This window comes from Arthrobacter sp. B3I9, assembly GCF_030816935.1.
GTDB lineage: Bacteria > Actinomycetota > Actinomycetes > Actinomycetales > Micrococcaceae > Arthrobacter.
In genome coordinates, this window is sequence record NZ_JAUSYO010000001.1 from 2,615,680 (window position 1) to 3,077,052 (window position 461,373).

376 protein-coding genes, 8 tRNA genes, 3 rRNA genes, 18 pseudogenes and 2 riboswitches (1 of these 407 only partly in view) are annotated in these 461,373 nt (G+C 65.9%); of the genes and pseudogenes, 140 read left to right on the forward strand and 265 right to left on the reverse strand.

Annotated elements, in window-relative coordinates; all coding sequences use genetic code 11:
- Positions 1–906: 906 nt before the first annotated feature.
- Complete coding sequence (locus tag QFZ65_RS12310; RefSeq protein WP_306910793.1) at positions 907–1,371, reverse strand: hypothetical protein; 465 nt, start codon at positions 1,369–1,371, stop codon at positions 907–909.
- A 506-nt stretch (positions 1,372–1,877) separates the two neighbouring features.
- Positions 1,878–2,027: a hypothetical protein gene (locus QFZ65_RS12315; protein ID WP_306912644.1), complete on the reverse strand. Its 150-nt coding sequence runs from the start codon at positions 2,025–2,027 to the stop codon at positions 1,878–1,880.
- Between the two features lie 407 nt (positions 2,028–2,434).
- Between QFZ65_RS12315 and QFZ65_RS12320 the strand changes: the two genes are divergently transcribed.
- Both QFZ65_RS12320 and QFZ65_RS12325 read left to right on the forward strand, forming a co-directional pair.
- The gene (locus tag QFZ65_RS12320) at positions 2,435–4,030 is read left to right on the forward strand and encodes a heme peroxidase family protein (protein ID WP_306910795.1); all 1,596 of its coding nucleotides are present in this window, start codon (positions 2,435–2,437) and stop codon (positions 4,028–4,030) included.
- 65 nt (positions 4,031–4,095) lie between these two features.
- Positions 4,096–6,528 (forward strand): galactose oxidase-like domain-containing protein, encoded by a 2,433-nt coding sequence (locus QFZ65_RS12325; RefSeq protein ID WP_306910797.1) that lies wholly within the window; start codon positions 4,096–4,098, stop codon positions 6,526–6,528.
- 250 nt (positions 6,529–6,778) lie between these two features.
- Here the strand turns inward: QFZ65_RS12325 and QFZ65_RS12330 are convergent, their stop codons facing one another.
- From QFZ65_RS12330 to legP, 3 genes are read right to left on the reverse strand one after another with little or no spacing between them, the layout of a single operon-like run.
- Positions 6,779–7,159 carry a YbaY family lipoprotein gene (locus tag QFZ65_RS12330; protein WP_306910799.1) on the reverse strand — a complete coding sequence of 127 codons (381 nt, stop codon included), beginning with the start codon at positions 7,157–7,159 and terminating at the stop codon, positions 6,779–6,781.
- Positions 7,160–7,161: 2 nt separating this feature from the next.
- The gene (locus QFZ65_RS12335; protein WP_306910801.1) at positions 7,162–8,112 is read right to left on the reverse strand and encodes an MvdC/MvdD family ATP grasp protein; all 951 of its coding nucleotides are present in this window, start codon (positions 8,110–8,112) and stop codon (positions 7,162–7,164) included.
- Entirely contained in the window at positions 8,113–9,429 is a 1,317-nt protein-coding gene (gene legP / locus QFZ65_RS12340; RefSeq protein WP_306910803.1) for a Dot/Icm T4SS effector Zinc-dependent metalloprotease LegP, read from the reverse strand.
- 1,444 nt (positions 9,430–10,873) lie between these two features.
- Here legP and QFZ65_RS12345 point away from each other — a divergent pair.
- A pseudogene (locus QFZ65_RS12345) lies at positions 10,874–11,091 on the forward strand (adenylate kinase); the annotation flags it as partial.
- A gap of 1,390 nt (positions 11,092–12,481) precedes the next feature.
- Positions 12,482–15,403 carry a P-loop NTPase fold protein gene (locus QFZ65_RS12350; RefSeq protein ID WP_306910805.1) on the forward strand — a complete coding sequence of 974 codons (2,922 nt, stop codon included), beginning with the start codon at positions 12,482–12,484 and terminating at the stop codon, positions 15,401–15,403.
- A 560-nt stretch (positions 15,404–15,963) separates the two neighbouring features.
- On the opposite strand, the gene QFZ65_RS12355 is transcribed toward QFZ65_RS12350, so the two are convergent.
- Together QFZ65_RS12355 and QFZ65_RS12360 are read right to left on the reverse strand one after the other, a co-directional pair.
- Complete coding sequence (locus QFZ65_RS12355; protein ID WP_306910807.1) at positions 15,964–16,089, reverse strand: hypothetical protein; 126 nt, start codon at positions 16,087–16,089, stop codon at positions 15,964–15,966.
- A 1,247-nt stretch (positions 16,090–17,336) separates the two neighbouring features.
- A complete protein-coding gene (locus QFZ65_RS12360; RefSeq protein ID WP_306910809.1) occupies positions 17,337–17,711 on the reverse strand; it encodes a hypothetical protein in 375 nt (124 codons plus the stop codon).
- 163 nt (positions 17,712–17,874) lie between these two features.
- Between QFZ65_RS12360 and QFZ65_RS12365 the strand changes: the two genes are divergently transcribed.
- The 6 genes from QFZ65_RS12365 (at position 17,875) to QFZ65_RS12390 (ending at position 25,397) form a co-directional block, all read left to right on the forward strand.
- Complete coding sequence (locus QFZ65_RS12365; protein WP_306910811.1) at positions 17,875–18,720, forward strand: VOC family protein; 846 nt, start codon at positions 17,875–17,877, stop codon at positions 18,718–18,720.
- 218 nt (positions 18,721–18,938) lie between these two features.
- On the forward strand, positions 18,939–20,627 hold the full coding sequence (locus tag QFZ65_RS12370) for an FAD-dependent oxidoreductase (protein ID WP_306910813.1): 1,689 nt from the start codon (positions 18,939–18,941) through the stop codon (positions 20,625–20,627).
- A complete protein-coding gene (locus QFZ65_RS12375) occupies positions 20,624–21,862 on the forward strand; it encodes a cytochrome P450 (RefSeq protein WP_306910815.1) in 1,239 nt (412 codons plus the stop codon). The genes QFZ65_RS12370 and QFZ65_RS12375 overlap by 4 nt, the downstream gene beginning before the upstream one ends.
- Before the next feature lie 73 nt (positions 21,863–21,935).
- Positions 21,936–22,478, forward strand: coding sequence for a PadR family transcriptional regulator (locus tag QFZ65_RS12380; RefSeq protein WP_306910818.1), 543 nt, complete (start codon positions 21,936–21,938; stop codon positions 22,476–22,478).
- Between the two features lie 6 nt (positions 22,479–22,484).
- Entirely contained in the window at positions 22,485–24,197 is a 1,713-nt protein-coding gene (locus QFZ65_RS12385; RefSeq protein ID WP_306910821.1) for an AarF/ABC1/UbiB kinase family protein, read from the forward strand.
- Positions 24,198–24,272: 75 nt separating this feature from the next.
- Positions 24,273–25,397, forward strand: a complete 1,125-nt coding sequence (locus QFZ65_RS12390) for an epoxide hydrolase family protein (protein ID WP_306910823.1) — start codon at positions 24,273–24,275, stop codon at positions 25,395–25,397.
- 185 nt (positions 25,398–25,582) lie between these two features.
- Here the strand turns inward: QFZ65_RS12390 and QFZ65_RS12395 are convergent, their stop codons facing one another.
- Positions 25,583–26,815 (reverse strand): MFS transporter, encoded by a 1,233-nt coding sequence (locus QFZ65_RS12395; RefSeq protein ID WP_306910825.1) that lies wholly within the window; start codon positions 26,813–26,815, stop codon positions 25,583–25,585.
- A 199-nt stretch (positions 26,816–27,014) separates the two neighbouring features.
- Here QFZ65_RS12395 and QFZ65_RS12400 point away from each other — a divergent pair, with 199 nt between their 5' ends.
- Positions 27,015–27,572, forward strand: a complete 558-nt coding sequence (locus QFZ65_RS12400; RefSeq protein ID WP_306910827.1) for a putative immunity protein — start codon at positions 27,015–27,017, stop codon at positions 27,570–27,572.
- Positions 27,573–27,628: 56 nt separating this feature from the next.
- On the opposite strand, the gene QFZ65_RS12405 is transcribed toward QFZ65_RS12400, so the two are convergent.
- Complete coding sequence (locus QFZ65_RS12405; protein WP_306910829.1) at positions 27,629–28,081, reverse strand: thioesterase family protein; 453 nt, start codon at positions 28,079–28,081, stop codon at positions 27,629–27,631.
- Between the two features lie 156 nt (positions 28,082–28,237).
- Between QFZ65_RS12405 and QFZ65_RS12410 the strand changes: the two genes are divergently transcribed.
- On the forward strand, positions 28,238–28,513 hold the full coding sequence (locus tag QFZ65_RS12410) for a hypothetical protein (RefSeq protein ID WP_306910831.1): 276 nt from the start codon (positions 28,238–28,240) through the stop codon (positions 28,511–28,513).
- Positions 28,514–28,553: 40 nt separating this feature from the next.
- On the opposite strand, the gene QFZ65_RS12415 is transcribed toward QFZ65_RS12410, so the two are convergent.
- The 3 genes from QFZ65_RS12415 to QFZ65_RS12425 form a co-directional block, all read right to left on the reverse strand.
- Positions 28,554–29,417, reverse strand: coding sequence for a hypothetical protein (locus QFZ65_RS12415; RefSeq protein WP_306910833.1), 864 nt, complete (start codon positions 29,415–29,417; stop codon positions 28,554–28,556).
- Positions 29,418–29,732: 315 nt separating this feature from the next.
- Positions 29,733–30,488: a hypothetical protein gene (locus QFZ65_RS12420; RefSeq protein WP_306910835.1), complete on the reverse strand. Its 756-nt coding sequence runs from the start codon at positions 30,486–30,488 to the stop codon at positions 29,733–29,735.
- Positions 30,489–31,001: 513 nt separating this feature from the next.
- A complete protein-coding gene (locus tag QFZ65_RS12425) occupies positions 31,002–32,498 on the reverse strand; it encodes a triacylglycerol lipase (RefSeq protein WP_306910837.1) in 1,497 nt (498 codons plus the stop codon).
- Positions 32,499–32,839: 341 nt separating this feature from the next.
- Here QFZ65_RS12425 and QFZ65_RS12430 point away from each other — a divergent pair.
- Positions 32,840–33,179 (forward strand): annotated as a pseudogene (locus QFZ65_RS12430) (integrase core domain-containing protein); the annotation flags it as partial.
- Positions 33,180–33,725: 546 nt separating this feature from the next.
- Here QFZ65_RS12430 and QFZ65_RS12435 read toward each other — a convergent pair.
- From QFZ65_RS12435 to QFZ65_RS12445, 3 genes are all read right to left on the reverse strand, one after another.
- Positions 33,726–33,980: a hypothetical protein gene (locus QFZ65_RS12435; RefSeq protein ID WP_306910839.1), complete on the reverse strand. Its 255-nt coding sequence runs from the start codon at positions 33,978–33,980 to the stop codon at positions 33,726–33,728.
- 34 nt (positions 33,981–34,014) lie between these two features.
- Entirely contained in the window at positions 34,015–35,763 is a 1,749-nt protein-coding gene (locus tag QFZ65_RS12440) for a S8 family peptidase (protein WP_306910841.1), read from the reverse strand.
- Positions 35,764–37,426: 1,663 nt separating this feature from the next.
- Positions 37,427–39,058, reverse strand: coding sequence for an OmpA family protein (locus QFZ65_RS12445; protein ID WP_306910842.1), 1,632 nt, complete (start codon positions 39,056–39,058; stop codon positions 37,427–37,429).
- A 675-nt stretch (positions 39,059–39,733) separates the two neighbouring features.
- Between QFZ65_RS12445 and QFZ65_RS12450 the strand changes: the two genes are divergently transcribed.
- On the forward strand, positions 39,734–39,916 hold the full coding sequence (locus QFZ65_RS12450) for a hypothetical protein (protein ID WP_306910843.1): 183 nt from the start codon (positions 39,734–39,736) through the stop codon (positions 39,914–39,916).
- Positions 39,917–40,608: 692 nt separating this feature from the next.
- Here the strand turns inward: QFZ65_RS12450 and QFZ65_RS12455 are convergent.
- Positions 40,609–41,880: an FAD-dependent oxidoreductase gene (locus tag QFZ65_RS12455; RefSeq protein WP_306912569.1), complete on the reverse strand. Its 1,272-nt coding sequence runs from the start codon at positions 41,878–41,880 to the stop codon at positions 40,609–40,611.
- A 9-nt stretch (positions 41,881–41,889) separates the two neighbouring features.
- Positions 41,890–43,194, reverse strand: a pseudogene (locus tag QFZ65_RS12460) (MFS transporter); the annotation flags it as partial.
- Positions 43,195–43,242: 48 nt separating this feature from the next.
- Here QFZ65_RS12460 and QFZ65_RS12465 point away from each other — a divergent pair.
- The 4 genes from QFZ65_RS12465 (at position 43,243) to QFZ65_RS12480 (ending at position 46,963) form a co-directional block, all read left to right on the forward strand.
- On the forward strand, positions 43,243–44,064 hold the full coding sequence (locus QFZ65_RS12465) for an IclR family transcriptional regulator (protein WP_306910844.1): 822 nt from the start codon (positions 43,243–43,245) through the stop codon (positions 44,062–44,064).
- Positions 44,065–44,241: 177 nt separating this feature from the next.
- Entirely contained in the window at positions 44,242–45,387 is a 1,146-nt protein-coding gene (locus QFZ65_RS12470) for a cupin domain-containing protein (protein WP_306910846.1), read from the forward strand.
- Positions 45,384–46,211, forward strand: a complete 828-nt coding sequence (locus QFZ65_RS12475; protein ID WP_306910848.1) for a fumarylacetoacetate hydrolase family protein — start codon at positions 45,384–45,386, stop codon at positions 46,209–46,211. The genes QFZ65_RS12470 and QFZ65_RS12475 overlap by 4 nt, the downstream gene beginning before the upstream one ends.
- Complete coding sequence (locus tag QFZ65_RS12480) at positions 46,211–46,963, forward strand: maleylpyruvate isomerase family mycothiol-dependent enzyme (RefSeq protein ID WP_306910850.1); 753 nt, start codon at positions 46,211–46,213, stop codon at positions 46,961–46,963. Before QFZ65_RS12475 ends, QFZ65_RS12480 begins: the two co-directional genes overlap by 1 nt.
- Before the next feature lie 89 nt (positions 46,964–47,052).
- On the opposite strand, the gene QFZ65_RS12485 is transcribed toward QFZ65_RS12480, so the two are convergent.
- From QFZ65_RS12485 to QFZ65_RS12505, 5 genes are read right to left on the reverse strand one after another with little or no spacing between them, the layout of a single operon-like run.
- On the reverse strand, positions 47,053–47,667 hold the full coding sequence (locus tag QFZ65_RS12485) for a TetR/AcrR family transcriptional regulator (protein WP_306910852.1): 615 nt from the start codon (positions 47,665–47,667) through the stop codon (positions 47,053–47,055).
- A 25-nt stretch (positions 47,668–47,692) separates the two neighbouring features.
- The gene (locus QFZ65_RS12490) at positions 47,693–48,907 is read right to left on the reverse strand and encodes an NAD(P)/FAD-dependent oxidoreductase (protein ID WP_306910854.1); all 1,215 of its coding nucleotides are present in this window, start codon (positions 48,905–48,907) and stop codon (positions 47,693–47,695) included.
- Positions 48,907–49,101 (reverse strand): ferredoxin, encoded by a 195-nt coding sequence (locus tag QFZ65_RS12495; RefSeq protein WP_306910856.1) that lies wholly within the window; start codon positions 49,099–49,101, stop codon positions 48,907–48,909. Before QFZ65_RS12495 ends, QFZ65_RS12490 begins: the two co-directional genes overlap by 1 nt.
- Positions 49,098–50,270, reverse strand: coding sequence for a cytochrome P450 (locus tag QFZ65_RS12500; protein WP_306910859.1), 1,173 nt, complete (start codon positions 50,268–50,270; stop codon positions 49,098–49,100). The genes QFZ65_RS12495 and QFZ65_RS12500 overlap by 4 nt, the downstream gene beginning before the upstream one ends.
- 42 nt (positions 50,271–50,312) lie before the next feature.
- Positions 50,313–52,034, reverse strand: coding sequence for an MFS transporter (locus tag QFZ65_RS12505; protein ID WP_306910861.1), 1,722 nt, complete (start codon positions 52,032–52,034; stop codon positions 50,313–50,315).
- Between the two features lie 258 nt (positions 52,035–52,292).
- Here QFZ65_RS12505 and QFZ65_RS12510 point away from each other — a divergent pair, with 258 nt between their 5' ends.
- The 7 genes from QFZ65_RS12510 (at position 52,293) to QFZ65_RS12540 (ending at position 59,152) form a co-directional block, all read left to right on the forward strand.
- Positions 52,293–53,357 carry a phosphotriesterase gene (locus QFZ65_RS12510; protein ID WP_306910863.1) on the forward strand — a complete coding sequence of 355 codons (1,065 nt, stop codon included), beginning with the start codon at positions 52,293–52,295 and terminating at the stop codon, positions 53,355–53,357.
- Complete coding sequence (locus QFZ65_RS12515) at positions 53,354–54,307, forward strand: phosphotriesterase (protein WP_306910865.1); 954 nt, start codon at positions 53,354–53,356, stop codon at positions 54,305–54,307. Before QFZ65_RS12510 ends, QFZ65_RS12515 begins: the two co-directional genes overlap by 4 nt.
- Before the next feature lie 80 nt (positions 54,308–54,387).
- A complete protein-coding gene (locus QFZ65_RS12520) occupies positions 54,388–55,521 on the forward strand; it encodes an FAD-dependent monooxygenase (RefSeq protein ID WP_306910866.1) in 1,134 nt (377 codons plus the stop codon).
- Positions 55,518–56,468 (forward strand): alpha/beta hydrolase, encoded by a 951-nt coding sequence (locus QFZ65_RS12525; RefSeq protein WP_306910868.1) that lies wholly within the window; start codon positions 55,518–55,520, stop codon positions 56,466–56,468. The genes QFZ65_RS12520 and QFZ65_RS12525 overlap by 4 nt, the downstream gene beginning before the upstream one ends.
- Positions 56,465–57,433: an MBL fold metallo-hydrolase gene (locus QFZ65_RS12530; RefSeq protein WP_306910870.1), complete on the forward strand. Its 969-nt coding sequence runs from the start codon at positions 56,465–56,467 to the stop codon at positions 57,431–57,433. The genes QFZ65_RS12525 and QFZ65_RS12530 overlap by 4 nt, the downstream gene beginning before the upstream one ends.
- Complete coding sequence (locus QFZ65_RS12535) at positions 57,426–58,457, forward strand: CocE/NonD family hydrolase (protein ID WP_306910873.1); 1,032 nt, start codon at positions 57,426–57,428, stop codon at positions 58,455–58,457. The genes QFZ65_RS12530 and QFZ65_RS12535 overlap by 8 nt, the downstream gene beginning before the upstream one ends.
- The gene (locus QFZ65_RS12540; protein WP_306910875.1) at positions 58,409–59,152 is read left to right on the forward strand and encodes a CocE/NonD family hydrolase C-terminal non-catalytic domain-containing protein; all 744 of its coding nucleotides are present in this window, start codon (positions 58,409–58,411) and stop codon (positions 59,150–59,152) included. The genes QFZ65_RS12535 and QFZ65_RS12540 overlap by 49 nt, the downstream gene beginning before the upstream one ends.
- 120 nt (positions 59,153–59,272) lie before the next feature.
- Here QFZ65_RS12540 and QFZ65_RS12545 read toward each other — a convergent pair whose 3' ends face one another.
- On the reverse strand, positions 59,273–60,814 hold the full coding sequence (locus QFZ65_RS12545) for a DHA2 family efflux MFS transporter permease subunit (protein ID WP_306910877.1): 1,542 nt from the start codon (positions 60,812–60,814) through the stop codon (positions 59,273–59,275).
- A gap of 187 nt (positions 60,815–61,001) precedes the next feature.
- Complete coding sequence (locus tag QFZ65_RS12550) at positions 61,002–61,475, reverse strand: MarR family winged helix-turn-helix transcriptional regulator (RefSeq protein ID WP_306910878.1); 474 nt, start codon at positions 61,473–61,475, stop codon at positions 61,002–61,004.
- 229 nt (positions 61,476–61,704) lie between these two features.
- Between QFZ65_RS12550 and QFZ65_RS19120 the strand changes: the two are divergent.
- Positions 61,705–62,793, forward strand: a pseudogene (locus QFZ65_RS19120) (MFS transporter); the annotation flags it as partial.
- A 177-nt stretch (positions 62,794–62,970) separates the two neighbouring features.
- Here QFZ65_RS19120 and QFZ65_RS12555 read toward each other — a convergent pair.
- From QFZ65_RS12555 to QFZ65_RS12625, 15 genes and pseudogenes are all read right to left on the reverse strand, one after another.
- Positions 62,971–65,235 carry a gluconokinase, GntK/IdnK-type gene (locus QFZ65_RS12555; RefSeq protein ID WP_306912570.1) on the reverse strand — a complete coding sequence of 755 codons (2,265 nt, stop codon included), beginning with the start codon at positions 65,233–65,235 and terminating at the stop codon, positions 62,971–62,973.
- Positions 65,236–65,303: 68 nt separating this feature from the next.
- On the reverse strand, positions 65,304–66,533 hold the full coding sequence (gene manD, locus QFZ65_RS12560; protein WP_306908445.1) for a D-mannonate dehydratase ManD: 1,230 nt from the start codon (positions 66,531–66,533) through the stop codon (positions 65,304–65,306).
- 53 nt (positions 66,534–66,586) lie between these two features.
- A complete protein-coding gene (gene uidB / locus QFZ65_RS12565) occupies positions 66,587–68,005 on the reverse strand; it encodes a glucuronide transporter (protein ID WP_306910879.1) in 1,419 nt (472 codons plus the stop codon).
- Positions 68,006–68,063: 58 nt separating this feature from the next.
- Positions 68,064–69,887 carry a beta-glucuronidase gene (gene uidA, locus QFZ65_RS12570; RefSeq protein ID WP_306910881.1) on the reverse strand — a complete coding sequence of 608 codons (1,824 nt, stop codon included), beginning with the start codon at positions 69,885–69,887 and terminating at the stop codon, positions 68,064–68,066.
- Positions 69,888–70,094: 207 nt separating this feature from the next.
- Positions 70,095–71,493 (reverse strand): annotated as a pseudogene (locus QFZ65_RS12575) (mannitol dehydrogenase family protein).
- A gap of 32 nt (positions 71,494–71,525) precedes the next feature.
- A complete protein-coding gene (uxaC, locus tag QFZ65_RS12580; RefSeq protein ID WP_306910882.1) occupies positions 71,526–72,932 on the reverse strand; it encodes a glucuronate isomerase in 1,407 nt (468 codons plus the stop codon).
- An 85-nt stretch (positions 72,933–73,017) separates the two neighbouring features.
- Positions 73,018–74,079 carry a LacI family DNA-binding transcriptional regulator gene (locus tag QFZ65_RS12585; protein ID WP_306910884.1) on the reverse strand — a complete coding sequence of 354 codons (1,062 nt, stop codon included), beginning with the start codon at positions 74,077–74,079 and terminating at the stop codon, positions 73,018–73,020.
- A 141-nt stretch (positions 74,080–74,220) separates the two neighbouring features.
- Positions 74,221–75,387, reverse strand: coding sequence for a Gfo/Idh/MocA family protein (locus QFZ65_RS12590; RefSeq protein ID WP_306910888.1), 1,167 nt, complete (start codon positions 75,385–75,387; stop codon positions 74,221–74,223).
- Positions 75,388–75,446: 59 nt separating this feature from the next.
- Entirely contained in the window at positions 75,447–76,307 is an 861-nt protein-coding gene (locus tag QFZ65_RS12595; RefSeq protein ID WP_306910890.1) for a sugar phosphate isomerase/epimerase, read from the reverse strand.
- A gap of 66 nt (positions 76,308–76,373) precedes the next feature.
- Positions 76,374–77,249 (reverse strand): ATP-binding cassette domain-containing protein, encoded by an 876-nt coding sequence (locus tag QFZ65_RS12600; protein ID WP_306910892.1) that lies wholly within the window; start codon positions 77,247–77,249, stop codon positions 76,374–76,376.
- On the reverse strand, positions 77,246–79,111 hold the full coding sequence (locus tag QFZ65_RS12605; protein ID WP_306910894.1) for a dipeptide/oligopeptide/nickel ABC transporter permease/ATP-binding protein: 1,866 nt from the start codon (positions 79,109–79,111) through the stop codon (positions 77,246–77,248). The genes QFZ65_RS12600 and QFZ65_RS12605 overlap by 4 nt, the downstream gene beginning before the upstream one ends.
- Positions 79,108–80,049 (reverse strand): ABC transporter permease, encoded by a 942-nt coding sequence (locus QFZ65_RS12610; RefSeq protein WP_306910897.1) that lies wholly within the window; start codon positions 80,047–80,049, stop codon positions 79,108–79,110. Before QFZ65_RS12610 ends, QFZ65_RS12605 begins: the two co-directional genes overlap by 4 nt.
- Before the next feature lie 6 nt (positions 80,050–80,055).
- Positions 80,056–81,579, reverse strand: a complete 1,524-nt coding sequence (locus tag QFZ65_RS12615) for an ABC transporter substrate-binding protein (protein WP_306910899.1) — start codon at positions 81,577–81,579, stop codon at positions 80,056–80,058.
- Positions 81,580–81,786: 207 nt separating this feature from the next.
- Positions 81,787–82,797 (reverse strand): Gfo/Idh/MocA family protein, encoded by a 1,011-nt coding sequence (locus QFZ65_RS12620; protein WP_306910901.1) that lies wholly within the window; start codon positions 82,795–82,797, stop codon positions 81,787–81,789.
- Entirely contained in the window at positions 82,794–83,642 is an 849-nt protein-coding gene (locus QFZ65_RS12625; protein ID WP_306910903.1) for a sugar phosphate isomerase/epimerase, read from the reverse strand. The genes QFZ65_RS12620 and QFZ65_RS12625 overlap by 4 nt, the downstream gene beginning before the upstream one ends.
- A 240-nt stretch (positions 83,643–83,882) precedes the next feature.
- Between QFZ65_RS12625 and QFZ65_RS12630 the strand changes: the two genes are divergently transcribed.
- The 11 genes from QFZ65_RS12630 to QFZ65_RS12680 all read left to right on the forward strand — a co-directional run bounded on the left by QFZ65_RS12630 (position 83,883) and on the right by QFZ65_RS12680 (position 95,615).
- Entirely contained in the window at positions 83,883–84,935 is a 1,053-nt protein-coding gene (locus QFZ65_RS12630; RefSeq protein WP_306910905.1) for a LacI family DNA-binding transcriptional regulator, read from the forward strand.
- 195 nt (positions 84,936–85,130) lie between these two features.
- Positions 85,131–85,244: riboswitch (SAM riboswitch) on the forward strand.
- A 39-nt stretch (positions 85,245–85,283) separates the two neighbouring features.
- A complete protein-coding gene (locus QFZ65_RS12635) occupies positions 85,284–85,922 on the forward strand; it encodes an AmiS/UreI family transporter (RefSeq protein ID WP_306910907.1) in 639 nt (212 codons plus the stop codon).
- Between the two features lie 58 nt (positions 85,923–85,980).
- Positions 85,981–87,228 carry an acyl-CoA dehydrogenase family protein gene (locus QFZ65_RS12640; RefSeq protein ID WP_306910909.1) on the forward strand — a complete coding sequence of 416 codons (1,248 nt, stop codon included), beginning with the start codon at positions 85,981–85,983 and terminating at the stop codon, positions 87,226–87,228.
- A gap of 378 nt (positions 87,229–87,606) precedes the next feature.
- Positions 87,607–88,236, forward strand: a complete 630-nt coding sequence (locus QFZ65_RS12645) for a DUF1345 domain-containing protein (RefSeq protein ID WP_306910911.1) — start codon at positions 87,607–87,609, stop codon at positions 88,234–88,236.
- 74 nt (positions 88,237–88,310) lie between these two features.
- Entirely contained in the window at positions 88,311–90,893 is a 2,583-nt protein-coding gene (locus QFZ65_RS12650) for an ATP-dependent Clp protease ATP-binding subunit (protein WP_306910913.1), read from the forward strand.
- Between the two features lie 251 nt (positions 90,894–91,144).
- Entirely contained in the window at positions 91,145–92,167 is a 1,023-nt protein-coding gene (locus tag QFZ65_RS12655) for an LLM class flavin-dependent oxidoreductase (protein WP_306912571.1), read from the forward strand.
- 194 nt (positions 92,168–92,361) lie between these two features.
- On the forward strand, positions 92,362–93,051 hold the full coding sequence (locus tag QFZ65_RS12660; RefSeq protein WP_306910915.1) for a type 1 glutamine amidotransferase domain-containing protein: 690 nt from the start codon (positions 92,362–92,364) through the stop codon (positions 93,049–93,051).
- Positions 93,048–93,338 (forward strand): DUF1330 domain-containing protein, encoded by a 291-nt coding sequence (locus tag QFZ65_RS12665; protein ID WP_306910917.1) that lies wholly within the window; start codon positions 93,048–93,050, stop codon positions 93,336–93,338. The genes QFZ65_RS12660 and QFZ65_RS12665 overlap by 4 nt, the downstream gene beginning before the upstream one ends.
- A gap of 153 nt (positions 93,339–93,491) precedes the next feature.
- Complete coding sequence (locus tag QFZ65_RS12670) at positions 93,492–93,704, forward strand: SpoIIE family protein phosphatase (RefSeq protein WP_373427586.1); 213 nt, start codon at positions 93,492–93,494, stop codon at positions 93,702–93,704.
- A gap of 28 nt (positions 93,705–93,732) precedes the next feature.
- The gene (locus QFZ65_RS12675) at positions 93,733–93,897 is read left to right on the forward strand and encodes a hypothetical protein (protein WP_306910919.1); all 165 of its coding nucleotides are present in this window, start codon (positions 93,733–93,735) and stop codon (positions 93,895–93,897) included.
- 1,115 nt (positions 93,898–95,012) lie between these two features.
- Entirely contained in the window at positions 95,013–95,615 is a 603-nt protein-coding gene (locus tag QFZ65_RS12680; protein ID WP_306910921.1) for a GNAT family N-acetyltransferase, read from the forward strand.
- Between the two features lie 166 nt (positions 95,616–95,781).
- Here QFZ65_RS12680 and QFZ65_RS12685 read toward each other — a convergent pair whose 3' ends face one another.
- The gene (locus tag QFZ65_RS12685) at positions 95,782–96,204 is read right to left on the reverse strand and encodes a GNAT family N-acetyltransferase (protein WP_306910923.1); all 423 of its coding nucleotides are present in this window, start codon (positions 96,202–96,204) and stop codon (positions 95,782–95,784) included.
- 181 nt (positions 96,205–96,385) lie between these two features.
- Here QFZ65_RS12685 and QFZ65_RS12690 point away from each other — a divergent pair, with 181 nt between their 5' ends.
- Complete coding sequence (locus QFZ65_RS12690; RefSeq protein ID WP_306910925.1) at positions 96,386–96,919, forward strand: hypothetical protein; 534 nt, start codon at positions 96,386–96,388, stop codon at positions 96,917–96,919.
- A gap of 798 nt (positions 96,920–97,717) precedes the next feature.
- Here QFZ65_RS12690 and QFZ65_RS12695 read toward each other — a convergent pair.
- The 9 genes and pseudogenes from QFZ65_RS12695 to QFZ65_RS12735 form a co-directional block, all read right to left on the reverse strand.
- Positions 97,718–98,119: a cupin domain-containing protein gene (locus QFZ65_RS12695; protein ID WP_306910928.1), complete on the reverse strand. Its 402-nt coding sequence runs from the start codon at positions 98,117–98,119 to the stop codon at positions 97,718–97,720.
- Positions 98,109–98,345: pseudogene (locus tag QFZ65_RS12700) on the reverse strand (carboxymuconolactone decarboxylase family protein); the annotation flags it as partial. The pseudogene QFZ65_RS12700 and the gene QFZ65_RS12695, both read right to left, overlap by 11 nt.
- A 168-nt stretch (positions 98,346–98,513) precedes the next feature.
- The gene (locus tag QFZ65_RS12705; protein ID WP_306910930.1) at positions 98,514–100,094 is read right to left on the reverse strand and encodes a Na+/H+ antiporter; all 1,581 of its coding nucleotides are present in this window, start codon (positions 100,092–100,094) and stop codon (positions 98,514–98,516) included.
- A 68-nt stretch (positions 100,095–100,162) separates the two neighbouring features.
- On the reverse strand, positions 100,163–100,525 hold the full coding sequence (locus QFZ65_RS12710; RefSeq protein ID WP_306910932.1) for a nuclear transport factor 2 family protein: 363 nt from the start codon (positions 100,523–100,525) through the stop codon (positions 100,163–100,165).
- The gene (locus QFZ65_RS12715; protein WP_306910935.1) at positions 100,522–101,550 is read right to left on the reverse strand and encodes an aldo/keto reductase; all 1,029 of its coding nucleotides are present in this window, start codon (positions 101,548–101,550) and stop codon (positions 100,522–100,524) included. Before QFZ65_RS12715 ends, QFZ65_RS12710 begins: the two co-directional genes overlap by 4 nt.
- 34 nt (positions 101,551–101,584) lie before the next feature.
- Positions 101,585–102,466 carry an aldo/keto reductase gene (locus QFZ65_RS12720; protein ID WP_306910937.1) on the reverse strand — a complete coding sequence of 294 codons (882 nt, stop codon included), beginning with the start codon at positions 102,464–102,466 and terminating at the stop codon, positions 101,585–101,587.
- An 18-nt stretch (positions 102,467–102,484) separates the two neighbouring features.
- Positions 102,485–103,516 (reverse strand): zinc-dependent alcohol dehydrogenase family protein, encoded by a 1,032-nt coding sequence (locus QFZ65_RS12725; RefSeq protein ID WP_306910939.1) that lies wholly within the window; start codon positions 103,514–103,516, stop codon positions 102,485–102,487.
- Between the two features lie 148 nt (positions 103,517–103,664).
- A complete protein-coding gene (locus tag QFZ65_RS12730; protein ID WP_306910940.1) occupies positions 103,665–104,660 on the reverse strand; it encodes an aldo/keto reductase in 996 nt (331 codons plus the stop codon).
- An 88-nt stretch (positions 104,661–104,748) separates the two neighbouring features.
- Entirely contained in the window at positions 104,749–106,200 is a 1,452-nt protein-coding gene (locus QFZ65_RS12735) for an MFS transporter (RefSeq protein ID WP_306910943.1), read from the reverse strand.
- A gap of 102 nt (positions 106,201–106,302) precedes the next feature.
- Here QFZ65_RS12735 and QFZ65_RS12740 point away from each other — a divergent pair, with 102 nt between their 5' ends.
- Complete coding sequence (locus QFZ65_RS12740) at positions 106,303–107,184, forward strand: helix-turn-helix transcriptional regulator (protein ID WP_306910944.1); 882 nt, start codon at positions 106,303–106,305, stop codon at positions 107,182–107,184.
- On the forward strand, positions 107,181–107,969 hold the full coding sequence (locus QFZ65_RS12745) for an SDR family oxidoreductase (protein ID WP_306910945.1): 789 nt from the start codon (positions 107,181–107,183) through the stop codon (positions 107,967–107,969). Before QFZ65_RS12740 ends, QFZ65_RS12745 begins: the two co-directional genes overlap by 4 nt.
- A 307-nt stretch (positions 107,970–108,276) precedes the next feature.
- Here the strand turns inward: QFZ65_RS12745 and QFZ65_RS12750 are convergent, their stop codons facing one another.
- The 4 genes from QFZ65_RS12750 to QFZ65_RS12765 all read right to left on the reverse strand — a co-directional run bounded on the left by QFZ65_RS12750 (position 108,277) and on the right by QFZ65_RS12765 (position 110,871).
- The gene (locus QFZ65_RS12750; protein WP_306910948.1) at positions 108,277–108,510 is read right to left on the reverse strand and encodes a DUF6480 family protein; all 234 of its coding nucleotides are present in this window, start codon (positions 108,508–108,510) and stop codon (positions 108,277–108,279) included.
- A gap of 46 nt (positions 108,511–108,556) precedes the next feature.
- Complete coding sequence (locus tag QFZ65_RS12755; protein WP_306910950.1) at positions 108,557–109,378, reverse strand: MBL fold metallo-hydrolase; 822 nt, start codon at positions 109,376–109,378, stop codon at positions 108,557–108,559.
- Between the two features lie 107 nt (positions 109,379–109,485).
- Positions 109,486–109,833 (reverse strand): UBP-type zinc finger domain-containing protein, encoded by a 348-nt coding sequence (locus tag QFZ65_RS12760; RefSeq protein WP_306910952.1) that lies wholly within the window; start codon positions 109,831–109,833, stop codon positions 109,486–109,488.
- Between the two features lie 78 nt (positions 109,834–109,911).
- On the reverse strand, positions 109,912–110,871 hold the full coding sequence (locus QFZ65_RS12765; protein ID WP_306910954.1) for a DUF5996 family protein: 960 nt from the start codon (positions 110,869–110,871) through the stop codon (positions 109,912–109,914).
- Between the two features lie 412 nt (positions 110,872–111,283).
- Here QFZ65_RS12765 and QFZ65_RS12770 point away from each other — a divergent pair, with 412 nt between their 5' ends.
- From QFZ65_RS12770 to QFZ65_RS12790, 5 genes and pseudogenes are all read left to right on the forward strand, one after another.
- On the forward strand, positions 111,284–111,784 hold the full coding sequence (locus QFZ65_RS12770; protein ID WP_306910956.1) for a VOC family protein: 501 nt from the start codon (positions 111,284–111,286) through the stop codon (positions 111,782–111,784).
- Between the two features lie 28 nt (positions 111,785–111,812).
- A complete protein-coding gene (locus QFZ65_RS12775) occupies positions 111,813–111,980 on the forward strand; it encodes a hypothetical protein (RefSeq protein WP_306910958.1) in 168 nt (55 codons plus the stop codon).
- Positions 111,977–113,347, forward strand: a complete 1,371-nt coding sequence (locus tag QFZ65_RS12780) for an NAD(P)/FAD-dependent oxidoreductase (RefSeq protein WP_306910960.1) — start codon at positions 111,977–111,979, stop codon at positions 113,345–113,347. The genes QFZ65_RS12775 and QFZ65_RS12780 overlap by 4 nt, the downstream gene beginning before the upstream one ends.
- Before the next feature lie 14 nt (positions 113,348–113,361).
- On the forward strand, positions 113,362–114,480 hold the full coding sequence (locus QFZ65_RS12785) for an SDR family NAD(P)-dependent oxidoreductase (protein ID WP_306910961.1): 1,119 nt from the start codon (positions 113,362–113,364) through the stop codon (positions 114,478–114,480).
- 541 nt (positions 114,481–115,021) lie between these two features.
- A pseudogene (locus QFZ65_RS12790) lies at positions 115,022–119,594 on the forward strand (ExeM/NucH family extracellular endonuclease).
- Between the two features lie 243 nt (positions 119,595–119,837).
- On the opposite strand, the pseudogene QFZ65_RS12795 reads toward QFZ65_RS12790, so the two are convergent.
- The 3 genes and pseudogenes from QFZ65_RS12795 to gdhA form a co-directional block, all read right to left on the reverse strand.
- Positions 119,838–120,113, reverse strand: a pseudogene (locus QFZ65_RS12795) (winged helix-turn-helix transcriptional regulator); the annotation flags it as partial.
- A complete protein-coding gene (locus tag QFZ65_RS12800; RefSeq protein ID WP_306910964.1) occupies positions 120,110–120,514 on the reverse strand; it encodes a VOC family protein in 405 nt (134 codons plus the stop codon). The gene QFZ65_RS12800 and the pseudogene QFZ65_RS12795, both read right to left, overlap by 4 nt.
- Positions 120,515–121,496: 982 nt before the next feature.
- Complete coding sequence (gene gdhA / locus QFZ65_RS12805; protein ID WP_306910966.1) at positions 121,497–122,834, reverse strand: NADP-specific glutamate dehydrogenase; 1,338 nt, start codon at positions 122,832–122,834, stop codon at positions 121,497–121,499.
- A gap of 204 nt (positions 122,835–123,038) precedes the next feature.
- Here gdhA and QFZ65_RS12810 point away from each other — a divergent pair, with 204 nt between their 5' ends.
- The gene (locus tag QFZ65_RS12810; RefSeq protein WP_306910968.1) at positions 123,039–123,695 is read left to right on the forward strand and encodes an ImmA/IrrE family metallo-endopeptidase; all 657 of its coding nucleotides are present in this window, start codon (positions 123,039–123,041) and stop codon (positions 123,693–123,695) included.
- A 194-nt stretch (positions 123,696–123,889) separates the two neighbouring features.
- On the opposite strand, the gene QFZ65_RS12815 is transcribed toward QFZ65_RS12810, so the two are convergent.
- The 3 genes from QFZ65_RS12815 to QFZ65_RS12825 all read right to left on the reverse strand — a co-directional run bounded on the left by QFZ65_RS12815 (position 123,890) and on the right by QFZ65_RS12825 (position 126,511).
- A complete protein-coding gene (locus QFZ65_RS12815; RefSeq protein WP_306910970.1) occupies positions 123,890–124,933 on the reverse strand; it encodes a DUF4041 domain-containing protein in 1,044 nt (347 codons plus the stop codon).
- Between the two features lie 363 nt (positions 124,934–125,296).
- Positions 125,297–125,617: a hypothetical protein gene (locus QFZ65_RS12820; protein ID WP_306910972.1), complete on the reverse strand. Its 321-nt coding sequence runs from the start codon at positions 125,615–125,617 to the stop codon at positions 125,297–125,299.
- 27 nt (positions 125,618–125,644) lie between these two features.
- The gene (locus QFZ65_RS12825; protein ID WP_306910974.1) at positions 125,645–126,511 is read right to left on the reverse strand and encodes a hypothetical protein; all 867 of its coding nucleotides are present in this window, start codon (positions 126,509–126,511) and stop codon (positions 125,645–125,647) included.
- A gap of 1,451 nt (positions 126,512–127,962) precedes the next feature.
- Between QFZ65_RS12825 and QFZ65_RS12830 the strand changes: the two genes are divergently transcribed.
- On the forward strand, positions 127,963–130,635 hold the full coding sequence (locus QFZ65_RS12830; protein WP_306910976.1) for a hypothetical protein: 2,673 nt from the start codon (positions 127,963–127,965) through the stop codon (positions 130,633–130,635).
- Positions 130,636–130,813: 178 nt separating this feature from the next.
- Here QFZ65_RS12830 and QFZ65_RS12835 read toward each other — a convergent pair whose 3' ends face one another.
- The gene (locus QFZ65_RS12835; protein ID WP_306910978.1) at positions 130,814–130,948 is read right to left on the reverse strand and encodes a hypothetical protein; all 135 of its coding nucleotides are present in this window, start codon (positions 130,946–130,948) and stop codon (positions 130,814–130,816) included.
- Positions 130,949–131,081: 133 nt separating this feature from the next.
- Between QFZ65_RS12835 and QFZ65_RS12840 the strand changes: the two genes are divergently transcribed.
- Both QFZ65_RS12840 and QFZ65_RS12845 read left to right on the forward strand, forming a co-directional pair.
- Complete coding sequence (locus tag QFZ65_RS12840) at positions 131,082–136,334, forward strand: RHS repeat-associated core domain-containing protein (protein WP_306910979.1); 5,253 nt, start codon at positions 131,082–131,084, stop codon at positions 136,332–136,334.
- Positions 136,315–136,683 (forward strand): hypothetical protein, encoded by a 369-nt coding sequence (locus QFZ65_RS12845; RefSeq protein WP_306910982.1) that lies wholly within the window; start codon positions 136,315–136,317, stop codon positions 136,681–136,683. Before QFZ65_RS12840 ends, QFZ65_RS12845 begins: the two co-directional genes overlap by 20 nt.
- Before the next feature lie 502 nt (positions 136,684–137,185).
- Here QFZ65_RS12845 and istB read toward each other — a convergent pair.
- The 13 genes and pseudogenes from istB to QFZ65_RS12905 all read right to left on the reverse strand — a co-directional run bounded on the left by istB (position 137,186) and on the right by QFZ65_RS12905 (position 148,578).
- Positions 137,186–137,973: pseudogene (istB, locus tag QFZ65_RS12850) on the reverse strand (IS21-like element helper ATPase IstB).
- Positions 137,973–138,332, reverse strand: coding sequence for a hypothetical protein (locus tag QFZ65_RS12855; RefSeq protein WP_306910984.1), 360 nt, complete (start codon positions 138,330–138,332; stop codon positions 137,973–137,975). The pseudogene istB and the gene QFZ65_RS12855 overlap by 1 nt, the downstream one beginning before the upstream one ends.
- 1,116 nt (positions 138,333–139,448) lie before the next feature.
- Positions 139,449–139,979 carry a hypothetical protein gene (locus tag QFZ65_RS12860; RefSeq protein ID WP_306910985.1) on the reverse strand — a complete coding sequence of 177 codons (531 nt, stop codon included), beginning with the start codon at positions 139,977–139,979 and terminating at the stop codon, positions 139,449–139,451.
- Positions 139,980–140,146: 167 nt separating this feature from the next.
- On the reverse strand, positions 140,147–140,860 hold the full coding sequence (locus QFZ65_RS12865; protein ID WP_306910986.1) for a hypothetical protein: 714 nt from the start codon (positions 140,858–140,860) through the stop codon (positions 140,147–140,149).
- A gap of 504 nt (positions 140,861–141,364) precedes the next feature.
- Positions 141,365–141,550, reverse strand: a complete 186-nt coding sequence (locus tag QFZ65_RS12870) for an FCD domain-containing protein (protein WP_306910988.1) — start codon at positions 141,548–141,550, stop codon at positions 141,365–141,367.
- A gap of 105 nt (positions 141,551–141,655) precedes the next feature.
- Complete coding sequence (locus tag QFZ65_RS12875; RefSeq protein WP_306910990.1) at positions 141,656–141,967, reverse strand: alpha/beta hydrolase; 312 nt, start codon at positions 141,965–141,967, stop codon at positions 141,656–141,658.
- Between the two features lie 251 nt (positions 141,968–142,218).
- A pseudogene (locus QFZ65_RS19125) lies at positions 142,219–142,354 on the reverse strand (aspartate aminotransferase); the annotation flags it as partial.
- A gap of 168 nt (positions 142,355–142,522) precedes the next feature.
- Positions 142,523–142,754: pseudogene (locus QFZ65_RS12880) on the reverse strand (hypothetical protein); the annotation flags it as partial.
- A 133-nt stretch (positions 142,755–142,887) separates the two neighbouring features.
- On the reverse strand, positions 142,888–143,139 hold the full coding sequence (locus tag QFZ65_RS12885; protein ID WP_306910992.1) for a hypothetical protein: 252 nt from the start codon (positions 143,137–143,139) through the stop codon (positions 142,888–142,890).
- A 74-nt stretch (positions 143,140–143,213) separates the two neighbouring features.
- On the reverse strand, positions 143,214–144,707 hold the full coding sequence (locus tag QFZ65_RS12890; RefSeq protein WP_306910994.1) for an aldehyde dehydrogenase family protein: 1,494 nt from the start codon (positions 144,705–144,707) through the stop codon (positions 143,214–143,216).
- On the reverse strand, positions 144,704–146,233 hold the full coding sequence (locus tag QFZ65_RS12895; RefSeq protein WP_306910996.1) for a sodium:alanine symporter family protein: 1,530 nt from the start codon (positions 146,231–146,233) through the stop codon (positions 144,704–144,706). The genes QFZ65_RS12890 and QFZ65_RS12895 overlap by 4 nt, the downstream gene beginning before the upstream one ends.
- A gap of 3 nt (positions 146,234–146,236) precedes the next feature.
- Positions 146,237–147,130 (reverse strand): 4-hydroxy-tetrahydrodipicolinate synthase, encoded by an 894-nt coding sequence (gene dapA / locus QFZ65_RS12900; RefSeq protein ID WP_306910998.1) that lies wholly within the window; start codon positions 147,128–147,130, stop codon positions 146,237–146,239.
- A gap of 62 nt (positions 147,131–147,192) precedes the next feature.
- A complete protein-coding gene (locus tag QFZ65_RS12905) occupies positions 147,193–148,578 on the reverse strand; it encodes an NAD(P)/FAD-dependent oxidoreductase (RefSeq protein ID WP_306911000.1) in 1,386 nt (461 codons plus the stop codon).
- Between the two features lie 288 nt (positions 148,579–148,866).
- On the opposite strand from QFZ65_RS12905, the gene QFZ65_RS12910 reads away from it, so the two are divergent.
- Complete coding sequence (locus QFZ65_RS12910; protein ID WP_306911002.1) at positions 148,867–149,559, forward strand: GntR family transcriptional regulator; 693 nt, start codon at positions 148,867–148,869, stop codon at positions 149,557–149,559.
- A gap of 635 nt (positions 149,560–150,194) precedes the next feature.
- Here the strand turns inward: QFZ65_RS12910 and QFZ65_RS12915 are convergent.
- Positions 150,195–150,323 carry a hypothetical protein gene (locus QFZ65_RS12915; protein WP_306911004.1) on the reverse strand — a complete coding sequence of 43 codons (129 nt, stop codon included), beginning with the start codon at positions 150,321–150,323 and terminating at the stop codon, positions 150,195–150,197.
- A 300-nt stretch (positions 150,324–150,623) separates the two neighbouring features.
- On the opposite strand from QFZ65_RS12915, the gene QFZ65_RS12920 reads away from it, so the two are divergent.
- Positions 150,624–150,857 carry a hypothetical protein gene (locus QFZ65_RS12920; RefSeq protein WP_306911006.1) on the forward strand — a complete coding sequence of 78 codons (234 nt, stop codon included), beginning with the start codon at positions 150,624–150,626 and terminating at the stop codon, positions 150,855–150,857.
- Between the two features lie 345 nt (positions 150,858–151,202).
- Here the strand turns inward: QFZ65_RS12920 and QFZ65_RS12925 are convergent, their stop codons facing one another.
- Complete coding sequence (locus tag QFZ65_RS12925; protein ID WP_306911008.1) at positions 151,203–151,697, reverse strand: SRPBCC family protein; 495 nt, start codon at positions 151,695–151,697, stop codon at positions 151,203–151,205.
- A 636-nt stretch (positions 151,698–152,333) separates the two neighbouring features.
- On the opposite strand from QFZ65_RS12925, the gene QFZ65_RS12930 reads away from it, so the two are divergent.
- The 6 genes from QFZ65_RS12930 to QFZ65_RS12955 all read left to right on the forward strand — a co-directional run bounded on the left by QFZ65_RS12930 (position 152,334) and on the right by QFZ65_RS12955 (position 156,105).
- Positions 152,334–152,831: an HAD domain-containing protein gene (locus QFZ65_RS12930; RefSeq protein WP_306911009.1), complete on the forward strand. Its 498-nt coding sequence runs from the start codon at positions 152,334–152,336 to the stop codon at positions 152,829–152,831.
- A gap of 74 nt (positions 152,832–152,905) precedes the next feature.
- On the forward strand, positions 152,906–153,493 hold the full coding sequence (locus tag QFZ65_RS12935) for an alpha/beta hydrolase (RefSeq protein WP_306911010.1): 588 nt from the start codon (positions 152,906–152,908) through the stop codon (positions 153,491–153,493).
- A 637-nt stretch (positions 153,494–154,130) separates the two neighbouring features.
- Entirely contained in the window at positions 154,131–154,592 is a 462-nt protein-coding gene (locus QFZ65_RS12940) for an SRPBCC domain-containing protein (protein WP_306911011.1), read from the forward strand.
- A 338-nt stretch (positions 154,593–154,930) separates the two neighbouring features.
- Positions 154,931–155,434 (forward strand): hypothetical protein, encoded by a 504-nt coding sequence (locus QFZ65_RS12945; protein ID WP_306911012.1) that lies wholly within the window; start codon positions 154,931–154,933, stop codon positions 155,432–155,434.
- A gap of 49 nt (positions 155,435–155,483) precedes the next feature.
- Positions 155,484–155,633, forward strand: a complete 150-nt coding sequence (locus QFZ65_RS12950) for a hypothetical protein (RefSeq protein WP_306911014.1) — start codon at positions 155,484–155,486, stop codon at positions 155,631–155,633.
- An 85-nt stretch (positions 155,634–155,718) separates the two neighbouring features.
- The gene (locus QFZ65_RS12955) at positions 155,719–156,105 is read left to right on the forward strand and encodes a hypothetical protein (protein ID WP_306911017.1); all 387 of its coding nucleotides are present in this window, start codon (positions 155,719–155,721) and stop codon (positions 156,103–156,105) included.
- A gap of 21 nt (positions 156,106–156,126) precedes the next feature.
- On the opposite strand, the gene QFZ65_RS12960 is transcribed toward QFZ65_RS12955, so the two are convergent.
- The 3 genes from QFZ65_RS12960 to QFZ65_RS12970 all read right to left on the reverse strand — a co-directional run bounded on the left by QFZ65_RS12960 (position 156,127) and on the right by QFZ65_RS12970 (position 157,647).
- The gene (locus QFZ65_RS12960) at positions 156,127–156,681 is read right to left on the reverse strand and encodes a hypothetical protein (protein WP_306911019.1); all 555 of its coding nucleotides are present in this window, start codon (positions 156,679–156,681) and stop codon (positions 156,127–156,129) included.
- Between the two features lie 56 nt (positions 156,682–156,737).
- Positions 156,738–157,031, reverse strand: coding sequence for a hypothetical protein (locus QFZ65_RS12965; RefSeq protein WP_306911021.1), 294 nt, complete (start codon positions 157,029–157,031; stop codon positions 156,738–156,740).
- Positions 157,032–157,485: 454 nt separating this feature from the next.
- Positions 157,486–157,647, reverse strand: coding sequence for a hypothetical protein (locus QFZ65_RS12970; RefSeq protein WP_306911023.1), 162 nt, complete (start codon positions 157,645–157,647; stop codon positions 157,486–157,488).
- Between the two features lie 217 nt (positions 157,648–157,864).
- Between QFZ65_RS12970 and QFZ65_RS12975 the strand changes: the two genes are divergently transcribed.
- The 4 genes and pseudogenes from QFZ65_RS12975 to QFZ65_RS12990 all read left to right on the forward strand — a co-directional run bounded on the left by QFZ65_RS12975 (position 157,865) and on the right by QFZ65_RS12990 (position 162,683).
- Complete coding sequence (locus tag QFZ65_RS12975; RefSeq protein WP_306911025.1) at positions 157,865–159,064, forward strand: hypothetical protein; 1,200 nt, start codon at positions 157,865–157,867, stop codon at positions 159,062–159,064.
- Between the two features lie 556 nt (positions 159,065–159,620).
- Positions 159,621–160,310 carry a hypothetical protein gene (locus QFZ65_RS12980; RefSeq protein WP_306911026.1) on the forward strand — a complete coding sequence of 230 codons (690 nt, stop codon included), beginning with the start codon at positions 159,621–159,623 and terminating at the stop codon, positions 160,308–160,310.
- 161 nt (positions 160,311–160,471) lie between these two features.
- Positions 160,472–160,953 (forward strand): annotated as a pseudogene (locus QFZ65_RS12985) (TetR/AcrR family transcriptional regulator).
- Positions 160,954–161,588: 635 nt separating this feature from the next.
- Positions 161,589–162,683, forward strand: coding sequence for an EAL domain-containing protein (locus QFZ65_RS12990; RefSeq protein ID WP_306911028.1), 1,095 nt, complete (start codon positions 161,589–161,591; stop codon positions 162,681–162,683).
- Positions 162,684–164,019: 1,336 nt separating this feature from the next.
- On the opposite strand, the gene QFZ65_RS12995 is transcribed toward QFZ65_RS12990, so the two are convergent.
- From QFZ65_RS12995 to QFZ65_RS13010, 4 genes are all read right to left on the reverse strand, one after another.
- The gene (locus QFZ65_RS12995) at positions 164,020–164,751 is read right to left on the reverse strand and encodes a hypothetical protein (RefSeq protein WP_306911030.1); all 732 of its coding nucleotides are present in this window, start codon (positions 164,749–164,751) and stop codon (positions 164,020–164,022) included.
- Entirely contained in the window at positions 164,751–167,420 is a 2,670-nt protein-coding gene (locus QFZ65_RS13000) for a CHAT domain-containing protein (RefSeq protein WP_306911031.1), read from the reverse strand. Before QFZ65_RS13000 ends, QFZ65_RS12995 begins: the two co-directional genes overlap by 1 nt.
- A gap of 27 nt (positions 167,421–167,447) precedes the next feature.
- Positions 167,448–167,816: a hypothetical protein gene (locus QFZ65_RS13005; protein WP_306911033.1), complete on the reverse strand. Its 369-nt coding sequence runs from the start codon at positions 167,814–167,816 to the stop codon at positions 167,448–167,450.
- Positions 167,817–168,322: 506 nt separating this feature from the next.
- A tRNA-Leu gene (locus tag QFZ65_RS13010) sits at positions 168,323–168,404 on the reverse strand.
- A gap of 205 nt (positions 168,405–168,609) precedes the next feature.
- Here QFZ65_RS13010 and QFZ65_RS13015 point away from each other — a divergent pair.
- A complete protein-coding gene (locus QFZ65_RS13015) occupies positions 168,610–169,215 on the forward strand; it encodes an ANTAR domain-containing response regulator (RefSeq protein ID WP_306911036.1) in 606 nt (201 codons plus the stop codon).
- Positions 169,216–169,333: 118 nt separating this feature from the next.
- On the opposite strand, the gene pyk is transcribed toward QFZ65_RS13015, so the two are convergent.
- The 11 genes from pyk to hisI form a co-directional block, all read right to left on the reverse strand.
- Positions 169,334–170,833, reverse strand: a complete 1,500-nt coding sequence (pyk, locus tag QFZ65_RS13020) for a pyruvate kinase (protein WP_306911037.1) — start codon at positions 170,831–170,833, stop codon at positions 169,334–169,336.
- A 53-nt stretch (positions 170,834–170,886) separates the two neighbouring features.
- Positions 170,887–172,344: a glutamate synthase subunit beta gene (locus QFZ65_RS13025; protein ID WP_306911039.1), complete on the reverse strand. Its 1,458-nt coding sequence runs from the start codon at positions 172,342–172,344 to the stop codon at positions 170,887–170,889.
- A complete protein-coding gene (gene gltB, locus QFZ65_RS13030) occupies positions 172,337–176,953 on the reverse strand; it encodes a glutamate synthase large subunit (RefSeq protein WP_306911040.1) in 4,617 nt (1,538 codons plus the stop codon). Before gltB ends, QFZ65_RS13025 begins: the two co-directional genes overlap by 8 nt.
- Positions 176,954–177,217: 264 nt before the next feature.
- On the reverse strand, positions 177,218–178,462 hold the full coding sequence (gene lgt, locus QFZ65_RS13035; protein ID WP_306911042.1) for a prolipoprotein diacylglyceryl transferase: 1,245 nt from the start codon (positions 178,460–178,462) through the stop codon (positions 177,218–177,220).
- Between the two features lie 3 nt (positions 178,463–178,465).
- A complete protein-coding gene (trpA, locus tag QFZ65_RS13040) occupies positions 178,466–179,299 on the reverse strand; it encodes a tryptophan synthase subunit alpha (protein WP_306911044.1) in 834 nt (277 codons plus the stop codon).
- Entirely contained in the window at positions 179,296–180,618 is a 1,323-nt protein-coding gene (gene trpB, locus QFZ65_RS13045; protein ID WP_306911045.1) for a tryptophan synthase subunit beta, read from the reverse strand. Before trpB ends, trpA begins: the two co-directional genes overlap by 4 nt.
- 81 nt (positions 180,619–180,699) lie before the next feature.
- Positions 180,700–181,518 (reverse strand): indole-3-glycerol phosphate synthase TrpC, encoded by an 819-nt coding sequence (gene trpC, locus QFZ65_RS13050; RefSeq protein ID WP_306911047.1) that lies wholly within the window; start codon positions 181,516–181,518, stop codon positions 180,700–180,702.
- Positions 181,519–181,520: 2 nt separating this feature from the next.
- Complete coding sequence (locus tag QFZ65_RS13055) at positions 181,521–181,814, reverse strand: HGxxPAAW family protein (protein WP_306911049.1); 294 nt, start codon at positions 181,812–181,814, stop codon at positions 181,521–181,523.
- Between the two features lie 90 nt (positions 181,815–181,904).
- Positions 181,905–182,528: a Trp biosynthesis-associated membrane protein gene (locus tag QFZ65_RS13060; RefSeq protein WP_306911051.1), complete on the reverse strand. Its 624-nt coding sequence runs from the start codon at positions 182,526–182,528 to the stop codon at positions 181,905–181,907.
- Positions 182,529–182,536: 8 nt separating this feature from the next.
- Positions 182,537–184,180, reverse strand: a complete 1,644-nt coding sequence (locus tag QFZ65_RS13065; RefSeq protein WP_306911052.1) for an anthranilate synthase component I — start codon at positions 184,178–184,180, stop codon at positions 182,537–182,539.
- A 129-nt stretch (positions 184,181–184,309) separates the two neighbouring features.
- Positions 184,310–184,819 carry a phosphoribosyl-AMP cyclohydrolase gene (gene hisI, locus QFZ65_RS13070; protein WP_373427587.1) on the reverse strand — a complete coding sequence of 170 codons (510 nt, stop codon included), beginning with the start codon at positions 184,817–184,819 and terminating at the stop codon, positions 184,310–184,312.
- 167 nt (positions 184,820–184,986) lie between these two features.
- On the opposite strand from hisI, the gene QFZ65_RS13075 reads away from it, so the two are divergent.
- On the forward strand, positions 184,987–185,631 hold the full coding sequence (locus QFZ65_RS13075) for a TIGR03085 family metal-binding protein (RefSeq protein WP_306912573.1): 645 nt from the start codon (positions 184,987–184,989) through the stop codon (positions 185,629–185,631).
- Between the two features lie 183 nt (positions 185,632–185,814).
- Here QFZ65_RS13075 and hisF read toward each other — a convergent pair whose 3' ends face one another.
- The 12 genes from hisF to def form a co-directional block, all read right to left on the reverse strand.
- A complete protein-coding gene (hisF, locus tag QFZ65_RS13080; RefSeq protein ID WP_306911054.1) occupies positions 185,815–186,591 on the reverse strand; it encodes an imidazole glycerol phosphate synthase subunit HisF in 777 nt (258 codons plus the stop codon).
- Between the two features lie 26 nt (positions 186,592–186,617).
- Positions 186,618–187,460 (reverse strand): ATP phosphoribosyltransferase, encoded by an 843-nt coding sequence (gene hisG / locus QFZ65_RS13085; RefSeq protein ID WP_306911056.1) that lies wholly within the window; start codon positions 187,458–187,460, stop codon positions 186,618–186,620.
- A gap of 157 nt (positions 187,461–187,617) precedes the next feature.
- A complete protein-coding gene (locus QFZ65_RS13090) occupies positions 187,618–187,881 on the reverse strand; it encodes a phosphoribosyl-ATP diphosphatase (protein WP_024367461.1) in 264 nt (87 codons plus the stop codon).
- Between the two features lie 123 nt (positions 187,882–188,004).
- Complete coding sequence (gene ribH / locus QFZ65_RS13095; protein WP_306911059.1) at positions 188,005–188,490, reverse strand: 6,7-dimethyl-8-ribityllumazine synthase; 486 nt, start codon at positions 188,488–188,490, stop codon at positions 188,005–188,007.
- 74 nt (positions 188,491–188,564) lie between these two features.
- Positions 188,565–189,254 (reverse strand): GTP cyclohydrolase II, encoded by a 690-nt coding sequence (gene ribA, locus QFZ65_RS13100; RefSeq protein ID WP_306911061.1) that lies wholly within the window; start codon positions 189,252–189,254, stop codon positions 188,565–188,567.
- Positions 189,255–189,278: 24 nt separating this feature from the next.
- A complete protein-coding gene (ribB, locus tag QFZ65_RS13105; protein WP_306911063.1) occupies positions 189,279–189,965 on the reverse strand; it encodes a 3,4-dihydroxy-2-butanone-4-phosphate synthase in 687 nt (228 codons plus the stop codon).
- Entirely contained in the window at positions 189,962–190,615 is a 654-nt protein-coding gene (locus QFZ65_RS13110) for a riboflavin synthase (RefSeq protein WP_306911064.1), read from the reverse strand. Before QFZ65_RS13110 ends, ribB begins: the two co-directional genes overlap by 4 nt.
- Positions 190,615–191,760 carry a bifunctional diaminohydroxyphosphoribosylaminopyrimidine deaminase/5-amino-6-(5-phosphoribosylamino)uracil reductase RibD gene (ribD, locus tag QFZ65_RS13115; protein ID WP_306911065.1) on the reverse strand — a complete coding sequence of 382 codons (1,146 nt, stop codon included), beginning with the start codon at positions 191,758–191,760 and terminating at the stop codon, positions 190,615–190,617. Before ribD ends, QFZ65_RS13110 begins: the two co-directional genes overlap by 1 nt.
- Positions 191,761–191,912: 152 nt before the next feature.
- Positions 191,913–192,061, reverse strand: a riboswitch (FMN riboswitch).
- Between the two features lie 210 nt (positions 192,062–192,271).
- Complete coding sequence (gene rpe, locus QFZ65_RS13120; RefSeq protein WP_306911067.1) at positions 192,272–192,928, reverse strand: ribulose-phosphate 3-epimerase; 657 nt, start codon at positions 192,926–192,928, stop codon at positions 192,272–192,274.
- A gap of 73 nt (positions 192,929–193,001) precedes the next feature.
- Complete coding sequence (locus QFZ65_RS13125) at positions 193,002–194,597, reverse strand: RsmB/NOP family class I SAM-dependent RNA methyltransferase (RefSeq protein ID WP_306911069.1); 1,596 nt, start codon at positions 194,595–194,597, stop codon at positions 193,002–193,004.
- On the reverse strand, positions 194,594–195,514 hold the full coding sequence (gene fmt / locus QFZ65_RS13130; RefSeq protein WP_306911070.1) for a methionyl-tRNA formyltransferase: 921 nt from the start codon (positions 195,512–195,514) through the stop codon (positions 194,594–194,596). The genes QFZ65_RS13125 and fmt overlap by 4 nt, the downstream gene beginning before the upstream one ends.
- Positions 195,511–196,143, reverse strand: coding sequence for a peptide deformylase (def, locus tag QFZ65_RS13135; RefSeq protein WP_306911072.1), 633 nt, complete (start codon positions 196,141–196,143; stop codon positions 195,511–195,513). The genes fmt and def overlap by 4 nt, the downstream gene beginning before the upstream one ends.
- A gap of 167 nt (positions 196,144–196,310) precedes the next feature.
- On the opposite strand from def, the gene QFZ65_RS13140 reads away from it, so the two are divergent.
- Positions 196,311–197,213 (forward strand): DUF222 domain-containing protein, encoded by a 903-nt coding sequence (locus QFZ65_RS13140; protein ID WP_306911074.1) that lies wholly within the window; start codon positions 196,311–196,313, stop codon positions 197,211–197,213.
- Positions 197,198–198,232, forward strand: a complete 1,035-nt coding sequence (locus tag QFZ65_RS13145) for a DUF222 domain-containing protein (protein ID WP_306911077.1) — start codon at positions 197,198–197,200, stop codon at positions 198,230–198,232. The genes QFZ65_RS13140 and QFZ65_RS13145 overlap by 16 nt, the downstream gene beginning before the upstream one ends.
- Positions 198,233–198,279: 47 nt before the next feature.
- Here QFZ65_RS13145 and QFZ65_RS13150 read toward each other — a convergent pair whose 3' ends face one another.
- Positions 198,280–198,651, reverse strand: a complete 372-nt coding sequence (locus QFZ65_RS13150) for a hypothetical protein (RefSeq protein WP_306911079.1) — start codon at positions 198,649–198,651, stop codon at positions 198,280–198,282.
- Between the two features lie 411 nt (positions 198,652–199,062).
- A complete protein-coding gene (locus tag QFZ65_RS13155; RefSeq protein ID WP_306911081.1) occupies positions 199,063–199,365 on the reverse strand; it encodes a putative quinol monooxygenase in 303 nt (100 codons plus the stop codon).
- A gap of 432 nt (positions 199,366–199,797) precedes the next feature.
- On the opposite strand from QFZ65_RS13155, the gene QFZ65_RS13160 reads away from it, so the two are divergent.
- Positions 199,798–199,938, forward strand: coding sequence for a hypothetical protein (locus QFZ65_RS13160; RefSeq protein WP_306911083.1), 141 nt, complete (start codon positions 199,798–199,800; stop codon positions 199,936–199,938).
- Between the two features lie 333 nt (positions 199,939–200,271).
- Here the strand turns inward: QFZ65_RS13160 and QFZ65_RS13165 are convergent, their stop codons facing one another.
- Positions 200,272–201,117, reverse strand: a complete 846-nt coding sequence (locus QFZ65_RS13165) for a cytochrome (RefSeq protein ID WP_306911084.1) — start codon at positions 201,115–201,117, stop codon at positions 200,272–200,274.
- A 224-nt stretch (positions 201,118–201,341) separates the two neighbouring features.
- Positions 201,342–201,413 (reverse strand) — tRNA-Val (locus QFZ65_RS13170).
- A gap of 343 nt (positions 201,414–201,756) precedes the next feature.
- Here QFZ65_RS13170 and QFZ65_RS13175 point away from each other — a divergent pair.
- The 5 genes from QFZ65_RS13175 to QFZ65_RS13195 all read left to right on the forward strand — a co-directional run bounded on the left by QFZ65_RS13175 (position 201,757) and on the right by QFZ65_RS13195 (position 202,310).
- Positions 201,757–201,829 (forward strand) — tRNA-Gly (locus QFZ65_RS13175).
- A gap of 46 nt (positions 201,830–201,875) precedes the next feature.
- A tRNA-Cys gene (locus tag QFZ65_RS13180) sits at positions 201,876–201,946 on the forward strand.
- Positions 201,947–201,984: 38 nt separating this feature from the next.
- Positions 201,985–202,059 (forward strand) — tRNA-Val (locus tag QFZ65_RS13185).
- 55 nt (positions 202,060–202,114) lie between these two features.
- Positions 202,115–202,187, forward strand: a tRNA-Gly gene (locus tag QFZ65_RS13190).
- A gap of 48 nt (positions 202,188–202,235) precedes the next feature.
- A tRNA-Val gene (locus tag QFZ65_RS13195) sits at positions 202,236–202,310 on the forward strand.
- A gap of 122 nt (positions 202,311–202,432) precedes the next feature.
- Here the strand turns inward: QFZ65_RS13195 and QFZ65_RS13200 are convergent.
- Positions 202,433–202,729 (reverse strand): hypothetical protein, encoded by a 297-nt coding sequence (locus tag QFZ65_RS13200; protein WP_306911086.1) that lies wholly within the window; start codon positions 202,727–202,729, stop codon positions 202,433–202,435.
- A 317-nt stretch (positions 202,730–203,046) separates the two neighbouring features.
- On the opposite strand from QFZ65_RS13200, the gene QFZ65_RS13205 reads away from it, so the two are divergent.
- The gene (locus tag QFZ65_RS13205; protein ID WP_373427588.1) at positions 203,047–203,274 is read left to right on the forward strand and encodes an antitoxin; all 228 of its coding nucleotides are present in this window, start codon (positions 203,047–203,049) and stop codon (positions 203,272–203,274) included.
- 241 nt (positions 203,275–203,515) lie between these two features.
- Here the strand turns inward: QFZ65_RS13205 and zapE are convergent, their stop codons facing one another.
- On the reverse strand, positions 203,516–204,553 hold the full coding sequence (gene zapE, locus QFZ65_RS13210) for a cell division protein ZapE (protein ID WP_306911092.1): 1,038 nt from the start codon (positions 204,551–204,553) through the stop codon (positions 203,516–203,518).
- Between the two features lie 240 nt (positions 204,554–204,793).
- Between zapE and QFZ65_RS13215 the strand changes: the two genes are divergently transcribed.
- The 3 genes from QFZ65_RS13215 to ybaK are packed head-to-tail and all read left to right on the forward strand — an operon-like array spanning position 204,794 to position 206,739.
- Positions 204,794–205,711: a sulfurtransferase gene (locus QFZ65_RS13215; protein ID WP_306911093.1), complete on the forward strand. Its 918-nt coding sequence runs from the start codon at positions 204,794–204,796 to the stop codon at positions 205,709–205,711.
- Between the two features lie 54 nt (positions 205,712–205,765).
- A complete protein-coding gene (locus QFZ65_RS13220) occupies positions 205,766–206,224 on the forward strand; it encodes a SufE family protein (RefSeq protein ID WP_306911094.1) in 459 nt (152 codons plus the stop codon).
- 17 nt (positions 206,225–206,241) lie between these two features.
- Complete coding sequence (ybaK, locus tag QFZ65_RS13225) at positions 206,242–206,739, forward strand: Cys-tRNA(Pro) deacylase (RefSeq protein ID WP_306911096.1); 498 nt, start codon at positions 206,242–206,244, stop codon at positions 206,737–206,739.
- 66 nt (positions 206,740–206,805) lie between these two features.
- Here the strand turns inward: ybaK and QFZ65_RS13230 are convergent, their stop codons facing one another.
- Complete coding sequence (locus QFZ65_RS13230) at positions 206,806–208,287, reverse strand: S9 family peptidase (RefSeq protein WP_306911098.1); 1,482 nt, start codon at positions 208,285–208,287, stop codon at positions 206,806–206,808.
- A gap of 173 nt (positions 208,288–208,460) precedes the next feature.
- On the opposite strand from QFZ65_RS13230, the gene QFZ65_RS13235 reads away from it, so the two are divergent.
- From QFZ65_RS13235 to QFZ65_RS13275, 9 genes are all read left to right on the forward strand, one after another.
- Positions 208,461–208,949: a hypothetical protein gene (locus QFZ65_RS13235; protein WP_306911100.1), complete on the forward strand. Its 489-nt coding sequence runs from the start codon at positions 208,461–208,463 to the stop codon at positions 208,947–208,949.
- 14 nt (positions 208,950–208,963) lie between these two features.
- Positions 208,964–209,452 carry a peptide-methionine (R)-S-oxide reductase MsrB gene (gene msrB, locus QFZ65_RS13240; protein WP_306911102.1) on the forward strand — a complete coding sequence of 163 codons (489 nt, stop codon included), beginning with the start codon at positions 208,964–208,966 and terminating at the stop codon, positions 209,450–209,452.
- A gap of 244 nt (positions 209,453–209,696) precedes the next feature.
- Positions 209,697–211,100, forward strand: a complete 1,404-nt coding sequence (locus QFZ65_RS13245) for a DUF6421 family protein (protein ID WP_306911104.1) — start codon at positions 209,697–209,699, stop codon at positions 211,098–211,100.
- Positions 211,097–211,885, forward strand: a complete 789-nt coding sequence (locus tag QFZ65_RS13250) for an SDR family oxidoreductase (RefSeq protein ID WP_306911106.1) — start codon at positions 211,097–211,099, stop codon at positions 211,883–211,885. The genes QFZ65_RS13245 and QFZ65_RS13250 overlap by 4 nt, the downstream gene beginning before the upstream one ends.
- A gap of 49 nt (positions 211,886–211,934) precedes the next feature.
- Complete coding sequence (locus tag QFZ65_RS13255; RefSeq protein WP_306912574.1) at positions 211,935–213,023, forward strand: low specificity L-threonine aldolase; 1,089 nt, start codon at positions 211,935–211,937, stop codon at positions 213,021–213,023.
- Between the two features lie 96 nt (positions 213,024–213,119).
- Positions 213,120–213,770 (forward strand): DUF3000 domain-containing protein, encoded by a 651-nt coding sequence (locus tag QFZ65_RS13260; RefSeq protein WP_306912575.1) that lies wholly within the window; start codon positions 213,120–213,122, stop codon positions 213,768–213,770.
- A 74-nt stretch (positions 213,771–213,844) separates the two neighbouring features.
- A complete protein-coding gene (locus QFZ65_RS13265) occupies positions 213,845–215,260 on the forward strand; it encodes an HRDC domain-containing protein (protein ID WP_306911108.1) in 1,416 nt (471 codons plus the stop codon).
- A 246-nt stretch (positions 215,261–215,506) separates the two neighbouring features.
- Positions 215,507–216,766, forward strand: a complete 1,260-nt coding sequence (locus QFZ65_RS13270; RefSeq protein WP_306912576.1) for an acetyl-CoA C-acyltransferase — start codon at positions 215,507–215,509, stop codon at positions 216,764–216,766.
- Positions 216,763–218,925: a 3-hydroxyacyl-CoA dehydrogenase NAD-binding domain-containing protein gene (locus QFZ65_RS13275; RefSeq protein WP_306911110.1), complete on the forward strand. Its 2,163-nt coding sequence runs from the start codon at positions 216,763–216,765 to the stop codon at positions 218,923–218,925. The genes QFZ65_RS13270 and QFZ65_RS13275 overlap by 4 nt, the downstream gene beginning before the upstream one ends.
- A gap of 18 nt (positions 218,926–218,943) precedes the next feature.
- Here QFZ65_RS13275 and QFZ65_RS13280 read toward each other — a convergent pair whose 3' ends face one another.
- The 11 genes and pseudogenes from QFZ65_RS13280 to QFZ65_RS13330 all read right to left on the reverse strand — a co-directional run bounded on the left by QFZ65_RS13280 (position 218,944) and on the right by QFZ65_RS13330 (position 233,588).
- Positions 218,944–220,440 (reverse strand): ABC transporter ATP-binding protein, encoded by a 1,497-nt coding sequence (locus tag QFZ65_RS13280; RefSeq protein ID WP_306911111.1) that lies wholly within the window; start codon positions 220,438–220,440, stop codon positions 218,944–218,946.
- The gene (locus QFZ65_RS13285) at positions 220,437–221,225 is read right to left on the reverse strand and encodes an energy-coupling factor transporter transmembrane component T (protein ID WP_306911113.1); all 789 of its coding nucleotides are present in this window, start codon (positions 221,223–221,225) and stop codon (positions 220,437–220,439) included. Before QFZ65_RS13285 ends, QFZ65_RS13280 begins: the two co-directional genes overlap by 4 nt.
- A gap of 3 nt (positions 221,226–221,228) precedes the next feature.
- Positions 221,229–222,062 (reverse strand): ECF transporter S component, encoded by an 834-nt coding sequence (locus QFZ65_RS13290; RefSeq protein ID WP_306911115.1) that lies wholly within the window; start codon positions 222,060–222,062, stop codon positions 221,229–221,231.
- A gap of 118 nt (positions 222,063–222,180) precedes the next feature.
- Positions 222,181–223,209: a nucleoside hydrolase gene (locus tag QFZ65_RS13295; protein WP_306911117.1), complete on the reverse strand. Its 1,029-nt coding sequence runs from the start codon at positions 223,207–223,209 to the stop codon at positions 222,181–222,183.
- 44 nt (positions 223,210–223,253) lie between these two features.
- Positions 223,254–224,231: an aldo/keto reductase gene (locus QFZ65_RS13300; protein WP_306911119.1), complete on the reverse strand. Its 978-nt coding sequence runs from the start codon at positions 224,229–224,231 to the stop codon at positions 223,254–223,256.
- A 36-nt stretch (positions 224,232–224,267) separates the two neighbouring features.
- Positions 224,268–224,486 (reverse strand): hypothetical protein, encoded by a 219-nt coding sequence (locus QFZ65_RS13305; RefSeq protein ID WP_306911121.1) that lies wholly within the window; start codon positions 224,484–224,486, stop codon positions 224,268–224,270.
- Positions 224,487–224,553: 67 nt separating this feature from the next.
- A pseudogene (locus tag QFZ65_RS13310) lies at positions 224,554–225,113 on the reverse strand (hypothetical protein).
- 75 nt (positions 225,114–225,188) lie between these two features.
- Positions 225,189–227,163: pseudogene (dxs, locus tag QFZ65_RS13315) on the reverse strand (1-deoxy-D-xylulose-5-phosphate synthase).
- 147 nt (positions 227,164–227,310) lie between these two features.
- Positions 227,311–230,136 (reverse strand): aconitate hydratase, encoded by a 2,826-nt coding sequence (locus QFZ65_RS13320; protein ID WP_306911123.1) that lies wholly within the window; start codon positions 230,134–230,136, stop codon positions 227,311–227,313.
- A 171-nt stretch (positions 230,137–230,307) separates the two neighbouring features.
- Positions 230,308–231,648 (reverse strand): class I SAM-dependent RNA methyltransferase, encoded by a 1,341-nt coding sequence (locus tag QFZ65_RS13325; protein ID WP_306911125.1) that lies wholly within the window; start codon positions 231,646–231,648, stop codon positions 230,308–230,310.
- Entirely contained in the window at positions 231,645–233,588 is a 1,944-nt protein-coding gene (locus QFZ65_RS13330; protein WP_306912577.1) for an APC family permease, read from the reverse strand. The genes QFZ65_RS13325 and QFZ65_RS13330 overlap by 4 nt, the downstream gene beginning before the upstream one ends.
- Before the next feature lie 178 nt (positions 233,589–233,766).
- On the opposite strand from QFZ65_RS13330, the gene QFZ65_RS13335 reads away from it, so the two are divergent.
- Both QFZ65_RS13335 and QFZ65_RS13340 read left to right on the forward strand, forming a co-directional pair.
- On the forward strand, positions 233,767–234,438 hold the full coding sequence (locus QFZ65_RS13335; RefSeq protein WP_306911127.1) for a TrkA family potassium uptake protein: 672 nt from the start codon (positions 233,767–233,769) through the stop codon (positions 234,436–234,438).
- The gene (locus QFZ65_RS13340) at positions 234,439–235,182 is read left to right on the forward strand and encodes a TrkA family potassium uptake protein (RefSeq protein ID WP_306911128.1); all 744 of its coding nucleotides are present in this window, start codon (positions 234,439–234,441) and stop codon (positions 235,180–235,182) included.
- Between the two features lie 57 nt (positions 235,183–235,239).
- On the opposite strand, the gene QFZ65_RS13345 is transcribed toward QFZ65_RS13340, so the two are convergent.
- From QFZ65_RS13345 to dut, 4 genes are all read right to left on the reverse strand, one after another.
- Positions 235,240–235,992: a DUF3159 domain-containing protein gene (locus tag QFZ65_RS13345; RefSeq protein ID WP_306911130.1), complete on the reverse strand. Its 753-nt coding sequence runs from the start codon at positions 235,990–235,992 to the stop codon at positions 235,240–235,242.
- On the reverse strand, positions 235,989–236,342 hold the full coding sequence (locus QFZ65_RS13350) for a hypothetical protein (RefSeq protein WP_306911132.1): 354 nt from the start codon (positions 236,340–236,342) through the stop codon (positions 235,989–235,991). The genes QFZ65_RS13345 and QFZ65_RS13350 overlap by 4 nt, the downstream gene beginning before the upstream one ends.
- Positions 236,335–237,054, reverse strand: coding sequence for a DUF3710 domain-containing protein (locus tag QFZ65_RS13355; protein WP_306911135.1), 720 nt, complete (start codon positions 237,052–237,054; stop codon positions 236,335–236,337). The genes QFZ65_RS13350 and QFZ65_RS13355 overlap by 8 nt, the downstream gene beginning before the upstream one ends.
- A 117-nt stretch (positions 237,055–237,171) precedes the next feature.
- Complete coding sequence (gene dut, locus QFZ65_RS13360) at positions 237,172–237,681, reverse strand: dUTP diphosphatase (RefSeq protein WP_373427642.1); 510 nt, start codon at positions 237,679–237,681, stop codon at positions 237,172–237,174.
- 149 nt (positions 237,682–237,830) lie between these two features.
- Here dut and QFZ65_RS13365 point away from each other — a divergent pair, with 149 nt between their 5' ends.
- Positions 237,831–238,319 carry a DUF3093 domain-containing protein gene (locus tag QFZ65_RS13365; RefSeq protein WP_306911139.1) on the forward strand — a complete coding sequence of 163 codons (489 nt, stop codon included), beginning with the start codon at positions 237,831–237,833 and terminating at the stop codon, positions 238,317–238,319.
- A gap of 32 nt (positions 238,320–238,351) precedes the next feature.
- On the opposite strand, the gene QFZ65_RS13370 is transcribed toward QFZ65_RS13365, so the two are convergent.
- A complete protein-coding gene (locus tag QFZ65_RS13370; protein WP_306911140.1) occupies positions 238,352–238,651 on the reverse strand; it encodes a DUF4193 domain-containing protein in 300 nt (99 codons plus the stop codon).
- Positions 238,652–239,003: 352 nt separating this feature from the next.
- On the opposite strand from QFZ65_RS13370, the pseudogene sepH reads away from it, so the two are divergent.
- Both sepH and QFZ65_RS13380 read left to right on the forward strand, forming a co-directional pair.
- A pseudogene (gene sepH / locus QFZ65_RS13375) lies at positions 239,004–240,408 on the forward strand (septation protein SepH).
- 336 nt (positions 240,409–240,744) lie between these two features.
- On the forward strand, positions 240,745–242,205 hold the full coding sequence (locus QFZ65_RS13380; RefSeq protein WP_306911142.1) for a hypothetical protein: 1,461 nt from the start codon (positions 240,745–240,747) through the stop codon (positions 242,203–242,205).
- Between the two features lie 72 nt (positions 242,206–242,277).
- Here the strand turns inward: QFZ65_RS13380 and QFZ65_RS13385 are convergent, their stop codons facing one another.
- The 3 genes from QFZ65_RS13385 to QFZ65_RS13395 form a co-directional block, all read right to left on the reverse strand.
- The gene (locus QFZ65_RS13385) at positions 242,278–243,447 is read right to left on the reverse strand and encodes an alkaline phosphatase family protein (protein WP_306911144.1); all 1,170 of its coding nucleotides are present in this window, start codon (positions 243,445–243,447) and stop codon (positions 242,278–242,280) included.
- A 76-nt stretch (positions 243,448–243,523) separates the two neighbouring features.
- Entirely contained in the window at positions 243,524–244,267 is a 744-nt protein-coding gene (locus QFZ65_RS13390; protein ID WP_306911146.1) for a DUF5998 family protein, read from the reverse strand.
- Positions 244,268–244,401: 134 nt separating this feature from the next.
- Complete coding sequence (locus QFZ65_RS13395) at positions 244,402–247,134, reverse strand: bifunctional GNAT family N-acetyltransferase/acetate--CoA ligase family protein (protein WP_306911148.1); 2,733 nt, start codon at positions 247,132–247,134, stop codon at positions 244,402–244,404.
- A 67-nt stretch (positions 247,135–247,201) separates the two neighbouring features.
- Here QFZ65_RS13395 and QFZ65_RS13400 point away from each other — a divergent pair, with 67 nt between their 5' ends.
- Complete coding sequence (locus QFZ65_RS13400; RefSeq protein WP_306911151.1) at positions 247,202–249,742, forward strand: DNA topoisomerase (ATP-hydrolyzing) subunit A; 2,541 nt, start codon at positions 247,202–247,204, stop codon at positions 249,740–249,742.
- 30 nt (positions 249,743–249,772) lie between these two features.
- Here the strand turns inward: QFZ65_RS13400 and QFZ65_RS13405 are convergent, their stop codons facing one another.
- Entirely contained in the window at positions 249,773–250,156 is a 384-nt protein-coding gene (locus QFZ65_RS13405; protein ID WP_306911152.1) for a VOC family protein, read from the reverse strand.
- Between the two features lie 150 nt (positions 250,157–250,306).
- Between QFZ65_RS13405 and QFZ65_RS13410 the strand changes: the two genes are divergently transcribed.
- Positions 250,307–250,825 carry a DinB family protein gene (locus tag QFZ65_RS13410; protein WP_306911154.1) on the forward strand — a complete coding sequence of 173 codons (519 nt, stop codon included), beginning with the start codon at positions 250,307–250,309 and terminating at the stop codon, positions 250,823–250,825.
- A gap of 49 nt (positions 250,826–250,874) precedes the next feature.
- Here QFZ65_RS13410 and cydD read toward each other — a convergent pair whose 3' ends face one another.
- Genes cydD through QFZ65_RS13425 form a run of 3 tightly spaced genes read right to left on the reverse strand, consistent with a single transcriptional unit; the run spans position 250,875 to position 257,173 of the window.
- On the reverse strand, positions 250,875–254,483 hold the full coding sequence (cydD, locus tag QFZ65_RS13415; protein WP_306911155.1) for a thiol reductant ABC exporter subunit CydD: 3,609 nt from the start codon (positions 254,481–254,483) through the stop codon (positions 250,875–250,877).
- A gap of 5 nt (positions 254,484–254,488) precedes the next feature.
- Positions 254,489–255,538 (reverse strand): cytochrome d ubiquinol oxidase subunit II, encoded by a 1,050-nt coding sequence (gene cydB, locus QFZ65_RS13420; RefSeq protein WP_306911156.1) that lies wholly within the window; start codon positions 255,536–255,538, stop codon positions 254,489–254,491.
- Between the two features lie 36 nt (positions 255,539–255,574).
- Complete coding sequence (locus QFZ65_RS13425; RefSeq protein WP_306911157.1) at positions 255,575–257,173, reverse strand: cytochrome ubiquinol oxidase subunit I; 1,599 nt, start codon at positions 257,171–257,173, stop codon at positions 255,575–255,577.
- 320 nt (positions 257,174–257,493) lie between these two features.
- Between QFZ65_RS13425 and QFZ65_RS13430 the strand changes: the two genes are divergently transcribed.
- Both QFZ65_RS13430 and QFZ65_RS13435 read left to right on the forward strand, forming a co-directional pair.
- Complete coding sequence (locus QFZ65_RS13430) at positions 257,494–257,880, forward strand: BlaI/MecI/CopY family transcriptional regulator (protein ID WP_306911158.1); 387 nt, start codon at positions 257,494–257,496, stop codon at positions 257,878–257,880.
- 6 nt (positions 257,881–257,886) lie between these two features.
- Complete coding sequence (locus QFZ65_RS13435) at positions 257,887–258,876, forward strand: M56 family metallopeptidase (protein WP_306911159.1); 990 nt, start codon at positions 257,887–257,889, stop codon at positions 258,874–258,876.
- A gap of 13 nt (positions 258,877–258,889) precedes the next feature.
- On the opposite strand, the gene QFZ65_RS13440 is transcribed toward QFZ65_RS13435, so the two are convergent.
- Both QFZ65_RS13440 and QFZ65_RS13445 read right to left on the reverse strand, forming a co-directional pair.
- Positions 258,890–260,407, reverse strand: a complete 1,518-nt coding sequence (locus tag QFZ65_RS13440; protein ID WP_306911160.1) for a M20/M25/M40 family metallo-hydrolase — start codon at positions 260,405–260,407, stop codon at positions 258,890–258,892.
- 112 nt (positions 260,408–260,519) lie between these two features.
- Positions 260,520–262,628 carry a type IIA DNA topoisomerase subunit B gene (locus QFZ65_RS13445; RefSeq protein ID WP_306911161.1) on the reverse strand — a complete coding sequence of 703 codons (2,109 nt, stop codon included), beginning with the start codon at positions 262,626–262,628 and terminating at the stop codon, positions 260,520–260,522.
- Positions 262,629–262,854: 226 nt separating this feature from the next.
- Here QFZ65_RS13445 and QFZ65_RS13450 point away from each other — a divergent pair, with 226 nt between their 5' ends.
- Entirely contained in the window at positions 262,855–263,076 is a 222-nt protein-coding gene (locus tag QFZ65_RS13450) for a hypothetical protein (protein WP_306911162.1), read from the forward strand.
- 236 nt (positions 263,077–263,312) lie between these two features.
- Here QFZ65_RS13450 and QFZ65_RS13455 read toward each other — a convergent pair whose 3' ends face one another.
- The 4 genes from QFZ65_RS13455 to QFZ65_RS13470 form a co-directional block, all read right to left on the reverse strand.
- Positions 263,313–264,644, reverse strand: a complete 1,332-nt coding sequence (locus QFZ65_RS13455; protein WP_306911165.1) for an RNA polymerase sigma factor — start codon at positions 264,642–264,644, stop codon at positions 263,313–263,315.
- 279 nt (positions 264,645–264,923) lie between these two features.
- Positions 264,924–266,408 carry a DUF4192 family protein gene (locus QFZ65_RS13460; RefSeq protein ID WP_306911167.1) on the reverse strand — a complete coding sequence of 495 codons (1,485 nt, stop codon included), beginning with the start codon at positions 266,406–266,408 and terminating at the stop codon, positions 264,924–264,926.
- 84 nt (positions 266,409–266,492) lie between these two features.
- A complete protein-coding gene (locus QFZ65_RS13465; protein WP_306911168.1) occupies positions 266,493–267,824 on the reverse strand; it encodes a nitrate/nitrite transporter in 1,332 nt (443 codons plus the stop codon).
- Positions 267,825–267,858: 34 nt separating this feature from the next.
- Positions 267,859–268,797: a proteasome assembly chaperone family protein gene (locus tag QFZ65_RS13470; RefSeq protein ID WP_306911171.1), complete on the reverse strand. Its 939-nt coding sequence runs from the start codon at positions 268,795–268,797 to the stop codon at positions 267,859–267,861.
- A 344-nt stretch (positions 268,798–269,141) separates the two neighbouring features.
- Between QFZ65_RS13470 and QFZ65_RS13475 the strand changes: the two genes are divergently transcribed.
- The 5 genes from QFZ65_RS13475 to QFZ65_RS13495 all read left to right on the forward strand — a co-directional run bounded on the left by QFZ65_RS13475 (position 269,142) and on the right by QFZ65_RS13495 (position 275,345).
- Positions 269,142–270,668, forward strand: coding sequence for a leucyl aminopeptidase (locus QFZ65_RS13475; RefSeq protein WP_306911173.1), 1,527 nt, complete (start codon positions 269,142–269,144; stop codon positions 270,666–270,668).
- 236 nt (positions 270,669–270,904) lie between these two features.
- On the forward strand, positions 270,905–272,290 hold the full coding sequence (gene lpdA / locus QFZ65_RS13480) for a dihydrolipoyl dehydrogenase (RefSeq protein ID WP_306911175.1): 1,386 nt from the start codon (positions 270,905–270,907) through the stop codon (positions 272,288–272,290).
- 127 nt (positions 272,291–272,417) lie between these two features.
- Complete coding sequence (gene sucB / locus QFZ65_RS13485; protein WP_306911176.1) at positions 272,418–274,208, forward strand: 2-oxoglutarate dehydrogenase, E2 component, dihydrolipoamide succinyltransferase; 1,791 nt, start codon at positions 272,418–272,420, stop codon at positions 274,206–274,208.
- 141 nt (positions 274,209–274,349) lie between these two features.
- Positions 274,350–274,700 carry a hypothetical protein gene (locus tag QFZ65_RS13490; protein ID WP_306911178.1) on the forward strand — a complete coding sequence of 117 codons (351 nt, stop codon included), beginning with the start codon at positions 274,350–274,352 and terminating at the stop codon, positions 274,698–274,700.
- 216 nt (positions 274,701–274,916) lie between these two features.
- Positions 274,917–275,345: an OsmC family protein gene (locus QFZ65_RS13495; RefSeq protein WP_306911180.1), complete on the forward strand. Its 429-nt coding sequence runs from the start codon at positions 274,917–274,919 to the stop codon at positions 275,343–275,345.
- Between the two features lie 92 nt (positions 275,346–275,437).
- On the opposite strand, the gene QFZ65_RS13500 is transcribed toward QFZ65_RS13495, so the two are convergent.
- Positions 275,438–279,040 carry a S41 family peptidase gene (locus QFZ65_RS13500; RefSeq protein WP_306911182.1) on the reverse strand — a complete coding sequence of 1,201 codons (3,603 nt, stop codon included), beginning with the start codon at positions 279,038–279,040 and terminating at the stop codon, positions 275,438–275,440.
- 74 nt (positions 279,041–279,114) lie between these two features.
- Between QFZ65_RS13500 and QFZ65_RS13505 the strand changes: the two genes are divergently transcribed.
- Positions 279,115–280,017, forward strand: coding sequence for a TIGR01777 family oxidoreductase (locus QFZ65_RS13505; protein WP_306911184.1), 903 nt, complete (start codon positions 279,115–279,117; stop codon positions 280,015–280,017).
- A gap of 52 nt (positions 280,018–280,069) precedes the next feature.
- Here QFZ65_RS13505 and QFZ65_RS13510 read toward each other — a convergent pair whose 3' ends face one another.
- Positions 280,070–281,980: a serine/threonine-protein kinase gene (locus QFZ65_RS13510; RefSeq protein ID WP_306911185.1), complete on the reverse strand. Its 1,911-nt coding sequence runs from the start codon at positions 281,978–281,980 to the stop codon at positions 280,070–280,072.
- Between the two features lie 99 nt (positions 281,981–282,079).
- Here QFZ65_RS13510 and lipB point away from each other — a divergent pair, with 99 nt between their 5' ends.
- From lipB to QFZ65_RS13525, 3 genes are all read left to right on the forward strand, one after another.
- The gene (lipB, locus tag QFZ65_RS13515) at positions 282,080–282,757 is read left to right on the forward strand and encodes a lipoyl(octanoyl) transferase LipB (protein ID WP_306912578.1); all 678 of its coding nucleotides are present in this window, start codon (positions 282,080–282,082) and stop codon (positions 282,755–282,757) included.
- A complete protein-coding gene (gene lipA / locus QFZ65_RS13520; protein ID WP_306911186.1) occupies positions 282,754–283,761 on the forward strand; it encodes a lipoyl synthase in 1,008 nt (335 codons plus the stop codon). Before lipB ends, lipA begins: the two co-directional genes overlap by 4 nt.
- 91 nt (positions 283,762–283,852) lie before the next feature.
- Positions 283,853–284,629, forward strand: coding sequence for a DUF4191 domain-containing protein (locus QFZ65_RS13525; protein WP_306911187.1), 777 nt, complete (start codon positions 283,853–283,855; stop codon positions 284,627–284,629).
- Between the two features lie 552 nt (positions 284,630–285,181).
- Here the strand turns inward: QFZ65_RS13525 and QFZ65_RS13530 are convergent.
- Positions 285,182–285,619, reverse strand: a complete 438-nt coding sequence (locus QFZ65_RS13530) for an RDD family protein (protein WP_306911188.1) — start codon at positions 285,617–285,619, stop codon at positions 285,182–285,184.
- Between the two features lie 295 nt (positions 285,620–285,914).
- Here QFZ65_RS13530 and glnA (QFZ65_RS13535) point away from each other — a divergent pair, with 295 nt between their 5' ends.
- Both glnA (QFZ65_RS13535) and QFZ65_RS13540 read left to right on the forward strand, forming a co-directional pair.
- On the forward strand, positions 285,915–287,339 hold the full coding sequence (gene glnA, locus QFZ65_RS13535) for a type I glutamate--ammonia ligase (RefSeq protein WP_306911189.1): 1,425 nt from the start codon (positions 285,915–285,917) through the stop codon (positions 287,337–287,339).
- 561 nt (positions 287,340–287,900) lie between these two features.
- On the forward strand, positions 287,901–288,242 hold the full coding sequence (locus tag QFZ65_RS13540) for a hypothetical protein (protein WP_306911190.1): 342 nt from the start codon (positions 287,901–287,903) through the stop codon (positions 288,240–288,242).
- Positions 288,243–288,380: 138 nt separating this feature from the next.
- On the opposite strand, the gene QFZ65_RS13545 is transcribed toward QFZ65_RS13540, so the two are convergent.
- From QFZ65_RS13545 to glnA (QFZ65_RS13565), 5 genes are all read right to left on the reverse strand, one after another.
- Positions 288,381–288,581, reverse strand: coding sequence for an AsnC family protein (locus QFZ65_RS13545; RefSeq protein WP_306911193.1), 201 nt, complete (start codon positions 288,579–288,581; stop codon positions 288,381–288,383).
- Positions 288,582–288,653: 72 nt separating this feature from the next.
- Positions 288,654–289,301: an MBL fold metallo-hydrolase gene (locus QFZ65_RS13550; protein WP_306911194.1), complete on the reverse strand. Its 648-nt coding sequence runs from the start codon at positions 289,299–289,301 to the stop codon at positions 288,654–288,656.
- 72 nt (positions 289,302–289,373) lie between these two features.
- Positions 289,374–289,886, reverse strand: coding sequence for a GNAT family N-acetyltransferase (locus tag QFZ65_RS13555; RefSeq protein WP_306911196.1), 513 nt, complete (start codon positions 289,884–289,886; stop codon positions 289,374–289,376).
- Positions 289,887–289,960: 74 nt separating this feature from the next.
- Complete coding sequence (locus QFZ65_RS13560; protein ID WP_306911199.1) at positions 289,961–292,972, reverse strand: bifunctional [glutamine synthetase] adenylyltransferase/[glutamine synthetase]-adenylyl-L-tyrosine phosphorylase; 3,012 nt, start codon at positions 292,970–292,972, stop codon at positions 289,961–289,963.
- Positions 292,973–292,981: 9 nt separating this feature from the next.
- Entirely contained in the window at positions 292,982–294,322 is a 1,341-nt protein-coding gene (gene glnA / locus QFZ65_RS13565; RefSeq protein ID WP_306911200.1) for a type I glutamate--ammonia ligase, read from the reverse strand.
- A 261-nt stretch (positions 294,323–294,583) separates the two neighbouring features.
- Here glnA (QFZ65_RS13565) and panB point away from each other — a divergent pair, with 261 nt between their 5' ends.
- Positions 294,584–295,507, forward strand: a complete 924-nt coding sequence (panB, locus tag QFZ65_RS13570; RefSeq protein ID WP_306911202.1) for a 3-methyl-2-oxobutanoate hydroxymethyltransferase — start codon at positions 294,584–294,586, stop codon at positions 295,505–295,507.
- Between the two features lie 26 nt (positions 295,508–295,533).
- On the opposite strand, the gene QFZ65_RS13575 is transcribed toward panB, so the two are convergent.
- Positions 295,534–295,698, reverse strand: a complete 165-nt coding sequence (locus QFZ65_RS13575) for an SPOR domain-containing protein (protein WP_306911204.1) — start codon at positions 295,696–295,698, stop codon at positions 295,534–295,536.
- 147 nt (positions 295,699–295,845) lie between these two features.
- On the opposite strand from QFZ65_RS13575, the gene map reads away from it, so the two are divergent.
- Together map and ppgK are read left to right on the forward strand one after the other, a co-directional pair.
- On the forward strand, positions 295,846–296,724 hold the full coding sequence (map, locus tag QFZ65_RS13580; RefSeq protein WP_306911206.1) for a type I methionyl aminopeptidase: 879 nt from the start codon (positions 295,846–295,848) through the stop codon (positions 296,722–296,724).
- A gap of 103 nt (positions 296,725–296,827) precedes the next feature.
- Positions 296,828–297,631 carry a polyphosphate--glucose phosphotransferase gene (ppgK, locus tag QFZ65_RS13585; RefSeq protein WP_306911208.1) on the forward strand — a complete coding sequence of 268 codons (804 nt, stop codon included), beginning with the start codon at positions 296,828–296,830 and terminating at the stop codon, positions 297,629–297,631.
- A 78-nt stretch (positions 297,632–297,709) separates the two neighbouring features.
- Here ppgK and nrdR read toward each other — a convergent pair whose 3' ends face one another.
- The 3 genes from nrdR to QFZ65_RS13600 form a co-directional block, all read right to left on the reverse strand.
- Positions 297,710–298,231 carry a transcriptional regulator NrdR gene (gene nrdR, locus QFZ65_RS13590; RefSeq protein ID WP_306911210.1) on the reverse strand — a complete coding sequence of 174 codons (522 nt, stop codon included), beginning with the start codon at positions 298,229–298,231 and terminating at the stop codon, positions 297,710–297,712.
- A 151-nt stretch (positions 298,232–298,382) separates the two neighbouring features.
- Positions 298,383–299,786: a histidinol dehydrogenase gene (gene hisD / locus QFZ65_RS13595; protein WP_306911211.1), complete on the reverse strand. Its 1,404-nt coding sequence runs from the start codon at positions 299,784–299,786 to the stop codon at positions 298,383–298,385.
- Positions 299,787–299,827: 41 nt separating this feature from the next.
- Entirely contained in the window at positions 299,828–300,442 is a 615-nt protein-coding gene (locus QFZ65_RS13600) for a hypothetical protein (protein ID WP_306911213.1), read from the reverse strand.
- A gap of 218 nt (positions 300,443–300,660) precedes the next feature.
- Between QFZ65_RS13600 and QFZ65_RS13605 the strand changes: the two genes are divergently transcribed.
- The gene (locus QFZ65_RS13605) at positions 300,661–301,119 is read left to right on the forward strand and encodes a flavin reductase family protein (RefSeq protein ID WP_306912579.1); all 459 of its coding nucleotides are present in this window, start codon (positions 300,661–300,663) and stop codon (positions 301,117–301,119) included.
- Positions 301,120–301,146: 27 nt separating this feature from the next.
- Here QFZ65_RS13605 and dnaE read toward each other — a convergent pair whose 3' ends face one another.
- From dnaE to dinB, 23 genes are all read right to left on the reverse strand, one after another.
- Positions 301,147–304,704 (reverse strand): DNA polymerase III subunit alpha, encoded by a 3,558-nt coding sequence (gene dnaE, locus QFZ65_RS13610; RefSeq protein ID WP_306911214.1) that lies wholly within the window; start codon positions 304,702–304,704, stop codon positions 301,147–301,149.
- Between the two features lie 49 nt (positions 304,705–304,753).
- Positions 304,754–305,698, reverse strand: a complete 945-nt coding sequence (locus tag QFZ65_RS13615; protein ID WP_306912580.1) for an RluA family pseudouridine synthase — start codon at positions 305,696–305,698, stop codon at positions 304,754–304,756.
- Between the two features lie 8 nt (positions 305,699–305,706).
- Entirely contained in the window at positions 305,707–306,288 is a 582-nt protein-coding gene (gene lspA / locus QFZ65_RS13620) for a signal peptidase II (protein ID WP_306911215.1), read from the reverse strand.
- Between the two features lie 138 nt (positions 306,289–306,426).
- On the reverse strand, positions 306,427–307,113 hold the full coding sequence (locus tag QFZ65_RS13625; protein ID WP_306911216.1) for a DivIVA domain-containing protein: 687 nt from the start codon (positions 307,111–307,113) through the stop codon (positions 306,427–306,429).
- A 144-nt stretch (positions 307,114–307,257) separates the two neighbouring features.
- A complete protein-coding gene (locus QFZ65_RS13630; protein ID WP_306911217.1) occupies positions 307,258–307,566 on the reverse strand; it encodes a YggT family protein in 309 nt (102 codons plus the stop codon).
- Between the two features lie 135 nt (positions 307,567–307,701).
- Complete coding sequence (locus QFZ65_RS13635) at positions 307,702–308,232, reverse strand: cell division protein SepF (protein ID WP_306911218.1); 531 nt, start codon at positions 308,230–308,232, stop codon at positions 307,702–307,704.
- 88 nt (positions 308,233–308,320) lie between these two features.
- Positions 308,321–309,064: a YggS family pyridoxal phosphate-dependent enzyme gene (locus QFZ65_RS13640; RefSeq protein WP_373427589.1), complete on the reverse strand. Its 744-nt coding sequence runs from the start codon at positions 309,062–309,064 to the stop codon at positions 308,321–308,323.
- Complete coding sequence (locus QFZ65_RS13645; RefSeq protein ID WP_306911223.1) at positions 309,042–309,821, reverse strand: polyphenol oxidase family protein; 780 nt, start codon at positions 309,819–309,821, stop codon at positions 309,042–309,044. Before QFZ65_RS13645 ends, QFZ65_RS13640 begins: the two co-directional genes overlap by 23 nt.
- Before the next feature lie 87 nt (positions 309,822–309,908).
- Positions 309,909–311,129 (reverse strand): cell division protein FtsZ, encoded by a 1,221-nt coding sequence (ftsZ, locus tag QFZ65_RS13650; protein WP_306911225.1) that lies wholly within the window; start codon positions 311,127–311,129, stop codon positions 309,909–309,911.
- A gap of 219 nt (positions 311,130–311,348) precedes the next feature.
- Positions 311,349–312,245, reverse strand: coding sequence for a cell division protein FtsQ/DivIB (locus tag QFZ65_RS13655; protein ID WP_306911227.1), 897 nt, complete (start codon positions 312,243–312,245; stop codon positions 311,349–311,351).
- A complete protein-coding gene (murC, locus tag QFZ65_RS13660; protein ID WP_306911228.1) occupies positions 312,238–313,692 on the reverse strand; it encodes a UDP-N-acetylmuramate--L-alanine ligase in 1,455 nt (484 codons plus the stop codon). The genes QFZ65_RS13655 and murC overlap by 8 nt, the downstream gene beginning before the upstream one ends.
- A 4-nt stretch (positions 313,693–313,696) precedes the next feature.
- On the reverse strand, positions 313,697–314,851 hold the full coding sequence (gene murG, locus QFZ65_RS13665) for an undecaprenyldiphospho-muramoylpentapeptide beta-N-acetylglucosaminyltransferase (RefSeq protein ID WP_306911229.1): 1,155 nt from the start codon (positions 314,849–314,851) through the stop codon (positions 313,697–313,699).
- A 6-nt stretch (positions 314,852–314,857) separates the two neighbouring features.
- Complete coding sequence (ftsW, locus tag QFZ65_RS13670) at positions 314,858–316,318, reverse strand: putative lipid II flippase FtsW (RefSeq protein WP_306911231.1); 1,461 nt, start codon at positions 316,316–316,318, stop codon at positions 314,858–314,860.
- 2 nt (positions 316,319–316,320) lie between these two features.
- Positions 316,321–317,922, reverse strand: a complete 1,602-nt coding sequence (gene murD, locus QFZ65_RS13675) for a UDP-N-acetylmuramoyl-L-alanine--D-glutamate ligase (RefSeq protein ID WP_373427590.1) — start codon at positions 317,920–317,922, stop codon at positions 316,321–316,323.
- Entirely contained in the window at positions 317,904–319,013 is a 1,110-nt protein-coding gene (gene mraY / locus QFZ65_RS13680; RefSeq protein WP_306911234.1) for a phospho-N-acetylmuramoyl-pentapeptide-transferase, read from the reverse strand. Before mraY ends, murD begins: the two co-directional genes overlap by 19 nt.
- Positions 319,010–320,482, reverse strand: coding sequence for a UDP-N-acetylmuramoyl-tripeptide--D-alanyl-D-alanine ligase (murF, locus tag QFZ65_RS13685; protein WP_306911237.1), 1,473 nt, complete (start codon positions 320,480–320,482; stop codon positions 319,010–319,012). Before murF ends, mraY begins: the two co-directional genes overlap by 4 nt.
- Positions 320,483–320,488: 6 nt before the next feature.
- Complete coding sequence (locus QFZ65_RS13690; protein ID WP_306911238.1) at positions 320,489–322,156, reverse strand: UDP-N-acetylmuramoyl-L-alanyl-D-glutamate--2,6-diaminopimelate ligase; 1,668 nt, start codon at positions 322,154–322,156, stop codon at positions 320,489–320,491.
- 102 nt (positions 322,157–322,258) lie between these two features.
- Positions 322,259–324,061, reverse strand: coding sequence for a penicillin-binding protein 2 (locus QFZ65_RS13695; protein ID WP_306911240.1), 1,803 nt, complete (start codon positions 324,059–324,061; stop codon positions 322,259–322,261).
- A gap of 42 nt (positions 324,062–324,103) precedes the next feature.
- The gene (locus QFZ65_RS13700; protein ID WP_306911242.1) at positions 324,104–324,763 is read right to left on the reverse strand and encodes a hypothetical protein; all 660 of its coding nucleotides are present in this window, start codon (positions 324,761–324,763) and stop codon (positions 324,104–324,106) included.
- Positions 324,760–325,755 carry a 16S rRNA (cytosine(1402)-N(4))-methyltransferase RsmH gene (gene rsmH, locus QFZ65_RS13705; protein WP_306911244.1) on the reverse strand — a complete coding sequence of 332 codons (996 nt, stop codon included), beginning with the start codon at positions 325,753–325,755 and terminating at the stop codon, positions 324,760–324,762. The genes QFZ65_RS13700 and rsmH overlap by 4 nt, the downstream gene beginning before the upstream one ends.
- Before the next feature lie 189 nt (positions 325,756–325,944).
- The gene (mraZ, locus tag QFZ65_RS13710) at positions 325,945–326,373 is read right to left on the reverse strand and encodes a division/cell wall cluster transcriptional repressor MraZ (RefSeq protein WP_264356855.1); all 429 of its coding nucleotides are present in this window, start codon (positions 326,371–326,373) and stop codon (positions 325,945–325,947) included.
- Between the two features lie 401 nt (positions 326,374–326,774).
- On the reverse strand, positions 326,775–327,149 hold the full coding sequence (locus tag QFZ65_RS13715; protein WP_306911248.1) for a DUF3040 domain-containing protein: 375 nt from the start codon (positions 327,147–327,149) through the stop codon (positions 326,775–326,777).
- Positions 327,150–327,437: 288 nt separating this feature from the next.
- Entirely contained in the window at positions 327,438–328,601 is a 1,164-nt protein-coding gene (dinB, locus tag QFZ65_RS13720) for a DNA polymerase IV (protein ID WP_306912581.1), read from the reverse strand.
- Between the two features lie 186 nt (positions 328,602–328,787).
- Here dinB and QFZ65_RS13725 point away from each other — a divergent pair, with 186 nt between their 5' ends.
- Complete coding sequence (locus QFZ65_RS13725) at positions 328,788–329,342, forward strand: hypothetical protein (protein WP_306911249.1); 555 nt, start codon at positions 328,788–328,790, stop codon at positions 329,340–329,342.
- Positions 329,339–330,433, forward strand: coding sequence for a polyprenyl synthetase family protein (locus tag QFZ65_RS13730; RefSeq protein WP_306911251.1), 1,095 nt, complete (start codon positions 329,339–329,341; stop codon positions 330,431–330,433). The genes QFZ65_RS13725 and QFZ65_RS13730 overlap by 4 nt, the downstream gene beginning before the upstream one ends.
- Positions 330,434–330,511: 78 nt before the next feature.
- Here QFZ65_RS13730 and QFZ65_RS13735 read toward each other — a convergent pair whose 3' ends face one another.
- On the reverse strand, positions 330,512–330,865 hold the full coding sequence (locus QFZ65_RS13735; RefSeq protein WP_306911253.1) for an Rv2175c family DNA-binding protein: 354 nt from the start codon (positions 330,863–330,865) through the stop codon (positions 330,512–330,514).
- A 365-nt stretch (positions 330,866–331,230) separates the two neighbouring features.
- On the opposite strand from QFZ65_RS13735, the gene QFZ65_RS13740 reads away from it, so the two are divergent.
- Entirely contained in the window at positions 331,231–332,796 is a 1,566-nt protein-coding gene (locus tag QFZ65_RS13740) for a lytic transglycosylase domain-containing protein (RefSeq protein ID WP_306911254.1), read from the forward strand.
- A gap of 86 nt (positions 332,797–332,882) precedes the next feature.
- A complete protein-coding gene (locus QFZ65_RS13745; RefSeq protein ID WP_306911255.1) occupies positions 332,883–335,117 on the forward strand; it encodes a Stk1 family PASTA domain-containing Ser/Thr kinase in 2,235 nt (744 codons plus the stop codon).
- A 101-nt stretch (positions 335,118–335,218) separates the two neighbouring features.
- Here QFZ65_RS13745 and QFZ65_RS13750 read toward each other — a convergent pair whose 3' ends face one another.
- Positions 335,219–336,610 carry a class II 3-deoxy-7-phosphoheptulonate synthase gene (locus tag QFZ65_RS13750; RefSeq protein WP_306911257.1) on the reverse strand — a complete coding sequence of 464 codons (1,392 nt, stop codon included), beginning with the start codon at positions 336,608–336,610 and terminating at the stop codon, positions 335,219–335,221.
- Between the two features lie 109 nt (positions 336,611–336,719).
- Positions 336,720–337,460, reverse strand: coding sequence for a 1-acyl-sn-glycerol-3-phosphate acyltransferase (locus QFZ65_RS13755; protein WP_306911259.1), 741 nt, complete (start codon positions 337,458–337,460; stop codon positions 336,720–336,722).
- 128 nt (positions 337,461–337,588) lie between these two features.
- Between QFZ65_RS13755 and QFZ65_RS13760 the strand changes: the two genes are divergently transcribed.
- Genes QFZ65_RS13760 through QFZ65_RS13770 form a run of 3 tightly spaced genes read left to right on the forward strand, consistent with a single transcriptional unit; the run spans position 337,589 to position 339,787 of the window.
- Positions 337,589–338,404, forward strand: a complete 816-nt coding sequence (locus QFZ65_RS13760) for a carboxylesterase (RefSeq protein ID WP_306911261.1) — start codon at positions 337,589–337,591, stop codon at positions 338,402–338,404.
- On the forward strand, positions 338,401–339,204 hold the full coding sequence (locus QFZ65_RS13765) for a carboxylesterase (protein WP_306911263.1): 804 nt from the start codon (positions 338,401–338,403) through the stop codon (positions 339,202–339,204). The genes QFZ65_RS13760 and QFZ65_RS13765 overlap by 4 nt, the downstream gene beginning before the upstream one ends.
- Positions 339,197–339,787, forward strand: a complete 591-nt coding sequence (locus QFZ65_RS13770) for a hypothetical protein (protein WP_306911265.1) — start codon at positions 339,197–339,199, stop codon at positions 339,785–339,787. Before QFZ65_RS13765 ends, QFZ65_RS13770 begins: the two co-directional genes overlap by 8 nt.
- Before the next feature lie 60 nt (positions 339,788–339,847).
- Here QFZ65_RS13770 and QFZ65_RS13775 read toward each other — a convergent pair whose 3' ends face one another.
- Positions 339,848–340,951 carry an ROK family glucokinase gene (locus tag QFZ65_RS13775; protein WP_306911266.1) on the reverse strand — a complete coding sequence of 368 codons (1,104 nt, stop codon included), beginning with the start codon at positions 340,949–340,951 and terminating at the stop codon, positions 339,848–339,850.
- A 169-nt stretch (positions 340,952–341,120) separates the two neighbouring features.
- Here QFZ65_RS13775 and QFZ65_RS13780 point away from each other — a divergent pair, with 169 nt between their 5' ends.
- Positions 341,121–342,941, forward strand: coding sequence for a long-chain fatty acid--CoA ligase (locus QFZ65_RS13780; RefSeq protein WP_306911268.1), 1,821 nt, complete (start codon positions 341,121–341,123; stop codon positions 342,939–342,941).
- Positions 342,942–343,004: 63 nt separating this feature from the next.
- Here QFZ65_RS13780 and QFZ65_RS13785 read toward each other — a convergent pair whose 3' ends face one another.
- The gene (locus QFZ65_RS13785) at positions 343,005–346,400 is read right to left on the reverse strand and encodes a pyruvate carboxylase (protein WP_306911270.1); all 3,396 of its coding nucleotides are present in this window, start codon (positions 346,398–346,400) and stop codon (positions 343,005–343,007) included.
- A 349-nt stretch (positions 346,401–346,749) separates the two neighbouring features.
- On the opposite strand from QFZ65_RS13785, the gene QFZ65_RS13790 reads away from it, so the two are divergent.
- Positions 346,750–347,601: a ParA family protein gene (locus QFZ65_RS13790; RefSeq protein WP_306911272.1), complete on the forward strand. Its 852-nt coding sequence runs from the start codon at positions 346,750–346,752 to the stop codon at positions 347,599–347,601.
- A 110-nt stretch (positions 347,602–347,711) separates the two neighbouring features.
- On the opposite strand, the gene QFZ65_RS13795 is transcribed toward QFZ65_RS13790, so the two are convergent.
- From QFZ65_RS13795 to gcvH, 5 genes are all read right to left on the reverse strand, one after another.
- The gene (locus QFZ65_RS13795; RefSeq protein WP_306911273.1) at positions 347,712–348,308 is read right to left on the reverse strand and encodes a MerR family transcriptional regulator; all 597 of its coding nucleotides are present in this window, start codon (positions 348,306–348,308) and stop codon (positions 347,712–347,714) included.
- Between the two features lie 318 nt (positions 348,309–348,626).
- A complete protein-coding gene (locus QFZ65_RS13800) occupies positions 348,627–349,130 on the reverse strand; it encodes a bifunctional nuclease family protein (RefSeq protein WP_306911275.1) in 504 nt (167 codons plus the stop codon).
- Complete coding sequence (locus QFZ65_RS13805) at positions 349,130–349,846, reverse strand: MerR family transcriptional regulator (protein WP_306911277.1); 717 nt, start codon at positions 349,844–349,846, stop codon at positions 349,130–349,132. The genes QFZ65_RS13800 and QFZ65_RS13805 overlap by 1 nt, the downstream gene beginning before the upstream one ends.
- Positions 349,847–349,869: 23 nt before the next feature.
- On the reverse strand, positions 349,870–350,346 hold the full coding sequence (locus QFZ65_RS13810) for an FHA domain-containing protein (protein WP_306911279.1): 477 nt from the start codon (positions 350,344–350,346) through the stop codon (positions 349,870–349,872).
- A 166-nt stretch (positions 350,347–350,512) separates the two neighbouring features.
- Positions 350,513–350,899 carry a glycine cleavage system protein GcvH gene (gcvH, locus tag QFZ65_RS13815; protein ID WP_306911280.1) on the reverse strand — a complete coding sequence of 129 codons (387 nt, stop codon included), beginning with the start codon at positions 350,897–350,899 and terminating at the stop codon, positions 350,513–350,515.
- Between the two features lie 194 nt (positions 350,900–351,093).
- On the opposite strand from gcvH, the gene QFZ65_RS13820 reads away from it, so the two are divergent.
- Positions 351,094–351,963: an Fpg/Nei family DNA glycosylase gene (locus tag QFZ65_RS13820; RefSeq protein ID WP_306911282.1), complete on the forward strand. Its 870-nt coding sequence runs from the start codon at positions 351,094–351,096 to the stop codon at positions 351,961–351,963.
- A gap of 1,788 nt (positions 351,964–353,751) precedes the next feature.
- Here the strand turns inward: QFZ65_RS13820 and QFZ65_RS19130 are convergent.
- On the reverse strand, positions 353,752–354,255 hold the full coding sequence (locus QFZ65_RS19130; RefSeq protein WP_373427591.1) for a LuxR C-terminal-related transcriptional regulator: 504 nt from the start codon (positions 354,253–354,255) through the stop codon (positions 353,752–353,754).
- 161 nt (positions 354,256–354,416) lie between these two features.
- Between QFZ65_RS19130 and QFZ65_RS13825 the strand changes: the two genes are divergently transcribed.
- Positions 354,417–354,995, forward strand: a complete 579-nt coding sequence (locus QFZ65_RS13825; protein ID WP_306911283.1) for a carboxymuconolactone decarboxylase family protein — start codon at positions 354,417–354,419, stop codon at positions 354,993–354,995.
- 106 nt (positions 354,996–355,101) lie between these two features.
- On the opposite strand, the gene QFZ65_RS13830 is transcribed toward QFZ65_RS13825, so the two are convergent.
- The 10 genes from QFZ65_RS13830 to QFZ65_RS13875 all read right to left on the reverse strand — a co-directional run bounded on the left by QFZ65_RS13830 (position 355,102) and on the right by QFZ65_RS13875 (position 364,867).
- A tRNA-Pro gene (locus QFZ65_RS13830) sits at positions 355,102–355,178 on the reverse strand.
- Between the two features lie 149 nt (positions 355,179–355,327).
- Positions 355,328–356,878, reverse strand: coding sequence for a ribosome biogenesis GTPase Der (der, locus tag QFZ65_RS13835; protein WP_306911284.1), 1,551 nt, complete (start codon positions 356,876–356,878; stop codon positions 355,328–355,330).
- The gene (locus QFZ65_RS13840) at positions 356,875–357,612 is read right to left on the reverse strand and encodes a 1-acyl-sn-glycerol-3-phosphate acyltransferase (RefSeq protein WP_306911286.1); all 738 of its coding nucleotides are present in this window, start codon (positions 357,610–357,612) and stop codon (positions 356,875–356,877) included. Before QFZ65_RS13840 ends, der begins: the two co-directional genes overlap by 4 nt.
- Positions 357,605–358,330: a (d)CMP kinase gene (gene cmk, locus QFZ65_RS13845; protein ID WP_306911288.1), complete on the reverse strand. Its 726-nt coding sequence runs from the start codon at positions 358,328–358,330 to the stop codon at positions 357,605–357,607. The genes QFZ65_RS13840 and cmk overlap by 8 nt, the downstream gene beginning before the upstream one ends.
- Positions 358,330–359,439, reverse strand: coding sequence for a prephenate dehydrogenase (locus tag QFZ65_RS13850; RefSeq protein ID WP_306911290.1), 1,110 nt, complete (start codon positions 359,437–359,439; stop codon positions 358,330–358,332). Before QFZ65_RS13850 ends, cmk begins: the two co-directional genes overlap by 1 nt.
- A gap of 3 nt (positions 359,440–359,442) precedes the next feature.
- A complete protein-coding gene (locus tag QFZ65_RS13855) occupies positions 359,443–360,693 on the reverse strand; it encodes a pseudouridine synthase (RefSeq protein ID WP_306911292.1) in 1,251 nt (416 codons plus the stop codon).
- Between the two features lie 110 nt (positions 360,694–360,803).
- Positions 360,804–361,382, reverse strand: a complete 579-nt coding sequence (locus QFZ65_RS13860; RefSeq protein WP_373427643.1) for an SMC-Scp complex subunit ScpB — start codon at positions 361,380–361,382, stop codon at positions 360,804–360,806.
- Between the two features lie 116 nt (positions 361,383–361,498).
- Positions 361,499–362,407, reverse strand: coding sequence for a ScpA family protein (locus tag QFZ65_RS13865; protein WP_373427592.1), 909 nt, complete (start codon positions 362,405–362,407; stop codon positions 361,499–361,501).
- Positions 362,355–363,254 carry a ParA family protein gene (locus QFZ65_RS13870; protein WP_306911293.1) on the reverse strand — a complete coding sequence of 300 codons (900 nt, stop codon included), beginning with the start codon at positions 363,252–363,254 and terminating at the stop codon, positions 362,355–362,357. Before QFZ65_RS13870 ends, QFZ65_RS13865 begins: the two co-directional genes overlap by 53 nt.
- Positions 363,255–363,520: 266 nt before the next feature.
- Positions 363,521–364,867 carry a cation:dicarboxylate symporter family transporter gene (locus tag QFZ65_RS13875; protein ID WP_306911295.1) on the reverse strand — a complete coding sequence of 449 codons (1,347 nt, stop codon included), beginning with the start codon at positions 364,865–364,867 and terminating at the stop codon, positions 363,521–363,523.
- A gap of 137 nt (positions 364,868–365,004) precedes the next feature.
- Between QFZ65_RS13875 and QFZ65_RS13880 the strand changes: the two genes are divergently transcribed.
- Complete coding sequence (locus QFZ65_RS13880; RefSeq protein ID WP_306911296.1) at positions 365,005–366,675, forward strand: sensor histidine kinase; 1,671 nt, start codon at positions 365,005–365,007, stop codon at positions 366,673–366,675.
- Entirely contained in the window at positions 366,672–367,391 is a 720-nt protein-coding gene (locus QFZ65_RS13885) for a response regulator (RefSeq protein WP_306911297.1), read from the forward strand. Before QFZ65_RS13880 ends, QFZ65_RS13885 begins: the two co-directional genes overlap by 4 nt.
- A gap of 106 nt (positions 367,392–367,497) precedes the next feature.
- Here the strand turns inward: QFZ65_RS13885 and QFZ65_RS13890 are convergent, their stop codons facing one another.
- Positions 367,498–369,417: a propionyl-CoA synthetase gene (locus QFZ65_RS13890; RefSeq protein WP_306911299.1), complete on the reverse strand. Its 1,920-nt coding sequence runs from the start codon at positions 369,415–369,417 to the stop codon at positions 367,498–367,500.
- Between the two features lie 198 nt (positions 369,418–369,615).
- Between QFZ65_RS13890 and QFZ65_RS13895 the strand changes: the two genes are divergently transcribed.
- The 4 genes from QFZ65_RS13895 to QFZ65_RS13910 all read left to right on the forward strand — a co-directional run bounded on the left by QFZ65_RS13895 (position 369,616) and on the right by QFZ65_RS13910 (position 373,894).
- Positions 369,616–370,275, forward strand: a complete 660-nt coding sequence (locus QFZ65_RS13895) for a GntR family transcriptional regulator (protein ID WP_306911301.1) — start codon at positions 369,616–369,618, stop codon at positions 370,273–370,275.
- Positions 370,268–371,788, forward strand: a complete 1,521-nt coding sequence (locus QFZ65_RS13900; RefSeq protein WP_306911303.1) for an MmgE/PrpD family protein — start codon at positions 370,268–370,270, stop codon at positions 371,786–371,788. The genes QFZ65_RS13895 and QFZ65_RS13900 overlap by 8 nt, the downstream gene beginning before the upstream one ends.
- Positions 371,788–372,690 carry a methylisocitrate lyase gene (gene prpB, locus QFZ65_RS13905; protein ID WP_306911305.1) on the forward strand — a complete coding sequence of 301 codons (903 nt, stop codon included), beginning with the start codon at positions 371,788–371,790 and terminating at the stop codon, positions 372,688–372,690. The genes QFZ65_RS13900 and prpB overlap by 1 nt, the downstream gene beginning before the upstream one ends.
- 64 nt (positions 372,691–372,754) lie before the next feature.
- Complete coding sequence (locus tag QFZ65_RS13910; RefSeq protein WP_306911307.1) at positions 372,755–373,894, forward strand: bifunctional 2-methylcitrate synthase/citrate synthase; 1,140 nt, start codon at positions 372,755–372,757, stop codon at positions 373,892–373,894.
- 126 nt (positions 373,895–374,020) lie between these two features.
- Here QFZ65_RS13910 and QFZ65_RS13915 read toward each other — a convergent pair whose 3' ends face one another.
- From QFZ65_RS13915 to QFZ65_RS14030, 24 genes are all read right to left on the reverse strand, one after another.
- Entirely contained in the window at positions 374,021–374,203 is a 183-nt protein-coding gene (locus QFZ65_RS13915; protein WP_306911309.1) for a hypothetical protein, read from the reverse strand.
- Between the two features lie 69 nt (positions 374,204–374,272).
- Positions 374,273–374,764, reverse strand: coding sequence for an 8-oxo-dGTP diphosphatase (locus tag QFZ65_RS13920; protein WP_306911311.1), 492 nt, complete (start codon positions 374,762–374,764; stop codon positions 374,273–374,275).
- A 68-nt stretch (positions 374,765–374,832) separates the two neighbouring features.
- Positions 374,833–375,219, reverse strand: coding sequence for a hypothetical protein (locus tag QFZ65_RS13925; RefSeq protein WP_306911313.1), 387 nt, complete (start codon positions 375,217–375,219; stop codon positions 374,833–374,835).
- Between the two features lie 455 nt (positions 375,220–375,674).
- Positions 375,675–376,181: an RNA polymerase sigma factor gene (locus QFZ65_RS13930; RefSeq protein WP_306911314.1), complete on the reverse strand. Its 507-nt coding sequence runs from the start codon at positions 376,179–376,181 to the stop codon at positions 375,675–375,677.
- Positions 376,182–376,425: 244 nt separating this feature from the next.
- On the reverse strand, positions 376,426–378,111 hold the full coding sequence (locus QFZ65_RS13935) for an HNH endonuclease signature motif containing protein (RefSeq protein WP_306911315.1): 1,686 nt from the start codon (positions 378,109–378,111) through the stop codon (positions 376,426–376,428).
- A gap of 162 nt (positions 378,112–378,273) precedes the next feature.
- Positions 378,274–379,200 carry a site-specific tyrosine recombinase XerD gene (gene xerD / locus QFZ65_RS13940; RefSeq protein ID WP_306912583.1) on the reverse strand — a complete coding sequence of 309 codons (927 nt, stop codon included), beginning with the start codon at positions 379,198–379,200 and terminating at the stop codon, positions 378,274–378,276.
- Between the two features lie 104 nt (positions 379,201–379,304).
- Positions 379,305–379,967 (reverse strand): NUDIX hydrolase, encoded by a 663-nt coding sequence (locus QFZ65_RS13945; RefSeq protein ID WP_306911316.1) that lies wholly within the window; start codon positions 379,965–379,967, stop codon positions 379,305–379,307.
- Between the two features lie 30 nt (positions 379,968–379,997).
- Entirely contained in the window at positions 379,998–381,812 is a 1,815-nt protein-coding gene (locus tag QFZ65_RS13950) for a CTP synthase (RefSeq protein WP_306912584.1), read from the reverse strand.
- Between the two features lie 77 nt (positions 381,813–381,889).
- On the reverse strand, positions 381,890–383,629 hold the full coding sequence (recN, locus tag QFZ65_RS13955; RefSeq protein WP_306911317.1) for a DNA repair protein RecN: 1,740 nt from the start codon (positions 383,627–383,629) through the stop codon (positions 381,890–381,892).
- 3 nt (positions 383,630–383,632) lie between these two features.
- Positions 383,633–384,673 (reverse strand): NAD kinase, encoded by a 1,041-nt coding sequence (locus tag QFZ65_RS13960; RefSeq protein WP_306911319.1) that lies wholly within the window; start codon positions 384,671–384,673, stop codon positions 383,633–383,635.
- Between the two features lie 14 nt (positions 384,674–384,687).
- The gene (locus tag QFZ65_RS13965; protein WP_306911320.1) at positions 384,688–385,509 is read right to left on the reverse strand and encodes a TlyA family RNA methyltransferase; all 822 of its coding nucleotides are present in this window, start codon (positions 385,507–385,509) and stop codon (positions 384,688–384,690) included.
- A complete protein-coding gene (locus tag QFZ65_RS13970) occupies positions 385,506–385,715 on the reverse strand; it encodes a hypothetical protein (RefSeq protein WP_306911321.1) in 210 nt (69 codons plus the stop codon). The genes QFZ65_RS13965 and QFZ65_RS13970 overlap by 4 nt, the downstream gene beginning before the upstream one ends.
- Before the next feature lie 9 nt (positions 385,716–385,724).
- Entirely contained in the window at positions 385,725–386,714 is a 990-nt protein-coding gene (locus QFZ65_RS13975; protein WP_306911322.1) for an HAD-IIA family hydrolase, read from the reverse strand.
- A gap of 6 nt (positions 386,715–386,720) precedes the next feature.
- Positions 386,721–388,910, reverse strand: a complete 2,190-nt coding sequence (locus QFZ65_RS13980) for a hypothetical protein (protein WP_306911323.1) — start codon at positions 388,908–388,910, stop codon at positions 386,721–386,723.
- Between the two features lie 237 nt (positions 388,911–389,147).
- Positions 389,148–390,062, reverse strand: a complete 915-nt coding sequence (locus QFZ65_RS13985; RefSeq protein WP_306911324.1) for an anti-sigma factor domain-containing protein — start codon at positions 390,060–390,062, stop codon at positions 389,148–389,150.
- Positions 390,049–390,618 carry an RNA polymerase sigma factor gene (locus tag QFZ65_RS13990; RefSeq protein WP_306911325.1) on the reverse strand — a complete coding sequence of 190 codons (570 nt, stop codon included), beginning with the start codon at positions 390,616–390,618 and terminating at the stop codon, positions 390,049–390,051. Before QFZ65_RS13990 ends, QFZ65_RS13985 begins: the two co-directional genes overlap by 14 nt.
- A 107-nt stretch (positions 390,619–390,725) precedes the next feature.
- Entirely contained in the window at positions 390,726–391,484 is a 759-nt protein-coding gene (locus QFZ65_RS13995; protein WP_306911326.1) for a DUF4397 domain-containing protein, read from the reverse strand.
- Positions 391,485–391,711: 227 nt separating this feature from the next.
- Positions 391,712–391,828: ribosomal RNA gene (gene rrf, locus QFZ65_RS14000) — 5S ribosomal RNA — on the reverse strand.
- Between the two features lie 233 nt (positions 391,829–392,061).
- Positions 392,062–395,188, reverse strand: a 23S ribosomal RNA gene (locus tag QFZ65_RS14005).
- Between the two features lie 550 nt (positions 395,189–395,738).
- A 16S ribosomal RNA gene (locus QFZ65_RS14010) occupies positions 395,739–397,261 on the reverse strand.
- The 16S, 23S and 5S rRNA genes sit together here, the layout of an rRNA operon.
- Before the next feature lie 514 nt (positions 397,262–397,775).
- Positions 397,776–399,089, reverse strand: a complete 1,314-nt coding sequence (gene tyrS / locus QFZ65_RS14015) for a tyrosine--tRNA ligase (RefSeq protein WP_306911327.1) — start codon at positions 399,087–399,089, stop codon at positions 397,776–397,778.
- Positions 399,090–399,221: 132 nt separating this feature from the next.
- Entirely contained in the window at positions 399,222–401,450 is a 2,229-nt protein-coding gene (locus QFZ65_RS14020) for an AAA family ATPase (protein ID WP_306911328.1), read from the reverse strand.
- A 116-nt stretch (positions 401,451–401,566) separates the two neighbouring features.
- Positions 401,567–402,130 (reverse strand): adenine phosphoribosyltransferase, encoded by a 564-nt coding sequence (locus QFZ65_RS14025; protein WP_306911329.1) that lies wholly within the window; start codon positions 402,128–402,130, stop codon positions 401,567–401,569.
- 9 nt (positions 402,131–402,139) lie between these two features.
- Positions 402,140–402,859: a DNA-3-methyladenine glycosylase gene (locus tag QFZ65_RS14030; RefSeq protein ID WP_306911330.1), complete on the reverse strand. Its 720-nt coding sequence runs from the start codon at positions 402,857–402,859 to the stop codon at positions 402,140–402,142.
- Between the two features lie 90 nt (positions 402,860–402,949).
- Between QFZ65_RS14030 and QFZ65_RS14035 the strand changes: the two genes are divergently transcribed.
- Together QFZ65_RS14035 and QFZ65_RS14040 are read left to right on the forward strand one after the other, a co-directional pair.
- Positions 402,950–404,476 carry a DNA-3-methyladenine glycosylase 2 family protein gene (locus QFZ65_RS14035; RefSeq protein ID WP_306911331.1) on the forward strand — a complete coding sequence of 509 codons (1,527 nt, stop codon included), beginning with the start codon at positions 402,950–402,952 and terminating at the stop codon, positions 404,474–404,476.
- On the forward strand, positions 404,473–404,985 hold the full coding sequence (locus QFZ65_RS14040) for a methylated-DNA--[protein]-cysteine S-methyltransferase (protein WP_306911332.1): 513 nt from the start codon (positions 404,473–404,475) through the stop codon (positions 404,983–404,985). Before QFZ65_RS14035 ends, QFZ65_RS14040 begins: the two co-directional genes overlap by 4 nt.
- A 30-nt stretch (positions 404,986–405,015) precedes the next feature.
- Here QFZ65_RS14040 and QFZ65_RS14045 read toward each other — a convergent pair whose 3' ends face one another.
- Both QFZ65_RS14045 and QFZ65_RS14050 read right to left on the reverse strand, forming a co-directional pair.
- Positions 405,016–405,753, reverse strand: a complete 738-nt coding sequence (locus QFZ65_RS14045; RefSeq protein WP_306911333.1) for a maleylpyruvate isomerase family mycothiol-dependent enzyme — start codon at positions 405,751–405,753, stop codon at positions 405,016–405,018.
- Positions 405,754–405,787: 34 nt separating this feature from the next.
- Positions 405,788–406,132, reverse strand: a pseudogene (locus QFZ65_RS14050) (pyridoxamine 5'-phosphate oxidase family protein); the annotation flags it as partial.
- A gap of 217 nt (positions 406,133–406,349) precedes the next feature.
- Here QFZ65_RS14050 and QFZ65_RS14055 point away from each other — a divergent pair.
- Both QFZ65_RS14055 and QFZ65_RS14060 read left to right on the forward strand, forming a co-directional pair.
- Positions 406,350–406,823 carry a hypothetical protein gene (locus QFZ65_RS14055; RefSeq protein ID WP_306911334.1) on the forward strand — a complete coding sequence of 158 codons (474 nt, stop codon included), beginning with the start codon at positions 406,350–406,352 and terminating at the stop codon, positions 406,821–406,823.
- Between the two features lie 426 nt (positions 406,824–407,249).
- A complete protein-coding gene (locus tag QFZ65_RS14060; protein WP_306911335.1) occupies positions 407,250–407,789 on the forward strand; it encodes a cupin domain-containing protein in 540 nt (179 codons plus the stop codon).
- A gap of 254 nt (positions 407,790–408,043) precedes the next feature.
- On the opposite strand, the gene argH is transcribed toward QFZ65_RS14060, so the two are convergent.
- The 8 genes from argH to argC form a co-directional block, all read right to left on the reverse strand.
- Positions 408,044–409,471, reverse strand: coding sequence for an argininosuccinate lyase (gene argH, locus QFZ65_RS14065; RefSeq protein WP_306911336.1), 1,428 nt, complete (start codon positions 409,469–409,471; stop codon positions 408,044–408,046).
- Between the two features lie 5 nt (positions 409,472–409,476).
- Complete coding sequence (locus QFZ65_RS14070) at positions 409,477–410,682, reverse strand: argininosuccinate synthase (RefSeq protein ID WP_306911337.1); 1,206 nt, start codon at positions 410,680–410,682, stop codon at positions 409,477–409,479.
- A gap of 60 nt (positions 410,683–410,742) precedes the next feature.
- A complete protein-coding gene (locus tag QFZ65_RS14075) occupies positions 410,743–411,324 on the reverse strand; it encodes an arginine repressor (protein ID WP_306911338.1) in 582 nt (193 codons plus the stop codon).
- Positions 411,324–412,328, reverse strand: coding sequence for an ornithine carbamoyltransferase (argF, locus tag QFZ65_RS14080; protein WP_306912585.1), 1,005 nt, complete (start codon positions 412,326–412,328; stop codon positions 411,324–411,326). The genes QFZ65_RS14075 and argF overlap by 1 nt, the downstream gene beginning before the upstream one ends.
- Positions 412,329–412,339: 11 nt before the next feature.
- Positions 412,340–413,578, reverse strand: coding sequence for an acetylornithine transaminase (locus tag QFZ65_RS14085; protein ID WP_306912586.1), 1,239 nt, complete (start codon positions 413,576–413,578; stop codon positions 412,340–412,342).
- A gap of 107 nt (positions 413,579–413,685) precedes the next feature.
- Positions 413,686–414,645: an acetylglutamate kinase gene (argB, locus tag QFZ65_RS14090; RefSeq protein ID WP_306911339.1), complete on the reverse strand. Its 960-nt coding sequence runs from the start codon at positions 414,643–414,645 to the stop codon at positions 413,686–413,688.
- 41 nt (positions 414,646–414,686) lie between these two features.
- Positions 414,687–415,853 carry a bifunctional glutamate N-acetyltransferase/amino-acid acetyltransferase ArgJ gene (gene argJ, locus QFZ65_RS14095; RefSeq protein ID WP_306911340.1) on the reverse strand — a complete coding sequence of 389 codons (1,167 nt, stop codon included), beginning with the start codon at positions 415,851–415,853 and terminating at the stop codon, positions 414,687–414,689.
- The gene (argC, locus tag QFZ65_RS14100) at positions 415,850–416,881 is read right to left on the reverse strand and encodes an N-acetyl-gamma-glutamyl-phosphate reductase (protein ID WP_306911341.1); all 1,032 of its coding nucleotides are present in this window, start codon (positions 416,879–416,881) and stop codon (positions 415,850–415,852) included. Before argC ends, argJ begins: the two co-directional genes overlap by 4 nt.
- Before the next feature lie 218 nt (positions 416,882–417,099).
- Here argC and QFZ65_RS14105 point away from each other — a divergent pair, with 218 nt between their 5' ends.
- Positions 417,100–418,065 (forward strand): quinone oxidoreductase, encoded by a 966-nt coding sequence (locus QFZ65_RS14105; RefSeq protein ID WP_306911342.1) that lies wholly within the window; start codon positions 417,100–417,102, stop codon positions 418,063–418,065.
- A gap of 105 nt (positions 418,066–418,170) precedes the next feature.
- On the opposite strand, the gene pheT is transcribed toward QFZ65_RS14105, so the two are convergent.
- Complete coding sequence (pheT, locus tag QFZ65_RS14110; RefSeq protein ID WP_306911343.1) at positions 418,171–420,714, reverse strand: phenylalanine--tRNA ligase subunit beta; 2,544 nt, start codon at positions 420,712–420,714, stop codon at positions 418,171–418,173.
- Between the two features lie 2 nt (positions 420,715–420,716).
- The gene (pheS, locus tag QFZ65_RS14115; protein ID WP_306911344.1) at positions 420,717–421,778 is read right to left on the reverse strand and encodes a phenylalanine--tRNA ligase subunit alpha; all 1,062 of its coding nucleotides are present in this window, start codon (positions 421,776–421,778) and stop codon (positions 420,717–420,719) included.
- A 325-nt stretch (positions 421,779–422,103) separates the two neighbouring features.
- Between pheS and QFZ65_RS14120 the strand changes: the two genes are divergently transcribed.
- Genes QFZ65_RS14120 through QFZ65_RS14130 form a run of 3 tightly spaced genes read left to right on the forward strand, consistent with a single transcriptional unit; the run spans position 422,104 to position 424,504 of the window.
- A complete protein-coding gene (locus QFZ65_RS14120; RefSeq protein WP_306911345.1) occupies positions 422,104–422,604 on the forward strand; it encodes a hypothetical protein in 501 nt (166 codons plus the stop codon).
- Entirely contained in the window at positions 422,597–423,250 is a 654-nt protein-coding gene (locus tag QFZ65_RS14125; protein WP_306911346.1) for an SIMPL domain-containing protein, read from the forward strand. The genes QFZ65_RS14120 and QFZ65_RS14125 overlap by 8 nt, the downstream gene beginning before the upstream one ends.
- Positions 423,251–423,301: 51 nt before the next feature.
- Positions 423,302–424,504, forward strand: coding sequence for an Rv2578c family radical SAM protein (locus tag QFZ65_RS14130; protein WP_306911347.1), 1,203 nt, complete (start codon positions 423,302–423,304; stop codon positions 424,502–424,504).
- A gap of 55 nt (positions 424,505–424,559) precedes the next feature.
- Here QFZ65_RS14130 and QFZ65_RS14135 read toward each other — a convergent pair whose 3' ends face one another.
- From QFZ65_RS14135 to QFZ65_RS14150, 4 genes are all read right to left on the reverse strand, one after another.
- Positions 424,560–425,933, reverse strand: a complete 1,374-nt coding sequence (locus tag QFZ65_RS14135) for an NAD(P)(+) transhydrogenase (Re/Si-specific) subunit beta (RefSeq protein ID WP_306911348.1) — start codon at positions 425,931–425,933, stop codon at positions 424,560–424,562.
- Entirely contained in the window at positions 425,930–426,265 is a 336-nt protein-coding gene (locus QFZ65_RS14140; protein WP_306912587.1) for an NAD(P) transhydrogenase subunit alpha, read from the reverse strand. The genes QFZ65_RS14135 and QFZ65_RS14140 overlap by 4 nt, the downstream gene beginning before the upstream one ends.
- Positions 426,265–427,467, reverse strand: coding sequence for an NAD(P) transhydrogenase subunit alpha (locus QFZ65_RS14145; protein ID WP_306911349.1), 1,203 nt, complete (start codon positions 427,465–427,467; stop codon positions 426,265–426,267). Before QFZ65_RS14145 ends, QFZ65_RS14140 begins: the two co-directional genes overlap by 1 nt.
- A gap of 66 nt (positions 427,468–427,533) precedes the next feature.
- Positions 427,534–427,989, reverse strand: coding sequence for a (deoxy)nucleoside triphosphate pyrophosphohydrolase (locus QFZ65_RS14150; protein ID WP_306911350.1), 456 nt, complete (start codon positions 427,987–427,989; stop codon positions 427,534–427,536).
- 160 nt (positions 427,990–428,149) lie between these two features.
- On the opposite strand from QFZ65_RS14150, the gene QFZ65_RS14155 reads away from it, so the two are divergent.
- Entirely contained in the window at positions 428,150–429,376 is a 1,227-nt protein-coding gene (locus QFZ65_RS14155) for an MFS transporter (protein ID WP_306911351.1), read from the forward strand.
- Between the two features lie 79 nt (positions 429,377–429,455).
- Here QFZ65_RS14155 and QFZ65_RS14160 read toward each other — a convergent pair whose 3' ends face one another.
- Positions 429,456–430,376: a cation diffusion facilitator family transporter gene (locus tag QFZ65_RS14160; protein WP_306911352.1), complete on the reverse strand. Its 921-nt coding sequence runs from the start codon at positions 430,374–430,376 to the stop codon at positions 429,456–429,458.
- A gap of 249 nt (positions 430,377–430,625) precedes the next feature.
- Between QFZ65_RS14160 and QFZ65_RS14165 the strand changes: the two genes are divergently transcribed.
- Entirely contained in the window at positions 430,626–430,892 is a 267-nt protein-coding gene (locus QFZ65_RS14165; RefSeq protein ID WP_306911353.1) for a GlsB/YeaQ/YmgE family stress response membrane protein, read from the forward strand.
- 147 nt (positions 430,893–431,039) lie between these two features.
- Here the strand turns inward: QFZ65_RS14165 and QFZ65_RS14170 are convergent.
- The 4 genes and pseudogenes from QFZ65_RS14170 to infC form a co-directional block, all read right to left on the reverse strand.
- Positions 431,040–431,973 (reverse strand): annotated as a pseudogene (locus QFZ65_RS14170) (TrmH family RNA methyltransferase).
- 67 nt (positions 431,974–432,040) lie between these two features.
- Positions 432,041–432,505 (reverse strand): 50S ribosomal protein L20, encoded by a 465-nt coding sequence (rplT, locus tag QFZ65_RS14175; protein ID WP_306911354.1) that lies wholly within the window; start codon positions 432,503–432,505, stop codon positions 432,041–432,043.
- A gap of 119 nt (positions 432,506–432,624) precedes the next feature.
- Positions 432,625–432,819 carry a 50S ribosomal protein L35 gene (rpmI, locus tag QFZ65_RS14180; protein ID WP_009358635.1) on the reverse strand — a complete coding sequence of 65 codons (195 nt, stop codon included), beginning with the start codon at positions 432,817–432,819 and terminating at the stop codon, positions 432,625–432,627.
- A 116-nt stretch (positions 432,820–432,935) separates the two neighbouring features.
- Positions 432,936–434,003 carry a translation initiation factor IF-3 gene (infC, locus tag QFZ65_RS14185; RefSeq protein WP_373427593.1) on the reverse strand — a complete coding sequence of 356 codons (1,068 nt, stop codon included), beginning with the start codon at positions 434,001–434,003 and terminating at the stop codon, positions 432,936–432,938.
- Positions 434,004–434,351: 348 nt separating this feature from the next.
- Between infC and QFZ65_RS14190 the strand changes: the two genes are divergently transcribed.
- Complete coding sequence (locus QFZ65_RS14190) at positions 434,352–434,738, forward strand: DUF1844 domain-containing protein (RefSeq protein ID WP_306911355.1); 387 nt, start codon at positions 434,352–434,354, stop codon at positions 434,736–434,738.
- Between the two features lie 100 nt (positions 434,739–434,838).
- Here the strand turns inward: QFZ65_RS14190 and QFZ65_RS14195 are convergent, their stop codons facing one another.
- The 8 genes and pseudogenes from QFZ65_RS14195 to QFZ65_RS14230 all read right to left on the reverse strand — a co-directional run bounded on the left by QFZ65_RS14195 (position 434,839) and on the right by QFZ65_RS14230 (position 441,375).
- Complete coding sequence (locus QFZ65_RS14195; protein WP_306911356.1) at positions 434,839–436,218, reverse strand: MFS transporter; 1,380 nt, start codon at positions 436,216–436,218, stop codon at positions 434,839–434,841.
- A gap of 60 nt (positions 436,219–436,278) precedes the next feature.
- Entirely contained in the window at positions 436,279–437,211 is a 933-nt protein-coding gene (locus tag QFZ65_RS14200) for an SseB family protein (protein WP_306911357.1), read from the reverse strand.
- Positions 437,212–437,224: 13 nt separating this feature from the next.
- Positions 437,225–437,971, reverse strand: coding sequence for a bifunctional 1-(5-phosphoribosyl)-5-((5-phosphoribosylamino)methylideneamino)imidazole-4-carboxamide isomerase/phosphoribosylanthranilate isomerase PriA (priA, locus tag QFZ65_RS14205; RefSeq protein ID WP_306911358.1), 747 nt, complete (start codon positions 437,969–437,971; stop codon positions 437,225–437,227).
- Between the two features lie 66 nt (positions 437,972–438,037).
- On the reverse strand, positions 438,038–438,196 hold the full coding sequence (locus QFZ65_RS14210) for a hypothetical protein (protein WP_306911359.1): 159 nt from the start codon (positions 438,194–438,196) through the stop codon (positions 438,038–438,040).
- Entirely contained in the window at positions 438,197–438,961 is a 765-nt protein-coding gene (hisH, locus tag QFZ65_RS14215; RefSeq protein ID WP_306911360.1) for an imidazole glycerol phosphate synthase subunit HisH, read from the reverse strand.
- The gene (hisB, locus tag QFZ65_RS14220; protein WP_306911361.1) at positions 438,958–439,584 is read right to left on the reverse strand and encodes an imidazoleglycerol-phosphate dehydratase HisB; all 627 of its coding nucleotides are present in this window, start codon (positions 439,582–439,584) and stop codon (positions 438,958–438,960) included. The genes hisH and hisB overlap by 4 nt, the downstream gene beginning before the upstream one ends.
- A gap of 83 nt (positions 439,585–439,667) precedes the next feature.
- A pseudogene (locus tag QFZ65_RS14225) lies at positions 439,668–440,787 on the reverse strand (histidinol-phosphate transaminase).
- A 90-nt stretch (positions 440,788–440,877) separates the two neighbouring features.
- Positions 440,878–441,375, reverse strand: a complete 498-nt coding sequence (locus QFZ65_RS14230) for a LysM peptidoglycan-binding domain-containing protein (RefSeq protein ID WP_306911362.1) — start codon at positions 441,373–441,375, stop codon at positions 440,878–440,880.
- Positions 441,376–441,821: 446 nt separating this feature from the next.
- Here QFZ65_RS14230 and lexA point away from each other — a divergent pair, with 446 nt between their 5' ends.
- A complete protein-coding gene (lexA, locus tag QFZ65_RS14235) occupies positions 441,822–442,571 on the forward strand; it encodes a transcriptional repressor LexA (RefSeq protein WP_306911363.1) in 750 nt (249 codons plus the stop codon).
- A gap of 79 nt (positions 442,572–442,650) precedes the next feature.
- Here lexA and QFZ65_RS14240 read toward each other — a convergent pair whose 3' ends face one another.
- Positions 442,651–444,726 (reverse strand): ATP-dependent DNA helicase, encoded by a 2,076-nt coding sequence (locus tag QFZ65_RS14240; RefSeq protein WP_306911364.1) that lies wholly within the window; start codon positions 444,724–444,726, stop codon positions 442,651–442,653.
- Positions 444,719–446,287, reverse strand: coding sequence for a GTPase HflX (hflX, locus tag QFZ65_RS14245; protein WP_306911365.1), 1,569 nt, complete (start codon positions 446,285–446,287; stop codon positions 444,719–444,721). Before hflX ends, QFZ65_RS14240 begins: the two co-directional genes overlap by 8 nt.
- A 547-nt stretch (positions 446,288–446,834) precedes the next feature.
- Here hflX and QFZ65_RS14250 point away from each other — a divergent pair.
- A complete protein-coding gene (locus QFZ65_RS14250; RefSeq protein ID WP_306911366.1) occupies positions 446,835–447,449 on the forward strand; it encodes a class I SAM-dependent methyltransferase in 615 nt (204 codons plus the stop codon).
- Here QFZ65_RS14250 and dapF read toward each other — a convergent pair.
- The 6 genes from dapF to QFZ65_RS14280 form a co-directional block, all read right to left on the reverse strand.
- Complete coding sequence (gene dapF, locus QFZ65_RS14255) at positions 447,430–448,398, reverse strand: diaminopimelate epimerase (RefSeq protein ID WP_306911367.1); 969 nt, start codon at positions 448,396–448,398, stop codon at positions 447,430–447,432. The two genes, QFZ65_RS14250 and dapF, sit on opposite strands and share 20 nt — an antisense overlap.
- 9 nt (positions 448,399–448,407) lie before the next feature.
- Positions 448,408–449,331, reverse strand: a complete 924-nt coding sequence (gene miaA, locus QFZ65_RS14260; protein WP_306912589.1) for a tRNA (adenosine(37)-N6)-dimethylallyltransferase MiaA — start codon at positions 449,329–449,331, stop codon at positions 448,408–448,410.
- A gap of 121 nt (positions 449,332–449,452) precedes the next feature.
- Complete coding sequence (gene miaB / locus QFZ65_RS14265; protein ID WP_373427594.1) at positions 449,453–451,060, reverse strand: tRNA (N6-isopentenyl adenosine(37)-C2)-methylthiotransferase MiaB; 1,608 nt, start codon at positions 451,058–451,060, stop codon at positions 449,453–449,455.
- A gap of 94 nt (positions 451,061–451,154) precedes the next feature.
- Entirely contained in the window at positions 451,155–451,634 is a 480-nt protein-coding gene (locus QFZ65_RS14270; protein WP_306912591.1) for a regulatory protein RecX, read from the reverse strand.
- Positions 451,635–451,794: 160 nt separating this feature from the next.
- A complete protein-coding gene (gene recA / locus QFZ65_RS14275; protein WP_306911368.1) occupies positions 451,795–452,844 on the reverse strand; it encodes a recombinase RecA in 1,050 nt (349 codons plus the stop codon).
- A 237-nt stretch (positions 452,845–453,081) separates the two neighbouring features.
- Positions 453,082–453,300, reverse strand: a complete 219-nt coding sequence (locus QFZ65_RS14280) for a DUF3046 domain-containing protein (protein ID WP_306911369.1) — start codon at positions 453,298–453,300, stop codon at positions 453,082–453,084.
- A 41-nt stretch (positions 453,301–453,341) separates the two neighbouring features.
- On the opposite strand from QFZ65_RS14280, the gene QFZ65_RS14285 reads away from it, so the two are divergent.
- A complete protein-coding gene (locus QFZ65_RS14285) occupies positions 453,342–453,863 on the forward strand; it encodes a MarR family winged helix-turn-helix transcriptional regulator (protein ID WP_306911370.1) in 522 nt (173 codons plus the stop codon).
- A 99-nt stretch (positions 453,864–453,962) separates the two neighbouring features.
- Here the strand turns inward: QFZ65_RS14285 and QFZ65_RS14290 are convergent, their stop codons facing one another.
- The 6 genes from QFZ65_RS14290 to dapA (QFZ65_RS14315) form a co-directional block, all read right to left on the reverse strand.
- A complete protein-coding gene (locus QFZ65_RS14290) occupies positions 453,963–454,415 on the reverse strand; it encodes a helix-turn-helix domain-containing protein (RefSeq protein WP_069951197.1) in 453 nt (150 codons plus the stop codon).
- Between the two features lie 136 nt (positions 454,416–454,551).
- On the reverse strand, positions 454,552–455,058 hold the full coding sequence (locus tag QFZ65_RS14295; RefSeq protein WP_306911371.1) for a CinA family protein: 507 nt from the start codon (positions 455,056–455,058) through the stop codon (positions 454,552–454,554).
- Complete coding sequence (gene pgsA, locus QFZ65_RS14300; RefSeq protein ID WP_373427595.1) at positions 455,055–455,693, reverse strand: CDP-diacylglycerol--glycerol-3-phosphate 3-phosphatidyltransferase; 639 nt, start codon at positions 455,691–455,693, stop codon at positions 455,055–455,057. The genes QFZ65_RS14295 and pgsA overlap by 4 nt, the downstream gene beginning before the upstream one ends.
- A gap of 9 nt (positions 455,694–455,702) precedes the next feature.
- Entirely contained in the window at positions 455,703–458,666 is a 2,964-nt protein-coding gene (locus tag QFZ65_RS14305) for a DNA translocase FtsK (RefSeq protein ID WP_306911372.1), read from the reverse strand.
- Between the two features lie 199 nt (positions 458,667–458,865).
- Entirely contained in the window at positions 458,866–460,557 is a 1,692-nt protein-coding gene (locus QFZ65_RS14310) for a ribonuclease J (RefSeq protein WP_306911373.1), read from the reverse strand.
- Positions 460,558–460,617: 60 nt separating this feature from the next.
- Positions 460,618–461,373: the 3' portion of a 4-hydroxy-tetrahydrodipicolinate synthase gene (gene dapA / locus QFZ65_RS14315; RefSeq protein ID WP_306911374.1), read on the reverse strand. It continues 153 nt past the right edge of the window; 756 of the gene's 909 nt are visible here — the last part of the coding sequence; the start codon falls outside the window, past its right edge; its stop codon occupies positions 460,618–460,620.

Below are 461,373 nucleotides of genomic sequence, written 5' to 3' on the forward strand. Positions count from 1 at the left end.
CTGGGGCTCCGTCCGTCGGTCGGCCCAGAGAAGCTTCCCGTCCACAGCGGCCGAATTGCCGAACAAGGACAGTAAGCCGCACCCGACCCCGGTTGGACAATCGAGTTACCCCACGCCTCCGCCCCAATCGGCCCGAACACACGAGCTTTCGTATGAGCCCTCCAATTGGGGGCAGCGGGGAAACCCAATGAGCTCGAGCAGTGCCCCGTTATGCGGCCTATTTATAATCATGGAATAGGAGTAATTATGGCCGTTCCGGTGGAGCCATTGGCGCCCGCCGCCCCGTTCTGACCAGAAGCGCCGCTCGAACCGGGCGCACCGGCGGTCCCGTTGGCGTTGAATGACAGAGGTCCGCCAGTGCCGCCGGCCCCACCGCTACCGCCGACGCCAGCGACTGCTCCCGTTCCCCCGGCGCCGCCTGCGCCTGCATTCGCAGCGATTTTGGCGGTTCCCGCGGAGGCGTCCACTTTGTAGGCGATGGATACCTTTCCGCCGTTGCCGCCGTTGCCGCCGGCGCCGCCGTTACCGCCAGTGCCGCCTGTTCCTCCCGCCCCTCCGTTCGAGCCTCCGGAAAACCAGACGCCATTGCCTCCCTTTCCACCACCGCCGCCGGGCCCGCCAGGCCCGCCCCGGCCCCCACGGCCTCCATTTCCTCCCGTAACGATGAAGGTGACATCCAGGCCGAGAATGTTGGTTACTACACTCACGGTGCCGCCCGACTGGCCAGCCCCGCCATCCTGTCCGGTTATTCCACTCGGGCCAGCAGATCCGGCCGTACCTGCAGTGGACCCACCGAAGGCCCCTCCATCGAGCCCGTCCGGGCCGTTGGCCCCCGGACCAGGTGAGGCCTGGGGCGCATCCTGCCCATCCACGCCGTCTCGGGGAATGTTTACGATGTCCCCCATGTCAGGCTCCTCGAATTTCGTTGCACTGGATGGCAAGATCATCCGTAAACTTTAGCTGTCCCGCGATAACCACGGTATTGGCCTTAATTTCTGCGAGAGGGCTAGACAATATAACCGTTGCTCCAACGGGTACTACGAAGTCTGCAAGCTGCAGATTCATCACGACGCCGCCGGAAATTTCTCTAACGAAGCGGAGCATCTCTCTGCTAGTGAATCGTTGGCCTGCAGAGATGATCCTCTCTGCCGGGCCGCCGGCGACTAGACGACCCGATCCGGGCAGTGATCTGTCATCGGGGGATGAGAATCCACGCATCCATTCTTGGATAAAGCCAAAGTTGCGAACATCAGCAAGCGTGCTGATAGCGCGCATCGTTTGGCACTCTATAAATGGACTATCAGCGGGGGCGGGAAATTCCAGGATGTCCCCGTCCTCCAAAATGAGATTCTGGTCGCTCAGGCGTGCCACGGTAGTCCCTTTCTGCTTGGTCAGTGCTCAGTGGCGAGCGTCTTTCTATGAAATGCCTTCCGGAGATGCACAGACTCCTGTGAGGCTTGCCCCTTGGGAACAGGGGGGTGTCAAATGGTCGGGCGCTTACAAACTACTGAGCTATCGTTACGGTGGCGTTACACCAGTGAAGTGTCTTCGGCTAGCGTGGGTTTCGCTTCTGCGAGCAAGCACCGACCACTCAAGCTGTCCGGCACAGCGCAGGGCTGTGCCAATCGAAAGGGTCACTGGGTATGCCGAGGCGGCCGGATGCCCGAGAACCAGGTTACAGACGAGTCGTTCGCCTTACTCGGCTGGCGCAAGGAATGTGCCATCTCCGGGGCTTGTAAATACTATGAGCCGAGCCCGATGCGCTGCGAAACTGCTGGGTTGGCTGGCGAACACTGGCCGGCAAACGGCCGGCCCGTTCCTGCCGACACCCGTGCCGCTCCGGCGGCCCGAGGCAACCCTGGGGCTGACCGACGTCGTTACGAGCCGAGATGAGCGCTGCCGCCACCACCGAAATCGGCGAGCACATCCTGGATACCGCGGTTGGCCAGTTCAGCGTAGACGCCGGCCCAGAACTTCGCGCTTTTGGTGGCCTCGACCCAGATGCCAGGACGCTTGATGCCCTCCATGGACCATCACCCCAGCAGCTGGCATAACGACATTTGCTCTAGAGTCACCAGCGGAATCTAACCACTGCTGGTCCTTTGTCATGGCGAACGCACCAGCTGGAGCAAACAAGGGATTTCACCTAGGCGACCGTGACGTCCACCTTCATCTCGGGGGCACCGGGCGTGCCGGAAATATCGATGCTGACGCCCGACCAGGTACCGGCCGGCAGGTTGAGGGCGGGCGTCGTCGTCCTCGTAGGCGCCCAGCCCGGTCATTCTCAGTTGGCATGGGAATCTTCAATCAGAGGCGGCGACGCCGAACCACTAGGTGAGTTTTGTCTCTGCCCGGCTGTAACGCTGTCGTAACGCTGTCGCCTGTCCAATCGTCTCCGTAAGCAAGAACGCCGCAACCACGATTGGGCCCTGTCATGACCACCAACAATCAGACCAGAGTCGACGTCCAAACTGATCGGCCGAACGAAGTCGCACCATCGAACACGACACCTGTCGATCCGAAGATTCATTCCAGGCTTCCACGCGGATTTGACGTTCTTCCGACCTCGTCCTTTAAGTCGGGACGCTTCGGGCGCATGTTCCGCAACCTCCCCGTTTTTGAGCATCAGCCCGACGACTTGGCTGCCCTCGCAGCAAAGGTGACGGACCAGGGCGGGGCACCCCTTGCGGAGAACCCCGATATACCCGCTGGCTACACCTATCTTGGACAATTCATTGACCACGACATTACCTTCGACCCCGTTTCGAGCCTGCAGCGACAAAACGACCCGGACTCGCTGCACGATTTCCGAACCCCACGCTTTGACCTCGATTCGGTCTACGGCAGCGGGCCATCTGACCAGCCGTACCTGTACGTTCAGTCGAATGGGGTCACTAAATTCAGGCTGGGAGAAGAGGTCGGCGTCGTACCGGACGTGGCGAGCGGAAGAGGCCCCGACCTCCCTCGCAACGAGCCACGCCAGAATCCCGACGGGACCGACAACTTTTTCGGGCGTGCGCTTATCGGGGACCCGCGTAACGATGAAAACATCCTCATCTCCCAGCTGCACCTGACTATGCTGCAATTTCACAACAACGTCACGGATGTGGTCGCACAAACCACACCATTCACTGGAGACAACCTGTTCAAGGAAGCCCAACGGCTGGTGCGGTGGCATTACCAATGGATTGTCATCAACGACTTCCTTCCCAAAGTTGTCGGGAAGGACGTGATTGATGACATCCTCCGACATGAAAGCTATGCGGTCGGAGGTGGGCAGGCCGTCGAAATCATCAGGCCACGGTTCCTCTTCTATCATCCGGGCCGCGAGCCGTACATTCCTGTGGAGTTTTCCGTAGCGGCGTACCGGTTCGGACACTCCATGATCCGCCCGTCGTACCACATCAACGCCTTCGTGAAAGGAGCACGCAGCGACCAGCCGATACCGATATTCGGTCCCGAGCTGCCTCCCGACGACGAGCTGGAGAACCTCAATGGGTTCCGCAGGCTTCCCCCGCAGTGGGCGGTCGAGTGGGAATTTCTTTTCGACTTTCCTGGGTCCGAGGTGCAGCCGCTTTCCACCATGGCGATCGATGCCCATTTGTCAGACCCGCTGGCGAGCCTGCCCTCCGCCGTTGCCTCAGATCCGCCGCCGTCGCTCGCGGAGCGCAATTTGCTTCGCGGACTACGCCTAAGCCTGCCTTCAGGGACATCCGTGTCCAACGCTATGGGCATAGGACCAATGACTCCGGAGGAATTAGGAATATCGGACCTCAGCGGTGACCTGCAGCTTCATCCGCCGCTCTGGTACTACATACTGAAGGAATCGGAGGTCCGCGCCCAGGGCAAACGACTCGGACCCGTTGGCGGCAGGATCGTGGCCGAGGTTCTGCTGGGTCTCGCGGCGGGCGATCCGCTCTCCTACCTCAGGGTCGAACCAAACTTCCAACCGATGAAACCGATGGCGCGGGACGACGGTTCGTTCGATATGGCACAACTCATCCGGTTCGCCAAACAGCCCGCTGTGTAACTCGACGGTGACCCCTTCAGCGATGAACTGCCATCCGATCCGTTCATAACGAACCGAGACAAACCATGCCTTTGGAATACACAAAAGTCCCCGACTGGTTCAGCTGGGAGAACCAGGGCGGTGGAGTCGCCGTCGTGGCTTTGGACGGAGCCCAGCACCTGTTGGTCATGATGGTCGACTCGGGACCGGCCCAAAATCGGGGCCTCTTCCGACTCGGCAAAGACCTAAACGATCGGGGCGTGGTCACTGGAGGGTGGACCGCATGGACTGACGTGCCGGACTGGTTCTCCTGGGAAAACCAAGGGGCCGATGTGGCGGTGACAGATCTGGGCGCAGGTGTTCAGGACCTCATCGTCCTATTGATCGACAACGGCCCAGCGAAAAACCGTGCGTTCTACCGGGTAGGGCACGATCTTAGGATCGATGGCTCGATCCGGAATGGTTGGTCAGGGTGGCAAGAGATACCCGACTGGTTTTCGTGGGAGAACCAGGGAGGCGGCATCACCGTCCTTGGACCCGATTCCCAGGGGCGGCGGGACCTGGTTGTCTTCATGGTGGACAACGGGCCCGGACTGAACCAAGGTCTCTACCGGATAGGGCGCCAGCTCGACAAGGACGGAATGGTAACGGGAGGCTGGTCACCGTGGCGTGAGGTCCCGGGTTGGTTTTCATGGGCCAACCAGGGAGCGGCGGTCACCTCAGACGGTGCCTCACGCGACCTGCTTTTTTTCCAGATCGACGACGCCCCCGTGATACCTGGTGTGAGCGGTCAAAACCAGGCTTTCTTCCGTTTTGCCACGGGCCTGGACGCTGACGGCACTAGTCAAAACTGGGGTCAGGAGTGGCTTGGCGTCCCCCACTGGTTCTCTTGGAACAACCAAGGCGGCGGGGCCGCTATCGCAACTCTCAACGGAACCAAAAAGCTCTTCGCCCTGCTTATTGATGCCCCGGAAGGACAGAACGGCGGCTATTACCAAAGCATGGACTTGGATATGACCCCATCGCTGTATGGTTCGTGGGAGGTGAAGACGTTTCATTCCTCCGTCCTCGCCGTGCATACCGCGCTCCTCAAAACAGGCGATGTGCTTTTCTTCGCGGGCTCAGGCAGCAGCAAGACCCGTTTTGAGTCGCACGATTTCGGTGACATAGCTAAGGGGGTCCCCCTCAGTGCCGTCTGGTCTCCACCTGATGACAAGTTCTCGCATCCACCGACACTCGTGATCGGCGGCCGTCCGTATGACCTGTTCTGCGGCGGAGACACCGCTCTCGCCGACGGACGCCTGCTTTCGGCCGGCGGCACCCAGACCTATCCCTTCACAGGCAGTAAAGACGCCGCCGTCTTCGACCCGAGCACGGGGACCTGGTCGCTGCTCAGTGCAATGGCCCATGCTCGCTGGTATCCGACCGTGATCACCCTTGGCGATGGTTCGGTTCTGGCAGCGTCAGGCCTCGATGAGAAGTTCGAGGGCAGCTCCCGGGCAGTACTGGAGATGTACGAACCTGTTGCGGACGCGTGGCACGACCTGCCTTTCCCCCACGGCTCCCTGGGTCTACCGCTCTATGCCCACCTGTTCCTCCTCGAAGACGGGCGCGTTTTCTTCTCCGGTGGCCGGATGGACGACGTCCTGGATGTCCAGCCGTGCGTCATCACCCTCGCCGCCCACGGCGTTCCTTCGGTTCAGGAAGTTCCGGATCTTCTCGACCCTGCGCTCCGCAACCAGTCGGCAAGTGTCCTCCTCCCGCCTGCTCAGGACCAACGCGTTCTGATTTGCGGCGGAGGGCCCGAGGGCAAAGAAAACAAGACACACGCCACCGACGGTGTGAGCATCGTTGACTTCAAGGCGGCCGCTCCGAGCTACAAACCTGCACAACCGATGGCGTTGGGCCGCATCCACCTTAACGCGGTGATTCTTCCTGACCGCACCGTATTCGTCAGCGGAGGATCCCTAAAGCAGGAGAGCGAGCCGCTCGCCCGCCTCCAATCGGAACTTTACGATCCGGCAACCGATACCTGGCGGTTAATGGCCACAGCTCAGGTTCCCCGGCTCTACCATTCAACGGCCGTGCTGCTTCCCACGGGTCAGGTCGTTGCCGCGGGTGGCAACCCTGAAGGCGGATCCCAGGCAGTCTTCGAACCACCCGACCCGAACGAAGAAATGCGGATCGAGGTTTTCAGCCCCCCTTACCTGTTCCGCGGGGATCGTCCCCTGATCAAAGGAGCTCCCTCTTCATCCACTTACGGCGTAGACATCGAGATCACCACCGCCGAAGCCGGCGACATCAAATGGGCGTCTCTTGTCAGGCCGGGGGTGACCACCCACTCGTTCGACACGAGTCAACGACTTGTCGACCTGGAAATAACGTCCCGAGACGCGGAAACAGTGACGGCGAAGGTACCCGGCAACCCCAACCTGGCCCCTCCCGGCTGGTACATGCTATTCATCGTCAACCAGCAAGGCGTCCCGTCTGAGGCCACTTGGCTGTCCCTTCACCAATAAATACCGCGGCACAGGAACCTCTTCTAGCCCCTCCCCTAAGCCGAGGAGTTTGAATCAGCGCGTTGCCTGGTCTCCTCGATGGATCCTCCCGCCTGACCTGCAGCCTCGGCAATCAGGGCGGAAGCCCAGCGCAGTGGCCGTTGTCCAAAAGGCGTCTCCTCCTATCCCGCGACGAGCGCACGGAGGTCGCTGGGGTGTGTGCGCCAGCGTCTGGGCGCAAGCCCTCGTCGGCTTGATTCACCCATGCCCCTCAGATCCTCGTTAGTTTTACGTGGAGATCTTCGTCCGGGCCGCCCGCGAGGACCGGGTAGGCCTGCGTGGTGAGGTAGTCGCCGGGGGAAAGTGTGCCGGTGCCCGCCAGGTCCACATGCACCTGAAGGATGTATGAGGGCCCCACGGTGTTGCTCGGCACAGAGACCTCAAACGGAGTGTTCGGAGTGAGACGAGCGTCTGTAATGACGTTCTCCGCGATCACTTCGGATGTCGCGTCGGCACGGCCGACTTCGAGCACCCGGACAACCAGCCGAGCGGCGCGGTCTGGTATCACGCCCGGTACATGCAAGACGCCATGGACCGTCTGGTTAGGGCGAATCGGTTCCTTCTCTTCCCCATGTTCTTCGCGTCCGGACACAGTCACTCCTTCTTGTCGAAGCGACTCAACAGGCTTGCCATTGCCTCAGTGATCGGCTGCTCAGAGCGGTCACTGACGAACAGCCACTCGCCGGAGGGATTGACCTCCAAGAACACCAGTCTGCCATCGGGCAGGCGCATTAGGTCGACCGCCCCATACACAAGTCCAAGCACAGCCATCAGGCGCCGGAGGTGGACGATCCACACCTCGGGCAGTTGCACCGGACGGAACTCTGCAGTGTGCATACTCATTCTGTAGTCGTGCGGGTACAGACTGTACTGCTTGTCGATTTCGACGGCGAATACCTCATCCCCAACAACGGTGACCCGCAGGTCTGACACAGCGTCCACGCGCTGCTGGAAGATCGTCGGGGCGAGCCGCAGTTCATCGAGCCGCGCGAGCTCGCCTTTTCCGACCAAGCGGGTCTCACGCCACTGCGCCTCGGTTGCCCGGAAGCTCTTGAAGATCGTTCCTGCGTGCTTGTTCGCCTCGATGAACGCCCTGGCTTTCTCGGGGCTAGTCGTTATCAGAGTCTGAGGGAAGGGGATGCCGAGCCGCGCGGCGATAGTCAGCTGGTAGGGCTTGTGGGAGGCACGTTCGTCGGCATAGGGCTCGTTGATCCAAGATGCCGGAGCTGAGGCCAGAACACCCGCGAAGGCCTCGTGACACTCCTGGTACGTCCACTGGGCAGCGGTTGGGTCGAGCTCAGGATGAAGCTCGTACGGCCGCGGACGCCGCCACCAACCTGCGCGACAGTCATCTAGGCAAACGGCCGCACCATCGCTCGCCGCTATGGCTATCCTGACATCGTCTGTGCCCATCGAGGCGTCAAGGGTCATCTCAGTCGGGAACTTCGCCGTATCGAGCAGTACCGCCGGGTGCTCGTCGCGCCCGAGCGCACCGAGAACCGCAGCGGCGTGATCGTCGCCCGCGTGCGAGATGACAAGGATCACTTACAGTCCCATTGCCAGTATTAGAGCATCCCGCTCGTCGCGGAGCTGCTGCAGCTGGCTGGCGAGTACGATCAGCGATGCCGTCGCCTCCTCGATCCGGGTGTCGTAGACAGTAAATGGGTCCCCGGTGTCCGCATCGCCGGCGGCATAGGCGGCAGCAATCGGGTCTTGATGGCCGGTGGCAAGGCCGAACGGCAGGACTGCGCCGAGCACCGGGCTTACCACCTCGCCGGGTCCCGGCCCGATCGGGATGTCGGCAGGGGGCTTGACGACCCCATCGTCCCGCAACTTCTTAACCCCACCGGTGTCATCCCGCAACTTCTTAACCCCACCGGTGTCATCCCGCAACTTCTTAACCCCACCGGTGTCATCCCGCAACTTCTTAACCCCACCGGTGTCATCCCGCAACTTCTTAACCCCACCGGTGTCATCCCGCAACTTCTTAACCCCACCGGTGTCATCCCGCAACTTCTTAACCCCACCGGAGTCGTCCAGTAGCTTCTTAATCGGGTTCGGATTAAGGTCCGGATGCATGACTCGAATGGCCGCGATGTCACCGGCGGAGAGACCGTTGCGCTGACCGATCACAGCACCGGCTTGGACGGGCACAATAGTGGGCATCCCATTCTTGCTGAAAGCATTGGCCGGGTAGTGCATCACTGAACCGTAATCGTACGCGCCAATGTCGTCGCCATCGGCGATGTGCTGGTTGAAGTTGTGCTCCATCCCAGATTGGATATTCGCCCATTGAATCGTGACAAAGTTGTCGCGGTCCTCTCGGCTCTGCTCATGCCACAGCCCCACAGTGTGGCCCATCTCGTGGATCGCGTTGCCGGTGCCGCAGCCCGAGCCCAAGCTGATCTGTTGTTTGCCCCCCTGATGTCCCACTTGAGACCAGCAGCCGTCCCCCTCGAAAAACTCGACGTAGTCAGTCTCGGTGGTCCGGGCCACGAAGCGGATCGCCGTATTGGCATGCCAGTGGTTGATCGCGTCGGTGATTCGCTGCTGGTTAGGCATGCTGCTGGCGATCTCATATGGAATGTGGCCGCCCGGCCAGCGGTGCCCCGTGATGGCGACGGCTGCCTCAACCGTCGGGTCGAGTGCGGCACGTACCGCGTCGTTGCGCGACTCAACCTCGTCGATCGACCCGAGCGAAATATCGCCCTCGAACATGGCCTGTCCGTCGACAGATGCGTAGTTCAGGGCCTTGACGCCGAAAGTATCGCCAGTGATCAATGCGGTACCGGCGATACCTGAGGTGGGATGTTCACCCCTGGGTTCGTCAGAAGTATTCTTGCCAGATTCATTTTTTGCCATTACAACCTTCTAGAGTTATTACGGGTCGGCGGAAAATAACGCGCTTGCTAGGATTGGACCCAGTTTCGCCGCGTGCGGGCGCTGCCGTTTATTCATGTCTATCTCTGCACGACGGGGACGGTAAATCCTGGGAGTCCGGAATTCCTGTTCTGGAATGTGCACAGCAATCACTTCGGACTGTGGGGTTTTTTTGGAATCGGCCCAGCAGGATACCAGGATCCGGCAACACATCCGGAGCTGGGAAGCCCTTTGAGTGCCAGGCAGAAACGGCGGGATCACGCACAGGAGCCCTTCACTCAAGACGCTCGGCACAAGGGTTATGGCGGAACGCGGTTCTGTACTTCAGCAATCGCATCCCAACGGCAGGAAGTCTCACGAGGTCCGTTACAGAGAACGTGTTCATGTCAACCGAAGCGTCCATGGAGCGACGCTACGGCAAGGCCCGTTACTCCACCGTTACTGGGTCCTACATCGGGCCCCACGACGCCGTGACGTAAACCAGACAGGCGCGGCTCAGGGGGAGCAAGCGTAGGCACATGCGCAGGGCCTTACGGAACGCTGCACCGAGCGCCAGCAGGCGGAGTTGGCCCCCTGGCGGCTGCCCGAGCGGCGCGTTTCTTTCGGGTTCACGAAAGCGAGGAGGAATTAATGGGAACCATCGTCGATTCCCGGACCGCCCCGCGGCGACGCCGAACAGGACCGGAACCGTGAGCATCTATGCTCTGGCATCGGCAGGATTAGGCGCTGCGCCCCCACTGAAGCAGGAACTAGAACATGTGCCCTTATTCGCCTCGCCAGATGACGACCGCGTAGAGGACGACGCCGGCACGGTAGGTCAGTGCGAGCCTGCGACTTGGAGGGGCGCGGGCGGCGTGAGGAGTGTCAGGATGTTTGGCCTAGCAAGTCGTAGGGCGAGGCGGCCGGGTCCTGCGGATCCAAGGAAGAGGCTGAGGTTGGGTGATCCTGCCGCGCCCGAGGGCCAGCGGTCGCCGTGCATGGCATACCGCTCGTCACCTTCGATGATGGAGCCTTCCGCCAAGCTGTAGGCGCTGAAGGGTGTGTCGGGCTCGGGCGGCCCCATGGCGATCTCGGCGACGAGCAGGGCCTCTGCAACGCCTCGGTCCAGCGCGAGCTCCCGGTGAGGTGACCGAGCCTGGCGAGGGCGAGTGCAACGCCGGTCGTGCGGTGGGACAGCCCGACAAGGTTGCCGCGGAGGGAACGGCAGGGTTGGCCCCCGAAAGTACCATGAGAGGACGGCTTTCCGACGGCAAATATCCTGTAGCACACCACACCGATATCTTGGCGTTGGCACGATCTCGGTGACGCAGGCGGAATGCATTTCGGAGCTCTCGGCGACGTTGGGATCTCCACGGGAGACATTCCCTCTAACGTCAGGGGGCGATACGGCTGCGCGTCGGGGCCAAGAAGTACATGGACAGCGGGGGAGGAACTGGTCAAACGCCTCCCCGGCGTGCCAAGGAGACGGGCCGCAGCGACGACAACGAGGGCGCTATCCTTTACCGGCTGGACTTCTACCACTGGCAGACCGATCCGGTGGCGGAGTATGCCCAACGCGGCAACCTGACCCGTGTCGACGGCATAGGCGGCATCGACGAAGTCACCGAACGCGTCACGGAAGTGATCACGTCGCAACGGACGTGATGGTCCCGACAACAGATATTAACGCTCCTTCCGGCGTCAGGAGGAGCCGCCTTGCTGCCGGCGCACTCCCCCGTCTAGCCCTGGGAGCGCTCAGCCACGACGTCCGAAGCCAGGGACCCGAGCCAGGGGCTGCGACTCAGGTCCGCGTCAGAGTTCCAACCGTCCTGCACCTCAGGTGCCTCGGCACCCCCGGTGGGCGGCTATATCCGTAGTACGGCAAGGACCGCTATTTTTCAAAACCCGCTGTTCTGCTCCTTCCTGGACGGGACCTGTCACGATAAGCGAGCATCGCTCTTGGCGAACGGGCGCAGCACCATGTCGCCGGGACAATGCCCGCCCGCAGCCCAGAAATTCCAGTAACGGCGCAGTAACAGCTACTGGGCAGACTTAGCCAAGAACTCCGGCGCTAGGTGAAATATGATCTGGATTCCTTCATACGAGCGACTCATGTCGTCGTGCGTCTGGTTCCTCCTTAAGGAACTCATCCTCCAATATGTCAGCCATCGAACGGACTTTGGGGCCGCTCAGGCTGGGCTCTACGGGGCATCCGCTGCACGAGGAGAGGCTTACGGGCCCGGCATGCGCGTGCGTCAACACCACATAAAAAACCGATCCACCGACGACGGGGGCGGGCGTGGAGCACGTGGTGGAAGTGGAGGGCGCGGACGAGTTGAGCGAGCAGGCCATCGACGACCTGTCCAAGGGTTTACTCCGCTCGACCCGGCGACGAGCTCCATGCCCGAATCTTACTATGGAGCAGAAAATGTCTGACTCGCCCCTTTTACCGCTTCTAAACGAACTTATCGTTGAATCAGGTCACCGGACTTCAGCCCAAGTCGATGATGCCTTCCGACTTGCAGCTGCTATTCAATCTCAGCGTCGGCGTGACAGGGTGAGCCACCGAGAGGGTATCACCCGGTCGACCCTGCTTTTGGCACTCATCACCGTCGACCCCAGAGTCGGCAAAGCCCTTGCCAACGTTGGTGTTACTCGCTCTCAACTCGCGGGCCTGCTTAGCCTGACCGGTAGTCCGGCACAGGACGAACTCGATGATGGGTACGCCGAACAGGAGCTCGCCGAAGCAGTAAGTGAGTACCTTGAGTCTGTTCCAGCGGGTGCCGAACTTGGAACGGCTGATCTGGCGATGGCAATTTTGGCGTCGGCGGAGAAAGGCGTCGCAGGTCGGCTCCCGGACCGTCTTAAAAGATTAGGGGTCAACTATCCGGCCGCCTTCGCCTCACTGAGACAGATACGCGCCCGCGACCCCGCCGAACCAGAGCTAGGACGACTGCGTAGGAAAGCATCAGATGCCCCTCCCCCTCACACGTCGGAGTCTAAAGCCGTCGTCGAGCAGGCGCTTGGTGCTGTCGGTGCAGTGGAATGCTCCGCCGTGATCACGTCCCGCCCCTGGCAGCTTGACGTCGACGCCGTGGTTGTCTCGGCCGCACCGAGCGGTGGTCTCGGGAACCTAGGCAAGGCATTACGCGACAACGTCCGAGGCGTTCTGTGGCCAGACGACGATGTCTACTCCCTCTCCCCGGATCTCCCGCAGGTGGTACCAGTCTCGACATCGGCAGACGCGCCCGGCCTGAAGTGGGTCATCCTCGCCTCCGCGCGCGAAACTGACAGTTCTCGAAAAGACCCAAGCTATGTAGGCCCGGGAACTCCCGACGCCGCAGGACGCGGAATGGCGTCTGCCATGCGCAAAGCCATTGAACGGGGCGTCAATTCGCTCGCCGTCCCCCTGCTCGGAGCCGGTGCAATTGGCCTGCCTCTTGAAATCATGGCGGCCGTGAACGTCCGTGCCGTCCGCAAGTCCTTGGCTCATGAGGCGCCGTCCTCTCTGCAGCGGGTCATGTTCGTCGGTTTAGACCAGCGAACGATAGATGCCATTCGGACGGCCTGGAAAGAGAGCGAATTGGAGGAGCCCGTTGCCCCAACGGGCTCGCCAGCGACTACAGATCCGGGCGAATTCAAATACCGCAGCGACGGAGACTTCGGTCAGGTCGCCGAGGCAACCCGGCTGGCCGGGGGCATCTCCCGCGACCTCGTGGACGCCGGGGAGCGGATACCGTTGCGGGACGACCATCTTGGGGTCGGCACGTACGTCACCATGTTGGCTACCGTCATCGCGAACCGCCAGACCCCCCTGCCGCTGTCGGTTGGGCTTTTCGGCGAGTGGGGCTCGGGCAAGAGCTACTTTATGGGGCTGCTGCGCGGTCAGGTCGACAATTTGGCTGGCAGTGGCGACGAGGCTTACGTGGACAATGTCGTCCCGATCACCTTCAACGCCTGGCACTACGCCGATACCAACCTGTGGGCCAGCCTCGGCAATGAGATCTTCGAGCAGCTCGCCGGCCCGCAGGCTACGGCGGCCGAGCGACGTGAAGCCCTGCGCGAGGAGCTCGCGGACAAGCTGCAGCGCGCCCAAGAGCTTAGGCTCGCGAACGAGCAGGCCGAGCGGGAGACCGCCCGACTCCGCCAGGAGCTGGAGCAGGCGCGCAGCGACGCCGCAGGGTCCGCCGCGGCGCTGGCGCGCTCGGTCGCCGCCTCGCCCACGCTGCGGAAAGAGTGGGCAAAGATCTGGCGTCGGCTGGGCGTGCGCGAAGAGGCGGAGAAGGGCCAACTACTGGCCGGCGAGATCCGCCAGGCAGGCGCAGAGGTGAGCGCGCTGAAACTGGTCGCCTCCGGACGGCGAGGCCTAGTCGCCGCGCTAGCGGCAGCGGTCGCCCTCGGGCTGCTCGCCGCGTCGCTGTTCTTCCGCGACGAGGTGGCCCGCTGGCTGGCCGGCAGTGGCCTGACCGGGCTGGCCGTTGCACTCACCTGGATGACTGTGGCAGTCGGACAGGTACGCGCGGGCCTTGGCTTGCTGCGCACGGTGGCGGGCGAGATCCGCAAGGAGATAAAAACCGAGGTCGACGAGAAGGTCACGGAGGACATGCAGGAGCTCAGGCGTGCGGACGCCCGCGAGGCCGTGCTGCAGTCGCAGCTCGTCGAGGTCCTGCAGCGGGCGGGCGAGCTCGGCGGGGAGTTGGCCCAGCTCAGTCCTGGGCAAAGGTGGTACGGCTTCGTCTCCGCGCGGGCGAGCAGCGACGAGTACCGCCGTGAGCTCAGCCTGATCTCCACCATCCGCCGCGACTTCGAGCACCTCATCGAACTGATGCAGGACTGGCGATCACTCAAGGATCCCGATGAACAGCACCGGCCGATCGACCGGATCGTCCTGTACATCGATGACCTCGACCGCTGCTCGCCCCGCCAAGTCGTCGACGTCCTCCAGGCCGTGCATTTGCTCCTCGCATTGGACCTGTTCGTCGTCGTGGTCGGGGTGGACCCGCGGTGGCTGTTGCACTCGCTGCGCGAGCAGTACGCGTCCGTGTTCCGAGGTCGGGAAGATGGCCGCCTCCCAGAGCACCCGGATCTGCCGGACGATGAGGCCGTCTGGCGTACGACCCCGCACGACTACTTGGAGAAGATATTCAACATCCCGTTCGTGCTGCCCGGCATGACCGGTACCAGCTTCGAACGTTTGATCCGTAAGCTGTCGCTGGCAGAGGACGCTCGGGTTCCGGAGGACGATCGACTTCCGTACGACAGCTTCCCTGCCGAGGCCGGATCCGAGGTCGCCGCGGCCAACGCAGGACCCGAGGTTACCACCGCCAACACCGGACCCGAGGGAACCACCGCCAACACGGGACCCGATGGAACCACCGCCAACACCGGACCCTTGGGAACCACCGCCAGCACCGGCGCGAAGCCGGCGCCGCGTCAGCTGAGTGAGGACGAGCTCAAGTTGTTGGCTGCCCTCGGCCCGCTGGTGCGCAGCCCCCGGCAGGCGAAACGGCTGCTGAACCTATACCGATTGGTCCGCAGTACGCGGGATCTCAGCCCGGCCTCGGCATTCCTCGGTAGCGATTCCACGCCCGGTCAGTTTCAAGCGGTCGGTTTACTGCTCGGCTTGCTGACCGCGTACCCCCGGCTGCTCGGCCAGCTGATCGCCGCCGTGCCGGGCGAGCACACCCTTGGAGGACTATGTTCCCGTCAACCCACGGAGTCGTGGCGCCACGTCGTGGAAGGACTCCGACCGCGCAGCTCCGACGGGCGATGGTCCAACGACGTCAGTGACGACCTTTCCGACGAGGACCGCCGCGAGTGGGAAGAGCTGGTCCAGCGGGTAGGCTCGGCGACAGCCTTGGTCACCCTGTCCGACCTCAGGGCATTCCAGCTTTGGGCCCCCAGGGTGACACGATTCTCCTTCATTCTCTCCCCGCTCGTAGTGCAGGAAGCGCAGTCGGGGCCAGGCACCGACTGATCGCAGTGCGCCTCTGTCCACAGTGCGCGGCTGGCCGCGCGCCTTCACGGCTCCGTCGGTCCTCGCCCAACCTGCATGGTGGGGACGTGGCCGGGCTCTGGTCTGCCCCGGCGCCGACACCGGCCGACGGGGCGCTAGCCCGGTGCCGGCGTAGGGCGCGACGCAGATTAGGTGTCCTACATCGCGGCACAGATGCATCATGTCCTCTCGACTGTGCCGGCAGACGGCATTTGGCCCACCCGAGATCTCGGAACCCCAAGCAGCTCTACAACGGCCAGTTGTACGGACCACGTTCCTACGAGTGGCAGCGTCGAGTTGCTGGCTCAAATGCGGGTGTGAGGACCTTCCTTTCGGATGAGAGCGATCTCGCTTTCGATCACACGATGCGAGGTCGGTATCGATTTTCGAGATCAGGTGACCGTACTTGGATTGAATAGAGGGAGGTGCGGAGGATTAGGGAGCTGACCGGGCGCCGGAACCGATGCCTCCACCTAATCCGCATTTCCGAGTAGCCTTCTTCCTTCCTGCTCGTTGCAAGTGTCCCGAACACGCTTGAATGACTAGCTGATTTGGCCGTCGACGTTCATGGCGGTGTAGAGCCACGCGCCTGTGCACTGCACCCCGAAACTGAAGTGGTGGTAGTTCAGCGGCGTTGGGTCGGGCCCGTCAGCTGCCCGGCGGGTCATGTGCACTCCAGCCCAAGGCCGCATGGACTTCCATCCGAACCACCGAATGGGAGTTCCAATGGATCTTGAGTTCTACAAGCCGGCTGAGGCGGCGGCCCTAATGCGGTGCACTTGGGGCCTGGCTGCGGGAGGGCGCAGACAGCGGCAGTTTCCCGCACGTCTGCTGGTGCAAGGGAAGGATCATCTTCACCTCACGGCACATCGCGTAGATCGCGCGTCTAGGCGAGATACCGGTGCGTGCCGGTTCAACCCCGCAGGAACGGCTGGTCGGCACAAGGGCACGCCGCCTCGGGCCGGTCAGCAACCCGCACCCTGACCGGGACTGAGGCACCGTCCTGGATCTGCGAAGATGCATGGGTGTGCCGGAAGTCATGGATGCTGGGCGACTTCTTCAGTCCATGCGCCTGAGCCGCATGAACCCAGTAGTGGTGCAATAGAGCTCATGGATAATCCGCTCCCCCTAGGGGTCGTAAACAGGGTTTCCGCCTCCGCCTAAGCTGCGACAGTCAAACGCTCATTCGCACGTGTTCCAAGGTCACGCCACCGCACCAAGAACGACTCGAACCGTCCTTTTCACCCGCGTGCTGATGCTGGCAACAGCGAAATGCTACGCCGCTGTACACCCAATTTGTAGCATTTCTACTCAGTCAACAACCCGAAGGCCCCCTGACCTGCGGAAGCACAGTGCCCGAGGTGGGGCTCGGACCGGGCTCCACGCCCCCCAAACCCGCCACTCCCCCCGCAAACGCCCCATTCCGGCCCGGTCCGGCACCGGTACGGATCGAATCCGAAGCCGAGGGTGCGTTCGTCCCCGGAACCGGAGAAATCGCCTCCCGCGCGCGCCTGCATGGCCGCCCAGTGGCACTGAGCTTGCGGTCTTTGCCGGGCTTGGTGCGCTGCCGCGACCGAGCGCCTCAGGGCAAGTCGCAGTCTGTGAACCAATGAGAATCAGCTGCTGCACCTCCTTCAGACATCTCATGGCCGAAAGATGGAAATGTGCCTGACCAGTGTGTTCAGACTCGTGCCACCTATGGAAGAAGCCGGACGATACGTGAAGCGCGGTTGGCGGAAGAGTTGCGAAGCGAGGCCATGGCGACCAACTCACCTTTAGTCACCCAATCAGCACCAACGGACGACGAGTAGTTTCATTCCATTGGTCACAAAACCGTGGAAAACCGGGCCCGAAGAGCCCACTTGCGAGGGACCCTAGACACCTTCGTCCGGCAAAGGCCGCCGGCAGGTGTCGTTCAAGGAAGAGCCGGAGGGTCCGGCTCTTCCTCTTCGTCGAACCAGCGCACTACACTGCTTCCTCCGTACGCCCTGCTCAGCGTCTCCTGCAGCCCTTCGGCCTGTTGGATGGCAAGGTCCAACTGCTCGACGACGGTCGTGACGCCAGCCACGCTTTCGTCGTGGTGTTCGGCGAAGTGGACGCCCGGCATGGTTCGACGATGCCACTCAACGAGCTCACGCAACACCTGCTCCATGGAACGCTGCGCGTCAAGAAGGTCGCCCAAGAGGGAGTAACTGCCCGACGGGCTCTCCAGACGCGTGACTACATCGGCGAGCCGGTGCGCGTCCTGCCGAAGGCGTTTGGATGCCTCCACTGTGTCTCCTGCGCTCATAGCTGTACCCTCTTCCCGTTCGCCGTTCGTGACAACAGTCTACGAAGGACGCGTGGATAAGCGATCCGGATGCCCGGCTCTAGGAAAAGGCAACCGAGATACACTCCGGCAAGGTCAGCGGCAAGCACTCCCGGCCACGAGCCGGTCCGGCTAGGCTCCTGCCATGGAGCGAGATCGAGAAGTCACCACGCGGATCTATCCGCAGGGTGTCCCCTCGTGGGTGGACACCCAGCAGCCCGACGTCGAAGCGGCCATGCAGTTCTACGGTGGCCTGTTCGGCTGGGCGTTTGAGGATGCCATGCCGCCAGGGCCTCCGGCCCGGTACGTCATTGCCAAGCTCGGTGGCAGAGACGTCGGGGCGATCACCGGTCCCAGGGAGGGTACTGCGAGGTGGAGTACCAACATCTCCGTCGATGACGCGGATAACGCAGCTCGGCGGCTGGCGTCGATCGGCGCCACGGTGCGATCGGCACCGGCGGACGCGGGAGACGGCGGCCGCGGCGCGGTGCTGACCGATCCCGAGGGCGCCGAGTTCCGCATCTGGCAGGCGAGGCGGCGCCTCGGGGCACAGACGGTCAACCTGCCGGGCGCCTGGAACTTCAGCGACCTCCACACGGTTGATCCCAAGGCTGCTATCGAGTTCTACAAGGAGGCGTTCGGCTGGAAGGCTGACGATCTTGGTTTCGCGACGTTGATCCGCCAACCCGGCTACGGTGACCACCTCGAGGCGACCGTCGACCCGGGCATCAGGGCACGGCAGTCAGGGATTGCTGGTCCCTCCGGCTTCGAGGACGCGATCGCCTGGGTCGTGAGCATCGGCCCGGGCGAGCTACCGCACTGGCACGTCTCGTTCACCGTGGCCGACCGGGACCAGACGGCCGCTGACGCGCAGCGGCTTGGTGGCCACATACTTGGGCAGGATGACACCGAGTGGACCCGCACCGTCCTGATCCGCGACCCTGGTGGGGCGATGTTCACCGCCAGCCAGTTCACGCCGCCATCCAACTGAGCGGTTGACCGTGTCGCAGGCCTCTTTCGCCGCCTACCCACGGGGCCTACACTCGATTCACTGATCTTGACATGGAATCGAGTGTGCGCCGTGTTCCGCTGCCCGGCAGGGAGAGAGCGGAAATTCTGACGGGTCAGGGGGCGGCCGAACCGATCGGAAGAGGCCGCCGGCCGATTGGCGCGCGGCCGACGCAATTCCGTTAGAGGGAGAAGTTCGGCATGAGGATCCTCGTCGATCTCACCAAATGCCAGGGCTACGCCCAATGCGCCTTTCTCGCCCCGGAAGTCTTCACGATCCAGGGGGATGAGGCACTCACCTACAACCCGCACCCTGACAGCACGCAGCTCACGAGGATTCGGCGGGCCGCCGCTGCGTGTCCGGTGCAGGCCATCCGGCTCGATCAGCTGGACGGGCGCGACCGATCTCTGCACCGGGACGCAGCACCCTCGACGGCTGCTCCCGTCGAGGACAGCGGGGGCACGTTCAAGAAAACCGGACGGATCGTCATCGTAGGGGCGTCGATGGCGGGACTGCGCGCCGCGGAACGGCTGCGCGAGGAAGGGTTCACCGGCTCGCTGACTCTGGTGGGCGAGGAACCGCACGAGCCCTACGACCGGCCTCCCCTGTCCAAACAGGTCCTGGCCGGGTCTGCGCCCAGAGAAGACACCTCACTGCCCCGCCACCGGGACATCAGCGCCACCTGGCGGCTGGGAGTCGCGGCGACCGGGCTGGACCTGGCTGCCAAGCAGCTCCACCTCGCCGACGGCAGCCGGATCGGATTCGACAAGGTGTTGATCGCCACCGGTCTGCGGGCCCGCCCCTGGCCAAACGCTGCAGAGGCGGCCCTGACAGGCGTCCTGACGCTCCGAACCCGCGAGGACGCTGCAACCCTGCGACAGCACCTTGCGCGGCACCCCCGTCGGGTCTTGGTCATCGGCGCCGGGTTCATCGGTTGTGAGGTCGCTTCCGTGTGTCGGGAACTCGGCCTGAACGTCACTGTGGCAGAAGCTGGTCCGGCTCCGCTCGTCGCTGCCCTTGGCGAGGTGATCGGCGCAGCCGCCGGGGCGCTGCAGGTTGAAAAGGGCGTGGATCTGCGATGCGGCGTCCGCGTCCTGTCGCTTGAGGGTAATGCCACTGGGCAGCTGCGCCGGGCTGTCCTGTCCGACGGCACCACGCTCGACGTGGACGTGGCCGTCGCCGCGCTGGGCGCCGTCCGCAACGTCGAATGGCTCGCAGATTCCGGTTTGGCATGCGGCGTATGGGGCGTTGCGTGCGACGCCGGCTGCCGCGCCTTCGACGCGAACGGCCTGGTCACCGATGACGTCTTCGTCGCCGGCGACATTGCGCGCGCCCCACAGCCGATGTACGGCTACCAATACCTCGCCGTCGAGCACTGGGGAAACGCCGTCTCCCAGGCCGAGGTCGCGGCACACAACATGGTCAGCCCCGAGACCGAACGATGGCCGCATCTCGAGGTGCCGAAATTCTGGTCAGTCCAGTTCGGCACCGAAATTAAGAGCGTCGGCGTGCCCTCCGTCGCCGATGAGGTCGCCGTCGTCCAAGGATCAGTGGACACGGGGCGATTCCTGGCCGTCTACGGCTACAAGGGCCGCCTCGTTGCGGCCGTCGCCTTCAACCACAATAAGTGGCTCGACTTCTACGAACCGTTGATCGAGCAAGCCGCGCCCTTTCCGCCGTCGTTTCACCACATCGACGAGCCGGCCCATGCCCGGCCCGTGCCGGCCGGGTTCAAGCCCGCGGCCAGCCCCACCCAGGACGCGACCGTCGTCGTAACCGGACACGATCCAAATGAACGCCGCGCCAGACTGACCAACGGCGCAGCCGATCGGACCCCGTCCCGGAGCCCCACAGAAACCTCCCCACTATCAAAGGAGCCTTCACCATGAGCCAGGCCAGCTCCTGGGAGCAGATCCTCGACTACTCCAACAGGGCCAACCCCTACCCGTTCTACACCGAGCTCCGCGAGACGCCGGTGACACGGCTTCAGGACGGAAGCTATCTGGTGAGCGGCTACGCGGAAATCGCGGCCCTGCTGCACGACCCTCGGGTAAGTTCCGACATCACCCGCAACCCGGCTGCAGCAGCGGCCGGCGCCGTCGGCGGCAACGGCGACGAGACCGGCATATCTCCGACGTTCTTGAGCATGGACCCGCCCGATCACGACAAGTACCGACGGATCGCCATGCGCCATTTCGGACCGCCCACGACCCCCGGCCGGGTCGCCGGCCTGGAACCACGGATCACCGAAATTGCCACCGAACTGATCGACAACATGGCGGGCCGCACCAGCATCGACATCGTTGATGACCTGGCGTATCCACTGCCCGTCACCGTGATCTGCGAACTTCTCGGCGTCCCTCCCGGAGATGAACAGCGCTTCCGGGTCTGGATAGACATCGCACTGCAGTCCACGGATCCCGGCGTCGATCCCGAAACGCAGCAGAAGAAGAGAGTAGAAGCCGGGAAAGAACTGCGCTCCTTCATGGAAGAACTGGTGGAGACCCACCGTCAGGCACCGGGCAATGACTTGCTCTCAGCGATGGCAACAGATGACGGCCCGGAAGGCCGAATGTCCGCCGAACAGTTGGTGGGCACCGGGCTTCTCCTGCTCATAGCGGGACACGAAACCACCGTAAACCTCATCGCCAACGGCGCGCTGACCCTGCTACGCCACCCGCACGAGCTCCAAAGACTGCGCGACGACCCCGAGTTGGCCATCCCGATGGTCGAGGAACTGCTGCGCTACGAGCCGCCAGTGCATTTCATTCCCTTTCGCACAGCCCTGGACGACATCAACATCGCTGGCACGACCATCCCCGCTGGCTCCTCACTAACCCTGCTCCTAGCCGCAGGCAACCGCGATCCCGCACACGTTCCGGACCCAGACCTATTCATCCCGGACCGACCCAACAATCAGCACCTCGGCTTTGGCGGCGGCATCCACCTCTGCTTCGGAGCACCCATGGCCCGGCTCGAAGCCCAGATCGCCCTCACCGAGTTCGCCACCAGACTGGAGAACCCGCGGCTCGCCGACGACCCTCCCCCATACCGGCCAAGCCCGTTCCTGCGCGGCCCCTCGCACCTGCCGATCCACATCGACGGCGTCACCGCTCACCACTAGAAAACTGCTGGTTTTCGCGTGTATCGGGACTTATCGTTGACTATCGTTCGCGATTCACTCAAAGGAGACCAGCATGCGTAGTTCATTTCCGGGGGGCGGCTTCGGCGGCCCAAACATCGACGGTATGTGGCAGGCCGTTGAGGAGTTGCGTTCAAGGTTTGAGAAGCGTTCAGGAACCCGCGCCGGCCGAGGCGAGGTACGGTCGGCAGTGCTGGGACTGCTCGCGGAGCGGCCGATGCACGGCTACCAGATCATCCGTGAAATCGAGGAGCGGAGCCGTGGCAGCTGGAAGCCCAGCGCCGGCTCCGTCTATCCAACGCTGCAGCTGCTGGCCGACGAGGGGTTCATCAGCGCCGAGGAATCGAACGGCCGCAAGATTTATTCGCTGACTGAAGCAGGCCGGGAGGAAGTAGCTGGAGCCGGTGGGCCAGCACCTTGGGAGTCGACCGGTCCGACGTCGGGCCATGGCTTCGCGGCGTTGCCCAAGGCGGGCATCGAGCTAGCGCAGGCCGCGGCCCAAGTGGGCCGCACCGGCTCGCCAGAACAAGTGCAGGAGGCTGTCAGGGTGCTCGACGACGCACGCCGCCGGCTGTACTCGATCCTCGCACAGGGCTGACGGGGGGTGGCGTCGGTTCGTCGGGAAGAGGCAGATCCGTTACCCGGCGCCGCGAACATCCGTGCCCGTTACCGCCGCATCCTGCGCTTCGCCGCGTGGCATCTCGCGGCGACCTGGTGGTTTGAGCTGTTCCTCCCTCGAATCGGGCTACTCATCATTGCCGAGCGCACCAGGGCGAAGAGGATGCGGCGTTTCGCGCAGCGCTTCCGCGTCCTCGCGGTGGACCTCGGCGGTCTGATGATCAAGGTCGGTCAGTTCCTGTCGTCCAGGCTCGACATACTTCCGCCCGAAGTCACCAAGGAGCTTGAGGGACTGCAAGACGAGGTGCCTCCCGTCCCGTTCCCCGCAATCCGGGCCCTTGCCGAGGCGGAGCTGGGTGCGCCGCTGGACCAGGTGTTTGCCAGCGTCGAGCAGACGCCTATTGCCGCCGCATCCCTCGGGCAGGCCCACCGGGCGCAACTTCTCTCCACCACTGCTGCCGACACCGGACTCGAAAGCGTGGTGCTGAAGGTGCAGCGGCCGGGCATCGACGCGATCGTCGACGTCGACCTGGCGGCACTGCGCAAGGTGGGCGGCTGGCTTAGCCACGTGCGCCCGGTGGCCAATCGTGCCGACATGCCCGCCCTGGTCGAGGAGTTTGCGCAGACCAGCCTTGAGGAAATCGACTACATGCATGAGGCGGCGAACGCGGAGCGGTTCGCGGTTGATTTCGCCGACGACGACCGGGTGGACGTGCCCGACGTCGTGTGGGAGCGGAGCACCCGCCGCGTACTGACCCTCGAAGACGTCACAGCGATCAAGATCACCGACTCGCCGGCGCTCCTGGCGGCGGGTATCGATCCGGCCCTGGTCGCCCCGGTTTTCGCCTCAGTCATGTTCGACCAGCTGTTCACGAACGGTTTTTTCCACGCAGATCCGCACCCCGGCAATATCTTCGTCACTCCGGTCAAGGATTCCTCCGCAGAGCACCCCTGGAAGCTGACGTTCATCGACTTCGGCATGATGGGCGAGATTACGCCGAGTACGCGCAGCGGCTTGCGGAAACTGCTCATTGCGGCCGCTTTGCGTGACGGCAAGGGGCTGGTCTCGGCGATCAGCGACGTCGGCGTGTTGGTACCCTCGGCCGACACGGTGGAGCTTGAGCGGGCGATGACGCACCTCTTCGCTCGTTTCGGCGGGATGGGCTTCGCCGAGCTTCGCGAGGTGGACCCTCGGGAGTTCCGTGATTTTGCAGTGGAGTTCGGCGACGTTGTTCGCGCGTTGCCCTTCCAGGTGCCGGAAAACTTCCTGCTCATCATCCGTGCGATGTCCCTGACCTCGGGGGTGTGCAGTTCGCTGGAACCCCGGTTCAATCTATGGGACTCGGTTGAACCCTATGCGGCACAGCTACTGCGCGACGAGCGCGGCAACTTCGTGCAGGACGTCGCCCGGCAGGTGCTCGATACCGCGGGGGTGGCCCTGAGTCTGCCGAACCGTCTGGATGGACTCCTGACTCAAATCGAGGATGGTTCACTGCCGGTGGCCATTCCTCGCCTCGAGCGGCAGGTGGGACGGCTGGAACGCACGGTCCAGCGGTCTGGATCGGCACTGGTATTCGGCGCCCTGCTTATCGCAGGTTCCGTGGTCCGGGCGGACGACACGGTGCTCGGCAATGTGCTGATGATCGCGTCCGTGGTTCCGCTGCTGCAGGGGCTGTGGGCGGGACGCCGCAGCCCCTGAGTGGGCCGGTGGACCAAAACCCGGCTCCAGGCCAGTGAGTCTCCAACGGCTTATCTATCTTTTGAAATGAGCGCTATGTCCGGTTCCCCTCTCACCCTCGATCCCACCAACGAAGAGGTCGACGATCTGCGACGCCGGCTCCGTAGCACCCGGTGGCCTGCCTCGTGGCCTGTGACGGGCTGGGAAGCCGGAACTGACCAAGAGGAGCTGCGTCGTCTGGTCTCGTACTGGGCGGAGGACTTCGACTGGGAAGCACAATGGCGTCGCATCAAAGCGTTGCCCTGGAATACGGCCGACATCGACGGCACAGGCGTCGCATATCTTCGATTCGACTCGGAAAAGCAGGGCGGCCTACCCGTGATACTCACCAACGGATGGCCAAGCACTGCGCTCGAGCTCGTGGCTCTCGCCGAGCGATTAGCGACACCATCACGGTTCGGTGGCAGTTCCGAGTCTGCCGTTACGGTGATTGTTCCGGCCCTGCCCGGTCTGCCATTTTCCCCGCAGCGCCCGTCTCTGCACGAGCAGACACACGAGCTCTGGCACCGGTTGATGACGGATCACCTTGGCTTTGACCGGTACGCCGCGCACGGCGGCGACCTCGGGGCAGGAATTACTTCACGTCTGGCCCAGGCCCATCCCGACGCAGTTGTGGGCATCCATCTCCTCGCGGTTGCTGCACCGCTTCATCTTGACCCCGCTACTATCAGCCCCGAAGAACAAGAACACGTGGAACGCGTAAACGCTTGGGTTGCCGTAGAAGGCGCATACCAGCATCAGCAGCAAACCCGTCCCCTCACCCTCGCTCCCGCGCTGTCGGACTCGCCGGCCGGCCTGTTGTCGTGGATCCTCGAAAAGCACCGGGCGTGGAGCGACTGCGGTGGGGACGTCTCGACCAGGTTCAGCGATGACTACCTCGTCACGCTCGCCTCTGTCTACTGGTTCACGAACTCCATCGGAACGTCGTTCCGCCCGTATTACGAATTCGCAGCAGGCTTCACCACGCGGGTGGAACAGGTGCGGGTCCCTACGGCGGTCGCCCTGTTCCCGTTCGACCTCGCGCAGCCACCCCGAAGCTGGGCCGACCGGTCATATCAGGTGACCCGATACACAACAATGCCCCGAGGCGGACATTTCGCTCCGCACGAGGAACCCGAGCTCCTCGCCAATGACATCATCGGGTTCTTGCAGACCCTCTGACAAAATCTGGCGGTGAGGTCAGTCTGGCTGTGATGGCCGGAGGAGGGTGAGGACGGTTTGAACGTGGGACCGTTCCAGGGCCTCCCGATGGGCGTATCCCCCGCGACGTCGCCTCACAATCCGGCCAGAGCCGCGACCGTGCCGTCTGCCGTTCCTCCATTTGATATGGGATCTCACGAGTCAGGTCACACGGCCGCCTGCCGGGTAACCCGGGCGGTTACGAGTGCCAGGAGTGCGGCCAGCAAGAGCACCGCTCCACTGGCCAGGAAGGTGCTCTGGTAGCCGAGGGAGTCGAACAAAAGACCTCCCACCGTGGAACCGAGGGCGATGCACGTCTGGACGACGGCCACCATTAGGCCGCCGCCCTGCTCGGCATTGCGGGGCATGACCTCGGCGACCCAACTCCACCAGCCCACGGGCGCCGAGGTGCCCAGCAGGCCCCACAGACCCAGAAGAACGACGACGGCGGCGAACGAGCCGCCGAACGGAATCAGAGCCGCCGCGACGAGAGCCATCAGGGCGGGAATGATGATCAGGGTCCGATGCAGCCCCGGTCCGAGGAAGCGGCCGATCAGCACGGTGCCGGCAAAACCGGACATGCCGAGCACGAGCAAAACGAGGGAAATCGCAGTCACGTCGATCCGCGTCACTGTCTCCAGGAAGGGGCGCAGGTACGTGAACAGGATGAACTGGCCCATGAAAAAGGCTCCGCAAGCTGCCATGCCCCAAGCGACCGGACGGCTATTGAGGGCTGCGAAAATCGTGAAGATACCGCCGGCCCTTGTCGTACGGTGGGGAACCTTCAGGGACGGCAGGCTGACCCACAGCCAGACCAAGCAGATGACAGCCACCGGCACCAGGCAGAAGAACGCTCCTCGCCATCCCACGATGGAGCCCAGATAGCTGCCCAGGGGCGCTGCGAGCACCGTGGCGAGGGCGTTGCCGCCGTTGACGATCGCCAGGGCGCGGGGCACATGGGTGGTTGGTACCAACCGGATGGCGGTGGCGGCAGACATGGACCAGAAGCCCCCGATCACCACACCGATGAAAGCCCGTCCGATCATGAAGGGCAGGTATCCCGGGGCCAGCGCGATCAGGGCGCCGGAGACGCCCATCAGCGCCGCCAGCCCGATAAGCAAGGTCTTGCGGTTCATGCTGCCCGAAAGGCTGGAGATCGACAGGCTGGTCAGCACGGCGAACAGTCCGGAGATCGCAATTCCTTGCCCGACTGCCCCCTCGGAAACCTGCAGGTCGGCCGCCATTGGAGTAAGCAGGCTGACGGGCATGAATTCGGAGGCGACCAGCGCGAAGGCGCCGAATGATAAGGCGAGGACCCCGCCCCAGTGCGCAGGGCGGTGGTCGCTGCCGGCCCGTCCCTGCCTTTGTTTGTCAGGGGCGATGGAAGTGTCGGGTGCCATGAATTTTCGCTCTCGTTGGTGTCTTTGTCCGGTCCTCCATCGGACCATGGTCCGGCCGCACGAGGGAGTCCCGCTTGATAGGGGTACTGCGAGGGTCCCCATAAGCCCGATGATGGGCAAAGCCGCGGGGAAGGCTTTGGTTGCCGCATTGGGCGCCGCGATAAAGGGGAACGGTCCGAGCCGTGTGTACGGTACTGATATGGCTTCTCCGCAGACGCTAAGCGAGACCGAGCGCCGCCTCGTCGCGACGTGGGCAGCGGACTGCGCTGAGCGGGTCGTGGCGCTATTTGAGGCAGAGGCTCCGGCAGATGCTCGCCCCCGCGACGCCATCGCCCGGGCCCGGGCCTTCGCTCGCGGTGAACTCACTGCCGCCGAAGAGATCCGCCGACGGTTTGGTGCCGGCCGTGCCGCACGCGAGGTGAATAGCCCTGCTGCCGTGGCAGCCGCCCGGTCTGCCGCCCAAGCCGCAGCCGTCGCTCACATGGGCGCGCACGCATTGGGGGCAGCCGCGTATGCCGCGAAAGCGGCCGGACTGGCGGCGCCCGATCGGCCCCAGATGGTCGACGACGAGATCCACTGGCAGCTCGAGCACATGAGCGCCGAAGCCCGGGCCGCGCTTCGGCGCTTGCCACCACTGGGTGGGAACTCCGCCGGTCCGCTGGCGCCAGGACTTTTTACGTCCGGAATCCTCGCCTCGAGCATCCGCGCGATCCAGGCCCACTTGGCTCGCCCTGACCAGCCTGGCTCCTGCAGCTGAACCAACCGCCAGCCGGCCTCGTATGCGGCCGGCGGTGGAGTTCATGTCGCGGTCCGCTACACGCCACCGTTGCACCAAATGGGCTCATGAGGCTTCGTCTTCGAAGAACAGCGCCATGGCGTCGGCCGGCCAGTCGGTCGCACGACTCGTTTCCTTGTCGACGTGGGCAACGTCATGACGCAACGCGACACGTTATTTCCGCGGGAATCGACCATGGCGCACTCGATAAGCGCATCGGGTCCGCGGAACTCGCGCACGAAAGACGTGATGGTGATCTCCTGGTCGCCCCGGGCAGGCCGCAGAAAGTCGATCTCCATCCGCCGGACCCAGACCATGAACGGCAATGTGCCCAGCGTCTCCAGATCCCACCCGATATAGTCCCGCAGGCCCTCCATCCGGTGATCTGCGTAATAGGTCGCGTACCTCCCCGTGCTCACGTGGTTGTAGGGGTCGAGCTCGGAGAACTTAACCCGGTGCGTGCTCTTGAAAACGATCGGTACCTTCGCCATTGAGCGCCCCTTTCCGTTGTGACGCACCAGCCGGCCGACTACCGGGTCCGGCCCGTGATGTTGAACTCTTGCTCAGCTCAACAGGAATACCCAAACCCAGCACAGCCTTGTTCCAGTAGGACCCCGACCATCGGATGGCCCGTGAAAGGACCTCTCTTGCCCACTACCTTCATTCCGTTCACCATGTGCGCCACCGTCCGTGGCAACCACATGCGCTCCTTCCACACCGACCTGGAACGCCTCACCTCCAGCCACCGCGGGTGGGCACCGCTGGACGTGGTCAAGTCCACCAACACAAAGGCTCTCCTCCGGGGAGCGATTCCACAAAGCGTTCACACCACCACGGACGCGAGTCTCTCCCGCTACCTCCAAGATCGCCTTATCACCGATAAAGACATCCACCTCGATCTCGTCGTCAGCATCCAGCGGTAACAGAAGGCTTGGGGGCCCGGACCCTAAAACTCAACGACCACTAGCCGCACGGAACTTCTGCGGCTCGTACCGACTCGGTGAGTTGCTTGCGTGCTGCGCCGGGGTTCAGGTGTTCCGCAGCAGCTCGCGCCCGCATCAAATGTGATGCTGCCTCCTGGCAATTCCCGGCCTGTCGCTCCAGCGCGGACCACAGAAGTTCCGTATAAGTGTGGCCTGTTGCTTGGTCCTTGGCCGATTCGTCGTGCCACACTTCCAGCGCTTGCTGCAACGGGGCGCGTCCGCCCACGACATCGCCCGCTTCAAACAACAACTGGCTTTTCAGACGAAGCAATCCCTCGCGGCTGAGCGGATCAGTATCGACGCGCAGCCCGCGGTCAATCAACTTCGCACTACGGGAGTAGGAGTTGGAGACTTTGAGGGCAGAGGCGACCGTGAAGTATTCAGCGCCTGAGACTTGGTCGGGGATCCGATCGATCACGTCAGCCGCCTGTTGTGCCAAGACCAGATTCTCGGCATTTATAGTTCCCGAGAGGGTACCCAGGGCAGTGCGATCGTCCGCGTATTTCGCCGTGAGGTCAGCGTTCTCCTTGGGAAGGGCGGACAGCCTCTGGATAAGCTGTCCCAGCTCTGTTCTCGCCGCTCGATCGTTCTGTCGAGCGGTTTGTTCGTTGGCGTAGTACGTCGCCGCAATTGAGAAGAGCAGGGCAACAAGGGAGACTATGACGGAAACCTGGCGGTACCACGGCCGGCCAGGTTGCGCAGCCGCGGCCCGCAACTTATCCAGGTCGTTTCGAAGGGCCGAGATCTCCGACTCGACCTGAGACGGAATGTCGTCTGACCCCGTTGTGATGTGCCCGGAAGCCGGGGCAGCAGGATGGTACGGGGGGTGGGGTTGTCCGGCCAACTCTCCTCCTCATCTCAAGGTGCCTCTGGCCCCCGTGCAGACGACGGGGCGACCGGTGTCAGTGTCTCTCGGGTGAGTGTGGGCGCAACCGCTCTTGTGAAGTCGCAGCTGACGCCGAAGATGTCGACGATCCATTGGACGAGGAGCGTCATTGTTGCTTGCTCCTCTGGTCGCCGCCGGCATGGAGGCTCCATCGGCACCGTCGAGGATGCGGATTACAACGCGCTGATGGACATTGGAAAGACCGCGCTAATCGATTTCGACCGCCTCACTGCCTGAAAATCGCGCAAGCGAGTCGAGTCCGAAACGGCGGAGTCAAGACTGCTTTGAATTCTGGCCGACCCTTGGCAGGTCCAATGGAACCATTAGCGCCTTCTGCAGTGTAAGGACAATCCTGTGAAAGGGTTCTGAGACGCCGGCCCTAAACCCCCGGGTGTCTGTGAGAAACGAATTGAGTTCACCCAACGACCAAAGCTCTACTGTCCCTTGTTCTTCAACATGGCGTAGGTTCTGCTCGAACTCTTTGAAAATCAGATTGAGATAGGTTTCGATGTCCTTAAACTCGGACTGCAAGTCGCGCGGGTGCGCGTTATTGGCAGCCTCGGACGGATCCATCAGCAGACGTTCGTCGCCCATCGTTGATGTGTCTATTTTTAGATATTCAAATGTTAGCTGGAGGTCGTTCAACCCAAGCAGCTGCTGCTTGTAGACCTCCGCTGAGATTGTCTTCAGCCCCTCCGCTCTTAAGATCCGCCTGATGCGTTTGACACCGTTGTATGCTTCCAACGTTTGGGTGAGTAGGGAGCGTAACGCCAAATCCTGCCGCTCCCTTTCGTCATGTAGCCTGTCTGATTCCCGCCTTTGGTTTTCACGTCTTTGCGTCCACTCCTGCTGAAACAGGAATGTCGAAATGGCAACGAAAGCACCGAACAAGATGACGCCAGCCACCTGCAAGAAAGTCTTCGCGACTTCATATTCAAGGGTATTAACGTCGATCGCCGGCTCTCTGAAGTAGAAACTGACAAGGAACAGGGAGACAACGGCAATGAATACAATCGCCAGACCAACCACGATCCAGGTTAGGGCGGATCTTCGTCTAACACGAGGCATCGAGCTCTCCTCCGCAACTTGAGGGCGCGAATACTAGCAAATATGAATGATCACCTTTGGATCGTTACTGGTGCGTTATTCGGTCCAGTCCCTCCCCCAACCCTGACGAAAGGTCCACTACCAGCGTCAGCCAAAGGTCAGTTCTGAAAAAATCCACCTGCCAGGTCTGTACAGAAAGACTTCAGCATGCCACCCGTTACTGCGGCGTTATCAATATGACAGACGTCGTCGCCCAAAACAGTCCCGCAGAATACGAATCCTGTCTTCCTTAGCGTCCGATGAACCGGATCTGCCGGACATCGGTTCGGACACCACGCCCTCGACGTCCTCGAGGGGGTCGAGTGCGGCAAGTGGATCCAACGAGAGTCCCGTGCGTTGTTCGCTCGATGGGGGCGATTGATCGCTGACAAGTTTTGTGCTTGCAGAAAACGAATCCCACGCCCGCCGTCTCGGGCCACACCAGGACGAAAACTCTCACGCCCTTGTTGTCTCTCCCAGTCGGTCGTCGACCCTGATCTTTAGATGGGCCTGTTCGCCCAAAATAGGGAGTGACTTAGCGATGTCAGGTAAGTCCACCCGACAGGCCAGGCCGTCCCGGTCTTTGTCGAACGTGAGTGCGTGGCGTCGCTCTGGCGGGAGGCCTTCGGTGATCGGGTCGTTGACGTCGTTGGCTCCCCGAACCTCACTATTCCACGCGGCCCAGGCAGTGAGCCCCTCGCCTGCCTCGTTCGTCCCGACGTCCACGATAAGAGTGTCTGTCCAGTCTGGGACCTGCTCCAAGTGCTCCCGGAAGCGGAACCCGCCGTCGCTCTCGACCAGCTTGAATATGCGCAATGTGAGGACGTAGCGAAGCCTGCCGCCATGCCGGGCAGCGCCGACCTCCTCATGTCGCTCGCGGGCGAGCTCTGCCTCGTGGCGCGGGTCCATGAGGAACGTGCTAGCGAGCGGCACAGGGGTGTCCGCTGTGTCGACGTGCCGGGCTAATTCCTCGTTTATTTGGATCGGGCACCAGTGCTCGGCCATCTGCTCGCTCAAGACGACGGGCAGGCCTCGCACCGTCAGGCGCATGTCAGCCTGCCAGACCGGCCAACGGTCTTCCTCGGGCCAGGATGCCATGTCCGAGGGATAGGCGGGCACCCCCAGCAACATGACGGTCACACCCCATCGGCCGAAAAGGAACCGGCGCAGGCTCTGGTAGCCCTCTTCCGAATTGACCTCACCGTATCGTCCAGAATGCGATCTGTGAACATAAGCCCGGTGGGCGCCGCGCACGTAGGCACGCTCGATCCGAACGAGGCCGTCACTCTTGGGACCCACGACAAGCCGGGGTTCTCCATAGTCCGTGGGATCAGTGCCCACCAGACAAAAGATCCGCGAAGCAGGCAGAACCTTTGGATCAACCGCCTGGGGATCCCAGTCGTCCTTCGGGCGGGGGCGATCACCGAACTTCTTCCCCGGCGTCAAATAGCCGTACATCTTAACCGGCGAGAAGATGTCCGAACCGGCCGGCCCAAAGGCCTCCTGAACCCAATCCAGTGCACCGACGTCGAACGCGATCCCGCCATGTGGGGTCCCATAGGTGAATAACCGGGCGACGATGTCCTTCGCAGCTCGCCGGCCCCGTTCCGCGCACACCTTCTGGATCATGCTGCGGCAGATGAGCCCGCCCATGGAGTGGGCGACGAGAAACACCTGCCCCGCACCCGTCTTCGCGCGTATCAGCATCACAAGGTCGTACAAACCCGCCGCCGCCTGCTCAATGTCGAACCCCTTCGCCGTCACGGTCTGCTGAAGCCTGCCCCACAACCGTGCGAGAACGCCTTCCGGTGCCGGTTCGGTAAACGTCGTGGCAGCCTGGTCGTAGAAGCGGTACACCCACAGGGACTCCATCGGCAGCGAACCGTCCTCGGCGTCCTTAAGGAACTGATGCTGGTCACCGCGGACAAGAAGACGGTAGTTCTCGTCGACCATCAGCCGCAACATTGGCCCTTCGAACTGATAAAACGTAGGATCACCGTCCCCACCCACCCGCACGTGCGTGGCTCCCTCATTGAACCCGTAAAACGGATCGTCAACTTGCGTATTTATGCCAGCCGTAGGTCCCGCATATCCACGAATGTAAATAACTGGAAGTCTCTGCATTACAACCTCGGGCACCGCAACCGCTGCTCCTCGTTGCTCTTCATTTTCCTATCTCCCGTCGCCCTTGCTAAACAGATCATGGCGAAAGAACCGTTACGCAGGCGTTACCACTTATGATTTACGTGCTTTCGGCACTGGATCAGATGTGCCGCGGCCTGAAGAAGCCAAGAGGCGCCACCGTTGAGCGGGTTCTCTCCGACAACGGATCGGCCTACAAATCCCACCTCTGGCGGGACACCTGCCGGGAACTGAACATCAAGGTCAAGAAGACCCGCCCCTACCGCCCGCAGACCAATGGAAAGATCGAACGGTTCCACCGGACCCTCGCCGACGGGTGGGCTTTCAAGCGCTTCTACGCCTCGGAATCAGCCCGCAGAAACGCGCTCCCGGGCATGGCTGCACCACTACAATCACCACAGGCCCCACACGGCAATCGGAGGCCGCCCGCCCATCAGCCGCTTAACCAACCTGCCTGGCCAGTACATCAGGCCTGCCGGGGAGACCGCCTGATGGACCCGCTCAATGCTGGCAACCGCCGCATTACCGCCGGTTTTTCACCGGCGCGACGTGGGCGGCCAGGGATAAGGGGGCCTCCTCCATCCTGAACCCAGCAGGAGCTTCGCATGTGAAATAGATCCACTGCCGTTAAAACCAGATTGTCTGCGGAGGGCGGAGCCAGGATAGCGTTGTTTCTCCAAGCCCTGGCCCGGCCGGAAAAGGGACTCTGCCGCTTCACCGACCATCAGGACGGACAGCCGGCACCAACCATCCCCGTGGGCTACCGGATGTCCGTCAATGGGCAGGCCACCCGGGCCGCCCGGAATTTTTCCGAGGCCCACGCGCGCGCCTTCTCATGGCCATTGCCCGGATTCACCGACCTTAATGCCAGGACGGCGGCGTGTGCCGGATCAGGACCGTGTGCCGGCGGACCCTATGCATGCGGGCCCAGGTCCGCTCAATACCTATTCGTCCCGCATCCAGACGAATGGCTGGGGACAGGACCTACGAACTCCTCAAAGGAGACAAGTCGCGCGCTGACTCGACGCGAGGTGGCCTTTAGATTAAATCCAGCCTGCGTGCGCGGGCGATCGACTCGACGTGGGGGTCATCAGCGGCGGTGGCGAGATCTGCCTCGGTCGTTTCCGCTGTGAAAAGCTCGTCATCAATCCGGGTGCGTACCCGGAAACCGGTCGGAACGTACCCCTCTGTGTTCACCCTAACGATGACCCGGGTAAGTCCGGACTCGCTCGCGTCCGACTCCCCGGCCAGGTGGTTGCCGTCTTCGTCGTCAAACCGCAAAATTTTCGACACGTTTCAAGCTTACGCCGCGTCAGCGGCACTTGAACTATAGCCCCCTGAGTATGTTTACCGCCGATAGACGGCCGCCTCCGTACCGGTCATTCCACGCTAGCCCGGCGGGTGGCGGGTCAGACCGGACAGCCTTCATGACGATGGACCTGATCTCCTCGATGGCGAGTGAGCGATTCCGTGCACGGGCTTCTGCCAGCAGCAAGGCGACGCACCCGGTTACGGCCGGACTCGCCATGCTGGTGCCCGACATCCGGGTGGTTCCGTTTGTGGACCGGGATGCAGCTGCCAATACATTATGGCCGGGCGCGGAGACTTCCGGTTTCTGCCGGCCGTCCCGGGTGGGGCCGGCGCTGGAAAACCATGAGAGCGGCCTCGCTGGCTTGTGGGCGTCATAGGAACCGACCACGATCGTATTGTGCCCGCACGAGATCGATCCGACCGTATGGGTGTTATCCAGCGGCTCTTCGAACGTTGACTGGCCGTTGTCGTCGCGCTCGATCCAGACATGGAACGGGACAGGGACCCCAGTCGTACCGGTTAGCCGAAGGATCCAACGGCCGGAGGAGACGGCGGGAGAGAGGAAGACGCCAATTGTATTGTCCCCATTGTTGGGATCCGACAGCCTGTTGGCCGCAAAGAGGACCACCTGTCCTTCCTGTGATGCGGTACCGCTCTCTCCAGGCCCGAGGATGCCAATACTCTGGCCTTGGGGCGAAACCAACTCCAGCCGTAATGCGCAGTTTCCCGGATACCACAACTCCATCTCGTTCTGGGTCCCGTCCCCGGGTGCCACTATCCATGCAAGATCCCGGAAGCCGTCTGCCGGAACTGTCCCGGCAGCGTGGATACCGTCCGCGAAGGAATTGGAAGCAGCAATGCAGACCGAACGGTTTGGGGCTTGGGCCAGCAGGCGGTCGATGCCTTGTTCGACCAAAGTAGTTCCATCATGCGGCCCGCCGTTCGTGCCTAGGCTGATGTTGACGACGCACGGTACCTGTCCGGCTTCCCGGAATATGAATGCCAGTGCCTCGAGAAGTTGAACGGAGTCACCAAAGTTGCTGCCGACTACTTGCGAGCCGCTCCAGGGAACGTCGCTATTGGCCACGTCGACAAAGAGAAGCTCTGACTCAGGTGCGACGCCGGGAACCCCTGTCCCCCGGCCATTCCCTGCCGCAATGTCCATGACGTGAGTACCGTGGGCAGGTTCGCTGGGGTCGGGCCCGTACCCGAGGGCACGGTAGGGATCTCCTGCAGTGAGTGCGACATTTATAGCGTTTGCAGAATGGACTGTACCGTAGGCGAAGTCGGGTTCTCCGCTGCCTCTGGCATTCTGGTCCCACAATTTTCTTATCCGTGTCGTGCCGTCAGCCGCCTGGAAATTCTGGTGAGCGAAGTCGCAACCGATGTCGACAATTCCGACGAGAACCCCTTGGCCGCCGTGGGAGTTACCTTGCGGCAGGTCGTCGGGCCGGGCCTGTATCTCGCGTACAGTTGCCTCCAGTTGGTGTGAGAGGTGCTGCGCGGCCTTGAGGCTGACAACAAATCCTTGACTGCGCACATTTTGGAGCCTTGCCACCGGAATACGAGCGGTCACGATAACCGTGCCGTCGTCAGCGGTTCCTCCTAGGACCACCCCCGGAGTAACTTCGGGCATAGCCTCAAACTCTTCGACATCAGTGACCTTGGCGATGACCGCGACCTCGTCGGCCGCCGTGCCGGCAGTGGCCGGCTTAGACTTTCCGTGCTGGCGCCAGGCCACGAGCCTCTGAAGGCGCACATCCATGTTCGTTGGCGCTGCGCCGCCGGGCCCGCTGAGCGGAGTAAAGCGGAGGGTGGCGTTGTCGGCGGGAATGGGATCGGGGGGGAAACCCTGGACCATCGTTATCAACTCCTTAGATGCAAACGGTAAACACGCTGGTGCCTTCGGCCTGCGCGACGGCGGGCAAAGCCGTTAGCCATAGGGAAGGTTCGCGCCGCCGATCCCAAAGGTGAAGAACGTCCGTTTGCGCCGCCTCCCGGGCCGCATGCAGGTCCTTCAGGGTCGGACGAGAGACGGGCAGAGAGTGCCGGCGGCGGCAGGGCAGTACGGGTTGCCAGCCACCCCACTGCCTCAAAACCGGCCATAGAGGCAACACTGCGGCCCGTAAAGTCACCGCCGTTGAAGGGAAGAAATGCCATATGCCGCCTGCCTGTCGCGACGACGCGGATATCACGGTCAAGGCTTGGACGAGTCGGGTTGTCATGATCCCCTCCACCTGAGAAAGTCTCTCGAAGTTTGTGTGGATGATTAAATTCACTGCAGTCCTCCCCGGCACCCAGTTGCGCTGAACATTCCCTATGGTGTACCACCGCGTCGTTACTGCGACGTTACGATGCGGACGTCTGCCAGATGCAACTCCAAAGACGGAAACAGGCCATATCAGGTTGCGGGTCCTACTCGGCGCCGACCAGTCTTCGTGACGCAGCGAGGTTGAGCTGGCCGACGGCCTCGTGGAAACCCATCGCGAACGCATCCGGCTCGATCTTGTGGTAGAAAATTCTGGCTCGGCCACGCCTTGTCCTCGCACTGGCCGGCCTGGCTTCCGCGGCGCACTCCGGGGGTGGGTTCCGGCCAAACGTTAATGTCCGCCTCATGGGGGACACTGTGCGGCGGTAGAGCGAAGAGCGTGGGCCGAGGATCGCTCAGGTCCAGGTGCCCTACGGCTGTCACATGGTCGTCTAGGTGCAAAGGGCGTTGAGTCATCGTCGTCCTTGGTGCGGTAGTGATTGGCCGGGTGTCTGCAACAGTTGCTGCAGACACACGGCCGTGTTGGCCTAGCAGCCGGCGGGAGCCAGGGCCGCTGTTCCGCCAGGGTTTTCCGTCGTCGCGGTGGTACCTACCGGCAGCCGAAATTATCGATGAACTCAAGAAATAGCGTCCACTTACCCGCTTTGTGCCACGCTGACACAACCAGTCATTTGCATCGGGTTGGGACTGGACTAACGACTTGCCACTGGCTGCAGTATCCGGCTAAACGCAAGTCAAGCGACTCATGGGTCCGTAGGGGATTGTGTGTTCATAGAGTGGCTGTGTCGGCGAGAGTGCGGCCTCAATATGTCGTCAAGCCCGCGTCCCCTAACTAAGGAATTGGAACACCCTTGATGGGAACGACCGCGTCAGTTATCCGTGTCCAGTAGTCTTCCGCGGCCAGCCGGGTGGTCTCCGGTAAGGCGCGACGCAAGGCGAAGTGGGCTCAAATTAGATTGACATTCCCACACCTTCGAGGGCATCTACACGTTAAGCAGAAACGGGGGTTGTTGACTGACCTCGATATCCGCATTGGGGCAGGATGTGATTTGCAGCGATAAATGGCGCGATTTTCGCAGCGATAAGTGTCATCCCCGACTGCTTCTGGTTCGCCGACCGGCTAACAGGCGACGAGGTCTTCCTGAGCAGAGTACCAAGGCTAACTACCAGCGACGCGTCCCATCATCCTGCCGAGAAAGCGCACCGGGTCGGCGGAGATCTCGGCTACGACGCGGTGTGCGATGGGTCTAGGACTGATCGTGAAGTCACCGATCGGCGTCGCGATCACCTTGTCATCCAACGCCTTATCGGCAAGGGCATCCGCCGCATACTCGTCAACATAGTGAGACACCCACTTGTTCATTTCAGCTTGAAAGGAGGGTGAGAGGTCAGCCCAGTGCCAGTTGGGCAAGGCCTCGTTCTCATTTTCCGCTGGTCGCGGAAAGTGGCTTTCCGCTTGATACGGCGGACCGATCTCGTTGACAGCGCGGCGCCGTGCATGATCGATTCCGACGTCTTCTGGGGTCTTGTCCGCCTGCTGAACCCCAGTGGCGTAGGCGAATGTCACGCGGCGGTTCAAGTGGTAGTTCGCTTGATCGTGCGAGACGGGAACTCGTTCGCCCATGCTCTCAATACGGATACGGTCGGCATCGAGTCCCAGTGAGGTCAGCTGCAGCCGTACCCGCTCGGCCCGGCGGAGACCAAGATTTTCGTTGTACGGTGCCTCTCCCACCTGGTCGGTGTGACCGACGATGCTGACTTCGGTCGAGGGGTGGTACTGGAGGTATTGCGCAACCATTCCGACTGTTGCCGAGGCTTCCGGCGACAACGTGTCCTGGTCGAACCCGAAATAGACACAGGCCGGCACAAAGGTCGGATCGACAAGGTTGAACAAAGCCTGGCCTTCGTCTAGGCCTATTGACCGGGCTTTATCGAGATCGGCAACCGCCGTGCGGACTGCCTCCTCAACGTACGCACGGTGCTGAGGGTTCTTGTCGAGATCAGAGTCGCCGTAGGCGACCCAAGGATCAGCATCCATGTTGCTGACCACTTTCAGTCCGTTCCTATTCTCGGCGTCGTGCATAGCTCCGCAGATGATCCCCGCAAGTGCTTGGCCGAACATGATCACGACGGGGCCGCGTCCACCGGCCTTTTCGAGACCCTGAGCAATCTGACTGTTGACCTCTGCCCGGATCCTGCGTTTGAATTCGGCTCGAAGGCCCAACCCAATGGGTAATCCACCGACATAGGCCAATTCGTCGAGCGAGGTCTGGGCATCGACCTGGTCGTAGATCTCGTCGACCAGTCGTTCCCGCAGATTGTCGAGCAAACTACGAAACACCATGGGAGCGAACTGGTTGACGTAATATGCCTCGATCTCCTGTCGTGGAACGCGAATGTGACCGCTAGAGAATGCATCCGTGAGGAAGTGGTCGCCAAAGGCTTCTGTCAGGTATGCCTGGTCCATCAGGCCGTCCGTGCGAGTGATTCCGGACTGGAGCGCGAGGTCGACCGCCGCGGTGTGCTTCTCCAACCATGTAGCAACGGCAGTGCCGCCGCCGGCGAAGTGAGGCGCGTTGTTCATTGCCAGTGCGATGTACTGAGACTTTGCCTGTGCTCTCTGGTCGGCCGTTGGTGCAGGCAATAGTGGGCCTGCCGTCCCGGCTATGGAGGCTCGTTCCAAATGAGCGCGGATCATGGCGCGACCTTCATCGGTCTTCGTCGCGCTCATGAGCTCTTCGAGTGTGCCAAACTCATCGCCGGCCAGGGCGACGATCTGGCCGTAGGTCAAGGACACTCCGCCACCCACCGGTACCTGACGATCTATCACATCGCCGAGTCGGACGTGCTCGGAGCTACTCCAACGTTGGATCGTAGGAGTTCGAGGAGGCGACAAAACAGAGGCAATCGCACGGTTACCCGCCGTTCGCCTGAGCGACCCGATCAGCGCGAGTTTCTGAGCGGCGGCGAGGTTGTCGCGGTTGGTCCCCAGGGACCCGGGTGGTTTGAAGAGCGGGTAGCAGGAATCGTGCACACGGGGCATCCATGATGATCGCCCACTGCCACCATCGCTGGGGCGAGTTCGCTCGTGCATGGCCGCCGCCTCACAGGACTGTGACTCGAACGTGTGTCCGCCCCATGTTGTGTCTGATGACGTCCTCATCCTCAGCACGATGGCGCACGCCAGCGGACGCAACTGGTTGCCTGTTCGGGCACCCTGCCGCCCAAGACGCCCGCCGCCGTACAATTCACGGCGGAATCACGGCACTGCGCTGGCGGAAATGTTGGCCTACTTATGTCTCGGAAACGCGTCTCGCCGTATCTTGTCTCGCCCGGGAACTTCGTCCGCTGCAGGAGCAGTGACGCCGCCGGGAAGTTTCCCGTTCCCGGGGCCGACGCGGCGGTGCCCTGGTTGTACGGAGGGCCCGCCCAGCTCTCATCGGGCCGTTCAGAATTACCACACGCTATGGGAGTGCACTCTTTGGCCCGGTCGCTGCTGCTTCAGTGCCGGCCGGAGACGGTCTGGTCCAACGCCGTCCGGAAGCCGGCCTTCGAAGTCGGTGCGGGCATGATGTCCTGGAGCACCGGCAGCATCTCCGGGGCGACGGCCGTTCCTGCCCATGCGCACGGGGCCTCACACCAGCACTAGCCCGTAGTGCCCCGCGTACACTCCTCGCAGCAGACAGCCGGTCCGGTCATCCGCAAGATGACCGGACCGGCTGCGGTGGGCCAAATCGGCCCATCAGAGGAGATTTGTGCGCACTGAGAGGCCCACAAGCCCCTGAAACGGGAAGACACCTGCCCGAGGTGGACTCGAACCGGATTCCAGCCCATCAAAATCCGCCGCTCCCTCGAGAACCCCTTCAATCTGGCCCAGCCCGGCGCCAGTACCACCCCATCCGAGGCGGGAGGGTGTGCACAAATGTGCGCACCCTTGATAGAACTCCCCGCCGACCGCCCCCCGGGCATTCCGAATCGTCAGCCTGAGCACCGCAAGGTGTGAGCTCCTCTATCTAGTCTCGTCGGGAACAAATCCAAAATTCGCCGTCGATGAAGCCCCTGCTCCGAAACACCTTCGACTGAGGACGGGCAGTCCCACAGGGTGGCCTGTTTTTCCTTGCTGGCGCTCTCCAGCAAGTGCGCGGCCATGCACCCAGCCTGAAATCCGGACAGTTCGATATCCGGGCTCGCGCCGCAATCGTCGCCTCCCAGCATTTGTACGACCCGACCGGCCCCGATGTGTGCGCATCGTGAATCTGCTCCGGACCGGCCCCCTAGTGGGACCGGTCCGGAGCACATTCTGCTTTGTCCGACGAGCGGAGTGGCAGGCCGCCCCGCGGGTTAGGCGGAGACCCGCTCCGCAATGCTGGGCTGGGCCTCACGGACGGCAGGCACGCCGTCGCCGTCCTGGCCGTACAGCCAGTCGTTGTACTGGAAATCGTTGTCCTTCCGGCTCTTGAACAGCAGGTTGCGCAGCGTCCGGGCCAGCCCTGAGACGTGCCAGGATTCGCCCCAGACGCGCGCGGTGCGCTGGACCCGCGCCGTGCGGCCGGCACGGATGCTGTTGAACTCCTTGATCGCGCCGTCCCAGGCCTCGGGGTTCACGCCGGCATCGGTGAAGACAGTGCCAATGGTGGCGTCCTGCAGCACAGCAGCGTCCTCGAGCGCCTGGCAGGCGCCCTGGGCGAGGTACTGCAGCATCGGGTGGGCGGCGTCGCCCATCAGCACCATCCGGCCGGCAACCCAGCTTTCGATCGGATCGCGGTCGTACATCGGCCAGCGGATGCCGGTGGCCAGGTTCTTCAGCGCTTCCTGGACGGCGGGGACGCAGTCCTTGTAGGCTGCTTCGAGTTCATCTACTCCCCCGTACTGTTCCTCGCCGCGTTCAAAGGACGGGGACTTGAAGACGGCCACGGTGTTCAGCAGCTCGCCCTTGCGCAGCGGGTACTGCACCAGGTGGCAGTCCGGACCGAGGTAGACGATGACGTCCTCGAGGTCGGCCTTGGGGGTGTCCTCGGTGATCGGGACGGTGCCGCGGTAGGCGACGTAAGCCGAGGAGACGGGCTCGTCGTTGGTCACGAGCGGTCGCAGGGTGGACCGGAGTCCATCGGCGCCGATCACGACGTCGGCCTCATAGTCCACACCGGCGGCAGTGTGGGCCACGCCGCGGCCGTTGACGGTTTCCACACTCTCGACCATGACGTCGTTGACGAGCTTGACGCCGGCGGCTTCGCAGCCTTCGAGCAGGACCCGGTGCAGGTCGCTGCGGTGGATCACGACGTACGGTGCGCCGTAGCGGTCCGCGAATTCGCCGCCGAGGGTTTGGCGGGTGAGTTCCTCGCCGGTGACAGCGTCGCGGAACACCAGGTGCTTAGGCTGCACGCCGATTTCCAGCGCCTTTTCCAGCAGGCCCCAACGCTGCAGGACGCGGGAGGCGTTGGGGGCCATCTGCAGCCCCGCGCCCACCTCGCCGAATTCGGGGGCCCGCTCCACGAGGGTGACTTTGGCGCCGTTTTCACGCAGCGCGAGGGCTCCGGCCAGTCCGGCCATTCCCCCTCCGATGACGAGGACATCGGTGGACGGGCCATTGGTGGACAGGACGTGCTCAGACATTGCTTGCTCCTTGCGGGATAGTTGGAGGCCGATGACGACGAGCAGGACCGCGGCGATGGCGGCTGCGCCGGCGAAGGCGAGGAAATTGGAATTGACGCCCAGCCCGGCCGCCAGCAGGAGGCCCCCGACCTGGGGTGCGGCGACGGCGCCGATGCGGCCTGTCCCCAAGGCCCAGCCCAGCGCGGTGCCACGCAGGTGTCCGGGATAGTGGCTGGCAACGGCGGCGATAATCAGGCACTGTGTGCCATGGGTTCCGACGCCCGCCAGGACCAGCATGAGGTAGACAACGGTGACGGACGGGCCGGTCACGAGGACCACGAGCGCACCGGCGGCGACGGCGGCAGCCGCGATCGCCGTCGGGATCGGGCCGAACCGTGTACCGGCCCAGGCCGTCAGGACAGAGCCGGCCACCGCCCCGAGGTTGAGGGCCAGGGCGAAGGTCAGGGCGGAGCCCAGGTTGTAGCCGGCCAGCTGCATCAGGTTCGGCAGCCAGGTCCCCAGCCCGTACCAGGCGAAGAGCGTGGCGATGGTGGCCAGCGCGAACAGCATACTGATCCCCAGGTACGGGGCACGGAGCAGGGACGAGAAGCCGGCCGGTTCCCCCGCTTTCCGGCCGTTGTCGACACCATTGCCGGCGTCCTTCCCGGCAGCGGCGGCCGGGGCGAGGGTCTCCGGCAGGTATTTCAGTCCCAGCGGCACGACGACCAGCAGGGCCAGCGCGGCGACCAGGAACATCGATTCCCAGCCGAAGGCGGGGATCAGCTGGATCCCGACGAGGGCGGCGATGGACCCGCCGATCGGGACGCCGGACATCATCAGCGTGGCGATGATGGACCGCCACTTGGTGGGGACCAGTTCCGCCACGAGGGCGTTGGCCGACGGCACCAGCCCGCCAAGACCGATGCCGGCCAGCAGCCGAAGGGCGCCGAAGACCGGGGCGTTGGGGGCGAAGGCGCAGAGGATGGTGAAGACCGAGAAGACGATGGCGCAGCCGAGGATGGTGCGGCGGCGGCCCCAGGAATCGGCCATCCGGCCGGCGAAGATCGCGCCGATCATCATGCCGACGAATGCCATCGACCCGATGGTTCCGGCGGTGGCCTTGGTCAGGCCCCAGCCGGTTTCGGAGATCAGGGAGGACTGGACGGTGCCGTAGACAATCAGGTCGTAGCCGTCGAAGACGACGAGGAGCCAGCAAACGAGCACAGCAGCCGCCGTTGCTTTGGAGAACCGGGAGGCAGGACCGTCAGCGGCGGTGGGGCCGGGAGACCCCGGCGCGGACCGTTGCGGCGCTGCAACAGAGGGTGTGTGATTCATGCCACCACTGTCCTAGTCGCGCTAAGTGAACCACAATACAATTCTGATGTGCAGAACAAGCCATCGTCTCCCTCCGCTCGGAAGCCCGTGCAGAAACGGCCGACCTATTCCATTGAGGCCGTGGACAACGCCCTGCAGCTCCTTCAGCTGCTGCGCGACGGCGGGGCGCTGCGGCTCAAGGACGCCGCCGCGGAGCTCGGCGTCGCCCCGTCCACGGCGCACCGGCTGCTGGCCATGCTGGTCTACCGGGGCTTCGCGGTACAGGATGAGACCCGCCGCTACGTCCCGGGGCCGGCGATGGGCGTCGGCCCCGCCGGGTTGTCCTGGACCAAATTGCTCCGCACGCTCGCCCAGCCCCACATGGAACTGCTCTCCGCGCAGCTCAACGAAACGGTTAACCTCATGGTGCGGGTAGGCACCAAGGTGCGCTTCCTCGCCACCGTGGAGGGAAGCAGTGTGCTGCGCGTGGGCGACCGGCAGGGCACCGTCATGCCCGCCAACCGCACTTCCGGCGGAAAGGCCATGCTCGCCGAGCTGGAGCCGCCTATGATCGACCAGCTCTTTCGCAGCAACAACGCCGAGATCGGCGGGGACACCATTCCGGCCGCGGAATACCCGGCGTTCCTGCGTGAGCTCGAGTCCATCCGCAGCAACGGATTCGCAGCGAACTTTGAGGGAACGGAAGAGGGCGTGAGTGCACTCGGAATGGCCCTGCACAACCGGCACGGGCACGTCGTCGGGGCACTCAGCGTTGCGACCCCGGCGACCCGCTTCCGGCGCGTCTTCGACGCCGGGCTGGTGCCCGCGTTGCGCGAAACGTGCCGCCAGCTGGAGATCGATATCTCAGCCAACCCGGCCGACCAAGACTAAGGCCGACTGCCCAACTGGCAGGCAGTTGGGGTCGTTCTCCGGGTTCAGAACGATGGTGAGTGTGCGAGTGACGTGGTTTCGAATTCTGGCTGGCAGAATATGCTGGGGGTCACACTGCCCCGTCCGTAGAGTCGACGTACGCCCAAGAAGCCTACAGACCCTACCGAGGAGCCCCACGTGTCCATCAGCGCGGAGAACACGACTCATGAATCAGTGGCCGCAGCGCATGCCGCTCCGGAGCCTACGCCGGAGGAAGCCGCGCAGCTGGAGCAGCTGTACCGCGACTTCGATAAAGAGAACCTGATCCCGCTATGGACCGAGATCGGCGACCTGATGCCGATGGTCCCCACCCCCAAGGCCGTGCCGCACGTGTGGCGCTGGAGCGATCTGTACCCGCTGGCGGCCCGTGCCGGTGACCTGGTGCCTGTGGGCCGCGGCGGTGAACGCCGCGCCATTGCCCTGGCCAACCCCGGCCTTGGCGGTACCGCCTACGCGACGCCGACGCTGTGGGCTGCGATCCAGTATCTCGGTGCGCGCGAAACCGCGCCCGAGCACCGTCACTCGCAAAACGCCTTCCGCTTCGTCGTCGAGGGCGAAGGTGTCTGGACCGTGGTGAACGGCGACCCGGTCCGGATGTCCCGCGGTGACTTCCTGCTGACCCCGGGCTGGAACTTCCACGGCCACCACAACGACACCGATGAGCCGATGGCCTGGATCGACGGCCTGGACATCCCCTTCGTGCACTACGCGGACGCCGGCTTCTTCGAGTTCGGCACCGAACGCGTCACCGACGAAGCCACCCCGGACATTTCCCGCTCCGAGCGGCTCTGGGCCCACCCGGGCCTGCGCCCGCTCTCCGGCCTGGACGACACCACCAGCTCCCCCATCGCCGCCTACCGGTGGAAGCACACCGACGCCGCGCTGCGCGAGCAGTTGCTGCTCGAGGACGAGGGCCACCCGGCCACCGTGTCCCAAGGCCACGCCGCCGTCCGTTACACCAATCCCACCACCGGCGGTGACGTCATGCCGACAATCCGCGCTGAGTTCCACCGCCTGCGGGCGGGCGCCTCGACCGAAACCGTCCGCGAGGTCGGTTCCAGCGTCTGGCAGGTCTTCGAAGGCCGCGGCTCCGTCGTCCTGAACGGCGAAACCCGGACCCTGGACAAGGGCGACCTCTTCGTCGTTCCGTCCTGGGCTGCGTGGTCGCTGCAGGCCGACGCTGGCTCTCAAACGGAGTTTGATCTTTTCCGCTTCAGCGACGCCCCCATTTTCGAACGACTGAACTTCAACCGCACCTACATCGAAGGACGCAAGAACGCATGAGACTCCTCACCCTCCGCACCGGAAATGGCACAACCAAAGCCGTACGCCAGGACGGCGGCACCCTGACCGAGATCGACGGCTTCGCCAACGTCGGCGAGCTGCTCCGCACCGCGGACTGGGAAGCGACGGCCGCAGCTGCGGCCGGAGTCACCCACCCGCTTGAAGGTGCGGACCTTGACGCCGTGGTACCCGCGCCCGGCAAGATCATCTGCGTCGGCCACAACTACCGCAACCACATTAAGGAAATGGGCCGGGAAGTCCCCGAGCACCCCACCCTGTTCGCCAAATACGCCGAATCCCTGATCGGCCCCAACGATGACCTGGCCCTCCCACAGGAATCCGACGCAGTCGACTGGGAGGCCGAACTCGCCGTCGTGATCGGCAAAAAGGGACGCCGTATCCCGGAGGCCGATGCCGCGGACCACATCGCCGGCTACACCGTCCTGAACGATGTGTCCATGCGCGACTACCAGTTCCGCACCATCCAGTGGCTGCAGGGCAAGACCTGGGAGAAGTCCACCCCGTTCGGTCCCGCCCTGGTCACCAAGGACGAATTCACCGCCGGCCCGCTGATGACCTCTGAAGTCGACGGCGAAGTCCAGCAGAGCACCCCGACCGGCGACCTGGTCTTCACCCCGGAATTCCTGGTCTCCTACATCTCCACCATCATCACGCTGAACCCGGGCGACGTGATCGCCACCGGCACCCCCGGCGGCGTCGGCCACGCCCAGGACCCCAAGCGCTACCTGCAGGAAGGCCAGCTCCTGGTCACCACCATCGAGGGCCTGGGCCAGCTGCAGAACCGCGTGGTCAAGGAAGCCTGATGGTTGCCCGCCACGACCAGACGACGGACCCCGAACTGCAGGCGGCCCTGCTACAGGCGCGCCGCGGCACGGCGTTCTTCGCCCGCAAGCTCAGCGAGCTCTCCGACGCGGAGCTCGACGGCGGTTCGCTGCTGCCGGGCTGGAGGCGCCGCCACATCACGGCGCACATCGGATACAACGCTCGGGCCATCGCCCGGCTGGTCGAGTGGGCGGCCACCGGAGTTGAAACCCCGATGTACCCCTCCGCCGAGGTCCGCGACCATGAAATCAACTTCGGCACCACGCTGAGCCCGATCGCCCTGCGGCACCTCTTCGACCACTCCGCCGTGCACCTGAACGTCGAATGGCGGGACCTGCCCGAGGACGCCTGGCACCACAAGGTGCGCACCATCCAGGGACGGGAAGTGCCCGCCACCGAAACCGTCTGGATGCGGAGCCGGGAAGTCTGGATGCACGCTGTGGACCTGGACAACGGCGCCGTCTTCCGGGACATCCCCGTCCCGGTCCTGGAGCGGCTGCTCCAGGACATCACGGGAGCCTGGAAAACCCGCGGGACCGATGCGGGACTGATAGTCAAGGTCACGGACCGCGGCCTGACATTCGGGGACACGACGCCGGCGTCCCCCACCGTGGTCTCCGGACCGCTGGCCGCCGTCGTCGAATGGGCCGCCGGCCGCGGCCGCGGCGGCGTCACCGCGACAGGGCCCGGTACCTCGAACGGAATGGTTCCGGCCGCCCCGAAGTGGATCTGAGCCGGCACTCGTACAAATTGGTAGACCGGAATAGCCCCCTCACGGAGGGGGCTATCCCGGTCTAGCAGACGCTGTCAGCGGCCGACGTTTCAGCCTTCGTCGCAGAGCAGGTGGTACCAGCTCTCGGACAGTACCTCCAGGGCGTGTTCGCGGTTTGGTTCCAACTTGCGCCGCGTCCAGAGCGTGGCCACGTAGTCGAGCGAGGTGAAAGCCAGGGTTCCGCGGATGTGGCGCGTCTCTTCGGTGAATCGTCCGGCGAGCTGCATGCCGCGGACCAGGTCGGAAATGACCTCCTCGTGCCATTTTTCGACCATGGTGCGAACCTCACGGTCGACGGCGGCGGCCTCGTCGAGGACATCGAGGTAGGGGCGGAAGACCGGCCAGAGCGCCGCCCTGGATTCCAACCAGGCAAGGATGCCGGGCAGCTCGCCGGCACGCACCACCTCGACGAGGTCGGCGGCGGTGGAGCCGCTCTCCGGGCCGTCCGCGCGGTCCAGTACCGAATTGACGCGCGCCATAAAGTCCCGCATCAAATCACTGCGCGAAGGGTAGTAAGCGTAGAAGGTCACCCTGGTGGTGCCGGCCGCCGCCGCGATCTCGTCGATGGTGGTCCCGGCGTAGCCCTTCTCGGTGAAGAGCTCAAGCGCCCGTTCCACGATCATGTCGCGGGTGAGCTTCTTCTGGGCTTCTCGCAACGACGACATGGATCAATCCTAACGGTGTAGGACGTCAAACCCGGGCGGGCGACGCGGGTCTCCACGCCGCCGGACCCGCGTCAGCCAGTCGGCGCAGTTTGGGCACCGGGATCCGGTAGTTGACCGCGGCTGCGGTCCCGGAACCGTCCGGGTTGGCCCAGCGAAGCAGCGCCGACCCGTCGTCCGCGCCCGGCTGGCAATAGTCCGGGACACCCGCCACCGGGGTGAAGCCGACGGCTTTGAGGGACAACCCGAAGCCTTCCGTCCAGAAGTAGGGCTGGAAATTGAACTCGGGTGCGGCGTCGCCCTGCAGCAGTCCGACGGCGGCAACCTTGGCCTGGTCAATCGCACTCGTCCACAGCGGAACCCTCTGCACACCGCGGTGCGTGGGAAACGACGCCACGTCGCCGGCGGCCACGATCTCCGGCCGCAGCCGCCCTCGCGAGTCCACGCGCAGCGAGCCATCGCTGAGCAGGCTTGAACCGGCCAGCCAGTGGATGTTCGGCTCATCGCCGACGGCGGTGACCACAAGATCCGCGTGGAGTTCGGTGCCGTCGGCCAGGACTACCTTGGCCCCGGCACCATGATCGACCAGGCGGGCCTTGCCCCCGCGGACCACCCGCAGGCCGCGCCGGATGGCGGCAGTGGTGAACATATCGGCCAGATAGCCGCCGAGCTGATGCAACAATGGCGAGGCATCGGCGACGAGGGTGACCTCGCAGCCTGAGTGCAGGCAACCGGACGCGACCTCCATGCCGAGCGGCCCTCCCCCGATGACGATGACCGAGGTGCGCGAGGCGACACGTTCCTTGAGACGGACCGCATCCTCGATGGTGCGCAGGGTGAACTCCGGGGAGCCACCGTCCGGGCCCGTTCCTGCTGTTCCTTGCCCGGCTGCGAGGCGCCTGGCCCGGGAACCGGAGGCGATGACCAGGCCGTCATACGGCAGGTCGCCGCCTCCGTCCAGGAGAACCCGCCGGCCCTCGACGTCGAGGCCCGTGGCGCTCACGCCGAGCAGCGCGGTTGCTTCGTGGGTCGGCTCGGGGAGCTCGTGTGCGTGAAGTGCGTCATCACCGCTCTTCCCGCCAGCGTCGTGGAGCAGCGCTTTGGACAGGGCCGGGCGGCTGTAGGGATGGTGGCGTTCGGCGCCCACGACAGTGAGCTCACCGTCGAAGCCCGCCGAGCGAAGCGAGTCGCAGGCCGTGAGTCCGGCGATGCCGTTGCCGACCACCACTATCCGGCGCATCATCAGGCGGCGGCCAATCGCAGCGCGGCAACCGGGCAGACCCGGACTGCCACCTTGGCGGCATCGAGGTCGGCTCCGTCGACGTCGGGAACATCGATCACCAGTTCGCCGTCGTCATCGAGGTGCATCAGCTTCGGTGCGGCTTCCTCGCACAGGCCGTGTCCCTCGCAGCGCGGACGGTCCAGTTCGATCCTCATGCTGCCACCACCTTTTCGACCTGGAGCAGCTCGACGCTTCGGGTGATGTTGCTCGGCTCCCGGACCTCATCCGCGATTGTCAACGTTTTTACCCTGCGGGCGAGGGCCTCGATGATGGCGTGCGCTTCGAGTTTGGCCAGCCCCTGGCCGGCGCAGCCGTGCGGGCCGTAGCCGAAGGAGAGGTGGTCCACCGGGTTGCGCGCAATGTCAAAAATGTCCGGATTCTCATAATGTCGCGGGTCCCAATTGCCGGCGCCGAAGAGGATGCCCACCTGGGCGCCTGCCGGGATGGTGACTCCGTCGATTTCGACGTCGCGGGTCGCCTTGCGGCCCCAGATGTGGACCGGGGCCCAGTAGCGCAGCACTTCGGCGAAGGCTGCGGGAACGAGTTCCGGGTTCTCCCGGACCAGCTCGAACTGTTCGGGGTGGTGGCCGAACAGCGCAATGATGTTGCCGATCGACGCGATGGTCGTGTCGACGCCGGCGCCAAGGTACTGGTGGATGATGTGCCCGGCAGCGCCTTGCGGGATGTCGCCGCGGGTTTCGGCGTCGAAAATGCCGCGGCCTATGGAGCCGGGCGTGAGGTCTTCGGCGGTGACGGACGAGCACCAGCCGTAGAGTTCGCCGGCGATCGGGAAGCTCTCCTGCGTGCGCCGGTTCAGGGGCCCGATGACCTGCATGGCGGCCTGGCCCCAGCGGAGCATGTTGTCCTTGACGTGGCCTTGGAAGCCAATGAGGTCGGCAACGATCTCGATTGGGAAGGCGCGGGCCAGGGCATCGATCGCTTCGAAGCTGCCGCCGGCGGCCAGCTCGGCGACCAGCGTGTCAGCCTTATCGTCGATGACGACTTTCAGGCCGCGGAGCGCGCGCGGTGTGAGGTTCTGTGACAGCGTGGCGCGGAGCTGGGTGTGGAGGGGCGGGTCGGAGGCCAGCGAGGTGCCCTGCAGTGCCTCGTTCACCATGGGGTTGAAGCCGATGCTGGTGGATGAGAAGGTTTCCGGGTCTCCGAGGGCATCGCGGATGGCGTCATAGCGGGTCAGGACGTACAGGTCGTTCTTGGGCAGGTGGACCACACCGGCTTGCTCACGGAGTGAGGCGTAGGTCGGGTACGGGTCGACCAGGATGTCGTCATCCCAGATGTCGATGTCGGATTCGATGGGTGCAGTCATGGTGTTCTCCTTGTTGCATGGTCGGTTGCCGGGCCGTTCGACTCAGACGGCGGCCTCGGCGTTGGCTTCGGCGGTTTCAGCGGTCGCGTCGGGCGTGGGTGCCGAGGACCGGGCGGAAATGAAAAGGGTGAGCACGGCGGAAAGAGTCGCCGCGATGCCCGCGGCAAGGTAGACAGTCTGGAAGCCGTGGCCCAGGGATGTCCCTGCAGCGCCCTGGATCTGCTGCTTCACGGTACCGAGGGCCTGGACCAGGCCGTCCACGGCCTGGGCGGGTGCGCCGCCGGCCGCTGCCTGGCCGGAGAACTGCGCGATCACGCCGTCCCAGCCGGAGAGGAAGCCCAGCGGCGGGACGTTCGACAACCCGGCTACAGCGGTGGCAGGCAACCCGGCCCCGCCGAGGATCCCGGTGAGGGGACCGGCGAAGACGCTGGCGCCAACCCCGAACGCGATGGCTGAGCCGATCACGGGTCCCAGCGCGAAACCGAGGTCGCGCAGGAGGTTGGTGGTGGCGGACGCCATGCCGATGTGGTGCGGCTGGACGGTGTTGATGGCAACAGCGGTGATGGATCCGACCGTGAGCGCGAACCCGATGCCCAACAGCAGGAGCGGGGTAATGAACGCCGTCCACGGAGTTCCGCCGAAGGCCTCCGGGGTACCCAGGGCGAACGTCGAGAGCCAGAAGGCGGAGACGGCCATGAAACCGAACCCGGCCGTCAGCACCCAGCGCGGAGCCACATGGTGGATCAGCCAGCCCACCACCGGGATGAACGCAAAGGCCGGGCCCTGGATGAACACGAACAGCACGCCGACCTGCCAGGCTTCGGCGAGGGCGAGTCCGCCGACAGCGACGCTGGTGCTGAAGCAGACGGCAAGGAAGGCGAACATGCCGGTGACCGCAACGATGCCGGTGATGGAGTAGGCACTGTTACGGAACAGCGACAGGTGGATCAGCGGCTGCGGGCTACGCATCTCGATGACGACGAAGGCCGCCAGGAGGAGGCCGCCGACGACGTAGCTGGCGATCACCTCGGCGCTGCCGAAACCGGCGTCGACCGCCTGCACGGTGGCGAAAAGGACAGCGATCAAGCCCAGCGCGAGCGTCGCCTGACCTGGCAGGTCCATTTTGCGCCCCTCGGCGGCTGCCGAATCCTTCGCACGGACCGCAACGATGAGAACGGCGACGGCGATCGCGGCGGCGACGTAGTAGGCGACACGCCAACCACTGAAGGCGTTAGGTGCGCCTGGCCCGGCCCCCGGAACGGTGAAGGCCGCAGCCGTCAGGCCTGCCAACGTGGGAGAGATGACCGCGCCCAGCGAGAGGAACCCGGCCCAGGTCGCGATCACTTTCGCCCGGGCGCGGTGGTCCGGGGTGATCGCCGCGATCATGGACAGCGAAATCGGGAACAGAATGCCGGCCCCGATGCCGCCGACCGCCTGCGCCGCGATCATCATTTCGGTGGTGGACGCCAGTGCCGCCAAGATCGACCCCGCGACGCTGACCACGGCGCCTGCGTACAGCAGCTTCTTGCGCCCGAACATGTCGCCCAGAAGCCCCCAGCTCAGCTCGAACACCACGATGCCCATCATGAACATGCCTGCGATCCAGGTCAGCCCCGCGCCGGAGGTGTGGAATTCGACGGCGAAGGTGCCGTTGAGGGCGCCTGGCAGGGCGTTGGTGATCTGGGCCAGCGTGACCGCACTGTAGGCGGCGACGAATGTGGCCCGTACCGAGCCGCGGCTCGAAATCGAGGGCGTCTGACTCATCGATGAAACTCCTTTGTTTCGAAGTGTGTGTGGCGTTCACCACAGCTTGGAGCAAGCTTTACAGGCTGTCAAGGGCGCGTACGCAACGTATGCTTCATAAACGCACCGTGCGAGCCGCGCATCGCCATACGCTCCGATTACATCTTTGACACAATGTAAAGCATTGTGTGATGCTGGCTACACCGCAACGGAGCAACGGCCCGGCCGAACTCCGCGGCGCTCCTGCCCACAGCACCGGAACTCCAAGGGAGAAGCCACATGAGTCACCCCACACCCCCCGGCTACGGCGAGGCGATTGACGCCAACGCCGGGCAAACCGTCAACACGGTCCTGGGTCCAGTCCCGGCTTCCGAACTGGGAGTTGTCGCGGTCCATGAGGCCCTGCTGTCCGTACTCCCCGGCGCCCAGTACGCCCCGGACATCTCCATGGACCGGGCCGAGATCTTCGAGACCTTGGCCACCAAGCTCTCCGACTTCCGCAACCACGGCGGCGGCACCGTCGTCGACAGCACCGGCATGTTCCACGGCCGCGACCTCAAGCTCTACGAGGCACTGTCCCGCTCCACCGGCGTCCACATCATCGCCTCCACCGGCATGGGCCCCGAGGAAGAACTCGGCGGATATTTCCTGACCCCGCAGGCCAACCCGCCCACCCCGTGGCCGGCCGAAAAGTTCAGCGAACTCTTCGGCAAAGAGGTCAGCGAGGGGATGGTGGTCCCCCGCGTGGAGCGCCGCGCCGCCGCCGGCATCGTCACCACCATCGCAGACCGTGCCGGTATGACCCCAACCGAGGAAAGCCTCTTCCGCGGCTCCGCCCGCGCCGCGAAGAACACCGGCATCGCGGTCTCCATCCGCTTCGGAGCCGATGCCCTGCACGACCTGGACATCGTCCTGGACGAGCAGATCGGGGCCGACCGGGTCCTCGTCGGCGACCTGGACCGCAGTGACGCCAAAGGTGCCGCGCTCGAGGTGGCGGCCCGGGGAGCCTTCGTCGGCATCGACCATGTCGGCCTGAACGAGAACGCGGACTACCTCACCGACCACGAGCGCGCCGACCTGGTGCTTGATCTCGTCAAGGCCGGCCATGCCGACAAGATCATCCTTTCGGGCAACTCGATCGGCGTGGCCAAGGGCCTGCCGGAGTACAACCTGCCCTACAGCCACGTCCTGGCCACGTTCGTGCCGCTCCTCAAGACCCAGGGCCTAAGCGAAGACGACGCCCGGCGGATCCTTGTGGACAACCCGCGCAAGCTGCTGACCGTGCGCTCAGCGCGCCGCGGCCACCAGACACCAACCTTTCAAACCTCCGAGGTGAACGCATGACCAAGGTCAATACAGTGCTGGGAACCATCCCGGCCGAAGAACTGGAAATCGTGGCGGTCCACGAACACATCGGCTACGGCATGCCCGGGTCCGAATTGGACACCAAGTGGTGGAAGTCCCCGGAGCAGGCCTACGAGGAGACCGTGCCGAAGCTGCGGAAGTTCCGTGAATACGGCGGCGGCACCTTCGTGGACGCCACGGGCATCTGCAACGGCCGTGACGTCGACTACTACAAGTCCCTGTCGCAGAAAACGGGTGTGCACATCGTGGCGTGCACCGGCTTCGTCGGCGGCGACACCGCACTGCCGCACTTCTCCCGCGCCAGCGTGGACTACCTCGCGAAGGTATTCATCCACGAGATCACCGTCGGCATCGGCAATACCGGTGCCAAGGCCGGCGTCATCAAGGTCGGCGTGAGCCGCGGCCGCCGGATGACCGACCTGGATAAGCGCATATACCGGGCCGCGGCGCGCGCCGCCGTCGTCACCGGTGCACCGATCCTGACCCACCTGGCCATTGACCCCGAACCGGCCGTGACAATCTTCAACGAAGAGGGCCTGCCGCTGGACCGGGTGCTGTTCGGCCACGCCGACGACGGCCTGAACGCACCGATCACTCCGCACGACTGGATCTACGAGCAGGGCGGCCGGATCGGCTTCGACACCTTCGGGTACGACCTGGAACTGCCGGATCCGCCGTTCTGGGGCCGCAAGCGCGCAGAACGCATGCAGCACTTCGTCAACCTCGTGGAGAAAGGCTACGCAGACAAGCTCCTCGTCTCGGCAGACGCAAACTGTAGCCCGCTGGGCTGGCCCGGCGTGAGGGGGCACACCATCAACTACATCTTCGAGGACATGATCCCCGACATGCGGGCGGCGGGCATCGACGACGCCACCCTCAAACTGCTGCTCCAGGACAACCCGGCCGACTTCCTGTCACTGCACGCCTGAGCCGGGCACAGGCCAACACAACTTACCCGTTCCAGCAGGCACGGCCCGGGCCACGAAAGACTTAAGAAAGAGATGAAACCATGAAGGCAGAAGAGATCAAGAACCTCAAGATCGCCATCGTCGGCGCAGGCTACGGCGGCGCTGCGGCGGCCAAGGCCCTGAGCCTGCTCGGTGCGGACGTCACGGTCTACGAGCAGGCTCCCCAGATGGGCGAAGTGGGCGCCGGCATCGGCCTGCGCCCCGCCACGATGGCCCGGTTTCGCCAGTGGGGAATCTTCGACGCGGTCGCCAAGGTGAGCTCGGCGAGCGACTTCTTCGAAATCCTCACGGCCACAGGCGACCCGATCATGAAGGACAGCTGGCCGGAGTTCGGCGAAGAGAAGCACACGTACCTCATCCACCGCCGCGACTTCATCGAGGCCCTGCTCAGCGTGCTTCCAGAGGGCATGGTGCAGCTCGGCCACAGGTTGGAGACCATCGTGGACAAGGGCGCCCGCTCCGTCCTGACCTTTGCCAACGGCGAGAGAGCAGAGGCCGATCTGGTGGTCGGTGCCGACGGCATCAAATCCACAGTGCGCGAGCAGCTCTTCAGCGACAAGGGCCCGGTGTTCTCCGGCGAGCACGCCTACCGGGTGGTGATCTCCGCCGACGACGCCCACGGGATGGTCGTCGACGACAACCTGCGGATGTACATCGGCAAGGGCACCAAGGTTTACCTGCTGCCGCTGCGGCACCGCAACCAGATGTCCTTCGACATCACCGCCCTGAACCCGGACGGGACCTGGGCACCGGCGATCACGAAGGAAGAACTCCTGAAGACCGTGGAAGGGTTCGATGAGCGGATCGTAGCCATTGCCCGCGGCCTGGACATGAGCACCGTCAACATCCGCGCCGTCTATGACATTGACCCAGTGGACACCTGGCACACCGACTCCGTGGTTCTGATGGGCGATGCGGCGCACTCAATGCTGCACCACCAGGGCCAGGCGCGCGAACTCCGCCATCGAGGACGCCGGAGCACTGGCCGACGCACTCGCCCAGGCCGGTTCGGTCCAAAAGGCCCTGGCGCTGTTCCAGGCAACCCGCAAGCCGGTGACGGACGAACTGCAGCGGATCTCACGACAGGGGTGGAGCGAGGAAGAGGTCAACGACGTCTTCCCGGGTCAGAAGCCCAAGTCCCAGCAGCCCGTCCAGGTGGAGGCCTAACCCCATGACCATCCATCCCGAAATCGCCAAAATCCTCAGCACCCTGCCGGCACCCGACGGCTCTCCGCTCAATCCCGAGGCTATGCGCGCCGGCGAGGCCGCGCAGGTTCCGCCAGTCGAGGACCGACTCCCGTTGCACTTGGTCGAGGACGCGACGGCTGTGACGGCGACGGGCGAGGTGCCCGTCCGCATCTACACGCCGGTGGAGGCGGACGCGTACGGCCTCCTTGTCTATTTCCACGGCGGCGCCTTCTTCCTGGGCAGCCTCGACACGCACGACCACGTGGCCCGTTCTTTGGCCAAGGAAACCAGCCACAGGGTCATCTCCGTGGACTACCGCCTCGCGCCCGAGGCGGCCTTCCCGGCCGGGCTCGAGGACTGCTACGGCGTGGTCCGCTGGGCCGCGGAGCAGGGCGAAACCCTGAAGTGGGACGGAAAGAACCTCGCCGTCGCCGGTGACAGCTCGGGCGGCAACTTTGCAGCCGCCGTTACCGCCAAGGCCCACGACGCCGGATTCGACGCCATCACCCACCAGATCCTGTTCTACCCATCCCTGGACCTGGACTTCGACGTCGACCGCTACCAGTCGCTTCGGGAGAACGCTGAAGGGTACGGGCTGGAAACGGCGGGCCTGCTGCCATTCAACTCCTTCTACCTGGACAGCGGGGCGGACCCCGCGGATGCGCTGGTCTCCCCCATTAAGCGTCAGGACCTTTCCGGCCTGCCGCCGGCCCTGATCGTGACTGCCGAGCACGACCCGCTGCGCGACGAAGGCGAGCTCTACGGCCGGCGGCTCACCGATGCGGGCGTGGAAGCGTCGGTGCGCCGCTATGCAGGCGCCAACCACGGCTTTGTCCAGAACTTCTCCTGGATTCCGGAGTTCTACGATGTGTTCGAAGAGGCGGCCGGGTTCCTGGGCAGGGGCGCCGGGACCAGCGGGGGCGCAGGACAATGATGAAACCGGTCGACGTCCACCCCCTGATCTCGCCGTGGGGGCGGTTCGGTCTCTACAGCTTCTTCATAGACGCCCCCGAACCCGCGATTGTCGATACGGGGATCGCGTCCTCCCCCGCCGAAGGCATGGCGCCGGCGCTGGCCGCAATCGGCCGCCGGATCGAGGACGTCCGCTGGATCCTGCTGACCCACGGACACATCGACCACATTGGGGGCGCATATGCCCTGTGGGAGCTCACCGGACGCCGCGCGCAGGTGGTCATCCACGAGGCCGACGCCCCGTTGTTGCGCTCGCGCCGCGCCCACGTGGACGAATACCTGTCGGGGAGGGGAAAGTATCTGCAGGACCCCGACGGCGAAGCAAGGCTGACCGCTGCCACGAAGGCCGTGATTTCGGGCGAGATGGAGCCGGACCTGCTGGTGCGCGGCGGGGAGACTATTTCCCTTGGCGGCGACGTCGCCGTCTCGGTCCACTCGATCCCGGGCCACACCCGCGGATCGGTCGCCTATGTCCTTGACGGCCAAAACGACGTGTTCGTCGGCGACGCTGTCCAGGTCCATGGTGCCGCCAACGGCTTCCCAGGATTCGTCGACCCGGCCGGCTACCGCTCCAGCCTCCAGTACCTCAGCGAGGAGATCCGGCCACGCCACCTCTACCTTGGTCACCCGTACCGACGTGCGGACGGCACACCGTACGGCGTGGAGCTCGACGCCGGCCAGGCGAAGGAAGCGCTTCAGGAGAGCCTGGCGGTCGAGGCGCGCGTCCGTGAGGCGGCCTGCGGCTGCCTGGCCGAGGGACTTCAGCAGACGGATTCGCCGTATTCCCCCTTCGCCCGGGCGGCAGCGGAGCTCGGCTACGAGTCAGACCCCGGCCTGGAGCCGTCCCCGTTCTTCACGACGCTCCACGGCTATCGCACGGCGTCGGACCACACGACAGAAAATGAGGAGATCAGCACTCATGGATGACTTCCAGCTACTGGACGCCGGTGGCGAAAAGATCGCCGTGCGCAAAGAACTGCGGGTTCCCATGCGCGACGGCGTCGAGCTCGCTGCGGACGCCTACCAGGGTCCCGAGGACAAGCCCCGCCCTGCCTTGGTGGCGTTGAGCCCCTACGGCAAGGAACTGCAGGCCCTGGCCTTGACCACCCCGCCGCAGCGGCGCCCCAGCCCAATGTGGGACGGCTGCATCGAGGCGGGCGACATCGCGCGGATCGTCAAGGAGGACTACGTCCACGTCATCGGCGACCTGCGCGGCTCCGGCCACTCCGGCGGTGAGCACATCGGCAACTACAACGCCGGCGGAGTCTCGCTGGGCGAAGACGCGTACGACTTCATTGAGTGGGTCGCGGAGCAGCCATGGTGCGACGGCAACGTCGGCATGGTGGGGATCTCCTACTTCGGTTCCATGCAGGTGCTGGCCGCGGCCGAGCGCCCGCCGCACCTGAAGGCGATTTTCGTCTCCGGCGGACACTACGACTTCTACGAGACCACCTACCACGGCGGCATCATGTGGTTCATGCCGCGCGCCGCCCGCGAGGGCCGCGGCGGCGACTCCGGCTGGGCCTTCACCGATAACGTCAAGTCCCGCATGATCGAGAAGTACTCCCCCGCGGAGCTTAAGGAACTCGTCGCCAAGCGCCTTGAGGATCCTGACGTCGCCGCCTGGCCCAACCTCGTCCACGTGCTGCATTACCCGAAGAACCACGAAGCCTGGTTCGACATCGTCATGAACGAACTGGACGGGGACTGGTACGAGGAGCGCAACCCCATCACGCTCGCCCCGAACATCGACATCCCGGTCTGGCTGCAGATCGACCAGGGCCGCGGCTGGACCATGGACGGCACGATCGAACTGTTCAAGGAGCTGAAGGGGCCCAAGAAGCTGGACATCGGCCCCTACCCGCCGATGCAGTCGCGGCCTTCATCGAGGAGCACGACAAGATGTTCCGGTGGTACGAGTACTGGATCAAGGGCATCGACAACGGCGTGATGGATGGGCCGGCAGTCAGCGTCTTTGTGGAAGGTTCCCGCCAACTGGTGACCGCAGAGCAGTGGCCGCCCAAGGACGTCGAATACAGGCCGCTCTACCTGCGCCCGCGTCACAAGCTCGCGACCGGGCCGGAGCCGATGGGAGCGGAATACGCCGTGCCGGATGGCTTTTACCAGGCGCCGCTGACCGTGACGGACAAGGTGGAGATCCTCAGCTGGTCCACCCCGCCCTTCGAGGAGGACACGGAAATGATCGGCACGGGTGCCGCGCACATCTTCGCCGAGATCGACCAACCGGATTCCAACTTCATCCTGCGCCTGTGGGACTACGCGCCCAACGGCAAGCGCCAGCTCATCACCAGCGGCTACCTCAAAGCCTCGCACCGCGAACTCGACGAACGCAGCACCGAGGGCAGCCCGGTCCACCCGCACACCCGCTCCGTTCCGGTTGAACCCGGCACGATCGAGGAATACGTGCTGCGGCTCTACCCGTTCGCCAACACCTTCAAAGCCGGACACACGCTCACCGTCGAACTGTCCAACGACGAGCCGCTGGCCGACGAGCACAACGCCCTGCTGCCCCCCGACGCCTTCCACCTGCCGGTGGGCCGGCCTGTCACCCATAAGATCTACCGCGACGCTGCCCACCCGTCCCGGCTCGTCCTGCCCTTCACCACCAAGCGGTCGAGTAGCTGACAAGAAATGACCCTTCGCACTCGCGGAAATGTTCCACAAGTGGACCGCATCTCCGTTCCGTGAGCACCAATGAAGGCTCCGTCCGCTGGACGGAGCCTTCATTGGTGCTACGAGGACGGCCTAGCGATGGCCGGTCAGGGCTTCGGCGGACTCCTCGAGCACCGTCCCGACGCTGTGGTGCTTCGGCTCGCGTATTGCGCCAATAACCAATGCGGCGATGACCGCACAGAAGGCTGCGGCGACCCATAGTCCTAGGTGCATTCCGTCGACGAAAGCACCGTTCACGCCGGGGAACCCCTCGAAAACAACTCCGGCGGATGCCCCTTCGATGGCGCCGGCGGGAAGGCTTGTCTTTGCCACGGCGGGGATCACCTGGCCAGCGACGATTGCGGACAGAATTGCGGTACCGATAGCGCCTCCGACCTGAATGCAGGTGGTCTGGAAACCGCTGGCCACACCGGCCAGGTGCACCGGCGCGCCTCCCACGATGAGGTCCGCGCCTGATGGAATGGCGAAGCCGGAACCGAACGCGATGATCACGAACGGCACCGCCGTCATCCAGTAGGGCGTGTCGACACCGACCAAGGTCAGCAGCGCCAGGCCTGCCGCCATCAGACCGAGGCCCATTGCGGCGACCCTGCGGGGGCCGATCTTCGCCGTGAGCAACGCTCCGATGGGTGCGGAAGGGATCGCGAAAAAGCTCATCGGCAGCATCATCAGACCAGCCGTGGCGGTGCTGTTGCCCAGGGAGTTCATCAGGAACAGAGTCAGCAGGAACGTGACGCCAAGGATCGAGAAGAAGTTGGCAACGAACACGAGACCACCAACGCTGACGCCGGCCGACTTGAAGAGATCCAGCGGGAGGAGCGGGTTGGCCACACGGCTCTCGACGATCACAAACAGGGCGAGCAGCACGATGGCGGCGACGAACACGCCGATCGTTGCGGCGCTCCCCCAGCCCCAACCCTGAGCCTGAACCACGGCGAAGACGACAGCAAAGAGTGCTCCCGCCAGCAGGATGATACCGAGAAAGTCGATGCGGCCACCCGTTTCGATAGCCGTTTCACGGACAACCAGAGCTGCCATAACGACACCCGCTATAGCAATCGGGACGTTGATGTAGAAGACCCACTGCCAGCCCGCGCTCTGTACCAACATGCCGCTTACCAGAGGGCCGCCAGCGATGGATACGGACGAGACGCCGCCCCAGATACCAACCGCCATGCCGAATTTCTCCCTTGAGAACGTTGACCTCAGCAGAGCGATGGTCTGCGGCATGAGCAGCGCTGCGCTCACGCCCTGCAGAGCGCGAAATACCAGCACGCCTTCGATGCTTCCGATGACGCCGATGGCAACGCTGGTGATAGCGAACAGGAGGACACCCAGAATGTAGACCTTCTTGCGGCCGAAGCGGTCGCCGAGCTTGCCCGCCGGGATAAGGCAGACAGCAAGCGCGAGAAGGTACGCGTTAATGACCCACTGCAACTCGCCGAAGGTGGCGTGGAGGTCGGCCTGGATTGCCGGGTTGGCGATGTGAACGACGGTGGAGTCGAGCCCCACCATGAAGAGGCCGAAGCACACGGCGATGAGGGTCAGCGCAGGTTTGCCCTGGCCGCGAGAAGGAGGAGCGCCGCTTTCGAGGGAGGCGGATACGGAGGCCACAGACATACTTCTTTCCTGGGTTAACGAATATGGTTATACAAGTATAACTATCTCGGCTTCCAGGTCGGCACGTGGACGTCGAATGGTGGGCCCTAGCCGAGGACGCACGATCGGGGGCACGGCGTCGGCATCCCCCACCGGTGTGGTTCCGCCCGGGGTAACGCGGCAGCAAAATATCTAGGAGGGCCTACTCCGGCTCGGCGAGAATTGCGGCGAGTCGCCGCAGCGCCGGGAGGCAGGCGGCAATCTGCCCACGCTCCTCGGGCGACAGCCGCCCACTGGCCGTGGCAAGGGCGTCGGCCCAGGCGCCCTCGAGCAGCACTTTAATCCGCTGCGACTCCGCAGTGGGATGAAGGGAGACGTAGCGCTTGTCGGCAGCATCACGGATCCGAGTGACAAGGCCTGCGGCCACCAGTTCACGGAGCTGAACGCTAACGTTGCTGAATTGCCTCCCTAGGCGGGCTGCCGCCTCCGCGACAGTGATGCCCGGGTGATTCTCGATCACTCGGAGGATTTCCAGCAGGCCGTTTGAGAGCGGCCGGACACCGGTTTCATTGTGCGACTTCCGTCGGACGTCGGAGGAGATGTCGATGATTGAGACGGCCACATCCCGAAGAGCCGCGACGTCTGCCGACCCGGACGTCCGGTCCACACTTTCCATTTCATAAGCATAGGCGCGGGACTGGCCGCAGCATCAATCTTCGGGACTTCATTGGCGAAGCCCGCTTCAACCACTTTCAGGCGGGCATGCTTTTCTGGGCCTGCTTCATCATTACCTCCGACATGTATGACCTGGTGGTCTACGGATCGGTCCTACCGGTCCTGATGAAACAGTGGTCCCTGGGCCCGTGCAGGCAGGCGCCATCGGAAGCTACGGACCTGTGGGCATGATGGTCGGCGCCATCCTCTTCGGGATCCTGGCGGACGGGTTCGGCCGGAAGAAGGTCCTCACCGCGAGCATCATCCTTTTCAGCGCCGCCACCGCCCTCAGCGGCTTCGCGCCGGGACCGACTGAGTTCTCGGTCCTCCGGGCAGGGCGGCCTCGGGATCGGCGGCATCCTGCCTACCGTCATTACGCGCCAAGGAAGCGCGCCAACACCATGGTGGCAGTGGTGATGTGCTTCTTCTCGGTTGGCGGAATCCTTGCAGCCTTCGTCGCCATGCTCCTCCTGCCCGCGTTCGGCTGGCAGAGTATCTATTGGGTTGCCGCGCTTCCCCTGCTTTTCCTGCCGTTCATGATGAAATACTTCCTCGACTCCCCCGCCATGCTCTTGCAGAAGGGGAACATCGGGGAGCTTCGGTCCGCGCTGTCCAAGATTAGCGGCCAGGCCATCCTCCCCGCTGAAGTGGAATTCACCGGGCTGCAGGAGCGGGAACCCGGCAGCCCCGTCAGTGCGCTGTTTAAGAACCGCCGTGCGCTGGGGACCCTCATGATCTGGGTTGCCTTCTTCATGTGCCTGCTGATGGTCAACGGACTGACCACCTGGCTTCCCAAGCTGATGGTCGAGGCCGGGTATGCGCTGAACTCAAGCCTGACCTTCACGATCGTCCTCAATGTGGGTGGCATCGTCGGCACCCTGGTCCTCGGCAGGCTCGCGGACGCTTGGGGCGTCAAACGGGTACTCGTCCCCATGTTCGTGATTTCCGCCGCCTCGCTGACACTCCTGGGCTTCGGCGACAATATGTCTGTGCTCCTGCTACTCGTGGCCATCACCGGCGCCTGCACCATGGGGGCACAGAATATCTCCTATTCGTTCGTGTCCCAGTACTACCCGTCCTTCATGCGCTCGACGGCCATCGGACTCGCCTCCGGTGTCGGTCGGATGGGCGCGATCGTGGGGCCGACGTTCGGCGGTATTCTGCTGACCCTCAAGCTGCCGGTGGCGATGAACTTCCTGTTCTTTGCCATCCCGGGAGTCGTCGCCGCCCTGGCCTTCCTGTTCGTTCCGCTCGCAGCGAGGGCAGGCGGTCGGTCCGCGGGACACAAAGATCAGCACACCAACAACGGTGCGCCGGTTCCGGCAGACGCGGTGTCCGAGGCCCGTAAAGGGCCTGACGACGTCGGCCCGGCATCTCCATATCGGGGGCCGGGCCGGGTATTTGCGGTCGCAGGGGATTTAGCGTGCGCCCGGAGCGCCTGGCTCCGGGCGCACTTCTTACAGCCTGGTATCGAAGGAATCGCAGAACACGTTCTCGTTGAACGTGCCCTGGAACTCCGACTTGCCACAGATCTTCTCGATGGTGGCCCGGATCGCCTCCCGGGTTCCGGCGTGGGCGTGGATGGCGGTCTTGACCATCGGCACGTCGATGAGGTGGTTGGGCTGGTTGAGCGAGACAAACACCGTGGGGACTTCGGTGACGTACCACGGGATCTCTGCGGCCATCGGAGTGGACCACTTGATCCGGATCGCTGCTTCCTGGGCAAAGCCCTTGACGCTGGCGAACACGAACGCGGCGTCATACTTCTCCGCGTAGTCGCCGGTGGCTTCCTCCGAGATGACGGACATGAAGTTCAAGCCGGTTTCCCCCGCGGCTTCGCGCTGATCTGCTGTCTTGAACAGGTGTACCTCGAAGCCGGTCCTTTCCAGCTCGTCCTTGACCGTGTCCAGGTAGGCCAGCGGGTCAGCGCGGGTGAAGTCCGCTCCACCGGAGATGCCATACAGGCGGATCCGCTTATGCGTCTCCGGCGTGATCGGCAGGTTGTTCGCGGTGTCCTTCACCAGGGTGACGGTCTTGTCCGCGATCTCTGCGGCGATGGCCCGGTGCGCCTCGCTGCCGATGACAGCCAGTGCTTCTGCCGGCGGCACCCGCTCCGCGGCAGGCTTGCGGTGCAGACCCAACGAGGCCTTGAGCGCCAGGATCCGTCGCAGCGCGTCGTGCAGGCGCTGCTCGGTGATGACCCCGGACTTGTAGCCGTCCAGCATGTACTGGAAGTCCTCCGCGGGGTTGCGGAAGAACAGGAACATGTCGCAGCCCGCGGCGATGGTGGCCGGCACCAGATCCTTGCGCTTCAACGCCTGCGTCAACCCAATCATCTGCGACGCGTCAGTCAGGATCAGCCCGTTAAAGCCCAGCTCGCCGCGGAGCAGGTCCTGGAGCAGTTCCGGCGACAGCGTGGCGGGCAGGATGTCAGCGTCCGCCATGCCCGGGCGGAAGTGCCGGGACAGTTCCGGCGCCCCGATGTGCCCGATCATGATGGACTGCACGCCGTGATCGATCATCTCGCGGTACACGTGCCCGTAGGTCCGGTTCCACTCCTCGTAGCCGAGGGTGTTGTAGGAGGTGACCACGTGCTGGTCGCGCTCGTCCATGCCGTCGCCGGGGAAGTGCTTCATGGCGCACACCGTTGGGGATTCGCTGATGCCGTCGAAGTACTCCTTGGCGCGCTCCACAACGATCTCGGGAGTGTTGCCGAAGGCCCGGGTGGAGATGACCGTGTTCCGCCAGTTGTAGTGGATGTCCACGATCGGGGCGAACGCCCAGTTGCAGCCTAGGGCCGCGGTTTCCACGCCGGCCACCTGCCCCATCTGGCGGGCGATGGACTTGTCCGGGTGCGATCCGGCCTGCAGGTGCGTGGACACGAACGTTCCATCGTCGCAGCTGCCGGCGCCGCCCATTTCCGGGTTTGAGGCCACCAGGAGCGGAATCCGGGTTTTGGACTGCGCGTAGCGGATGTGTTCCTGCACGGCGGCTGCGGGGCCGGGCCGGTACCGCATGCCCCCCACATGGAAGTTCTCCAGCACGCCGTCGAGGTACTCCGGCGAGTAGTCGTTGTTGTGGTTGATGAACAGCTGCCCGATCTTCTCTTCGAGGCTCATGCTGGCGATGGTGGATTCCACCCAGGCCACGGCGGCGTCGTCGAGGTTGAACGGCGCAGCCTGGAGGTCGACGTCGAACTGCCGGACCTGGGTGCTGGCAGCGCCGGAACCTCCAGTGCTGGAAGGTCCGACGGCGGCAATCCCCGCGAGGGCCTCCGGCACCACCTGCTGGACGGGAGCCGCGATGTCAACCACTACTCCGGCCTCGTCGGCCGCCAGCGGTTCCAGCGTTGCCAGCTGGGATTCGAGCAGCGCGGGCGGCATGAAGTGACCGGACCGGCCCTCGAGGCGCTGGCTGAGCACCTCCTTGGTGCCATGCAGGTGCAGGAAAATGGTGTCCGGCGCCTGTTCACGGATGGCGTCGCGGTAGCTGCGCCGCAGCGCGGAGCAAGCCAGGACCATACCGGCGTCGCCCGCGTCCCGAAGCTCTGTCCCGACTGTGGCGAGCCACGGCCAGCGGTCCTCGTCCGTCAGGGGTGTGCCGGCCGCCATCTTGGCGACGTTCTCCACCGGGTGGAGTGAGTCGCCGTCGAGGAAGGGTACGCCGAGCTGCCGGGCAACGAGATCACCGATGGTGGTCTTGCCGCAGCCGGACACGCCCATCACGACGACGCGGAGCTTCGACTGTCCGCCGGAAGTGGGTTTGCTGCTGGTTTCGGTGTTTGTCGTGCTCACCAGTCGTGGACCGTTCCGTCGACGAGGCGGTTGTAGGGCAGGTAGGCCTGCTGGTAGGGGTAGGCTGCCGCAGCTTCGGCGTTGAACTCGACGCCGAGGCCCGGCTCGTTCCCCGGGTGCAGGTAACCGTCCACGAACGTCATCGACTGCTCGAAGACCTCGTTGGTCTTGTCCGAGTGCTGCATGTACTCCTGGATCCCGTAGTTGTGGATCGCCAGGCCCACGTGCAGCTGCGCGGCGAACCCGACCGGGGAAATGTCCGTGGGCCCGTGGAAGCCGGACTTGATCTGGTACTGCGCGGCGAAGTCCATCACCTTCTTTAGCGGCGAGATCCCGCCGAAGTGCGTCGAGGCGGCCCGGACATAATCGATCAGCTGTTCCTTGATGATGGTCTGGTAGTCGTACACGGTGTTGAAGATTTCACCGATCGCCAGCGGCGTGGTGGTGTGCTGCCGGACCAGGCGCAGCGCCTCCTGGTTCTCCGCAGGAGTGCAGTCCTCCAGCCAGAACAGGTCGTACGGTTCGAGCGCCTTGCCGAGCTTCGCGGCCTGGATCGGGGTCATCCGGTGGTGGCCGTCGTGCAGCAGCGGGATTTCCGGACCGAACTCGTTCCGGACCGCCTCGAACACCGTCGGAAGGTGCCGCAGGTAGGCGCGGGTGTCCCAGTCCTCCTCCAGCGGGAACGCCCCGCGCCCGGCCGGTTCGTAGTCATAGCGCTCGCCCGAGGCCTGCGCCTGCGCCGCCACCCCGTACACAGCCTTGATCCCCGGCACCGCGGTCTGGATCCGGATCGACTTGTAGCCCAGCTCCAGATGCTCCCGCACGGAATCAAACAACGACTCCAGATCCGAGCCCGAGGCGTGCCCGTACGCACGCAGCCCGTTCCGCGACGCTCCGCCCAGCAGCTGGTACACCGGCATGCCCGCCAGCTTGCCCTTGATGTCCCACAACGCCATGTCCACGGCGGCGATCGCGGCCATCGTCACCGGGCCGCGGCGCCAGTACGAGGACCGGTACAGGAACTGCCAGGTGTCCTCGATCCGGTGCGGATCCTTTCCGATCAGCAACTGCGCAACGTGCTCCTTCAGGTACGCCGCGACCGCGAGCTCACGCCCGTTCAGCGTCGCATCCCCGATACCGGTGACACCGTCCTCGGTGGTGATCCGAAGAGTCACGAAGTTCCGGGACGGGCTGGTCACGAAGACTTCAGCGGCAATGATTTTCACGGCAGATCCTTTCAAAGCAAGGGCAAGGGCATGTAGTGGCAGCGGTGAGGGACTTAGTTGGAACTGGTGGTCTGAGGCGCAGCCAGGCTGGCAGTCGCGACAACAGGGGCAGTCCCGATGGTGGACGTGCCGGCGGCGGCATCGCTGACGCGGTGGGCCTGAATCTCGGCCAGGATTTCGGCGTGCTTGGCGTCCGTGAGTTTGTACTTGGACATGACCAGGACGGCCAGGATGGTCATGACGGCGGGCAGGGCGCCGGCGGCGATCTGGATTCCGAAAACAGCCTCCGCTGTCTGGGTGGCGCCCGATTTGTAGCCGCCGAGGGCCAGTGCGTAAGCGGCGAGGGCTCCGCCGACTGCCTGCCCGGTCTTGCGGGTGAAGGAAAACAACGCGTAGGTGATGCCTTCGGTGCGGACGCCGGTCTTCCATTCGCCGTACTCCACGGTGTCGGCTTCCAGCGCCCAGACGACGATGTTGACGGCGAGGACGCCCAGGACGCTGATTAGCAGGCCGCTGAAGCCGACCCAGACCTGCGTGGCGGGGGTCAGGAAGATGATGGCTCCGCCGAGGACGGTCAGCAGCGAGGAGTAGATGTACACGCGCTTCTTGCCCACGTTGCGGACCAGTGCGGGCATGAATCCGGCCAGCACGAAAGTAAGGACCAGCTGGACGATCGAGAGCACCGGGTACAAATCCAGCCGGCCCAGGACGTCGCGCAGGTAGTAGAGCTGCACCGAGGTCAGCGCCAGGTAGCCGGTGAGGAAAAAGAAGGAGCTCAGGCACAGCATCAGCAGCGGCTTGTTGCCTTTGAGCGTGTCCATGCTCTGTTTGAAGGTGACGTTGGGGACGTTCCGGTGTACGCGTTCCTTGGCTGTTAACACCGTGAAGAAGTAAAGGGCCGTCCCAATGACCACAAAGACCAGGGTGATGGTGGTGAATGTTCCCTGGAGGTTGGCTCCCGGCTTGACCAGCGGGGCTACGAAGATGCCCAGGGCAGAGCCCACCAGGAGTGCGCCGATCATGCGGGCAGAACCGAGTTTGGCGCGCTCCCCCGGGTCCTGCGTCATGGCACCGGCCAGGGAGCCGTAGGGGATGTTGACCAGGCTGTAGGCCAGGCCCAGGGCCGCGTAGGTGACGTAGGCGTACAGCAGGGTGCCGGACTCGCCGAGCTGCGGCACCGAGAATGTCGCCACGCTGAGCAGGAGCAGTGGAACGGAGCCGAACATGATGAAGGGACGGAACTTGCCAAAGCGCTTGCTGAAGGCCCGGTCCACCACCCGCCCGGCGAACACGTCAGCGAAAGCGTCGAAGACGCGCACCGCCAGCAGGAGTGTGCCTGCCGCTGCCGCGGAGATGCCCGCAACGTCGGTGTAGTAGACCAGCAGGAACATGGTGGCGGTGGTGAAGGCGAGGTTGTTGGCGGCATCGCCGGCGCCGTAGCCGATGATGCTGAGCTTGTTCAGCTTTTTCATGAGGTGGGCTCCTTTACCCAAGTGTCTGCCCGGGGGCAGCCAGAAATAGTGAAAAATGCTAGGGGTTGGTGATCTTCTTGTCGCTGCCGTTCTTGATGCCGGCCAGCGCGGTCCAGCGCTGGCGGAGGGCATAGGCGGCGGGCTTGGGCCGGCGGTCGCGGGCGAAGACGCCCTTCTTGTTGCCGTCGACGCGCATGATGCCGTTGGACGTCTGGAAATCTGCGAAATTCCAGACCTGCTCGCCCACCATGGCGTCCACACGGTCAAAAACCCGGTGGTACATCGCCAGGAAAGCGGCCTGGTATTCCTCGCTCCAGGGCTGCTCGTAGATGGAGTGGAAGCCCGGCATGGTATCCGGCCCGTATTCGGTCATGATCATGGGTTTGCCGTATTTGGCTTCCCATTCCCGCAGTTCCTTCTCCAGGACCTGCTCAGCTGTCTCCAGGTCCCCGTTGTTCAGGTACCAGCCGTAATAGCGGTTGAGCATGATGACGTCGAAGAGGTCGCCGAGCAGTTCCTTGTCCGGGGTGTCGAACATGACGTTGACGTAACCCACGGGACGGGTAGGGTCCAGCTGCCGGGTCAGTTCGGCCAGCGGCTGGAAGTACTCGCGGGCGCCTTCTTCCGAGCCGTTGGGCTCGTTGGCGATGGACCAGATGACGACGGAGGGGTGATTCTTGTCGCGGGCCACCAGCTCCCGGATGGCCTGGCGGTGGTTCTCGGCGGTGTTGCCGTCCACCCCGCCCTCGACGTACGTGTTCTTCGCGATTCCGCCGAAGACGGCCCCGAAGCCCAGGTGCAGCCCGACGGCGGCGGTTTCGTCGATCACCACGATGCCGTGGCGGTCGGCAAACTCCATGACTTCGTCGGCATAGGGGTAGTGCGAGGTGCGGAAGGAGTTGGCGCCCACCCAGTCCAGGAGCTGGAAGTCGTTGATCATCTGCGCGTTGCTGTGGCCCTTCCCGATGGCCACATGGTCCTCGTGCATGCCGAAGCCGGTGAAATAGAACGGTTCGCCGTTGATGAGGAATTCCTTGCCCCTGACCTCAACTGTCCTGACTCCCACCGGGAGGGTGTAGCTGTCCAGCAGCCGGCCGCCGTCGTGGATCTCAGCGGTGAGGCTGTACAGGTAGGCCGCCCCCGGCTTCCAGAGCACGACGCCGTCAATCACCAGGGCGCCGTGGGCGCCTTCAGCCGCGGCGACCTCCGCGCCGTCCGCATCGCGGAGCGTGACCCTGATGGCCTCGTTTCCGGTGCCGCCGGCGGTGGCGACCCTGTAATCCACGCTGCCGGTGTTGCCCTCAAAACCTGTCACCACCGTGATGTCGTCCACGGTAAGGGCAGGGGTGCTGTAAAGCCAGACGCTGCGGTGCAGCCCGGCGTAATTGTAGAAATCATGGAGGTAGCTCTGCTGGCGGCGTCCGTCCTCGGTAACGGTGATGCTGCCCGGCGGAATGGTGGCCTGGGTGAGCTCATTGTTCACGCAGATGGTCAACCGGAAAACCTGGCCCGGCGGCACGTGCTCGGTGATGTCGGCGCTGAACGGCATATAACCGCCGGTGTGCTCGGCCACCAGCACGTGATCAACCCAGACCATGCCCTCGTGAGTGGCGGAGTCGAGCCGTACATGGATCCGCTCCCCCGCCCAGCCGCGGGGAACCCGCACCTCGCGCTGATACCAGACGTAGCCCACGTGATCGCGGATGGCCTTGTCCGGGAAGACATCGTTGTAGCTGGCCGGAACACCCATTTCCAGGTCGGTCTCCAGCGCCTTCTTGAACCATTCCTGGGCGTGGCCGGTACGGTCGAAATCCACCTTGAAGCGGTAGATGCCGTCGAGGTTGACCAACTCGCGGGTTTCGCTGGCCTGGGGCTTGAGCATTTGCGGGATTCCTATCGCGTCATTGCGGGCTGAGCCGGAGGATTTTCGGGAGGACCGGCGGTGCGCCGGGTTTCTGCCCGTGTTGTAATCCTAGTCATTTGGCAATCAAATGGCAAGCGGTTGCCAGTAGTTGACGCTTCAGGGAAACATCGCTGCCCGGCTCCCTATGGCAAGGGGAACCGGGCAGCGGTGCGTGCGCGGAGGACGCTACCGGGAGACAGCCAGCTCCCCGAACGTTCCGCACAGGTCTTCAACCAGGCCAACGACGGCAGCGTCCGCGGCCATAACCGGGTCCACCAGCCTGAGCAGCGCGCAGATCCTTTCGGCACCGCTGAGCCGGTTGGCTGCGGCGATGTCTGCAGCCAGCGGATCCTGGACTGCGGTGGCACACGCGCAATAGTCCACCCACGCCGCGATCATGAGCGCAGCGGCGGCCCCGGACCGGTCCTCCGCGCGTTCAGCCCGCAGCACCGGAACGGCGCGCATCCGCAGCTTGGTGCTGCCGTCCGTTGCAATTTGCGCAAGATGATGGGCAATCCGGGCGTTGCTGAAGCGCGCCAGCAGGGCAGCACGGTATGCCGGGATCTGCAGGTCGACGGTAGCTCCCTCCCCTCGGGACAGGCTTGCCTCGGCCTCGTCCCAGAACGCTTCAACGGCCCGCCGACATGCGGGATCGGCCAGGGCCTGCGCCACCGTGGCGTGTCCCCGAAGCTGGCCTGCGTAGGCCAGCAGCGAGTGCGCGCCGTTCAAGAGCCACAGCTTGCGGTTTTCGTAGGGTTCGATGTCGTCGACGAACACGGCACCGGCGTCTTCCCAGCGTGGCCGTCCCGCCGGGAAGTCCCCGCTGAGCACCCAGCTTGAGAAGGGTTCGGCCACCACCGGGGAATTGTCGCGGTAGCCGCAGCGGGCTTCCACGGCAGCAAGATCCTCCTCCGTAGTGCGCGGAGTGATCCGGTCCACCGAGGTGCTGACGAAACTGACAGTGGCGCCGATCCATTCGGGCCAGGCCCTGGTCCCAGGCCCTCGCCATGCCCACTACGGCGTTGCGCGCCACGGTGCCGTTGTCGGAGAGGTTGTCGCAGCACACCACGGCAAGCGGGCCGGCTTCCGAAGCCCTGCGGGCGGCCAGGGCCAGCACCAGCCGGCCCAGCGGCGTCGCAGGGGCTTCAGTTCCGGACTCCAGCGCCGCAAGGTCTGCCACGACGTCCGCAGCCATCCGGTCCAGCTGCCCGTCGACGCCGAGCCTGTATGCGGCTTCGGTGATGGTGAGGGTGACGACGGCCGTGGCGGGGGCGCCAACCAGCCCGGCCAGCCGTTGCACCTGGGCCCCGTCAACCGCCTCCACGATGCTGCTGACCACGCTGAACGAGTCGCCGCCGTCGGCGCGTTCCACCACGGTGTACAGGCCGTCCTGCTCCGCGAGGGCCAGCGCGGCGTCGGGGCGGCGGCCGGTGAATGAGGCGATGCCCCAGCCGGCGGCGTCGCCCGCCTGGTGCGTGTACCAGGCCTGATGTGAGCGGTGGAAGGCTCCCAGCCCCAGGTGGACAATGCGGACCGGGGCCTTGGCGGCTGGCCGCAGGCTGCGGTTCAGCTGGGGAAGGCCCACGGCGGCTGTGGTTGGGGACTGCAGTTCAGTGCTCACAGTTTGAAGACCCTTCTGGGTGATCCGTCGACGATGTCGACGATCAGTTCGTGGGCGCGTTCCTCGCTGACCCGGTGCTCCGCGACAAGCCTGGCCAGGAAGGAGGCCTCAATCCGGCGGGAGGCGTCATGGCGTGCAGGGATGGAGCAGAACGCGCGGGTGTCATCGATGAAGCCGGACGAGCGGGAGAATCCGGCGGTCTCTGTGACGGCAGAGCGGAAGCGCATCATGGCGTCCGGCGCATCCAGGAACCACCACGGGGCTCCCAGGTACACGGAGGGGTAGAAGCCCGCCAGCGGCGCGAGTTCGCGGGAGAACACGGTCTCATCCAGGGTGAAGAGCACCAGGTGGAAGTCCTTGGCAGTGCCGAAGTCCTGCAGCAGCGGTCGGATCGCCTCGGTGTAGTTGATGGCCACGGGGATGTCATGGCCGGTGTCCGCGCCGTAGGCGTTGAACGTAGGTTCGTGGTGGTTGCGGTAGGAGCCGGGGTGGATGGTCATGACCAGGCCGTCCTCAACGGACATCCGGGCCATCTGGTACATCATGTGGGCCTCGAAGTCGTCGCGGTCCCGGGCCGTGGCCTCGCCGGAGCGCGCACGGTCGAAAAGCTTCGCCGCGTCGCTGTCATCGAGCTTGAGGGTTGCGGGCGTGCGGACGCCGTGGTCAGCGGAGACGGCGCCGTGTTCCACAAAATAGCGCCGCCGGTTCTCCAGAGCGGTGAGATAGCCGGCGTAGCCGGTGCCGCCGTCGCCCGCTGCCGCAATAAGCCGGTCCACGTTGGACTGCCACTGGGGGTGGCCGATGTTCAGGTAGGCGTCCGGGCGGAAGGTGGGCAGGACGCGGCCGTGGAACGTGGGATCCTGGGATATCGCCTTGTGGCTGGCGAGGCTGTCCAGGGGATCGTCCGTTGTGGCCAGCACCTCGATGTTGAAGTCCTTAAAGAGCTGGCGGGGCCGGAAGCCGGGTTCCCGCAGCTTGGCGGAAATCGCATCGTAGCTGGCGTCGGCAGTGTCTGCTGTGATCTCGTGCTGGAGACCGAAGACGGTGGCGAACTGAGTGCGGAGCCAGTAGCCGGAGGCAGTGCCTTCGAACAGCGGCCAGGCCTTGCAGAACTCGTGCCAGACGGCCCGGGAATCAGCGGTAGCGGTTTTTGAGTCGCGAAGCCGGTCCATCGGAACGCCGCTGGCATGGATTAGCCGGGTGACGTAGTGGTCCGGACTGACCAGCAGCGCTGCGGGATCCGGAAAAGGGCTGTTGTGCTCGATGACTGCAGCGTCCACGTGCCCGTGCGGGGAGATGATGGGAAGGTCCTGGACCCGCTGCAGGAGGTCTCGCGCAATGCTGCGCGTTCCGGGATCAGCGGGCAGGAGCCGGTCTGGTTTGGCGGCAATCGACTCTGACATAGCTCAATGGTCCGGCTTTTAAGACCGTTTTGTCAACCGGTTGCCAAGAATTGCCAAGGCCGGACCGTTCGTCCTGCGGCGAGAGCTAGCCGGCGGGCAGCAGGCGTCCGCTCGAGCCACGCAGCACCAGCTCGGTTTCCACGCGGAGGGTGCCGGCAGGTTCCCCTGTGCCGTGCAGGAGGTCCAGCAACAGGGTAGCTGCGCCCGAGCCGCACTCGCCCAGCGGAGAGCGGACGGTGGTCAGCGGCGGTGTGGTGAAGTCTGCCCCGAAAATGTCATCGAAGCCCACGATGCTGATCTGGTCCGGCACCACGATGCCCGCGGCCTGGAGTTCCTGCATGAGCCCGATGGCCAGGAGGTCGTTGTACGTCAGCACGGCAGTGACGCCGCTGGCGCGGACATCGCGCGCCACCTGCCTGCCGCCGTCGACGGTGGGCCTGGTGGAATCCAGCCGCACGGCCTCCAGCCGGGACCATTCGCAGGCTGCCAGCACGCCTTCCCAGCGGCGGGCGGACATCCAGGACTTTTCCGGGCCAGCGACGAAGGCAACTTTCTTATGCCCGTTGGCGGCGAGGCTGCGCACTGCCTCGCTGATGCCCTTGTTTACGTCGGGAACGACGCACGGCAGGCCATCGACTTCCCGGTTTATGACCACCACCGGCTTGTCGTCGGCGAGCGCGCGGATATTGTCGTCCTGCATGCGGGGGCTTGCCAGGATGAGGCCGTCCACCGTGGCCATCAGCCGGCGGGCCGCCGTAAGTTCGGTGACGCCAGACTCTGCGGACTCGGCCAGCACGAGGGTGTAGTTCCGTAGCGTGCCCGTGGTCTGCGCCCCGCGGATAATGTCGAAAAACGTGGGGTTGGTGATGTCGGCGACGATGAGCCCGAAGGTGTTGGTCCGCCCCGTGGGCAGCGCCCGCGCGAACGGGTTGACCTGGTAGTTGAGCTCGGCGGCGGCATCCTCGATAAGCTTCTGCGTCTTGGCGCTGACCCGGCCGGGTTTACTGAGTGCACGGGACACGGTGGAAGGGTTTACGCCCGCAATCTTGGCAATGTCGTAGATGGTGGGGCTGCTTTTCCCGTCCCGGGTGTGCTTTTTGGCCGGCCCTGCTGCTGTGGGCGCTTCCGGCTTGTTGGGTTCAGTCACCGCCCCATCCTAACGACGAAACACGCCGCCCCGGCCGCAGTTAGTGCCGTTTTGAGGTTCAAACCGGCACTAACTGCTGGTCGGTTGGGCTGGCGGTTCCCACGCATGCCGCCATCGGTTGCCGGCGCGGTTGTTTCCGGACTACACGCGCTCGGGGAACTTTCCTTCCTCGGCGATCCGCTTGTTGAGCTCGGCGAGGAACTCGTCCTCGTCGAAGTCCAGGCCCACTTCCCTGCCCGTCCAGCTGGAAAGGTGGATGGCGTTGGCGAGGCGGACGCCGTTGATGCCGTCGGACCCCGGGGCCAGCAGCGGGGTGCCGTCCAGGATGTTGGCGGCAAAGTTCTCCAGGACGCCGGAGTGCTGGGCCCCCCAGGCGGATTCGAACTCCACGACTTCGGTGTGGTAGTACTCCTCGGGGTTCAACTCACCCATGAAAAGCTTGCGGACATCGTCCATGTCCATACCGTCGCTGAGTTCGCGTTCGGGCTTGACGAGGCGGGTCACGGTGGCGGTCTTGGAGCCTTCGACGACGATCTTGCCCTGGTCGCCCAGGATCTCGAAGCGGTCCGTGCCGGTCAGGTCGTGCGTGGCGGTGACGAAAACGCCGGTAGCGCCGTCGCCGTAGTCCACCACGGCGGTTACTTCATCTTCGACCGCGATGTCGCGGCGGAAGCCGTAGGCCACCTTCGCGTACACAGACTTCGGCACGCCACAGATCCACTGCCACAGGTCCAGCTGGTGTGGTGCCTGATTAACCAGGACGCCGCCCCCTTCGCCGCCCCACGTGGCGCGCCATTCGCTGGAGTTGTAGTAGCCCTGCGGACGCCACCAATTGGTGATGATCCAGTTGGTGCGTCGGATCTTGCCGATTTCGCCGTCGTCGACGATCTCTTTGAGCTTCTGGTACAGCGGGTTGTTGCGCTGGTTGAACATGATCGCAAAGGACAGTTCGGGCTTGCTGGCTGCAAACTCGTTCAGCTCCCTGACCTGCTTGGTGTAGACGCCGGCGGGCTTCTCCACCAGTGCGTGGATGTTGCGCTTAAGCGTCTCGATGCCCATCTCGGGGTGCAGGAAGTGCGGAACGCACGTGACTACGGCATCGACGTCGCCGCTTTCCAGCATGGCGATGTAGTCCTCGTAGAACGGCGAGTCAGGGTACTGCGAAGCCGCAAGTTCTTTCTTGGCAGGATCGATATCGCAGATGGCACCGATTTCCATGTTGGGGACCAGGCCCTCTTTGATGAACTTGGCGTAGGCACCGCCCTGCTGGCCCAGGCCGATGATGCCGAGCCGTACTTTCTTACTCACAGTTTGATTTCCTTTCTTGTTGGTTGGGCTTGCGGGAGCCGGAGAGCCGGCATCAATGGTTAGAAAAGGTCGGCGTGGCCCATGGCCACCAGGTTGTCGTACGAGGTCTGCAACGCATCCCAGACGGTGCGGCCGTACAGCTGGTCCTGCTCCACGAGCAGGTACTGGGCGCCGGCGGCCTGCGCGGCCGGGATGATGGCCGGGAAGTCCAGGTTGCCTTCGCCCACTTCCGCGAACTGGACGACGTCCTTGAACTCGGCCATAAAGCCCGCGAAGTCGCCGGATTCAAGAAGCCCGAAGGCCGATTGGGGCAGCTCCCCGATGCGGTAATCCTTCAGGTGCACCATGGCGGTGCGTCCGGCGTACTTCGCGAGGGTCCGGACGGGGTCAAGTCCGCCGCGCTGCACCCAGTGGACGTCGATTTCCAGGCCCATGGCCGGGGAGTTCTCCGCAATGATGTCCAGCATGTATTTGCCGTCGAACTTCGCGAACTCGATGTGGTGGTTGTGGTAGTACAGGGCGATGCCGTGCTCCTGCAGGCGCTCGGCGTACTCGTTGGCCAGTTTGGCGAAGTCGACCACGGCGCCGATTGACTTCATGGCCGGGAAGGGAAGCATCCCGATCCGCAGGAGCGTGGTGTCGAGGCGTTTTGCGTCGTCGATGATCTTGTCGAAATGGTCCTTTAGCGAATCGCCGGGCATGCCCTTGGGCGTTTCCATTGCGACCGACAATGCCGCGATGTCCATGCCCAGGTCCCTGCGGGACCGGTCCAGTTCGGTGACGTTCTCCGCTGTCATCGGGATCTGGGAGATTTCGACGGCGTTGTAGCCGATCGCGCTGACCTTCCGGAGCGTCTCGAACGCGCCGAGTTCCGTGAAGCTTTCTTTGAGCATCATCGCTTGTACGCCAATGGTGGCCACTTGTTCCTCCGTAATGTTCCGGGCCCGGTCAGGGCCGCTTTGCCGGTCTGGTTGGTTCGCGTGCTGCTAGGCGACGGCGCCGGCCTGTTCGTGCTGATTCCGCTGGCTTTCCAGCAGCCGGTGACGATCGGCCCGGCGCTGCTCCTGCCGGTCCGGATCGGGTACCGGGGAGGCCAGCAGGAGACGCTGGGTGTAGGGGTGCTCGGGGTCGCGGGTTACCACCGCGGCCGGTCCCTGTTCGACGATCTGGCCGTGGTACATGACGGCCACGCGGTGGCTGATGTGCCGCACGACGTCCAGGTCGTGGGAGACAAAGAGGTAGGAAACGCCGGTGTCCTTCTGGATCTGCAGGAACAGGTCAAGGACACGGGCCTGGGTGGACAGGTCAAGTGCACTGACGGGTTCGTCGCAAACGATCAGTTTCGGTGAGAGCGCGAGTGCCCGGGCGATGGCGATGCGCTGGCGCTGGCCGCCGCTGAACTCCCGTGGCAGGCGATGGATGGCATCCGAGGGAAGCCCCACCTGGTCGAGCAATTCCTTGACGCGCTTCCTGGCCGCTGTCTGCTCCAGGCCCTGCACTCCGAGGGGTTCGGCGAGGATGGCGCCGATCTCGAGGGCGGGGTTCAGGGAGGTGTACGGGTCCTGGAAGACCACCTGGAGGTCCCGGCTCAGGGTCCGCCGCTGCTTACGGGTGGCGTGGCCGATGTCGCGGCCTTCGAACGTGATCCTTCCGGCAGTCACGGGGGCCAGGCCAAGGACGGCACGGCCCAGGGTGGTCTTGCCCGAACCGGACTCCCCTACCAGGCCAAGCGTCTCGCCCTGCCCGATGGAAATGTTGACGTCCGTGAGCGCTCGGAACGGCTTAGCGCGGAACTTCTTGCTGGGGTACTCAACCACCAGGTTCTCTACTGTCAGGAGCGGGGCGTTTTCCGACGTGCTCATGCGACCGGTTCCTTCTGGCTGGATACAAGCATGGACATGGGGGTTTTGCCTTCGAGCATGGACGCCAGCAGGGTCCGGGTGTACTGCTCTTTGGGGTTGCGGAGGATGTCGCGGACGGATCCTTCCTCGACGAGGCGGCCGTTCTGCATGACGGCCACGCGGTCGCAGAGGTCTGCCACCACACCGAAGTTGTGAGTCACCAGGATGACGCCGATGTTCAGCCGCCGCTGGAGCTCGCGCAGGAGGTCGAGCACGTCGGCCTGCACGGTGACGTCCAAAGCCGTGGTGGGCTCATCGGCGATCACCAGGTCCGGTTCGCAGCTGATGGCACCGGCAATGAGCACACGCTGGGCCATGCCTCCGGAGACCTCGTGGGGGTAGGCGCTGAAGGTCCGTTCGGGGTTGGTGATTCCGACGTCGGCCAGGAGTTTCAGCGCGCGCTTGCGGGCTTCTTCCTTGGGGATTCCGAGGACGCGCACCATCGGCGTCACGAGCTGGTAGCCGATGGTGAAAGCGGGGTCCAGGTTGCTCATGGGCTCCTGCGGAATGTAGGAGATCCTCTTGCCGCGAAGCTTGGACAGCCGTGCCTGATCGACGCGCTCCTCACCCGGGGCGACGGTGTAGTTGCCGTCGAACTGGATGGAACCGGCCACAATGCGGGCGTTGTCCGGAAGCAGACCCAAGATGGAGAACGCGGTCTGGGACTTGCCTGATCCGGATTCACCCACGATGCCGAGAATCTCGCCGCGGTCCACGTGGAAGGAGACGTCATCCACCACCTTTTTGATGGAACCGTCGGCCTGGGGGTACCCGACGCCGAGGTTGGTCACCTTCACGAGGTGGTGCTCCGTGCCTGACTTGACTGTGGCCACAGGCCGCCCGCCAGCGGCGCGTAGCGGGCGCGCCGCGGCGGGTGCCGCCGTCGTGCCCTTCAGCTGGGCCGCTTTCTTGCGGTGCTTGACCTTTTCTCCGTCTTCCAGGGCGTCGCGGATGGCGTTGCCCAGCAGGACCAGCCCCCCAATGGTCAACGCCATGGCGAGTGCCGGCCAGAAGAGCAGGGTCGGGTTCAGGTAGACGTTCTTGAAGCCCTCCGAAAGCATGACGCCCCAGGTTGCCTTGGTGGGATCGCCCAGGCCCAGGAACTCCAGTCCGGACTGGATCGCGATGGCTACGCCGGCAATGGCCGCCGTCTGGATGATGATGGGTGCCCGGACCACGGAGAAGATATGGCGGGCGATGATGCTCAGGTCCGAAAGCCCGGAAACCCTGGCGGCGTCCACGTACAGCTCGTTGCGCACAGACTGGACGGCGGTGCGGGTCAGCCGGAAATAGGACGGGCTGATGAGGATGCCGAACGCGATCATGGAAATCCATACCGAGGGGCCGAAGGCCGCCCGGATCGTCAGCAGCACAATCAAGCCGGGCAGGCTCATGAGGATGCTGACCATCCAGTTGGAAACTGCCTCAAACTTGCCGCCGTAATAGCCCGCGATCAGGCCTGCCGGAAGTCCGATGGCGATGGCGACGCCCGCACAGAGCAAGGCGGAGAGGAGCGTCAGCTGCGCACCGAACAGCAGGCGGCTCCAGACATCGCGCCCGGCGCTGTCCGTTCCCAGAATGTTCACCGCGTCCGGGGCGGCCAGCGTCTTGGCGATGTTGGAGTAGTTCTCCTGGAAAGGTGCCAGGACCGGAGCCAGGATGGCCAGCAGCGAGATCGCCAGCAGGATGGCCATCGCAATGATGCCCAGCGGGTTCTTGAGCAGGCGCCGGATCACAGTGGAGCGGACCACTGTGCCGCTCTGCCCGGTATGGAGGGAGGGAGCAGGGGCGGCAACGGCCGCGGTTTCTACAGAGTCACTCATGACACACGTACCTTCGGGTTGAGCCAGCCATTGAGAATGTCCACCAGCAGGTTCACCACGATGACGACGACCACCGTGTACATCACGACGCCCATCACCACTGGAAGATCCGACTGGCCGGTGGCTGTGACCGCGAGAGGACCCATGCCCGGCAGGGCGAAGATTTGCTCGATGATGACCACACCGCCAAGCATGCCGATCAGCTGCAGACTAAGCACCGTCAGGCCGGCCGGGGCGGCACTGCGCAGCACGTGCCTGAACAGGATCTCCCGCTCGCCGATGCCGCGGCTGCGCAGGGTACGGACGTAGTCCCGCTCAAGCTGCTTGATGACGGCGCTGCGGATCTGCTGTGCACCGCCGGTGACGCCGTTGACCAGCAGGGCTATCACGGGAAGGGACATGGAATATACCCACGCCTCGGGTCCGGCTTCAGGGGAAATGGTGCTCGTCGCCGGGAAGAGGCCCAGCTGGATGGCCAGGATGGTGACCAGGATGACGCCGATCACAAACCCCGGAATGGAGTCTCCGATGATGGCGCCAACCTGGACCACCCTGTCCACCCAGCCGCGTTTGACGGCAGCGATAACACCAATGAGTGCGGCACAGACTGCGATCAGGATCATTGCGGCGAAGACCATGGTCATGGTCACCGGAATCCGGGTGGCAAGCGAGTTGGCCACCGGCTCGGACGTGAACCACGAGGCACCAAGGTTCCCGCCCAGCGCATCGGCTACCCAGGAGAAGTAGCGGACCGGCAGCGGCTGGTCCAGCCCCAGCTCCTGTTCTTTCATCGCCACCTGCTCCGCGGTGGCCTGGTCGCCAAGGATGTTCCTGGCGATACTCCCGCTGGAGACGTACAGCAGGAAGAACGTGAGGGCCGAGACAACGAACAGCACCACCAGCCCGCTGCCCAGCCTTTTCGCAATGAACCTGATCATGGTGTCCTACTTGGCCGGGGAGTAGTTGTAGATGGACGGAACGGCCTGCTGGATCTGCGGAGTCACGTTCACCTTGGAGTTGTGGTAGTACATCTGGTTGACGCGGAACAGCGGAGCGAACCACGCCTGTACAACTACGTACTTGTTCACTTCCTGCGCCAGTTTGCCTGCATCGGCGCCGCCGTTGCGCACGGCGGCGATCTTGGCCTCCAGCTCCGGCGTCTTGTTCTTGAAGGGGTTGTAGAGCGCCTTGGTGGAGACGATCTGGTCCATGGCAACCGTGGGCTGGCCCTGGAAGAGCGAGAAGAAAATGGTGGTGAACTTCTGCGCGGCGATATCGGCCGTATACGTGTTGGTCAGTGCCGCGCCGACCTTGAGGGTGATTCCGACGTCCGCAAGCTGCTGCGTGATGACGGAAATCTGGGTTTCGAAACCGGGCACGCTCGGGATCTCCAGGATGACGCCCTTTTCAAAGCCTGCTTCCTTCAGAAGCTGCTTGGCCTTGGCCGGATCGTAGGCGTAGTAGTTTTCCAGCTCTTCCATCCAGGCGCCGCTGGCCTTGCCGAACGGCTGCGACGTCGGGGTGCCCTGACCCAGCATGACCTGGTCCAGGATGGTCTTGCGGTCAAAGGCATAGTTGATGGCCTGGCGGACCTTGACGTTCGCCAGCGCCGGGTTCTTGGCACCTTCACGGTCCAGGAGGAGCAGCCCCTGCCAGTCAACCTCGTTGGCGGCCAGTTTCATTTTGGCGCCCTCGGCCTGCTTGCCGTTCTTGGGATCCAGGAGGGTGGCGTCCACCTGTCCGGAGACCAGGGCGTTGGTGCGGGCAGTGAGGTCGGTCAGGACCTTGAACGTCAGTTTCTGGTACTTCTGAAGGTCCTTGTTCCAGTAATCCTTGCGGGCAGTGAAAACCGTCTGTGAGTCCTTGACGGACGCCGCCTTGTCCATCACGTAGGGGCCGGAGCCGACCGGTTCGGTCTTGATGCCTTCGGTGCCCAAGGCTTTGGGGCTGCCCATCAGGCCTGCGGCCTGGCTCAGGGAATACTCCAGCGCCGGGTCCGGCGCCGTGAGGTTGACGTCAATGGTGTCGGCGTCCACGACGGTCACGTCCTTGACGGAGGCGAGCTGAGCCATCTGTGGACCGTTGGCTGTTTTGAAGTGGTCCATGTTGGCCTTGGCGGCCTCGGCGTCGAACTTGGCGCCGTCGCTGAACGTCACGTCCGAGCGCAGGTCCAGGGTGAGCTTGGTGTTGCCGGCGTTGTACTTCCACGCCGTGGCCAGCATCGGGCTGAGTTTGCCGTCGGGCTCTCGCAGGATGAGCGTGTCATACACCGCCTGGTACGGCTGCAGGACATGGCCGACGTGCGCTTGGGCCGGGTCCCATGAACGTACGTCCTGGATAGTGCCGAGGGTCAGTGCTGTGGGGGCGGCGGCGGCCGGACCGGAGTTGGCAGCACCGCCGCAACCGGTCAGGGCGAGGGATGCGCTGAGAGCAAGGGCGGCTGCTGCCGTTTTGGGACCTAACTTCATTGTTGGCTCCTGAATCTGTCGAACGTGAGACTTGCAGACGAAGGCCGGTGTGGTGTTGGCCACACCGGCCTGGTGACATTCAGAGTACGGACTGTTGCCGCGCTTGGCAACCGGTTGTCAAGAATGGCAAGGTTTTCCGCTTCTGGGGGTCGGGCCCGACGTGCCTCTCCGGGCACCCAACCGCGGCATGGATTGCTCCATGCCGGCTCAGGAGAATGTGTAGGTGGACTCCGGGTAGCTTTGCCGGTAGAGGTCCTTGATGATGCGTAGCGATTTTTGCGCCTCGGCAGGGCTGATCCAAAACGGATCGGCGTCCTGCAGGCGCGCATAGAAGTCGCTGATCAGCAGCTCGTGGGAGGCACCCCAGTAGGATCGGCCACCGGAGCCGCCCGTGCGCTCTGGAACGATGTCCACGCGTCCGTCGGAGTGCGTGACCGTGAGGGCACCGCGGAGACTCAGCACCGCCTTCTCGGTGACAACGTCGAGAGTCACCGGTGCGTTGAAGGCATTGGCCAGGGTGGCATAGAACGCGCTCCGGGCGCCGCTGGCATGTTCTGCCACGAACTCTGCGGTGTCTTCAACTTCTATGGCCTCGCCCAGGAAGCGGGTGGACACGTTGCCCGTGACCGCGACTACGTCGCCTACCAGCCATTGGAGCAGGTCCACGGTGTGGATGGCCTGGTTCATCAACAGCCCTCCCCCGCCGCCGGCCCATGTCCCCCGCCATGGCCGGTTCTGGTAGTACTCGGCGGAGCGCTGCCACATCACTGTTGCCGAGGCTCCCTTCACCGCCCCCAGTTCGCCCGATGACAGCAGGGAGTGCATGGCCTGTGACGTCGCGTTGTAACGGTTCTGGAAGCACACCGCGATTTTCGCCCGGCCGGCCGAGGCGGCTTCGACCAGGCGCCGGCCTTCCGCAAGGGTGTGGGCCAGCGGCTTCTCCACGATGACATTGACGCCGCGCTCCAGGCAGTCGGCGGCCACCGATGCGTGCTGGTCATGTGGAGTGCAAATGTGCACCACGTCCGGCCTGACGGCCTCAATGAGGGCCAGGTGGTTGGCGTAGCCCGGGACGCCCCAGGTGTCGGTTGCGGAGGCCAGCCGCTGCGGGTCTGTGTCGCAGACCGCGGCCAGCGTGACGCCGTCGAGCTTTGCCAGCGCTTCGAGGTGCACGGCGGAAACGTCGCCGCAGCCGATCACTGCCGCTGTGGTCCTCACGAGAGCGCAACCCCGTTTTTCGCGGCAACCGCGGCGAAGGCGCGGGCTGCCTTGCCGAAGGCCGCGGGCCCCGAGAAGCCGCCGAGCTCGTGGGCGCTGGCCAGGTGGGGTTCCAGTGAGGCGAATCCCGTATAGCCATCCGCTTTCAGGGCTGCGATGGTGGAGTCCAGTTCGCCGTCGCCCTCGCCGGACGGCACCACCTCGCCCGTGGCGGCGAGCGCGTCCTTGACCTGGAAGTACTCAAGGTAAGGGCGCAGCATGGCGTAGCCCTCGGTGTAGGGCTTGATGCCCACCTGGACAAAGTTCGCGTTGTCCCAAGCGATGCGCAGCGCCGGGGAATCCACCGTTTTCATGATGTCCAGGACATGCTCGGGGGTGTCGCCGTAGATACCCTTTTCGTTCTCATGCAGAAGCACGACGCCGGACTCCGCGGCCAGCGCCGCGAGGGCGCTCATGCGGACCATGACGTCGTCGCGGATGTCTGCGGCGCTCCGGCCATCGGCCCGGAAGAAGGAGAAGATGCGGATGTATTTAGTTTCCAGGCCGTTTGCCACGGAGATGATCTGGCGGAGTCGCTCAAGCTCATGTTCGATCGGCAGGCTCACGTCCACCTTGCCGATGGGGCTTGCCACGGCCGAAACTTTCAGGCCTTTTTCGTCGAGGATTTCCTTGAGCACAGCAACCTGCTGCGGTTCCAGTTCGGAGACGTTGGTGCCCCAGGCGCTGCGAACCTCGATGTGGCTTGCGCCCAACGCCAGCAATACGGCGGCCTGCACCGCGGGATCCGGATCTATCTCGTCGCCGAAGCCTGAGAGCGGCCAGACTGCGGTTTTTGTTGTGCTCACGTGGTCTCCTGGGTTTCGTGGCCGCCGCGCGGGCAGCTCGCATTCCGGCTCCAGTGCGGTGAGGCAGTTCACATACGGTGTGTGCTTCAGCTTAGCTAGGGCTGCCATCGAATGACAACCGGTTGCCACGCTGCGGGCAGTTATGGCATTCTTGGCTGACCACCCCTGTGGTGGCAGTCACAGGCGAGCCCGTTCAAGCTGGCCAGGACGGCCCGGCCGACACGTTCAGAGAGGAGCGCCGTGGCTACGACGCGACCAGCAGCAGTGGACCGCCCGCCCACCATTCATGATGTCGCTGCGCTCTGCGGCGTCGCGGCCTCCACAGTTTCCCGGGCGCTCTCCACCCCCGGCCGTGTCAATATCCGGACGCGCCAGCGGATTGAGGCCGCCGCAGCGCAGCTGAACTACATTCCTAACAGCCAGGCCAAGGCGCTGAGCTCCGGGCGGAGCGGTGCCGTGGCCGTGCTGGTACCTGACATCACCAACCCGTTCTACTTCGACCTCATCCGGGGTACCCAGCTCCAACTCAAGGCCGTCGGATACACCCAGCTGCTGGTGGACACGGAGGAATCCGATGAAGTGGAAGCCAGCACCATGGAGCAGCTGCGCAGGAGTGCTGACGGGATCGTGGTGGCTGCCTCCCGGCTCAGTGACGAGGCACTGCTGGCCGCTGCAGCGAAGACGCCAATGGTCACGGTTAACCGCGACGTCCCCGGGGTGCCCGCAGTCCTGATCGACACACCCTCCGCCACCACCCAGGCCCTCGACCACCTCATCTCGTTGGGCCACACCGACGTCGCCTACATTGCCGGGCCGCTTACTTCGCAGTCCAGCACCCGCCGCTGGACTGCCCTGGCAGAGGCGGCCGAGGAGCGCGGAGTGGATGTGCGTATGCTCGGACCTTTCGCCCCCAAGACACAGTCCGGTGCGGCAGCCGCTGATGCCGCTGTGCACAGAGGAGTTACGGCCTGCATCGCGTTCAACGACCTCATCGCCATCGGCATGCTCCAGCGCCTGCGCGAACGCGGCCTCCGTGTCCCGGAAGACATGAGCATTGTGGGCTGCGACGACATCTTCGGCGCCGATTTCTGCAATCCTCCCCTGTCCACGATGGCCTCCCCGATTGAACAGGCCGGCCGGGTGGCGGTGTCCATGTTGCTGGCCCAGCTGAACCCCCTGGCGGGCGGCGGGACCCGGAACCGGTCCGTGATGCCCACCCACCTCACGGTCCGGGGCTCCACCGGTCCCGCGCCGGTGGGAACCGCGAGAAACCGGACTGGTCGCAGTCGTTGACCACGCGCCGCGCTGTTGCTGAATCCGCTTTCCAGCTGATTCCTTGCAATGGCTATCCCGTCACCGCTTAAGATCAGGACGACACCGGCTTTTCCCTCATCCCCGCGGCAGATGCTCAGCGCCTTCACTGCCTCCCTTCATACGGGGTCAACTTTCTTGTCGCGCCCGGCCCGCGCCCATAGTGTCCTAGTTACAGATCAAGAGTTCCAGCACTGAGCCCTGGCTTGTTGGACGGCAACCCTCTTCGTGGTGGGGTGCCCCAGGTGAAGATCCGGCCGCTTCGCAAAAGCGCTGCGGCAAGCATCGAGCCCCGCTTCAGCGTGGCGTCCTCGTGGACGGAAATATTCCATGTCTTATATCTGCCTGATCCTCTCGGGCGCTGCCCTCCTGATCAACGGCCTCGGGCTTCTGGGCCGCATCCCGGCCCGTGACAGCGGCGTCTTCAACATCGTCATCGGCACCCTTCAGCTGCTGCTGGCCGTGCTCCTGGCTGCTGCCGCCGGGGGTGACCGTGAACTGCTGCTGGGAGCTGCCGGCATCGTCCTTTTCGGCATCACGTACCTCTACGTCGGGCTCAACGCCGTGCTTAACCTTGAGTCGGCCGGGGTCGGCTGGTTCTGCGCCCTGGTAGCTCTCCTCGCCGTCTTCTACTCTGCCGCCAACATTGCAAAAGACCCCTTCTTGTCGGTGCTGTGGCTGAGCTGGGCGGTCCTGTGGTCCCTGTTCTTCTTTGTCCTGGCCCGGGGAAAATCCTCCCTCTCGGCATTCACCGGCTGGGCGGCCGTCCTCACAGGACAAATCACGACGACGGCGCCGGCGCTGCTGGGGCTCTCCGGCGCGTGGCCGGCGGGATGGTTCCTGGCGGGCATCACTGCCGTCGTCATCGCCGGCCTGTTCACGGCGGCCCTGGCCATCAGCAAGTCCGGTGGTCCACGGAATCCTGCCGGCCCCGTACCAGCCGCAGCGGCCCAACCCGTTTCCGCTTAAACGTTCTCCAACGGCCAACGCATTCGATTCCCTCCCAGCGTTCACGAAAGGCAATCCCATGACATCACTAACCGCCGCCACCGACCAGGTCGACTACGAGACCCTCGCCAACCGGTTCCGTCCGATCTTCGCACGCATTGCCGAAGGCGCCAGCGCCCGCGAACAGGACCACCGGCTGCCCTTCGCCGAAATCAAGGAACTCACCCAGGCAGGCTTCGGTGCCCTCCGTGTACCCGTGTCCGACGGCGGGTCCGGCGCCTCCCTGCCTCAGCTCTTCCGCCTGCTCACCGAACTCGCCGCAGCCGATTCGAACATTCCGCAGGCCCTGCGCGGGCACTTCGCGTTCGTCGAGGACCGCCTGGTCTCCACCGGCGAGCAGCGCGCCGTGTGGCTGGAACGATTCGTCAAGGGCGAGATCGCCGGCAACTCCTGGACCGAGGTGGGCACCGTTAAGATCGGCGATGTCATCACCAAGGTCAGCCCGGACCCGGAAAGCACCACCGGCGGTTTCCGGATTAACGGCACCAAGTACTACTCCACCGGCAGCATTTTCGCCGACTGGATTGACACCTTCGCGCAGCGCACCGATAACGACGTCAAGGTGATCGCCGTCGTCAACGCCCACCAGCCCGGGGTCACACACTCCGACGACTGGGACGGCTTTGGCCAGCGCACCACAGGCTCCGGCACCAGCACGTTCACGGATGCAGAGGTCGAGGCCGGAAACGTCATCGACTTCGACACGCGATTCAAGTACCAGACAGCGTTCTACCAAGCCGTACTCCTGGCCGTGCTGGCCGGAAGCATCAAGGCCGCCGAACGGGAAATCGCCGCCGAGGTCCGCGACCGCACCAGGATCTTCTCCCACGGCAACGCCGACTCCTTCGCCGCCGACCCGCAAATCCTTCAGGTCGTCGGCCAGGTCTCCGCCCGCGCCTACGCTGCCGAAGCCACCCTCGAACGTGCCGCCCGCGCGCTGCAGGGAGCCTACGACGGCGCCTTCCTGGACAACCCCGAGGAAGAAGAACGCCTCAACGACCTGGCCGAACTCGAAACCGCCCAGGCGCAGGTCATCCTGACCGAGCTCTCCACCCGTGCCACCTCGGACATCTTTGACGCCCTCGCCGCCTCCGGCACGAGCACCAAGAAGAACCTGGACCGGCACTGGCGCAATGCCCGCACTGCTGCCAGCCACAACCCGTGGGTCTTCAAGGCCCGCATCGTGGGCGACTACGCCGTCAACGGCACGACTCCCCCGCGCGTCTGGTCCATCGGCGCCGGCCCCAAGGGGGATACCGCCAAATAACCCGCAACGCCCGATCATCTGCGGGCATACGAACCGCTCTTACGGCCAGTATGCCCGCAGGTGGGCCTCGAAGTCCCCGCGGTTTCACTGCCAAGTGAGTGCGGGCAGTGGTCGGTCGCGGTTTTTGGCCATGTCGGTTGCGCATGAGACGACAAAATGTCGCGAGATTGGACGCCCATCACTGACTCATTGAAATCCATCATGAAGGGCCCGAGCATGTCCGCGTACAATCGGGGACAGTGAACCGCCCGGTTCCTTGTGAACACAAAGGAATCGGTCGGTCCTGAGACATTCCGTGATGTTGAGATTCGCTCTGACCCAGGCGGCGGGCCACTGGACCCCTTCGCGGTCAATCGAGGCTGAAGGGCAAATTCTCCAATGTCCCACATAGATCACAAGGCTTTAGTCTCGGCCATCATCGGCCTCGTTATCGCACTCGTTCCGGCGTTGCTCGGTGCTCCCGAACTCGCGCCCCTGATCGGATGGGCTGTCGCCGGCTGCGTCTTCCTGGTCTGGGCGTGGACGAAGGCGTGGCCCGCTGGTCCGGAGGCCACGGGTGAACTCGCCCTCCAGGAAGGCCGGTCTCGACGGCTCGTTGACTCCCTCATCATAAGCGCGACATTCGTCAGTCTTGTGGCGGTCGTCTTTGCATTGATCCGCAGCCAGCAGAAGGACGCCGTCGGCGTGGCCGCGGCGATCCTGGCGGCTCTCGGCGTGGTGCTCGCGTGGGCCCTCGTCAACACCGTCTACGCGTTCAAGTACGCCCGGATGTACTACCACGACGATCGCCATCGCTTCCGCTTCAACCAGGACGAGGACCCGTCGTACAGCGACTTCGCCTACGCAGCATTCTCTATCGGCATGGCATACAGCGCGAGCAATGTGAACGAGTCATCCACTCCCTCCCGCAGGATCGCCCTGGGGCACGCTTTACTCTCCTACTTCTTCGGTACGTTCGTGGTCGCAGTGGCGATCAACCTCGTCGTCAGCCTCGGCCAGTCCAGTTGACGTTGATACCCCGGGGAATAAATCCTTTCTTCCAACGTTGAGTCAAGTACACTCAACTCTCTTTGGAAGGTTTCATGCCTGCATTTTTTGGCCCGGCGGAGTCCGGTCACGGCTCGTTCGACGAGTTCCTTGCCCGTTACCTCCAGGGCCAGCGCGCCGCCGGCACCGGGCACCCGATGGACATCACCCGGCTGCTGAGCCGGCGCACCCATGAGGTGCTCGGGCGTGCCGCGGAGTTCGCCGCGGAACACGGTCATATCCATGTGGACGCCCTGCACATCCTGCGTGTCATGGTCGAGAGGGAACCGGCCGCCGGCTATATCCGCCACGCAGGCGCGGAGCCTGCTGCCATCGCCACGGCTGCCGAGGAGCGTCTCCCGGAGCAGGCAAACGCCAGCGCGGAAGCGACGCTGGCCCTGACGCCGTCGGCCCAGCGCGCCCTACTCGACGCCTACCAGGTTGCCCGGGCGTTCGGCTCAACCTACATCGATCCTGAACACGTGTTCTTCGCGCTCGTCGTCAATCAGGAGGCCTCGGCCGGGCAGGTACTCGCAGCGGCGGGGGTGACGCCCGAGTCTCTGCAGTCCGGTCCGCGCGAGCAGTCCGTCCCGCGTGGGGCCACGCCCACCGGCGAAGAGCCGGAAGGGCCGAAGGCAGCTGCCGCCGGGTCTGACACCCCGACCCTGGACAGCTACGGCAGCGACCTCACGGCGCGTGCCCGCGAAGGCGGCCTGGACCCCGTGATCGGCCGGAGTTCCGAGATCGAGCAGACCATCGAGATCCTGGCCCGGCGCACCAAGAACAACCCTGTCCTGGTCGGGGAAGCCGGCGTGGGCAAGACCGCGATCATTGAAGGGCTGGCCCAGGCGATCGTTGCTGGCGCCGTGCCCGGACAGCTGCGCGGCAAGCGCGTTATCGCCCTGGATCTCCCGGCCATGCTGGCCGGGACGCGGTACCGCGGTGACTTCGAGGAGCGCCTGACCAAGGTGATGGACGAGGTCAGTGCACACGCCGGGGAAGTCATCCTGTTCATTGACGAACTTCACACGGTCGTCGGAGCGGGTGGCGCGGGGGAAGGGGGCATGGACGCCGGAAACATTCTGAAGCCACGCCTGGCGCGTGGTGAACTTCACCTCGTCGGCGCCACCACCCTGAGCGAATACCGCAAGGTGGAAAAGGATGCGGCGCTGGAACGCCGCTTTCAGCCCGTACAGGTGGGCGAACCGAGCATCGAGGACGCCGTACAGATCCTTGACGGCCTGCGCGGACGGTACGAGGAACACCACGGCGTCCGCTACACCGACGAGGCGATCCGCGCCGCCGTCGAACTCTCCTCACGCTACGTGACGGACCGTTTCCTGCCCGACAAGGCCATCGACCTCATCGACCAGGCAGGTGCGCGGCTGAGCCTCAAACTCGGCTCACAGACCGACGTGGCTGTCCTTCGCGAGCAGCTCGCAGCCCTGGAAAAGTCGAAGAACGATGCCGTCGCCGCGGAACGCTATGAAGAGGCCTCGCGGCTGCGGGATGAGATCGAAGCAGTGAACGGGAAGCTTTCCGGTGCGATTTCCAGTGCACCTGGGGCGTCCGGCGCCGCCGGGGCTGTCGTCAGTGAAGCAGAGATCGCAGGGGTCATCTCCCGGTCCACTGGAATCCCGGCCAGCCGGCTCACGGAAGACGACCGGGAACGCCTGGCAAGGCTCGAGGACGAACTGCATCAGCGGATCGTCGGGCAGGACGACGCCGTGACGCTGATCGCGAGGGCGGTCCGACGTAGCCGAACGGGCATGGGGGACGCGGAAAGGCCTGTCGGCAGTTTCCTGTTCCTCGGCCCGACGGGTGTGGGCAAGACAGAACTCGCCAAGGCGCTGGCCGGATCATTGTTCGGGGACGAGAATGCAATGGTGCGCTTCGACATGAGCGAGTTCGGCGAACGGCACACCGTCAGCCGACTGGTCGGAGCCCCTCCGGGTTATGTCGGCTACGGCGAAGCCGGGCAGCTGACCGAACGCGTGCGTCGTAACCCGTACTCCGTGGTCTTGCTCGATGAAGTGGAGAAGGCCCACCCGGACGTGTTCAACCTGCTGCTCCAGGTGCTCGACGACGGGCGGCTCACCGACGGACAGGGCCGCATGGTGGACTTCCGCAACACGGTGATCATCATGACCTCCAACCTCGGCTCGGAGTTCCTGGCCAGCAAGGGCGGCGCAGTGGGCTTTGTATCCAAGGCGGACGAGGGCAACGGCTTCGGCTCAGAGAAGGCGCTGCGGGACCGGGTGCTGGGCCGGCTGCGGGAGACGATGCGGCCGGAGTTCCTCAACCGCATCGACGAGATCGTCCTGTTCCGCAAGCTGGACCAGGCGCAGCTGCGCCGGATCGTTCGGCTGATGCTGAACCAGACGGAGGCCCGCCTGCAGTCCCAGGGCATCACTCTCGAGGTGAGCGAAGCGGCTGTGGACTGGATCGCGGCACGCGGCTACGAGCCCGAATACGGAGCCCGGCCGATGCGCCGCGTGATCCAGCGCGAGCTGGACGACCGGATCGCGGATCTGTTCGTGGCATCGGACCTCCAGTCCGGCGGCCAGGTGGCCGTCTCGGTCGACGGGCAGTCGCTCGTCGTCGAGGCCGGCCATGAGGCGATGCCGCTGGCGGCGTAAGCGACCTCCGGTTCCGCCAGCGGGTGGATCGGGACCACGGCCGGGTACACAGGGGCTCCCTGTGTACCCGGCCGATGCTGTCTGGCGAGCCTGTCCGGTGCGCTGCGGCACGTCACGAGCCCTTTACGGGACGCGCTGTGGTGCAACTGCCTCGTCAGGCGGAACCTGGACGGGTGGCACCGCTTGCCCGGGGGCTCGAGACCGAGGGAGCGCGGGGAATAGGAACCACCGCCGTCATGTTGGCTCCGAGTGTGAAGAACATCGGATTCCTGTCCTTCGGCCATTGGACCGACCACCCGGAGTCCGGCACGCGCAGCGCGTCGGACGCGCTGTTGCAGGCCATCGATCTCGCGGTCGCCGCCGAGGAGCTGGGGGCGGACGGCGCCTACTTCCGCGTCCACCACTTCGCACAGCAATACGCCTCCCCGTTTCCGTTGCTCGCTGCGATCGGGGCACGGACCAGCCGCATCGAGATCGGTACCGGCGTGATCGACATGCGCTACGAGAACCCGCTCTACATGGCGGAGGACGCCGGCGCGGCCGACCTGATTTCGGGCGGCCGACTGCAGCTGGGCATCAGCAGGGGTTCACCCGAGCAGGTCATCGACGGGTGGCGCCACTTCGGCTTCGCCCCCGCGGAGGGCCAGTCGGACGCCGACATGGGCCGCAGGCATACCGAGCGCCTGCTCGAAGTGCTCACGGGCCAGGGCTTCGCTGCGCCCAGCCCCCGCCCGATGTTCCCGAACCCTCCGGGCCTGTTGCGCGTAGAGCCGTACTCGGAGGGCCTGCGCGAGCGCATCTGGTGGGGTTCAGGCTCGAACGCCACTGCCGTCTGGGCGGCGAAGCTCGGCATGAACCTGCAGAGTTCCACGCTCAAGGACGACGAGAGCGGTAAGCCCTTCCACGTCCAGCAGGCGGAGCAGATCCAGCTCTACCGGCAGGCCTGGAAAGAGGCGGGGCACGAGCGGGAGCCGCGCGTCTCGGTAAGTCGCAGCATCTTCGCGCTGACGGACGAGCGCGACTGGCAATACTTCGGCCGCGACCGCCGCAGCTCCGACCAAGTGGGCTACATCGACGAGAAAACGCGTGCGGTCTTTGGCCGGTCCTACGCGGGTGCCCCGGACGAGCTGGCCGCGAAGCTGGCCGAGGACGAGGCGATCGCCGCGGCAGACACCCTGCTCCTCACGGTCCCGAACCAGCTCGGTGTCGACTACAACGCCCACGTCATCGAGTCGATCCTGACTCACGTGGCGCCGCAACTCGGCTGGCGCTGACCCCTCGTGGCATTCCCCCGTATTGAACCGCAGGACGTCAACGTAATGGCCAAGATCCGCCGGGACATCACTCCCGTGGACAACGCTATGCCCCTCACCAAACACCTCCTGCAATGCTGAAAGCTTCCTCGTGCCCACCGGCAGCCCGAGGTTCGTACCATTTTTCGTTGACCGGTCTACTAAGGAGTCTCACAATGAAGGTTCTCATGGTCCTCACTTCGCATGACGAGCTCGGCAACACCGGCAAGAAGACCGGATTCTGGCTCGAAGAGCTCGCGGCGCCCTACTACCGCTTGATGGACGCCGGCGCCGACACCACCCTCGCGTCTCCCAAGGGTGGCCAGCCGCCGCTCGACCCCAAGAGCAATGAGCCTGCAAGCCAGACAGACGATACCCGCCGTTTCGAAGCCGACCCGGAAGCCCAGCAGGCCCTGGCCAACACAGTTCGCCTCGACTCCGTCGATGCCGCCGACTTCGACGCCGTCTTCTACCCCGGCGGCCACGGTCCCCTGTGGGACCTCGCGGAGGACCGGGACTCCATCACCCTGATCGAGACGTTCCTCCGCTCGGGCAAGCCCGTTGCCCTCGTGTGCCACGCCCCCGGCGTTCTCCGCCATGCCCGCAACGAGGACGGCACCCCGCTTGTCTCCGGCCGGAAGGCCACCGGTTTCACCAACTCTGAAGAGGAGGGCGTCCAACTGACCGACATCGTCCCGTTCCTGGTCGAGGACGAACTCATCAAGCTCGGCGGTGACTACTCCAAGATCGGTGACTGGGAGTCCTATGTCGTCGAAGACGGCCTGCTGATCACCGGTCAGAACCCGGCATCTTCCTCCGCGGCCGCCGATGCTCTGCTGGTAAAGCTCGCACGGCTGGCCGCATGAGCGCCTACGTCGTCATGCTCCGTGAACGAGTAACTGATCCGGACGAGCTCGACGTGTATGCCGCTGCCGCTCGTGCCGCCAGGGCCGGACATCCGATCACTCCGGTGATCGCGTACGGGGCGATCACGACCCTCGAGGGGACGCCGCTTGATGGAATCCTCGTCAACGAGTTCCCGACCGTGGAGGACGCACTGGCCTGGTATAACAGCCCCGCATACCAGGCGGCGCTCCCGCACCGGCAGGCAGCAGCCGACTACCGGGTCCTCATTATCCAAGGCGTCAACTGACGACAACTGGACGACGAGGGGCATGTCCGTAAGGCGACGGACATGCCCCGGCTCTGCCGTCGGGTTTTTCGCTACCGGAAGTTGCTGGGCAAAGGACTCCCCCTCGGTCTCGGCAGCTGACGGACAAATGCCACCACCCTCAACGAGGGCGACGTGCTGGTTTCTTTCACGGACGGGATCCTCGACCTCTACGACGGCACTTTGAAAGCCCTCGATGACGTGGCCGACATGGTGGCCCGGCATCCTGCACCCTCCGCACTTGCTGCGGCGTCCCGGGCCCTGGCCCCGACCGGCGAGCAGGACGATGACATCACAGTCGTCGCGTTGCGGCGGACCTGGTTGCCGGCTCCCACAGCCGCCGTATAGCCCTCGTGCTGAATATCTGGACGTTGTGGTGGAATGGCGCAACAAGGTCCTCTCCGAGGCTGACGCCCAGAAGCTCAAGGAAGCCCTTAAGATCAAGGCCGTCAAGAACCTGGGCACCAACAAGTTCTTCCTCTGGGCCACGCCGTCGCCAAGCTCGCCGAGTAATCCCCAGCGCTTGGGGTCACTACCCTGAAGAGCCTCCGGCGCTCTTCAGAGATTGCGGAGCAGATGAGCAGAACCTGTGCCGGCAAGCAACGTAAAGAGTCGAACGTTCCTGGCTTTCGCTTTCAGACTTCGACGAGGTCGCTGACCCCGCAATACAGCGCCTGAATGCACCACTGATACGTTCTGCCCCGAAGCGGGCAGCGGATCAGCCTGGCGATGGCGGTGCAGAAGTGGAGTGGCGCTTCAGCATCCTGAGCCGGTGCCGACGTGCCAGGCCCGACCCCTCCGAAACGGCCGGATGCCTCGCCCGGCGGGCCTTCATGCGGTCGGCTTTCCGCGCCCGCCTCAGCGCCCGCCGCTCGGCGACATTAATCCGTGAAAGCATCAGTAGCGTGAAGGCGAGCCATAGGAGCGCCGTTAAAAAGACCAACCCGATCGACTCCAGAGGGTGCATGCGCCAAATATAGTGGCAATCGGGGAAGTCGGTAAGTGGCCTTAGGACCCTTCTTCGCCGTGTCACACTTCACAGTAATCGGCCACCTACCGTGCCGACCGAAGGGAGCGCACCGAGGAGGAGCCGGCTTGGGTCACGCAGTTGACGACTTCGTTGTAGCCCTCGGGCGGATCCTCCGAGCTGGCGAAGTTTGTCTTGCAAAGCCGTTGTTCTTCAAGACGCTAGGCTGCCGAACCAAGAAACGTTTCCACTTCCGGCCTCGCACTGATCATCTCAGTCGACGCCGATCACCTGTCTCATAACTAAGGATGAGTACCGATTTTTGCTATGAACTTATGAGACATTGTTGCGAGAATCGCCCTTGCCATCACGTCCAAAATTCCTTAGAAAATCTGCGGCTTTGGCGGTCAGACGTCTATTCGCTCGTTGAGCCGTCTCGTTTCCCAAGGGTTACGAGACAATCTGGGGTGTGTACCGTTTAGGGCACCTTCACCGGCATTTTTGCGGGCGGGGTATACGGGGACACCTCGAACTCCTGCCCCGCAGAACCACACGTTAGCCGGGTAGTAGCGAAGGGGACCGGCTTACGGGCGGGCTAACAAGGGCCGGGTCCTGAGGATTCGAAAGGAGTCGGGCCGCCAATGCGTCGACCAATTAGAGTGCGCTATCCGCCCTGACATGATTAGGGCATGGTTGCTTCCCGCCCTGACCCTTTGGCCCGTCTTGAAGGTACCGTCGTACTTCTTCGCGCGTTGACAGAGGAGGACCTGCCGGCCTTGTTCACTGCCATCGGAAGACCCGAAGTTTTCGCCGGCGGTTGGGGTGGAGGTATGGGGGCTTACCGTGGCGACTTCGAGCAGTGGGCAGGGTTCCTCCGCAAGTGGTTGCCGTGGCAGCAAAGCAATGTGTATGCCGTATGCCTCCGTTCCGAGGACGACCGGGTTATTGGCACCACCACCTTGGGGGACTTCGACTTGGAAAATGAGTCTGCGCACGTTGGGTGGACCGCATATTCTCCCCACTTATGGGGAAGCGGGGTGAACGCGGACGCTAAACGGCTCCTGCTGAGCGCTGCATTTACCCACGGTTTTGAGCGGATCCGCCTGCAGGCCGATGTGGTTAATTTGCGTTCACGGGCGGCCATCGAGCGGATAGGTGCACAACCGGAGGGTGTGCTCAGACACGTCCAACGTCGGGCTGACGGCAGCTGGCGCGACACGGCCATCTATTCCATACTGCGCGAAGAATGGCCCCACGTGCGCAGTCGCCTTGAACAGCGCTTGACGGCGTAGCCAAAGGGGCCAAAACCAGACACGCGAGGGTGGGCGCGAACCTTCGTCAGGGAATCTTCAGCCGGGCACCGTCAGAGAAGGTCGTAGCTTCCAGCGAACGGCGCCTAAAGCATCAATTAGGAATAGGTAAGTGCCCGGCAAAGGACCCTTTACCGGACGTCGGTACTCAGTCGAATCTGATGAAAGCTCTGACCGATCCTCCTTGGAACTCCTCGGTCTGGGCGTAGCCAAGCGCTTCATAGAACGCTTTCTGCTTCGGCTCGTCGTCGGTGATTAGGACTTTCTGACGCACATGCGGGTACTGTCCGAGCGCTCGTTCAGCGAGAGCTCGTCCTATACCTCTTCTGTGATGCGACGGCCGAACGAGGATGTCCTGGAGGTAGCAAATCGAAGCACCATCGGAAATGACGCGCGCTAGTCCAACCAGCGTCTGGCCATCATGAGCGGCCACGAGTGTGGAAGATCCTTCCAGCGCTCGTGCTAGATTGTCAGGCTCCTTAGTGTAGGCAAGCCAGTCCACCGCACGATATAGCTCAAGGACTTCGGTGAGTGGCAGGTCTTTCGCCTTCACTACTCTGATGGTGGTCATGCTTCATCCAAACACGTAGCTTAGTCATTGGGGTGGCTATGAGATGCGCGCCCGTAGTCCGATCCCTGAACGGACGCCGGAGGCCCCAATGACCCACCGGCTCACGAGACGGAACTTTCTTACAGGAAAAAGCGCCCACCGCCTGCATTCTTGCACGTGCCCACACCCCGATAATTGAGTCATGCAACGTGCGAGGGTTCATGTGGTGGGGGCGAGCGGTGGCGGAACGACAACGTTCGGTCGGGCGCTGGCTGACTATTGGTCGGTTCCTCACGCGGACGCCGATGACTATTTCTGGGTACCCAGCGTCCCGCCGTACGTCGAGAAGCGTCCCGACAATGCTCGACTGGCCCTGATGCGCCAAGTATTCGTTCCCCGGGAGGCCTGGGTCCTGTCCGGGTCGATGATGGGCTGGGGGGAGAGCATCGTTGCAGAGTGCGATGCCGTGGTCTTCTTGACGCTCGACTCTCGTGAGCGGCTGCGACGCCTCGAAGCACGCGAGGCGCAGCGCCGGGCCGGCCAAGACTTCGACGAGGCGGCGTGGTCCGAATTCCTGACTTGGGCAAAGGGTTACGACGACCCAGCATTCGACGGCAGAAGCCGTGCGGCTCATGAGGCATGGCTTAACCAACTAGACCTGCCGGTTCTGCGCCTCGGCAGCGAGATGTCCGTAGCGGAACTCCGCGACGCCGTCCTGAAGTGGGAACCTTCATAGGCCGCTGAAGGCTCACGCGCCCGCCAGAGGATCCTCCATCGTTACGTAATTTCGCATGGGTATCGCTAGTCCTCCCTGGTCAGAAAATGGGCTCGCGTCCCTTTAGCCACCTGGCAATACGAATGCGAGTCGACGGTCTGGCTCCCACACATATGTGTCATCGCACCGATAACCCCTCAGCCAGGCCTGCCCGTCCACGACACGGAGGTAGAAACCCGTGGGATACCCCACGCCCTCGCTCAACGGCCCGGAAGCGACGTGGATTGCTCCAGTCGGTGCGCGGCCTGCGGACAAGACGGAGTCCGGCGCGTTCGACTGGCCCATCATTGCCAATCGGAGGTAAGGGCCCGTCACCAAGGGACAGAGTGCGAGGCCCTGGTTCCTCGCAGCGGTGAAGACCAGGGACTGAACCGCTCCGTGATCGAAGCCAAGCTCCCCTACCGTTCGCTCCACGATTTGAAGGCTTTGACCCTCTGAGTTGTCGAACGCGGGGTGAGCGAGCAGCGTCTCGGCATGAACATTGAGCAAAACGCCCGCATTGTGCAGCAACTGCTCGACCTCAACTCGCGACCGACCCCCCACCCGAACCAGGAAACCCTCAACCTTCGCTGCGCTGATCATGCACTGATTCTCCTTCACTGCCCCAACTGGTCAAGGACTCGCCGTCGTGATTGGGGACGTCCATTCGAGGATTCCCATACGGACGACCGGACTTGTCTCTCCAAATCCGCTCGATGTGTCTCGAAACCTCGACGCTTCAAAATCCTAGGGTTGCGGGACAAGGTGTAGGCGCTTGGTTTATCGGCCGTTGTATTCGTCGTCGGTGATGTGCTCGGCCCACGTTGTGGTTTTGGACGGGTCTTCGCCGTTTTGGAGCATGGCGATGTGTTCCATGAAGCAGCCGGGTGCTGCGGCGTGCCAGTGCTCCTCACCGGGCGGGGTGTAGAGCGTTTGGCCAGGGTGAACTTCGACGATGTTTCCGTCCCGGGTCCCGAAACGGCCCACGCCTTGGGTGACGCGCAAATACTGGCCGTGCTGGTGGGAGTGCCAGGCTGTCCGCGCGCCGGGAGCGAAGCGGACCGTTGCGACGACCATCGTCTGGTCGTCTTCGTGGGGAAGGGCGATCGGGTCCAGCCACACGTCGCCTGCAAACTGGGCTGCCGGGTTCTTGGTGGTAGGGGCGGTGGGTTCAATGTTCATGGTCGTCCCTACTTGTGTTGTCCGTGAAGAGTTCCTTGGCGACACCCATCGCGGACATGCCTGTGGGCCAGCCCGCGTAGAGCGTGACATGGGTGATGGCTTCAATGAGCTCGTCCTGGGTCACGCCGTTTTCGATGGCGCGGCCGAGGTGGGAGCCCAGCTGCTGGGTGTTCCCGCCGGCGGTGAGTACGGCTACTGTGATGAGGCTGCGGTCTCGGGCGCTTAGTTCGGGACGATTCCAGACGTCCTCGAGAGCATGTCGTCGGTGAGTTCGGCGAGCTTCGGGGCGAAGTCGCCGAACATTTTCCGGCCACCGCCGATCTGCTTGGGTTGGTCAGTCATGATGTTCCTTCTCTCGGTAGGCATTCATTCGGTGTCGCGTTCTGGGACGCAGTCAGTCGATGTCTTCGACGCCGGTCAGGCGTTGTTCCTCTACATCGAGCCTGGTCTGGATTCTCCGGGCCACGCTGTCATCGACCGTGCCCGCGAGGCGGAGCCCCAGGAGTACTTCCCGCTTCCGCTTGAGGACGGCCTGGCGGAGGCTTACTTCTTGCCGGCGCGATTGCGTCGTGGAGTCCGCATCGGAACCGGCTTTGAGCGCCTGGATCACCGACAGGTGGGTCTGGTACTCGTCCGCAACGCGGCCTCGAACACCTGCGCTGGTCCCAAGTTCCTGGGCCAGTTCGTCGATGGCGGTGACGGCGGCGGAGGTGATGGCCAGTTCGGCCATCCGGAGCTCTTCCTCCTCTGGTTCCTCCGGAAGCCTGGCCCACCGAACGACTATAGGAAGCAATGGTCCCTGGACGAGCATGCTCAACACGATCACACCGGCACTGATGAAGATGACGTCGTCGCGCCCGGGGAGCGGGGTGCCGTCATTCAGTGCCAATGGCACGGACAAGGCGATAGCAAGGGAGACCGCTCCGCGGAACCCGGCAATGGAGCTGACGATCCGTGCCCGGTAGCTCATCCTGCGCCCGCGTTGGGAGGGGCGCCGGTCCAGGACCCGGATCACGGCCACGCTGACGGTTTGGAACACGAACCGGATGATGATGAGCGCCAGCCACACGGCAACGGTGGACAGCAGAAGCCGGCCAACATCGCGGGCATCAATGTCGTGCATGGCGGCCTGCACCTGAAGGCCGATGAGGACGAACAGGGCACCGTTGAGGAGGTAGGAGCCCAGCGGCCACGCCGACTCGGTCTGGCGGCGAGATGCTGCCGTGCTGATCCGGCCGGCGGTGAAGGAGACGATCAATCCGGCAGCAACAACAGCCAGCACTCCGGAAGCGTGAACTGCCTCGGCGAGCAGGAACGCGGCGAACGGGGTAATCAGCAAAGTGACATTGATGATGAGCGCGTCGCGCACCCGGACCAGGAGCAGGTAGGCCGCCCATGCCACCAGGATGCCGGCGGCCGCTCCTCCAACATAGGAGAGGGCGAACAAACCGGCGATATTGAGGGGCGTGTAGTTGGCGCCCAATGTGGCGCCCACCGCGATGGCGTACAGCACCAGGGCAGTGCCGTCATTGGTCAGGCTCTCGGCCTTGAGGAGCATGAAGTTCCGGCGCGGCAGCATCCGGCCCAAAGCAGTGACAGCTGTGGCGTCCGGTGGAGCCAGGGCCGCGCCGAGAATGAGTGCGGTATTCCATGGCAGGACAAGGAGGTGTGCCACACCTGCAACGGCGAGGGCGGAGGCGACCACCAGCAGGGTGCTGAGCAAGACGATGCCGCGCAGGTCCCGGCGGATCGACCGGAGCGAAGTGGTCAGGCTTTCCCAGAACAGCATCACCGGCAGGAAGATCAGCAGCACCGTCTCCGGTGGCAGCTCGATCGGCCGCAGCTGCGGAATGAGGCCAAGGAGGAGGCCAAAGACCAGCAGCAGCAAGGGCGCGGCCACCCTGAGCCGGGGAGCCAGGATGGCGCCAGCCAGCACGGTAACACCCAACAGCACAACGGTTTCCAGGCCCTCCATGACATCTCCCTTCAATGTGTGTTTGTTCCAGTGCCGGCGTCCTGCCGATGATGTGCCGGTTCCGGTGGTTACCAGGTGGAGGCGACCGTGCGGGTGATGACCCAGCCGTCTCCACGCGGTTCGAACCATGAGCGCAACACCAGTCGCCAGGTGGCCCTGGAACCCCAGATTGTTGCGTCCGTCAGAGTTCTGGCGGTCAGCTCCGGCACGGTGGGGTCCGTGCCGTGGCGGGCCTGGACTGTTTCCATCCGGTGGTACTGCATCTCGCCGGTATCGATGGCATCAAGCCATTCCGATCGTGACTGCACGTATCCGGTCATGTGCGTGAGCGTGAATCCCTCGGCAAGGATGTCATCCAGCTCTCCCAGATCACCGGCCACCATCGCCTCGCACATGGCCTCATGGAGGGCTTCGATCACCTCTGCGGTCACGGCCGTATCCGTCGCCGTGCCTGCGGCGTGAGTTCGTGCGCGCCGTAGCTGTTGTCGTCAGGGTTGACGGTCACGCCTGGCGCGACGAGCTCGTCGATGCGGTCCAGCACGTCGGTTGACAGGCTGATGTCTGCGGCGGGCAGGTAGGACTCCAGCTGTTCCATGGTGCGCGGCCCAACAATCGCGGAGGTGACGCCGGGGTGGTTGATCACGAACGCGATCGCTAGCTCGATCAGCGTCATTCCGGCCTCCTCGGCCAGAAGGGCCAGGTCTTCGACGATGTCCAGCTTGCGCTGGTTCGCGGCTTTCGACATGTCGAACCGGGCGCTCGGGCGGGCGCTGGAGCTGGGCGCGGACGCAGAGTCCTTCCGCCACCTGCCCGAGAGCCAGCCGCCGGACAGTGGGCTGTAGGTCAGGGTGCCCATGCCGTGCCGCTGCACGGTGGGGAGGATGTCCTCTTCGATGCCGCGGACCAGGATCGAGTAGGGGGGCTGTTCGGTGACGAACCGCTCCAGGTTCCGGTCGCGTGACGCCCACTGGGCTTCCACGATCTGGGATCCGGAGTAGGACGATGAGCCGATGTAGCGGACTTTGCCTTGGTGGATGAGGTCGCTGAGCGCGCCGAGGGTTTCTTCAACGTCCGTGTCCGGGCTGGGCCGGTGTACCTGGTAGAGGTCGATGTAGTCAGTGTTCAGCCGGCGCAGCGAGTCCTCGACGGAGCGGACGATCCACCGGCGGGAGCCGCATCGCTGGTTGGGATCATCCTCGTTCATGGGCATGAAGAATTTGGTGGCGAGGAAGACGTCATCGCGCCGGCCCTGCAGCGCCTCTCCCACGATTTCCTCGGAGGCCCCGCCCGAGTAGACATCGGCGGTGTCGACAAAGTTAATGCCGGCGTCGAGTGCGTGGTGGATGATGCGGATGGAGTCGGCGCGGTCGTCGTTACCCCAGGGTCCGAACATCATCGCACCGAGGCACAACGGGCTGACCTTCACTCCTGTGCGGCCAAGCGGACGGTATTCCATCGTGGTTGCCTTCTATCTGCTGGTTCTGACGGGCTTAGGCTTCGGGGATGGACCGGTCAAACCACTGATCCCGGAAGACATCGGGGTCGGGACCGTTCCGCATGCCGGTGTCCAGGGCGTCGATAGCGGCCAGCTCGCCTATGGACAGTTCGAAGTCGAACACATCGAAGTTTTCGGCGATGCGACCCGGGTTGGTGGACTTGGGGATGACTGAGCGGCCCTGCTGCAGGTGCCAGCGCAACATCACCTGTGCCGGTGTTTTGCCGTGCGCTGCAGCGATCGCGGCGATGGTTGGGTCTTCCATGACGTTTTTCCGGTCCTCGCCCCAGCCGGGGTAGAACGTGATGCCGCCGATCGGCGACCATGCCTGGGTGAGGATGCCGTGCTCAGTGTTGGCTGCCTGGACGTCGGGCTGGCTGAAGTACGGGTGCAGCTCAACCTGGTTCACGGCCGGGACCACGTCGGTTTCGGCGAGCAGCTGTTTGAGGTGGTGTGGCATGAAGTTGCTGACACCGATCGCGCGGACGCGCCCGTCGGCGAGCAGGGTCTCCAGCGCCTTGTACGCGGCGATGGTCTTCTCGAAGCGGCTGGGTACCGGCTGGTGGAGGATCAGCAGGTCCAGGTAGTCCACCCGGAGCTTGCCTACTGCCTTTTCCCAGGCGTGCAGGGTTTCGTCGTAGCCGTAGTCGCTGACCCAGACCTTGGTTTCAATGAACACGTCAGAGCGGTCCAGGCCGGAGCGGCGGATGCCCTTGCCGACTTCGCGTTCGTTGCCGTAGGCGGCGGCGGTGTCGATGTGCCGGTAGCCTGTTGCCAGGGCGGCCTCCACGGCCGCCGTTGTTTCTTCGGGCGGGCTTTGGAAGACGCCGAGCCCGAGTGCGGGCATGACGACGCCGTTGTTGAGGGTGGTGTCCATGGGTTCAGGTCCTTTTCGTTAGGGGCGGACGAGTACTTTGAGTGCTTCGCGGTCGGCCATGGCCTTGTATCCGGCCGGGACGTCGTCCAGGCCGATGGTGCGGTCGAAGACCTTGCCGGGTTCGATGCTGCCGTCGAGCACGAGCGGCAGCAGCTCGTCGATGTAGGCCCTGGCCGGTGCGACGCCGCCGGTGAGGGTGATGTTGCGCATGAACTCGCCGAATCCGAGGGGAACATCGGAGAACTGCGGGGCACCGACGCGGCTGATCACGCCGCCGTCCCGGACGACGCCGATCGACATCTCGAGTGCGGGCTTGAGGCCCACGGCTTCGAGCACCGTGTGGGTTCCGTCGCCGTTGGTGAGTTCCCGGACCTTGGCGATGCCTTCTGCGCCGCGCTCGGCGACGACATCGGTGGCGCCGAATTCGCGGCCAAGGTCGGTACGGTTCTGGTGGCGGCCCATGAGGATAATGCGTGATGCACCCATGAGCTTCGCGGAGAGAACCGCGGAGAGCCCGACGGCGCCGTCACCGATGACGGTAACGGTGTGGCCGGGCTGGATGCCGGCCTTCTTCGCAGCATGGTATCCGGTGGACATGACATCGGAGAGGCTCAGCAGGGACGGGATCAGCTTCTCGTCGAACCCGGTCGGAACGACGACGAGGGTTCCTGAAGCCTGGGGGACCCGGGCGTACTCGCCCTGGCCGCCGTCGTCGTGACCGCCCCAGTGGGCACCGTTGCGGCAGGAGGTCTGCAGTCCTTCTTTGCAGAAATCGCACGTGCCGTCAGAGGCGACGAACGGTGCAATGACGAAATCACCCACAAACAGGCCGGTCACGTCGGAGCCGAGTTCTTCAATGATCCCGACGAATTCGTGACCCATGCGGGCGCCTTCTTCGGTTTCGGGTTTGGAGCCGTACGGCCAAAGATCGCTGCCACAGATGCAGCCGGCGACGATGCGCACGATCGCATCAGTAGGTTCCTGGATGGTGGGATTGGGAACTGTTTCAACGCGCACATCTCCGGCGCCGTAAATCAGGGTTGCTCGCATAGTGGGATTCCTTACGTGGTTGAGAAGCAGTTTTCAGTCAAACACTCGTGGTGGTCGCGTGGGAGTGCACATCAGTACCCCCTTGAGGTGCCGGTGTTGCTGGTCCGGTGCTCGGTATAAACGACCGAGCGGTGCACTGACGGGGTGGTCAGCGGTCGCGGTCAATGGCGGCATCCAGACCGGCCGACAGGGGTGCGCCGACGAGGTCGAGGGCGGCCAGGGCTTCGTCGATTCGCCGGAGGTCGTTTGCTGTGAGTTCGAGGTCGGCCGCGGGTAGGTTGTCGTCCAGGTGGGCGATGCGGGTGCCGCCGGGGATCGGCACGACCCACGGCTTCTGGGCCAGCAGCCAGGCGAGTGCGATCTGCGCGGGTGATGCGTCCTTCTCGGCCCCGAAGTCCTTGAGGAAATCGACGAGGGCGAAGTTGGCGTCCAGTGCCTCGGGGGTGAAGCGCGGGAAGTCGGCGCGGAGGTCATTCGGGTTGTCGAAGCGCATGTCCCGGGTGATGCCGCCGGTGAGGAATCCCTGCCCGAGCGGGCCCCAGGCGACCAGGCCAATCCCGAGTTCCTCGCAGACTCCGAACTTCTTGGTTTCAGGCTCGCGCATCCACAGCGAGTAGTGGTCCTGGATGACGGCGACGGGCTGCACGGCGTGGGCGCGGCGGATGCTTGTTTCGCTCGCTTCCGACAGTCCGAAATGGCGCACTTTGCCTTCGGCAATGAGGTCCTTGACCGCCCCGGCGACGTCCTCCATCGGGACGTTGGGGTCAACCCGGTGCTGATACAGCACGTCGATGTGGTCGGTGCGCAGGCGGCGCACCGAGGCGTCAACGACTTCGCGGATGTGTCCGGGCCTGCTGTTGAGGCCGACTGTTTCGCCGTTGGCGTTGATGTCGAACCCGAACTTCGTGGCTATCAGAACGTTGTCGCGGATCGGCTCCAGTGCTTCGCCCACGAGTTCTTCGTTGACGTAGGGGCCGTACCCTTCCGCGGTGTCGAAGAGGGTGACGCCGCGTTCAGCGGCGGACCGGATGACGGCAAGGGCTTCGGTCCTGTCTGTGGCGGCGCCGAGGCCGAAGCTGAGGCCCATGCAGCCGAGGCCGATGGCTGAGGTTTCAAGGCCGTCGCCGAGCTTACGTGTTTTCATGTCGAACTTTTCCTTTGTGTTGTTGAACGCTTGGGTTGAGGGGAAGGTTTTGTCCCTTGGAACGATTGAGATGCGGGTTTCCAGCCGTTCAGCGGGCGGGCTCGCGCTCCGGTGCGGGCAGGAGCGTTCCTGGTGTCCTGGTTCGCCGTGCCGCCAGATCTGCAGGCAGGATGAGGGCCGCGGTGATGGCCAGGGCCAGGAGCAGCAGGACACTGCCGGTGGTGAGTGCGGCGCTGACCTGTGCGGCCAGGTGCGCCGGGACGGGACCGCCTGTGGGGACGGTGGCTGCGGCGGCGACCGCGATGCCGAGCCCGAGGCAGGTGCCGATCTGGTGGAAGGTGTTCACCAGACCTGATGCTGCCCCTGCATCAGAAGCCGGGGCGCCGGTAATGCCGAAGGAGGTCAGTGGCGCGAACGCCAGGCCTTGGCCCGCGCCGATGAGGATCATCGGCAGTGCCACCCCGGTCAGGTAGGAGGAGTCGACGCCGGCGCGGCTGAGCCAGAACATCCCTGCGAGGGTGAGCAGGATGCCGGCCAGCAGCGCAAGCGAGCCGGGCATTCGTCCCACGAGCCGGGTGATGCTCATGGCGACAACGAAATTGATCGCGGTCATGGGCAGGAAGCCGATACCGGCCTGCAGCGGGTCGAAGCCGAGGACTTCCTGCATGAACTGGGTGGTGAAAAAGAAGAACCCGATCATGGCGCCCAGGTACAGGAAGCGGGCAAGGTAGGCGCCGGTGCGGCGGCGGCTTGCGAACAGGCGCAGCGGCATGATCGGCTGGGCGGCCTTGCGCTCGATCAGCACGAACACGGCCAGGAGCACGACGCCGGCGCTGATGGCCGAGACGGTGACCGGAGAGGTCCAGCCGGCTTCGGCGGTGTTGATGATCCCAAACACGAGAGCCCCGACACCCAGGGTGGCGCTGAGCGCTCCAAACAGATCGAAGCGGCCGGTGGCCCGTCCGGTTTCCGGGAGGAACCGTGGAGCGAGGGCGATCATCGCCGCGCCGATCGGTACGTTGACGAAGAACCCGGCCCGCCAGGAGATCCAGTGGGCCAGGGCGCCGCCGATGACCAGGCCGAGGCTCGCGCCGATCCCTGCCGTCGCGCCATACAAAGCGACCGCGCGGGTGCGTTCACGGCCCTCCGGGAAACTCGCCGTGAGCAGCGACAGGGACGCGGGGGCTACGATCGCGGCGCCGATGCCCTGAACGGCGCGGCCGGCGACCGCCCACCACTCTGCCGGTGCCATCCCGATCAGCAGGGACGCGAGCGAGAACACCACCAGACCGAACACGAACACGCGCCGCCGGCCCAGCAGGTCCCCGGCCCGGGCGCCGAGGAGTAGCAGCCCGCCGAAGACCAGCGTGTAGGCGTCCTGGACCCAGGAGAGCTCAGTCGTGCTCAGCTGCAGGTCAGCCTGCAGGCTGGGCAGTGCTGTGAAGATGACCGAGTTGTCCAGCAGGATCATGAAATAGCTGGCAAGGATGATCGCTAGGATCGCGGCGGGGCGGGCAGCCGTGGCGGGTGCAGGTTTCATGCTTTCCATGCAACCGTGATTTCTTACGGGCCGGGAGTCACTGTCGTTCCGGGTAATGCCAGTCCCTCCCTCGTCCCGTCGGCCGCGCGTAGCGTGGATCCCATGACACACAGCGACGACGTGCGGCAGTTCTTGAGTTCCCGCCGTGCCAGGATCACGCCCGAGGAAGCCGGCCTGCCTGCCTATGGCGGAAACCGGCGCGTTACCGGGCTGCGCCGGGAAGAAGTCGCGATGCTCGCCGGGATGAGCATCGATTACTACATCCGGTTGGAACGCGGAAACCTTTCCGGCGCCTCCGACAGCGTGATCGAGGCACTCGCCCGGGCCCTGAAGCTCGACGATGCCGAAACGGCCCACCTCTTTGACCTCGCCCGCGCCGCCACCGCTTCCCCGCGGGTGCGGCGCAAGCGCAGCCCCCTGACGGTGCGTCCCAGCGTGCAGCGCGTTATCGATGCGATCGCAGCTGCGCCGGCCTGGGTCCGTAACGACCGTGGCGATGTCCTGGCCGCCAACGAACTCGGCCGGGCCCTGTACCTGGACATGATGGCAGAGCCGGCCACCCCGCCGAACAGCGCACGGTTCACCTTCCTCAACCCGAAAGCCCGGGAGTTCTTCGTTGATTGGGAACGCAGCGCGGACGACGTCGTCGCGGTCCTGCGCTCCGCGGCAGGGAAAAACCCCTACGACAAAGACCTCACGGACCTGATCGGTGAACTCTCCACCCGCAGCGAGGAGTTCCGCACAAGGTGGGCCCGGCACGACGTGAAGTACCACCGCACCGGCCGCAAACGGATCCACCACCCGATCGTCGGTGACCTAGACCTGAGCTACGAAGCAATGGAACTTCCCGCCGACCCTGGACTCCGCATCAACGTCTACACCGCAGATCCGGCCACACCCTCAGAAGACGCACTGAAAGTCCTCGCCAGCTGGGCGGCCACCCAGCACGAAACAACTGCGCCCACCGTCAAGGAGAAAAAGTGACACCCCGTCCCTTATCCGTGCTGATCATCGGCGCCACCGGAAGCATCGGCCGCTACGCAGTCGCCGAAGCGCTCCGGCAGGGTCACAGCGTCCGGGCGCTCGTGCGTGACCAAGCCCGGGCTGCGCGCGCCCTGCCCGACGGGGTGGGCCTCGTCGTTGGTGACCTGACTCGTCCCGAAACCCTTGGCCCCGCCATGGAGGGAATCGAAGCGATTGTGTTCACCCACGGATCCACCACGAGTGAACGCGATGTCAGGGACAACGACTACGCCGGCGTAGCCAACGTCCTCAAAACACTGGACGGCCGACCCGTCCGCATCGCCCTCATGACCGCCATCGGCACCACCCGACCCGGCGTCCCCTACACCCAGTGGAAGCTGCGCAGCGAACGACTTGTCCGCGGCAGCGGCAACCCGTACACGATCGTGCGCCCCGGCTGGTTCGACTACAACCAACCCGACCAGCGGAACATCGTCATGCTCCAAGGCGACAAACGACAGTCCGGCTCACCCAAAGACGGCGTCATCGCCCGGGACCAAATCGCCCGCGTCCTCATCGACAGCCTCCACATCGAAGCTGCCGAGCACAAAACACTCGAACTGATAGCTGAGGATGGACCCGAACAAGAAGACCTCACCAGCCTCTTCGCCTCACTTACGCCAGACGCGCGTGAATCGCTCGACGGGGCCGAAGACACTGTCAACCTCCCCGTAGACCACGAGCCCGAAACGTTCCGCGGCGATCTCGCCACGATCGCAGCTGGCAATGTCACGCCCGAGCGCTAGATCCAAGCCTCCCCAGAACTCCATCCAACTCGGGTCTCAAAACCTCCCTGTCTCAAAACGTTAGCGATACGAGACAGGTGGCCGCCTTCGGCGTGCGACATGCAGCGCTCACCGAATGCCGCCATTTATCGCCAAACCCTACAGCGAAGGTGCCTGCAGGCTCGGTCTCTTCGCCTTCTGGCACCCGCCGCTAGGCACGCCCTCATGCCATAGCGGGAGCGGCGACAGTTAGACGGACGATTTAGTGTCGGGCTTTCAGGGACTGACGACGATCCGTCCGTGATCAGTCCGCAGTCCCCAGGGTGTGCTAGTCGAGGATTCCCACGATGTAACCGACAAAGTACAGCAGCGACAAGAGGACCACTACTGCGATGCCGGCTATCCAGATAATCTGGGCGCCCATTTTCGTGCCGTTCTCTTCGTGACCCTGCGGCCCGCCCGTCGAAGCTTCACCCGGAGGGGTCTCCCCTGGCGGAACTCCGCCTCCCGGCTCCAAGCCCGTGATCTTTTCCTCAAACGGGTCGGGATTGCTTCCTGACACGTTCACTCCCTGGGTCGCAGTGCTGATGCACCTGGGTCTGGGCTGTTCAGGCCAGACCGAACATCAGCCACGCCTGGTGGGCGACCCAGTCAGGGTACTGCTGGCCCATACTGTCGAATAGCTCCCGGTCGTTGGAGGTTTCCTCCTTCAGGCGACCGAAGTCGGTGAGGTAGCGCTTGGTCCACTCGATGGACTCCGGTGTGTCCGGGGCGCCCGGCTTCTTGTGGCCGGCGACCGCGGCTTTCGGGTTCAGCGCCGCCAGCCGGTCCAGTGCGGCGATCCAGTTCTCGCGGATTTCGGGGGTGAGCTTGGCGACGTACTGGTGGCACTGGTTGTAGAGGACGTCACCGCCGACGACGAGGTCGATTGAGGGCACGTGCAGGGAAGTGCTGTCTGCGGCGTCGGTATGGCCCTGCTCGATGATGCGCAGCTCGTGGCTCTCCAAGTGGAAGACCTTCTCCGGGTACGGCTCGGGCAGCGTGATCGCGGCCGGCAGCTGGCCGGGCAAGCGTTTCCGGTAGAAGGCGACCGGCTGTTCGCGCGCCAGCTCCACCGATTTCGGCGTGGCGATGGCACGCGCGCCGGGGAAATGGCGCAACAGCACGGTCAGGCCCGCGAAGTGGTCGAGGTGGCCATGGGTGATGTAGATGTTTGTGAGGTTGCGGTGGTGAAGCTCCACCCAGGCTGCCAGTGCCTCAGCCTCGGCGACGGTGGTGAGCGGGTCCACCAGGACCGCGTCGTTCTCGCCGTAGATCAGCGTCGAGGTCATCGGGTCCCAGGCCATGGGCGGCCCAAACGGCCGGGGCCTGTCCCCCACCATTGGCTTCTCCGGTGCATCGAAAACGTTAAAGCTCAACGCGGATGTCATCTCGATCGGTTCCTCCCTGTGAGCTTGCCCCGCTTCCCCAGGCCCGGCGTGGCCTCGCCGGAACGGCCAGGCCCCGTGGTCCGGGAACTGTCCGTCCCTTTGTTTGACTAGTGCAGCCGGTCCTGCCAGCCGCCGGGCACGCGTGAGGCCGGTCCGGGGACCGTCTGGTCGTCCGGATGATGTACCGGGGGCGCCAGTTCCGGACCGTCAAAATAGGTGGAGCTGCGGTAGTCCCAGAACCAGTTCTCGCCCGGCTCGAAGCTGCGGATGACCGGGTGCCCCGTGGAGTGGGCATGTCCGGTGGCGTGCCGGGAGGGCGAATTGTCGCAGCAGCCGATGTGGCCGCACTGGGCACACCGCCGCAGGTGAAGCCACCAGCCGCCGCCGGCTTCACATTCAACGCAGCCGGTCCCGCTCGGCGGCACGGAAACATCAATACCAGAGGCATCGGCCATGGCCGCCTCCTCGCTCGGGTACGCGTGGAACAAGCCCAACTTTACGCCGGCCGGCCCGCCCCGGGGAGGGAATCGGCCCTACTTGTCTCGGCCCGGTGAATGCCGCAACCTGTCGGGATTCGTCTCGAGCGCGGCGCGGTCCCAGCGCCCGGTCTCCGCTGCGGCAAGGTACGTCGACTGCAGGAACTGCAGCACATGCTGGTCAGGGTCGGTCGCACGACGGACCGCCTCATAGGGCAGCAGATAGAGTCCGAACGCTCGGTCGTAGGCTGCCTCGGCCGGTTCCACCGAGTACCCGGCGAACCCTGCCGGTTCCGGGTAGGCGTAGGCATAGAACGCACCCTCCTCTCCGCCGCCGGGCCAGAAACCGCAGCTGCTGACTTCGTGGGAGTAACCCTCTTCCATGACCCAGGCGGCGCAGCTCGGAACCCCTCCCGGGTGTCTGGGCGCCGGCCGACCGGAGAACCGCGTGCAGGCCAGATCCATTCCTCCCCAGAAGAAGTGCACAGGGCTCGCCTTGCCCTGAAAGCGGGACCGGAACACATTGAGCAGGCGGTCCGCCTGGATCAGTTGGCGCCAGAACAGCCGGACGGCTTCGCGATCATAGGAGGCATGCAGGTAGTCCTCGGCGAACGGTATGGCCGGTTCGACCTCGTTCGGCACCGCCCGGATGGCCGTCTCGATGCCGAGCCGGCCCAGGGCAGCGAAGGTCTCGGCATGGAATTCGGCCACCGGCTTCGGGTAGAGGTTGACGTTGGCACTCATGCCGTTGCTGGTGCGTAGCCGCAGGACGTGTGCGCAGAAATCGAATTCCATGTCAAAGGCGTCATGGCCGTAGGGGATGGAAGATGTCGTCAGCCCGCGCGGGGTGACGTACAGCGTCACTTGCCACCAGTGGTTCAGCATCGGCGCATGGGCCATGCGGATCTTGCCGACGATCTGGGTCCACAGGTGCAGGGTGTCCCGGGTCTCGGCCCAGTCCTGAACCCTGAGTTCCGGCCACCCGCTGCCGGCACCCTTCCCTGCAGGGACTTGCATGACACGGCCTCGCTTCCGGGTCCCGCCCGCGCCGCCAACGCCCGCGGCAGGATTATCCGGCACGACTATGGCGGCCGTCCGCTCTCAGGCTATCCCCCGTGAGCAGCCGCAGTCGAGGAGTGATCCGTGGCGGCAATGCTTGCCCCAGGACCGGCCCAGGCGCTCCCCCGCAACGCGCCGGCCTCCGTTTGGTTGAGCCCTTGACTTCCGCTGGTGGTGAGGCCACTGTGGGGTCCCGAGGGCAGCGTCCCCGGCTGAGGATCGGCCGGGGGGCGACAAGGAAAAGCTCATGGCGACCCCGCAGCGTAAGCCCCGCAGCATTGGCCTGATGCCTGCGCCGGCACGCCTTTCCCGGGTCGCCTGTGAGCCCGATGCCGCCCTTTCATGGCGCGCCCGACCAAGGGAGGCCGGGATGAGTACCGTCGACGAAAGCAAGGAAAGTGCAGCCGGGAGCCCGCCGGTGAAGCCCGGGGAGTTCAGGCTTGAGGTCATCGTCGTGCCGGTTTCGGACGTGGACCGTGCCAAGAGCTTTTACCAGGGCCTGGGCTGGCGGTTCGACGCCGAAGCAGCTGTGGAGGACGGCTACCGGCTGATGCAGTTCACGCCCCCGGGTTCTGGCTGCTCGATCATTATTGGTGAGGGCGTCAGTTCGGCGGCGCCGGGCTCGGCCCAGGGCCTGCACCTCGCTGTGTACGACATCAACGAGGCGCGTGCCGACCTGATCGCGCGCGGGGTCGACGTCAGCGAACCGTTCCACGATGCCACGGGCGTCTTCCACCATGCCGGAACCGAAGCGCGCCTGGACGGGCCGGCTCCCGGACACAAGGATTACGGTTCATTTGCTTCGTTCAGTGATCCGGACGGCAACGGCTGGGTGCTCCAGGAGATCAAGACCCGCCTTCCGGGCCGCTGAACCATCCAACCCCTGAGAGGAGAGCCTGATGGCCACAACGTATGACTCCGTGGACGATCTTGCCGAGGCCCTGAGGAGGGCCGCGGCAGCCCATGGCAAGCACGAGGAGCGAACAGGCCAGGAAGACCCGGACTGGCCCGACTGGTACGCGCTCTACATGGTGCGCGAGCACGCCGGGGAGGAGTTGCCGACATGAACAGCGACTACGACGTGATCGTGATCGGCGCCGGTTCCCCCGGCGAACACTGCGTCGGCGCCCTCGCCGAGGGCGGCCTGCGCGTGGCCGTCGTCGAGCGCGAACTGGTCGGCGGCGAATGCTCATACTGGGCGTGCATCCCGTCAAAAACCCTGCTGCGGCCCGGTGAGGCGGTGCACGCGGCACGCCAGGCGGCCGCCACCGCCGAGGTCGACGTCGAGGCGGCGTTCGCGTGGCGCGACTACATGGTCTCGGACTACTCCGATGCCGGGCAGGAACGCTGGCTGGCCGATCACGGCATCGACCTGCTGCGCGGCACCGGCCGGCTCGCCGGTGCCGGCGTGGTCGAGGTCGACGGCGTACGGCACACCGCCAGCCACGTGATCCTCGCCAACGGCGCCGACCCCGTCTTTCCTCCGATCCCCGGCCTGCGAGAGCTCGACGGCGTGTGGACCAGCCGCGAGGCGACCGCGATGAAAGCGGTCCCCCGCCGCCTGGTCATCCTCGGCGGCGGCCCGGTCGGCGTCGAGATGGCCCAGGCCGTGCGCCGCTTCGGTGGCGAGGTGGCACTGGCCGACAACTCCGCGCATGTCCTCGGCCGGGAGCCGGCACCGCTGGGCGAGGCCCTCGGCGAGGTTCTGCGCCGTGAGGGCATCGAACTCGTCCTGTCTGCGGCCGCGACTACGGCGCGGCATGACGGCGAGGATTACGTGCTGGCGTACGACGACGGCCGGGAGCTGCGCGGTGATCGGCTGCTGGTTGCCACCGGGCGCCGCCCACGCGTTCACGGGATCGGCCTGGAGACCGTCGGCATCGAGCCGGATCCGCACGGTGTCGCGGTCGATGCGCACCTGCGCGTGTCGGACGGGCTGTGGGCGATCGGTGACGTCACCGGGATCTGGCCGCTGACCCACGTCGGCAAGTACCAGGGCGATGTCGCCGCGGCGAACATTCTCGGGGAGGCGCGGGAGGCGAACTATGAGGCCGTTCCGCGGGTCACGTACACCGACCCGCAGGCCGCCGCGGTCGGCGCCGTTGAAGGCCGCTTCAGCGCCACAGTCCCGGTCTCGGAACTGCCGAAGACCTCCACCTACACCCGTGCCTACGCCGAGAGCAACGGCTTCCTGACCCTGCTTAGCGACGGCGGACGGCTGACCGGCGCGTACGCGCTCGGGCCGGAGGCCGGCGAGTGGCTGCAGCAGGCGACACTGGCGATCCGGGCCCGCGTCCCGCTCGATGTCCTCAGCGACACGATCCAGCCGTTCCCGACCTTCTCGGAGATCTACGTCTCCGCGCTGAAGGCACTACGAGGGGAGATCGCGGCTGCGCGCAGTCCGGTCGGCGCGGGACCGTCCGCGGCGGACTGAGGGAAGGCGATCCGATGAGCACCGCAGCTGCCGCCTCGTCGGCTTCACGCGAGCCGATGTTGCGTGGGCAAACCGTGGTGGTGATAGGCGGCAGCGCCGGGATTGGGCTGGAGACGGCACGGTGTGCCCGGGCCGAGGGCGCCGGCGTCATCCTCGCCGGCCGTAATACGGCGACGCTGCAGCAGGCAGCAAGCGAACTCGGCGCGCTGAGCACCGCGGCGTTCGATGCCAACGACCCGGTTGCCCTAGCCGGGTTCTTCGAGCATCTCCCGGGACCGGTGGACCACGTCATGGTCACCGCCGGTCGCCCCTACTATGCACGCCTTGCCGACATGGACTTCGAACAGGCCCGCCGCGCCCTCACGGCGTCCGCCATGGTCGACACACCCTTATCGGCATCGCTCCTCGGCGCCGGGCTCGACGAGCGCCGCAGAGCTCCGCACCACGCTGCCGATCGGCCGCGTCGTCGGACCGGCCGACGTCGCCGCTCTTGCAGTGCACATCATGACCAACACCGCCCTGACCGGCGCAACATACGACGTCGACGGCGGCCAGCAACTCCTCGGAGGACACTGACGCAGGCAAGTTCGCCGCCCACGACGCTGACATCGGCGGCCACGCAGATGCCCCCGGCAGACCCCGGAACCGCATCGAGAAGAATGAAGGAAAAAATGACCACCATCAAGCTGCACGCGAACACAAGTGCAACTCCTGAACAGTTCATCGCAGCCCTGACCGATTTCGGGCCGGGCCGTGCAGAGCTGTTCGGCAACAGCGCCGACAGGTACCTGCAAGTTCACGATCGGGGGAAAACCCAGGCCGACGTGACCGAGGGCTCCGGCGGAGTGTGGGAGCGGCTGCACTACGACTGGTCGAATCCCACGCACGTCGTACTGACCACTACCGATTCGAACGCGTGGGGCCGAAACTCCGGACACACGTACGACTTCACCGTGAACCAGGACGGCACGACCACCGTGGACTACATCGCAGTGCGTGAGGGTAAGAACCTGCGCGGACGGCTCCTGGAAGTTGTTGTCGCAACCGTCGGCAAGAGTGTCCTCGTGAAGGCGTTCCGCAACTCGGTGAAGGCGATCGAGGCCCGCGCCGAATCGCACAATAGGGCGGGGTGAGCGGGAGCAACCGACGGCTGCCGACATAGACGTTACGTCGACGCAACGATAGAGATTCCCCCTTTGCGCCTGCCTGATACCACTCCCACCCCCGGCGCTCCCCTGCCTCGCTGTCGCCGACGTCCCGGGCCATGGCCGGTTCTTCCTCATCAATGCGGCCCTGGGATGAACACAGGTCTGCGTTCGTCAGCTTTATGAAAATTGCTGTAAGAAATAGCCGTCTACCTCTTCCGCTTTGAATACTGGCCGGTATTCTTTTGGAGTGCCCGACCGTATGTGGCGGGGACGGTTCAGGACGCACGCAAGAGCTACACCAACACCGTCGCTGGGGCGCACCGTTGGATGTCCCGTGCCGGCTGTGACACGTTCCGCTGGGGGACGTCTCGCCGAATGCACATGTAATACACATTGTGTTCATTCACTCCTGTTTTGCTGTGCCGGAAAACTGCTTGACCAGGAGCAATATCCGGCAGTTCCGAGGACACCACTCGGACACACTCCACCGCGCCCTTACCCGGGCACCTCATGAAAGTTAGAGCGGATGAAACACATACCTTGGAAAACCGCGCTGGGCACAGCGCTGTCAGTGGGGCTCATCGCAGCGCCGCTGGCGGCTGTCCCGGCGCTCGCCATGGAGGTCTCCCCGGCAACTGGCACCTCGCAGGTCATCATCAACGAGGCATACCTCAGCGGCGGCAGCGCCGGAGCAGCCTTCAAGAACAAGTTCGTTGAGCTGTACAACACCTCGGACGCCCCGGTATCGCTGGACGGCTGGTCGCTGCAGTACCGTTCCGCCACGAGCTCCGCGGCGCCGAGCTTCGCCGCCCCGCTGACCGGAAGCATCCCGGCCAAGGGCTACTACCTGATCAAGGGCGGCGCCAACGGCGGCGCTGCCGCTGTCGGCGCCGAACTCCCCGCCGCTGACCTTACCGCCACCGGATTCAACCCGGCCGGCGGGGCCGGAACCATGGTCCTGGCCAAGCAGCCGACCGCGCTGAACCCGTTGGCCGCCGGATCGGTCGTTGACTCCCCCGACGTGGCAGATCTGCTCGGTTATGGCACCTCGAACACCTTCGAAACCCAGCCCGCTACCGCCCCGGCGAGCAACGCGGACGTCAAGAGCCTGAACCGCAGCACCGGCGCGGACAGCAACAACAACTCTGCCGACTTCACCCTGAGCGCCGCGATCACTCCCACGGCCGCCAACGGCGTGACGCCCCCCGTCGATTCGCCCGTCGATCCGGACCCGGCCACTCCCCCGGCCGCCAAGAGCATCGCCGAGATCCAGGGCACAGGCACGGCCAGCCCGCTCGCCGGCTCCGCCGTCACCACGCGCGGCAAGGTCACTGCCACCTTCCCGACCGGCGGTTTCGCCGGATTCTACCTCCAGACTCCCGGAACCGGCGGCGACCTGACGCCGGCCAACCACACGGCGTCGGACGCCATCTTCGTGTACGCGCCCTCCGCCGTCGCCTCCGTGCAGATCGGCGACTACCTCGAGGTCACCGGCGACATTGCCGAGTACTACGGCATGACCCAGGTCAACGTCGCAGGCGCTGCCGGGGTCACCAAGCTGACCGAGGCGGCACCCGAGGTCAAGGCCACCGGCTTCGCCCTCCCTGCCGACGAGGCCTTCCGCGAGTCCCTCGAGGCCATGCTGCTGACGCCGCAGGGCCCTGTCACGGTCGCTGACAACTTCTCGCTCAACCAGTACGGCGAGATTGGCCTGGCCGGCGGCACCACCCCGCTGGAACAGCCCACCGCGGTCGCCGCCTACGGCTCCGCCGAGTACACCGCCACCGTCGCGGCCAACGCCGCGCGCGGCATCAAGCTCGACGACGGCGCCAGCACCAACTTCCTCAAGGACGCCAGCACCAAGGCGCTGACCCTGCCGTACCTGACCACCGCGGACCCTGTCCGGGTGGGCGCGCCCGTCACGTTCAAGACCAACGTGGTGCTCAGCTACGCCAACAACTCCTGGAAGTTCCAGCCGCTGACCCAGCTGACCGCCGCCAACGCGGACGCGGTCCAGCCGGCCGGATTCGGCGCCACCCGCGCTGAAGCCCCGACAGCGGTGGGCGGCAACCTCAAGATTGCCTCCTTCAACGTGCTGAACTACTTCCCGACCACGGGCGACCAGATCCCCGGCTGCACGTTCTACACCGACCGGGCAGGGAACCCCATCACCGTCAAGGGCGGCTGCGACGTCCGCGGCGCCGCCAACGCTGAGAACTTCCAGCGCCAGCAGGCCAAGATCGTTGCCGCCATCTCCACGTCCGGCGCCGACGTCGTCACCTTGATGGAAGTCGAGAACTCGGCCCAGTTCGGCAAGAACCGGGACGACGCCCTGTCCAAGCTGGTTGATACCCTGAACGTTGCCACGCCCGGCATCTGGGACTACGTCCGCACACCTGCGAACGCTCCCCCGCTGGCGGATGAGGACATGATCCGCACCGCCTTCATCTACAAGAAGGCCGCGGCGGAGCCGGTGGGCGAGTCCATCATCCACAACGACACGGTGGCCTTCGCCAGTGCCCGCAAGCCGATGGCCCAGGTCTTCAAGCCCGCCGGTGCCCCCGATGACAAGAAGTTCATTGCGATCGCCAACCACTTCAAGTCCAAGGGCTCGGCAGCAACGCCGGCCGACACGGACAAGGGCCAGGGCGCCTCGAACCTCGCCCGCACCGCCCAGGCGCAGTCCCTGCTGGCCTTCTCCGACGAGCTGCAGAAGTCCAAGGGCACCGACAAGGTGTTCCTGATCGGCGACTTCAACTCCTACGCCAAGGAGGACCCGATCAACGTCCTCACCGGCGCCGGGTACGTCAACCAGGACGACAAAGCGAAGAACGCCGACGGCTCCGCGAAGCACTCCTACCTCTTCGACGGCCTGGTGGGCTCACTGGACCACATCCTCGCCTCGCCGGCAGCAAACGCCGTCGTCACGGGCGCCGATATCTGGAACATCAACTCCGCTGAATCCGTTGCCCTTGAGTACAGCCGTTACAACAACAACGTGACCGACTACTACGCCGCGAACCCGTTCCGGGCGAGCGACCACGATCCGGTGGTGGTGGGGCTGAACCTGAACGCAGACCCGGCCATTCCCGCCAGCGTTGAGCTGAACTTCCTCGGCATCAACGATTTCCACGGCCGCATCGATTCCAACACCGTGTTCTTCGCGGGGACCATCGAGAAGCTGCGCGCCGCGGCTGCCCCGGGAGCCACGGCTTTCCTCTCCGCGGGTGACAACATCGGCGCTTCGCTGTTCGCCTCGGCCGTTGCCAAGGACCAGCCGACCATCGATGTGCTGAACGCCCTTGAGCTCCGCACCTCTGCGGTGGGCAACCATGAGTTCGACGGCGGCTGGGCAGACCTGCGCGACCACATCTTCGTGGGCGGCAGCAACGCCAAGTTCCCGTACCTGGGCGCCAACGTCTACAAGAAGGGCACCACCGAGCCGGTCCTGCCGGAGTACACGGTGCTCGACATGAACGGAATCAAGGTCGCCGTGATCGGCACCGTCACGCAGGAAGTGCCCTCGCTGGTCACGCCCGCAGGCATCGCCGATCTCGAGTTCGGCGATCCCGTCGCCGCCATCAACCGCGTCGCCGCAAAGCTCAAGGCGGAGAAGCTCGCCGACGTGATCATCGTGGAGAACCACGACGGCGCGGGTTCCGGCACGCCCGAAGGTTCCACCCTGGAGCAGGAAGTCGCCGCCGGCGGCCCCTTCGCCAAGATGGTCACCGAGGTCACCCCGGATGTTGCGGCCATTTTCAACGGCCACACCCACAAGCAGTACTCCTGGGATGCTCGCGGTCCCGGGCGTTCAGGGCAAGACCCGCCCGATCGTCCAGACCGGCAACTACGGCGAGTTCATCGGCCAGATCCAGCTCACCATCGACACGAAGACCATGTCGGTCACCGGCTACAAGGCAGGCAACGTCAAGCGGACCACCTCCGCCGACCAGCCGGCCGCCGATCTCGTGGCCACGTACCCGCGGGTTGCCGCCGTCAAGACCATCGTCGACAAGGCCCTCGCCGATGCGGCAGTGGTCGGCAACCAGCCGGTCGGCGCAGTAGCCAAGGACATCACCACCGCCTTCACGCCTGCTACGGCCACCACACCGGCAGCGCGCGATGACCGCGGCAGCGAATCCACCCTGGGCAACCTGGTGGCGGACTCCCTCGTGGACTCGCTCAAGGCACCGGAACTCGGCGGCGCCGAGATCGGCGTCGTCAACCCGGGCGGCCTGCGCAACGAGCTGTACTACGCGCCGGACGGGACCATCACGTACGCCGAGGCCAACGCGGTCCTGCCGTTCGTGAACAACCTGTGGACCACGTCGCTGACCGGGGCGCAGTTCAAAACGCTCCTCGAGCAGCAGTGGCAGACCAACCCGGACGGCACGGTCCCCAGCCGTGCGTACCAGCAGCTGGGCCTGTCCAAGAACGTCAACTACACCTACGACGCAGCCCGCGCCGCAGGTGACCGGATCACCTCGATCCGGATCAACGGTGCCCTGATCGACCCGGCCTTGTCGTACCGGATCGGAACGTTCAGCTTCCTGGCAACGGGTGGCGACAACTTCCGCATCTTCAAGGAGGGCACGTCCTCCAAGGACTCCGGCCTCGTGGACCGCGACGCGTGGATCAAGTACCTGCAGGCACACAACCCTGTATCGCCGGACTTCGCACGCCGCTCTGTCGCCGTCGTGAACACCACCGCAGCCGAGGTCAAGAGTGGGGAAGCCATTACCTTGGCTGTCTCCAAGCTGGACCTCACCTCGCTGGGCAGCCCGGCCAACACCTCGCTGCGCGCCGAGTTCACGGACGCGAATGGCACCGTAACGGACCTCAGCGCAGTACCGGTTTCCGCCGGCGCCGCCACCGTGGATCTGAAGGTACCCGCCGGCGCGGCGGCCGGCACCGGCTCCCTGGTGCTCACCGCCGTCGAATCCGGCACCGTGGTGAAGGCGAGCGTCCTCGTCGCGGCCAGCACCCCGGTTCCGCCGACGTGCACTCCGCCGGTCAAGCCGAAGCGGCCCGCGGACGTCGCCGGCCAGGCGAACTACGGCCAGGCCATGGCCGCCTACCGCCACTGCCTCAAGGGCTAGTCGCTAGCCTGCACCAGTGAGCATGCCCTCCCTGGGCTGCAGCAACGGACATATAGCCCATATGCCCGCAGCTCAGCCCGGACGGAGGGCATGCTCATTATTGTGCGCGGACAGTACTCAATCAGAAGCCGAGGCATTCCCTCTGATTTGATCCATAACGGGTGGCGGAGAGTCTGGCGCCGGCGCGGTAGCTTCGGGGGAGCTTGTCGGAGCGCATCGCGATTCCGCGCCACGCCTAGGCCGCTCCTCGCCGCCCCAGCGTGCTAGCGCGACGATCGCCTCGCGCAAGGCGAGCCCGCGATCGGTCAGCGCGTAGGCCCGGGTGTTGTGCCGGAGGGGCAGGCGGGACAGTACCCCGGCGGCCTCGAGCTCGCGCAGGCGGGTCGCGAGGATGTTGGTCGGCACCCCGAGGTCGCGCTGCAGATCGCCGTAGCGCTGTGGCCCGTCGAGCAGCCGCTCCACCACGAGCAGGGCCCACCGTGCTCCGACGATGTCGAGGGCCGCGGCGAGGTTGCTCACGCGGTCGGATCGGCGTCCGGCTTCATCCAAAACGGCGAATAGTGGTAGCCGTCGGGGTCGTCGAATTGGCGCTGGTACATGAAGGGGTAGTCGTCGGTGTCACCGATCCGCCCGCCGGCGGCGCCGGCGCGTTCGGTGAGCTCGTCGACCGCCTCGCGGCTGCCGAGGTCGAATGAGACCGTGACCTTCGAGGGGGTGTCGGGTCCGCCGACCAGCTCCTCGGCGCCGCCGACGCTTGCGTACATCTCGCGGCTGCCGAGCATGACGTACTGCTCGGGCGCGATCGCGAAGCATGACACGTTGTGGTCGGACATCTTGGCGTTGAGGGTCCAGCCGAGGGCGGTATAGAAGGCGGTCGCGCGCTCGACGCTCTCAACCGGGCAGGTGATGAAGAGGCTCATGCGGCCTATACTTGCAAAATGCAAGTACGACGTCAAGCCTCGGCCGCATTTCGCGCATTGCGGGGCGTGTAGGAGCCCATTCAGAGGGACGGCCGAGTAATGGGGACTAGACCGTGCGTTCGGCCTTGGTGCAGGCAAGGATCTTTTACCGGGCGCTACGCCGGCGCTGATACTGTCGAGCCGCGACATACTGCTGCTACCGCAGGTACTGAGGGGCCACTAGGAGTTTGCGGGCGCAGTCACGGAGATCTGCGAGAACTTCGGTATCGGGATAGCTGCGGGCGAGGGCTGCCATACCACGGCAGGCAAGGCCAGCGTCCGCGAGTTCTCCACTGACAAGAGAATCCCTGAGTTCTGTAATAGGAAGAAGGCGAACGTGGCCCGATTCAGACTCTTCCCTGGTCGCTTCACATGTCTCTCCTGCGTTGGTCGCGTTGCCACGGTCAGGCCCTGCTGCTAGCGGCTCTTTGGATCCCGCCAACACACCATGTAGGACGCTGTACCGTCCTCTTTGATGCGTTTGCGAATGCTGACCACACAGTAAGCGGTACGCCGCCGTCAACACGTTGGGCGGTTTTATCAACACCCAAGAGACCACGCAGGCCTGTGACCTGCGGAAACACTGTGCCCGAGGTGGGACTCGAACTGCATTCCGACCCAGCAAGCGTAGGGAAGTTCCGAAACCATAGGCAGTCCGGGCCAGTTCCGTACCATTACGACACATTCCGATGGCGAGGGTGTGGACAATGTCCACACCAGCGTCAACGCGCCTCACAGCAGTAGAAGTGCCGGCGGCGGCGGCCTGCCAACAGTCGCTTGTATTCAGAGCCGCAAAAGCGTGCCGGGCTCAATCCGAAGACGTGGCCTCCGACAAATCGATGTGTACAAGGTGACCTTTGCCCACGCCTGCAGGCTTCCCCATGCAGCCACCACTGTCGGCGACTCCTTTGGCGACGTCGACATCGGCCGGGACATGACATCCCTAGATGAGGCCCTGGGCCAGCATGGCGTCGGCCACCTTGACGAAGCCGCCGATGTTCGCGCCCAGCACGTAGTTGCCCGGGTCGCCGTACTCATCGGCGGTGGCCGCGCAGCGGTCATGGATGCCGACCATGATTTCGGTGAGGCGCTGTTCCGTGTGCGCGAAGGTCCATGAGTCGCGGCTCGCGTTCTGCTGCATCTCCAGCGCGGACGTCGCCACGCCCCCGGCGTTGGCGGCCTTGCCCGGGCCGAACAGCACGCCGGAGTCCTGGAAGACCGCGACGGCGTCACGGGTGGACGGCATATTGGCGCCCTCCCCGACAGCGATGAGGCCGTTGCGCACGAGCCGGGCGGCGGCGTCACCGTCGAGCTCGTTCTGCGTGGCGCAGGGCAGCGCTACCGTGGCGTCGACGTCCCAGACGGAGCCGCCATCCACATAGGTGACGGCGGGACGGCGGGTCTCGTAGTCCTTGAGGCGTCCCCGCTCGACTTCCTTGACCTGACGGAGCAGGGCCACGTCGATCCCGGCATCGTCCACGATGTAGCCGGAGGAATCGGAGCAGGCCACCACGATGGCGCCGAGCGACTGCGCCTTGGCGATCGCGTTGATGGCCACATTGCCGGTGCCAGAGACCACCACGCGCTGGCCGTCGAAGGATTTGCCGCGGGTCTTGAGCATTTCCTCTGTGAAGATCACGGTGCCGTAACCGGTCGCCTCGGGACGCACGAGGGAACCGCCCCAGGAGATGCCCTTGCCGGTGAGGACGCCGGACTCGTACCGGTTGGTGATGCGCTTGTACTGGCCGAAGAGGTAACCGATCTCGCGTCCGCCGACGCCGATGTCCCCGGCCGGGACGTCCGTGTACTCGCCGATGTGGCGGTACAGCTCCGTCATGAAGGACTGGCAGAAGCGCATGACCTCGGCGTCCGAGCGACCGCGCGGGTCGAAGTCGGAACCGCCCTTGCCGCCGCCGATCGGCATGCCCGTGAGGGCATTCTTGAAGATCTGCTCGAAGCCCAAGAACTTCACGATGCCCAGGTACACCGAGGGGTGGAACCGGAGGCCGCCCTTGTACGGGCCAAGGGCGGAGTTGAACTCCACCCGGAAGCCACGGTTGATCTGTACGCGACCGGCGTCGTCCGTCCACGGAACGCGGAAAATGATCTGCCGCTCCGGCTCGCACAGCCGTTCGAGAACGGCGCCTTCCAGGAACTCCGGGTGCCGGTCGTGCACCGGGCCCAGGCTTTCAAAGACCTCGGTGACCGCCTGGTGGAACTCCCCTTCGCCGGGATTCCGCGCCAGCACCGTACCCCGGATGGCTTCAAGCCGTGCATCCATTACAACTCCCTAAAATCTGACGCCCTCATCGGGCGCAAAACAACAGCTGCTTAGTCACTGACGGCGCTACGGCGCTGTCCGGCTCCTTACACCGGGCTGCCAGCCGCATCAGGTCCCAAGACCAGCTGGAAGAAGGCCACTCCGTCATAGTCCAGCGAGAGGGCGAGCCGCTCCTAGCAGGGAACGCTGATACCCGAACCGCCGATGGGTCCGTCTTCTGTTGCCGAGCGTGCAGGAATTGTGGTGGTGTTTTGTGAGCCGGGCGTTGCCTCAATTGATGCCTTTTCCATGCACACCGCCGTGCGTCCGATCATTGTGCTTACCCCAGTCAAGGACGACTACTACCGACAGCGCTTCGACGTTGCACATGAGCTGGGCCACTTGATCATGCATCACGATGCTGAACCAGGCGGCAAGGTCTCCGAGGAACAAGCCAACAGGTTTGCCGCTGAGTTGCTCATGCCGGCTGAACAGATTCGTTCATCACTGGCGTCCTCTACGGCAGGACGAAGCTGGAAGCAGCTCGCTGAGCTAAAAGAGCACTGGGGCGTGAGCCTCTCGGCACTGTTATACCGGGCCCGAACCCTCGGCGTAATGAGCGATGTCTCATACCGGAATGCGGTAGAACGTATGTCGCAGAACGGTTGGCGTCGCGCCGAACCAGGGCGGACGTCGGCGCTTGAGATGCCATCCATGCTCCCACGGGCCCGCGAGGTCTTGAACAATGCCGGTATCAACGACCACGAGTTTCTGAGCGGCTGTGGACTGCCCGTCAACCTGTATTATGTGGCCGCATCCAGCGTGCCCACACCGCGCGAGAACTTGTCTTTTGCTCCCGCACAGAGTCATGTTGAGCGCTAAGCCGTGGCAAACCATTGACCAACAGATCCGTAGTGCCAACGATGCCATTTGTGGTGCCATCGATGCCCTAACACTGAACCGTCCTCTGCTCTCCCAGCAGCTTCTAGGCCAACTGCGCGACCTGATAGAAGGTGTAGTTGCCCGATGGAACATCGATTGAGAGCGAACGGGGGTCCGCCCCACGACTGAGCACACTACTGCGTAGTGAGTGGCAGTGCTGTAGTCACCGGCGCGTGGGAAGATCGGGCTGGCCACTGTTTGATGGATTGAAGGTATTCGGCGGCGTCCGCTTGTTCGTTGAATTCCAGAAGGTTGCCCACTTTTTCCACTAGTACGTCTCGCACTTCCGATGGGGTTGCGAAGAAGAACTCTTTGCGCGGGTTGGCTTGATTGACGGCCTTCGTCGCGAAATGTTTATGAAGTTCGTTCTCCAGGGTGACTGCATCTTCCGAGAAGAAAAGGGTGTGGATGTCAAAGCGGAATGGTACTGATGCTCCACCGAGTTCAGCGACGCGTTCCATGGGTTCGAGGCGCCTGGTTAGGCCTATCTTGACGACGTCATCGCCGAAAGCACCACGATTGGAGATGACGTAGATGTAGCCGGCGCGGATGTTGGCAGCGCGGAAGTCATTTTGGGCGATTGCTTCGTCGATCAACTCGAGCCGACGCTCGAGATCAGGATCCCCTTGCCCGGAGGCGCGCATAGCGGCGAGAGCGTTGAGGAGGTGGGCGCGTTCCTTGTCGAGCCGGACACGTTCCTCGGCGAGTTCGCGTTCGACGCGGCGTTCCTCGCGCAGACGAGCCCTTTCCTCCCGTTCTGCTTCTTTCTCCTCTTGCTTTTTCATGAGCCAATCGGCGGTGAGTTCGATTTCCGCAACGCGCCTTGCGTGGAAGTCATCACTAATGTGCATTTCCATCAGTGCACCCAGTTTCGCGATTGCCTGGCGTGATGCATCTAGGCGGCGTTTGGCTGTGACCACATTGCCTAGCTTAAGGGACCTGATGCTGTTGTCCGCCTCAGCGTTGTAAGCGCGGAGCATCAACTTTGCCAGGTCATCGGTCATGCGTCGACCTTTCACTAGGGAGTTGTCGAACGTGAAGAGATTTGACTTCACGATCGCCTGCCCGAGTTTTATCAGTTCCGCGATTCGTGCTTCCACCTCGTCTAAGCGTTCACGGAAGGACGCAGCATTCTCAAGCGGGTGGTGATAGCGGTAAATGCCGACTTCCTGAAGCACCAGCGCATCGTTGAGCTCAACGTAAGGAGTGGATGGGTCGGTGGCGTCGGCAAGCTGCCGCCGAAGAAGCTGATTTTCAGCCTCGAGAAAGCGACTCGTGCAGCAACTGTCGATTCGTTTGATTCCACCTTGTTCACTAGAGCGTCAGGCACCGGTGCCGGCTCGACTTCGGGCGCAGCCGATGAATCTCCCGATGGCAACCAGAGCTGCCATCCTTGCGGCGGTTCCGGCCACGCAGGGTCAGGCGTCCAGCCCGCCGGAGGCCGCCAGTACGCGGGGGGCTGGGGCCAGCCTGGAGGCGGATTGAATACTAGATTATCCGTCGTCATCAGGAGCGCCGGACTCCTGAGACAGTCGCAGGTGTCAGTCCAAGGGGGTTCTTAGAGACGGCGGCGCCCAGGTGTTCCACCGTGGCCGCTGGAACAACGGCTGACAGATCAATATCGGAAAACGCCTCACGTGATGCCCGACTGCGGCGAACGGGATGTAGGTCTCGTTGCCTGTCGCGGGGTTGATTGTCTGCGTTCCGACTTCCAGCGCGATGCTCTGAATCAGCGCGCGGCGGTCTGCCTCGAACACCTCATGCAAAGTTCGTAGTACGACCTGATGGACGATTCCCGCATATCGGTCTTTCGACTCTTTCTGCGAGAGTGCTACAGACGTGATTTCGTCGCTGGCTTTCACGTACTTATAAGACTTGATCGTCGGGATCTAGTTCGGGCTTGGAATGAGGACGCGCAATGCGAGTTCGGCTGTTCCAGGGTCAAATTGTGCCTCGTGCTCCACCATGAACCCCCCGGGGTAGACAGAGTTGGCCAGCACAATGCCTACGTACTCCTGCAGGGCTTCCACTGAACCGTAACTAAGATTCGTGATCAGCTCGTCGATGGAAGCGTTGTGCTGAGCTACCTGGGCCTCACGAGCGGCGCATTCGTCCGCGTATCTAGCTTTTGCAGCCGCAAGCCTTTGCTTTCGGTTGTTCTCGTCGGCAGCGTACCTACCAGCAATCGCCTGGCGCCGCCCGGGCAATTCGGCCATCTCGTGCTCCCAGACTGATTGGGCCTGGGCAAACGCAGCTTGAGCTTGGGCCTGGGCCTCAGCGAGCTTCTTTTTGCGGCCGAAGAGCCCGGTTGGGGGAGCCGGCGTTTGAAATACAGGGGCTGAGGGATCGGGCAAGGTAACAGGGCCGGGAATTGGGGTCTCCAGCCTGCGGTCGAATGGTGGATGTTCGACGGTCCTCCGCAAGCTGCCGAGGTCAACGTAATCATCGACAGCCAGAGTCGATTCGAGGAGGCTATCGACTTGGTCGTAGACGGCCGCCAGTTCGGCGTTGAGTTGCTCTACTTCTGCCTGGCGGCTGGCCACGTGAGCGTCATGAGCTTCCTTCTCGAGGCGTTTGCGATCCGCCTCCGAGGCTCGTTGAAGTGCAACCTGCGCCCTTTGTTCAGCTTTCCATGCCTGCTCAGCCCGGCGAGCCGAGGCTGCCTGTTCACGCGCCGCGGCACGTTGGCGCTGTTCAGCCACCTTCGCTTGGTGCTGCATTTCCGCTAAAAACCCACGACGACGTGCCAAGATCAAACCCCCAGATACAGTTTTCGTTCACATTACCAAGTAGCTGGAACATTAAAGTATTCGCCGTGCACACCGTTGGTATCAGGTACCTTCTTTCGCCTCGCACTCCCTGTCAGTTTTAGTGTCAGGCCCCGGGAAGGCGCCTTCCTTACGCCAGCGTACGGAGTTGCCCCACGGGTCCTCCCAGCACACCCGAAGGTTGGGGTAGGCATAATGTGACCGAAGCTTCGGTCAACCGCTATTTGACCGGGGCTTCGCCAATTTATAGCGATTTGTTAGTGGCTCCTTGGACCGCAGCAGAAAGGTGGCAGGCGCTGATTTTCCGCTCCGGGAGCCCCTTCTGCGCGCCAGCCTTCCGTTACCGGCACTCGGAAAGGTTGCGTGGCCCGCTGGGGCACGACCCAAGCGAACTCTTCCACCCCGCCGAGACCTGCATCGCCTTCGGACCACAGGACCTTCCGGGCTCGGCTCCGATTCTCGATTCGTCAGGCCTCTCCCAAGCCGAAATGTTGTCCACATCTACGAGAGCGGAGTACCCACTGCATCAGGACGCATCGACGTGGTCTCTTCCGACGACAGCGTACTGTGGCTTCAAGCCGACGGCGCGGATGGGCGACACCTCTTCCTGTGGAATGACGTCACTGTTTACAAACGGCCTGGGGGCAAGGTTCTGCTGGCCAGTAACTCGCGAGTGCTGTGAGGAACGGGAGATGCCTTCCGCCTGAAGCTTGACGCGGTTTCATCTACTTACCCTGCAACCCGTTGGATGTCGCAGATAGACGCTACCCGCCACGGATACCGGCGACAAGCGGACGGAATACCGTCTGGGCCTACTCTCGGCTTTGGAATCCAAGCTCTGGTTCGAGGCTACTCCAGGGATGTCTTGGAGCCGTGACACCTCCTGGTTGCGGGGCGGCGAGCTGCTCTGGGAACGCGGCTTCCGCGCCAAGGGCCGATACGCAGGCGTGGGGGTGTGTTACCGCCGAAACGGGGTGCCGAAGATCATTTCTACGACAAGATCAACGAATTAACCCCAAGAATTATGACGCAAAAGATCGTGTACTACGGTCCAATCGAGGTACGGATGTCACCTGATTTGCAGCCCGTTGACAGCTCACACCTGGAAAATGAACAGCTTTTTGTGAAATTGTCTGCCGGTTTTCTGATTTTATGTCTTAGGCTTCTCCCATAATCATCGTGATGGGGGCGAGCGATGAATATCCGCCCCTGTCTTTTTTGGGGGGCTTTCCATGCGTTCTGCGCTTCGTGGTACACGTCTGTTCACTGCCATTTCACTTTCCGCCGCGTTATGCATGGGGCTTCTTCCTCCCGCCGGTGTCGCGCAGGCAAGTCCTCACGCTCCGGCAGCCGCGCGGGCCGGTGCCATTCCGGTAGAGGCCCCCACCGAAACTCGCGAGCAGGCGGCCTCCCGGACAGCGTCCGAGTCCGGCACGTCGGTGGTCGTTGATTCCTTGACTACACCTACTGAGCAGGTCCTGGCGTTGCCGGACGGGAAGTTCAGCAAGACCGTATCGGTCGAACCAACACGAATGCTGGCGAACGGGACATGGACCGATATCTCAACCGATCTGGTTGAAACCGGCGGAATGCTCCAACCGAAGATGGTTCCTGCAGATCTGAAAATCAGCAAAGGCGGGGACTCCAAACTTTCATCCGTATCCGACCGGCGGGGCCACACGGTGACGGAGTCCTGGGCGTACGGCAAGCTCCCTGTGGCGAAAATCAGCGGCAACATGGCAACTTACGCTTCCGTTTTCCCCGGTGTGGATCTCATCCAGGTGGCCAAGAAACAGGGCATCTCCCAGGTCCTGAAGATCTACACCGCAGAAGCTGCAACGGACCCAAGGGTTCTCGATTTCAAGCTCAAGCTCGAGGCCACGGGTGTGAACCTGGATAGTGACGCCAAGGGTGGGTTGAAAGCCACCAGCCGCAAGACAGGTGAAGATGTCCTGCAGAGCCGGGCCGGACATTGGTGGGACTCACGCCATCGAGATGCTGGCCCAACGGACCCCGGCGGACCGGGGACGATGGAATCCTTTGATTTGTCGCTCTCCAACGACGTTGGGGGTACTCACGAAAAGCTGCGTATCTCGGACATTCTGTCCCGCAAGGATCTGACATACCCGCTGTACATCGATCCTGACTGGTCCACGGCACGCGCATCGTATGTCTTCGTTGACTCTGCCTATCCCACCACGTCGTACTGGAACGGGCAGATTGCCGGAGCGGACCTGAACCTCGGCTTCCTGCCTGCCAAGTGGGACACCGCGGGAAAGAATCACACGGCGCACGCCTATTGGCAGTTCACCACGTCGCCCATGGTCGGTAAGAAGATCTTCGCTGCGCGCTTCAACGCGACCAACTTCTGGTCTTCGTCCTGCGTCGCCCGTACTGTGCGGGCGAAGATAACGGGCGGGGTCGGGACCGGAACCACGTGGAACAGCCAGCCGGGGATCGCCCGTGACATTGAAGCTAAATCGTTCGCTTACGGCAACGAAGGCCTCGGTTGCGGTGATGCGACGGTCGGGTTCGACATGATGGCTGCCGCCGATCTCTTCCCCACCGTCAGCCAGTGGACTGTTGGACTGTTCGCTGATGGTGAGTATTCAGACGAATTGAGCTGGAAGCGCTTCACCAACAACGCCACCATCACTGTTACCTACGGGACTGCTCCGAATACGCCGGTCCTGAACTCCATCTCGGGCTGCGGGCTGACGTGCGCCGAGTACGTCACCCGGTACAACCAGCCGACGATAAACCTTTCAGCGAGCGACCCTGACGGGGATGCGGGCGGAACAATCCTCATCTGGATTACTGTCCGAAACACAGCTGGCACGGCCGTCGCCTCTACCTCATCGGGACGTCCTGTTCCTGGCTCCGGCGGCAGCACAACTTGGCAGGTCCCTGTTGTTCTGGCCGATGGAACCTATCGGCTCGAATACCAATCCTCGGACCAGCAAGGCATCTCTTCCGCAGGAGCCGCGACCAATTTCACAGTGAATACAGCAGCGCCCTCAGGTCCTCGCGTGCTGGCTGGCGATTTCAACATGAATAGTGATCCCGAGTTCTATAACAAGGCCGTCGTGGGCGTCACGGGACTCTCGTACTCAGTCAGAAACCTGGGGCCCTATCCCATCAAGGGTTTTGTCTATGCAGTGACCGCCGGTACGGGCATCCCTGATTATCCCAAGAGCGTCGGAGCTTTGGCCTGCGGGCAACGAACTGGTCCCTTCGTGGTCGTCTGCCCCGCAGACGGCAGGTCTGCCAATGTAACCGTGGCTCCCGTTGACCTCACCAGCACCTTCAGCGTGTGGGCATTTGATACAGCCGGGAACATTAACACCCAAGCCGAGAGCGGTGCTGTTTCCGTGACGTTCACGGTCGGCAACATGGCACCGGCGCCGACCAAGGTCCTTCCTACCTCGGTCGCCGGGGGCGCCCAATGGGTTGACGTACCCACGAACCGAGGGACCCCGTCCCCGGTGGCCGGGTGCATGCTGCCCCAGGCAACCGGCCCGGCGACGACGGCCTATCGTGCGCTGCGCGTGCCCGCGGCTGGAGCTTTTGCCAAGACCTTGCAAGCGGCGGTGAACAATGCCGAGAGCTTCAGTTTCAGCGGCTGGTTCTGCCCGGCGAAACCCTCTGCAGCGAACAGGCAAGTCGCCCTCAGCCAGATGAACGACGCCGGAACGGTCGGGTCCCTTCTTGGACTCTCACCCCAGCACCTGTGGGAACTCGCGGCCTACGACACGGCCACACCTGCCAATCTGAAAAACGTCAGCCAGGATGCCGTCGAAGGTGCTGCGACCCAGCAGTGGTATTTCATTGGTGCCATCTACGACAGAATCAACGCCCAGCTCCGCCTCACCGTTTCCAACACCAAGGGCACAAAGACTTGGGTCATCGCCACAGCAGCGACGAGCCACCGCCCCTCAACCGGAGCATCCCCGGCCGTCCTCGGCACCGCAAACCCCGCCACCCCGGCAGCGGACCAGTTCACCGGCCTGATCTACCGGCCCGTCATGACGCAAGGGGTCCTGGTTAATTCGCAGTTCGGCCCTGCCTGGGACCGAATCACCTCGGCCTACGAAGGGATCCTGGTCAAATGAGAACCGCCTCCGCGCTGTCCCGAGTGCTCTTAGTTGGAACCCTCTCAGCGGCATTGGCGGTTACGGGATCAGGACTCGCACCACAGCCAGCCACCGCCGCCTCTGTCACGGTCAACACCGCCGCCTTCAAATCTGAAGTGCCGACCGTTGCCGCATCATCTTGGGCCGGCACCCTGGTTCAGGCACCGGCGCTGACCACACCCGCGGCCCCTGGCTCGCAGATGACCGTGACCGGGACGAAAGTCAGCGCTCCGACGCTGCGGAGCACGGCGCTGACAGCAGCGGACCCGGGGGCGCAGAACACTACTGCCATCCCAGGTCCCGGGTCCGGGAACTGGGGAGCATCCGGGCAACTGGGCGCCTTCACCTGGAACTACCCTCTGCCCTCGCGGAAAGCACCGGCCGGACAAACCCCCAGCCTGTCCCTGTCCTATGATTCAAGTCGGGTGGACGGGCTTACCAGCGCCACGAACAGCCAGGCCAGCGTGGTTGGGGATGGCTGGGCACTTGCCGGTGCCGGATATATCCGGCAAAGCTTTACCTCCTGCAAGGACCAGGGCGTATCAAGTTCCTATGACCTGTGCGGGAACCCGACCGGGCAGAGCCTGTCGATCTCGTTTGGCGGGCGCAACACCCAACTCGTCAAAGACACCGGATCCGGGGCCTGGAAGCTCCAGTCCGACGACAACACCCGCATCGAGTACGTCAAAACCCCGGGAATCAACGGAACCTTCGACGGCGGCTACTGGAAGCTGACCGATAACGCCGGCACGCAATACTTCTTCGGGCGCAACCAACTGCCCGGCTGGGCTGCCGGGAAACCCACCACCAACTCCGTCAGCAGAGTCCCGGTCGGCGCCGCCAAACCCGACCAGCCCTGCGCCGCGGCGACCTTTAAGGACTCCCTGTGCCAGCAGGCGTGGATGTGGAACCTGGACCACATCGTTGACCTGAACGGAAACACCCAGGCCTTCTACTACGACCAGGAAACCAACTGGTACGCATCCGCCGCCGGCACCGGCACCAGGCTGGACTACACCCGCGCCGCCAGGCTTTCCCGCATCGACTACGGCATGCGGACCGGTGCTGAACTCGCCGGGAACGCGCCTCTGCGGCTCTCCCTGAGTTACGCGGACCGCTGCAACGGCATCGACTGCAGCAAAGGCAACGACGTTCCCGCTCAGTTCATCTGCCCGCAGTCCGGGTCCTGCACCATCCTCTCCCCGACCTTCTTCACCAGCCAGCGCCTGACGAAGGTCACCGCCTCAACCCGCCTCTCCAGCGGCGTCTACCAGGCAGCGGACACCTGGGCGCTCGGCCACACCATGCCTGACCCCGGTGACGGCACCAAACCCGCTCTTTGGCTCGGCCAGGTCGCCCACACCGGCAGCAACACCGCAACCGGGACCGGGGCCGCGATCACCGACCCGCCGACAATATTCGGTGGGCAAACGCTACAGAACCGTGTCTGGGTTACGGACGGTCTCGCGCCGCTTAACAGGTACCGGATCTCGACCGTCAAAACCCCCGCCGGTGCGGTCACCTCCGTCGTGTATAACGCCGCCGAATGCAGTCCGACGAACCTGCCCGGCAGCCCCGAAACCAACACCAAGCGCTGCTACCCCCAGTGGTGGGCACCGATGGCGCCCATCGCCCAGGCACCGCGCATGGACTACTTCCACATCTACCCGGTAGCCCGGGTATCCACCAACGCCGGCCCCGGCGCGGACGCCAGCACCGACGTTGAATCCCGCTATGAATACATCGGGGCACCGGCCTGGAAATACGCCGGCGCTAAGGTAGCAACAGGATCCGGTGGCTCCCAGACAACCTGGTCCGTCGCCGCAGGCTGGCAGGACGTCAAAACCGTTGTCGGGGCACCTGATCAGCCATCGACGAATGCTGTCACCACCAGCACCTACCTCCGTGGTCTGCACGGGACTCCGTCCAACACCAGCGGCGGGGTCCGCACGAGTAGCGTCACTCTGGACGGCGGCAAAGTCGTCGAAGACTCGCCCATCCACGCCGGCCGCCTCGTGCAAATCCAGTCCTTCAACGGTGTCGGCGGGCCCCTGCTCAGCTCCACCATCAACGAACCCTGGGTCTCAAACCCCACTGCGACCAACACCGCCCAAGGCACACAAGCCAGGTTCGGCGGGATCCTGAGCACCACCACCCGTGAGCCCAGCTCACTGGCCGGAGGCTGGAACACCTCCACCGTCACCAACATCTTCGACAACTACGGCCGGACCAAAGCAACCTCCGCAAGCACAGACAGTGCCAAGACCACCGATGACACCTGCACCGTCACGGTCTACGCCGACAACACCGCAGCGAACATCCTCACCGCACCCGCGACGACGTCCACCTCCAGCGGCCTTTGCACGGCGCAGGGAACAACGGCAGGGAACATCCTCACCGCAACCCGGGTGTTCTACGCCGACAGCACCTCAGCCACCCCCGGCACTACCGGGTACAAAGCCCCCGTCACCACCCAGGCCACACGCTCCGATGACGCGATCAGCGCCACCGGCCAGACCGTGAACCAGTGGCAAGAAGGACCCACCCGCACCTTCGACGCCCTGGGCCGCGTCTCCTCCAGCACCGACCGGACCACCGGCACCGACCGGAAAACCACCGTTGCTTACTCCCCCGCCACCGGACCACCCACCACCATCACCGCAACAAACCCCAAGGGCTGGCAAGCCACTTCCACGGCTGACGCCGTGCGCGGAGCGATCACCACCACCAAGGACGCAGCCGGGGCCACCACCACCACCGACTACGACGCCAGCGGCCGACCGGTCGCCAGCTGGGACCCGCTCCGGCCCAAAGCCCTGAACCCCGACCCCAGCACGTCCACCGAATACAACCTCTCCCAGACCGCGCCGTCCTGGATCCGGAACAACACCCGCAACAGCTCCAACAGCAACATCGCTACCTTCCAGATCCTCGACGGGATGGGCCGCCTGCGCCAGACGCAGCGACTCTCACCCCCCGGCGGAACCATCGCCACCGACGTCCTCTACAACTCCAACGGCGAACGCCGCCTGGTCCGCAACGACTACTACCTCACCGAGTCCCCCAGCGGCACGCTGAGGATCCCCGCCGTGGCCGTCCCCTCTTCCACCGAATACACCTACGACGGCGCCGGGCGGGTCACCAAGACCAGGGCCCTGGCCAACGACAACCAGGAACTCTGGTCAACGACCGCCAGCTACCCCACCTCGGACACAACAACCATCACCGGTCCGGCAGGCAAGCCCGCCACCACCGTCATCACCGATGGCCAAGGCAACCCCAGCCTTCGCAAGATCTTCCGCGGCGCCGCGGCCAGCGGGGCAAGCGATGACACCACCTACACCCATGACGCCATGGGCCGCATGGTCGCTCTCAGCACCGCAGGGAGCACCTGGACCTGGGAATACGACCTCCTCGGACGCGAGAAGAAAACCGTCGACCCAGACACCGGGACCACGACCGCAGCCTACGACGCCTCCGGCCGGCTGGCCAGCACCACCGACGGTAAAGGCGTCAAACTGGACACCAGCTACGACGTCCTCGACCGGCCAACCCAGACCACCGCCACCACGGCCGGAGTCACCAAAACCCTGGAAACCCTCACCTACGACGTGGAGCGGAACGGCACGCTCAGCGAGGCCACCCGCTTCAACGGACCCAACTACGACCAACCGGTCAAGACCACCCGGTCCGGGTTCAACAACGCCGGACAACCGGGCAGCACTTCCACGGTGCTGCCCGCCGGGATGGGCGCCCTCGCCGGGACCTACACCACCGGGCTGACCTACAAGCAGAACGGACTTCCAGACGTCCTGAGCCTGCCGGGAATCAAGAACCTGCCGGCAGAAACCCTGTATTACGGGTACGACAACTTCGACAACCCGATCTCGGTCGACAACGAAACCTGGGACATCTTCGCCGGAAACGCCCAATACGATGTCCTCGGCAACTTGGCATCGTTCGATCAAAGCGATCCCAATTCCCTCGACCCCGCCCTGGAATCACCCGGCCTGCAGACCAACTACTTCCAATGGGATGCCACCACCGGTCGGCTGCTCAAGCAGACGACCACGAACTGGGCCAAAAACGCCACCCGCACCGTAGCCGAAACCTCCTACGCGTACGACCCGGCCGGAAAGATCACGTCCAAGACGTCCCCTGAGGAAGTCGAATGCTACGCCTACGACTACGCAGAACGGCTGACCGGCGTCTGGACCCCCTCCAGTAAATCCTGCAACGGTGGTTTCTCCGCTACGTCCCTCGGCGGCCTGGCACCCTACGCCCAGCAGTACACGTACACCGCCTCAGGCGAACGCGCCCAAGTAAAGCGTTACAAAGCCACCGGTGCCCTACAGAGCACCGAGGACTACACCTTCCCTGCGGCCGGGACCGCCGGCGCACACCGACCAACCAGCATCACCACCACTCCGGCAGGAGCCGCAGCAACAACTCACACCCTCACGTGGGACGGGGCCGGGCAGCTCACTGGCCGGGCAGGGCAAACACTCGCTTACACCGCCGACGGGAAAATCAGCACCAGCACCGCCACATCAACTCTCCCCTTGAACCCGAACCGCGCCACGACCGCGGGCGGAGCAACCGGGACAGGGACTCGCTACTACGACGCCGGCGGGAACCTCGTCGGTATCAACGACACCACCGGCGTGACTTCTCTTCTCGCTGACGCGACAGTGCACGTCAGCACGACCGGGAAAGCCACCGGCACACGCGACATCAGTTTCGCCGGGAAGACGGTCGCCCAACGCGTCACCACTGACACCGGCTCGAAAATCCGGTTCCTCACCCCCGACGCCGTCAACACCACCACCTCCATCACGCAAGCGACTCCCGGGGCGCCCGGAACGGCCACAACCAAGCGTTACTCGGACCCCTTCGGGCTCGAACGCAGCGCAACAGCCACCGCCACCACAGCAACCAACGCAGCCAACCCCACAGGGTTCTCCGCAACCAACGGCTACCTCTCCGAACTCAACGACGCAGCAACCGCCCTCACCCACCTCGGAGCCCGCGACTACGACCCCGTCCTCGGAATCTTCACAGCCCCCGACCCCATCTACAACTGGGACGCCGCCGGCGGACATTCCCCCTACACCTACTCAAACAACGACCCCATCAACCAATCCGACCCCAGCGGCCTCTGCCCGTGGTGCCTCGTCATAGCCATCCCAGGTGTCAAAGAGGCCCTAATTGCAGGGGCGGCGACAATCGGCACTTACGTTGCAGTGGAATGGGCCAAGACTCATCCCATTTCGATTCCGAGATTCGAATGGCCCGCTCCGGCCGCATCGACGCCCAGGGCAACAACCTGTAACTGGTGTACCGCCAGACCTACAACACCAGCACCGCCACCTTCACTGGCCAGGCCAAGTTACGCCGGCGCACCAAGTTATGCCGGTGCACCCAGTTACACAGCACCCGCTGCCTTGTCGGCCCGGCCCACTTACGCGGCCGCCTACCCCACCTACTACCCATCAGGGTCAAACCAGCCTGGTAACCGCTACACACCCACGCCAAGCTCGGTAAGCCAAGCGGCAGCAGCAGCGGCAGCAGCAGCAGCCGCCGAAGCAGCACGACGAGCCGCCCTCGCAGCACAAGCAGCCGCCCAAGTAGCCCAAGCCCGCAGCAGCCAACCTGCGAATGAACAACGAGAACACTAGCGATAACCAGGCGGCAGCAGGCGCGGCAGGTGCCGTCGGAGGTGGCGGCGGAGCGGGAACTCCGGACCCCAAGGATGATGGCCCTCGCCACGGGAACTCGGCGGCCAGCTCCGCTCGTGCCTTTTTATATCGTCTCTCGACCGACTCCGGCGAGTATCTTAAGACGGGAATATCAAAGAACCCTTTGACTCGCTACACCAGGAATTTCATGGAGGACAAAGTCATGGATATTATCCATAGTGGAACAAGGCGCGAGATACTCAACCTCGAACGATTCATCGTTGAGCGCGATCCTGGACCCTTGAACTTCGAACGTTGGGCAGGAAAGTTTCTGGATGATGTGCCGTGATTGAATCAACGCCCAGCCGGCCCAAAGCACTCTCCATCGGAGTCATTGTCGGAGGCTTAGGTGCCCAGAGTAAGGTCTGGCGGGAAGCGCTCACACGATTATCGAGGGATCTGTCAGACATCGTGGGCCAACTTGAGTCAGATTTCAGAATCAACGTCGAGTTCCAAATCCCTGGGGACATTATCAGTCCTGACTTCCAAGGAGTTCGCACGGGGGCGTTCCGCAAGGCCGACCGCCACCTAAAGATTCAGGTAGCGGTACCGAATGACCCTCCGGCTGATCCGTATGCGTACGGGGTGCACGCCATCGGGGATGCCGTGGACGCAGCCGAAGCTTGGTCCGTGCGTCGGCGGATCGAATTCGACGCCGAGCCATTCCGGTCCGTACTCGCCTTATTAAACGAAAATCCTCCCCAGTAATCACCTAGCACAGGCACCTGTGTCAGCGATGGTCGAAAAGTGAGCCGTTTTGCGGGTGCAAAAGTGAGCCACGTTGACGTTGGTTATTCTGCCGTATTTTCCGGTCTTGTCGAGGGTAGCGAGTCTGTCCCTGTGTGTTTGAGCCGGTCGCTCGAGCCCTTGAGGGTGACGACTTCGGCGTGGTGGACGATCCGGTCGATCACCGCGGAGGCCACGACCTGATCACCGAACACGTCTCCCCATCGGGCGAACGGCAAGTTCGAGGTCAGGATCAGGGAGGCGTGCTCGTAGCGTGAGGAGACGAGCTGGAAGAACAGGTTCGCGGCGTCCTGTTCGAACGGGATGTAGCCGACCTCGTCGACGATGATCAGCCCGTAGCGGCGCAGCCGGACCAGTTCCTGCGGCAGCCTCCCGCTCTGGTGAGCACCTTGGAGCCGGGCGACCCAGTCGATGGCAGTGGCGAACAGGACCCGGTGGCCCAGCTGGGCGGCGCGCAGCCCTAATCCGGTTGCGAGGTGGGTTTTCCCGGTCCCGGGCGGGCCGAGCAGGACGATGTTGGATGCCTCGGTGAGGAATGCGCCGGTGGCCAGATGCGCGATGGTGTCGCGTTTGAGACCGGGCTGATGATCGAAACTGAAGTCCTCAAGCGATTTGCGGGCCGGGAATCCGGCGGCGCGGCACGGGACTCGGCGCCGGAAGCCTCCCTGGCGGCGACTTCCCGGGAGAGGACCGCGGCGAGGTATTCCTCATGGGTCCAGCCGGCGCCGCGGGCCTGGTCCGCGAGCCGCGCGGCCGCTTCCCGGATCCTGGGCGCCTTCATCGCGCGGTAGTAGTACTCGATCTGCCCCGCGGTTTCCTTGGCCCCGGGCATCAGGCGACCCGCCCGTCATCGAGCACGACACCGAAGGCCCGGTCGTAGTCCGCCAGATCCCGCAGCCCGGGAGTGTCCGTGGTCGGGGTCGTGTTCTGGAATGCCCTGCGTAGGGTCCGTGCGGCCTGCACGTGCTCCGGATCAGTGAGCGACTGACCGGCGCCCCAGCACCGGGGATGGGTTCCGATGCACTTTCCGTCCAGGCTGATGCTGACCGTGTCCAGATCGGCGGTGACCTCGACGAACCTGCCGATGGCCTGTGGATGGACGGAGTAGTCGTTGGAGCCCATCCGGACGTAGTAGTCCCGCGGAAGCCGGACCGGGGCGGTGAACCCCGTGACCGGGGCGACCGGCGGCAACGCCAGCAGCGCCGCCTTGTCATGTTGTATCCGGAACCGCGAACCATGAATAAGTGTTGGCTACCCCCGACTACCCCGACTACCCCGACAGAACCGAAACGAGGACTGCATAACCCAACTCCCAGCAGGCGGAAGGACCACTAGCTAGGGATTTCAACCCGCCACCCACACACCTGAATAGGCCACCGCGGCGGCCAGGCCACAGTCGCCACCCAGCCGTCAGAGCGACGCGACCAAGCTTTGTCAACACGTTAAACCAAAAACGCCCCTTCGACGAGGGGGTTTACTGCCCGAGGGGGACTCGAACTGCTTTCCCGGCCTTACAAACGCTGGAATGCCGCGAAAACACGCGGAATCCGAAGCAGTACGAAGGCGCTACAAGGTAGTCCGAGACGAAAGTGTGGACAATGTACACACCCTTCTTGGGGGCCCGATTTCTCAAAACTTCGTCGACTTCTGGTTTCTGCCGCCGCTAGAGCCTTTCGTTCATCCTCTCTAGGCGGGACAATTCCCGGGACAAGCGCAGGAGCAGCCGTATGGGCTACACACATTACTTTCGCGGCCTTACCGCAACGCCTGTCGTCCTGGCCAACGCAAAGGAGATCATCGAAACATCTGCGGTAACCGTCTGCGGACCACTAGCCGAGGGCCTCCCCCTCCCTACTCAGTGAGACTACTCAACCCAGCAGCTGGTTCCCTACCAGAACGACGCTCCAGCATAACGACAAAAGCGAAATCACGATGCAAAGGCCGTTGCACGAAGCACGACCACTCACAGTGACAGCAGCATCAGACAGCTACGGCCCGGCAGCTTGACGGAATATCCGTTATCGGCTCTCTTAGGCGCTGCCGTTTTTGGCTCGGCGAAGTGCGCCGCTTAGACCAAGTGCACCTCCCCAGCCGCCACCGGCCCTCACTTTCCCCTGCGGGCGAGCATTCACTCGAGATTGTGATGGCTGCGGTTCAGTTTCGGTCTCCGCCCACGGGAATGCTATTACGAGTTCAGGTTAGTAAACCTGAAGTCGTAACGGCTGCTCTGACTACTCTTGACCGCCCGTGATCGTCCGCCAGCAGGCCCTTCCCTCCCCAATTTGGACCGCCGACATAAAGATTTCGTCAGCGACGGATTGGCGACTCCAGCACCTCTTCGTACGCCCGACCAAGCCGGTGACGGAACTCGGCAGTCAGTTTAGAGTCGTCGTCTACCAGCTTTTTCAGATCCTCCAATGACACTCCTGAGTGGTCAGGGCCCGCGTTGGATTTCAATAGGTTTTCCGATGTCTGACGGATGGCTGCGTAGTAGCGGACAGCGAGAAGATCCATCGCCGCGTGCCAATGCTCGCGAGGTGCAGCGCTCACCAAGAATGCCTCCAAGCGACCGTCCAAGACGAAGCCCGTTGTTCGGGTCTTTCTGTACTGTTCGTGCAGAATGGGGGCCATCTCTTTCAAAGTCACCCCTTCTCCCAAGCGGTTATCCCTAACTCTGATGTAGTGCACGATGGCGAAGTGCAGCTCATTCGCGGTCAGGGTCATCTGGGACACAAGGTCATGTCGAATAGTGCCGTCGTCTTGCGCGCGCTGTTGCCGACGTGCGATCCAGGCCAGCAAGTATCCGAATATCAAGGTCCCCAATACGGCAGCGGTCAAGGGCCCCACCACAGCAAGGAGCACCCTCTCCCATATGCTTACGCTCTCCTGCTGCATTCCTAGCCCCCTGCGGCACTCCTAGCTGTCGTCGGTCGTGCACTCACCCTAGGCTGACTCAACGAGACTCTCGACCTGAGGGTGCAGTTCATTTTCGATGCCTCCTTTTCCTAAGGGGCAGCCCCCGTGCTTGGTTCTGCTGGGGCGGCACCTCCCATCTTTCCACTTGCCCCGCCACCAGTCGTCTTTCCGGTTGCGGGACCATCAGCCGTGCGGGCTTTAACTACTTCCGCGCCCATCTTGGTCGCCCTGCCGCCGAAGTAGAAGCCAGCCACCGCTGAGAGCAGAGTGCCCACGAGCGTTGCCGTGTTCTTGGCTAAGTCAACGCTGTCGCGGTGCGCGGCGGCCAGTTTCACTGCAAACGTGCGGGCTGTAGGCTCTGCCTGTGGATTTTCCACGTTCAACTCAATGATCCGATCCTGTGGCAAAACTTTAAGTGCGTCAGCCGTTACCCCCCGAGAAATAAATCCATCGCCTTCGCCAGCGCGGATTTGGTTGAAAAAGAACACCGAGAAGACTGCAAACACAAGCAGCAGCAGCAGGGCGATCACCGCGCTCACGGAGCCGCCTGGCATCCCTAGAGCGCCCGGCCGATCCTCGGGATATTTCCTTCCGACAATAAAATTCGTCGTAAGTGCCACCGCCATGAGCATAGTTAGCAGGACTACTAGCCCAACGATAAGGAACAGTGGCAGCAAGATTTCGGAGCTGGGCTGTGGCTGACCTTGTGAGGAATGGATCATCTGCCCAAGCATAAAAAGGATGTTGACTAGGGCGACCACGACGAAAACTAAGAGAATTAACCCTACGTAACGGCGTCGCATAACTAGACCGCCTTTCCGTTCATGTCGTGACGGAGCTGTGGCTATTCCCGTACATTGAGACGCGCCCAAGATCCTTGGTAGCCGGATGGTACCCCGAAGCCATCGTACTGACTAGGAGTTCGAGACAACTCTTCTCGCGTTCGAGCCACCTGCGCCTTATGCATAGCATTCGCCCGCTAGGCGTACTCTCCCGCAGGATAATTGAACCTGGCGATGGGCGTCTTGCCTCGCAGGTTGCCGTGCCGCCGACAGGTGTTGTAGAAGTTGCCATGACCGCGACCGGTTGGACTCGCCGAGCCTGACGAAAGATCCATTATCGGCGATCAGCCATTGGTCTCAGAAGGGGCCGCCCGCCGCATCTTCGACGGCGCTCCGCTGTGAGGTGAGCTCGGGCATCAGGCATCAGGCATCGGGCATCGGGCATCGGCCCACTGTCATTGACCCGATGGGCAATTTGGCAATTGAGGTGAATCTGGAAGGCTGACAATCCTGTAAACCACAGAGCTAGGCGCTCTGCTCATCAGCGCCGAAGCGGCTTGTTTCGAAGGCTGTGTGCGCCAGGCAAAGGTGGGCGGCCATCAGTGCTTCTGCGGCTGAAGGGTTCCGGCTTGCAATGGCATTGGCCAGGTCTTGATGGAAGTGGACGCTGCGGTCGATGTCCGCGTCCGAATAGTAGAAGTACGTGCCCAAGGTCCATGAGGTGTCAGTGAGGCGACCTCGGGCTGGGCCCGGGCGATCCCGGGACCCGTCGCGTGTCCGGCCTCCGGCGTGAAGAAGTCGCGGCGCAGACCGCGATCAGCCACGACTACTAAGGTCCAGGAGGTAAGAGACGGCGGATTGCAGATCGGCGAGCTTCTCCGCCGGTGCCTCAAGCTGGCGCGGACTTCCTTCGCTGGCACCGTAGTGGGCGTAGTCGAAGGACAGTGCGACGAAACCCTGCCCGGCGAACTTCTCGGCATACGTGCCGGCCATCTGCTCCTTCACGGAGCTGAACGAGCCCTGAACGAGGACGGCCAGGTACTGGCCGTTCTGGTCAAAGTTCTCCGGGGTGTACAGGTCTCCCACGAGGGTCAGGCCGTCACGGTCAAATTTGATGGCGTGCTTCAATGTATGTTCCCGTCGATGGTATTTCCCGCGGCATTTTTCCGAGTATTCGCCCGTGCAATTGGCAGGACGGCCAAGCCGACGCCTCTGCATCTGCGGGTGCGGCTCGTGGCCACACATCAAGACTCCCGCGATACCTGCAGGCCCACAATGGGAAAGAATCTTCCTAGGCAAGGGCGAACCCTCCCCGGGGCTCCAGAGATGACGGCCTAGGCAGTAACGCGCCTGCCCTGAGGTCGTGTTAGGGGCTCGAGGGCCGTCGGAATGTTGATGTCACCAAGGTGGAAGGGAAACACGCGGTTCCCCTGAGCCTCCCAGGCGGCCGCGGCATGCGCGACATGAAGGCGATTTCGGTCCCTAGCCGCTGAGCCGGTGCCCGAGTTGCTGCATGCTGTTCCACTCCTCATCGAGATGGACATTCGAAAGTTGAGAGATTGGGAACCGGCCGGTCCGTACGTACGGCGCCGTCACCAGCCTCGTCAGGACCGGTCAACGGCCCTGACGCCTCTCGGGTGCCCGTGAGCCGAGCCTGGGTCGCGTCCGTTGGTAGTCGGTGGCTAGAGCGCATGCGAAGGAGCGCCACAGCTGAAATAAGAAACCAGGCGATGTTGGTCGCTACTGAGGGCCAGGCTCCGTGGAACGCGCTGTTGGCTATAAAAGCGATTGCACCGAAGAGGTTGGCCAGTTGGAAGCACCTTCCTGCCTTCAACCAACCCATGGATACGGCTAGAAAGGCGCCAAGTAGTGCCGCTGCTCCTGCCCACCCCGCGACTTCCCATAACAGGTCCATAGCCGTCCTTTCTTTGTGGTCCCCCACAACTAAGCGCTTGGTGGGCATGGCGCTGGAAGTGCAACCAGCGAACTAATGGGACGCGGGGCTGGGCGGCGTTGCAGGCGGTTAGGCGCGGTGACCTGCCCCGGTCTCAGGGCGCCTCGAAGCCTGCATCCGTGGTGACTTTGTAGTGGAAGCCGCAGCTCTCCTCTGTTGCCCATGCCTCGTAAGATTCGGCCTTCTCGAAGAGTCTTCTACCGGCCGGTGTTTGCTGCAGCCAGAGGATCTTTCCGTCCTCGGTCACTGTATCGACGTGCCCGTTACAGATGGTGACACCCTGTTGCCTGATCTCGACGGATGCACCTGGGAGCACGCTCCAGTCTGTTATCTTCCTGTGGATCATCGGGATGTCCTTTCGGGTTCGCGGATGCGCCCCGGCGAGCCGGGGCGCATCGGGAGGTGCTGTGCAGAGCGTATTCAGTCGCGGTTGTACATGACGTGTTTGGTGCGGGAGAAGTCCTCCAGCGCGTAGCTGGAGAGGTCCCGGCCGTAGCCGGAGCCTTTGAAACCGCCCCAAGGCATCTCGGTGGCGATGACCAGGTGCGAGTTGACCCAGACCGTGCCGAAGTCCAGACGGCGGGGCACGGTGAGTGAGCGGGCGCTGTCCTTGGTCCATACCGAGGCCGCGAGCCCGTAGATGGTTTCGTTGGCTCGGGCGACGGCTTCCTCGTCAGTGCTGAACGTCTCGACCGACACGACCGGGCCGAAGATCTCCGTGCTGGCGATGGCGGCGCCCGCGGGCACGTTGGTGACCACGGTCGGCTCAATGAAGAATCCGGGACCTTCGAGGGCATTGCCGCCGACGGCGATGGTCAGGCCGTCCCTGCGGACGTCCTCGAGCGCGGCCAAGACCCGTTCGTAGTGCGTACCGGAGATCATTGAACCGATTTCGACGTCGGTCCCGGTGCCTGGGGTGCCGATGGAGATCCCGCTGACCTCATTGACGAGGAGCTCGGTGAACTTCTCGGCGACCGATTCGTGGACCAGGACCCGGCAGGCTGCGCCGCATTCCTGGCCGCCGTTCCAGAACCCGGCACTGCGAACGCCCTTGGCAGCGGCTTCCAGGTCGGCGTCGGCGAAGACCACCACGGGTGCCTTGCCGCCGAGCTCCAGGTGCAGGCGCTTGACCGAGGAGGCGGCGCTGGCGGCTACCTTCTGGCCGCTGCCGACGCTTCCGGTGATGGCCACGAGGTCCACGTCCGGGTGCTCTGAGAGGCGGTTGCCCACTACCCGTCCGGGGCCGGTCACGATGTTCACGACTCCGGCGGGAAGCTCATCGGCGATGAGTTCGGCGAGCTTGAGCGTGGTCAACGGTGTCTGTTCCGAGGGTTTGAGGACGAGGGTGTTGCCGGCGCCCAGGATCGGGGCAATCTTCCACGCGGCCATCAGGAGCGGGTAGTTCCAGGGCGTGATGACGCCGACGACGCCGACGGGTTCGCGGTGGATGACCGAGGTATGGTTCTCTGCGTAGTCGCCAGCGCCGAGGGTGCTGAAAGCCCGGGCGGCGCCGGCGGAAAAGCGGAAGGTGTCGATGGCGCTGGAGATGTCGTCTTCCGCCACCGCTGCAGGTTTGCCGGTGTTCGCCGCTTCCAGGGTCTCGAAGAGGTCGCGGTTCGACTCGATGACGTCTGCGATCCGTAGCAGGACAGCGGCACGGTCCTTGGGCATCTTTGATGCCCAGACGCCCTCGGCGGCGACGGCGGCAGTAACCGCGGCATCGACGTCTTCAACGGTACCGGCCGGGACCTGGGTAAGGACTTCCTCGGTGGCCGGATTCACGACGTCGACGGTTTCCTCCGAGGTGGAGGGGACGAACCGCCCGCCAATGAACTGGCCGAAGGGCGGGAGGGACGCGGTAGGGGCGCTTTGCGCCCGGAGGACGGTGAACAGGGTCTTTTCTGTGGTGGTCATGACTTGCCCGGGGTCCTTTCAGTGGGATGGCCGGTGTGGAGGAGATGGTGGTGGTGGTGTTCGACGACGGGGCGTGTTTCCCAGAACTCGGCGCCTTCGATGCCCAGGGCCTTGGGGTCAAAGGTGGGATCCAGCCCCTGTTTGCGCTGGCGTTCGTAGTCCTTGTAGATCTTGCGGACCAGTGGGAAGAGGAAGGCCAGGCAGATGAGGTTAACCCAGGCGATGAGCCCGAGGCCGATGTCGCCTGCGGCCCAGATCAGCTGCGCGTTCACCACGGATCCAAAAAACACGATGGCCATGGTGCCGAATTTGAGGACGTTCTTCCACAGGTGTCCCTTTTTACCGTCCAGCAGGTAGAGCAGGTTGGAGTTGGCGACGTAGAAGTAGGCCAGCAGGCAGGTGAAGCCAAAAAGCAGGACAGCGACGGCGACGAATCCGGCTCCCCAGCCCGGGACCAGGGTGTCGATGGCTTCCTGGACCCAGTTGGCGCCGACCGGGACGCCGGGCAGGTTGTTGACCAGGAAGCCGCCGGAACCGTCCGCGACGTTGTACTTGCCCGAGACGACCATCATGAGCCCGGTGGCCATGCAGATCAGCAGCACGTCGATGTAGATGCTGAAGGTCTGGACCAGGCCCTGTTTGCCCGGGTGGGACGTGCGTGCCGCAGCCGCGGCGAAGGTTGCCTCGCCGAGGCCGTTGGAGGAGGCGAAGACAGCCCGGCGGACGCCCCACGCGATGGCGGCTCCGGCGATGCCGCCCATGACGGGGTGGATCCCGACGGCGGACTGGAAGATCAGTGCCACGGCGGCGGGGACGCTGCCGATGTTGATGCCGATCACGGCAAGGGCAAGGATCAGGTAACCGATCGCCAGGACCGGGACCAGGGCCTGGGTTACCTTGACCAGGCGGGTGGTGCCGCCGAAGATAACGAGGGCGATCATTACCGTGACCAGCACGGCGGGGATCCAGCTGTCCAGGCCGAATGCCAGCTTGGCGCTGGCCGCGATGGTGTTGACCTGCAGGCCCGGGAAGATGAATCCGTAGCCGATGACACCGAGCACTGCCACGAGCGCTCCTACCTTCGGGAGCTTGAGGCCGTACTTGATGTAGTAGGGCATGCCGCCGATGTCTTCGTTAGCGTTGCGTCGGTCTTCGTCCTGGACCTGGCGCTTGAACGTCTGGGACAGTGCGGCTTCGGCGTAGCCGACGGTGCAGCCGACCAGGCCGGTGACGGCCATCCAGACCAGCGCGCCGGGGCCGCCGGCGCTGACGGCCGTGGCGACGCCGGCGATGCTGCCGACGCCCACGCGACTGCCGAGGGCCAGCACGAGGGCCTGGAAGGAGGACAGGCCGCCCTCTCCCGCTTCGCTGTCCTTCAGCTGCCGGAGCATGTCCGGGATGCGGCGGAACTGGACGCCTTTGGTGGCGATGGAGTAGGCGACGCCGAGGCCCAGGACCACGTAGGCCATGGGCGCCCAGATGGCGTCGGAGACGGTGGAAAGGAAGGCTGCGAAGTCGGTATCCATGGCTTAGCCGACCGTTTGGTAGAGGGCGGACAGCGCCTGCTGGACGCGGGCGTGGTCCCCGGCATTCAGGTCCGCGGTGGGCCGCCTGGGTGACCCTGCGGGGAGGCCCTGCAGCGCCAGGCCGGCCTTGACGGCGGGAATGAACGGCACTGACAGGAGCGCGTCGATTACCGGGTACACCTTCTTCCACCGCTCCAGGGCACCCTGCAGGTCGCCTTCGGCGATGCTGCGGCTCACGGCGACGATTTCGTTGGGCACAACGTTGGCGGTGCCTGCCATGACACCGGCGGCGCCTTCGACAAGGGCGCTGTAGAGGTAGACGTCCCAGCCGATGAAGGTGCCGATGACGTCCGAGTGATGGTGGATCAGCTGCAGTGCCTGTTCCCAGTTGGCGCTGGAGTCCTTGATGTAGCGGATGTTCTCCACCTCTTCGGCCAAGGCGCGGACGGTGGCCGGGTCCAGGTTCACGCCGGTGACGGCCGGGATGTTGTAGAGCATCACCGGGATCGAGACGGAGTTGGCAACGTCCTTGATATAGCTGACCGTCTCCTCAAGCGTGAGCGGCTCGTAGTACGGGGTGACCAGCATGAGCACGTCGGCGCCCAGCTTCTCGGCGGCCTGGGAGAGCCGGATGGCCTCTGCCGTGGATGTGGCGCCGGTGTTGGCGATGACCGGCACGCGGCCATCCGCCTGCCTGATGACGGTCTCGATGAGGAGCAGCCGTTCCTCCGAGGACAGGGCTCCGACCTCACCGGTGGAGCCAGCTGCGACGACGCCGTCGACACCGGCCTCAATGGAACGGTCGACGATGCGGCGCAGGGTGTCGACGTCGAGAGTTTCGTCCTGGTTGAAGGGGGTGGACAGGGCGGTGAGGACACCACGGAGATCTTTGGACATCTGAGTTGTTTCCTTACTTGAGTTCGGTGGACGTGCTGAAGACCGGCAGGTCGGAGAAGGGATCAGGCGACGATGGACAGGCCGGAGTGCTGCGGTGCCTTACGGTGGGTAGCCAGTACGCTTGCCGCCTCCTGAGCTGCGGAGAAGCCGGTGGTGATGGAGCCTTCGGTGTACAGGGTGCCCAGGTAGTCGCCGGCGAGGAAGACCCGGTCGGTGCCCCTCATGAGGGTGGACTGAATCTTGGCACGGCCCGGGAAGCAGTAAGGGGACGCGTTCTTCCAACGGTCGACCTTGGCCTCGACGACGCTGTCGGCGAAGCCATGGCCCAGGACCTGGTCAAGGTCGGTGAGGTGGGTCTTGATGACTTCCTCCTCGCTCTTCTCCAGCAGGGCACGACCTAGGCTGGCCGGAGAGAATGTCATGAAGCTCCCGCCGGGCTTGCGCACGGACTCGGTGCCGCGAACGATGCTCGCCTGGTTCAGCGCGATCGCGAAGGAGCGCTTCGGGGCGGCAATCGCGTAGATGTCGTCCCACGGCTTCGCGGTAGTTTCGTTGGTCAGGAAAGCGGTGCTGACATGCGGGCCGTATTTGATCTGGCCCAGCGCGCCTCGCAGCTCCTCGGGAAGGTCCACGCCGATCTTGTGTGACACGTCGGCGGTGGTGGCCAGGACCACCGTGCGGGCCTCCACCTCGCGGTCTGCCCCGTCCTGGCGGTACCGGACTACGACGGATTCCTTCTTGTGGACCACTTCAGTAACAACGGCACCGAGCTGGATGCGCTCTCCCAGGGCCACCGCGATGGTTTCCGTCAGGGTGGACGGGCCGCCGACGATGCCCTGGCTCAGCCCCTGGCCGAAGCCGAGGACCAGGCTGAAGTAGCCGATGCCGGCGCCGGCGGAGATCTCGTCCATGTCGCCTGCGGATCGCGTGACTGTGGTCTTGAAGAGTGCCCCCGCGTCCTCGGATAGATCTCCGATGAAGTCCTGGAACGAGGTGTTGTTTTCGAAGTCGTAGATCCGCTGCTGGCGCATAGCACCGGACTCTCCCGCGCGCTTGCGCACCACGCGGGTGTACTTCGCGACTCCGCTGACCACTTTCAGGCCGGCACGCATGGTGTCCATCCGGGAGGAAAGGGACATCGGGATGCGGAACGGGTAGGTGGCAATGTGCCCCTTCTTGATGAACTTCCCGTTCATCGACAGGCCTTGCAGTGACCCCGGGATCTGGACCGCCATCACGCCGACCTCATTGAGCAGCGCGTCGGTGGAAGATCCTGCGCCGGCGAAGACATGCCCGCCCCAGTTCAGCCAGTAGTCACCCCGGCGCTCGGAGCGGATGCGTCCCCCCACCCTGTGTCCGGATTCCAGGACTACCGTGTCCCAATGCCGGAGCCGCCAGGCTGCCGAGAGGCCGGCAAGGCCTCCCCCGACGATCACTACATCTTTCATGATTCCCATTCCTTGCTGTTGATTCGTTGCGGGACCGGCCGCTGTAGCGGCCGGTGGCACCACGGGAGATTGGTCGAAGGTCGCGTGAGACGCCGCCATTATCGGCGTCCGCACCGGAGTAAGGTGCACTCCCGGTGGAAGGCCTCAAGGCTCTACGTTGTGTGACTCAAACCACCATGAGATGTGATCACAAATCACACAAGGCTTGCTAGAGAATTTCCTGACCATGACTCGGCGCTGATGAGGGACCCCGAGAGATAGTGCCGGCGCGGGCCGTATATTTGATCTGTGGTCATATCCCAGCGCGTCGAGCCAACCCTTCTGACCGACCAGGTCTACGCGATGATTCATGCAGCGATACTGAGTGGGGACCTGCCGGCCGGGTCGCGGCTGAAGGTGCGTGATCTCGCTGAGCAGGTGGGAACGAGTGTGATGCCTGTCCGCGAGGCAATCCGGCGCCTGGAGGAGACCGGGTTGGCCGAACGCCAGCCGCACAAGGGGGCAGTGGTCAAGAGCCTGACCTTCGAGGAGCTCATCCACGTCTACGACGTCCGGCGGCTCCTGGAAACTGAGGCCGCACGCCTGGGCGCTGAGCAGGTCACCGCCGAGGACGTCGACAGGATGCAGTCCGAATACGACCTAATGCGGAAGGCGATTGACGAACGCCGGGTGATTGACCTGCTCGATCATGACGAGGCCATGCTGGCGATTCTCTACGAAGCCGCGGGAAATCCGGTGCTGGTCCAGATGATCCGGGCGCTGTGGCAGCAATGCCGGGCGTACAAGATCGTTGGCGCACAAGGTTCCCTGGACGCTGGAAAAGACGACTCCCTGTGGCGCTACCAGCAGGACCTGGTGGCCGCCGCCCGGCATGCGGACCCGGCAGCTGCCGCAGCGGTCAACGAGGCCTCTCTCCTGGACGCCAGCGAGAGGATTAGGGCAGGGCTGGCAGAACAAGGGGCACCAAAGCTCGGCGTGTAGTTCGGGTTCACTGCCTGCTCTCCGGCAGTGGACCCGACGATGGAGGTCCCATTGATTCCCCGCCAAGAGACTCAGTCGCGCACGTTTCCTTGTCTGGTGTGAGCATCGACCGCCTCACAGCGGAACTTCGGAACGAATGGAGCAGACCAGAATCCTCGGCGGATGATCAGAATTCCCAGGAGTCGAAACGCGTTGCTCTTCCCGAGGAGCGCGTCCTGGAGTGGTTTTCAAACATCCTGAGACCTCGCGCGATGGGATGAGGATTTGAAATTGCCGCAGTATGGGTCTCCCAAGGAGACTTACTGCCTGGCTTGCCTCGGACCGTGCAAGGCCTCTATCACTCGCTTGCGCTCCCCCGGATCGTCTCGACCCGGTCGAGGACAAGAACGCGGACGTCGAGGTTGGATACGAGAAGCGGTGCAGCACTGGGACCAAGGCCAAGTCGCAGTCACAATTCCAGAAGCGTTCCACAAAGACCCGGATATTAGTTGGGAGCTTCATCCCCTCACCAGGTCCGAGAAGAAGAAGGACCAGGCCCAGTAGCCCCGCGTACCAATGATAGATGGCGGATGACCGCAGGCCCACGAGGAGGCCCTTGGCACATTGCCATGGGCATCCCTGCCGTTCACGTCAGCTCAGGGGCGGTCCATGCCGCGCGGGTTGTAGCCGGGTTTCTTGGCGGCCCGGCCGGCAGCGTCCTTCATCATGACCTTCAAGCGGATGTGGCGGTTGCCCTCGATGTGGTCCTCTAACTTATAGGGCAATTCGATTGCGATTCAGCGCCGCCCCGGACACTATCAAAATTGTCAGCTTAGTACGCCCGGAAATGTTACGGTGTCAAGCTTGCACGCCGAACAGGCCAAAGGCTTCTGACCTGCGGAAACACTGTGCCCGAGGTGGGACTCGAACTGCATTCCGGGTCTTGAAAACGCTGGGAAGCAGCGGAAACATGCGGAATCCGAAGCGGTACGAAGGCGTTACAAGGGGGTCCGAGAGGAAAAGTGTGGACAATGCACACACCCTTTGGGCCAATTTCTCGAACTCGGTCGTCGACTTCTGCCTTCATGCAGGTGGAGCCGTTCGGGACCATTGACCCGGGCGCGGGAATCCTCTCCGTGCTGCTGGTCGCCTTCGCCGCGAAGGCGTTGAGGATCATTCCGGACCGGATGCGGAAATCCCCGCAGGCGGTCAGCCTGGCCATGGGCGTCTTCATCACCGTCTTCGCCCCCGCGGAACAAGGCCGGTCCCCGCTCCCCATGGGCATCGGTGTCATCGTCCACGTCAGCGGGACAGGATGACCACCGAGCGCTGCAATCTGGCGTGGCCGTTCGCCATCAAGCCGCCCAAGGCGTTCAAGAACATATCGATCCTCAACGCCTGCTGGCACTCCAACGGCTACATGACCATCCCGGCTCGCGGGCACGCCGGCTCCGTGCGCGAATGGCTCCTGCTGGTGCTCATCGGGGCGTACGCGATCCTCGGCGTCGGCGGGACCACCGTCGCGACGGGACAGGCTGGGCTCACCGAACTGGTGACCGTGACCGCTCCCGGTGGACAGGGCCACTTTGTACGTGCCATCGCTGGTCAACCCGGCTCGCATGGAGCACCCGAAGCCGCATATCGGAATCGCAAGGCAGTGACCGTCACGGCTCGGCAATTCCGGTACGTGACTGCTCAGCGATGGTACGGAGTCGTTGAAGGCTCTCCCCGATGCCGTCATGCATTGTCTTGCGGCGGTTCTTGTCGCGACCGAAGTTACTCACTATGATCCATCCGGCTCGCGTAATGGGCCGCACGACTTCATAGGATTCAGTTACGCGGGTTCCCCCGTCCTCGGGTTCAAACCTGTAACGCCAGTGCAGAGTGCCGCAAAAGGGCTCGGTACGGGCGAATGCGAACTCCCGGGCCGGCAACACCGCAGTGACGATCGGCTTGTTGCTCCACCGAGATTTACCTATTTTGTTCTGTGCCTTGAACCGGGCACCCAAAGCAGGTCCAACAGCACCGCCGAGCCACACACAGGATGCTACCTCTGGACTGTATTCCGGCGTCCTCGTAACGTCCGCCACGATCTCGTAAACGTCCTCGGGCGGAGCATCGACATGGATACTCAACTCATCTCGGTCCAGAGTCTGCACCGGAATGCCTCCTTAAAGGAAACCCCTCATTCGGAAGGGGTACGTCTCTTACCATCGCCCCGATGCTCAGGCGAGTCAATCCCGGCTGTCCTGTCCGCGACCGACCGGAAGTTTAACCGATGGACTGCTAAGAGATGAGCTGCGCCGCTTCTCCGAAGAGCACCGGTCGAATGCACGCCTCGCCCTTCGCATCGACATGATGCTCACCTGGATCCTCCACGGCGGCGAGAACGACTGACACCGACGCTGCAGCCGTCCCGGAACCCCGCAGCTCACCGGGCGCGAGGTTTCGCTGGAAAGGAAGTCCCACCCGGTGCCGCCGACACGCCTACCTTCAATGGGTCGACGCCCAAAGCGTCCCTGGTCTCGCAGGCGGGATCCAGGTTCAGGAAGGAGGGCCGGTCGTTGCGGAACGGGCACCTACCGCAGGGGCGCTTGAAATTGAAGGAGGTGGCGGCGGAAGTGGGCATGGACTCGATGTGTGCAGACGGGGCCCCCGGCGGCGTCAACTCCGACGACCTTCCGCGTTCAAATGTCAATGTGGGCATCACCGGATGCGCAGGATCCCCCAAAAATGTTCCGGGAAACGTGTCTGGCGACTACCGTCCGGGGTGGAGACGGACTATGGTCTCGGTCATGAAGCCCATCATCCTCCTGGACGTCAACGGTGTGCTGAACCCGAAGCTTCAGCCGGATGACAGCTCCAATGGTGTGAATGCGCATCTCTCGGACTTGAAGGCAGCCTTGGTGCGGCGGCTCGCCACCAAAGGGAGGATCGCCTGGGTGTCGTCATCACGTGATGACCTCATGAACAGCCTCGAGGCGCAGCTGAGCCTTGAGGTGAGCCCACTGCGGGTCGCGATCACCCCGGAGCCAGGCGACGAGGACCAGCAGACGCCCAAGCTGGGGCCTGTAGCCAGATGGCTGAACAACATGGAGGCCGGGAACGGTGCGGATTGGGACGCGGTTGTGTGGATCGACGACGCACTAGGGGCAGACGTGCATGACTGGGCGCACCATTACCACCAACCCGTCCTGCTGGAGAAGCCGGACCCTGAGGAGGGCCTGACAGAAGCCCACGTTGTGGCGGTGCAGGTTTTCATCAACGGCGAAGACCGGGGCCCGGCCTCCTGACCTCAGATCTGATGCCGCCGCCGCCAGAGTCGCCGTTGGGCCGATCTCAGGCTGTCCCTATAGAGTCTGTGCCTATGACAGCAACATCCAGCGACGTCCCGATCCGGTCCGTCCAGCGCGTCGTCGTCGTCCATGGGTACGAATCGTCGCCGGATGCAAACTGGTTCCCTTGGCTTCAAAGCGTCCTCGAAGCTGGCGGCATAGCCGTCACTGTAGTTCCTCTCCCCGGCCCGGACGATCCTGACAAGGCAGCATGGGAGGACGCGGTCGGCGCGGCACTGGGAGTGCCTGATGCGACAACGGTCGTTGTGGCTCATTCCCTCGGAGCGGTCACTGCCTTACGGGTACTCGCGGCGCTGCCGGAGCCATGGGAGCTGGGCGCTCTCGTCTTGGTGGCAGGCTTCACCGAACCACTGGAAGCACTGCCGGAACTCGACGGCTTTCTCGCAACCGACGTTGACGTTGAACGGGTGGCAGCAAGCATCGGGGAACGAACAGTGCTCCGCTCCGACACGGATCCGTTCGTGCCGCCGGAAGCATCCGATGACCTCGCCAGGCGTCTGGACGCACGGCTGCAGGTCCACCCGGGCGCAGGGCACTTCATGGCAGACGACGGCGTCACAAGGCTGCCGGCTCTCCTTGACGTGATTCTTTCCAAGTAGGGCTTCGGTGATGTGGTCCCGGACTGCTCCGTGGTGGTCTTAGGAGGCGGTGAGGCGTCGGATGTGCCCAATCGAAGCTGCATGCGGATTGGCAGGACCAGCTAAAAGGGTGCCGCGCCGGCAGGCTCGTCGAGCAGATCGTTGATCGTCTGCCCCTCCAGCAGTTCCCGTTCCGTGTCCACGGTCCAAACCTATGTGCCGCCGGTGCAGGCCCTTGGAGTGACACACCGGCCTTTCAGCAGTCTCCGTCTCGGACCTGGCGTCCCAGCCGGCGGCGTCCGGTACCAGCTCGAAAGTGCTGGGGCCGGCGCTGGTGGACTGGCTGGCGGGCCGAAACTACAGGCCGCTCAATCCTTACGCGATGTTCTGAGCACATAGATCGCAAGGGCAAGACCGTCCCTTTGCCTGGCTGCGGATGCTGTGTGCCGACGGCACCCCGGCGGTGAAGCAATTCATGTCACATAGACCTTTGAGGGTTATACGAGACATTACGGTGAGACAGACTCGGTGAGACATTGAGGAGCATTAAGACCCCCGGATCACGCGGCCGCTGGAAGTGTGTTGAAAGGTATAGTTCCTGAGACGCCGCGGACGCAGGCTTCGTTGACAGCTCCGGCCCTCCCGGCTACTTTCAAACATGCCTAGAACGGATCGAGCATCTCTCCTTATTCACGCCGACGCGCACCTGGTGTTCGACGCCCTTACCAGTCAAGAGGCGCTGGCCCAGTGGTTGCCGCCGAAGGGCATGCGGGGCCGATTTGAGCGGTTTGACATGCGCACCGGCGGCTCTTACCGACTCGTTCTCACCTATGAAAATGCATCTGACTCCCCCGGGAAGACATCGGCGGACTCCGACGTGACTGAGGTACGAATTGCCCAGCTCGTTCCAGGAGAACGGGTGGCGCAGGAGGTAGATTTCGAAAGTGATGGAGTCGTCTTCCAAGGGACAATGCAGATGGATTGGAGCCTGCGTAGTGAGCATCAGGGAACGATCGTGGAGTTTGAGGCGCGAAACGTACCTGAGGGCATTCGAGCTCGTGACCATGCCGAGGGGCTGACCTCATCGCTGGCGAACCTCGCCGCCTATCTCGAACCGTGAACCCACGGTAGGTCAGGCCAGCAGGAATTCGCACCAGAGCGGGTAGTGGTCCGTCACCGTGGATGTAGCTCTTTTGGGTGTGAGTATCTGGTTGTACCGTCGAGCAGCAAGACAACAGACAGACGATGATGACGGTCAGCCTCTGCGCGGATTCGCGTGCCCATGTACGCCAGGGTCAGGACGGGCTAGGGTGGCGGCAATAGCCAACTATCGGATCGGGGACCAATGACCTTCTGGCGATCGAGCATGATGTTTTCACGACCTGCCACCACCCCGTGACCCCTAATTCCCGCGGTCGCTTGCAAGGGCTGGTGCGGCGCACGCCTCTGTGGATACTCGTGCTCGTCATTGCTACCGCATATGCTGGCCTGCAACTGGGCGTGCGCCTCCTCCGGGGCAAGGAGGTCGGCGCAGAAGATGTTGCCATGTACGGCGCCTTCGGCGTCGCATCCGGCATCTTCATCGTGTGGATGGGTGTCCGCGCTGCAGCGAAGGAACGGGCGCTCCCTCCCGGCTCGCCCACTGCAACGAACATCAAAAAGGCCATGGCTACGGGACAACTGCCGGAGCACGCCTCCGCAAAATTGTGGGAACCGGAGCTGATCACACTCCTTATCCAGGAGCGGCGCTGGGCCTGGATCGGGTCCGTGTTTTTTGGTCTTGCGACCGTGCTGGGTGTCTTCGTCATTTTCGACAGCAGCGAGGGCCCTTGGCTCGGAGTGGTCTGCACCGCCGCGTTCCTCGGCCTGGCTGTCGGCTTCCCGCTGTGGGTCCGGCACCGCCGGCCACGGATACAGCGGCTTCTCGACGAGTTCCCGGAGGAAGAGTCATTGTGGCGATAACGAGGGCGGTCCCTTGAAACCCCGGCGGCTTGGCATATTTCTTCTGTGCGTGGGCGCTTTGGATGCCCTCATGGGCACCATCCTGGCCATTCAGATCCCGCCGGACCGCATCGGCATCTCGCCATACGTGCTCGCCGTCAGCGGCGTCGTCCTGATGTTCGGCGGCTACTACACCGGGAAGCGCAAGGATGGGACCTAGCGAGGTGCGAAGCCATGGTCCCGGCAACCGTAATGACGGCAACAAGTACGAGTGGCAATCGTGGCCGGCTGACTCCCTGGAGGGGATGCCACCGAAGCACCGCCGGCTGGTCGTCTGGGGCCTGCTGTGGCTTATGCTACTGAACTTCATCACGCGAACCGCCCTGGACGCGCTAGGCATAACCGAACCGTGGTCATCCCTGATGTTGGCGGCTGTCCTGGCTGCCGTATTCATTCCCCTGCTCCGGGGATCAGTCACTGAAACCCGGGCCCTTCGAGCCGAAGGCATCGACCTGCCCGCCTTTGCGGTTACCCGCAAAGCAGGTATCTACCTCGCCATCACCACCGGCCTGCTGTGGTTCGCTTTCGCTGCCCTCGCGGTCGCCGGGCAGTTCACCTTCCCGCTGGTGCCGATCGCCATGACCCTCATGCTGGCCTTTCAGGCCCGCCAGTGGAAAGCACTATCACGCTGACTGGCCGCATCCGGGTGGCGCTCAGGAGACCGGGCCTAAGCTGCGATTGACCAGCAGGTCGATGCTTGCCTGAAATGCAGCGATTTCGACGGTGCCCTTGTCGGTTTCCAGAGTCGCGATCCTTCCTCTGGGAAAGGAGGCCGCCCATGTCCCCTTGGCCGGTTCGCCGACCAGAGCCGGCGCGGTATAGATTTCGACGGGACCGGTCAGAGAGCCGGCCAGTCCGGTCTTGGCCTGGAAGAGGAGCCTGCCCGGCTCAGCTTTTGCATAGCCCAGAGCCCATCTTCCGTTGAGCGCGGAGCCCCTCTCCCTGTGGGCGCACTCGAAGATCCCCTGCTCTGCGTCACGGGCTACGCGCCGCCTCCTCAGCGGGATCACGGGCAGGCTGAGGATCACCGACACGACAGAAATAGCAATGATCCCGATGCCTACGGCTGGCCAATAGCCGACTGCGTCGGTGAGTGGGCCGACTACCAGCGGCATGAGCAGCACTATCGACACGTAGGTCACGATATTCCAGTCAACGATCTTCTCAACGAGGCTGCGGGGCGTCGGCTGGGGGGTGAGTTCGTTCATCGGTGCCCGCCCTTCTTCGCTCAGGGCGCCATCTTCTCTCCCGCGCGCATCTGCTGCTACAGCCTTCGTCCGCGTCGGTCCCAGTCGGCTCGACGAGCCTCGTCCTCGTCCCAGAAGGGCGCGTCGTTCCTGCGGACCCGAAGCAGAAGCAGTAGCTGGATGGCGCTGATGATAAACCAGGCCGTGTAGAGCCAGAAGGACACCGGGTCCCATCCGTGGCTGGACCCGACCTTATTGAGGGCGAGCAGTGCGCTGCACACAAACTGCCCGCCGAAGACCCAGAGAGCGAACCTCCAGGAGCCGCGGCTCATCCGTGGCTCAAGGCGTTTGCGACCCTCGGTACTCGACATGGTCAGAGCCTACTACCGCGCCCGGCGGCACGGGCAGCGAAGCTACTGAGAGCCTGATGGCTCAAGTGACGCCGACCGGAAGCTCATCGTACTTTTTGATAGAGCCGCTAATCGAACAAGATGTGGAGCCCCGCCACAAGGGCACCGGCGCCGAACAGTACATGCAGAATAAGATGCCCATGTCTTGCGTGCCCGTGCGTGCTCAGCCCTATCCCTGGCGGGAACGACCTTGAACTTTTCCGTGATCAGGTACGCCTGATATGCGGCTATCGGCCTACGGAAGACGAACCACGCCAACGCCACCTCTGGGGATAACTTTCACTCTTTCAGAAAGTCGGAGATTCGGGTGCAAATCGCTTGACGCATCTACGGTGGCTGCGGTGGGCGTTGAACAGGAAAGAAGCCGGAAAGCATTACGCTTTCCGGCTTCCTCGGTGTAGCTGACCCTTAGCGTCTACAGCGCTGCGCGAATCGCCGTCCGCTCCTCGGCCGTCGCCGCCGGCGGCAGTACGGCACCGATCCGCTTCTTGATGTCGGCGTAGTGAATGCGGACGATCCCCAGCTCCTGGGCTCTGGTGTTGTATCCGGCCTGGTACGCCTGGGCGATGTTTTGCAATCCGCTGGCCTTCGTCTGGGCTGCACAACCGGACGAGGGCACTCTGTCAATAAGTGGCCAATTGGCCTGCTGCTGAAAAGTTAGCTTCTGCCGCTGTAATCAGCGCGGTGGTGGGTTCAAGAACCACTTCCATTCCCCCGTGGCACGCGAGAAACTAGCCTCTTAGCTCCTCTCTGTTGAAACCGGAGAGGTTTGTACTGCGGCAAAGGGTGCGGCTATGAGCGATCAAGACCAGCCAGGAGATATTTCCCAAGTTCCCGTCCTCATTTTTGTCCCTGGCCTGGGTGGGGCTGAGGCCAACAGCGCAGATCGTCTGGCCGAAGTAGTGGCGACGGTTGCCGACACATTGGACGGCGGCGGAACGTTCGGGACTAAGACGACGTCTGTTACGGCACCAAGCGGACTTACCGTGGGCAAGACTGTTGTGGACGGGGCGGACCAGCCCAGGTTGCAGTTATTTCAGTTCGACTACGCCTCGGTCCTCGCAGAATCCCCGAGCACAGCCTTTCCTTCGGTCGCGCCAGGGATGGTCCGCTCTGCCGTCCTTGCAGGCGTCGGTTTCTGGAAGTGGTTCAGAGCTTTGCGGCGAAAAGCCAAGACCGCTCGCACGAAGTGGCAACTGTTCCTGGGCTTGGTCGCCGGCCTGGTGCCCCTTATTATCGCCGCTGCTGTGGCTATGTATGCGTTTCTGCTCGCGCTGAGTATTGACGTGTCGTGGGTTGCGGATGCAGTCAAGCACCTGTCCCTGCTGGAAGCCCTTCTTGGCCCGAATCCGACGCCTCGGCTTTTTGGTTTCGCCTCATTGGGACTCACTATCAGTTGGGCGCTTCTTCGCAAGAAGGCTCTGGCCCTGGCCGATTCTGCCGAAACATTGATTCGTTTCACTGAGAATTATGACCAGAAGGCCGATGACATAACATTCAAACTCGATCAAGCGATTGACGAACTGCGGAGGACCTGGAAGGGCCCGCTGCACTTGGTGGGGTATAGCTTCGGCAGTTTGGTTCTATTCGAAGCCCTGTATCCGCGCGCAAATGCCCGAATGTCGCCCAAACCGGTGGCACCGGTATCGTCACTTGTCACGATTGGCTGTCCTCTCGACCTCGTGCGGCTCTTCGAACCCTCCTATGACAAGGGGAGAAAGGAACGTAAGGAGAATCTGAGGTGGACCAATATCTTCAATGCAGCCGATATTTTTGCTTCTAACCTAAGGAACGGGAATGACAAAAAAGATGGGGTCGAGACATTCACGGTTGGAACCGCGAGGCCACATTCGATCCGGTACACAGATGAGGAGATCGGACTCCTCCAGGTCTTCGTGAACGGAAGGACCCACTCCAGCTATTGGGGCGAACCTGACGAGGCCAACTGCTTGGGTGAATTGGTTTCTCAATGGCTCGCCGTCCGCGTGCCGTGACGGTGATGATTCGACACTTGCGACTTAAAGGCCCCGGCTCCGCGTTTCGACTTCGGATGTTGCCAACCCTCTAAGCCTAACCGCATGAGGCAAGACCGAATCTTTGTCGACTCGGGGACGGGGGTAGCCCGGGATACCTTCGCAGCTGCATAGTCGTTCTACCGAGACTCTGAGAGCCAGGGGTAATCTAATGCCAGTGGATGAAGACCTACGACAAAAGGTTGTTTCCGCGGTGCTCGATGAGCACATGCCTCAAGTGGCCGCGTGTAAGCACTATGGCGTCAGCCGGTACCGGTTGCAAATGTGGCTTCGGGAAGAACGTGATTGCCGCACTAAGGCCGCAGACGTTTCGAATGATGGGAAACCGGAGTCCACCGAGGCGCGGCTCCAACGGCTAGCGACCGAGTGGGGGGAACCTGAGCTTTATGTACTCCGGATCAAATCCGGGTTAGAGGCTGCAAAGCGAACTGAGTTTTTTTGTCGATACATTTTGTGCGCACCAGCTTGGCTAATTTCGGGTGTAATTTGGGTCGCATTCTTTCTTCTAGCATGCGTTGTGGCTATTGACCGAATTGCTACTTCTCAGGATTTCTTCGGAAATACTGGTTTCGTTATAGCAATAATTCTGGCCTTCAGTGTCATTCACGCGTTAATATGGGGAACAACACGATACCTTGTAGGTTTGGTGTTTCGTCTCTTCGCACCATTTGCATACGTGGTAAATCAAATCGAGGCCTCCCTTCGGCAGTTGCTGGAGAATCGTTCCAGGCTCTTCCAAGATCCGCAAAGCTTTTCGGAGAAATGGATCACTAGATATGAGATCATCGAGAAAATTGGCCGAGCCGGGCACGTCTTGGATGTAAGCTTACGACGGGCACGAGCCTCAAAGTCGCCCACGAGTCGGAAGAACGAGCGCCTAGCACGAAGGAAAGTCGCAGCTTATCTTGCAAAAGCGGAAGAGCTGCTTTGGGACAAAGGTATCACGGGGCGCATTCAAGCCATCGAAATCCTACAAGTAGCTGCATATCAAACGCTCTTGCGAAGTTGGACATTGCATCAGTTTAAGGACGTAACCGTCCCTGATCCCAGCAGCACTTGGTCGCGTCGGTGGCCGACCATAGCAAAAGAAGCACTTACTATCGGTGCGACAATCGCACCCTTAGTGTGGCAAGTATTTGCACCGGAAGATTTGACCCCCGGACATTGGATTCGCGAGTATCTGTATAGTCGCACGTGGTGGCCTTGAATTTAGTGCCTTATCTTCGCACGCCTCTTGCTCCCACCCGAAGGCGTCCTCCGCCGGCCCGTCCAGCGTGCAGGCGGCTTGGACGAAAAGGCTGCCGCGCACTGGACGCAGCCCGTGCCAGGTTCGCTTCCGACGGCTTCGTCGCCACCACGATCCGGCTGGTGGCCGCCGATGCGGAGGTGGACGCCTCTCAGGTGATGCAGTTCTTCAAGTCCAAGGACGAGCTCTTCGCCGCGGTGATGGCCGTGCCGCCGTCGGCCCTGGAAAGGTTCAGCACCGCATTCGAGGGCCAGGACGAACACCTGGGGGAACGGGTGGTCCGTGCCTACCTCAGCGCCTGGGAAGGGCCGCCCGAAGAGTCGGAGCCTCTGATGGCCATGCTGCGCGGCGCCATTGTCAATGACAAAGGGGTGGGACAGCTCCGCGAGTTCATCCAGGCGCGGCTGGTCGACGGAACGGCCGAGAGTATTCCGATGCGGCGCTGCGGGCCGGCCTCGCCGCTTCGATGCTGGTGGGGGTGGTGACGGGCCGCCGGATCATCGGCGTACCCACACTCCTCCAAGCAGAAACCGAAGAACTTATCGGAATCCTGGGGCCAGCCATCCAACAGATACTTGCACCCGACCGGCCAGGCTCAAAGTAGCGTCTTCCTCGGCGCCCGGCCTCGGTACAGACCGGCTGTCTCATAACCTATGTGCGGTGGATTCAGGTGGTGCCTGCAACACCGGTTTGATTTGTTGGGTTCGAGATTAGCTCGGCGAGGACTTCTGCGGGCGTTCGGTTGCCGTGTCGTGTCCGTGGCCGGCGGTTGAGTTCCACGGCGACGTTCTCTAGGATTCCGCGCCCGAGCCGGCGGGCAGACGGTGGGAAAGACCGTGCCGCCAGGCACGTCAGTTTTTGCTGGGTGATGACGCCGGCTTAACGGCACTTAAGGATTACCGTTATTGGCCGTAGCTATAGAGCTGGCCGACGACCAGAGAATGAGGGCATAGGCGCCGAGACTCGGGAAAACACACCATCTCCGCAGGGGCCGCGGAGCCCCGGGCAAGCACCAATCTCAACGACGGAAGCTCCACCGGCTCGAGGCGCACAAAGGATGAGCATCTATCGGTGTAGAGGGAGGACCTTATTGTCCTCCCGGGACAGAGCATTAGGCCCTGTTGTACGGTTTGGTCACGGTACTTCCGCTTGCGCATTCCTGAAACCCGGACCGCGCAAGCGGAATGCCGTCTGTCTGTTCCGGGCTCAGCCGGGACAGGGAACCAAAAAGGAATAGCCATGTCGACAGAACCAACGTCTTTTCCGCACTCAAGAGCGGCGGGTCCCGAGTGCCCCCCGGAGACCATGCCCGGTGGCGGCGCCGTGCCCGTGATTCGCCGGCAGGCGGCGGAGATCATCGAGGCGGTCCTGTCCTCGTCGGAGCCGGAACAGGGGGTGGCCCGGGATCAGCTGCGCCAGCGACTTGCCGCTCATCCGGAGCGGCCGGAAGCGGCGCTGGCGGAGCACCTGATTACCCTCAGATCCTTGGCCGAGGATCTCCTACCCCGTGACGCCGCGTCGCCAACGCAGCCGTCGACGTCGTCCCCTTCCCGGGAATTGGTGGCCAACACCCGGTCGAGGATCGAGTCGGCCCTGCAAGGCAGGACGTTACTGACAGCCTTCCAGCCCATCCGTGAACTCGCCAGCGGGAGGGTTGTCGGAGCTGAAGCCCTCACACGGTTCCTTGGCGACGCCGGGGACCAGCCAGCAGACTGGTTCGCACAAGCCAGAGATGCCCTGCTTGAAAGCGACCTTGAATTTGCAGCCCTGGAGTCCGCCCTTTCTGCCGCAAGGGTCCTGCCGGCCCACCTGTACGTAGCACTCAAACTATCCCCGGCCACCTGCCTGGATCCACTCCTGCCAGGGCTCTTGGAGGAATCCGACCTGTTGCCTGAGCGCCTCGTCCTGGAAATCACCGAGGCGATGACCAGAGAGCAACCCGTCGCGCTGAGGGCGGCACTAGCCCCGCTGCGCAAGAGAGGCGTACGGCTCGCCATTGATCATGCCGGCTCGTACTTCACTTCCATTCGGCATATCAGGCAGCTCCGGCCGGACATCATCAAGCTGGACAGAGACCTCATTGCCGGCATTGATACTGATCCGCTCCGTTCCTCCTTGGGTGAGGCCATGATCGGGTTCGCGGAACACATCGGTGCGGTAGTGATCGCCCAGGGCATCGAAACCCCCGCAGAACTGGCAGCCGTCGGCGGCCTCGGAGCGACTGGTGGCCAGGGCTATTTGCTGGGCGCGCCGACCACCCGCCCGGAGGACTGGAACGTCTGGGCCACCGCCCGGCAGGAGACCGGGTCACTGACTACTCCGGACCGGTCCTAAGAGTACGGCTCGTGCATCTGGTGCTGTTCCGGCCTGCAGGAGGAACCCTTCTTTGCCCCGCGGGCTGAAGGGAGGAAGCATGGGTGGGCCCATTCGGATCAGGCCGGACCCTCACACACCGTTTTTCTTACAGTCCCCCTTCGCCATCACATTTTCAATAACCTGAGGGAAGGTCCGTTATCGGCGAAAGCCATTGGTCTCAGAAGGAGCAGCCCGCCGCATCTTCGACGGTGCTCCACTGTGGAGTGGGCCCGGGCATCAGCATCGGCCCACCGTCGTTGACCCGAGCCAGAAATCCGCAATTGAGGTGAATCCGCTGGGCTGACAATCCTGTAAACCACAGGGCTACGCGCTCTGACGGCAGGTCCGGTATAGGCGATGGTCGATCGAAAATTGAACCCGTCGACTCCGGATAGCGAAGTTCTTTAGCTGAGACGATATCGATATCTCGAAGGCGACGGGGCGCCGTCGGAGTCGGAGTCCCTTCGCAAAGATATTGGAGCTGAACGACGAAGTCACTCGGCATGTCGACTCTGTCGATAGCAAGATTCGTCCCGTCGATAGACACAACCACGTTTTCATTCGCGTGTCCTTTGGGGGTGCGACAGCACTGAGGATAGGCACGCCCAGCCGCAATTCCAACGGAACGTTTATAAAGCGATCGGCCGGAATGTCATGCGTACCAACAGAAGCCACTATGACGGTCACAAACACTGGCCGTTCGATTTTTGTACCGTCATAAAGGACGTTCGGCTTTTCAAAGCCTAGCGCTTTTCCAATCAGAGGGACTGCTATGACCTCATATACAGCATCTGTGGTTTGGGAAAGTTCTGCCTGTACGTACGTACCCCGCTAAGAAGAAGTCCGGCGGTAAGAAGAGTGCCAATAATCGGGACCACGAGTTCCACAGCTCAAGTTACCGCCGGTCTCGGGACCGGCAGGCGCCCTCCCCCCGTTCCCCCGCCCGGGTCTCCGAGTCCGGAGCGGCACATTGTCCTCCCCTCGCTGCGCTCCCGCTCCTAGATGACCGCCTGCGCCCGGAAACGCCCCATGGTCGCCTCAGCACGAGCCTTGATGAATTCATCCCAGTTTGTTGCTGCGGTCCAGTTCTTGCCATGCAAGTGCAAGGTCCATCCAAGGGCGTGAGGAGCAGTCCTAACACGCTCTACTTCGATGCTGTAGTCGCCGAAGTCAGGGCGAGGGCGAGGATCACAAGAGGCACGCAATGTCCTGCCCGGGGTAGGCGGACGCTGCCCATTCCCAGGGCCTGCCCGGCGTGAATCCGAAGACTTAGTCGTTCCGCCTCAGAAGGCCAGCTCCCCCCATCGCTGAACCGCTAACCTAGGGTCACATCTTCAAAAGCCTTGAGCGGGTCGTCTTTGGTGCTACGGAGCACTGCGGTGGCGGGCTTGCCCCACCAACTTTCTTTGATCTGTATCGCCCGGAATAGAGGCGATGCCTTCTTCGAGTAGCAGCTGAACCCTAGGCCTGCCTCCTGCTTCACACTTAGTCCGACGTTGAGATCCGCGAGCCAGTCGAGTTGAACGGCGCCGGTGGGAACAGCGGCGGAAAGCGTAACACTAGCTCCTGCGGCGTTGGCAACAAGGGCAGTCACGGTGGGCGCTGAAACAACGTGAGTCACGAGCAGATGTTCTTTGAGCCAATTGCCATCTCGGTATTCTGCCAGAACGATTTGCGCGGCTGTCCGAAGATCCGCAAAAGAATAGTACGTGGCACCTGTTATTGCCAGCAAGAGAGAGCATTCACCAGAAAATGTGAGTGAGACGGTGGCGTCTAAGAGGCCGGCTGCGTTGGCCTCGCCGTGGGTTACCATCTCCACCTTGACGTTCTTCTTCCACGATGCTGCAACATTCCTCCTCTCCGCTGTGACCGGCAGCTCTGTACCATCAAGGGCAGGCAAGGCCGAAAGCTTGCGGATTGGAACGAGCACATCTCTCGAATCCACTCCAATCGTTCCAACCTGGAGGGGCTCTGTGGGCTCCCAAGTCCCCCAATATTCTCCGCTTATTTCGTGTATCGCTTTTGTGTAGTGAGCTCCAAGCCCCATTACTCCTCCTCGCGATGGGTGGTTTTGCCGGCCGATCGCTCTATGCTCATGACGCCGTAAGCAGCAAAGGCAAGCGGGCTTACGAGCGCGTTCCCATGGGCGGACAAGCTAGAGTCTCGCCAGCGATTCAGGTGGCTCAGTTGCCACTCCCGCAGTCCTCGTACGCAGTCACCTTCCCTCTGCAGTAGGTTTGTGAGGGCAATCTCGCCCGGCTGATCGTGATCATCAATCTCTAAGAGATCCCAATGGCTGAAAACAACAGTGTTAGCTCCAGACCATAGTGCGGCAGGCGTCAAGCCGGTCCATTCGGCTAAGGGATTTGCGCCTGTCGAGCACCCCGATAGAAGCAAACGGTCGTACAGGCGAGGGCCATCGGAGGAAAGAAGCGTACGCGCCGAAAGCCACTCTTCCGGCGGCTCACCGTTCCGCAATAGATAGTCGTCATGAACACCACTCGGGTCGAACCCGAACAGGCAGAGTGAGGCAGTCGCTGGTGCGCCGACAAATCCTGAGAACGCATGGCCTGCATACACGATAACGCCTGGGGAAGACGGCACCGGCGGAAGTGCCTCCAGCAGGTTTTTCTTCGTGGCCTTGGCGCGCTCCAGCCGCAGCTCACTGCTGATCTGCCTGATCGCATCTAAGGACGCAGGGAGATCGAAGGAAGGATCACCAATTGCAATTTTCACTGGCCGGATCGCACTCTCGACCTCCGCTGAGCTTCGTCTCTGCGAAACGATTCGGGAAGTGAACGAGGCCGAGCTCACGTAGTTTACTTCGGCCCGATCAATCAATCGGAGATTGCCACCCATGCCCAGCAATGCGAATGGAACCCTCGAGAGTTCTGGTGGCGGGGCCACCAGAAGCCTAAGTGGCTCCAAGGGGTTTCTTTCGCGCAACTGACGTTGGAGTTCTGGTGGCACAATGGAGTCGCCGAGACGTTGCATGAGGGCGCTCTCGGTCGCAGGGCTGTTTGCCAAGGCTCCGGCCGTCGCCCTATTTGCTGCCGCCAAAGCACTCTCATTCGGCTGGGGCTGTGGCAGCGCTGCCATCAGTTCAGTCAGTACAGGAGCTACAGATTGCCAAGGCAAATAACCGGCACTCAAGACCTTCACGCTACTTGTTAGTGAAAACCACAGCTTGTCCCCCGTGATCCACATTCCCCACCATAAGGTGCCCGGTATACCCATTGCTTGTATGAGTTCCGGCAATATAACAACCTCGTCGTTGTCGAGATCCGTATTGAAGCGGCTCGGAAAACGAACTCGAACAACAGGTGGAGTTTCTAGGTGGAGCTCGCCTAAGGCGGCGAGGGCTGCCAATCGGGCCGCCTCCGATGCAGCCACAGTAGGTTTTTCCGCCTCGTAGGTCTTGTTTGTGCTGGCCGCGTCTGTCGTCTGATGACCTGTACCCTCGTCCTCTAACAGAGGATCGGTAAGAGCAATGGCAGAACTGTCAGCGCCCCGAGGGATGGCCTGCGCCCTCGCCGTCTCTATCAGTTCTGCTATAAGGGCCCAATCCGATACAAGCTCGGCCGCACTTAACGCAACTTGAAGCGCGAAAGACTTAGTCCTCATCCAGCTCTCTCGCGTTTGTGAGCGACTCAATAGGTATCGTTGACGGTCGAGCAGTGTCAGTGCGGATAAAACCGCTTTCCTACTACTATCGAGCATTTCTAGAGTGCTGGGTGCAATGGTCGAATTGCGAGCGAGACCCATTTGGGCTGTTGCAGCTATAGTTTTGGCCTTTGCTGCCTGAATTAGGTGCCCATTCCTCTCCAAAGACTCTGCGGCTTTGATAGCGTTTTCGAAGGCTCCCTGGAAATCGTGCCTCAGTAAGGCCCAAACCGCCAAAGTTGCTCTTCCTAGTGCCGCATTACTCTCGCCGCCAGCAGCTTCCTGCTGGGCGATACAGGACGAAAGTATTTGAATCGCCAGGCCCTTGTGGTCAAGTTCATGCAAAATTTGAGCGCGTTGCATCTGACAACGCGGCAGGGCAAGTAGAAGGTCTGCGTCCCTGAAGCTGCTTTCAGCATCCGCGGTAGCTCTAAGGGCTTCGAGCGGACGTCCTGTAGTCAGAAGGAGCCCAGCCAGGGTAAAAAGACATTCCCCTTTTCGAACTGAACTTGCCGGGTCCCGGAGAGTGGGACCAATGATCTCGACGGCGAGTGTCGCGCAACTCACCGCCTCCTCCCACTGTCCTACGTCCCTGTACGCGAGTGCGCGAAGCCGCCACTGCTCCGCTTGCGAGTCTGCCGCTTCGCCAGTTGTTGATGGCGCGACAGTTACTAATGCATCCAGATTCCCCTGCCGTAGTTGCGCAAACGCTAATCCCAGCTCCGCTTGGGAGCGTTCAGAAGAATGATCAGGCTGAGGTAACTGTAGCCCTGCCTGGTAGGCTGCTGCAGCGGCTTGAGTTCGACCCTGAGCTTGGTATACGGCGCCTAAGCTGTTAAATAACTTTGTGTTGAGTGCAGGCGGGAGGTAACCCGCCACCGATTCAAAGCACGCCGCTGCGTCGGTCAAGTGGCCGAGTCGATATAACTCATTCCCTAATTGCGCTACGACCAAGATCCGTTCAGAGTCGTCCCTTGGCTCGTGCCTGAGTACTTCGGTCAGAACATCGGCATTAAGGGCCCAAATTTCTCGCCAAGTTGGTGCTACAGACATCTGCCGCAACTTCCTAGCTCTCTCTTGCTACTGCCCTGAGACTGGTGGATCGAGCATCAACTCCAACTCGCCGACGGCTCCAAGCTGTCCCGCCGCCTCAAAAAGTTCCTGGAGGGGAGAATTGGTCTGCTGCACGTCCGACAGAGCCACCGCCACGGGCAGAGCGGTCCGTAACCACCCGGGATCCCGCGAGGCAAGCGCTTTGGCGATGTATGTGCGTATAAATCCTGAAGCTACCTTCTGGTAACGGGTCACGAGCTGACCCAATTCCGCCAAGTTCACGGTGGAAGGGGCATCGGAGGTGGCTTGCCCCACGTGCAATATCTCGCCAAGCTTGTCAGTGAAAGCAGAAGCGTCTCTCGCGTACTGTTCTTCGTCGTGCTTCAAGGGGTCCACCGCACCGTCCTCCTCAACGACTTGCAGCTGCCGTAGTGGTGGGCGCCATAATGCTCCCGAACGGCCGGTACGTCAAGGGGAAGACACGCTTTCCCTCACTATTGACGCTGCCACGCTCAACTTTGAATACCGCTGAAACAAAATGAGCAATCGGAGTGCAACTAACGCTGGAATAATCAATCCAGTGGTCACCGACTCGTTTGCAGATCGAATGCAACCCCTCGGGGCGGTGACCACGCCTGGGGTTGCAAAAGATTTGGCGCCTCCTCACGGAGCGCCACTTCGCGGTGTCTGCCGGCTGCTTTGAAACTAGCCGCCCTCACAGTCCCGGGCAGGGACGGGCCCACACGACCTGGATGACCCGGTGCTGGCTCCTAAAGGGAGTGGGCTTCGGCTTGAGCCTTTGCGGAACGCTTGATCTGCTACGTACAGGGGGACGCAGTGCGAAAAAGTCAAGCTTTGTCAACAGTAAAAAGAGAAAAAGCCGCTGACCTGCGGAAACACTGTGCCCGAGGTGGGACTCGAACCCACACACCTTTCGATACCGCATTTTGAGTGCGGCGCGTCTGCCAATTCCGCCACTCGGGCGCGGAGTACACCGGTGTAACAATCAGGCTGCCAGAGTGCTGTGAGCAACGCGATCGCTTCCAGTGCGCGGAATTACTCTACATGCAGATAGGCTGAATCCGTGAATCGCGCCAGTGACGCCGCATCGAACCAAGCCGGTCCAAGTACACCACGGGTCTGAACCTAAGATGGTCCAGTTCCCGCCGTACCTTTCCAAGGAGTTCCCGTGTCAGAACAGACGGAGTCAACCGCCACTTCCAAGCCGGCGCGCCGCGTTGTCGTCGCCGAGGATGAGACGCTCATCCGCCTGGACATCATCGAGATCCTGCGGGGCGAGGGCTACGACGTCGTCGGCGAGGCGGACAACGGCGAGAAGGCCGTGCAGCTCGCGGAAGAACTGAAGCCGGACCTTGTCCTGATGGACGTCAAAATGCCGGTCATGGACGGCATCTCCGCCGCCGAGAAGATCGTCAAGGCCCGCATCGCCCCCGTGGTCCTGCTCACCGCCTTCAGCCAGAAGGAGCTGGTGGAGCGCGCCCGCGACGCCGGCGCCATGGCCTACGTGGTCAAGCCCTTCACCCCGGCGGACCTCATTCCCGCCCTGGAGATCGCGCTGTCCCGGCACGAGGAGATCAAGGCTCTCGAGAGCGAAGTGACCGACCTGCAGGAGCAGTTCGCCACCCGCAAGCTCGTGGAGCGCGCCAAGAGCCTCCTCACCACCAAAATGGGCCTGACGGAACCGGAAGCGTTCCGCTGGATCCAGAAGACCTCGATGGACCGCCGCCTCAGCATGCGCGAAGTTGCCGAGACCATCATCAACCAGGTCAACTAGCCCCGCCGCCGGCCGGGCCCGAGCGCCAGGCAAGCAAAACTAAAGGCAAAAACAAAAGGGAGGGTCCCCGCCACGCGAACCGCGGCGGGGACCCTCCCTTCTTGCGCTATGCCAAAGACTAGCCCTTGTTGTTCTTCTTCTTCTTTTCCGGCCAGGGGCCGAGCTTGTCCCTGGCTGCCGCGGCATCGCCGGTGCTGCCGAAGTCGGCGAGGTCGCCCACCTTGTGCACCTTCAGCATGTTCGTGGAACCGGCTTTTCCGGGAGGGGAACCGGCGGCGATGACTACGAGGTCACCGTCGTCGACGACGTCGAGCTCCAGCAGGCTGCGGTCCACCTGGGCGGTCATCTCGTCCGTATGGCCGGCCATCGGGACCAGCACCGGCATGATGCCCCACGTGAGGGCCAGCTGGTTCCAGACATGCTCCACGGGAGTGAACGCAAAAACCGGACGGATCGGGCGCAGCCGGGACAGGCGGCGCGCGGAGTCACCGGACTGGGTGAAGGTACAGATGTACTTCGCGTCCAGCTGGTCCGCGATCTCGACGGCGGCACGGGTGATGGCGCCGCCGCGGGTCTTGGGCTTGGTGCCCAGCGGGGGAACGCGCTCCAGGCCGTGGACCTCGGTGGATTCGATGATCCGGGCCATGGTCTTGACGGTCTCGATCGGGAACTTGCCCACGCTGGTCTCGCCCGAGAGCATGACGGCGTCGGCGCCGTCGAGCACGGCGTTGGCGCAGTCGGAGGCCTCGGCGCGGGTGGGGCGCGGGTTGTCGATCATGGACTCGAGCACCTGGGTGGCTACGATGACCGGCTTGGCCCAGCGGCGTGCCAGTTCAATGGCGCGCTTCTGCACGATCGGCACTTCCTCCAGCGGAAGCTCCACGCCGAGGTCGCCACGGGCCACCATGATGGCGTCGAAGGCGTCGATGATCTCGGACAGCTGGTCCACGGCCTGGGGCTTCTCGATCTTGGCGATCACCGGCACGCGGCGGCCTTCTTCGTCCATGATCTCGTGGACGCGCTTGATGTCCGAGGCGTCGCGGACGAAGGAAAGGGCAACCATGTCCACACCGCGGCGCATGGCCCAGCGCAGGTCGTCCTCGTCCTTCTCGCTCAGCGCCGGAACGTTCACGGCAACGCCGGGCAGGTTGATGCCCTTGTTGTTCGAGACATACCCGCCGACGATCACCTGGGCAACCACCTTGACGTCGTCGACGTCGATCGCGCGGAGGGCAACCTTGCCGTCGTCGATCAGCAGCGCGTCGCCGGGCTGCACATCTTCGGTCAGGCTCTTCAGCGTCGTGGAGGCGATCTCCTTGGTGCCCGGAACGTCCTCGGTGGTGATCGTGAAGGTGTCACCGACCGCCAGCAGGTGCGGTCCGTCGACAAAGCGGCCGAGGCGGATCTTGGGCCCCTGCAGGTCGGCCATGATGGCGACCGGCTTGCCGAGCTGGCCGGCGGCCTTGCGGACGTTCTCGTACGTGTTGTCGTGCACGGAGTAATCCCCGTGGCTCATATTCATGCGGGCCACGTCGACGCCTGCTTCGAGCACGGCCAGCGTGTTCTCGAAGCTCGCAATTGCCGGTCCGAAAGTGGCCACTATTTTAGCGCGTCTCATATACCTACCCTAGTAGTCGTCGTGCATGGATGAAGTTGTTGCTGACCGCTCGGCTACAGGACCGCAATTGCCCGGTCGGTCGGGGCCACGGGGGCCGGCAGGATGGTGCTGCCCATCAGGAACTTGTCCACCGCGGCCGCGCAGGCGCGTCCCTCGGCGATGGCCCAGACGATCAGGGACTGCCCGCGTCCGGCGTCTCCGGCGACGAAGATGCCTTCCGTGTTGGTCATGTAGTAGCCATCACGGGCCACGTTGCCGCGGCCGTCGAACTCGGCCCTGACCTGCTCGGTGATCCCGGCCGGTTCGGCGCCGGTGAAGCCGAGCGACAGGAAGACCAGGTCCGCGGGGATGATCCGTTCGGTTCCGGCCTTCGGGAGGCGCTTGCCGTCGACGAACTCGGTCTCGGCGACCTTCACGCCGGTCAGCTTGCCGTTCTCCCCCACAAACTCGACCGTGGAGGCGAGGTAGGTGCGTTCGCCGCCTTCCTCGTGGGCGCTGGCAACCTCGAACAGCGTCGGGAACGTCGGCCAGGGCTGGTGTCCGGCACGCTCCGCGGGCGGCTGCTTGCCGATGGCCAGGGTGGTCACCGAGGCCGCCTGGTGGCGGTGGGCGGTGCCGAGGCAGTCGGCACCGGTGTCGCCGCCGCCGAGGATGACGACGTGCTTGCCGGCGGCGTCGATCTGGTTCTCCACCGTCTCCCCCGCCACTACACGGTTGGCCGGGACGAGGTAGTCCATGGCGAAGTGGACGCCGTCAAGCTCGCGCCCGGGGATCGGCAGGTCACGCGGAACGGTGGCACCGGTGGCCACCACGACGGCGTCATACCGGCGGCGCAGCTGTTCCCAGGTCACGTCCTTGCCGACCGACACGCCGGTGCGGAAGCGGGTGCCTTCGGCCTTCATCTGGTCGAGCCGGCGGTCGACCTGCTCTTTTTCCATCTTGAAGTCGGGGATCCCGTAGCGCAGGAGCCCGCCGATCTTGTCGTCACGTTCGTAGACGGCAACGGTGTGGCCCACCCGGGTCAGCTGCTGCGCGACGGCGAGCCCGGCGGGGCCGGAGCCGACGACGGCGACCGTCTTGCCGGTGAGGCGGTGCGGCGGCAGCGGGTTGACCCAGCCGTTGTCGAAGGCTTCGTCAATGATCGACACCTCAACCTGCTTGATGGTCACGGCCGGCTGGTTGATGCCGAGCACGCAGGACGCCTCGCACGGTGCCGGGCAGAGCCGGCCGGTGAACTCGGGGAAGTTGTTGGTGGCGTGCAGCCGCTCAATCGCTTCCTCGCCCTTGTCCCGCCACATCAGGTCGTTCCATTCGGGAATGAGGTTCCCGAGCGGACAGCCCTGGTGGCAGAACGGGATACCACAGTCCATGCAGCGGCCGGCCTGGGCCTTCAGGACGCCCTTCTCCTGCGCCTCATAGACCTCTTTCCAGTCCATGATGCGGACCGGAACGGGACGGCGCGGCTGGGTTTCCCGCTGGCGTACTTTCAGAAATCCGCGTGGATCAGCCACCGGTCACCTCCAGGATTCGAGACCAAACTTCTTCGCCGTCGGGGTCAAGGCCCTCTTCGATGGCGTCGAGACGGGTTTGCAGTACGGCCGCGTAGTCACGCGGCAGCACCTTGGTTATGCGGGCTGCGGTGTCGTCAAAGTTCTCCAGCAGGCGGGCCGCGAGCTGCGACTCCGTCTCCTCGAGGTGCTTGACCAGCAGTGCGTGGACAATGTCGCGGTCCTCGGCATCCAGTTCGCGCAGCTGCAGCTCCCCGGATTCCAGGGCCTGCTTGTTGACGCGGGTGGTCTGCAGATCCAGCACGAAGGCCGTGCCGCCGGACATGCCGGCGCCGAAGTTCCGTCCCGTGCGCCCGATAATGAGCGCCTGCCCGCCGGTCATGTACTCGCAGCCGTGGTCGCCGATTCCTTCGACCACCGCGGTGGCGCCGGAGTTGCGGACCATGAAGCGTTCGCCCACCTGTCCCCGCAGGAACAGCTCGCCGCTCGTGGCGCCGTAGCCGATCACGTTGCCGGCGATGACGTTGCGCTCAGCCGGGAAAACGTTGGTGCGGTCCGGGCGGACGATGATCCGTCCGCCGGAGAGCCCCTTGCCGACGTAGTCGTTGGAGTCGCCGTACATGCGCAGCGTGATGCCGGCCGGCAGGAACGCCCCGAGCGACTGCCCGGCGGTGCCGGACAGTGAGATATCAATGGTGTCCGGTGCCAGCACGTCGGTGCCGAAGGTCTTGGTGACCGTGTGGCCCAGCATGGTGCCGACGGAACGGTCCGTGTTGATGACGTCGACGGCGATCTTCACCGGGGTGCGGTCGCTGAGGGCTTCGGCGGCCATCGCGATCAGGCGCTGGTCGAAGTGCTTGTCCAGCTCGTGGTTCTGGCCGGTCAGGTTGCGCAGCGGCGCGTCGTCGTCGAACTCCAGGCCGTGCAGGATCGGGTCCAGGTCCAGCCCTTCGGCCTTCCAGTGGTTGATCGCCTCACGGGTGTCGAGCATTTCGGCGTGGCCGATCGCTTCCTCGATGCTGCGGAAGCCAAGCTCGGCCAGGATCTCGCGGACTTCCTCGGCCAGGAATTCGAAGAAGTTGACCACGAATTCGGGCTTGCCGTTGAAGCGCGAGCGGAGTTCCGGGTTCTGCGTGGCAACGCCCACTGGGCAGGTGTCCAGGTGGCAGACGCGCATCATGATGCAGCCGGAGACCACCAGCGGAGCCGTGGCGAAACCGAACTCCTCGCCGCCGAGCAGCGCGGCGATGACGACGTCGCGGCCGGTCTTGAGCTGGCCGTCCACCTGCACCACGACGCGGTCGCGCAGGCCGTTGAGCATCAGGGTCTGCTGCGTCTCGGCGAGACCCAGCTCCCACGGGACGCCGGCGTGTTTGAGCGAGTTCAGCGGCGAGGCGCCGGTGCCGCCGTCGTGCCCGGAGACGAGGACGACGTCGGCCTTGGCCTTCGTGACGCCGGCGGCCACAGTGCCGATCCCCACCTCGGAGACGAGCTTGACGTGCACCCGGGCCGAGGGGTTGGCCCGCTTAGCGTCATAGATCAGCTGGGCGAGGTCCTCGATCGAGTAGATGTCGTGGTGCGGGGGCGGGGAGATGAGCCCGACGCCGGGCGTCGAGTGCCGCGTCCGGGCCACCCAGGGGTAGACCTTCTGCGCCATCAGCTGGCCGCCTTCACCGGGCTTGGCACCCTGCGCCATCTTGATCTGGATGTCATCAGCGTTCGTCAGGTACAGGCTGGTGACGCCGAAGCGCCCGGAGGCGATCTGCTTGACGGCGGAGCGGCGCTTGGGGTCCAGCAGCCGGTCCACGTCCTCGCCGCCTTCGCCGGTGTTGGACTTGCCGCCGAGCTGGTTCATCGCGATCGCGAGGGTTTCGTGCGCCTCCTGCGAGATGGAGCCGTAGCTCATGGCCCCGGTGGAGAAGCGCTTGACGATGCTGGAGACGGGCTCCACTTCCTCCAGCGGAACGGCCGGACGGAGCCCGCCCTTGAACTTCAGGAGACCGCGCAGGGTCATCAGGTTCTGCGACTGGTCGTCGACGCCCCGGGTGTAGGCCTTGAAGATGTCGTAGCGGCGCTCACGGGTGGCGTGCTGCAGCCGGAAGACGGTCTCGGGGTTGAACAGGTGCGGCTCGCCGTCACGGCGCCACTGGTACTCGCCGCCGCCGAGCAGCGGCTGGTGCGGCTTCTCGATCCCGTTCTCGGGGTACGCCATCTCGTGGCGGGCGGCGACCTCGGCGGCGATGACGTCGAGTCCGACGCCGCCGAGCTGGGAGTGCGTGCCAGAGAAGTATTCGTCCACCAGGTCCTGGCCGAGGCCCAGGGCCTCGAAGGTCTGCGCGCCGGTGTAGGAGGCCACCGTGGAGATGCCCATCTTGGACATGATCTTCAGGACGCCCTTGCCGAGGCCCTTGATCAGGTTGTAGACGCCATCCTGAGGGGTGACCCCGACGACGTCGCCCGCGGTAATGAGCTGCTCCACCGATTCCATGGCCAGGTACGGGTTCACGGCCGAGGCGCCGTAACCGATCAGGACGGCCACGTGGTGGGTTTCGCGCACGTCGCCGGCTTCAACCACCAGCGCCGTCTTGGTGCGGTTGGCGCTGCGCAGCAGGTGGTGGTGCACGGCGCTGACCAGCAGCAGCGAAGGGATCGGAGCCCACTGGGCGTTCGAGTCGCGGTCGGAGAGCACCACGTACTGGACGCCGCGGTTGATGGCTCCGGAGACCTGCTCACAGATTTCCGTCAGCCGGGCGCGGAGCGCGTTCTCGCCGCCTTCCGGCCGGTACAGGCCGCGGACCTTCATGGCGATCCTGTCGCCGTCGGCGTTCTCGATGTTGGCGATCTTGGCGAGCTGGTCGTTGTTGATCACCGGGAACGGCAGCGAGACCTGCGGCTGGCGCACCTGCTTGGTGTCCAGCAGGTTGCCGTTGGGACCGATGGCGCAGGTCAGCGACGTCACCAGCTCTTCGCGGATGGCATCCAGCGGCGGGTTGGTCACCTGGGCGAAGGACTGCACGAAGTAGTCGAACAACAACCGCGGGCGCTTGGACAGCACAGCCACGGGTGTGTCTGAGCCCATGGCGCCCAGCGGCTCGGCGCCGGTGCGGGCCATCGGGCCCAGCAGGATCTTCAGTTCCTCGGTGGTGTAGCCGAAGGTCCGCTGGCGGATGTTGACCGAGGCCGCGGTGTGGACGACGTGCTCGCGTTCGGGCAGGTCGTTAAGGTCGATCAGGTTGTCCTTGAGCCATTCAGCCCACGGGTTGGCGGCGGCCACTTCGGCCTTGACCTCGGCGTCGTCGATGATCCGGCCGGCCTCGGTGTCCACCAGGAACATCTTGCCCGGCGAGACGCGGCCCTTCTTGACCACCTTGGAAGCTTCGACGTCGATCACGCCCACCTCGGAGGCGAAGACGACCAGGCCGTCCTCGGTGATCCAGTACCGGCCCGGGCGCAGCCCGTTGCGGTCCAGCGTGGCGCCGACGAGGCTGCCGTCGGTGAAGGAGACGGCTGCGGGGCCGTCCCACGGTTCCATCAGCAGGGAGTGGTACTCGTAGAAGGCCCGGCGGGCCGGGTCCATCGTGGCGTGGTTTTCCCAGGCCTCGGGGATCATCATCATGATCGAGTGCGTGATGGGGCGTCCGGAGAGCCACAGCAGCTCCGCGACCTCGTCGAAGGACGCCGAGTCGGAGGCACCCGGGGTGCAGATCGGGTACAGCTCCTCGGGCGACTCGCCCAGCAGCGGGTTGGCCAGTTGGGACTGGCGGGCGCGCATCCAGTTGCGGTTGCCCTTGACCGTGTTGATCTCACCGTTGTGCGCGATGGTCCGGAACGGCTGGGCCAGCGGCCACGACGGGAACGTATTGGTGGAGAAGCGCGAGTGGACGATAGCGAGCTTCGTCTTGAATCGCTTGTCCGACAGATCCGGGTAGAACGGCTCCAGCTGGGCCGTGGTCAGCATTCCCTTGTAGACGATGGTCCGCGAGGACAGCGACGGGAAGTACACGCCGAACTTGTTCTGGGCACGCTTGCGGATCCGCCAGGCACGCGAGTCCAGTTCGTTGCGCTCCAGCACTTCCCCGGTGCTGGAGGCAAAGAACGGCTGCGAGAAGTAGGGCATGCACGCCCGGGCCATGGCGCCGACGAGGTCGGCAACGATCGGGACTTCGCGCCAGCCGAGGACGGTCAGGCCCTCGTCGGCGGCGAGGCCCTCGATCCCGGCCTTGGCAGCATCAGATTCGCGCTGCTCGGCGGGCAGGAAGGCGGTGCCCACCACATACTGTCCGGGGGCGGGGAGTTCGAACTCGGTGACCGCGCGGAAGAACTCGTCGGGCACCTGCATGAGCAGCCCGGCGCCGTCGCCGGTACCTTCATCGGCTCCGACGGCACCGCGGTGCTCGAGGTTGCGCAAGGCGGTGAGGGCAGCATCGACGATGTCGTAACCGGGCTCCCCGCGGAGGGTCGCGATGATGGCCAGGCCGCAGGCGTCCTTCTCCTGCTCCGGGTTGTACAGTCCCGCGGCTTCGGGCAGTGCCGCGAACCGCTTGAACGGTGATATGGCCGCAGCCGGCTGAGCGGGCTCGGACCAAGTGGGGCTGTGCAGGGTTTGGGTCATGGGAGACGTCCTTCCTCCTGATCGTGCGTATGGGAGGGACAACATTGGCCCGGATCGGTGCGCCGGCGTGACGGGCACAACAAAGTGTTCTTCTAACTGGAATTGTAGGTCAGCCCAGCGTTCTGTAAGAACAGTTACGGGGCTTTTGACCCGGGCTTGCGCGGACGGCAATGCTATGCCGTCCCCCGCATTCCCTGCTGCCACAACGTTGTGGATACGGGCCCCTCGAGCGGTGGCTCTGCGGCCCGTTTTGCCGGTGCTGGCCTACTTGGTACCGCCAGCTTCCGTAGCGGATCCGGTGGAGTGGCGGCCGGATGCTCCGGCCGCCGATGCTCCCCCGGCAGGTGTGGTGCCGCCGGCGGCTTCCGTTGACGCTTCCGCCGACGTTTCCGTCCGCGCAGAGGCATCGCCTGGACCGCTTTGGTTATCAGGGAGATTAGCACGTGATTCACTATCTGAGACAGCGGAGTCCGAATGGCGGATGCCTCCGGCCACCGGAACCGCCACCGGTTCCGCGCCCGGCTTCGCGTCGGATTCGGGGCCCGGTTCTGGGTCATATTCGGTGCCCGGTTCTGTGTCTGCCTTCGTTCCGGCCCCGACGGCTGCGGGCTCCCGGCCCGGAAGATAGGGCGTATCCGCATCCGTGGGCTTGCGCAGTCCCAGCACGATGAAGGTGCCGAGCGCCACCAGCAGGACCAAAAGGCTGGTCCATACGTTTAGCCTGGCGGTGATCCCGAAAAGGTTGATCTGTTCCGCGTCGTCGATCCGCATCGCTTCGATCCACACCCGGCCCAGCGTGTAGTAGATCGCGTAGAGCCAGAAGAGACGGCTGCGGCGGAAGTTGAAGCCCCGGTCCAGGAGCAGGAGGATCCCCACGCCTGCCAGGTTCCACAGCGACTCGTACAAAAAGGTCGGGTGGAAGAGTGTGCCCGCCGGCATGCCGGCCGGGAAGTTGGGGTTGTCGGCGTCGATCTGCAGCCCCCACGGAAGCGTGGTGGGGCTCCCGAAAAGTTCCTGGTTGAAGTAGTTGCCCCAGCGGCCAATGGCCTGGGCCAGCAGCAGTCCCGGCGCCGCGGCGTCCAGGAAGGCGCTCAGCTTGACCCCCGACCGGCGGCAGCCGATCCACGCGCCCACGGCCCCGAGGACGACGGCGCCCCAGATGCCCAGGCCGCCGCGCTGGATCTGCGGAATCAGCGAAAGGTCCCCGGTACCGTCGAAGCCCGGACCGAAATATGCGTCCGGGGAGGACACCACGTGGTAAAGCCGGCCGCCGATGATACCGAAGGGAATGGCCCAGATCGCGATGTCCCAGACGCTGCCCTCCGGAGCGCCCCTCCTTACCCAGCGGACCGAGGTCAGCCAGAGTCCGACGACGATCCCGGCCAGGATGCACAGTGCGTAGGCGTGGATGCGCAGGGAGCCCCAGGGCAGCGGGATGTCGAACCCGGACCAGTCCGGGCTCGGAATGCTCGCGGGAACCATCGCCGCCGCGGTGAGGACTGCCTGCATTGCTTACGCTTCTTCCTTGGTAAGGCCGGTGCTGAGGTCTTTCGTCAAGGACGCTACGGCTTCAACTCCGCCGTCACGGAGCGCCGCAACGAGGGCGGTGCCCACAATCACGCCGTCCGCGTACTCGGCAATTTCACGGACCTGGTCCGCAGTGGACACTCCCAGCCCGACGCAGACCCGTTCGGCGCCGGCCCCGTGGGCTGCTGCCACGACGTCCTTCGCTGCCGAACTGACCGAGGAACGGGCGCCGGTGACACCCATGATGGAGACGGCGTAGACGAAGCCGCGGCTTGCGTCCACGGTCCGCTTCATCCGTTCCGGAGAGGACGAGGGCGCCACGAGGAACACCCGATCGAGGCCGTACTTGTCGGAGGCCGCCATCCACTCCGAGGCTTCGTCGGGAATCAGGTCCGGCGTGATGAGCCCGGCTCCCCCGGCTTCGGCGAGCCGGCGGGAGAATTCGTCGACGCCCATCCGCAGTACCGGATTCCAGTAGGTCATGACCAGAACGGCGGCGTCGGTCTTGCTCGTGATGCCGCGGACCACGTCGAAGACCTCGTGGACGCGGAAGCCCTGGGCGAGGGCTTCGGTGGTGGCTGCCTGGATGACCTGCCCGTCCATGACGGGGTCCGAATACGGAATACCGACCTCGATCAGGTCGGCGCCGTTCTCCGCCAGGGCGATGCCGGCCGCGATGGTCTCGGCAACGCTCGGGTATCCGGCCGGCAGGTAACCGATCAGGGCCGCGCGGCCCTGCGCCTTGGCGCGGTCAATGGCCGCCGCCGATTTGCTCGTGCCGGCCGTGTCCGGGCTGCTGGTCGATTCGACGCCGCTCACAGCTGCTCCCCCTCTTTCGCGATCTCCGACTCGGGTGAGTCCTTGTCCAGCAGGTCAAACCATTCCGCCGCCGTGGCCACGTCCTTGTCGCCGCGGCCGGAGAGGTTCACAATGACGATCTTGTCTGACGCTTTGCCTTCCGCCTCAGCGGCGAGGCGCTGGCCTACCTTGATGGCGCCGGCGAGGGCGTGGGCGGACTCGATGGCGGGAATGATGCCTTCCGTCCGGCAGAGCAGGCGGAACGCCTCCATGGCTTCGCTGTCCGTGATCGGCTCGTAGCTAACCCGTCCGATGTCGGCGAGGTAGGAGTGCTCCGGACCGACGCCCGGGTAGTCCAGTCCGGCCGAGATGGAGTGCGACTCGATGGTCTGGCCGTCGTCGTCCTGCATCAGGTAGGAACGCGCGCCGTGCAGCACGCCGGGCTTCCCGAGCGTGATGGTTGCCGCGTGCCGTCCGGTTTCGACGCCGTCGCCGCCGGCCTCAAAGCCGTAGATCTTCACCGACGGGTCGTCCAGGAAACCGTGGAAGATTCCGATGGCGTTGGAGCCGCCGCCGATGCAGGCACAGACGGCATCGGGCAAACGGCCGGTCTGCGCCAGGATCTGGCCGCGGGCTTCCTCGCCGATGACCTCGTGGAAGTAGCGCACCAGGGCCGGGAAGGGGTGCGCCCCGGCAGCCGTGCCCAGCAGGTAGTGCGTGGTGTCAACGTTGGCGACCCAGTCGCGGAGCGCCTCGTTGATGGCGTCCTTGAGTGTCTGCGAACCGTTCGTCACCGGAATGACCTTTGCGCCGAGGAGTTCCATCCGTGCGACGTTCAGCGCCTGGCGCCGGCAGTCCTCCGCACCCATGTAAACGACGCATTCCAGGCCCATCAGGGCGGCCGCGGTGGCGCTTGCGACGCCATGCTGCCCGGCGCCGGTCTCGGCGATGACGCGGGTCTTGCCCATCCGCTTGGCGAGCAGAGCCTGGCCGAGGACGTTGTTGATCTTGTGCGAGCCGGTGTGGTTCAGGTCCTCGCGCTTGAGGAACACGCGGACTCCCCCGGCGTGCTCCGAGAAACGCTTCGCCTCGGTCAGTAGCGAGGGCCGGCCCGAGTAGTTCCGGTTCAGCTCGGCGACCTGTGCGGTGAACTCAGGATCGGCCTTGGCCTTCTCGAAAGTGTCCTCGAGCTCGTCCAGGGCCGCGATCAGCGACTCCGGCATCCATCGGCCGCCGTAGGAGCCGAAGTAGGGCCCGGGGGCGTGCCGCAGGGACTCCCCGCCCTGCAGGAACGCGTCCACTGCGCTTTCGTCTGAGCTGGCTGCTGGCGCTTCGGCCATCAGTCTCACCATCCTGTTCCACTGCTAGCTAGTAAAGCTGTAAAGGTTGCTCTGAAGCCTGCCGCGCGTGGCTGTCCGGCCTCAGGCGCGGGCGGCGATCTCTTCCGCCCCGGCGGCCATGAACTCCGCAATCCGCTCGCGCGGGGTGGCGTTCTTGACCAGGGCTTCGCCCACCAGGACCGCGTTGGCCCCGTTGGCGGCGTAGTGCCGGACGTCGTCGACGTCGCGCACGCCGGACTCGGCAATCACCAGCGCGCCGGACGGGATGCCGCCGGCGAGTTCGGCGAAGACGGAGCGGTCGACGTCGAGGGTCTTGAGGTTGCGCACGTTGACGCCGATGATCCGCGCCTCGGCGGCCACTGCCCGCTCGATTTCCTCTGCGGTGTGCGTTTCGACGAGCACGTTCATGCCGAGTTCGCGGCTGAGGGCGCTGTACTCGCGCAGTTGCGCGTCGCTCAGGGACGCCACAATGAGCAGGATCAGGTCGGCGCCGTGGGCACGGGCTTCCCAGATCTGGTACTCGTCGATCATGAAGTCCTTGCGCAGCAGCGGGATGTCCACGGCTGCCCGGACGGCGCCGAGATCGGCGAGCGAGCCGTTGAAGCGCCGCTGTTCGGTCAGCACGCTGATGACCGCCGCACCGCCGTCGGCGTACTGCACGGCCAGGGAGGCGGGATCGGCAATGCTGGCGAGGTCACCTTTGGAGGGGCTGCGCCGCTTGATCTCGGCGATCACCTTCAGCTGGTCCCGCTCGGGCCGGTCTCCGCCGAGGGCGGCCCAGGCATCGAGGGCTGGAGCCGACTCCGCGGCCCGTTCCTTCAGTTCCGACAGTGGAACGAGGCGCTGGCGGGCCTCCATATCCTCCCTGACACCGGAGTTGATGTCATCGAGAACGCTCACGCTTAGTGGCCGGAGTTCTTCAGCTTGCTGCCACCGACGCCATAGCCGGCCTTGCGCATGCCGAAGCCGACCAGCAGGCCGATGATCATGACCGCGCCGCCCGCGACGAAGACCGGGGTGTTGGCGATGACGTAGGCGATCGCCATGATGAGGGCACCGAAGAGCATGACAAACACGGTGGTCCAGGCGGCGGGGCTGTTGCCGTGGCCGGTGGGTTCGCGGTGGTCAACGTTGTCGTAGCTGAAAGGGGCGGTTCCGGCAGCGGTTTTGGGGGCGGAAACGGTGTCTTTGCTCATTGAAATCTCCTCAGGACGGATACTGCTTACATTCTGCCATTTATTGACGGTGTCATTCGCCGCGTTACCGGGCGCGCCCGCGGCATCGGCTCATGTGGGGTCGTCACCGCGGGACAGCCGGTCCCAGCTCTCGATTTCGTCGGCCGGACCCGCCGGGGCCGTCGACCCGGAGTGTGTTCCGGTCGCAGCAGTGTCGTATTTGGTGCGGGTTTTCCAGTAACGCCCCGCCGGGACGATGGCCAGCGCGCTGAGGCCCAGCAGGGAGCCGGCCACGACGGCGAGGGCCGGGAAGGCTGTGACGCCCACCTGGACGCTGCTCCCGCTGATCCCGGTGGCGGCGGCAATGGAGCCCTGGGCAGCAGCCAGTGGGTCGGCCTGCACGACGGCGGCGGCGCCGACGATGCCGGCGGCCGCGAGAAGGATGATGGCGGTGATGACCCACCGCGCGATCCGTCCGGCAATGGAAGCGGCAAGTCCGCCGGCCAGGGCGACAAGCGCCAGAGCCGTGACCGTGGTGGCGGCCTTGCTGCCTTGTACCTGCAGCCCGTCCTGGCTGCCCACACCCTGGCCCAGTTGCGTAGGGTCAAGGTGGACCGTGAGCCACGTCTGGGTGGTGGTCCCGAAAACGGCCAGGGCCAGCACTGCGATGACCAGGACGAGCGTCGATTTCCGGGCCCAGCGCGGCACGCTGGGACTGGAGCTCTTGACCGTCATGCCCGAACTCACGGCTGCTCCGTCGCGGCGCCGGCGGTTCCGGCGCCGGCGATTCCGGCGTCGGCGATTCCAGCGTCGGGGATTCCGGCAGCCGGCCGGGGTGCGCCCGCGACCGTGTCGGCGGTGACGTTGCGCAGCGATCCGGCCGTGTGCACGGCGCGCATGGGGGCAGCCGCCTTGTTGACGGTTTCCAGGGCTTCACTTTCGTTGACGGAGTCGGCCACGATTCCGCCGCCGGCCTGCACGTAGGCCCTGCCTTCACGCAGCAGTGCGGAGCGGATGGCGATGGCCATGTCCATGTCCCCCGCGAAATCCAGGTAACCCACCACGCCGCCGTAGATGCCGCGGCGGTGCGGTTCGAGTTCGTCCAGCAGGCGCAGGGCACGCGGTTTCGGCGCGCCGGAGAGCGTGCCCGCGGGGAACGTGGCCCGCAGCACGTCGTAGGCCTTGGCGTCGGGGGCGAGTTCGCCGACGACGGTGGAGACAAGGTGCATGATGTGGCTGAAGCGCTCCACTTCCATGAACTGCGTGACATCGACGGAGCCGGCCACGCAGACCTTGGACAGGTCGTTGCGTGAGAGGTCCACGAGCATCAGGTGTTCGGCGCGTTCCTTCTGGTCGCCCAGGAGTTCCTCCGCGAGGGCCTTGTCCGCCTCGACCGTCTTGCCGCGCGGCCGGGAACCTGCGATGGGGTGGGTGATCACTTCCTCGCCGGTCACGGTCACGAGGGCCTCGGGGGACGACCCGACAATCGAGTACTGCCGGCCGGCGGCGTCCTCGAGGCTGAAGATGTACATGTAGGGGCTCGGGTTGGTGTTGCGCAGCACCCGGTAGACGTCCAGCGGCTCGGCGCCGCACTCCATCTCGAAGCGGCGGGAAATGACCACCTGGAAGACCTCGCCGTCGACGATGGCCTCCTTGCCGCGGTCCAGGGCGGCCAGGTATTCGGCTTCGTCCCAGCGCTCCTGCACGCTGGAGGCGAAGTCGAGGGCCGCGGTCTCCAGTACGGACACCGGCTGCTGCACGGGCGCGCTCACCTTGGCCAGCAGGGCCTTCACGCGGGCGACGGCGTCGTGCCAGGCTTCGTCGACACGCTCGGAGCTGTTGTCGAAATTGATGGCGTTGGCGATCAACAGGACAGTGCCGTCCATGTTGTCGTGCACCGCCATGTCGGTGACCAAGTTCAGGGCCATCTCGGGCAGTTCCAGATCGTCTTCCGGCGGGCTGGTGAGCTTCTCCCAGTGCCGGACCGTTTCCCAGCCGAGGAAGCCGACCAGGCCCGAGGTGAACGGGGGCAGCCCATCGAACCGTTCCGTGCGCAGCGCCTCGATGGTGTCCCGGATGGCGTCCACCGGGCTGCCGTCCAGCGGTACGCCGACGGGTGGCTCGCCAAGCCAGTGCGCCTGACCGTCCTTGGTGGTGAGGGTGGCCCGGGAGCGGGCGCCGATGAACGAGTACCGTGACCAGGCGCCGCCGACGGCGGCGGATTCCATCAGGAAGGTGCCCGGCTGGCCCTGCGCGAGCTTGCGGTACAGCCCGATCGGGGTTTCGGCGTCTGCCAGCACCTTGAGCCGGACGGGAATGACACGGCTGTGGACGGCGAGCTCACGGAACTCCTCCAGGCCCGGGCTGATGGTTCCAAGGTCCTGCATGGCTGTGTTCTCCGCCTGTTCTTTCAGTGGTTCTGGGGGTTAGATAGTCTGCAGCGAATTCAAGGACACAGGGGTGCAGTCCCTAGCCCTGGGGTGGTGCAGGTGGCCGGCTCATTCCGCGGGGCCAACTCATTCCGCGGGGCCGGTCACGGCCTCGAGCTCACGGCCGTCGAAACAGGTGCGGGTACCCGTGTGGCACGCGGCACCCACCTGGTCGACGCGGACCAGCAGGGCATCGCCGTCGCAGTCCATCGCGAGGGACTTGACCCACTGGACGTGGCCGGACGTGTCGCCCTTGCGCCAGTACTCCTGGCGGGAGCGCGAATAGAACGTCACGCGGCCGCTGGTCAGCGTGCGGTGCAGCGCCTCGTCATCCATCCAGCCCAACATGAGCACTTCGTTGGTGTCGAACTGCTGGACGATCGCGGCGACCAGGCCGGCACCGTCCCGCTTGAGGGCCTGGGCCAGTTCGGCAGGGAGCGGGCTGCCCGGAGCGGACACCGCCGCCGACGCGGCCGGGTCCACCGGCCCGCCTGCCGGGGCATGGGAGGCCGAACTCGGTGCGCTTGGATTCAGTACTGGTGAATCCAGTACAGGCGCTGAACTCAGTACAGGGGCGGGGGCGGGCTGCTCAGACATCAGGTCAAGTCTAGTGCCTCCGCACGACCGCGGCCTTGTCCCCGGGCGCCGCGCTTAGCAGCCGCGCTTAACATGCGAGTGGCTAGGCGGCACAAAGCCCGATGGGGCGCCGGATCCGCCCCGGCCCGGTGCGCACGCTCCGCCGTCTCGTGCTAGTTTCACAAGTGATGCATTTCGTCGACCCGTCCCGAGAAGTCCTGGCCGAAACCCTGCTGGCGGCCGGCCCTGACTCCCCCACGCTCTGCACGGGCTGGCTCACCCGCGATCTTGCCGCCCACCTGTACCTGCGCGAGCGTAAAGCCGCCGTCGGTCTCGGGCTGCTGATCAAGCGGCTGGCCAAGGCTTCGGACGCAGCCACCGCAAGGCTGGCGGCAAAGCTCAAGACGCCGGAAGACTACAACAAGCTGGTCCGCACCTTCCGCGCCGGCCCTCCCGCGTTCTCCCCGATGAAGATCAAAGCCCTGGACGAGAGCTCCAACCTGATTGAGTACTTTGTGCACACAGAGGACGTCCGCCGGGCAGTCGACCGCTGGGCCCCGCGCGCCCTGGACGAGGAGTACTCGGACGCGCTCTGGGACGACTTGATCAAGCGCGCCGCCATCCTGTACCGAGGTGTGGACCTGGGCATCGTGCTCGTGCGGCCTTCCGGGCCCCGCCACGTTGCAAAACGGGCTCCCGTGTCCGTGGCCATCGTAGGCGAGCCGGGCGAACTGCTGATGCATGCGCACGGCCGGACGCGCCACGCCCTGGTGACGTTCGAAGGCCAGCCCGACGCCGTCGCGCTGCTGCAGTCCGCCGAAGTCGGCCTGTAACCAGAAGCGCGTACCTACCAAAAAAGCGCGGGTTCCCTACCTAAAGTAGGGAACCCGCGCTTTTGGTTGGGCCCACGCCCGCAGGGTTCCCTGTCCGTGGAGCCGCTCCGGCGAGGGCCCCAACCCGAGCTTGCGAGGGCAGGGAGCCGGTGCGGACGTGCGAGGATAGGGGGCGGGTGGGGACTAGCGGACCTCGAAGCCTGCCTCGCGGATGGCGGCCTTGACCTGGGCGATCATGTCCAGCGGACCGAAGTGGAAGACCGACGCCGCGAGGACGGCGTCGGCGCCTGCCGCCACTGCCGGAGGGAAGTGCTCGGGCTTGCCGGCGCCGCCGGAGGCGATCAGCGGCACCTTGACCCCGGCCCGCGCGAGGCGGATCAGTTCCAAGTCGAAGCCGTCCTTGGTGCCGTCGGCGTCGATCGAGTTCAGCAGGATCTCGCCCACCCCCCGGTCCGCCGCTTCACGCGCCCAGGCAATGGCGTCAATCCCGGTCCCCTGGCGTCCGCCATGGGTGGTGACCTCGAAGCCGGAGGCGGTGGGCTGCGATCCCGGCCGCGTGCGGCGTGCGTCCAGGGACAGGACGAGGACCTGGGAGCCGAAGTGCCGGGTGATTTCATCGATCACGTCCGGCCGGGCCACGGCCGCGGTGTTGATGGCTGCCTTATCGGCGCCGAAGCGCAGCAGCTTGTCCACCTCGGCGACGCCGCGGACGCCGCCGCCCACGGTGAGGGGGATGAACACTTCCTCAGCGGTGCGGCGGACGACGTCGAACGTCGTCAATCGGTTGCCGGAGGATGCGGTGACATCGAGGAACGTCAGTTCGTCGGCGCTGCCGTTGTCGTAACGGTGCGCCAGTTCCACGGGGTCACCGGCGTCGCGCAGGCCTTCGAAATTGATGCCCTTAACCACGCGTCCGGCGTCGACGTCGAGGCAGGGGATGACGCGCACGGCTACAGTCATGACTTCTCCTGGTATTCGTGCTTAGGTCAGATGCGGCAGGCGTGGATGCTGCTGACCAGGATGGCGCGGGCGCCGAGGTCGTACAGTTCGTCCATGATGCGGTTGGTTTCCCGCTTGGGCACCATGGATCGGACGGCTACCCAGTCGGAGTCGCGCAACGGCGAGACCGTGGGCGATTCGAGGCCGGGAGTGAGCGCCGCGGCTTCCTCGACGAATTCCTTGCGGATGTCGTAGTCCATCAGCACGTACTGGCGCGCGACGAGGACCCCCTGGAGGCGGCGGATCAGTACCTCGGTCGCGGGGTTCTGCTCGCCCTTGCGGCCGATCAGCACGGACTCGGAGTTCAGGATGGGCTCGCCGAAGATCTCCATCCCGGCGGCCTTGAGGGTGGTGCCGGTTTCGACGACGTCGGCGATTGCGTCAGCGACGCCGAGCCGGACGGAGGATTCGACGGCGCCATCAAGGCGGACCACCTTCGCCTTGATGCCGCGCTCGGCGAGGTAGCCCCGGAGCAGCCCGTCGTAGCTGGTGGCCAGGCGCTTGCCTTCGAGCTGGTCGATGGCGGTGAAGTCGCCCACCGGTCCGGCGAAGCGGAACGTGGAGGCGGCGAAGCCCAGCGGCAGCAGCTCTTCGGCTTCGACTTCGGCGTCCAGCAGCAGATCGCGGCCGGTGATGCCGACGTCGAGCGTGCCCTGGCCGACGTACACGGCGATGTCGCGCGGGCGGAGGAAGAAAAATTCAATATCGTTGTCCGGGTCCACCATGACCAGTTCGCGGGTGTCGCGGCGCTGGCGGTAGCCGGCTTCGGCGAGCATGGCGGAGGCGGCTTCGGACAGGGATCCCTTGTTCGGGACGGCAACTCTCAGCATGGGGAGGTCTTTCTTGGTCGGGACGGTGTCCAGGACAGTCCAACTGCAGGGCTGTCCAAACAGGACAGTCCAATCAGGGTCGGTCGAATCAGGCACTGCGGGCCACGCAATACACCGGATCCGCCTGTAGGCTCAGGCGGTTCCGGTGCTGACGTGGCTAGAGATGCTTGTAGACGTCTTCCAGGCTGAGTCCTTTGGCGAGCATGAGAACCTGCAGGTGATAGAGCAACTGCGAAATTTCCTCAGCGGCGGCTTCATCGGATTCATACTCGGCAGCCATCCAGACCTCGGCCGCTTCTTCCACGACTTTCTTGCCGATGCCGTGGACTCCGGAATCCAGTTCGGCGACGGTGCGGGAGCCCTCCGGGCGGACGGCTGCCTTCTCACTCAGTTCTGCGAACAGCGACTCGAAATTCTTCACACCCTCCAGCCTACTTGCTCGGCGCCGGGCAACGCCCGCCGTGCCCGTGCATGACGGACGGGATGTGAGGGATTCCACAGACCGCGGGGACTTGGTCGAACGGGTGAAGCAGTCGGGCAGGGTCTAGCGGTACTGCCCGAGGGTCACTGCGGTGGCGAGGGCCGCGGTGACGGCCTCGTGGCCCTTGTCCTCCTTGGATCCCGGCAGGCCGGCCCGGTCGAGGCCCTGCTGTTCGGTGTCGCAGGTCAGCACGCCGAAGCCGACGGGGACGCCGGTGCGCACCGAGACCTCCGTCAGGCCCACCGTGGCGGCCTCGCAGACGTACTCGAAGTGCGGGGTCCCGCCGCGGATCACGACGCCGAGCGCCACGACGGCGTCGAAGTGCGGCGCCAGCCGGGCAGCGGCAACGGGGAGCTCGAACGTGCCGGGAACCCGCAGCACGGTCGGCTCGCCGATGCCGGCGTCCTTTGCGGCGCGGAGGGCGCCGTCCAGCAGGCCGTCCATGATCTGGGTGTGCCAGCTGGCGGCCACGATGGCCAGTTTCAGCTGGGACGTTTCCTCGGGCTTGAGGGTGCTGAGGTCAATCTGGGGTGCGCCGTGTCCGGCCATGTTTGATTCCTTGTCCTGCTGAGTCTTGAAACTCGGAAAGTCTCGTGTCTTGGAAGATTTTGGGGTCTTGCGGGTCAGTCTTGTTCGTGCTCGAAGCCGCCGGCAACCGGCGCCGCTTCCGGCATGTCCAGCACGAGCCGGTGGTCCATCCGGTCCTTCTTGGTCTGCAGGTACCGGATGTTCTGCTCGCGGGACGGCACCTCGGTGGGTACCATTTCGACCACCCGGACGCCGGCCTGTGCCAGCCGGTCCTGCTTGTCGGGGTTGTTGCTCAGGAGCCGTATCTCGTGCAGCCCCATCTCGGCAAGGATCTGTGCCGCGGCCTTGTAGCAGCGCGCGTCCACGGGCAGGCCCAGCTGCTCGTTCGCTTCCACCGTGTCAAAGCCTGCTTCCTGCAGGGCATAGGCCTTGATCTTGTTGGCCAGGCCGATCCCCCGGCCTTCCTGACCACGCAGGTACAGCAGGGTCCCGCCGTATTCGTTGATCAGTTCCAGGGCGTAGGCCAGCTGCTCGCCGCAGTCGCAGCGGTAGGAACCAAAGACATCTCCGGTGAGGCACTCGGAGTGCAGGCGGACCAGCGGGGGCGTCCCGTCCACGGGTTGCAGGGGCGAACTGACTGCAAGGTGTTCGGCCCCGGTGGCCAGATCAGTCCACGCCTGTGCCACAAAGTGGCCGAAGGTCGTGGGCAGCTGGACGATTGGTCCCCCGCTGACCGGGTGCGGTTGGCGGCCCGTGCCCATTTCTTGTGCTTCCGACGTCGTCATCGTCTCTCCTTATTCCAGCGTCTATCAGACGGTGTCCGCTGCCCGCATGGCGGGCTGTCCGGCACTGAGGTATTCCACGAGATCTGCAATCGAGATCAGGGGGCAGCCGTGCTCCAGCGCGAAGGCGCGAAGTCCGTCCAGCCGCATCATCTCTCCGTCGTCGTGCACCAGCTCTGCTATGACACCCACGGGTTCGAGGCCGGCAAGCCGGCACAGGTCCACGGCCGCTTCGGTGTGGCCGGGCCGTTCCCGCACACCACCCTTAACAGCGCGAAGCGGAAAAACATGCCCGGGGCGGGTCAGGGCCGACGGCGTGCTGCCGGGGTCGGCCAGGACGCGGGCGGTCAGGGCCCGGTCCGTCGCGGAAATTCCGGTGCTGACGCCGGCGGCGGCATCGCACGAGACCGTATAGGCGGTGCCCTTGGAGTCCTCGTTGATTTCAACCATCGGCGGCAGCGCGAGCGCACCGGCGCGGTCGGCGTCGAGCGGGACGCAGATGACGCCGGAGCTGTACCGCACCGTCCAGCCCATCAGGGCCGGCGTTGCGTACTGGGCGGCGAAGATGATGTCGCCTTCGTTCTCACGGTCCTCATTGTCGACGACGAGGACCGGAAGTCCCGCCGCTATGGCGCGGACGGCATCCTCGATCGGATCGAGGCCGGACTGTGGCTTGGCCGCCGCCGGGGCAGACGAATCCTTGACGTGGTTCACTGTGCCGCCACCTCTCCGTGCGCTGCTCCCCCGGCTGCCGGGCTGGAAAAAGCCAACAGGCGCTCAGTGTACTTCGCCAGCACGTCCACCTCGACGTTGACCCGGCCGCCGGGATCCTTCGAGCCCAGTCCGGTCTCGGCCAGCGTGGTGGGAATCAGCCCCACTTCAAACCACGGCGCCGGTTCGGAGGCGGGGCTCACTGCGGTCACGGTGAGGGACACGCCGTCGACGGCGATGGAGCCCTTCTCGGCGATGTACCGGGCCAGGCCGGCCGGCACGCCGAAACGGAGACGGTCCCAGTTGCCAAGGCCCTCACGCTCCAGCAGCTCCCCGACGCCGTCCACGTGGCCCTGGACGACGTGCCCGTCCAGGCGGCCGCCGGCCGGGACACAGCGCTCCAGGTTCACCGGGTCCCCCGCGGCAAGCTCGCCGATGGTGCTGCGCGTCAGCGTCTCGCCCATGACGTCGACGCTGAAGTCCTTGCCGTCGATCTCGGTGGCCGTGAGGCAGACGCCGTTGACGGCGATAGAGCCGCCCAGGGCGAGTCCCTCGGTGGTTCCGGGCGCGTGGAGCCGGACGGTGGCGCTGATGTTGCCGTTGCGTTCGACGGACAACACCTTCCCCTGTTCGGCGATAATTCCGGTGAACATCAGTTGCCTCCTGCGGCGGTGTCCGCGCTGGTGCCGCGCGGGGTAGAAACGGACGAAGTAGTGGTGGGCCGAAGGTGCAGCCGGAGGTCCCGGCCCAGCATCTGGACTGCCCCTCCGGACGCGTTGTCCCACTCCCAGTGCTGGGCGTCGGCAAGGGTGGTGATGCCGAGGTCCTCCAGGGCCGGCGTGCCGGAGCCCAGAAGCGTCGGGGCGAGGTAGACGATGAGCTCGTCCACCAGCCCGGCGGTGAGGAAGGCGCTGAGGATCCGGGAGCCGCCCTCGACCATGAGATGGCGAACGCCGGCCGCGAACAATTCCTCGAGCGCCTCGCGGGGATCGCGGGTCGGCAGGTGCAGTACCTTGCCGTCGTCGCCGTTGATCGCGGCATCGGCGGGAATGCCCCGGTAGCCCATAACCGCGCGCAGTGGCTGTTTGGGAGCCGGATCGCCGTCGGCGTTGCGGGCGGTGAGCCGCGGGTTGTCGACCAGGACCGTTTGCGTCCCGACCAGGATGGCATCGATCCGGCCACGCAGGGCGTGGTTGTCCGCCAATGATTCCGGGCTGGAGATCCACTGGCTGGTGCCGTCCGGGGCGGCGATCCGGCTGTCGAGGGTCTGCGCGATGTGCAGCGTGACGAAGGGCCGTTTGGCGGCTACCGCGTCGAACCAGCGCCGGTTCAGGTCCAGCGCGGCGACCGCCCCGAGGCCGGAACGGACCCGGACTCCTGCGGCCCGCAGGGTCGCGGCGCCCCCGGCTGCCGGGTCATGGGGATCGTCGACGGCGTAGATGACGTCGGTGATGCCGGCGTCGATGATCGCCTGGGCGCACGGACCGGTCCGTCCGCAGTGGTTGCAGGGCTCCAGCGTGACCAGCATGGTGGTTCCGGTAAGGTCATGGCCGACGGCGGCCGCCTGGGCGATAGCGTCCACTTCAGCGTGGGCAGTTCCGGCGCCGCGGTGGTAGCCGGTCACCAGATGTGTTCCGTCGGCAGCCATGACGACGGCGCCCACCAACGGGTTCGCACCCCGAGGTCCCTGCAACGCAGCCTCGAGGGCCGCATCCATGGCGGCAATCTCGGTATTGCTGAAGCCTGCCCCGGTCAGGTCCGCGCCCGCCGTCTGCTCAGCCCCTTGTTGGACGCTCATTTACCTGCCACCGGGCCTTCAACGGCCGCAGCGTCGGTAAAGAGCCATCGCAGAGAGTTCATGCCTGTCGTTCCTTCCCTCAAGAACCGCGATGGCTCCGGGGGTATACGACAGCGAAATTCTGCGGCGCCAAAGGCGCCGCAGTAACAGCTGTACGTGCTTCTCTCATCCAGACTTTAACTGTCGGTACCGGAATTCCACCGGTTCAACCGCTCGCCGGTTCCTCCCGAAGGAAGCGCCGGCTCGCGGGTCGCGGACTATCACCGCCGGTTCGGACTTACACCGACCCCGGAGCACGTATGTGTGTTGCTATTGTGGCACAACTGCCGGGCAGCTCCCGCTATTCCCGGGCCGGCGATGTTACGTCCGGCGTCATTTTTGGCGCTGACATGGGCAGCCGGCGCGCTCGGTCAACCCCAGGGGCGCGGGTCGAGGGGCGCGGGTCGAGGGGCGCGGGTCGAGGGGCGCGGGCCGCAGGCCGCTGACTCCGGCGCCGGCGCGCGCCTACCCGTCAACGCTTGGCGGCCGCCCGGAGACGGTCGATGGCCTCCGCCGGATCAGCGGCACCGTACACGGCGGATCCTGCGACGAAGACGTCGGCGCCCGCCTCGGCGGCGCGCGTGATCGTCTCCTCGGTGATGCCGCCGTCGACCTGCAGCGCCACCCGCCCGCCGGAGCCATCAATCGCGGCGCGGGCGCGGCGGATCTTGGGCAGGGTCAGGTCCAGGAAGGACTGTCCGCCAAAACCCGGTTCCACGGTCATAATCAGCAGGAGGTCCAGTTCGCCGAGCATGTCCAGGTAGGGCTCCACCGGGGTTCCGGGGCGAAGCGCCATCCCTGCCTTTGCTCCGCGGGTCCGAAGCTCCCGGGCAAGCTTGATCGGCGCGATTGAGGCTTCCGCGTGGAACGTTACCGAAGCCACGCCTGCGTCGGCGAAGCCCGGCGCCCAGCGGTCGGCGTCGGCGATCATCAGGTGAGCATCCAGCGGCACCGGGCTGACGTCCTGGATCCGCTTAACCACCGGGAGTCCGATCGTCAGGTTCGGCACGAAATGGTTGTCCATGACGTCCACGTGCACGGCGTCGGCGTTGCTGATTCTCTGCAGTTCCGCCTCGAGGTTGACGAAGTCGGCGGAAAGGATGCTCGGGTTGATGCAGCACTGGGCCATGGGTTTCCTTTGCGGTCTGCTGAACGGGCTGGGTGGAGCTTCGGGGCAACAGTTACCCAGTATCGCCTGCGCGTCAGGCCTTTTTGCGGATAAGCGCGAGGAACATGGCATCGGTCCGGTGGATATGCGGCCACAACTGGGCGGTGCCTTCGTGCCCGGCTTCGAGGTGGCCGGTGAGGCTGACGCTGTCCAGCACCGCTCCGGCGTCGAGCAGTTCCAGGTCCTCGCGTTTGCGCAGGACATCGCTGACGACGGCGGTGGTCTCCGCCGGGTGCGGTGAGCACGTCACGTAGGCCACGACGCCGCCGGGCCGGACGGCTGCCAACGCGGACTTGAGGAGCTCGCGCTGCAGCGGACCGAGGTCGGCCAGGTCCTTAGGCGTACGACGCCAGCGGGATTCGGGACGCCGGCGCAATGCCCCGAGCCCGGTGCAGGGTGCGTCAACGAGGACCCGGTCGAAGCTTTCGGCCATCTCCGCGCCCACCTCGCGGCCGTCTCCGGTCCGCACATGCCAGACCTCATGCGGTACCGCGGCCAGGGCCTGTCGGACCAGCTTCGCACGGTGCGGGGCGGGTTCGTTGGCCAGCAGGGTGGCACCCCGTTGCCGGGCGAGGGCGCCGAGGAGTGCGGCCTTGCCGCCAGGACCGGCGCACAGGTCCAGCCACCGTTCGCCGGCTTCAGTTCCGACTTCGGTGTCCGGGGTGCTGCTACCAGTGCCCGGCTCAACGGCGGCCATGGCCCGGGCAACGAGCTGCGATCCGACATCCTGGACCCGGGTGCTGCCGTTCCGCACCGAGGCGAGACGGCCCAGGTCGCCGCCGCTGGAGAGGGCCGATCCTTCGACAAGTTCCCCAGGCGTGGCCCCTCCTTCGAGGGCCTCGTCCAGGCTGCCGAGCCCGGGCAGCGCCACGAGGTTGACCACGGGGGCAGCATTGTCCGCCTCCAGCAGCTCGTCGATTTCGTCGACCGGGCGGCCGTGGGCCACGAGGGACTGCCGCAATGCACGGACAATCCATTCCGGGTGGGCGTGGCGGATCGAGGCGATCTTCGTTTCGTCTGTCTCGTCGCTGAGGAGCAGCTCCAGCCACTCATCCAGCGTGTGCGCCGAGACCTTGCGCAGCACGGCGTTGATGAGGGCCGAGGGCCCCGCTCCGATCACGGCGCGGGCCAAGCCCACGGTCTGGTCCAGTGCGGCGTGGGCGGGAACGCGCATGGCCAGCAGCTGGTGGACGCCGATCCGGAGGGCATCCAGAATGGCCGGATCCAGCTGGTCCAGCGGCCGGTCGACGCAGCGGGTAAGGATCGCGTCATAGGTCCCCTGGCCCCGCAAGGCGCCGTAGCTCAGTTCGGTGGCGAAACCGGCGTCGCGCTTGTCCAGTCCATGGTGCCGGATCCGCGCAGGCAGCACGAGGTTGGCGTAGGCGTCCTCGGAGGCCACGGCGCGGAGCACTTCGAAGGCAACGAGGCGGGCGGGATCCGCCCGGCGGGTGCGCTGGGACGGAGCGTTCTCGGTGAACCCGCGCTGCGGGCCGCGGTTGCGCTCCCGGCCCTGGGCGTTGCGCTGGCTGCCGTCACGGCCGCGGCTGGTGCCGCGTTGACCGCCGGCTCCCCCTCCGCCGCGGGGTGCGCCCCTGCCGCGGCCACTGCCGCCCGTCCCGGACTCGCTCATTCGAATACCACGCTTTCAAGTGTTGCCTGTCCGCGCGCCCAATCAGCGGCGGTCATCATTTTCTTGCCCGAAGGCTGGATCCGGCTAAGTTCCACCGGATGCGAGCCGGTCCCGACCAGCACGCTTTTGCCGTCCAGGGCCAGCCGCCCCGGTTGCAGTGCCGGCGCCTGGGGCCGGAGCAGCACCGGTTCGAGTTTGACCCGCTGCCCGTCCAGGGTGGTCCAGGCGCCGGGTTCGGGAGTGACACCGCGGGCCCGCCGCCCGATCGCCAGGGCCGGTTGCCGCCAGTCGAGCCGTCCGTCCTCAAGCGTCAGTTTGGGAGCCAGGCTCACGTCACCCTGCTGCGGCACTGCAGCCGCCTTGCCGGCGTCGACCGCGGACAGTGTCTGGGTGAGCAGCACAGCGCCGCTGTGGGACAGCCGCTCGAGCAGCGTCCCCGCGGTGTCGTCCGGGCGGACGGCCTCGGTCAGCGTGCCGAACACGGGCCCGGTGTCCAGCCCCTCCTCGAGAAGGAAGGTGACGGCGCCGGTGACGTCGTCACCGGCGATGACGGACCGTTGCACGGGGGCTGCTCCGCGCCACGCCGGCAGCAGGGAGAAGTGGAGGTTTATCCAGCCGTACCGGGGAACTTCCAGTGCCGGACGCGGAATGAGGCCGCCGTAGGCCACGATCGCGGCGACGTCAGGTTCAGTGGCAGCGATCCGGGCGGTGACCTCGGAGTCCACTTTTGCCGCGTGGATGACCTCGATGCCAAGCTCGGCGGCGCGGGCCGCAACCGGCGACGGCGTCAGGACCCGCTTCCGCCCCACCGGGGCATCCGGGCGGGTCAGGACGGCGACGACGTCGAACCCCGCCTCGACGAGGGCGTCCAGGGAGGGGACGGCGACGGCGGGTGTCCCGGCGAACAGAACCCTCACTGGGTGTTACCGAAGGACCCGGTGGCGGCGCGGGAAGCGGCGCCGGCGCTGCCGGTGGCGGCACCGCCGCCGAAGGAGCCCCCACCGAAGCTGGACCCGACCGTCTTGGCACGTTTCGCCGTCGTCTGCTCCGTGACGGCGTCGTAATTGGCGTTCCGGATGGCGCGCAGAGCGGCCTTGCGGTCCTCGCCTTCGAGGCGGTCGGTGAACAGGATGCCGTCGAGGTGGTCAGTCTCGTGCTGGAAGCAGCGGGCAAGCATGCCCTCGCCCTCGACGGCGACCGGGTTGCCGTGCAGGTCCACTCCGGTCACGCGTGTGTGACGGCGGCGACGGACCGGGAAGCCCAACCCGGGGATGGAAAGGCAACCCTCGACGGCGTCCGGCTGGAAGTCCTCGCTGTTTTCCAGCACCGGGTTGATGATGTGTCCCTCAACACCGCCGATCCGGTAGGTGAAGACACGCTGGCTAACGCCGACCTGGGGAGCGGCCAGGCCTGCGCCTTCGACATCCTCCATGGTCTCGGTCATGTCCGCGACGAGCTTCGCCAATTCAGGCCCGAATTCCGTCACGGGATCTGCGACTGTGCGCAGCACAGGATCTCCGATGATGCGGATATTCAAAATGGCCATGTGCAATCTGTCCTCACGATGGGCGGATACGGGATTCCCACCAGTTTAGTTGCCCCGGCCAGCTTCCCGGACGCGGCCGATCTGCTTCGCCTGCACCTGGCTTGCTCCGGGCTGGTGGTCGATCGGTCCTCGCTAATAATGTCGGAGCCAAGTATTAGCGTGTGGGTATGGAAGCCGTCGGGGATTTCCTCCCGCTTGCGGACGCGGACCAGGCCAGAAGCCGGTCCGTGGATTCGGCTGTGGACGAGGCTCTCGCGCTGCTCCGGAGCGCGGGCTCGACGGCGGTATCTGACGCGGCGCCCTGGGGATTCGGGGCCGCGTCCGACTTCGCCGGCCAGGTGGAGGAACTGTCCCGGGCCGCGGAGTATCTGCAGCTCCTCGCGGCCGGCGCCGTGGACCGGCCGCGGAAACAAGACATAGCCACGGCCGGCACAGGATCCGGGACCACCGGCTGGACCACGGGCTGGCGGGACACCCCTGCCGCCGGCAGCAGTCCTAGCTCCGGCAGCGACGGCGGCGATAGCGACGACGGCCCGGACGCCGGAAGTGCCGCCGCCGGAAGCCTGGTTGCACAGAGCCGGGGTGCTTCTGGAGTTGCCGACAGCACGATGGGAACGCCGGACGACAGCATCCGGGCCGCAGACACAACGAACTTGCCGGGCGGCATGGGCTCAGCAGTCGACGGAAGCGCCGCGAGTGACCGCGGCGCCGCGCGTGACGGGGCTGCCACGGGTGACTCGGACGCCGCACGTGACGGGAACGCCACGGTCGGCAGGGATACCGCGAACGCGGTGGACGACGGGTACCGGAACACCACCAAGTTCCTGCGGGCCCGGTTGCGGATCAGCGCCCCGGAGGCCCGGCGCCGACTCGCCCTCGCCGGGGACCTGCTGCCCCGCACCCGGTTCGGCGGCCAGGAACTCCTGCCCCCTGTCCGTGAGGAACTCGGCGCCGCGGTAGCCTCAGCCGAGGTCTCGTCCCGGACCGCGGGCATCATCACCGCAGCACTGGACCGGGTCCGGCACGTTTCTGCGACCCGGAAACCGCAGCCCGGATGGAGCACGTCCTGACCCGGACCGCGGCAGAGAACGACCCGGACTTCCTCGTCCGCGTCGCCCGGAACTGGACCGACGCGATCGACCAGGACGGCGCCGAACCATCCGAGGAACTGCTCCGCCAGCTCCAGGGCGCCTTCATCCGCCGGCCCCGCCACGGGCTGCACCACCTGGAGATCTTCGCGACCGCCGAGCAGTTCGAACTCCTCCTCACCGTGATGAACACCGGCACCAACCCCCGCACCACCACGCCCGACCCCGCCACCGCGACGAACAAGGCCACCGCCACTACCGCTGACGGGGCCGCCACGGACAGCACCGGGGCGGACAGCACTGTTGCAACCGGCACAGCCGCGGGTTTCCTTGAGGCGGAGCCGCCCGCGGTGCTGGATCTCCGTACCCAGCCGCAGAAGCGGCTCGACGGCCTCGTCGGCGGCTGCAAGGTTGCCCTCGCCGCCGGAGCCCTGCCCGCCACCGGCGGACTCCGCCCCCAGGTCATGGTCACCATCGGCTACCGCGACCTCCTGGCCCGCCTCGACCACACCGCCGACCCCGGCGCGGCACCAGACGGCGCCGGCGCAGAGAGGCCGGAACACACCGGGACGCTGCTGTTCACCGGCCCCGTCACCGCCTCCACCGCCCGCAAAATCGCCTGCGACGCCGACATCCTCCCCGTCCTGCTCGGCAGCGAGGGCCGGATCCTGGACATCGGCCGGACCACAAGAATCTTTCCCCCGCACATCCGCAAAGCCCTCACCGCCCGCGACCAGGGCTGCACCTTCCCCGGCTGCACCATCCCCGCTCCCTGGTGCGAGGCCCACCACATCACCTACTGGTCCCGCGGCGGGACCACCGGCACGGACAACGGAACACTCCTTTGCTCCCACCACCACCACGTCATCCACAAAGAACACTGGACCATCCAACTCCGCGCCGGGATCCCCTGGTTCATCCCACCCCCACACCTTGACCCACACCAAAGACCCCGCCGCAACCACTACTTCCAACCCACCCACCACCCACTCACAGCCTGAGGCGGGGTGAGCGCCACTACTACTTGTCGCTGCTGGCGCGCAGCAGCCTACGGCTTTGCCCTCAGCTGCCGGTTCCTTGACCCGAGCATTATCCAGATAACGACGGCGAAGGTCAGGAATAGCAGCGCAACCGGTAGGAGCAGAAAACCCAGGCTGGTGTCGCCGGACGCTATTGTCATGCCGGCGAGGCACCCAAGAACGACGCCGAGCACTGCCGGCACAACGGCGATTCTTTTCCAGGCTTCGGCATCGCGATCGCTGAGGTCCGCCGCCTTAAACTGAGCACTGTCTTCCCGTTCATAGAGCTGCGCCACGAATAAAGCGACGATGGGGGGAAACAACCGCAGAGACAGGTCGGCACCCGGACCCTGAGGGTTAAGGGTCGTGCCCACGATAGTCACAATGATGACGAACGACACGACTCCTAGGAGCGCTAGGTATCTCCACCGCCGGCGGCTTCGCACGAGCCTCCCGGCTCTGGTCTTTCCGACCAGAATTACTCCGCCCCAAAAAACCAGCAAGGCGGGCATGAGGCTCTGAAAAACGGACAACTACACGTCGGCCGCGGTTCGCCAGATCGTGAGGAGTGCAACGGCGGCGAGGGCTATGACCACCAGACCATCGGCGATCCGGAGCTTGTCCTCTGTCTGTTGAGAGGCCATTCGGCAAGTGCAATAGACGGCGACCCGGTTGTCAATAAGTCAACTCACGGGATAAACATCCGGGCGGGCAAAGCCTAGGACCTTTTACCGTCGCGCGTCCGTACAGTTCCGGGCCGATTGCACCCGGTCATCTGCGAATGAGCCTGAGAGCCTCCACATCGGCTCGCATCAGTCTCGAAGCGGCGACCCGGCGACGTCGAACCGAAACCCTCCGAACTTGCCGGACAATAACGGCCGTGCGGCCGTGATGGATGCCTGGACCTCCGGCAGTGCGAGGGAAGCCTGATGCGCGTCCTCGCTCTCCCACAACTCCACCACGAAGACCGTGTCAGGGTCGTCATCGTTCACTCCGACCTCGTAGGCAAGGCAGCCGATCTGCCGGAGGGTGTCGCTACGCTGAGTCAAGTGGCGCACCAACTCGTCGCGCTTGCCCGGGAGAGTGCCCAGCGTTCCCACATTCGCAAAGGTCATGCCTCTACCGTAATAGGACGGCCGGCATTCACTGTGTCCGTAGTAGGAATCGTCAGTGTCAGGGCGTTGTTCCTAGGGCTGTCCTCCCTGGCATCGTTCTTTGAGTAGAACCAGGCTGGTGGGAGTGGCGGCAAGTTCTATAACACCCTTGTCGGTATTCAGCACGAGAATCTTCCCTTTGGGGAGTCTGCCCACGGTGCTTTGGTGCGTCCACCAAGGGGAGCCGGCGCTGAATACACTTCAACGCGTCCGGCTGGGCGGCCCGTCATGCCCGTCTTTGCTTGAACCAGAAGTTGGCTTGGTTCTGCCTTTGCGTATCCTGGCGCCCACCTCCCTTTGAGTGCCGATCCCGGCTCGCGGCGTGAGCATTCAAAGATTCCCTGTTCGGCGTCCATTGCCCTTCGTCGTTTTATGTAGGGAATCACGGGTACGGTGACGATTACCGTCAGGGCCACGCTGATAGCGATCGCCGCGCCCGAGCCCAGCCAAAAACCCAACTTCTCCGTCAGGGGATCAAGCAAGGTCGCTATCACCAGCGTTGTCGGCAGGAAGGTCAAGATGCTCGAGTCATAAAGTTTCTCTATCCGGCTGATGGGCGTCGCTTCCAACGTCGGTTCGTTCGTCGAACTGGGCCTAGCCTTCCCCACATCATGCGCCAGCCGGCCCGTTATCAGGACGATGATCGAGAGCCTACCTGTTCTCTGGTTCCTCCAACGGCCTGGCATCTGCGATGCACGCCGGAAATGCCAACCGTCTTTACCGCCCTCCAGCTCAGCATGGTGAGCTGTCCAGTAGAGCGCGATTTACGGCAGCACAGGCAGGCAGCGCAGGGCCGGCGCGGGTTTCAACGATGCGGGCGTCAACGACGCGGGCTTCCCCGCCGCGGAATCTGTTGCGTTGAGGATGTCAGCGCTGTGGGGGCGGGGCCAGCGGGAGCAGCGCCGGGCCGGCAGCGGTGGCATCAGCGGACATCTCCCAGACCCGCCGGAGTGCGCAGAACTTCCACCAATGGTGCTTGAGGACGTCCGGGTTGGCTCGCTGTGGCCGCACCTCGGTCTGGCCGACGGCGACCGCCAACAGGATGGGCGAGTCCCCATGCTTCCAGGGTTCCCACTCCCCCGCCACCGGATCCACAAGACTTTCTTCGGCCTTCATGCCTGCAACGAGCTGCATGACTACCTTGGCGTCGAGGGGCTTGACGGTGCCGTCCCGGCTGGTCCCCTTGGTCTTGTAGTCAATAAGGCAGATGCGGCCGTTGATCTTCGCGACGAGGTCCAGGGTGCCGGCGTAACCGACGGTTTTGTTCCACACCGTGATTTCCGGCGCGATCGGCTCAACCTGGAAGAGTTCCCACCACTCGTCGAACCGCGCGGCAAAAGCTTCCTCGCCGTTGGCGGCCAGCGCCTCGCGGGTTTCCACCATCCGGTGTGGCCGACCCAGGGCACGCAGGGCTACCTGCTCGCAGTAATTGTGGACCCTGTCCCCGCGTTTCGCGGCGTCGTCCCGGTACGACTCGGCAGCCTTGGCGGCGCGGCTTACGGCCTGGCGTACTTTCGCAGGGCTGCCCAATATGCCGGGCAGGGTTGGATCCTGGGCCAGGCTGTTGGCTCCCATGTAGCCGAACCAGCCATCGAGACCGTGAGGCTGCTGGCCGATCACGGTGGTAATGGACGGGACGGAGAACTGCTCGGACGTGGATCGTGCATACATCCGGCCGTAGTCCGTGGCATGGGCAAGAAGTGGAGCGGTCATGGAAAAAACTCTTTCACAGGGGTCAGACAGCGGAAGCAAAAAGTGACCAGCCGCGGCCATCCGCTGACACGCGGAACGGCAGGCGCGCGCCCGGGCAGGACCGAAACACGCGCCCAACGAGGGCCAAAGCAGCCGCCCCGGTCAGGACCGAAGCAGCCGCGGCAGCAGGGACCGAAAACAAAATGGCCCGCCCCGCTCTGCGAGCGGAACGGACCATTCATCGGTGGGCGATACTGGGTTCGAACCAGTGACCTCTTCGGTGTGAACGAAGCGCGCTACCACTGCGCCAATCGCCCCAATGCCATTGAATGCTAGCCCACCCCGGCGGAATTTTGAAATCGGCCCTTCGCCCCCCGGGGTGCGCACCGCGCGGCTGGGCTGGAATCACGGCGCATCGCCGTCCCGATCACAGCACCCAGCCACCCGGCGTCCCCGTCCCGATCACCGCACCCGCACCCGAACCCTAGGCACGTAATGACAGGGCTGTAATTCGCAAAAACCGCGGAAAGTCAAGGATTTACAGCCACCCTTGGGCGCCTTGGACGTCGCGATTTGTAAGTTGCCTGAACCTCCTATAGAGTTCTTACTCGTTGGAACGCGAAGAAACGCCGATTGCGGCGCGGAAATGCAGACAATAATGCGGACGTAGCTCAGCTGGTAGAGCACCACCTTGCCAAGGTGGATGTCGCGAGTTCGAATCTCGTCGTCCGCTCGCAGGACACTGTCACGGCAATGGTTCTTCGGAATCCTGTCTACACGGTGGGTTGGCCGAGAGGCGAGGCAGCGGCCTGCAAAGCCGTATACACGGGTTCGAATCCCGTACCCACCTCGGTGAAAACCCTGGTTTCCGGTTCTGCCGGATGCAAGGGGCGATTGGCGCAGCGGTAGCGCGCTTCCCTGACACGGAAGAGGTCACTGGTTCGATCCCAGTATCGCCCACCAAAGCAAGGCAACTTGCTTGATCCAGTACCACCGGCCCAGCCGGCAAGGACTAAATGCGGACGTAGCTCAGCTGGTAGAGCACCACCTTGCCAAGGTGGATGTCGCGAGTTCGAATCTCGTCGTCCGCTCTCTGTTTGGCCTGAATTTACAACTCCACTCCGGATCCTTCCGGTTGCGGGCGATTGGCGCAGCGGTAGCGCGCTTCCCTGACACGGAAGAGGTCACTGGTTCGATCCCAGTATCGCCCACCACGAAAGCAGCTCCCCCGGAGCTGCTTTTTTTGTCTGAATTCACCCGAGCGGCCCGTAGGCCGCCGGGACGCAGTTACGTAGGCAGCCGGGATCGCAGCTACGGCCGGATTTTGGAGAAATGGTTATGCGTCGGCGCCGGGGGTGAAGTAACTGTGTGCCTCCAGATAGGTCACTTTCGGCGGCCTTTCGATTCCTGCCTCTGCGGTGAAGGGTCCGATTTGCTCTTTCGCGAAGGCGTCGTAGAGTTCCCTCGTCCGCCAGAGGTCTGTGACGAGGATCCCGTCGTCCGTGGCCGCGACCCAGTGTCCGAGGGCGCCTGCCGGGCCGGGCCCTCCCGGGGTGAGACCCATTTTTCCGATAACCTCGTCGTATTGCTCCAAGGTGGCACCGCTGAATTCCATGATGACCGCGACGGCCATTTCCTTCTCCTTACGGGCGGCAGGCCGCGAGGCAACGGCCCGCAATTGATGTGATACGGCACGGTCTACGCTCAACCACCGGGATCGTCAACATGTAGCGGGCGCTTGCCTGGGTACCCGCACGGGCCGAACGGATAACGCCGGCGGAACGGTTGCCGTCCTTCCGGACCCACCCGCAGATCCGGTGGATTCGGCGTCGATTTGTCCTACGGAGCGTCCGTTACCCTGTGGGCGTACAACCTTGGCACCCCTGACAGCGCCGACTAGGGTGGTAAGCGCAAGGAGCGATCTGGCTCCGCGACCGAAGGGAGGTGCCCGTGGGTTTACTTGACGATCTAAAGGGCAAGGCTCAGCAAGCAATTGGTGGCAATCATGAAGCCATCAAGAACGGCATCGAGAAGGCCGGCGATTTCGTCGACTCCAAGACCGGCGGAAAGTACGCCGGCAAGATCGATTCCGTGACGCGGGGCGCTTCAGGCTTCGTGGACAAGCAGCACGGCACGCCAGGCACTGGGCCGGCGTCCGGACAGCCTCCGGTGGCCTGACAGCCTTCCGTCGATGTTGAGCCTCTGTGACCGGCAAGTCCGGGAGCAGGGCCCCCATCCAAGAACGTCAGCGTGGCGTCGGTCCCGCCGAGAGGCGGCGCCGGCGCCTTCTGCGTTTAACGCCGCCTACCCGTTCTGCGGCACAGGCCGCTTCCCGCCGCACCTTAACCAAGAGCGCGGAGCCACTGTGGCCCCCCGGACAAGGGGGTGCGCCCACAGCAACTCCGCGTAACTGCCTGGATTAGGAAGGTTCGTGGTTCTGGCCCTCGCGCGCCAGGGCGGTCAGCCGGGAAACCGCGCGGAAGTACTTCTTCATGTATCCCCCGGTCATCATTTCCTCGGTGAACAGCTGGTCGAACGGCACACCGCTGGCGAGGATGGGAACATCCTTGTCGTACAGCCGGTCGGCCAGAACCACAAAGCGCAGCGCGACGGCCTGTTCCGTGATGGTGTGCACGTTTTTCCACACGACGCCTTCGATGCCCTCCAGCAGCTGGCGGTAGCGGCTCGGGTGGACACCGGCCAAGTGGTTGATCAGCGTGCTGAACTCGTCGCGCGCCACCGTTTTGCCGTCGAATTCGGCATGCATATGGTGCGTGAGATCGTCGTTGCGCAGCGGCGAGGGGGCTGCTGGAAGGCCGCGGTGACGGAAGTCCTCGCCGTCGATCCGGACGACGTCGAACTGGTCCGCTAGCACCTGGATCTCGCGGGCGAAGTCGACGGCGGCGAAGCGGCCGTCGCCAAGGGAGCCCGGAAGGGTGTTGGAGGTCGCCGCGAGCTTGACGCCGGCGTCGGCCAGCTCGCGCATCAGCCGGGACATCAGGACCGTGTCGCCCGGATCATCGAGCTCGAACTCGTCGATGCACACCAGCTTGTAGTGGCTCAGGGCATCAACGGTTTTGCGGAAGGACAGCGCGCCGACCAGGTTGGTGTATTCCACAAAGGTGCCGAAAGCCTTCGGACCGGGAACGGCGTGCCACAGCGATGCCAGCAGGTGGGTCTTGCCGACGCCGAAGCCGCCGTCGAGGTAGATTCCGGCGCGCGAGGTGTCCTTCTTACCGAACAGCCGCTTGAAAAGTCCGTCCCCGTCACGGGCGCCGACACCAGCGGCAAAGCCTTCCAATGCCCGGACCGCGGCAGACTGGCTGGGCTGGGAAGGATCCGGCCGGTAGCTGGAAAACGACACCTCACCGAAGCGCGGCGAGGGATAAAAACCATCGAGGAGTTCATCCACTGAAACTGCCGGGGTGCGGGCGGCGAGCTGTTCGATCTGTACCAAGGTGGTCCGTTCTGCTGGTCTCTTGTCCCCAGACAGAATACCGGCATTGCCGGGACTGCCCGGCCCGGGCGCCCGCGGCGGCCCCGGGCGAGAGAAGAGACCCGTGACAAAGGCCACATTTCCGAGTGTGAACGGGGCGGGACATTCCCATGGTGGCGTGGTTAGTGTTGGAGAAGACCCGGCGCCGCGACCTGACCTCCCCCGTCCCGGCCCTGACCGTTTCAGTGAAAGGCCACCGCCATGCCCTATCCCGTTGAGCAGAACGACAAGTTTGCCGCCTACGCCCACCCCGGGCGGCTGGTCTCCACTGAATGGCTCGCCACGGTGATTGAAGAAGGAGCCCTGGAGAGTGGCCAGCTTGTGGTGCTGGAGTCGGACGAGGACGTGCTCCTCTACGAAACCGGCCACATCCCGGGTGCCGTGAAGATCGACTGGCACACCGAGCTGAACGATGAGCTCACCCGTGACTTCGTTGAGGGCGAAGCCTTCGCCGCCATGGCCGCGGCCAAGGGCATTTCCCGGGACACCACCGTGGTCATCTACGGAGACAAGTCCAACTGGTGGGCCGCCTACGCCCTGTGGGTCTTTGAGCTCTTTGGCCACGAAGACGTCCGGCTGCTGGACGGCGGCCGGGACAAGTGGATCGCCGAGGAACGGGCGATGACCACCGAAACAACCGTTCCCGCACGTGGCGATTACCCCGTAGTGGAGCGCAACGACGCCCCGGTCCGCGCCTTCAAGGAAGACGTCCTGGCCCACCTCGGCAAGCCGCTGATCGACGTGCGGTCCCCGGAGGAGTACACCGGGCAGCGGACCCACATGCCGGCTTACCCGGAAGAAGGCGCCATGCGCGGCGGCCACATCCCCACAGCGGCCTCCATTCCATGGGCACGGGCGGCCGCGGGTGACGGCACCTACCGGACCCGTCACGAGCTTGAGAGCCTCTACCTGGGCGAAGCAGGGCTGAAAGAAGGCGACGACGTCGTCGCGTATTGCCGTATCGGTGAGCGGTCCAGCCACACCTGGTTCGCCCTCAAGTACCTCCTGGGCTTCGACACCGTCCGCAACTACGACGGTTCCTGGACCGAATGGGGCAACGCCGTGCGTGTCCCCATCGTCCGGGGCTCCGAACGCGGCACCGTTCCGTCCGCCCGCTAAGGCCGGATTGGGGTCGACGGGACACAACGGTCCGCCGTGCGTAAGCTGGGAGTGATGAATACTTCTGCCCTCCCCGCCGCGCTGGCGGAAATTGTTGACGACTTCCAAGCCCTGAGCGAACCTGAACGGCTGCAGCTCCTGCTTGAGTTCTCGCGCGGGCTTCCGGAGCTTCCGGACCGGCTCAAGGAGCACCCGGAGATGCTGGAGCAGGTGGTCGAGTGCCAGTCACCGCTGTTCCTGACCATCGAGACAGAAAAGCCCGACGGCGGCGCTCCCGAAAGCGTGCGCCTCTTCTTCAAGGCACCTCCGGAGGCTCCCACCACCCGTGGCTTCGCCGGTGTCCTGCATGAAGGGCTCGATGGCCTCAGCCCCGCCGAGATCCTTGCCGTCCCGGATGACATGCCGGAGCTGTTGGGCCTCACCCGCGCCATCACTCCCCTGCGCATGCGCGGCATGACGGCGATGCTCGGCCGGATCAAGCGCAAGGTCACCGCGCTCTCGCAGCCCTCCTGAGGGCAGGAGACGCACTGATGGCCCGCAAGCAGCCGTCCCAGGGAACTCCGGCCACCGCAGCACTTGCGGCAGCCGGGGTTTCCTTTGTGTCCCACCCCTACAGCCACGACCCCGCCGCGGCCAGCTACGGCCTGGAAGCCGCCCAGGTGATCGGCGTCGATCCCGCCAGGGTTTTCAAGACCCTGATGGTCGACGTCGACGGCAGGCTCGCCGTCGGTGTCGTTCCTGTCAGCGGCAACCTGGACCTCAAGGCGATGGCCGCAGCGTTGGGCGCGAAGAAGGCCGCCATGGCAGACCCTGCCGCCGCCGAACGCCGCACCGGCTACGTGCTTGGCGGCATCTCACCGCTGGGGCAGCGCCAGCCCTCCCCCACTGTGGTGGATGACACCGCGCTGGACCTGAACACGATCCTCGTCTCGGGCGGCCGGCGGGGCCTCGACATCGAACTGAGCCCGGCTGACCTGATCCGGCTCACCGGCGCCCGCACCGCCCCGATCGGCACCGGCAAGCACTAAGCGGATCCGCGGACCATCGAGTGTGCAGTTCACGGCAATGTTGCGCGAAAACATTGCCGCAAAGTGTCAACTCGGCGAGACCGGGGCCCCGGGATTGGGCTGGCCGGGATTCGCGCGGGGCGCTAGCTGCTGCCCGAGCCAGGCCGTCACGAGCCGTTCCCAGCGTTCCGGGTCCACGTTCCATTCCTTCGTGTGGAGGGCCCGGTCGAACGCCTCGAACGTGACCATCTCCGGGTTCTTCTCGGCCAGGACGGCAGAGGGTCCATAGGGAACGTACTCATCGTCCACGCTGTGGATGATGAGGGTGGGCGTCCGCAACTCCACCGCCCGGGAGACCCAGTCCATCGTCTTCAGGTCCACCGGCGCGGCGAGCCCGGTCAGCCGCCGCCCCAGCTTGTGGCTCATCATCAGCTGGCCATACCGGCCGACGGCGGACGGGATCCGGTTGAGCTCGGCGTGGTGGGCCAGCACGTTGACCCAGTTGATCACCGGGGCGTCGAGCACCATGGCCCGGATCAGGTGGTGGTAGCGGGAGAGGTCCGCGGTCTGCAGGCAGATGGCGCCGCCCATTGACCAGCCGAACAGCACGACCTCCTTGGCGCCCTGCTCGAGGGCGTAGCCGATGGCCGCTTCCACGTCGCGCCACTCGGTGGAGCCGAGGCCGTAGCGTCCGTCGGGCGCGGAGGGGGCGAGCCCGTCGTTGCGGTAGGAGATCAGCAGGCTGGTCATGCCCAGGTCACGGGCGGCGCGTACCGCCCGGACACCTTCATGGCGGGTGGCGCCCCGGCCGTGCACCATGATGGCCCAGACGTCGGCTTCGGGTGCGGGGACCAGCCACGCGGGCGCGGTCCCGCCGTCGACCTCGATCTGCACTTCTTCCGCGGCAAGGCCGAGGCTGGCAGGGTCCGGATAGGCCGCGCCGCTCCACCAGCCCCGCCGGGCCGTGCTGAGGTCGCCCGCGGTGACTGCCTCGACTTCCCGCATCACGGTGCGCTCGGCCGGTGAGTAGGACACGATCCGGCCGATCCGCGCATGCCCCCGGCCGCCGTCAAAAAAGAGCCCGTAGACGCCGTCCACGGTGGTGTCGGGCGTGGCGGCAAGGATCACCCTCTGCCCCTCGCCGTCGCGGATCACCGCAAGGATTTCCTGATCCTCGTCCCGGACCCGGGCGGGCGTGATGACGCGGTGCGCGAAATACAGCGCCAGCGCCGAGGAACCGGCCGCCAGCAGTCCCGCCGCGGCGCTCCCGCCGATGATGCCGCCAACAACCCACTTCGCACGTCCCGGCAGCGAGACCTCGGCCACCGGAACCGGGGCGGCCGGCCTGCCCTGCAGAGCCAGGCCGCCGAGGGTAGTTCCGCCGAGGGCCCTGCCGCGCAGGAAGTTGCGGCGTGAGGCCTTGTCGCGCAGGGCCTTGCCGCCGACAGACAGCGCGGGGACAGACAGCGCGGGGACAGACTTAGCCGGGACGGACATGCCGCGGCCAGAGATGGCGGGAACAGTAAGGACCCGTTGCAGGTCCGGCAGGAGGCGCTGGAAGGAAGCCATGGCACCATTCTTACCGAAGTCTCCGCCGCGGGCGGCATTTCCACGGCCAATCCGGGCGCTTGGGAGAATCCGGGCCATCCAACCTGTGCCAACCTGCGGGGCGAGCCAGTGAGAGGCGAGTCAGTGAGAGGCGAGTCTGTGCGGAGCCACCGGGGCCGGTCTAGGCTGGGAGCATGAGTGATCCAATCGTCATTTTGACAGAAGAGCCCCTCGGCCCGGACGACCGCGTCAACATCGAAAGCCTGGTGGCCGGCGGTGATGCGCCGCTCGTGATTCTGGTCCCGGCCAACACCGAGCGGCATTTGCTGGTCGACTTCCTGGAGAACCTGTCCCTGCTGGAGATCTCCAAGGCCTTCCGTGAATTGACGGCACGCTCCGACCCCGCCGGGGAACGGGCTGAAGCAGCCGAAACGCTGGCATTCTCGCTGGCGGCCCTGGGCGGCCTCGGCGGAGGCGTCTCGGGAGAAATCGTAGAAGGCAAGCCGGTGGAGGGCCTGGTCGCGAAGGTCAAGGAGCTCGGCGCGGGGCAGGCAGTGGTGGTCACCCGTCCGCATGCCATCGCCGACACGTTCCACACCGACTGGGCCAACAAGGCTCAGGACAAGCTGGGCCTGCCCGTGCTGCATCTGTACGCGGGCTCGGGATTTATCGGGGACTCCTGAGCGTTGATCAAGCTATGAGCATTTTCAACAACAGGCCAAAAGTTCTGCCCACCGCCGCGCCCGCCAGCGGACCCGCCGGGGAATCCGTCAAACCGGCGGTTGAAAAGCCCGACGAGCAATGGCGCCAGGAGCTGACCGCGGAAGAGTACCGTGTACTCCGCCAAGCCGGGACCGAGCGCCCGTACACCGGGGAGTACTGGGACACCCACACCGCGGGGGTCTACCAGTGCCGGGCCTGCGGCACCGAGCTCTTCACAAGCAACGAGAAGTTCGATTCGCACTGCGGCTGGCCCTCCTTCTGGGCGCCGCTGGCGGAAGGCACGGTCCGCTATATCCACGACCGGACGCTGGGCATGGAGCGTATCGAGGTCCGCTGCGCCGCCTGCGATTCGCACCTGGGCCATGTATTCGAAGGCGAAGGCTACGGAACCCCCACCGACCAGCGGTACTGCATCAACTCCGTCTCGCTGAAGCTTGTCCCTGCGGAGGCTGGCGGGAAGTAGCTCCGCCGGGAAGTGACCTCCCCATTGCCACACCAGCGCGGCGCGGCCCCCGCTTGAAGCGGAGGGCCACGCCGCGCTGGAGCTTCGGCCGCCTTTCGCAGCAGAATGAGCAACACTTTCTTATGGTCGCCCCCGTTTTGCATTAGCGGTCCTGCCTGCTTGCTACGCTCACGGTGAGAACCAAGAGCGATGAACGTGCCCGCATGGGCGGCACGCGCAGCATACAGAAAGGCGCCCCCTGACGATGACCACCACCGCAATCACCGCCACCGCCCCCATCACTGCCAGCACGCCCGAATGGCTGCGGCTCAAGGCCGCCGCGACCGCACTGCAGGCACTGCAGGTAAAGGACGGATCCGTCCCCGATCCCGCTGACCATCCGGCCGCAGCCGCCCACGTCGACGACATCACCGCGGCGATCCGCGTCCTCGCGCCAGCCTTCCCGCATGACGCGGAGTACCTCGAGCTCCTCGTCGCGGATTTCGGCCGCTGGACGGGCGCCGGCTTCGGTGTCCCGGACTTCCTGGATTCCCTCCAGGCCTTCCAGCCCCAGCAGCACCGGGTCAACGGACTCCAGCATCTCGTGGTCTTCCCCATGTACACCCAGAACGGCAGCAGCAACCGGCTGGTCGAAGCCGTGCTGATCGAGGTCATCTGGCCCGAGTTCATTGCCGGGCTGGAAGCGGGCGAGTACTCCAATAAACTCTTCGTCCCGATCCGTTTCCTCGACTTCACCCCGGGCTACGACACCAACTCCGCAGTCCTTTTCCCGGAAACCGTTGCCGTCCGCGAAACGCCCACCTTCACGTGGGGCGCAATCTTCGCTGACCGCGAGGCCGCCCGGTTCCGCCGCGTGCTCCGCGCCGCCGCGGACATCACCTCCCTGCAGCTGCCAGAGGATGCCGCCGCCCTGCTTGAGGACCAGGAGTTGAGCCAGGAAACCTTTGTCATGTGGGACCTGATCCACGACCGCACCCATATGCGTGGCGACCTGCCGTTCGATCCGTTCATGATCAAGCAGCGCATGCCGTTCTTCCTCTATTCCCTTGAAGAACTGCGCTGCGACCTGACCGCCTTCCGTGAATCCGTGAAGATCGAAAAGGACGACGACGCGGACCCCGAAGCGCGCCGGCACGCCAAACTTGTCCAGTACGCCGTCATCTTCGACCGCATCTTCCGCTTCGCCATCACCGGCAGCCGGGTCCGCAATTACGACGGCCTGGGCGGCCAGCTCTTGTTCGCCTGGATGCACCAGCACCACGTCCTGCACTGGACCGACAGCAAGCTCAGCATCGACTGGGACCAGGCGGCCGACGTCGTCGTGGAGCTCGGCGCCCGGATCGAGGAGCTCTACTGGCGCTCGATCGACCGGCCGAAGATGGCCCACTGGCTCGCCGCCTATGAGCTGATCTCCGGGACCGTCACGCCCAACCCGGCCTCCGTCTGGGCCCAGGGTCCGAAGGCACTGCCGCTGGACGGCCCGCCGCGCGGCCTCACGGACCAGGTCCTGGACGACGAGTTCCCGCTGTCCATGTTCTATGAGGCCCTGGAAAAGAAGATGCGGCCCGTGATCGACTCCACCGCCGGCATCACCGGTTCCTCAGACACCGGCACCTCAGACACCGGCACGGCCCTGAACGCCGGATGAATGCCCGACGCGCCCTGAACGTGGTGGTCGCGGGCGGCAGCGGCCCCTCCGGGATCGCCACTGCCCGCGCGCTGCACGACGCCGGGCACACGGTTTTCACGGTCGGCTCCGACGGGCCCCGGATCGAGGCGGCGGCGGCGGAGGCTGGCGGCGGCATTACGCCTGTGGTCTGTGACCTCGCCAGCCTGGCGGAGGTCCGGGCCCTGCACGCCGGAATCACCGCCCGGGCGGGAAGGGTCGACGGCGTCATTCACCTCGTCGGCGGGTGGCGCGGCGCAAACGGCATCGCGGACCAGAGCGACGAGGACTGGGACTTCCTGGAAAGCAGCGCCATCACCACGGTCCGGAACGTCACCCGGGTCTTCTACGAGGACCTCGCGGCCTCCGGCACGGGCCGCTTCGCCATGGTCTCGTCCACCGCGGTCAGCAGCCCGACGGCGGCGACAGCCAGCTATGTGGCCGCCAAAGCCGCGGCTGAGGCCTGGACGCTCGCGGTGGCCGAGGGTTTCCGCCGCGACCAGACGGCAGCTGGCGAGCCCGGCGGCGCCGCCGTCAGCGCCGGCGCTTCCACCAGCGGCCAGGAGCCCGCCGGCGCGGCAGCACAGCGCAGTGCCGCCGTCGTCCTTGTGGTCAAGGCGCTCGTCGACGCCGGGATGCGGGCAAAATCCCCGCAGCGCCGGTTCCCCGGGTTTACCGACGTCGAGGACCTGGCCGCTGCCGCCGTCGGGCTCTTCACCACCCCCGCTTCCGAACTGAACGGCCAGCGGCTGCTGCTGGCGCCCTGAACTTAGCGTTCCAGCCGGACATCCTTAGACTGAAAGTGTGACCAAACCCATGACAAGCACCGTTGAACACGCCCCCGCCAGCACCGCGGCACGGCTCCATGACCCGTCCGTACGCGGCTTCGCCTCGGACAACTACTCGGGCGTCCATCCCGAAGTGCTGGCTGCGCTGGCCGCCGCCAATGAAGGCCACCAGGTCTCCTACGGCGAGGACGACTACACCGCCCGGCTCCAGCAGCTGATGGAGGAGCACTTCGGCGAGGGAATCGAATGCTTCCCGGTCTTCAACGGCACCGGCGCGAACGTGCTGTCGCTGCAGTCCCTGCTGCCCCGCTGGGGAGCGGTGATCTGCGCCTCCACAGCCCACATCAACATGGACGAGAACGGCGCCCCGGAGCGGATCGGCGGCATCAAGCTGCTGCAGTTAGCCACCGCGGACGGCAAGCTCACCCCCGAGCTGATCGACAAGGAGGCCTGGGGCTGGGGCGACGAGCACCGCGCCCAGCCCCTGGCCGTCTCCATCACGCAGACCACGGAGCTCGGCACCTGCTACACCCCGGAAGAAGTCCGGGCCATCGCGGAACATGTCCATGCCAGGGGCATGAAACTGCACATGGACGGCGCCCGGCTAGCCAACGCCGCCGCGCACCTGGACGTGCCGCTGCGGGCCTTCACCAGGGACGCCGGCGTGGACATCCTCTCTTTCGGCGGCACGAAGAACGGACTGCTGTTCGGTGAAGTTGTGGTGGCCCTCAACCCGCAGGCCGCTGACGGCCTGGCCTACCTGCGCAAGATGAACATGCAGCTCGCCTCCAAGATGCGCTTCATGTCCGCGCAGTTCATTGCATTGCTCGAGGGTGACCTCTGGCTGCGCTCGGCCTCCCATGCCAACGCAATGGCCGCCCGGCTCCGCGCCGGAGTCGAATCGATTCCGGGGGTCCAGCTGAGCCAGAAGACCGAATCCAACGGGGTCTTCGCGGTCCTGCCGGCCGGTGTCGCGGACCGGTTGCGCACCTCCTTCCGCTTCTACGACTGGAACGAGGCGGCCCGCGAGGTCCGCTGGATGTGTTCCTTCGACACCACCGAGGAAGACGTCGATGCCTTCATCGCGGCTATCAAGCGCGAGCTCGCGGCCATCTGACACCGGACGCCGCCCGGCCCGGCTCCGCCCTGCCGGTGCGGCCCCGGGCGGGCGGCGAGCCTGCCGGGCTTCCCACCCTGCGTTGCATAATCTTCCATTGTGAACGCACTCGACCAGGTTCCGGCAGATTTCCTTTTCGCCTTGGGAACCCTTCGACAAGCACGGTGCCGCAGTGAGTTGCGCCTGGAGGAGATTCCGGCGCCCTCGCGGCTGGCACCCTTTGCCGTGGCACTCGGGGCCGAAGTCCTCGTTCCGGGGGACCCGGCCGGTCCTGGCTCCGTCCACGGTCCGGCAGCGGCGGCCCTTGCCCCCGCTTCGGGGAGCGACGACGTCGAACTTGCCACCGGCCGCTTCATCCTGCTGCACGACCCCGACGGCTCCGCCGTGTGGGACGGGGAGTTCAGGATCGTCACCTACATCCGCGCCCAGCTGGAACCGGAGATGGGAAATGACGAGATGCTCGGCTCGGTGGCCTGGACCTGGCTGGTTGAAGCCCTGGAGACCCATGCCGCGCCCTACCGCTCCGCCGGCGGAACCGCGACGAGGGTGCTGTCCGAAAGCTTCGGCACGCTCTCCGAGCGGCCCAATTCGATCGACATCGAGCTCCGTGCCTCCTGGACGCCGGCCACCGCGGACATCACCTCGCACCTGGAGGCGTGGTCCGACATGGTCTGCACTTTTGCCGGGCTTCCACCCCTGCCCGAGGGCGTCTCCCCGCTTCCGCGGCGCCGCCGGGAGCAGCCATGAAACCGCACGGATCCGGCACTGTATTGCCCGGCGCGAAGTGCCCGCTGCCGGGTTGTCGGTAAACTGAAAGCATCATGACCCCTCAAATACCGGAAATCACCACGGCCGGCGCCGTTCAAAATGCGACAGAGGCTGCTGAGACCCCAGCCCATATCACCGTGGAGGGCTTCGACAGCCTGGTCCCCGAGGTCATCGACCTCGATTCACCCCGTGACGGCGTGCCGCTGGTGATCGAAACCCAGTCCGGCCTCGAACGCTGCGCCGCGGCCCTTGCCGCAGGCCACGGGCCCGCGGGAGTGGACGCCGAAAGGGCCTCCGGCTTCCGGTACGGCCAGCGGGCCTTCCTGGTCCAGATCCGCCGTGAAGGGTCCGGCACCTGGCTGATCGATCCCGAGCCCTTCGACGACCTGCGGATTGTCAATGAAGCCCTGCGCGGCGTCGAGTGGATTCTCCATGCGGCCAGCCAGGACCTCCCCTGCCTGTCCGAACTCGGCATGTGGCCGGACAAGCTCTTCGACACCGAGCTCGCAGCCAGGCTGGCCGGCCTGCCGCGCGTCGGCCTCGCCGCCGTCATCGAACAGCTCCTGGGCTTCGGCCTCGCCAAGGAACACTCCGCGGCTGACTGGTCCACCCGCCCGCTCCCCGAACCCTGGCTGCGGTACGCGGCGCTCGACGTCGAGGTCCTCACCGAGCTGCGCGAGGAACTCATTGAGCTCCTGGTGGCGGACGGCAAGCTGGACTTCGCCGAGCAGGAGTTCGCCGCCATCCTCGAGGCCGGCCAGGCCCCGCCGCGCGTGGATCCCTGGCGCAAGACCTCCGGACTCCACCAGATCCGCGACCGCCGGCAGCTGGCCGCCGTCCGAGAACTCTGGATCGAACGCGACTCGCTGGCGCAGAAGCGCGATGTCGCCCCCGGCAGGCTCATTCCGGATTCGGCCCTCGTTGCCGCAGCCAAGGCCATGCCCACCACGGTCCCGCAACTGCTCGGGACCAAAGGCTTCCACGGCCGGGCCGCACAGCGGGAGGCACCCCGCTGGCTGCGCTGCATCAGCACAGCCCGGGCCCTTGAGGAGCTCCCGCCGCTCCACCTAGCCACCAATGCTCCCCCGCCCCCGCGCGTCTGGGCCGACCGCGATCCCGAGGCCGCCGCGCGGCTTGCCACCGCCCGCCCCAAGCTGCAGGCCAAGGCGGAGGAAATCAACTTGCCGGTGGAAAACCTGCTGACTCCCGACTACCTGCGGCGCATCGCCTGGCGCCCCCCGGTTGAGCTGACCGAGGACGGGGTCGCCGAGGAACTGCAGAACCTCGGCGCGAGGCAGTGGCAGATAGAACTCACGGCCCCGCTGATCCTTGAGGCCTTCCTCAACCCGGCCCCGCTGCCGGAAAAGGCCGCAAAGGCCCCGGCGGCAGCAGCCGCTCCCGAGCCCGGCGCCACTCCCGAGCCCGCTGCCGCACCGCAATCCGGAGAGGCCACCGAAACTACGGGCTAGCACCTGCACCGGATTGGGACGGCGAGAACACCTTGCAAGCCAAGTTACTGGCGAGTAACATGGCGAGGAAATGTCATCCGGACCACTGCTGCTTGTGGCGGCCTTCCTGCCTCGCACTCAGGTCCGGCACCATGTCTCAATGAGGAGTAGCACGTGAGCCAGCCCCGTCGCGAAGAACACAGAAGCGGAGAACCCGTCAGCGGACGACAGGGCAGCGGAAGTCCGCGCAGCGCCAGTCCCCGCACTGTGCGTGACGTCGTCTTCGTCGATGGCGTCCGCACCCCCTTCGGCCGCGCGGGCGAGAAGGGCATCTACGCCGGAACCCGGGCCGATGACCTCGTGGTCAAGTGCATCCGGGAGCTGATGCGCCGCAACCCCTCCCTGCCCGCCGACCGCGTCGACGAGGTGGCCATTGCGGCCACGACGCAGACCGGCGACCAGGGCCTGACCATCGGACGCACCGCTGCCCTGCTGGCAGGCTTGCCCCGCACGGTTCCGGGCTTCGCGATCGACAGGATGTGCGCCGGCGCGATGACCGCCGTGACCACGACGGCGAGCGGCATCGGCTTCGGCGCCTACGACGTCGTGATAGCGGGTGGAGTGGAGCACATGGGCAACCACCCGATGGGAGCGGGCGCGGATCCAAACCCGCGCTTTCTGTCGGAACGGATTGTGGACCCTGCCGCCCTGAACATGGGCAATACGGCTGAAAACCTGCATGACCGCTTCCCCGCCATCACCAAGGACCGCGCCGACACCTATGCCGTCGCGTCCCAGGCCAAGCTGGCCGCTGCCTACGCCAAGGGCCAGATCCAGCCGGACCTGGTGCCGGTCGCCACGCTGAAGCCCGGCCAAGGCTGGACCGTGAACACCGTGGACGAGCCGCCGCGGCCCGGAACTTCGCTCGAGGACCTCGCCACGCTCAAGACCCCATTCCGGGCCCACGGCCGGGTCACTGCCGGCAATGCCGCCGGCCTCAATGACGGCGCGACGGCGGCCCTGCTGGCGTCCGCGGACGCCGCCGCGGAACTCGGCCTGCCGGTCCGGATGCGGCTGGTCAGTTACGCCTTTGCCGGCGTGGAGCCCGAGGTCATGGGCATCGGCCCGGTGCCGGCCACGGAAAAGGCGCTCAGGAACGCGGGCCTGGGCATCGGGGACATCGGCCTGTTCGAAATCAACGAGGCCTTCGCCGTCCAGGTCCTCAGCTTCCTGGACCACTTCGGCATTCCCGACGACGACCCCCGGGTCAACCGCTACGGCGGAGCGATTGCCGTAGGGCACCCGCTGGCGTCCTCCGGGGTGCGGCTGATGAACCAGCTGGCCCGGCAGTTCGAGGAAGATTCATCCGTCCGGTACGGCATGACCACCATGTGCATCGGCCTGGGCATGGGAGCGACGGTCATCTGGGAGAATCCGAACCACGCCGACTACGGCACTGCTGCTGAAACCATCGCAACCACTGAAACCGCCGTAACCACCACTACCGAGACGGGAGCCGCAGTATGAGCGCCGCCGATTTCCGCCAGCTTGGCGATCTCTTTCCGGACGAGACGATCACCCACTCCTACGTCCAGGACATCGAACTGCCGCCGGTGAACGGCACCAGCCCCGGAACCTTCGCGCTGGTCACGCTGGACAACGGGCTCGACTCCTCCAAGCCAACCACCCTGGGCCCGAACACGCTGATCGAACTGGGCACGGTTCTGGAAGGGCTGAAGGAGCGGGCCGCCCGCGGCGAGATCGCCGGCGTCGGGGTCACCGGAAAACCGTACTTCCTGGTGGCGGGAGCGGACCTGTCCACGGTGAAGTCCCTCAGCGCCCGTGAGCACGGCCTGCAGATGGCGCAGCTGGGGCACGAGGTCTATGCGACGTTGGCTAACCTGGGTGTTCCCAGCTTCGCCTTCATCAACGGGGTCGCGCTCGGCGGCGGGCTGGAAATCGCCCTCCAGTCCACCTACCGCACCGTATCCACCGGTGCTGGCGCGCTGGCCCTGCCCGAGGCCTTCATCGGCCTCATCCCGGGCTGGGGCGGTGTGTACATCCTGCCGCGGCTCATCGGTCCGGAGAACGCCCTCAAGGTGATGATCGAGAACCCGCTGAGCAACAACCGCACCCTCTCGGGGCCGCAGGCCTTCGAGCTGGGCATGGCGGACGCGGTCTTCGAGCCCGCCGACTTCCTCGAGCAGTCCGTCGCGTGGGCCGCCCAGGTTCTCGCCGGTACCGTGGCGCCGGAGCGCCCCAACGCCGTCGACCCTTCCGCCCCGGAGGTCGTCGAACGCTGGGCAGGTGCCATTGCCGCCGGCCGCGCCCTCGTGGAGGCCAAAACCTCCAACGCCTCACCGGCGCCGGCCAAAGTCCTGGACGTGATGGAAGCCAACCGGACCATGACGCAGGCCGAGTCCGCCCGGCTCGAATGCGACACGCTGGCGGACCTCATGCAGACCGACGAGTTCCGCTCAACGGTCTATGCCTTCCTGGACCTGGTGCAGAAGCGTTCCAAGCGCCCGGCCGGAGCACCGGACCGCAAGCTGGCCCGTCCGGTGAGCAAGGTCGGCATCGTGGGCGCCGGCCTCATGGCCAGCCAGCTCGCCCTGCTCTTCGCCCGCCAGCTCAAAGTGCCCGTCGTGCTGACAGACATCGACCAGGCACGGGTGGACAAGGGCGTGGGCTACGTCCGGGCCGAAGTGGACAAGCTCCTCGCCAGGAAGCGGATCAGTCCCGACGCCGCCAACCGCACGCGCGCGCTCGTAACCGGTTCCGTGTCCAAGGACGCGTTCGCCCATGCCGACTTTGTGATCGAGGCGGTGTTCGAGGAACTTGCAGTGAAAAAGCAGGTCTTCAAGGAAGTCGAGGCCATCGTTTCACCCGAGTGCATCCTCGCGACCAACACGTCCTCACTGTCGGTCACCGCGATGGCCGAGGACCTGCAGCACCCCGGACGGCTGGTGGGCTTCCACTTCTTCAACCCGGTGGCCGTGATGCCGCTGCTGGAAATCGTCCGTGCGCCCAAGACCGACGACGCCGTGCTGGCCACCGCCTTCGAGCTCGCCAAGGGCCTCAAGAAGACCGCCGTGCTCGTCAAGGACGCCCCGGCGTTTGTGGTCAACCGCATCCTGCTGCGCCTTATGGGCGAAGTGACCGCGGCCTTCGACGAGGGCACGCCGGCCGAGGTGGCGGACAACGCGCTGCGGCCGATGGGGCTGCCGATGACGCCGTTCACGCTCGGCGCCATGGTGGGGCTGCCGGTGGCACAGCACGTCCAGGAATCCCTGCACGCTGCCTTCGGGGACCGCTTCCCCGTCTCGGAGAACCTGCAGAAACTCATCGACAACGGCGTGAAGTCGATCTGGGCGTCCGGCAGCGGCGCGGACGGCAAGCCGTCCATTCCCGCCGAGACCCTGGCCCTCATGTCTTTCGGCAACAAACCCTCCACCGGTGAGGAAGTGCTGCGCCGGACGCAGGATGCGCTGGCGGAGGAGATCGGCCTGATGCTGGACGAGGGGGTGGTGGCGGGCCCGGAGGACATCGATCTGTGCATGATCCTGGGCGCGGGCTGGCCGATGTTCCTCGGCGGCATCACTCCCTACCTTGACCGGGTGGGCGCCTCCGAGCGGGTCGCCGGCAGGAAGTTCCACGCCGGGGCAACCTCCGGGCCTGCTGCGTAGGACTCCTGGTTTCCCGGCTCAGGCGTCGCGCAACCGGCCGTCCCTGAGCTCCAGGACGCGGTGCGCCGTGCGCCGGGCGTAGTCGAGGTCGTGCGTGACGATCAGGACGGCAGCACCGCGCGCCGCGGCGGCCTCCGCGGCGCCCTGCAGCGCCTCAAGCCCGTGCCGGTCCAGCCCGACGGTGGGTTCGTCCAACGCCAGCACGGCGGGTTCCCGGGCCAGTACGGTGGCGAGTGCGAGCAGCCGCTGCTGGGAGGAGGGCAGTTCGGCGGGATGCGCGGCAGCGGAGTCCGCCAGTCCGACGGCGGCCAGTGCCTGCAGTGCCCTCTCCGCGGCCCGCTCGCGGCCCACAAGCTTGCGGAGCCCGAAGCCCACTTCCCGCAGGACGGTCCGCTCGAAGAGCTGGTCGCGCGGGTGCTGGAACAGCAGGCCGATCTCCGCGGCCAGGGCCCCCGCAGGGATACCGGCGATGCTGCCGCCACGGATCCGCACGTCCCCGGCGGCCGGCCGCAGCAGGCCGTTGAGGTGGCGCAGCAGCGTCGACTTGCCGGCCCCGTTCGGGCCGGTGATGGCCACGGTCTCCCCCGCCCGCACCGCCAGGTCCAGGCCGGCAAGGAGTTGCGCCGGAGCCGCGGCGCCGGTGCCCGGATAGCTGAAGGACAGCCCGCGTACCTCGAGCAGCGCGATGCCGCCGTCCGCCTTTGCAAACGGCGTATGCCGCGATGGCCGGGCACTCCCCGGAAGGGGATCCACCACCACCCCTGCCGCTGCCAGCTGTGCTGAAGCTGCGAGCTCCCCCGGGCTGCCGGCGGCGGTTACCGTGCCGGCCTGCAGCACAATCCAGTGATCAGCACACCGGGCAAGGGCGTCCGCGCTCTGGCTGAGCAGTACGACGGCGGTCCCCGCCGCGGTGAGTCCGCGGATGAGTTCCCGGAGCTGGGCCGCGCCGACGGCGTCCAGGGACGCGAGCGGTTCATCCAGGATCAGCACATCCGGATGGGTGATGAGGGCGCATCCCAGGGCCAGCCGGCGCAGTTCTCCGCCTGAGAGCGTGGCCGGGTCGCGCTCCAGCATCCCGGTAAGGCCCAGCACGTCGGCGCACCGCTGTACTTCCTCCAGCATCCCGAGACGGGGCATGCCGATGTTTTCGAGGCCGAAGGCCAGTTCCTCCGCGACCGTGGAGGTTACGGTGGACAGCATGCTTGCCGCGTCCTGCGGCACGTAGGCCACCCGCCGTGACCAGGCGGCGGGGTCGATCCGGGGATCACCGGAACCGCCCTGGAATTCCAGCACGCTGCCGGCAAGGCTCAGCCGTCCGGTCAGGACACCGGCATCACCGGGGCGGAGCCAGCCGCCAAGGAGTCTGCCCAGGGTCGACTTGCCGCTGCCGGAGCCGCCGAGAACGGCAGTCAGGGTGCCGGGGGACGCGCTGATCCCGAGCTGGCGCAGCGCCGGTCTGTCCTCGCCGTGGAAGCTGAAGCCGGTGATCTCGGCGCTGAGCAGCGGAGTGTTCATGATGGTCCCGCTCCCGGCCAGGAGACCACCGCACGGAGCAGGACGGCCGCTCCCGCCAGCACCAGGGCCGCGGCACGGATCCCCCGCTGGGCCGGGGAATCCGTCAAGGTCCGGTAACTTGTCCGGATCCCGGGGCGGGCAAAGCCCCGTGCGTCGAGGGCCTGCGCACGGCTGCCGGCATCATCGATCAGGCCCAGCACGAGCGGCACCATCTGCAGCCGGACGGCCGCGAGCCGGGACAGCGGTCCGCCGCGGAGCACCAGGCCCCGGGCCTGCTGCGCCTGGGAGATGCGGTCAAGACGGCGTCCAATGGCCGGCACCAGGGTCAGGGTGGATGCCACGACGAAGCTGAACTGCCGGGGCAGCCGGCGTTCAGTGAGCGCCGTGATGAGGTCCGGGACGCTTACGGTGAAGGAAAACAGCAGCAGCACGAGAACGCAGGCGCCGGTGCGGCTTCCTGTCTCCAGGGCGAAGGCGAGCCCCTCAGCAGTGACCCTCGCCGGTCCCCAGGCCGCGAGGACAGTACGCCCCTCCGGAAAGAAGAGGCCGTGCAGCATCAGCAGCGAGGCCCCGAAGGGCAGCAGGATGACTGCGGCGGCGGCCAGCACCCGGCGCGCCACCCCGGCCCGGACGGCCAGCAGCCCCGCGGCCAGCGCCACCACCGCCGACAGCAGCCAGCTGGCCGCCGCCGTCGTGATGACCGCAACGCTGACGGCCGCGGTGAGCGCGGTGAACGGGTGCGGGCCGGGGCCTGCCCGTCCGGCCCGCATTTTTTCAGAGGGCACTGCTCAGGCTTCGGCCGTCACCGGGGCCTTGCCGGCAAGCACCCGGAAGCGCCGGACAAACGGGAACCGGTAGGTGGTCCGGCGCGGCAGGGCGTAGACAAGCAGTGCGGCGATGGCGAAGACAATCGCCTTGTCCATCGGGTCCGAGATCAGGGCCTGCTTGGTGATGGCAGCGAGCAGGGTGTCGCCCATGGCGCGGAAGGCACTGACGATCGCGCCGGTGCCCACACCCGCCGTGCCGCCGAAGACGAAGGCCGCGATCGGTGCGGAGATGACGCCGGCGAGGATGCCCGTGAGGAAACCGGCCACCGGCGCAAGGTAGAAGCGGCGGAAGAGCCCGGCGCGGGCGGCGAGCCCGGCGAGGAAGCCGATCAGTGCGGCGCCGGCGGCGAAGGGCAGGACCGTCGGGTTGAAGAAGGACCACACGATGCTGCTGAGGGCTCCCGTGGCGGCGCCGGCAGCCGGTCCGGCGAGGACGGCGATCAGGACGGTGCCGATCGCGTCGAAGTAGAACGGCAGGCCGGTGTTGCCCATCAGCTGGCCGAGGACCACGTTCAATACCAGCGCCACGGGCATCAGGACGAGGGTGGAGGTGGGCAGCACGGGAAGCACGGCGGCGATCAGCAGCATGGCGCCGAGCAGGAACCCGCCAAGCGCCACGAGTGCCGAGAAGCTGGCCGGACCGTTGGCGATGTCCGCGGGCTGGGTGAGTACAAGGAAGATATAGGTGGCCGCAATGGCAGCGGCTCCGGCGATTTCGAGCAGGCGGCGGCGCCGGCCGGCCGCCGTTCCAGACTCGGGGCCCGAGGCGGGGAGGGTGAGGGAGGGCTGTGGCATGGGAAGGGGTCCTTCGGGTGGGGTGGAAACTTCCGCCTATGTCACCTCGGCGCAGGTACCATTCTAGCGGCCTGTGCCGCTTCCAGGGGCCCCGGTCAGCTTGTAGGCCACGCCGCCGCTAGCGCTGCCCGATCCGGCGGGCGAGGGCGCCCACGGAGGTGATCAGCTCGTCGAAACACTGGTCGGGATCGTTGGACGCGACGATCCGGGCGTTGGGCGGCAGTCCCCAGAGCCCGCGGTAGTCTGCCACCGTCGTACCCATGAGGAGCGCAGAGGACGTTTCGACGTCGACCGTCGCCAGGCGGGCACGTACGGGCGTGCGGCCAATGGCGGCACACGCCGCAAACGCATCGTGCATGTGCGCGACATAGCCCTGGTCGTACTGCCGGTGGAACTCCAGATAGAACCGGATCGCGTCGGACAGGCAGGCGACGAGGGGGTTCGGGGACCTGCTGCGCCGACCGGCGGGCTGCTCCGGCAGGACCAGCTCCGGCGGCGCGCCGGCTGCCTCGGCGAGTCGTTTGAGGTGCTCCGGGCGCAGTTCGATCAGCTCCGTGGTCTCCAGGGCGCACACCAGCGGCAGCCGGTCCTCGGGCAGGCCGCGGTAGGCCTCGAAGACCTCCTTGGCGGCGTGCGGGTCGACGGAGACGTTCCACTCCGCGGTAGGGGTGGTGTTGCCTTGGTAGTTGAAGCATCCGCCCATGATGACGAGGCCCTTGAGCAGCCGTGGCAGTTCCGGTTCCCGGCGGAGGGCCAGGGCGAAGTTGGTCAACGGGCCGGTGATGAGGCCGGTCAGCTCCCCCGGGTGCGCGCGCGCCTCATCCACCCAGACGTCGACGGCGTGCCGTGCCGAGATCGCCTGGGCCGGAGCGGGCAGTTCGGCGTAGCCGATCCCCTGCGGCCCGTGCGTCTCCTCGGTGGTGACGAGCGGGATTTCCAGCGGCACCTCCGCCCCGACAGCAACCTCGATCCCGGGGCGGCCGCAAAGCTCCAGCAGCGACAGGTTGTTCAGCGCCACCTGCCGGGCGCCCACGTTACCGGCGGTGCAGGTGATCGCCTGGATCCGCACTTCGGGGCGCGAGAGCAGGTACACGAGGGCCAGGGCGTCGTCGATTCCGGTGTCGACGTCCATCAGGACGGTGTGCATCGGCGCAGTGTGCGTGGGCGCAGAGTGCATCGGCACAGCTTCCCCTAGAACAGCGCCACCTTGGGGGTGCGCGGGAAGAGGTCGTCCAGTTCGGCCAGTTCCGCAGCGCTGGGGATCCAGGCCACGGCGGCGGCGTTCTGCCGGACCTGTTCGGGCCGCGTGGCGCCGGCGATGACACTGCTCACGGAGGGCTGGGCGGCCAGCCAGGAGAAGGCGACCTGGATCTCGTTGAGCCCGCGCGCGGCGGCGAAGGCGCTGAACGCGTCCAGCTGCTCCCAGTCGGCCTCGTGGACGAGGTGGGTCCGGGTGTGGCTGAGCCGGGAACCCTCGGGGGCGCTGTCCTTGGCGTATTTTCCGGTCAGCAGGCCGTTGGCGAGCGGGAAGTAGGGCAGCACGCCGAGGCCGTAGGCTTCGGCGGCGGGCGTCACTTCAAGCTCGGCGCGGCGGTCCAGCAGGTTGTAGTGGTTCTGGCTGGAGATGAACCGGGATCCGCCCCGGGCCCGGGCCACGAATTCCGCTTCGGCGATCTGCCAGCCGGCGCGGTTGGAGTGGCCGATGTAGCGGACCTTGCCGCTGGTCACGAGCTCGTCCAGGGCCGCCAGTGTTTCGTCGATGGGCGTCAGGGGGTCAGGGACGTGGAACTGGTAAAGGTCGATCCAGTCTGTGCCCAGCCGGCGCAGCGAGGCCTCGGCGGCCCTGATGATGTAGCTGCGGGATCCGCGGGCACCAAAATCGTTGCCGTTGGCGCCCCGGGCGTCCATTCCGAACTTGGTGCCGATGACGACGTCGTCCCGGCGGCCCGCGAGGGCTTTGCCGAGCATGGTCTCGCTCAGGCCCGGTTCCCGGCCGTAGGTGTCCGCGACATCGAAGAAGGTGATGCCGGCGTCCAGGGCCGCATGCACGACGGCGTCGGTCCCCTCCTGCGACTCGGTCGCCGTATTCGATCGGCCCAGGTTGTTGCAGCCAAGGCCCACGACGGAGACGGACAGTCCGGAATTTCCCACACGGCGGTATTCAGTCATGCAGTCCAGCCTATAACGGCCGGGAATGCTCCCCGGTCAGCCCGCCGAGAGCTCCAGGCCGTGGTCGTCCAGGGCTTCCTGGAGCTGGGCCACTGTGCGGGGGCAGACCCCAGGCATGCTCACAAGTTTGCGCTCCCCTAGTTGCACTACCTGTTCCAGGGTTTCCACCCCGGCATGCGCCAGGGACCTGCGGGCGAGCGGGTCCATTCCCCGGGGAAGCGGGGTGCGGCCTGGTTCTGCGGATTTCGGCGTCATGAGATTGTGCCTTCCATGTGATTGCCCCCAAAGCTGGTGTGAACTCGCGGACGGACTACGGAGGGAACTACAGGCTGAAGCTGTTTGCCGGCTTGGGTGAATGCTTGAGTTTGAAGGCGGTGTCACCGAAGGGAGCCGCGCCGATGCTGAGCTTGGTGAAGTCGAGGTCCTCGCCGCGGATGCAGACCTTGATGGCGTTGACGGCCTTGTTGACGTCCGGGGTCAGGCAGAAGATGTTGAGTTTCGAGTCCCCGAATTCGGAGCGGTCCACGACGCCCAGCCCACGCCAGGCCAGGTGGCTCATCAGCGCGCGTCCTTCGCCTTTTCCTCAAGGTAACGGTCGCGGCTGGTACCGTCCTTCGTCTTGAGGGCGTACTGGGCCACCACCCAAAACTGTTCGTTCTCAGGAATATCGGCGAAGCCGTCCTCGGCGCACTGCGCGGCGAAGGCATCCATCAGTCCTTCTGCGGCCGAGGCATCGGGGACGTCAGTCTCCTCGGTCTTGCTTTGGTGCCCGACAACGCCGTAGTTCATCACGAATTGGCTGTAGTCCTCGTCAAACCAGGCTTCCCTGAACTCCAGGACTCCTTCTTCGTTGCGTTTGTAGACCCGGATAATTCCACTCATGTGCGAGTTCCTTCCTGGACCGTCGTGCAGCGGCGCCATTGGCGGCACCGTCTGACGGAAAAGCTGTTGAGACGGCTACAGCAGCGGGAGGCTGCCGGTGGTGGGGTGCGCCTGCCCGGGCAGGGGGCGGGCGAACGGCACCTTGGTCCCCAAGACCTGGGCTACGACGTCGTGCGTGATTTTCCGGGCGGTCAGCCCGACGCGTTCCAGCACCTGGCTGCGGGTTCCGTGGTCGAGGAACTCGACCGGGAGCCCCACCTCGTTCAGGGCGGTGTCCACACCGGCGGCCCGCATTTCCTGCCGGATCCGGGAACCGACACCGCCGGCCCGCACGCCGTCCTCGAGGCAGACGACGAGGCGGTGGTGCGAGGCGAGGGCGATGATGGACTTCCGGACGGGAAGCAGCCAGCGGGGATCCACGACGGTGGAGCTGATGCCCTGGGCCCCGAGCCGGTTCGAGACATCCAGCGCAAGTTCGGACATCGCACCGACGCTGATGATCAGGACGTCGTTTTCGGTGGAGCCGGACGGCCGCCGGGCAAGCACGTCGACGCCGTCGCTGAGCCGTTCGATGGCGTCAACCTCGGCGCCGACGCTGCCCTTGGAGTAGCGGACCACGCTGGGCCCGTCCTCGATGGCCACGGCCTCGCGCAGCTCCTCGCGGAGCCGGCTGGCGTCGCGCGGCGCGGCGAGGTGCAGCCCCGGAACGATCTGGACCATCGCCATGTCCCACATGCCGTGGTGGCTGGCGCCGTCGGGGCCGGTCACCCCGGCGCGGTCCAGGACCACGGTCACGCCGGCCTTGTGCAGGGCGACGTCCATGAGCAGCTGGTCAAAGGCACGGTTGAGGAAGGTCGCGTAGACGGCCACCACCGGGTGCAGGCCGCCGAAGGCCATGCCGGCGGCGGAGGTGAGCGCGTGCTGTTCGGCGATGCCGACGTCGAACACCCGCTCGGGGTGCCGGGCGGCGAACTTGTGCAGCCCGACGGGGATCAGCATGGCCCCGGTGATGCCGACGATGTCCTTGCGCTCGTCGGCGATGTCGGCGATCTCGTCGGCGAAAACGGACGTCCAGGACTTCGCGCCGCCGGCCTCGGTGGGCTCGCCGGTTTCGGGGTCGATGATGCCGACGGCGTGGAACTGGTCCGCTTCGTGGGCGCGGGCGGGAGCGTAGCCGTGGCCCCTTTTCCGTCATGGCGTGGACGATGACCGGACCGGCGTAATTGCGGGCCGTGGAAAGCGCATGTTCCATGGCCTGGAGGTTATGGCCGTCGACGGGACCGATGTACTTCATGCCGAGGTCTTCGAACATGCCTTGCGGAGCCCACCAGTCCTTGATGCCCTTTTTCATGGCGTGGAGGCTGCGGTAGGTGAACTGCCCCAGGGGGCCGCCGTTCTGCAGCCTCCGGCGCCACCAGTCCAGGGTTCCCTCATAGGCGGGCGCGGCGCGGAAGGAATCGATTGTGGGCCGCAGCGAAGCCAGGTAGTCGGCAAAGCCGCCGACGGTCGGTGCGTAGGAGCGGCCATTGTCATTGACGACAATGACGACGCGGCGCTTCTTGTCCGCGGCAATGTTGTTGAGGGCCTCCCAGGCCATGCCTCCGGTCAGGGCGCCGTCGCCGACGACCGCGACGACGTAACGGTCCCCGCCGCCGGTCAGTTGGCGGGCCCGGGAAATCCCGTCGGCCCAGGACAGTGAGGAGGAGGCGTGCGAGCTTTCCACGATGTCGTGGTCGGACTCGGCGCGGTCGGGGTAGCCGGAGAGTCCACCCTGCTGGCGCAGCGTGCTGAAGTCCTGGCGGCCGGTGAGGAGTTTGTGGACGTAGGACTGGTGGCCCGTGTCAAAGACGATGCTGTCGCGGGGGGAATCGAAGATCCGGTGCACGGCGATGGTGAGTTCAACGACGCCGAGGTTCGGGCCAAGGTGGCCTCCGGTCTGGGAGACGTTGCCGATCAGGAATTCCCTGACCTCCGCTGCCAGCTGATCCAGCTGTGCCTCGGACAGTTTGCTCAGGTCCTGCGGATTCCGGATGGTCTCCAAAATTCCCAACGGCCCCTCCTTCGAGTGGTAGACATGCCTGTTAACTCTAACGCCTTCCGAAGTACCCGGGAGCCGGAAACGCGAAGGCCCCGGCCGGTCAATGACCGGCCGGGGCCTTCGTGCGTTCAGTTCCTCCCTATCACGGGAGAGCCTCCATTAGTTGGCGGAGATCTGGCGCAGTACGTACTGCAGGATGCCGCCGTTGCGGTAGTAGTCCGCCTCGCCCGGGGTATCGATGCGCAGGACCGCATCGAAGGACTTGGTGGAACCGTCTTCCGCCGTTGCCGTGACCTTGAGGGTCTTGGGTGTGGTGCCTTCGTTGAGGGCGGTGACGCCCGCGACAGCGAAGGTCTCGGTGCCGCTCAGGCCCAGGCTTGCAGCGTTCTCGCCGGCCGGGTACTGCAGCGGCAGGACGCCCATGCCGATGAGGTTGGAGCGGTGGATACGCTCGTAGCTCTCGGCGATGACGGCCTTGACGCCCAGCAGCGCGGTGCCCTTGGCGGCCCAGTCACGGGACGAGCCGGAACCGTATTCCTTGCCTGCCAGGACCACCAGCGGGGTGCCGGCTGCCTGGTAGTTCTGCGCGGCGTCGTAGACGTAGGCCTGCGGACCGTCCGGCTGCGTGAAGTCGCGCGTGAAGCCGCCCTCGACGCCGTCCAGGAGCTGGTTCTTGATCCGGATGTTGGCGAACGTGCCGCGGATCATGACCTCGTGGTTGCCACGGCGTGAGCCGTAGGAGTTGAAGTCCTTGCGTTCCACACCGTTGGCCAGCAGGTACTGGCCGGCGGGGGTGTCCGACTTGAACGAACCGGCCGGGGAGATGTGGTCGGTGGTGACCGAATCGCCGAGCTTCAGCAGGACGCGGGCGCCGCTGATGTCGGTGACGGGTTCCGGTTGCGCCTTCATGCCCTCGAAGTACGGGGGCTTGCGCACGTAGGTGGAGTTCGGATCCCAGGCGAAGGTGTCACCGGCGGGGGTGTCGAGGGCCTTCCAGCGCGCGTCGCCGTCGAAGACACCCTCGTAGCCGCGGGCGAACATCTCCTTGTCGATCGAGGAATCGATGACCTGCTGGACCTCGGCCGGGTTCGGCCAGATGTCCTTCAGGAACACGTCGTTGCCGGCCTCGTCCTTGCCCAGGGCGTCGGTTTCGAAGTCGAAGTCCATGGTTCCGGCAAGGGCGTAGGCGATGACCAGCGGCGGGGAAGCCAGGTAGTTCATCTTCACGTCCGGGTTGATCCGGCCTTCGAAGTTGCGGTTGCCGGACAAGACGGCGGTGACCGAAAGATCGTTGGCCTGGATGGCCTCGGAGATTTCGGTGTCCAGCGGGCCGGAGTTGCCGATGCAGGTGGCGCAGCCGTAGCCGACGATGTAGAAGCCGAGCTTCTCCAGGTACGGCGTCAGGCCCGACTTGTCGTAGTAGTCGGTGACGACCTTGGAGCCCGGGGCCACGGAGGTCTTGACCCACGGCTTGGACGTCAGGCCCTTTTCTACGGCGTTGCGGGCCAGCAGCGCGGCAGCCAGCATCACCGAGGGGTTGGACGTGTTGGTGCAGGACGTGATGGAGGCGATGGCGACGGCGCCGTGGTCCAGTTCGAACTCGCGGCCGTCTTCGGCGGTGATCTTGACGGCGTTGGAAATCCGGCCGGCCGCACCGTGTGCTGCCGAGTAAACCGGCGGCTCGCGGTCCGTGTCGGTCACGTGCGTGTCCGACTGGGTGAACGAGGGCGGGTCCGAGGCCGGGAAGGTCTCCTCGAGTGATTCGTCCAGCGTGCCGGCGTCGGCGTTGTGCTTGACGTAGTTGAGCAGGTCGTGGCGGAACTCGTCCTTGGCCTCGGTGAGCACGATGCGGTCCTGGGGACGCTTCGGGCCGGAGATCGACGGAACAACCGTGGACAGGTCCAGCTCGAGGTACTCGGAGAACTTGATCTCGTGGGACGGGTCGTGCCAGAGGCCCTGTTCCTTGGCGTAGGCCTCAACCAGGGCGACGTTTTCCTCGGACCGGCCGGTCAGGCGCAGGTATTCGATGGTGACGTCGTCGATCGGGAACATCGCTGCCGTGGAGCCGAACTCCGGGCTCATGTTGCCGATGGTGGCGCGGTTGGCCAGCGGCACAGCCGCGACGCCTTCGCCGTAGAACTCCACGAACTTGCCCACGACGCCGTGCTTGCGCAACTGTTCGGTGATGGTCAGGACAACGTCGGTGGCGGTCGCGCCGGCCGGGATGGACCCGGTCAGCTTGAAGCCCACGACGCGCGGGATCAGCATGGAGACGGGCTGGCCAAGCATGGCTGCCTCGGCTTCGATGCCGCCGACGCCCCAGCCGAGCACGCCCAGGCCGTTGACCATGGTGGTGTGCGAGTCGGTGCCGACGCAGGTGTCCGGGTAGGCCCGGAGAACGCCGTCAACTTCGCGGGTCATGACCGTGCGGGCCAGGTACTCGATGTTGACCTGGTGCACGATGCCGGTTCCCGGCGGGACAACCTTGAAGTCGTCAAACGCGGTCTGGCCCCACCGGAGGAACTGGTACCGCTCGCCGTTGCGCTGGTACTCGATCTCCATGTTGCGCTCCAGTGCGCCGGAGTTGCCGAAGGCATCGATCTGAACGGAGTGGTCAATGACCATTTCCGCCGGCGCCAGCGGGTTGACCCGTTTGGGGTCGCCGCCGAGGTCCTTGACGGCCTCGCGCATGGTGGCAAGGTCCACGACGCAGGGCACGCCGGTGAAGTCCTGCATGATCACGCGCGCCGGCGTGAACTGGATTTCAGTGTCGGGCTGGGCGCTGGGGTCCCAGCCGGCCAGTGCTCGGACGTGGTCGGCCGTGATGTTGGCGCCGTCCTCGGTCCGCAGCAGGTTTTCAAGCAATACCTTGAGGCTGAACGGAAGGTTTTCTGCACCTTCAACGGAGTTCAACCGGAAAATTTCGTATTCGGCACCGGCAACATTAAGTTTGCCTTTTGAACCGAAGCTGTCCACAATGCTCATCGCAGGGCTCCTCTCGCAACAGTTTCATCTTTGTCGCGCCGCAGACCCCCTGCTAGTTAGGACTCCCTAACTAGCACCGTGCCTCGTCAGGACGAGGTTCGGCGGGCATTGCATGGGGTCAGCCGTAATTACGGAGCGCGACGTCGGACTACTACGCCCATCGTAGTGGCATCAGCGCTGCGGAGTCAGTAGCGCCACAGTCTCCATGTGGTGGGTGTGCGGATACAGGTCGAAGGCCCGCAGTCCCGAGAGTTCCCAGCCGCCCTGCTGGAAGTAGCCGACATCCCGGGCGAACGACGCCGGGTCGCAGGAGACATAGGCAACGGCCCGGGGGCTGGTGCCGATCAGCTGGTTGACGACCGCTTTGCCCGCGCCGGCCCGGGGCGGGTCCAGCAGGATCGCGTCGAAGTTCCGGGGTTTCTGCCGCAGCACGCGCTCCACCCTGCCCTGCACGATCTCGACCTGGGGCGCCCCGTGCAGGTTCTTGCGTGCATCGCGGCTGGTGCCGGGCGAACCTTCCACGGACAACACGGATCCGGTGATGCCGACGGCGTCGGCGAGGGGCGCCGTGAAGAGGCCGGCCCCGGCATAGAGGTCCGCAACAACCGCGCCGGACTCGAGGAATCCGCCGTCGTGCAGGAAACCGGTCAGTGCTGCCACGAGGGTGTCCGGCGCGTTCCGGTGGATCTGCCAAAAGCCCTCGCCCGTGACCCGGTAGTCATGGCCTGCCGCGCTTTCCTGGACGTAGGTCCGGCCGCGCAGCTGCAGAACCTCGCCCTTGGCCGGGTCAAGGCTCGCCACCGACACGTCCTCCGGGAGCTGCGAGAGGATGGCGCTCAGCCGTTTGGCCCGGGTACCGGGGGCGGGGACCAGGAGCACGAGCGGCCGGGAGCCGTTGGCCGGCGCCGCAACCTCCACGCGTTCGATGCCCTGCAGGTCGATGTCCCACAGCCGGAGGGCGTTGATGCTGTCCACCGCGAGGGGCATCTCGCGGACCGGCAGGACCGTCTCGGAGCGGTGGGCGTGCATGCCGAGTTTTCCGCCGGGAGTCACGCCGAAGCCGGCCCGGGTCCGCCAGGCCAGGCCGTCCCGGGCCCCCGTCTCCCCCACGGCTTCCACTTCGGTGGCGCGGTCGACACCGGCTAGGCGCAGCAGCTGCTCGGCCAGGACCTCGGCCTTGAGCCTGCGCTGGCGCTCCAGCGCGATGTGGCCGAGCTCCGCTCCCCCGACCGGCGGGTGGCGGTGCGACCAGGACCGGGCCGAATCGGCCAGGTCCCAGAAGTGGTCCACCCGGTCGGGGGATGCCTCGAGGACCTCCACCACGTCGCCGCGCCAGAACTTGGCATCCGCGGCGGCATCGGTCAGGCGCACCCGGACCTTTTCGCCGGGGATACCGTGGCGGACGAACACCACGCGCCCCTCGTGCCGGGCGACGCAGTGGCCGCCGTGGGCCACCGGCCCGACGTCGACGATGAGGTCGGTGGGTGCTTGCGTCGCGGTCTCGGGGCTCATTGGATATCCTGCAGTTTCTTGGCTTCTTCGGACGATTTGAGTTGCCACGGGACGCTGGCCACCATGACGCCCGGCTCGAAGTGCAGCCGGGTCTTGATCCGCAGCGCGGTCTGGTTGTGGACCAGCTGCTCCCACCACTTGCCCACGACGTACTCGGGGATGTAGACCACGATCAGGTCACGGGGTGAGTCCCGCCGCATGTTCTTGATGTACTCCATGATGGGCGTCACCGTCTCGCGGAACGGGCTCGCGAGCACCGTCAACGGTACCGGGATTTCCAGCTTGTCCCAGTCCGCCACGGTCTGCTCGGTCTCCTCGGCGCTGATGTCCACCGTGATGGCGTCCAGCCGCGACGGGCGCGAGGCGCGAGCGTACGCCAGGGCCCGGAGGACGGGCTTGCGGACGTGGGAGACCAGCAGCACGGCATGCACCCTGGTGGGCAGGGCCCGGGGCGAGGCGTCCTCATCGACGGCGAGTTCCCTGGCCACGTTGTCGTAATGCGCCCGGATGCTCCACATGATCAGGAACAGGACGAACATCGCGAGCAGCGCAATCCAGGCGCCCTGCTCGAACTTGGTGATCAGCACGATCACCAGGACCAGGGCGGTCATGCCGAAGCCGATCGAGTTGATGGTGCGCGACTTGATCATCCGCAGCTTAACGGCCGGCTCCTTAGCGAGTTTCAGCTCCCGCCCCCAGTGCCTGATCATGCCGAGCTGGCTCAAGGTGAAGGAGATGAAGACGCCCACGATGTAGAGCTGGATGAGCTTGGTGACGTCGGCGTTGAACGAGATGATCAACACGAGCGCGCCGGCGGCCAGCGCCAGGACACCGTTGCTGAAGGCAAGCCGGTCCCCGCGGGTACGGAGCTGGCGCGGCAGGTAGCCGTCCTGGGCGAGGATCGAGCCGAGGACCGGGAACCCGTTGAAGGCGGTGTTGGACGCGAACACCAGGATCACGCCGGTTGCGGCAACCACGACATAGAAGGGGATGGAACCGGCACCGAAGACGGTCTGGGCGATCTGGCTGATGGCCGGGTTCTGGATGTAGCCCTCGTCCAAAGGCTTGCCGTCGAGCAGGAACTCCTTCGCCGGGTCCAGCACGATATGGACCTTGGTGGCGTTGGCCAGATAGATGATGCCGGCCAGCATGGCGGCGGCGATCACGCCGAGCAGCAGCAGCGTGGTGGCGGCGTTCTTGCTCTTGGGCTTCTGGAAGTTCGGCACGCCGTTGCTGATGGCCTCCACCCCCGTGAGCGCGGCGGCGCCGGAGGAGAACGCCCGGAGCAGCAGGAACGCGCCGGCGAGGCCCACAAGGCCTTCGTCGAAGCCCTCCGCGGGCACAATCGTGAAGGCCGCCGAGGGTGCCTCGCCGAGCTGGCCGGTGGCAGCCTGGAAGACGCCGACGGCGGTCATGCCCAGGATGGACGCCATGAAGATGTAGGTCGGCACGGCGAAGACGCTGCCGGCTTCCTTGATGCCGCGGAGGTTCACGAGGGCCAGGATGATCACGCCGACAGTGGCGATGACAGCCTGCTTGCCGTGCAGCGAAGGCACCGCAGTGGTCAGGTAGCTTGCGGCCGAAGACATGGACACCGCGACGGTCAGGACGTAGTCCACGAGCAGCGCGGAGGCGACGGTGAGCCCGGCATATTTGCCCAGGTTCTCATTGGCGATCTCGTAGTCCCCGCCGCCGGAGGGGTAGGCGTGGACGTTCTGGCGGTAGGACGCAACGACGGTCAGCAGGACCACCATGACGGCCAGGCCAACCCACGGTGAAAAGGCCACGGCGCTGACCCCGGCGAGGGCCAGGGTCAGCAGGATCTCATCCGGCGCGTACGCCACCGAGGACAGCGCATCCGAGGCGAAAATGGGGAGGGCAATCCGCTTCGGCAGCAGGGTGTGGGCCAGCCGGTCGTTCCGGAAGGGCCGGCCTACCATCACCCTCTTGACGGCATTGAAAATTGTCAGCACCACACAAAGCTAGTCTGATTCGCAGGTGATGTCATGGCGGCTCCGTCCGCGGACTCCCGCCGGCAAACCTGTGCCGCCGGCGGGGTGCCTACAGGCCGGTAGAGTTTGAGGCAGCAGCAGACAGCGAAGGATCTAGGAGGCACGTGTGGCGCACTTCGTCATCATGGGTTGTGGCCGGGTCGGGGCCACCCTGGCGCACACGCTCGAGGACGCCGGCCACTCGGTGGCCATCATCGACCAGGACGACCGCGCCTTCCGGCGCCTCCGCACTGGCTTCACCGGCCGCAAGGTCACCGGCGTCGGCTTTGACCGGGAGACCATGAAGCAGGCCGGCGTCGAGGAGGCCTACGCCTTCGCCGCGGTTTCCAGCGGTGACAATTCCAACATCCTGGCCACCCGGGTGGCACGGGAGACCTTCCATGTCCCCCACGTCGTGGCCAGGATCTACGACCCCGGCCGCGCGGAAATCTACCAGCGGCTCGGCATCCCCACGGTTGCGGCCGTGCGCTGGAGCGCGGACCAGGTGCTGCGCCGGATCCTCCCGGAGCAGCACCTCGCCGGTGACTTCCGGGACCCGTCCGGCCGGCTCGTGCTCGCCGAGATCGACCTCGACCCGGGCTGGATCGGGCATTCCGTCAGCGCGATCGAAAAGGCCGCCGGCGTCCGCGTGGCCTACCTGACCCGGTTCGGCGAGGGCATGCTGCCCGGGGCCGGCACGTTCTACCAGGACGGCGACACGGTCCACGCCATGCTCGACGTGGACCGCACCACCGAGGCAGCCCATATTCTTGCCAAATCCCCCGCCAAGGAGTCCTGAGTGAAAGTCGTCATCGTCGGCGCCGGAAGTGTCGGGTCCTCAATCGCCCGCGAACTGCTGTCCCACAAGCACGAAATCCTGCTGATCGACCTCAAGCCCGAGGTGATCGGCCGCAGCGGCCTGCGCGGGGCGCACTGGCTCGTCGGCGACGCCTGCGAGCTCAGCACGCTGAAGGACGCGAAGCTGGAGGACGCCGACGTCGTCGTGTCCGCCACCGGTGACGACAAGGTCAACCTTGTGGTCTCGCTGCTGGCGAAAACGGAGTTCGGGGTGGGCCGCACCGTCGGCCGGGTCAACAACCCCAAGAACGACTGGATGTTCGACGATTCCTGGGGCGTCGACGTCGCCGTCAATACCCCGCAGCTGATGACCGCGCTCGTCGAAGAGGCGGTGGAGATCGGGGACCTCGTCCGGCTCCTGACCCTGCAGACGGGTGTGTCGTCGCTGGTCGAGTTCACCGTCCCCCACGACTCGCATGTCGTCGGCCTGACCGTTGGAGGCATCGACTGGCCGGAGGACGCGACACTGGTGGCGATCCTGCGGGACCAGGCGCCGATCACGCCGAGCCGGGATGACGTGCTCGACGGCGGCGATGAACTGTTCTTCGTGACCACGATTGCCGCCGAGGACCAGCTGCGCGACCTGCTTGTCCCCGACTCGACGCCTGAAGACCACCAGGCGGCCGCCGCGCACCGGCAGCGTAACGACAGCCACCAGCCCGAGGACGACGGCTTCGCCGGCTGACCCAAGCAACTGGCAGCAGGTGCCGTTTTGACCCCTCAGAACGACACCTGCTGCGAGCTAGTTGGGTTCTACCGGGTCCTCGACCGGGGCGGGAGCGGGGCGGGTCAGGAGCCAGGCCACCCAGACGCCGAGGACGTAGAGCGGCGTCCCCATCAGGAGCCGCATCGTGGCCAGCGCGGCAAAGCCCTGCTCCCCCATGAAGTACAACGGCACCTGGACCACGAGCCGAAGCACGAGCACCGCAATGATGACCCATGTGCCGATCTGGTACGCCTTCACCCGGGCCGGGTGCTTGCGCCACTCCAGGCCTTCGTTCCGGAAGAACCCGAAAATGAGGCCGGCGAAAGGCCAGCGGAACACGACCGAGAGGGTCATCGCCAGGATGTAGGCGATGTTGGTGAAGAAGCCCAGGACGTAGAAGTCCTCGGCCTTCCCGGTGGTGTTGGCGATCCACGCCGACAGCCCGACGCCAACGACCCCGGCCAGCGCCTGCGTCACCGGACGGCGCTGGATGAGCCTGGCGACCGTGAACACCGCCGCCGTGCCGAGCGAACCGATCAGGGCCGGCTGCAGGTCCCGGGTGACCGTAAAGACCACCAAGAAGACCAGTCCGGGGAGGATGCTCTCGGCGATGCCCTGCACCCCGCCGGCGCTCTTGAGCACGTCGATGTTGCCGTTGCTGGAACGGTGCAGGCCCGCCTGGCTGGCGTACCCTTGGGCGAGCTGCGCCATGGTGGGCTGCTCGGCCGGCTGGGCTCCAGGCTGGACCCCTGGCTGGGCTCGGGGCTCGGGCTTGTCGGGCAGGGTCATTGCTCCTCCTGGCGGGAGATAGTCTCGTAGCGGGGATTGAACATGGTGGGCAGCCCCTCCCGCACGGTGACCATGCCCTCGAGCAGCACCTCCGTGCCGGCTGCGACGCCAGGGACGCGGCGCCGGCCCAGCCAGATGACCCGGAGGCGGCCGACGGCGTTGGTACCAGCCGGTTTTTCCCTCGCGGGCATGATGTCGTGATCCACCACGATGGCGGTGAAGGCTGCCACCTGGCTTGCCGGTGCGTAAGTCACGGCCTCGATGAAGCCGCGGCACAGGACGCGGCCGCGCGTGGGCAGCTCGCGGATGGAGAGCGGGACCGTTGTTCCCCTGCTGGCGGCATCAGCCAATCTGTGTGATCTCCGGTCCACGTTCGGGTTGTTCGAGGCCCGGGGCGGGCGCGGGGGCCGGGGCTACGTTGTCCTTCGGGAGGCGCAGCGGCAGCAGGTCGCGCGGGGGCATCGGATTCTCCCCGCGGACCACGACGATCTGGCGGAACAGCCCTTCCAGCCCCGCGGCGGCCGTGCGGTCGACGGCGGCCTCTCCGCCGAGGACGCCCCTGAGGAACCAGCGCGGACCGTCCACGCCGATGAAACGCGCCACACGGTATCCCTGGCTGCCGTCCGAGCTGCTGGCGGGAAGCTTGGCGAGGAGCTCGGTGCCGAAATTACCCGGCACCTCCTCGACCTGCCCGCCCTGGCTTCCTACCGACTGCCCGATCTGTTCGCGGATGTCGTCCCAGAGGCCTTCGGACTTGGGCGCGGCAAAAGCCTGCAGCTGCAGGCTCGACCCCTCCAGGTCCATGGTGACGGCGACGACCCGCTGGGTTGCCTCCTCCACCTCCAGCCTGAGCTGCAGGCCTTCCTGGGGCGCGATCAACAGGGCGCCGAGGTCCACGTACCCGTCCTGGCTCTCAATTTCCGACAGGTCGAAGGGACCGTTAAAAGCGCGGCCGCTAGCGCCCGCGGTCTCCGTCGCGGAGCCCTCAGCCGTTGCCTCCTGGGTTTCCGCGGAATCGGTCGGCTGTTCCTGCTTGGCTTTCCTGCCACGCCCAAAAACCATCGGGTGTCTCCTTAGTTGTGTGGTGCCGCACGTTGATTGGTGCCCCCAGTTGTGTGGTGGCGCCGCGCCGCCCTGCCGGCTAAAAGTTCCTGCTCAGACCCTGGCTGCTGCGCCGGCTCAGGCCGTCGGAGAAGCAAAGCCGCCGGTGGACCCGAAGCCACCGCTGCCACGGACCGAATCGCTGAGTTCCTCGACGGCGAGGAACCTGGCGTACTCGACGCGCTGGATAACCATTTGTGCAATTCTATCGCCGCGCTTGAGCTCGATGGCCTCGTGCCGGTCTGTATTCAGCAGCGTCACGGCGATTTCCCCCCGGTAGCCCGCGTCGACAGTTCCGGGCGCGTTGACGACCGTCAGTCCGTGCTTGGTGGCCAGGCCGGAGCGGGGATGGATCAGGGCAACGAAGCCGTCCGGGAGGGCAATCGACACCCCGGTCGGTACCAGCCGGCGCTGCCCTGGTTCCAGGACGACGTCCTCGCGGGCGCGCAGGTCCGCGCCCGCATCTCCCGGGTGCGCGTACGACGGCGGTTCCAACCCGCCGTCGAGCATCTTCAGCTGCACGGTGAGCGTGGGCGTTCCGTACTCCCCCGCGCCGGTTTCGGCGGGTTGATCGGGGAGGGTGGTCACGCCGCTGTTTTCTTCAGTCACAGTCCCACACTCTATCGCCAGCGTCCGGTTGGGCCTAGCCGGAACAGCGGAACGGGCCCCTCACCGGGAGCGCCTGGGCGCCGTACGTCGAAGATGAAATAGCCCGGGAAAAGTGGAAAGCTGGGCTCATGCCGGAATCCAGTGCAGCTGTGCCTGCCTCCAACGCCCCCAGCGACGCCGCCGTCCTCTATAACGAGAAGCTCTGGCCAAACGTCTGGATCTGGCTGGTGGCGGCCGGGCTGTCAAGCGCCGGGATCCTGGTTTTCGCGCCGATCAGCCTCGCCGCCGGGATTACTGCCGGCATCGTTCTCTTCGTCATCATCGTTGTGCTGCTGGTCGTGTCCACTCCCACTATCACTGTGACCGCATCAACGTTGCGCGTGGGCCGGGCAACCATCGAGCGCCGTTTCCTGGGCGCCGCGGCGGCCTTCCGCGGAAAGGAAGCAACGGCCGAGCGCGGGACCCGTCTCAACGGACTTGCCTTCACGTGTTTCCGGGGCTGGGTGGATCCGGTGGTGCGAATCGAGATCACCGACCCCTCGGACCGGACGCCGTACTGGTTGACGTCCACCCGGAATCCGGACCGGCTGCTCGCGGCCCTGCGGCCGCGGAACTGACACTGCCGGAGCTGACGCTGCCGGATCTGACGCTAGCCCTCGCAGTCCTTGCAGTACTTGAGCCCGTCCTTTTCGCGGGCGATCTGTGAGCGGTGGCGGACCAGGAAGCAGGACGCGCAGGTGAATTCATCCGCCTGGGCCGGCATGACCCGCACCAGGAGCTCCTCCCCGGACAGGTCCGCCCCGGGGAGCTCGTAGCCTTCGGCCAGTTCGGTTTCATCTTCGTCCACGACTGCGGAGGGCTTGTCCGTACGCCGCGTCTTCAGTTCCTCGATGGAGTCCTCGTTGAGGTCCTCTTCGGACTTGCGCGGCGCATCGTAGTCTGTCGCCATTATTTGTTGCTCACACTCCGCTAGTTCTCTTGGTTCAGTTCTCTTGGTTCGCCGTATCCCGCATGGGTCTGTTCGCTGTGGGTCTGCTCGCTGCCGGGTTGGGGCCCGCCGGTCCGGTACTCCGTTGTCAACGCCGGACACGCGGTTTTTGTGCCCGGTGTCGGGTCATTTTTGCTTAAGCGCCTGGTGAAAGCCATAGGCCGGCGATCCCAGCAGCAGCCTTCAGCCGCTCCAGGGTAAAAATGCAGTGAAAAGTGGCGGAAATTCGCGGCGCGCCCTCCGCCTTGACCCGATTATGTCGCTCCGGGTGGCAGAGTTTCGATTGTTAGTAATGCCAGGGTGGAGGATTTGTATGCAGGATCTACGGCTTGTAGGCGTCCACGACGACGGGAAGCATCTCCTGTTGAGCGGCGCCGGCGGCGAGATGTTCCAGCTGCCGATCGATGAAGCACTGCGGGTGGCAGCCAGCCGGACGCCGGCCAAGGCCGTTGCCGCGGCGACAGCTGCGCCTATTGCCATGTCACCGCGCGATATCCAGGCCCGGATCCGCAACGGTTCAACGGCGGCGGAAGTCGCTGAGCTCTCGGGCATTCCGCTCGCCAAAGTCCAGCGGTACGAAGGTCCGGTACTGGCCGAACGCGAGTACATCGCCCAACAGGCCCGCAAGGTGGAGGTCGCCTCCCCCGGCCCGGGCCAGGACGTATACCGTTCGGCGTTCGGCGACAGCCCGGCCACCCTGAATGACATGGTGGCCCACCGTCTGACGGCGCACGGCATCGATGCCTCGAGCGTCGAGTGGGACTCCTGGCGCCGCACGGACGGCAACTGGAACGTCGTGGCCCGCTTCGACCAGCAGTCCGGCCATGCCGGTATCGGTGAAGAGCCTCCTGCGATGTGGACCTTCAACCCGTCCCGGAAATCGCTGCAGAACGCGAACCGATGGGCCCAGCAGCTCAGCGAACTGGAGCCCCTCGACGGGCCGGTTCCCGCGCGCCGCCTCTCGGCCGTCTCCGACCGCCCCTTCGATTTTGAGACCGACGCCGATGCCACGGCACGGACGGCAACGGCCCAGCAGAACGTGATCCAGCAACTCCAGCCGCAGCAGAACCAGGAAGCCGACGGACTGCTCGACATGCTGCGCTCCCCGCCGCGGCCAACGGCTTGGCGTCGACGAGGACGCAGACGACGCCCTTGCCCGGCTCTTGACCAACGGCGTCCCTGCAGCGCACCCGCGGCCGTCTGAGCTCCCGTCCGATGCACCAGCGGAGGCCGCGGCCGATGAGCCGGCCGAACCCGCCGAGGAGCTTCCCGCCGGCCCGGCAACGGACGGCACGGAAGCAGACGGTACGGAAGCAGACGCCCCGGATGCGCAGGCGGAAGCAGACGAACAGCCGGCAGCAGGCGCGTGGGGACGCCGCGGCGGCGGCCGGCCCTCGATCATGTCCCGCCTCGCTCTGGCCCCGGCGCCGGATGGCCCTGAGGACGACTCCCTCAAACTGCACGACGGCGTGAGCACGGATACGCGGGAGATCACCATCGTGGCGTCGCAGCTCCGTCCCACCGGGCAGCAGGAACCCACACCGAGCAAAGGCCTGGACGAACTCCTCGGCGGCGGAAACCCACGCCGGCAGCAGCGCGACGCCGCAGGGTCCCGAACAGACCGTGAATCGGATCAGCCCGAGCGCCAGCCCGCCAAGCCCAAACGCTCCAGCGTCCCCAGCTGGGACGACATCGTCTTCGGTACCCGCGGAGACTAGCGCCTGTCCTCTGATCATTGCGGCCACAGGATGGTAGTGGCTGCAATGATCTGATCGACGGGTGAAGGCCAGCGGCCGTCGCTGCCTTTCGCGGCGGAGCGGATTTCGGGTCGGATCTTTCCGCGCTGGCGAACCGGAACATGCAGGGCTCCAGGACCTGACGGCTCGAGGGTGCCGCTAGGCCCTGTCGGCCAGGACCGGCTCCGGCCGGACCGTGGAGCGCCCCTGCCGGACTGAGTCGGCGAAGTGTAGATGCACTGGCTATCCCGCTTGCGTCGTTTCTTCTTGTGAGTCGTTCACATACCAATAGCTGGCGGGAAAGCTCATACTAGAAACATGCCGCGACCCATTCTCCGCGTCGTCGACAAGGCCCCCTCTCCCCGGGGATGGGCCGTTAGGGCTGCCGAGGGCCACCCGCCTCTCGCCTACGCCCCGACCAAAGAAGCTGCTATTTCCTTGGCGCGCGCCCAAATTGAAGCCAGCAGAAATGGTGGAACACTAAGGATCTACTTCGCTAACGGCCAGCTGCACCGCACTAGCTCGTTTGTAGGCCGCCCTGCGGACGACCCCGCAGTCAGTCGAAGGACAATAGTTAGTCCAAACGACCTCCCCGCCCGCCCAAGCGGGGATTCCGTCAGAAAGACAATAGAAACTCTGGCCGCCGCGGGCGCACAGAGCCCCGAAACGGTTGCGGCACTTTTGCGAACAATCATGGGGGATGACAAGCTGTCCGTTGACTCCGCGCGCACGTGGGTGCAGCTCGGGCCAACTGCTCGCGAAAGTTTGCTGAGCGAAGTCCGATCTCTCCTGGACAGCAGCCCGATCACGGCCGTCGCCAAGTTCGGGGACCTGCTACTTTCACTTCAAGGCCTGCCGCCGGCAGCATCAACTCTGGTAGCGATCACCCAAGGAATTGTGGGGCGAGATCAGAAGGTAATTGGAAAGCTCGACGATCTCAGAGGCGACCTGCAGAGAGTGGAGGCAAAGCTTGACGAGCATGTACTGGTTACAGCCCGCTCGGCCATTGACCACCTGCTCACAGCGGCTAGGACTTCGGGGGAAATTCTACAAAGTCAGCAGTTGCAGCTGGCGGCAGGAAAATTCACCGAACTGGCAAATTTAGACCCGGCCGCGATGACGAGAGGCTCGTCGGGCGAGGCATCGAACGCTGCCCTTATAGTACTTGGCCGTTGGGGCAAGCACATTTACTTTGAGATGCATGGGGAGCGACGAAGCGCCCTCGAGGAGGCCTATGCCTGTGCCTCGGAATACCCCCTGGAGAGCGTACAACGCTTTGATCAGAGCTACTTCAGCGAGGACTACAGGACCCGGACCGCAAAACTCCTGAAAGCGCTCGCCCCGACGGTCAGCCAAAATCGAGCAAGACAACCAATCTCGGACACGGAAACAAAGAAAGCTGATGTTCTTCGCCGAGGAGGACAGCGCCAGCCAACGAACGCCAGGACCATAACGGCTGCAGCGAAACTCATCGCAGCGTCCGGGTTCGATCCAATCCTGACGGCCACGTTTCTGGCCAAGATGACGCCTGCAGCCAAACTGATCGCGGCGTCCGCGTTCAATCCAGCTTTGACTCCCCCGTTTGTGGCGTGGCCGGAAAGCCCGATACATACAGATCCCGCTCAGGAGCAAGCCCGGCAACTAGGTCTGCTACGCAAGCGAATAGCCGATGAAGCAGCAGCAAAATACCGGACGCTCCAAGCCCTGACGGACTCCGATCTGCAGTCACTCACCGGGGATGCCATGCAGACGTCAACGCGAGGCCTAAAACGCGGATGACAACACATCTGTGCCCAGCCGCGGCTTCGGACCCGGCCCTGCAGGCTCGCCGCTGATCCGCCGGCCGGCGGATCAGCGGCGCGGGGCCCGCGTTCCGTCCGCCTGGAAGCATAGCAGCGGAACCTCGCGTTCGGCTTTGGTCAGGGAGCCGTGCTGGCCCACAACCTCCATGGCCGTCGGCCGCACCCGCCGCGTGTCATAGAAGGCCAGCGCGTCCCGGGCGGCGATCATCACGTCACCGATCCGCGGTCCGACGCCGGACCGCACCTCACCAAAGAGCCCGGCGGCGATGGCCTCTTCCCGTGTGAATGCCCAGATCCGGTCCCCGAAACGGGACCGCCACGCTTCCAGCAACAGGGCGCGTCCGGCGTCGCCGGCCCCGTCCTCCAGATAGAGGTGGACCATGCGCGGCTCCCCCGCGGTATGCCGGACGCCGGCGATGAGGGCCGTGTCCGCGGAATAGTCGATCCGCTGCGATTCCGGCACATCGAGCATGCCGTGGTCTGCGGTGAGCAGGACAGTAGTGCCGGCGGGAAGGGTTGCGGCCAGCCTCCGCACCGTGGCGTCAAGTTCCTCAAGCTGGTGCTCCCACTGGGGCGACTGGCAACCGTGCCGGTGCCCGGCCTTGTCCAGCTCGTTGACGTAGAAATACATCAGGGAGCCCTGCGCGCTGGCCATGGCTTCGACGGCTGCGGCGGTTCTGGCATGCGGAGTGGTGGCCGTGATGTACCGGCCGCCCCGCAGCGCGGCCTGGGTCATTGGAGAGTTGCTGAACTGGGGCAGGCTCACCGTGGTGACGTCCACGTGCTCGGCGGCGCGCTCAAAGACGGTGCGGAACGGCTGCCATTGCCGGGGATCCACCTTGGCGTCCCAGTTGCCGAGCATGTTCACCACCCGGTCCTGGTCCGGGTCAAGCACGTCATAGCCCACCATGCCGTGCTGCCCCGCAGCCAGCCCGGTGCCGAAGCTGGCCAGCGACGCCGCGGTGGTGGAGGGGAAGGCGGAATCCAGCGACACCGGCACCTGCCCCTGGCCCGCCTGCATAACGGAGCGCAGGAACGGGGTGTGGGCGGACTTCTGCTTCAGGAGGTTCCGGCCGAGCCCGTCGGCCAACACCACGCAGATCCGTTTGCCCGCGGGCAAGCCCAGCCGGTTCTCGAAGCCGGGCACGCCGATGCTCGCCGCGGCGCTGCCCAGCACCTCGGCGACGGAGCGGTGGCCGAAGGCCGGCGCGGCCGGCATCGGCGCAGGAAGGGTGTGGGGCCCGGCTGGTGCAGTCGTTACCGGGGATGGCTCGGGAGCGCGGACCGCCGCCATCTCAGCGCTGGTGGCCGCGGCTGAGGCGGTTCCCGAAGACGCCCATGCGGGCGCGCGGGGGCAGGCCCGGGCCGGTGTGCGGAGCGGGGGCCGAGGATCCGGTGTTGACCGCCCGCAGGGCGCGGGCGAACAGCTTGGCGTCCTGGACGGCCTGCAGCCCGTCGGCCTCCGCGCTGATCCGGAGCACGATGTCTTCCTGGGCGATGGTTCCGCTGTAGCCGTGGTCCGCTTCGCACTGCGGGTCCCCGCAGCTGGCCGGACCGACGTCGAGGCGCTGACCGCCCGACCAGGCGATGGAGAGGGTCAGTTCGCGGACCGGGTCCGAGGACTTGTAGTCCTGGGGCTGGGCATAGACATAGCTGAGCACAACGGAGCGGATCTGCGTCACCGGGACGGACTCCGTGGAGACCTGGGCCACGGTCTGCTCGCCGGCGTCGTCGAGTTGCTGGTCGTCCACGTGGGTGATGACAAGCATGTCCTCCGTCAGCACCAGCACGGTGATGTGGCGCCGGACCTCGGCGCGGTCGAAGTGCGTTTCGAGGTGGACCAGGTGGGCCACGCAGTCCCGGCCGTCCAGGGCGTCCGCGACCACGTCCGCCACGAGCCGCGGGTAGAAGCCGGCCTGCTGGAGGGCCCCCTCCAGGCTTTGACCCTGCGCGCTGTGATCATGCAGGCCTTGGTGCTGCGGGCCCTGCCGTCCGGAGACGGGCGCCGGGGAATGGGGTGTTGGAGGCTGGGAGCTCATGGTCTCCATTTTCACAGATCGGCTGGGGACATGCTAACTGCCCTGCCCGGGCAATGCCGGAGCCCCGCGGGGGCCGCGCCTCCGCCCTGCCCGGGCGGCCCCTTGCCGGGCAATAGAGCGCCTGCTGCAGGGCGTCAGCTGCGCATCGCCCGGCGCGCGCTGTCGGTGCGCTGGGCCGCATTGGCGATCCGCACGTCGGCGGAGAGGATCGCGGCGCCGTCGGGTCCCGCCAGGACAGGGTTGAATTCCACGAGGGCGATCTCGGGATGGTTGTCCTTGAGCCGGGTGAGCCGGGCGGCCAGATCCTCGAGCGCCGCTGCGTCCACCGGCGGCAACCCCTGGTAGCCGAAGAGCTTCCGCGAGGCGCGTGGCCCGCGGATGAAGTCGTGGAGATCGGAGCCCGAGAGCGGCGGGACGCGGTGGGCCCAGTCCTCGAGGAGATTCACGGCATCCCCGGCCAGGCCGAAGGAAACCACCGGGCCCAGCAACGGGTCCTCGATGGCGCGGAAGGTGCAGGCCTGTCCCACGGGCGCCATGGTCTGCACTTCCAGCGAGACAGCGCCGTAGCGTTCCAGGGATTTGCGCATCTGCACGATGTTCAACCGCAGCGAGGCGGCGTCCGCAATGTCGAGGCGGACCCCGCCGAGGTCCAGCCGGTGACGGAGCGCCGGGTTGGTGGTCTTCAAGGCCACCGGCCAGCCCAGCCTGTCCGCGGCGGCGACGGCCTCGTCCGGCGACTCGAAGCCTTCGGACGGCAACACCCGGATGCCGTAGTGGCCCAGCAGCCGCGAGGAGGCCGCTTGGTCCAGCCTGCGCAGCTGCTCCCCACCCACACCGCGGAGCAGCTCCTCGAGCTCGGCGCGGGTAGCCTCGGGATCGCAGCCTTCAGGCTCCACGAAAAGTCCCTGGTCCCGGTCCAGCCACTGGGCGTAGCGGACCACGGCGCCGAGGGCCGCGACGGCGGCCCCTGGGTTGGAGTAGCACGGCACGGCGGCTGCGGCAGGCGGCGACCCGCCGGCTGCGGCAGGCGGCGAGCCTCCGGCGTCGGGCCCGCCGACCATTCCCTCCACGTAGACGGAGGGATCAAGGATGCCGCTGAACGCCGCGACCACCGGTTTTCCCGACGCCGCCGAGCATTCGGCCAGCACACCGGCGATCTTCTCCACGGTCAGTCCGCGCGCCGGCAGCAGCGCCACCACGACGGCGTGGACGGCGTTTTCCGCCAGCGTCTCCTGCAGGCTGCGCCTTAGCGCCGGCAACGCCAGGGACATGCCGGCGTCCAGGTCGACGTCGGTGACCAGGCGTTCCACGCCGAGCCCCTGGACGCCGGCACTGTCGGCCACCACCTTTCCCAGGGCGCGGGAGTTGCTGAACACAGCCAGTCCGGACCCCTTGGGCAACGGCTGGCTCGATACGATCTGGGCGACATCCATGAGCTGTTCGATGGTTTCCACCCGGATCACCCCGGCCTGTCGCATCATGGCGTCGACCGCCTCGGAGGGCGCCTGGGTGGTCCGCACCGCATGGCCGGGTGGCAGGTTCAGGCCCATCGCATCGGTGTTGGCCACGATCACCGGCTTCGTCCGCGCCAGCCGGCGGGCCAGACGGGAGAACTTGCGCGGGTTGCCGATCGATTCAAGGTAGAGGCCGACGGCGGTGGTGTCGGCGTCGTCTTCCCAGAACTGCATCAGGTCATTGCCGGAGACGTCCGCCCGGTTCCCGGCGGAAAGGAAGGTGGAGATGCCGACCCGGCGGCGGCTGGCGGCGGCGTACAGCGCCACGCCGATGGCCGCCGACTGGGTGAACAGCCCCAGGCCCCCTCGGCGCGCCAGTGAGGGCGCCATCGAGGCGTTGAGCGACACGCCGGGGTTGGTGTTGACGATGCCCAGCGAGGCCGGGCCGATCACGCGCATCCCGTTGGCACGGGCCTGGCGGACCAGCTCCCGTTGCCGGGCAAGGCCCCGCTCGCCGTCGTCCGCGAAGCCGGCGGTGGCCACCACGATCCCCTTCACCCCGGCGGCGCCGCATTCCTCCACCACCTTGGGCACCTCGTCGTACGGGACGGCGACGATGGCGAGCTTGACGGGGCCGGGAACCTCGGAAAGTCTGGCGAAGGAAAACATCCCGGCGAGCTCCAGGGCCTCCGGGTTGATGGCATACACCGGGCCGGTGAAACCGCCCTCGATGATGTGTTCGAGCAGCTGGTAGCCGACGGTGCCCCACCTGCGGCTTGCCCCGATCACCGCCACGGAGGATGGCGCGAGCAGCTCCTGGATGCTGCGGGCCTCTGCACGGTGCTCACGGGACTCCATGACGGCGCGGGACTTGTCGGTCGGGTCGATGTTGAACTCGAGGCTGACCACACCGTCGTCGAAATGGCGCTTGACGTCGTAGCCGGCGTCGGAGAACACCATGAGCATCTTGCGGTTCTCCGGCAGCACTTCGGCGGTGAACCTGCGGATCCCGTTTTCCCGGGCGGCGGCGGCGAGGTGTTCCAGGAGGATGGACCCGATGCCCCGGCCCTGCTGCGAGTCGGCGATGTTGAAGGCGACTTCGGCCTCTGCCGGGTCGTCCAGCCGGTCATAGCGGCCGATGCCCATGATCTCGCCGCCGATCGTAATCACGAGGGCCACCCGGTCCCGGTAATCAACCTCGGTGAACCGCTTGAGTTCCTTGCTGGAGAGCCGGGCCTTGAACGCGAAGAAGCGCATGTAGATGGACTGTTGCGACTGGCCGACGTGGAAGGCCTGCACAGCGTCCGCATCCGCGGGATGGATGGGCCGCAGATGGGCGGTGCCGCCGTCGCGCAGGACAACATCGGCTTCCCAATATTCCGGATATACGCCGCCCACGGGCTGATCCACCATAGGCTTAGCCTAGTCATAAACTTACGCAGCACTTGCTCAGCACCCCTCAGAAGGACCCACCAGCCTCATGGCACGCCGCCAATCAACGCCCCCGGCAGGGGAAGCCAGCCCAGACTCCGCAGGGAAATTTGTCGAGACGATCGTCGATATCGACGTCACTTCCGAGATGGAAGGCTCGTTCCTGGAGTACGCCTATTCGGTCATCTATTCGAGGGCGCTGCCTGATGCCCGCGATGGCCTGAAACCGGTACAGCGGCGCATCCTCTACATGATGAGCGACATGGGCCTGCGCCCGGACCGCGGCCACGTCAAGAGCGCGCGCGTGGTGGGCGAAGTCATGGGCAAGCTGCATCCGCACGGCGACACCGCCATCTACGACGCGCTGGTCCGCATGGCGCAGGACTTCTCGCTGCGGCTGCCGCTGATCGACGGGCACGGCAACTTCGGCTCGCTCGACGACGGACCGGCGGCCCCGCGCTATACCGAGGCCCGCTTGGCGGCTGCGGCGCTGACGCTGACGGACCACCTCGATGAGGACGTGGTGGACTTCGTCCCCAACTACGACAACCAGCTGACCCAGCCGGACGTGCTGCCGGCCGCGTTCCCGAACCTGCTGGTCAACGGTGCCACCGGCATCGCCGTCGGCATGGCCACCAACATGGCCCCGCACAACCTGGTGGAAGTCATTGCCGCCGCCCGGCACCTGATCGCCAATCCGGATGCCACGCTCGATGAGGTCATGAAGTTCGTCCCGGGCCCGGACCTGCCCACGGGCGGCAGGATCGTGGGACTGGAGGGCATCCGCGACGCCTACGCGACCGGGCGCGGCTCGTTCAAGACCCGCGCCAAGGTGGAAGTCGAGCAGCTGTCCGCCCGCCGCACCGGCCTGGTGGTCACGGAGCTGCCGTACATGGTGGGTCCGGAAAAGGTCATTGAAAAGATCAAGGACGCCGTCAACGGCAAGAAGCTCACCGGCATCAGCGACATCGTGGACCTCACCGACCGCAAGCACGGCCTGCGGCTGGTAATCGAGCTAAAGAACGGATTCAACCCGAACGCCGTGCTCCAGCAGCTGTACCGCTTCACGCCGATGGAGGACTCCTTCGGCATCAACAACGTCACCTTGGTCGACGGCCAGCCGCAGACTCTGGGGCTGCTGCAGCTGCTCTCGGTTTACGTGGACCACCGCATCAACGTGGTGCGCCGCCGCACGGCCTTCCGGCTCGGCAAGAAGAAGGACCGCCTGCACCTCGTGGAGGGCCTCCTGATCGCGATCGTGGACATCGACGAGGTCATCCAGATCATCCGGTCCTCGGACGAGGCGGCAGCGGCCAGGACCCGGCTGATGTCCATCTACGACCTCACCGAGATCCAGGCCAACTACATCCTCGAGCTGCGGCTCCGCCAGCTGACGAAGTACTCCCGCATCGAACTGGAAAAAGAGCAGGACGAACTGCGCCGGGAGATCGCGGAACTGGAAGCCATTTTGGGCTCCGACGAGCTGCTCCGGGCCCTGGTGTCCTCCGAACTGGCAGAGATCGCCGAAAAGTACGGCACCCCGCGCCGCACGGTGCTGCTTGAGTCCGAGGCCGTCTCCCCCACCGTCGCCTCGGCGCTGGCGGCAGCTCCCGGGTCGAAGGGCAAGGCCGCCCCGCTCGCGCTCGAGATCGCGGACGACCCGTGCTGGGCGATCCTCACCGCTTCGGGCCAGATCGCCCGGACCGCGAACCAGGACAGCCTGGCCGAGGCCGGCCCGCGCACCCGGCACGACGTCTTCACGTCGGTGGTCAAGACCTCCGCACGCGGCGAGATCGCCGCCGTCACGTCCCAGGGCCGCATGCTGCGGCTCCAGGTGATGGACATGCCCGTGCTTCCGCCGACGTCGGGCGTCCCGAACCTCGCCGGCGGCGTTCCGGCCAAGGACTTCATCACCCTGCTCAAGGGTGAAGCGCTCGTGGCGTTCGCGCCGCTGGACCAGGTGCTGGCGATCGGCACCGCCCAGGGCGTCGTCAAGCGGGTCCAGCCCGACTATCCGCTGAACCGGGAAGACTGGGAGGTCATCGCGCTCAAGGACAAGGACACCGTGGTGGGCGTTGCGCCCGCGGGGTCCGACGACGTCGACCTCGTCTTCCTGACGCAGCAGGCACAGCTGCTGCGCTTCCCCGCCTCTGCGGTCCGTCCACAGGGTCGCACCGCAGGAGGCATGGCGGGGATCAAGCTGGCCGCCGGCGACAAGGTGCTGTTCTTCGGCGCTGCCGCGCCGGAAGACAATGCCGCCGTCGTCGTCACCATCGCCGGAACCAACGGCGCGCTGCCCGGCACAGCACCCGGCACCGCCAAGGTCACAGCCTTGGCCGAGTACCCGGCAAAGGGCCGCGCGACGGCCGGTGTCCGGGCACACCGCTTCCTGAAGGGTGAGGACACGTTGCTGCTCGCCTGGGCGGGCCACGGCCCGGCAAAGGCGTCATCGCTGGGCGGCGTGGCACGGTCCCTGCCAGTCGAGCACGGCAGGAGGGACGGGTCCGGCATTCCGCTCTCGCAGCCTGTCGACGCGATCGGACCGAGCATGGCCTGGCCCGAGGACGAGGCCGCCCCGGCGGGCGGCTAGGAACGCTCCGGCCAGGAACCCGCCGGGAGCCTAGGGCATCTGGATCAGGCTCAGGATGTTGCCCTCGGTGTCGAGGAACCACGCCGCCCGGCTTCCGTCCGGGTCGGTGGCAATGCCGTCCTCGGTTTTAAGGCCCGGAAAATCGTAGTCCTCGAACGTGATTCCCTTGCCCCGGAGCTCGGAAACCTCGGCGGCAACGTCATCGACAGCCCAGCCCATCTGCGTATTCTTCGCCGACCCGGCATTTGGGGTCTGGTAAAGGAGGAACCCGGTTCCGGAGCCGCACTTGTACCACAGGTTGTCCCCGGCATCTGAGTTCTCGGGTTCGAGCCCGAGCTTGTCGCGGTAAAAGTCCCTCGCCCGGGCGAGGTCCGCGGCCGGCAACACCGCACTCACTTGCTGGTCCTTGAGCATGGCTATTCCTTTCCAGGCCCGCCCCCCGAGAAGAATCCTACTCCTCTGGGAACCGCCTGTACCGGACCTCCGGAACTGGCTACTCCGGGGGCTCCGCCGGGCTTTGCAGCCTCCATCAACGGGTCCGGAAAAATCGCATAGACTGCGGAAATGCCTATCATTCCCGATACCAAGGACTGGACCTGGGTGCTGCAGCGCCCTTGTCCGGAGTGCGGATTCGACGCCTCCACAGCCACCCCCGCCACGGTCCCCGCAACCGTTGCAGGCATGCTTCCGCGGTGGCGGGCCGTCCTGCAGCGTCCGGACGTCCGCGCCCGCCCGGATGAGAACACCTGGTCCGTGCTGGAGTACGCCTGCCATGTCCGCGACGTCTTCATCCTGTTCGACCGGCGGCTGTCCCTCATGTTGACCAACGACGACGCGCGGTTCGATGACTGGGACCAGGACCGGGCGGCCATCGAGAACGACTACGCCAGCGCCGACCCGGCCGTGGTGGCCGAAGAGCTGACGGCGGCGGGCGAGCGGATCGCGGCGTCCTTCGCCGGTGTTCCCGAGGACCGCTGGAGCCGCCGGGGCACCCGCAGCAACGGGTCGGAGTTCACCGTGCTGACGTTCGCCCAGTATTTCCTTCACGACGTCGTCCATCACTTCCACGATGTGGAAAAGTAAACGCGTCGAAAAGTAAGCGCGCGGAAGGGTAGGCGCGCCGGTTAGCTGCCTAACCGCGCGCCAGCACGGGCCCCGCCGCGCCCGGGGCGGTGTCCCGGTCTTCGTCCCGGTCCCAGCCAACGTTCACGTCAAAGTCCCGATCCAGGTGCAAATCCAGGTCCAGGTCCAGGCGGCTGTCCCCCGGGTCAATGTCCTCGGGGTTGTGCGTCACGAGGATCACGGTGCGGTTTTTGAGGCCGTGCCGGAGTTCGGCCAGCAGCGCCCGGCCGGACTCCGCGTCCAGATGCGCCGTGGGCTCGTCGAGCAGGATCACGTCGGCGCCGGTGAGCAGCGTCCGGGCGACCGCCAGCCGCTGCCGTTCCCCGCCGCTCAGGTAGGCGCCGCCGGGGCCGATCCGGGTGTCCAGCCCGCCACCATCGCTGCGCCCCCCGCTAACCGCGGACTTCTCCAGCCTGGCCATCAGCGGGCCGAGACCGACCGCAGCAAGGGCGTCCTGCAGCTGCTGCTCGAGCGCGGGCTGCGGAGCCTCCCGCGGGTCCTCTCCGGCCCGGGCCGGAAGCCCGAGCATCAGGTTGCCGCGGATGGTGGAGTCGAAGAGGTGCGCCTCCTGGGGGCACCAGGCGACCCGGCCGCTGACGGACAACTCCCCGCGGCGGGCCGGCAGAAACCCCATCAGCGTGGCCAGCAGGGTGGATTTTCCGGAGCCGGACGCCCCGGTGACAGCGAGCCAGCGTCCCGGTTCCGCCGTCGCGGTGAGTCCGGTGAAGACGTCCCGACCACCGGGCCATCCCGCGGACAGCGCCCGGAGCCGGATCCCCGGTTGCCCGCCCGGCCGGTCCGGCACCGGAACCAGTCCGTCACTTCCTTCGACGGCCGGTTCCTGGCCGAGCGGGTCCAGGACGCCGGCCTCGCTGATCCGCCGCAGTACCGACCTGAGGGCGGGGTACTGGCGGACCGCCGTCGTGACCGCGCCGTAGGGTTCCACGAGGGCGAGCTGCAACAGCACCACGACGGCAACGATCGCGGGCTCCACGCCGCCGCCTAAGGCAAGCGGGGCCGCCAACGCGGCGCTGGCCAGGGCGGCGGCTCCGCAGGCGAGCACCGTGAGCCCCTGGCCGAGCCCTTCGGCCCACGCGGACCGTTGGGAGGCCGCCGTCGCGGCGCGGTCCGCACTGGTGATGGCCGCGAGGACCGGCGCGGATACCCCGTTGGCGTGGAGTTCGGCGCGGGCATCCAGCGCGGCCGCGACACTCCGGAGCACACCGGAACGCAGCCGCTGCTCGGTGCCGGCGGACATCCGGTCCGCCGCAAGCGCCAGGGCCGGAGCGGCGACGAGGCTCAGCAGCACGGCGGCGGCCATGGCGGGCAGGACCACGGGCAGCAGCAGGCCAGCCGCAGTCAACGCAGCAGCCGCGACGGCCGCGCCCGTCAGCGGAGGCAGGACAACCCGGGGCAGCAGTTCCCGGACTGTGTCCACGTCGTCCACCACGGCGCCCAGGACGTTGCCGCCCTGCAGGAGACGGCGCAGTGACAGCGCACGGCGGCTCAGGGAGTCCCAGAGCCGGCCCCGGAGCCTGGTCAGGGCGGCAAACACGGCGTCGTGCAGCAGCAACCGCTCGGCGTAGCGCAGGGTTGCCCGGCCCACGCCGAAGAAGCGCACCCCCACGATGGCGGTGAGCAGATAGAGGATGGGAGGCTGTTCGCTGGCCCGGATGATCAGCCAGCCGGAGAGTCCGGCGAGGGCAACGGCAAAGAGTGCCGCCAGTGTGCCGACGGCTCCGGCGGCGCCGAACCTCGCCGCCACGGGAGCCAGCAGCCGGCAGAGCTGAACCGTTGCCGAAGACACCGGAGCGGAACCGGTGCGGGCCTCGAGCCGGGATTGCGGCACCGGTGCCGGCCCGGGCTCCGACGATGGCGCCGGCGGCGCTGATTGCGGCGATGGCGCCGGCGGCGCTGCCGGGAGATCCACCTGCCGCAACACCCAACCTGCGGCACTGAAGACCGCGGGGGCAGCCGGCGCAGTTCCCGTTCCGGATGTGACCGGCACCAGGTCATCCGCAAGCCCGCGGGTCTGCGGGTCGTGCGCCACGAGCAGAACAGTCACCTTTCCGCGCAGCGCACAGAGAGCCTGGCTGACCGCGTTGGCGGACTCCCGGTCCAGGTGCGCGGTGGGTTCGTCGAGCAGGAGCACGGTGGCTCCGGCCTCGATCCGGGCCAGGCCACGGGCCAGCGCCACACGGCGCAACTCCCCCGGGCTGAGCTCAGCCGGGTGCTTGGCGGCAAGGTGCTCGGCCGCGCACGCCGCGAGGCACCGGCGGGCAGCGTCATCCGCCTCCTCGTCGCGCTGAGCGGGGGCCGGGCCGGCAGGCTGGCCCAGGTACAGCCGGACTTCGTCCAGCACGGTCGGGGCGACCATCACCGGGTGTTGCGGCACCCAGGCGAGGTCCGCCGGCGTGAATCCCTCCAGCCGCCCGGTGACCGTGGTCCCGCCGCCTGCCCCGATGGTCCCGGCGAGCACGCCGAGGACCGTGCTTTTCCCGGCGCCGCTGGCCCCGGTGAGCGCGGTGATTTTGCCGGGGGCGGCAGTGAAACTCAGCGGCCCGACGGCGGCCTGCGTCCGTCCGCTGTACCGGACGGTGAGCCCGGTGACGGAGACCGCCGGCGGCGCGGCCGTCGGCGTCAGAGCAGCAGCGGAAGCGGTACCCGCGGGCCGTAGCGGCACGGCTTCGGGCGCGCGAAGCACGGCGGTGGTTTCGGCGAGCGCGGCACGGCCCTCATCGCTGGCGTGGTGCGCGGTCCCCAGTTCCCGGAGCGGGAGGTAGCAGTCCGGGGCGAGGATCAGCGCCAGCAGCCCGGCTTCAAGACCCATGTCCCCGTTGACCAGCCGGACGCCGATGAACACCGCCACCACGGCTACGGAAATGGTCGCTATGAGTTCCAGGGCGAGTGCCGAGAGGAACGCTGTGCGCAGCGTTCCCATGGTGCGGGAACGGTATTCCTCGGAAATGTCCTCCAGGGCCTTGCGCTGGTCGCTGGCCCGGCCGAGCCCCACCAGCACGGGCAGGCCCTTGGCAAGCTCGAGCATGTGACCCGACAGCCGGGTGAGTGCCGACTGCGCCTCCCGCACCCGGTCCTCGGTGTAACGCCCGATCAGGACCATGAACAGCGGCACCAAGGGGACGGTCAGCACAATCACCACGGCGCTGATCCAGTCGGCGAACAGGATCCGGGCCCCGAGCAGCAGAGGGACCGCGGCGCAGTTCACCAGGGCCGGCAGGAACTGGGTGTAGTAGTTGTCCAGCGCGTCCAGTCCGCGTGTGGCCAGGATGGCGAGGCCGCCGTCTGACGGTCCCGCCTGCCGGGTCCCGTTGCGCAGGGCACGCAGGAGCAGCTGCGAGCGCAGCTCCTCCTTCACCCCCAGTGCTGCCCGGCGCGAGGCGACCGCCTGGGCCCAGACTGCCAGGGAGCGCAGGACCACACCGGCAAGCCCCCAGGTCAGCTGTTCGCTCCAGGCCGGGTTGTGGTCCATCAGTCCCGCGAGCATGGACGCCGCCGCCTGTCCCATCAGCACGAGGGACAGCGCTTTGAGGGCGGCGAGCAGCCCCAGCAGGTAGAGCGCGGAGCGGGTTGCGGGCCCGGACGGGAAGTTCGGTCTCATGCGGGTCAGTCCTTGGCTGCCAGTGCTTTGGCGGCGATCGCGGGAAGGAAGCTGTGGGCTTCGGGAATGTGGGCGGCGCTCACCCGGCGCCGGAACACCCAGTAGGTCCAGGCCTGGTAGGCCAGCACGAGCGGGAGCCCGACGCCGGCCACAACGCTCATCAGCCCCAGCGTGTAGTCCGAGGAGGAGGCGTTGAAGACCGTCAGGTTGAACCGGGGGTTGAGCGTGGAGGGAAGCACCACGGGGAAGGCGGCGCCGAAGATGGAAGCAGTGCCGAGCAGCAGGAAGGCGCCGAGGGAGACAAACGCCCTGCCCTCCGAACCTTGCCGGGCGAAGTGCCAGGCGAGGGCAGCGGCGGCAACCGCGGCGGCCACCGCTGTCACCGTCCACGCTTCGCCGCTGAGCAGCTGCAGGCTTACCGCCCAGCCGGCGAGCGGCAGCAGCAGCACCGGCAGCAGCCGGACAAACCAGCGGCGGGCGCGGTGACGGACGTCGCCGTCGGTCTTCAGGGACAGGAAGGCGAGGCCGTGCAGGACCGAAAACCCGACGACGGCGAACCCGCCCAGGACGGCATAGGCGTTGAACCAGGCAAACGGTCCGCCCTCCCGGTCGCCGTTGGCGTTCAGCGGAAGCCCGGTGGTGGTGAGCGCCAGCATGGCACCGACGCCGAAGGCCGCGGTGAACGAGCCGGCCGCGATGGCCCGGTCCCAACGGGCACGCCACTGCGGGGTGTCCACCTTGCCGCGGTATTCAAACGCGACGGCGCGGAAGATCAGCGCGACCAGGACCACCAGCAGCGGCAGGTACAGCGCGGAAAACAGGGAGGCGTACCAGAGCGGAAAGGCGGCAAAGGTGGCACCGGCGGCGGTCAGGAGCCAGACCTCGTTTCCATCCCAGACGGGTCCGATCGTGTTGAGCAGGACGCGGCGTTCGGTGTTGTCCCGGGCGAAGCCCTTCATCAGCATGCCGACACCGAGGTCGAAGCCCTCCAGGAAGAGATAGCCCGTCCACAGCACCGCGATGGCAATGAACCAGATGGTCGGAAGCAGTTCCATGCTGAGTATCCTCTGCGTTTCTTGGGTGGTGGATGGCTAGTAGGCGAAGGCCAGGACATCGTCCGGTGAGCCGGAGCCGCCCCGGCCCTGCCCCGGCGTCTTGTCCTCGTTCTCGTCGGCCGGAAGATGGGCGAGTTCCGGCATGGCCGAGACCACGCCGCCGCGGATGTATTTGACCAGGAGCTTGACCTCCACCACGAGCAGCACCGCATACACGGCGGTCAGCACCACCAGGGAGGTCAGAAGCTCGCCGGCGGAGGTGCCGGGCGAGACTGCCGCCGCGGTGAACATGAAGACCTGGTCGATTCCGCTCGGATCGGGGTTCGGCGCGACGACGAAGGGCTGGCGTCCCATCTCGGTGAAGATCCAGCCGGCGGCGTTGGCTCCAAAGGGGGCCAGGATGCCGAACACCGCCAGCCGCATGAGGCCGCGCGACGCCGGTACGGTGCCCTTGCGCGTCACCCATAGCGCCACAAATGCGGCGAGGGCAGCGATGCCGCCGAAGCCGATCATCATCCGGAAGCCCCAGTAGGTCACCTCCATGACGGGCACGTACTGGATCTCCTGGCCGGCGCGCTCCCCGTAGATGGGGTTGTCGGGCAGGTGTGTGCCGTAGTCGGCCTTGTACTGCTCAAGCAGGCTGTTCACTCCCTTGACCTCGGTGGTGAAGTCGCCCTTGGCCAGGAAGGACAGGATGCCGGGGACCTCGATTACGGCCACGATATCGTCGCAGTTCTTGGTGCCGAGGTTGCCGACGCTGAGCACCGAAAAGCCTGTGCCGTCGTGGCAGGCCGCCTCGGCGGCGGCCATCTTCATGGGTTGCTGTTCAAACATGAGCTTGCCCTGCAGGTCGCCGGTGACGGCGGTGCCGGCAAAGGAGATCATGGCGACGACGGCGCCGATCCGCAGCGACCGGATCCAGACGGCGTGGTCCGCCCGGTCCCGCCCCGGCACGGCGGACTCGCCGGGGATGACGCGGCCGTCCGCCCCGACCGTGTCCACCCCGTCGTGGCGTCGGCGCCACAGGTGGTACCAGGCGATCCCGAGCAGGAAGGCGCCGGCGACGGCGAGGGCACCGAAGAGCGTGTGCGGGACGGCAACGAGCGCGGTGTTGTTGGTGAAAACGGCCCAGGCGTCGGTCATGACCGGACGGCCGTTGACCATCTCGACGCCGACGGGGTGCTGCATCCAGCTGTTGGCCACGATGATGAAGTACGCCGAGAACACGGAGCCGACGACGGCGACCCAGAGGCAGGCCAGATGGACGCCGCGCTTGAGCTGCTTCCAGCCGAAGATCCACAGGCCCAGGAAGGTGGATTCCACGAAGAAGGCCAGGAGCGCCTCCATGGCCAGCGGCGCCCCGAACACGTCGCCGACGAAGCGGCTGTATTCGCTCCAGGCCATGCCGAACTGGAACTCCTGCACGATGCCCGTCGCGACGCCCATGATGAAGTTGATCAGGAACAGCTTGCCCCAGAACTTTGTCATCCGGAGGTATTCCGGACGGCCGGTGCGGTACCAGAGCGTCTGGATGACGGCAACCACCAGGCCCAGGCCGATCGTGAGCGGCACCATCATGAAGTGGTAGACGGTGGTGATGCCGAATTGCCAGCGTGCGATTTCCAGGGCGTCCACAGCAGTCCTACTCAGGCTAGGTCCGAACTTCTACGCGTTGTAGAAATCTTTCTTCTACAGAGTGTAGAACAAACAGGGCCCCCGGCGCATCCGGATGAATCGGCGCCGCAACAGGAGCGGCCACTGCCGCTGCGGGCCGGAATGCCGGAAGCGACGCTGCCGGAATATCCGGAAGCGACCCCCGGCCCGCCACGCAGAACGGGCTGTTCTACCGGATGTAGAAAGAAAGTCGGAAACGCGGTAAATTTGAGGTTGAAGCGTAAACACGCCCCCGACAGGCAATCCAGCCACTCCGGGCGGCCGTCAAGAAGGACGTACTCATGGCAAGTCTTGGGGAACTGGAACGGGCAGTGATGGATCTGCTCTGGGCAAGCCAGGAGGCTGCAACGGCCAACACATTGCGGGATCTGCTGGCGCAAAGCACCCGCACGGAGGGTGCCACCCCGGGGCATGAGGGCAAGGACCTGGCCGTCACCACGGTGCTGACTGTACTGTCCCGCCTTGAGCGCAAAGGCCTGGTGGAGAGGGAACGCGGCACCCGTCCGCACCGCTACCAGGCCGTGTCCAGCCGGGCTGACCACACGGCCGAGCTCATGCATGAGGTTTTGGGCTCCGCGCCGGACCGGGAGGCCGTGTTGGCGCGCTTTATTGGTTCTGTCACCGACACGGAAGCGGAAACGCTGCGCAAACTGCTGGGCCGCAGCTAGCGCCCGATGTTCTGGACCTCATGGTTCCTGGCGGTCCTGGCGATAGTCCTGGCATGGCCGGTGCCTATCCTGCTCTCCCGCGCCCAGTGGCCGGCCCGGTCCCCGTTTACCGCCATGGTCCTGTGGCAGGCGATAGCTTTGGCCGGTGGCTTGTCCATGATCGGCGCAATGCTCGCCTACGGACTGGAGCCCGTCGGGGACAACCTGCTGGCGGGCCTGAGGTCCCTGGCCGGCATGGTCCTTTTCAACGCTCCCACCACCGCGCTGGGATTCTGGCACATTTTTGCGCTCTCGGCAGCTGCCCTGCTGACGGCACACCTCGTCTTCACCCTGCTGCTGACCTATTACAAGATCCAGCGGCAGCGCCACCGGCACCGTGAACTGCTCACCCTGCTGGCCTCGCCGTCCGCCGACGGCCCGAAGACCATGGTGCTCAACCTGGATTCGCCGGTGGCATACTGCCTGCCGGGCGGCGCACGATCCGTCACGGTCCTCTCCGACGGGCTGATGGCGGCGCTGGAACCGGCAGAGCTGCGGGCCGTCCTGATCCACGAGAACGCCCATCTCAACCAGCGCCACCATCTGCTGCTCTGGGCCTTCGCCGCCTGGCGCCAGGCGTTGCCGTGGCTGCCGACAACGCGGCTCGCGCAGGAGGCCGTCAATTCGCTGATTGAGATGCTCGCTGACGACGTCGCGCTCAAAACCGAAAGCAAGGCGACACTGATCAGGGCCATCGCGATTGTGGCGAGCGGCTCCCCCGGCTCCCCGGGCACCCCGCTGGCCCTGGGCGGCCCGGACCCGGCCGACGTCGACTCCGGCCAGCCCGGCGCCGTTGGAGGCAGCGGTTCGGCCCGTACCACTGCCTCCCGGGTCAGCCGGCTGCTCTCTGTCCAGCCGCCGCTGCCGGAGCCGTTCCGGGCGGCCGTACTGGCGGCCTGCCTGCTGCTGCTGGCCGTGCCGACGGCGCTGCTGATCGTCCCGGGTCTCCTCGGCTGAGCGGGGAGTGAGCCTACTTCAGCCGGCTGTGTCCCTTGAATTCGAAGTCCGTCATGCCCTTGGCCGTCGCCGCGCCGCCTAGCGGCGATGAAGACTTGGCGAACGTCAGCGTTGCATGCGCAACGGCGTCGGCCATCTGGTCGAGCACCATGGTGTTGACGTTCGCGGTGGTGTCGCAGGCCGCGTGGTAGCAGGCGTCCTGTGCGGCGCCGGCCGTACCGCCGAAGACGGCTACTTCCTCCGGAGTCTTGAGGCCCTCCGCACCGGTGAACAGGCCACCGGCCGGGATTCCGTTCCGGATGAAGCCGGAGTAGTCCGACCGGCCGTCGAACGCTGTCGGCGCGGCGGGCAGGTTCTGGGACGCGAAGTAGTCCAGGAAAACCTTCTCCACGGCGCCAGAGCCGTCCGGGCCCGCTGCGCCAAAGGACGACCCGTCGCCGTCGTAAACGTACCTGACGTAGTTCGGCGAGCCGATCATGTCGAAATTAAGGTTGACCGCGTGGTCCTTGAGCTCAGAGTCCGAAAGCTTCGAAACGTAGTAGTCCGAGCCGATTAGCCCGTCCTCCTCGCCGCCCCAGAAGGCAAACCGCACCTTGTTCCCATGTTTTTGGTGGGTCTCCCTGAGCTGGATTGCAGTCTCCAGGATGGTGCCCACTCCTGTGCCGTTGTCGTTGATGCCGGGCCCCGCGGCGACGGAGTCCAGGTGCGCCCCGACCACAACCTTCCGGTCGGAACTTCCGCCGGTATCGGCCAGGATGTTGAAGGACTTGATCCGGGTGACCGCCGCATCAACGGCGAGGTGCAGGTTCGCGGCGCCGAGGGCCGCAAGTTCCGCGCCGTTGTCAAAGGTCGTGGTGACCACGGGGATCTTGGCCTGGGGAGCGTTCAGTGTTCCGCCGAACAGGCCCACCCGGTCACTTCCCGGAACCGCGTCCCCCTGGTTGAAGATGATGACGCCGGCGGCCCCGGCGGCTACGGCGTTGTCCACCTTGGCCCGGAAACCGCAGGTGCCGCGCTGGATGAGGGCGATGTGGCCGGACGGGAACCCGGCAAAATCAGTTGCCTCGCAGCCGCTCGTTGAACCGCGGCTGCCAGCAAGGTTGACGTCGACGGCGGTTACCGGGGCAGTCACGTCCTTGGCTCCCGAGTAGACCATGTCCAGGAACCCGTCGGGCGCGCCGTAACCATAGGTCCTTGGCGGCGCGGAGACGCGTTCCAGGTGCGCCCCCACGAAGGCGTACCGTTCGTACGTGAACCGCTGGCGGACCGGTTTGTAGCCCGCAGCTTTGAGTTCGTCCTCGATGTAGCGGGCCGATTTCTCGTACCCCCGGGTCCCGACGGCGCGGTTGTTGCCGTTTGCGTCCGCGGCCGCCTGCAACGCCTTGAGGTGGGACATGATGTGCTTGGCCGTCACGGCTTCGCGCAGCTTGGCGGAGTCGGTTCCAGTGTCCGCGGCGGCGGGAACCGCGAATCCGGCCCCCAGCCCCAGGGTGGCCGCGATGGCCGCGGCGCGGATTTTCCGGTGCCTCATGGGAACTCCTGGATTTTGCGGAATCCGGTTCCGGCGTCCGTGTCCGGGATCGGTGACAGAACATTATACGACCGCGGATTGCACGGTAAGGGCCAGAGGCCCTAGCCGGGCGTCAGGCGTCGATCCGTTCGCGGTCCAGGCTGGCCGCGCCGGCGATGATGAAGTCCTTGCGCGGTGCGACGTCGGAACCCATCAGCAGGTCGAAGATTTCCTCGGCCTGTTTGGCGTTCTCGATACCGACCTTGCGGAGAGTCCGGTGCCGGGGGTCCATTGTGGTTTCTGCCAGCTGCTCCGCGTCCATCTCGCCCAGGCCCTTGTAGCGCTGGATCGGCTCCTTGTACCGCTTGCCTTCCTTGGCGAGCCGTGCCAGCAGCACATGCAACTCCGCCTCCGAGTAGGTGTAGATCATCTCGTTGGCCTTCTGGCCGGCGTTGATGACCTCCACGCGGTGCAGCGGCGGAACGGCGGCGAAGACCCTGCCCTCGTCGATCATGGGGCGCATGTAGCGGAAGAACAGGGTCAGCAGGAGGGTCCGGATGTGGGCGCCGTCGACGTCGGCATCCGTCATGAGGATCACCTTGCCGTATCGCGCGGCGCTGATGTCGAAGCTCCGGCCGGAACCGGCTCCGACCACTTGGATCAGCGCGGCGCATTCGGCGTTGGAGAGCATGTCCCCCACCGAGGCCTTCTGGACGTTGAGGATCTTGCCCCGGATGGGCAGCAGCGCCTGGAAATCGGAGGACCGGGCCAGCTTCGCCGTGCCCAGGGCGGAGTCGCCCTCCACGATGAACAGCTCGGAACGGCCGACGTCGTCCGTGCGGCAGTCAGCGAGCTTGGTGGGCATCGAGGACGTCTCCAGCGCGTTCTTGCGGCGCTGGGTTTCCTTGTGCACGCGGGCCGAGATGCGGGACTTCATCTCGCTGACGACCTTTTCCAGCAGCAGCGCGGACTGGGCCTTGTCGTTGCGGTTGGCGGAGTTCAGCTTGGCGTTGATTTCCCGCTCGACGACTTTCGCCACGATCGCGCGGACGGCCGAGGTGCCCAGGATCTCCTTGGTCTGGCCCTCGAACTGCGGTTCGGCCAGGCGCACGGTCAGCACTGCGGTGAGCCCCGCAAAGATGTCGTCCTTTTCGATCTTGTCGTTACCCGCCTTGAGCTTGCGGGCGTTGCTTTCCACGGCCTTGCGGAAGGTCTTGACCAGGGCCTGCTCGAAGCCGGACTGGTGGGTGCCGCCCTTGGGCGTGGAGATGATGTTCACGAAGCTGCGCACGGTGCTGTCGTAACCGATGCCCCAGCGCAGGGCGACGTCCACTTCGCAGTCCCGTTCCACCTCGGCGAGCTGGCTGTGGCCCCGTTCGTCAAGAACGGGGACGGTTTCCTTGAACTTTCCGGCGCCGTGCAGCCGCCAGACGTCGGTCACGGCGGGGTCCGCCGCGAGGAACTCCACGAACTCGGAGATTCCGCCGTCGTGATGGAAGACTTCCTCGTGCGGGCCGCTCTCCCCCGGGGTCCCGGGAATCTTGCGTTCATCCCGCACCGTCAGTTTCAGGCCGGGCACCAGGAAGGAGGTCTGGCGGGCGCGGGCGGCGAGTTCGTCGTACGAGAACTTCGCATCCGGGGTGAAGATCTGCCGGTCGGCCCAGTAACGGATCCTGGTGCCGGTGACACCGCGCTTGGCTTTTCCGACGACATCCAGCACGGAGCCGTCGATGAACGGTTCGAAGACCGTCGATGGGTCCGGCTTGGTGCCGGGGTCCTTGAACCGGCCGGGCTCGCCCCTGCGGAAGGACATCTTGTAGGTCTTGCCGCCGCGGTCCACTTCCACGTCCAGGCGGGAGGACAGGGCGTTGACCACCGAGGCGCCAACGCCGTGCAGCCCGCCAGAGGCGGAATAGGACCCGCCGCCGAACTTTCCGCCGGCGTGGAGCTTGGTGAAGACCACCTCGACGCCGGTCAGGCCGGTTTTCGGCTCGACGTCCACCGGGATGCCGCGGCCGTCGTCGTGGATTTCCACCGAGTTGTCAGCATGCAGGATGATTTTGATGTCATGGCCGAAGCCGGCCAGGGCCTCATCGACCGAGTTGTCGATGATTTCCCAGAGGCAGTGCATGAGTCCGCGGGAGTCCGTGGAGCCGATGTACATGCCCGGGCGCTTGCGGACGGCCTCAAGGCCTTCCAGCACAGAGAGATGCCGGGCGGTGTAATCAGAACTTGGTGCCACGGGTGCGGAAACTCCTTCAGGAACGGGGGTGCTGGGCGTTTTGGCGCTCCTCCTAGCGTAGTCGGAGTGCCGCGCTGATACGGGTTGCCACTCCCTTCCCCCGCCCGGCCGGGGCACCCCCGTTATCGACACGTGATACGCGGACAGCGAAAGTGGCCCATCCTTGCAATGCTTCGGCTGCGAATGCTGGTTATATGGGTATACCGAACTACCAAGGAGGCCGAACATGACAACAGCAGTTGCGAACCGCACGCTGAACACCCTTGACCGGTGCGATCGTTGCGGTGCACAGGCATATGTCCGGGTTGTTCTCGGTGCCTCCGGCGGTGAGCTTCTCTTCTGCGGCCACCACGCGCGCGCCGTTGAAGCGACACTCAGGCCGCTCAGCTCTGACTGGCACGATGAGACCGGACGTCTTCACGAGAAGGCTCCGCTTCCGGTCGACTAGGACCACATGCAGTCAGCTCAACGCCTGGCGGGCCAGATGCCCGGGAGCCAAGACTTGACCTGGGAAGCAGCAGACAAGGGCCCCTCCATTCGGAGGGGCCCTTTTTGTCGTCGGCTTTTGCCGTCGGCCGCGTCGGTGGGGTGTGCCACGGCCGCGCAGCCGGACCGGGCAGGAACGGCGAAGGCCCCCGCCGGATGATGATCCGGCGGGGGCCTTGCTGTGTTGGAGCCGGGAACCTAGTCCAGGTAGTCCCGCAGCACCTGGGACCGTGAAGGGTGCCGCAGCTTGGACATCGTCTTGGATTCGATCTGGCGGATCCGCTCCCGCGTGACGCCGTAGACCTTGCCGATTTCGTCTAAAGTCTTCGGCTGTCCGTCGGTGAGGCCGAAGCGCATGGCCACGACGCCGGCCTCGCGCTCGGAAAGCGTGTCCAGCACGGAGTGCAGCTGTTCCTGCAGCAGCGTGAAGCTCACGGCGTCGGCCGGAACAACGGCCTCGGAGTCCTCGATGAGGTCACCGAATTCGGAGTCGCCGTCCTCGCCCAGCGGAGTGTGCAGGGAGATCGGCTCGCGGCCGTACTTCTGGACTTCGACAACCTTTTCCGGGGTCATGTCCAGCTCGAGGGCCAGTTCCTCCGGCGTAGGTTCGCGTCCGAGGTCCTGCAGCATCTGGCGCTGCACGCGGGCCAGCTTGTTGATGACTTCCACCATGTGCACCGGGATGCGGATGGTGCGCGCCTGGTCGGCCATGGCGCGGGTGATCGCCTGGCGGATCCACCAGGTGGCGTAGGTGGAGAACTTGAAGCCCTTGGTGTAATCGAACTTCTCGACGGCGCGGATCAGCCCGAGGTTGCCCTCCTGGATCAGGTCGAGGAACAGCATGCCGCGGCCGGTGTAGCGCTTGGCCAGCGACACCACAAGGCGGAGGTTGGCCTCCAGCAGGTGGTTCTTGGCACGCTTGCCGTCGTGGATCACGAATTCAAGTTCACGCTTGAGCTTGGGCTCCATGGACCCGTCGTCGGCGGCGATCTTTTCCTCGGCAAAGAGGCCGGCCTCGATGCGCAGGGCGAGGTCGACTTCCTGCTCGGCGTTCAGCAGGGCGACCTTGCCGATCTGCTTCAGGTAGTCCTTGACGGGGTCGGCAGTGGCGCCGGCCGACATGACCTGCTGCACGGGGGCGTCATCGTCGTCGGCGTCGGAGTAGACGAAACCGGAGCCGGTGGTGGCAGCAGCGGCCTTGCCGGAAGCTTCGTCTCCGTCTTCACCGATCTCAACAGCGTCGGCCGGGACATCATCGAGGTCCACGTCGACCTCGATGTCCTCGTCGTCGTCACCGGAGGTGGCGGCACCGGCGGCCTCGGCCGCGGCTTTGGCGCCGGGCTTGGGGCCGCGCTTCTTGGGTTCGGGCTTGCCGGTCGCCGATGGGGTGTCGTCGCCTTCGGTCACGGCGGCGTCTTTGACAGCCTTGTTGGCAGCGCGCGTCGCGGCGCGCTTGGCGTTCGTCGCCGCCTTCTTGTCCTCGGGGGACAAGACGTCGGCGGGTTCCTTCTTCGCGGAAGACGGGGTCACAGAAAACCTTTCTAGCGGCGGTCTGTGGAATCACCATACGGGCAACACCACTATGACCCTGTCAAGTCCGTGATGTTTATCAAGAGCCACCACGACCAGCAGAGCCACTAAGTAGAACTGCTGGGGCGGCCGTAATGTTCCCCGTTTCCGGGTTCACTACCAGCTCTTAATTCACGGACCCAACCGGGTCTCGCCAACCATTGTCTCACGATTTTCTGTTGGGGGGTCCGTTCCCGGGCCGGCCTGCACCATTTGGCGGGGTGCGCCTTCCGTTTGCCGTCACGCCGCGCCGGGTTCGAATCTCTGCCAGGCGGACTCCCTCCGAGCCGCCCATCCGCAGACCGTGCCTCGGTTGACCAGCTCGGCTAGGAGGGCAGCCAGCCGATAGCCCGGGTGTTCCACCTGGGCGCGGTTAAACAAGGCGTCGGCGAAGGAGCCTTTGCCGCGGCACCATTCAATCCAGCCGCGTCCGGTCAGCGCGGCCGCGCCGGCCTCCCCGCCGGACTCCCCCAGCTGCACCAGTATCCGGTCCAGGCTTGCCAGCAGTGCCCAGTCAGGTGTCGACGGTGCCAGCCCAAGCAGCACCTCGCCATACCCGGGGACGGCAGGTGCTCCGGCGCCGGTTCTCCCGCCGGGCTGGCCCGGCCCCTCACTCGCGGTTCCTTCGCCGGTTGCACCGGCGCCGGTTCTCCCGCCGGGTTGGCCCGGCCCCCCGACGTCGGCTCTTCCGTCCCCCGGGAGCAGCGACGGGAACCCGTCCAGCGGCGGTGGCGGAACCGGAGGGGGCGGCGTCTGGGGGCGGAGCCCGGAGCCCGGCTGGACTTCGGTGAACGGGGGCATAGTCCGCAGTGTGCCTGACGCTCCCCCTTGCCGCGCCCGGCTCCCTGGCTGCGCCGGGGCTGACGCACCGGCGGGTCCGAAGCCCGGCACCGAACGGTCGAACATCCCGAACTCCGCTGCGCCTTGTTGCGCGGCGCCCGGGCCGGCGGCTGCCATCACGAGTACGGCGTCGCGCCAGGCAGGGACGCGGAGCGTGGCGCGGAGATAACCGGCGAGTTCCACGGGAAGCCGGGGTGCGGGTGGAGATCGTAAGACAACGGTCCAGACATCCAGCACCTGGGAGAACTGCAGCCGGTTCCGGGCGTGTCCGGACAGCAACCCGAACCATTGCCGCTCCGCTTCGAGCAACTCCGGGTCGACGGGCAGGACTCCCGGGCACGGCGCGTCCGCTCCGGGCGCCGGCCCGACGGTACTGCCCCGGAACACCATTTCTGTGCTGAGCCGGCTGTTTTTGATGTCGTCGATAGGCCTGCCGGGCGGTGTGCAACAGGACGGGTCGGTGCAGTAGGCGTTGCGCCAGTACTCATGGCCGATAAGCCAGGCGTCCCGCACGGGCATCCCGCTCGCGCCGAGGGCATCCTCCAGCTCTTCGAGCAGGCCGGCCCAGTCGGCGCCGGCGCCGGTCAGGTCATGGCCGGTCAGGTCACCGCCGGCGCCGGCCACGTCACTGTCGAGGAAGAACGCCAGTAGGACTCCATCGGCCTTGTCGTCCGCTTCGAGGTAACCTGCCACGGTGCGCGCGAAACGGGCGAAGCCGCCGGGACTGCGGCCGCCGGGGAGGTCGACCCGGAGGGTTGCCCCCAGCCGCTTGCCCTGCATCGTCATGGCGACAAGGCTCTCCGACGGCCAGTAGCCCAGGGAATGCGGAATGAACCCGAGGACGTCTTCGGGGCGGGTTATTTTCAGGTGTTCCGGTGCTGTCATAGCGCCAGCATGGCGGCCCGGCGCCCTGCCGGTCAGCCCGGGGATTGTCCTATGTGGAAAACACGCGCCTGGCCCCCGCCCCGGTCAGCGCTGCCGGCGTCGTTCCGCGCTGATCCTGCGCTGCCGGGCAAGGGCCACCCGCAAAGGGGGTACCACGACACCCTGCGCGGCCATCTGCCGGCGCACCTTTCGCCGGGTGACCATGATCGCCCCGGCTCCTCCGGCCAGCAGGAGGAACTGGACGCTGAGGGCGATCCGGAAAGGCTCAAGTCCGTAGAGCTCCCCCCGCGAGAAGCCCGTCGTGTGCAGGACGTCCAGCACGACGCCGATCAGGAAGATGGCCACGAGCGAGGCGATGAAGCCGCCCACATTAACGATCCCCGAAGCCGTTCCAAGACGGTGGGCCGGGTTGAAGGTCCGGGCGAAATCGAAGCCGATCATGGACCCGGGTCCGCCGATGGCAAGGACGACCACCAGCCCGGCCAGCAGCCATAGCGGGGACCGGCCCGGGAGAAGCAGGACAGCTGCCCAGGCCGCGGCGGTGCCGGCCGCGATCAGCAGCACCATGGTGGAGCGGCGCAACGGGTGCCGGGCGACGAAGCGGCCCATCAGCGGCCCGGCGGCAATGGCGGACGCCACGTAGAGGGTCATCAGGGCCGAAACGGTCACGGCGTCCAGGCCCTGGGCGGAGATCAGGAACGGATAACCCCAGGTCATGGCGAATACGGTGCCGCTGAACTGCACCGTGAAGTGGCTCCACAGTCCGAGCCTGGTTCCGGGCTGACGCCAGGCGTGCGAGAGCGTTACGCCGGTGGCGCGCAGCCCCTGCGAGGGTTCCGGCGCGGCACGTCCCGGCGGGTGGTCCTGGAGCAGGACCAGCACCAGCACGACGGCGAGCACGGCCATGGCGGCCAGGGTAAGGAACGCCGGGGTCCAGCCGGCGGAGTGCAGGATCATTGCGAACGGCAGGACGCTGAAGAGCTGGCCGAGCTGGCCGGACATGCCGGTCAGCTGTGTCAGCAGCGGCACGCGGGCAGGAGCGAACCAAATCGGCAGCAGCCTGATGACGGAAATGAACGTCATGGCGTCGCCCGCCCCTACGAGGACCCGGCCCAGCACGCCGCCGGGGATGCTCTCGGCGAACGCCAGCTCGAGCTGCCCAAGCCCCATCAGCAGGGCGCCCCCGGCAATCATGGCGCGGGATCCGAACCGGTCTACAAGTACACCCACCGGAATTTGCAGGGCCGCGTAGACGAGGAGTTGCAGGACAGTAAAGAAGGAAATTTCCGCCGCGCTGGCGTGAAAGCGCTCGGTGGCTTCCAGACCGACGACGCCGAACGACGTGCGCTCGGTCACCGCAACCAGATAAGCGAAAATCCCGACGATCCAAATGAGCCAGGCGCGGGGAGAGGTCACTCCTCCATTATGCCCTCCACCGGAAAAATCCTATTTATTCTCCGGGTTCCTTACGCGCCAAGTACGCCTCCACGGCAGCCCCGAGGTCGTCCGCGTTAGGAAGCTGGTCGTTTTCATCGGCCAGCAGGGAACGCCGGACGGTTCCCTCCGCCTTCTCGTCGTAGCGCGACTCCAGCCGCGACACCACCTGCTGCACTTCCTCCGAGGCCGCGATCTGCTCTGCGATCTGGCGGCCCACTTCCCGGCCGGCCTCACGCAGCCGGTCCGTCGGGAGCATGAGCGAGGTGGCGGCGCCGAGGTATTCCAGCCCGGCGACTGCAGCCGTGGGGTATTCGGCTTCGGCAAGGTAGTGCGGGACGTGGATGACGTAGCCGGCTACGTTGCGGCCTGCCGCGAGGAGCCGCAGCTCAAGGACGTGCCCCACCGCGGACGGCACCTCCACGGTCGGTTTCCAGGCGGAGATCCCCTCGATGAGGTCCGGGCGGTTGCCGTGCACGGTGACGCCGACGGGCCTCGTGTGCGGGACCGGCATGGGAATCGAGTGGATCCAGGTGACCAGATTGACGTCAAGGTCCTCGACGAGGCCGACCACCGCGCGGGCAAAGCGTTCCCATTGCAGGTCCGGCTCGAACCCTGCGAGCAGGAGGAAAGGGTTCCCCAGACCGTCATTCAGCCGGTACAGGGCAAGGGTCGGGGCCTGGTAGTCCTGGACGTGGTCTTCGACGAAGCTCACCTGCGGCCGCCTCGTCCGGTAGTCGATCAGCTGGTCAGCGTCGAACTCGGCGATCATGTCACCGTCCAGGGTGTCCAGCAGTTCAGCAGTGATCTGGCTGACGACGTGACCGGCGTCGGCAAACCCGGTGAAACCCATGACGAGGTTCAGTCCGCGCAGTTCCTCGCTGCCGAACAGCGCGTCATCACGCACGTAGAGGGCTTTGGGGTCCAGCAACGAGCCGGAAATCCGTTCAAGCACGGCAGTGTTCCTTTCGCAATAGCGGCGGCGGACGGGCGGGACGAGCCCCGCGCGGTTGAGTTCACCGGACGCAGCGGGCCCTACAGGCAGTGGTCCCGATATCCCCTACAACACCCCGGGCGGCGCCGGCATTCCAGCCGGCGGTGTGCTCCAGCTCTCATCGCATTCAACACCCGCCGGACGGAGAGACTACGATCGGAACTGGCCTCCCAGGAGGACTCCTAAACCCGAAGACATCTACAAACCTAAGCCTCGTCTCACGCCGACGGCGGCTCGGGTTCCCGTGGCGGGGCGCCGAACCTGCAGTTCCTGCCGAAAACCAGAGAGAAGTGAGGACTGCCCTCGTGGTCAAGACTACTGAATTGAAACTTAGTGCAATCGCCGGGGATCCCAAGAAATCTCCCAGCGACGCCCTCGTCATCGGAGTCGGACAGGGACCGGACGGCCCGGTCCTGCTCAGCAACCCCCTGCCGGCCAAGGCAGCAGAGGCACTCGCTGAATCACTGGGCCTTCTGGGCATCACCGGGGCCGTCGACCAGGCCCACCGCCTCCCCGGCCTGCCGGAAGCCGGAGCCGCGGTGCTGGTACTCGCCGGTGTCGGCAAGGTGGCCGCGGACCGGCCCCTGACCGAGGAAGCGCTGCGCCGTGCCGCCGGGTCCGCCGTCCGGCAGCTGGCCGGACTGGGCACTGTTGCCCTGGCGCTTCCGACGGCGTCCGTGGGCGACGTTGCTGCCGTCGCCGAAGGTGCCGCGCTGGGCGCGTACTCGTTTTCCGAGTACCGCTCCTCTCTTGACGGCCTGAAGGACCCGGTAAAGAACGTCGTGATTGTCACCGACTTCGCGACGGACCGGGCCCTCCAGCCGGCGCTGAACCGGGCGGCCCTGATCGGCAAAGCCGTGAACGCGACCCGCTCGCTGGTCAACCAGCCGCCCAGCCACCTCTACCCGGAGTCGTTCGCCAACGCCGCGAAGGAATTGGCCAAGGGCCTGCCCGTCAAGGTCACCGTCTGGGACGAGAAGCGCCTGGAAAAGGACGGCTTCGGCGGCATCCTCGGCGTCGGAAAGGGCTCCTCCCGGCAGCCGCGACTGGTGAAGGTCGAATACTCCCCGGCCAAGGCGACCGCCAAGATCGCCCTCGTCGGCAAGGGCATCACCTTCGACACCGGCGGCATCTCCATCAAGCCTGCCCTGAACATGGGCGACATGAAGAGCGATATGGCCGGCGCCGCCGTCGTCCTTAATACGGTGCTGGCCCTCGCCGGCCTCGGCCTGCCCGTCAAGGCGACCGCCTGGCTCTGCATTGCGGAGAACATGCCCTCCGGCACGGCCCAGCGCCCGGCCGACGTCCTGACCGTGTTCGGCGGCAAGACCGTGGAGGTCCTGAACACCGACGCCGAAGGCCGCCTCGTCATGGCGGACGGGATCGTCGCGGCGAGCGAGGAATACCCGGACGCCATCATCGACGTCGCCACGCTCACCGGCGCCCAGCTGGTCGCCCTCGGCGACCGCACCGCCGGTGTCATGGGCTCGGACGACGTCACTGGTCCGCTCAAGGCCGCCGCGGACCGGGCCGGTGAGCTGGTCTGGCCGATGCCGCTTCCCGAGGAACTGCGCGCAAGCCTGGACTCGCAGGTCGCCGACATCGCCAACATCGGCGAACGCCACGGCGGAATGATGACGGCGGCGGTGTTCCTGCGGGAATTCGTCGGCAAAGGCAAGGACGGCGAGCAGATCCCCTGGGCCCACATCGACATCGCCGGCCCGTCCTTCAACAACGGCAGCCCCTACGGCTACACGCACAAGCAGGGCACCGGCTGCACGGTCCGGACCCTGGTCGCCTACGCCGAGGACCTCCTGGCCAAGGCCGTGTGACTGCGCGCAGGCCCTGCGGCCGGGATTATCCCCGCATGCAGGGCCCGCGTGACACTCAACACAAGCGCTCCACAAAAGCCCCGGCAAGGTGGAGCATGTATTAGTGGTTCGCTAAGGTGAACTGCGGTAGGAACAAATGAAAGGGAACGGGCCTGCCGGCATAGTTCCGGCAGCAAAAGTTCCAAGACCAGATGATGCGAACTCCCGCGTCATCGTTCACGCGAGGGAGCGTTTTAGTGGCCGATCAGGCAACTGCGCAAGAATTCGACATCCTGGTACTCGGCGGCGGCAGCGGCGGCTACGCAACTGCCCTGCGTGCCGTTCAGCTTGGCCTCACCGTCGGCCTGATCGAAAAGGCCAAGCTCGGCGGCACCTGCCTCCACAACGGCTGTATCCCCACCAAGGCGCTCCTGCATTCCGCAGAGCTGGCCGACCACGCCCGCGACTCTGCGAAGTACGGCGTCAACGTCACCCTGGACAGCATCGACATCAGCGCTGTCAACGCCTACAAAGACGGCATCATCGCCGGCAAGTACAAGGGCCTGCAGGGCCTGATCAAGGGCAAGAAGGGCATCACCGTCATCGAGGGTGAGGGCAAGCTCCAGGGCACCGACACCATCGTGGTCAACGGCACCGCGTACAAGGGCAAGAACATCGTCCTGGCCACCGGGTCCTACTCCCGGACGCTGCCGGGCCTGGAAATCGGCGGCAAGGTCATCACCTCCGACGAAGCCCTCACCATGGACTTCATCCCCAAGAGCGCCATCATCCTGGGCGGCGGCGTGATCGGCGTCGAGTTCGCTTCAGTCTGGAAGTCCTTCGGCGTCGATGTCACCATCGTCGAAGGCCTGCCCTCCCTGGTCCCGAACGAGGACGCGACGATCGTCAAGAACTTCGAGCGCGCATTCAAGAAGCGCGGCATCAAGTTCTCCACCGGCGTCTTCTTCCAGGGCGTTGAACAGAACGACGACGGCGTCAAGGTCACCCTGGTGGACGGCAAGACCTTCGAAGCCGACCTTCTGCTCGTGGCCGTCGGCCGCGGCCCCGTCACCGCCAACCTGGGCTACGAGGACGCCGGCATCACGATCGACCGCGGCTTCGTCATCACCAACGAGCGCCTGCACACCGGCGTCGGCAACATCTACGCCATCGGCGACATCGTCCCCGGCGTGCAGCTGGCACACCGCGGCTACCAGCAGGGCATCTTCGTCGCCGAAGAGATCGCCGGCCTCAAGCCCGTCGTCGTCGAAGACGTCAACATCCCCAAGGTCACCTACTCCGAGCCCGAAATCGCCACCGTCGGCTACACGGAGAAGGCTGCCAAGGCCAAGTTCGGCGACGACCAGATCCTGACCCAGGAATACAACCTCGCCGGCAACGGCAAGAGCTCCATCCTGGGCACCAGCGGCCTCGTCAAGCTGGTCCGCCAGAAGGACGGCCCCGTGGTCGGCGTGCACATGATCGGCGCCCGCATGGGTGAGCAGATCGGCGAAGCGCAGCTGATCGTGAACTGGGAAGCCTACCCGGAGGATGTGGCCCAGCTGGTCCACGCCCACCCCACCCAGAACGAATCCCTGGGCGAGGCGCACCTGGCCCTGGCGGGCAAGCCCCTCCACGGTTAGGCATCTCCGCCCGCACCACCGCAAGAACTCTGTGCTTAGTGCACCCGGCATGGAATGTTGGGTGCACTAAGCTCGACCAAAGCAGCATTCATCAGCACTACAGATCAATAAGGAGAACGGGGACGACATGTCTGAATCCGTTAACTTGCCCGCCCTCGGTGAGAGCGTCACCGAAGGAACCGTCACCCGCTGGCTGAAGCAGGTAGGTGACCGGGTAGAGGTGGACGAGCCGCTGCTCGAGGTTTCCACCGACAAAGTAGACACCGAGATCCCCTCTCCGATTGCCGGCGTGATCGAGGAAATCCTCGTTGCCGAAGACGAGACCGCCGAAGTCGGAGCTCCGCTGGTCCGCATTGGCGACGGCTCATCCTCCGGCGCCGCTCCGGCCGCCGAAGCGCCGGCTGCTGAAGCTCCCGCCGCCGAAGCCCCCGCCGCCGAGGCTCCTGCTGCGGAGGCTCCCGCCGCCGAAGCGCCTGCTGCTGCCGAAGCGCCCGCTGCCGCTTCCGCCGGGGAAGGCCACAACGTCACGCTGCCCGCCCTGGGTGAGAGCGTCACCGAGGGTACCGTCACCCGCTGGCTCAAGAGCATCGGCGACACCGTCGAGGTGGACGAGCCGCTGCTGGAAGTTTCCACCGACAAGGTCGACACCGAGATCCCGTCCCCGGTCGCCGGCACCCTGCAGGAAATCCGCGTCGCCGAGGACGAGACGGCTGAGGTCGGCTCCGTCCTCGCCGTGATCGGCTCCGGCGCTGCTGCCCCTGCCGCGGCACCCGCCCCGGAAGCCCCCAAGGCAGAGGCTCCGGCCGCCCCCGCTGCTCCCGCACCCGCAGAAGCCCCGAAGCAGGAAGCCCCCGCTCCTGCGGCTGCACCGGCACCTGCCGCTGCACCGGCACCTGCCGCTGCACCGGCACCTGCCGCTGCACCGGCACCTGCTGCAGCACCGGCCGAGGCTCCCAAGCAGGAAACTGCTGCTCCGGCCGCTTCCGCCGAGTCCGGCTACGTCACTCCCCTGGTCCGCAAGCTCGCGAACCAGCAGGGTGTCGACATCTCCTCGCTGACCGGAACCGGCGTCGGCGGCCGCATCCGCAAGCAGGATGTGCTGGCTGCCGCAGAAGCCAAGGCTGCTCCGGCGCCTGCGGCTGCTGCCCCGGCAGCGTCCGCTGCCGCCGCGCGTCCTTCCGCTGACCAGTCCTCGCTGCGCGGCACGGTGCAGAAGGCACCCCGGATCCGCCAGGTCATCGCCCGCCGCATGCGCGAGTCGCTGGACATCTCCACCCAGCTCACCCAGGTGCACGAAGTGGACATGACCAAGGTCGCCAAGCTGCGTGCCCGGGCCAAGAACTCCTTCCAGGCCCAGAACGGCTCCAAGCTGACCTTCCTGCCCTTCATCGCCAAGGCTGTCGCCGAAGCCCTGAAGCAGCACCCGAAGGTCAACGCTTCCTACGACGAGGACAAGCAGGAGATCACCTACCACAACGCCGAGCACCTGGCGATTGCGGTGGACACGGACAAGGGCCTGCTGGTTCCCGTCATCTCCGACGCCGGCAACCTGAACCTGGCCGGCCTCGCCGGCAAGATCGCCGACGTCGCCGACCGGACCCGCAACGGCAAGATCGGCCCGGACGAGCTCTCCGGCGGAACGTTCAGCATCACCAACATCGGCTCCGTCGGCGCCCTGTTCGACACGCCGATCATCAACCAGCCGCAGGTCGCCATCCTGGGCACCGGTGCGATCGTCAAGCGCGCCGTGGTGGTTTCCGACGAGAACGGCGATGACTCGCTGGCCATCCGTTCGATGATGTACCTCTCCCTGACGTACGATCACCGCCTGGTGGACGGCGCCGACGCGGGACGCTTCCTGCAGACGCTCAAGGCCCGCCTTGAGGAAGGCGCCTTCGAAGCCGACCTCGGCCTCTAAGGGTCCAGCAAGACCGACGGCGACGGCGGTACGGGCACGGGTGGGAAGCCACCGGAGTGCCCGTGCCGCCGTCGCCGTTTTGGCTGTACCGTCCAGCGGGTCCTACTACGTTGCGTAGAAGTCTCTGGCTAGACTGATGCCATGAACATCGTCTATAACGTCATGGTCTTCCTGCACATCATCGGCGCCGCCATGATCGTCGGCATCTGGATCGGCCAGATGAAAAAGCCCACGGTCCACCCGCGCCAGTTCGACGGCGCAGCCCTGCAGATCATCACCGGCATCATCATGATGGGCCTCATCCCCGCCCTGGACAGGGATGCCAACTATGCCAAGCTCGGCGTCAAGCTCGTGATCGCGCTGGTCGTGGTCGCACTGGCGTTCATCGGCCGGCGCAAGTACAAGAAGGGCGAACCGGTCAGCAAGGGCCTCGCCCACAGCGTTGGCGGTCTGGCACTGCTCAACGTGGCCATCGCGACGCTCTGGCAGTAGACCGCAACGGTATCCACGACGGCGACGTACCCGCACAGGGTGCGTCGCCGTCGTCGTTAACCCCCGCTTTTGAAAAAGGGACACACGTACGCCGGCGCCGGTCACAATCCTCTGACAGCGGACACCGGTGCGCCGGGTTCGGGGAATCCCTAGGATGGGACTCGACACGAACCGGCGCCTCGCCGGGTCGCGGATTCACAATGATGAGGAGTGGACATGGCAGCAACACGCACCGCACACACTGTATGGAACGGCGACCTGATGACGGGCGCGGGCAACACCACCTTGGACAGCTCCGGACTGGGCAACTTCGACGTCACCTGGAAGGCGCGCGCCGAGTCGTCCGAGGGCAAGACCAGCCCCGAAGAACTCATCGCGGCGGCGCACTCGGCCTGTTTCTCGATGGCCTTCAGCCTCGCCGTCGCCCAGGCCGGCCACACGCCGGAGGAAATCAACACCAAGGCGGACGTCACCTTCGTTCCGGGCACGGGCATCACGGACAGCCACCTGACCGTCAGCGCGCGGATCCCCGGCATCACGGATGACGAGTTCCAGCGCCTCGCCGAGGAGGCCAAGACCGGCTGCCCCGTCTCCGCCGCTCTGACCGGCATCAAGATCACCCTGGACGCGTCCCTGGCCTCATAAACGCCTCGTACTCCAACGAAGAAGGCCTCCGTTCCCTGTTGAGGGACCGGAGGCCTTCGCGTGGAGCGGGCTGCGCCGTCGGGCGCCGCGGCCTACTTGCCCGGCTGGCGCGCAGGCAGCGGAGCCGGGCGCACCCGGCGGTAGCCTTCCCGCAGCGGGGGCCGGTCCGTAGGCAGTTCCTGGATCATTTCCTTCAGGGCGCCGATGCCATATTCAAGCTGCGGATCGGTACCCGCAGCGTAGGCGTGCGGCGGGAAGTTCACTTCGATGTCGGGAGCGACGCCGAAGTTCTCAACGCCCCAGCCCACACCGCCGGAGAACCAGGTGGCGTAGCGCGGCTGCGTGACGCCGGTACCGTCGGCGAGGGCAAACCGGTTGTCAATGCCGACGACGCCGCCCCAGGTCCGCGTGCCGATCACGGGACCGATCCCCCGCAGCTTGGAGACCTGGGTGATGATGTCGCCGTCGGAGCCGGCGAACTCGTCGGCGAGAATGATGACGGGGCCGCGCGGTGCGTGGTGCGGGTACGTCCGCGGCTTCTCCCCGCGGGGCATGCTCCACCCGGTGACCTTGCGGCCGATGAGTTCCGCCACCAGCTGGGACGTGTGGCCGCCGCGGTTGCGGCGGACGTCCACGATCAGCCCGTCCAGCGCCGTCTCGGTGTCGAGGTCACGGTGCAGCTGCGCCCAGCCGTTGGCCATCATGTCCGGGATGTGCAGGTAGCCGAAGGTGCCCTGGGAGGCTTCCCGGACGGTGCGACGGTTGGCGGCAACCCATTCCTGGTAGCGCAGCCGTTCCTCGTCCTTGACCGGCACCACGGCCACACGGCGGTGCTTTCCGGCCTTGTCCCCATGCCCGGAGCCGTTGCGCAGGGTGAGTTCCACGGCACGGCCCGCGGCGCCGACCAGCTGCATTGCGGGCGTCCGGCTCTCGGAAAGTTCGACGCCGTCGATGGCAAGCAGCACGTCGCCCGCTTTGACGTCCGCGCCCGGCCGGGTAAGCGGCGAGGTGGCCAGCGGGTCTGACGATTCCCCGGCCAGGATCCGCGTGATCTCCCACCCCTCACCGGCGAAGGCAAGGTCCGCTCCCAGACGGCCCTGGCCGTTGCTGCCGTTCTCGGTGACGGCGAAGGGCCGGACGTAGGCGTGGGAGGTGCCCAGTTCGCCGTGGAGCTCCCAGAGCAGGTCCACGAGATCGTCATGGGACCCAAGACGGTCCACCACCGGCCGGTAGCGGGCGTGCACGGAGTCCCAGTCCTGGCCGGCCATGTCCTCGGTCCAAAAGAAGTCACGCTGCAGGCGCCAGGCCTCGTCGAAGGCCTGACCCCAGACGCTCAGCGGCTCCAGCAGCACCCTGATGCGGGTGAGGTCCACCGTGACGAGCTGGCCGGACTCCTCATCAGCCTTGGCGCCGGCCGGGGCGACGCGGACCTGCTTGTCCTGCACGAAAACCACCTTTTCGCCGTCGCCAGAGAGCCGGTAGCTGTTCAGCGCCTCGACAATGGTGGTGGTGCTGCGCTTGGCCACGTCGAAGCGGACCAGGGACGGTGCGGCATCTTTATCCTGCAGACTTGCCCGGCCTTCACCCGTCACGCCGGAAAGTTCGCTGTCGAGCCAGAGCAGGGCGCCGGACGTGGCAGTGAGCGCCGAGTAGTTGCCCTGCGGTACGGGAACCGAGATGACCCGGTGGGCCAGGCCCTCCGCGTCGACCCGGACGGCCGGGATTCCGTCCTTCGAACCCTCTTCGTCACCGCCGGGACCGCCGTCGGCGTCGTTTTGGTCGGCGTCGTTTTCGTCGGCGCCGTCCTGGTCGGCCCCGTTCTGGAGGTCCACCGTGGGGCCGAAGGGCGACGGCGTGTCAGCCGCCAGGGCGACAAGGTACGGCTTGATCGGGCTGGGGAAGGACAGGTCGAAGGAGTGTCCGTCGTAGACCGGGTCGAAGCTGCGGTTGGAGAGGAAGGCGAGGTATTTGCCGTCCGGCGTGAATGAGGGCGACTCGTCGCGGAAACGTCCGTCGGTGACGTCCACGATCGTGCGCTTCCCCGCATCTGCCAGCGGGCCGGCGTCGACCTTGGTGATCCGGAGCCGGCTGCGGGAGCCGAAGGAGGTGACCGGTTCGGACCAGCCCAGCCAGGCGGAATCCGGGGACCAGCTGAAACCGTCGATGCTGCCTTCGCCGATGCTGCACAGGAGCTCGAGGGTGCCGGTGCGGGTGTCCGCCAGGTAGATGTCGCCAAAGGCGGTGCCCACGGCAAGCCAGTTGCCATCCGGGCTGGCCTCGATGGCGCTGGCGCGGGTCGGCTTCGGGAAGTCGATCCTTGTGAGCTGTCCGGACGCCTGCTGCGCCCGCGACGCCGAGACGCCGGCTGCTGCTGCCGGGGTGCCGGCACCAGCCGTGTCGGCGGCGTCCTGTGCGGCGGCGTCCGTAGCGGGGGCCGGGACCGCGACCACGGAGTCCGGGCGGGTCAGCGCGGCGGCGGAGACCGGCCGCGGCAGCGGAGTGCCTGCACCGGACGCCTCCGGATCCTTCCGCTGCGGAGCGGGCCGGGAGGCGGGCACACCCGGGCCGCCGGCGAAGTCCCCGCCGGTCGCGTTCCCGCCGGCGGGCACGGCGGCGATGGCTTTGAGGTACAGCGCCTCCACGCCTTCGCGGTCGGCAACATAGGCGATCCGGCCGTTGCCGAAGGGCCGCGGCAGCCGCGCCCGGACGCCGGGGGTGGCCTCCAGGACGCGGGAAGGTCCGTCCTTGTGCCGCAGCCAGTGCAACGTCCCATGGGCCTCGACGGCGCTGGATCCCCCCGCGTGGTCCGGAACGACGTCCCCGAGGTGCCTGGCGGGCTTGAGCGGAGTGGCGCGGCGGGCCTGCGAGGCGGAGCCGAGGGAAATCTCGAGTTTCACGGCATCCGAACCGAGGTCCGCCAGGAGCCACAGTTCGCCGGCGGATTCGAAGACCACACGCTCGCCGTCGGTGGCGGCATGGCGGACGTAGAAGTCCTCGTGGTCGGTGTGCCGGCGAAGATCCGTACCGTTCGGCAGCACGGAGTACAGGTTGCCGTAGCCTTCGTGGTCGGACAGGAACGCGATCCGTCCGGACACCCACATCGGGTCGGTGAGGTTGCCGTCCAGTTCAGGAGCGAGCCGCGCGAACTCGCCGTTGCCGTCCGCGTCAATCCACAGTTTGCCCGCTGTGCCGCCGCGGTACCGCTTCCACCAGGCGGGCTCCCGGGAGAGCAGGCTGGCCAGGACAACCGGGCGCTCGTCGCCCACCACCGGACCGAATGCGACAGACTCGACAGGGCCGAACGGGAGTTCCTCCGCCCAGCCGCCGGTCACGGGCAGGCTGTAGGCATGCGTGAGGCGGCTGTCGGCCTGCCGGAAGGCGCTGGTGACGACGACATCCCCGGCAGGGGTGAAGCCCTTGACCCGGGTGGAGCTGTGGCCGAAGTAGCTCAGCTGGCGGTAGCCGCCGCCGTCGACCTCCGCGCTGACGACTTCCGGCGACGTCCCCTGCACCACAGTCCACACGAGCCGCTTCCCGTCCGGGGTGAAGCGGGGGTTGCGGGCGGGCAGTTGCAGGGAGGAAATCCGCCAGGCGCGACCGCCTGCGAGGGGCGCAATCCAGACGTCGTCCTCGGCCACGAAGGTGACCAGATCGCCGTGTAGATGCGGGAAACGTAGGTAGCTCGAAGAGGTCATCGTTCGATCATAGTCACGACGTCCCCTGCTCCCCGGGAGGTTTCCCGGCCGTGCCCGGCATGGTGAGATGGATCATGCGAATCATTATTGCCGGCGCCTCCGGGCTGATCGGAACCGCCGTTTCCCGGACCCTGCGCAACGCCGGGCACGACGTTGGTGTCCTGGTCCGGCGGCCCCCGGCCTCCGCGGCCGAGTTCCACTGGAACCCGGCCGAGGGCCGCATCGACGAGACCGCGCTCCGGGGAGCGGACGCGGTGGTCAACCTTTCCGGCGCCGGCATCGGCGACCGGCCCTGGACCCGGGCCCGCATCAACGAACTCCGCAGTTCCCGGCTGGGTCCCACCCGGACCCTGACGGCCGCCATGGCCCGGCAGGAGACCCCGCCGGCCGTGTTCCTGAGCCAGTCCGGCTCCAGCTATTACCGGGACGCGGGTGCAGTGCTGTTGCGCGAGAACGCTCCTGCCGGCGAGGGCATCCTGGCCAGGCTCTGTGCGGACTGGGAGGCGGCGGCACACGAGGCGCCGGCCGGGGTGCGGGTGGTCACGCCGCGCACAGGCGTGGTCCTGAGCCGCACGGGTGGGGCCATGGGCCGGCTGATGCCGCTCCTGCGCCTTGGCGTCGGCGGGCCCCTCGGCAACGGCCGGCAGTACTGGCCCTGGGTCACACTTCCCGATGTGGCCGGGGCATTCGCGTTCCTGCTCTCGAGCCGGCTGTCCGGGCCGGTGAACGTGTGCGCCCCCGAAAGCGCCGACCTGAATTCCCTGATTGCGCAGCTGGCGGAGGCGCTGCACCGGCCGGCCGTGCTGCGGGTTCCGGCACCTGTGCTGCGCCTGGTGATGGGCAAGCTCGCGGACGAACTGTTGCTGGCGAGCCAGCGGCTGGAACCGGCCATGCTCGACGAAGCCGGCTACCAGTGGCGGCACCCGTCCCTCGCACAAGCGGCCGCCTGGGTAGCGGGCGAGGGCCCGGACGCCTGAGTACGCTGACGGGGCTGACCAGTGACCTGCCGGGTGCCGCCGTCGCGGGTTCCTAGCCCGGAGCAGTACTTGGGGGAAGGATTTCCTGGATCCTCCACCGGCCATCGACCTGCACGAGCACCAGCCGGAGCCGCTGCTCCCCGGAGGGGCCGGCCTCGGCCACCATGGCGCCCGATGCGTCCCGCTCCTGGTAGGCGGACGACGCCACGCTGACGGCCAGGACGGTGCGCCAGGGCCCGCTGACCGGCGCTCGTTCCACCGTGGTCAACACGTTGGCAAAACCTGTCAGCACGTGGCCGGATTCCCGCAGCCGGGCGCCGGTCCTGGCGTCCGCGGCCGCTGCAGGGGATCCCGGGGCGTTGACTTCGTCCAGCAGTTCCAGGTCCCCGGAATTGAAGGCCAGCGCACGGAGCCGGGATAGTCCGCGGACAGCCTCTGCGGGGTCCTCGGACCGGAGCAGGGCCTGGATGTCCTGCGGGATCGTCGTAGGCGGGGCCGGCTCCAGGGCTCCTCTATACGGTGGGGATTGGGAAGGACTTTGGGCAGCGCCCGCTTCCGCACCGGCGCCGGACAACGCGGGAAAGGGCGCCGGCAGCCGGACGCCAGCCAGCAGCCAGGCACCTGTGACAACGGTCAGCAACGCCAGCACCGTCAAAGCTGCCACCCGGAGACCGGGGGGTCCGCCACCAAGTGACCTTGCAGCATTTTTGCCGGCAATAGCACCGTGGGCAGCATGCCTTGCCGGTGGGCGCGGCGGTACAAGCCTTGCCCGCGGATGATGCGGTAGTAGCGGTAGAAGCCGTGCGGCCGAGCGGGGCGGTACCAGCCCTGCTGCCGCGCGCGGCGGCGCGTGCCTTGCCGGCGAGTGGGACAGTGCGGCCGCGGCCGCCTGTCCCGAGACTGCGGCCGGGGTCCGCCGGATCATTCGGGAGACATCGCCGGACCAGCGGCGGAGCCGTTCAACCCCGCGCTCCCGCCCTCTGCGGGGCAGGACACGCCGGGTGAGCAGCTCCGGGATCACGGTCGGGTGGACTGATCCGGACAGGTCCACCGGCTCCGCCCTGGCACTCCGATAGATCGCTGTGGCGAGCTCCGCAGCCGTTGGCCGGAGGCGCCGGTCCTCCCGCAGGCCTGCCTCCAGCGCAGCGGCGAGGGCAGCCGGAACCCCGGGCACCAGCAGCGGCAGCGGCGGCCGCTGCTGCTCCGGCTCAGGGGCGCGCCCGGACAGACAGAACCAGCCGAGGGCTGCAAGGGAATAGACGTCGCGTTCGGGCTGCAGCCCGGCCCGCACTGCATCCACGGGTGCCGGGTCACGGAAACCGTCCGTGCCGTGTTGGGCGTCCGCGGTGGTGTCCGCCACCATCCGCGCGACACCGAGATCGGCCAGGAGGGGCTTGCCCTGCGCCGTAAACAACACATTGCCGGGGGCGACGTCGCCGTGGGTGAAGCCGTGCGCGTGCAGATATGCCAGTACCTGCGCGACGGGGGTCAGTACGGTCACCGTCTCGCCGGCGCTCAGCCGCGCCCGGCCCGCGACGAGGGCTGCGAGCGAGCCGCCGGGCGCATAGTCCAGCACGAGGCCCAGCCCTCGGCCCCCGTCGCTACCGGTTTCAGGAAGAAAGTGCAGGCGCACCACCGCGTGCACCCTGACGAGGTGGTCGTGGTCCAGCACGGACAGGACGCGGACTTCGCGCCGCATCTCCGCCTCGGAACCGGGCTCCTCCCCCGTGCCGCCGCCGGACGGAAAACATTTCAGCGCAACCTTCCGGCCTGTCGACGTCTCGGTGGCAAGCCAGACTGTGGCGCTGCCCCCGCGGCCGAGCCAGCGGCCGACGTCGTAACCGGGAACTATCGGTGGGGCGACGCCAGCCCCTGCGAAATCTTCCGTCACGGTATTTGTCGCCCCGGAATCTTCCGCGCCGGTATCTACCGCGGCGGCATCTTCCGCACTGAGATCTTCCATACCGAAAGGAATAGCCGATTCCGACGATCCCCGCAGAAGTTATCCACAGGCATGAGAGCTTGACCACACAAGCGGGTACGCGCACGGGCGAGGACTAAGCTGGATGCCATGACTCTTCAGTTCCTCCAGCTGGGTCTCGACCCTGACTTCGTTGACTACTCGCACGGCTGGGACGTCCAGCGTGAACTGCACGAAAAAGTCGTCGCCGGGACCGCGCCCAGCACCGTACTGTTGCTCGAGCATGCGGCTGTTTACACGGCCGGCAAACGCACCGAGGACCACGAACGCCCCTTTGACGGGACTCCGGTGGTGCCCGTGGACCGCGGCGGAAAGCTCACTTGGCACGGCCCCGGACAGCTCGTGGGCTACCCCATCATCAAGCTCAGGAACAAGGCCGGAATCCGCGATTATGTGGAGCGCCTCGAGGCTGTCATCATCGCCGTGCTGGCCGACTACGGCATCGATGCCGTGCGCATAAAGGGCCGTGCGGGCGTGTGGATCGAACAGGACGAGAAGGGCCCAGCCCGGAAGATCGCGGCCATCGGCATCCGGGTCAGCGACGGCGTGACGATGCATGGTTTTGCCATCAACTGCAACAACGACCTCGCGCCTTACGGCCAGATCATTGCCTGCGGGATCACCGACGCCGGTGTCACCACGATCGCCCAGGAGACAGGCCGGGACGTCACCCCGGCCGACCTCGTGTCGCGGATCATCGAAGAACTGCGCGACAATGAACAAGCCCTAGTTGCAACCCACGAAGGAGCTCTACTGTGACACTGGCACCAGAAGGCCGGAAGATGCTGCGCATCGAGCAGCGGAACGCGGCCACACCGGTGGAACGCAAGCCGGAATGGATCAAGGCCAAGGTCCAGATGGGCCCGGAGTTCGTGCAGCTCAAGAACCTGGTCAAGAAGGAAGGCCTGCACACCGTCTGTGAGGAGGCCGGCTGCCCCAACATCTTCGAATGCTGGGAAGACAAGGAAGCGACGTTCCTGATCGGCGGCTCCGAATGTACCCGGCGCTGCGACTTCTGCCAGATCGACACGGGCAAGCCGTCGCCGGTGGACATGTTCGAGCCGACCAAGGTGGCCCGCTCCGTGCAGTCCATGCAGCTGCGGTACGCCACCGTCACCGGTGTGGCCCGCGATGACCTCGCCGACGAGGGCGTCTGGCTGTACGCCGAAACAGTCCGCAAGATCCACGAGCTCAACCCGGGCACCGGCGTCGAACTCCTCATTCCGGACTTCTCCGGAAAACCCGAACACATCGCGGCGATCTGCGACTCGAAGCCCGAGGTGTTCGCCCACAACGTCGAGACCGTGCCCCGGATCTTCAAGCGGATCCGCCCGGCCTTCCGCTACGACCGGTCGCTGGATGTGATCACGCAGGGCCGCAAGCTCGGCATGGTGACCAAGTCGAACCTGATCCTGGGCATGGGCGAGACCCGCGAGGAGATCTCCGAGGCCCTGCGGGACCTGCACGAGGCCGGCTGTGACCTGATCACCATCACCCAGTACCTGCGCCCGTCCGAGCGGCACCTGCCGGTGGACCGCTGGGTCAAGCCGCAGGAGTTCGTTGACCTGCAGCAGGAAGCGGACGAGATCGGCTTCCTCGGCGTCATGTCCGGGCCGCTGGTGCGTTCCTCCTACCGGGCCGGCCGGCTCTGGGCCACCGCGATGCGCAAGAAGGGCTGGGAAATCCCGGCCGAGCTCGCCCACATCGAAAGCTCCGGAAGCACCCGCCAGGAAGCCAGCTCACTGCTGGCCGCGCGCTCCTAATCCAGCGAGACCACAACATTGTCGCCAGGGCCGGCACCGGAGCAATCCGGCGGACGGCCCTGAGCCGTCAATCGCGTAGAATTAAGGCACTATGGCGAATTCCCCTGACCCCCGCACGTCCAGTTCTTCGGCCTCCGGCTCTTCAGCCGTCACTCCGAAGCGTGGCCTCTTCTCCCGTAAGGCCAAGGTAGCGACGGCTAAGAAGCCGAGCCGCCTGAAGCAGATCGGCGAGGTCTTCCAGATGACCCGGCGCAACGATCCGATGGTGCCCTGGCTCATGCTGCTGGCCTTCCTTGGCGTTGTGGCTGTCAGCCTTCTGGTTGGCTTCCTTATGGAAAACTGGATCACCGGCCTGATCATCGGCATCGCGCTGGGGGTGCTTGCCGCGACCTTCATCCTGTCCCGCAGGGCCGAGCGGGCCGCCTTCGCACAGATCGAAAACCAGCCCGGGGCCGCAGGTGCAGCGCTGGGCACGCTCAAGCGCGGCTGGATCGTCGAAGAACAGCCGGTCGCCGTGAACCCGCGCACCCAGGACGTGGTCTTCCGCGCCATCGGCCGGCCCGGCGTCGTGCTGGTCAGTGAAGGTCCCACCAGCCGGGTGAAGCCGCTGGTCGACGCCGAACGCAAACGCCTTGCGCGCATCCTGCCGAATGTCACCATCCACGTGATCGAAAGCGGCCGCGGTGAGGGCCAGGTGCCGATCAGCCAGGTCGCCAAGAAGATGAACAAGCTGAACAAGGAACTGACCAAGATCGAGGTCAGTGCCGTGTCCAAGCGGATCTCCTCGCTGGGAAGCCGCCTGCCGATCCCGAAGGGCATTGATCCGTACAAGGCCCGCCCGGACCGCAAGGCTGCCCGCGGACGCTAGCCGCCCGCAGCAACATTTGCAGCTCCAACGAGTCGCCCCGATTACCGCCTTAAGGCCGTATACAGGGGCGATATTCGTTTAAGCGGCAGCCGCGGCCCTCAGACCCTCGTTGGCGCCACGCTCGTTTGACGAAATTGGCCGCTATGCGAAGGGGCATAGCGGCCATAATTGGCGAGTCGTGGACCTCCGGGGGTGCTTAGCCGGCGGAGGCGTCGGCGTACTCATAAGGCGAGACCGAGGTTTTCCTCCGCCGCTGAAGCCGCGTCCTGGGAATGTGTGGCAGCCGACCCGCCCTGCTGTCACGCCCGATTGACGAAAGTGGCCGCTCCGCGAATGGGCGTAGCGGCCATAATTGGCGAATCGCGGCGCTTCCCTGGGATGCCAGCTGGGCACAGCGGCCATTCTTGGCGAATCGCGGGGCTTCCCCGCGACTCCAGCTGGGCACAGCGGCCATTCTTGGCGAATCGCGGGATCTCCGGGCCTGCGGGAACTGGCGGGACCTCCCAGGACTTCCCAAGGGCCTCCGCAGCGACGATCCAGCCGCGCCCGCCGTTACATCCGGATCAGCACGGTGTTCAGAGCTTTGTCATGCAGCCCGCGCTGGTCAGGGTCGAAAATGACGGCGGGGATGACCAGGCACACCAGCAGGGCCCTGACCACTGCCGGGAGTGGACCTGCGGGGGCACCGCCCAGCCGTACCACGTGGATTCCCATGATGCGGTGCCCGATGCTGTAGCCCAGCGTGCCGATCAGCAGCGCCTGCTCCGCCGCGAACACGGCAAGGGTGGCCCACGGATTGCCGGCGAAGGCGTAGTTGCTGATGAGCAGGGCGATCCCCCAGTCGATGCAGATGGCGAGGATCCGGCGGCCGGCGCGGGCGATGGAGCCGGGGCCGGACTCGGGCAGGCCCAGCCGCTCCCCCGGGTACTTGGAGATGCCGGACGTATCCGGCCCGCTGAGCCATGAGCCTAAGTCTTTACGATCAACCACCCTCCAAGACTATCGGGATTCGACGGGGCGATCGCAGTCCAGGGAGCGGACCCGGCCGCCCACACTGCGGAACCGGATTGGCCACAGAGTGGACACCGACTACCGTTTACATGTCAGGGCATTCTGTAACGTGCCTGAAACAAAGCGGACACCGTGGTGAAATCCCGTGTCCTTAGGGTGGTAACAGTTGCCGGCGGCATAGGAGCGGGGCGGACTTTTTCGTTCTCCCCGCTGTCGGACTGCGCTGGACCACATGGCCTGACGGCCAGATCTTTCATATGCGTAAGGAGCATAGATGTTCAAGACTGCGGACGAAGTCCTCAAGTTCATCAAAGACGAAGACATCAGATTCGTCGATATCCGCTTCACCGACCTCCCCGGCGTTCAGCAGCACTTCAACGTGCCCGCCAAGAGTGTTGACGCGGACTTCTTCGTCAACGGCCAGCTTTTCGACGGATCCTCCATCCGCGGCTTCCAGGGCATCGCCGAGTCGGACATGCAGCTCATCCCGGACGTCACGACGGCGTTCGTAGACACGTTCCGCCTGGAGAAGACCCTCGCGCTGAACTTCTCGATCGTGAACCCCCGCACCGGTGACCCGTACCACCGCGATCCCCGCGGCGTGGCCGAGAAGGCCGAGGCCTACCTCGCCTCCACCGGCATCGCTGACACGGCGTTCTTTGCGCCGGAGGCCGAGTTCTTCGTCTTCGACAACGTGCAGTACCAGTCCTCCCCGCAGGGCAGCTTCTACAAGATCGACTCCGAGGAAGCCCACTGGAACTCGGGCCGCGAAGAAGAAGGCGGAAACCTCGGTTACAAGACCCCCGTCAAGGGCGGTTACTTCCCGGTCTCCCCGACCGACAAGCAGGCCGACCTGCGCGATGCCATGTGTATCGCACTGGATGAGGCCGGCCTTGAGGTCGAGCGCAGCCACCACGAAGTCGGTTCCGCCGGCCAGGCTGAGATCAACTACAAGTTCACCACCCTGACCCACGCGGCTGATGACCTGCAGAAGTTCAAGTACGTCATCAAGAACACCGCCGACGCCTGGGGCAAGTCCGTCACCTTCATGCCGAAGCCGGTCTTCGGTGACAACGGCTCGGGCATGCACTGCCACCAGTCGCTGTGGAATGGCGGCGACCCGCTGTTCTACGACGAGAAGGGTTACGCCGGCCTCTCCGACACGGCCCGCTGGTACATCGGCGGCCTGCTGAAGCACTCCTCGGCCGTTCTGGCCTTCACCAACCCGACGGTGAACTCCTACCGCCGCCTGGTCAAGGGCTTCGAGGCCCCGGTCAACATGGTCTACTCGCAGGGCAACCGCTCCGCCGGTATCCGTATCCCGATCACGGGTTCCAACCCGAAGGCCAAGCGCATCGAATTCCGCGCTCCGGACCCCTCCTCGAACCCGTACCTGGCCTTCGCCGCCCAGCTGATGGCCGGCATCGACGGCATCCGCAACCGCATCGAACCGCCCGCTCCGATCGACAAGGACCTCTACGAGCTCCCCGCCGAGGAAGCCAAGGACATCCCGAAGGCTCCGGGCACGCTCGAAGAAGCCCTGGATGCACTGGCTGAGGACAACGAGTTCCTGCAGGCCGGCGGCGTCTTCACCCAGGACCTGATCGACACCTGGATCGAGTACAAGTACGAGAACGAGATCCGTCCGCTCTCGCTGCGCCCGAACCCGTACGAGTTCGAGCTGTACTACGGCGTCTAGTCAGACCAAGGCTCAATAGCCTGCACGACGGCGGCCCCCACCTTCCGGTGGGGGCCGCTCGTCTTTTAAGCGGCTCTTCGAGACGGCGCCGTTACACGAGCACCACCGCATGCGCCCGGCATGATCTTGCCCGAATCCGCCGAACTCCGCCCTGAACGCCCTTCCCGCCCAGCCAAAAGGCGGTTAGCGTTTAAGAGGGCGCAGCTCCGCGGCTGAGGATCCGGCGGACTGGCGCTCCGACACCGCACCAGGTTCATGCCCATCGCTCCTGTTCCTGGGCAGGCATCGGGTGGGCGCGGAAGTGTCCGCACGGTGATAACCGTCCCTAGCCGCAACACAGTTCAGGGAAGTCCGGGCAGGGGCGTGGTTCCCGCACTGAGATGTGGGCCATCAACCGCAGTTTGATAACCGGACAGCAAAGTCCCCGGAGACGCGACGACGCCGATCAGTCGTCGCGCCGGCACTAAGGAGCGGTACCAGCCGCGCCGGTGCGAAACGTGGAGTTCCCTGTCTCGTCTTCCTGCGGAATACATCAAGAAAGAACAGAAGTAGGCGAGTCACATGAAGAAACTGATTCGGTTGCTGGGAACGGCCCTCCTGGTCGCCGGAATGGGCATCGGCGGGACGGCCTTGACGGCGGGAGCTGCCTCGGCGGATACCGGAACGCAGGCCGCAAACCTGCAGGTTTCCGGCGGCTCCTGGCCGGACCATGACAACTGCTGGAACCATGACGGCGGTTGGATCAATGGCGGGCATGACTCGAACGGTGACAAGTGCCGGGACCATCACGGCCGCGACGGCGATCGTGACCACAACGACCACCACGGCGATCATCGTGACCACAACGACCACCACGGCGATCATGGTGACCACAAGGGCGACGGGCGTCACAACGACTGCTAGCCCCGTTCCGGGTGACTAGTCACAGGCTCCGCCAGCGCAACGGCTGGCGGAGTTTTCCCGTCCTGGCCGGAGATGCCCGCACGACGACGGTTCCCGCCTTCACCGTGGGCCGTAGGACTGCGCTTACCGGAGAAGCTGTCAACGCTTCCCGTACTTCTTATGCACGGCCTGTTTGCTCACGCCAAGGCAGGTCGCGATGGCCTCCCATGACAGGCCGGCCTGGCGTGCGCGCAACACCACTTCCGTCTCGGTGCGGGCAACTTCCTTCCGGAGCTCCGCGACCGCATACAGGGCTTCCGCCGGGCCCTTGCCGTCCATCGAACCGATCAATGTCTTCACGGGACACCTCCTGGACGTCAACTTTAGATGACGCCCGGAGCGGTGTCAACGAAAGTTGACCCCCGCAGTTCCTCAGGGAGCCTCCGGCGCATCTTGGAGGAGCCGGTGCAAGGCCGTTACGGGGTCGGGGATCTCCGGCCCATGCGCAAAGAGCATCCGCTCGGGCTCCAGCCGGGCCAGCTTCCGGAGTGATTCCTCCGCCTGCACCGGATCTGCCGTAAACGCCTCCGGCGCCCGCCCGAGTGCGCCCGCATCGCTGAACAGAGCATCTCCCACAAACAGAATCCTGTCCTCAAACGACAGGCAGATGTGTCCCGCAGTGTGCCCGGGGGCCTCCACGACCTGCAGACTGCGGACCCTGTCACCCTCTGCCAGCGGTCGGGGCGGCTCGGGGGACGGGATGTCGGGACAGTCACGGGCACCGGCCCAGACCACGGCCTGCGGGCTCCGGGCCACGACGTCGGCGAGGCCGCCAAAATGGTCCGGATGCGCATGCGTCAGGATGACGTCGGTCACGTCATCCCACCCTGCGCCGGCGCGGTTCAGTGCTTCTCCGATGGGATCGGCGCTGCCCGGACCGGTGTCGATCAACAGCAGCCCGTCCGGGTGGGAGACGATGAAGCATCGGACGTCCATCGTCACCTCAACCGGCCCAACAATCCCGGCCGGAAGGCGGAGCTCCTGGACGACCGGTTCTACCAACATCTCGGGATGGACCATCGCACACCTTTCGGGAGCCGGAACAGAACCAATATCGACGCCCCCGGCGCTCCAGTCAAGGTGTTCCGCGGCTCAGAAGGCCCGGTACATGGTCCTTTGCGGGCCGGAATCGCCGCCCAGGTACTGTCCCCGGTCCTCGAAGCCGGCTTTGAGGTAGGCGGCCCGGCCGGCCTGATTGGCTTCGTTGACGGACAGCACGACGCCGGTCTGGTTCCCGCCGAGGGCTGCCGTCAGTTTCGCGGCGGCCCGGAAAGCGGCCTCGGCGGCGAGAGTGCCGAGGCCCTTGCCCTGGTGCCGGCGGTCGATCAGGAATCCGCGGAGCAGCCAGACGGAATCATTGTCGGGCCACCCGGCGAGGCTCGCCGCACCGCTCTGCAGCGTCAGCACGCCTACTGCCGTCCCGTTGGTGTCCACCGCGTAAGGGTGGCGGGATTCCTCCTCCAGCGCCACCAGCATCATCCGCAGCGGATCCCCTACAAAGGTGCGCTGGTCCTCGCGCACATCAAGTTCGGCGATCTCCCCTAGCTTGATGGCGCGGGCGTCGCCGTCGAGAGTCTTCAGCGGCAGCAGCCACACATGGTCCATGACGGAAGCGTACCCGGTCTCCCGCCGTCGAACCGGCCGCACGAGCCATCACGGAACGCCATCACTGAACACCGTCACTGCCCGTAAAAAACCCGATCAAACACGCCCCGGGCCCGCCGGCTGAGCCGGAGATAGTCCTCCTCCAGCGCCGCCGCGTTGCCCTGGCCGTAACCGCACCAGCGCGCCACGGCCTCCAGGTCACGGCGCGAAGAGGGCAGCAGGTCCGACGCCCGGCCGGTCCAGATCACGTTCGCCGAGCGGATCCGGCTCGCCAGGCGCCAGGACTTCAGCAGGTGTGCCGCGTCGGTCTCCTCCAGCAGGCCCAGGCGTACCGCCGCCTCCAGCGCTTCCACAGTGGAGGTGGTCCGCAGCTCAGGGTGCCGGCCCGCGTGCTGGAGCTGGATCAGCTGGGCCAGCCATTCGACGTCGCTCAGTCCGCCGCGGCCGAGCTTCAGGTGGCGGGCGGGATCCGCGCCGCGGGGCAGCCGTTCGGCCTCCACCCGGGCCTTGACGCGCCGGACCTCCCGCACATCGCTTCCGGCGAGCTCGTCCGGATAGCGGATCGGGTCGATGAGGGCCACGAAATCCCGGGCAAGCTGGTCGTCGCCGGCCATCGGGCGGGCACGCAGCAGCGCCTGGGCCTCCCAGATCAGCGACCACCGCCGGTAGTACTCCGCATAGGACTCCAATGAGCGCACCATGGGCCCGCTCTTGCCCTCGGGCCGCAGGTCGGCGTCGACACTCAGCACGCGTTCGGCCAGGATGGCAGGTTTCAGGGGCTGGGTAAGGAGGGTCGAGAGCCGGCCGACAATCTGCGCAGCCTGCTGCTGGGCCTCCTCTTCGGGCACTCCCGGCAGGCCGCGGTGGACGTACATGACGTCGGCGTCCGAGCCGTAGCCGATCTCCCGCCCGCCCTGCCGGCCCATGGCGACCACCAGCACGTGGGTCTTGAGGGGCTCGCCGGCGGTGACCGTGTTTTCCGCCACCCGGAGCGCCCCCAGCACCGCGGCGCGGTCGGTGTCGGCGAGGGCCGCGCCCACCTGGTCCTGGTCCAGCAGGCCGGCGCTGTCGGCGATGGCGATCCGGAGGATTTCCCTGCGGCGGATCAGCCGGATCAGGCGCATCGCATTTTCCGGCTCCGCGTGCCGGGACATCTTCGCGGTGATCTCCTGCCACTGCGCTTCAAAGCTCACGGGCACGAGGTCCTTGTCCGAGCCGAGCCAGGCCACGGATTCCGGCGAAACTTCAAGGAGGTCCGCGATGAGCCGGGAGTTGGCAAGGACATGGCAGAGCCGTTCCGCGGCCGCCGTCGAGTCCCGGAGCAGTCCCAGGTACCAGTGCGTGGTGCCGAGGGCCTCACTGACACGGCGGAAGGCGAGCAGGCCGCCGTCGGGGTCGACGCCGTCGGCCAGCCAACCCAGCAGGATCGGCAGCAGCTGCCGCTGCAGCGCGGCACGGCGGCTGACGCCGGCCGTCAGGGCCTCGATGTGCCGCATCGCCCCCTGCGGGTCAAGGTAACCCAGAGCGGCGAGCCGTCCCTGCGCGGCTTCCGGGGTGAGCCGGGCCTCCTCGCTGCTGAGGGTCGCGGCGGTGTTCAGCAGGGGGCGGTAAAAGATGCGGTCATGCAGTTCCCGGACCGAGCGTTTCGTCTTGCGCCAGGCGGCCATCAGGGCATCGGGCTGGGGCCGTTCATTGGAGAAGGGCCCCAGCACGGCCTTCGCCAGGGCGCGCAGGGCGGACTCCTGGACCGGCATCAGGTGGGTCCGGCGCAGCTGGAACAGCTGGATGCGGTGCTCGAGCAGCCGCAGATAGCGGTAGTCGCGGTCGAATTCCGCGGCGTCCGAGCGGCCGATGTAGCCGCCGGCAGACAGGGCGGCGATGGCGGAGGTGGTGTCACGGTGGCGCAGCGTTTCGTCGGACTTTCCGTGCACCAGCTGCAGCAGCTGGACGGTGAACTCCACGTCCCGCAGTCCGCCGCGGCCCAGCTTGATCTGCCGCTGCTCCTCCTCAGCCGGAATGTGCTCGGTAACCCTGCGGCGCATGGAGCGGACCGACTCCACGAATCCCTCACGTCCCGCCGAGGACCAGATGAGCGGCGCGACGGCGGCCTCATAGCGTGCCCCGAGCGCGGCGTCCCCGGCGATGGTCCGCGCTTTCAGCAGGGCCTGGAACTCCCAGCTCTCGGCCCAGCGGGCGTAGTAGCTTTCGTGCGAGGCCAGTGTCCGGACCAGCGGGCCGGACTTCCCCTCCGGCCGCAGGTTCGCGTCGACCTCCCAGAGGCCCGGTTCCCGGCCCGGGGACATGATGGCGCGGGAAATACCGGACGCGAGGGTGGTCCCGATGGTGTTGGCACGCGAGTCCTCCAGCGCACCGGGTTCAATCACGTAGATGACGTCGACGTCGGAAATGTAGTTCAGCTCCCGGGCGCCGCATTTGCCCATGCCGATCACGGCAAGCCCGACGTCGGCCACCTCCGTGGCGCTGAATTGCTCGGCCGCCTCTGCCCGGGATACGGCGAGGGCGGCCTCGATGGCAGCCCCGGCGAGGTCGGCCAGTTCGGCTCCCGCGGCGGGCAGGAAATCCAGCGGATCAGCGGCGCAGAGGTCCTTCACCGCGAGCTCGACGAGACCGCGCCGGTAGGCGGCACGCAACGCCTCATAGCCCTCCGGTCCGGACAGGCCCGCAACCGGCCGCAGGGATTTCGGATCGGCACGTACGGACTGCAGCAGCCGGGCGCGGAGGACCGCGGCGTCCGCTGGCTGCGGCTCCGGGCTGGCCGCGACTTCCAGGGCGTCAAGGTGTTCCGGGTGCCGGATCAGGAACTCGCCCAGGGCCTCGGAGGCGCCCAGCACGCGGTACAGCGGTTCGCTGGTCTCCAGCTCCGCCACCGCGAGCTTCCGGAGGGCCGGGTGCTTCTCGATCAGCCGGACCAGCGACTGCAGGGCCGTGTCCGGGTTCGCGGCCAGCTGCAGCCCGGCGAACAGGACGTCCTGGTCGAGCCCCTCCAGCTCCGGGGCGGCCAGGAACCGTTCGCCCTTCTCCAGATCACTGAAGCCGGCGGCAATGAGGCGTCGTGCCAGGCTCACCGTCGGCGCCTAGAGGATGCCGAGGTTGCGCTGCAGTTCGTAGGGCGTCACCTGGAGGCGGTAGTCCTGCCATTCGGCCCGCTTGTTGCGCAGGAAGTGCTCGAAAACCTGCTCGCCGAGGATCTGCGGCATCAGTTCGGAGTCCTCCATGGAACGGATCGCGTCGTGCAGGCTGGCCGGCAGCGGGTCGTGTCCCATGGCACGGCGCTCGGCCGAGCTGAGCGACCAAATGTCGTCCTCGGCCGCGGCGGGCAGCTGGTAGCCCTCCTCGATGCCCTTCAGCCCGGCGCCGAGCAGCACCGCGTACGCGAGGTAGGGGTTGGCGGCGGAGTCGATGCCGCGGTACTCGATCCGTGCCGACTGGCCCTTGCCCGGCTTGTACAGCGGCACGCGGACCAGGGCGGAGCGGTTGTTGTGTCCCCAGCTCAAGTAGCTCGGGGCTTCTCCCCCGCCCCAGAGGCGCTTATAGGAGTTCACGAACTGGTTCGTGACCGCGGTGAACTCCGGGGCGTGCTTCAGGACTCCGGCGATGAACTGCCGGGCCGTCTCGGAGAGCTGGAACTCCGCCCCGGCCTCGTAGAAGGCGTTGGTGTCGCCCTCGAAAAGCGAAAAGTGGGTGTGCATTCCGGAGCCCGGGTGGGCGGTGAAGGGCTTCGGCATGAACGTGGCGTAGGTGCCCTGCTGCAGCGCCACTTCCTTGATCACGGTGCGGAACGTCATGATGTTGTCCGCGGTCTGCAGGGCATCCGCGTAGCGCAGGTCGATCTCGTTCTGCCCGGGTCCGGCCTCATGGTGGCTGAACTCCACCGAGATGCCCACCGATTCGAGCATGGTCACGGCCGTGCGGCGGAAGTCCTGGGCCACGCCGCCGGGGACGTGGTCGAAGTAGCCGCCCTCATCGACCGGTACCGGGGCACCGTCCGGGCCCGGCTCCTGGGATTTCAGCAGGTAGAACTCGATCTCGGGATGGGTGTAGCAGGTGAACCCCATGTCGGCGGCCTTGGCCAGGGTGCGCTTGAGGACGTTGCGCGGATCAGCCGTGGAGGGCTCGCCGTCGGGCGTCAGGATGTCGCAGAACATCCGGGACGTCGCTTCGGACTCCCCCCGCCAGGGCAGGATCTGGAAGGTGGCGGGGTCCGGCTGGGCCAGCATGTCGGATTCGAAAACGCGGGCAAGTCCCTCGATGGAGGAGCCGTCGAAGCCGAGGCCTTCCTCGAAGGCGCCTTCCACCTCGGCGGGGGCCAGCGCCACCGACTTCAGAGATCCCACGACGTCGGTGAACCACAGACGCACAAACCGCACGTCGCGCTCCTCGATCGTCCGCAGGACAAACTCTTGCTGGCGGTCCATTCTGGCCTCTTTCCGGTTCTTCCGTCCGTGCCCCAGGCCCCCGGTGCACGGGTCCCGCAGCTGCTCTTTGGTTCACTTTACTGATCATCGGCACCGTTTGCTGGCTCCGCTGCCGCGCGTAACACACCGTTAACATAAGCGGCCCGGAGCGGGTGCATGAACTGCTGCTCCGAGGGGATACCGCCAGCACCCTCCGAGGCGGTTCACCCGGCGGGCGCGGGATGCTTACCAGTGCAGGGGGAATCGCACTACGCTCATGCCATGGCCACAAGCATCAATCCCGATCCCAGCACGCCCGGCGAAGTTCCGGCCCCCTACGGCACCGGACCGGCGGCAGGTGCTCCCGCGACGGCCTCCGGCAGCGGAACGTCCGGCTCAGAAGGGAAGCCGGTGGTGAGGATGCGCACCCACCACCTCCGCCAGGCCAAGGTCAACGGTGAACGGTTCGCCATGCTGACCGCCTACGACCAGTACACTGCTGAGATTTTCGACCAGGCCGGCATTGAGGTCCTCCTGGTCGGCGACTCGGCCTCCAACAACGTCTTCGGCAACGAGACAAGCCTTCCGGTTACCGTGGACGAGCTGATCCCGCTGGTCAGGGCCGTGACCCGCTCGGCCCGCCGGGCCCTGGTGGTTGCCGACCTTCCGTTCGGCAGCTACGAGGTCTCCGCGCAGCAGGCGGTGGAGACCGGAGTGCGCTTCCTCAAGGAAGGTCTGGCCCACGCGGTGAAGATTGAAGGTGGCAAGTTCTACGCCGGGACTGTCGAGGCCATGGTGCAGGCCGGAATCCCGGTCATGGCGCACATCGGCTTCACGCCGCAGAGCGAGCATTCCCTCGGCGGCTACCGCGTCCAGGGCCGCGGCGACGATGCCCGACGGTTGATTGACGACGCCGTCTCGCTCGCCGAGGCGGGCGCTTTTTGCGTGCTGATGGAGATGGTTCCGGCCGAGACAGCGGCGGCGGTTGACGCCGCGGTGGACGTGCCCACCATCGGGATCGGCGCAGGCAACGCGACCACGGGCCAGGTGCTGGTGTGGCAGGACATGGCAGGACTGCGCGGTGGGAAGATGGCCAAGTTCGTCAAGCAGTACGCAGACCTTCGGACCTCGTTGAGCGACGCCGCCAGGGCCTACGGCGAGGACGTGCGCTCCGGGCAGTTCCCCGGTCCCGAGCACTCGTTCTAGGCGGCTGGTGGGCCGCATGCCGGGAGCTAGTCGTCGTCGCCCTTTTCCCACGACTCGTTGCGCGCCCTGACCTTTTCCAAGGCGTGCTCAGCTTCTTCCCGGGTCTTATAGGGGCCGATCAGCTGGCTCCAGTCGGACATGGCGTCCACTTCGACCTCGTGCGTGTTGATGTTGTACCAGTACTCTGGCATCGATGCTCCTCGGCTCTCATGGTTCCTCTGCCGGCGGCCCGGCGGGGAAGGGCGGCGCCGGATCCGGTGCGGCTCCCCGCTGCGTTTCCGCACCGACTTTCCGCGCTCCGTATATTTGTGTCCCGTCCGGCCTTATATGATCAATGTATGCCTTCTCTCGCCTCGACCGCACCCATCGGCACCCTGGTCCCGGGAACCATCAGCCCGCAGCTTTCCGTTCCGGCCTCCATTCCCCGCCCCGAGTACGTGGGCAAGCCGGCGCCGTCCAAGTTCACGGGGTCAGAGGTCAAGTCGGCAGAAACCATCGAGAAGATCCGGATCGCTTCCCGCATCGCCGCCCAGGCGACCGTCGAGGTGGGAAAGCACATCCAGCCCGGCGTCACTACCGACCAGCTGGACCGGGTGGGACACGAGTTCCTGCTCGACCACAATGCTTACCCGTCCACCCTGGGCTACCGCGGCTTCCCGAAGTCCCTGTGCTCCTCGATCAACGAGGTCATCTGCCACGGGATCCCGGACAGCACCGTGGTTGAGGACGGGGACATCATCAATATCGATATCACCGCGTTCATCGGCGGCGTGCACGGCGACACGAACTACACGTTCCTGGCAGGCAACGTCGACGAGGAGTCGCGCCTGCTCGTCGAGCGCACCCAGGAGTCCCTGAACCGTGCCATCCGGGCCGTCGCCCCTGGCCGGGAAATCAACGTGATCGGCCGGACCATCGAGTCGTACGCGAAGCGCTTCGGCTACGGCGTGGTCCGCGACTTCACCGGGCACGGCGTCGGAGAGGCCTTCCATACCGGCCTGATCATTCCGCACTACGACGCAGCCCCTGCCTACAACACCGTCATGGAGACCGGCATGGTCTTCACGATCGAGCCCATGCTGACTTTGGGAACCGTCGACTGGGACATGTGGGCCGACGACTGGACCGTGGTGACCCGGGACCGCAGGCGCACCGCGCAGTTCGAACACACGCTGCTGGTGACCGAATCCGGTGCCGAGGTCCTCACCCTCCCCTGAACCATGCGCCCTGAACCCGCTCCGCGGAAAGATCCGCTTTTCACCAGCCGGTTCCGGGCCGCCCCTTTTTCCTAGCCCGCCCCCTGCCACGAACGGACGCACATTGGTCAACAAGGACGAAAAGCCGAAGAAGAACGCCCCCTTGATCGGCATTGACATCGGCGGCACCGGGATCAAAGGCGGGATCGTCGACCTGAAGAAGGGCAAGCTGGTGGGTGACCGGCTCCGCGTCCCCACCCCTCAGCCGTCTACGCCGGAAGCCGTAGCCGAAACCGTCGCACACGTGGTGGCGGAGCTGTCAAAGCGCTCGGATGCGCCGTCCGCCCTGTCCCCCGTGGGCGTGACCTTCCCGGGGATCATCCAGCACGGCGTGGTCCACTCGACCGCGAACGTCGACAACGCCTGGCTGGGCCTCGACATTGACGGCCTGCTCACCGCCCGCCTCGGCCGCCCCGTGGAGGTCATCAACGACGCCGACGCTGCGGGCCTGGCCGAGGCCCGCTATGGCGCCGGCGAAGGCGTCAAGGGCACCGTGCTGGTGATTACGCTGGGCACCGGCATCGGTTCTGCATTCATCTTCGACGGCAAGCTTGTTCCCAACGCGGAACTGGGACACCTGGAGATCGACGGGTTCGACGCCGAGAGCAAGGCCTCGGCCGTCGCCCGCGAGCGGGACGGGCTGAGCTGGGAAGAATACAGTGTCCTGTTGCAGCGCTACTTCTCCCACGTCGAGTTCCTGTTCTCCCCCGAGCTGTTCATCGTCGGCGGCGGCATCTCCAAGCGCGCGGACGAGTACCTGCCGCGGCTGAAGCTCCGCACGCCGATCGTCCCGGCAGAACTGAAGAACGACGCCGGCATCGTGGGTGCCGCCATCGAGATTGCCCTCAAGCACAAACTGGCCAAGTAGTTTGGTGCCGGTGGTGGCCGCGGCTTCCCCTCCGCTGCCACCACCGGAGTCTTATGGTCCGGCTCCTGTGAACGGAGCCTAGAGCGGGCTCTTCTGGGAACCCTTGTTCTCCAGGGCCTTGTTCTCCAGGGCCTTGGTGGGGTCGGCTTTGGCGCCGGCCTCATGCCGGAGCAGCGAGATGGCCGACTCAAAGTCCTCAAGGGATTCGAAGGCCTGGTACACGCTGGCGAAACGCAGGTACGCCACCTGGTCCAGCTTCTGCAGCGGGTTGAGGATGGCCAGGCCGACTTCGTGGGCCTCGATTTCCGCTGCGCCGGACGCGCGGATGGCCTCTTCGACCTCCTGCGCCAGCAAGGCGAGGTCGTCCTCGGTCACGGGGCGGCCCTGGCACGCTTTCCGGACGCCGTTGATGACCTTGCTCCGGCTGAACGGCTCGCCGACTCCGGAACGCTTGATCACGGTCAGGCTGGTGGTCTCCACTGTCGTGAAGCGGCGGCCGCATTCGGGACACTGGCGGCGGCGGCGGATGGCTGAGCCGTCGTCGGCAATCCGGCTGTCCACCACGCGGGAATCAGGGTTGCGGCAGAAAGGGCAGTACATGTGCCTTCCTTCCTGTCGCAATTCCGGTCTTACCGCTGGACGCCCACGTGCAAGCCGATGGGCCAGCGCAGGCCGCTGTCACCATCAGTTTACGACTAGATGTAGCTGAATAACAAGCCTGTAATTACTACATGTAGTGTTCTCGAACCCGTCAGGAACCGTTGCCGAACCGGGCCGTGACGGCCTCCCCGTGCGCCGGCAGGTCTTCCGCGCCGGCCAGGCTCACGATGTGGGAGCTCACCTGTTCCAGCGCCGTGCGGCTGTAATTGATCACCTGGATGGCACGCAGGAATGTCGTGACGTTCAACCCGGACGAGAACGCGGCAGTGCCGCTGGTGGGCAGGACGTGGTTGGACCCTGCGCAGTAGTCCCCCAGGCTCACGGGGCTGTAATCGCCGACGAAAATCGCCCCGGCGTTCCGGATCCGCGCCGCCACTCCGGCCGCATCCGCCGTCATGATTTCCAGGTGCTCCGCCGCGTAGGCGTCGCAGGCGGCAATCCCCTGTTCCAGGTCGTCCACCAGGACGACGCCGGACTGGGGGCCGGAGAGGGCCTCGCGGACCCGCGCACTATGTTTGGTGCGGGCGGCACGGCGCTCCAGCTCCTCCTGGACTGCCGCGGCGAGCTCCTCGGAATCCGTGATGAGCACGGAGGCTGCTTTCGGGTCGTGCTCGGCCTGGCTGATCAGGTCGGCCGCGACGAGGTCCGGCTGCGCGGTGGCATCGGCCAGGATCGCGATTTCGGTGGTCCCCGCCTCGGAGTCGATCCCCACGACCCCCTTCACGAGCCGCTTGGCGGTGGCGACGAAGATGTTGCCGGGGCCCGTCACCACATCCACCGGGTCGATTCCGGCGCGGTTTTCATCCGCTCCGGCGGCCGGGATTCCGTAGGCAAATGCCGCGATGGCCTGGGCGCCCCCGATCGCGTAGACCTCCTCGATGCCGAGCAGGCATGCGGCTGCGAGGATGGTGGGGTGCGGCAGCCCGCCAAAATCCTTTTGCGGCGGTGACGCCAGTGCAATGGACTCGACGCCGGCCGCGAGGGCCGGAACAACATTCATGATCACCGAGGACGGATACACCGCAAGGCCGCCCGGGACGTAGAGGCCCACCCGGCCCACCGGGACCCAGTTCTGGCTGACGACGGCGCCGTCGCCGAGTTCGACATCGGTGTCCGCCGGGCGCTGGGCGTCCGCGAACCGGCGCGCGCGCCGGATGGATTCTTCCAGCGCTGCCCGCACGGCGGGATCGAGCCCGGCCAGCGCCGCCTGCAGTGCTTCGGCGGGAACCCGCGGATGCTCCTGCTCCACGCCGTCGAACTGGAGTGCCAGTTCCCGGAGGGCTTCGAATCCACGGCCGCGGACCCCGGCAATGATGTCCAGGACCTTCTCTTCCGCGTCTGCCCGGGTGCCGGTCTGCGCGCGGGGCACGGCGGCGCGGAGCCCCGCCAGGGACAACCGCTGACCACGCAGGTCGACGGTGCGGAAAGCGGGGCCGGCGGCGGTCGAGGGCACAGTGCTTTCGGTGGACTGAGGGCTCTCAGGTGTAAGGGTCACCCGCCCATTTTACGTGCCGGGGCGCGGCCGCATGGACGCTGTTACGCGGGTTCCCCGGATGCCGGGTTCCCGGGTGCCGGCTTCCTGGCTGCTGGCGTCTTGGGGGCGGCCAGGAACCGGCCAACGAACAGGGTGAGGGCGACGGCGGCCGGCCAGATGGCGAGCACCGCGTAGGAGCGCAGTGAAAACGCGATGCTGGCGTTGGCCGAAGCATCTTCCGGCGCGCCCCACCATTGCCCGCACAGCACGCCGGTCCGCCAGGCAAGCAACGCTCCCAACGCCCCGGCTGCAACCACCAGGACGACGTCCGTGACCGCTCGCTCCTCCTCCCGCACGCCGGAGGCCAGCGCCCCGGCGATGCAGCCGGCAAGCAGGAACAGCCCGGCGAGCACCAGGTCGCGCGGCAGCCACGTGTCCAGGTTGCTGCCGCTGCGCAGCGCCGGGTTTCCGGACAGGACGTTCAGTCCCGACGGCGCCAGCACCCACCACAGCACCCCCACCGGCACGCCGGCAGCGGCGATGGCCGCGGGCCAGCGTAGGCGCGTCCGGCCTGCCGCGTGTATCCGGACCGCCCCATGCATCCAGCTTGGGCGTCCGGGGCCGTCCTTGCCTTCCTCAGGCTGCTGGACCGGGCGGTGTACTGCGGGTTGTGTCATGCAACAAACCTTAACAAGCATTCGGCTGGTCGGGCTCCCGCCGGGCGGCCGGGGAGGAGGAGCCTGCATGACGGTCCGTGACGGCGGCAGATCACTCAGGTACCGCGGCCTGTCCGGGGAGCAATACGCTTGCAGGGTAGAAACATTCGGCACGTGCAGCAGGGAGTTGGATCGCAGTGGCCTCAGAAGAGGAGACCTTCGAAGGAACCTTCAAGGAAATGTTCCGCCGGCATGCGGCAGGCGTGGCCATCATTACCGCCAATTACAACGGCCTTCCGTTTGGTTTCACCGCAACCTCGGTGGCCTCCCTTTCGGCCAAGCCGCCCCGGTTCACGTTCAACATGGCGCGGACCTCCAGCTCCTGGCCGGCGGTGGCCAACACCACCTACATCGGCGTGCACATGCTCGGGCTCGAGAACCAGGAGCTGGCCGACCGTTTCGCACGCTCCCGCAACCGGTTCGAGGGCGACCACTGGGAGCTGGGCGCGCACGAGGTGCCCATCCTCAAGGACGTGTCCGGCTGGCTGATCGGCAAGATCCAGATGCGGCTCTCCTTCGAGAACAACGCCGTGGTCGTCGTCGAGGTGGTGGAGGGTGCGGTCGGCGGCGACGGCACACCGCTGCTGTACCACGGGGGCAGCTACAGCCGGCCGGTCCCGCTGGACTACGAGATCTAGACGCAGGCAGGCGCCCGCCGCCCTGCCTCAGCTGTCGAGGCAGGTCGGGCCGAGGAGCACCTTCAGGTCGCCGAACAGCGAGGGACTCGGGTTGACCCGCAGGTGCACGGGCAGGCCCATCACCTCCACCCGGGAGTCGCCCTGCAGGTGCAGGCGGACCTCCGACTTGCCGCGGTGCGTCCTGAGCACGTCGCCGAGTTCCGTCACCACGGCCTCCGTGGCCTTATGCGTCGGCATGGTGATCACCAAAGGCCCGTTCAGGCCCTCGCTCAGGTCCGGGACCGAGAGTTCCATGCAGTTCAACGCCACGGCGCCGTCATCGCGGCGCTGCAGCCGGCCCTTGACCACCACGATCAGGTCCTCGGCCAGCACCGAGGCGATGGGGCCGTAGACCTGCCCGAAGAACATGACCTCGACGGAGCCGCCCAGGTCCTCGATCTCAGCGCGGGCGTAGGCGTTGCCGCTGGCCTTCGCGATGCGCCGGCTCAGCGAGGTGATCATGCCCGCGATGGTGACGATGGCGCCGTCGTGCGGGCCGTCCTCGGCAATGATCGAGGTGATGGACTGGTCCGCGTGCTGGCTCAGGAGTCCCTCGAGGCCCTGCAGCGGGTGGTCCGAGACGTAGAGGCCGAGCATGTCGCGTTCGAACGAGAGCTTGTCCTTCTTCTCCCACTCGGGAAGGTCGGGGATCTCGATGCTGAGGGATGACTCGGATTCGGCTTCGTCGAACCCTGCGAAAAGGTCGAACTGTCCGATCGCCTCATTGCGCTTGAGCGTGATGACGGAGTCGATGGCCTCCTCATGGACCATGGCCAGGGCGCGCCGGTGGTGGTTCAGGGAATCAAAGGCCCCCGCCTTGATCAGGGATTCGATGGTGCGCTTGTTGCAGACCACCGCGGGCACCTTCATCAGGTAGTCCTTGAAGGACGTGTACGCGCCTTCCTTCTCGCGCGCCGCCACCATGGCCTCGACGACGTTGACACCGACGTTGCGGATGGCGCCCATGCCGAAGCGGATGTCATCGCCCACCGGGGTGAAGTTCAGCGCCGACTCGTTGACATCCGGCGGCAGCACGGTGATACCCATGCGCCGGCATTCGTTGAGGTAGATCGCCGACTTGTCCTTGTCGTCACCGACGCTGGTCAGCAGCGCGGCCATGTACTCCGGGGCGTAGTGCGCCTTCAGGTAGGCGGTCCAGTAGGAGATCACGCCGTACGCGGCCGAGTGGGCCTTGTTGAACGCGTAGTCGGAGAACGGCAGCAGGATGTCCCAGAGGGTCTTGACGGCGGCCATCGAGTAGCCGTTGTCCTGCATGCCCTGCGAGAATCCGGCGAACTGCTTGTCCAGCTCGGATTTCTTCTTCTTGCCCATGGCACGGCGGAGGATGTCGGCCTGGCCCAGGGTATAGCCGGCAAGCTTCTGCGCCACGGCCATGACCTGCTCCTGGTACACGATCAGCCCGTAGGTGCCGCCCAGGATCTCGGCGAGCGGTTCCTCCAGCTCCGGGTGGATCGGGATGACCTCCTGGATGCCGTTCTTGCGCAGCGCGTAGTCGGTGTGCGCGTTGGCGCCCATGGGGCCCGGCCGGTAGAGGGCCAGGACGGCGGAGATGTCTTCGAAGTTGTCAGGCTTCATGAGCTTGAGCAGGGAACGCATCGGCCCGCCGTCGAGCTGGAACACGCCGAGGGTGTCGCCGCGGGCCAGCAGCTCGTAGGATGCGGCGTCGTCGAGGGCCAGGGATTCGAGGTCCAGGTCGATCCCGCGGTTCATCTTGATGTTTTCCAGGGCGTCGGAAATGATCGTGAGGTTCCGCAGGCCGAGGAAGTCCATCTTGATCAGGCCGAGGCCCTCGGACGTCGGATAGTCGAACTGCGTGATGACCTGGCCGTCCTGGAAGCGGCGCATGATGGGGATGACGTCGATGATCGGGTCCGAGGACATGATGACGCCGGCCGCGTGGACACCCCATTGCCGCTTCAGGCCTTCAATGCCCAGCGCCGTCTCGAAGACCTTGGCGGCCTCCGGGTCCGTGGCAATCAGCTGCCGGAAGTCCCCGGCCTCGCTGTAGCGCTTGGAGTCCTTGTTCTGGATGTCGGCCAGCGGAATGTCCTTGGCCATCACGGCCGGCGGCAGCGCCTTGGTCAGCGTCTCGCCCATGCTGAACGGGTAGCCCAGCACGCGCGAGGAGTCCTTGAGCGCCTGCTTGGTCTTGATGGTGCCGTAGGTGACGATCATGGCGACGCGTTCGTCGCCGTACTTGCGTGTCACGTAGTCGATCACTTCGGACCGGCGCCGGTCATCGAAGTCGACGTCGAAGTCAGGCATGGAGACGCGGTCCGGGTTGAGGAAGCGCTCGAAGATCAGGCCGTGGTGCAGCGGATCCAGGTCGGTGATGCGCATCGCGTACGCCACCATGGAACCGGCGCCGGAGCCACGTCCCGGGCCCACCCGAATGCCGTTGTTCTTGGCCCAGTTGATGAAGTCGGCCACCACCAGGAAGTAGCCCGGGAAGCCCATGGAGGTGATGACCTCCAGCTCATAATCGGCCTGCTGGCGGACCTTGTCCGGGATGCCCTGTGGATAGCGGTAGCGGAGGCCCTTGTCGACTTCCTTGACCAGCCAGGAGGTTTCGTCCTCGCCCTCGGGGCAGGGGAACCGGGGCATGTAGTTCGCGCCGGTGTTGAACGATACGTCGCAGCGCTCCGCGATCAGCAGCGTGTTGTCGCAGGCCTCCGGGTGGTCGCGGAACAGCTCCCGCATTTCCTGCGGCGACTTCAGGTAGTACCCGCTGCCGGAGAACGCGAAGCGCGAACCGCCGTTGTCGTAGGTGGGTTCCAGCAGCGTGGAGCCTGACTGAATGGCCAGCAGGGCCTCGTGCGCCTTGGCGTCGTGCTCGTGCGTGTAGTGCAGGTCGTTGGTGGCCACCAGCGGGAGGTTCAGTTCCTTGGCCAGGCGCAGCAGGTCGCCTGTGACGCGCCGCTCGATGTCCAGGCCGTGGTCCATGAGTTCGCAGAAGTAGTTTTCCGCGCCGAAGATGTCGCGGAACTCGGCGGCGGCCTCCAAGGCTTCCCGGTACTGCCCCAGGCGGAGCCTTGTCTGGACCTCGCCGGACGGGCAACCGGTGGTGGCAATCAGGCCTTCGGAGTAGGTGTTCAGCAGTTCCCGGTCCAGCCGGGGCCACTTGCCGAAGACCGAATCAAGGGAGGCGATGGAGGAGGCCCGGAACAGGTTCCGCATGCCGACGTTGTTGTAGCTGAGCAGGGTCATGTGCGTGTAGGACCCGCCGCCGGAGATGTCGTCCTTGCGCTGGTTTTCCTCGCCCCAGCGCACCCTGGTCTTGTCCGTGCGCGCGGTTCCGGGCGTGACGTAGGCCTCGACGCCGATGATCGGCCTGATGCCCTTGTCCGTGGCCCGCTTCCAGAAGTCGAACGCCCCGAAGAGATAGCCGTGGTCCGTCGTTGCCAGGGCGGGCATGCCCAGCCGCTCGGTTTCGTCGAAGAGCTCGCCGAGCCGGGCGGCACCGTCCAGCATGGAGTACTCGGTGTGGTTGTGGAGATGGACAAACGAGTCGTTGCTGGAAGTCACCGGACCATTCTAGTGCCGCCGGGACCGCAAACCGTTCCCGGCGCGGCGGTCAGGCCTGGCCGGAGCCGAGGACTTCCAGCGCGTAGCTCAGGTCCTGCGGGTATTTGCTGGTCACGGTGACCCGCTCCCCCGTCCGGGGATGGTCGAAGGACAACTGCCGGGCGTGCAGCCACTGCCGGGTCAGGCCCAGCGTGGCGGCGAGCCGCGGATCGGCCCCGTAGGTCAGGTCCCCCGCGCAGGGGTGCCGGAGGGCGGCGAAGTGGACCCGGATCTGGTGGGTGCGCCCCGTCTCCAGGTGCACCTCAACGAGGGAGGCCTTGCCGAAAGCTTCGAGGACCTCGTAGTGGGTGACCGAGTCGCGCCCGTCCTCGATGACGGCGAACCGCCAGTCGTGCGCCGGGTGCCGGCCGATCGGCGCGTCGATCGTGCCCGCCAGCGGGTCCGGAAGGCCCTGGACGACGGCGTGGTAGACCTTGTCCACCGTCCGTTCCTTAAAAGCGCGCTTCAGTACGGTGTAGGCGTTCTCGGTCTTGGCCACCACCATCACGCCGGACGTTCCGACGTCGAGCCGGTGCACGATGCCGGCACGCTCCGGGGACCCGGAGGTCGAGATCCGGTATCCGGCGCCGGCGAGGCCGCCGACTACGGTCGGTCCCACCCAGCCGGGTGACGGGTGGGCTGCCACGCCGACCGGTTTGTCTATGACGACGAACTCGTCATCGTCCAGCAGGATGTTCAGGCCTTCCACGACTTCCTCCACGACTTCCAGGGGGTCCCGCCGTTCCGGGACGACGACGTCGAGGACGGCGCCGGGACTGAGCTTGAGGGACTTGCCGACGGCCTTGCCGTTGCAGCTGACCGCTCCTTCGGCGATGAGTGCTGCGGCCTGGGAGCGCGAAATGTCCATCAGCCGGGCCAGCCCGGCATCCACCCGGGTGCCGGCGAGATCGGCCGGAACTTCGAAGTGCCGGGGCGCCGCGGAGTCGACCGCCATGTCATCAGTCATGCTGGACCCTGTCCTTTTGGTGCTGCGAGATCCTTCTGGTGGTGCGAGCCGTCCAGGGAAATGCCCCGCAGCGTCAGCAGGCAGATAATCACCACAGAAGACACGACGGCGGAATCGGCAATGTTGAAGATCGCGAAGTTGGGCAGCTGGATGAAGTCCACCACGTGCCCCATCGCGAACGAGGGCTCGCGGAACAGCCGGTCGGTGAGGTTTCCCAGTGCTCCGCCCAGCAGCAGGCCCAGCGCCAGCGCCCACCAGGCCGAGCCGAGCTTCCGCAGCTGGAGCAGGATCGCCACCGAAACGGCGGCCATGACGATGGTGAAGACCCACGTGACGTTTTCACCGATGGAGAACGCGGCCCCGGAGTTGCGGATGTAGTACCAGTGCAGCAGCGGCGGCAGGACCGGGATCCGCTCCCCCTCGACCATGGTGGTGGTGACCCACAGCTTTGTCAGCTGGTCGAAGACGTAGGCAAAGACGGCAAGTCCGGCAAAAATCGAGAGCAGCAGCGCCCGGCGGGGCTTGGCGTGCGCCACCGGCACGGGTGTTGTGGCGTCAGGGGTTGGGGCGTCAGTCATAGGGCTTTCGTTCGGGAGCCAGTGCGGGACTGGAGGCCTGCTGCCGGAACAGGCAGGCCAGGGGATGCGGCGGTTAATGCAGAAAGCCGGCCGCCGAGGAAACCTCAGCCGCCGGCTTTCAGAATACGTGCAGATTGCCTAGGTGGCCGGTTCGACCTCGGGGGCCGCGACGGAACCGCGGGCGTCCAGGTCGCGCAGCTGGCCTTCGATGTAGGCCTTCAGGCGGGAGCGGTAGTCCCGCTCGAAGCCGCGGAGTTGTTCGACCTTGCGTTCCAGCACGGAGCGCTGCTGCTCGAGGGCACCGAGGATCTTGCGGGACTTTTCCTGGGCATCGTTGACGAGGCTGCTGGCCTCGATCTGCGCCTCGGCAATGATCTTGTCGCGCTGCTGCTCGCCGTCGGCGATGTGCTTGTCGTGCATCTGCTGCGCCATGGCGAGCAGGCCGGCTGCGGACTCCGAGGCCGGGGTGGCGGCGACGGGCGCGGGGGCCGGTGCCGCGGCAGGAGCGGGCTCGGCTTCCTTCTTCTTTGCGGCTTCGGCGGTCTTTGCCTCGCCTTCGGCCTTGGCGCGGTCTTCCTTGTCCTTGGCGGCCGGGACGGGGGCCGGCACCTTTTCGACCACGGGGGCAGCGGCAGTGGAGCTGGCAGGCGTGCCGGCGCCGGATTCGGCGAGCTTCTTGCGCAGCTCGTCGTTCTCCTGGTTCAGGCGTCGCAGTTCGACGACGATCTCGTCCAGGAAGTCATCCACTTCGTCCTGGTCGTAGCCTTCGCGGAACTTGGTCGGCTGAAAGCGCTTGTTGACAACGTCTTCTGGCGTCAAAGCCATCTGGTCACCTCGTTGGTCTAGTTAGTCAGAGGCCTTTCGGCCGTCAAACTACGGTACCTAAATATGGTCTGGTTACTCTAATTCAACACCGAAGTGTCAAACCGGAGCTTTCTATCACTTGGCGGAGATCGGGTCCATGGTCCTTTATGCGGCGATGGGCTGGGCGTACACGACGCCCTTCGCGATCGACATCGCCACCGAGACCGCAATGAACAGCAGCAGGAAGCCAAGGTCCAGGGACATCCCGCCGAGCCGCAGCGGCGGAATGAGCCGGCGGAGAAGTTTAAGGGGCCTGTCCGTGACGGAATATACGGCATGCGCGGCCACAAGAGCCACGCCGCGCGGCCGCCAGCTCCGCGCGAACATCTGGACCCAGTCAAAAACAAGCCGGACAATCAGGGCCACGAAAAAGAACAGCAGCGCGAGATAGACAAGTCCGAAAACGATTCCCATGAGTTAGCTCGAATCTCCATGTTCATTCCGGATACCGCAGTGTCCTTGGATGGTTACGCCTCTATTTCAACACGGATAATTCAGTACGGATGCCAGACAGGTGTCCTGCCTGGCATCCGTGGAAAAAAATCCGGACTAGCTCTGGTTGAAGAAGCTGGCCTGGGTCTCGCTGACCTTCTTGTCGTCGCCGATCACTTCAACGTAAGACGGCGACAGCAGGAACACCTTGTTCGTCACGCGTTCAATACTGCCCCGGAGCCCGAAGACCAGGCCGGCAGAGAAGTCGACCAGCCGTTTGGCGTCCGCCTCGCCCATGTCCGTGACGTTCATGATGACGGGGATCCCGTCACGGAAGCTTTCACCGATGAGCTTGGCGTCGTTGTAGGAGCGCGGATGGATCGTGGTGATCTGCCGGAGCCCGGTGTGTTCTTCGCGGCTCGAAGCCGCTCGCTTGATGGGTGTCACAGGTGCGCGATATTCCTCTTCGGCGGCGGAGGGCTCTTCCCGGGGGACCTCGCGGACTGGCGCCGGCGCACGGCGCTCCTCGCGGTCCTGCTCCATGGAATCGTCCTCGTCCTTATGCGGTTTGGGGTGCTCGGACTCGTAGTGTTCTTCGCCATCGGCGAGCCCAAGATAGATCATTGTCTTGCGCAGAGTGCCAGCCATGGTCGACTCCTAATCGTGTCCGTCAGCGGGCCGCTCATATGACCTGACAGCCTTGGAATTCCCGCCATTACCTTCCAATACGTCGAACCTACCGCAAGGCCGGACGCGGACCGAGAATATCGGACCCAATCCGAAGGTGTGTCGCACCGGACCGGACCGCCGCTTCGAGGTCCTGGCTCATGCCGGCGGAAATGCCGGTGGCGTCCGGGAACTGCGCTGTCAGCCGGGCAGAGATCCCTGCGAGCTTCTCGAATGCGGGAACGGGGTCCGCACCCAGCGGAGCCACCGCCATCACTCCAGCCAGCCGCAGCCCCTCGGAGTCCGCCAGCCGCTCCGCCAGTGCGGGCACGTCCACGGGAAGCGCGCCGCCCCGGTGGCCGTCGGCGTCGTCCTCAAGGCTGACCTGGATGAAGCAGTCCAGGGGGCCGCGTCCGGCGCGCCCCTGTTCGGCGGCCATGGCCTTCGCGAGGGCGCCCGCCAGCTGCGGGCGGTCCACAGAGTGCACGGCGGAAGCGTACTTCACGACGGACTTGGCCTTATTGCTCTGCAGCTGGCCGATGAAGTGCCAGCGGAGCCCCAGCGCGCCGAGACCGGCCGCCTTGTCCGCGGCCTCCTGGTCCCGGTTTTCCCCGACGTCGGTTATTCCCAGGGCTGCCAGCCGCCGGATGTCCTCAGCCGGGTGGAACTTGGTCACGACTATCAGCTGCGGCGGCGTATCGTGCCGCCCCGCTGCCGCGACAGCACTCTCGATCCGGCGTTGGACGGCGGTAAGGCGCTCCTCGAGCTGCGCCAGCCGGGGATCGTGTTGCTCAGCCACCGGCGTCCGCCTCATTTCCGTTTTCCACCCCGGCCCAGACCAGGCCGGCGAACCGTCCGGTGGAGGGGTCGCGGCGGTAGGAGAACAACCGGTCGTCCTCGAGGGTGCAGCCGCCGGAGTAGGCCACCGGCACGCCGTGGGCTTCCAATTGCTGGCGGACCCCGGCCGGCAGGTCGAGTCCGGGCGTTCCCTGGGAGGTTTCACACCAGGTGGCGGGGACAAGGGCTCCCACCTCAGCGCGCATAGCCGCCGGCACCTCATAGCACCGCCCGCAGACGGACGGTCCGATCCATGCGCTGATCCCTCCAGCACCCAGGCTGCGCATGCGAGCCACCGCGGCAGGGACCACGCCGGAAGCGACGCCGGGCCGGCCCGCGTGCACGACGCCAAGCACGGGTCCTCCCCCGGGGTCGGCGCCCACCAAAACCACGGGCACGCAGTCCGCAACCATCACCGCCAGGGCGGCACCGCGGGACACCAGGGCATCCGCCGTAGGCGGAGGACCAGGCGGAGGACCAGACGGAGGGCCACCCGCCACGGCAGCCGCGCCGGGCGCGACGGTGGCAACCTCGTTGCCGTGGACCTGGTTCATGTATTGGAAGCCGCGGGCGCCAAGGCCGGCGGCCTGGTCCAGCTCACGGCGGCGGCGCCGGACGTCCTCCGGATCGTCGCCGACATGGAGCGCCAGGTTGCCGGCGGCGGCGTTGGTGAAGGCCACCCAGACGCCGGGCCGCACTTCTGCCGCGCCACGAAAACACTCAAAACCCCACATCGTTGCCGAAAATCAATTACCGATCTTCGATCCTACGAGAAAGCACCATGGCACTGCCAGCCGGCAGTGCCATGGTGCTTCAGGGACCTACTTGAGGAAGTCGGGGACGTCCAGGTCATCCGTGTGGCGGCCGGACAGGTCCGGTTCCACGACCGAGGGCAGGTCGACGTCGAAGCCGGCGTCTGCCGGAACGGCGGAGGGGCGCTGCTGGCCCCAGCCGCCGAGGCCGGAAACACCGACCGTGGCGGGCAGCGGCTGGACGCGCGCCGAGGCGGGTGCCTGCGCAGGCGCCGGTGCCGGTGCTGCGGGCCGCTGCGGGGCGGCCTGCGGGAGGGACTGGTCCATGGACGGCGAGGTGGCCTTGACGTCGTCGAAGCCGGCGGCGATGACTGTGACGCGGGCTTCGTCGCCGAGGGCGTCGTCGATGACGGCGCCGAAGATGATGTTGGCCTCCGGGTGGGCAACCTCCTGGACCAAGCGGGCTGCTTCGTTGATCTCGAACAGGCCGAGGTCCGAGCCGCCCTGGATGGACAGCAGGACGCCGTGGGCACCGTCGATGGAGGCTTCAAGCAGGGGCGAGGCGATGGCGAGCTCCGCGGCCTTGACGGCGCGGTCTTCGCCGCGTGCCGAGCCAATGCCCATGAGCGCCGAACCGGCGCCCTGCATGACCGACTTGACGTCGGCAAAGTCCAGGTTGATCAGGCCGGGGGTGGTGATCAGGTCGGTGATGCCCTGGACGCCGGACAGCAGGACCTGGTCGGCCGAACGGAACGCGTCAAGGACGGACACGTTGCGGTCGCTGATGGAGAGCAGCCGGTCGTTCGGGATGACGATCAGGGTATCGACTTCATCGCGGAGGGCGTCGATGCCGGCCTCTGCCGAGCCGGCGCGGCGGCGGCCTTCAAAGGTGAAGGGACGGGTGACGACGCCGATGGTCAGCGCGCCGAGGGAGCGGGCGATGCGGGCCACGACGGGTGCGCCGCCGGTTCCGGTGCCGCCGCCTTCGCCGGCCGTCACGAAGACCATGTCCGCGCCGCGGATTACCTCTTCGATCTCGTCGGCGTGGTCCTCGGCAGCCTGCTTGCCGACCTCAGGATTCGCACCGGCGCCCAGCCCGCGGGTCAGCTCGCGGCCGACGTCGAGCTTGACGTCTGCGTCGCTCATCAGCAATGCCTGCGCATCGGTGTTGATGGCGATGAATTCGACGCCGCGGAGGCCGACTTCGATCATGCGGTTGACTGCGTTCACGCCACCGCCGCCGATGCCGACGACCTTGATGACGGCCAAGTAATTCTGCGGAGCTGCCACGTTACGTGTCCCTTGTTCGTGTTCTGTTGCGTTCTATTGCGAAAGCTTGTTGGAGTCGGGCTTGAAGCTTTGAACGTTAACCTTCGACTTGAAGGTTATAGTTATGTCAAGTAACCCATGTCTGAAACGGTATTTGCTGTGCGGAGGACATTCAATGACCGGCCGGGGCGTGTCGCAGGAATGCGCCAAATACCCTTCTGCCGGAAGCACCAGCCCAGACTACCGGGTGACCGGGTGCCGGGGCACGCTGACATCGTAGATCCGCACCGGGTTTTTCGGGTCCGCGGGAACCTTGAGGAGGGCGGCAAGGACCCGCGCCTTGAGTTCCTTCTCCCCCGCGTTGCCCCAGATGATCGTCTGCCCGTCGACGAGCTTGAGTTCGACGGCGTCAGCGGACTTTGCCGAGGCATCAGACAGCTTGGCGAGCACGTCCGCGGGCAGGGCGCCCAGGACCGCGGTGACGGTGTGGAAGACCTCCGGCGCCAGGACACCCGCCCCGGCGTCAATGACCGGAAGTGCCACCGACGCGTCGTCACTGGTGGCGCTGAGCGGGGTGCCTTCGACGTCCACCAGTTGCAGTCCCTCACCCTGCTTGAGCTTGGCCACGGGGACACGCTCGGTGATGTGGACCGCCAGCGTGCCGGGCGGCCGCGCCTCGGCGGTGACGTGCTTTACCTGCACCAGCGGCTGGAGCAGGGCCGAGACGTCCGCGTCGCTGATCTGCGGCAGGGGTTTGCCCTTCAGCGGCGCCAGGGCGGCCTGCACCTGCTCCGCGCTCAGCAGTCTGGTGCCCTCCACGGTGACGGTGCGCAGGGCGAGGACCGGCGTGTAGACCGCCACCACGATCATCGCCGCAACGACCGCCGTGATGATCCCGATGGTGCCCAGCACGATTCTTTTCCGTCGCTTGGCCTTGGGCTCGGGAAAGGACAGGATGTTGTCCTGCTCCGGAGCGCGGGGGGCGGCGGAACGGACGCCGGGCCCGGTAGCGGCCTTGGACGCGGAAATGACATCGGCCGGCGTCCCGTCGGCACGGTTCGGGCCGTCAGCACGGTTCGGCCCGTCCGGCGGCCTGCGGGCGCCGGCCTTGTACGTGGGGCGCCGGGTGCTAGGCACGGGCTGCTCCGGGATCTTCGGCTGCCGGTTCTGCGGCTGCCGGTTCTGCGGATGTCAGGGCGTCGACGATAAGCGGGCCGTACGCCGTGACGTCCCCGGCTCCTGCCGTCAGCACGATGTCCCCGGGGCCGGCAGCGGCGAGGAGGACCTGCATGGCGTCTTCGCCCGGGCCTACCAGCCTGCCGCCCGGTCCCAGGTCCTTGGCGATCAGCTGGCTGCTGACGCCGGGAATGGGGTCTTCACGGGCGGGATAGATCTCCAGCACCAGGGCAGTGTCGGCGGCGTTGAGCGCATCAGCGAATTCGCTGGCGAATTCGCGGGTCCGGGAAAACAGATGGGGCTGGAAGAGCACGTGCACCTTGTGCCCGCCGGCCACGGAGCGGGCGGCCGACAGCGCCGCCCGGACCTCTGTGGGGTGGTGGGCGTAGTCGTCGTAGACCCGCACTCCCCGGCCGGCGCCCTTGAACTCGAAGCGGCGGGACGCCCCGGAGAAGCCGGCAAGGGCTCCGGCAGCGGTTTCCGGATCAACCCCGAGTTCCCGCGCGACGGCGAATGCTGCCGCCGCATTGAGCGCGTTGTGCCTGCCGGGGACCTGCAGTTCGACGTCGAACCGGCCCTCCGGGGTTTCGAGCCACATCTCGCCGGGACCGCCGTCGTGCAGTTTGACGTCGGCCTCGTCCGCCGTGCCGTAAAGGACCACCCGGGTGTTGCCCCGCTCAAGGGTGCGGCGGGCCAGCGCCAGGGAACCGGCGTCGTCGGCACACGCCACGAGGACGCCGTCGGCCGGCAGGAGCTCCGTGAAGCGGTCGAAGGAGGCGTAGACGGCCTCGGCCGTGCCGTAGTGGTCCAGGTGGTCCGGTTCGACGTTGGTGACCACCGCTATGCGCGGGCGGTAGTTCAGGAACGAGCCATCGGACTCGTCGGCTTCGGCAACGAAAATGCCGGAGCTGCCGGAGGCGGCATTGACGCCCAGCGCCGGCACGTTCGCGCCGATCGCGAAGGACGGGTCGAGTCCCGCGCCCTGCAGCAAAACGGTGACCATGGACGTCGTGGTCGATTTTCCGTGCGTGCCGGCCACGGTCACGACCACGTCGTCCGCCATCGCGGACGCCAGCGCTTCGGAGCGGTGCAGTACCGGCAGCCCGGCGGCCATTGCGGCTGCCAGTTCGGGGTTGTCGGGACGGATCGCTGAACCGGCCACCACGGTCTGGGCGTCGCCGAGGTTGTCCGCCGCGTAGCCGACGTTGATCCGGGCACCGGCGGCGCCGAGCTCGGCCAGGACGGGCAGGTCCTTGGCGTCGGAGCCGCTCACCTGCAGTCCGCGGGCCACCAGGATGCGGGCGACGGCCGACATGCCCACTCCGCCGATGCCGATGAAGTGGACCCTGCCGAGGGACTCCTGCGGGTGCACGGGCCGCGGCTCCGGCTGGTCTTGGTGCTGGGTCATCGCGCTACCGCTTCCTGCTGTTCGTTTGGGAGGCTGCCTTTGAGGACGCTGCCTTCGGGGACGCTGCCGCTTCAAGGATGAGGTCCGCCATCCGGCGGTCGGCGTTCCGGATGCCGAGCTCCCCGGCGTCCCGGGCCATCCGGTCGAGCCGCTCGCCGTCCAGCAGCAGCGGCACGACGTTCCGGCGCACCCACTCCGGGGTGAATGCGTTGTCCGCCACGATCAGGGCTCCGCCGGCGTCCACCAGCCCGGCGGCGTTGAGGGCCTGCTCGCCGTTGCCGATGGGAAGCGGCACGAACACCGCCGGCACGCCGACGGCGGCCACTTCCGAGACGGTGGCGGCGCCGGCGCGGGCCAGCAGTACGTCGGCAGCTGCGTAGACCGATTCCATCCCGTCCACATACTCCACCTGCCGGTATCCGGGGGCAGCGAGCGGCTTGCCGTCGGCGTCGTGGACGGCCTTGTCCCGCCCGGTGATGTGCAGGGTCTGGATCCCGGCTTCGGCGAGGGCCGCGACGGAAGCGGCGATGGTCCGGTTGATGCTTTGCGCCCCCGAGGACCCGCCGGTGACGATGAGCGTGGGCTGCTGCGGATCGAGGCCGAGCTCCGTCCGGGCGGCCGCGCGGGCGGCTGGCCGGTCCAGGCCGGAGATCTCGCGGCGCATCGGCATGCCGACGTGCACAGCCCCGGGAAGCCGGGTGTTGGCGAAGGCCACGGCCACCTTTGCCCCCAGCCGGGCGCCGACGCGGTTCGCAAGCCCCGGGCGGGTGTTGGCCTCATGGAGGACGATCGGGATGTTCCGCCGCCGGGCGGCCAGGTACATGGGGGTGCACACGTAGCCCCCGACGCCGACGAGCACGTCGGCTCCGGCCTCGTCGAGGATCATCCCGGCCTGCTTCACGGCGGCTGCCAGCCGGCCGGGGAGCCGGAGCTGGTCCAGCGACGGTTTGCGCGGAAACGGCACCCGGCTGATGGTGGCCAGATCGAGGCCCGCGGCGGGTACAAGCCGCGCCTCCATGCCGTTGGGCGTGCCGACGGCGAGGAGCCGGGTACCCGGGCGGGCTTCCCGGATGGCGTGCGCGATGGCCAGGAGCGGGCTGATGTGCCCGGCTGTTCCGCCGCCGGCGAGGACGACGGACAAGGGCGACTCGGTACTCATGAAGGCTTATTTCCGCTTCCGTGCTGGGTTGTTGAGTGCTGGTTTCCTGGCGGCCGTTCGGGCGTTCCGCGCGGCGTTCCGCGCAGCGGCTCGCTTCCGGAGGGATCCGGCCAGCCCTGCCGGCCCGAACCGGAACATCCTCTTGGGCTGCAGGCCGGGCGCCATCTGGGCCCGCGCCAGGGACAAGACTACGCCGATGGCGCACAAGGACATGAGGAGGGCTGAACCGCCATAGGAAATGAACGGCAGCGGAATGCCGATCACGGGTGCCAGGCCGGTGACGACGGCCATGTTGACGGTGGCTTGGCCCAGCAGCCAGACCATGATGGTTCCGGCGAGGACCCGGTGGAACATGTCCTTCTGGGCCACGACCACGCGGTAGATGGCCGTGCCCAGGATGGCGAACAGGGCGAGGACGACCAGCGTGCCGATCAGGCCGAGCTCCTCGCCGATGATGGCGAAGATGAAGTCGTTGTGCGCCTCGGGAATCCAGCTGTACTTCTGCCTGCTCTGGCCCAGCCCGACGCCGAACCAGCCGCCGGAGGCGAGCCCGTAGAGGCCGTTGGTCGACTGGTAGTTCAAGTCAGAGCCGTCGGCGCAGGTCTGGCCGGTCCAGGAGAGGATGCGGCAGACCCGGTTGGGGCTCGTAATGGCCAGCACCGCGGTGGCGGCGCCCAGGAGGACCGCGCCGATTCCGAACAGGTAGAGCCGGACGCCCGCGAAAAAGAGCGCCGCCGCGGTGATCATCATGACGATCATCGCGGTGCCGAGGTCGTTGCCCATCAGGATGAGGCCGATGACCCCCGCTGCACCCGGGACCACCACCGGAATCAGGGCGTGCTTGGCTTGGGACAGAAGCTTGGCCTTGCGGTCCAGCACCGTGGCCATCCACAGGGCCAGCGCCAGTTTCGCCGCCTCGGAGGGCTGGAAGGTGAACGGCCCGATGTCGATCCAGTTCTGGTTGCCCAGGGCGCTTCGGCCCACGAGCAGCACCAGCCCGAGCAGTATGAACGCCGCGATGATGGCGAGCCAGGCGCCACGCTTCAGCCAGACCACGTTCACCCGGGAGAGCAGGAACATGCAGAAGAGGCCGATCGCGGCGAACATGCCCTGCTTCAGGGCGGCCGAGTAGGGCGACTCCCCCGCCGCGATGGCCTCCACGCTGGAGGCCGAGAGCACCATCAGGATGCCGATCGCCGTCAGTGCGAGCGTCGCGCCGAGGATCAGGTAGTAGGTGGAGCCGTTGCTGGACTTGCCGGTGCCTTCCAGCGCGGACCAGAAGCCCCGGGACCAGCCAAGGACCCTGCGGAGGGGCGGCACCCTCCGGCCGGGCACGGCGCTGGACCCCGATGGTGCCGTCGCCTTCCCGTTAGGCGCCTTCCCCTGGGCTGCTTTCCCTTGGGATGCTTTCCCTTGGGATGGGGCGGCGCCCGGCTTGGCCGGGGTGCGTGTGGGCGTGCTGACCATTGTTACTCCTCGCTGGTCTGAGCCTGCCCTTCCACGAGCTCGCGGACAGCTTCGATGAAGGCGTCGCCACGGTGAGCGTAGGAAGAGAACTGATCCATGGATGCAGCCGCCGGGGCCAGCAGCACAATGTCCCCCGAGGTGGCCAGCTGCGCTGCCGCGGCGACAGCCTGGGCCATCACAGCCTCGCCGTAGATCGGCGATGGGGCTGCGTCGGCATGGGCCTGTCCGGCAGTCTGCACGTCTTCAGTGTCGCCCGTACCCGGCCCGATTACGGGGACATCGGGTGCGTGTCGCTGCAGCGCGGAGAGGAGTTCATGGGAGTCGGCGCCGATCAGCACCACTGCCTTGAGCCGCTTGGCGTGCTCGCGGACGAGAGAGTCGTAGTTGACGCCTTTGGAAAGACCGCCGGCGATCCAGACCACGCTCTCGAAGCTGGCGAGCGAGGCGGCCGCCGCGTGCGGGTTGGTGGCCTTGGAGTCGTTGATCCACACCACGCCGTTGCGGCGGGCTACCGGTTGGATGCGGTGGTCGCCCGGCAGGTAGTTCAGCAGGCCCTGGCGGACCGCGGAGGGATCCACGCCGTAGGCGCGGACCAGGGCGGCGGCGGCCAGGGCGTTGGCCACCATGTGGCGGGGCGCCACCGCTCCCAGGTCGGCGATGGCGGCAAGCTCCGCGGCGCTGTCCTTGCGTTCGGCAATGAAGGCGCGGTCCACCAGGAGGTCTTCCACGACGCCGACCATGCTGATGGCCGGGGTGAGGGTGGTGAAGCCGACCGCGCGGCAGCCCTCGACGACGTCGGCGTCTTCGACCATGCGCTCGGTTTCGATCTGCTCGGCGTTGTAGATGCACGCCTTTTGGGTGTTCTCGTAGACCTTGGCCTTGTCGGCCAGATAGGAAGCGTAGGAGCCGTGCCAGTCCACGTGGTCTTCGGCGACGTTGAGGCACACGCTGGCCACGGGCGACACAGAATGGCTCCAGTGCAGCTGGAAGCTAGAGAGTTCGACGGCGAAGACGTCGTAATCCACCGGGTCACGGAGGGCGTCGAGGATCGGCGTTCCGACGTTGCCGACGGCGATCGCCTTCAGTCCGGCGGCCTGCAGCATGGACTCGGTCATGCCGACCGTAGTCGTCTTGCCGTTGGTGCCCGTGATGGTGAGCCAGTCCGCTGTCTTGCGGCCCTTGCGTTCCCGGACCCGCCAGGCCAGTTCGACGTCGCCCCAGACGGGGATGTGGGCCCTAGCGGCGGACGCCAGCAGCGACTGGTCCGGCCGCCAGCCCGGGGAGGTGACAATCAGGTCCGGCTTCTCGCCGTCGATCCTGGGCACCGTGAGCACGGCTGCCTCGCCGAGCAGCACGTCCGCGGCGCCGACGATCCGGAGTGTATCCGCCTGCGCCTGCGCTTTCGGGCTGGTGGCAGCGTCCACCACGACAACCCGGGCGCCGAGCTCGATCAGGGTGTCGGCGGCCGCGAAGCCGGACACGCCGATGCCGGTCACGACCACCCGGAGGCCGGCCCAGTCTGAGTCCCAGCTGGTCAAGTCCTTCACCCGCGGCGAGGTGGTCAGCGCTGCGGGGACGGGGCCGGTCACAGGAGCACCACCCATTCTGCGTAGAAGATTCCGAGCCCCGCCGCGACAGTCAGCCCGCAGATGATCCAGAAGCGGACAACGACGGTGACTTCCGCCCAGCCCTTGAGTTCGAAGTGATGCTGGAGCGGGGCCATTTTGAAGAACCGCTTTCCCTTGGTGATCTTGAAGTAGCCGACCTGGATGATGACGGACAGGGTGATCAGGACGAACAGGCCGCCGATGAAGGCCAGCAGCAGTTCCGTCCGGGAGAGGATCGCGAAGCCGGCGACCGCGCCGCCGATGGCCAGCGATCCCGTGTCGCCCATGAAGATTTTAGCCGGCGAGGTGTTCCACCAGAGGAAGCCCACCAGGGCAGCACTGAGAATGGCGGCCAGCAGTGCGAGGTCCAGCGGATCGCGGACCGAGTAGCAGCCGCTTCCGGCCTGACGCGGGGAGCCGCAGGACTGGTTGCTCTGCCAGATGCCGATGAGGGTATAGGCGCCGAACACCATGATGGAGGCGCCGGCCGCCAGCCCGTCGAGGCCGTCGGTGAGGTTCACGCCGTTGGTCGCCGCCGTCACGATCAGGTTCGACCACAGCACGAACAGGATGGCGCCGAGCACCGTCCCGCCGAAAGCCAGGTTCAGCCACGGGATGTCCCGGACCAGGGAGATCTGCGTGGACGCCGGCGTCAGCTGGTTCTCGTCGGGGAACTGCAGTGCCAGGACGGCGAAACCGACGCCGACGGCGGCCTGCAGGATCAGCTTCGCCTTGGCGTTCAGGCCGAGGCTGCGCTGCTTGGAGATCTTGATGAAGTCATCGAGGAATCCGACGAGTCCCATTCCGACCATGAGGAACAGCAGGATCAGCGCTGAGGCGGAAGGGCCCGGTGAGGACGGGTTGATCATCCACATGATCAGGTGGGTCAGCCCGTAGCTGGCGAGGACGGCGAGGACCACTATGGTGCCGCCCATGGTGGGGGTGCCGCGCTTGGTGTGGTGCGTCGTGGGGCCGTCATCGCGGATGAATTGCCCGTAGCTCTTATGGACCAGGAGCCGGATGAACAGCGGGGTGCCCACGAGGGCAAAGAGCAGCGCCAGGCCGGCGCCCATCAGCAGTGCGATCACAGCGCACTCCCTTCAGTGGCGGTTCCGGTGGATTCGAGAGGCGATGCTATCCGATCGCCCAGGTGGCGCAGGCCGATGCTGTTTGAGGACTTGAACAGCACCAGGTCTCCTGGCTCGAGTTGAGCCTGCAGGAGCTCGAAGGCTTCGTCCGCGGTCTCGGTGAAGACGCATTCCTCGCCCCAGGATCCTTCGTTTACGGCGGAGACGTACAACGAACGCGCTTCTCTGCCCACCACGACCAGGCGGGAGATGTTGAGCCGGACCACCTGGGTGCCGACGGCAATGTGTTCGCGGATGGAGTCGGGTCCCAGCTCGAGCATTGCGCCGAGCACCGCCCAGGTGCGACGGCCCCGGCCCAGGTCCGCGAGGGTCCGCAGGGCTGCGCGCATGGATTCCGGGTTCGCGTTGTAGGCGTCGTTGATGATGGTGACGCCGTCGGCCCGCTCGGTGCGTTCCATCCGCCAGCGGCTGGCAGCAGTCTGCGCGCTGAGCGAAGCGGCGATCGACTCGGCGGGGACCCCCGCGGCATGGGCAGCCGCGGCTGCGGCCAGCAGGTTGCCCACGTGGTGGGCGCCGATCAGCCCCGAGCTGACGTGGTGGCCGGTGGTGTCCCCCGGCAGGAAGAGCTCGAATTCAGGGTTGCCCGAGGCGTTCAGTTCAACGCCTTCCGCCCGGACACCCGCCCGGGAGCCGTCGCCTGCGGCCTGCGCAGAGTAGCCGAGAACCCTGGCACGGGTGCGCCCCGCCATGCCGGCGACCCGGGCGTCGTCGACGTTGAGGACGGCGGTGCCGGCGGCCGGAAGGGCTTCGACGAGTTCGCCCTTGGCGATGGCGATGTTCTCCACGCCGCCGAATTCGCCGGCGTGGGCCGTGCCGACGCCAAGGACGACGCCGATGTCCGGGCGGACCATGTCGGCGAGGTAGCGGATGTGGCCGATTCCTGTGGCGCCCATTTCAATGACGAAGTAGCGGGTGCCGAAGCCGGCCTTGAAGACGGTCAGCGGGACGCCGACTTCGCCGTTATAGGAGCCCTGCGGGGCCACCGTTTCGCCCTGTTCGGCGAGGATCCCGGCCAGCAGGTCCTTGGTGGTGGTCTTGCCCGCGGAGCCGGTGATTCCGATGACCGTCAGCGGCATGCCTTCGGCGTCGCGGCGGGCGCGGATCCGGCGGACGGCTTCGGCGGCGAGGGCGCCCATCGCGAGGACCGAGTCCTTCACCACGACTGCCGGGTAGCTTTGTCCATCGGCGCCGGCGATGTCCCTCTCCACGAGGGCCAGGACAGCGCCGCGCTCGAAGGCGGCGGCCACGAAATCGTGGCCGTCGGCTGCCTCCCCGGGCTTGGCCACATAGAGGGAACCCGCCGTGGCTTCGCGGGAGTCGGTCACCACGGAGCCGGGCGTGATGCCCGGTTCGGCGGCCAGCCGGCCGTTGGTTATTTCGGCGATTTCCGCCGCTGTGAATGCAATCATCTCGGTTTAGGACTCTATCCGCTGGTCGTCGAGAACGGTGAATCCTCGTGCTGTCAAGGCGGAGCGCAGCTCCACCCGGTCATCGAGCGCCAGGTTGACGCCCTTGACCTCCTGCCAGACCTCGTGGCCGCGGCCGGCAACCAGGATGGTATCCGCGTGTCCGGCGAGTTCCACCGCCTTGCGGATGGCGGCGTCGCGGGGGAAGACCTCCAGGACAGTGCAGGCAAGGCCCTCGCTGGCCTTGGCCTCCACGGCGCCGGCCATCACATCGGCACGGATGGCTGCCGCATCTTCATCGTGCGGGTCATCGTCGCTGACAATGACGACGTCGGCGAGCCGGGCGGCGATGGCGCCCATGGTCGGGCGCTTGCCCTGGTCGCGCTGGCCGGTGGCGCCGAAGACGACGATCACCCGGGAGCCCGGCTCGGGCGAACGCACGGCTTCGAGCGCGCGGGCGAGGGCGTCCGGGTTGTGGGCGAAGTCCACCACGGCGGCAGGAGCCGTGGCAACGAGCTGCATGCGGCCGGGCACGGCCACGGTGAAGGGATCCGCTGCGTCCAAAGCGGCCTGCACCTCGTCCGGAGTGGCTCCACCGGCCAGGACCATGGCCGTGGCCAGTGCTGCGTTGGCGACGTTGAAGCTTCCCGGCAGCCCGGTGTGCACGCGCAGTTCGGTGCCGTCGCGGTGCCGCAGGCCGAACTCGGTCCCGAGCCCCCGCGGCTGGGAATGGACGACAGTCCAGTCGGCAGCGGGCAATTCCGCCGGACCCCCGACGCGGCCGCCGTCGGCAGCCGTGGCGAGGGTGGTGACCGGAATCCCTGCCGACGCCGCGAGCCTCCGTCCCCATTCGTCGTCGACGGTGACCACCGCCGCCCGGGCGCGCTCGGCGGTGAAGAGCCGGGCCTTGGTCTGGAAATACTCCTCCATGCTGCCGTGCAGGTCCAGGTGGTCCTGGGTCAGGTTGGTGAAGCCGGCGACGTCGAACAGGACGCCGTCCACCCGGTGGAACGAGACGGCGTGCGAGGAGACCTCCATCGAGGCAGCATCGAGGCCGCGTTCGCGCATGAGGGCCAGCAAAGCGTGGACGTCGGTGGATTCCGGCGTGGTGAGCAGGCTGGGAATCGGTTCCCCGCCCGCGAGGATCTCGATGGTCCCGATCAGGCCGGTCCGCTGCCCGAGGGCTCCCAGCAGGGAGTTGATGAAGTAGGTGGTGGTCGTCTTGCCGTTGGTACCGGTGACGCCGTACAGGGCCGGAGAGGGCGCGTCCAGCGGCCGGCTCCGGTAGATCAGGGCGGACAGCCGTCCGACCAGGCCGCGCGGCTCTGCTGCCAGCAGCACCGGGACGGGGACGTCGTTGCCCAGCGCCAGGAGCCGCGCACCGGCGTCGTCCGTAAGCACGGCCGCGGCTCCTGCGCCGACGGCGTCGGAGACGAAGTCGGCCCCGTGACGGGTGGCGCCCGGAAGGGCCACGTACAGATCCCCGTGCTGGACGCTGCGTGAGTTCAGGGAGATTCCGGTGACCGGTACCGTGCCAGACGTGCCGGGAACAGCGACGCCGATGAACTCCCCGATGGTTGCCAGCGGCACCGGGTCCACTCCTGCGGGCCGGAAGCCCGACGTGGAGACCGGCCCGGACGGCGCGGCGGAATTCTCTGGGGCGTTCAACTCTGACAAGTGAATCTCCGTTGTGTGCTGCTAGTGGATCTGGCGCTGCGCACGGAGGATGCTCCGGCCCGCAGGCTTCGTATGGGTACTGGGTGCTGAAGGGTTCGGGCGCTACTTGGCAAACTGCGGCAGCCGGGCGGGTTCGCCGGTGGACGGCTGGATGTTGAACGTCCGCAGCGTCTGGCTCATCACCGAGCGGAATACCGGGCCATTCGAGATGCCGTAGATATCACCTTTGGGCCGTTGCAGGACTACTCCAACAATAAACCGCGGATCGTCCATCGGCGCCATCCCCACCATGGAGGCGGTGAAACCGCAGAACCCGGGTTTGCCGTCGTCGCACGGAGACTGGGATGTGCCGGTCTTCGCGCCCACCCTGTATCCGTCGATCCCGGCTTCCTTGATCTGGCCCTCAGTCACGGCACTTTCCAGGATGTCGCGGACCTGCTTGGCCGTGTCCTTGGACACCACCTGCCGCGGCGGTTGTGCCGGGACCTTTTCCTCGGTCCCGTCCGGGTCGATGTAGCTGTCGATCAGCCGGGGCTGGAGCATCACGCCGTCGTTGGCGACGGTCTGGAACGCGCGGACCGTCTGGAGCGTGGACTGCGAGACGCCTTGCCCGAACAGCACCGTGTATTCCTGCCGGCCGTCCCATTGGTCTGCCGGCGTCAGGATGCCGGTGGCCTCTGCCGGCAGCCCGATGTGCGGGGCGTCGCCGATGCCGAACCTCTGCAGCCAGTCGTGGCGCTGGTCCTTGCTCAGCCGCTGCCCGGCCATGACGGTGCCGGTGTTCATCGACCAGCCGAGGATGCCGGCCAGGGTCCGTTTTTCCGTGCCGTGGACGAAGGCGTCGCTGAAGGTCTGGCCGTCTACCGTGTAGGTCGGCGGAATGGTGAAGGTGTCCAGCGGGCTGGCCTTGCCCTCCTCGATCAGGGCCGATGCGGTGATCATCTTTTCCACCGAACCGGGCTCGTAGGCGGCCGTGACGGCCCGGACACCGCGGTCCTCGGGGGCGGAGCGTCCCGGGTCGTTGGGATCCGGCGTGTTGGTGTCCGCCATCGCGATGATATTGCCCGTCTTGATGTCCGAGACGATGATGACGCCCCACTCGGCGCCGAGCTTGTCCCGCTGGCTTTGGATCGCCTGCTGCGCGAAGTACTGGAGGTCCGAGTTCAGTGTGAGCTTGATGTCCTTGCCGTTCACGGCGGGGGTCAGCTGGTCCACGCCGACGGGGATGCGCAGTCCGTCGGCACCGATTTCGAAGAGGCGCTTGCCGGGTGTTCCCCTGAGGATCTCGTCCTGGGTCTGCTCAAGCCCTGCCTGGCCGGTGGTGCCGTCCTTCAGGAAACCCACGATGCCGCCTGCGACCGCCCCATTCGGGTAGACCCGCTTGCTGGTGCCTTCGCTGACCAGCCCGGGGATCTGCAGCTTGGAGATCCGGTCCTCGATGTCCGGCTTCACGTCCTTGGCCACGATGTAGTACCGCTTGGTGCCGGTGAGCGCTTCTCGGACGTCGTCCTTGTCCATGCCGAGCAGCCCCGCGAGCTCCGTAATTCCCTGGTCCCGGGAGACCTGGACGAGTTCATCCTTGCCGTCCACCGTGTCGAGCCGCCGGAACGTCTCGGTCTTGGTGTTGATGGTCTGGTCCACCACGATGTTGTAGCGGATCACGCTGCTGGCCAGCACGGTGCCGGCGGAGTCCAGGATGCTGCCGCGTTCGGCCGGGAGGTTGACCGGTGTGAGCCGGTTGTTCAGTGCCGCCTCGGCCATGCCGCCGACGTCGAGACCCTGGACCAGGAACAGCTTGCCGCCGACGACGAGCAGGAGCGTGAGCATGAGACCGAGGCCCAGGCGCAGCCGCCGTGTGGCGCTTGGCACCTTTGTCTTGGGTGCCTTGCCGGTCTTGTCCGCCACGATGTTTCCTTGCTGCTTGCCTGTCTGGTGGTCCGTCCTACGTTACTGTCCCGGCACCCTTTGCGCGGGAGGCGGAACCGAGCCGCCGTGAAGCTCGACGGCCGGTTCGTGTGCGGGTGCCGTGGGCTTCGCCGCCTTGGCGGGGGCAGCATCGGCGGCCGGAGCAGCCGCAGCCGGCTTGCGGCTCAGGAGCGGCTCGTTGTCGGTGGCGGGGGGAACGACGGTGAGCTGGCCCGCGACGGCGGGAGCGGCGATGACGGCGCCAGGGGCGTCGCCCTTGACCGCGGCCTTCGCCTTGCCGGTGACGGTGAGGGTGGACAAGTCAATTTGGCCCTTGCCGGTGGAAGCGACCATGCCGAGCTCGGTCGCCTTGGCGGCGAGGTTCTGCGGGGCATCGAAGTTCTGCACCTGCTGGGTGAGGTCCTGGTTCTGCTTCGTCAGGGTCATCTGCTCGCTCCGGAGCTGGACCAGCTGGTACTGGGCGCTCGATACGGAGATGTTGAGCACAAGCACCACCATCAGTGCCACGGCGAGGATCCCGAAGCAGAGCACCACGAACGGGGCACGGCGTTTCTTCGGCGCGGGCCGGACGAGGGACAGCGGGGTCCGGGACTTGCGCGCCGGATCGGGGTTCAGCCCCGGCAGGTTAGGGGCAGTCGCGCCGGTGGACACGGGGTATCGGTTGACGGCTGCGGTGCTCATGCGTCTCTCCTGGCTCTGATGCGTTCCACGGCGCGGAGCCTGGCGGAGGCTGCGCGCGGATTTTCGGCGATTTCGGCGGCGGTGGGCACCTCGGTGCCCTTCGTGAGGGTCTTCAGTTCTGCCTTGTGCTCCTCGAGCTCCACCGGGAATCCCAGCGGGGCGGAGGATTTGGAGCCTGCCTGGAAGAAGCCCTTGACGATCTTGTCTTCCAGCGAGTGGTACGACATCACCACGACGCGGCCGGTAACGGCGATGGCACCCAGAGCTGCGGGGATGGCGCGCTCGAGCACGTCCAGTTCTTCATTGACCTCGATCCGCAGCGCCTGGAAGGTGCGCTTGGCGGGGTGTCCCCCGGACTTGGCGGCACCCGCCGGGACAACCCCGCGGATCTGCTCGACGAGCTCCCCGGTAGTGGTGAACGGCTTCTCGGCCCGGGCACTGACGATCCTGTTGGCGATCCGGCCGGCGAACTTCTCTTCGCCCCACTTCCGGATGATCCGGACGAGGTCCTCTTCGCTGTAGTTGTTCACGACGTCGGCGGCCGTCTGGCCCCGGCTGGTGTCCATCCGCATGTCCAGCGGGGCATCAAAGGAGTAGGCGAAGCCGCGTTCCCGCTCATCGAGCTGGAGCGAGGAGACGCCCAGGTCCATGAGGACGCCATGTACCTGGCTGAAGCCGAGGTCCTCGACGACGTCCTGGATCTGGTCGTACACGGCGTGGACCAGGTCGATCCGTTCGGCGAAAGGCTTGAGCCGCTCCCCCGCCAGGGCAAGGGCTTCCTCGTCGCGGTCGATGCCGATCAGGTGCAGGTCCGGAAAGCGCTGCAGCATGGCCTCGGAGTGCCCGCCCATGCCGAGCGTCGCGTCAATGACCACCGGCGCTTCGCCACGGCCACGGGCGTCGTTGAAAGCGGGTGCCAACAAATTGATGCACCGGTCCTTGAGGACCGGTACATGCCGTTCGGACGTGGGCTTGTGGTGAGGGTCCGTCATGCCTGCGTCCTTTCGTGGTCGGAGCTTCCGGGTGTTTGCCGCGCTTGGTGGTTCCGCTTCTTAATCCAGATCCCCATCCGCGCCTATCCTGTGTCCGCCTGGCTCCGGGGAAGTGAGCCAGGAGGACACCCGGATGGGCGGCTGGAGATCTGGGTCAAGAAACTTTCGTGCTGGGTAAATCGCCGGACCCTAGAGGATTCCGGGTATGGCGTCGTCGGTCTCCGAGAAGGCAGTTTCCTTCTCGGCGAGGTACTCGTTCCAGGCTTGGGCATCCCAGATCTCCGCCCGGGTTCCGGCGCCAATGACGGCCAGTTCCCTGCCGAGTCCCGCGTACTCCCGGAGCGCCTGCGGAATGGTCACGCGCCCCTGCTTGTCGGGTACCTCGTCGGAGGCTCCAGAGAGAAAAACCCGGATGTAGTCACGCGCCTGCTTGTTGGAGATTGGAGCCTCCCGCATCTGCTCGTGAACCCGGCCGAATTCCGCCTCACTGAAGACGTAGATACAGCGCTCCTGGCCCCTTGTGAGAACCAGCCCGCCGGCAAGTTCCTCACGGAACTTCGCCGGGAGGATGATGCGGCCCTTTTCGTCCAGACGCGGCGAATGCGTGCCGAGAAACACGGCCCACCGCCCGTCTGTTCATAGGAAGTCCAACGTCCCCCGTGCTGCCACTACCCTCTTACGTCCTCCACATTACTCCACATCCCTCCACAGTCAACGCCAAATGGCTCCATTTCGGGCATTTTCCCAGCTTTAATCCCCCGTCTGTCCCTGTGCTGCCAAGGAAAACGCCGGGTGGGGTGAAGTGGAGGACTTTTGGGCCCCTGGGGCGGTCGGCCCTGCCAGCTCTCGGGGAACCCGCCCGCTGCTGTTCCGGACGGCCCCGGTGCGGCCCGCAGGGTGCCGTTAAAGAGCAAAAGACCCGCCGAAGCGGGTCTTCTGGTGTGCGTCAGGTCTGTTCAGGTAAGTATCCGTGGTGGGAAGTGGAGGAGGCTTTCGACGTCGACCCCCCTGCTGCTTCCCTACTGCTCTCCGCGGTGCCGTTCGTCCCAGCGTTCCTCGAGGTTGCTCATGAATGAGCTCCTCGACTTTCCGGACTTCTTCGCGTTGCCGCCGGACTTCGCCTTGGCTGCGACGGAACTGCGCATGGTTGCGAAGTAAACGCCGGCCCCCATCACGACAAATCCGAGTACCCCGACCAGGATGCTCTGGACAGTGACGCCCACCAGCAGGAGCAGGACCCCCGCCAGCGTGGCCAGCACGCCGATCACCAGGTGGCGCGTCGACCATGAACGTCCCGGGTCCGAGCCCATTGAGCTGGCGAACTTGGGATCGTCCTCATGCAGCTGCTTCTCAAGTTGCTCCAGCAACTTCTGTTCGTGCTCCGAGAGCGGCATCACGACCTCCTTAAGTCAGCCAACGTCCAGACTTGACGTGGCCAGTGTCCCTCAAACCCATAACGACCGGGATTCCGGAGTGGTTCCCGTTCGCCGTCATTGGCCGAATCGGGGGTCCCCCACGGGTTTTTCCTCGGTCCCATCTGGGCGTTCCGCTGGTCACGCATCAGCCCGAACGCTCGTTCCAGTCGTTCCAAACTTTGTATATATAAGGATAGTTTGTCGGGGGCAGTTCTGGTAGACGCTGGGCCGGTCCGCACGCGATGACTGCGCCCGGGCAAGGGGTTATCAGCCGGCATTCCGGCCGGGGTCGAGGAGCCGGGCCGGCAGCACCGATTTCGTCCCGAATTTCCGCGATACAGCATCCAGCGCCTGCTCGGCCGCGCGCCAGTTGTCATCCCGGCGGTCCAGGCTGAGTTGCAGCGGCGCCTGGGCGGCTTCCTCCAGCTGTTCGGCCCGGATGCCGACGAGCCGGACGGTCATCGGCCGCTCCCCGATGGATTCCAGGAGCTGCACGGCCACGGCGTAGAGCAGCTGGGCGCTGTCGATCGGCGTGCTGACGGTGCGGGAGCGGGTGATGGTGGAGAAATCCGCATAGCGGAGCTTGAGGGCGACGGTGCGCGCATGCATCCCGGCACCGCGGAGCCGCTCGGCCGTGCGGTGCGAGAGGCGCAGCAGTTCACGGTGCAGCAGCGCGTCGTCGGCGGTGTCCACGGCGAAAGTTTCTTCGGCCCCGATACTCTTCTCCAGCCGCACCGGAGTTACCGGGCGTGGGTCGATGCCCCAGGAGAGGCGGTACACGTGCTCACCGGAGGCGCCAAGCACTTTCCGTAGCGAGGGCAGCGGCGAGGCGGCGACGTCGGCCACGGTGCGGATGCCCAGCCGGGACAGCACCTCGACGGTTTTGGCGCCCACGCCCCAAAGCGCGCTCACGGGCAGGGTGTGCAGATACGTCACTGTCTCGTCCGGGCCGATCAGCAGCAGGCCATCCGGTTTGCACCGGGTGGATGCGATCTTGGCCACGAACTTGCTGGCGGCAATCCCGACGGACGCCGTGATGCCCAGTTCCCGGCGCACCCGGGCACGGATGAGCTCGCCGATGTCCCGTGGTGTCCCGAGCCGGCGGATCGCCCCACCGACGTCGAGGAAGGCTTCATCGACACTCAGTGGTTCCACCAGGTCGGTGATGGAGCCGAAGATGTCCATGATCTGTCCGGATACTTCGTAGTACAGCTTGTGGCGCGGTTCGATGATGGTTGCCGAGGGGCACATGCGGGCCGCTACCGTCATCGGCATCGCCGACCGCACGCCGAAAGCGCGGGCCTCATAGGAGGCGGAAAGCACGACGGAGCGGTCTGCGGGGTAGCCGACGATGACGGGTTTGCCCAGAAGGTCCGGCCGGGTGCGGAGCTCCACCGAGACGAAGAAGGCATCCATATCCACGTGCAGGATGCTGCTGCGCCGGAGTTCGCGAAGCCTCGCTTCAAGCTGCTGCTTATCGCTGTCCTTATCCCGGTTCTTATCGCTGTTCTTATCCCCGTACTTATCCCTATCCGGCACCACAGCACCAATCCTATGCCCGGGTACTGACTAAACTGGAGGCTGCATCCGGCGTCAACACCCAGGAGGAAAGTCCCTGTGAAGGTTTTTGGAGAGCGCAAACGTGCTGCGGTAGCCGTTTTTGCGGCCGGCACCCTAATGGCCCTGGCTGCCTGCACGCCCGCTCCGGGGACTCCTTCCTCGAGCTCGCCATCGGCGCCGGCCGAGGCCTCGGCCTCCGCATCGGCATCGGCCCCGACCGCGCCGCCCACCACGACGGCCTCTGCCAGCCCTTCCGCAGCACCCGGCACCTCGGCCACAGTCGGGGCCCTGGTTCCGGGATTCCCGCAGCAACTTCTGCCGCTGATGCCGGGCGCCAAGGTCCTCTCAAGCAGTTTTGACAAGACCACCGCCCCTGCCACGGTGGCACTGGTCGGCGGCATCCCCGCGCCGGCACGCGACGTCCTCGCCTTCTACACCGGGCAGCTGGAGGCGCAGGGCTTCAAGGCCGTTCCCGGCGAGACGGTCGGCTCGGTCCCCTCGAAGGATTTCCTGCGCGGTGACCGGGAGACGGTCAACATTTCCGTCGTGGAGGCCTCCGGCGTCTCCACCTTCACGATCGGCGCGAACGTCGCTGCCGAGTCCGTCAAGTGACTGTCGCAGAGCAGCTGCGCCTCGAGCAGACCGGCTACGTCGCCGCCGTCGCGGGCAAGCTCACGGATTTCCTGTCCACCCGCCAGGCCGTCATGTCCTCGATTTCGCAGGACATCGATCCGCTGATGGGCTCCATTTCCAACCTGGTCACCGGCGGCAAGAGGCTGCGGGCGCTCATGTGCTACTGGGGGTGGCGGGGTGCAGGCGGGGAGGCCGGCGCCGGCGAAGTGGTCACGGCCGGCTCTGCCCTGGAACTGTTCCAGGCGGCCGCCCTCATTCATGACGACATCATCGACCGTTCCGACACGCGCCGTGGGGGGCCCAGCGTGCACCGGCGCTTCACCGACCTCCACGAGTCCCAGGGCTGGGCGCTGGACCGGGAACGGTTCGGCCATGCCGCGGCGATCCTGACCGGAGACCTGTGCCTGTCCTTCAGCGAGGAATCCTTCACGGAAATCGGCGACCGGGCCGCTTACGGCAGCCGGGCCCGGTTGATCTTCAACCTGATGCGGGCCGAGGTCATGGCCGGCCAGTACCTCGACATCCTGGAAGAGGTGGCCGGTCCGCGCCGCGACCGGGCCGGCGCCGTCAGCCGGGCACAGTCGATCATCCGCTTCAAGTCCGCCAAGTACTCCACCGAGCACCCGTTGGCTCTGGGCGGGGCACTGGCCGGCGCTCCGGACGAGCTGCTGCGGGGGTACTCGGCGTTCGCCCTGCCGCTCGGCGAGGCTTTCCAGCTGCGGGACGACGTGCTGGGCGTCTTCGGCGATCCGGTCACCACCGGCAAGCCTGCCGGGGACGACCTGCGCGAAGGAAAGCGCACCGTCCTCGTGGCATTCGCGCTGGATCAGGCCACACCGGCCGAGTCGGCCTTTATCGACGCCCGGCTGGGAAACCCCGGGCTGGAGGAGGCGGACATCGAAGAGATCCGCCGGATCATTGTTGACTGCGGCGCACTACACGCCACCGAAGTGCTGATCGAGGACTTCGGACACGCTGCCTTTGCCGCGCTCGATCAGCTGCCGCTGGAGGATCTGCCGAAGACGGCGCTCCGGAAACTGGCCGAGGCTGCTGTCAGCCGAACCGCGTGAACGGCAGCCGAACGGCGTGAACGCCGCCCGGAGGGCCGGCCCGGTAAGCCCGCGGCCGGACCCACCGGGTTAAGGCAACTACCAGGCCAGCGACTGTGCCCGGCGGCGGATCTCTGTCTTGCGGCCCTCGCGGAGGGCGTCGATCGGGCGCCCGCGGAGGGATTCGTCGGGGGTAAACAGCCAGGTGATGAGTTCCTCGTCGGAATAGCCTGCGTCCGAAAGGACCACGACGGTGCCCTTGAGGCTCTCCACGGGGTGGCCGTCCTGGATGAACGCCGCGGGCACCGAGCGGATTTTCCGCTCGCCGATCCGCAGGGCCGCCAGTGCGCGCTCATCGAGGAGCGCGTGGACCTTCGTGATGGAAACATTAAGTGCCTGGGCAACATCGGGCAGGGGCAGCCATTCGCCTACAAGGCTTTCTACAGTACTCACGGATCAAGATTGCCACGGCGGGCGCTTTTGCGCCTAGTTGTGACCCGCGCGTTGTGCGCGCCCGTTATGACGAAAACACGTTGCGACGCGCGCGTTATGGCCCGCGCGTTGGGCGCGGGCGCCGCAACCGGGCACAAGGGCCCTAGTGCGGCGCCCGCTGATCACCATCCTTTTAATCAGTGCCTTCGGCGCCGACACTCCCGGAATGTTTGTTGCAGATTGTCCCAAGCTTCTTGTGCTAACCAGCGATTCATGAGAGATTCACATAGATCACATTTGTATCACCAATAACATTGGTCACACTGGTAACTCCAGTAATTCCGGCCTGACCCGCAGCGTTCGCCGCTGAGAAGAGGATTTTTCCCATGACGACGTTCCGTCCGCCGAAGCACACGGTACGGCCCAGCCTGCCGTTGATTGCGGCAACGACCGCCGCCCTTCCCGCTGTCGTCCTTTCCTCCCTGGCGATTGCCCAGCCGGCAGCAGCGGAATCCCGCAGCCGGTCCATCCCGGCCACGCTCGCAGCCGCCATGCGCGCACAGGCACAGGCGCCGACGTCGCTGGCGTCCACCGTGATTCCGGCGAGCTCAGTCTCCGCGGCCATTCCCACGTCCCTGCGGCCGGCACAGGCCGCGGCCCCGGACGAGTACACCGTGGAGCGCGGCGACACAGTCAGCGCCATCGCCGGCAAGTTCGGGCTGGAGACCAGCGCCGTCCTGTCGCTGAACAACCTCCGGGCGAACACCATCATCTACCCGGGTCAGAAGATCAAGCTCGGCGGCAACTCCCCAGCTCCGGCCCCCGCGGCCCAGCCGAGCGCGCCGGCGTCCACGGGAAGCGCATACACGGTAAGGGCGGGCGACACGCTGGGCGCGATCGCAGCCGACCACGGCGTCGGACTCTCCGAGGTCCTCGCCGGAAACGGCCTCAACATGGGCTCCATCATCTACCCGGGCCAGAAAATCAAGATCGGGGCAGGCAGCACGGATTCCGCTCCGGCAGCTCCGGCGCCGGCTGCGACTCCTGAGGCCCCCGCTCCCGCCTCCGGCGGCTCCTACACGGTCGCCGCGGGCGACACCCTCGGCGCGATCGCAGCCAGCCACGGCGTCCATCTCTCCGAGGTCCTCGCCGGGAACGGCCTCAACATGGGCTCGATCATCTACCCCGGCCAGAAGATCAAGATCGGCGCCGGTACTCCGGAGCCCTCCGCTCCGGCCCCGGTGCTTCCGGCGTCGACGCCGGCCGCGCCCGCTTCCGGCTCGTACACCATCAAGGCAGGCGACACCCTCTCGGGAATCGCGTCCCGCAACGGCGTCAGGCTCGCGGACCTCCTCTCCGCCAACCAGCTGACCATGAGCTCGGTCATTTACCCCGGGCAGAAGCTCGTCCTCGCCGGCGGTTCGGTCGCCCCGGCGTCAAGCCAGCCCACGGCCACGGTGACGCCGCTGGTGCCCAGCACCTTCCTCGGCTTCACCTACCCGGCGGCCGTGGTCAGCTCGGCCAACGAGAACAAGGCCCTGCTCAACGCCGCGCCCGTACCGAGCCGCGACCAGATGAAGTCCATCGTGTCCGATACGGCCCGCCGGATGGGCGTCGACGTCTCCCTGGCGCTGGCCTTCGCCTACCAGGAGTCCGGCTTCAACCAGCGCGCGGTTTCTCCGGCCAACGCCATCGGCACCATGCAGGTGATCCCGTCCTCGGGCCAGTGGGCATCCGATCTCGTGGGCCGCAAGCTCAACCTGCTGGACCCCTATGACAACGCCACCGCCGGCGTCGCCATCATCCGCCAGCTCGTCAGCACCAGCAGCGATCTGGACAACGCGATTGCCGGTTACTACCAGGGCCAGTACTCGGTCAGCACCAACGGCATGTTCGAAGACACCAAGCAGTACGTGGCGTCCGTCCTGGCCCACCGGCAGAACTTCAGCTAGGTCCGGCGGCAGCAGAGAATAACGATACGGGTCCGGATCTCATGTTGATCCGGGCCCGTTTTCCGTGCAACGACTAGGATCGTAAGGTGCAGGATTTCACGTCGGACTCTTTCGTTGGCACTTTGGTGGATGGCCGGTACCTGATTCAGTCCCGGCTGGCCAGCGGCGGCATGTCCACTGTCTACGTCGCGACAGACCAGCGGCTGGAGCGCGACGTCGCCCTCAAAGTCCTGCACCCCCATCTGGCCGGAGACCCCCAGTTCCTCGACCGTCTGGGCCGTGAGGCCAAGGCCGCGGCCCGCCTGTCACACCCGCACGTCGTCGGGGTCCTCGACCAGGGCGAGGACGGCCGGATCGCGTACCTCGTCATGGAATACATCAGGGGCCATACCCTCCGCGACGTCCTTAAGGAAAGAGGCGCGCTCCCGCCGCGCCTGGCCCTGGCCCTGATCGCTCCCGTGGTTGAAGGCCTTGGTGCCGCCCACGCGGCGGGCCTCATCCACCGCGACATCAAACCCGAAAACGTCCTCCTTGCGGACGACGGCCGGATCAAGGTCGGCGACTTCGGACTTGCCCGGGCCATTTCCACCTCCACCAGCACCGGCGCCCTCATCGGAACGGTGGCCTACCTCTCCCCCGAACTCGTTCTCGGCAGGCAAGCCGATGCCCGCAGCGACATCTATTCCGTCGGAATCATGCTGTACGAGATGATTACCGGACAACAGCCGTTCGACGGCGATGTCCCCATCCAGGTGGCGTACCAGCACGTCAACTCGACCGTGGGTCCCCCTTCGGCGCTGGTTCCGGGACTGGCCGGCGAAATCGACGAGCTGGTGCAGTGGTGTACCGCGAACGATCCCGACAAGCGGCCGGTGGATGGAAACACGCTGCTCTCCGAACTGCGCCACATCCGGACCAACCTGAGCGACGCCGAACTGGACATCCAGCCCCCGGGTGCGCACGCTTTGGAGCCGGCAGTACCCCACCCTTCGGTACCGCGCCGGCCAGTACCGCGCCCGCCGTCGCCGCCCGCCATCGGCCGGCCTCCGCGCCAGTCCGTGGAGAGCGTCGAAGACCCTGTGGACGGGGCCGATCCACAGTCGCGGACCGAGGTCCTCGGCGGGATCCAGCAGCCCACCGAAGTCATCGCCCGCGGCAGCAATCCCACCACGGTGATGTCCGCCGCGGCCCGGCGCCCGGCCTACGGCCCGCTCTCCGCCCCGGATGAGGCCCCCGACGCGTATGGCGACGGCCCGGACAATGACGGCCCGTACAATAGCGACGCGTACAGTGACGCCCCATACGGCGATAACGGACGGGACACGACGGCGGTCCCCGCCAGCAAGCGGATCCAGCGCAAGCTGGACCGCGATGAAGAAAAGGCCCGCCAGCGCGCCGCGGCCACGCCCGTCCGGACCTTGCGTGCCGGCAACCCGCGGCGCCGGGGGCTGCTGTGGATCCTGCTGCTGGTCATTGCGGCGCTGCTCGCCGCCGGCGCCGGCTGGTTCTTCGGCATGGGCCCGGGCTCGCCCGGGACGATTCCCGAGCTCGCCAACAAGACGGTCGCGGAAGCCCAGCAACTGCTGCGGAGCGCCGGTTTCCAGTCCACCACCCGGGACGTATTCAATGATGACGTCCCGGCCGGGCTGGTCGTGGGCTCCGAGCCGCCGGCCGGGCAGGTAATACGCAAGTTCGAGCCCGTCTCCCTTGCCGTGTCCAAGGGAGCGGAGCAGTTCCCCCTTCCCGAGCTGACGGGCAAGTCGCTGGACGACGCCAAGGCAGCCCTCAACGGTGCCGGGATGGTCTTGGGCACCGTCACCGAGACCTTCGACGAGTCGGCAGCGCCCGGAACGGTGCTGGCCCAGGATCCGGCGACGGGCACCCCAGCCAGGCACGGGACTCCGGTGGGACTGACCGTTTCCAAGGGCCCGCAGCCCATACCGGTTCCGGATGTGCGCGGGCAAGAACAGAGAGATGCCGTCAAAGCCATTGGAGCCGCCGGACTGAAGGCCGTCGTCTCACCCGAGACGGTCTATGACCGGGACGTGCCCAAAGGCGCCGTGGTGGCCCAGGACCCGGGCTCCGGCAATCTCCCCCGCGGCGGCATCGTCACGCTCACCGTGTCCAAGGGACCCCGCCTCGTGGACGTCCCCAGCTTTATCGGCAAGCAGGCCGGCGAAGCCGAAGATGCCCTCCGGGAGTTGGGCTTCGACGTTGAAGTGAACGAGATCCTGGGCGGGTTCTTCGGCACCGTCAGGGATCAGGACCCGGTGAACAAGAAGGTCCCGGAAGGCTCCCTGGTCACCCTGACCGTGGTCTGACGAAGCATCACTCTCTGCCGCAAACAGAAACGGCTCCGCCCCGGCTGATCATCCGGCCGGCGGAGCCGTTTTGGGTGCGGGAACCCCGCGGCGACTGTTCCTTAGCGCTTGGCGAGGGCTCCGGCCACCAGGAAGGCCATCTCCAGCGACTGCATGTGGTTCAGGCGCGGGTCGCAGACGGATTCGTAGCGGTCCAGGAACGCTTCCTGGTCGATCGGGTCCGCCCCGCCGAGGCACTCGGCCACGTCGTCGCCAGTCATTTCCACGTGCAGCCCGCCCGGGACGGTGCCGAGGCCGTGGTGGACCTCGAAGAAGCCGCGCACCTCGTCGATGACGTCGTCGAAGTTGCGGGTCTTGTAGCCGTTGGGCGAGGTGACGGTGTTGCCGTGCATGGGGTCGGTGACCCAGAGGACCTGCGCACCAGAGGCCGTGACGCGCTCCACCACCTTCGGGAGCTTTTCGCGGATGTTGGCTGCCCCCATCCGGGTGATAAAGGTCAGGCGGCCGGGCTCGCGCTCCGGATCCAGCTTGTCGATGAGCCGCAGGGCGTCGTCGCCGCTCGTGGACGGGCCGAGCTTCACGCCGATCGGGTTCCGCACCCGCGAGAGGAAGTCCACGTGCGCGTTGTCCAGCTCGCGGGTCCGCTCGCCGATCCACAGGAAGTGCGCGGACGTGTCGTACGGGAACCCTGTCCGCGAATCAATCCGGGTGAGCGCACGCTCGTAGTCCAGCAGCAGCGCCTCGTGGCTGGCGTAAAACTCCACCCGCTTCAACGCTTCGAAGTCAGCGCCGCAGGAGGCCATGAACTTGATGGCCCGGTCGATGTCCCGGGCGAGCGACTCGTAGCGGGCGTGTGCCGGGTTCTCGGTGAACCCCTTGTTCCACTGGTGCACCAGCCGCAGGTCGGCGAAACCGCCCTGCGTGAAGGCCCGGATGAGGTTCAGGGTGGAAGCGGACGTGTGGTACGCCTTGAGCATCCGGCTGGCGTCGTGGGCGCGTGACTCCGGCGTGAAGTCGTAGCCGTTGACAATGTCGCCGCGGTAGGCCGGAAGGGTGACGCCGTCGCGGGTCTCGTCATTGGAGGAACGCGGCTTGGCGAACTGGCCGGCCATGCGCCCCATCTTGATGACGGGCATGGCGGCACCGTAGGTAAGGACAACGGCCATCTGGAGGATGGTGCGGACACGCGCACTGATTTTATCCGCCGTGGCGGCCTCGAACGTTTCGGCGCAGTCTCCGCCCTGGAGGAGGAACGCCTTGCCCTGGGCGGCCGCGGCGAGCCGCTCCCGCAGGATGTCGACTTCGCCCGCGAAAACGAGCGGCGGCAGGACGGAGAGCTCCTTGACCGAGGCTTCAAAGACTGCCGGGTCCGACCAGGTCGGCTGCTGGGACGCCGGCAGGTCCCGCCAATGGTCCAGGCCGGGATAGTTCGCTGCACCGCTCTGGGCGGTGCTGGTCAGGGAAAAGGCCGAAGGGGCAGTTAACTCAGTCACCCTCTAAGGATAGTTGCCTTCGCGGGTTCACCGGAGCCCTCCGTCATTGACGGTTCAGGGTCCGTCACACAAGCGACCGTCACACACGCGACCGTCACACACCGGACCGTCACGCGCCTCCGGGGGTGGCGCTTTCGTCCGCGATTCCGTCGTCGGGCTTCACTGCTGCCTTCCCGGCGAGCCGGAGCTTGACGACGGCGGCGTATTCGTCGACATATTCCTGGCCGGAGAGCCGCATCAGGGCATACATGATCTCGTCCGTGACCGAGCGCTGGATCAGCCGGTCATCCTCCATGCCGTAATATCGGCTGAAGTCGAGCGGCTCCCCGAAAATCATGCCGATGCGCCGGATGTTGGGCACCCGCTTGCCGATCGGCTGGACCTTGTCCGTTCCGATCATGGCCACCGGAATGACCGGGACCTGCGCCTTCAGCGCCAGCCGTGCCACGCCCACCTTGCCCCGGTACAGCCGGGCATCGGGGCTGCGCGTGCCCTCAGGATAGATACCAAGGAGCGAGCCGTTCTTCAGCACGGCCATGCCCGCATCGAGGGACTGCGCCGATGCCGCTCCCCCGGACCGGTCCATGGGCAGCTGGTTGGTCAGCCGGAAGAAAGCAGCGGTCAGCTTGCCCTTGATCCCCTTACCGGTGAAGTATTCGGATTTCGCCAGGAACACCACGGGGCGCGGCACCATGAGCGGCATGAAGATGGAGTCTGAGAAGGAGAGGTGGTTCGAGGCGATGATCGCCGCACCCTGGGCGGGGACATTGTCCAGGCCCTTGACCCAGGGCCGGAACAGCGTCTTCAGCACCGGACCGAGAACGAACGTCTTCATGAACCAATAAAACACGGGCGCACCTCTCTTCGAAGGCGTCCGGCCGGCCCTTCGTCGGATCCTGGCAGGACTTCAATGACACCCTACTCTAGTGAGTTTTCGGCTCTAGTGAGTTTTGCGCCGAAGAGTGACACGATGGGCACATGACCGGAAGCAGCACTCCCCTGGCGCCCGCAGCGTTCAGTTACCCCGGCCACGGCGCCAACGCGGGCATCGGGGTGGCGATCTGCCACGGCTTCACCGGCAGCCCCCTCAGCGTCCTCCCCTGGGCCATGCATCTGGCCGACCAGGGCTTCGCTGTGTCCGTTCCGCTGCTGCCAGGCCACGGCACCGACTGGCGGGACCTCGCCCGCCACAACTGGCGGGACTGGTACACCGCCTTCGAGCTCGCGTACCAGGAACTGGCCGCGGGCACCCGGGACTGCTTCGTCGCGGGGCTCTCCATGGGCGGGGCCATCGCGCTGCGTACGGCTGCGCGGCACAGGGTCGCCGGCGTCGCCGTGGTCAACCCCGGGCTGAGCTTCTACGACCGCCGGGTGCGCTACGTCGGAATGCTGAAGTACCTCCAGCGGACCACTGTCCCCGTGCAGGAACAGAATCCGACGGCGGCGCCCACCGAAGACGGCGACTATTCGCTGACCCCGCTGTCCGCTGTCCACGAACTGCGACGGCTGTTCAGGGCCGCCGCCAGGGACCTCCCCCGCGTGGAGGCGCCGGCGCTGATCTTCAAGTCCGACACCGACGTCGTGGTCCCGCCGTCCTCCCTCGAACTGCTGCGGCGGCGCCTCGGCTCCCGCGACCTGGAAGTCGTTCCGCTGCGGGACAGCGGCCACGTGGCCACCCTCGACGTCGACGCGCCGCTGATCTTCGAACAATCCGCCCGATTCTTCCTCAAGCACGCAGCCGCCGGGTCCCCGCCTGTCCCGCGGGCGGCCATAACAGCACCGGAGACCCCATGAGCACGAGTCCCGACCACACGCCGCTCAGTGCGCCCTTCACCGGAACGGGCCCGCGGACGGGCGTGGTGCTGTCGCACGGCTTCACCGGCAGCCCGCACGGCGTCCGGGACTGGGCGCGGTCCCTGGCGGAGGCCGGTTATGCCGTACGGATGCCGTTGCTGCCGGGCCACGGCACAAGGTGGCAGGAGCTCGCCAGGACCCGCTGGCAGGACTGGCACGCGGCCCTGGACGCCGCGTACCTCGAACTGGCGGACGAGTGCGAGCAGGTAGTCGTGGCCGGCTTGTCCATGGGCGGTGCACTCGCGCTCAGGATCGCCGCGAACCGCCCGGTGGCCGGTGTTGTGGTGGTGAACCCCGCCCTCGTCATCGATGACCGGCGCGCTCCCCTCGCCGGCATTCTCAAGCTCGTCCTGAAGAGCACCCCGGCCATCGCCAACGACATCCTCAGGGAAGGGATCAATGAAGGGGCCTATCCCCGGGCACCTGTGGCGGCGGCGCATGAACTCAACAAGATGCTCAAGGACACCGCCCGCCTCCTGCCGCGGGTCACGGCCCCGGTCCGGGTCTACCGCTCCGCCGTGGACCACGTGGTCTCCGATGCGAGCATGGTGGCGCTCCGCCGCGGGCTGACCCGCGCCCCGCTGGAGGTCGTCCGGCTGGCAAACAGCTACCACGTGGCTACCATGGACAACGATGCGCCCGAAATTTTCCGCGGCTCGGCGGAGTTTATCCGCTCGGTGGTTGCCGGCGGCCCGCCGGGCGCGGCCCACGCCAGCCGGAAGGACACGGCAGATGACTAGACCGGACCCCACCTCTCCGGATTCCGGAGCCAACCAGGACGACGCCGTCTGGCTCGACCTCGTGGCCAGGCTTGAGGGCAGCCCGAGCCCGGCGGATCCGAAGGACACCGCCGGCGGCCCCGCCGGGGACTCCGCCGCGGCCAGGCCGTTCAGCGACTTCGATCCCCTGGGGCTCGCCGGGGCCCCGCCGGTCGAACTCTCCGCCAAGGAACGGCTTGCCCGGACCCGGGAGGGAACCGGAACGCCCGATGCCGCGTACTCCCCGGACCCGCATGCCCCGGCGGACGGGGCTCAGCCTCCTACCGGGCCCCGGGACTACGGGGCGGACGACGATCCCTTTGCCTCCGATGAGTTTGTCCCGGAGGAACCACCGAGCCTGGCCGGCGCCGATCCGATGACCGTGCTGGCCTGGCTGGGCGCGGTCGGAGGGCCGATCGCCCTCCTGCTGTCGGCCATGTTCTGGCGCTCCGCCCCGCTGACGGCGATCCTGGGAATAGTCGTGGTCTTTGCGGCGTCGGTGGTCTTCCTGATCATGAAGCTTCCCGGCGAGAAGGACGAACACGACGACGGCGCGCGCGTCTAGGGACTGGTTGTGCCTTAGCTGGTTGTGCCCTAGTTGGTTGTGCCTTGGCGGCGGCTGGCCTTAGCGGTGCATGCGGCTGCTGACCCTCGACAGGTCCGCCGCGCCGATCAGGCCCGCGTTGGGACCGAGTGCCGCCAGCTCGATCCGGGCCGCCGGGCGGAAACCCCGTCCGGTCAGGTTCCGGGCGAAGGCCTTCCGTGCCGGCGCCACGAGCAGTTCCCCGGCGTCGCAGAGCCCGCCGCCGATGACGAACGTTCCTGGATCAAGCGCGGCGGCCAGGTTGGCCAGGCCCAGGCCCAGCCACTCGCCGACGTCTTCGAGGAGTTCGCGCGACGTCGGATCCCCGGCCTGTGCCAGCTCGGTGACGATCGCGCCCGTGATGCTGTCCACTCGGCCGTCCACCACTTTGAGCAGTTCCTGGGCCACCGGCGAGTTGGCGGCCGCCAGTTCGCGGGCCTCCCGGCCAAGGGCATTCCCGGAGGCGTACTGCTCCCAGCAGCCACGGTTGCCGCATTCGCAGCGGTGGCCGCCCGGCAGGATGATCTGGTGGCCGAATTCCCCGGCCACCCCGAAGCGGCCGCGCTCCAGCCGTCCGTCCATCACCATCGCGCCGCCGATGCCGGTGCCCAGTGTGATGCACACCAGCCGGTCCTCGGCCCGTCCGGCTCCGAAGCGCCACTCCGCCCACGCGGCCGCGTCGGCGTCGTTCGTCAACAGGACGGGACGGCGCAGCAGCCGCTGCAGGTTGTCCCGCAAAGGTTCATTGCGCCAGGCCAGGTGCGGGCTGAACAGTACGGTCCCGCCGTCGAGATCCATCCACCCCGCGGCACCGATCCCGACCGACCAGATCCTGTGCCCGCGGCCCAGTTCCTCGACGAGTTCCACGATGATTTGTTCCACTGCCCGCGGGTCGCTGCCCGGGGTGGCGCGCCTGGCCTGGCTCAGGATGCGCCCCTCGGCGTCCACGACCCCGGCCGCCACCTTGGTGCCGCCGATGTCAACGCCGATCGCCAGGCCCTTCCGCCCCAGCCGCAGGTGCTCGCGAAGTGCCTGGCCCGATGACCCTGCTCCGGCTCCGGCACGCCCCAGGATCCTGGTCCGTCGTCGCCAGGCGGCCGCCCGGCGGAAGGGGACGGGCTCCTGGCGGGGCGTCGGTGTGTGCATGGTTCCACAGTCTATTCGCCGCAGGGTTCCATTTCCGGTGGAACAGCGCCGGGACGGCCTTTTCCAGATAGTTACCCGCGGGTAGGGTGGAGGAACACTTTCGGCCCGGACTGCATACTAGGCTTAGCTGTACCCGCCGCGGGTCTATGGAGATATCAAAGGAGCTATCGTGCGAGAAATCAGTGTCCCGCCCCTGGTGACCGTCCCCCCGGACTCGAACATCACGGACCTGCTCCTCCGCCAAGCCGCCAAGGCCTCGAACCCTGCCCTCTTCTCACGCCGGGACGCTGACGGCCGATGGCAGGACGTCGCGGCTGCCGATTTCCTGGCCGACGCCTCCCTCCTCGCCAAGGGCCTGATGGCGAGCGGAGTTGCCGCTGGCGACAGGGTCGGCATCATGTCCCGCACCCGGTACGAATGGGCCCTCATCGACTTCGCCATCTGGTTCGCCGGGGGCGTGTCGGTTCCCATCTATGAAACGTCCTCCCCCTCCCAGGTGGCCTGGAACCTGGGCGACTCGGGCGCGGTGGCCGCCTTCGGCGAGTCCGCCCACCATGAGGACATCATCCGCCAGGCCGCGACGTCCGAAGGCCTGACCGCCCTGGCGCACGTCTGGCAGCTCGAGGGTCCCGGCCTGGACGAGCTCCGTGCCGCGGGCGCGGGGATCAGCGACGAGGAACTGGAAGCCCGGCGCAGCACGGCAGCATTGTCCGACGTCGCCACGATCATCTACACCTCAGGCACCACGGGCCGTCCCAAGGGGTGCGAACTGACGCACGGGAACTTCGTGGAGCTCTCCGAGAACGTCCTGGCCACCTCGCTGGGCAACGTCGTCAACGAGAACGCCAGGACCATCATGTTCCTGCCGCTGGCGCACGTCTTCGCGCGCTTCATCTCCGTGCTGGCAGTAGCCGCAGGCGTTACCGTCGCCCACACCCCGGACATCAAGCGCCTGCTGCCGGATCTGCAGAGCTACCAGCCCACGTTCATCCTCGCGGTCCCCCGGGTCTTCGAGAAGGTCTACAACTCGGCCCTCACGAAGGCCGAGGACGGTGGAAAGGGCGCCATCTTCCACCGCGCCGCGGACACCGCCATCGCGTACTCGCGGGCCCGGCAGGCCGGAAAAGTGGGGCTCGGGCTCAAGCTCAAGCACTCGGTGTTTGACAAGCTGGTCTACGGCAAGCTCCGCGCGGCGATGGGCGGCCAGGTGGCACACGCCGTTTCCGGCGGCGGTCCGCTGGGCGAACGCCTCGGGCACTTCTTCCAGGGGATCGGCCTGCAGATCCTGGAGGGCTACGGCCTGACGGAGACATCGGCCCCGGTCACGGTCAACACTCCGGAGCTGATCCGGATCGGCACTGTCGGCGTCCCCATTCCGGGCAACGCTGTCCGCATCGCCGACGACGGTGAAATCCTCGCGAAGGGCGTGTGCGTCATGCGCGGCTACTTCAGGCGGGACGATCTCTCCGGGGACGCTTTTGAGGACGGCTGGCTGCGCACGGGCGACATCGGCCAGCTGGACGAGCAGGGGTTCCTGACCATCACGGGGCGCAAGAAGGAAATCATCGTCACGGCCGGCGGCAAGAACGTCGTTCCTGCCCTGCTCGAGGACCAGATCCGCGCCGATGCGCTCGTCTCCCAGGTGCTGGTGGTGGGAGACAACCGCCCGTTCATCGGTGCCCTTGTCACCCTGGACGAGGAGGCCCTGCCCGGCTGGCTGCACCGCCACGGCCTGCCGGGCTCCATGCCCCTTGCCGAGGCGACCGGCAATCCCGCCATCACTGCGGCCGTGCAGGAGCTCATCAACACCGCCAACCAGTCGGTGTCGCAGGCCGAGGCCATCAAGTCGTTCCGGATTGTGCCGGCGGACTTCACGGAGGCGTCCGGGCACCTGACCCCGTCCATGAAAGTCAAGCGGTCCCAGGTCATGAAGGACTTCGAGGACGTGATCGAGGAGATGTACAGCTCCCCCCGTCCCACGCGGGCGTAAACGCCACAGCAAAGGGGACCCTCCGCGGCGGCGGAGGGTCCCCTTGTTTGTCCTCTTGCGCTGTTACTCCACGACCAGGAGCAGGTCTCCGCCCTGGACCTGTTCGACGGCGCTGATGGCGAGCCGCGCCACAGTGCCGCCCACCGGCGTCGTGATCGACGCTTCCATCTTCATGGCCTCGATCGTGGCGACGGTATCCCCTGCCTTGACCGTGTCCCCGGCCTTGACCGTCACCGTGACCGCACCGGCGAACGGTGCTGCCACCTGGCCCGGCTGGGACGCGTCGGCACGTTCGGCGGACTTGACGTTGCTGACCACGGAACGGTCCCGGACCACCACGGGCCGTGACTGTCCGTTGAGCGTGCACATCACGGTGCGCATGCCCTTCTCGTCCGGCTCGGAGACCGCTTCGAGCGAGGCGATCAGGCGGACGCCCTTTTCCAGCTCGATCTCATGCTCCGCGCCGCGCTGCAACCCGAACAGGTAGTCGCGGGTGTCCAGCACGGAGAGGTTGCCGTAGGTGTCCACGCTCTTCTGGTAGTCCTTCGTGGGACCGGCGAAGAGCAGCCGGTTGAGGGTCTGCTGCACGGTCTTGGAGTCGGACTTGAGCGCAGCGCTGTCCTCGGCGCTGAGCTCGACGTCGCGGACCTTGACGGTGCGGCCCTGCAGGGCCTTGGTGCGGAAGGGCTCCGGCCAGCCTCCGGGCGGGTCACCGAGTTCGCCGGAGAGGAACCCGATCACGGAGTCCGGGATGTCGTACTTCTGCGGGTTCTCGTTGAAGTCCGCGGGGTCGGCGTTGAGGCCGACAAGGTGCAGGGCGAGGTCGCCCACCACCTTGGAGGACGGGGTGACCTTAACGAGCCGGCCGAGGATCCGGTCCGCCGCCGTGTACATGTCTTCAATGGCCTCGAAACGTTCGCCCAGGCCCAGCGCCATCGCCTGCTGGCGCAGGTTGGAGAGCTGGCCGCCGGGGATCTCGTGCTGGTAGACCCGTCCGGTGGGGCCCGGCAGGCCCGATTCGAAGGGTGCGTAGACCCGGCGCACGGCTTCCCAGTACGGTTCCAGGGCGCAGACGTTCGCGAGGTCGAGTCCGGTGTCACGCGGCGTGTGTGCCAGCGCGGCCACAAGCGCCGAGGCTGAGACCTGGCTGGTGGTGCCGGCCAGCGAGGCCGACGCGACGTCCACGGCGTCGACGCCGGCATCAACCGCTGCCAGCAGAGTGGCGAGCTGGCCGCCTGCGGTGTCGTGGGTGTGCAGGTGGACCGGAAGGTCGAACCGCTCACGCAGCGCACTGACGAGGCGTGCGGCGGCCGCCGGCCGCAGCAGCCCTGCCATGTCCTTGATGGCCAGGATGTGCGCCCCCGCGTCGACGATCCTCTGGGCCAGCTCGAGGTAGTAGTCGAGGGTGTAGAGCTTTTCCTCCGGATCCAGCATGTCCGCGGTGTAGCAGAGGGCGACCTCGGCGATGGCCGTGCCGGTATTCCGGACGGCCCGGATGGCCGGGGCCATCTGGTTGACGTCATTGAGGGCATCGAAAATGCGGAAGATGTCGATGCCGGTAGCCGCGGCCTCGTTGACGAACGCGACCGTCACCTCTTCCGGGTACGGCGTGTAGCCGACGGTGTTGCGTCCGCGCAGGAGCATCTGCAGGCAGATGTTCGGCAGCGCCTTGCGCAGTGCGGCCAGGCGGTCCCAGGGGTCTTCGCCCAGGAACCGGAGGGCCACGTCGTAGGTGGCGCCGCCCCAGGCCTCGACGGAAAGCAGTTCGGGCAGCAGCTTGGAAACGGCCGGGCCGGCAGCGACCAGGTCGCGGGTCCGCACCCGGGTGGCGAGCAGTGACTGGTGCGCGTCCCGGAACGTGGTGTCGGTGACGGCGACGGCGTCCTGCGCCCGCAGGGCCCGGGCAAAGGCCTCCGGCCCCAGCTCCTGGAGCCGCTGGCGGGAGCCTGTCGGGGCCGTGACGTCGGTTGTTGCCGGCAGCTTGTCGGCGGGATCGCTATGGACGGTGAGTTCGCCGTTGGGCTTGTTGACCGTGACTTCGGCGAGCCAGGTCAGCAGCTTGGTACCACGGTCCGCGGAGACGCGTGCTTTCAGCAGCTGCGGCCGTTCATCGATGAATGAGGTGGCCACGTTGCCGGCCACGAAGTCCGGATCGTCCAGCACCGCCTGCAGGAAGGAGATGTTGGTGGACACCCCGCGGATGCGGAACTCCGCCAGGGCACGCCGGGCCCGGGCGACAGCGGCCGGGTAGTCGCGTCCGCGGCAGGTCAGCTTCACCAGCATCGAGTCGAAGTGCGGGCTGATCTCGGCACCGGAGTAGACGGTGCCGCCGTCGAGCCGGACACCGGCGCCGCCGGCCGAACGGTAGCCGGTGATCTTTCCGACGTCGGGCCGGAAGCCGTTTGCCGGGTCCTCCGTGGTGATGCGGGACTGCAGCGCAGCACCCCGCAGCCGGACGGTGTCCTGCGAGAGACCAAGGTCAGCCAGGGTCTCGCCTGCGGCGATGCGCAGCTGGGCCTGGACGAGGTCGACGTCGGTCACTTCCTCCGTGACGGTGTGCTCGACCTGGATCCGGGGGTTCATTTCGATGAACACGTGCTGGCCGGCGCGCTCCCCGACCGTGTCGACCAGGAACTCCACGGTGCCGGCATTGACGTAGTTCAGCGCCTTGGCGAACTTCACGGCGTCGCGGTAGAGCGCCTGCCGGATGCCCTCGTCCAGGTTTGGCGCCGGGGCGATCTCGATGACCTTCTGGTGGCGGCGCTGGATGGAACAGTCACGCTCGAAGAGGTGCATGACGTTGCCTTCGGCGTCGGCCAGGATCTGGACCTCGATGTGGCGCGGGCGCAGCACGGCCTGTTCGAGGAACATCGTAGGGTCGCCGAAGGCGGCGTCCGCTTCACGCATCGCGGCCTGCAGGGCTTCGGGGAGGGCCTCACGGGTGTCAACGCGCCGCATGCCGCGGCCGCCGCCACCGGCTACGGCCTTGGCGAAGATCGGGAAGCCGATCTCGTCGGCGGCGGCAATCAGCTCGTCGAGGTCCTTGGACGGCTGGCTGGACTTCAGGACGGGGACGCCGGCCTTGCGGGCCGCTTCAAGGGCGGCGACCTTGTTGCCGGCCAGTTCCAGCACTTCAGCCGGCGGACCCACGAAGGTGATGCCGGCCTCGGCCGCGGCCCGTGCCAGGCGCGGGTTCTCGGAGAGGAAACCGTAGCCGGGGTAGATGGCATCGGCCCCGGACTCCTTGGCCACACGCACGACCTCGTCCACGTCGAGGTACGCCCGGACGGGGTGGCCCTCCTCACCGATCAGATATGCCTCGTCGGCCTTCTGGCGGTGGATCGAATTACGGTCCTCGTTGGGGAACACGGCTACAGTTTTTGCGCCGAGCTCGTAGCCGGCGCGGAAGGCACGGATCGCGATTTCGCCGCGGTTGGCCACCAGAATCTTGGAAAACATACTTCTCCTGCATCATCGCGGGCGTATCGGTAAGTGCTCACAGTTTCTAAGACCGGCGCAGCCAAACACAAATGATTGTGGCCACCGTCACAGCATTATGCGTCACGTTGGCCCCCTGCGCGCAAGGCCGCGGACCGGAGGGGCATGCCTTCTGGGCGAAGTGCCGCCCCTCCACCGGATGAAACGGAAATCGATGCAGGGTCAACATATGATGAAAGGGTGGGTGGCGCATGCTCGCCCCGGCTCCCCAGGACCCAGGACCTAAAACCTTGGCACCCCTGGAATCATCGGAACGCAGGAGCCGGCAGGACCCCGTCCCGGCAACCGGCGTTAGGTATTGGTTTTTCACGTGCAAGTAGTCAGCATCAGCAGCCTCAAAGGCGGTGTCGGTAAGACATCGGTGACCACCGGACTGGCGTCCGCGGCAATGGCCGCCGGGATCCCCACCCTCGTCGTCGACCTTGACCCCCACGCGGATGCAAGCACTGCCCTCGGCGTCCGCCCTGTCGGGCAGCTGGATATCGGCCGGATGCTGAAGGCACCCCGCCGCGCCCGTTTGGCCGAGAACGTCGTCTCCAGCGGCTGGGTTGAGCGGGCGGGCAGCAACGGTGCGCCCGCAGCCGGCTCCACTACATCTGGCTCCACTACATCCATTCTGGATGTCGCGGTCGGCTCCGCCTACACCGGCATCTATGACCGGCCGGATCTTGGCCGCCGCGACCTGCGCCGGCTTTCCACCGTGCTGGCCGGGGCCAGCGGCTACGACCTGGTCCTCATCGACTCCCCGCCGTCCCTGAACGGGCTGACCAGGATGGCGTGGTCAGCCAGCGACAAGGTGACCCTGGTGGCAGAACCCGGACTCTTTTCCGTTGCCGGCACGGAGCGCACCATGCGGGCGATCCAGCTGTTCCGAAGGGAATTCGCCCCGAAGCTTTCCCCCGCGGGCATCGTGGCCAACCGCGTGCGCAGCGGTTCCGCGGAGCACGCGTTCCGGCTCTCAGAGATGCAGTCCATGTTCGGTGAGTTGCTCCTCTACCCGCACATACCCGAGCAGGCCAACTGGCAGCAGATCCAGGGTGCGGCCCACTCGATTCATTCCTGGCCCGGAGACTCAGCCAAGAACGCGGCCGCGCTGTTCGACGCACTGCTGGCGAACCTGCTGAAGTCCACCGGCAGCGTCCGTAACCGCAGCCTGCGGTAGCGCCGCCGCCCGGGCCCGTGGCGCCGCCCGGCAACTCCTGCCGGTCCTGACAACGAAGGCCGCCTTTCACAAGAAAGGCGGCCTTCGTGGTGTTCTGTGGTGGGCTGGACCTAACCGGTCTTGCGGGTGGCCCGGCGCTTGCTGAGTTCATCGTCGGGGAAGGACTGTACTGCTGCGTGTTCGCTGGGAAGCGCGGCAAGGCTCCCCTCCACCTCGCGCCAGACCCGCCCCACGGCGATGCCGAAGACGCCCTGGCCGCCCTGGACGAGGTCGATCACTTCGTCGGCAGAGGTGCACTCATAGACGCTGGCGCCATCGCTCATGAGTGTGATCTGGGCCAGGTCCTCGACGCCACGCTCGCGCAGGTGTTCAACGGCGGTGCGGATCTGCTGGAGTGAGACGCCGGTGTCCAGCAGACGCTTGACGACTTTGAGGACCAGGATGTCGCGGAAGCCATAGAGCCGCTGGGAGCCGGATCCGGCGGCACCGCGCACGGCGGGTTCGACGAGCCCCGTCCGGGCCCAGTAGTCCAGCTGGCGGTAGGTGATGCCGGCGGCCTTGCACGCGGTGGGTCCGCGATAGCCTGCGTCTTCGTCCAAAACGGGAAGATCCTCAGTGAACAACAGCCCCTGGGCACCGCTGGCCGGGACAGCTACGCCAGCCGTCGCAGTCTGCTTGAGCTCGCCCGCTTCGCCTTTCGGACTCACGTGGACCCTCCTTGTCATGGCTCCCCGGGGGAAGTCGCAGCATCACCGGTCAGCTGACCGGCTGAGTTACCAACCCACGGCAAAATTCATCCGTGTAACTAGGCCGGGCTGCACATTCCAGTGTGACCTGCGCGGCTGTTCTATGCAATCGAAATTCCATGCACTCGAACTTCTATGCAAGGGAACTTCTATGCAATGGAAACTTGTACCTCTGACGTTAGGCCCGCCGGAGCCCAAGGTCAAAGACCTTCGGCCTATTAGCAGGGCGTGTCGAAAGTTTCATCCTCGACTTTAACCTTAGGGCGGTCGATGCCGGCCTCAGCCGGCGAAATCCTCGGGTTCGACGTCGTCGAGGAACTCGCGGAAACGCCGCATTTCACCCTCTTCGTCCACTGCCGCGTCCGGGTGGGTATCCTCGCCCTCGTCATGCTCGGTGATCCGGACGCCGGCCTCGTCCATGACGGCGTCAGCGCACCATATCCGGCATTTGGCGCGCAGCGCGAGGGCCAGCGCATCGGAGGCCCGCGAGCTGACAGTGGTGCCGTTCTCAAACTGGAGCTGGCCGTAGAAGATGTTGTCCTCCACCGCCACGATGTTGACGCTGACGATGCTGTGCCCCAGTGACTCCACGACGTCTACCAGCAGGTCGTGGGTCATGGGGCGCGGCGGGACCACACCCTGCTGGGCCAAGGCGATGGCGCTGGCTTCCGGCGTGCCGATCCAGATCGGCACGTGGCGTTCTCCGTGGATCTCCTTGAGGAGGACAAGCGGCTGGTTGGACGGCAGCTCGATCCGCACGCCTACAATCTCCACCTCGATCATCAGATGTCCATTCTCGATATGCGGTCCTGGACCAGTGCCCGGTGCAGCGAGAGGCAGAGTTCGCTGATTTCCCGGGCAGCCTCGGCGGCACGGGCCTGGGAAGCGGCGTCCTTGCGGGACGTCAGGGTGGCCACCGCGCGCTCCACGAGTCCGAACTCGCGTTCGGCGGCAGCCTGGAACGGCCGCAGGTGCCTGGGTTCCAGGCCGTGGCTCTCCAACTGGACGCAGGCGCGCGCCACCTGAAGGGCGTTTTCGTCAAACTTGCCGTTGACGTGGCCGATCAGGCCGAAGCTCAGGAGTGATTCAACCAGCGGCACGCTGGCGCCGGACTCGGCCCGAAGCTGTTCCTCGCTGAGCCGCCGGACCCGGTTCTGCAGTTCGGATGCCAGCTCTTCGGAGACGATCCGCGGCGAGACCGTAACCCCGGGAGGCAGGTTGTCCGGGCGTTCGCCGCGGTCAATCGCATCGAGGTAGTCCTTGATGACCTTAAGCGGAAGATACTGGTCGCGCTGGAGGGACAGCACGAAGCGGAGCCGCTCGACGTCGCTTTCGGCGTACTGCCGGTACCCCGCGGGCGTCCGCTGCGGGTTGATGAGCCCCTTTTCCTCAAGGAACCTGATTTTCGACGCGGTCATGTTGGGGAAATCGTCGCTGAGCTGAGCCAGGACTTCCCCGATGTTCAGGACCTGGGGTCCGCGCCGTTCCGCTTGTGCCATTGCCACAGGCAACTACCCCGGAATCAGTCGTTGCCTGCTGCGCGGGCAGGGCTCAGGTAGAAGGTGAGGCGGAATTTGCCGATCTGCACTTCGTTGCCGGACTTCAGCTCCACGCTGTCGACGCGGTCGTGGTTGACGTACGTGCCGTTCAGGCTTCCGGTGTCGACAACTTCAAAGCTGCGAGCCGTGCGGCGGAATTCGACGTGGCGGCGTGAAACCGTGACGTCGTCAAGGAAAATGTCGGCGTCCGGGTGGCGGCCCGCCGTCGTCACGTCGGAATCCAGCAGGAAGCGCGCTCCGCTGTTGGGCCCGGAGTGGGCGACCAGCAGGGCGGAGCCGAAGGGCAGCGACTCGACGGCCGTCCGCTCATCGGCGGAGACCTTCGGAGGGATGGTGGGTTCGTCACGCACCGGGGTGAGGTTGATCGACGTGGTCTCCGAAGCCTTCACTCCACGCGCGCCGCGACGCTCCCCTGTGGCGTTCCGTTCGTGGCCAAACATTGAATCCTCCTCATTCGCTGCAGGTGTCCCCCCTGCAGATAACGCATGCCGGCCGGAAATGCCTGGCAAATCCGGTAGGGCCAGCGGGCGGGCCATCGCTGGTACTGCTGTGTTGCAAGTACTGCTGTGAAAGTACTGCTGTGGCCCGGCCCGGAAGCCCTTCCCTTTAGCCTACCTGTTGTTCATACTCCGACGCACTGAGCAGTGATTCGACGGCGTCGGGCTCGGCCAGCTTGATTTCGATCAGCCAGCCCTCGCCGTACGGATCGGAGTTGATCAGGGCCGAATCCGTGTCCAGCGCCTCGTTCCGGGACACCACCTCGCCGGAGACGGGAGCGTAGATGTCACTCACGCTTTTGGTGGATTCGACCTCACCGACGACGTCGTTTGCCTTGATTGTGGTGCCCACTTCGGGCATCTGGGCGTAGACGACGTCCCCGAGGGCGTCCTGGGCAAAATCGGTGATGCCCACGCGCACGACTCCGTCGGCATCCGGGGCCGAAACCCACTCGTGCTCTGCGGTGTAGGACAACTCTTCGGGAATGATGCTCATGACGGGCCTTTCATCGGGTCAATCACCAAGGTCAGCGGCGGCCACTCGAACTGCCCGCCGCTGAAAGTATAGGCAGATGCAGGCGAGGCCCGGGAAGACTCTGCCATGATGGTGCGATGACAGAACGTGCACAGGCGGCCGTCACAACTATTGACCTAACCGGCGTCGACGGCGACGCGGGTCGGGACTAGGCCATGCCCGAGCTTCCTGAAGTGGCGGCCCTGGCGGACTTTCTTGATGAACACCTGCGTGGAACCGTCGTAACAAAGATACAAATCGCCTCCTTCGCAGTGCTTAAGACCGCTGATCCCCCGTTCTCGGAGCTCGAGGGCCGGACCGTGACCGGGGTCCAACGCTTCGGCAAGTTCATCAGCATGGAGGCCGACGGGCTGTTTTTTGTCTTCCACCTGGCGCGGGCCGGCTGGGTCCGCTTCACCGACACACCGACCGAGATCCAGCTGAAAATGGGCAAGGGCCCCCTGGCGGCGCGGCTGCTCTTCACCGGCGCGTCCGGCCTGCTCGGCCTGGACCTGACAGAGGCCGGCACGAAAAAGGGCCTGGCGGTCTACGTGGTCCGGGATCCCCACGACGTCCCCGGAATCGCCACGCTCGGACCGGACCCGTTCGCCCCCGGGTTCGACGTCCATACCTTTGCGGAGATTCTAGGTTCCAGCTCGCAGCAAGTGAAGGGCCTGCTCCGGAGCCAGGCCGTGATAGCGGGCATCGGGAACGCGTACAGCGACGAGATCCTGCACGCAGCCAGGACGTCACCCTTCGCAATCGCCAAGTCGCTGGACCGGGACGCCGTCCAGGTTCTGTACGACGCCATCCACAGCATCCTGGGAACGGCGTTGACGGAAGCGCAGGGGAAGCCGCCGTCGCAGCTCAAAGACACCAAACGCAACCACATGCGCGTCCATGCCCGGACCGGCGAAGCGTGCCCGGTGTGCGGTGACACGGTCCGTGAGGTTTCCTTCGCCGACACAGCGCTGCAATACTGTCCGACCTGCCAGACGAAGGGGAAGATCCTGGCCGACCGCCGGACCTCACGGTTCCTGAAGTAGCGCGCTTCAACGGCCCCGGGTCTTGCGGCGCCGGCGTCAGGGGGCCGCCTGCCCCCGCTGCAGCGGTTTCACCTCTACCGCTTCGAAATGAGGATTCGGCCAGCAGGTGGATACCCGTCGCCGTTTCCAGCGTGGCGCCGCAACTGGCGGCGAGGGCGACAGATTCCTTAAGTTGCCGGCTGGCAGATTGGAAGTTGCCAGATTTGAGCGACTCATAGCCCAGGCTGAGGAGGGCACGGCCTGTGCAGCGCTGGTCACCAATAAGCTTGAAGTCTTTGAGCAATTGATCAAGGCGCGCGCCGTGGACGGTCTTCGGTTTCTGGAATTGGTCCAGTCGGATCCGGAAGAGTTCGGCATGGAGCTGCTCGTGCCGGTTTCCCGTCCTATGGGCCAGACGTTCGGCCTCGCGCAGCCACTGGCGTGCCTCATGGGTTCGCTGGCCTGTGCAGATGGTGTGGTTCGCCATCTGGTTTAGGCAGTTCGCCTCTTTCACGTAGTCCCCGAGGCTTCGAAACGCCTTGGCGCTGTTCGTTAGTAATTCGACAGCAATATCGGTGTCGGGCTCTGCGTATCCCAGGGATTCCAAGACCAGTGCGCCGTGCCACTCGTCGCCCAATCGATGAAACAGTTGGTCCGCCTTGAGTAGATGTTCGGTTGCAGACGCCGGGTCTGCACGTTTCAGGGCCCATCCCAGCGCCCATTCGGCCTGCGCGGTGCTGCTCCTGTCACCTAGTTCAGCGGCCAGTGAGTGAGCCCTTTGGGCATGCATGAGGGTTTGTTCTGAGTCCTGGTAATCGAACAGAACCGTCGCTGCAATTTCTGCCCTAACCCCAAGGATTCCTTGTGGAAGTGGGCGCGTGAGGAGGACTTTCAGCCAGTCGAAGAGTTCGCCCTTTGCCCCGAGAATTTCCCAGCCCGTTCCGATACCCGCGAGAAACTCCCACGCCAGCTCATCACTGCCGTTTTTCAGGGCCCAGCCCATGCAGGAGCGCACGTCGATCCAATGCTCGTTGTACCACCTGAGCGCGTAGATCTGGTCTGTGCCCTGCAGATCCTGCAACATTGAGGCGCCGCGGTGAAGGAGTTGTCGGGCGTAGTGTCCCTGGAGGAAGTCGCTTTCCCCTCGTTGCTCCAGTAGCGAGAACGCGAGCCGCCGCACGCTGTCGAGCATGCGGTACTCCGTATGTTCGCCATCACGGCGGACCGAAATCAAGGACGCGTCTACAAGGCCGCTTGTGAGCTCAGCCATCTCGGGAGGCTGCAATGGTGGATAGCAGAGGGTTTCCAGCACTTCGTCATATCCAAAGAGACCGGGGAACACAGAGCACCGTTCGAAAAGCTGCCGCTCCTTCTCGGTGAGCAGGTCATAGCTCCACTGCAGGGCTTCCCTCAAGGTCTGGTGCCGGCGGGTGATGCTGTGGTCCACCTGTCGTGACGCCGTCAGCTGTTCGTCCAAAAGCGCAAGAATCTCAGCGGGGGAAAAAGCACGGACCTGCGAGGCTGCACGGTCAACAAACAACCGACCGCACGGGGAGTTCACCAATTGCACCGGGTTCCAGTCAGCGTCTGGCACTGCAAACGGCATCAGTTCAAATAGCACTTCCCCCGCGATATGTAGCCGAGTGCGGCTCGTAGCCAAAATTCGGAGGCGCTGCGTGTAACTCAGCAGATCAGCCAGGAGTACGGTGGCGCTTGGCGCAACATGCTCGCAGTTATCCACTATGGCCCAATAGTCCCTTGCAGAAACTGCTTCGCGGAGCCGAGGCCGCAGCTGTTCTCCCTCGGCGGTCAGACCAAGCGCGTCGGCGAAGACACGCAAAACCTCTTCCCCTGATGCAGCAGTTGCCAGGTCGACGAGGACTGCTGGTGTGGCCGGGACGAAGCCGCCACTTCCAGGGCAAGCCTTGTCTTCCCGACTCCGGCAGGTCCAACGACCGTGATGAGGCGCTCCCTCACCGCCAGGTGCAGAAGCTCTGATACTTCTTCACTCCTGCCAATAAACGATGACAATGGCATCGGCAGGGGGCGGGTGGGCGAGGAAACACGCAGCTGTTGCGCTGCGGCGACAAGCGACGGGCGATCAGTCAAGCCAAGTTTGCGCAGCAGGGCAGATACATGGCTCTCAACCGTGCGTTCTGAAAGATGTAGACCCTCCGCAATCTCCCTGTTGCGCAAGCGGTCCCCCACGAGCCAGAAAACCTCCATCTCGCGCTTCGTTACCCCCGCGTCCCGCAACGATCCGCCCCGGATTTCGAATCCAAGTTGCACGTCCCAACAGTCGCATACGGCCATCCGCTCTGCACAGCCTCCACGGAATATTTTTCAGTAGTAAGCACGGATGTGGCGCGCCTGACTCGGAGGTGGAATGGACTCAGCACCCCAAAAGACACGCTTTCAACCCACGAACAAAAGGGTGCAGGCTAGCAAGTATTGAAAGTCTTTAGGAGATAGAGATGACTATCATCAAGACGGTGCCTCCGGGTGAGGCCTCCGGCGTTACCGCAGCCTTCTACGCCGAGGACATCCGCGACCTCGGCTACGTGGCCAGCCACACGAAAGTGATGTCTCTGCACCCCGAGGCCTACAAAGCGTGGAACTGCATGGTCGAGGCAGTGGCGGGCCCAATGGACAAACGGCGCTACGAACTGGTTACACTCGCCGCATCCCTGGGTATCGGCTCGCAGCATTGCAGGCTGGCGCATGGGGCAAGGACACTGAAGTACTTCGACGAAGCAACCCTCATCAGGATTGCTCGCGACTACAGGAACGCGGGATTAACCGCCGCGGAAGTGGCAATGATGGAGTTCGCTGAGAAGCTCAGCCGCGACTCCGCATCCATGACCGAACAAGACAGCAGGAACCTGCAGGCTCTGGGCTTCAGCGATGAGGACATCGTGGAAATCACCCTCGCCGCTGCCATGCGGAACTTCTTCGCCCGTGCCGTGCAGGCACTCGCAGTTGACGTCGACAGCCCGCCGGCACTCAGCGCGGGTCTCAAGCAAGCCCTGCTTGACCCTCTGACCTGCTACTGATCGACCGAACGGACACGCCCGAACAATCGTGGCTACATTCGACGTGCTAAGCAGAAAAGGCCGTCTCCGGATTTCTCCGGAAACGGCCTCTTACCTGCTGCTATTTTGGTCGGGCTGACAGGATTTGAACCTGCGACCCCTTGACCCCCAGTCAAGTGCGCTACCAAGCTGCGCTACAGCCCGTTAGTTCCGCCGTTCTCCGCATCGATTGCATCCCCTGTATGCCAGGAGTTTCATCTCTGCAGTCCGGCCGAACCACCTCCAAAAGCTTACACGATACGGGAGGGTGCCTGTGACATTTTCAAAGCGTTACCGCCCCTGGTGTGTCGGAATTAACGCTTCTTGCCGCGCTTTTCGCGGACGCGCATGTTGACCTCGATCGGAGTGCCCTCGAAACCGAAGGTCTCACGGAGCCGGCGCGTGATGAAGCGGCGGTAGCCTGGATCCAGGAACCCGGTGGTGAACAGCACGAACTTCGGCGGCCGGCTGGAGGCCTGGGTGCCGAAAAGGATGCGGGGCTGCTTGCCGCCGCGGACCGGGTGCGGGTGCGCCGCGACCAGTTCGCCCAGGAATGCGTTGAGGCGCCCGGTGGGGATGCGCTTGTCCCAGCTTTCCAGGGCGGTGTCCAGGGCCGGAACCAGCCTGTCCTTGTGCCAGCCTGTGAGCGCCGAGATGTTGACCCGCGGCGCCCACGCCACGTGGGCCAGGTCCCGCTCAATCTCTCGTTCGAGGTAGATCCGGCGTTCCTCGTCCAGCAGGTCCCACTTGTTGAACGCGAGGACCAGTGCGCGGCCCGATTCGATGGCCAGCTGCAGGATGCGGACGTCCTGTTCGCTGAGCACTTCGTCCACGGCCAGCAGCACGACGGCGACCTCGGCCTTTTCGAGTGCGCTCTGGGTGCGCAGCGAGGCGTAGAAATCCGCGCCCTGGGCCATGTGCTGGCGGCGGCGGATGCCGGCAGTGTCCACGAAGCGCCAGGTGCGGCCGCCGAGTTCGACGAACTCGTCCACCGGGTCCCGGGTGGTGCCGGCGGTATTGTCCACCACCACCCGCTCGGAGCCGGCCAGCTTGTTCAGCAGCGAAGACTTTCCGACGTTGGGCCGGCCGATCAACGCGATGCGCCGCGGTCCGCCGGACCGCTCCAGCCCCTCGATCGTCGAGAACTCGGGCAGCGTGTCCATGACGTGGTCGAGCAGGTCGGCAACGCCGCGGCCGTGAAGCGCGGACACGGGGTACGGTTCCCCGAAGCCAAGGCCCCAGAGCGTGGCCGAGTCAGCCTCCTGCGCGAAGTCGTCCACCTTGTTGGCCACCATGATGACGGGCTTCTTGGACTTACGCAGCATCTTCACGACGCTTTCGTCGGTGGCCGTTGCGCCCACGGCGGAGTCGACGACGAACAGCACGGCGTCCGCGAGTTCCACTGCCATCTCGGCCTGTTCGGCCACGCGTGCGTGGATACCGCGGGCATCGTGCTCCCAGCCGCCGGTGTCGACCACCGTGAAGTTGCGGCCGTTCCAGTGGGCGGAGTACATGACCCGGTCGCGCGTGACACCGGGGGTGTCTTCCACGACCGCTTCGCGGCGGCCGAGGATCCGGTTGACCAGGGTGGACTTGCCCACGTTCGGGCGCCCGATGATGGCCAGGACGGGATCCAGCTTGAGCGGACCTTCGAAGTCCTCGTCGTCGTAGCGGCCGCTCAGGAGGGCGGCGTCTTCCTCGTCAAGTTCGTAGTCGTCCAGCCCGGCCCGAAGGGAAGCTGCGCGGAGTTCCGCTTCCTCATCATCCAAGGCGGCAAGGTGCTCAGCCACCTGGTCCGTGCCGGTGGGCGTGTATTCGTCTTCGCCGGCGCCGAAGTTGCCGGAGGTTTGAGTCGTATCGCTCATTGCACATTCCTTAGGTGGTGATCTGCCGGCGTCCCGGCTACTTCTTTATGACGTTCTTGCGGGATGTCCGCGTCGGGCAGGGGCTGCCCGCTGCCGGCGATTGCTTCCTGGACATGGCGGGCCAGCGCGGCACGGATTTCGGTTCCCGCCCTGTCCATTGAAACACGGCCGGTCTCGCCCGGCCGGCGGCAGACGTTCAGGGCACCGCCGAAGCTGACATGCAGCCGGCGGCGCGGGCCGGGTACCGCATCCAGGTGCTCGCCGCTGATCCGTGTGCCGAGGATGGCGACGGGAACCACGGTGGCGCCGGAGTTCAGTGCCAGCCAGGCAACTCCGTTGTTGATGGCAGAAGCTTCGCCGCTCCCCCGCGCTCCTTCCGGAAGGATGCCAACGCAACGGCCGGCCTCGAGCACCCGCCGGGCTTTATGCAGGGCGGCGCGGTCACCGGCCCGGTCAACCGGCAGTTGGCCCGCGGCAGTAAGCACCCGGCCCAGGAGGCCGCTGAAAAGTTCCTTTTTAACCAGGATGTGCATGGGCCGCGGTGCGGCGCCGAACATGACCGGGCCGTCCAGGAAGCTGATGTGGTTCCCGGCGAAGATCACCGGGCCCGACGCCGGGACGTTCGCCCGGCCCGTCACCGAAGTCCGGTAGACGACGTGGTCCAGGAGCCAGCCTACGGGCCTGCTCCAGACGGTCGTCCACCGTCCCGGCAGTGCCGGTTCCGGCTCAGTCAAGGCTGATCTTGTGGTTGACCACGCGGTCCACGATGCCGAGGGCGGCATCGACCGTCTGTTGGAAGTCCAGGTCGGAGGAGTCCAGGGTCACGACACCGTCGGCGGCCTGGGTGAAGTTCACCACCGTGGAGTCCTTTGCGTCGCGCTGGGTCACCTGGGCGGCGAGCTGCTCGGCGTTCTGGCTGCCGCCCAGCTGGATTCCCCGGCGGCGCAGGCGCGCCTCCTCGGACGCCGTGAGCAGCATCCGTACTTCCGCGTGAGGCGCGACGACGGTAGTGATGTCCCGCCCCTCGACCACCATGCGGCGGTGGTGCAGTTCGATCATCTCGCGCTGGCGGCGGATCAGTTCGGTGCGGGCGCCAAGGGTGGTGGCGACGGCGCTGACGGCCGCGGAGATCGCGGGCTCCCGGATGGCGAGGGTGATGTCGACGCCGCCGACGCGCACGTACTCGTCCTGCGGGCTGGTGCTGACCTCCAGCGGAAGGTTCTCCGCCGCGGCTTCCACTGCGCCGGCGTCTTCCAGGTCAGTGCCGGTATCCAGGCAGAACCAGGTCAGGGCACGGTACATGGCGCCGGTGTCGAGGTAGGCAAGACGGAGCCGCCGCGCGACTTCCTTGCTGACGCTGGACTTGCCCGATCCGGACGGCCCGTCGATCGCCACGACGAGGCTTTTTCCGGGGCGGACAACGTCCATGGTTTCTATGATTTCCTGTGTCATTACTGGAGTACCCGCCATCCGCGGTCGTTGAGGGCTTCGATGAGGAGGTCATGCTTGTTGGGCAGCACGGAAATTTCCACCATACCCACGTTTTGTCCCGACGAGTGGTCCAGCCGGAGGTCTTCGAGGTTGACGCCGATCTCACCGATCTCGGTGAGGAGCCGCGCGATCTGGCCCGGGGTGTCATCCACCAGGACCGTGAGCCAGGAGTAGGCCTGCGGCGGTCCGCCGTGCTTGCCCGGGATCCGCGACTGTCCGGCGTTCCCTTCGCTGATCAGCTGGGCCAGGTCCAGCCGGGCGCCGGGAGCGGTGGGATGCTCCAGCGTTCCGATGAGGCGGTTGAGGTCTTCGCGGACACCGTGCAGGATCCCGACGAGTTTGTCCGCGTTCGCACCGAGGATCTGGACCCAGAGGGTGGGGTCGCTGGCAGCAATGCGGGTCACGTCCCGCAGGCCGTTCCCGGAAAGGGACAGCGCGTGCAGGGGCGTGCCTTGGAGCCGGCTGGCGACGAGCGAGGACATGATCTGCGGCAGATGGGAAACCAGCGCCACCGCCTCGTCGTGTTCTTCCGCGGAGAACTCGGACACGACGGCGCCAAGGTCCGTGGCGAGGGCGCGCGCAGCCTGCACCGCGGCGGGCGAGGTTTCCGCCGTCGGACACAGCACCCAGGGCATTGACGTAAACAGTTCTCCCCGGGCGGCCACGGGGCCGGACTTCTCCCGTCCTGCCATGGGGTGGGTGCCCACGTAACGGCTGAGGTCAGCCCCCCGGTCGCGGAGGTCGGCCTGGATGCCGGCCTTGACGCTGGCGATGTCGACGACGGCCGCGTCCGGGTAGTCCTTCAGGGCCTGGGCAACCACGTCCGCAGTGACGTCCGGCGGAGCGGCAACCACGACGAGCTCAGGCCGCTCCGCGTCCAGGCGCGCCAACGGCAGGCCTGCGCCGATGTCGACGGCGACGGCCTGGTTAGTGGGTGAGGGGTCGGAGAGGAACACGGACACGCCGCGGCCCCGGAGGCCGAGCCCGATGCTGGTGCCGAGGAGCCCGGTTCCAAGGACCACGACCGGGCCATTGAGGTGGCCGCGGCCGTGGGTGCGGAAGGCGGACATGCCTTACAGCCCTACGGATGCCAGCAGGTGACCGACTTCCTGCTTACCCAGGTTGCGGATGCTTCCCTGGCGCTGGTCGCCCAGGCCGATGGGCCCGACCTTGACCCGGACCAGGCGCAGAACCGGGAAGCCGACAGCGTCAAAGAGGCGCCGGACAATCCGGTTCTTGCCGGAGTGCAGGACAACCTCGATCAGCACATGGCCCGGAGTCGAGTCAACGAGCCGGAAGGAGTCAACCGAGGCAATGCCGTCCTCAAGTTCAACGCCGGCCTTGAGCTCGGCACCGATGCCCTGCGGGAACGGCCCGCGGACCTGCACGAGGTAGGTCTTGGGCACTTCGTAGGACGGGTGCGTCAGCCGGTTGGCGAGTTCGCCGTCGTTCGTCAGCAGCAGCAGGCCCTCGGTGGCGACGTCGAGCCGGCCCACGTGGAAGAGCCGTTCACCGTGGTACTTGCGGACAAAGTCGCTGATGCAGGGGCGGCCCTCCGGGTCTTCCATGGTGGAAACGACACCCTTGGGCTTGTTGAAGACCATGTAGACCATGTTTTCGTCCAGCTGGATGCGGAGGCCGTCAACGTGGATCACGGCGGTCTTCGGGTCCACGCGGACGCCGAGCTCCGTGACCACCTGGCCGTCGACCTCTACGCGGCCTTCGGCGATCATTTCCTCGCAAACGCGGCGCGAGGCCACGCCGGCCGAAGCCATGACTTTCTGCAAGCGGACGCCGTCCTGGTCGTGCAGCTCCGACTGGGGCACCTCGGCGCGGGGTCCGCGCTTGCGGGCCGGACGCCGTACGGGGCCCAGGTTCTGGCCGAAGCGTTCCCCACCGAAGGCGCGGGCGCCGGCGGGCTTGGGTGCGCCGCTGCGTGGCTTGGGCTTGAGCGCTCCCGGGGTGCCGGGATCCTTGCCGAAGCCGGGCTTGCGGGCGCCGGGCTTGCGGCCGGCAGCCTTGCCCGAGAAGCCGGCGGGCTTCCGGTCGCCCGAAGCAGGGCGGTCAGCGGGCGCACCGCCGGGACCCTGCAGGTCGGGATCGATGAAGGCCTGTTCGCGGGGCTTCGGATGCTTGAAGGGGCGGTCTCCCCCGCCCTTGAAACCGGCTCCCCCGCCGCGGCCCGCGCCGCCCTGGGGATTGCGTCCGGCACCGCTCTTGCCGGCACCGCTCTTTCCAGCGCTGCTCTTTCCGGCGCTGCTCTGTCCGGCACTGTTGCGTCCCGAACCGTTACGTGGTGAACCCTGGCGTCCCGCCTGTGTCATGACCCGTCCTTCGTTATGTTGACCGGTGCGGCTTGTCTCCCGACAAGGCCGGCCGGCTCGGGCAAATGCTTCTGCCCTGCTGGATACTCGTGCGCAGGCAGTGTTCCTGCCTACATTGTTCCTGCGTCGTAGAACTCTTCAATTCCTTCGAGCCCCGGAAGATGCGGTGAAAGCTGCGGCAGTTCCTCCACCGAGCCGATTCCCATGCGTTCCAGGAAATACGACGTCGTGCGGTACAGGATGGCTCCGGACTCGGGGTCTGTTCCCGCGTCCTCTATCAGCCCCCGCTGCGTCAGGGTCCGCACGACGGAGTCAACATTGACTCCTCGAATTGCAGACACCCGCGCCCGTGACACGGGCTGGCGGTAAGCGATGACGGCGAGCGTTTCGAGCGCCGCCTGCGTCAGCCTGGCTGTCTGTCCCTCCAGCACGAAGCCGCCGACGACGTCGGCGAATTCAGCCCTGGAGTAGATCCGCCAGCCTCCGGCGATATTCCGCAATTCAAAACCCCGGGGGGTGGAGCCGAAGCCGTTCAGGTTGCTGCTATGGCTGTCGTCCACATCCGGGGCATTAACAGTATAGCCGTTATACTCCCGCTGCAGGTCCGCCAGCAGGCCTTCGACCACGTCGACCGTGAGATTGAGACCGGCCGCAAGACTCGTGGCGGTGGCGGGTTCATCGATCACCATCAGCACGGCTTCGAGCGCGGCGCGGGCGCCGCCCGGCAGGCTTGCGACGTCGGGCCCCTCCCCTTCGGCAGCGGGGTGTTGGGGTCCGCCGCCGGCCGGGCCGGATCGTGTCTCACTCAAGGCTGCTCCTCGTATTCTTCACTCAGGGACTCGCTGCTCCATGCCTCTGACCCGGCAGTCCAGTGGACGGTCAGGTCCCCCAGCGGCAACAGCTGGTCGAAGGAAACCACGCGGTCCCGGAACATTTCCAGCAGCGCAAGGAACCGCGCCACCACCACGAGGGAGGATTCGGCGTCGGCGGTGAGCGCCCGGAACGTCAGCGGGCTGCCCTGCCGCAAGCGGCGGCCGAGCAGGTCCGCCTGCTCCTTGACGCTCACCGGGCTGCCGTGAAGGTGCGCCAGGCCGACCTCGGTGGGGGCTGCCTCCTTGGGCTTGAGGGCGGCCTCAGCGAGGGCGGCGAACTGTTGCGGCGTGTGCCGCCAGACAAGTTCCGGAAGCAGCGCCGAGAAGTGTTCCTCCAGTGCCACCTGGCGTGGAAACCGGCGGCCTTCCAGGTCCAGGGTCGAACCCATCATGCCGGCCACTTGCTTGAACGCCCTGTACTGGAGCAGCCGGGCGAAGAGCAGGTCGCGGGCCTCCAGCAGCGCGATGTCGTCCTCGTCTTCGACTTCACCGGCGGGCAGCAGCCGGGCGGCCTTGAGGTCGAGCAGCGTTGCGGCGATGACCAGGAATTCGCTGGCCTCGTCCAGGGCCCACTCCTCCCCCAGTGCCTGCAAGCCCTTGATGTACCTGATGAACTCATCTGTGACCGTCGCCAGTGCCACTTCGGTGATGTCCAACTGGTGCTTGGTGATCAGGCCCAGCAGCAGATCGAAGGGGCCGGTGAAGTTGGCCAGCCGCACTTCGAAGGCGGGCCTTTTCTCCGGCGGGGACAGCTCCGCCGTCGGGGTGTGCGTCGCCGTCACGTGCCGGCTAGGGCGCGCCGCCGCGCGAGATGAGCTCCTTGGCGAGGTTGCGGTAGGCATCAGCGCCGATGTGGTTGCCGGCATAGCTGGTGATGGGCTCGGCGGCCACAGTGGCATCCGCAAACTTGATCGAGCGTTTGATGACGGTCTCAAAGACCTTGTCGCCGAAGGCTTCCACCAGCCGGGAAATGACCTCCCGGCTGTGCAGGGTGCGGGCGTCGTACATGGTGGCGAGCACCCCGTCGACCTGCAGCCTGGGGTTCAGCCGGTCCTGGACCTTGTCGATGGTCTCCACGAGCAGCGCCACCGCGCGCAGGGCGAAGAATTCGCAGATCAGCGGGATGATGACGCCGTGGGCCGCCGTCAGCGCGTTGACGGTGAGCAGGCCGAGGGAAGGCTGGCAGTCGATGAGGACGACGTCGTAATCGTCCTCGACCTTTTTGAGCGCACGGTCGAGGACCTGCTCGCGGGCCACCTCATTGACCAGCTGCACTTCGGCGGCGGAGAGGTCGATATTGGCCGGGAGCAGGTCCAGGTTGTCCACGCCGGTCTTGTGGATCGCGTCGCGGATGTCGACCTTGCGGTCCATCAGGACGTTATAAACCGTGAGATCCAGTTCGTGCGGGTTTATGCCGAGGCCCGCAGAGAGTGCACCCTGCGGGTCGAAGTCCACGACGAGCACCCGGCGCCCGAATTCCGCCAGTGCCGCGGCGAGGTTGATGGTGGAGGTGGTCTTACCCACCCCGCCTTTCTGGTTCACCATCGCGATGACACGCGCGGGGCCGTGGGAGGGCAGCGGCGCGGGTTCAGGAAAGTCGCGGTGGGGGCGCCCGGTGGGACCCATGACGGCGTCTTCCAGATCGATTTGGGTGCCTTCCAGAGTTGCTGAACCCTGTTCGCTGCTCACGTATCTATCCACACTTTCGATGACGGTGATTGTCCTGCTTGATGGTGTTGCTGATATTCCTGTTTGGAAGTTCAGCGCCCATCTTGTTCCTCCCAAGGTTACAGCGCCCGACACGGGATTCAACGGACCTTGACAGTCGGCGTCTTTTGAGCCTTGACCTTCTGGTTGAGGTCGAGGGTTGCCGCGGAACCGAAAAAACCGCCCGGACGCGCTGTGCGTGTCCGGGCGGTTCTTCCTGTTGGGGCAGTGCGGTTTTTCCTGCTGCCCTAGTGCTGTACGACGGCCGGGCGGTCCGCCTCTGTGGTCTCGACATGGCCGTGACCGACGTTCATCGTCCGCTCATCGAACGGGTCGGTGCCGGAGAGCACCCGCTCAACCTGTTCGCCGTCGATCTCCTTCACCCAGGTGCCGACCAGCACCGTGGCGACAGCGTTGCCGGTGAAGTTGGTCAGGGCGCGGGCCTCGGACATGAAGCGGTCGATGCCGACGATCATGCCTACGCCGCCGAGCAGTTCCGGACGGTGCGCCTGGAGCCCTGCGGCGAGGGTGGCCAGGCCGGCGCCGGTGACACCGGCTGCGCCCTTGGAGGCGATGATCATGAAGACCAGCAGCGAGACCTGCGCACCGAGATCCAGCGGCGTGCCCATGGCGTTGGCGACGAAGAGGGAAGCCATGGTCAGGTAGATGGCCGTGCCGTCCAGGTTGAAGGAGTAGCCGGTCGGAACCGTGACGCCGACAACAGGCTTGGAAATACCCAGGTGTTCCAGCTTGGCAATGAGGCGCGGCAGGGCGGCCTCGGAGGACGAGGTGGAGAAAATCAGCAGGTATTCACGGGCCAGGTACTTCATGAGCCGGAAGATGTTGACGCCGGCCACGATCTGCAGCAGTCCGCCGAGGATGACGACGATGAAGATGGCGCACGTGATGTAGAAGGCGATCATGAGGGTGAACATGCTGACGATCGCCTGGACACCGGTGGCGCCGACCACGGCCGCGATGGCGCCGAAGGCACCGACCGGCGCAACCCACATGATCATGATGAGGATGCGGAACACCAGGGCCTGGCCCTGGCCGATGGCCTTAAGGATCGGGGCGCCCTGGGGACCCATCTTCTGGAGCGCGAAGCCGACCAGGATTGCGGCGAAGAGCGTCGGCAACACCGGAATGTCGCCCGGAATAATTCCCAGCAGGAAGTCGACCGTGCTGTCGGAAGCCGCCTTCTTATTGGGGTCGTACGGGGTCAGGTTCAGGCCCTCGCCGGGGTGGATCAGGTTGCCGACCACGAGGCCGATGGCCAGCGCGAAGGTCGACATCACGATGAAGTAGCCCAGTGCCAGGCCGCCGACCTTTCCGACCGTGGCGGCCTTCGCGATGGAGCCGATGCCGAGCACGATGGTGCAGAAGATGATGGGGGCGATCATCATCTTGATCAATTTGACGAACCCGTCGCCGAGCGGCTTCAGGGACTTACCGACCTCGGGAAACAGCAGGCCCACCAGGGCGCCGAGGATCACGGCCACGATGACCGCCATGTACAGATAATGGGACTTATCCAGCCCCTTGCGCTTTGTGACCGTCGCCGCGGCCGGTGACTCTCCTCGCTGAGAGGCCATGGGTGTTCTCCTTGGATAGGCTGGACGTCGGTGCTGCACAGGGTGTGGGCCCTCGTCCGTACTGCGTGTACATCCATCATTGGAGATGGAGTGACGCGCATCACCGTTGCGTTCATATTGGTCATGAAAGGGTGTTGATGATCCACCCCTGGAGCATCGCCCGCCGGCTCTTCGTAGCCCACTTGCTGTTCATGGTGGCCCTGACGGCGATCGTCGGCACGGCCACGTTCGTCGACGCGCGCGACCATGCCTACCAGGAGGCCGGCCGCCGCATGGCCGGCATCGCCGTCACGGTGGCCGACAACCCCTTCGTGCTGCAGGCGGCGAGCGCCGCCAATCCGTCGGCGCTGCTCCAGCCCTACGCCCTGAAGGTCATGGAGGATGCCGACGCCGATTTCGTCACCATCATGGCTCCGGACCGCACCCGGTGGACCCACCCCCGGGACGAGGAACTGGGCAAGCCGTACATCGGGTCCATCGACGCGGCCCTCCACGGCGAGGTCTTCACGGAAATCACCGCCGGAACCCTGGGCCCCTCGGTGCGGACGATTGCGCCGGTCAAGAATGCGGACGGCAGTGTGCGGGCCCTCGTCGCGGCAGGGGTGACGGTCCGCAGCGTGGATGTGGCCCTGTCCGGCAGGCTGCCCGCGCTCGTGGCCATCGGCCTGGCCCTGCTCGCCGGCGGGTCAGTGGCGTCGTGGCTGCTGGAGCGGTACCTGCAGCGGGTCACCCGGGGCTGGGGTCCGGAGCAACTGGCCCAGCTCTTCGCGTACTACGAGTCGGTGCTGCATTCGGTGCGGGAAGGCCTGATCCTGATCGATTCCCGGGGCAAGGTGGTCATGTACAACGACCAGGCCGCGGAGCTGCTGGGGCTTTCCAGGGGCAGCTCGAACGGCCAGGCGGACGGCAGCGCCGCGATCGACGGTGGTTCCGCTGCCGTTCAAAGCCAGGCGGCGCCGTCGCTGGCAGAGCTTCCACTGGCACCAAGCTTGAAGGAGCTCTTTGAATCGGGGCGGACGGCGCTCGATGAGATCCACCTGACCGGCTCCCGGATCCTGGTGGTGAACCAGGGCCCGGCAGTCGGCCCTGGTTCTGCAGCGGGCCGGCAGCGGGCGGCGGTTTTCGGCACTGTGGCCACCATCCGGGACCGTACCGAAATCGAGTCGCTGGGCAGTGAACTGGAAACCATGCGCACCCTCTCCGATGCTCTTCGCGCCCAGACCCACGAGCACGCGAACCGGCTCCACACCATCGTCTCGCTGATGGAGCTGGGGAGGACCTCGGAAGCCCTGGACTTCGCCACCAAGGACCTGGAGCTCAGCCAGCGGCTCACCGATGACCTGGTCAGCTCCATCGAGGAGCCTGTGCTTGGGGCCCTCATCATGGGCAAGGCCGCCGAGGCACACGAGCGCGGCGTCGAACTGATCCTGAACACCGGCGGTTCAACGGCCGTTTCCGGACTGGCTGTGCAGGACCTCGTCGCCATCCTCGGAAACCTGCTGGACAACGCCATCGACGCAGCGGCGGAAGCCCCCGCGCCGAGGATGGTGGAACTCACCGTGGGAGCTAACGGGCGTGCCCTGGAGATCGCTGTGGAGGACAGTGGCCCCGGAATCGATCCCGACGCGGTGGAGGATGTGTTCCGGCACGGTTTCAGCACGAAGACCCCGGGGCCGTTCGGACGGGGGCTGGGCCTGGCATTGGTCCGCCAGGCGGTGCACCGCCTCGGCGGTACGATGACAATCACAAGCCCGGCCGGGGCCTTGTTCCGCGTCACGCTGCCGGTCACAGAAGAGGAAAAGCCATGAGCGACATCCGCGTCCTCGTCGTCGAGGACGAGCCGATCGCCGCCGCGGCCCACGCCGCCTACATCGACAGGCTTGAGGGGTTCATCCTGGCCGGTTCCGCGCCCGACGGGCAGTCCGCGCTGCGCCTGCTCACGGAATTCGCGGCCGCCGGCACGCCGGTGGAGCTGGTGCTGCTGGACATGAACCTTCCGGACCTGCACGGGCTGGACATCGCCCGCCGGATGCGGGCAGCCGGATCCTTCGCGGACATCATCGCCATCACCGCCGTCCGGGAGCTGAACATCGTCCGCAGCGCGGTTGCCACCGGAGTGGTCCAGTACCTGATCAAGCCGTTCACCTATGCCACCTTCGCCGACAAGCTCACCAGCTACCGGCAGTTCCGCCAGCAACTGGCTTCCCCCGGCACCGGAGCTGCCGGTGCGGGGGCTTCCCAAAGCGATGTGGACCAGGCGTTTGCCAGCCTGCGCGCTCCGTCCGAGCTGCCGCTACCCAAGGGCCTTGCCGTGTCCACGCTTGAATCCGTGCAGGAGTTTCTGAAACGGCAGGCCGGCGCGGTGTCCGCCAGCGAGGTGATGGAGGTGCTCGGCATGTCCCGGGTGACCGCCCGCCGCTACCTCGAGTACCTCGCCGACGCCGGGACGGTGGCGCGCACGGCGCGGTACGGCGCGCCCGGCCGGCCGGAGAACGAATATCGCTGGAACCGGCCGGCGTCGTAAGTCTCCTGCGCGCTTAGAGCCTCCTCCCCCGCACCGGCCCGCCGAGTTTGCACTTCGCGGCAATGTTTTGGGAGACACTGCCGTGAAGTGCAAACTCGACGCCGGGCTACGGCGCCAGGGACGGGCCGGGCTGCCGCGCTGCCGGGCGCAGGGTTTCGAGCAGCTGGTCGATCACGCCGGCGTCCTCGATGGTGGACGGCACCACGTACTCGTCGCCGTCGGCTATCTGGCGCATGGTCTTGCGCAGGATCTTGCCGGAACGCGTTTTCGGGAGGGCTTCCACCACGGTGACGTGTTTGAAGTCCGCCACCGCTCCGATGTCCCGCCGGACCAGGGCGACGAGGTCCTTCACCAGGACGTCCTCCGGCACGTCCACCCCGGCTTTGAGCACCACGTAGCCGCTGGGGCGTTGACCCTTGAGCGGATCCGCCAGGCCGATCACGGCGCATTCGGCCACCGCAGGGTGCTGCCCGATCACCTGTTCCATGGCGCCGGTGGAGAGCCGGTGCCCGGCCACGTTGATGATGTCGTCGGTGCGGCCCATGACAAAGACATAGCCGTCCTCGTCCCGGTAGCCGGAGTCGCCGGTGGCGTAGTGGCCCTCGAAGGCCTGGAGGTAGGAGGAGACGAAGCGTTCGTCGTTGTGCCAGAGCGTCGTCAGTGTCCCTGGCGGCAGCGGCAGGCCCAGGACAATGTTGCCTTCCGTGCCGGCCTCGACGTCCTGGCCGGCACCGTCGACGATCTTGAGCCGGAAGCCCGGCATCGGGACACTGGGCGAGCCGGCCTTGATCGGCAGCTTCTCGAGGCCGCGGGGGTTGGCGCAGATGGCCCAGCCGGTCTCGGTCTGCCACCAGTGGTCGACCACCGGAACTCCGAGGACCCTCGCGGCCCAGTGGTAGGTGTCCGTGTCCAGCCGCTCGCCGGCCGCGAACAGGGTCCGCAGGCTGGAGGTGTCGTACCGTTCGAGCAGCCGGGCCTCGGGGTCGGCCTTCCGGATGGCCCGCAGTGCGGTCGGAGCGGTGAACAGCACATTGACCTTGTGGTCCTGGATCACCCGCCAGAACGCGCCGGCGTCCGGGGTCCCCACCGGCTTCCCTTCATACAGGACGGTGGTGGCACCGGCCAGCAACGGGCCGTAGACGATGTAGGAGTGCCCCACCACCCAGCCGACGTCGGAGGCGGTCCACAGAACGTCTCCCGGGCCGACGTCGTACAGGTTTTCCATGGTCCAGTTCAGTGCCACGGCATGGCCGCCGTTGTCCCGCACCACTCCCTTGGGAGCACCGGTGGTTCCTGAGGTGTAAAGGATGTAGAGCGGGTCGGTCGCCGCCACATCGACCGGGGCCGCGGGTTTGGCGGCGGCCAGCTCGGTTTCCCAGTCCAGCCAGCCGGCCTGGTCGGCCACCGTGGAGGCAAATCCTTCCCGGGCCTTGACCAGTACAGGGGTCTCCGGCATTCCGGCGAGCGCCAGGGCCTCGGCGACGGCGGGCAGGTACTCGACCCGGCGCGAGGGTTCAAGGCCGCCGGACGCCGTGACGATGGCGGCGGGGGCGGCATCCCGGATGCGGGCCGCCAGCTCCTTGGGCGCGAAGCCGCCGAAGACCACGGAGTGCACGGCGCCCAGCCGGGCGGTGGCCAGCATGGCGATGGCGGCCTCAGGGATCATCGGCATGTAGATCACCACCCGGTCGCCCCGGCCCACGCCGTGGCTGCGCAGCACGCCCGCGAAGCGCGCCACCGCGTCGGTGAGCTGGGCATAGGTAAAGCGCTGCTGCGTCCCGAGCATCGCGGAGTCATAGATCAGGGCGTCCTGGCCGCCCCGGCCTGCCTCCACGTGGCGGTCGAGGGCGTTGTAGGAGGTGTTCAGCGCGCCGTCCGGAAACCAGCCGTAGAGCGGTGCCCGGCTGGAGTCGAGCGCCTGCTGCGGGGGCTTGGACCATGAGATCCTGCGCGCTGCCTCCAGCCAGAACTCTGACGGCTGGCCCAGGCTGAGTTCGTAAGTGTCCCGGTAGCTCTTGGTGACCATAAAACAAATCCCGTCCACGACGTTGTGATGAAGTTCAGGATAGCGCTCACCTCGGGGTAGAACAAGAGTCTGTGTATACATTCGCTCTCGTCTGTGGGTATCTTTGCGGCTTCACCTCCTTCTTGCTGGGCAAACGAGGAAAGCTTGTATACACTGATCGGGAATCGTCCCAGCAACCCAGCAGCCGAAGGAGCCAGGATGCGCGCCAGCGACAAGGCCTATGCGGCCCTGCGCGAGGACATCATCGAATGGCGCCTGCTGCCCGGGACGGTGCTCGGCGAGGTGGAGCAGGCCGAGCGGCTCGGCATTTCCCGCACCCCGCTGCGGGAGGCCCTGAGCCGGCTCACGGCTGAGGGACTGACGACGGCGGCGGGCGGCCGCGGCGTCGTCGTCACTGACATCTCACTGGAAGACATCGACGAGCTGTTCGAACTGCGGGAGACCCTTGAAGGCAAGGCGGCCGCCCTCGCTGCCCAGCGCGGGGACCGCGCGACCTTCGAGCAGCTCTGGACCGAGCTGCTCCAGGCCCCGGAACTGATCCGCGGCGAAGACCCGGCCCGGCACGACTACTACGGGCTGGTCGGGCGGCTCGATGCCGCAATCGACGCCGCGATCTCCAACTCCTACCTGGCCCAGGCGATGCGCAGCCTGCGGGTCCATCTCGTCCGGGTCCGGAGGCTCGCCGCCGACGACGCGGCGCGGCTCACCGCCGCCGCCGCCGAGCATGCCGCCATCGCCGAGGCGATTGCGGCCGGCAACCCCCGGCTTGCCGAGGCCGCCACCACCATCCATCTGCACCGCAGTCTTTCGCACGTCAAAGCCACGCATACACCTCAGCACAAGGAGCACCATGGTTAAGGAACACCACGTCCGGGTCTACAAGAGCGAGGAAAACCTGGCCCGCGAGGACCAGCTCGCGCACAAGATCGCCACGGTTGCCGCGGATCCCGTCCCCGTCACCGCCGAGGTCACCGACATGGTGATCAACCGGATCATCGACAACGCCTCGGTGGCGATAGCGTCGCTGAACCGCGCGCCCATCGTCGCGGCCCGCGCCCAGGCCCTGACGCACGCCCCCAGCAGCGGCGGCCAGGGCGCAAAGGTCTTCGGTATCGACGAGCGGGTCTCCCCCGAATGGGCCGCCTGGGCAAACGGCGTCGCAGTCCGTGAACTGGACTACCACGACACGTTCCTTGCAGCCGACTACTCGCACCCCGGTGACAACATCCCGCCGATCCTCGCCGTCGCCCAGCACGTCGGCGCCAGCGGCCAAGACCTGATCCGCGGCATCGCCACCGGCTACGAGATCCAGGTCAACCTGGTCAAGGCCATCTGCCTGCACGAGCACAAGATCGACCACGTCGCACACCTGGGCCCCTCCGCCGCCGCCGGCATCGGCACCCTCCTCGGACTCGACGTCGAGACCATCTTCCAGTCGGTCGGCCAGGCCCTGCACACCACCACCGCCACCCGGCAGTCCCGCAAGGGCGAGATCTCCACCTGGAAGGCCCACGCTCCGGCCTTCGCGGGCAAGATGGCCATCGAGTCCGCGGACCGGGCCATGCGGGGCCAGACCTCCCCAGTGCCGATCTACGAAGGCGAAGACGGTGTCATCGCGTGGATGCTGGACGGCCCCGACGCCTCCTACACCGTGCCGCTGCCCGAGGCCGGCGAAGCCAAGCGCGCCATCCTGGACACGTACACCAAGGAACACTCGGCCGAATACCAGGCCCAGGCGTGGATTGACCTCGCCCGCAAGCTGAACCGCGAACACCCCGAGACCACCGACCCGGCCAACGTGGCGTCGGTGCTGATCAAGACCAGCCACCACACGCATTACGTGATCGGTTCCGGCGCCAACGATCCGCAGAAGTACGATCCGACCGCGAGCCGTGAAACGCTGGACCACTCGATTCCGTACATCTTCACGGTGGCGCTCCAGGACGGCGCCTGGCACCATGTCGATTCCTACGCCCCGCAGCGCGCGGCCCGTCCGGACACCGTGGAACTGTGGCAGAAGGTCAGCACGGTCGAGGACCCGGAGTGGACCCGGCGCTACCACTCCCTGGACATCGCCGAGAAGGCCTTTGGCGGTTCCGTGGAGATCACGCTCACCGATGGCACAGTCATCACCGACGAGATCGCGGTCGCGGATGCGCACCCGCTTGGAGCCCGGCCGTTCGCGCGGGAGCAGTACGTCAACAAATTCCGCACCCTCGCCGCTGGCCTCGTGGAGGAAGCGGAAATCGAGCGCTTCCTCGCCGCCGCGGCACGCCTGCCCGAGCTGGCGGCCGGAGAACTCGACCAGCTCAACATCAAGGCGGCCGACGGCGTGATCAACCCCGCGGCCGCACCGAAGGGACTCTTCTGATGCTGTATTCAAAGACCACACCGGAGCAGAAGCGGATCCGGTTCCGGGAGCTCCTGGCGTCCGGGACCATCCAGCAGTTTCCGGGCGCGTTCAACCCGCTCTCGGCGCGGCTGATCGAGGAAAAGGGCTTTGCCGGGGTGTACATCTCCGGCGCCGTCCTGGCCAACGACCTCGGCCTGCCGGACATCGGACTCACTACGCTGACCGAGGTTGCCACCCGGGCCGGCCAGATCGCCCGCATGACCGACCTGCCGGCCATCGTGGACGCCGACACCGGTTTCGGGGAGCCAATGAACGTGGCCCGCAGCGTGCAGGAGCTCGAGAACGCAGGCCTGGCCGGCTGCCACATCGAGGACCAGTTCAACCCGAAGCGCTGCGGCCACCTGGACGGCAAGAACGTCGTGGACCTCGAAACCGCCACCAAGCGCATCCGCGCCGCGGCGGACGCCCGGCGCGACCCGAACTTCCTGATCATGGCGCGTACGGACATCCGCGCGGTTGACGGCCTGAAGGCTGCGCAGGACCGGGCGCGTGCCTTGGTGGAGGCGGGGGCGGACGCGATCTTTCCCGAGGCCATGAAGGACCTCAGCGAGTTCCAGGCGATCCGCGACGCCGTCGACGTCCCGATCCTGGCCAACATGACCGAATTTGGCCAGAGCGCCCTGTTCACGGTGGACGAGCTGGCCGGCGTCGGCGTCAACATGGTCATTTATCCGGTGACGCTGCTCCGTAGTGCCATGGGCGCTGCTGAGCGTACTCTGGAATCGATCAGGGCCGACGGAACGCAGGAGGCACAGGTTGGCAGCATGCTGACCCGTGCGCGTTTGTATGACCTCGTGGACTACGAGGCGTACAACCGCTTCGACACGGGGGTCTTCAATTTCCAGATCCCCGGCCAGTAACCCCCAGATGAGTTTCCGGCCCCGGCCGGCACCCCACAGGCGACAGGAACAAAGGAGTTTCAGCATGGCTGAACAGGACATCAAAAAGGGCCTCGCCGGCGTCGTGGTGGATTACACCGCGGTCTCCAAGGTAAACCCGGACACCAACTCGCTGCTGTACCGCGGCTACCCCGTGCAGGAGCTTGCCGCCAGATGCAGCTTCGAGGAAGTGGCCTACCTGCTGTGGAACGGCGAACTGCCCACCGCGGAGCAGCTGGCCGAATTCACCGCCCGGGAGCGCGCCGGACGCGCTCTGGACCCCGTGGTCAAGCAGGTTATTGACGCGTTGCCGACCACCTCGCACCCGATGGATGTCTGCCGCACGGCCGCTTCCGTCCTGGGAGCCAGGCACGAACTTGCGGAGGACTCGTCCCGGGAGGCCAACATGGCCAAGGCCGTGGACCTGTTCGCGGCGATGCCGGCAGTGGTGGCCTATGACCAGCGCCGCCGCCGCGGGCAGGAGCCCGTGGAGCCGCGTGACGACCTGGGCTACTCAGCGAACTTTCTGTGGATGACGTTCGGCCAGGACCATGTCCCGGAAGTCATCGACGCGTTCAACGTCTCGATGATCCTGTACGCCGAGCACTCCTTCAACGCCTCCACGTTCACCGCCCGCGTGATCACGTCCACCCTCTCGGACCTGCACTCGGCTGTCACCGGGGCGATCGGCGCGCTCAAGGGCCCGCTGCACGGCGGCGCCAACGAGGCCGTCATGCATACGTTCGACGAGATCGGCATCCGGCCCGAGGAGTCGTTGGAGGAGGCGGCGGTCCGGGCCAAAGCCTGGATGGAGAATGCCCTGGCCCAGAAGAAGAAGGTGATGGGGTTCGGCCACCGCGTGTACAAGCACGGCGACTCCCGGGTGCCCACCATGAAGGCGGCCCTGGACAAGATGATCGCGCACTACGGACGCCCGGAGCTGCTCGGGCTGTACAACGGCCTGGAGTCGGCGATGGACGAGGCCAAGGCGATCAAGCCGAACCTCGACTACCCGACGGGGCCCACCTATCACCTGATGGGCTTCGACACCGCCACCTTCACTCCCCTGTTTGTCGCCAGCCGCATCACCGGCTGGACGGCGCACATCATGGAACAGCTGGATGCGAACGCGCTGATCCGTCCGCTGAGCGAATACAACGGCGTCGAGGAACGGCACCTGCCGTAGCTCTTCCTTGCCGCTGCTGCCAACCGTTACTGCAGCGGACAGCAACTGAAACGGACGACGGCGGGCCGGTCACCTTCGAAAGGTGGCCGGCCCGCCGTCGTTGCTCCGTCCAGTTGAGTTTGGTGGTCAGTTGAGTTTTGTGACGGTCAGCGAGGTGATGACCGCTTTCAGGTCCTTGTAGCTTTGCGTCTGGGTGAAGGCGGTAGCCTCTTCCAGCGTCTGGAACCTGTAGAGACCCCACGGGGGTCCGCCAAGCGGATAGTTGTCTTTGTGAATGGCGATAAACGCCAGTTCACGCTTGGAAAGCACGATGGTCCCCTTGAAAAGTAGTGTCCTGGCCTGCAGGCTACCTGTATTGTTCCGGCCGGCGGCCAGCGGTTACTTTCCGGTGGAAAGTCTTTCAATCGACGCTACTGTTTCATTGTCGTCGTTGAGGACCACGACGACGTCGTGCGCCTCGCCCGCCAGCGCGGGGGGCAGCCAGTGCTCGGCGTCGTGCCACATCCGCTGCAGCGGCAGCGCTGCGGCATCGAACCATTCCGGCGTGATCTCCGGGCTCTCGGCAGGTTCGCCTTCCCACCGGCGTGTGATGAACAGCCGGCAGGACATGTTCCATTCGGGCCGGGCCGGGAAGACGAACTCGACGAGGCCGGCGTGGACCAGGTCCTCCTGGCGAACGACGATACCGGACTCTTCCCAGACCTCCCGGCAGACGGCCTCCGCGTCGCTCTCCCCCGGCTCCACGTGGCCGCCGATGCCGACGATCTTGCCGGTGCCGAATCCCGTCCGTTTCAGGCCCAGCAGCACTTGCGTGGAGCCGGGTGCCACATCGCGGAGCATAAAACAGAGGGCAACCGGTGTGGACTTCATGTGCTCAACCCTATAGCTGGTCAGCCCCTATAGCTGGTCAACCTTATAGCTGGCGCAGGGTACCGGAGCTACCCGGCGGCCGGACCGTCGCCCACCAGCTGCGGCCGCAGTTCGACCGGAATTCCCTTTTGCGCGAATTCCTTGTCCATAGCCTCCTGCGGCGTAAGACTCCGCCCGTTTTGGGAGACATCATTGTTCAGCGCCTGGAACTTCCAGTTGAATACGCTGGCCCATTCCTGCCGGAAGTCGCAGAGGAAACGACCGTTCTGTAATTTGGCTATCTGGAACCACGCATTGCCGCCGTCGAGCTGGAGGGCTTTCACTCCCTCGTCGGAGATGGAGTAGGCGAGCCAGCCGTCGGCGCAGCCCAACACTGCGTAATACCCTTGCTCGGCGGCGGGAATCGGCTGGATCGCCCGTTGCTGGTCGTTGCGTTGCTGGTCGACGTTCGCCATGGTGCACGCCACGCCCTGGGTACTCAAGGCCGCGCCTGCGGTACCCGCCTGAGAGGGAGAGGGTGTGGGAAAGGCAGTGGAAACCGGCGGTGAAGCGGACGCGGTGCTTCTGGAGAACGTCGGCGTCGGGATGCCCGACTGCGCCGGCCCGGGCGCAGGTCGGGGCATCAGGTTCCCCCCGACGACGACGGCGCCAGCGACGGCAGCCGCGGCAAGGACGGCCGCTGCGGCAACCTGCACGGCCCGGCGCCGCGCCCGATCGGGTCGCGCCGGAGTGCGTCCTGTCAGGGTACGTCCGGCCGGGGTGCGTCCGGCCGGGGTGCGTCCTGTCAGAGGCAGAATGTTGGGATCCGTGGAGTAGACAATCGAGCGGGGGGACTGGTTTTCCGATGTATCACCCGGTTTTCCGACCCGCGGCTTCGCATCCCTCATGAGTTGTTCAATGCGGTCCATGGCTAGTCCTTCCGTTCGGTCATCAGCTGAGCGGGGGCGGCTTTCGCGAAGGCCCGGCGTGCCCGGTGCAGGCGCACTGCAGCTGCCGACGCCGAGCAGCCCAGGGCCTCGCCCAATTCAGCGCCTGTGAGGTCGTCCCAGTAGCTGAGCATGAGGACTTCCCGGTCCCGCTCCCGAAGTTGCATCAGCACCTCTGCCACGGCGGCCCGTTCATCAGCCACTGGCCGGAAGAGCTCCCGCCGGGCTTCCTCTTTGAGCCGTTCAACCAGTTCCTGGCGCCGGCGACGGCCCTTGTACTCGTTTCCGATCACATTCCGGGCGGTAGCCAACAGCCAGCCGATCCCCGGTGGTTCCGGCAGTTGTTTCTCCCACGCAATCCGGAAGACGTCCGCGGCAAGTTCCTCGGCGCGGTGCCGGTCGTTGATGCGGCGGGCGATGTAGCCGTAGACCCGCGCGGAGTGCTCGGCGTGCAGGTCCATGAACGCTTGCTCATTTGCAGCCAACATCATGTTTCCCCCGAACATCGGATGACTTGTTCTTTATGACTAAGTGTCCCGTGAGTGCCCTTTTCTTACACTGACGAGCAAGAACATTCCCGTTTTCACATTGACCAGCAAGAACACTCCCGCAAGCAAGGATTCTGGCGGGGTCAGCTACCCCTTCGGCCCGCCAACGAGATCGCAACAACGTGGCGGCAACGTGGTGGCACCGGGCGTTGGGCATTGCGATGTCTCGCCTGATGCTGTTGGTCGATCAGGCGCATTGGAGCAGGAAGGTCTCCAGGCAAGAGTCAGAAAGCGGTGTCGGCGGCCAGAACGCATCAGCCATGTCCGCGGCGATCAGATCCTCGATCGTGAAGACGTGCCAGTCCGGGAGAGGGTCAGCGGGCAGCTCCAGTTTGGGCCCTGTCTGTGCGGCCGGGGCGGAGCCGGCGTCTGTGTCCGCGGGGATGTGGGCTGGCCAGTGTGGTGGTTCCCAGTCCTGTTGCTCGCTGGGGTAGTGCCGCCCGGAGGGTGAGGTCCATCCCGGCGTGTGGTCCTTGCTGGCTCCGGACGGTGTCCAGGTTGAGCCGTGTTTGAGGCGGTGGTGTTTGCGGCAGAGCTGGCCGAGGTTGGCAATCCCGGTGGTGCCGCCGGCGGCCCAGGCCAGGATGTGGTCCGCGTCGTTGTCCAGGGACGGGTTGCTGCAGCCCGGGAACGTGCATGTGCTGTCGCGCAGCCGGAGCCATTGCCGCTGGGGTTTCGTCAGCCGGTGGCTGGTCCGTCCGATTTCCAGCGGGGCACCGTCGCGCGGGTCGATCAGGACCCGGTGGAAGGAATCGGAACCCTCGGCGACCAGCCGCCGCGCCATCGACGGCGGGATCGGCCCGTACCCGTCCAGGACGGCGGGTTCGTCCGTGAGGCCCAGCAGCGACAGGACCGGGACGGTGACCAGCACCTGCGCCCGCGGCGACGGCACACGCCCGCGCGGACCGGCCGGTCCGCCGACGGTGGTGGCGCTGTTGTCGGCGGCGGCTCCGTCACCGCCAGTGCCGGTGGTGCCACTGCCAGCGGTACCGGCTCCGTCACCCTCACCGTCAGCGCTAGCATCCGCGGTGCCGGTGGTGAGGAGCCAGGTGGCGGTGATGTCGGCGCGGAGCTGGGGAAGGGTCCGGGGCTCGGCCGGGCCCTGGAGGGCGCGGGCGGCAGCGGTGCTCCGTTCCCAGATGCCCGCCGCGGCGTCCGCCGGGAGATAGGCCGAGAGCCACGCCATGCCGTCCCGGTCCGGAACGAACTCCACGCGCCGGTCCGCGGCGCTCTTCGCGTGGCGTTCTTCGATGCCGACCGGGTGGTGGCGTTCGCGCCAGGTGCGGGCTTTGGCGCGGAACCGGGACGCGGTGAGCTCCCCGGCGTGGCAGCCGCGGGCCGGGTCCGGCGCGTCGGGGTCCAGGAAGTGCGCCTCGAGCGCGGCCGTTGCGGCGGGGTCCAGGCCGCTGGTTTCGTCGACGAGGATCCGGGCGTGCTGCCAGGAGATCGTCCCTTCCTGCAGGGCGGCCAGGGTCAGCGGCAGCGAACCCGTCAGCCCCCGGCACTCGGATAAGAGCGCGCCCGCGCTTCGTTCGCTGACGGTCAGGACGCAGGCGACCTCGGCGACCACGGCCATTTCCTGGGCGGTGCGTTCCTGCGGGGACGCCGCCGGAGGCGCCAGGGCCTCGGCCGCCCGCGCGTATTCGGCGGTCAGCCGGGCCTTCAACGCGGCAGTCCGGGCCTCCAACCGGGCCACCTCACCCAAACCGTCCAGGCACGCATCGGCCCGAGTCCGGAGCGGATCGGCGTCTCGGACGGTGTCGGCGCCGGACAACTCCATGCGGGACAGCGACTCAGCAAGCGCAGCAGCGGACGCGGCAACGGCCGCCATGGCCTCCCTGGTTCCCGCATCCCAAGCCACTTTGCTTTCCATACTCAAAGAATCTCATGAGGCACAGACAATAAAGACGGACGTTGTTGGGTTGCGACGGCGCTCCCGGCCCAGCCGCTACGCCCCACACAGGGCAACCCCCGGCGCAGCCGCTGACACCCCGCCGAGCAGCCCGGCGCAGCAGCACCGCCAGCCCAGCCCCGTTTAGCCCAGCGCCCTCGGATGCGCCGCGGCGTAGATCTCGCGCAACGTGTCGGCCGTGACAAGGGTGTACACCTGAGTGGTGGTGACGGACGCGTGACCCAGCAGCTCCTGGACCACGCGGACGTCGGCGCCGCCCTCGAGCAGGTGCGTAGCGAAGGAGTGGCGCAGCGTGTGCGGCGAGACATCCTTGGTGATGTTGGCCTTCTCGGCGGCCGTCTTGAGGATGGTCCAGGCGCTTTGCCGGCTGATCCTGCCACCGCGCGCATTCAAAAAGAGGGCAGGCGTGCCCTTCCCCTTGGCGGCCAGTAAGGGCCTGCCACGGACGAGGTAGGCGTCCAGGGCCCTCGCTCCATAGGATCCCAACGGCACCAGCCGTTCCTTGGATCCTTTGCCGAACAGCCGGACGATCGCGGGTCCGGCGTCGGGAACGGCTTCCTCGCCCTGCAGCGAGATATCGTCGACGTCCAGGCCGACAGCCTCGCTGATGCGGGCGCCCGTGGAGTACAGGAACTCAAGCAGCGCCCGGTCCCGCAGGCCGGTGGCGGTGTCCGCGCCGGCTGCCTCGAGGATCCTTGTGACTTCATCGACGCTGATGGCCTTTGGCAGGCGCTTGCCGGGCATGGGCGGATGGACGTCGCTGGCCGGATCCGTGGTGGTGACGCCTTCCAGCGCCCAGAACTTATGCAGTCCGCGGACGGCGACGACGGTCCGTGCGGCGGACCGGATGCCGAGGGCGGATCCGCCGTCCGACCCGTCGGAAAGAGCTTGGACGAAGGCGGTCACATCGTGCCGAATGATCTCGGCGGGACGCTGCCGGCCCGCCCGCACAAGATGGTTGGCATACCGCGCCAGGTCCCGCCGATAAGCCGAGAGGGTGTTGGCCGCCAGGCCCCGTTCCACGCCCATATGCTGCAGGTAGTCCGTCATGGCCCGGTCAATCGCGGTCGGTGGCCGGACCGCAGCAGCCGGCGCTTTCTCCGGGGCGTTGTCCTCGCGCGGGTCAGGCCGCTCCGTTGCCGCCAGTTCCACCATCAGCGCTGGCTGGGGTGCGCGGGCCACGGCGCGTCGGCCGGCCGGAGGTCCTTGAAGTTGTCAGCACGGGCCGCCGCGGCGGCGAGGATCCCGACGACGGCGGACGGGTTGTGCAGGCGACCTTCCAGCACGGAGGCGACGGCGTTCTCCAGCGGAATCCAATGCAGCTCGATTTCGGCTTCCTCATCGGTGCGGACGTGCAGCTCGTGGCCGGGAACGTCGCTGAGCCCGCGGGCCAGGTAAATGCGGATGGCCTCGCTGGAGGATCCGGGCGAATTGAAGAAATCCACGAGGACGTTCCACTCCGCCGCGACCAGGTCCGCTTCCTCGGCCAGTTCGCGGGCGGCTCCGACGACGAAGTCCTCGCCCTCGACGTCGAGCAGTCCCGCCGGGATCTCCCAGAGGTCCATCCCGACGGGGTGGCGGTACTGCTTGATCAGCAGTACCTCCCCAGCGTCGTTCATCGGCAGCACGGCAACAGCACCCGGGTGGTCGATGTAGTCGCGGACGAGGGCGTCGCCGTCGTCGTTGAGCTGGAACGTGTCACTGACGACATCCCAGATCCGGCCTTCATAGACCGTCTGGGATGACAAAAGACGGCGCGGGCTCGGCTGGTCCGAAACCTGCCGTGCAGCACTGGGCATCTCGGACCTACCGGGCATCGCGCCGTCCTTCGAGTCAGTCAGGTGGGGTTACTTGGACGCTACTGCCGACGACGGCTTCGCGTCGGCCGCGGCATCCTTCGGGGCCGGAGCGTCCTTGGCGGGCGATGCCGCTTCGGAGGCGGCAGCGCCGTCCTGGCCGTCGGCACCCTTCTGGTGCACCAGGGCAGCCTCGACCAGCCCGGCGAACAGCGGGTGCGGCCGGGTCGGGCGGGAGCTGAGCTCCGGGTGCGCCTGGGTGGCAACGTAGTACGGGTGGACGTCGCGGGGAAGTTCCACGTACTCCACGAGCTTGCCGTCGGGTGAGGTTCCGGAGAACACCAGGCCCTTGGCGGCGATCTGCTCGCGGTACTTGTTGTTGACCTCGTAGCGGTGGCGGTGGCGTTCGCTGACCACGGTCTTGCCGTAGGTAGCTGCCACAACCGAGCCCTCGTCGAGCTTGGCCTCGTACAGGCCCAGGCGCATGGTGCCGCCCAGGTCGCCGCGGCCCTCAACGTACTCCAGCTGCTCCTCCATGGTGGCAATCACCGGGAACTTGGAGTCCGGCTCGAACTCACTGGAAGAAGCACCCTCGAGGCCGACCACATTGCGGGCGTACTCGATGACCATGCACTGCAGGCCAAGGCACAGGCCCAAGACCGGGAGCTTGGTTTCGCGGGCGAACTTGAGGGCGCCCAGCTTTCCTTCGAGGCCGCGGATACCGAAACCGCCCGGAACGCAGATCGCGTCCACGCCCTGCAGGGAGTTGACGGCGCCTTCACGGGTTTCGCATTCGTCCGACGGGACCCAGCGGATCTTCACCTTGGTGTCGTTCGCGAAGCCGCCGGCCCGCAGCGCCTCGGTCACGGACAGGTAGGCGTCGGGCAGGTCGATGTACTTCCCGACCAGGGCCACCTCGACCTCGTGCTTGGGGTTGTGGACCGCTTCGAGGAGCCGGTCCCAGCTGGTCCAGTCAACGTCCTTGAAAGGTAGGTCCAAGGCACGGACGATGTAGGAATCCAGGCCCTGGGAGTGCAGGGTCTTCGGAATGTCGTAGATGCTCGGGGCGTCGGGGCAGCCGATGACGGCGTCGATGTCGACGTCGCACATACGGCCGATCTTGTCCCGCATGGGCTGCGGGACTTCGCGGTCCGAACGGATCACGATCGCCTCGGGCTGGATGCCGATGGAGCGGAGCGCGGCAACGGAGTGCTGCGTCGGCTTGGTCTTCAGCTCCTGCGACGGGCCGATGTACGGCACCAGGGACACATGGAGGAAGAACACATTGCCGCGGCCGATGTCCTGGCGGACCTGGCGGGCGGATTCGAGGAACGGCTGGGACTCGATGTCGCCAACGGTGCCGCCGATCTCGGTGATGATGACGTCGGGGGCGTTCTTGCCCTCGGAGGGCAGCCGCATGCGGCGCTTGATCTCATCGGTAATGTGCGGGATGACCTGGACGGTGTCGCCGAGGTACTCGCCGCGGCGCTCCTTGGCGATGACCGTGGAGTACACCTGGCCGGTGGTGACGTTGGCCGAGCCTTCGAGGTTTTCGTCGAGGAAGCGCTCGTAGTGGCCGACGTCGAGGTCCGTTTCGGCGCCGTCGTCCGTGACGAAGACTTCGCCGTGCTGGAAGGGGTTCATCGTGCCCGGATCCACATTCAGATAGGGATCGAGCTTTTGCATAGTTACAGACAAACCGCGTGCCCGCAGCAGGTGGCCGAGGCTCGAAGCCGTCAGTCCTTTGCCGAGCGAGGACGCCACACCGCCGGTGACGAAGATGTGTTTGGTCGTCTTGGACGAGCCCGGGAACCGGGAATTTACACGGGAATTTGATCGCTGCACCACGGAGTTCGAGCCTATCATCATTTCAGCCTTCCAGGGATGTGTTCGCGGGCAGCGGCTGTGATTGTCATCCCAGTTCCAGCCCGTTTCAGTGAGGTTCAGGTTTGCTGCGGCAGCAGCCGGGCGTCGTCGAGGAGTTCCTGGGCGTGGGCCTGCGCGGATTCCGAATCCTCCTGGCCGGCCAGCATCCGGGCCAGCTCGCGGACGCGCTCATCCGCGTCCAGCAGCTGGACGTCGCTGGAGGTGAAGCCGGACGCTGTAGCCCCGTCCGCGCCGCGCACAGAGGTTTTGGTGACCCGGATGTGCTGGTCCGCAAAGGCGGCCACCTGCGGAAGGTGCGTGACCACCAAGACCTGGACATGGCGCGCCAGCATCGCGAGGCGCCGGCCGATCTCGACGGCGGCCCGCCCGCCGACGCCGGCATCCACCTCGTCAAAGACGAAGGTCGGGACCGGGTCCACCGCGGCCAGCACCACTTCGATGGCAAGCATCACCCGTGAGAGCTCACCCCCGGAGGCTCCCTTGCCCAGCGGGCGGGCCGGGGCGCCGGAGTGCGGCTGGAGCAGGAAGGCGATGTCGTCCGCACCGAACGGGCCCAGCTGCTCCCCCGCGTCGACGTTGATGACGAGCGTCGCGTCGGCCATCGCCAGCGCCTTCAGTTCCGCGCTGACGCGGGCGGACAGGTCCTTGGCGGCCTTCTTGCGGACCTTGCTGATGGCGGCCGACTGCTTGCGGAGCTCGGCTTCGGTGCGGGTGACGTCGGCGTCCAACGCTTCGATCCGGGTTGAGTCGTCCTGCAGCTCCTCGTACCGGGTCCGGGCCTCTTCGGCCCAGACCAGCACTTCGTCGATGCTCGGCGCGTACTTGCGGACGAGTTTCGCCAGTGCGGCCCGGCGGTCCTCGATCTCGGCGAGCCGCTCGGGCCCCTCCGTGTCGAGGGACGCCTGGTAACTGGCCAGTTCGGTGGCGATGTCGTTGAGGAGGAAGCCCACCTCGGCCAGCCGGGCGGCCGCTGATCCGAGCTCCTCATCGTGTTCCGCCACGTGCTCCAGGGTGCGCTTGGCGGCGTCGACCAGGGCGGTGGCGTCACTGCCCTCGCCGAAATCCTCCGCGATGAGGGCCTGGTGCGCCGTTGTGGCCGCGATCCGGAGCTCCTCGACGTTGGCGAGCTTGACCGCCTCCGCCTTGAGCGATTCGTCCTCCCCCGGCTGGGGATCGACGGCGTCGATCTCCGCGAGGGCGGCTTCCAGCGATTCAGCCTCCCGCAGGCGTTCCCGTGCGGCGCTGCGCAACGAGTCGAGTTCGAACTGGGTAGCCTTCCAATGGGCGTGCAGCTCCTGGTAGGCGGCCAGGGTCCGGGCGAGGCTGTCGCCGGCGAATTTGTCGAGCGCCCCGCGCTGCGCCACCGGGCTCTTAAGCCGGATCTGCTCGGATTGGCCGTGGACCACCACGAGGGTTTCGCCCACCTCGGCGAGGACCCCCACCGGTGCGGCACGGCCGCCGAGGTAGGCGCGGCTGCGGCCGTCGGCACCGACGCTGCGGGCGAGCAGCAGCTCGGCGCCGCCGTCGAACTCCTCGACATCCGCGCCCGCCTCGCGGGCGCGCGCCACTGCGGAGTGCCCGGCGTCGAGTTTCACGCTCGCCTCGGCGGAGGCGCTCTTCGCGCCGCTGCGTACGGCGCCGGCGTCGGACCGGGCGCCCAGCAGGAGCCCGACGGCGGTCACCACCATGGTCTTGCCGGCACCGGTTTCACCGGTCACTACGCTCAGTCCCGGTCCGAGGGGCAGGGTCGCGTCGGTGATGACGCCGAGGTCGCGGATTCTCAGTTCTTCAAGCATGGGTCACTTCGCAGTCGAGGGATCGGGAGTTTCGCCGGGCCCGGCGTGCGGTGGCCCAGCCTGCGGCGGAGTCGGCAGCGCGGGCATGGCGCGCGGTGTGCGGATCACCGGCACCGGGCCGGTGTGGATGGCCGCGGACTGGGGCATGGGACCGCGCCAGCCCTGGATGGGGAGCTCGAACTTGCGGACCAGGCGTCCGGAGAACGGCGTCTGGTGGGTGCGGGCAAGCCGGACCGGGGTGTCCGAGCGGGTGACTTCCACGCGGGCGCCGGGCGGCAGGTCCACAGAGCGCCGGCCATCGCACCAGAGCACCCCCTGGGCATCGGTCCGGTTCAGGATTTCCACAGCCAGCCGGGATCGGGGCGAGACCACCAGCGGCTTGGCGAACAGCGCGTGGGCGCTGATCGGCACGATCACCAGGGCTTCCACCTCGGGCCACACCACGGGCCCGCCCGCCGAGAAGGCGTACGCGGTGGAGCCGGTGGGCGTGGCGAGGACCACGCCGTCGCAGCCAAACGACGTCAAAGGGCGCTCATCGACTTCGGTGACCACCTCGAGCATCCGTTCCCGGTTGGCCTTCTCGATTGCTGCCTCATTGAGGGCCCACGTGTGCCAGATCTTTTGCCCGCGGACCCAAACCTGCACGTCTATGGTCATCCGCTCTTCCACGGTGTACTCGCGGCTGGCGACCCATTCGACGGTCTGCGCCAGGTCCGCCCGCTCGCTTTCGGCCAGGAACCCGACGTGGCCGAGGTTGACGCCCAGCAGCGGCACATCGACTTCCCGCACCAGCTCCGCGGCGCGCAGGATGGTGCCGTCGCCGCCGAGCACCATCACCAGTTCGACGTCGGGCAGCATCACGTGGTCGTGGAGAATCTCGACCGGCTGGTCGAGGCGTCCGAAGAACCGGACCATGTCGCCGAGCTCTGACTCCTGCATCACCGGGACAAGGCCGGATGCGTGGAGCTGGGCGCACGCTTCCCACGCAGCCTTGAGGGATTCCTCACGTCCGGTGTGGGCAAGGATGAGGACACGCCTGCTCATTCGGATTCCGCCTTCTACTGCTGCTGGTGCTTCGGCCAGATCATTGCGGTCAACGCAGCAACGGCTGCGTCCCGCTCCTCGATCTTAGGCAGATCATTCCTGATCCCGCGTTTTATCCACAGGAAGTACTCAACGTTTCCGTCCTGGCCGGGCAGCGGACTGCTCGCCAGGCCCCGCAGTTCCAGCCCCGCATCCACGGCAGCGGCGGCAACCTTGCTGACCGCCAGGCGGCGTTCACGTTCGGAGGTGACAACGCCGGTGCGGCCCAGCCGGTCCTTGCCAATTTCGAACTGCGGCTTAACCATCAGGACCAGGTCACCGCCCGGCTCGGTGCAGGCTGCAAGCGGCGCGACAACCAAAGTCAAAGAGATGAAGGACAGGTCCGCGACCGTCAGGGCAGCCGGTCCCCCGATCGCGTCCGGCGTCATGTAGCGGACGTTAAGTCCTTCGTGGACGGAGACGCGGGGGTCGTTCCGGATCTGCGGCACCAGCTGGTCATGCCCGACGTCGACAGCCACCACGTGGGCGGCGCCGCGCCGCAGCAGCACGTCGGTGAACCCGCCTGTCGAAGCGCCGGCGTCGAGGCAGCGTTTTCCTGTCACCTCGACGGCGGGAAAGGCATCCAGCGCCCCGGAGAGCTTGTGGCCGGCCCGGCTGACGTAGGTGTCCTCGCCCGTGGCCGCAACGTCCAGTGCAGTGTCGTCCTGCACCTGAAGCGAGGCTTTGGCCAGCACTTCACCGGCGGACGTGACTTTGCCCTCGGCAATGAGGCGTGCCGCGTGCGTGCGGGAGCGTGCCAGCCCGCGGCCGACGAGAGCCTGGTCAAGCCTGCTCATGAAGCGGTCTCCCCCGCTCCGTCCAAGGCCTCCGCCAGGTCAGCATGCATCTGCGCGTAGACCTCACCGTGGTCGGCAACGGGCAGCGCGGGCAGGGCTTCGAGCCGCTGCAGCAGGCTGTCCACGTCCGCGTCCCGGCCGGCAGCTCCCGCCTGAAGCGCGGGCCACTCGGGAAGTGCGGGCCGTGCAGGGTTCAGCTCGGTCATACGTCCACTCTACTGATCCAGCCACTCAAGTTCGGGCGCGAGCGCGGCGGCGGTTTCCGGGTTGGCGGCCCACCAGGCCGCGCAGGCGGCCCGCCAGGCATCCAGGTCGGCAGGATCTCCGCTGACGCGGACAGTCTGCCCGTCCACGACGGCGGAGGCGGCGCCGCAGCTGTAGCGGCCGGCGTCGTGCTCCACGGCCGGGTAGGGGCGGTAGAGGTCCGTGAGGTCATTGATCAGGAACCCCGGGCGTTCGAGGGTCCGGGCAGCAAGGATGGATTCGCGGGTGTCGACGCCGGTAAGCACCGCGGCGGTGGCGAAGCCCGCCCTGTTGCCCCCAAGGATGTCCGTGTCCAGCCGGTCCCCGACGACGAGGGGGCGGTCCGCGGCCAGCCGTTTGGCGGCGGCGTGGAACAGCGGCGCCTCGGGCTTGCCGGCAACCAGCGGCAACTTCCCGGTTGCCGCCGTCACGGCCGCGACAAGGGACCCGTTGCCCGGGGCGATGCCCCGTTGCTGGGGAATGGACAGGTCCGTGTTCGTGGCCACCCACAGGGCGCCGCCAGCAACAACGAAGGCGGCCTCAGCGAGGTCCCTCCAGCCGACGTCCGGGTGGAACCCCTGCACGACGGCGACCGGCTCTTCCGCCTCCGAGCGGACCGGCACCAGCCCGACCAGTTCGATTTCAGCCGCCAACGCGTCTCCGCCGGTGATCAGGACGCGGGCACCGGCGGGCAGCAGCGAAGCCAGCAGCTCTCCGGCGGCCTGCGAGGAGCTGACCACCTGGTGGTCCTCCGCCGGCGCGCCGAGATCACGCAGGTGCTGGGCGACCTGCGCCGGCGTCCGGGAGGCGTTGTTGGTGACGTAGCCAAGACCGACGCCGATTCCGGCGAGGTTGCGCAGGGACTCCACCGCCCCCGGGATGGCGTTGGGTCCTGCGTAGACCACGCCATCCAGGTCGGCGAGCAGCGCGTCGAACTTCGAGATCAGATCATTGCCGTTCATGCGTTCCTAGTCCTCGCTGCGGTCCGGCTGACCGGAACCGGCAGCGGGGTCGGCGTCGTCGTTGAATTCTGCGTCGGCGTCAAATTCGGCGGCGTCGTACTCGTCGGCGACGTCGTCTCCGGCGGCCTCGGCTGCATTGCCAGCCAGCAGTTCCGTGCGGTCCAGCGTGTCCGGCTCCTCTGAATCCTGATCGGACTCGGCGTCGTCGGATTCAAAGAAGTCCGCGTCGGCATCGTCCGCACCCTCATCGAGCGCGGCGGTTCCGGTGCCGGCAACAGCTGTTTCCGGAAGGCCGGCTGCTGCCGCGGCGGTAACGGCCCGGGGGGCAGCCTCCCCGGCAGCGGCCGACTGTTCGGCCTGTTCGGCGACCTGGCGACGCCGCCGTTCTTCCTCGCGGGCTTCCTCGCGGGCTTCCTCTTCCTCGTCCCAGCCGAGGTCGATGATGTCCGGTTCCTCGTCGCCGCCCAGGCCGAGGGCGTTCTCTGCGACGATAGCCTGGCGGTTCCACTTCTCGGCTTCGGGCGCCCGGTTGGCAGCCGTCAGGGCATCGGCATAGGCACGGAAGAGACGGGGGCTGTAGGAGAAGGCCCGGTTAATGTCCAGCTGTGCGATCTCCAGTTCGGAGACTGCGGCGTCGAGCTGTCCCAGGTCGGACCGCGCACCGGCGGCCACGATGGCCAGTTCCACCTTGCCGGGCGCATCGAGATCCTTGGCTTCGTCCGAGCGGGCCATGTCAAGGGCGCGGTCCGGCCGGCCGAGGCCACGCTCGCAGTCCGCCATGACCGGCAGGTGCATGTTGGAGCCGCTGATCCGGCGGTAGGTGCGGAATTCACGCAGGGCCTCGCCGTAATGCCCGGCAGCGTACGCCGTCAGGCCAACGGCTTCACGGACAGCCGCGAGGCGGCCGCCGCGCCGGCTGGCAGCAAGGGCGTGCTGGAAGGCGAGCTCAGGTTCATCGTCGATGAGGCGCCCGGCCATGACCAGGTGTCGGGCCACCCACTCGGCGCTGTTATCCTCCAGCGTCTTGATCTGGTGCTGGGTCGCACGGTCAAGTTCTTTACCCGTGACGTCGTCGTCAATCTGGGGTGAACGCTCACGGTCCGGGCGGTTGGCGCTCCGGAGATCCTTGGCGTTGGGAACGCGGACCGGGCGGTCCTCGGCACGGTCACGGCCAAACTGCCGCGGGCCCGAATCGCCGCCGCGGTCGAAGCCGCGGGCCGGACGGTCGTCACGGTCGAAGCTGCGGGCCGGACGGTCGTCACGGTCGAAGCTGCGGGCCGGACGGTCGTCGCGATCGAAGCTACGGGCGGGACGGTCATCACGGCTGCCGAACGGCTTGCGGTTGTCGCCGCCGCTGTACGGCTTGCGGTCGCGGTCGCCGAAGCTGCGACGCTCGGCGCCGCCTTCACGCGGGGCACGATCACCGTAGGGCTTGCGGTCGCGGTCACCACCGGCACCAAACGGCTTACGGTCACGGTCACCACCGGCACCAAACGGCTTACGGTCACGGTCACCACCGGCACCAAACGGCTTACGGTCACGGTCACCACCGGCACCAAACGGCTTACGGTCACGGTCACCACCGGCACCAAACGGCTTACGGTCACGGTCACCACCGGCACCAAACGGCTTACGGTCACGGTCACCACCGGCACCAAACGGCTTACGGTCACGGTCACCACCGGCACCAAACGGCTTACGGTCACGGTCACCACCGGCACCAAACGGCTTACGGTCACGGTCACCACCGGCACCAAACGGCTTACGGTCACGGTCACCACCGGCACCAAACGGCTTACGGTCACGGTCACCACCGGCACCAAACGGCTTACGGTCACGGTCACCACCACCGAAGGTGCGACGTTCCCCGCCACCCTCACGCGGGGCACGATCACCAAACGGCTTGCGGTCACGATCGCCGCCGCCAGCGTAAGGCTTACGCTCACGATCGCCACCACCAAAGCTGCGACGCTCACCGCCACCCTCACGCGGAGCACGATCACCAAACGGCTTACGCTCACGATCGTTGAAGGAGGGGCGGGATCCCTCCGAGCCGCGGTCCTCCCGCGCCCGGAAACCGCGGGGGTCGCCGCCGGAGTTGTTGCTTCCGCGGAAACCACCACCGCCGGTGTTTCGTCCGCCCCCGAAGTTGCCGCGGTCTTTGCCTCCGCGGTTGCTATCGTTGTGCTCAGCCATGCTGGATTCCTCCTGTTTTGAGCTGACCACTGGCGCAATCGCAGCCGCTCTGTTCCGTGTTTCGTTTCCTACGCAACCCGAAATCAAGCGCTTCGAAGTCCGTACATCTCGTCCAATTCTAAGCGAGTAGCCCCGGACGGGCTAACGGCACCGGTGCATCCGGCCACGCCGGTGGCAAGTGTCACAATATGCCCGCCCGCAGCTCGGACGACGTCGGCCGGCGAGTTTGTCCCGACGTCACCCGCGCAGGGTCAGCACCCCTCTGGCGATGCTTTCCGCTGAGTGTGCCGGATCTCCGTCGTAGGGTTCCTGGGAGATATCGACGATGGGATATTGGGTCAGGTCCAGCCCGGTGGGTAGAACGAAGGAGCCCTCCTGGTTGCCCAGGATTCCCAGACTGACCATTTTGGACAAGTCTGCCGATCCGACCCAGACCTCCCGGAAGCCGGACAGGGGCTCATCCGGTAGCCGGATCACTAATTGCCGGGACCCGTCGGCCAGCCGCTGAACGACCGCTTCGCCGCTTGCTGAATGGGATGCCAAGGGCTGCAGTGACGCATCAGCCAGCAACCCGGCAGCCGGTCCAGTCGGGGCCGGCTGCGACGTACTGGGCGCGGCACGCGGAGATTCGGCAGGGCCGAAAACATTGGCCGCTGTCCAGGCTCCGATGACTAGTCCCGCGGCTGTGCCCGCAGCTACTCCCAGGATCCACAGGCCGCGACGGTCACCAGGCTGTTTCTCGCGGCGGCGCAAGGGAGTCGGCGCTGCTGGGGCGGCCGCGCCCGTGCCGGGCGTCGCTTGGCCGGACGCGCCTGGGTCCGGCCGACGCGCGTCCGACTGGCCCGCGTCGCCTTCTGAGCTGGACTTGCCCGCGTCCGACTTGCCCGAGTCGCGACCGGCAGCGGCGCTTAGTGGATCCGCCGCCAAGGATGGAGACAGCCCAAGCGCTGCGTGGATGGCCGCCCAATTGTGTCCGCCGGGTTCCTGCAGCTGCACCGAGCTGGAGTCCGCGGTGGCAACAAGCACGGTTTGCTGCAGGGACTGCAGCGTCTCCGCGCACGCGCGGCACTGGCTGACGTGAACGTCGGCGTCTTTGCCGAGGTCCTCGCCGAGTGCCAGCAAACTGAGCTGTTCATCATCAAGGTGTGCCATGTTCCACCTCCAAGCGGGCCCTGAGCCGGGTGAGGCTTCGCCGGATGTGGCTCTTCACTGTTCCCAGCGGGAGCTGCAGGCGCGACGAAATCTGATCGTGGGTCAGGTCCTCATAAAACGCCAGCCGCATGATTGCCCTCTGTGGATCCCCTAAACGCTCAAGTTCATCTTCCAAGGTTATGCGGTCCGCAACAGCCTCGACGTCTTTCGCATCGGCGTCGGATGCCGGGTCCGTCACGAGGCGAAGGGCTGCCCGTTCAACGTCGTACTGGCGTGAGCGTGCGGCCAGCGCATCGTTGATCACATTCCTGGTGATCCCGATTAGCCACGCCGGCAGCCTGGCCGCCCCGGGTCGATAGCTGGCCCTCGATCGCCAGGCCCGGATGAAGACCTCCTGCGTTACGTCGTCGGCGGCGGCACGCTCCCCAAGGGATCTCAACGCCAAGGTATAGACCAGCGGACTCATTTTCCGATACGCCTCTGCGAGGGCCTGTTCCTCGCCGGCGGCGAACGCGCGATCAAGGGCGACGTCCCAACTGTGCGCGGCAGCCTCCATCGGATGCTCCTTAGAGCGGCAGCGACCCTTGTGGAACGCCATTATGCTCCGCCCCGGAATAAGCCGCAATGGCAGACCCACTGTCGCGGCCGGAAGCGGGGCCGCGATCAACGCGGCCCCGCCACGGGAACGGGCTGGACCCGGGAACCTATCGTGCTGGTCAGTCGTCGTTGTTGTTCGCTCGGGCGGAGGTCCACCACCTGCACCGCGACGCCGAGGTTGTTGTCGGCGAGGCTGCCCCAGGCATAGACAATGGTGTTCTTGCCCTCGGTGACCGGGACATCGGCGGGGCCGATCACCGGGACGGTGGTGCGCGCTGCTGCAACCGCAGCCGGGACAGTTCCTGCCTTCAGGGTGAGCTTCTTCTGATGGGAATTGGTGAGGCCCTTGATGACGGCCTTTCCGCCGGCCAGCACGTCAACGGCCGGCGCGGCTGCAACGTGGCGGACCGTCAGTTTTCCTTTTCCATCCGGGCTGGGCGAGATGCTGTTACGGAACAGGGTGGCTGTCGGCGTGCCGTCAGCCTTCAGGTGCGCCACAGCCGTGTAGTTCCGGCCGTCCTCCAGGTCCACTCGGACGGGGCCGATTACCGGGTTGTCGGCGCTGGTGGCGTCCGCGCCGGTAATCGCGATTTTGTGGTGCCCCTCAGGAACGTCCAACGGCCCCGCCAGTGTGCCCGGAGCGAAGTTGTCCAGAGTCAACTTGCCGTCGACCCAGACATCCACGGTGAGTCCGGGGACCCCGTGCAATACGGAGAGTTTTGCTGTGTCGTCGTCGTGCCTGTCGCTGGCCTGGGCAGGACTCGCCACGGCCACTCCAGCCAGGAGAGTCAGTACTCCGGCGGCTGCAGAGAGTGATTTACGCATTTCAAGCTCCTCATCGAGGCCCGCGTGCGGGCGGTGTGTGCTGACACCCCTTACTACCGAGCGGAGGGCCGGCCTGGATGCACTGGCCCGGAAAATTCTTTTTGCCGCTTAAACCCGGGAGAGCCTCCGACCTGGGGGTCGGAGGCTCTCGGGGTGTTGGTGCACGCGGGGGTGTTAAATGGCTCAGGCCCCGACGTTCGTTGTCGGGGCCTGAGCTTCTAATGTTTGTCCGGCGGTGACCTACTCTCCCACACCCTCCCGGGTGCAGTACCATCGGCGCTGTGGGTCTTAGCTTCCGGGTTCGGGATGGGACCGGGCGTTTCCCCCACGCTATGACCGCCGTAACCCTGTTACCCGCCCCCCAGGCCCGGGTGACCGGGTGGGGGTGGGAAGTCTGTGTGGTTACAACTTGTGCTCCTGCCGGTGAGGGCAGGGGTGGTGTTGTTATTCAGTTGTTCGGTTCTCAAGCAACGGGTTTGTTGGTTGGGAACCACATAGTGGACGCAAGCAGTCTTGTTTCTTTTTACCACCCCGTTGGTGCAAACGTCTTTTGAAGTGCCGTTTGCGGGGGTGGTGTGTGGTGTAAGTTATCGGCCTATTAGTACCGGTCAGCTTCACGAGTCGTTAGTCCTCGCTTCCACATCCGGCCTATCAACCCAGTGGTCTGGCTGGGGGCCTCTCACACACAAGGTGTATGGAAATCTCATCTCGAAGCGAGCTTCCCGCTTAGATGCTTTCAGCGGTTATCCCATCCGAACGTAGCTAATCAGCGGTGCACTTGGCAGTACAACTGACACACCAGAGGTTCGTCCGTCCCGGTCCTCTCGTACTAAGGACAGCCCTTCTCAAATTTCCTGCGCGCGCAGCGGATAGGGACCGAACTGTCTCACGACGTTCTAAACCCAGCTCGCGTACCGCTTTAATGGGCGAACAGCCCAACCCTTGGGACCTACTCCAGCCCCAGGATGCGACGAGCCGACATCGAGGTGCCAAACCATGCCGTCGATATGGACTCTTGGGCAAGATCAGCCTGTTATCCCCGAGGTACCTTTTATCCGTTGAGCGACGGCCATTCCACAATGTACCGCCGGATCACTAGTCCCGACTTTCGTCCCTGCTCGAGATGTCTCTCTCACAGTCAAGCTCCCTTGTGCACTTACACTCGACACCTGATTGCCAACCAGGCTGAGGGAACCTTTGGGCGCCTCCGTTACTTTTTAGGAGGCAACCGCCCCAGTTAAACTACCCATCAGGCACTGTCCCTGACCCGGATTACGGGCCGAAGTTAGATGTCCAAAGTGACCAGAGTGGTATTTCAACGATGACTCCACCCCCACTGGCGTGAGGGCTTCAACGTCTCCCACCTATCCTACACAAGCCACTCCGAACACCAATACCAAACTATAGTAAAGGTCTCGGGGTCTTTCCGTCCTGCTGCGCGTAACGAGCATCTTTACTCGTACTGCAATTTCGCCGAGTTTATGGTTGAGACAGCGGGGAAGTCGTTACTCCATTCGTGCAGGTCGGAACTTACCCGACAAGGAATTTCGCTACCTTAGGATGGTTATAGTTACCACCGCCGTTTACTGGGGCTTAAATTCTCAGCTTCGCCTTGCGGCTAACCGGTCCTCTTAACCTTCCAGCACCGGGCAGGAGTCAGTCCGTATACATCGTCTTGCGACTTCGCACGGACCTGTGTTTTTAGTAAACAGTCGCTTCCCCCTGGTCTCTGCGGCCCCTGCACGCTCCCCGCAGCAAGTGCGGATCACGATGGGGGCCCCCCTTCTCCCGAAGTTACGGGGGCATTTTGCCGAGTTCCTTAACCATAATTCTCTCGATCGCCTTAGTATTCTCTACCTGATCACCTGTGTCGGTTTGGGGTACGGGCGGCTAAAACCTCGCGTCGATGCTTTTCTCGGCAGCATAGGATCACCGAATCCCCCCATACGGGGGTCCCATCGGGTCTCAGGCATCATGAACGGCGGATTTGCCTACCGTTCGCCCTACATCCTTAGACCGGGACAACCATCGCCCGGCTCGGCTACCTTCCTGCGTCACACCTGTTAATACGCTTGCCTCCCAGGATCAGGTCCCGCGCTCCACCAAAACCCTCACACCACAAGGGTGATCGGGCAGGTCTCGGGCGGTTAGTATCCCCTGTTCAGCATGGGCGGTTTTTCGCCGGTACGGGAATATCAACCCGTTGTCCATCGACTACGCCTGTCGGCCTCGCCTTAGGTCCCGACTTACCCAGGGCAGATTAGCTTGACCCTGGAACCCTTGATCATTCGGCGGACGGGTTTCTCACCCGTCTTTCGCTACTCATGCCTGCATTCTCACTCGTGTAGGCTCCACCGCTGGTTTCCACCGCGACTTCACCGCCCACACGACGCTCCCCTACCACTCCAGACGCCTGAACCACGAGGGCTTGGCAAATATCTGAAATCCACAACTTCGGCGGTGTACTTGAGCCCCGCTACATTGTCGGCGCGGAATCACTTGACCAGTGAGCTATTACGCACTCTTTTAAGGATGGCTGCTTCTAAGCCAACCTCCTGGTTGTCTTCGCAACTCCACATCCTTTCCCACTTAGCACACGCTTAGGGGCCTTAGTTGGTGGTCTGGGCTGTTTCCCTCTCGACTATGAAGCTTATCCCCCACAGTCTCACTGCTGCGCTCTCACTTACCGGCATTCGGAGTTTGGCTGACGTCAGTAACCTTGTAGGGCCCATTAGCCATCCAGTAGCTCTACCTCCGGTAAGAAACACGCAACGCTGCACCTAAATGCATTTCGGGGAGAACCAGCTATCACGAAGTTTGATTGGCCTTTCACCCCTACCCACAGCTCATCCCCTCCATTTTCAACTGAAGTGGGTTCGGTCCTCCACGACGTCTTACCGTCGCTTCAACCTGGCCATGGGTAGATCACTTCGCTTCGGGTCTAGATCACGCCACTGCAACGCCCTGTTCAGACTCGCTTTCGCTACGGCTTCCCCACACGGGTTAACCTCGCGACGTAACACTAACTCGCAGGCTCATTCTTCAAAAGGCACGCCGTCACAGCTACAAGGCTGCTCCGACGGATTGTAAGCACACGGTTTCAGGTACTGTTTCACTCCCCTCCCGGGGTACTTTTCACCTTTCCCTCACGGTACTGGTCCGCTATCGGTCATTAGGGAGTATTTAGGCTTATCAGGTGGTCCTGACAGATTCACACGGGATTTCTCGGGCCCCGTGCTACTTGGGATACTCATCCGGGCGGTACACAACATTTCGGTTACGGGGCTCACACCCTCTCTGGCCGGCCTTTCAAGACCGTTCACCTATGCCTGCACATCACACCCCACCACCCCGGCAGAGATGGTATGGAAAGTCCCACAACCCCGACCATGCAACGCCCGCCGGCTATCACACATGGAACGGTTTAGCCTGATCCGCGTTCGCTCGCCACTACTGACGGAATCACTATTGTTTTCTCTTCCTGCGGGTACTGAGATGTTTCACTTCCCCGCGTTCCCTCCACGCACCCTATGTGTTCAGATACGGGTCACCAGATCACACGAAGCGTCTGGCGGGGTTTCCCCATTCGGACACCCTGGGATCACAGTCCGGTTATCGACTCCCCCAGGCTTATCGCAGATTCCTACGTCCTTCTTCGGCTCCTAATGCCAAGGCATCCACCGTGTGCTCTTAAAAACTTGACCACAAAAGATCAAGGAGTAATTCACGAGAGAACCATGGAACCAGACCGCAACCAGCCACCACCCAAAAGCAGCAGCCACATCACGGAACAGATCCAGGTTCATATTCTTGGAAATTGCTTCTTATAAAAGATGCTCGCGTCCACTATGTAGTTCTCAAACAACAACCCCGTACCACACACCCCACACACAACCCACAAAAGGGCAAACCGTGTGATCGGTGCAGCCAGGAAACCAGAAACACACAAGCCCCACACCACAACCCCGCCCCCCGCACAACGCGGGAAACAAGGCCATGCCATGGTCCTGTTGTCTCAGGACCCAACAGTGTGCCAAACACTAAACCGCCTCCCCCCACCCCGGGACCGTTCCAGGACCACCCTCCAAAAGAGAGGATCCGTACTGGGTCAGGACAGGAAAACAAGCGGCCGCTATTTGCTGATATTCCACCCGTGAGCACCCGCCGCAGAACAATCGTCTGCGCAACGGGCGTACTCCTGACAAACCCCCACACCCGCATACACGGGCCGGACGGTTCGTAGGTGCTCCTTAGAAAGGAGGTGATCCAGCCGCACCTTCCGGTACGGCTACCTTGTTACGACTTAGTCCCAATCGCCAGTCCCACCTTCGACAGCTCCCTCCCACAAGGGGTTAGGCCACCGGCTTCGGGTGTTACCAACTTTCGTGACTTGACGGGCGGTGTGTACAAGGCCCGGGAACGTATTCACCGCAGCGTTGCTGATCTGCGATTACTAGCGACTCCGACTTCATGGGGTCGAGTTGCAGACCCCAATCCGAACTGAGACCGGCTTTTTGGGATTAGCTCCACCTCACAGTATCGCAACCCTTTGTACCGGCCATTGTAGCATGCGTGAAGCCCAAGACATAAGGGGCATGATGATTTGACGTCGTCCCCACCTTCCTCCGAGTTGACCCCGGCAGTCTCCTATGAGTCCCCGCCATCACGCGCTGGCAACATAGAACGAGGGTTGCGCTCGTTGCGGGACTTAACCCAACATCTCACGACACGAGCTGACGACAACCATGCACCACCTGTAAACCGACCGCAAGCGGGGCACCTGTTTCCAGGCGTTTCCGGTTCATGTCAAGCCTTGGTAAGGTTCTTCGCGTTGCATCGAATTAATCCGCATGCTCCGCCGCTTGTGCGGGCCCCCGTCAATTCCTTTGAGTTTTAGCCTTGCGGCCGTACTCCCCAGGCGGGGCACTTAATGCGTTAGCTACGGCGCGGAAAACGTGGAATGTCCCCCACACCTAGTGCCCAACGTTTACGGCATGGACTACCAGGGTATCTAATCCTGTTCGCTCCCCATGCTTTCGCTCCTCAGCGTCAGTTAATGCCCAGAGACCTGCCTTCGCCATCGGTGTTCCTCCTGATATCTGCGCATTTCACCGCTACACCAGGAATTCCAGTCTCCCCTACATCACTCTAGTCTGCCCGTACCCACCGCAGATCCGGAGTTGAGCCCCGGACTTTCACGGCAGACGCGACAAACCGCCTACGAGCTCTTTACGCCCAATAATTCCGGATAACGCTTGCGCCCTACGTATTACCGCGGCTGCTGGCACGTAGTTAGCCGGCGCTTCTTCTGCAGGTACCGTCACTTTCGCTTCTTCCCTACTGAAAGAGGTTTACAACCCGAAGGCCGTCATCCCTCACGCGGCGTCGCTGCATCAGGCTTGCGCCCATTGTGCAATATTCCCCACTGCTGCCTCCCGTAGGAGTCTGGGCCGTGTCTCAGTCCCAGTGTGGCCGGTCACCCTCTCAGGCCGGCTACCCGTCGTCGCCTTGGTGAGCCATTACCTCACCAACAAGCTGATAGGCCGCGAGTCCATCCAAAACCACAAAAAGCTTTCCACCCCCCACCATGCGATGAGGAGTCATATCCGGTATTAGACCCAGTTTCCCAGGCTTATCCCAGAGTTAAGGGCAGGTTACTCACGTGTTACTCACCCGTTCGCCACTAATCCCCCAGCAAGCTGGGATCATCGTTCGACTTGCATGTGTTAAGCACGCCGCCAGCGTTCATCCTGAGCCAGGATCAAACTCTCCGTTGAAGAAAAACAGACACAACCAACAACCCCCGGGAAAACGGGAGCATTGACTGCACAAAATTTGAAACCAGCTGTAAAAACCAGACCACACCACGGGGTGGCATAATCCGGCAAAACAACCAATCCATTACAATAAATTGGTATCAACAAACTTGGCACACTATTGAGTTCTCAAACAACAGACACATTCCAATTACTCACGAACAAATTCATTTTCACGAATTCTTTTGTTTCGCTTTCCTTCGCTGCGATGTTTACAGCTTATTTCATTCATTTTCACTTTGCAAATCCGGGATATTCTCTCGAAATCCGCTTGGCGAAACGAATCCGCCCAGCAAAATTTCCAAGCAATTTTCGTGTCCGCGCCGAGCGCTGATCGAAATGCTTTTCGATTTTTAGTGGGGGTTGGCCACCACTCTGCGGTGGCGACTCAGAAGACATTACACGCTCCCTCCCGGCCGCGCAAATCGGCCGGGAGGGAGCGTGCAGGTGGGGCTGGAACCCGGATAACCCGCCGTTAGGACGCCGGAACCTGCACGCTGGCCAGGTTCTTCTTTCCCCGGCGCAGCAGAAGGTACTGGCCGTGCAGCAGCTGGCCGGCTTCAATGACAGCCTCAGGATCCGTCACCTTGGTGTTGTTCACATAGGCGCCGCCTTCGCCGACCGTCCTGCGCGCTGCGGACTTGCTCTCAGAGAGCCCCGACGCAACCAGCAGGTCTACGATTCCCAGGGACCCGGCGTCGACGGTGGCCGACGGCAGTTCAGAGGTAGCCGCCTTGAGCGTCGCTTCGTCCAGGACGGTAAGGTCCCCGTTCCCGAACAGCGCCGCGGAGGCGGCGATGACCTTTTCCGTCGCATCCACGCCGTGGACAAGGGAGGTCACTTCATAAGCGAGCTTCCGCTGACCCTCGCGGGCAAATGGCCGATCGGCCACGGCGGCTTCCAGCGCCTCGATCTCGGTGCGGTTCAGGAACGTGAAGACCTTCAGGCGAGCAACGACGTCGTTGTCCGCCGTGTTGAGCCAGAACTGGTAAAACGCATACGGGCTGCACATATCGGCATCCAGCCAGATCGCGTTGCCTTCGCTCTTGCCGAACTTCGTGCCGTCCGAGTTGGTGATCAGGGGCGTCCCCAATGCGTGGACGTGCTTGCCCTCCACCTTGCGGATGAGGTCCGTTCCGCTGGTGAGGTTGCCCCACTGGTCCGAGCCACCGGTCTGCAGCACGCAGCCGTAGTCACGGAAGAGTTGCAGGTAGTCCATGCCCTGCAGGATCTGGTAGCTGAACTCGGTGTAGCTGATTCCTTCATCGGAATTCAGCCGGTTGGCGACGATGTCCTTTTTGATCATGGTGCCGACGCGGAAGTGCTTGCCGATGCCGCGGAGGAAGTCGATGGCGCTCAGCGGCGCGGTCCAATCCAGGTTGTTGACCATCCTGGCTGCGTTGTCCCCCTCGAAGCTGAGGAAGCGCTGGACCTGTGCCTGCAGCTTGCCTACCCACTCCGCGACGGTTTCTGGCGTGTTGAGCACCCGCTCAGCGGTCTGCCGGGGGTCCCCGATGAGGCCGGTCGATCCGCCCACAAGCCCTAGCGGTTTGTGCCCGGCGAGCTGGATTCGACGCATGAGGAGCAACTGGACCAGGTTGCCCAGGTGCAGGCTGGGCGCTGTCGGATCAAAGCCGCAGTAATACGTGGCAGGGTCCCCCGCGAGAAGCTTTTCCAGCTCCGCCTCGTCCGTGGAGACGTGGACGAGGCCGCGCCATTTCAGCTCCTGCCAGATGTTGGCGAAGCTGGGGTCATTCTGCTGGGAACGGAGATCATTTAGCTGGGACACGCAATCTAAGTTAGCAGGATCAGGACCCGCCCAGCGCGTGTGACCGCCGGCCGGCACACGGGCCGGCGCCCGCCGCCGCCCGCGGCGCCCGCCGCCGCCCGCCGCCGACCCCCATGTTGGCCTGCGGCCGGCTCAGTCCTCGATACCGGCGGGGATGCCGGCAGCCGCGATGAGCCGCAGCCGCTGCGTGGGCCGCGTCATGGCCACGTAGAGGTCGCCGACGCGTCCGTGTTCGTGGTTCAGCATGGCCGATGGCTCCAGCACCACGACGCCGTCGAACTCCAGGCCCTTTGCCTCACGGGGGCTGATCACCACGATGTCCTGGACGTAACTCCCGGCGTCGGTGCCTACCCGGTGGCCGTAGACGGCGCGCAGCGCGGCGGTGGCCTCCGGAAGCAGGTCCCCGTCCGCGATCACGGCCAGCAGGCCGCCGTCGAGCGCGTCCAGTTCCTGCGGAAGCACGTCCACGAGGGTGCTGACCACCTTGCCGGGCTCGACACGGTCGATGACCGGGGACCAGCGCCCCTCCCGGACCGCCTTCGGCGCGGAAACAACCAGCCCCGCCGCGTTGGCCATCCGGGCGGCGGCTTCGGCAATCTGCGACGGGGTCCGGTAGTTGACTGTGAGTTCCTCAAGCTGCCAGCGGTCCCCGAACATCGGGGCGAGGGCGCTGTGCCAGGAATTGGCTCCCGCCACGGAACTTGTCTGCGCGATGTCCCCCACGATGGTGAAGGATTTCAGCGGACAGCGGCGCACCAGCAGGCGCCACTGCATCGGGGACAGCTCCTGGGCCTCGTCCACCACAATGTGCCCGAAAGCCCAGTTGCGGTCGGTCGTGGCACGCTCCGCGGCGGTCAGCCGGCCCTCGCGCTCCTGGTTCTGGTCAACGAGGTCCTCGGCGGAGATCAGCACATCGACTCCGGCCGTTTCCATGTTGACCAGGGTCTGCTTCGCGTTGGCAAGATCGCGGGCGCGGTCATGCTCCTGCTGCGCCAGCCCCCTGCCCGCCGCCGGGTCAAGCTCGCCGAGGAGCTCTGCGGCCTCGTCCAGCAGCGGCACGTCGGCTTCGGTCCACGGCGAACCGGCGGGCCGGAGCAGCAGTGCGCGCTCGGCGGCGCTGAGGTTGGGCGCGCAGGCTTCCAGGAGGGCCGGCTTGCTCAGCAGCTCCCCCACAAGCTTCTCCGGCGTCATCGGCATCCAGCAGAGGTTCAGCGCGATGCGCACGTCACGGGCGGAGCGGACGTCCTCGGCGAGGTACGAACGGTCGGCGTTGTTGCCGATGTTCCCGGCCTCCACCAGCTCGGTCATCTGCTCGGTCAGTTCGCGCAGCAGGATCTTGACGAAGGACACCCGGGCTTCGTTGTGCGGCTTCCCTGTGGCCCGTGCCCTGTCGCGGGCACGGCGGACCTGGCGCGGTGTCAGCACCAGCTTCCGCCCGTCCACCATGAGGACCCGGTTGCTGGCCGGGAGGCGCTGCCTGTTGGCGACGGCGTTCGCCACGACCTCGGCCATGTCGAGCCGCCCCTTGATGGCGGCCACGGCAGGTTCTGCCTCGGCGACGGCGTGGACACCAGGCATCAGGCGGCCCAGGCTTGCCATGACGACGCCGGTCTCGCCGAGGGAGGGCAGCACCCGTTCGATGTACTTCATGAAGGACGAGGACGGGCCCACGAGGAGCACGCCCGCGGTCTTGAGGCGTTCCCGGTGGGTGTAGAGCAGGTAGGCGGCGCGGTGCAGCGCGACGGCGGTCTTGCCGGTGCCCGGCCCGCCCTGGACCACGAGCGCACCGGAAATCGCGGAACGGATGATCCGGTCCTGCTCGGACTGGATGGTCCCCACGATGTCGGACATGCGGCCGGTCCGCTTGGAGTTGAGGGCAGCCAGCAGGGCGCCTTCGCCCTGGAGCGAATCGTCGTCGGCGAGCATGTCGGCGTCGAGCACGTCATCCTCGATCGCCTTCACTTCCCGGCCCTGCAGGATCAGGTGCCGGCGCCGGCGGACGCCCTGCCGGTCAAAGGCCGTCGCCTGATAGAAGTGGCCGGCTTCCGGAGCGCGCCAGTCCACCATGAGGCGCTGCAGGTCCTCGGTGGTCAGGCCGATGCGGCCGATGTACTGCGCTTCCCCCGAGTCAAGGTCGAGTCGGCCGAACACCAGCCGGTCGTCGACGGCGTCGAGCTGGGCCAGGCGGTCCTCGTACAGGGCGGCAAACGCGTCACGTTCGGAGACGTTCTGCATGGTGCCGACCGCACCGGCGCGGCGGACCTGGGCAAGCTGGGCGCGCTTCTCCGCCCGCAACTCATCCAGCCGGGCGTATAGTCCGGCCACATAGTCGCGTTCATGAGCCAAATCAGCGTCGTGCATCGAACGTTCCCCTATCGAAAAAGACAGACCAACCATTCTACTACCATTTCGGTAAGCGCCGGTATGTGTCCGTCCGTTTGTGCAGGCATTCTACCGAGGCCGCGGGAACGGTCCAGCTAAACGCGCAGGAGGGACAGGACCTGCTGCCCTGCAAGGGCGGTCCGGCCGGGCAGCCCCTCGAGTTCGAGGACCACGCCGACGCCCGCCACCGTGATGCCGCAGCGTTCGAACAACCTTGCGGCCGCTCCCAGGGTGCCGCCGGTGGCGAGGACGTCGTCGAGGATGAGCACCCTGCTTCCCGGTGCGAGGTCCGTCGTATGCAATTCCAGGGTCGCCGTGCCGTATTCCAGGGCGTAGTCCTCTGCCACGACTTCGCGCGGGAGCTTGCCAGCCTTACGGACAGTCACGACGCCGGTGCCGGTGGCGTAGGCGGCGGCCGCGGCCAGCAGGAAACCCCGCGCTTCCACACCCGCGACGGCGTCGAACTGGCCCTGGAACGGAGCCACCAGGGCATCCACAACAACCCTGAAGGCGGCGCCGTCCGCGAAGACGGGCGTCAGGTCCTTGAAGCTGATGCCGGGCTTGGGGTAGTCGGGGATGGTGGCGCAGAGGCTGCTGATCAGCTCATCCACCGGGGCTGCGCTTGTCGTCTGGTTCGGGTCCTGCTGGCTTTGGTTCACCCGTCAACCCTACTGGGTGGAGATCGAGCGGCTCCGGGTACGCACTTTTGCCGCCTTGTAGCGGGAGACCGTTGGGTCGCCGGTGAGCCAGAAGCGCCACGGGTAATCATGCGTGCCGCCGGCCCCGGAGACCCCTACCCTCGGACCGGAGCTGATGTCCTCAGCGGGGGTCTCCGGCAGCTGGAGGCGGAACGGGCCGCCGAGAGCATCCCGGCCGCTGTCCGCCGTCGTGAGTCCAAGCGCGGTGGCCAGCCGGGCCGGGCCGCTCGCCAGGTCCTTGGGGGCTTTCGACGTCGGACGGCGGGCGAGTGCCAACTCCTCCCCCGCGACCACCTCGCCGGCGCGCAGCAGCAACGCCGAGGCCCGGCCGACCGGTCCGCAGACGATGTTGGCGCAGTGGTGCAGGCCATAGGTGAAGTAAACATAGAGATGCCCGGCCGGCCCGAACATCGGCGCGTTGCGGGCGGTGGGGCCGCGGAAGGTGTGCGAACCCGGGTCAGGGTGCAGGGAGTCGTGCGGCCCCAGATACGCCTCGACCTCGGTGATCCGCACCGCCACCGTGCCGTCCCGCCCCTTATGCGTCAGCACGGCACCCAGCAGCAGCGGCGCCACCTGCCGGGCATCGGCGGAGAGAACCTTCCGCACTTCCTCGGCCGACTGACCGCCTTCGGGCAGGGGGCTGCCCGGTACTGCACCAGGTACGGCATGGGACGGCGGGCGGGTGGTCATGGTCCGACTTTAACAAACGCCTGGCCGGCTCTCCACGCCCGTGTCCGATTTCCGCTAGCAGCCGCATTCTGATGCTGGCAGGATGGACCCATGGACTTCTGGCAGCGTTACCGGGCGATCGACGCCCGGGACACCCGTTTCGACGGGCAGTTCTACACCGCTGTCCGGACCACTGGCATCTATTGCCGGCCCTCCTGCCCGGCACGGACCCCCAAAGCCGGCAACGTGACCTTCTACGAGACGTCCGCGGCGGCGCACGACGCGGGGTACCGGGCCTGCAAGCGGTGCCTGCCGGAAGCCGTACCGGGCACGCCCGCGTGGAACCTCCGCTCCGACATTGCAGGACGCGCCATGCGGCTGATCAACGACGGTGTGATCAACCGCGACGGCGTCGAGGGGCTCGCCGCCCGGCTGGGGTACTCGTCGCGCCAGCTGAACCGGATCCTGAGCTCCGAACTCGGCGCCGGTCCGTTGTCGCTGGCCCGGGCAAGCCGGGCGCAGACCGCCCGCACCCTCCTCGTCTCCACGTCCATGAAGGCCGCCAACATCGCGTTTGCCGCAGGCTTCAGCAGCGTGCGCCAGTTCAATGAGACGATCGGCGAAGTCTTCGCCATGACGCCTTCGGCGCTGCGGGCCACCGCTCGGCACCACCGGGCCCCGGCGGCGGCGTCGGTTTCGTCGACAGCCCTGACGCTGAACCTCCCCTACCGTGAACCGTTCGACCCGGGCATCTTCGACTTCCTCGCGGTCCGGGCCATCCCCGGCATCGAGGAGGGCACGTCCCGTTCCTACGCCCGCACCCTGCGCCTGGCCCACGGCGATGCCCGGTTCCGGGTGGACCACGACGCCGGCGCCCCAGGCCGGCCGCTCGTCCTGACCATCGGAGCCGTCGACCTGCGGGACCTCCCCTCGCTGCTCAGCCGGGTCCGCCGCCTGCTGGACCTCGACGCCGACCCCGTCGCCATCGACGCGGCCCTGACTGCGGATCCCCGGCTGGCTCCCGGCGTCGCCGCAGCCCCCGGAATGCGGATGCCCGGAGCGGTGGACCCCCAGGAACTGCTGATCCGGGCCATGGTAGGGCAGCAGATCACTGTTGCCGCCGCCCGGACCGCGCTCGTCCAGCTGTCCCAGGCGGGCAGTGACAGCACAGTGCCGGGCGACGGCCTGCACCGTATCTTCCCGACGGCTGCGCAGATCGTGGCGTCGGGCCCGGGACTGCTCCGCGGGCCGCAGCGCCGGATTGACTCGGTCTGCGGCGCGGCTGCGGCAATGGCCTCGGGAGCCCTGGACTTCGGCTACGGCGACGACGTGCCGGGCCTCGAAGCCAAGCTGCTTCCATTGCCCGGGGTTGGGCCCTGGACCGTGGGGTATGTAGCGATGCGCGTGATCGGCGCCCCGGACGTCTTCCTCGCAAACGACGCCGCCGTCCGGAACGGCATCCGGGCTCTCGAACCGCAGGCGGACGGCGCTGCTGCGGATCCCGACTTCCGCGGACTGAGCCCCTGGCGTTCCTACGCCACCATGCACCTCTGGCGGGCGGCCGCCCAGGCCTCCAAACGCAGTGGCCCTGCCGCTCCGGAAGCACAGACCACCATCCTGACGAAAGTGATGCAATGAAAGCCCAGCTGTTGACCATGTCCACCCCCGACGGGCCCTTCACCATCATTGCCCGCGACGGCGTTGTGCTCGCCTCGGGCTGGACGGCGGTTCCGGGAGAGCTGACCGGCCAGATCCATCCGGACCTGCTCCCCGGCGAGTATGAGGCTGTTACGGAACTGGCAGGGATCTCGGCCGCCGTGGAGGAGTTCTATGCCGGCAATCCCGCACCGGCGATGGAAGTTCCGGTGCTGCAAAAGTCCGGGCCGTTCCGGAACCACGCCTGGAACATGCTGCGTACAGTGACGCCGGGCCACCCGGTGACCTACACCGAATACGCGGAGCTTTCCGGAAACGCAAAGGCCGTGCGGGCTGCGGCCAGTGCCTGCGCGTTCAATGCAGCGGCCTTGTTCGTGCCCTGCCACCGGGTGGTCCGTACCGACGGCACCCTGGGCGGCTTCCGCTGGGGCCTCGCCATCAAGGAGAGCCTGCTGGACCGGGAACGGCAGGCGGCCCTGGCGGCCCTCTGAGCCTGCGGCAGGGCTCGACCCGCCGAGCGGCTATTTCGTGACGGGCACCCCGGCCGGCCACGGCAGCAGCTCAGGTAGGTCCACACCGTCGGCGGCGGCGGTGGCCCGCAGGCTCCCCAGTGTGGGCGTACGGCCGGCGAGCCAGGCCGCAATGTCCGTCAGCATGCCGCTGACCACGGTCGCTGCGCTCCCGCTGCCGATGGTCACCGGCGCCAGCCCCAGCGGCTGAAGCACGTACCTGTTGCCTTCGGGCACCCGGGCGGCCAGGAAGTCGAAGAGCTGCTCGCAGAACGGGCGGCTCCAGGTTTCGGGTCCCCTGCCGGTATCGAGGTCGGTGGCGTGGATGACGAGTTCGCGCCAGAGCGCCAGCCCGCCGTCGAACACCACACCGCCGCGGTAGCTGATCGGCTGCCGCCAACCGGCATCATTCAGCCCCCCGAAGGCCCGCAGCGCACGTTCCAGCGCAGCGTCCAGATCGGCCCGGTGCTCCGCGAGGCTGTGGCCTGCGGCCATCTCGATGGCTCGCGTGCGGCCCTCGTAGCCGCCGTCGTACAGCTCGATGGTTTCGCCGCGGGCAGCGAATTCAAGCTGCCGGGCCATTGCGTTGGAAATGCCGGTCACGTGGGCGAGCACGTGTCCGCGGGTCCAGCCGGGCAACTCCGATGGCGCCTCGACGTCCTGATCCGTCAGTTTCGCCGTGATGGAAGCCACGACGTCGGCGGCGCGGCGGAGTTCTTCCGGCAGTTTCTCCGGTGTGATAGCGGTCATGGCGCCATCCTAGCCGAGACCCGGCTAACTGGGACTAACCGAGTTGCTCCTGGCCAAACCGGTGGCGGATGTGCCGGCGGTCGTGCCGGGCCTGCCAGAACTCGATTTCGCGCGGCCGGATCGCGTAGAGCTGCCAGTTCGGATTGTCGCTGCCGTCGGCGCCGGGCCGGGCATGCCAGTCGGCCGCGGAGGCCTCCGGCGGGAGTTCCGTGACCAGGCCGGCCACCCGGACCTGCCGGCCCTGCTGTGGCCAGTAGAAATTTAGCGCCGCGTGCGGATTGGCCTCCAGTTCGCGGCCCTTACTTGAGGCGTGGGAGGTCGCAAAGTGCCAGCCGTCGTCGTCGATGTTCTTCAGGATCAGCATCCGGGCGGAGGGCTTTGTAGCCGTTCTCGCAGGTTGAGACCTAGCCGCCGACTACGTGAACCGGGCCGGAGTAACGCTGCAGTAACGCCTCCAGTGGTTAGGTTCGGGCTTCATCGGTGGCAGGACGATAGAGAATGGAGCAGGTCCGTCTGACGACGCGAGCAGCGTGGCTGACGGGAGTGCTCGACGGCTCATCTGACGTCCCGCCGTTCGTTCGTCTCGGAGGATAGTCATGAACTACGGCACCCTGCTCGGTCACATAGCGCGCATCAACCCGGCAATATGGGATGCAATTTACCCACATGGCCCCTTGATCCGGCAAAGATTCGACGCTGTCGCTCTGAACCCTCAGCCGCTGCCTCCCAAGGAGATTGGCGAGAGGCTGCAGCTGGAAGCCGGGTTGATGGCACGTGAACTCGTGCGGCTCGCCGTAGAGGCCGACATCCGCGGCGATGATCCTGTACGGATGGTGCGTGAACTGATAGATGACTGGTGCGGCACGCCGTGGCCCCGCAAGTGGCCCTTCCCCTGGCCGGGCCCGGGACCAACCGATGGCCCTCACCCCGACCCCTGGCACGTGAACGCCGCCCGGGTCGTCGGCGCCACCGTGTTCGCATCCTACGCATCCCGGCTCGGGGAAGGACCGCTCCGGGACGCCTTAACCGATGGGGCTGAGCAGCTGGCTCAAGCCGCGGTTGGCGGCTGAGATCCCAATTGCACGTAGGGTCCCATTCTATTTCCGGGTGGGGCCTGGCTCACTGCGATTTAGATAGGAGGGTGCCATGGTCCAGGCCCTGCTGTGCAAGCTGAACATACGGCACGAATGGCACCTCGAGCATGCCGATGACGGAAGCGTGTACAGGCGCTGCCGTCGATGTGGCAAGGATGATGATGAACGCAGCAAAGGAAAAGGCGGCGACTTCAGCCCGTGGGTAGGGCCGACAGGAGGGTGAGGTCACTCAGCCAACAAGGCATCAGCTGCGCCTGCCGTCGCAGGACGGTTGAGCGGGTGAAGGGGGCACGTACGATCTCAAGACAGCCAGCAAAAGATGGAAAAATGCTTGTTCAGCCCGAGCGCAGCGAGGTCTTAGTGCCCATTGATAACGGAAATGAGCGCACGTATCGTCGCTCCATGAGCACGAAATTCGGAACGGTCGGCGATGAGGTCGGCACTCTCGTTCGGTTCGGCGATGCCTTTACCGCCCGAACCCTTCTGGACGCGGCGACCACGGGGCAAAGGCTTTCCATTGTCGAGCATTTGCTGGCCGTTCGCGAACTCGGGGCGCCCCTACATATGCACAGCCGCGAGGACGAATTCACGATTATCACCAAGGGTCGGGTTGGGTTTCTTCTCGGGGACGAGGTGTTTTACGCCGGCCCGGGAGAGTTGGTAGTAAAACCCCGGGATCAATGGCACACCTTTTGGAACGCGGGCAACGAACAGGCACGAATGCTTGAGATTATTTCTCCGGCAGGATTCGAAAAGTACTTCGCGGAGATCGAGCCCTTCTTTCCAGAAGGGGCCCCACCAGACCTTGACGCGATGGCCGAAGCCAATGCTAGATACGGCCTTCAGATGGACTTCGAATCCCAGCCACAACTGATCGACCGCTTCGATTTGACCCCTCCATTGGAGATGGGTGCGCCCCCACCTGCACAGGGCGCGTTATGAATCGCCCACTGCAAGGTGAGGAATTGGCGCTGTAGTTGCGAACTGGTGGCACGATGCCAGATTCGCGGGCGAGGGCGGCAATCGAGACCTGGCCTCACCGCGGAGTCGATGGGTGCCGGTCGGGGCGGCCTCGGGCGACGAAGGGGGTCGAGCCGGAGACGTTGGCGGCACACCGAGTTGGCACTTCACGGCAATGTTTTCGAAAAACACTGCCGCGAAGTGCCACCTCGGTGTGCGGAGCGGCGAGGGTCCCTTTACCCCGCGTACTCCCGCGCGCCGGCGAGCTCGCCCTCGAGGGCCAGCAGCTGGCGTTCGACGGCGGCCGGTGCGGTGCCGCCCTGGGAGTTGCGGCTGTTGAGCGAGCCTTCGGTGCTGAGGACCGTGCGGACCTCCGGCGTCAGGTGCTCGGAGATGGCGGCGTATTCCTCATCCGTCAGGTCCCAGAGTTCGACGCCGCGGCTTTCGGCCTGCTTCACCGCGGCTCCCGAGAGCTCGTGCGCCTCGCGGAACGGAACGCCCTGCCGGACCAGCCATTCGGCGATGTCGGTCGCCAGCGCGAAGCCCTGCGGCGCCAGCGATTCCATCCGTTCGGTGTTGAACGTCAGCGTCGCGATCATGCCGGACACTGCCGGGAGCAGGACCTCCAGCGTGTCCGCGGCGTCGAAGACCGGCTCCTTGTCCTCCTGCAGGTCGCGGTTGTACGCGAGCGGCAGGCCCTTCAGCGTGGCCAGCAGGCCGGTCAGGTTGCCGATCAGCCGCCCGGCCTTGCCGCGGGCCAGTTCCGCCACGTCCGGGTTCTTCTTCTGCGGCATGATCGAGGAGCCCGTGGAGTAGGAATCGTGGAGCGTGACAAAGGAGAACTCCTTGGTTGCCCACACGATGATTTCCTCCGAGACGCGGGAGAGGTCGACGCCGATCATGGCGGTGATCCAGGCGAACTCGGCGAAGACGTCGCGGGAGGCGGTGCCGTCGATCGAGTTGTGCGTCGCGGAGAAGAAGCCCAGGTCCGTGGCCACCGCTTCCGGGTCCAGGCCCAGGGAGGAGCCCGCGAGGGCGCCCGAGCCATAAGGCGACACGCCTGCGCGCTTGTCCCAGTCCGCCAGCCGCTGCACGTCCCGCAGCAGCGCCCAGGCGTGGGCCAGCAGATGGTGGCTGAGCAGCACCGGCTGCGCATGCTGCAGGTGGGTGCGGCCGGGCATGGCCACCCCCTGGTGCGCCTTGGCCTGGTCCACCAGCGCATCCACCGTGGCCAGCACGCCGCGAGCGATGATCCGGGCGTGGTCGCGCAGGAACATCCGCCCCAGCGTGGCCACCTGGTCGTTGCGGGACCGGCCCGCGCGGAGCTTGCCGCCTAGCTGTGTGCCGGCACGCTCGATCAGTCCGCGCTCCAGCGAACCGTGCACATCCTCATCCGACTCCGCCGGCAGGTAGGCGCCGGAGGCGACGTCCTCGTCCAGCTGGGTCAGCGCGGCAAGCATGCCCTCGAGTTCGTCGTCGTCCAGCAGCCCGGCCTTGTGCAGCACGCGGGCGTGCGCCTTGGACCCCGCGATGTCGTAGCGGGCCAGCCGCCAGTCAAAGTGGGTGGACTTGCTCAGGGCTGCGAGGGCGTCCGCGGGGCCGCCGGCGAACCGGCCGCCCCACAGGGCGCCTGTGTTCGTAGCTTCGGACTTTTCCTCAGCCACAGCCACTACTGACCTGCGACCCGGATGTCGCGGCCGGAGGCAACCTTGGCGGACATGCCCCACAGCTCGATGAAGCCGCGGGCCATGGACTGGTCGAAGGTGTCGCCGGTGTCGTAGGTGGCCAGCGAGAAGTCGTAGAGCGAGGTGTCGGAGCGGCGCCCGTTGACGATGGCCTGGCCGCCGTGCAGGGTCATGCGGATGTCCCCGGAGACGTACTTCTGGGTGTCCTCGATGAAGGCGTCGAGGGAGCGCTTGAGCGGAGAGAACCACTGGCCGTCGTAGACCAGTTCGGCCCAGCGCTGGCCGACGGTTGCCTTGAAGCGGGCCTGCTCGCGCTCGACCGTGATGTCTTCGAGGTGCTTGTGCGCGGTGATCAGCGCCATCGCGCCGGGGGCCTCGTAGATTTCGCGGGACTTGATGCCCACCAGGCGGTCCTCGACGACGTCAATCCGGCCCACGCCCTGGGCGCCGGCGCGGCGGTTCAGCTCCTTGATGGCCTGCAGCGGGGTGACCTTGACGCCGTCGATCGCGACGGGCACGCCGGCCTTGAAGGAAATGGTGACCTCGTCCGGGGCCGGGGGGAATTCCGGAGTGGCCGTGTAGTCGTAGATGTCCTTGGTGGGGGCGTTCCAGATGTCCTCAAGGTAGCCGGTCTCGACGGCGCGGCCCCAGACGTTCTGGTCGATCGAGTACGGGTTCTTTTTGGTGGTCTCGATCGGCAGTCCCTTCTCCTCGGCGAAGGCGATGGCCTTGTCGCGGGTCAGGGCGAGGTCGCGGACCGGTGCAATGCACTTGAGGTCCGGGCCGAGGGTCTGGATGCCGACCTCGAAGCGGACCTGGTCGTTGCCCTTGCCGGTGCAGCCGTGGGCTACGGTGGTGGCGCCGAATTCGCGGGCGGCCTTGACCAGGTGCTTGACGATCACCGGGCGCGAGATGGCCGAAACAAGGGGGTAGTGGCCCTGGTAGAGGGCGTTGGCCTTCAGGGTGGGCACGCAGTACTCGTTGGCGAACTCGTCGGACGCGTCGGCCACGTAGGCCTCGACGGCGCCGCAGCCGAGGGCGCGCTGGCGGATCGTCTCCAGGGACTCGCCGCCCTGTCCGACGTCGACCGCCACGGCGATGACCTCGGCGCCGGTGGCTTCACCGATCCAGCCGATGGCTACGGAAGTATCCAGGCCGCCGGAGTAGGCCAGCACAATACGCTCAGTCACTTCAAATGCTCCTTAGTTGTTGGGGAAATGTCGAAATAAAGCTTGTCTGTTCAAAGCCTGTCACATCGCCGCGGCAGGCCCAATCCTCAAAAAGCCGCGTCGGGTCCTCACGCTGGTGCCGGCTTCCTCGGCGAGCTGCAGGAAGCGCGCCGCAAGGGCCGTGCCGCCGAGCGGATCCCTGGTCACCAGCAGCACGGTGTCGTCCCCGGCGATGGTCCCCAGGATCGAGGGCATCACGGAGTGGTCGATCGCGAGGGCCAGGAAGTTGGCCGCACCCGGCGGGGTCCGGAGCACCACGATGTTCGCGGACGCCTCGGCCGTCACAAGCAGTTCGCCGCAAAGCCGCGCAAGCCGGGAGTCGAGGATTTCCTGGGTGACGCCGCTCTTGGCCGCACGCTCGCCGCCCTCCCCCGGAACCGCGTAGACCAGCACTCCGTCCTTGCCGCGCACCCGGACCGCGCCCAGCTCCACGAGGTCACGGGACAGCGTCGCCTGGGTGACCTGGACGCCGTCGTCCGCCAGCAGCGCCGCCAGCTCGGCCTGCGAGCGGACCGATTCTCCGGTCAGGATCGCGGTGATGCGGGCCTGCCGGGCGGTCTTCGTGGCGGGGCTGGCCCCGGAGGCCGAGGGTTGGGCGGACACTAGAACGTGCTCTCCCCGGTGCCCTCAACGGGAGAAAGTCCGTCGACGAAGGCGAGGCCGGAGCGGTGCATGAGCCAGGCCATCAGCGCCTTCTGGGCGTGCAGCCGGTTTTCGGCTTCGTCCCAGACGACGGACTGCGGGCCGTCGATGACGCCGGCCGAGATTTCGTAACCGCGGTAGGCCGGGAGGCAGTGCAGCACGACGGCGTCTTCCGCCGCGTGTGCCATGGCGGCCTCATCGACAGAGTACTCGCGGAACAGCCGCATCCGGGCTTCCTTTTCATCCTCCTGGCCCATCGAAACCCAGGTGTCGGTGGCCACCACGTCGGCGCCCTTCAGTGCCGCCTCCGAGTCGGTCGTGACGAGCACCGACCCGCCGGTCTCCGCCGCGCGTTCCTCGGCTGCGGCGACGATTTCCGCCGACGGAAGGTAGCCTTCCGGACCGGCAATGCGCACGTGCATGCCCGCCGTCACCCCGGCGAGCAGGTACGAGTTGGCCATGTTGTTGGCGGCGTCACCGAGGTAGCTCATGGTGAGGCCCCGCAGCGAACCCTTGTGCTCCTGGATGGTCAGCAGGTCCGCCAGCAGCTGGCAGGGGTGGTAGTCGTCGCAGAGCGCGTTGATGACGGGGACGCTCGAATTCTCGGCCATGGCGACGAGCCCCGAGTGGGCGCCGGTGCGCCAGACAATGGTGGAGACCATCCGCTCCAGCACCCTGGCGGTGTCCTCGACCGATTCCTTGTGCCCGATCTGCGCCTCGCCCGGGTTGATGATGAGGGCGTTGCCGCCCATGTCCGCCACGCCGGTGGCGAAGGAGACCCGGGTGCGGGTGGAGGTCTTGTCGAAGATCACGGCGACCGTTTTCCGTCCGCTGCCTTCCGCGGCGTACGGCTGGACGCTGTAGGGAGCGGCCTTCATCCGTGCCGCGAGCTGGAGGACCTCCGCCTGCTCGGCCGGGCTGAGGTCCGTGTCCTTGAGGAAGTGGCGGACGTGGCTTTTTGGCATGTCAGTGGCGTTCACTGGGCGTCCTTTGCAGTCTGGAGGAGGGCAGGAAGCGCCGCGAGGAAGCGGTCGGCCTGCTCTGGAGCGAGGATCAGGGGCGGCGCAAGGCGGATGGTGCGCGGGCCGGGGCTGTTGACGATGAAGCCCGCCTCGAGCCCGGCTGTGACAACGCCGGGGGCGACGTCGGCATCGAGGTCGAACCCGATCAGCAGGCCTTCGCCGCGGACCTCGGTTACGCCGTCGACCACGCTGAGGCCGGCGCGCAGGTGCTCCCCCACCCCGCGGACGTGCTCCAGCACGTGCTGGTTTTCGAGGACGTGCAGGGTGGCCAGCGCCGCGGCGGTGGCCACCGGGTTGCCGCCGAAGGTGGTGCCGTGCTGGCCCGCGGACAGCAGCGCCGACACGTCCGGCCCGAAGGTGACGAGGGCGCCGATCGGGAAGCCGCCGCCGAGGCCCTTGGCGAGGGTCACGGCATCGGGCACGATCCCGGCATCCTCGCTGGCGAGCCACTTGCCGGTGCGCCCGATCCCGGTCTGGACCTCATCGAGGATCAGCAGTGCGCCGGCGGCGCTGGTGGCCTCGCGGGCAGCCTTCAGATAACCCGCCGGCAGCGGGCGGACACCCGCCTCGCCCTGGATCGGTTCGAGGAAGACCGCGGCCGTGGTGTCGTCCACCGCGGCACGGAGCGCGTCAATGTCACCGAACGGGATATGTACGACGCCGGACGGCAGCGGGGCGAACGGCTCCCGGTAGGCCTCCTTGGACGTCAGCGCCAGCGCACCCATGGTGCGGCCGTGGAAGGCGCCTTCCAATGCAATGATCTTGGTCCGCGGCTTCTCTGTGCTCTCCGCGTCCACGGCCGGGGCGGCACCGGCATTGCGGCGTGCCAGCTTGAAGGCCGCCTCGACGGCTTCCGTGCCCGAGTTGGCGAAGAACACCTTGGACCCGGCCGGGGCCTTGCTCAGCTCCAGCAGTTTCTCGGCCAGGGCGATCTGCGTGGGGCTGGTGAAGAAGTTGGAGACGTGCCCGAGGGTGGCGAGCTGGCTGGAGATCACCGAGGTGACGAAGGGGTGCGCATGGCCCAGCGCGTTGACGGCGATCCCGCCGAGCAGGTCCAGGTACTCGTTCCCGTCAGCGTCCCAGACCACGCAGCCGGAGCCGCGGACCAGGACACGTTGCGGCGTGCCGAAGACGCCAAGCAAAGAGGAGGAGTAGCGGGACAGCCACTGCGCGCCGCTACTCTTCCCAGTCATAACGGAAGCTGTGGAGTCCGAGCCGGCGATGGGGGCCCGGGTGTGGTCGGGCACCGCGAAGCGGGCGGGGGCCCCATCGCCGGTCGGACTCACGCCAACAGTTTCGTTCATGCGTTAATCTCCTCGTCCGGGACGACCTGCGTGCCGATGCCCGCGGTCGTGAAGGTTTCCAGCAACATTGAATGGGCAAGCCGCCCGTCCACGATGTGTGCGCGCTCCACGCCGCCCTCCACGGCTTTGAGGCACGCTTCCATCTTCGGGATCATGCCGGACTCCAGGCTCGGCAGGAGTTCGCGCAGCTCGGAGGCGGTCAGCGAGGAGACCAGCGAGGAGCGGTCCGGCCAGTTGGCGAAGAGGCCCTCGACGTCGGTGAGGATCACGAGTTTTGACGCGCCCAATGCCTCGGCGAGGGCGGCGGCGGCGGTGTCCGCGTTGACGTTGAGCACCTGGCCCGTGGTCTGCGCCTGCCGGGTTCCGGCGTCGAGGCTTCCATCATCGAAGATCTCCGGGGCCACGGTCGAAATCACCGGGATCCGCCCGGCCGCGATGATGTCCAGGATCCCCTCCGGGTTCACGCCGACCACTTCGCCGACGAGGCCCAGGTCCACTTCCTCGCCGTTGACCACGGTACCCCTGCGGACAGCGCGGAGCAGGCCCCCGTCCTCTCCGGACATGCCGACGGCGTAGGGGCCGTGCGAGTTGATCAGGCCGACAAGCTCCCGGCCGACCTGCCCGGTCAGGACCATCCGGACCACGTCCATGGCCTCCGGGGTGGTGACCCGGAGTCCGCCCTTGAACTCGGATTCGATGCCGAGCCGGCTGAGCATGGCGTTGATCTGGGGGCCGCCGCCGTGGACCACTACCGGGTGGATGCCGACATGGTGCAGGAAGACGACGTCCTCGGCGAACGCGCGGCGTAGCTCGTCGTTGACCATGGCGTTCCCGCCGTACTTGATCACCATGGTGGTGCCGGCGAAGCGCTGGATCCAAGGAAGCGCCTCGATCAGCGTGCCGGCCTTGTCCTGGGCGTCGGACGTTGAGGTGGTCTCGCGGGTCTGGGTGTTCATGTTCGTCCTTCTGGTCTTCCTACTGCTAGTCCTTTCCGGGACTAACTGGAGTAGGCGCTGTTCTCGTGGACGTAGTCGTGGGTGAGGTCGTTGGTCAGGATGGTGGCCTCGGCGTCGCCGGCCTGCAGGTCGATCTCTACGAGAACGTCGCGCGGTTCAAGGTCCACGAGGCTGCGGTCATCGCCGATGCTGCCGTTGCGGCAGATCTGCACGCCGTTCATGGACACGTTCAGCCGGTCGGGTTCGAAGACGGCGTCCGTGGTGCCGACGGCCGAGAGCACACGGCCCCAGTTCGGGTCCTTGCCGAAGATGGCGGTCTTGAAGAGGTTGGAGCGGGCCACGGCGCGGCCGACGGTCTCCGCGTCCAGCTCGCTGGCCGCGTTGAACGTCCGGATCGCGATGTCGTGGCTCGCTCCTTCGGCGTCACCGATCAGCTTGCGGGCGAGCTCCGCGCAGACCTCGGTGAGGCCCTTGCCGAACTCCGCGGCGGACGGCACCGCACCGGAGGCGCCGGAGGCGAGCAGCACCACGGTGTCATTGGTGGACATGCAGCCGTCCGAGTCCGCCCGGTCGAAGGTCACCCGGGTGGCGTCGCGGAGGACGACGTCGAGCATCTCCGCCTGCACGTCGGCGTCCGTGGTGAGAACTACAAGCATGGTGGCCAGGCCGGGGGCGAGCATGCCGGCACCCTTGGCCATACCGCCGATGGTGAAGGTGTTTCCGGCGGCATCCGTGCCGGTGACGGCGGCCTGTTTTGACACGGAGTCCGTCGTCATGATCGCCGTGGCGGCGGCGGATCCGCCGTCGGTGTCCAGGGCTGCCGACGCGGCACCGATCCCGGCGAGGATCTTGTCCATCGGGAGCTGCTCACCGATGAGGCCGGTGGAGCAGACAACCACGTCCGTGGCGGAGACCCCGAGCGCTTCGGCGGTCTTCTCCGCGGTGGTGTGCGTGTTCTGGAAGCCCTGCGGGCCGGTGCAGGCGTTTGCGCCGCCGGAGTTCAGGATGACGGCGTCCACCCGGCCGTCCTTGACGACCTCCCGGGACCAGTGCACCGGCGCGGCCGCCACGCGGTTGGAGGTGAAGACGGCGGCGGCGGCCTTGGAGGGCCCCTCGTTGAGCACGAGGGCCATGTCCGGGTTGCCCGAGGCCTTGAGCCCGGCGGTCACGCCGGCAGCGCGGAATCCCTGGGGTGCGGTGATGCTCACGGTGCGACTCCCTGCAGTTCGAGGCCGGCCGTTTCCGGCAGGCCGAGGGCAATGTTCATGGACTGCACGGCGCCGCCGGCGGTCCCCTTCGTCAGGTTGTCGATGGCGCAGGTGACAATGACGCGGCCGGTGTGGGCATCGAGTGCCAGCTGCATCACCGCGTGGTTGGACCCCTGCACCGATTTGGTGGCTGGCCACTGCCCCGCGGGGAGCAGGTGGACGAACGGTTCGTCGTCGTAGGCGTCGCTCCAGGCGCTGCGCAGGTCCTCGGCCGTAACGCCGGCGCGCACCTTGGCTGTGGCGGTCGTGAGGATGCCGCGGCTCATGGGTGCCAGGGTAGGCGTAAAGGAGACGGTCACGGGACCGCGTGCGGCCTTGGACAGGCCCTGCTCGATCTCCGGCGTGTGCCGGTGCCCGCCGCCGACCCCGTACGGACTCATGGACCCCATGACCTCGGAGCCGATCAGGTTGACCTTGGCGGCCTTGCCGGCTCCGGACATTCCGGAGGCGGAGACAATCACAACGTCGTCGCCTTCCAGCAGGTCGTTGCTGAAGCCGGGTGTGAGGGCCAGCAGGGCCGACGTCGGGTAGCAGCCGGGGACGGCGATCCGCATGGCTCCCCGGAGTGCGTCGCGCTGGCCGGGGAGCTCGGGGAGCCCGTAGGGCCAGGTACCGGCATGCGGCGAGCCGTAAAACTTCTCCCACGCGGCCGGATCCTCGAGCCGGTGGTCCGCTCCGGCGTCGATCACCACGGTCCCGGGCGGGAGCTGGGCCGCGATCTCTGCCGAGGCGCCGTGCGGAAGGGCCAGGAACACGACGTCGTGTCCCGAAAGGTTCTCCACCGTGGTGTCTTCAAGGATCCGGCCGGCCAGGCCATGGAGATGGGGCTGCAATTCCCCTAGTCTGGAACCGGCGTTGCTGTGCGCGGTGATGGCGCCGATCGTTACGTGGGGATGACCGGCCAGGAGCCGCAGCACCTCGCCGCCGGCATAGCCGCTCGCCCCGGACACGGCAACAGAAATAGTCATGGGTCAAACTATACAGCAAGAGTATGCATAGGTCCCGATATTTATGCATACTGCCTCCTGTGTCCCGAACGGGTCCCGGAACCCCCGGAACGAGTCCCGACCCATTGACGGGAAAGAACTCGTCCGGACACCGGGCCTTCCTTCATCCTGTGCGCGGATGTCCCTAGGATGGACCGAGGATCCGGCCAGGAAGTCCCCGGCCGGGAAAGGAGACGCACATGATGCACACAATCGTCGCCAGCCAGGCCGGAGGGCCCGAAGTGCTGGAGTTGGTCGAGGCGGAGCGTCCGGTACCCGGTCCGGGCCAGCTGCTGGTGAAGGTGGCCGCCGTCGGCGTCAATTTCATCGACACGTACAAGCGCGGCGGGGTGTACAAGGTGTCCTATCCCTTCACCCCGGGCTCCGAGGCGGCCGGGACCGTGGAGGAAACCGGCGAGGGTGTCACCGTGTTCTCCCCCGGTGACCGGGTAGCCACCGCTGAAGGCACGAACTGTTACGCCGGGTACATCCTCGTGGACGAGGACAAGGCGCTGCCCGTTCCCGCCGGAGTTGACGACTTCACCGCAGCCGCTCTCCCGCTGCAGGGGATCACGGCGCACTACCTGATTAATTCCTCGTTCCGGGTCGAGCCTGGCCAGACGGTGCTCCTCCATGCGGGAGCCGGCGGTGTCGGCCTGCTGCTGATCCAGCTGCTCAAGGCCAAGGGCGCCCGCGTGATCACCACGGTCTCCACCGACGAGAAGGAGCAGCTGGCCCGCGAGGCGGGAGCCGACCACGTGCTGCGCTACGAGGGCTTCTCCGCAAAGGTGCGCGAACTCACCAACGGGACCGGCGCCGATGTGGTGTACGACGGCGTGGGCAAGGACACCTTCGATGACTCCCTCGCCGCGTTGCGCATCCGGGGCACGCTCGTGCTCTTCGGTGCCGCCTCCGGCCCGGTCCCGCCGGTGGACCCGCAGCGGCTCAATTCCGGCGGCTCGCTGTACCTGACCCGGCCGACCATAGGCCACTTCCTGCTCAACCCGCAGGAACGCCGGTGGCGCTCGGACGAAATCTTCGCCGCCGCCGCGAGCGGGGCCCTCAAGGTAAGGATCGGCGCGCGCTACGACCTCGCCGACGCGGCCCGCGCCCACGAGGACCTCGAGCAGCGCCGCACCACCGGCAAGGTCATCCTGGTCCCGTAGTTCGTCCGTTGGAAACCGAAAACTCCCCGCAGCCGGGCGGCTGCGGGGAGTTTTTCGTAGTGGTTCAGTTCAGCTCAGTGGTTGAGCTCAGCGCACTGGTTGAGCTCAGCGCTGGACCGCTCCGAAGCGTTCGTGCGCGACGGCCACGGCGCCTTCACGGGCGGCAGAGGCTTCATCCGCGGTCAGGGTGCGGTCCGCGGCCCGGAAGCGCATGCTGAACGCCAGCGACTTCCTGCCCTCCTCGATGCCCTTGCCCGCGTATTCGTCGAAGAGTGCGACGTCTTCGAGCAGGTCCCCCGCGCCTTCGCGCAGGGCGGCGAGGACCTCTTCCGCCGGAACCTCGCGCGGCACCACGAGGGCGACGTCCTGCGTGGCCACGGGGTAGGTCGAGATGTGCTTGGCAACGATCACGTCCGCGGCCGCCTCGAAGAGGGCGTCGGCGTTGAACTCGACCGCCACCGACCGCGCCGGCATATCCTGCGCGGCCAGCAGCTTCGGGTGCAGTTCGCCGGCGTAGCCCACGATCTCGCCGCTGCGCAGGGCCAGCTGCGCCGTGCGTCCCGGGTGGAACGCCTGGTGGCGGCCCTGGCTGATGACGAGATCCACCCCGAGCACCTCGCCGGCGAGCCGGGCGATGTCGAGGGCGTCGGCCCAGTCCCACGCACGGGGCGTGTGGCCCGGAGCCGCCGGGGAATCGTGGCCGGTCAGCACGGCCGCGAGGAACAAAGGCTGCTCCGGGACGCCGTCGTACAGGGCATCGAGCACCTCGCTGCCGGGCTTGGCGCCCAGCGGCGGGATCGTGGCGGTGCCGAGGGTGTCCCCCGGCAGGAACACGAGCCCGGCCTCGAACAGGGCCAGGTCCCGGAAACCGCGGGAGTGGTTGCGCTTGGCCACTTCGATGAGCCCCGGCAGGATCGAGGTCCGCAGGTAGCCGTGCTCCTCGCTGATCGGATTCGCGAGCTTGAGCGCCGCGCGTCCGGTGCCTTCCTCGGGGCCGCCGAAGGTGTCATTGGCGGACTTGGAGACAAACGGGTAGGCCAGGACCTCGGTCAGGCCGGAACTTGCCAGGGCCTGGAGCAGGCGGCGGCGCTGCTGCTGGACGCGGGTCAGGCCGCGGCCCGGGGGCGCCACCGGAAGGGATGCCGGGATCTTGTCGTAGCCGACCAGACGCGCGATCTCCTCGGAGAGGTCTTCCTTGGTTTCCAGGTCCATGCGCCAGCTCGGTGCGGTTACCGTCCAGCCGTCGGCGGATTCCACCACGACGGCACCCAGGTCCTCGAGCGAGGTGACGATCTGTTCGGCACTGAAGTCGATGCCGATCCGGTCCGCGGCGAACCCGGCGGGCAGCTGCACGGTGACCGGGTCCGGGGCGGTACCGACGTCAGTACCCTCGGCAGCAGCGGTGCCGCCGGCGAGTTCCACAAGGAGGTCGACGGCGCGCTGGGCCGCGAGGTGCGCTACGTGCCAGTCCACTCCGCGCTCGAAGCGCTTGGACGCCTCCGACGGCAGCTTGTGCCGGCGGCGGGAACGCGCGATCGAGACTTCCTCGAAGTGCGCCGCCTCGATCAGGATGGTCGACGTCGTACCGCTGACCTCGGTGGAGGCACCGCCCATCACACCGGCGACGCCGATGGGGCCGGAGCCGTCGGTGATCAGCAGGTCCTCGGCGTCGAGCGCCCGCTCCTTGCCGTCCAGCGTTTTGAGCTTCTCCCCCGCCACGGCGCGGCGGACCACGATCCCGCCGGACAGTTTGTCCTGGTCGTAGAAGTGCAGGGGCTGCCCGAGCTCGAGCATGACGTAGTTGGAGATGTCCACGGGCAAGGAGATGGAGCGGATGCCGGCGAGCCGGAGCCGGGAGGACATCCACGGCGGGGTGGGTCGTGTGGCGTCGACGCCGTGCACGGTCCGCGCCACGAAGCGGTCGCAGCCGGGCTTGCCGTAGATCGGCGCGTCGTCGTTGAGCTTCACGCTGTAACCGCCGGTCAGCGCCTCCGGGGCCTGCACCTTCGACGCCGGATCGGTGAAGGACGTTCCCGTGGCGTGGGCATATTCACGCGCGACACCGCGGATGGAGAACGCGTAGCCACGGTCCGGGGTGACGTTGATTTCCGCGGCCTCGTCGTAAAGGCCGAGGAGTTCCATCGCGTCGGTGCCGACCTCCGGATCGAGCCCGATCCGCGAGAGCACGAGGATTCCGTCGTGGTCCTCGCCGATGCCCAGTTCGCGGACGGAGGCGATCATGCCTGCCGAGAGGTGGCCGTAGGTCTTGCGCGCGGAGATCCGGAAATCCCCGGGCAGCACGGCGCCCGGAAGGGTCACCACCACCTTGTCGCCCTCCACGAAGTTGTGGGCGCCGCAGATGATGCCCTGCACGCCGGAGGGGTCGATGCCGTCGCCGGTGAGGCTCTGCTCCTGGCCCTCGGGGACAACCCGCACCTGGCACCAGTTGATGGTCTTGCCGTTGGTCTGCGGCTCCTTGACGATGCTCAGCACCTGGCCCACGACCACAGGGCCCTGCAGGCTGTCGGTGGGGCGGTGGACCGCTTCTTCCTCAAAGCCGACCTTGACCAGGTCCGCCATAACGTCTTCGGCCGTTGCTCCGGCCGGTACCTGGGCGAATTCCCGCAACCAGGAAAGTGGAATACGCACTGTTAGATCTCCATCCCGAAGTGCTCGCTGAAACGTACGTCGCCTTCGATCATGTCGCGCATGTCGCCGACCTCGTTGCGGAACATGAGGGTCCGCTCGATGCCCATGCCGAAGGCAAAACCTGAATAGATGTCCGGATCGATCCCGGCGGCCCGGAGCACATTGGGGTTGACCATTCCGCAGCCGCCCCATTCAATCCAGCTGGGTCCGCCTTTGGCACCCGGGTGCCAGATGTCCAGCTCAGCCGAGGGCTCGGTGAAGGGGAAGTAGTTGGGCCGCAACCGGATCTGGGCCTCGCTGCCGAACATCTGCCGGGCAAAGTGCTCCAGGGTGCCGCGGAGGTCCGCCATGCTCAGCTTCTTGTCGATGGCCAGGCCCTCGAACTGGTGGAAGACCGGGGTGTGCGTCGCGTCCAGCTCGTCGGTGCGGAACACCTTGCCCGGGCACAGCACGTAGATGGGCAGCTCGCGTTCCAGCATGGAGCGCACCTGCACCGGGGAGGTGTGCGTGCGCATCAGCAGGTGGGCTTCGGGAGGCTCCACGAAGAAGGTGTCCTGCATTTCGCGGGCAGGGTGGTCCGGCTTGAAGTTCAGCGCGTCGAAGTTGAACCATTCCGATTCGACCTCGGGGCCTTCGGCGATCTCCCAGCCCATGCCGACGAAGATGTCCGCGACGCGTTCCTGCAAGGTGGACAGCGGGTGGCGGGCACCGGCACGACGGCGGCGCGGCGCGGCGGTGACGTCGACAGTCTCCTCGATCAGGATCCGCGCGTCGTTCTCGGCTTCGAGCACGGCCGTGCGGTCCGCGAGCGCTTTGTTGACACGGCCCCTGGAGGCCCCCATGAGCTTGCCGGCGGCAGCCTTCTGGTCCTTCGGCAGCCCGCCGATCTCACGGTTGGCAAGGCTCAGGGCAGACTTCTCGCCGGTGTGCGCAAGGCGCACGGCCTTGAGTTCATCGAGCGTGGAGGCGGCAGCAATGGCGGCAACGGCCTGGTCTACGGCGGCAGTGATGGCAGCCTCATCCAGAGGATTCGGGATGGCGGCGCCCGGCAAAGTTTCAGTCATCTACTGTTCTTAGCTACGAGTCGGTTCATGCCAAGGGCACGGCGCCATGAACGCGTTCCGGCGGCGGCCTTGACAAGCTGGCCTTTGACAAGCTGGATCGGACAAGCTGAGTCTGACAAAGCTGCACCTGACAAAGCTGCATCTGACAAAGGGCAGGGCTCACCGGAATCCGTCCGGCGGGCACTCCCCACCAGTCTAGTTGACGGCACTCCGGTTGAAGGGACCCGGGTTGAAGGAACCCCGGTTGAAGGGAACGCCGGCGCCCGAACGGAACGGGAACCTCCGGACTTCCCCACGGTGCGGCCTGCGCGGCTAGCATGGCCCCATGACGTCCGGACAACGGCTGCGGCAGATCGCAAACGTGCTGAACGGATCGACCCCGCTCGGTCTGCTCATCGCTGCCTCCGCGCGCACCCGGGTCCGCCGCGGCCCCGGAGGCCTGCTGATTGCCACGGACTACCGCTGGCGGTTGCCGTTCGCCGGTGCCTTCACGGTTGGCAATGTGGTGCTCTTCCGGGCCGGGTTCGAGCGGGCGCTGGCGGACCCGGCCCTGCTGGGGCACGAGGAGCGCCACAGCAGCCAATACGCCTGGTGTTTTGGAGCGCCGTTCCTGGCGTTGTATTTGCTGGCAGCCGGCTGGTCCGTCCTGCGCACGGGAAACCCGGGCTCGGCCAACATGTTTGAGCGGCTCGCCGGGCTGCAGGCCGGCGGCTACCCGGACCTGAAGCCTCCGGCACCACCGCTGTCCACGCGCGGCGCGCCGATCCCCACCCGGAGAGTCCCCACCCGGAAACTCCTCCCCTGGAAAGAGGCAGGGCGTGACTGAGAGCCCCAGGAGTATTTCGGTCAGCGGCACAGGCAGCGCGGACGCCGCGCCGGACCTGCTCACCCTCCTGGTGGGCGTTGAATGCCGCCGGTCCGACGTCGGGGATGCATACGCGGACGCCGGGCGGGACCTGGCCGCGATCACCGGGGCACTCCGGGAGCGCGGGGTGGACAGCAAGGACATCAGCACGTCGAGGCTCAATGTCCGCGCCGAGGTGAACTGGCAGGAGGGCCGGGGCCAGGCCGTCTCCGGTTATCTGGCCTCAAGTGTGCTCAATGTGCGGATCCGGGACCTGGCGGCGTCGTCCGGGATCATCGCCGCGGCGGTGGCGGCCGGCGGCAACGGCGTCCGGCTCCACGGCCTGGAGCTTTGCTTCGCCGATCCTGCCGCCGTCATGGCCCGCGCCCGGGAGGCGGCGTGGGCGGACGCTCTCGCCGCGGCGGAGCAGCTGGCATCCCTTGCGGGGGCCCGCCTGGGCAAGGTGCTCTCGATTGTCCAGCACCAGGGCAGCCCGGCGCCCATACCGGTTGCCGGGATACAGCGGGCAGCGGCGGTGGAGCCGCTGACCGTCGAGGCCGGCGCGTCCAGCGTCAGCGCGTCGGTCGAGGCGGCCTGGGAGTTGCTCGACGACACCGTGACCCGCTGACGCGCTGACCGGGTGCTTGACTTAAAGTCGAACATACCTTCGAATGTAGGCATGAGATGGGACGCCCAAGCACTCGCTCCGGTCCGCAGCAGGAGAGCCGCTTCTGAGGCGGATCCCGACGCCGGCGCTGGTCCGGAAGCGCTCGTCGCGGCCACTGGAAGCAGCGGGGCCAAGGCGGCCGCTCCCGGCACCGATGCGCTGCTGCCTTTGCTGGGCCTGGTGCGTTCCGTGTCCACCCCTGAATTTGCCGGGGTCACCTTCCATGAGGTCACCGCAAAATCGGTGCTCAACAAGGTGGCGGCCGGCTCCCGCATGCCGTTCGAGTGGACCATCAACCCATACCGCGGCTGCAGCCACGCATGCGTCTACTGTTTTGCCCGTAAGACCCATACCTATCTGGACTTCGACGCCGGCCTCGACTTCGATAGCCAGGTGGTGGTCAAGATCAACGCCGCCGACGTCCTGCGCAGGGAACTCGCGAAACCCTCCTGGGGCCGCCAGCACGTGGCGCTCGGCACGAACACCGATCCGTACCAGCGGGCCGAGGGCCGCTACCAGCTGATGCCGGGCATCATCGGCGCCCTCGCCGATTCCGGCACTCCCCTGTCCATCCTGACCAAGGGCACGCTCCTCTCCCGAGACATCCCGCTCCTGAAACATGCAGCCGCCCAGGTCCCTGTGGGGGTAGGCATCTCGCTCGCGATGACCAACGAGCAGCTGTCCGAAGCCGTGGAGCCCGGAACCCCCGGGCCCCGGGCACGGCTCAAGCTCATCTCCCGGCTGCGGGAAGCGGGACTGCCGTGCGGTGTCATGGCCATGCCCATCCTCCCGTGGCTCTCGGACAGCGACGAGGCACTGGACTCCCTGTTCAGCTCCCTCGCGGCCGCCGGCGCCACCGGAGTCACGGCCGGCGCCCTGTACCTCAAGCCGGGAACGCGCGAATGGTTCATGCAGTGGATCGCGCGGGAGCACCCCGAGCTCGTCGGCAAGTACCGTCGCCTTTATGGCGGCGGCTCCTACGCCTCCAAGGAGTACCGCGCCTGGCTTGCCGGCCGGATCCGCTATTTCAAGGCCCGCCACGGATTCTCCGGTTCACACGGCTTTAGCCACCGCGACCTCAACGGCAACCCGACACCCGACGATCCCCGGGAAGAGGAAGCCCAGTACCCGGCCGGCAGCATCCCGGACGCGGCGGGTTTCTCCCGGCAGCCCGGAGTCCCCGCAGGCGAGGCCGCCCAACCGACCCTGTTCTGACCGGGCCCCGTACCGGGCCCTGTACGGAGCGGGCCCCCTTGCGTGGAAGCCGCCGCTACAGCGCCTTCACTGCGCCCAGGACCTTGGTGAGCGATTCTTTTGCGTCCCCGAAGAGCAGCGTGGTTTTCGGGTCATGCAGCAGTTCGTTCTCGATCCCGGCGAAGCCCGGCCGCATGGAGCGTTTCAGGAACACCACCTGTCCGGCCTGGGCCACTTCGAGGATCGGCATCCCATAGATGGGCGCCCCAGGGGTCGACTTGGCGGCGGGGTTGACCACGTCATTGGCACCCACCACCAGGGCGACGTCGGTGTTGGGGAATTCAGGGTTCACTTCCTCCAGCTCCCGGAGCGACTCGTAGGGCACATTTGCTTCCGCCAGGAGCACGTTCATGTGCCCCGGCATCCGGCCGGCCACAGGGTGGATCGCGAAGACCACCTCGATACCGCGGGCCTGGAGTGCGGCTGCGAGCTCGGCAATGGTGTGCTGTCCCTGGGCCACCGCCAGCCCGTACCCGGGAACGACCACGACGCGCTGGGCATATCCGAGCTGGACCGCCACGTCCTCCGGTGAGGAGGAACGCACGGGGCGGTCACTCTGGAGGGTCGAGCCCGCCGTCGAACCCCCGCGGAAAGCCCCGAACATGATCCCGCCCACGCCCCGGCCCATGGCCGAGGCCATCACCTTGGTCAGAATGGTGCCACTGGCACCCACCAGCGTTCCCGCAACGAGCAGGAGCACATTGCCCAGCACGATTCCGGAGGCCGCGACCGCCAGGCCGGTGAAGGCGTTGAGCAGGGAAATCACGATCGGCACGTCCGCGCCGCCGACGGGAAGGACCAGGAGCAGCCCGGCGCCAAGTCCAAGAACCAACACCGCGAGAGCCCAGCCGGCCGCCCCGGTGAGGACCACCAGCACACCGGAGGTGATGGCACCGGCGAGGACGGCAGCCATCACCAGTGGCATGCCGGGGAAGAGCAGCGGGCGGGTGGTGATCAGCTCCTGCAGCTTTCCGACGGTCACCGCGGAACCGGCGAAGGACACTGCCCCGACCAGCATGGTGAACACCACCGCGAGGCGCACCCAGGGGTTGGCGTTATGACCGAGTTCGAGCACCGCGACCAGGGCAGCGGCCCCGCCTCCGACCCCGTTGAACAGTGCGACCAGCTGCGGCATCTGGGTCATCTGGACGCGGCGGGCCACCGGGACGGCGGCGGCCGATCCGACGACGATCGCGGCCAGGATAAGCGGGATGTTCTCCAGCTTCGCCGAGGCGAAGACCGTGGCCACGGCCAGGAGTGCACCCGCGGCGCCGATGGCATTTCCGCGGCGGGCTGTCCGCGGCGAGCTGAGACCCTTAAGCGCGAGGATGAAGCAGACGGCAGCGGCGAGATAGCACAGGCCGGTCCACTCGGGGGGAAGGAGGCTCATGCTCCGCCTCCTCCCGTGGCGCGTCCGGACCGCGGCGCGGCACGCGTCTTGGCGGCCTTCCGTCCGCTGAACATCTCCAGCATCCGGTCCGTGACCACGAATCCGCCCACCAGGTTGGCCGTTGCGAGGATCACGGCGAGCAGTGCGATCGCGAGCAGCCAAGGATCATCCGCCTGACCGGCGACGAGGATGGCACCCACCAGGATGATGCCGTGGATGGCGTTGGCCCCGGACATCAGCGGCGTGTGCAGCTTGCTGGTTACCTTGGAGACGACTTCGAAACCGACAAAGACGGACAGCACCACGACAGTGAGCAGCGTGATCGGATCCATCATTTGAGGGCCTCCATGGCGTTTGCGGTCGCGGCATGGCGGACAGTGCCGGCGTGGGTCAGGCAGGCTCCGGCGACGACGTCGTCGTCGAAATCCGGCACGACCTCTCCGCCCGTGGTCATCAGGGCAAGCAGGTTGGCCACGTTCTTGGCAAACAGCCGGGACGCGTCCGAAGGCATCGCGGAAGCGGCATCCCGCAGCCCGACGAGGGTCACCGACCCGCCGGCAACCGGAATCAGGAGGTCCTGCCCGGCTTGGACTCCTTCAACGTTCCCGCCGGATTCAGCGGCAAGGTCCACAACGACCGAACCGGCCCGCATGCCGGCCACCATGTCCAGGGTCACGAGCAACGGAGCCGCACGGCCCGGGATTGCGGCCGTGGTGATGAGGACGTCCGCGGCCGCTACATGCGGGGCGAGCAGCGCGCGCTGGCGCTTGGCCCGGTCCTCGCCGAGCTCGCGCGCATATCCTCCACTGCCCTGAGCGGACGCGTCCGCTGTCCGAGCGTCCGCAGTTCGAGTGTCCGCAGTCTGAGCGTCGGCCGTCCGAACGTCGAGGTCCAGGTGGATGAACGTCCCTCCCATCGACGCCACTTCATCAGCTGACGCGGCCCGGATGTCGTTTGCCGAGACCCGGGCGCCAAGGCGTTTCGCCGTGCCGATCGCCTGCAATCCCGCGACCCCTGCGCCGAGGACCAGGACCCGTGCGGGCGGAATCGTGCCGGCCGCGGTCATGTAGAGCGGAAAGAACCTGGGATAGCGCAGGGCCGCCTCAAGCACGGCACGGTAACCGGAGACCAGCGACTGGGAACTCAGGGCATCCATGCTCTGGGCCCGCGAGATGCGCGGGACGAGTTCAAGCGCGAAGGAGGTGACTCCGGCGTCGGCCAGGGCCCGGACGGCCGGCAGCTCGGAGGCCGGAGAGCCGAAGCCGACGGTGATGGAACCGGTCCGCAGGGCCGCGGCGACCTCCGGTGTCAGCGGCCGGACGTGCAGGAGCACATCAAGGGTCTCGGGTAACAGGTCCGGAACAACCGCGGCTCCGGCTGCGGCGAACGCATCATCGGAGTAACCGGCTGCGGCCCCGGCATCGCTCTCCACTGCGACGTGCAGACCGAGGGCAGTCAGCTGCTTCACCGTTTCCGGTGTGGCCGCGACCCGGCGCTCGCCCGCACACCGCTCCCGTCTGACACCGACCTGCACGCGGCTCTCCTCTCGGTTCGCTTCAGCGTAGTTCCAGCTTTCCGCTTTGGCGAGAGGATCAGAGGATCAGCGCGCCGGGAGTGCGGGACGCGCGGAATCCGCCAGCGCAGCCAGAAGAGCTTCCACGATGGGCAGGTCGGCCGGGATCCATGGCAGCGCCAGGACCTCGCTGCGGTTCCCGAGGTTGATCCAGCGCAGCTCATCGTGGTCCTGCAGGGGTCGGGGTTCGCCGTCGACCAGTTCGGCGAGCCAGACCCGCATCACGGCCCGGTCGTTCAGGGGCCAGCCGGAGGCGGAACCGCCTTCGAGTTCACCCCCGAGCCGGACCTGGACGCCGAGCTCCTCCAGCAGTTCGCGGTGCAGCGCCTGCTCGGGCGACTCTCCGGGCTCCACCTTGCCGCCCGGGAACTCCCACATGCCGGCAAACAGAGGCGGCGCAGTCCGCCGCGCCACGAGCAGCCGGCCGGGGTTGGCGAGCGAATCAAGAATGGCGCCGCCCACGACGTTGATTAGTCCAGTCACGGCCCCCAGTCTAGGACGGCGGCCGCTTAAGGGAGAATGGAGGTAACCCCCTCCCCCTCCCGGAATACCGGGCATACTCCTCCCGTTGTATAAAGCAGATTTAAGATGCCGCGTTTCCCTGCCCCCCCCCCGGCACGGAACACCCTCGAAAAGCAGGCGAATGACTACCACCCAACACGCCCCGACAACACCGAAAACACCGACAACACCGAAGGCGGCCAACCGGCGCCTTGCTCTTGCCATCGTCTCCCTGGCGATGGGCGGCTTTGGGATCGGCACCACGGAATTCGCCATGATGGGCTTGCTCAAGGAAGTCGAGCACGGCCTCAATATCGGCACTCCGGAGGCCGGACACCTGATCTCGGCTTACGCGCTCGGCGTCGTCGTCGGCGCCCCCCTGCTGGCCGCGGCCGGCGCCAAGTTGCCGCGGAAATATCTGGCCCTGGGACTCATGCTGCTTTTCAGCATCGCCAACCTGTCGTCATTCATCGCCCCGGACTACGGCACCATGCTTGTCTCCCGTTTCGTGTCGGGGCTGCCGCACGGCGCTTTCTTCGGCGTCGCGGCCGTCATCGCGTCATCACTGGTCGCGCCCACCCGGCGCGGCTGGGCCATCTCGATGGTGATGGCAGGGCTGACGATCGCGAACGTGATCGGCGTGCCGTTCGCCACCTGGCTGGGCCAGGCCTTCGGCTGGCGGCTGCTCTTCCTGGTGGTGGGGCTGATCGGGATCACCACCCTTGGCATGCTGTGGAAATTCGTGCCGTTCCAGAAGCCCCACGCCGACGCCAGTATCCGCCGCGAACTGGGCGCCCTCAAGCGCCTCCAGGTCTGGCTGGCGCTCCTGATCGGCGTCGTCGGTTTTGGCGGCTTCTTCGCCACCTACACCTACATTGCCCACACGATGACCTCTGTCGCGGGTATCCCGTCGGACTGGCTGCCGCTGGTCGTGGCGCTCTACGGCCTGGGCATGGTGGCGGGCAATATTGTGGGCGGACGCATCGCCGACAAGTCGGTCATGGGGACCATCTACTGGGTCCTGCCCGGCATCGCTGTGGCGCTGGTGGCCTACGCCGTGGCGGTGCACTGGCCCTGGTCGGCCCTTGTCATGGTCTTCGTGGTGGGCGGGACAGGTTCGATGCTCATCCCCGCCCTGCAGACCCGGTTGCTGGACGCTTCCCCGGATGCCCCGTCGCTGGCCTCCTCGCTGAACCATGCCGCGCTCAACGTCGCCAACGCCTTGGGAGCCTTCCTCGGCGGTGTCGTGATCGCCTGGGGCTGGGGTTTCGTGGCCCCCGCGCTGGTGGGTGCGGTCCTGGCACTCCTTGGCCTCGGCGTCGCTGTCCTCAGCGGCCTGGTGGAACGCAAGAGGCCGCTGGCACCGTAGCCGCTCGGCGGCTACGGCCCCAACGGCCTCGGCGGCGCCTGACGCCGCAGGAACTCCCGGCGTCAGCGGCGGCGGACGGTCAGATGGTGGTGACGCGCTGGACGTCCGGCTCGAGGTAAATGACCCGGGCGATCGGGACTGCAGCACGGATCCTGGCTTCGGCCTCGTCGATCGCCTTGGCAATGTCCTGGCCGGTATCCGCCTGGCCGATCCCGATCTTGGCCGCGACCAGCAGTTCCTCCGGGCCCAGGTGCAGGGTCTTGAGGTGGATGATCGAGGTCCCGGAGGACTCGATGGCCTCCCGGATCCTGGCGACGTCGTCCCTGGTCGCTGACTCGCCGAGCAGCAGGGACTTCGTTTCCACGGCCAGGACGATGGCGATTGCCACCAGCAGCAGGCCGATCATGGCCGTACCGAGCGCATCCCAGATGCCGTTGCCGGTGATCAGCGTCAGGCCCACGCCGAAGAGGGCGAAAAGCAGGCCCAGGAGCGCGCCGAAGTCCTCGAGCAGGATGACGGGCAGCTCGGGCTGTTTCGCGCTGCGGATGAACTTGACCCAGGTCTGCTTTCCGCGGATGTGGTTTGATTCAATGATCGCCGTCCGGAAGGAGAAACTTTCTGCGACGATGGCGCCCACCAGAACCGCCAGCGGCACCCACCAGAAGTCCCCCTCGATGCCGTGCGGGTGCTGGAGCTTGCCCCAGGCCTCATACAGAGCGAAAAGACCGCCGACACTGAACAGCACGATCGAGACGATGAAGGCGTAAATGTAGCGCTCACGGCCGTACCCGAAGGGATGCTCCGGGCTGGCTGCCTTCCGGGAGCGCTTGCCGCCGACCAGGAGCAGGAGCTGGTTGCCGGAATCCGCCAGCGAGTGGATGGCCTCCGCGAGCATTGAGGAAGACAACGTCAGGACATACGCGACGAACTTCAGGACAGCGATGGTCAGGTTGGCGGCCAGCGCCGCGATAATCGCCTTGGTACCGCCATTTGCAGCCAAGTGAGCTTCTCCTTCAAGGGTCTTGCCGGTTGTTTTCCGGCACCGGAAACGCCCGATGCCGCACGAACACCGTACCCCGGAGGGCGAGCCGGCGCACCGCCCCGGGCCCGGCGACACGGGGAGATCACCGTCCCATCGCAGCAGGTAACGATTGGATGTGATCCTGCTGACTTTTAATGTCGCAAGTGTTAGCTTGAAGCCATAATCGGGATTCACAATTTGAATGCCGACGAATATGTAGGAGGAGACATGGGCTTTCTAGGCTGGATCATTCTCGGACTCATAGTTGGTGCAATCGTCAAGGCAATCATGCCCGGCAGGGTCGGCGGCGGCTGGGTCACCAGCCTCGTGCTCGGCGTCGTCGGTGCCATAGTCGGTGGCTGGATCGGCGACCTGCTTTTCGGCGGCGGCAGGATGGAATTCTGGAATCTCGGTTCCTGGCTCCTGGCGATCGTCGGCGGCCTGGTCGTGGCCGGGATCTACGGCGCGGTCACCGGACGCAACAGGACCACCTGACCGCAACGGGCTGACACCGCGGCGCATGACCGTTCCGGTCATGACCTCACAGGACAACTCAACAGCTAAGGCATTGCACGGTTACGACGGCGGGAGCCCACCCCTGGTGGACCCCCGCCTTTTGTATGTCCCCCTGTACCGTCCCCGCTAGCCCGCCGTGGCCCGGTCCACCTGGGACGCCGTGGCCCGGTCCCCCTGCGAACGGGCGCTGGCATAGAGGCAGACGGTTGCTGCGGTGCCCAGGTTTAGGCTCTCGGCCGACCCGTACACCGGCACGGCCACACGGTGGTCGGCCAGGGCAAGTTCTTCTTCGGACAGGCCCTGGGCCTCATTGCCGAACAGCCATGCCGTCGGGTTCTCCAGCGCATAGTCCGACACCGCGGCGGAGGTCCCTTGCCGGCGGGGCCGCGTTTTCGTCCTGGAGCCGGTCCAGGTTGAGCTGGCCGTAGCCGTCCGCGGCCAGGACGCCGATCCCCCGTTCCTTGCACCGAGCGACCAGCTCGTCCACTTCGACCCCCAGGACGACGGGCAGATGGAAGAGGGATCCCGCCGTCGACCGCACAGCTTTGGGGTTGTAGATATCGACACTGGAGGTTGTCAGCACGACGACGTCCGCGCCGGCGGCGTCGGCCGCCCGCAGTACGGTGCCGGCGTTCCCCGGATCACGGACCTGGCACAGCACGGCGACCAGCCGGGGTCCGGCGTCGAGGACCTGCTCAAGGCTGACGTCCAGGAAAGCGCAGACCGCCACGACCCCCTGCGGGGTGACCGTGTCCGCCATCGCGGCGAGCACTTCGTCGGTGGCAAGGTAGGCGGGGGTGCCCTCGGCGAGTGTCTCCAGATCCGGGTGCCGGTCCAGGCAGGACTCGCTCGCGTAGACCTCATAGACGACCCCGGGCTGTCCCGCCGCGATCCGCTTCTGGTGCAGCTTCAGCGCCTCACGCACAGCCTGCGGCCCCTCGGCGAGGAACTCGCGGCGCTTTAAACGGGCCGGGCGCCCGGCAAGCTGTGCCACCTTCCTCACCCGATCAGCTCGGGGGTTGGATAGTGGTAAGTCTTGCGGGCGCCCGGTTTCGTTCATATAAGAACTTTAGTTGCTGTTGCAGCCGGTTCTTGAACGACGTCGTTGATGAGCGACGAAGGGGTTGTTACTCAGCAGCCTCGGCAACCACGGCCTTCTTGGCGGCGGGCTTGCGGGCAGCCTTGGCCTGCGGTGCCGGAGCAGCTTCGGCCGCAACGGCCGGAGCGGAGGTGTCGGCGGGCAGGGAGTCCTTGGCGACCTTGACCAGCGCGGCGAAGGCGTTGGCGTCGGAAACAGCCAGCTCGGCGAGCATACGGCGGTCAACCTCGACCTCAGCGGCCTTCAGGCCCTGGATCAGGCGGTTGTAGGTCAGGCCGTTGGCGCGGGATGCAGCGTTGATGCGCTGGATCCACAGGCGGCGGAAGTCGCCCTTCTTCTTCTTGCGGTCGCCGTAGCTGTACACGAACGAGTGCAGCAGCTGCTCTTTGGCCTTGCGGTACAGACGCGAACGCTGTCCGCGGTAGCCCTTCGCCCGTTCAAGGACAACCCGGCGCTTCTTGTGGGCGTTGACAGCCCTCTTCACACGTGCCACGTGCGTACTCCTTTAGAATTCTGATCCCAAGCATCTACTGCCGGAGGAACCGGCTGGCCTGAGAAGCCTTTTTGGTAGTTGACTGCTGCCAGGTGGCAATCAGTCAGATAACTTGGAACTTAGATGCCGAGCATCTTCCGGATGACCTTGGCGTCGCCCTTGAAGACGATCTTGTCGCCGGCGAGGCGGCGGGTCAGCCTGGAGGACTTGTGCTCGAGGTAGTGGCGGCGGTTGGCCTGCTGGCGGCGCAGCTTGCCGCTGCCGGTCAGCTTGAAGCGCTTCTTAGCACCACTGTGGGTCTTCATCTTCGGCATGGGAACCGATCTCCTTACGTATCCGCAGACAAGGTCTGCAGTTCATTCGTGCAGCCGCCCCAGCGGGCGGCATGCTGGTTGCCTGCCGCCGGACATTGCTGTCCGGCGGCCGTGAACTAGTTCGTCTTCTTGGTGCCCGGCTTGGCGGCGGACCGCGGAGCCGCAGGCCGTGCCGCGGGCTTGGGAGCCGCGGGGCGCGGCACCGGCTTCGGCGTGGCGACCGGCTTCGGCGCTGCTGCCGGAGCGGCCGGGGCGTCGGCAGGCTTCGCAGCCTCGGGAGCCTTGGCAGGTGCAGCGGGAGCCTTCGCAACTGCCGGCTTCTCGGCGGCCTTCGGCGCCTCACGCTTCGGAGCGGCCTGCCTGGCGGCCTTGGGGGCCGCCTGCTTGGGCGCTTCCTGGACGGGAGCCGGTGCAGCCGGAGCTTCCTCGACCGGCGCTTCGGCAGCCGGAGCCGCCGTGGCTTCGGTTTCCGTGGCCGCGGCGTTTTCTTCAGCCGGCGACTCGACACCGGCGGGAGCGGCTTCGGTGGCCGGAGCTTCCGTCGGCTCGGTCCTGACCGTGAATCCTTCCGGCAGGAGGTCGGCCAGTGACTGCGTCAGCGGCGCAGTGTCGTCGCCGGAAACGTCCACACGGCCTGAGCCCGATGCCTTGGCTTCGTTCTCCGCTTTGGCTTCCGCACGCTGCGTGGCGCGGCGCGCTTCGGCTTTGGCTTCGGCCTTGTTCTTCAGGGGACCGACGACCATGACCATGTTGCGGCCATCGATCCGCGGGCTGGACTCCACGACGCCGACTTCGGCGACGTCGTCAGCAAAGCGCTGCAGCAGGCGGATGCCCATCTCGGGACGCTGCTGCTCACGGCCGCGGAACTGGATCATGGCCTTGACCTTGTCACCGGCACCCAGGAAGCGGAGCGCGTGGCCGCGCTTCGTCTCGTAGTCGTGGGTGTCGATCTTCAGGCGGAACCGGATTTCCTTCAGGACCGTGTTGGTCTGGTTCTTCCGGGCCTCGCGTGCCTTGACCGCGGCTTCGTACTTGTACTTGCCGAAGTCCATCAGCTTGCACACCGGAGGCTTGGCCTGCGGTGCTACTTCAACGAGATCAAGATCGGACTCGGCAGCCAAACGCAGGGCATCCTCAATACGGACGACGCCTACTTGTTCGCCTGCAGGGCCGACCAGCCGCACCTCGGGGACGCGGATACGCTCATTGATTCTTGGCTCGCTAATGTTAAAGCTCCTGTGTTCGTGAGGGGTATTCCACCGGCAAATAGAGAAGGCCCCCAATTGCCGGAGCAATCGAAGGCCTCGAAGATCGGTACTGCCTGCCTCCTGGGAGGCGGCATGCATGCCCGTCAGGCTGAAGCCCGGGGGAATGCCCGACCAGATACCCGGCAACCTTGCTTCTTGCGAAGCTTCCCGAAGGAGAGCGGCTGACGCGGGTGGGAGAGAACTCCGCTTGCAAACTGAAGAACGCTTCCATCCAAAAGCGGGTGAAATAACGTCAATCAGTCGGTCTGTGACAAGCTTACCAGCATGAGCACTTCAGACAGCAATTCACACGTTTATGAGCCCGCCGGTGCCCAGGCCGACGTCTCGCAGCAGATCCGCGACATCTCCGAGGTTCCCGCGATCGAAGTCATCACCACGGCAGCTGTGCACCTGATGAGCGCAGCAGCAGTAAAGCTCGGCCTCGCCGCCGAAGACAACGCAGAAGAGCTCAAGGACCTGGACGAGGCCCGCAAGCTGATCACGGCCCTCGCCGGGCTGGTCACCGCCGCGGCCCCCGAGATTGGTTCCCAGCACGCCGGCCCGTTGCGGGACGGCCTGCGCTCCCTGCAGTTGGCCTTCCGCGAGGAATCCACCATCAAGGATGCTCCGGGCAAGGGTCCGGGCGAGAAGTACACCGGCCCGGTCAACTAGCAGCGGACCAGCCGGTCGGGCTGGCTGCTGAGGCACCGCGCATCTTTAGACGGCGGCGGGCGGACACTCGGTCCGCCCGCCGCCGGCGTTTAACCCCGGCCTAAGCCTCCGCCGCGCCGTACCCGGCTGCAGCGGCAAGCCGCCGCCGGCGGCGCTGAAGGACCAGGCCCACAAGGCAGAGCAGTACGCCGCCCGTTCCGACGGCGACGAACCCGGCGGAAGGGCCGACGCCGTCGATGAAGACCCCGGCGAGCGGCGCGCCGAGTGCCACGCCGCCGGTGAGGGCGGATCCGTACCAGCCCATCGCCTCGCCGCGGCGCCGCTCGTCGACGAGTTCGGCGACTTTCTCCGAGGCCGCCGACAGCACCGGCGCGCAGAGCAGGCCCGGCAGGACGGAGAGCAGGCCGAGGGTCCACGTGTCCTGCGCGAACGCCATCGGAACGGTCATGGCCGACATGCCCAGCAGCAGAAGGACCGGCGAAATCGGCCGGTGCATGGCGCCGTAAACGAGCCCGCCCACCACTGAAGCCCCACACCAGAAAAGGAACACCAATCCGATCTCGGCCTGGTGCCCGCCGGATTCGAGGGCGGCGACTATCCCGACGTCGGAGCCGCTGAGGACCATGCCGGCCCCTGCCGCGACGGCGAAGACGGCGGCCACCGCTGCGCTGAACCACGCGAAGTTGTGCCGGACCTTGTGCCGGACTTTGTGGCGCAGACCGGCCGGGGCCGCGCGGCGCCGTTCCGCAGCCGCGAGCGGGGCGAACTCGGCGGCGGCTTCGTTGAGGTGTGCCGGCGCGGCCGCGACGACGGCGGCCTCCGCCGCTTCGTGCTGTCCTGTCCTAAACGCTGCCTCGGACTCTGTACCCGCCTCTACCTCGGATGCAAGGCCTGGGTCGGGGCTGCGGGTGGGTGGGTTGAACCACATCAGGAACAGCCCGGAGACGGACGTGGCCACGCCGACGACGGTGAGGCCAAGCACGGAGAATCCGGCGGTGGCGACGAGGGCGCCGGCGGCCGGACCGATCATGAAGACCAGCTCGGTGGTGATCGCATCCAGGGCGAAGGCGGTGCGCCGCTGCTCCCCGGTGGCCAGCACGCCCAGGGACTGGCGGACGACGCTGAAGATTGGGAGGGTCAGCAGTCCGCCCACGAAGACCAGCGGCAGCAGCAGCTCGTAGGACACGTGCGGCACGATCGACCAGATGACAGTCTCGGCGATGACGGACGGGACGAGGGCACGGCGCAGGCCCACGGTGTCCACGCGCCGGCCCCGCCAGGGTGCGCCGACGGCGATGCCGATCGTCATGACGGCGGCCGCGGCGCCGGCCGCGGCGTAGCCCTGGCCGAGGGTGAGCACGATGTGCAGGGTCAGCAGCACACCGGCCGCTGAGTGCGGTATGCGGGCGAGCATGCCGACGAGGAGGAGCCGCCTGATCGGGCGGACGGCCAACAGCTCCCGGTAAAGCGCGAAATTCACGGACTACTTCCTTCTGGTACTGCCCCCGGCAGCACCAGGGTTTCCCCCGCCGGCCGTCAGCTACGGTGCTGCGCGCTGCAATTTGAGCTCGATCGAGTCAACCCGCTCCGCAAACAATTCATTCCGTGCCCAGGCCTCGTTAAGGCCTGCCACGATGGACTGGACGCCCGCGGCGTCGAGTCCGTCTTCCAGGTACAGCTGGACCCGCAGCTCGGGCCCGGCGCCGCCGCCCGGAAGCTGCCTACCGTCTGCAGCCAGCGAAGCCACTCCCCCGCCCGGATGAATTTCAACACGGCGGACGGCCGGAAAGCCAGCGGCGGCCTCGCCGAGGGTCTGTGCGAGCTCCGGATCAGCGTACGACGGCGTCCAGGTGCGCTGTTGCGCGAGGGCCCAGACGGCGGGCCGCCGGACCACGAATGGAAGGTCGGAACCGGGGTCCAGGACCAGCAAGTCGGCACCTTCGGCCACGGCGGAAAGTGCCGCGCGGGGCGCGTAGACGGCGACCGGGCGGGCGTCGGGGTGCCAGGCTTTGAGAGCGGCGGCAGACGTGAACGCTGGCATTGCCGTCCGCCCGTCAGGCGCCTTCAGGGTCACCAGGGCCATGTCCGCCTGCTTGTCCCCGTGCAGGGCATCGCCCTGCGCGTCCGCGGCGCCCTCCGCTTCTTCGGCCAGCCGGGCCAGGATCGGCACAAACACACGCGCGGTGGCCAGGGACGCCACGACGCCTGCCTCGCTGCCTTCACCGGCCAGCAGATCCGCCCGCGCTGCAAGGTACCCGGCGTCGGCGGCGCCGTCGTCGTCGTCGAAGTTGTGGATCCTGGCGTCGTCCCCGGACAGGCTCCGCCCGGCCCACGGCTGGCCCGCGGAGTCGGCGGCCCCGCCCGCCCGGGCCAGGGCGGCGGCGATGTGCCCGGGAAGGTGGCGGGGAGGCTCAGCGGCGCTGGCCGCCGGAGTGCCCGGCAGCGGGCCGGTGCCTGACGGCTGGGATTCCATGGGCGCGGTCCGGTCAGCGCCGGCCGGCGACGTCGAGCGCCTCAGGCAGCGTGAAATTGCCGTTGTAGAGGGCCTTGCCGACGATCGCTCCCTCAACCCCGAGCGGCACGAGGGAACGCAGCACCTTGAGGTCCTCAAGGCTCGAGATACCGCCGGAGGCGACGACGGGCTTGCCGGTCTTTTCCACCATCTGCCGCAGCAGTTCGACGTTGGGGCCCTGCAGCGTGCCGTCCTTGGTCACGTCGGTCACTACGTAGCGCGCACAGCCGGCCTCTTCCAGCCGGCCCAGCACCTCCCAAAGGTCGCCGCCCTCTTTGGTCCAGCCGCGCCCTGCCAGCGTGGTGCCGCGGACGTCCAGTCCGACGGCGATCTTGTCGCCGAAACGGCTGATCACGCGGGACGTCCACTCCGGGTTCTCCAGCGCCGCGGTTCCAAGGTTCACCCTGGCAACGCCAAGCTCAAGCGCCTTTTCGAGGGACTCGTCGTCGCGCAGTCCGCCGGAGAGCTCCACCTTGATGTCGAGCTGTCCCACGACCTCGCGGAGCAGTTCGGCGTTGGAACCGCGGCCGAAGGCGGCGTCGAGGTCCACGAGGTGGACCCATTCGGCCCCCTGCTGCTGCCAGTTGAGCGCGGCCTCCAGCGGGGTGCCGTAGCTCGTTTCGCTGCCGGCCTCGCCCTGGACGAGGCGGACGGCCTGGCCGTTGACGACGTCGACGGCGGGCAGCAGCTCAAGCACGGGCAGCGGGGTTTCGGTGGTCATCGGGGATCCTCGGCTTCTCAGGTGCGCGGGTGGACGGGGCGCGGGTGGACGGGCGCTGCCGGACAATCAGACGTCGGACAGCGTAAAGAGATAGGCAGCGAACAGCGACATAGCGGCCAGGACGTAGAACACGATCTGGACCCAGCGCGGGCTCTTCTGCTGCCGGAAGGACAGCGCCCCGCCGATCAGCAACCCGGCAAGGCCCATGAGGAGCAGGGACCACATCTAGGCGGTCTGTTCCGGGTCGGCACCGGGGGCGCTGGCAGGCGCGGCCGGTGCGCCCTTGCGCAGGCTCTCGACCCAGTTGCGCAGCAGGCGTGCACCGGCGTCGCCGGACTTCTCCGGGTGGAACTGCGTGGCGCAGAGCGGACCGTTCTCAACCGCCGCGATGAACGGGGCGCCGTGCTCGGACCAGGTGACCAGCGGGGCGGCCATCCGAGGCTGGATGACATCGAAGTCCCATTGCTGCACGCCGTAGGAGTGCACAAAGTAGAACCGCTCGTCCTCAACACCGGCAAAGAGCCGGGAGCCGGCAGGAACGGACACCGTGTTCCAGCCCATGTGCGGAACGACCTCGGCCGGCAGCAGCTCCACCTTGCCGGGCCACTCCCCCATTCCGGGCGCCTCGGTGCCGTGTTCCACGCCCGCCTCGAAGAGGACCTGCAAGCCCACGCAGATGGCGAGCACCGGACGGCCGCCGGCGACGCGGCGCCCGATCATCCGGATCCCGTCGACGGCCTTGAGCTCCTTCATGACCGTCTCGAAAGCACCGACGCCGGGAACCACCAGGCCGTCGGCGTTCAGCACGTCTTCCGGCCTGGAGCTGAGAATGACCTCGGCGCCGGCGCGCTCCAGCGCCCGGACAGCCGAGCGGACGTTGCCGGAGCCGTAGTCCAGCACCGTGACGGTGGGCTTGCCCTCCGGAGAGGCAGGCTTCCGGCCGGCGTCGGGATCGATGATGGCGCCGTCCCGCAGGACCGGGCCGGTCACAGTGCACCCTTGGTGGAAGGGATGCCCTCGACGCGGGGGTCGGGCTCCACGGCGGAACGCAGGGCGCGGGCAAAAGCCTTGAACTGGGCTTCGACAATGTGGTGCGGGTCCCGGCCGGCCGTGACGTTCATGTGCAGGCAGATGCCGGCGTGCAGCGTGATGGCCTCGAAGACGTGCCGGGTCAGCGAACCCGTGAAGTGTCCGCCGATCAGGTGGTATTCCTGGCCTGCTGGTTCGCCGGCGTGGACGAGGTAGGGCCGCCCGGAGACGTCGACGACGGCGTGCGCCAGGGCTTCGTCCAGCGGGACCGTCGCCTCCCCGAACCGGCGGATGCCTGCCTTGTTGCCCAGGGCCGTGCGCAGCACCTCACCGAAGGTGATGGCGATGTCCTCGACGGTGTGGTGGACATCGATGTGGGTATCTCCGGTCGCCTTGACCGTCATATCGATCAGGGAGTGCTTGCTCAGTGCCGTCAGCATGTGGTCGTAGAAGGGAACCGACGTGCTGATCTCGGAGACGCCGGTGCCGTCCAGGTTGATCTCGACCAGCACGGATGACTCGCTGGTGGTCCGTTCCATGCGTGCGGTCCGGCCCTCGGCAGCAATTGATCCGGTGTTGCTCATGTGGGGGTGTCCTTTGTGATGAAGGCGGTGCTGTGGTGAAGGCGGTGCGGGCGTCTGGCGACGATCTTGTCCCGCAGTTAAGTCTAGGCCCGCTGGTTCGCCGCGCTGCTCAGGATCCGCTCGAGGGCCTCAAGGAAGGCTGTGGTTTCCGTCTCAGTACCGGCCGTGACGCGCAGGTGCCCGGGAATGCCGACGTCCCGGATGAGAACCCCGGCATCCAGCAGCCCCTGCCAGACGGCGTGCGGATCTTCAAGGCCGCCGAAGAAGACGTAGTTCGAGTCCGACGCTGCGGGTTTGAGCCCCATCCGCTGCAGTTCCGATACGATCCTGTCCCGCTGGCGCTTGATGTCCTCGACGTCGGCCATGAGCGCGACTCTGTGCTGCAGCGCGGCGAGGGCCGTTGCCTGCGTGATGGCGGAAAGGTGGTACGGAAGACGGACCAGGCGCAGCGCGTCCGTCACTTCCGGTGCGGCCGCCATGTAGCCCAGCCGGGCGCCCGCAAGGGCAAAGGCCTTGCTCATGGTGCGCGAGACAATGAGCCGCTCCCGGCCCGGCAGCAACGTCAGTGCACTGGGCGTTCCCTCGTGGGCGAACTCGTGGTACGCCTCATCGACAATCACGATGGTCTGGCTGGCCTCGCCCGCCTCATATACGGCCTCCACGACGTCCAGGCCCAGGCCCGTGCCGGTGGGATTGTTCGGGGAGCAGAGGGAAGACGATGTTGGCCTGGGTCTCCCGGATCTGGCGGGCGGCCGACTCTGCAGTCAGGCCATAGCTGTCAGCCCGGAGCCCCACGATGTACTCCGTGTCGGTCCCGGCGGCGAGCAGGGGGTACATCGAGTAGGTGGGAGGGAAGCTGAGGGCGGTCCGTCCCGGCCCGCCGAACGCCTGGAGGATCTGCTGGAGCACCTCATTGGAACCGTTTGCGGCCCAGATGTTCTCTGGGCCCAGGCCGTGGCCGAGGTACTCTGCCAGCGCTTCGCGTAGTTCCGTGAACTCGCGGTCCGGGTACCGGTTCAAGCCCGCCGCCGCCTCGGTCACGGCCGCTGAGATGGCCGCGCGGACGTCCGCCGGGACACCATGGGTGTTCTCGTTGACGTTGAGGAGGATGGGGACGTCCAGCTGGGGCGCCCCATAGGGGCTCATGCCGCGCAGGTTGGTCCGGAGGGGAAGTCGGTTCAGGCGCTCTAACTGGTCAGTCACTCCCCTAGTTTAAGTGAGATCGCAGCGGGGCCTGACACTGTGACGCCAGGCGCATACGGCTGGAACCGGAATGAGGGTACACCGGCGGTGTTACTTGGCCGGGACGAAGAGGGTCTGGCCGGGCCGGACGCGCGCAGCGTCGAGGTTGTTGAGCTGGACCATCTCGGCGACGACGTCCCGGGGGTCGCGCTCGGGTGCAACGGTCCCGGCGATGGCCCAGAGCGATTCCCCCGGCTGGACGGTGACGGTCACTGTGGGAGTCACGGACAGCTCGGAAGCCGACTCGGACGCTTTGGCCGGTGCGTTCAGGAACCCGCTGAGCGAGAGGAGCAGTGCGGCCAGCAGGATCAGGGGTCCGATGAAGAAGACAAGCCGGCCACGCCGGGTCAGCCGGAGCGGGGCCTGCTTGGCACGGGAGCCGCGGGCGGCGGGAGCACCCTTGCCGGGTGCCGTCCCGGACGTGGAACCGCCGGGCCGGGAAATGCCCTGCTGGGAGATACCGTGCCGGGAGATACCGCGGCCACCGACTGTGCCGCTCTGGAAATTGCCGTGGCCGAAAGTGCCGTGAAAAGCGCTTGATGCTGACATGAACTGAGCCCTCCTGGACCATACTGTGCCGCCCGGCGTACTCCACGTACCTGCCGCCAACCGGCCTTGCTTCGAACATAGAACCGAACAACGCGTTCGCCATGAGCCGCAGCACTGCAAGCCGGCTCCGCGATATTCGAATACATATTCGAACTCTACTGATCCAGTTTTAGCACTTATGGACGAACATTGTCGAGACTCGCTAGAACAAATGTTTGAAAAAGGTGCGCGGCTGGCCTACGTTTGAGTCACAGGACAGACGCTTCTGCAGTCGGCCGCTTCCGCAATTGCATTTCCTCGGAGCTGCATTTCCTCGGAGCTGCATTTCCTAGGAGCGCTTCTGCGGCCGATCATCATTAGTTGATCAGCAGGGTCCGACATTCAGGCTGGAAGGTCCCGGTAGCTGCAGCCACAGCAGCCGGACACGATGAAAGGCAACGGCACATATGGCAGCACAAGCCACCGGCGGCAGGGCACCGCAGCGGAGCCCGCAGTCAGCGAGGCCGCCAAAGAGCCTGACTGTCCGGCAGAAGAAGATCCTGGAAACCATCCAGCGTTCGGTCACGGACAATGGCTACCCGCCTTCAATGCGCGAGATCGGTGACATTGTGGGCCTGGCGAGCCTGTCCAGTGTGACCCACCAGCTGTCCCAGCTGGAGAAGCTCGGCTACTTGCGCCGCGACCCCAAGCGGCCGCGGGCCATGGAAGTGCTCATGCCGCTGACCCTCGACGAGGGCAGCACCGAGGTTTCCGGCGTCGGGAAGTCGGGCGGCCTGCGCGCCCTGGGCGGCCACTCCGTCTCAGAACTGGCCAGCGCCACCGACACCGCCATGGTTCCGCTCGTGGGCCGCATTGCGGCCGGCGGGCCGATCCTTGCCGACCAGGTCGTGGAGGACGTCCTGCCGCTGCCGCGCCAGCTGGTCGGACACGGCGAGCTCTTCATGCTGAAGGTCGCTGGAGACTCGATGATCGATGCCGCCATCTGTGACGGCGACTGGGTGGTGGTGCGCCGGCAGGGCGATGCCATCAACGGAGACATCGTTGCCGCCCTGTTGGACGATGAAGCGACCGTAAAGACCTTCCGCCAGCGCGACGGCCATACTTGGCTGCTGCCGCAGAACACGCAATACGAGCCGATCCTCGGCGACCATGCCGTCATCATGGGCAAGGTTGTCTCGGTGCTGCGCTCCCTCTAAAACACGAACAACAGGGCCCGTCCGGCATGCCGGACGGGCCCTGTTGTTTTCGCTTTTCCGCCGGGCCGCTCCCCCTCGGCTATTTCGCAGCCTCCGTTGACGCCTGGGAGAGCCGCTCCAGGGCCGCGACGGCGACTGCCGGGTCGGTCGTGGGCCAGAACGGCGGCAGGGCTGCCCGGAGGAAGCCGCCATAGCGCTCCGTGGAGAGCCGTGAGTCCAGCACCGCTACCACGCCCTTGTCCGTCGTCGTCCGGATCAGCCGGCCCGCCCCCTGCGCCAGGCGGATCGCGGCGTGGGTAGCCGAGACGCTCATGAAGCCGTTGCCGCCCGACTGGGCCACTGCCCGGGAGCGCGCGGTCATCAGCGGGTCGTCCGGCCTCGGGAACGGAATCCTGTCGATGACCACGAGCCGGCAGGAGTCGCCCGGGACGTCAACGCCTTGCCACAGGGACATGGTGCCGAACAGGCACGTATCCGGTTCGTCGCCGAACTGGCGCACCAGCGCCGCCATGGTGGAATCCCCCTGGCAGAGAATGCTTACGTCCAGCCGGGCACGCAGCGCGTCAGCGGCGTCCTCGGCTGCCCGCCGGGAGGAGAAGAGGCACAGCGCTCCGCCGCCGGAGGCGCGGATCAGTTTCTCAAGCTCGTCGAGTGCTTCGGGCGACATGCCGCGGCCGGGTTTGGGCAAGTGCTTGGCCACGTACAGGATGCCCTGCTTGGGGTATTCAAAGGGCGAGCCGACGTCGACGCCGGTCCAGCTGGGCGCGCCGGGGCCCACCAGCCCGAGTCCGCCTGCGGCCGGTTCAAAGGCGGAGCCGATTGCCAGCGTGGCCGATGTCAGGATGACGGTGTGTTCCGCGAAGAGGCCCTCGCGGAGGCGTCCTGCCACGCTCAGCGGTGCGACGTTAATGAGGGCCGGCGCGTCTTCGTCCGGCCGCGAGTATCCCTGGGCAGGGTCAAAGGTGCTGTTGCGGGAAAACCAGACCACCTCACGGTTTTCGCGGGCCGCAAGCAGCCGTTCGCAGAGTTCCAGGATGACCATGAGCCGCGAGCGTGCCAGCTGCCGGCCGCCGTCGACGGCGCTCGTGGAGCTGTCGCCCTTGGAATCCGAAAGCGCCGCGCGGCACGCGTCACGAAGCTGGTCCACGCAGTCCAGCTGCTCGCTGTTAAGGCCGTTGGGCAGCAGTCCGCTGGGGACTCCTGCGATGGCCAGTTCAAGGTTCGATGCGGCATTGTTGAGGGCGTCCACCGTGATGCCCGTGTGCTTCCGGGCTCCGGACGCGGCCGCGTGGACCATGGCCACGGAGAGCTGCCCGGACACCGCACCGGTGACGCGGTCCTGCAGCTCGTGCGCCTCATCCACCACCACGACGTCATATTCGGGCAGCACGGCGAGGCCCTCGAAGGCGCTGACAGCCAGCATGGCGTGGTTCGTGACGACGACGTCGGCGTCGGCAGCGTTCTGCCGGGCCAGTTCGCTGAAGCATTCGGCCGCGAGCGGACATTTCTGGGCGCCGAGGCATTCCATCGATGTGACGGAGACCTGACGCCAGGCACGGTCCGTGACTCCGGGCATGAGTTCGTCGCGGTCCCCGGTGGCGGTCTCCTCAGCCCATTCCCGGAGCCGGACCACCTCCTTGCCGAGCTGGGAGGAGGGGCCGCCCATCGCTGCGGCGAAATGCGGTACGGACGTGTCCTCGCCGAGGGAAAAAAGCTGCCCCTCGGACGGTTCCTCGGAGGGGAAGCCGCCCTCGAGCTTGTGGCGGCAAACGTAGTTGGAGCGGCCCTTGACCAGCGCCACCTTCACCGGGCGCTCCAGGGCGGGGGTGATGTTCTTGAGCAGCCGGGGCAGGTCGCGGCCGACAATCTGGGTCTGCAGGGCCAGGGTGGCGGTCGAGACGAGGGTGGGCTTTTCGCTCTCGAGGGCATGCGCGATCAGGGGAATCAGGTAGGCCAAGGACTTGCCGGTTCCGGTGCCGGCCTGGACCAGCAGGTGGTCTCCCGTCTCGATGGCGCGGGCCACCTGGCGGGCCATTTCATGCTGGCCGGTCCGGCTCTGGCCGCCCATGCCGGACACCGCCCGGTCGAGGAGTTCGATCACGAACTCCTCGCCGGACGGGGTCCCTTGTCCTTCCGGATCCTTCCGGTCAGTCATTGCCGATGAACGGATCCAGTTCGGCCGCCAGTCCCTCGCGCACCATGACGACGGCGCGCGTGCCGGCCTCCTCATGGTCGAGGCTGAGGATCTCGGCGTCGGTCTCGTGCAGCTTGTTGAGCAGGTCCCCGCGGTTGTACGGAATCATCAGCTCAAGCTTCACACTGGGCCGCGGGATGCCTTCGCTGATGGCCTTAAGCAGCTCCGGAATGCCCTCTCCGGTGCGGGCCGAGACCACCACGTGCCGCGGTTCACGCTGCTTGAGCCGTTCGATCACAAACGGGTCGGCAGCGTCGGCCTTGTTCAGGACGATGATTTCCGGCACCTTGCGCGCATCGACCTCGCTGAACACCGAGCGGACAGCGGCGATCTGGCCCTCGGGGTCAGGGTGGGAAGCGTCCACCACGTGCAGGATCAGGTCCGAGTCCGCGACCTCCTCCAGAGTGGAACGGAACGCCTCCACGAGCTGGGTGGGCAAGGAGCGGACAAATCCCACCGTATCGGCAAGGGTGTAACCCAGGCCGTCCGAGGTTTCGGCCTTGCGGACCGTCGGATCCAGGGTGGCGAACAGGGCGTTCTCCACGAGCACACCGGCATCGGTCAGGCGGTTCAGCAGCGAGGACTTGCCGGCGTTGGTGTATCCGGCGATCGCCACCGACGGCACGGCATTACGACGGCGGTTGGCCCGCTTGGTTTCCCGGGCCGGCTTCATTGCAGCGATTTCCCGCCGCAGCTTGGCCATCCGCGTGCGGATGCGTCGGCGGTCCAGTTCGATCTTCGTTTCACCGGGACCACGCGAGCCCATGCCGGCGCCGGCACTGCCCACCTGACCACCGGCCTGGCGGGACATCGACTCGCCCCAGCCACGCAGGCGCGGGAGCAGGTATTCGAGCTGCGCCAGTTCCACCTGGGCCTTGCCTTCACGGCTCTTGGCGTGCTGGGCAAAGATGTCCAGGATCAGTGCCGTGCGGTCAATGACCTTGACCTTGACGATGTCCTCCAAGGAGCGCCGCTGGGACGGTGCCAATTCGGCGTCGACCACCACGGTGTCCGCGCCGGTGGACATCACGATGTCCTTCAGTTCCTGCGCCTTGCCCGAACCGAGGAAGGTGCTCGGGTCCGGCTTGGCCCGGCGCTGGACGATCCCGTCAAGGACCTCCGAGCCGGCCGTCTCCGCGAGGGCTGCGAGTTCGCGCAGCGAGTTTTCGGCGTCGGCGAGTGTGCCTTCGCTCCAGAGGCCTGCGAGCACGACGCGCTCCAGGCGCAGCTGCCGGTATTCGACCTCGGTGACGTCTTCGAGTTCGGTGGACAGGCCCGCGGTGCGGCGCAAGGCGTGCCGCTCCTCGAGATCCTGCTGGTCGCCGTCGTGGTTGCTGAAGTCCTCGTCCGCGCCGGAGATCGCCTGGGCCTTACCGAGCGCCGGCTTGGGCTCGGCCGCAGCGGGGGCGGCGGCCCGGGCAGGGGTGTCCTTGGAGAGGATCCGGTCGATGACAGCTTGGATTTCCGCAGGGCTCATGTCCTGGGCTGCTGAATCGGATCCGGTGTTGGGCTGACTGGTCATGGTCTCCTTTGAAGGTTCGGCAGTTTCAGAATAGTGCCGATTGGAAGTCTGCGGGGCGGTATTCGCGCTGGGCTGACGACTATTGGTCAATTCGGTTCTCCTGGATGCCCTGCGGCAGCAGTACCGCGGGCAGGGTGGGCTCCGTGCGGGAGCGGTGAACAGCAAAGCTGTAGATAAGGGAAGGAACACGGCGGTTGTCGCCGGACTGTGGGACAGTCTTGGGGCTGTCCGGGAGCTGGACTGGAAAAGCGCCGCTGGACTCAGAAGAGCACTGCTGGACTCCAAGGGGCCGGGCGCCAGGCGGGACCCCTGAAAAGGATCACCGGTTGTGGTGGCGCACTGAGCGGAAGGTAATTACCTGCGTCGCTGCGGGGACGGGACAGAGCCTATGCTGGCTACTTGGCCCGTGCCGGCTACTTGAAGTTCAAGATCATATATCAATCTTACCAGAACGGTTTTCCGCGCCGGGTCGCCCTGCCCTCCGCGGGCGCGTGAGCTTGCCCACCGGTTTCCCATAGCGGCCGGGCGCCAACTAATCTGGCCAGTTATGGAGTCTGCACACTATTTCAGCGCCCAGCCGGCCGGGCCCTTCACCCGCAAGCCACTGACGGTGGAACTGGCCGGCGAGACCCGCCACCTGCAGACGTCCTCGGGAATCTTCAGTCCGGACGGGATAGACAAGGGAACGGCCGTTCTGCTGGCCGACGTCCCGTCCCCGGCGCCGCAGGGCAATCTCCTGGACATCGGCTGCGGCTGGGGCCCGATTGCGCTGACCATGGCGCTGCGGGCACCGCACTCCCATGTTTACGCCGTCGACGTCAACGAGCGCTGCGTGGCGCTGACGAACGACAACGCGGCGCTCCTGGGGCTGCGGAACGTCACGGCAAGCACTCCGGACGCCGTCGACCCCGAGCTGCGCTACGACACCATCTGGTCCAACCCGCCCATCCGGATCGGCAAGGACGAGCTTCACGCCCTGCTGCTGCTCTGGCTGCCAAGGCTCGCACCGGGCGGCTCGGCGTGGCTCGTCGTCCAGAAGAACCTGGGGTCCGATTCGCTTCAGCGCTGGCTGGCGGCCGAGCTGGACGGAAGCTTCACGGTGACGCGGGAGAGCACGTCGAAGTCCTTCCGGATCCTGCGGGTCAGGAAAGCGTCCCGCTAGCGACGATCACGGCCGGACCGCTGAGCTCGACGTGTTCGTGGCCTTCCGCGCCGAGGAAGAACTTCACGCCGACAACACCGCCGGGCACCCGGACGTTCCAGACATCCGGGGCGCCCTGGCCGGCCCAGTGGCGGATGGCGACCGCCGCGGCGCAGGCCCCGGTCCCGCAGGACTGGGTCTCCCCGACGCCGCGCTCGTGAACACGCATCGTGATTGTTCCGACGCCGTCGTGGACCAGCGGCTCGGACGGCACCACGAACTCAACGTTGGTGCCATGGGGCGGGACGGGGTCCACGTGCGGAGCGGTGAACAGCTGGGTGGCCTCCATTTCGGCGGGTTCGGCCAGCGCCACCACGGTGTGCGGGTTTCCCATGCTTACCGAGAGGGCGGGCCGGGCGACCTCGAGGCCCTGGGCACTGACCAGCGAGTCCATGGCGCGCGCCGTCGCGTCCCCCGGAAAGATGAATTCCCACGGGCCCATGTCCACGGCGTAGCCGCCGGCGGTACGCACGATCGTCTTGGCGCCGCCCCGGGTGCCGATGGTCAGCGATTCGCCGGCAGGCAGGTCCACCAGGCCTTCGGTGATCAGGAAGTGCACGAAGACGCGGACGCCGTTGCCGCACATTTCCGACAGCGAGCCGTCGCCGTTGCGGTAGTCCATGAACCACTCGGCATCCGGGTGTTCCCGGAGCAGGTCCTGGCCCTCGGGGAGCAGCCGGGACGGGACGGCGCGGATCAGGCCGTCTCCTCCGATGCCGCGGTGGCGGTCGCACAGCGCGGCCACCTGCTCCGGGGTGACCGACAGCGTGCCCTTCGGGTCCGCGAGAAGCACAAAATCGTTCCCTGTGCCGTGGCCCTTGGAGAACGGAAGACCGCTGAGCGCTGCCGTGGTGGCATCGGCGTTCGGGTCAGGGTTCCGGTTGGCGGCCACGGTGAGGGTTTCGTCCATACTCCAAGGTTACCTTTCCGGTTGCCGGGCCAGGTCCGGGCCGGCGGCACCGGGGCTGCAGGCCGCGGCGGCTTTGGCCACGACTTCCGGATCCCGCCAGTCCAGCCAGTGGATGCGGGGGTCCGCGCGGAACCACGTGAGCTGGCGGCGCGCGAACTGCCGGGTCGCGACGATGGTCTCCTCGGCTGCCTTCCCGACGTCGGACTCGCCGTCAAGGACTTTGAGGAACTGGGCGTAGCCGAGGGCCCGGGGGGCGGTCCTGCCCATGCGCAGGCCGGCAGCGTCAAGCCGCCGGACCTCTTCGAGGAGTCCCTGTTCCACCATGGCATGGACGCGGCGGGCGAGCCGCTCCCTGAGCTGCTCGCGGTCCACTGCGAGGCCGATCTGCACGGCGGGCTGGACGTACTCGCGGGTGGGCATGAAGGAGCTGAAGGGGCGTCCGGTCAGTTCGTGGACCTCGAGGGCGCGGATGATCCGGCGGGCGTCGCCGAGCCGGGCGGCGGATACCGGATCCACCGCTTCCAGCCTGCTCCGTAACGGGCCGGGGCCGGCGGTTTCCAGTTCTGCTTCCAGCCGGCGGCGGACGGCGGGGTCGGTGCCCGGGAATTCCAGCACGTCCAGGGCGGCGCGGACGTAAAGTCCGGAACCGCCTGCCAGGATGGCCCGTTTGCCGCGGGCATGGATCGCCGCAATCAGCGCGCGGGCCTGCTGCTGGAAGTCGGAGACGCTGGCTTCCTCGGTGACGTCAAGGATGTCCAGGAGGTGATGCGGTACTCCCCTGCGTTCGGCGTCGGTGATCTTGGCGGTGCCGATGTCCATGCCGCGGTAGAACTGCATCGAATCGGCGTTGATCACCTCGCCGTCCAGCTCCAGGGCGAGCGAGACGGCGAGGTCCGACTTGCCGGACCCTGTGGGCCCGACGACGGCAATCACCGGCGGGGCGGCCGGTGGGGCTGCTGCGGCGCCCGCCGGTGCGCTGGCGGCCGGTGCTGCGGCGCCCGCCGGCGCGGGGCCGGCTCTGCCGCCGGAGCTGTCCTGCGGACCTGCCACCGGGCTAGCGGCTGCGGATCGGAAGGGCCGGCATGCCGAGGGAGACGCCCGTCTTGCCGGCAGCGGCACCCGGTGCGGGTGCGGGAGCGCCGCAGGAGTCAGCCTGCGACCTGTCCCAGGCGTCGCCCGCCCGGGACCGGCGGAGGGAGTAGTCCTCGGCGGACGCGGGGTCGGCGACGAGATGGAAGGCTGCTGCCTCGGTGATGGTCACCGTCACCAGGTCGCCCGGGCGTGGTACCTCGGCGCCGGCGGGCACGGAGAAATGCACCAGCCGCTGGTCCTGGGCGCGGCCGGAGAGCCGGTGGGTTTCCCCTGCCTTGCGGCCGGACTGCGCCGTGACCATGACCTCGACGTGCCGGCCGAGCTGGCGGGCGTTTTCCTCGGCGGCGATCCGGTCCTGCAGCGCGGTGAGGCGCTCGAAGCGTTCCTGGACCACGGCCTTGGGGAGCTGGTCCGGGAGGTCTGCGGCGGGGGTGCCGGGCCGTTTGGAGTACTGGAAGGTAAAGGCGGTGGCGAAGCGTGACTTCTCCACGACGTCGAGCGTGGCCTGGAAGTCTTCCTCGGTCTCGCCGGGAAAGCCGACGATGATGTCCGTGGAGATAGCCGCGTGCGGAATCTTGTCGCGGACCTTGTCCAGGATGCCGAGGAACTTCGCCGCGCGGTATGAGCGCCGCATGTCCTTGAGCACCTTGTCCGAGCCCGACTGCAGCGGCATGTGCAGCTGCGGCATGACGTTGGGCGTCTCGGCCATGGCATCGATCACGTCGTCGGTGAAAGCCGCCGGGTGCGGGCTCGTGAACCGCACACGTTCCAGCCCTGCGATATCCCCGCAGGCGCGAAGGAGCTTGGAGAAGGCCTGCCGGTCGCCGAATTCCACGCCGTAGGAGTTGACGTTCTGGCCGAGCAGCGTGACCTCGATGGCACCGTCGTCCACCAGGGCCTGGATTTCGGCCAGGATGTCGCCCGGGCGGCGGTCCTTCTCCTTGCCGCGCAGGGCCGGGACGATGCAGAAGGTGCAGGTGTTGTTGCAGCCCACGGAGATCGAGACCCAGCCGGCATAAACGGAGTCGCGCTTGGTGGGCAGGGTGGAGGGAAAGACGTCCAGGGATTCGAGGATCTCCAGCTGCGCCTCGTTGTTGTGGCGCGCCCGGTCCAGCAGGGCGGGAAGTGCCCCGACGTTGTGCGTGCCGAAGACGGCGTCCACCCACGGGGCTTTCTTCAGGATGGTTTCCCGGTCCTTCTGCGCCAAGCAGCCGCCGACGGCGATCTGCATGCCGGGGTTGGCGGCCTTGATGGGCGCGAGGATGCCCAGGTTGCCGTAGAGCTTGTTGTCGGCGTTTTCCCGCACCGCGCAGGTGTTGAAGACGACGACGTCGGCCAGCTCCCCGGCGGCCGGAACGTACCCGGCGGCTTCGAGCATCCCGGACATGCGCTCGGAATCGTGGACGTTCATCTGGCAGCCGAACGTCCGCACCTGATAGGTACGGGCCGCCGTGTCTGCTACCTGTGCCGTGTCTGATGCCGCCGCGTCCACTGCCGGGGCGGTGTATGCTGCCGGGGCGTCCAGAGGAGGGGTGGTGCCGGATGCTGGGGAGGAAATGGTCAAACTCACCTGTTAAGGGTAACGGGTCCGTGCGGTGCGTGCGCGGGCGGCGATGGCAGCGCCGGTTGCCCGGGCACGCTCCGGCCGCGGTGCGGAGCCGCTGCTAGGCTTCTGCTTCCGATTCGGCATGAGCTGCGGCATGGTCAAGGACCTCCCCCACGATCCGGAAGGCCTGCGAGGGCTGATATCCCTTGCGCGCGAGCATGGCGGCCAGCCGCCGTGTGGTCTTGTCCCGGAACTCGCGGTCCTCGAGCCCGGCGGCACCGCGGAGCTTGCGCTCGACGAGCTCCCTGGCCGCTGCTTCCTCGTCCTCGTCGGTGAGCTGTTCCAGGGCAACGGCGGCCACGTCGGCGTCGATGCCCTTGTCGGCGAGTTCACGCCGCAAGGCGCCTTTGGCGAGCTTCCGGCTCTGGGAGCGGCTGCGGACCCACATGTCGGCGAAGTCCGCGTCGTCCACCAGCCTGACTTCCTCGAAGCGGTCGAGGACAGCCTCGGCAACGTCCTCGGGGACGTGCCGCTCCGCCAGCTTGCGGGAGAGCTGGAGCCTGCTCTTGGGCGAAGCGGTCAGCTGACGCAACACAATGGCGCGCGCGACCGCTGCCGGATCGGCGTCGCGGTCCTGCTCGGGGCCCGAGCTCCCCCGGCCGCGGCCACCGCTTCCGCCTGCCTGGGGCGTCGCGCTGTCGTCTTGGCCGGGGGCAGAATCCGGCGAACGGAATCCTGCCCCCTGACGCCGCCGCCGGTTAGAAGCCGTCAACGGCCTTCAGCTTCGGTGACGCTTCGGTCTCGGCAGGCTTCACACCGACGCCGAGCTTTTCCTTGATGAGCCGCTCGAGCTCGGCGGCTAGCTCGGGGTTGTCCCGCAGGAAGCGGCGGGAGTTCTCCATGCCCTGGCCGAGCTGGTCGCCGTCGTAGGTGAACCACGAGCCCGATTTCTTGATCAGGCCGTGCTCGACACCCATATCGATGATGCCGCCCTCGCGGGAGATGCCCTGGCCGTAGATGATGTCGAACTCTGCGATCTTGAAGGGCGGGGCCATCTTGTTCTTGACGATCTTGGCCTTGGTCCGGTTGCCGACCGAGTCTGCGCCTTCCTTCAGGGTTTGGATCCGGCGGACGTCGATGCGGATGGACGCGTAGAACTTCAGGGCCTTACCACCAGTGGTGGTTTCCGGGGAGCCGAAGAACACACCGATCTTCTCGCGCAGCTGGTTGATGAAGATGGCGGTGGTTTTGGTCTGGCTGAGGCGGCCGGTGATCTTACGCAGGGCCTGGCTCATCAGGCGGGCCTGCAGGCCGACGTGGCTGTCACCCATGTCGCCTTCAATTTCCGCGCGGGGAACCAGCGCGGCGACGGAGTCGATGACTATGACGTCCAGCGAGCCGGAGCCGATCAGCATGTCCATGATTTCCAGGGCCTGCTCACCGGTGTCCGGCTGTGAAACGAGAAGGGCATCGGTGTCGACGCCCAGCTTGGCGGCGTATTCCGGGTCCAGGGCGTGCTCGGCGTCGATGAAGGCTGCGATTCCGCCTTGGCGCTGGGCGTTGGCCACCGCGTGCAGGGCGACCGTGGTCTTACCGGAGGATTCCGGCCCATAGATCTCGACGACACGGCCGCGGGGCAGACCGCCGATCCCCAACGCGACATCCAGTGCGATGGAGCCTGTGGGGATGACCTCGATTGGCGCGCGGACTTCATCGCCCAGGCGCATGACCGAGCCCTTACCGAACTGCTTGTCAATCTGGGCAAGCGCTGCGTCAAGCGCTTTCTGGCGATCCGGGGCTGCGGCCATGGTTCACACCTCTAATGCTTTCTCGCTGGGAAGTGGCCGCTTCGGCCCTTCGTCCAGCACTCGTTTGTCATTTCTGACCTGTCATCACTGACGCTACTTCCACCCACCGACAGAGTTGCCGGCTGGCGCCGCGTATGTGGAAAAGACTCTGGAAAAAGCATAGCCCCACCCGAACACGTATTCGAACAAATGCGGCGGCGTGTCAGGGGCCGGCTCCGGCCTTTGAAACCAGGCCGGTCAGCGCGGCTTGATGTCGCGGCCCAGGCGGCGCTCGGGAGGTACGTCCTGGACCTCGCACAAAGCCAGCCAGACCTGCTTGGGCGGCACTCCGGCGCTGAGCGCCTGGTCCGCAGTCCGGCCGCCGACTCCGGCGAGGACCAGCGAGCTGCTGAGGACCCGGGAGTAGCCGGCTCCGAACTCATCGTCCATAAGCCGCCAAAAGTCACTGATTCGCACCAACAAAGTCTCTCACGGCGCGGGACTCTAGAATGGTTGCCATGAGCAACCCAGCCGAGGCACACGGAACGCCCGCGATGTTCCCCGGCGGTGCCGAGGACCCCGCAGACGCCGCGCTGACCGCCGTCGAGCAACAGTTGAGCGTGTTCCTGCGCCGGGCCCGTTCCGTCTCCCAGCAGCTGTCCCGCCAGGTTCACCCCGACATGGAGCCGGCCGCGTACGGCCTGCTGAGCGTGATCCGGCGCCAGGGGCCCATCCGCCTGACCGAACTTGCTTCCTGCATCGGCGTCGGCAAGCCCTCGGTGAGCCGGCAGATAGCCTTCCTGGAGAGCCTCGGCCTCGTCTCCAAGGAAGCCGACCCCCTGGACGGCCGGGCGCAGGCCATCCGGCTGACGGCCAAAGGCGAGGACAGGATGCACGAGGTCCAGGACGCGCGCCGCGGGGTGTTCCGGGAGCGGCTCGCCGCGTGGCCGGCCGAGGACCTGAACACGCTCGCCGCCTACCTGGGCAAGCTCAACGCGACCTATGAGAGCGACGGCTTCCTCCGGGACGACTCAGCATAGACCCCGCCTAGGGGCGAGTCCGCGCAGGGGCCAACCTCGGCGGGCACGCGAAAGGTCCCCGGCACACCGCCGGGGACCTTTGATCGAGTGGGGGTCGGGCTAGCGTGCCCCGGAGAGAAGGCCCTTGGCCAACTCGTCGTTCAGGTCCGTGTTGAGTTCCCGGTCCAGGTCACGGCCGTAGCGCTGTGCGAACTCCTGCGGAACGGTGTCCGGAACTGCCACACCCTCGGCGACGGCGACGCGGTCGCTGACTTCACGGAGCATGCTGGAGAGCGGAACATCCAGGGCCGAGCAGATCGAGGAAAGCAGCTCTGAGGATGCTTCCTTTTGGCCGCGTTCCACTTCACTCAGGTAGCCCAGGGAAACGCGGGCGCTGTGCGAGACTTCGCGCAGGGTACGGCCTTGGCGTTGGCGGACATCGCGCAGAACATCACCGATTTCGTGACGAAGTACAACCATCTTGCGCTCCTTCTGTTCGCTCTTTGCCTGATCGGCGAGGCCCACATCCTTCCAGCGGACAACGCCGTTTACGGATACGGGCTGCTTTACCATCTGTATCGCCTTGCTCCTCGTTTGCTTGAGTCCGCCCTTCAGGCGAACTATTGGTTCCTTTATCCTAGGCGCCCCTCTTATCGGGAGGCGACACAATGTAACAACTATTGGGAATCAACTTTTGTTCCCGGCAACTTTACGCACGGTAACCTTCCGGCGCCACTACTTCCAGCAGTCGTTCCAGGGCAGCAGCACACGCCAGGGCGCGGATTTCGGGCCGGCTTCCCTCGAAGCTGTACGGGTGCGCGCTGGAACCGTCCGCCGTCGCAATCCCGACGTATACGGTGCCCACGTCCTTTCCGCCGTGCGGTTCCGGACCGGCGACGCCGGTGGTGGACACTCCGACGTCGGCTCCGCAGATCCGGCGTGCGCCCTCCGCCATGGCGGCGGCCACCTGTCCGTCGACGGCGCCGACGGCGTCGAGAAGGTCCCGGGAGACCCCGAGGACATCGGCCTTGACCGAGTTCTGGTAGGACACCACGCCGCCCTGCAGCATTCCGGAAGCGCCGGGGATATCGGCCAGGACTGCGGCCACCATGCCGGCGGTAAGCGATTCGGCGGTCGCGACCGTCAGGCCCCGCCCGATGGCTCTCGCCACGGCCTCGCCGGCGATGCGGTGCAGATTCGGGTGCAGGTTGTTCATTGGGTGTCCTCCTGGTTCTGCTGTTGTGCCCGCAGGCCGCCGGCGCGCAGTTTGAGGGCCTCGATGACGTATTCCGCGCCCGTCCAGAGCGTGATGGCCAGGGCCAGCATCATAACGGCGAAGGCCACGGCGCCCAGCCACGGCGCGAGGGCGGCGAGCGGGAGGACGTACAGGAAGATGGCAGCGGTCTGCACGACGGTCTTGAGCTTGCCGCCCCGCGAGGCCGGGATCACGCCGTAGCGGATGACGAAGAAACGCAGCGCGGTGACCCCCCATTCACGGACCAGGATCAGAATGGTGACCCACCACGGGAGTTCCTGGAGCAGGGAGAGCATGACCAGGGCCGAACCGATCAGGAGCTTGTCCGCGATCGGGTCGGCGATCTTGCCGAAATCGGTGACAAGCCCGCGGCTGCGGGCGATGTCGCCGTCGAGCTTGTCCGTGTAGATCGCAATGGCGAAGGTCGCGGCCGCCACCCAGCGCCAGACACCGTTCCGGCTGTCCAGCCCCGGGGCGTCGGCGAGCAGGAACCAGATGAAAAACGGCACCAGCACAATCCGCAGCATCGTCAGGACGTTGGGCAGGTTCCAGATCTGCGCGGCGGACCCGGGACGTTTTGCTTCGGCGCTAGTCACCTTCCTAGGCTACCGTCCGGTGAGCGACCAGGCGTCCTCGGAGCCGTCGTCGTCCTCCCCGCCGGACCCCCCGGAAAAACCGTCGGCGCCGTCATGGTACTCGATCGCCTGGGTCCGGTTGTCCAGATCGGCGGCCACAAGATCTTCCGCGTAGCCGCCCTTGGCGATGTTGGCGTTGGCGTTATCGCTCAGAGCAGCGGTCTGGGAATCCGCCGTTGCCGGGCCGTCCTGTCCCTTCATCGCGGCGAGCACGGCCGCGAGGTCGTCCGGCTTGACGAGGACGTCGCGGGCCTTGGAGCCTTCGGAGGGGCCCACCACTCCCCTGGACTCGAGCAGGTCCATCAGGCGCCCGGCCTTGGCGAAGCCGACGCGGAGCTTGCGCTGGAGCATCGACGTCGAACCGAACTGGGTGGTGACCACGAGTTCGGTGGCCTGCAGCAGCACGTCGAGGTCGTCCCCGATGTCGTCGTCGATCTGCTTCTTCTGCGCCTCCGGAGCGACGTCATCCCGGTAGACCGCCTTGAGCTGGCCCTTGACGTGCTCGACCACCTTGTGGATTTCGGATTCCGTGACCCAGGCACCCTGGACGCGCATCGCCTTGGAGGCGCCCATCGGCAGGAAGAGCGCGTCGCCCTGCCCGATGAGCTTCTCTGCGCCCGGCTGGTCCAGGACCACTCGGGAGTCCGTGACGGAGGAGGTCGCGAACGCCATCCGCGAGGGCACGTTGGCCTTGATCAGGCCGGTGACCACATCCACGGACGGGCGCTGGGTGGCCAGCACCAGGTGGATGCCGGCGGCACGGGCCAGCTGCGTGATGCGGACGATGGAGTCTTCGACGTCGCGCGGGGCCACCATCATGAGGTCGGCGAGTTCGTCCACGATCACCAGCAGGTACGGGTACGGCCGGATGACGCGCTTGGACCCCTCCGGCGGGTGGACCTTGCCTGCCCGGACGGCCTTGTTGAAGTCGTCGATGTGCTTGAAGCCGTAGTTGGCGAGGTCGTCGTAGCGGGCGTCCATCTCCCGGACCACCCACTGCAGCGCTTCGGCGGCCTTCTTGGGGTTGGTGATGATCGGCGTGATCAGGTGCGGGACGCCTTCGTAGGCGGTGAGCTCGACGCGCTTGGGGTCCACCATGACCATGCGGACCTCGTCCGGCGTAGCCCGCATCAGGATGGAGGTGATCATCGAGTTCACGAAGGAGGACTTGCCGGCGCCGGTGGCGCCTGCCACCAGGAGGTGCGGCATCTTGGCGAGGTTCGCGACGACGTACCCGCCTTCGACGTCCTTGCCCACGCCCATGACCATGGGGTGGTCCGTCCGGCGGGCGTTCTGGCTGCGCAGCACATCGCCCAGCGAGACCGTCTCGCGGTCCGTGTTGGGGATCTCGATGCCGATCGCGGACTTGCCGGGGATGGGGCTCAGGATCCGCACGTCGGAACTGGCGACGGCGTAGGAGATGTTCTTGGACAGGGCGGTGACCCGCTCCACCTTGGTGCCCGGGGACAGCTCGATCTCGTAGCGGGTCACGGTGGGCCCGCGGCTGAAGCCCGTCACCTGGGCGTCCACGTTGAACTGGGTGAGGGTTTCGGTCAGCGAGGCGACGATGGCGTCGTTGGCCTCTGTGCGTTCCTTCGGGACGGAGCCAGGGGTCAGCACGTCCGAGGACGGCAGGGTGTAAGTGACGTCGCCGGCGAGTGACAGCTGCTCGGTGCGCTGCGGGATCGGGGTGGGCGGCGGTGCCGGCGCCACGGGGTTGGAGGGGACCTTGGCCGTTGCGGCGGCAGCAGCACCGGGGGCGGTTCCGGCCGCAGGGTTCAGGGACCCCGAAGCCACCATGCCGGGGGTGACCAGCGGGATGGCTTCGGTGGCGTTCTCGCCTTCTGCAGTGTCTGTCCCTCCGGAGCCGAGGCCCTGGGCTGCCTTGATCTTCTCGACGGCGATCTCGGCCTGGGTGGGCCGGCGCACGCCGGGCGCCACGGAGGGCTTGCGCTCGGCTTTGGCGCCGCCGGCAGACTTGGCCGCCTCGGCTTCCTCGTCCGCGATGAGCGCACGCTCGAAGGCTTCGTCGCCGACGTAGCCTTCCAGCCCGGCCTCGGCCTCGATGTCCTTGCCGAACAGGCGGCGGCGCTTTTTCCGCGCCGGCGCGGGGGCGTCGTTTTCGTAGAGGTAGCTGCGGTCGTGGGCGTCGCTGCCGGTCTGGTGGCCCTCCAGGTCAACGCCCATGAGGTGCTCGTAGGCGTCCCGGAGGCGGCTGGGGATCGCCCGGAAGGGGGTCGCCGTGACGATCAGCAGCGAGATAAAGACGAGGAGGCTGTACAGCGCGATCGGTACGGCGCTGGAGATGGCCGCCAGCGGTGCGGCGGCAAGGTAGCCGAGCATTCCGCCGGCCCGCCGCAGGCCGTCGAACCCGTCGGCGACGGTCGGCTGGCCGCCGGCCATATGGGCCAGGCCGGTGCCGGCGAAGGTCATGACCAGAAAACCGATGCCCACCCTGTTGTTGCCCCGACCGTCGACCGGCTGCCGGAACAGCCGGAAGGCGCAGACGAAGAGCATCAGCGGAAGGAGCAGGGACATCCAGCCGAAGGTTCCGTTGACAACGCTATAGACGGCGTCGGGGAACCAGCCCTGGAAACCCCACCAGGCGAAGGTCGCTACGAAGACGCCCAGTGCGAGATTGAACAGGGCGGCGCCGTCGCGACGGTCCTCGGGGGCAAGGCCGCTGACGTCCGAGCCGATCCGGCGGACACCCGCACCGACGACATGGGCGACGCCGAGCCAGGCGCCGGCCACCACCCGCACCAGCCAGGACTGCTTCGGTTCGACGGCGGCCAGCTGCCGCGTGCGGGCGGTAGCGGACGATCCCGACGACCTGCCGGATTTGGATGCAGCGGAGCCGGAGCCCCGGCCCGCAGGGCTGCCTGGTTTATTGTTTGAGTTTCCTCTTGGCGCGGAGGAAGTACGTGTCGCCATACCCGCCACGGTACCGGACGCCGGCCCGAAAACCCCGGATTTCCGGGCCAGGGAGGCGGCCATGTTGCGCTTGCCCGGCCTGCACGACGCTGGCCGGGCATACAAGACGGCCTCCCCGGCAGACCCTGCCAAGGTGCGGCGGGGCGGGCCGGGAAGGCCGTCATAGTTGGCGCGGAAAGCTCTGCGCCGGGAGGGTTGCTTACGCTTCCAGGACCACCGGGATGATCATGGGCTTGCGGCGGAGCTTGCGGTTGACCCAGGTGCCGACGACGCGGCGGACAACCTGCTGGAGCTGGTGCGTGGTGTGGTCCGAGCGGTTGAGCACGGCCTCCTCCAGCGCGGCGTTGATCTTGGGGATGATCTCGTCGAAGACCGAGTCGTCCTCGGCGACGCCGCGGGCGTGGATCTCCGGGCCGGAGACGACCTTGCCGGTGGCGCGGTGGATGACGGTGATGATGGAGATGAAGCCTTCATCACCCAGGGTCTGGCGGTCCTTGAGGTCTGCATCGGTGATCTCGCCGACGCTGGATCCGTCCACGTAGACGAAGCCGACTTCAACCTGGCCGACGATGTCGGCCTGGTGGTCGCGGAGGTCGATGACCGTTCCGTTGTCCGCCAGCAGGATGCTCTCCTCGGGGACGCCGGAATTGAGGGCGATCTTGCCGTTGGCGATCAGGTGGCGGGTCTCCCCGTGCACCGGCATGGCGTTGAGCGGCTCAAGGATGTTGTAGCAGTACAGCAGCTCCCCGGCGGCCGCGTGGCCCGAAACGTGGACCTTGGCGTTGCCCTTGTGGATGACGTCGGCGCCAAGCTTGAGCAGGCCGTTGATGATGCGGAAGACGGCGTTCTCGTTGCCCGGGATCAGGCTGGAGGCAAGGACGACGGTGTCCCCCTGGCCGACGACCACGGGGTGGTCCCCGTTGGCCATGCGGGATAGGGCGGCCATCGGCTCACCCTGGGAACCGGTGGACATCAGGACCACGCGGTTGTCCGGCAGGTTGCCGATGTTCTTGATGTCGACGAGGATTCCCGCCGGGACCTCCAGGTACCCGAGCTTGGCCGCGATGGCCATGTTGCGGACCATGGAGCGGCCAACGAAGGCTACCTTGCGGTTGTGGTTGGCGGCGGCGTCCAGGACCTGCTGGACGCGGTGCACGTGGGAGGAGAACGAGGCCACGATGATGCGCTTGCTCGCCTGCCCGAAGACCAGGTCCAGGGTGGGCCCGATCTCCTTCTCGGCTGTGGTGAAGCCGGGCACGTCAGCGTTCGTGGAGTCGGACATGAACAGGTCCACGCCTTCCTCGCCGAGCTTGGAGAAGTGGCGCAGGTCCGTGATGCGGCCGTCCAGCGGAAGCTGGTCCATCTTGAAGTCACCGGTGTGCAGCACGGTGCCGCCCGCAGTGCGGAGGAAGACGGCGAGGGCATCGGGAATGGAGTGGTTCACGGCGACGAACTCGCACTCGAACGGGCCGAACTTTTCGACCTGCCCCTCGGTGACGGTAAGCGTCAGGGGCCGGATCCGGTGTTCCTGCAGCTTCGCCTCGATGAGCGCCAGGGTCAACGTGGAGCCCACCAGGGGGATGTCCGCGCGCAGCTTCAGCAGGTAAGGGACGGCGCCGATGTGGTCCTCGTGGCCGTGGGTCAGCACGACGGCCACGATGTCCTGAAGCCGGTTCTCGATGTACGAGAAATCGGGCAGGATCAGGTCGACACCGGGCTGGGTCTCCTCGGGGAAGAGAACGCCGCAGTCAACGATGAGCAGCTTGCCGCCGACCTCGAAGACGGTCATGTTGCGGCCGATTTCGCCCAGGCCTCCGAGCGGAACGATCCGCAACGTGTCGTTGGTCAGTTTCGGCGGCGTGGCAAGGCCGGGAAGGGCGGTTTGGGTCATAGTTCACTACTTTCCAGGCGGTGGCCTGACAGGTTGTCGTCGATCAGGGAAGATTCCCGTTCAGGAGTAGACCAGTCCGGCTTCCGCCAAGTCCTCGCGGATGATTTCGATCTCGGCTTCGCCCGGCTCCACGAGGGGCAAACGGACAACCGAGTTGGGCAGGACACCCTGCCACTTAAGAACTTGCTTCGCAGCAACAGCACCCTGGATATGGGTCATCACTGCACGGACCACGGGGTCCAGTTCGAAATGTATGGTGCGGGCGGTCGCAAAATCGCCTGCAAGTGCGGCGTCGATCATCGCACGGTACTGCTTGGTAGCCACATGCGCAGAGACGCTGACGAGTCCGACGGCGCCTGCCGCCATCCAGGGCAGTGTCAGTCCGTCATCGCCGCAGTAGACATCAAGATCGGTATTGGCCAGGACACGTGTCACCGCGGCAAAGTCCGCCTTCGCGTCCTTGAGGGCAACGACCTTCGGGTGGTCCGCGATCCGGATCATGGTCTCGGGCAGGATCGGGACGCCGGCGCGGCCGGGGATGTCGTAAACCATCACGGGAAGGTCCGCGGCGTCGGCGACGGCTTCGATATGTGCCTGGATGCCGGCCTGGCTCGGCTTGTTGTAGTACGGCGTGACGAGCAGCTGGCCGTGTGCTCCGGCTTTCGCGGCGCGCTTGGCCATCTCGATCGAGTGCGAGGTGTGGTTGGTGCCGGTTCCGGCGATCACCTTGGCGCGCTCACCCACGGCTTCGACGATGACGCGGAAAAGCTTTTCCTTTTCGTCATCTTCCAGGGTGGATGTTTCCCCGGTGGTGCC

Coding starts and splice junctions, on each gene's coding strand:
- QFZ65_RS12315 (WP_306912644.1), bottom strand. CDS start 2,027: ATGGAGGGCATCAAGCGTCCTGGCATCTGGGTCGAGGCCACCAAAAGC.
- QFZ65_RS12320 (WP_306910795.1), top strand. CDS start 2,435: ATGACCACCAACAATCAGACCAGAGTCGACGTCCAAACTGATCGGCCG.
- QFZ65_RS12325 (WP_306910797.1), top strand. CDS start 4,096: ATGCCTTTGGAATACACAAAAGTCCCCGACTGGTTCAGCTGGGAGAAC.
- legP (WP_306910803.1), bottom strand. CDS start 9,429: ATGGCAAAAAATGAATCTGGCAAGAATACTTCTGACGAACCCAGGGGT.
- QFZ65_RS12355 (WP_306910807.1), bottom strand. CDS start 16,089: ATGACCCGCCGGGCAGCTGACGGGCCCGACCCAACGCCGCTGAACTAC.
- QFZ65_RS12360 (WP_306910809.1), bottom strand. CDS start 17,711: ATGAGCGCAGGAGACACAGTGGAGGCATCCAAACGCCTTCGGCAGGAC.
- QFZ65_RS12365 (WP_306910811.1), top strand. CDS start 17,875: ATGGAGCGAGATCGAGAAGTCACCACGCGGATCTATCCGCAGGGTGTC.
- QFZ65_RS12370 (WP_306910813.1), top strand. CDS start 18,939: ATGAGGATCCTCGTCGATCTCACCAAATGCCAGGGCTACGCCCAATGC.
- QFZ65_RS12375 (WP_306910815.1), top strand. CDS start 20,624: ATGAGCCAGGCCAGCTCCTGGGAGCAGATCCTCGACTACTCCAACAGG.
- QFZ65_RS12380 (WP_306910818.1), top strand. CDS start 21,936: ATGCGTAGTTCATTTCCGGGGGGCGGCTTCGGCGGCCCAAACATCGAC.
- QFZ65_RS12390 (WP_306910823.1), top strand. CDS start 24,273: ATGTCCGGTTCCCCTCTCACCCTCGATCCCACCAACGAAGAGGTCGAC.
- QFZ65_RS12395 (WP_306910825.1), bottom strand. CDS start 26,815: ATGGCACCCGACACTTCCATCGCCCCTGACAAACAAAGGCAGGGACGG.
- QFZ65_RS12400 (WP_306910827.1), top strand. CDS start 27,015: ATGGCTTCTCCGCAGACGCTAAGCGAGACCGAGCGCCGCCTCGTCGCG.
- QFZ65_RS12405 (WP_306910829.1), bottom strand. CDS start 28,081: ATGGCGAAGGTACCGATCGTTTTCAAGAGCACGCACCGGGTTAAGTTC.
- QFZ65_RS12425 (WP_306910837.1), bottom strand. CDS start 32,498: ATGGTCGACGAGAACTACCGTCTTCTTGTCCGCGGTGACCAGCATCAG.
- QFZ65_RS12440 (WP_306910841.1), bottom strand. CDS start 35,763: ATGGATGTGCGCCTTCAGAGGCTCGTGGCCTGGCGCCAGCACGGAAAG.
- QFZ65_RS12450 (WP_306910843.1), top strand. CDS start 39,734: ATGGGAGTGCACTCTTTGGCCCGGTCGCTGCTGCTTCAGTGCCGGCCG.
- QFZ65_RS12455 (WP_306912569.1), bottom strand. CDS start 41,880: ATGTCTGAGCACGTCCTGTCCACCAATGGCCCGTCCACCGATGTCCTC.
- QFZ65_RS12475 (WP_306910848.1), top strand. CDS start 45,384: ATGAGACTCCTCACCCTCCGCACCGGAAATGGCACAACCAAAGCCGTA.
- QFZ65_RS12480 (WP_306910850.1), top strand. CDS start 46,211: ATGGTTGCCCGCCACGACCAGACGACGGACCCCGAACTGCAGGCGGCC.
- QFZ65_RS12485 (WP_306910852.1), bottom strand. CDS start 47,667: ATGTCGTCGTTGCGAGAAGCCCAGAAGAAGCTCACCCGCGACATGATC.
- QFZ65_RS12490 (WP_306910854.1), bottom strand. CDS start 48,907: ATGATGCGCCGGATAGTGGTGGTCGGCAACGGCATCGCCGGACTCACG.
- QFZ65_RS12495 (WP_306910856.1), bottom strand. CDS start 49,101: ATGAGGATCGAACTGGACCGTCCGCGCTGCGAGGGACACGGCCTGTGC.
- QFZ65_RS12500 (WP_306910859.1), bottom strand. CDS start 50,270: ATGACTGCACCCATCGAATCCGACATCGACATCTGGGATGACGACATC.
- QFZ65_RS12505 (WP_306910861.1), bottom strand. CDS start 52,034: ATGAGTCAGACGCCCTCGATTTCGAGCCGCGGCTCGGTACGGGCCACA.
- QFZ65_RS12510 (WP_306910863.1), top strand. CDS start 52,293: ATGAGTCACCCCACACCCCCCGGCTACGGCGAGGCGATTGACGCCAAC.
- QFZ65_RS12515 (WP_306910865.1), top strand. CDS start 53,354: ATGACCAAGGTCAATACAGTGCTGGGAACCATCCCGGCCGAAGAACTG.
- QFZ65_RS12520 (WP_306910866.1), top strand. CDS start 54,388: ATGAAGGCAGAAGAGATCAAGAACCTCAAGATCGCCATCGTCGGCGCA.
- QFZ65_RS12525 (WP_306910868.1), top strand. CDS start 55,518: ATGACCATCCATCCCGAAATCGCCAAAATCCTCAGCACCCTGCCGGCA.
- QFZ65_RS12530 (WP_306910870.1), top strand. CDS start 56,465: ATGATGAAACCGGTCGACGTCCACCCCCTGATCTCGCCGTGGGGGCGG.
- QFZ65_RS12535 (WP_306910873.1), top strand. CDS start 57,426: ATGGATGACTTCCAGCTACTGGACGCCGGTGGCGAAAAGATCGCCGTG.
- QFZ65_RS12540 (WP_306910875.1), top strand. CDS start 58,409: ATGTTCCGGTGGTACGAGTACTGGATCAAGGGCATCGACAACGGCGTG.
- QFZ65_RS12550 (WP_306910878.1), bottom strand. CDS start 61,475: ATGGAAAGTGTGGACCGGACGTCCGGGTCGGCAGACGTCGCGGCTCTT.
- QFZ65_RS12555 (WP_306912570.1), bottom strand. CDS start 65,235: ATGGGCGTGTCCGGCTGCGGCAAGACCACCATCGGTGATCTCGTTGCC.
- uidB (WP_306910879.1), bottom strand. CDS start 68,005: ATGAAAAAGCTGAACAAGCTCAGCATCATCGGCTACGGCGCCGGCGAT.
- uidA (WP_306910881.1), bottom strand. CDS start 69,887: ATGCTCAAGCCCCAGGCCAGCGAAACCCGCGAGTTGGTCAACCTCGAC.
- uxaC (WP_306910882.1), bottom strand. CDS start 72,932: ATGTCAGAGTCGATTGCCGCCAAACCAGACCGGCTCCTGCCCGCTGAT.
- QFZ65_RS12600 (WP_306910892.1), bottom strand. CDS start 77,249: ATGAGCACGTCGGAAAACGCCCCGCTCCTGACAGTAGAGAACCTGGTG.
- QFZ65_RS12605 (WP_306910894.1), bottom strand. CDS start 79,111: ATGAGTGACTCTGTAGAAACCGCGGCCGTTGCCGCCCCTGCTCCCTCC.
- QFZ65_RS12610 (WP_306910897.1), bottom strand. CDS start 80,049: ATGATCAGGTTCATTGCGAAAAGGCTGGGCAGCGGGCTGGTGGTGCTG.
- QFZ65_RS12615 (WP_306910899.1), bottom strand. CDS start 81,579: ATGAAGTTAGGTCCCAAAACGGCAGCAGCCGCCCTTGCTCTCAGCGCA.
- QFZ65_RS12635 (WP_306910907.1), top strand. CDS start 85,284: ATGTCTTATATCTGCCTGATCCTCTCGGGCGCTGCCCTCCTGATCAAC.
- QFZ65_RS12640 (WP_306910909.1), top strand. CDS start 85,981: ATGACATCACTAACCGCCGCCACCGACCAGGTCGACTACGAGACCCTC.
- QFZ65_RS12645 (WP_306910911.1), top strand. CDS start 87,607: ATGTCCCACATAGATCACAAGGCTTTAGTCTCGGCCATCATCGGCCTC.
- QFZ65_RS12650 (WP_306910913.1), top strand. CDS start 88,311: ATGCCTGCATTTTTTGGCCCGGCGGAGTCCGGTCACGGCTCGTTCGAC.
- QFZ65_RS12660 (WP_306910915.1), top strand. CDS start 92,362: ATGAAGGTTCTCATGGTCCTCACTTCGCATGACGAGCTCGGCAACACC.
- QFZ65_RS12665 (WP_306910917.1), top strand. CDS start 93,048: ATGAGCGCCTACGTCGTCATGCTCCGTGAACGAGTAACTGATCCGGAC.
- QFZ65_RS12680 (WP_306910921.1), top strand. CDS start 95,013: ATGGTTGCTTCCCGCCCTGACCCTTTGGCCCGTCTTGAAGGTACCGTC.
- QFZ65_RS12685 (WP_306910923.1), bottom strand. CDS start 96,204: ATGACCACCATCAGAGTAGTGAAGGCGAAAGACCTGCCACTCACCGAA.
- QFZ65_RS12690 (WP_306910925.1), top strand. CDS start 96,386: ATGCAACGTGCGAGGGTTCATGTGGTGGGGGCGAGCGGTGGCGGAACG.
- QFZ65_RS12695 (WP_306910928.1), bottom strand. CDS start 98,119: ATGAACATTGAACCCACCGCCCCTACCACCAAGAACCCGGCAGCCCAG.
- QFZ65_RS12705 (WP_306910930.1), bottom strand. CDS start 100,094: ATGGAGGGCCTGGAAACCGTTGTGCTGTTGGGTGTTACCGTGCTGGCT.
- QFZ65_RS12715 (WP_306910935.1), bottom strand. CDS start 101,550: ATGGAATACCGTCCGCTTGGCCGCACAGGAGTGAAGGTCAGCCCGTTG.
- QFZ65_RS12720 (WP_306910937.1), bottom strand. CDS start 102,466: ATGGACACCACCCTCAACAACGGCGTCGTCATGCCCGCACTCGGGCTC.
- QFZ65_RS12725 (WP_306910939.1), bottom strand. CDS start 103,516: ATGCGAGCAACCCTGATTTACGGCGCCGGAGATGTGCGCGTTGAAACA.
- QFZ65_RS12730 (WP_306910940.1), bottom strand. CDS start 104,660: ATGAAAACACGTAAGCTCGGCGACGGCCTTGAAACCTCAGCCATCGGC.
- QFZ65_RS12735 (WP_306910943.1), bottom strand. CDS start 106,200: ATGAAACCTGCACCCGCCACGGCTGCCCGCCCCGCCGCGATCCTAGCG.
- QFZ65_RS12740 (WP_306910944.1), top strand. CDS start 106,303: ATGACACACAGCGACGACGTGCGGCAGTTCTTGAGTTCCCGCCGTGCC.
- QFZ65_RS12755 (WP_306910950.1), bottom strand. CDS start 109,378: ATGACATCCGCGTTGAGCTTTAACGTTTTCGATGCACCGGAGAAGCCA.
- QFZ65_RS12760 (WP_306910952.1), bottom strand. CDS start 109,833: ATGGCCGATGCCTCTGGTATTGATGTTTCCGTGCCGCCGAGCGGGACC.
- QFZ65_RS12765 (WP_306910954.1), bottom strand. CDS start 110,871: ATGCAAGTCCCTGCAGGGAAGGGTGCCGGCAGCGGGTGGCCGGAACTC.
- QFZ65_RS12770 (WP_306910956.1), top strand. CDS start 111,284: ATGAGTACCGTCGACGAAAGCAAGGAAAGTGCAGCCGGGAGCCCGCCG.
- QFZ65_RS12775 (WP_306910958.1), top strand. CDS start 111,813: ATGGCCACAACGTATGACTCCGTGGACGATCTTGCCGAGGCCCTGAGG.
- QFZ65_RS12780 (WP_306910960.1), top strand. CDS start 111,977: ATGAACAGCGACTACGACGTGATCGTGATCGGCGCCGGTTCCCCCGGC.
- QFZ65_RS12785 (WP_306910961.1), top strand. CDS start 113,362: ATGAGCACCGCAGCTGCCGCCTCGTCGGCTTCACGCGAGCCGATGTTG.
- QFZ65_RS12800 (WP_306910964.1), bottom strand. CDS start 120,514: ATGAGCCTCTTCATCACCTGCCCGGTTGAGAGCGTCGAGCGCGCGACC.
- gdhA (WP_306910966.1), bottom strand. CDS start 122,834: ATGGATGCACGGCTTGAAGCCATCCGGGGTACGGTGCTGGCGCGGAAT.
- QFZ65_RS12810 (WP_306910968.1), top strand. CDS start 123,039: ATGGGTCCGTCTTCTGTTGCCGAGCGTGCAGGAATTGTGGTGGTGTTT.
- QFZ65_RS12835 (WP_306910978.1), bottom strand. CDS start 130,948: ATGGCAGTAGTGTTCTGCGCCCCCGGGTCCGCTGCTGTCAGCGCCGTG.
- QFZ65_RS12845 (WP_306910982.1), top strand. CDS start 136,315: ATGAACAACGAGAACACTAGCGATAACCAGGCGGCAGCAGGCGCGGCA.
- QFZ65_RS12865 (WP_306910986.1), bottom strand. CDS start 140,860: ATGCGACGCCGTTACGTAGGGTTAATTCTCTTAGTTTTCGTCGTGGTC.
- QFZ65_RS12885 (WP_306910992.1), bottom strand. CDS start 143,139: ATGATCCACAGGAAGATAACAGACTGGAGCGTGCTCCCAGGTGCATCC.
- QFZ65_RS12890 (WP_306910994.1), bottom strand. CDS start 144,707: ATGACCACCACAGAAAAGACCCTGTTCACCGTCCTCCGGGCGCAAAGC.
- QFZ65_RS12895 (WP_306910996.1), bottom strand. CDS start 146,233: ATGGATACCGACTTCGCAGCCTTCCTTTCCACCGTCTCCGACGCCATC.
- dapA (WP_306910998.1), bottom strand. CDS start 147,130: ATGTCCAAAGATCTCCGTGGTGTCCTCACCGCCCTGTCCACCCCCTTC.
- QFZ65_RS12905 (WP_306911000.1), bottom strand. CDS start 148,578: ATGAAAGATGTAGTGATCGTCGGGGGAGGCCTTGCCGGCCTCTCGGCA.
- QFZ65_RS12920 (WP_306911006.1), top strand. CDS start 150,624: ATGCAGGTGGAGCCGTTCGGGACCATTGACCCGGGCGCGGGAATCCTC.
- QFZ65_RS12930 (WP_306911009.1), top strand. CDS start 152,334: ATGAAGCCCATCATCCTCCTGGACGTCAACGGTGTGCTGAACCCGAAG.
- QFZ65_RS12935 (WP_306911010.1), top strand. CDS start 152,906: ATGACAGCAACATCCAGCGACGTCCCGATCCGGTCCGTCCAGCGCGTC.
- QFZ65_RS12940 (WP_306911011.1), top strand. CDS start 154,131: ATGCCTAGAACGGATCGAGCATCTCTCCTTATTCACGCCGACGCGCAC.
- QFZ65_RS12955 (WP_306911017.1), top strand. CDS start 155,719: ATGCCACCGAAGCACCGCCGGCTGGTCGTCTGGGGCCTGCTGTGGCTT.
- QFZ65_RS12960 (WP_306911019.1), bottom strand. CDS start 156,681: ATGAACGAACTCACCCCCCAGCCGACGCCCCGCAGCCTCGTTGAGAAG.
- QFZ65_RS12965 (WP_306911021.1), bottom strand. CDS start 157,031: ATGTCGAGTACCGAGGGTCGCAAACGCCTTGAGCCACGGATGAGCCGC.
- QFZ65_RS12975 (WP_306911025.1), top strand. CDS start 157,865: ATGAGCGATCAAGACCAGCCAGGAGATATTTCCCAAGTTCCCGTCCTC.
- QFZ65_RS12990 (WP_306911028.1), top strand. CDS start 161,589: ATGTCGACAGAACCAACGTCTTTTCCGCACTCAAGAGCGGCGGGTCCC.
- QFZ65_RS12995 (WP_306911030.1), bottom strand. CDS start 164,751: ATGGGGCTTGGAGCTCACTACACAAAAGCGATACACGAAATAAGCGGA.
- QFZ65_RS13000 (WP_306911031.1), bottom strand. CDS start 167,420: ATGTCTGTAGCACCAACTTGGCGAGAAATTTGGGCCCTTAATGCCGAT.
- pyk (WP_306911037.1), bottom strand. CDS start 170,833: ATGAGACGCGCTAAAATAGTGGCCACTTTCGGACCGGCAATTGCGAGC.
- gltB (WP_306911040.1), bottom strand. CDS start 176,953: ATGACCCAAACCCTGCACAGCCCCACTTGGTCCGAGCCCGCTCAGCCG.
- lgt (WP_306911042.1), bottom strand. CDS start 178,462: ATGCAGGCAGTCCTCACCGCGGCGGCGATGGTTCCCGCGAGCATTCCG.
- trpB (WP_306911045.1), bottom strand. CDS start 180,618: ATGGCCGAAGCGCCAGCAGCCAGCTCAGACGAAAGCGCAGTGGACGCG.
- QFZ65_RS13055 (WP_306911049.1), bottom strand. CDS start 181,814: ATGAGCAAAGACACCGTTTCCGCCCCCAAAACCGCTGCCGGAACCGCC.
- QFZ65_RS13060 (WP_306911051.1), bottom strand. CDS start 182,528: ATGACGGTCAAGAGCTCCAGTCCCAGCGTGCCGCGCTGGGCCCGGAAA.
- QFZ65_RS13065 (WP_306911052.1), bottom strand. CDS start 184,180: ATGCAGGACCTTGGAACCATCAGCCCGGGCCTGGAGGAGTTCCGTGAG.
- hisI (WP_373427587.1), bottom strand. CDS start 184,819: ATGTCTGAGCAGCCCGCCCCCGCCCCTGTACTGAGTTCAGCGCCTGTA.
- QFZ65_RS13075 (WP_306912573.1), top strand. CDS start 184,987: ATGCATTTCGTCGACCCGTCCCGAGAAGTCCTGGCCGAAACCCTGCTG.
- hisF (WP_306911054.1), bottom strand. CDS start 186,591: ATGACTGTAGCCGTGCGCGTCATCCCCTGCCTCGACGTCGACGCCGGA.
- hisG (WP_306911056.1), bottom strand. CDS start 187,460: ATGCTGAGAGTTGCCGTCCCGAACAAGGGATCCCTGTCCGAAGCCGCC.
- ribH (WP_306911059.1), bottom strand. CDS start 188,490: ATGGCCGGACACGGCGCACCCCAGATTGACCTCAGCACCCTCAAGCCC.
- ribA (WP_306911061.1), bottom strand. CDS start 189,254: ATGACGACGTCGGAAGCACAAGAAATGGGCACGGGCCGCCAACCGCAC.
- QFZ65_RS13110 (WP_306911064.1), bottom strand. CDS start 190,615: ATGTTCACCGGAATTATCGCCGAACAGGGGAAGGTGTTGTCCGTCGAA.
- ribD (WP_306911065.1), bottom strand. CDS start 191,760: ATGAGCGTCCAACAAGGGGCTGAGCAGACGGCGGGCGCGGACCTGACC.
- rpe (WP_306911067.1), bottom strand. CDS start 192,928: ATGGCCCAGTGCTGCATCAACCCGAGCATCCTTTCCGCCGACTTCGTC.
- QFZ65_RS13125 (WP_306911069.1), bottom strand. CDS start 194,597: ATGAGCGAGTCCGGGACGGGCGGCAGTGGCCGCGGCAGGGGCGCACCC.
- def (WP_306911072.1), bottom strand. CDS start 196,143: ATGGCCATTTTGAATATCCGCATCATCGGAGATCCTGTGCTGCGCACA.
- QFZ65_RS13140 (WP_306911074.1), top strand. CDS start 196,311: ATGGAAGCCGTCGGGGATTTCCTCCCGCTTGCGGACGCGGACCAGGCC.
- QFZ65_RS13145 (WP_306911077.1), top strand. CDS start 197,198: ATGGAGCACGTCCTGACCCGGACCGCGGCAGAGAACGACCCGGACTTC.
- QFZ65_RS13155 (WP_306911081.1), bottom strand. CDS start 199,365: ATGACCTTTGCGAATGTGGGAACGCTGGGCACTCTCCCGGGCAAGCGC.
- QFZ65_RS13165 (WP_306911084.1), bottom strand. CDS start 201,117: ATGACCGCTCCACTTCTTGCCCATGCCACGGACTACGGCCGGATGTAT.
- QFZ65_RS13200 (WP_306911086.1), bottom strand. CDS start 202,729: ATGGCCGTCGCGGTCATCATGGAATTCAGCGGTGCCACCTTGGAGCAA.
- QFZ65_RS13215 (WP_306911093.1), top strand. CDS start 204,794: ATGCCCTATCCCGTTGAGCAGAACGACAAGTTTGCCGCCTACGCCCAC.
- QFZ65_RS13220 (WP_306911094.1), top strand. CDS start 205,766: ATGAATACTTCTGCCCTCCCCGCCGCGCTGGCGGAAATTGTTGACGAC.
- ybaK (WP_306911096.1), top strand. CDS start 206,242: ATGGCCCGCAAGCAGCCGTCCCAGGGAACTCCGGCCACCGCAGCACTT.
- QFZ65_RS13230 (WP_306911098.1), bottom strand. CDS start 208,287: ATGGCTTCCTTCCAGCGCCTCCTGCCGGACCTGCAACGGGTCCTTACT.
- QFZ65_RS13235 (WP_306911100.1), top strand. CDS start 208,461: ATGAGTGATCCAATCGTCATTTTGACAGAAGAGCCCCTCGGCCCGGAC.
- msrB (WP_306911102.1), top strand. CDS start 208,964: ATGAGCATTTTCAACAACAGGCCAAAAGTTCTGCCCACCGCCGCGCCC.
- QFZ65_RS13245 (WP_306911104.1), top strand. CDS start 209,697: ATGACCACCACCGCAATCACCGCCACCGCCCCCATCACTGCCAGCACG.
- QFZ65_RS13250 (WP_306911106.1), top strand. CDS start 211,097: ATGAATGCCCGACGCGCCCTGAACGTGGTGGTCGCGGGCGGCAGCGGC.
- QFZ65_RS13255 (WP_306912574.1), top strand. CDS start 211,935: ATGACAAGCACCGTTGAACACGCCCCCGCCAGCACCGCGGCACGGCTC.
- QFZ65_RS13265 (WP_306911108.1), top strand. CDS start 213,845: ATGACCCCTCAAATACCGGAAATCACCACGGCCGGCGCCGTTCAAAAT.
- QFZ65_RS13275 (WP_306911110.1), top strand. CDS start 216,763: ATGAGCGCCGCCGATTTCCGCCAGCTTGGCGATCTCTTTCCGGACGAG.
- QFZ65_RS13280 (WP_306911111.1), bottom strand. CDS start 220,440: ATGAACACTCCGCTGCTCAGCGCCGAGATCACCGGCTTCAGCTTCCAC.
- QFZ65_RS13290 (WP_306911115.1), bottom strand. CDS start 222,062: ATGCCACAGCCCTCCCTCACCCTCCCCGCCTCGGGCCCCGAGTCTGGA.
- QFZ65_RS13295 (WP_306911117.1), bottom strand. CDS start 223,209: ATGCACACCGTCCTGATGGACGTCGACACCGGAATCGACGACGCCCTG.
- QFZ65_RS13300 (WP_306911119.1), bottom strand. CDS start 224,231: ATGACTGAATACCGCCGTGTGGGAAATTCCGGACTGTCCGTCTCCGTC.
- QFZ65_RS13305 (WP_306911121.1), bottom strand. CDS start 224,486: ATGACGCCGAAATCCGCAGAACCAGGCCGCACCCCGCTTCCCCGGGGA.
- QFZ65_RS13320 (WP_306911123.1), bottom strand. CDS start 230,136: ATGAGCATTGTGGACAGCTTCGGTTCAAAAGGCAAACTTAATGTTGCC.
- QFZ65_RS13325 (WP_306911125.1), bottom strand. CDS start 231,648: ATGAGCCCCGAGACCGCGACGCAAGCACCCACCGACCTCATCGTCGAC.
- QFZ65_RS13330 (WP_306912577.1), bottom strand. CDS start 233,588: ATGGTAGGCCGGCCCTTCCGGAACGACCGGCTGGCCCACACCCTGCTG.
- QFZ65_RS13345 (WP_306911130.1), bottom strand. CDS start 235,992: ATGACCCTGCCCGACAAGCCCGAGCCCCGAGCCCAGCCAGGGGTCCAG.
- QFZ65_RS13355 (WP_306911135.1), bottom strand. CDS start 237,054: ATGGTTTTTGGGCGTGGCAGGAAAGCCAAGCAGGAACAGCCGACCGAT.
- QFZ65_RS13365 (WP_306911139.1), top strand. CDS start 237,831: ATGCCGGAATCCAGTGCAGCTGTGCCTGCCTCCAACGCCCCCAGCGAC.
- QFZ65_RS13370 (WP_306911140.1), bottom strand. CDS start 238,651: ATGGCGACAGACTACGATGCGCCGCGCAAGTCCGAAGAGGACCTCAAC.
- QFZ65_RS13380 (WP_306911142.1), top strand. CDS start 240,745: ATGCCGCGACCCATTCTCCGCGTCGTCGACAAGGCCCCCTCTCCCCGG.
- QFZ65_RS13385 (WP_306911144.1), bottom strand. CDS start 243,447: ATGCCGGCCGCGCCGGCCTTCGGCCACCGCTCCGTCGCCGAGGTGCTG.
- QFZ65_RS13390 (WP_306911146.1), bottom strand. CDS start 244,267: ATGAGCTCCCAGCCTCCAACACCCCATTCCCCGGCGCCCGTCTCCGGA.
- QFZ65_RS13395 (WP_306911148.1), bottom strand. CDS start 247,134: ATGGTGGATCAGCCCGTGGGCGGCGTATATCCGGAATATTGGGAAGCC.
- QFZ65_RS13400 (WP_306911151.1), top strand. CDS start 247,202: ATGGCACGCCGCCAATCAACGCCCCCGGCAGGGGAAGCCAGCCCAGAC.
- QFZ65_RS13405 (WP_306911152.1), bottom strand. CDS start 250,156: ATGCTCAAGGACCAGCAAGTGAGTGCGGTGTTGCCGGCCGCGGACCTC.
- QFZ65_RS13410 (WP_306911154.1), top strand. CDS start 250,307: ATGCCTATCATTCCCGATACCAAGGACTGGACCTGGGTGCTGCAGCGC.
- cydD (WP_306911155.1), bottom strand. CDS start 254,483: ATGAGACCGAACTTCCCGTCCGGGCCCGCAACCCGCTCCGCGCTCTAC.
- cydB (WP_306911156.1), bottom strand. CDS start 255,538: ATGGAACTGCTTCCGACCATCTGGTTCATTGCCATCGCGGTGCTGTGG.
- QFZ65_RS13430 (WP_306911158.1), top strand. CDS start 257,494: ATGGCAAGTCTTGGGGAACTGGAACGGGCAGTGATGGATCTGCTCTGG.
- QFZ65_RS13435 (WP_306911159.1), top strand. CDS start 257,887: ATGTTCTGGACCTCATGGTTCCTGGCGGTCCTGGCGATAGTCCTGGCA.
- QFZ65_RS13440 (WP_306911160.1), bottom strand. CDS start 260,407: ATGAGGCACCGGAAAATCCGCGCCGCGGCCATCGCGGCCACCCTGGGG.
- QFZ65_RS13450 (WP_306911162.1), top strand. CDS start 262,855: ATGACAACAGCAGTTGCGAACCGCACGCTGAACACCCTTGACCGGTGC.
- QFZ65_RS13460 (WP_306911167.1), bottom strand. CDS start 266,408: ATGACAGCACCGGAACACCTGAAAATAACCCGCCCCGAAGACGTCCTC.
- sucB (WP_306911176.1), top strand. CDS start 272,418: ATGTCTGAATCCGTTAACTTGCCCGCCCTCGGTGAGAGCGTCACCGAA.
- QFZ65_RS13490 (WP_306911178.1), top strand. CDS start 274,350: ATGAACATCGTCTATAACGTCATGGTCTTCCTGCACATCATCGGCGCC.
- QFZ65_RS13495 (WP_306911180.1), top strand. CDS start 274,917: ATGGCAGCAACACGCACCGCACACACTGTATGGAACGGCGACCTGATG.
- QFZ65_RS13500 (WP_306911182.1), bottom strand. CDS start 279,040: ATGACCTCTTCGAGCTACCTACGTTTCCCGCATCTACACGGCGATCTG.
- QFZ65_RS13505 (WP_306911184.1), top strand. CDS start 279,115: ATGCGAATCATTATTGCCGGCGCCTCCGGGCTGATCGGAACCGCCGTT.
- QFZ65_RS13510 (WP_306911185.1), bottom strand. CDS start 281,980: ATGGAAGATCTCAGTGCGGAAGATGCCGCCGCGGTAGATACCGGCGCG.
- QFZ65_RS13525 (WP_306911187.1), top strand. CDS start 283,853: ATGGCGAATTCCCCTGACCCCCGCACGTCCAGTTCTTCGGCCTCCGGC.
- glnA (WP_306911189.1), top strand. CDS start 285,915: ATGTTCAAGACTGCGGACGAAGTCCTCAAGTTCATCAAAGACGAAGAC.
- QFZ65_RS13540 (WP_306911190.1), top strand. CDS start 287,901: ATGAAGAAACTGATTCGGTTGCTGGGAACGGCCCTCCTGGTCGCCGGA.
- QFZ65_RS13550 (WP_306911194.1), bottom strand. CDS start 289,301: ATGGTCCATCCCGAGATGTTGGTAGAACCGGTCGTCCAGGAGCTCCGC.
- QFZ65_RS13555 (WP_306911196.1), bottom strand. CDS start 289,886: ATGGACCATGTGTGGCTGCTGCCGCTGAAGACTCTCGACGGCGACGCC.
- glnA (WP_306911200.1), bottom strand. CDS start 294,322: ATGGACCGCCAGCAAGAGTTTGTCCTGCGGACGATCGAGGAGCGCGAC.
- panB (WP_306911202.1), top strand. CDS start 294,584: ATGGCCACAAGCATCAATCCCGATCCCAGCACGCCCGGCGAAGTTCCG.
- QFZ65_RS13575 (WP_306911204.1), bottom strand. CDS start 295,698: ATGCCAGAGTACTGGTACAACATCAACACGCACGAGGTCGAAGTGGAC.
- map (WP_306911206.1), top strand. CDS start 295,846: ATGCCTTCTCTCGCCTCGACCGCACCCATCGGCACCCTGGTCCCGGGA.
- nrdR (WP_306911210.1), bottom strand. CDS start 298,231: ATGTACTGCCCTTTCTGCCGCAACCCTGATTCCCGCGTGGTGGACAGC.
- QFZ65_RS13600 (WP_306911213.1), bottom strand. CDS start 300,442: ATGACACAACCCGCAGTACACCGCCCGGTCCAGCAGCCTGAGGAAGGC.
- QFZ65_RS13605 (WP_306912579.1), top strand. CDS start 300,661: ATGTTCCGCCGGCATGCGGCAGGCGTGGCCATCATTACCGCCAATTAC.
- QFZ65_RS13615 (WP_306912580.1), bottom strand. CDS start 305,698: ATGGCGGTCGACTCCGCGGCGCCCCGGCACTTCGAAGTTCCGGCCGAT.
- lspA (WP_306911215.1), bottom strand. CDS start 306,288: ATGACTGACGCCCCAACCCCTGACGCCACAACACCCGTGCCGGTGGCG.
- QFZ65_RS13625 (WP_306911216.1), bottom strand. CDS start 307,113: ATGGCTTTGACGCCAGAAGACGTTGTCAACAAGCGCTTTCAGCCGACC.
- QFZ65_RS13630 (WP_306911217.1), bottom strand. CDS start 307,566: ATGGGAATCGTTTTCGGACTTGTCTATCTCGCGCTGCTGTTCTTTTTC.
- QFZ65_RS13635 (WP_306911218.1), bottom strand. CDS start 308,232: ATGGCTGGCACTCTGCGCAAGACAATGATCTATCTTGGGCTCGCCGAT.
- QFZ65_RS13640 (WP_373427589.1), bottom strand. CDS start 309,064: ATGAGGCGGACGCCGGTGGCTGAGCAACACGATCCCCGGCTGGCGCAG.
- QFZ65_RS13645 (WP_306911223.1), bottom strand. CDS start 309,821: ATGTGGGGTTTTGAGTGTTTTCGTGGCGCGGCAGAAGTGCGGCCCGGC.
- murC (WP_306911228.1), bottom strand. CDS start 313,692: ATGACCCAGCACCAAGACCAGCCGGAGCCGCGGCCCGTGCACCCGCAG.
- murG (WP_306911229.1), bottom strand. CDS start 314,851: ATGAGTACCGAGTCGCCCTTGTCCGTCGTCCTCGCCGGCGGCGGAACA.
- ftsW (WP_306911231.1), bottom strand. CDS start 316,318: ATGGTCAGCACGCCCACACGCACCCCGGCCAAGCCGGGCGCCGCCCCA.
- murD (WP_373427590.1), bottom strand. CDS start 317,922: ATGGGTGGTGCTCCTGTGACCGGCCCCGTCCCCGCAGCGCTGACCACC.
- murF (WP_306911237.1), bottom strand. CDS start 320,482: ATGATTGCATTCACAGCGGCGGAAATCGCCGAAATAACCAACGGCCGG.
- QFZ65_RS13700 (WP_306911242.1), bottom strand. CDS start 324,763: ATGAGCACCGCAGCCGTCAACCGATACCCCGTGTCCACCGGCGCGACT.
- rsmH (WP_306911244.1), bottom strand. CDS start 325,755: ATGACGGACCCTCACCACAAGCCCACGTCCGAACGGCATGTACCGGTC.
- QFZ65_RS13715 (WP_306911248.1), bottom strand. CDS start 327,149: ATGCCGCTCTCGGAGCACGAACAGAAGTTGCTGGAGCAACTTGAGAAG.
- QFZ65_RS13740 (WP_306911254.1), top strand. CDS start 331,231: ATGACGACGTTCCGTCCGCCGAAGCACACGGTACGGCCCAGCCTGCCG.
- QFZ65_RS13760 (WP_306911261.1), top strand. CDS start 337,589: ATGACCGGAAGCAGCACTCCCCTGGCGCCCGCAGCGTTCAGTTACCCC.
- QFZ65_RS13765 (WP_306911263.1), top strand. CDS start 338,401: ATGAGCACGAGTCCCGACCACACGCCGCTCAGTGCGCCCTTCACCGGA.
- QFZ65_RS13770 (WP_306911265.1), top strand. CDS start 339,197: ATGACTAGACCGGACCCCACCTCTCCGGATTCCGGAGCCAACCAGGAC.
- QFZ65_RS13775 (WP_306911266.1), bottom strand. CDS start 340,951: ATGCACACACCGACGCCCCGCCAGGAGCCCGTCCCCTTCCGCCGGGCG.
- QFZ65_RS13785 (WP_306911270.1), bottom strand. CDS start 346,400: ATGTTTTCCAAGATTCTGGTGGCCAACCGCGGCGAAATCGCGATCCGT.
- QFZ65_RS13800 (WP_306911275.1), bottom strand. CDS start 349,130: ATGATCGAGGTGGAGATTGTAGGCGTGCGGATCGAGCTGCCGTCCAAC.
- QFZ65_RS13805 (WP_306911277.1), bottom strand. CDS start 349,846: ATGGCACAAGCGGAACGGCGCGGACCCCAGGTCCTGAACATCGGGGAA.
- QFZ65_RS13810 (WP_306911279.1), bottom strand. CDS start 350,346: ATGTTTGGCCACGAACGGAACGCCACAGGGGAGCGTCGCGGCGCGCGT.
- gcvH (WP_306911280.1), bottom strand. CDS start 350,899: ATGAGCATCATTCCCGAAGAGTTGTCCTACACCGCAGAGCACGAGTGG.
- QFZ65_RS13820 (WP_306911282.1), top strand. CDS start 351,094: ATGCCCGAGCTTCCTGAAGTGGCGGCCCTGGCGGACTTTCTTGATGAA.
- QFZ65_RS19130 (WP_373427591.1), bottom strand. CDS start 354,255: ATGGCCGTATGCGACTGTTGGGACGTGCAACTTGGATTCGAAATCCGG.
- QFZ65_RS13825 (WP_306911283.1), top strand. CDS start 354,417: ATGACTATCATCAAGACGGTGCCTCCGGGTGAGGCCTCCGGCGTTACC.
- der (WP_306911284.1), bottom strand. CDS start 356,878: ATGAGCGATACGACTCAAACCTCCGGCAACTTCGGCGCCGGCGAAGAC.
- cmk (WP_306911288.1), bottom strand. CDS start 358,330: ATGACACAGGAAATCATAGAAACCATGGACGTTGTCCGCCCCGGAAAA.
- QFZ65_RS13850 (WP_306911290.1), bottom strand. CDS start 359,439: ATGTCCGCCTTCCGCACCCACGGCCGCGGCCACCTCAATGGCCCGGTC.
- QFZ65_RS13855 (WP_306911292.1), bottom strand. CDS start 360,693: ATGACACAGGCGGGACGCCAGGGTTCACCACGTAACGGTTCGGGACGC.
- QFZ65_RS13860 (WP_373427643.1), bottom strand. CDS start 361,382: ATGGTGATCGATGAACCCGCCACCGCCACGAGTCTTGCGGCCGGTCTC.
- QFZ65_RS13865 (WP_373427592.1), bottom strand. CDS start 362,407: ATGCCTACCGCAACCTCGCCAAGGAGCTCATCTCGCGCGGCGGCGCGC.
- QFZ65_RS13875 (WP_306911295.1), bottom strand. CDS start 364,867: ATGGCCTCTCAGCGAGGAGAGTCACCGGCCGCGGCGACGGTCACAAAG.
- QFZ65_RS13880 (WP_306911296.1), top strand. CDS start 365,005: ATGATCCACCCCTGGAGCATCGCCCGCCGGCTCTTCGTAGCCCACTTG.
- QFZ65_RS13885 (WP_306911297.1), top strand. CDS start 366,672: ATGAGCGACATCCGCGTCCTCGTCGTCGAGGACGAGCCGATCGCCGCC.
- QFZ65_RS13890 (WP_306911299.1), bottom strand. CDS start 369,417: ATGGTCACCAAGAGCTACCGGGACACTTACGAACTCAGCCTGGGCCAG.
- QFZ65_RS13895 (WP_306911301.1), top strand. CDS start 369,616: ATGCGCGCCAGCGACAAGGCCTATGCGGCCCTGCGCGAGGACATCATC.
- QFZ65_RS13900 (WP_306911303.1), top strand. CDS start 370,268: ATGGTTAAGGAACACCACGTCCGGGTCTACAAGAGCGAGGAAAACCTG.
- prpB (WP_306911305.1), top strand. CDS start 371,788: ATGCTGTATTCAAAGACCACACCGGAGCAGAAGCGGATCCGGTTCCGG.
- QFZ65_RS13910 (WP_306911307.1), top strand. CDS start 372,755: ATGGCTGAACAGGACATCAAAAAGGGCCTCGCCGGCGTCGTGGTGGAT.
- QFZ65_RS13920 (WP_306911311.1), bottom strand. CDS start 374,764: ATGAAGTCCACACCGGTTGCCCTCTGTTTTATGCTCCGCGATGTGGCA.
- QFZ65_RS13925 (WP_306911313.1), bottom strand. CDS start 375,219: ATGGCGAACGTCGACCAGCAACGCAACGACCAGCAACGGGCGATCCAG.
- QFZ65_RS13930 (WP_306911314.1), bottom strand. CDS start 376,181: ATGATGTTGGCTGCAAATGAGCAAGCGTTCATGGACCTGCACGCCGAG.
- QFZ65_RS13935 (WP_306911315.1), bottom strand. CDS start 378,111: ATGGAAAGCAAAGTGGCTTGGGATGCGGGAACCAGGGAGGCCATGGCG.
- xerD (WP_306912583.1), bottom strand. CDS start 379,200: ATGACGGACTACCTGCAGCATATGGGCGTGGAACGGGGCCTGGCGGCC.
- QFZ65_RS13945 (WP_306911316.1), bottom strand. CDS start 379,967: ATGCCCGGTAGGTCCGAGATGCCCAGTGCTGCACGGCAGGTTTCGGAC.
- QFZ65_RS13950 (WP_306912584.1), bottom strand. CDS start 381,812: ATGATAGGCTCGAACTCCGTGGTGCAGCGATCAAATTCCCGTGTAAAT.
- recN (WP_306911317.1), bottom strand. CDS start 383,629: ATGCTTGAAGAACTGAGAATCCGCGACCTCGGCGTCATCACCGACGCG.
- QFZ65_RS13960 (WP_306911319.1), bottom strand. CDS start 384,673: ATGAGCAGGCGTGTCCTCATCCTTGCCCACACCGGACGTGAGGAATCC.
- QFZ65_RS13965 (WP_306911320.1), bottom strand. CDS start 385,509: ATGAGCAGGCTTGACCAGGCTCTCGTCGGCCGCGGGCTGGCACGCTCC.
- QFZ65_RS13970 (WP_306911321.1), bottom strand. CDS start 385,715: ATGACCGAGCTGAACCCTGCACGGCCCGCACTTCCCGAGTGGCCCGCG.
- QFZ65_RS13975 (WP_306911322.1), bottom strand. CDS start 386,714: ATGAACGGCAATGATCTGATCTCGAAGTTCGACGCGCTGCTCGCCGAC.
- QFZ65_RS13980 (WP_306911323.1), bottom strand. CDS start 388,910: ATGGCTGAGCACAACGATAGCAACCGCGGAGGCAAAGACCGCGGCAAC.
- QFZ65_RS13985 (WP_306911324.1), bottom strand. CDS start 390,062: ATGGCACACCTTGATGATGAACAGCTCAGTTTGCTGGCACTCGGCGAG.
- QFZ65_RS13990 (WP_306911325.1), bottom strand. CDS start 390,618: ATGGAGGCTGCCGCGCACAGTTGGGACGTCGCCCTTGATCGCGCGTTC.
- QFZ65_RS13995 (WP_306911326.1), bottom strand. CDS start 391,484: ATGCGTAAATCACTCTCTGCAGCCGCCGGAGTACTGACTCTCCTGGCT.
- QFZ65_RS14020 (WP_306911328.1), bottom strand. CDS start 401,450: ATGCACGACGCTGATTTGGCTCATGAACGCGACTATGTGGCCGGACTA.
- QFZ65_RS14030 (WP_306911330.1), bottom strand. CDS start 402,859: ATGACCACCCGCCCGCCGTCCCATGCCGTACCTGGTGCAGTACCGGGC.
- QFZ65_RS14035 (WP_306911331.1), top strand. CDS start 402,950: ATGGACTTCTGGCAGCGTTACCGGGCGATCGACGCCCGGGACACCCGT.
- QFZ65_RS14040 (WP_306911332.1), top strand. CDS start 404,473: ATGAAAGCCCAGCTGTTGACCATGTCCACCCCCGACGGGCCCTTCACC.
- QFZ65_RS14045 (WP_306911333.1), bottom strand. CDS start 405,753: ATGACCGCTATCACACCGGAGAAACTGCCGGAAGAACTCCGCCGCGCC.
- QFZ65_RS14055 (WP_306911334.1), top strand. CDS start 406,350: ATGAACTACGGCACCCTGCTCGGTCACATAGCGCGCATCAACCCGGCA.
- QFZ65_RS14060 (WP_306911335.1), top strand. CDS start 407,250: ATGAGCACGAAATTCGGAACGGTCGGCGATGAGGTCGGCACTCTCGTT.
- argF (WP_306912585.1), bottom strand. CDS start 412,328: ATGCCAAAAAGCCACGTCCGCCACTTCCTCAAGGACACGGACCTCAGC.
- QFZ65_RS14085 (WP_306912586.1), bottom strand. CDS start 413,578: ATGACTGGGAAGAGTAGCGGCGCGCAGTGGCTGTCCCGCTACTCCTCC.
- argB (WP_306911339.1), bottom strand. CDS start 414,645: ATGAACACCCAGACCCGCGAGACCACCTCAACGTCCGACGCCCAGGAC.
- argC (WP_306911341.1), bottom strand. CDS start 416,881: ATGACTATTTCTGTTGCCGTGTCCGGGGCGAGCGGCTATGCCGGCGGC.
- QFZ65_RS14105 (WP_306911342.1), top strand. CDS start 417,100: ATGATGCACACAATCGTCGCCAGCCAGGCCGGAGGGCCCGAAGTGCTG.
- pheS (WP_306911344.1), bottom strand. CDS start 421,778: ATGACTGAAACTTTGCCGGGCGCCGCCATCCCGAATCCTCTGGATGAG.
- QFZ65_RS14120 (WP_306911345.1), top strand. CDS start 422,104: ATGACGTCCGGACAACGGCTGCGGCAGATCGCAAACGTGCTGAACGGA.
- QFZ65_RS14130 (WP_306911347.1), top strand. CDS start 423,302: ATGAGATGGGACGCCCAAGCACTCGCTCCGGTCCGCAGCAGGAGAGCC.
- QFZ65_RS14135 (WP_306911348.1), bottom strand. CDS start 425,933: ATGAGCCTCCTTCCCCCCGAGTGGACCGGCCTGTGCTATCTCGCCGCT.
- QFZ65_RS14140 (WP_306912587.1), bottom strand. CDS start 426,265: ATGGATCCGATCACGCTGCTCACTGTCGTGGTGCTGTCCGTCTTTGTC.
- QFZ65_RS14155 (WP_306911351.1), top strand. CDS start 428,150: ATGACTACCACCCAACACGCCCCGACAACACCGAAAACACCGACAACA.
- QFZ65_RS14165 (WP_306911353.1), top strand. CDS start 430,626: ATGGGCTTTCTAGGCTGGATCATTCTCGGACTCATAGTTGGTGCAATC.
- rpmI (WP_009358635.1), bottom strand. CDS start 432,819: ATGCCGAAGATGAAGACCCACAGTGGTGCTAAGAAGCGCTTCAAGCTG.
- QFZ65_RS14190 (WP_306911355.1), top strand. CDS start 434,352: ATGAGCACTTCAGACAGCAATTCACACGTTTATGAGCCCGCCGGTGCC.
- QFZ65_RS14200 (WP_306911357.1), bottom strand. CDS start 437,211: ATGGAATCCCAGCCGTCAGGCACCGGCCCGCTGCCGGGCACTCCGGCG.
- priA (WP_306911358.1), bottom strand. CDS start 437,971: ATGACCACCGAAACCCCGCTGCCCGTGCTTGAGCTGCTGCCCGCCGTC.
- QFZ65_RS14210 (WP_306911359.1), bottom strand. CDS start 438,196: ATGTGGTCCCTGCTCCTCATGGGCCTTGCCGGGTTGCTGATCGGCGGG.
- hisB (WP_306911361.1), bottom strand. CDS start 439,584: ATGAGCAACACCGGATCAATTGCTGCCGAGGGCCGGACCGCACGCATG.
- QFZ65_RS14230 (WP_306911362.1), bottom strand. CDS start 441,375: ATGTCAGCATCAAGCGCTTTTCACGGCACTTTCGGCCACGGCAATTTC.
- lexA (WP_306911363.1), top strand. CDS start 441,822: ATGGCAGCACAAGCCACCGGCGGCAGGGCACCGCAGCGGAGCCCGCAG.
- QFZ65_RS14240 (WP_306911364.1), bottom strand. CDS start 444,726: ATGACTGACCGGAAGGATCCGGAAGGACAAGGGACCCCGTCCGGCGAG.
- hflX (WP_306911365.1), bottom strand. CDS start 446,287: ATGACCAGTCAGCCCAACACCGGATCCGATTCAGCAGCCCAGGACATG.
- QFZ65_RS14250 (WP_306911366.1), top strand. CDS start 446,835: ATGGAGTCTGCACACTATTTCAGCGCCCAGCCGGCCGGGCCCTTCACC.
- dapF (WP_306911367.1), bottom strand. CDS start 448,398: ATGGACGAAACCCTCACCGTGGCCGCCAACCGGAACCCTGACCCGAAC.
- recA (WP_306911368.1), bottom strand. CDS start 452,844: ATGGCCGCAGCCCCGGATCGCCAGAAAGCGCTTGACGCAGCGCTTGCC.
- QFZ65_RS14285 (WP_306911370.1), top strand. CDS start 453,342: ATGAGCAACCCAGCCGAGGCACACGGAACGCCCGCGATGTTCCCCGGC.
- QFZ65_RS14290 (WP_069951197.1), bottom strand. CDS start 454,415: ATGGTAAAGCAGCCCGTATCCGTAAACGGCGTTGTCCGCTGGAAGGAT.
- QFZ65_RS14295 (WP_306911371.1), bottom strand. CDS start 455,058: ATGAACAACCTGCACCCGAATCTGCACCGCATCGCCGGCGAGGCCGTG.
- QFZ65_RS14305 (WP_306911372.1), bottom strand. CDS start 458,666: ATGGCGACACGTACTTCCTCCGCGCCAAGAGGAAACTCAAACAATAAA.
- QFZ65_RS14310 (WP_306911373.1), bottom strand. CDS start 460,557: ATGACCCAAACCGCCCTTCCCGGCCTTGCCACGCCGCCGAAACTGACC.